Annotated in this window: 402 protein-coding genes, 9 tRNA genes and 5 pseudogenes (2 of these 416 running past the window's edge); 186 read left to right on the top strand and 230 right to left on the bottom strand. The window is 38.3% G+C overall.

Annotated elements, in window-relative coordinates; translation table 11 throughout:
* The 3 genes from G9371_RS02625 to G9371_RS02615 form a co-directional block, all read left to right on the top strand.
* Positions 1 to 811 carry the 3' portion of a pseudouridine synthase gene (locus G9371_RS02625; RefSeq protein WP_000097958.1) on the top strand. It extends 98 nt beyond the left edge of the window, so 811 of the gene's 909 nt are visible here — the last part of the coding sequence; its start codon lies beyond the left edge, outside the window; its stop codon occupies positions 809 to 811.
* Between the two features lie 111 nt (positions 812 to 922).
* Positions 923 to 1,231 (top strand): type II toxin-antitoxin system RelB/DinJ family antitoxin, encoded by a 309-nt coding sequence (locus G9371_RS02620; protein ID WP_001232531.1) that lies wholly within the window; start codon positions 923 to 925, stop codon positions 1,229 to 1,231.
* A gap of 97 nt (positions 1,232 to 1,328) precedes the next feature.
* Positions 1,329 to 1,772: a GNAT family N-acetyltransferase gene (locus G9371_RS02615; protein WP_000637089.1), complete on the top strand. Its 444-nt coding sequence runs from the start codon at positions 1,329 to 1,331 to the stop codon at positions 1,770 to 1,772.
* On the opposite strand, the gene G9371_RS02610 is transcribed toward G9371_RS02615, so the two are convergent.
* Complete coding sequence (locus tag G9371_RS02610) at positions 1,765 to 2,469, bottom strand: pseudouridine synthase (protein WP_000923639.1); 705 nt, start codon at positions 2,467 to 2,469, stop codon at positions 1,765 to 1,767. The genes G9371_RS02615 and G9371_RS02610 overlap by 8 nt on opposite strands.
* A gap of 97 nt (positions 2,470 to 2,566) precedes the next feature.
* Positions 2,567 to 2,785, bottom strand: a complete 219-nt coding sequence (locus G9371_RS02605; protein ID WP_000351255.1) for a hypothetical protein — start codon at positions 2,783 to 2,785, stop codon at positions 2,567 to 2,569.
* A gap of 253 nt (positions 2,786 to 3,038) precedes the next feature.
* On the opposite strand from G9371_RS02605, the gene G9371_RS02600 reads away from it, so the two are divergent.
* The gene (locus G9371_RS02600) at positions 3,039 to 3,491 is read left to right on the top strand and encodes a DUF441 domain-containing protein (RefSeq protein ID WP_000880860.1); all 453 of its coding nucleotides are present in this window, start codon (positions 3,039 to 3,041) and stop codon (positions 3,489 to 3,491) included.
* Positions 3,492 to 3,541: 50 nt separating this feature from the next.
* On the opposite strand, the gene G9371_RS02595 is transcribed toward G9371_RS02600, so the two are convergent.
* The 3 genes from G9371_RS02595 to G9371_RS02585 form a co-directional block, all read right to left on the bottom strand.
* A complete protein-coding gene (locus G9371_RS02595; protein WP_000890088.1) occupies positions 3,542 to 4,462 on the bottom strand; it encodes a LysR family transcriptional regulator in 921 nt (306 codons plus the stop codon).
* A 226-nt stretch (positions 4,463 to 4,688) separates the two neighbouring features.
* Entirely contained in the window at positions 4,689 to 5,483 is a 795-nt protein-coding gene (locus tag G9371_RS02590) for a DUF4198 domain-containing protein (protein ID WP_029424696.1), read from the bottom strand.
* Positions 5,484 to 5,640: 157 nt separating this feature from the next.
* Positions 5,641 to 6,069, bottom strand: coding sequence for a membrane protein (locus G9371_RS02585; RefSeq protein WP_001228338.1), 429 nt, complete (start codon positions 6,067 to 6,069; stop codon positions 5,641 to 5,643).
* 229 nt (positions 6,070 to 6,298) lie between these two features.
* On the opposite strand from G9371_RS02585, the gene G9371_RS02580 reads away from it, so the two are divergent.
* The gene (locus G9371_RS02580) at positions 6,299 to 7,498 is read left to right on the top strand and encodes an MFS transporter (RefSeq protein WP_002014361.1); all 1,200 of its coding nucleotides are present in this window, start codon (positions 6,299 to 6,301) and stop codon (positions 7,496 to 7,498) included.
* A 25-nt stretch (positions 7,499 to 7,523) separates the two neighbouring features.
* On the opposite strand, the gene G9371_RS02575 is transcribed toward G9371_RS02580, so the two are convergent.
* From G9371_RS02575 to G9371_RS02550, 6 genes are all read right to left on the bottom strand, one after another.
* Positions 7,524 to 8,507, bottom strand: a complete 984-nt coding sequence (locus G9371_RS02575) for an ion transporter (protein ID WP_001221041.1) — start codon at positions 8,505 to 8,507, stop codon at positions 7,524 to 7,526.
* A 138-nt stretch (positions 8,508 to 8,645) separates the two neighbouring features.
* Complete coding sequence (locus tag G9371_RS02570; RefSeq protein WP_029424695.1) at positions 8,646 to 9,080, bottom strand: hypothetical protein; 435 nt, start codon at positions 9,078 to 9,080, stop codon at positions 8,646 to 8,648.
* A gap of 228 nt (positions 9,081 to 9,308) precedes the next feature.
* Complete coding sequence (locus tag G9371_RS02565) at positions 9,309 to 11,948, bottom strand: bifunctional aconitate hydratase 2/2-methylisocitrate dehydratase (RefSeq protein ID WP_000888596.1); 2,640 nt, start codon at positions 11,946 to 11,948, stop codon at positions 9,309 to 9,311.
* Between the two features lie 258 nt (positions 11,949 to 12,206).
* Positions 12,207 to 12,569, bottom strand: a complete 363-nt coding sequence (locus G9371_RS02560; protein WP_001985446.1) for a hypothetical protein — start codon at positions 12,567 to 12,569, stop codon at positions 12,207 to 12,209.
* A 142-nt stretch (positions 12,570 to 12,711) separates the two neighbouring features.
* Entirely contained in the window at positions 12,712 to 17,217 is a 4,506-nt protein-coding gene (locus tag G9371_RS02555) for a translocation/assembly module TamB domain-containing protein (RefSeq protein ID WP_165471250.1), read from the bottom strand.
* A gap of 26 nt (positions 17,218 to 17,243) precedes the next feature.
* Positions 17,244 to 19,964, bottom strand: coding sequence for an autotransporter assembly complex protein TamA (locus tag G9371_RS02550; RefSeq protein ID WP_001139444.1), 2,721 nt, complete (start codon positions 19,962 to 19,964; stop codon positions 17,244 to 17,246).
* Positions 19,965 to 20,129: 165 nt separating this feature from the next.
* Between G9371_RS02550 and G9371_RS02545 the strand changes: the two genes are divergently transcribed.
* On the top strand, positions 20,130 to 21,452 hold the full coding sequence (locus G9371_RS02545) for an MFS transporter (protein ID WP_004840827.1): 1,323 nt from the start codon (positions 20,130 to 20,132) through the stop codon (positions 21,450 to 21,452).
* Positions 21,453 to 21,455: 3 nt separating this feature from the next.
* Entirely contained in the window at positions 21,456 to 22,091 is a 636-nt protein-coding gene (gene coq7, locus G9371_RS02540) for a 2-polyprenyl-3-methyl-6-methoxy-1,4-benzoquinone monooxygenase (RefSeq protein WP_029424694.1), read from the top strand.
* A 46-nt stretch (positions 22,092 to 22,137) separates the two neighbouring features.
* Here coq7 and G9371_RS02535 read toward each other — a convergent pair whose 3' ends face one another.
* Complete coding sequence (locus tag G9371_RS02535; protein ID WP_029424693.1) at positions 22,138 to 22,686, bottom strand: DUF2799 domain-containing protein; 549 nt, start codon at positions 22,684 to 22,686, stop codon at positions 22,138 to 22,140.
* 407 nt (positions 22,687 to 23,093) lie between these two features.
* Here G9371_RS02535 and G9371_RS02530 point away from each other — a divergent pair, with 407 nt between their 5' ends.
* Complete coding sequence (locus G9371_RS02530; RefSeq protein ID WP_029424692.1) at positions 23,094 to 24,515, top strand: glutamine synthetase family protein; 1,422 nt, start codon at positions 23,094 to 23,096, stop codon at positions 24,513 to 24,515.
* A 77-nt stretch (positions 24,516 to 24,592) separates the two neighbouring features.
* Here the strand turns inward: G9371_RS02530 and G9371_RS02525 are convergent, their stop codons facing one another.
* From G9371_RS02525 to G9371_RS02485, 9 genes are all read right to left on the bottom strand, one after another.
* Positions 24,593 to 25,309 carry a response regulator gene (locus G9371_RS02525; RefSeq protein ID WP_000625751.1) on the bottom strand — a complete coding sequence of 239 codons (717 nt, stop codon included), beginning with the start codon at positions 25,307 to 25,309 and terminating at the stop codon, positions 24,593 to 24,595.
* A gap of 11 nt (positions 25,310 to 25,320) precedes the next feature.
* Positions 25,321 to 27,975 carry a sensor histidine kinase gene (locus G9371_RS02520; RefSeq protein WP_029424691.1) on the bottom strand — a complete coding sequence of 885 codons (2,655 nt, stop codon included), beginning with the start codon at positions 27,973 to 27,975 and terminating at the stop codon, positions 25,321 to 25,323.
* 38 nt (positions 27,976 to 28,013) lie between these two features.
* Entirely contained in the window at positions 28,014 to 28,619 is a 606-nt protein-coding gene (kdpC, locus tag G9371_RS02515; protein WP_029424690.1) for a potassium-transporting ATPase subunit KdpC, read from the bottom strand.
* Positions 28,620 to 28,632: 13 nt separating this feature from the next.
* Positions 28,633 to 30,672: a potassium-transporting ATPase subunit KdpB gene (kdpB, locus tag G9371_RS02510; RefSeq protein WP_086221457.1), complete on the bottom strand. Its 2,040-nt coding sequence runs from the start codon at positions 30,670 to 30,672 to the stop codon at positions 28,633 to 28,635.
* A gap of 8 nt (positions 30,673 to 30,680) precedes the next feature.
* Positions 30,681 to 32,390: a potassium-transporting ATPase subunit KdpA gene (gene kdpA, locus G9371_RS02505; protein ID WP_029424688.1), complete on the bottom strand. Its 1,710-nt coding sequence runs from the start codon at positions 32,388 to 32,390 to the stop codon at positions 30,681 to 30,683.
* Positions 32,391 to 32,648: 258 nt separating this feature from the next.
* Entirely contained in the window at positions 32,649 to 33,086 is a 438-nt protein-coding gene (locus tag G9371_RS02500) for a 2-amino-4-hydroxy-6-hydroxymethyldihydropteridine diphosphokinase (RefSeq protein WP_000993404.1), read from the bottom strand.
* Positions 33,043 to 33,423: a dihydroneopterin aldolase gene (gene folB / locus G9371_RS02495; protein ID WP_000338779.1), complete on the bottom strand. Its 381-nt coding sequence runs from the start codon at positions 33,421 to 33,423 to the stop codon at positions 33,043 to 33,045. The genes G9371_RS02500 and folB overlap by 44 nt, the downstream gene beginning before the upstream one ends.
* A 15-nt stretch (positions 33,424 to 33,438) precedes the next feature.
* Positions 33,439 to 34,737, bottom strand: a complete 1,299-nt coding sequence (locus G9371_RS02490) for an ABC1 kinase family protein (RefSeq protein ID WP_000739367.1) — start codon at positions 34,735 to 34,737, stop codon at positions 33,439 to 33,441.
* A 58-nt stretch (positions 34,738 to 34,795) separates the two neighbouring features.
* Positions 34,796 to 35,572, bottom strand: coding sequence for a HesA/MoeB/ThiF family protein (locus tag G9371_RS02485; protein ID WP_000137900.1), 777 nt, complete (start codon positions 35,570 to 35,572; stop codon positions 34,796 to 34,798).
* A gap of 169 nt (positions 35,573 to 35,741) precedes the next feature.
* Between G9371_RS02485 and G9371_RS02480 the strand changes: the two genes are divergently transcribed.
* On the top strand, positions 35,742 to 36,320 hold the full coding sequence (locus G9371_RS02480; protein ID WP_000083683.1) for a flavin reductase family protein: 579 nt from the start codon (positions 35,742 to 35,744) through the stop codon (positions 36,318 to 36,320).
* A gap of 44 nt (positions 36,321 to 36,364) precedes the next feature.
* Here the strand turns inward: G9371_RS02480 and G9371_RS02475 are convergent, their stop codons facing one another.
* From G9371_RS02475 to G9371_RS02465, 3 genes are all read right to left on the bottom strand, one after another.
* Entirely contained in the window at positions 36,365 to 38,008 is a 1,644-nt protein-coding gene (locus G9371_RS02475; RefSeq protein WP_000853306.1) for an AMP-binding protein, read from the bottom strand.
* A gap of 220 nt (positions 38,009 to 38,228) precedes the next feature.
* Positions 38,229 to 39,365: an acyl-CoA dehydrogenase family protein gene (locus G9371_RS02470; protein WP_000602467.1), complete on the bottom strand. Its 1,137-nt coding sequence runs from the start codon at positions 39,363 to 39,365 to the stop codon at positions 38,229 to 38,231.
* Positions 39,366 to 39,383: 18 nt separating this feature from the next.
* Positions 39,384 to 40,154: a 3-hydroxyacyl-CoA dehydrogenase gene (locus G9371_RS02465; protein WP_005128356.1), complete on the bottom strand. Its 771-nt coding sequence runs from the start codon at positions 40,152 to 40,154 to the stop codon at positions 39,384 to 39,386.
* A 165-nt stretch (positions 40,155 to 40,319) separates the two neighbouring features.
* Between G9371_RS02465 and G9371_RS02460 the strand changes: the two genes are divergently transcribed.
* Positions 40,320 to 41,348: an AraC family transcriptional regulator gene (locus G9371_RS02460; protein ID WP_029424687.1), complete on the top strand. Its 1,029-nt coding sequence runs from the start codon at positions 40,320 to 40,322 to the stop codon at positions 41,346 to 41,348.
* A gap of 7 nt (positions 41,349 to 41,355) precedes the next feature.
* Here the strand turns inward: G9371_RS02460 and prmC are convergent, their stop codons facing one another.
* The 3 genes from prmC to G9371_RS02445 form a co-directional block, all read right to left on the bottom strand.
* Complete coding sequence (prmC, locus tag G9371_RS02455; RefSeq protein WP_029424686.1) at positions 41,356 to 42,177, bottom strand: peptide chain release factor N(5)-glutamine methyltransferase; 822 nt, start codon at positions 42,175 to 42,177, stop codon at positions 41,356 to 41,358.
* Positions 42,177 to 43,265, bottom strand: coding sequence for a peptide chain release factor 1 (gene prfA, locus G9371_RS02450; protein ID WP_029424685.1), 1,089 nt, complete (start codon positions 43,263 to 43,265; stop codon positions 42,177 to 42,179). Before prfA ends, prmC begins: the two co-directional genes overlap by 1 nt.
* Positions 43,266 to 43,455: 190 nt before the next feature.
* Entirely contained in the window at positions 43,456 to 44,295 is an 840-nt protein-coding gene (locus G9371_RS02445) for a type 1 glutamine amidotransferase domain-containing protein (protein ID WP_032009433.1), read from the bottom strand.
* Between the two features lie 119 nt (positions 44,296 to 44,414).
* Here G9371_RS02445 and G9371_RS02440 point away from each other — a divergent pair.
* The 5 genes and pseudogenes from G9371_RS02440 to G9371_RS02420 all read left to right on the top strand — a co-directional run bounded on the left by G9371_RS02440 (position 44,415) and on the right by G9371_RS02420 (position 48,524).
* A pseudogene (locus G9371_RS02440) lies at positions 44,415 to 45,316 on the top strand (LysR family transcriptional regulator).
* A 197-nt stretch (positions 45,317 to 45,513) separates the two neighbouring features.
* Positions 45,514 to 45,936, top strand: coding sequence for a glycine zipper domain-containing protein (locus G9371_RS02435; protein WP_000772605.1), 423 nt, complete (start codon positions 45,514 to 45,516; stop codon positions 45,934 to 45,936).
* A 234-nt stretch (positions 45,937 to 46,170) separates the two neighbouring features.
* Positions 46,171 to 46,674: a hypothetical protein gene (locus G9371_RS02430; protein WP_000783724.1), complete on the top strand. Its 504-nt coding sequence runs from the start codon at positions 46,171 to 46,173 to the stop codon at positions 46,672 to 46,674.
* Between the two features lie 134 nt (positions 46,675 to 46,808).
* A complete protein-coding gene (locus G9371_RS02425) occupies positions 46,809 to 47,813 on the top strand; it encodes an LLM class flavin-dependent oxidoreductase (RefSeq protein WP_029424683.1) in 1,005 nt (334 codons plus the stop codon).
* Between the two features lie 147 nt (positions 47,814 to 47,960).
* The gene (locus G9371_RS02420) at positions 47,961 to 48,524 is read left to right on the top strand and encodes a hypothetical protein (RefSeq protein WP_000020765.1); all 564 of its coding nucleotides are present in this window, start codon (positions 47,961 to 47,963) and stop codon (positions 48,522 to 48,524) included.
* 39 nt (positions 48,525 to 48,563) lie between these two features.
* Here G9371_RS02420 and pgaD read toward each other — a convergent pair whose 3' ends face one another.
* The 5 genes from pgaD to G9371_RS02395 all read right to left on the bottom strand — a co-directional run bounded on the left by pgaD (position 48,564) and on the right by G9371_RS02395 (position 55,761).
* A complete protein-coding gene (pgaD, locus tag G9371_RS02415; protein WP_000786881.1) occupies positions 48,564 to 49,028 on the bottom strand; it encodes a poly-beta-1,6-N-acetyl-D-glucosamine biosynthesis protein PgaD in 465 nt (154 codons plus the stop codon).
* Complete coding sequence (gene pgaC / locus G9371_RS02410; protein ID WP_000866237.1) at positions 49,025 to 50,272, bottom strand: poly-beta-1,6-N-acetyl-D-glucosamine synthase; 1,248 nt, start codon at positions 50,270 to 50,272, stop codon at positions 49,025 to 49,027. The genes pgaD and pgaC overlap by 4 nt, the downstream gene beginning before the upstream one ends.
* The gene (gene pgaB / locus G9371_RS02405; RefSeq protein WP_029424682.1) at positions 50,272 to 52,101 is read right to left on the bottom strand and encodes a poly-beta-1,6-N-acetyl-D-glucosamine N-deacetylase PgaB; all 1,830 of its coding nucleotides are present in this window, start codon (positions 52,099 to 52,101) and stop codon (positions 50,272 to 50,274) included. Before pgaB ends, pgaC begins: the two co-directional genes overlap by 1 nt.
* The gene (gene pgaA, locus G9371_RS02400; protein ID WP_029424681.1) at positions 52,101 to 54,539 is read right to left on the bottom strand and encodes a poly-beta-1,6 N-acetyl-D-glucosamine exporter porin PgaA; all 2,439 of its coding nucleotides are present in this window, start codon (positions 54,537 to 54,539) and stop codon (positions 52,101 to 52,103) included. Before pgaA ends, pgaB begins: the two co-directional genes overlap by 1 nt.
* 385 nt (positions 54,540 to 54,924) lie before the next feature.
* Positions 54,925 to 55,761 (bottom strand): pyruvate, water dikinase regulatory protein, encoded by an 837-nt coding sequence (locus G9371_RS02395; protein WP_000004354.1) that lies wholly within the window; start codon positions 55,759 to 55,761, stop codon positions 54,925 to 54,927.
* 146 nt (positions 55,762 to 55,907) lie between these two features.
* Here G9371_RS02395 and ppsA point away from each other — a divergent pair, with 146 nt between their 5' ends.
* The 12 genes from ppsA (at position 55,908) to alr (ending at position 68,333) form a co-directional block, all read left to right on the top strand.
* Complete coding sequence (gene ppsA / locus G9371_RS02390) at positions 55,908 to 58,295, top strand: phosphoenolpyruvate synthase (RefSeq protein WP_000853480.1); 2,388 nt, start codon at positions 55,908 to 55,910, stop codon at positions 58,293 to 58,295.
* A 64-nt stretch (positions 58,296 to 58,359) separates the two neighbouring features.
* Positions 58,360 to 59,115, top strand: a complete 756-nt coding sequence (locus G9371_RS02385) for an RDD family protein (protein ID WP_001167811.1) — start codon at positions 58,360 to 58,362, stop codon at positions 59,113 to 59,115.
* 316 nt (positions 59,116 to 59,431) lie between these two features.
* Positions 59,432 to 60,484: a ubiquinol oxidase subunit II gene (cyoA, locus tag G9371_RS02380; protein WP_001250044.1), complete on the top strand. Its 1,053-nt coding sequence runs from the start codon at positions 59,432 to 59,434 to the stop codon at positions 60,482 to 60,484.
* Positions 60,485 to 60,487: 3 nt separating this feature from the next.
* Complete coding sequence (gene cyoB / locus G9371_RS02375; RefSeq protein ID WP_000367186.1) at positions 60,488 to 62,479, top strand: cytochrome o ubiquinol oxidase subunit I; 1,992 nt, start codon at positions 60,488 to 60,490, stop codon at positions 62,477 to 62,479.
* A 4-nt stretch (positions 62,480 to 62,483) separates the two neighbouring features.
* Positions 62,484 to 63,104 (top strand): cytochrome o ubiquinol oxidase subunit III, encoded by a 621-nt coding sequence (gene cyoC / locus G9371_RS02370; protein WP_000852577.1) that lies wholly within the window; start codon positions 62,484 to 62,486, stop codon positions 63,102 to 63,104.
* The gene (locus G9371_RS02365; protein ID WP_000094534.1) at positions 63,104 to 63,433 is read left to right on the top strand and encodes a cytochrome o ubiquinol oxidase subunit IV; all 330 of its coding nucleotides are present in this window, start codon (positions 63,104 to 63,106) and stop codon (positions 63,431 to 63,433) included. The genes cyoC and G9371_RS02365 overlap by 1 nt, the downstream gene beginning before the upstream one ends.
* Before the next feature lie 10 nt (positions 63,434 to 63,443).
* Positions 63,444 to 64,322 (top strand): heme o synthase, encoded by an 879-nt coding sequence (gene cyoE / locus G9371_RS02360; protein WP_029424680.1) that lies wholly within the window; start codon positions 63,444 to 63,446, stop codon positions 64,320 to 64,322.
* A gap of 184 nt (positions 64,323 to 64,506) precedes the next feature.
* Positions 64,507 to 64,890, top strand: coding sequence for a 30S ribosomal protein S6 (rpsF, locus tag G9371_RS02355; protein WP_001216679.1), 384 nt, complete (start codon positions 64,507 to 64,509; stop codon positions 64,888 to 64,890).
* Between the two features lie 11 nt (positions 64,891 to 64,901).
* Positions 64,902 to 65,129, top strand: coding sequence for a 30S ribosomal protein S18 (gene rpsR, locus G9371_RS02350; protein WP_000090661.1), 228 nt, complete (start codon positions 64,902 to 64,904; stop codon positions 65,127 to 65,129).
* An 8-nt stretch (positions 65,130 to 65,137) separates the two neighbouring features.
* Positions 65,138 to 65,584: a 50S ribosomal protein L9 gene (gene rplI, locus G9371_RS02345; RefSeq protein WP_000382591.1), complete on the top strand. Its 447-nt coding sequence runs from the start codon at positions 65,138 to 65,140 to the stop codon at positions 65,582 to 65,584.
* A gap of 200 nt (positions 65,585 to 65,784) precedes the next feature.
* Positions 65,785 to 67,230, top strand: coding sequence for a replicative DNA helicase (dnaB, locus tag G9371_RS02340; RefSeq protein WP_000075887.1), 1,446 nt, complete (start codon positions 65,785 to 65,787; stop codon positions 67,228 to 67,230).
* Positions 67,231 to 67,262: 32 nt separating this feature from the next.
* Positions 67,263 to 68,333: an alanine racemase gene (gene alr, locus G9371_RS02335; protein WP_001248165.1), complete on the top strand. Its 1,071-nt coding sequence runs from the start codon at positions 67,263 to 67,265 to the stop codon at positions 68,331 to 68,333.
* Between the two features lie 51 nt (positions 68,334 to 68,384).
* Here alr and G9371_RS02330 read toward each other — a convergent pair whose 3' ends face one another.
* Genes G9371_RS02330 through G9371_RS02315 form a run of 4 tightly spaced genes read right to left on the bottom strand, consistent with a single transcriptional unit; the run spans position 68,385 to position 72,087 of the window.
* On the bottom strand, positions 68,385 to 69,119 hold the full coding sequence (locus G9371_RS02330; RefSeq protein ID WP_000220477.1) for a proteasome-type protease: 735 nt from the start codon (positions 69,117 to 69,119) through the stop codon (positions 68,385 to 68,387).
* Positions 69,120 to 69,135: 16 nt separating this feature from the next.
* Complete coding sequence (locus G9371_RS02325) at positions 69,136 to 69,915, bottom strand: transglutaminase family protein (protein ID WP_029424679.1); 780 nt, start codon at positions 69,913 to 69,915, stop codon at positions 69,136 to 69,138.
* 2 nt (positions 69,916 to 69,917) lie between these two features.
* Entirely contained in the window at positions 69,918 to 70,514 is a 597-nt protein-coding gene (locus G9371_RS02320; protein ID WP_029424678.1) for an alpha-E domain-containing protein, read from the bottom strand.
* 22 nt (positions 70,515 to 70,536) lie between these two features.
* Positions 70,537 to 72,087 (bottom strand): circularly permuted type 2 ATP-grasp protein, encoded by a 1,551-nt coding sequence (locus tag G9371_RS02315; protein ID WP_029424677.1) that lies wholly within the window; start codon positions 72,085 to 72,087, stop codon positions 70,537 to 70,539.
* Between the two features lie 225 nt (positions 72,088 to 72,312).
* Here G9371_RS02315 and G9371_RS19125 point away from each other — a divergent pair, with 225 nt between their 5' ends.
* On the top strand, positions 72,313 to 73,320 hold the full coding sequence (locus G9371_RS19125) for a helix-turn-helix transcriptional regulator (protein ID WP_000117148.1): 1,008 nt from the start codon (positions 72,313 to 72,315) through the stop codon (positions 73,318 to 73,320).
* A 386-nt stretch (positions 73,321 to 73,706) separates the two neighbouring features.
* Here the strand turns inward: G9371_RS19125 and mnmG are convergent, their stop codons facing one another.
* The gene (gene mnmG / locus G9371_RS02305; protein ID WP_029424676.1) at positions 73,707 to 75,587 is read right to left on the bottom strand and encodes a tRNA uridine-5-carboxymethylaminomethyl(34) synthesis enzyme MnmG; all 1,881 of its coding nucleotides are present in this window, start codon (positions 75,585 to 75,587) and stop codon (positions 73,707 to 73,709) included.
* Positions 75,588 to 75,819: 232 nt separating this feature from the next.
* Here mnmG and G9371_RS02300 point away from each other — a divergent pair, with 232 nt between their 5' ends.
* The 11 genes from G9371_RS02300 (at position 75,820) to G9371_RS02250 (ending at position 86,051) form a co-directional block, all read left to right on the top strand.
* Positions 75,820 to 76,050 carry a hypothetical protein gene (locus G9371_RS02300; protein WP_000859008.1) on the top strand — a complete coding sequence of 77 codons (231 nt, stop codon included), beginning with the start codon at positions 75,820 to 75,822 and terminating at the stop codon, positions 76,048 to 76,050.
* 157 nt (positions 76,051 to 76,207) lie between these two features.
* The gene (prmA, locus tag G9371_RS02295; RefSeq protein ID WP_029424675.1) at positions 76,208 to 77,113 is read left to right on the top strand and encodes a 50S ribosomal protein L11 methyltransferase; all 906 of its coding nucleotides are present in this window, start codon (positions 76,208 to 76,210) and stop codon (positions 77,111 to 77,113) included.
* A gap of 13 nt (positions 77,114 to 77,126) precedes the next feature.
* Complete coding sequence (locus G9371_RS02290) at positions 77,127 to 77,972, top strand: zinc-ribbon and DUF3426 domain-containing protein (protein ID WP_005128337.1); 846 nt, start codon at positions 77,127 to 77,129, stop codon at positions 77,970 to 77,972.
* A 376-nt stretch (positions 77,973 to 78,348) separates the two neighbouring features.
* Positions 78,349 to 78,618, top strand: coding sequence for a DNA-binding transcriptional regulator Fis (fis, locus tag G9371_RS02285; protein WP_001086304.1), 270 nt, complete (start codon positions 78,349 to 78,351; stop codon positions 78,616 to 78,618).
* Between the two features lie 89 nt (positions 78,619 to 78,707).
* Positions 78,708 to 80,282 (top strand): bifunctional phosphoribosylaminoimidazolecarboxamide formyltransferase/IMP cyclohydrolase, encoded by a 1,575-nt coding sequence (purH, locus tag G9371_RS02280; protein WP_000153210.1) that lies wholly within the window; start codon positions 78,708 to 78,710, stop codon positions 80,280 to 80,282.
* 125 nt (positions 80,283 to 80,407) lie between these two features.
* Positions 80,408 to 81,694 carry a phosphoribosylamine--glycine ligase gene (gene purD, locus G9371_RS02275; protein ID WP_001024112.1) on the top strand — a complete coding sequence of 429 codons (1,287 nt, stop codon included), beginning with the start codon at positions 80,408 to 80,410 and terminating at the stop codon, positions 81,692 to 81,694.
* Between the two features lie 248 nt (positions 81,695 to 81,942).
* Positions 81,943 to 82,809, top strand: a complete 867-nt coding sequence (locus G9371_RS02270; RefSeq protein WP_000733780.1) for a MetQ/NlpA family ABC transporter substrate-binding protein — start codon at positions 81,943 to 81,945, stop codon at positions 82,807 to 82,809.
* A gap of 75 nt (positions 82,810 to 82,884) precedes the next feature.
* Positions 82,885 to 83,910: a methionine ABC transporter ATP-binding protein gene (locus tag G9371_RS02265; protein ID WP_000614025.1), complete on the top strand. Its 1,026-nt coding sequence runs from the start codon at positions 82,885 to 82,887 to the stop codon at positions 83,908 to 83,910.
* Complete coding sequence (locus G9371_RS02260) at positions 83,907 to 84,602, top strand: methionine ABC transporter permease (RefSeq protein ID WP_001205190.1); 696 nt, start codon at positions 83,907 to 83,909, stop codon at positions 84,600 to 84,602. Before G9371_RS02265 ends, G9371_RS02260 begins: the two co-directional genes overlap by 4 nt.
* Positions 84,603 to 84,759: 157 nt before the next feature.
* The gene (gene gloB / locus G9371_RS02255) at positions 84,760 to 85,491 is read left to right on the top strand and encodes a hydroxyacylglutathione hydrolase (protein WP_001270564.1); all 732 of its coding nucleotides are present in this window, start codon (positions 84,760 to 84,762) and stop codon (positions 85,489 to 85,491) included.
* 356 nt (positions 85,492 to 85,847) lie between these two features.
* The gene (locus G9371_RS02250; protein ID WP_000758190.1) at positions 85,848 to 86,051 is read left to right on the top strand and encodes a hypothetical protein; all 204 of its coding nucleotides are present in this window, start codon (positions 85,848 to 85,850) and stop codon (positions 86,049 to 86,051) included.
* A gap of 240 nt (positions 86,052 to 86,291) precedes the next feature.
* Here the strand turns inward: G9371_RS02250 and G9371_RS02245 are convergent, their stop codons facing one another.
* Together G9371_RS02245 and G9371_RS02240 are read right to left on the bottom strand one after the other, a co-directional pair.
* Complete coding sequence (locus G9371_RS02245) at positions 86,292 to 87,590, bottom strand: dicarboxylate/amino acid:cation symporter (RefSeq protein WP_000347180.1); 1,299 nt, start codon at positions 87,588 to 87,590, stop codon at positions 86,292 to 86,294.
* Positions 87,591 to 88,018: 428 nt separating this feature from the next.
* A complete protein-coding gene (locus G9371_RS02240; protein WP_001151706.1) occupies positions 88,019 to 88,585 on the bottom strand; it encodes a TetR/AcrR family transcriptional regulator in 567 nt (188 codons plus the stop codon).
* A 138-nt stretch (positions 88,586 to 88,723) separates the two neighbouring features.
* On the opposite strand from G9371_RS02240, the gene G9371_RS02235 reads away from it, so the two are divergent.
* Entirely contained in the window at positions 88,724 to 89,926 is a 1,203-nt protein-coding gene (locus G9371_RS02235; protein ID WP_001066100.1) for an MFS transporter, read from the top strand.
* A 57-nt stretch (positions 89,927 to 89,983) separates the two neighbouring features.
* On the opposite strand, the gene G9371_RS02230 is transcribed toward G9371_RS02235, so the two are convergent.
* Both G9371_RS02230 and G9371_RS02225 read right to left on the bottom strand, forming a co-directional pair.
* Positions 89,984 to 90,436, bottom strand: a complete 453-nt coding sequence (locus G9371_RS02230) for a GNAT family N-acetyltransferase (RefSeq protein WP_001166565.1) — start codon at positions 90,434 to 90,436, stop codon at positions 89,984 to 89,986.
* 27 nt (positions 90,437 to 90,463) lie between these two features.
* Positions 90,464 to 91,831, bottom strand: coding sequence for a PQQ-dependent sugar dehydrogenase (locus tag G9371_RS02225; protein ID WP_000957805.1), 1,368 nt, complete (start codon positions 91,829 to 91,831; stop codon positions 90,464 to 90,466).
* A 350-nt stretch (positions 91,832 to 92,181) separates the two neighbouring features.
* Between G9371_RS02225 and yddG the strand changes: the two genes are divergently transcribed.
* Positions 92,182 to 93,093 (top strand): aromatic amino acid DMT transporter YddG, encoded by a 912-nt coding sequence (gene yddG / locus G9371_RS02220; protein ID WP_029424674.1) that lies wholly within the window; start codon positions 92,182 to 92,184, stop codon positions 93,091 to 93,093.
* 14 nt (positions 93,094 to 93,107) lie between these two features.
* Here the strand turns inward: yddG and G9371_RS02215 are convergent, their stop codons facing one another.
* Positions 93,108 to 93,836: an aspartate/glutamate racemase family protein gene (locus G9371_RS02215; RefSeq protein ID WP_029424673.1), complete on the bottom strand. Its 729-nt coding sequence runs from the start codon at positions 93,834 to 93,836 to the stop codon at positions 93,108 to 93,110.
* A gap of 137 nt (positions 93,837 to 93,973) precedes the next feature.
* Between G9371_RS02215 and G9371_RS02210 the strand changes: the two genes are divergently transcribed.
* The 4 genes from G9371_RS02210 (at position 93,974) to G9371_RS02195 (ending at position 96,381) form a co-directional block, all read left to right on the top strand.
* On the top strand, positions 93,974 to 94,480 hold the full coding sequence (locus G9371_RS02210) for a GNAT family N-acetyltransferase (protein ID WP_029424672.1): 507 nt from the start codon (positions 93,974 to 93,976) through the stop codon (positions 94,478 to 94,480).
* Between the two features lie 154 nt (positions 94,481 to 94,634).
* Positions 94,635 to 95,207 (top strand): nuclear transport factor 2 family protein, encoded by a 573-nt coding sequence (locus G9371_RS02205; protein WP_000692365.1) that lies wholly within the window; start codon positions 94,635 to 94,637, stop codon positions 95,205 to 95,207.
* On the top strand, positions 95,174 to 95,668 hold the full coding sequence (locus G9371_RS02200; protein WP_029424671.1) for a chalcone isomerase family protein: 495 nt from the start codon (positions 95,174 to 95,176) through the stop codon (positions 95,666 to 95,668). Before G9371_RS02205 ends, G9371_RS02200 begins: the two co-directional genes overlap by 34 nt.
* Positions 95,669 to 95,685: 17 nt before the next feature.
* Positions 95,686 to 96,381: a response regulator transcription factor gene (locus tag G9371_RS02195; protein ID WP_000526534.1), complete on the top strand. Its 696-nt coding sequence runs from the start codon at positions 95,686 to 95,688 to the stop codon at positions 96,379 to 96,381.
* Here G9371_RS02195 and G9371_RS02190 read toward each other — a convergent pair.
* From G9371_RS02190 to G9371_RS02145, 10 genes are all read right to left on the bottom strand, one after another.
* The gene (locus G9371_RS02190) at positions 96,378 to 97,706 is read right to left on the bottom strand and encodes a sensor histidine kinase (protein ID WP_000598238.1); all 1,329 of its coding nucleotides are present in this window, start codon (positions 97,704 to 97,706) and stop codon (positions 96,378 to 96,380) included. The two genes, G9371_RS02195 and G9371_RS02190, sit on opposite strands and share 4 nt — an antisense overlap.
* Positions 97,707 to 97,738: 32 nt before the next feature.
* Entirely contained in the window at positions 97,739 to 98,785 is a 1,047-nt protein-coding gene (locus tag G9371_RS02185) for an SAM-dependent methyltransferase (RefSeq protein WP_029424670.1), read from the bottom strand.
* Positions 98,786 to 98,793: 8 nt separating this feature from the next.
* A complete protein-coding gene (locus G9371_RS02180; RefSeq protein ID WP_029424669.1) occupies positions 98,794 to 99,573 on the bottom strand; it encodes a DUF1295 domain-containing protein in 780 nt (259 codons plus the stop codon).
* A gap of 29 nt (positions 99,574 to 99,602) precedes the next feature.
* On the bottom strand, positions 99,603 to 100,802 hold the full coding sequence (locus tag G9371_RS02175) for an SAM-dependent methyltransferase (protein ID WP_029424668.1): 1,200 nt from the start codon (positions 100,800 to 100,802) through the stop codon (positions 99,603 to 99,605).
* A complete protein-coding gene (locus G9371_RS02170) occupies positions 100,799 to 101,590 on the bottom strand; it encodes a DUF1365 domain-containing protein (protein ID WP_029424667.1) in 792 nt (263 codons plus the stop codon). Before G9371_RS02170 ends, G9371_RS02175 begins: the two co-directional genes overlap by 4 nt.
* 21 nt (positions 101,591 to 101,611) lie before the next feature.
* Positions 101,612 to 102,874 carry an NAD(P)/FAD-dependent oxidoreductase gene (locus tag G9371_RS02165; protein ID WP_029424666.1) on the bottom strand — a complete coding sequence of 421 codons (1,263 nt, stop codon included), beginning with the start codon at positions 102,872 to 102,874 and terminating at the stop codon, positions 101,612 to 101,614.
* On the bottom strand, positions 102,871 to 103,842 hold the full coding sequence (locus G9371_RS02160) for an acyl-CoA desaturase (RefSeq protein WP_029424665.1): 972 nt from the start codon (positions 103,840 to 103,842) through the stop codon (positions 102,871 to 102,873). The genes G9371_RS02165 and G9371_RS02160 overlap by 4 nt, the downstream gene beginning before the upstream one ends.
* A 119-nt stretch (positions 103,843 to 103,961) precedes the next feature.
* Positions 103,962 to 104,525: a lipocalin family protein gene (locus G9371_RS02155; protein ID WP_002157711.1), complete on the bottom strand. Its 564-nt coding sequence runs from the start codon at positions 104,523 to 104,525 to the stop codon at positions 103,962 to 103,964.
* Between the two features lie 96 nt (positions 104,526 to 104,621).
* Positions 104,622 to 106,025 carry a heavy metal sensor histidine kinase gene (locus tag G9371_RS02150; RefSeq protein ID WP_029424664.1) on the bottom strand — a complete coding sequence of 468 codons (1,404 nt, stop codon included), beginning with the start codon at positions 106,023 to 106,025 and terminating at the stop codon, positions 104,622 to 104,624.
* Positions 106,022 to 106,693 (bottom strand): heavy metal response regulator transcription factor, encoded by a 672-nt coding sequence (locus tag G9371_RS02145; RefSeq protein ID WP_002055638.1) that lies wholly within the window; start codon positions 106,691 to 106,693, stop codon positions 106,022 to 106,024. The genes G9371_RS02150 and G9371_RS02145 overlap by 4 nt, the downstream gene beginning before the upstream one ends.
* Before the next feature lie 125 nt (positions 106,694 to 106,818).
* Between G9371_RS02145 and G9371_RS02140 the strand changes: the two genes are divergently transcribed.
* The gene (locus G9371_RS02140) at positions 106,819 to 107,286 is read left to right on the top strand and encodes a GlcG/HbpS family heme-binding protein (protein ID WP_086221458.1); all 468 of its coding nucleotides are present in this window, start codon (positions 106,819 to 106,821) and stop codon (positions 107,284 to 107,286) included.
* A gap of 10 nt (positions 107,287 to 107,296) precedes the next feature.
* Positions 107,297 to 107,698 carry a hydroxyisourate hydrolase gene (gene uraH, locus G9371_RS02135; protein WP_029424662.1) on the top strand — a complete coding sequence of 134 codons (402 nt, stop codon included), beginning with the start codon at positions 107,297 to 107,299 and terminating at the stop codon, positions 107,696 to 107,698.
* Between the two features lie 58 nt (positions 107,699 to 107,756).
* On the opposite strand, the gene G9371_RS02130 is transcribed toward uraH, so the two are convergent.
* Genes G9371_RS02130 through G9371_RS02115 form a run of 4 tightly spaced genes read right to left on the bottom strand, consistent with a single transcriptional unit; the run spans position 107,757 to position 111,543 of the window.
* A complete protein-coding gene (locus G9371_RS02130; protein WP_029424661.1) occupies positions 107,757 to 108,464 on the bottom strand; it encodes a membrane integrity-associated transporter subunit PqiC in 708 nt (235 codons plus the stop codon).
* Positions 108,454 to 110,121 carry an intermembrane transport protein PqiB gene (locus G9371_RS02125; RefSeq protein WP_002055630.1) on the bottom strand — a complete coding sequence of 556 codons (1,668 nt, stop codon included), beginning with the start codon at positions 110,119 to 110,121 and terminating at the stop codon, positions 108,454 to 108,456. The genes G9371_RS02130 and G9371_RS02125 overlap by 11 nt, the downstream gene beginning before the upstream one ends.
* A gap of 7 nt (positions 110,122 to 110,128) precedes the next feature.
* Positions 110,129 to 110,938 carry a paraquat-inducible protein A gene (locus G9371_RS02120; protein ID WP_029424660.1) on the bottom strand — a complete coding sequence of 270 codons (810 nt, stop codon included), beginning with the start codon at positions 110,936 to 110,938 and terminating at the stop codon, positions 110,129 to 110,131.
* A complete protein-coding gene (locus G9371_RS02115; protein ID WP_005068380.1) occupies positions 110,935 to 111,543 on the bottom strand; it encodes a paraquat-inducible protein A in 609 nt (202 codons plus the stop codon). The genes G9371_RS02120 and G9371_RS02115 overlap by 4 nt, the downstream gene beginning before the upstream one ends.
* A gap of 299 nt (positions 111,544 to 111,842) precedes the next feature.
* On the opposite strand from G9371_RS02115, the gene G9371_RS02110 reads away from it, so the two are divergent.
* The 3 genes from G9371_RS02110 to G9371_RS02100 all read left to right on the top strand — a co-directional run bounded on the left by G9371_RS02110 (position 111,843) and on the right by G9371_RS02100 (position 115,992).
* Positions 111,843 to 112,052, top strand: a complete 210-nt coding sequence (locus G9371_RS02110; protein ID WP_032009426.1) for a tautomerase family protein — start codon at positions 111,843 to 111,845, stop codon at positions 112,050 to 112,052.
* A 599-nt stretch (positions 112,053 to 112,651) separates the two neighbouring features.
* Complete coding sequence (gene aspT / locus G9371_RS02105; protein ID WP_029424472.1) at positions 112,652 to 114,337, top strand: aspartate-alanine antiporter; 1,686 nt, start codon at positions 112,652 to 112,654, stop codon at positions 114,335 to 114,337.
* A 56-nt stretch (positions 114,338 to 114,393) separates the two neighbouring features.
* Positions 114,394 to 115,992 carry a bifunctional aspartate transaminase/aspartate 4-decarboxylase gene (locus G9371_RS02100; protein WP_029424473.1) on the top strand — a complete coding sequence of 533 codons (1,599 nt, stop codon included), beginning with the start codon at positions 114,394 to 114,396 and terminating at the stop codon, positions 115,990 to 115,992.
* Positions 115,993 to 116,042: 50 nt separating this feature from the next.
* Here the strand turns inward: G9371_RS02100 and G9371_RS02095 are convergent, their stop codons facing one another.
* Positions 116,043 to 116,945, bottom strand: a complete 903-nt coding sequence (locus tag G9371_RS02095; protein ID WP_029424474.1) for a DMT family transporter — start codon at positions 116,943 to 116,945, stop codon at positions 116,043 to 116,045.
* A gap of 204 nt (positions 116,946 to 117,149) precedes the next feature.
* Entirely contained in the window at positions 117,150 to 117,734 is a 585-nt protein-coding gene (locus G9371_RS02090; protein ID WP_029424475.1) for a TetR/AcrR family transcriptional regulator, read from the bottom strand.
* 648 nt (positions 117,735 to 118,382) lie between these two features.
* Between G9371_RS02090 and G9371_RS02085 the strand changes: the two are divergent.
* The 3 genes and pseudogenes from G9371_RS02085 to G9371_RS19085 all read left to right on the top strand — a co-directional run.
* A pseudogene (locus G9371_RS02085) lies at positions 118,383 to 118,505 on the top strand (ADP-ribose pyrophosphatase); the annotation flags it as partial.
* Between the two features lie 390 nt (positions 118,506 to 118,895).
* Entirely contained in the window at positions 118,896 to 120,383 is a 1,488-nt protein-coding gene (gene proP, locus G9371_RS02080; protein ID WP_001260521.1) for a glycine betaine/L-proline transporter ProP, read from the top strand.
* 426 nt (positions 120,384 to 120,809) lie between these two features.
* A pseudogene (locus G9371_RS19085) lies at positions 120,810 to 121,042 on the top strand (hypothetical protein).
* A gap of 57 nt (positions 121,043 to 121,099) precedes the next feature.
* Here the strand turns inward: G9371_RS19085 and csuE are convergent.
* The 6 genes from csuE to csuAB form a co-directional block, all read right to left on the bottom strand.
* On the bottom strand, positions 121,100 to 122,119 hold the full coding sequence (gene csuE, locus G9371_RS02070; RefSeq protein WP_029424476.1) for a Csu fimbrial tip adhesin CsuE: 1,020 nt from the start codon (positions 122,117 to 122,119) through the stop codon (positions 121,100 to 121,102).
* A complete protein-coding gene (csuD, locus tag G9371_RS02065; protein WP_029424477.1) occupies positions 122,116 to 124,614 on the bottom strand; it encodes a Csu fimbrial usher CsuD in 2,499 nt (832 codons plus the stop codon). The genes csuE and csuD overlap by 4 nt, the downstream gene beginning before the upstream one ends.
* Positions 124,611 to 125,444 (bottom strand): Csu fimbrial biogenesis chaperone CsuC, encoded by an 834-nt coding sequence (csuC, locus tag G9371_RS02060; RefSeq protein WP_153310177.1) that lies wholly within the window; start codon positions 125,442 to 125,444, stop codon positions 124,611 to 124,613. The genes csuD and csuC overlap by 4 nt, the downstream gene beginning before the upstream one ends.
* The gene (gene csuB, locus G9371_RS02055; RefSeq protein ID WP_029424479.1) at positions 125,438 to 125,956 is read right to left on the bottom strand and encodes a Csu fimbrial biogenesis protein CsuB; all 519 of its coding nucleotides are present in this window, start codon (positions 125,954 to 125,956) and stop codon (positions 125,438 to 125,440) included. Before csuB ends, csuC begins: the two co-directional genes overlap by 7 nt.
* A 5-nt stretch (positions 125,957 to 125,961) precedes the next feature.
* Entirely contained in the window at positions 125,962 to 126,510 is a 549-nt protein-coding gene (gene csuA / locus G9371_RS02050) for a Csu fimbrial biogenesis protein CsuA (RefSeq protein WP_029424480.1), read from the bottom strand.
* Positions 126,511 to 126,584: 74 nt separating this feature from the next.
* Positions 126,585 to 127,121 (bottom strand): Csu fimbrial major subunit CsuAB, encoded by a 537-nt coding sequence (csuAB, locus tag G9371_RS02045; protein ID WP_000790104.1) that lies wholly within the window; start codon positions 127,119 to 127,121, stop codon positions 126,585 to 126,587.
* Between the two features lie 583 nt (positions 127,122 to 127,704).
* Here csuAB and G9371_RS02040 point away from each other — a divergent pair.
* A complete protein-coding gene (locus G9371_RS02040) occupies positions 127,705 to 128,343 on the top strand; it encodes a TetR/AcrR family transcriptional regulator (RefSeq protein ID WP_000590088.1) in 639 nt (212 codons plus the stop codon).
* A gap of 68 nt (positions 128,344 to 128,411) precedes the next feature.
* On the opposite strand, the gene G9371_RS02035 is transcribed toward G9371_RS02040, so the two are convergent.
* Positions 128,412 to 128,603, bottom strand: a complete 192-nt coding sequence (locus tag G9371_RS02035) for a hypothetical protein (RefSeq protein ID WP_000637306.1) — start codon at positions 128,601 to 128,603, stop codon at positions 128,412 to 128,414.
* Positions 128,604 to 128,630: 27 nt separating this feature from the next.
* Positions 128,631 to 129,329, bottom strand: coding sequence for a FadR/GntR family transcriptional regulator (locus G9371_RS02030; protein WP_000572517.1), 699 nt, complete (start codon positions 129,327 to 129,329; stop codon positions 128,631 to 128,633).
* Positions 129,330 to 129,425: 96 nt separating this feature from the next.
* Between G9371_RS02030 and G9371_RS02025 the strand changes: the two genes are divergently transcribed.
* A complete protein-coding gene (locus tag G9371_RS02025; RefSeq protein WP_000423653.1) occupies positions 129,426 to 130,328 on the top strand; it encodes an ATP-binding protein in 903 nt (300 codons plus the stop codon).
* Positions 130,329 to 130,380: 52 nt separating this feature from the next.
* Here the strand turns inward: G9371_RS02025 and gltS are convergent, their stop codons facing one another.
* Entirely contained in the window at positions 130,381 to 131,616 is a 1,236-nt protein-coding gene (gltS, locus tag G9371_RS02020; protein ID WP_000397471.1) for a sodium/glutamate symporter, read from the bottom strand.
* Between the two features lie 360 nt (positions 131,617 to 131,976).
* On the opposite strand from gltS, the gene G9371_RS02015 reads away from it, so the two are divergent.
* From G9371_RS02015 to G9371_RS02000, 4 genes are all read left to right on the top strand, one after another.
* Positions 131,977 to 133,125: an alpha/beta fold hydrolase gene (locus tag G9371_RS02015; RefSeq protein ID WP_029424481.1), complete on the top strand. Its 1,149-nt coding sequence runs from the start codon at positions 131,977 to 131,979 to the stop codon at positions 133,123 to 133,125.
* A 157-nt stretch (positions 133,126 to 133,282) separates the two neighbouring features.
* Positions 133,283 to 134,119, top strand: a complete 837-nt coding sequence (locus tag G9371_RS02010; RefSeq protein WP_029424482.1) for an AraC family transcriptional regulator — start codon at positions 133,283 to 133,285, stop codon at positions 134,117 to 134,119.
* A 50-nt stretch (positions 134,120 to 134,169) separates the two neighbouring features.
* A complete protein-coding gene (locus tag G9371_RS02005; RefSeq protein ID WP_000429472.1) occupies positions 134,170 to 134,775 on the top strand; it encodes a LysE family translocator in 606 nt (201 codons plus the stop codon).
* Positions 134,776 to 135,342: 567 nt separating this feature from the next.
* Positions 135,343 to 135,669 carry a hypothetical protein gene (locus tag G9371_RS02000; RefSeq protein ID WP_000469224.1) on the top strand — a complete coding sequence of 109 codons (327 nt, stop codon included), beginning with the start codon at positions 135,343 to 135,345 and terminating at the stop codon, positions 135,667 to 135,669.
* Here G9371_RS02000 and G9371_RS01995 read toward each other — a convergent pair.
* The 6 genes from G9371_RS01995 to G9371_RS01970 all read right to left on the bottom strand — a co-directional run bounded on the left by G9371_RS01995 (position 135,666) and on the right by G9371_RS01970 (position 139,920).
* On the bottom strand, positions 135,666 to 136,136 hold the full coding sequence (locus G9371_RS01995) for an AnBLUF65 family BLUF photoreceptors (protein WP_001102889.1): 471 nt from the start codon (positions 136,134 to 136,136) through the stop codon (positions 135,666 to 135,668). The genes G9371_RS02000 and G9371_RS01995 overlap by 4 nt on opposite strands.
* A 163-nt stretch (positions 136,137 to 136,299) precedes the next feature.
* Positions 136,300 to 136,662 (bottom strand): NirD/YgiW/YdeI family stress tolerance protein, encoded by a 363-nt coding sequence (locus G9371_RS01990; RefSeq protein WP_029424483.1) that lies wholly within the window; start codon positions 136,660 to 136,662, stop codon positions 136,300 to 136,302.
* Between the two features lie 286 nt (positions 136,663 to 136,948).
* Positions 136,949 to 137,593, bottom strand: a complete 645-nt coding sequence (locus tag G9371_RS01985) for a glycosyltransferase (protein ID WP_000690470.1) — start codon at positions 137,591 to 137,593, stop codon at positions 136,949 to 136,951.
* Positions 137,590 to 138,189 carry a class I SAM-dependent methyltransferase gene (locus tag G9371_RS01980; RefSeq protein WP_000581929.1) on the bottom strand — a complete coding sequence of 200 codons (600 nt, stop codon included), beginning with the start codon at positions 138,187 to 138,189 and terminating at the stop codon, positions 137,590 to 137,592. Before G9371_RS01980 ends, G9371_RS01985 begins: the two co-directional genes overlap by 4 nt.
* Positions 138,164 to 138,958: a PIG-L deacetylase family protein gene (locus G9371_RS01975; protein WP_000536977.1), complete on the bottom strand. Its 795-nt coding sequence runs from the start codon at positions 138,956 to 138,958 to the stop codon at positions 138,164 to 138,166. The genes G9371_RS01980 and G9371_RS01975 overlap by 26 nt, the downstream gene beginning before the upstream one ends.
* On the bottom strand, positions 138,946 to 139,920 hold the full coding sequence (locus G9371_RS01970; RefSeq protein WP_029424484.1) for an acyl-CoA dehydrogenase: 975 nt from the start codon (positions 139,918 to 139,920) through the stop codon (positions 138,946 to 138,948). The genes G9371_RS01975 and G9371_RS01970 overlap by 13 nt, the downstream gene beginning before the upstream one ends.
* Positions 139,921 to 140,218: 298 nt before the next feature.
* Here G9371_RS01970 and G9371_RS01965 point away from each other — a divergent pair, with 298 nt between their 5' ends.
* Positions 140,219 to 140,452 (top strand): DUF2171 domain-containing protein, encoded by a 234-nt coding sequence (locus tag G9371_RS01965; protein ID WP_001094391.1) that lies wholly within the window; start codon positions 140,219 to 140,221, stop codon positions 140,450 to 140,452.
* A 146-nt stretch (positions 140,453 to 140,598) separates the two neighbouring features.
* Here the strand turns inward: G9371_RS01965 and G9371_RS01960 are convergent, their stop codons facing one another.
* The 3 genes from G9371_RS01960 to G9371_RS01950 all read right to left on the bottom strand — a co-directional run bounded on the left by G9371_RS01960 (position 140,599) and on the right by G9371_RS01950 (position 145,161).
* The gene (locus G9371_RS01960) at positions 140,599 to 141,996 is read right to left on the bottom strand and encodes an amino acid permease (RefSeq protein ID WP_001058173.1); all 1,398 of its coding nucleotides are present in this window, start codon (positions 141,994 to 141,996) and stop codon (positions 140,599 to 140,601) included.
* A gap of 103 nt (positions 141,997 to 142,099) precedes the next feature.
* On the bottom strand, positions 142,100 to 143,668 hold the full coding sequence (locus G9371_RS01955; RefSeq protein WP_029424485.1) for a CoA-acylating methylmalonate-semialdehyde dehydrogenase: 1,569 nt from the start codon (positions 143,666 to 143,668) through the stop codon (positions 142,100 to 142,102).
* Between the two features lie 110 nt (positions 143,669 to 143,778).
* Positions 143,779 to 145,161 carry an aspartate aminotransferase family protein gene (locus G9371_RS01950; RefSeq protein WP_086374560.1) on the bottom strand — a complete coding sequence of 461 codons (1,383 nt, stop codon included), beginning with the start codon at positions 145,159 to 145,161 and terminating at the stop codon, positions 143,779 to 143,781.
* A 97-nt stretch (positions 145,162 to 145,258) separates the two neighbouring features.
* On the opposite strand from G9371_RS01950, the gene G9371_RS01945 reads away from it, so the two are divergent.
* Positions 145,259 to 146,176 carry a LysR family transcriptional regulator gene (locus G9371_RS01945; RefSeq protein WP_000802863.1) on the top strand — a complete coding sequence of 306 codons (918 nt, stop codon included), beginning with the start codon at positions 145,259 to 145,261 and terminating at the stop codon, positions 146,174 to 146,176.
* A gap of 51 nt (positions 146,177 to 146,227) precedes the next feature.
* On the opposite strand, the gene G9371_RS01940 is transcribed toward G9371_RS01945, so the two are convergent.
* The 16 genes and pseudogenes from G9371_RS01940 to G9371_RS01870 all read right to left on the bottom strand — a co-directional run bounded on the left by G9371_RS01940 (position 146,228) and on the right by G9371_RS01870 (position 168,702).
* Positions 146,228 to 146,791: a TetR/AcrR family transcriptional regulator gene (locus G9371_RS01940; protein ID WP_024432201.1), complete on the bottom strand. Its 564-nt coding sequence runs from the start codon at positions 146,789 to 146,791 to the stop codon at positions 146,228 to 146,230.
* Positions 146,792 to 147,408: 617 nt separating this feature from the next.
* Entirely contained in the window at positions 147,409 to 148,317 is a 909-nt protein-coding gene (locus tag G9371_RS01935) for a hypothetical protein (protein WP_029424487.1), read from the bottom strand.
* 251 nt (positions 148,318 to 148,568) lie between these two features.
* On the bottom strand, positions 148,569 to 148,892 hold the full coding sequence (locus G9371_RS19165) for a hypothetical protein (protein ID WP_029424488.1): 324 nt from the start codon (positions 148,890 to 148,892) through the stop codon (positions 148,569 to 148,571).
* Positions 148,893 to 149,028: 136 nt separating this feature from the next.
* The gene (locus G9371_RS01925; RefSeq protein ID WP_029424489.1) at positions 149,029 to 149,583 is read right to left on the bottom strand and encodes a hypothetical protein; all 555 of its coding nucleotides are present in this window, start codon (positions 149,581 to 149,583) and stop codon (positions 149,029 to 149,031) included.
* Positions 149,584 to 149,879: 296 nt separating this feature from the next.
* Complete coding sequence (locus G9371_RS01920; protein WP_029424490.1) at positions 149,880 to 150,479, bottom strand: hypothetical protein; 600 nt, start codon at positions 150,477 to 150,479, stop codon at positions 149,880 to 149,882.
* A gap of 57 nt (positions 150,480 to 150,536) precedes the next feature.
* A pseudogene (locus tag G9371_RS19410) lies at positions 150,537 to 150,784 on the bottom strand (hypothetical protein); the annotation flags it as partial.
* A 53-nt stretch (positions 150,785 to 150,837) separates the two neighbouring features.
* Positions 150,838 to 151,206 carry a hypothetical protein gene (locus G9371_RS01915; protein ID WP_029424491.1) on the bottom strand — a complete coding sequence of 123 codons (369 nt, stop codon included), beginning with the start codon at positions 151,204 to 151,206 and terminating at the stop codon, positions 150,838 to 150,840.
* A gap of 277 nt (positions 151,207 to 151,483) precedes the next feature.
* Positions 151,484 to 151,810 (bottom strand): hypothetical protein, encoded by a 327-nt coding sequence (locus G9371_RS01910; RefSeq protein ID WP_029424492.1) that lies wholly within the window; start codon positions 151,808 to 151,810, stop codon positions 151,484 to 151,486.
* 11 nt (positions 151,811 to 151,821) lie between these two features.
* Complete coding sequence (locus G9371_RS01905; protein WP_029424493.1) at positions 151,822 to 163,806, bottom strand: hemagglutinin repeat-containing protein; 11,985 nt, start codon at positions 163,804 to 163,806, stop codon at positions 151,822 to 151,824.
* Positions 163,807 to 163,862: 56 nt separating this feature from the next.
* Positions 163,863 to 165,620 (bottom strand): ShlB/FhaC/HecB family hemolysin secretion/activation protein, encoded by a 1,758-nt coding sequence (locus G9371_RS01900; protein ID WP_029424494.1) that lies wholly within the window; start codon positions 165,618 to 165,620, stop codon positions 163,863 to 163,865.
* Positions 165,621 to 165,834: 214 nt separating this feature from the next.
* Positions 165,835 to 165,908 (bottom strand) — tRNA-Trp (locus tag G9371_RS01895).
* A gap of 65 nt (positions 165,909 to 165,973) precedes the next feature.
* Positions 165,974 to 166,058, bottom strand: a tRNA-Leu gene (locus G9371_RS01890).
* Between the two features lie 27 nt (positions 166,059 to 166,085).
* Positions 166,086 to 166,159 (bottom strand) — tRNA-Trp (locus G9371_RS01885).
* 54 nt (positions 166,160 to 166,213) lie between these two features.
* A tRNA-Leu gene (locus G9371_RS01880) sits at positions 166,214 to 166,298 on the bottom strand.
* A 105-nt stretch (positions 166,299 to 166,403) separates the two neighbouring features.
* Positions 166,404 to 167,207, bottom strand: a complete 804-nt coding sequence (locus G9371_RS01875) for a protein kinase domain-containing protein (RefSeq protein ID WP_000912076.1) — start codon at positions 167,205 to 167,207, stop codon at positions 166,404 to 166,406.
* On the bottom strand, positions 167,194 to 168,702 hold the full coding sequence (locus G9371_RS01870) for a DUF3336 domain-containing protein (protein ID WP_000461855.1): 1,509 nt from the start codon (positions 168,700 to 168,702) through the stop codon (positions 167,194 to 167,196). Before G9371_RS01870 ends, G9371_RS01875 begins: the two co-directional genes overlap by 14 nt.
* A gap of 178 nt (positions 168,703 to 168,880) precedes the next feature.
* Between G9371_RS01870 and G9371_RS01865 the strand changes: the two genes are divergently transcribed.
* Positions 168,881 to 169,762, top strand: coding sequence for an ATP-binding protein (locus G9371_RS01865; RefSeq protein ID WP_029424495.1), 882 nt, complete (start codon positions 168,881 to 168,883; stop codon positions 169,760 to 169,762).
* Positions 169,763 to 169,865: 103 nt separating this feature from the next.
* Positions 169,866 to 170,969, top strand: a complete 1,104-nt coding sequence (locus G9371_RS01860) for a DUF6670 family protein (protein ID WP_029424496.1) — start codon at positions 169,866 to 169,868, stop codon at positions 170,967 to 170,969.
* Between the two features lie 2 nt (positions 170,970 to 170,971).
* Here G9371_RS01860 and tsaD read toward each other — a convergent pair whose 3' ends face one another.
* Positions 170,972 to 171,982, bottom strand: coding sequence for a tRNA (adenosine(37)-N6)-threonylcarbamoyltransferase complex transferase subunit TsaD (tsaD, locus tag G9371_RS01855; RefSeq protein ID WP_000636264.1), 1,011 nt, complete (start codon positions 171,980 to 171,982; stop codon positions 170,972 to 170,974).
* Positions 171,983 to 172,127: 145 nt separating this feature from the next.
* On the opposite strand from tsaD, the gene rpsU reads away from it, so the two are divergent.
* Together rpsU and G9371_RS01845 are read left to right on the top strand one after the other, a co-directional pair.
* Positions 172,128 to 172,343 (top strand): 30S ribosomal protein S21, encoded by a 216-nt coding sequence (gene rpsU, locus G9371_RS01850; protein WP_001136722.1) that lies wholly within the window; start codon positions 172,128 to 172,130, stop codon positions 172,341 to 172,343.
* Between the two features lie 26 nt (positions 172,344 to 172,369).
* Entirely contained in the window at positions 172,370 to 172,816 is a 447-nt protein-coding gene (locus tag G9371_RS01845) for a GatB/YqeY domain-containing protein (protein ID WP_000209410.1), read from the top strand.
* Positions 172,817 to 172,906: 90 nt separating this feature from the next.
* On the opposite strand, the gene G9371_RS01840 is transcribed toward G9371_RS01845, so the two are convergent.
* The 12 genes from G9371_RS01840 to G9371_RS01785 all read right to left on the bottom strand — a co-directional run bounded on the left by G9371_RS01840 (position 172,907) and on the right by G9371_RS01785 (position 185,267).
* Positions 172,907 to 174,334, bottom strand: coding sequence for a M48 family metalloprotease (locus tag G9371_RS01840; protein ID WP_085941241.1), 1,428 nt, complete (start codon positions 174,332 to 174,334; stop codon positions 172,907 to 172,909).
* Between the two features lie 146 nt (positions 174,335 to 174,480).
* Positions 174,481 to 175,446 (bottom strand): 2-hydroxyacid dehydrogenase, encoded by a 966-nt coding sequence (locus G9371_RS01835; protein WP_029424497.1) that lies wholly within the window; start codon positions 175,444 to 175,446, stop codon positions 174,481 to 174,483.
* Positions 175,447 to 175,457: 11 nt separating this feature from the next.
* Complete coding sequence (locus tag G9371_RS01830) at positions 175,458 to 176,108, bottom strand: hypothetical protein (RefSeq protein ID WP_029424498.1); 651 nt, start codon at positions 176,106 to 176,108, stop codon at positions 175,458 to 175,460.
* Between the two features lie 100 nt (positions 176,109 to 176,208).
* Complete coding sequence (locus G9371_RS01825) at positions 176,209 to 178,098, bottom strand: M48 family metalloprotease (RefSeq protein WP_000665946.1); 1,890 nt, start codon at positions 178,096 to 178,098, stop codon at positions 176,209 to 176,211.
* A gap of 78 nt (positions 178,099 to 178,176) precedes the next feature.
* A complete protein-coding gene (purF, locus tag G9371_RS01820) occupies positions 178,177 to 179,718 on the bottom strand; it encodes an amidophosphoribosyltransferase (protein WP_000334670.1) in 1,542 nt (513 codons plus the stop codon).
* 25 nt (positions 179,719 to 179,743) lie between these two features.
* Positions 179,744 to 180,331, bottom strand: coding sequence for a CvpA family protein (locus tag G9371_RS01815; RefSeq protein WP_001091966.1), 588 nt, complete (start codon positions 180,329 to 180,331; stop codon positions 179,744 to 179,746).
* Positions 180,332 to 180,337: 6 nt separating this feature from the next.
* On the bottom strand, positions 180,338 to 181,342 hold the full coding sequence (locus tag G9371_RS01810; protein ID WP_000966986.1) for a quinone-dependent dihydroorotate dehydrogenase: 1,005 nt from the start codon (positions 181,340 to 181,342) through the stop codon (positions 180,338 to 180,340).
* Positions 181,343 to 181,431: 89 nt separating this feature from the next.
* Positions 181,432 to 181,911 carry a type II secretion system protein GspM gene (gene gspM, locus G9371_RS01805; RefSeq protein ID WP_000782994.1) on the bottom strand — a complete coding sequence of 160 codons (480 nt, stop codon included), beginning with the start codon at positions 181,909 to 181,911 and terminating at the stop codon, positions 181,432 to 181,434.
* A complete protein-coding gene (gene gspL / locus G9371_RS01800) occupies positions 181,911 to 183,050 on the bottom strand; it encodes a type II secretion system protein GspL (RefSeq protein WP_029424499.1) in 1,140 nt (379 codons plus the stop codon). The genes gspM and gspL overlap by 1 nt, the downstream gene beginning before the upstream one ends.
* 22 nt (positions 183,051 to 183,072) lie before the next feature.
* Positions 183,073 to 183,528: a SixA phosphatase family protein gene (locus G9371_RS01795; protein WP_029424500.1), complete on the bottom strand. Its 456-nt coding sequence runs from the start codon at positions 183,526 to 183,528 to the stop codon at positions 183,073 to 183,075.
* A gap of 56 nt (positions 183,529 to 183,584) precedes the next feature.
* The gene (locus G9371_RS01790; protein ID WP_000807316.1) at positions 183,585 to 184,658 is read right to left on the bottom strand and encodes an NAD(P)H-dependent glycerol-3-phosphate dehydrogenase; all 1,074 of its coding nucleotides are present in this window, start codon (positions 184,656 to 184,658) and stop codon (positions 183,585 to 183,587) included.
* A 33-nt stretch (positions 184,659 to 184,691) separates the two neighbouring features.
* The gene (locus tag G9371_RS01785) at positions 184,692 to 185,267 is read right to left on the bottom strand and encodes a nitroreductase (protein WP_000132180.1); all 576 of its coding nucleotides are present in this window, start codon (positions 185,265 to 185,267) and stop codon (positions 184,692 to 184,694) included.
* 203 nt (positions 185,268 to 185,470) lie between these two features.
* On the opposite strand from G9371_RS01785, the gene G9371_RS01780 reads away from it, so the two are divergent.
* Positions 185,471 to 185,851 carry a hypothetical protein gene (locus G9371_RS01780; RefSeq protein WP_000720482.1) on the top strand — a complete coding sequence of 127 codons (381 nt, stop codon included), beginning with the start codon at positions 185,471 to 185,473 and terminating at the stop codon, positions 185,849 to 185,851.
* 37 nt (positions 185,852 to 185,888) lie between these two features.
* Here G9371_RS01780 and rhlB read toward each other — a convergent pair whose 3' ends face one another.
* Positions 185,889 to 187,040: an ATP-dependent RNA helicase RhlB gene (gene rhlB / locus G9371_RS01775; protein WP_000200418.1), complete on the bottom strand. Its 1,152-nt coding sequence runs from the start codon at positions 187,038 to 187,040 to the stop codon at positions 185,889 to 185,891.
* A 103-nt stretch (positions 187,041 to 187,143) separates the two neighbouring features.
* A complete protein-coding gene (locus tag G9371_RS01770) occupies positions 187,144 to 187,356 on the bottom strand; it encodes a cold-shock protein (RefSeq protein WP_000126912.1) in 213 nt (70 codons plus the stop codon).
* Between the two features lie 374 nt (positions 187,357 to 187,730).
* Between G9371_RS01770 and G9371_RS01765 the strand changes: the two genes are divergently transcribed.
* The 5 genes from G9371_RS01765 to G9371_RS01745 all read left to right on the top strand — a co-directional run bounded on the left by G9371_RS01765 (position 187,731) and on the right by G9371_RS01745 (position 190,462).
* Positions 187,731 to 187,976 (top strand): sulfurtransferase TusA family protein, encoded by a 246-nt coding sequence (locus tag G9371_RS01765; protein WP_000108398.1) that lies wholly within the window; start codon positions 187,731 to 187,733, stop codon positions 187,974 to 187,976.
* A 133-nt stretch (positions 187,977 to 188,109) separates the two neighbouring features.
* The gene (gene rpoH, locus G9371_RS01760) at positions 188,110 to 188,976 is read left to right on the top strand and encodes an RNA polymerase sigma factor RpoH (protein ID WP_001285359.1); all 867 of its coding nucleotides are present in this window, start codon (positions 188,110 to 188,112) and stop codon (positions 188,974 to 188,976) included.
* A 110-nt stretch (positions 188,977 to 189,086) separates the two neighbouring features.
* A complete protein-coding gene (locus G9371_RS01755; RefSeq protein ID WP_000264715.1) occupies positions 189,087 to 189,452 on the top strand; it encodes a DUF423 domain-containing protein in 366 nt (121 codons plus the stop codon).
* A 13-nt stretch (positions 189,453 to 189,465) separates the two neighbouring features.
* Positions 189,466 to 189,663 (top strand): sulfur carrier protein ThiS, encoded by a 198-nt coding sequence (thiS, locus tag G9371_RS01750; protein ID WP_001167820.1) that lies wholly within the window; start codon positions 189,466 to 189,468, stop codon positions 189,661 to 189,663.
* Between the two features lie 13 nt (positions 189,664 to 189,676).
* Positions 189,677 to 190,462 carry a thiazole synthase gene (locus G9371_RS01745; RefSeq protein ID WP_029424501.1) on the top strand — a complete coding sequence of 262 codons (786 nt, stop codon included), beginning with the start codon at positions 189,677 to 189,679 and terminating at the stop codon, positions 190,460 to 190,462.
* Positions 190,463 to 190,599: 137 nt separating this feature from the next.
* Here G9371_RS01745 and G9371_RS01740 read toward each other — a convergent pair whose 3' ends face one another.
* Positions 190,600 to 191,223: a hypothetical protein gene (locus G9371_RS01740; protein ID WP_000928987.1), complete on the bottom strand. Its 624-nt coding sequence runs from the start codon at positions 191,221 to 191,223 to the stop codon at positions 190,600 to 190,602.
* Between the two features lie 19 nt (positions 191,224 to 191,242).
* Positions 191,243 to 192,016 carry a peroxide stress protein YaaA gene (gene yaaA, locus G9371_RS01735; protein ID WP_029424502.1) on the bottom strand — a complete coding sequence of 258 codons (774 nt, stop codon included), beginning with the start codon at positions 192,014 to 192,016 and terminating at the stop codon, positions 191,243 to 191,245.
* A gap of 127 nt (positions 192,017 to 192,143) precedes the next feature.
* Here yaaA and G9371_RS01730 point away from each other — a divergent pair, with 127 nt between their 5' ends.
* Complete coding sequence (locus G9371_RS01730; RefSeq protein ID WP_000003115.1) at positions 192,144 to 192,776, top strand: alpha/beta hydrolase; 633 nt, start codon at positions 192,144 to 192,146, stop codon at positions 192,774 to 192,776.
* Positions 192,777 to 192,975: 199 nt separating this feature from the next.
* Complete coding sequence (locus tag G9371_RS01725) at positions 192,976 to 193,932, top strand: ribonuclease Z (RefSeq protein WP_002045807.1); 957 nt, start codon at positions 192,976 to 192,978, stop codon at positions 193,930 to 193,932.
* Positions 193,933 to 194,039: 107 nt separating this feature from the next.
* On the opposite strand, the gene G9371_RS01720 is transcribed toward G9371_RS01725, so the two are convergent.
* The 4 genes from G9371_RS01720 to pheA all read right to left on the bottom strand — a co-directional run bounded on the left by G9371_RS01720 (position 194,040) and on the right by pheA (position 199,646).
* Positions 194,040 to 195,500: an aminoacyl-histidine dipeptidase gene (locus tag G9371_RS01720; protein ID WP_029424503.1), complete on the bottom strand. Its 1,461-nt coding sequence runs from the start codon at positions 195,498 to 195,500 to the stop codon at positions 194,040 to 194,042.
* A gap of 170 nt (positions 195,501 to 195,670) precedes the next feature.
* Complete coding sequence (locus tag G9371_RS01715; protein WP_000735997.1) at positions 195,671 to 196,054, bottom strand: hypothetical protein; 384 nt, start codon at positions 196,052 to 196,054, stop codon at positions 195,671 to 195,673.
* A gap of 127 nt (positions 196,055 to 196,181) precedes the next feature.
* The gene (locus G9371_RS01710; RefSeq protein WP_029424504.1) at positions 196,182 to 198,428 is read right to left on the bottom strand and encodes a bifunctional prephenate dehydrogenase/3-phosphoshikimate 1-carboxyvinyltransferase; all 2,247 of its coding nucleotides are present in this window, start codon (positions 198,426 to 198,428) and stop codon (positions 196,182 to 196,184) included.
* Positions 198,429 to 198,536: 108 nt separating this feature from the next.
* Entirely contained in the window at positions 198,537 to 199,646 is a 1,110-nt protein-coding gene (pheA, locus tag G9371_RS01705) for a prephenate dehydratase (protein ID WP_000606364.1), read from the bottom strand.
* 185 nt (positions 199,647 to 199,831) lie between these two features.
* Between pheA and G9371_RS01700 the strand changes: the two genes are divergently transcribed.
* Entirely contained in the window at positions 199,832 to 200,776 is a 945-nt protein-coding gene (locus tag G9371_RS01700; RefSeq protein ID WP_148561477.1) for an alpha/beta hydrolase, read from the top strand.
* 43 nt (positions 200,777 to 200,819) lie between these two features.
* On the opposite strand, the gene G9371_RS01695 is transcribed toward G9371_RS01700, so the two are convergent.
* Together G9371_RS01695 and G9371_RS01690 are read right to left on the bottom strand one after the other, a co-directional pair.
* A complete protein-coding gene (locus tag G9371_RS01695; protein WP_000881868.1) occupies positions 200,820 to 201,965 on the bottom strand; it encodes an acyl-CoA dehydrogenase family protein in 1,146 nt (381 codons plus the stop codon).
* Positions 201,966 to 202,128: 163 nt separating this feature from the next.
* Positions 202,129 to 203,487 carry a dicarboxylate/amino acid:cation symporter gene (locus G9371_RS01690; protein ID WP_029424505.1) on the bottom strand — a complete coding sequence of 453 codons (1,359 nt, stop codon included), beginning with the start codon at positions 203,485 to 203,487 and terminating at the stop codon, positions 202,129 to 202,131.
* Between the two features lie 499 nt (positions 203,488 to 203,986).
* Here G9371_RS01690 and G9371_RS01685 point away from each other — a divergent pair, with 499 nt between their 5' ends.
* On the top strand, positions 203,987 to 205,000 hold the full coding sequence (locus G9371_RS01685) for a glycosyl transferase family protein (RefSeq protein ID WP_029424506.1): 1,014 nt from the start codon (positions 203,987 to 203,989) through the stop codon (positions 204,998 to 205,000).
* Positions 205,001 to 205,201: 201 nt separating this feature from the next.
* Here the strand turns inward: G9371_RS01685 and G9371_RS01680 are convergent, their stop codons facing one another.
* Positions 205,202 to 205,474, bottom strand: coding sequence for a YeaC family protein (locus G9371_RS01680; protein ID WP_001019667.1), 273 nt, complete (start codon positions 205,472 to 205,474; stop codon positions 205,202 to 205,204).
* The gene (locus tag G9371_RS01675) at positions 205,471 to 206,379 is read right to left on the bottom strand and encodes an NAD(+) kinase (RefSeq protein WP_001167242.1); all 909 of its coding nucleotides are present in this window, start codon (positions 206,377 to 206,379) and stop codon (positions 205,471 to 205,473) included. The genes G9371_RS01680 and G9371_RS01675 overlap by 4 nt, the downstream gene beginning before the upstream one ends.
* A gap of 185 nt (positions 206,380 to 206,564) precedes the next feature.
* On the opposite strand from G9371_RS01675, the gene mrcB reads away from it, so the two are divergent.
* Positions 206,565 to 208,961, top strand: coding sequence for a penicillin-binding protein 1B (gene mrcB, locus G9371_RS01670; RefSeq protein ID WP_029424507.1), 2,397 nt, complete (start codon positions 206,565 to 206,567; stop codon positions 208,959 to 208,961).
* Between the two features lie 20 nt (positions 208,962 to 208,981).
* On the top strand, positions 208,982 to 209,533 hold the full coding sequence (locus G9371_RS01665; protein ID WP_000913439.1) for a tetratricopeptide repeat protein: 552 nt from the start codon (positions 208,982 to 208,984) through the stop codon (positions 209,531 to 209,533).
* A 21-nt stretch (positions 209,534 to 209,554) separates the two neighbouring features.
* On the opposite strand, the gene G9371_RS01660 is transcribed toward G9371_RS01665, so the two are convergent.
* Positions 209,555 to 210,454 (bottom strand): NUDIX domain-containing protein, encoded by a 900-nt coding sequence (locus G9371_RS01660; RefSeq protein ID WP_002132239.1) that lies wholly within the window; start codon positions 210,452 to 210,454, stop codon positions 209,555 to 209,557.
* 136 nt (positions 210,455 to 210,590) lie between these two features.
* On the opposite strand from G9371_RS01660, the gene hemP reads away from it, so the two are divergent.
* Positions 210,591 to 210,761, top strand: a complete 171-nt coding sequence (hemP, locus tag G9371_RS01655; protein WP_029424508.1) for a hemin uptake protein HemP — start codon at positions 210,591 to 210,593, stop codon at positions 210,759 to 210,761.
* A 65-nt stretch (positions 210,762 to 210,826) separates the two neighbouring features.
* Here hemP and G9371_RS01650 read toward each other — a convergent pair whose 3' ends face one another.
* The 4 genes from G9371_RS01650 to G9371_RS01635 form a co-directional block, all read right to left on the bottom strand.
* Entirely contained in the window at positions 210,827 to 212,185 is a 1,359-nt protein-coding gene (locus G9371_RS01650; RefSeq protein WP_001257352.1) for a sensor histidine kinase, read from the bottom strand.
* The gene (locus tag G9371_RS01645) at positions 212,182 to 212,844 is read right to left on the bottom strand and encodes a response regulator transcription factor (RefSeq protein WP_001221456.1); all 663 of its coding nucleotides are present in this window, start codon (positions 212,842 to 212,844) and stop codon (positions 212,182 to 212,184) included. The genes G9371_RS01650 and G9371_RS01645 overlap by 4 nt, the downstream gene beginning before the upstream one ends.
* A 107-nt stretch (positions 212,845 to 212,951) precedes the next feature.
* Entirely contained in the window at positions 212,952 to 213,311 is a 360-nt protein-coding gene (locus tag G9371_RS01640) for a NirD/YgiW/YdeI family stress tolerance protein (RefSeq protein ID WP_000783090.1), read from the bottom strand.
* Between the two features lie 81 nt (positions 213,312 to 213,392).
* A complete protein-coding gene (locus tag G9371_RS01635) occupies positions 213,393 to 215,150 on the bottom strand; it encodes a GspE/PulE family protein (protein WP_001020905.1) in 1,758 nt (585 codons plus the stop codon).
* Between the two features lie 287 nt (positions 215,151 to 215,437).
* Here G9371_RS01635 and G9371_RS01630 point away from each other — a divergent pair, with 287 nt between their 5' ends.
* Complete coding sequence (locus G9371_RS01630) at positions 215,438 to 216,706, top strand: MgtC/SapB family protein (protein ID WP_001052948.1); 1,269 nt, start codon at positions 215,438 to 215,440, stop codon at positions 216,704 to 216,706.
* A 9-nt stretch (positions 216,707 to 216,715) separates the two neighbouring features.
* On the opposite strand, the gene tsaA is transcribed toward G9371_RS01630, so the two are convergent.
* On the bottom strand, positions 216,716 to 217,444 hold the full coding sequence (gene tsaA, locus G9371_RS01625; protein WP_071543219.1) for a tRNA (N6-threonylcarbamoyladenosine(37)-N6)-methyltransferase TrmO: 729 nt from the start codon (positions 217,442 to 217,444) through the stop codon (positions 216,716 to 216,718).
* 104 nt (positions 217,445 to 217,548) lie between these two features.
* Between tsaA and G9371_RS01620 the strand changes: the two genes are divergently transcribed.
* Positions 217,549 to 218,328, top strand: coding sequence for a ferredoxin--NADP reductase (locus G9371_RS01620; protein WP_000718711.1), 780 nt, complete (start codon positions 217,549 to 217,551; stop codon positions 218,326 to 218,328).
* Between the two features lie 53 nt (positions 218,329 to 218,381).
* Here the strand turns inward: G9371_RS01620 and G9371_RS01615 are convergent, their stop codons facing one another.
* Positions 218,382 to 219,251, bottom strand: coding sequence for a PhzF family phenazine biosynthesis protein (locus G9371_RS01615; protein WP_029424510.1), 870 nt, complete (start codon positions 219,249 to 219,251; stop codon positions 218,382 to 218,384).
* A 228-nt stretch (positions 219,252 to 219,479) separates the two neighbouring features.
* On the opposite strand from G9371_RS01615, the gene G9371_RS01610 reads away from it, so the two are divergent.
* From G9371_RS01610 to abeS, 4 genes are all read left to right on the top strand, one after another.
* Complete coding sequence (locus G9371_RS01610) at positions 219,480 to 220,946, top strand: PLP-dependent aminotransferase family protein (protein WP_086221448.1); 1,467 nt, start codon at positions 219,480 to 219,482, stop codon at positions 220,944 to 220,946.
* 56 nt (positions 220,947 to 221,002) lie between these two features.
* Positions 221,003 to 222,373, top strand: coding sequence for a tRNA 5-hydroxyuridine modification protein YegQ (gene yegQ / locus G9371_RS01605; protein ID WP_029424512.1), 1,371 nt, complete (start codon positions 221,003 to 221,005; stop codon positions 222,371 to 222,373).
* 2 nt (positions 222,374 to 222,375) lie between these two features.
* Positions 222,376 to 222,639, top strand: coding sequence for a YfhL family 4Fe-4S dicluster ferredoxin (locus tag G9371_RS01600; protein ID WP_001196305.1), 264 nt, complete (start codon positions 222,376 to 222,378; stop codon positions 222,637 to 222,639).
* A gap of 236 nt (positions 222,640 to 222,875) precedes the next feature.
* On the top strand, positions 222,876 to 223,205 hold the full coding sequence (gene abeS / locus G9371_RS01595) for a multidrug efflux SMR transporter AbeS (RefSeq protein ID WP_000121129.1): 330 nt from the start codon (positions 222,876 to 222,878) through the stop codon (positions 223,203 to 223,205).
* A 70-nt stretch (positions 223,206 to 223,275) separates the two neighbouring features.
* Here abeS and G9371_RS01590 read toward each other — a convergent pair whose 3' ends face one another.
* The 5 genes from G9371_RS01590 to adeL form a co-directional block, all read right to left on the bottom strand.
* The gene (locus tag G9371_RS01590; protein WP_000438610.1) at positions 223,276 to 224,052 is read right to left on the bottom strand and encodes an ABC transporter ATP-binding protein; all 777 of its coding nucleotides are present in this window, start codon (positions 224,050 to 224,052) and stop codon (positions 223,276 to 223,278) included.
* A 9-nt stretch (positions 224,053 to 224,061) separates the two neighbouring features.
* Positions 224,062 to 224,775, bottom strand: coding sequence for an ABC transporter permease (locus G9371_RS01585; protein ID WP_000569982.1), 714 nt, complete (start codon positions 224,773 to 224,775; stop codon positions 224,062 to 224,064).
* Positions 224,772 to 225,461 (bottom strand): ABC transporter permease, encoded by a 690-nt coding sequence (locus G9371_RS01580; RefSeq protein WP_000010370.1) that lies wholly within the window; start codon positions 225,459 to 225,461, stop codon positions 224,772 to 224,774. The genes G9371_RS01585 and G9371_RS01580 overlap by 4 nt, the downstream gene beginning before the upstream one ends.
* Before the next feature lie 91 nt (positions 225,462 to 225,552).
* Complete coding sequence (locus tag G9371_RS01575; protein ID WP_000135840.1) at positions 225,553 to 226,338, bottom strand: ABC transporter substrate-binding protein; 786 nt, start codon at positions 226,336 to 226,338, stop codon at positions 225,553 to 225,555.
* Between the two features lie 174 nt (positions 226,339 to 226,512).
* Positions 226,513 to 227,544 carry a multidrug efflux transcriptional repressor AdeL gene (adeL, locus tag G9371_RS01570; protein WP_002000718.1) on the bottom strand — a complete coding sequence of 344 codons (1,032 nt, stop codon included), beginning with the start codon at positions 227,542 to 227,544 and terminating at the stop codon, positions 226,513 to 226,515.
* A gap of 197 nt (positions 227,545 to 227,741) precedes the next feature.
* Here adeL and adeF point away from each other — a divergent pair, with 197 nt between their 5' ends.
* Genes adeF through adeH form a run of 3 tightly spaced genes read left to right on the top strand, consistent with a single transcriptional unit; the run spans position 227,742 to position 233,606 of the window.
* Entirely contained in the window at positions 227,742 to 228,959 is a 1,218-nt protein-coding gene (gene adeF, locus G9371_RS01565; protein WP_000010641.1) for a multidrug efflux RND transporter periplasmic adaptor subunit AdeF, read from the top strand.
* A gap of 6 nt (positions 228,960 to 228,965) precedes the next feature.
* Positions 228,966 to 232,145 carry a multidrug efflux RND transporter permease subunit AdeG gene (gene adeG / locus G9371_RS01560; protein WP_029424513.1) on the top strand — a complete coding sequence of 1,060 codons (3,180 nt, stop codon included), beginning with the start codon at positions 228,966 to 228,968 and terminating at the stop codon, positions 232,143 to 232,145.
* 12 nt (positions 232,146 to 232,157) lie between these two features.
* Positions 232,158 to 233,606 carry a multidrug efflux RND transporter outer membrane subunit AdeH gene (adeH, locus tag G9371_RS01555; RefSeq protein ID WP_029424514.1) on the top strand — a complete coding sequence of 483 codons (1,449 nt, stop codon included), beginning with the start codon at positions 232,158 to 232,160 and terminating at the stop codon, positions 233,604 to 233,606.
* A 39-nt stretch (positions 233,607 to 233,645) separates the two neighbouring features.
* Here adeH and glyA read toward each other — a convergent pair whose 3' ends face one another.
* Positions 233,646 to 234,899: a serine hydroxymethyltransferase gene (gene glyA / locus G9371_RS01550; RefSeq protein ID WP_002049224.1), complete on the bottom strand. Its 1,254-nt coding sequence runs from the start codon at positions 234,897 to 234,899 to the stop codon at positions 233,646 to 233,648.
* Between the two features lie 60 nt (positions 234,900 to 234,959).
* On the opposite strand from glyA, the pseudogene G9371_RS19155 reads away from it, so the two are divergent.
* A pseudogene (locus G9371_RS19155) lies at positions 234,960 to 235,037 on the top strand (hypothetical protein); the annotation flags it as partial.
* A 108-nt stretch (positions 235,038 to 235,145) separates the two neighbouring features.
* On the opposite strand, the gene G9371_RS01545 reads toward G9371_RS19155, so the two are convergent.
* Positions 235,146 to 236,375 carry an alpha/beta hydrolase gene (locus G9371_RS01545; RefSeq protein WP_029424515.1) on the bottom strand — a complete coding sequence of 410 codons (1,230 nt, stop codon included), beginning with the start codon at positions 236,373 to 236,375 and terminating at the stop codon, positions 235,146 to 235,148.
* A gap of 248 nt (positions 236,376 to 236,623) precedes the next feature.
* Here G9371_RS01545 and G9371_RS01540 point away from each other — a divergent pair, with 248 nt between their 5' ends.
* From G9371_RS01540 to G9371_RS01490, 11 genes are all read left to right on the top strand, one after another.
* On the top strand, positions 236,624 to 237,310 hold the full coding sequence (locus G9371_RS01540) for a 3'-5' exonuclease (protein WP_004707798.1): 687 nt from the start codon (positions 236,624 to 236,626) through the stop codon (positions 237,308 to 237,310).
* 149 nt (positions 237,311 to 237,459) lie between these two features.
* Positions 237,460 to 238,083, top strand: coding sequence for a hypothetical protein (locus tag G9371_RS01535; RefSeq protein WP_002049342.1), 624 nt, complete (start codon positions 237,460 to 237,462; stop codon positions 238,081 to 238,083).
* 101 nt (positions 238,084 to 238,184) lie between these two features.
* Positions 238,185 to 238,261, top strand: a tRNA-Arg gene (locus G9371_RS01530).
* A 117-nt stretch (positions 238,262 to 238,378) separates the two neighbouring features.
* On the top strand, positions 238,379 to 239,314 hold the full coding sequence (locus G9371_RS01525) for an ABC transporter ATP-binding protein (protein WP_002052950.1): 936 nt from the start codon (positions 238,379 to 238,381) through the stop codon (positions 239,312 to 239,314).
* Entirely contained in the window at positions 239,311 to 240,084 is a 774-nt protein-coding gene (locus G9371_RS01520) for an ABC transporter permease (RefSeq protein WP_001010537.1), read from the top strand. Before G9371_RS01525 ends, G9371_RS01520 begins: the two co-directional genes overlap by 4 nt.
* Positions 240,081 to 240,893 carry an NADPH-dependent 7-cyano-7-deazaguanine reductase QueF gene (gene queF, locus G9371_RS01515; protein ID WP_000110166.1) on the top strand — a complete coding sequence of 271 codons (813 nt, stop codon included), beginning with the start codon at positions 240,081 to 240,083 and terminating at the stop codon, positions 240,891 to 240,893. The genes G9371_RS01520 and queF overlap by 4 nt, the downstream gene beginning before the upstream one ends.
* A 23-nt stretch (positions 240,894 to 240,916) precedes the next feature.
* Complete coding sequence (locus tag G9371_RS01510) at positions 240,917 to 241,567, top strand: hypothetical protein (protein WP_001115740.1); 651 nt, start codon at positions 240,917 to 240,919, stop codon at positions 241,565 to 241,567.
* 128 nt (positions 241,568 to 241,695) lie between these two features.
* Positions 241,696 to 242,838 (top strand): rod shape-determining protein RodA, encoded by a 1,143-nt coding sequence (gene rodA / locus G9371_RS01505; protein WP_000075224.1) that lies wholly within the window; start codon positions 241,696 to 241,698, stop codon positions 242,836 to 242,838.
* Between the two features lie 19 nt (positions 242,839 to 242,857).
* Complete coding sequence (gene mltB, locus G9371_RS01500; RefSeq protein ID WP_029424516.1) at positions 242,858 to 243,859, top strand: lytic murein transglycosylase B; 1,002 nt, start codon at positions 242,858 to 242,860, stop codon at positions 243,857 to 243,859.
* A gap of 290 nt (positions 243,860 to 244,149) precedes the next feature.
* On the top strand, positions 244,150 to 244,767 hold the full coding sequence (locus G9371_RS01495) for a septal ring lytic transglycosylase RlpA family protein (RefSeq protein ID WP_001177236.1): 618 nt from the start codon (positions 244,150 to 244,152) through the stop codon (positions 244,765 to 244,767).
* A gap of 556 nt (positions 244,768 to 245,323) precedes the next feature.
* Positions 245,324 to 245,776, top strand: a complete 453-nt coding sequence (locus G9371_RS01490; RefSeq protein ID WP_000836402.1) for a DUF962 domain-containing protein — start codon at positions 245,324 to 245,326, stop codon at positions 245,774 to 245,776.
* Between the two features lie 40 nt (positions 245,777 to 245,816).
* Here the strand turns inward: G9371_RS01490 and G9371_RS01485 are convergent, their stop codons facing one another.
* From G9371_RS01485 to rpsB, 6 genes are all read right to left on the bottom strand, one after another.
* Positions 245,817 to 246,134, bottom strand: coding sequence for an AzlD domain-containing protein (locus G9371_RS01485; RefSeq protein WP_000118659.1), 318 nt, complete (start codon positions 246,132 to 246,134; stop codon positions 245,817 to 245,819).
* A 1-nt stretch (position 246,135) separates the two neighbouring features.
* Positions 246,136 to 246,852, bottom strand: coding sequence for an AzlC family ABC transporter permease (locus G9371_RS01480; RefSeq protein ID WP_029424517.1), 717 nt, complete (start codon positions 246,850 to 246,852; stop codon positions 246,136 to 246,138).
* A gap of 94 nt (positions 246,853 to 246,946) precedes the next feature.
* Positions 246,947 to 247,771 (bottom strand): helix-turn-helix transcriptional regulator, encoded by an 825-nt coding sequence (locus G9371_RS01475; protein ID WP_000554500.1) that lies wholly within the window; start codon positions 247,769 to 247,771, stop codon positions 246,947 to 246,949.
* A 98-nt stretch (positions 247,772 to 247,869) separates the two neighbouring features.
* Positions 247,870 to 248,355, bottom strand: coding sequence for a DUF3465 domain-containing protein (locus G9371_RS01470; RefSeq protein ID WP_000182516.1), 486 nt, complete (start codon positions 248,353 to 248,355; stop codon positions 247,870 to 247,872).
* A 65-nt stretch (positions 248,356 to 248,420) separates the two neighbouring features.
* On the bottom strand, positions 248,421 to 249,296 hold the full coding sequence (tsf, locus tag G9371_RS01465; RefSeq protein WP_000125378.1) for a translation elongation factor Ts: 876 nt from the start codon (positions 249,294 to 249,296) through the stop codon (positions 248,421 to 248,423).
* 137 nt (positions 249,297 to 249,433) lie between these two features.
* Complete coding sequence (rpsB, locus tag G9371_RS01460; protein WP_001982118.1) at positions 249,434 to 250,186, bottom strand: 30S ribosomal protein S2; 753 nt, start codon at positions 250,184 to 250,186, stop codon at positions 249,434 to 249,436.
* Between the two features lie 209 nt (positions 250,187 to 250,395).
* Between rpsB and map the strand changes: the two genes are divergently transcribed.
* From map to G9371_RS01440, 4 genes are all read left to right on the top strand, one after another.
* On the top strand, positions 250,396 to 251,223 hold the full coding sequence (gene map / locus G9371_RS01455; RefSeq protein ID WP_001089491.1) for a type I methionyl aminopeptidase: 828 nt from the start codon (positions 250,396 to 250,398) through the stop codon (positions 251,221 to 251,223).
* A 204-nt stretch (positions 251,224 to 251,427) separates the two neighbouring features.
* Entirely contained in the window at positions 251,428 to 252,498 is a 1,071-nt protein-coding gene (locus tag G9371_RS01450; protein ID WP_000976520.1) for an OmpW/AlkL family protein, read from the top strand.
* Positions 252,499 to 252,907: 409 nt separating this feature from the next.
* Positions 252,908 to 254,254, top strand: coding sequence for an MFS transporter (locus tag G9371_RS01445; RefSeq protein WP_029424518.1), 1,347 nt, complete (start codon positions 252,908 to 252,910; stop codon positions 254,252 to 254,254).
* A gap of 174 nt (positions 254,255 to 254,428) precedes the next feature.
* Positions 254,429 to 255,643, top strand: coding sequence for an MFS transporter (locus G9371_RS01440; protein ID WP_029424519.1), 1,215 nt, complete (start codon positions 254,429 to 254,431; stop codon positions 255,641 to 255,643).
* A gap of 243 nt (positions 255,644 to 255,886) precedes the next feature.
* Here the strand turns inward: G9371_RS01440 and sthA are convergent, their stop codons facing one another.
* Complete coding sequence (gene sthA, locus G9371_RS01435; RefSeq protein ID WP_001137505.1) at positions 255,887 to 257,299, bottom strand: Si-specific NAD(P)(+) transhydrogenase; 1,413 nt, start codon at positions 257,297 to 257,299, stop codon at positions 255,887 to 255,889.
* A 196-nt stretch (positions 257,300 to 257,495) separates the two neighbouring features.
* On the opposite strand from sthA, the gene lipA reads away from it, so the two are divergent.
* The 3 genes from lipA to G9371_RS01420 all read left to right on the top strand — a co-directional run bounded on the left by lipA (position 257,496) and on the right by G9371_RS01420 (position 261,745).
* Positions 257,496 to 258,509, top strand: a complete 1,014-nt coding sequence (gene lipA / locus G9371_RS01430) for a lipoyl synthase (RefSeq protein ID WP_001289259.1) — start codon at positions 257,496 to 257,498, stop codon at positions 258,507 to 258,509.
* A 283-nt stretch (positions 258,510 to 258,792) separates the two neighbouring features.
* Positions 258,793 to 261,258, top strand: coding sequence for an acyl-CoA dehydrogenase (locus G9371_RS01425; protein WP_029424520.1), 2,466 nt, complete (start codon positions 258,793 to 258,795; stop codon positions 261,256 to 261,258).
* A gap of 103 nt (positions 261,259 to 261,361) precedes the next feature.
* Positions 261,362 to 261,745 carry a carboxymuconolactone decarboxylase family protein gene (locus tag G9371_RS01420; protein WP_029424521.1) on the top strand — a complete coding sequence of 128 codons (384 nt, stop codon included), beginning with the start codon at positions 261,362 to 261,364 and terminating at the stop codon, positions 261,743 to 261,745.
* A 38-nt stretch (positions 261,746 to 261,783) separates the two neighbouring features.
* Here G9371_RS01420 and G9371_RS01415 read toward each other — a convergent pair whose 3' ends face one another.
* Positions 261,784 to 262,320 (bottom strand): cysteine peptidase family C39 domain-containing protein, encoded by a 537-nt coding sequence (locus G9371_RS01415; protein ID WP_029424522.1) that lies wholly within the window; start codon positions 262,318 to 262,320, stop codon positions 261,784 to 261,786.
* 221 nt (positions 262,321 to 262,541) lie between these two features.
* Here G9371_RS01415 and ahcY point away from each other — a divergent pair, with 221 nt between their 5' ends.
* From ahcY to G9371_RS01385, 6 genes are all read left to right on the top strand, one after another.
* A complete protein-coding gene (gene ahcY / locus G9371_RS01410; protein WP_000994842.1) occupies positions 262,542 to 263,924 on the top strand; it encodes an adenosylhomocysteinase in 1,383 nt (460 codons plus the stop codon).
* Positions 263,925 to 263,995: 71 nt separating this feature from the next.
* Positions 263,996 to 264,832 carry a methylenetetrahydrofolate reductase [NAD(P)H] gene (metF, locus tag G9371_RS01405; RefSeq protein WP_000167014.1) on the top strand — a complete coding sequence of 279 codons (837 nt, stop codon included), beginning with the start codon at positions 263,996 to 263,998 and terminating at the stop codon, positions 264,830 to 264,832.
* Between the two features lie 18 nt (positions 264,833 to 264,850).
* Positions 264,851 to 265,573: a 16S rRNA (uracil(1498)-N(3))-methyltransferase gene (locus tag G9371_RS01400; protein WP_029424523.1), complete on the top strand. Its 723-nt coding sequence runs from the start codon at positions 264,851 to 264,853 to the stop codon at positions 265,571 to 265,573.
* Between the two features lie 134 nt (positions 265,574 to 265,707).
* Positions 265,708 to 268,557, top strand: coding sequence for a putative bifunctional diguanylate cyclase/phosphodiesterase (locus tag G9371_RS01395; protein ID WP_000016024.1), 2,850 nt, complete (start codon positions 265,708 to 265,710; stop codon positions 268,555 to 268,557).
* A gap of 236 nt (positions 268,558 to 268,793) precedes the next feature.
* The gene (locus tag G9371_RS01390; RefSeq protein WP_000342684.1) at positions 268,794 to 271,064 is read left to right on the top strand and encodes an NADP-dependent malic enzyme; all 2,271 of its coding nucleotides are present in this window, start codon (positions 268,794 to 268,796) and stop codon (positions 271,062 to 271,064) included.
* 91 nt (positions 271,065 to 271,155) lie between these two features.
* Positions 271,156 to 272,394 carry a multifunctional CCA addition/repair protein gene (locus tag G9371_RS01385; protein ID WP_029424524.1) on the top strand — a complete coding sequence of 413 codons (1,239 nt, stop codon included), beginning with the start codon at positions 271,156 to 271,158 and terminating at the stop codon, positions 272,392 to 272,394.
* Between the two features lie 49 nt (positions 272,395 to 272,443).
* Here the strand turns inward: G9371_RS01385 and G9371_RS01380 are convergent, their stop codons facing one another.
* Positions 272,444 to 273,619, bottom strand: a complete 1,176-nt coding sequence (locus G9371_RS01380; RefSeq protein WP_001254962.1) for a S1C family serine protease — start codon at positions 273,617 to 273,619, stop codon at positions 272,444 to 272,446.
* A 193-nt stretch (positions 273,620 to 273,812) separates the two neighbouring features.
* Between G9371_RS01380 and G9371_RS01375 the strand changes: the two genes are divergently transcribed.
* From G9371_RS01375 to G9371_RS01350, 6 genes are all read left to right on the top strand, one after another.
* Positions 273,813 to 274,571, top strand: a complete 759-nt coding sequence (locus tag G9371_RS01375; protein WP_001284930.1) for a Nif3-like dinuclear metal center hexameric protein — start codon at positions 273,813 to 273,815, stop codon at positions 274,569 to 274,571.
* 145 nt (positions 274,572 to 274,716) lie between these two features.
* Complete coding sequence (locus G9371_RS01370) at positions 274,717 to 275,343, top strand: superoxide dismutase (protein ID WP_029424526.1); 627 nt, start codon at positions 274,717 to 274,719, stop codon at positions 275,341 to 275,343.
* Positions 275,344 to 275,489: 146 nt separating this feature from the next.
* A tRNA-Asn gene (locus G9371_RS01365) sits at positions 275,490 to 275,565 on the top strand.
* An 8-nt stretch (positions 275,566 to 275,573) separates the two neighbouring features.
* Positions 275,574 to 275,649: transfer RNA gene (locus G9371_RS01360), tRNA-Asn, on the top strand.
* A 181-nt stretch (positions 275,650 to 275,830) separates the two neighbouring features.
* Positions 275,831 to 275,906, top strand: a tRNA-Asn gene (locus G9371_RS01355).
* A gap of 55 nt (positions 275,907 to 275,961) precedes the next feature.
* Positions 275,962 to 276,405, top strand: coding sequence for a DUF2726 domain-containing protein (locus G9371_RS01350; protein WP_000464149.1), 444 nt, complete (start codon positions 275,962 to 275,964; stop codon positions 276,403 to 276,405).
* A 9-nt stretch (positions 276,406 to 276,414) separates the two neighbouring features.
* Here the strand turns inward: G9371_RS01350 and G9371_RS01345 are convergent, their stop codons facing one another.
* From G9371_RS01345 to glnA, 5 genes are all read right to left on the bottom strand, one after another.
* A complete protein-coding gene (locus tag G9371_RS01345) occupies positions 276,415 to 276,615 on the bottom strand; it encodes a hypothetical protein (RefSeq protein ID WP_000082790.1) in 201 nt (66 codons plus the stop codon).
* 110 nt (positions 276,616 to 276,725) lie between these two features.
* The gene (locus tag G9371_RS01340) at positions 276,726 to 278,183 is read right to left on the bottom strand and encodes an alpha/beta hydrolase family protein (protein WP_029424527.1); all 1,458 of its coding nucleotides are present in this window, start codon (positions 278,181 to 278,183) and stop codon (positions 276,726 to 276,728) included.
* A gap of 110 nt (positions 278,184 to 278,293) precedes the next feature.
* On the bottom strand, positions 278,294 to 279,172 hold the full coding sequence (gene ubiA, locus G9371_RS01335) for a 4-hydroxybenzoate octaprenyltransferase (protein WP_029424528.1): 879 nt from the start codon (positions 279,170 to 279,172) through the stop codon (positions 278,294 to 278,296).
* Complete coding sequence (locus G9371_RS01330; protein ID WP_001231791.1) at positions 279,169 to 279,678, bottom strand: chorismate--pyruvate lyase family protein; 510 nt, start codon at positions 279,676 to 279,678, stop codon at positions 279,169 to 279,171. Before G9371_RS01330 ends, ubiA begins: the two co-directional genes overlap by 4 nt.
* 125 nt (positions 279,679 to 279,803) lie before the next feature.
* A complete protein-coding gene (gene glnA, locus G9371_RS01325) occupies positions 279,804 to 281,219 on the bottom strand; it encodes a type I glutamate--ammonia ligase (protein ID WP_000061267.1) in 1,416 nt (471 codons plus the stop codon).
* Between the two features lie 735 nt (positions 281,220 to 281,954).
* Here glnA and G9371_RS01320 point away from each other — a divergent pair.
* The 3 genes from G9371_RS01320 (at position 281,955) to G9371_RS01310 (ending at position 286,176) form a co-directional block, all read left to right on the top strand.
* The gene (locus G9371_RS01320) at positions 281,955 to 283,496 is read left to right on the top strand and encodes a peptide MFS transporter (RefSeq protein WP_000872616.1); all 1,542 of its coding nucleotides are present in this window, start codon (positions 281,955 to 281,957) and stop codon (positions 283,494 to 283,496) included.
* Positions 283,493 to 285,295, top strand: a complete 1,803-nt coding sequence (locus tag G9371_RS01315; RefSeq protein ID WP_029424529.1) for an aminopeptidase P family protein — start codon at positions 283,493 to 283,495, stop codon at positions 285,293 to 285,295. Before G9371_RS01320 ends, G9371_RS01315 begins: the two co-directional genes overlap by 4 nt.
* Before the next feature lie 296 nt (positions 285,296 to 285,591).
* Positions 285,592 to 286,176 (top strand): anthranilate synthase component II, encoded by a 585-nt coding sequence (locus G9371_RS01310; protein WP_029424530.1) that lies wholly within the window; start codon positions 285,592 to 285,594, stop codon positions 286,174 to 286,176.
* 97 nt (positions 286,177 to 286,273) lie between these two features.
* On the opposite strand, the gene G9371_RS01305 is transcribed toward G9371_RS01310, so the two are convergent.
* Positions 286,274 to 289,039: a M1 family metallopeptidase gene (locus G9371_RS01305; RefSeq protein WP_086374783.1), complete on the bottom strand. Its 2,766-nt coding sequence runs from the start codon at positions 289,037 to 289,039 to the stop codon at positions 286,274 to 286,276.
* A gap of 13 nt (positions 289,040 to 289,052) precedes the next feature.
* On the bottom strand, positions 289,053 to 291,785 hold the full coding sequence (locus G9371_RS01300; protein ID WP_029424532.1) for a TonB-dependent receptor plug domain-containing protein: 2,733 nt from the start codon (positions 291,783 to 291,785) through the stop codon (positions 289,053 to 289,055).
* Positions 291,786 to 292,140: 355 nt separating this feature from the next.
* On the opposite strand from G9371_RS01300, the gene trpD reads away from it, so the two are divergent.
* The 3 genes from trpD to G9371_RS01285 are packed head-to-tail and all read left to right on the top strand — an operon-like array spanning position 292,141 to position 294,711.
* A complete protein-coding gene (trpD, locus tag G9371_RS01295; RefSeq protein ID WP_001982145.1) occupies positions 292,141 to 293,190 on the top strand; it encodes an anthranilate phosphoribosyltransferase in 1,050 nt (349 codons plus the stop codon).
* A gap of 9 nt (positions 293,191 to 293,199) precedes the next feature.
* Complete coding sequence (gene trpC / locus G9371_RS01290) at positions 293,200 to 294,006, top strand: indole-3-glycerol phosphate synthase TrpC (protein ID WP_000608310.1); 807 nt, start codon at positions 293,200 to 293,202, stop codon at positions 294,004 to 294,006.
* A 9-nt stretch (positions 294,007 to 294,015) separates the two neighbouring features.
* Positions 294,016 to 294,711 carry a Smr/MutS family protein gene (locus G9371_RS01285; RefSeq protein ID WP_000066126.1) on the top strand — a complete coding sequence of 232 codons (696 nt, stop codon included), beginning with the start codon at positions 294,016 to 294,018 and terminating at the stop codon, positions 294,709 to 294,711.
* A 10-nt stretch (positions 294,712 to 294,721) separates the two neighbouring features.
* Here G9371_RS01285 and xdhC read toward each other — a convergent pair whose 3' ends face one another.
* The 3 genes from xdhC to xdhA are packed head-to-tail and all read right to left on the bottom strand — an operon-like array spanning position 294,722 to position 299,588.
* The gene (gene xdhC, locus G9371_RS01280; RefSeq protein WP_029424533.1) at positions 294,722 to 295,705 is read right to left on the bottom strand and encodes a xanthine dehydrogenase accessory protein XdhC; all 984 of its coding nucleotides are present in this window, start codon (positions 295,703 to 295,705) and stop codon (positions 294,722 to 294,724) included.
* Between the two features lie 6 nt (positions 295,706 to 295,711).
* On the bottom strand, positions 295,712 to 298,087 hold the full coding sequence (gene xdhB, locus G9371_RS01275) for a xanthine dehydrogenase molybdopterin binding subunit (RefSeq protein ID WP_029424534.1): 2,376 nt from the start codon (positions 298,085 to 298,087) through the stop codon (positions 295,712 to 295,714).
* Between the two features lies 1 nt (position 298,088).
* Positions 298,089 to 299,588: a xanthine dehydrogenase small subunit gene (gene xdhA, locus G9371_RS01270; RefSeq protein WP_029424535.1), complete on the bottom strand. Its 1,500-nt coding sequence runs from the start codon at positions 299,586 to 299,588 to the stop codon at positions 298,089 to 298,091.
* A gap of 262 nt (positions 299,589 to 299,850) precedes the next feature.
* On the opposite strand from xdhA, the gene folE reads away from it, so the two are divergent.
* Positions 299,851 to 300,399, top strand: a complete 549-nt coding sequence (gene folE, locus G9371_RS01265) for a GTP cyclohydrolase I FolE (protein WP_001187844.1) — start codon at positions 299,851 to 299,853, stop codon at positions 300,397 to 300,399.
* Between the two features lie 161 nt (positions 300,400 to 300,560).
* Complete coding sequence (locus tag G9371_RS01260) at positions 300,561 to 301,712, top strand: extended-spectrum class C beta-lactamase ADC-80 (protein ID WP_029424536.1); 1,152 nt, start codon at positions 300,561 to 300,563, stop codon at positions 301,710 to 301,712.
* A 66-nt stretch (positions 301,713 to 301,778) separates the two neighbouring features.
* Here G9371_RS01260 and G9371_RS01255 read toward each other — a convergent pair whose 3' ends face one another.
* The 4 genes from G9371_RS01255 to hemE all read right to left on the bottom strand — a co-directional run bounded on the left by G9371_RS01255 (position 301,779) and on the right by hemE (position 306,222).
* On the bottom strand, positions 301,779 to 303,671 hold the full coding sequence (locus tag G9371_RS01255) for a DUF4105 domain-containing protein (protein WP_029424537.1): 1,893 nt from the start codon (positions 303,669 to 303,671) through the stop codon (positions 301,779 to 301,781).
* 61 nt (positions 303,672 to 303,732) lie between these two features.
* On the bottom strand, positions 303,733 to 304,203 hold the full coding sequence (locus G9371_RS01250) for a DUF3015 family protein (RefSeq protein ID WP_000914200.1): 471 nt from the start codon (positions 304,201 to 304,203) through the stop codon (positions 303,733 to 303,735).
* Between the two features lie 144 nt (positions 304,204 to 304,347).
* Complete coding sequence (locus tag G9371_RS01245) at positions 304,348 to 305,142, bottom strand: DUF817 family protein (RefSeq protein ID WP_029424538.1); 795 nt, start codon at positions 305,140 to 305,142, stop codon at positions 304,348 to 304,350.
* A 6-nt stretch (positions 305,143 to 305,148) separates the two neighbouring features.
* Positions 305,149 to 306,222, bottom strand: coding sequence for a uroporphyrinogen decarboxylase (gene hemE, locus G9371_RS01240; RefSeq protein WP_000209397.1), 1,074 nt, complete (start codon positions 306,220 to 306,222; stop codon positions 305,149 to 305,151).
* 299 nt (positions 306,223 to 306,521) lie between these two features.
* Between hemE and G9371_RS01235 the strand changes: the two genes are divergently transcribed.
* Entirely contained in the window at positions 306,522 to 307,769 is a 1,248-nt protein-coding gene (locus tag G9371_RS01235; protein WP_000498089.1) for a L,D-transpeptidase family protein, read from the top strand.
* A gap of 120 nt (positions 307,770 to 307,889) precedes the next feature.
* On the opposite strand, the gene basJ is transcribed toward G9371_RS01235, so the two are convergent.
* The 9 genes from basJ to basE form a co-directional block, all read right to left on the bottom strand.
* On the bottom strand, positions 307,890 to 309,059 hold the full coding sequence (gene basJ / locus G9371_RS01230) for an acinetobactin biosynthesis isochorismate synthase BasJ (RefSeq protein WP_029424539.1): 1,170 nt from the start codon (positions 309,057 to 309,059) through the stop codon (positions 307,890 to 307,892).
* Positions 309,060 to 309,183: 124 nt separating this feature from the next.
* Positions 309,184 to 309,939: an acinetobactin biosynthesis phosphopantetheinyl transferase BasI gene (gene basI / locus G9371_RS01225; protein ID WP_029424540.1), complete on the bottom strand. Its 756-nt coding sequence runs from the start codon at positions 309,937 to 309,939 to the stop codon at positions 309,184 to 309,186.
* A 10-nt stretch (positions 309,940 to 309,949) separates the two neighbouring features.
* A complete protein-coding gene (basH, locus tag G9371_RS01220; RefSeq protein ID WP_029424541.1) occupies positions 309,950 to 310,684 on the bottom strand; it encodes an acinetobactin biosynthesis thioesterase BasH in 735 nt (244 codons plus the stop codon).
* A 71-nt stretch (positions 310,685 to 310,755) separates the two neighbouring features.
* On the bottom strand, positions 310,756 to 312,351 hold the full coding sequence (gene barB, locus G9371_RS01215; protein WP_029424542.1) for an acinetobactin export ABC transporter permease/ATP-binding subunit BarB: 1,596 nt from the start codon (positions 312,349 to 312,351) through the stop codon (positions 310,756 to 310,758).
* Positions 312,348 to 313,958, bottom strand: a complete 1,611-nt coding sequence (gene barA / locus G9371_RS01210; RefSeq protein WP_029424543.1) for an acinetobactin export ABC transporter permease/ATP-binding subunit BarA — start codon at positions 313,956 to 313,958, stop codon at positions 312,348 to 312,350. The genes barB and barA overlap by 4 nt, the downstream gene beginning before the upstream one ends.
* The gene (locus tag G9371_RS01205) at positions 313,951 to 314,106 is read right to left on the bottom strand and encodes a hypothetical protein (protein ID WP_001176134.1); all 156 of its coding nucleotides are present in this window, start codon (positions 314,104 to 314,106) and stop codon (positions 313,951 to 313,953) included. The genes barA and G9371_RS01205 overlap by 8 nt, the downstream gene beginning before the upstream one ends.
* Positions 314,107 to 314,203: 97 nt before the next feature.
* The gene (basG, locus tag G9371_RS01200; RefSeq protein ID WP_000603876.1) at positions 314,204 to 315,355 is read right to left on the bottom strand and encodes an acinetobactin biosynthesis histidine decarboxylase BasG; all 1,152 of its coding nucleotides are present in this window, start codon (positions 315,353 to 315,355) and stop codon (positions 314,204 to 314,206) included.
* Positions 315,356 to 315,472: 117 nt separating this feature from the next.
* Positions 315,473 to 316,342: an acinetobactin biosynthesis bifunctional isochorismatase/aryl carrier protein BasF gene (gene basF, locus G9371_RS01195; RefSeq protein WP_029424544.1), complete on the bottom strand. Its 870-nt coding sequence runs from the start codon at positions 316,340 to 316,342 to the stop codon at positions 315,473 to 315,475.
* A gap of 14 nt (positions 316,343 to 316,356) precedes the next feature.
* Positions 316,357 to 317,988: a (2,3-dihydroxybenzoyl)adenylate synthase BasE gene (gene basE, locus G9371_RS01190; RefSeq protein ID WP_029424545.1), complete on the bottom strand. Its 1,632-nt coding sequence runs from the start codon at positions 317,986 to 317,988 to the stop codon at positions 316,357 to 316,359.
* Between the two features lie 161 nt (positions 317,989 to 318,149).
* Here basE and basD point away from each other — a divergent pair, with 161 nt between their 5' ends.
* Positions 318,150 to 321,092 carry an acinetobactin non-ribosomal peptide synthetase subunit BasD gene (gene basD / locus G9371_RS01185; protein ID WP_029424546.1) on the top strand — a complete coding sequence of 981 codons (2,943 nt, stop codon included), beginning with the start codon at positions 318,150 to 318,152 and terminating at the stop codon, positions 321,090 to 321,092.
* A gap of 47 nt (positions 321,093 to 321,139) precedes the next feature.
* The gene (basC, locus tag G9371_RS01180) at positions 321,140 to 322,450 is read left to right on the top strand and encodes a putative histamine N-monooxygenase (RefSeq protein ID WP_000717757.1); all 1,311 of its coding nucleotides are present in this window, start codon (positions 321,140 to 321,142) and stop codon (positions 322,448 to 322,450) included.
* A 68-nt stretch (positions 322,451 to 322,518) separates the two neighbouring features.
* On the opposite strand, the gene G9371_RS01175 is transcribed toward basC, so the two are convergent.
* The 6 genes from G9371_RS01175 to G9371_RS19330 form a co-directional block, all read right to left on the bottom strand.
* Positions 322,519 to 324,843, bottom strand: coding sequence for a TonB-dependent receptor (locus G9371_RS01175; protein WP_029424547.1), 2,325 nt, complete (start codon positions 324,841 to 324,843; stop codon positions 322,519 to 322,521).
* 86 nt (positions 324,844 to 324,929) lie between these two features.
* Positions 324,930 to 325,898 carry a siderophore-binding periplasmic lipoprotein BauB gene (bauB, locus tag G9371_RS01170; RefSeq protein ID WP_029424548.1) on the bottom strand — a complete coding sequence of 323 codons (969 nt, stop codon included), beginning with the start codon at positions 325,896 to 325,898 and terminating at the stop codon, positions 324,930 to 324,932.
* Between the two features lie 6 nt (positions 325,899 to 325,904).
* On the bottom strand, positions 325,905 to 326,675 hold the full coding sequence (bauE, locus tag G9371_RS01165; protein ID WP_000582117.1) for a ferric acinetobactin ABC transporter ATP-binding protein BauE: 771 nt from the start codon (positions 326,673 to 326,675) through the stop codon (positions 325,905 to 325,907).
* Positions 326,672 to 327,619, bottom strand: coding sequence for a ferric acinetobactin ABC transporter permease subunit BauC (gene bauC / locus G9371_RS01160; RefSeq protein ID WP_001223280.1), 948 nt, complete (start codon positions 327,617 to 327,619; stop codon positions 326,672 to 326,674). Before bauC ends, bauE begins: the two co-directional genes overlap by 4 nt.
* On the bottom strand, positions 327,619 to 328,560 hold the full coding sequence (gene bauD / locus G9371_RS01155) for a ferric acinetobactin ABC transporter permease subunit BauD (protein ID WP_001210791.1): 942 nt from the start codon (positions 328,558 to 328,560) through the stop codon (positions 327,619 to 327,621). The genes bauC and bauD overlap by 1 nt, the downstream gene beginning before the upstream one ends.
* Positions 328,560 to 328,691, bottom strand: coding sequence for a hypothetical protein (locus G9371_RS19330; protein WP_001218004.1), 132 nt, complete (start codon positions 328,689 to 328,691; stop codon positions 328,560 to 328,562). The genes bauD and G9371_RS19330 overlap by 1 nt, the downstream gene beginning before the upstream one ends.
* Before the next feature lie 500 nt (positions 328,692 to 329,191).
* On the opposite strand from G9371_RS19330, the gene basB reads away from it, so the two are divergent.
* The gene (gene basB, locus G9371_RS01150) at positions 329,192 to 331,219 is read left to right on the top strand and encodes an acinetobactin non-ribosomal peptide synthetase subunit BasB (protein WP_086221445.1); all 2,028 of its coding nucleotides are present in this window, start codon (positions 329,192 to 329,194) and stop codon (positions 331,217 to 331,219) included.
* A gap of 70 nt (positions 331,220 to 331,289) precedes the next feature.
* Here the strand turns inward: basB and basA are convergent, their stop codons facing one another.
* The gene (basA, locus tag G9371_RS01145) at positions 331,290 to 333,137 is read right to left on the bottom strand and encodes an acinetobactin non-ribosomal peptide synthetase subunit BasA (RefSeq protein WP_029424550.1); all 1,848 of its coding nucleotides are present in this window, start codon (positions 333,135 to 333,137) and stop codon (positions 331,290 to 331,292) included.
* A gap of 392 nt (positions 333,138 to 333,529) precedes the next feature.
* Between basA and bauF the strand changes: the two genes are divergently transcribed.
* The gene (gene bauF / locus G9371_RS01140) at positions 333,530 to 334,390 is read left to right on the top strand and encodes an acinetobactin utilization protein BauF (protein WP_000160884.1); all 861 of its coding nucleotides are present in this window, start codon (positions 333,530 to 333,532) and stop codon (positions 334,388 to 334,390) included.
* On the opposite strand, the gene G9371_RS01135 is transcribed toward bauF, so the two are convergent.
* Positions 334,387 to 335,010 (bottom strand): transcriptional regulator, encoded by a 624-nt coding sequence (locus G9371_RS01135; RefSeq protein WP_000528180.1) that lies wholly within the window; start codon positions 335,008 to 335,010, stop codon positions 334,387 to 334,389. The genes bauF and G9371_RS01135 overlap by 4 nt on opposite strands.
* A 253-nt stretch (positions 335,011 to 335,263) precedes the next feature.
* Here G9371_RS01135 and G9371_RS01130 point away from each other — a divergent pair, with 253 nt between their 5' ends.
* The 3 genes from G9371_RS01130 (at position 335,264) to G9371_RS19325 (ending at position 337,366) form a co-directional block, all read left to right on the top strand.
* The gene (locus tag G9371_RS01130) at positions 335,264 to 336,232 is read left to right on the top strand and encodes a threo-3-hydroxy-L-aspartate ammonia-lyase (RefSeq protein WP_029424551.1); all 969 of its coding nucleotides are present in this window, start codon (positions 335,264 to 335,266) and stop codon (positions 336,230 to 336,232) included.
* 243 nt (positions 336,233 to 336,475) lie between these two features.
* A complete protein-coding gene (locus G9371_RS01125; RefSeq protein WP_000995336.1) occupies positions 336,476 to 337,162 on the top strand; it encodes a pirin family protein in 687 nt (228 codons plus the stop codon).
* Between the two features lie 78 nt (positions 337,163 to 337,240).
* Positions 337,241 to 337,366: a hypothetical protein gene (locus tag G9371_RS19325; RefSeq protein ID WP_255344022.1), complete on the top strand. Its 126-nt coding sequence runs from the start codon at positions 337,241 to 337,243 to the stop codon at positions 337,364 to 337,366.
* A 232-nt stretch (positions 337,367 to 337,598) separates the two neighbouring features.
* Here G9371_RS19325 and G9371_RS01120 read toward each other — a convergent pair whose 3' ends face one another.
* The 3 genes from G9371_RS01120 to G9371_RS01110 all read right to left on the bottom strand — a co-directional run bounded on the left by G9371_RS01120 (position 337,599) and on the right by G9371_RS01110 (position 341,260).
* Positions 337,599 to 338,162, bottom strand: a complete 564-nt coding sequence (locus G9371_RS01120) for a TetR/AcrR family transcriptional regulator (protein WP_029424552.1) — start codon at positions 338,160 to 338,162, stop codon at positions 337,599 to 337,601.
* Positions 338,163 to 338,864: 702 nt separating this feature from the next.
* Positions 338,865 to 340,268, bottom strand: coding sequence for a molybdenum cofactor biosysnthesis protein MoeA (locus tag G9371_RS01115; RefSeq protein WP_029424553.1), 1,404 nt, complete (start codon positions 340,266 to 340,268; stop codon positions 338,865 to 338,867).
* An 83-nt stretch (positions 340,269 to 340,351) separates the two neighbouring features.
* Positions 340,352 to 341,260, bottom strand: a complete 909-nt coding sequence (locus G9371_RS01110; RefSeq protein ID WP_000339560.1) for an AraC family transcriptional regulator — start codon at positions 341,258 to 341,260, stop codon at positions 340,352 to 340,354.
* A 110-nt stretch (positions 341,261 to 341,370) separates the two neighbouring features.
* On the opposite strand from G9371_RS01110, the gene G9371_RS01105 reads away from it, so the two are divergent.
* The gene (locus G9371_RS01105) at positions 341,371 to 342,336 is read left to right on the top strand and encodes an oxidoreductase (RefSeq protein WP_000441110.1); all 966 of its coding nucleotides are present in this window, start codon (positions 341,371 to 341,373) and stop codon (positions 342,334 to 342,336) included.
* 36 nt (positions 342,337 to 342,372) lie between these two features.
* A complete protein-coding gene (locus G9371_RS01100) occupies positions 342,373 to 343,374 on the top strand; it encodes an NADP-dependent oxidoreductase (protein ID WP_024439225.1) in 1,002 nt (333 codons plus the stop codon).
* A gap of 280 nt (positions 343,375 to 343,654) precedes the next feature.
* Here G9371_RS01100 and G9371_RS01095 read toward each other — a convergent pair whose 3' ends face one another.
* Positions 343,655 to 344,086: a hypothetical protein gene (locus G9371_RS01095; protein ID WP_029424554.1), complete on the bottom strand. Its 432-nt coding sequence runs from the start codon at positions 344,084 to 344,086 to the stop codon at positions 343,655 to 343,657.
* Between the two features lie 118 nt (positions 344,087 to 344,204).
* Between G9371_RS01095 and G9371_RS01090 the strand changes: the two genes are divergently transcribed.
* From G9371_RS01090 to G9371_RS01050, 9 genes are all read left to right on the top strand, one after another.
* Positions 344,205 to 344,399 carry a hypothetical protein gene (locus G9371_RS01090; RefSeq protein WP_029424555.1) on the top strand — a complete coding sequence of 65 codons (195 nt, stop codon included), beginning with the start codon at positions 344,205 to 344,207 and terminating at the stop codon, positions 344,397 to 344,399.
* 16 nt (positions 344,400 to 344,415) lie between these two features.
* Entirely contained in the window at positions 344,416 to 344,793 is a 378-nt protein-coding gene (locus tag G9371_RS01085; protein WP_029424556.1) for a hypothetical protein, read from the top strand.
* A 48-nt stretch (positions 344,794 to 344,841) separates the two neighbouring features.
* A complete protein-coding gene (locus G9371_RS01080; RefSeq protein ID WP_029424557.1) occupies positions 344,842 to 346,869 on the top strand; it encodes a hypothetical protein in 2,028 nt (675 codons plus the stop codon).
* On the top strand, positions 346,860 to 348,041 hold the full coding sequence (locus G9371_RS01075) for a DUF3800 domain-containing protein (protein ID WP_029424558.1): 1,182 nt from the start codon (positions 346,860 to 346,862) through the stop codon (positions 348,039 to 348,041). Before G9371_RS01080 ends, G9371_RS01075 begins: the two co-directional genes overlap by 10 nt.
* Before the next feature lie 57 nt (positions 348,042 to 348,098).
* On the top strand, positions 348,099 to 349,523 hold the full coding sequence (locus tag G9371_RS01070) for a hypothetical protein (protein WP_079275946.1): 1,425 nt from the start codon (positions 348,099 to 348,101) through the stop codon (positions 349,521 to 349,523).
* A gap of 158 nt (positions 349,524 to 349,681) precedes the next feature.
* Complete coding sequence (locus G9371_RS01065) at positions 349,682 to 350,278, top strand: recombinase family protein (RefSeq protein ID WP_029424559.1); 597 nt, start codon at positions 349,682 to 349,684, stop codon at positions 350,276 to 350,278.
* A gap of 59 nt (positions 350,279 to 350,337) precedes the next feature.
* Positions 350,338 to 350,727 carry a hypothetical protein gene (locus tag G9371_RS01060; RefSeq protein ID WP_029424560.1) on the top strand — a complete coding sequence of 130 codons (390 nt, stop codon included), beginning with the start codon at positions 350,338 to 350,340 and terminating at the stop codon, positions 350,725 to 350,727.
* A 2-nt stretch (positions 350,728 to 350,729) separates the two neighbouring features.
* Positions 350,730 to 350,978: a type II toxin-antitoxin system Phd/YefM family antitoxin gene (locus tag G9371_RS01055; protein ID WP_029424561.1), complete on the top strand. Its 249-nt coding sequence runs from the start codon at positions 350,730 to 350,732 to the stop codon at positions 350,976 to 350,978.
* The gene (locus tag G9371_RS01050) at positions 350,968 to 351,249 is read left to right on the top strand and encodes a type II toxin-antitoxin system RelE family toxin (protein ID WP_029424562.1); all 282 of its coding nucleotides are present in this window, start codon (positions 350,968 to 350,970) and stop codon (positions 351,247 to 351,249) included. Before G9371_RS01055 ends, G9371_RS01050 begins: the two co-directional genes overlap by 11 nt.
* A gap of 279 nt (positions 351,250 to 351,528) precedes the next feature.
* On the opposite strand, the gene G9371_RS01045 is transcribed toward G9371_RS01050, so the two are convergent.
* Positions 351,529 to 352,503 carry a hypothetical protein gene (locus tag G9371_RS01045; RefSeq protein ID WP_029424563.1) on the bottom strand — a complete coding sequence of 325 codons (975 nt, stop codon included), beginning with the start codon at positions 352,501 to 352,503 and terminating at the stop codon, positions 351,529 to 351,531.
* Positions 352,504 to 352,609: 106 nt separating this feature from the next.
* Between G9371_RS01045 and G9371_RS01040 the strand changes: the two genes are divergently transcribed.
* Positions 352,610 to 353,014 (top strand): helix-turn-helix domain-containing protein, encoded by a 405-nt coding sequence (locus G9371_RS01040; RefSeq protein WP_029424564.1) that lies wholly within the window; start codon positions 352,610 to 352,612, stop codon positions 353,012 to 353,014.
* Between the two features lie 76 nt (positions 353,015 to 353,090).
* Here G9371_RS01040 and G9371_RS01035 read toward each other — a convergent pair whose 3' ends face one another.
* The 8 genes from G9371_RS01035 to efp all read right to left on the bottom strand — a co-directional run bounded on the left by G9371_RS01035 (position 353,091) and on the right by efp (position 359,772).
* Entirely contained in the window at positions 353,091 to 353,300 is a 210-nt protein-coding gene (locus tag G9371_RS01035; protein ID WP_029424565.1) for a helix-turn-helix transcriptional regulator, read from the bottom strand.
* Positions 353,301 to 353,316: 16 nt separating this feature from the next.
* On the bottom strand, positions 353,317 to 354,243 hold the full coding sequence (locus G9371_RS01030; RefSeq protein WP_165471249.1) for a phage/plasmid replication protein, II/X family: 927 nt from the start codon (positions 354,241 to 354,243) through the stop codon (positions 353,317 to 353,319).
* A gap of 336 nt (positions 354,244 to 354,579) precedes the next feature.
* Positions 354,580 to 354,960: a hypothetical protein gene (locus G9371_RS01025; RefSeq protein WP_017724954.1), complete on the bottom strand. Its 381-nt coding sequence runs from the start codon at positions 354,958 to 354,960 to the stop codon at positions 354,580 to 354,582.
* A gap of 37 nt (positions 354,961 to 354,997) precedes the next feature.
* A complete protein-coding gene (locus G9371_RS01020) occupies positions 354,998 to 356,212 on the bottom strand; it encodes a tyrosine-type recombinase/integrase (RefSeq protein ID WP_029424567.1) in 1,215 nt (404 codons plus the stop codon).
* Between the two features lie 177 nt (positions 356,213 to 356,389).
* Positions 356,390 to 356,466: transfer RNA gene (locus G9371_RS01015), tRNA-Val, on the bottom strand.
* 168 nt (positions 356,467 to 356,634) lie between these two features.
* A complete protein-coding gene (locus G9371_RS01010) occupies positions 356,635 to 356,937 on the bottom strand; it encodes a YbdD/YjiX family protein (protein WP_001009533.1) in 303 nt (100 codons plus the stop codon).
* A 2-nt stretch (positions 356,938 to 356,939) separates the two neighbouring features.
* Positions 356,940 to 359,036, bottom strand: a complete 2,097-nt coding sequence (locus G9371_RS01005) for a carbon starvation CstA family protein (RefSeq protein ID WP_000380470.1) — start codon at positions 359,034 to 359,036, stop codon at positions 356,940 to 356,942.
* A 166-nt stretch (positions 359,037 to 359,202) separates the two neighbouring features.
* Entirely contained in the window at positions 359,203 to 359,772 is a 570-nt protein-coding gene (gene efp / locus G9371_RS01000; protein WP_000035083.1) for an elongation factor P, read from the bottom strand.
* A gap of 73 nt (positions 359,773 to 359,845) precedes the next feature.
* Here efp and epmB point away from each other — a divergent pair, with 73 nt between their 5' ends.
* From epmB to G9371_RS00985, 3 genes are read left to right on the top strand one after another with little or no spacing between them, the layout of a single operon-like run.
* Positions 359,846 to 360,862 (top strand): EF-P beta-lysylation protein EpmB, encoded by a 1,017-nt coding sequence (gene epmB, locus G9371_RS00995; RefSeq protein WP_000611579.1) that lies wholly within the window; start codon positions 359,846 to 359,848, stop codon positions 360,860 to 360,862.
* Positions 360,863 to 360,877: 15 nt separating this feature from the next.
* Positions 360,878 to 362,623 carry a hypothetical protein gene (locus G9371_RS00990; protein WP_029424568.1) on the top strand — a complete coding sequence of 582 codons (1,746 nt, stop codon included), beginning with the start codon at positions 360,878 to 360,880 and terminating at the stop codon, positions 362,621 to 362,623.
* A complete protein-coding gene (locus tag G9371_RS00985) occupies positions 362,620 to 364,728 on the top strand; it encodes an EAL domain-containing protein (protein ID WP_086221449.1) in 2,109 nt (702 codons plus the stop codon). The genes G9371_RS00990 and G9371_RS00985 overlap by 4 nt, the downstream gene beginning before the upstream one ends.
* A gap of 62 nt (positions 364,729 to 364,790) precedes the next feature.
* Here G9371_RS00985 and rpmE read toward each other — a convergent pair whose 3' ends face one another.
* The 4 genes from rpmE to G9371_RS00965 form a co-directional block, all read right to left on the bottom strand.
* Entirely contained in the window at positions 364,791 to 365,015 is a 225-nt protein-coding gene (gene rpmE / locus G9371_RS00980; protein ID WP_001200845.1) for a 50S ribosomal protein L31, read from the bottom strand.
* Between the two features lie 193 nt (positions 365,016 to 365,208).
* Entirely contained in the window at positions 365,209 to 366,180 is a 972-nt protein-coding gene (locus tag G9371_RS00975) for a bile acid:sodium symporter family protein (RefSeq protein ID WP_001984712.1), read from the bottom strand.
* A gap of 133 nt (positions 366,181 to 366,313) precedes the next feature.
* The gene (gloA, locus tag G9371_RS00970; RefSeq protein WP_001242511.1) at positions 366,314 to 366,715 is read right to left on the bottom strand and encodes a lactoylglutathione lyase; all 402 of its coding nucleotides are present in this window, start codon (positions 366,713 to 366,715) and stop codon (positions 366,314 to 366,316) included.
* A 2-nt stretch (positions 366,716 to 366,717) separates the two neighbouring features.
* Positions 366,718 to 368,907 (bottom strand): AmpG family muropeptide MFS transporter, encoded by a 2,190-nt coding sequence (locus tag G9371_RS00965; protein WP_029424570.1) that lies wholly within the window; start codon positions 368,905 to 368,907, stop codon positions 366,718 to 366,720.
* Between the two features lie 166 nt (positions 368,908 to 369,073).
* Here G9371_RS00965 and G9371_RS00960 point away from each other — a divergent pair, with 166 nt between their 5' ends.
* Positions 369,074 to 371,692 carry a Lon protease family protein gene (locus G9371_RS00960; RefSeq protein ID WP_000192279.1) on the top strand — a complete coding sequence of 873 codons (2,619 nt, stop codon included), beginning with the start codon at positions 369,074 to 369,076 and terminating at the stop codon, positions 371,690 to 371,692.
* 57 nt (positions 371,693 to 371,749) lie between these two features.
* On the opposite strand, the gene G9371_RS00955 is transcribed toward G9371_RS00960, so the two are convergent.
* From G9371_RS00955 to surE, 3 genes are all read right to left on the bottom strand, one after another.
* Positions 371,750 to 372,679, bottom strand: coding sequence for a LysR family transcriptional regulator (locus G9371_RS00955; RefSeq protein WP_029424571.1), 930 nt, complete (start codon positions 372,677 to 372,679; stop codon positions 371,750 to 371,752).
* Between the two features lie 101 nt (positions 372,680 to 372,780).
* A complete protein-coding gene (locus tag G9371_RS00950; protein WP_000550750.1) occupies positions 372,781 to 373,611 on the bottom strand; it encodes a peptidoglycan DD-metalloendopeptidase family protein in 831 nt (276 codons plus the stop codon).
* A 114-nt stretch (positions 373,612 to 373,725) separates the two neighbouring features.
* Positions 373,726 to 374,493, bottom strand: coding sequence for a 5'/3'-nucleotidase SurE (surE, locus tag G9371_RS00945; RefSeq protein ID WP_001023216.1), 768 nt, complete (start codon positions 374,491 to 374,493; stop codon positions 373,726 to 373,728).
* A 102-nt stretch (positions 374,494 to 374,595) separates the two neighbouring features.
* On the opposite strand from surE, the gene G9371_RS00940 reads away from it, so the two are divergent.
* From G9371_RS00940 to G9371_RS00900, 9 genes are all read left to right on the top strand, one after another.
* Positions 374,596 to 374,967 carry an MCR_0457 family protein gene (locus G9371_RS00940; RefSeq protein ID WP_000846419.1) on the top strand — a complete coding sequence of 124 codons (372 nt, stop codon included), beginning with the start codon at positions 374,596 to 374,598 and terminating at the stop codon, positions 374,965 to 374,967.
* Between the two features lie 147 nt (positions 374,968 to 375,114).
* Positions 375,115 to 375,537, top strand: a complete 423-nt coding sequence (locus G9371_RS00935) for an MCR_0457 family protein (RefSeq protein WP_000480886.1) — start codon at positions 375,115 to 375,117, stop codon at positions 375,535 to 375,537.
* Positions 375,538 to 375,663: 126 nt separating this feature from the next.
* Positions 375,664 to 376,812 (top strand): D-alanyl-D-alanine carboxypeptidase PBP5/6, encoded by a 1,149-nt coding sequence (dacC, locus tag G9371_RS00930; RefSeq protein WP_000197255.1) that lies wholly within the window; start codon positions 375,664 to 375,666, stop codon positions 376,810 to 376,812.
* A 99-nt stretch (positions 376,813 to 376,911) separates the two neighbouring features.
* Positions 376,912 to 377,457, top strand: a complete 546-nt coding sequence (locus tag G9371_RS00925; RefSeq protein ID WP_001107199.1) for a gamma carbonic anhydrase family protein — start codon at positions 376,912 to 376,914, stop codon at positions 377,455 to 377,457.
* A 119-nt stretch (positions 377,458 to 377,576) separates the two neighbouring features.
* Positions 377,577 to 378,065, top strand: a complete 489-nt coding sequence (locus tag G9371_RS00920) for an NUDIX hydrolase (RefSeq protein WP_000741964.1) — start codon at positions 377,577 to 377,579, stop codon at positions 378,063 to 378,065.
* A 4-nt stretch (positions 378,066 to 378,069) separates the two neighbouring features.
* Positions 378,070 to 379,203: a tRNA 2-thiouridine(34) synthase MnmA gene (gene mnmA, locus G9371_RS00915; protein WP_001187605.1), complete on the top strand. Its 1,134-nt coding sequence runs from the start codon at positions 378,070 to 378,072 to the stop codon at positions 379,201 to 379,203.
* A 13-nt stretch (positions 379,204 to 379,216) separates the two neighbouring features.
* The gene (gene hflD / locus G9371_RS00910) at positions 379,217 to 379,951 is read left to right on the top strand and encodes a high frequency lysogenization protein HflD (RefSeq protein ID WP_000229973.1); all 735 of its coding nucleotides are present in this window, start codon (positions 379,217 to 379,219) and stop codon (positions 379,949 to 379,951) included.
* A 54-nt stretch (positions 379,952 to 380,005) separates the two neighbouring features.
* Positions 380,006 to 381,394 carry an adenylosuccinate lyase gene (purB, locus tag G9371_RS00905; protein WP_029424572.1) on the top strand — a complete coding sequence of 463 codons (1,389 nt, stop codon included), beginning with the start codon at positions 380,006 to 380,008 and terminating at the stop codon, positions 381,392 to 381,394.
* 82 nt (positions 381,395 to 381,476) lie between these two features.
* Positions 381,477 to 382,118, top strand: a complete 642-nt coding sequence (locus tag G9371_RS00900; RefSeq protein WP_000570321.1) for a DUF2238 domain-containing protein — start codon at positions 381,477 to 381,479, stop codon at positions 382,116 to 382,118.
* 49 nt (positions 382,119 to 382,167) lie between these two features.
* On the opposite strand, the gene blp2 is transcribed toward G9371_RS00900, so the two are convergent.
* The 8 genes from blp2 to G9371_RS00860 form a co-directional block, all read right to left on the bottom strand.
* Positions 382,168 to 384,354 carry an Ig-like repeat protein Blp2 gene (gene blp2, locus G9371_RS00895; protein WP_000196846.1) on the bottom strand — a complete coding sequence of 729 codons (2,187 nt, stop codon included), beginning with the start codon at positions 384,352 to 384,354 and terminating at the stop codon, positions 382,168 to 382,170.
* A gap of 275 nt (positions 384,355 to 384,629) precedes the next feature.
* Entirely contained in the window at positions 384,630 to 385,592 is a 963-nt protein-coding gene (gene sohB / locus G9371_RS00890) for a protease SohB (protein ID WP_000897188.1), read from the bottom strand.
* A gap of 147 nt (positions 385,593 to 385,739) precedes the next feature.
* The gene (pstB, locus tag G9371_RS00885) at positions 385,740 to 386,642 is read right to left on the bottom strand and encodes a phosphate ABC transporter ATP-binding protein PstB (RefSeq protein ID WP_029424573.1); all 903 of its coding nucleotides are present in this window, start codon (positions 386,640 to 386,642) and stop codon (positions 385,740 to 385,742) included.
* Between the two features lie 13 nt (positions 386,643 to 386,655).
* A complete protein-coding gene (gene pstA / locus G9371_RS00880; protein WP_000107954.1) occupies positions 386,656 to 388,053 on the bottom strand; it encodes a phosphate ABC transporter permease PstA in 1,398 nt (465 codons plus the stop codon).
* Positions 388,050 to 389,429: a phosphate ABC transporter permease subunit PstC gene (gene pstC, locus G9371_RS00875; protein WP_001050723.1), complete on the bottom strand. Its 1,380-nt coding sequence runs from the start codon at positions 389,427 to 389,429 to the stop codon at positions 388,050 to 388,052. The genes pstA and pstC overlap by 4 nt, the downstream gene beginning before the upstream one ends.
* Before the next feature lie 100 nt (positions 389,430 to 389,529).
* Positions 389,530 to 390,561 carry a substrate-binding domain-containing protein gene (locus tag G9371_RS00870; RefSeq protein ID WP_001238906.1) on the bottom strand — a complete coding sequence of 344 codons (1,032 nt, stop codon included), beginning with the start codon at positions 390,559 to 390,561 and terminating at the stop codon, positions 389,530 to 389,532.
* A 456-nt stretch (positions 390,562 to 391,017) separates the two neighbouring features.
* Positions 391,018 to 392,397 (bottom strand): amino acid permease, encoded by a 1,380-nt coding sequence (locus tag G9371_RS00865; RefSeq protein WP_000339843.1) that lies wholly within the window; start codon positions 392,395 to 392,397, stop codon positions 391,018 to 391,020.
* A 140-nt stretch (positions 392,398 to 392,537) separates the two neighbouring features.
* Positions 392,538 to 394,259: an alpha-keto acid decarboxylase family protein gene (locus tag G9371_RS00860; protein WP_000469453.1), complete on the bottom strand. Its 1,722-nt coding sequence runs from the start codon at positions 394,257 to 394,259 to the stop codon at positions 392,538 to 392,540.
* Positions 394,260 to 394,393: 134 nt separating this feature from the next.
* Between G9371_RS00860 and G9371_RS00855 the strand changes: the two genes are divergently transcribed.
* Entirely contained in the window at positions 394,394 to 394,879 is a 486-nt protein-coding gene (locus G9371_RS00855) for an Lrp/AsnC family transcriptional regulator (RefSeq protein ID WP_000357090.1), read from the top strand.
* A 71-nt stretch (positions 394,880 to 394,950) separates the two neighbouring features.
* On the opposite strand, the gene G9371_RS00850 is transcribed toward G9371_RS00855, so the two are convergent.
* The 3 genes from G9371_RS00850 to G9371_RS00840 all read right to left on the bottom strand — a co-directional run bounded on the left by G9371_RS00850 (position 394,951) and on the right by G9371_RS00840 (position 399,566).
* A complete protein-coding gene (locus G9371_RS00850; protein ID WP_029424574.1) occupies positions 394,951 to 396,381 on the bottom strand; it encodes an aldehyde dehydrogenase family protein in 1,431 nt (476 codons plus the stop codon).
* 276 nt (positions 396,382 to 396,657) lie between these two features.
* A complete protein-coding gene (locus G9371_RS00845) occupies positions 396,658 to 398,190 on the bottom strand; it encodes a pyridoxal phosphate-dependent decarboxylase family protein (protein WP_000227387.1) in 1,533 nt (510 codons plus the stop codon).
* A gap of 2 nt (positions 398,191 to 398,192) precedes the next feature.
* On the bottom strand, positions 398,193 to 399,566 hold the full coding sequence (locus G9371_RS00840; protein ID WP_000117540.1) for a diaminobutyrate--2-oxoglutarate transaminase: 1,374 nt from the start codon (positions 399,564 to 399,566) through the stop codon (positions 398,193 to 398,195).
* 467 nt (positions 399,567 to 400,033) lie between these two features.
* Here G9371_RS00840 and G9371_RS00835 point away from each other — a divergent pair, with 467 nt between their 5' ends.
* Positions 400,034 to 400,735 carry an SIMPL domain-containing protein gene (locus G9371_RS00835; protein ID WP_001259427.1) on the top strand — a complete coding sequence of 234 codons (702 nt, stop codon included), beginning with the start codon at positions 400,034 to 400,036 and terminating at the stop codon, positions 400,733 to 400,735.
* 117 nt (positions 400,736 to 400,852) lie between these two features.
* Here the strand turns inward: G9371_RS00835 and G9371_RS00830 are convergent, their stop codons facing one another.
* Positions 400,853 to 401,749: a LysR family transcriptional regulator gene (locus G9371_RS00830; RefSeq protein WP_029424575.1), complete on the bottom strand. Its 897-nt coding sequence runs from the start codon at positions 401,747 to 401,749 to the stop codon at positions 400,853 to 400,855.
* A 119-nt stretch (positions 401,750 to 401,868) separates the two neighbouring features.
* Here G9371_RS00830 and G9371_RS00825 point away from each other — a divergent pair, with 119 nt between their 5' ends.
* Positions 401,869 to 402,444: an NAD(P)H-dependent oxidoreductase gene (locus G9371_RS00825; RefSeq protein ID WP_001039791.1), complete on the top strand. Its 576-nt coding sequence runs from the start codon at positions 401,869 to 401,871 to the stop codon at positions 402,442 to 402,444.
* A 66-nt stretch (positions 402,445 to 402,510) separates the two neighbouring features.
* Here the strand turns inward: G9371_RS00825 and G9371_RS00820 are convergent, their stop codons facing one another.
* Together G9371_RS00820 and G9371_RS00815 are read right to left on the bottom strand one after the other, a co-directional pair.
* A complete protein-coding gene (locus G9371_RS00820) occupies positions 402,511 to 403,605 on the bottom strand; it encodes a fatty acid desaturase family protein (protein WP_001057073.1) in 1,095 nt (364 codons plus the stop codon).
* A 12-nt stretch (positions 403,606 to 403,617) separates the two neighbouring features.
* Positions 403,618 to 404,688, bottom strand: a complete 1,071-nt coding sequence (locus G9371_RS00815) for a ferredoxin reductase (RefSeq protein WP_001147894.1) — start codon at positions 404,686 to 404,688, stop codon at positions 403,618 to 403,620.
* A gap of 140 nt (positions 404,689 to 404,828) precedes the next feature.
* Between G9371_RS00815 and fabR the strand changes: the two genes are divergently transcribed.
* Together fabR and G9371_RS00805 are read left to right on the top strand one after the other, a co-directional pair.
* The gene (gene fabR, locus G9371_RS00810) at positions 404,829 to 405,524 is read left to right on the top strand and encodes an HTH-type transcriptional repressor FabR (RefSeq protein ID WP_000195202.1); all 696 of its coding nucleotides are present in this window, start codon (positions 404,829 to 404,831) and stop codon (positions 405,522 to 405,524) included.
* Positions 405,525 to 405,690: 166 nt separating this feature from the next.
* On the top strand, positions 405,691 to 406,707 hold the full coding sequence (locus G9371_RS00805; protein WP_001191208.1) for an AI-2E family transporter: 1,017 nt from the start codon (positions 405,691 to 405,693) through the stop codon (positions 406,705 to 406,707).
* 56 nt (positions 406,708 to 406,763) lie between these two features.
* Here G9371_RS00805 and rapA read toward each other — a convergent pair whose 3' ends face one another.
* From rapA to G9371_RS00775, 6 genes are all read right to left on the bottom strand, one after another.
* The gene (gene rapA / locus G9371_RS00800) at positions 406,764 to 409,601 is read right to left on the bottom strand and encodes an RNA polymerase-associated protein RapA (RefSeq protein WP_029424576.1); all 2,838 of its coding nucleotides are present in this window, start codon (positions 409,599 to 409,601) and stop codon (positions 406,764 to 406,766) included.
* A gap of 144 nt (positions 409,602 to 409,745) precedes the next feature.
* Complete coding sequence (locus tag G9371_RS00795) at positions 409,746 to 410,384, bottom strand: RluA family pseudouridine synthase (protein WP_001279315.1); 639 nt, start codon at positions 410,382 to 410,384, stop codon at positions 409,746 to 409,748.
* 132 nt (positions 410,385 to 410,516) lie between these two features.
* Positions 410,517 to 411,221, bottom strand: a complete 705-nt coding sequence (locus tag G9371_RS00790; protein WP_165471248.1) for an acyl carrier protein — start codon at positions 411,219 to 411,221, stop codon at positions 410,517 to 410,519.
* 61 nt (positions 411,222 to 411,282) lie between these two features.
* Positions 411,283 to 412,581 carry a glutamate-1-semialdehyde 2,1-aminomutase gene (gene hemL, locus G9371_RS00785; RefSeq protein WP_000059223.1) on the bottom strand — a complete coding sequence of 433 codons (1,299 nt, stop codon included), beginning with the start codon at positions 412,579 to 412,581 and terminating at the stop codon, positions 411,283 to 411,285.
* A 42-nt stretch (positions 412,582 to 412,623) separates the two neighbouring features.
* Positions 412,624 to 413,235: a thiamine phosphate synthase gene (gene thiE, locus G9371_RS00780; RefSeq protein WP_001214806.1), complete on the bottom strand. Its 612-nt coding sequence runs from the start codon at positions 413,233 to 413,235 to the stop codon at positions 412,624 to 412,626.
* A 116-nt stretch (positions 413,236 to 413,351) separates the two neighbouring features.
* Positions 413,352 to 413,735 carry a DUF962 domain-containing protein gene (locus G9371_RS00775; RefSeq protein ID WP_086221443.1) on the bottom strand — a complete coding sequence of 128 codons (384 nt, stop codon included), beginning with the start codon at positions 413,733 to 413,735 and terminating at the stop codon, positions 413,352 to 413,354.
* A 165-nt stretch (positions 413,736 to 413,900) separates the two neighbouring features.
* On the opposite strand from G9371_RS00775, the gene G9371_RS00770 reads away from it, so the two are divergent.
* Positions 413,901 to 415,364 (top strand): CYTH and CHAD domain-containing protein, encoded by a 1,464-nt coding sequence (locus G9371_RS00770; protein WP_029424579.1) that lies wholly within the window; start codon positions 413,901 to 413,903, stop codon positions 415,362 to 415,364.
* 35 nt (positions 415,365 to 415,399) lie between these two features.
* On the opposite strand, the gene G9371_RS00765 is transcribed toward G9371_RS00770, so the two are convergent.
* Entirely contained in the window at positions 415,400 to 416,032 is a 633-nt protein-coding gene (locus G9371_RS00765; protein WP_001150005.1) for a hypothetical protein, read from the bottom strand.
* A gap of 103 nt (positions 416,033 to 416,135) precedes the next feature.
* Between G9371_RS00765 and G9371_RS00760 the strand changes: the two genes are divergently transcribed.
* Entirely contained in the window at positions 416,136 to 416,519 is a 384-nt protein-coding gene (locus G9371_RS00760; RefSeq protein ID WP_000078676.1) for a DUF3144 domain-containing protein, read from the top strand.
* A gap of 57 nt (positions 416,520 to 416,576) precedes the next feature.
* Here the strand turns inward: G9371_RS00760 and G9371_RS00755 are convergent, their stop codons facing one another.
* From G9371_RS00755 to G9371_RS00740, 4 genes are all read right to left on the bottom strand, one after another.
* Positions 416,577 to 419,339, bottom strand: a complete 2,763-nt coding sequence (locus tag G9371_RS00755; RefSeq protein ID WP_165471247.1) for a M16 family metallopeptidase — start codon at positions 419,337 to 419,339, stop codon at positions 416,577 to 416,579.
* A 122-nt stretch (positions 419,340 to 419,461) separates the two neighbouring features.
* Complete coding sequence (locus G9371_RS00750; RefSeq protein ID WP_000784950.1) at positions 419,462 to 420,277, bottom strand: PhzF family phenazine biosynthesis protein; 816 nt, start codon at positions 420,275 to 420,277, stop codon at positions 419,462 to 419,464.
* A gap of 148 nt (positions 420,278 to 420,425) precedes the next feature.
* Positions 420,426 to 421,820, bottom strand: coding sequence for an L-cystine transporter (locus tag G9371_RS00745; RefSeq protein ID WP_001025081.1), 1,395 nt, complete (start codon positions 421,818 to 421,820; stop codon positions 420,426 to 420,428).
* 197 nt (positions 421,821 to 422,017) lie between these two features.
* Positions 422,018 to 422,899: a LysR family transcriptional regulator gene (locus G9371_RS00740; protein WP_165471246.1), complete on the bottom strand. Its 882-nt coding sequence runs from the start codon at positions 422,897 to 422,899 to the stop codon at positions 422,018 to 422,020.
* Positions 422,900 to 422,995: 96 nt separating this feature from the next.
* Here G9371_RS00740 and G9371_RS00735 point away from each other — a divergent pair, with 96 nt between their 5' ends.
* The 4 genes from G9371_RS00735 to G9371_RS00720 all read left to right on the top strand — a co-directional run bounded on the left by G9371_RS00735 (position 422,996) and on the right by G9371_RS00720 (position 425,424).
* Positions 422,996 to 424,174, top strand: coding sequence for a YbfB/YjiJ family MFS transporter (locus G9371_RS00735; protein ID WP_002036896.1), 1,179 nt, complete (start codon positions 422,996 to 422,998; stop codon positions 424,172 to 424,174).
* Positions 424,171 to 424,296, top strand: coding sequence for a hypothetical protein (locus G9371_RS00730; protein WP_000854365.1), 126 nt, complete (start codon positions 424,171 to 424,173; stop codon positions 424,294 to 424,296). The genes G9371_RS00735 and G9371_RS00730 overlap by 4 nt, the downstream gene beginning before the upstream one ends.
* Before the next feature lie 225 nt (positions 424,297 to 424,521).
* Positions 424,522 to 424,932: a hypothetical protein gene (locus G9371_RS00725; protein ID WP_029423951.1), complete on the top strand. Its 411-nt coding sequence runs from the start codon at positions 424,522 to 424,524 to the stop codon at positions 424,930 to 424,932.
* Complete coding sequence (locus tag G9371_RS00720; RefSeq protein ID WP_001218091.1) at positions 424,933 to 425,424, top strand: hypothetical protein; 492 nt, start codon at positions 424,933 to 424,935, stop codon at positions 425,422 to 425,424.
* Positions 425,425 to 425,524: 100 nt separating this feature from the next.
* On the opposite strand, the gene icd is transcribed toward G9371_RS00720, so the two are convergent.
* Positions 425,525 to 426,781: an NADP-dependent isocitrate dehydrogenase gene (icd, locus tag G9371_RS00715; protein WP_029423952.1), complete on the bottom strand. Its 1,257-nt coding sequence runs from the start codon at positions 426,779 to 426,781 to the stop codon at positions 425,525 to 425,527.
* A 200-nt stretch (positions 426,782 to 426,981) separates the two neighbouring features.
* On the opposite strand from icd, the gene G9371_RS00710 reads away from it, so the two are divergent.
* A complete protein-coding gene (locus tag G9371_RS00710) occupies positions 426,982 to 427,770 on the top strand; it encodes an rRNA large subunit pseudouridine synthase E (protein WP_000706554.1) in 789 nt (262 codons plus the stop codon).
* A 117-nt stretch (positions 427,771 to 427,887) separates the two neighbouring features.
* Here the strand turns inward: G9371_RS00710 and G9371_RS00705 are convergent, their stop codons facing one another.
* Both G9371_RS00705 and G9371_RS00700 read right to left on the bottom strand, forming a co-directional pair.
* Positions 427,888 to 430,125 carry an NADP-dependent isocitrate dehydrogenase gene (locus G9371_RS00705; RefSeq protein ID WP_000896679.1) on the bottom strand — a complete coding sequence of 746 codons (2,238 nt, stop codon included), beginning with the start codon at positions 430,123 to 430,125 and terminating at the stop codon, positions 427,888 to 427,890.
* A gap of 400 nt (positions 430,126 to 430,525) precedes the next feature.
* Complete coding sequence (locus tag G9371_RS00700) at positions 430,526 to 432,229, bottom strand: M61 family metallopeptidase (RefSeq protein WP_000903516.1); 1,704 nt, start codon at positions 432,227 to 432,229, stop codon at positions 430,526 to 430,528.
* A 172-nt stretch (positions 432,230 to 432,401) separates the two neighbouring features.
* Between G9371_RS00700 and G9371_RS00695 the strand changes: the two genes are divergently transcribed.
* The 9 genes from G9371_RS00695 (at position 432,402) to G9371_RS00655 (ending at position 443,065) form a co-directional block, all read left to right on the top strand.
* Complete coding sequence (locus tag G9371_RS00695; protein WP_000667907.1) at positions 432,402 to 433,721, top strand: D-alanyl-D-alanine carboxypeptidase PBP6B; 1,320 nt, start codon at positions 432,402 to 432,404, stop codon at positions 433,719 to 433,721.
* A 98-nt stretch (positions 433,722 to 433,819) separates the two neighbouring features.
* Positions 433,820 to 435,106 (top strand): NAD(P)/FAD-dependent oxidoreductase, encoded by a 1,287-nt coding sequence (locus tag G9371_RS00690; RefSeq protein WP_002131984.1) that lies wholly within the window; start codon positions 433,820 to 433,822, stop codon positions 435,104 to 435,106.
* A gap of 135 nt (positions 435,107 to 435,241) precedes the next feature.
* Positions 435,242 to 435,724: an FKBP-type peptidyl-prolyl cis-trans isomerase gene (locus tag G9371_RS00685; RefSeq protein ID WP_000123995.1), complete on the top strand. Its 483-nt coding sequence runs from the start codon at positions 435,242 to 435,244 to the stop codon at positions 435,722 to 435,724.
* Positions 435,725 to 435,826: 102 nt separating this feature from the next.
* Positions 435,827 to 437,269, top strand: a complete 1,443-nt coding sequence (locus G9371_RS00680; RefSeq protein ID WP_029423953.1) for a cryptochrome/photolyase family protein — start codon at positions 435,827 to 435,829, stop codon at positions 437,267 to 437,269.
* A gap of 194 nt (positions 437,270 to 437,463) precedes the next feature.
* The gene (locus G9371_RS00675; RefSeq protein ID WP_029423954.1) at positions 437,464 to 438,204 is read left to right on the top strand and encodes a hypothetical protein; all 741 of its coding nucleotides are present in this window, start codon (positions 437,464 to 437,466) and stop codon (positions 438,202 to 438,204) included.
* A complete protein-coding gene (locus tag G9371_RS00670; RefSeq protein WP_029423955.1) occupies positions 438,204 to 439,100 on the top strand; it encodes a hypothetical protein in 897 nt (298 codons plus the stop codon). The genes G9371_RS00675 and G9371_RS00670 overlap by 1 nt, the downstream gene beginning before the upstream one ends.
* Positions 439,087 to 440,337, top strand: a complete 1,251-nt coding sequence (locus G9371_RS00665) for a glycosyltransferase family 2 protein (protein ID WP_000035254.1) — start codon at positions 439,087 to 439,089, stop codon at positions 440,335 to 440,337. Before G9371_RS00670 ends, G9371_RS00665 begins: the two co-directional genes overlap by 14 nt.
* Positions 440,338 to 442,182 (top strand): hypothetical protein, encoded by a 1,845-nt coding sequence (locus tag G9371_RS00660; protein WP_002054604.1) that lies wholly within the window; start codon positions 440,338 to 440,340, stop codon positions 442,180 to 442,182. It abuts the gene before it with no gap.
* Positions 442,160 to 443,065 (top strand): hypothetical protein, encoded by a 906-nt coding sequence (locus tag G9371_RS00655; protein ID WP_000744215.1) that lies wholly within the window; start codon positions 442,160 to 442,162, stop codon positions 443,063 to 443,065. Before G9371_RS00660 ends, G9371_RS00655 begins: the two co-directional genes overlap by 23 nt.
* A gap of 7 nt (positions 443,066 to 443,072) precedes the next feature.
* Here the strand turns inward: G9371_RS00655 and wecB are convergent, their stop codons facing one another.
* Both wecB and G9371_RS00645 read right to left on the bottom strand, forming a co-directional pair.
* Positions 443,073 to 444,209 (bottom strand): non-hydrolyzing UDP-N-acetylglucosamine 2-epimerase, encoded by a 1,137-nt coding sequence (gene wecB / locus G9371_RS00650; RefSeq protein ID WP_029423956.1) that lies wholly within the window; start codon positions 444,207 to 444,209, stop codon positions 443,073 to 443,075.
* A gap of 2 nt (positions 444,210 to 444,211) precedes the next feature.
* On the bottom strand, positions 444,212 to 445,432 hold the full coding sequence (locus G9371_RS00645) for a tetratricopeptide repeat protein (RefSeq protein WP_005109615.1): 1,221 nt from the start codon (positions 445,430 to 445,432) through the stop codon (positions 444,212 to 444,214).
* Between the two features lie 252 nt (positions 445,433 to 445,684).
* On the opposite strand from G9371_RS00645, the gene G9371_RS00640 reads away from it, so the two are divergent.
* Entirely contained in the window at positions 445,685 to 446,386 is a 702-nt protein-coding gene (locus G9371_RS00640) for a VIT family protein (protein ID WP_000885359.1), read from the top strand.
* A gap of 110 nt (positions 446,387 to 446,496) precedes the next feature.
* A complete protein-coding gene (locus G9371_RS00635) occupies positions 446,497 to 447,543 on the top strand; it encodes an NAD(P)H-dependent flavin oxidoreductase (protein WP_000055196.1) in 1,047 nt (348 codons plus the stop codon).
* Positions 447,544 to 447,586: 43 nt separating this feature from the next.
* Here the strand turns inward: G9371_RS00635 and dusB are convergent, their stop codons facing one another.
* Positions 447,587 to 448,612: a tRNA dihydrouridine synthase DusB gene (gene dusB, locus G9371_RS00630; protein WP_000275423.1), complete on the bottom strand. Its 1,026-nt coding sequence runs from the start codon at positions 448,610 to 448,612 to the stop codon at positions 447,587 to 447,589.
* 83 nt (positions 448,613 to 448,695) lie between these two features.
* Between dusB and G9371_RS00625 the strand changes: the two genes are divergently transcribed.
* Both G9371_RS00625 and G9371_RS00620 read left to right on the top strand, forming a co-directional pair.
* Entirely contained in the window at positions 448,696 to 449,904 is a 1,209-nt protein-coding gene (locus tag G9371_RS00625) for a DUF1615 domain-containing protein (RefSeq protein WP_001039857.1), read from the top strand.
* Positions 449,871 to 450,527, top strand: a complete 657-nt coding sequence (locus G9371_RS00620; protein ID WP_000271363.1) for an HAD-IB family hydrolase — start codon at positions 449,871 to 449,873, stop codon at positions 450,525 to 450,527. Before G9371_RS00625 ends, G9371_RS00620 begins: the two co-directional genes overlap by 34 nt.
* Positions 450,528 to 450,553: 26 nt before the next feature.
* Here the strand turns inward: G9371_RS00620 and proB are convergent, their stop codons facing one another.
* From proB to uvrB, 8 genes are all read right to left on the bottom strand, one after another.
* Positions 450,554 to 451,687: a glutamate 5-kinase gene (gene proB / locus G9371_RS00615; RefSeq protein WP_000573844.1), complete on the bottom strand. Its 1,134-nt coding sequence runs from the start codon at positions 451,685 to 451,687 to the stop codon at positions 450,554 to 450,556.
* Positions 451,688 to 451,702: 15 nt separating this feature from the next.
* On the bottom strand, positions 451,703 to 452,923 hold the full coding sequence (gene cgtA, locus G9371_RS00610) for an Obg family GTPase CgtA (RefSeq protein WP_001212949.1): 1,221 nt from the start codon (positions 452,921 to 452,923) through the stop codon (positions 451,703 to 451,705).
* Positions 452,924 to 453,087: 164 nt separating this feature from the next.
* Positions 453,088 to 453,762 carry a hypothetical protein gene (locus G9371_RS00605; RefSeq protein ID WP_000468065.1) on the bottom strand — a complete coding sequence of 225 codons (675 nt, stop codon included), beginning with the start codon at positions 453,760 to 453,762 and terminating at the stop codon, positions 453,088 to 453,090.
* A gap of 11 nt (positions 453,763 to 453,773) precedes the next feature.
* The gene (locus tag G9371_RS00600; protein ID WP_001183838.1) at positions 453,774 to 454,508 is read right to left on the bottom strand and encodes a hypothetical protein; all 735 of its coding nucleotides are present in this window, start codon (positions 454,506 to 454,508) and stop codon (positions 453,774 to 453,776) included.
* A 149-nt stretch (positions 454,509 to 454,657) separates the two neighbouring features.
* Entirely contained in the window at positions 454,658 to 456,115 is a 1,458-nt protein-coding gene (locus tag G9371_RS00595; RefSeq protein WP_000031228.1) for a glyceraldehyde-3-phosphate dehydrogenase, read from the bottom strand.
* Between the two features lie 216 nt (positions 456,116 to 456,331).
* Positions 456,332 to 457,279: an EamA family transporter RarD gene (rarD, locus tag G9371_RS00590; protein ID WP_162215807.1), complete on the bottom strand. Its 948-nt coding sequence runs from the start codon at positions 457,277 to 457,279 to the stop codon at positions 456,332 to 456,334.
* Between the two features lie 108 nt (positions 457,280 to 457,387).
* Positions 457,388 to 457,975, bottom strand: a complete 588-nt coding sequence (locus G9371_RS00585; protein ID WP_000885644.1) for a lipocalin family protein — start codon at positions 457,973 to 457,975, stop codon at positions 457,388 to 457,390.
* Between the two features lie 93 nt (positions 457,976 to 458,068).
* On the bottom strand, positions 458,069 to 460,090 hold the full coding sequence (gene uvrB, locus G9371_RS00580) for an excinuclease ABC subunit UvrB (protein WP_001004983.1): 2,022 nt from the start codon (positions 460,088 to 460,090) through the stop codon (positions 458,069 to 458,071).
* 179 nt (positions 460,091 to 460,269) lie between these two features.
* Between uvrB and G9371_RS00575 the strand changes: the two genes are divergently transcribed.
* Both G9371_RS00575 and G9371_RS00570 read left to right on the top strand, forming a co-directional pair.
* On the top strand, positions 460,270 to 461,061 hold the full coding sequence (locus G9371_RS00575) for a hypothetical protein (RefSeq protein ID WP_000222202.1): 792 nt from the start codon (positions 460,270 to 460,272) through the stop codon (positions 461,059 to 461,061).
* Between the two features lie 169 nt (positions 461,062 to 461,230).
* A protein-coding gene (locus G9371_RS00570) for a diguanylate cyclase domain-containing protein (protein WP_002056951.1) crosses the window boundary here: on the top strand, positions 461,231 to 461,373 show its start. Its footprint extends 1,294 nt past the window's final position; 143 of the gene's 1,437 nt are visible here — the first part of the coding sequence; its start codon is at positions 461,231 to 461,233; its stop codon lies beyond the right edge, outside the window.

The following is a 461,373-nucleotide window of genomic DNA, read 5'->3' as shown; positions in this document are numbered from 1 at the left end:
ATTTCTTTGCGAAAATTTTCCTCATATAAAAGCAACAGAGTGGCAGCAGCGTTTTCAAGATGGGCTTATTTACGCGGCAAATGGCGAAAAATTAACATTAAACAGCTCATATATAGCAAACACACATATTTTTTATTACCGATTCCTTGCTAACGAAGTACATGTTCCCTTTGAGCATCAGATTTTATTTGAAAATGATGATTTGCTTGTTGTAGATAAACCCCATTTTTTAACGATTAGCCCAACAGGGCAATATGTACAAGAAACATTATTAGTCCGACTAAAAAAGCAAACTGGCAATGAGTTTTTAACCCCGATCCACCGATTAGATCGTGAAACTGCCGGTGTCGTTTTATTTTGCAAACGACCGCAGTCACGTGGAATTTACCAACAGTTATTTGCAGATCGTCAAGTCAATAAGATTTACCATGCAATCGCTCCATATAAAGCTGAATTAAAATTTCCTCAGAGTTTAAAACTGTATTTAGATAAAGGTACACCCTTTTATACAATGCAGGTGATTGCACATACAAAAACCAATACCGAAACTAAAATTGAGCTGATTGAACATAATCACTCATGGGCTAAATATTGTTTAACGCCAACCACCGGAAAACAGCATCAACTCCGCGTCCATTTAAATCATTTGGGAATTCCGATTAAAAATGATCCGTTTTATCCAATAGTTCAACATAAAGCCGATGATGATTTTTCTCAGCCCTTACAGCTTCTAGCTAAGCAAATTTCTTTTATAGACCCGCTAACAAAACAGGAAATGGTTTTCAATTCACAGCTTGAATTGACACTGTAATCGCATCGTAATGACAAAAAGATTATTTTTTATGCTGAAAGACATTGAAATTACATTCCGATGGTTTAAAATAAATCCCTAAAAATTAAAAATCATTTGGTTTTGTTATTCATGCGAAAAACAGAAGTTTATCAGGTTCGACTTGACTCCCAAGAGAAAAAACAGGCTTTTGCTGTTTTTAAACAATTGGGGATTACCCCTGCCCAAGCAGTGCGACTGTTCTTTAAACAAGTCGTCTTAACCAAATCTATTCCTTTTGCGATCGAAAACCAGAATATTAATATGGAACAATTATTAAAACTGAGAAAAGCAAAAGCATCTTCATTAAATCAGAACGCTTCAACTTTAAATGAAGATGATGACCATGAAGATTTATTTGAAGAGTTAAATGCACTATTAGGTGAAAGTGACAAAACTTAACGGTGTTGCATTTTTAAACAACTTTTAACGTCAATTCGCTTCTTTTTTAGTTATGCTCTCTTTGTAAAAATATAAACATAAATACAAGGAGCGCCTAATGATTGTAAGACGAGCGACCTATGAAGATCTAAGCCAACTCGCTGTCCTATTTGATGAATACCGTCAATTTTATGGTGCATCTTCTAATCTCGAAGAATCCCATCATTTCTTAAAACAACGTTTTGAGAATAAAGAGAGCGTATTTTTCATCCATATTAAGGACGAAAAAATTACTGGGTTCGTATTGCTTTATTTAGGTTTTTCTTCAGTTGCTTGTTCAACTTACTACATCTTAGATGATGTATATGTTACCCCCCTATTCCGTCGTCAAGGCTCGGCAAAACAGCTCATTGATACAGCGATTTTATTTGCAAAACAAGAAAATGCTTTACGTATTAGCCTAGAAACCCAATCGAATAATCATGAATCTCACCGCCTCTATGAAAAAATGGGGTTTATTAGAGACAGTGAGTTTCAGACATTTCATTGTTTTCTTAAATAATATTTTGAGCGAGTTGTTTTTCCTGCTCCGACAAATATACCCAATCCCCGTCCTCAATTTCAGGTAGAACCAATTGACCAATTTGATGTCGATGTAATTTCTCGACTTTATTGCCTACGGCTGCAATCATTCTTTTGACTTGATGATAAACACCTTGATGAATAGTCATCGTTAATTGATGAGTTTCTAGTAGTGCTACATCTGTGGCAGCAAATACCCCTTTTTCTTGGTGTAAATTAACTCCCTGAATAAGCATTTCAATTTGCTCAGGGGTTACGGGGTCGTAAGTTGTAACGTGATAAACCTTTGGTACATGTTTACGAGGATGAGTTAAAGCTTGTAGATATTTACCATCATCAGTAAGTAAAAGCAGCCCCGTTGTGTCTTGATCCAAGCGTCCAACCGCCTGCACACCACGATGAATCATGGTTTCAGGCAGTAGGCTAAAAACACTTTGATGATGCTGAGGATGATGAGAACACTCGAAACCTTGAGGTTTTCTTAGAGCAATATAAATTTTTTCTCTATATTGATAATTTTGACCAAAAACGGAAAACTCAAAATTTTCTGGGGAGAACTGCTTTTTGAGATCACTCACAACCTCCCCATCAATACTTACTGAACCATTTTTTATTAACTGCTGACAATATTTACGTGAACCAAACCCTTGTGATTGTAAAATTTTTTCCAGCAGCATAAAGCTTTCTCTTTAAAACGAAACCATTATTTTAACGTAATTTTAGTGTTTTATTACCTTCTGCTTTATCATCTTCTCATTTAACTTCAACTTCGAATTATTCTTCAATGACACGATAAATTTTTTCGTTTTGTTCACTTTCAAATAGCAATTCTGTAGTGGGTAAGATCACCTCATTATCTACAATAATATGTTCGATACGCTGACTTAGCTTTAAAGGCTCATTTTCATGTTCAACTAAATTCTTCTTTAATTGAGCTTTCGCATCATGAATTTGATCAAATTGATCTTTGATCTTAATATCTATAATATCCATAAGATTAATCCTGTACTCATGAGTAGTGATTATTTTTATATCACACTCTCTCAAAAGAATACTTTTTAAGTTGTTAATTTATATAACATTGTTTCCAAGCGTAACCACAGATAAAACTCTTTATCATTGAGTCATATACAAGAAAATCTCCACTAAAAAATCTTTGTTTGATCTTTTTCAACCTTAAAAGCTCTCACATTTTGGCTCTCAATTATTATACAATTCAAATTATTTGCTTTTCTTGCCGCTTCTCATGCTTGCCCAATTCGATGTTAATTTAGTTGTTTTATTAGTTTTACTTATCTGCGGTTTACTAAGTCAAAATGCAGCTGTAACCATCGCAGCAGGTATTTTAATCGTCATAAAAATCACGCCATTAAATCAATTTTTTCCTTATATTCAGGCACATGGACTAAACTTAGGCATACTTATTCTAACAATTGGCGTACTCACGCCTATTGCAAGTGGCAAGCTTAGTGGAGAGAGTATTTTAAAATCCTTTATTAGTTTTAAATCTTTGGTCGCTATTGCAATTGGTCTGCTTGTCGCGTGGCTAGGTGGTCGTGGTGTAAAACTTATGTCGAGCCAACCTGATGTTGTGGCAGGCTTACTTATTGGTACGGTTGCAGGTGTGGCGTTACTCCGTGGTGTACCTGTTGGCCCACTGATTGCAGCAGGTCTATTATCTTTATTTATAGGTAAATAAAAGGCACCCGAAGGCACCTTTTAATAAATGCTTAGGCTAAATAAGTACTTTTAACCTGAATAGTAAGAAGTGCGTTTTAAAGAAAACTTTTCTAGCTGCTTTAAGAAACCTTCAAAGTAGCTCTTCTCTTTTTCTTCAGTTCTATAACCTGCATACAAGGTACGTCTTAAACCGGCTGGAGAAACACAATCTAGACGGCGGCTAGTCACCCAACCCTTTTGTTCGTATTCATTGACTACCCAATCTGGCAAAGCAGCAATACCTCGGCCACTCGCAACAAGTTGAATAAGCATTTGCGTTAAGTCTGTTGTTCGGATTTGTTTTGGTTGAATATTTGCAGGTATAAACAGTTTCGACATGATATCTAAACGGTGCTTATCAACCGGGTAAGTAATAAGAACCTCTTCTGCGAGATCCTGAACAGTAATATTTTCAGCACGAACCAATCGATGAGTATTTGATAAAACCAAACGCGATTCATATTCAAAAATCGGGAAGTATTCGATTCCTTTTAGCGCGATCGGATCGGCTGTAATAAGTAAATCAAACTCAGCATTTTGTAAAAGTTCATGTGGGTTCGCTTCGAACCCCGAAGCAAAGTCTAAATCGACGTCTGGATATTGCTGACGGTACTGATTGAGTAAAGGCATTAGCCAGTCAAAACAGCTATGACATTCAGATGAAAAAATAATTCTGCCCGTTTGTCCGTGCACAATACGTGTAATATCACTCTGAGTAATCTGAATTTGCGGCAATACATCATCAGCTAACTTCAGTAGGCGTTGTCCTACATTAGAAAAACTAACAGGGCGACTGCGGCGATTAACCACCTCTACCCCATACCAATGATCTAATTCTTTTAATTGGTGAGAAATAGCTGAGGGCGTTAAGCATAGGTCATTAGCTGCAGCGACCAGTGAACCATGTTCACGTAAAGCAACTAAAGTTTTAAGGTGTCGAATTTCTAACATGGGCACAAGCCTGAATACATAAATTTATCTATAAATTTTTAAGTTATCTCTTGTTTATTACTAAACAGAGTTAACGGAGATAAATCATCACTAATGAATACCATTCATCTTATCACAAAATTAATTAATTTGTCTCAACATAAGTTTTTGTTAATTAGATATGGACTTTACTAACAAATAAAAAATAGACCCATTCAGATCTATTTTTTATAAAATGAGAATATTCTTACTCGGTCACTTGTAAGCTAACAATCGTATAATTTTGATTTTTAGGCTTTAACTTTAAATCCACTGGAGCGGTGACTTCCATTAAATATTCTCCAGCTTTTGGAAATTTAAGTTCAACTTGTCCTTTATCATCAGCTTTAAAATGTAGTACTTGTTTATCAGTTGCTCCTTTTTCTCTTAAATTAATTTCAGCATAAGGTAGGTTCTGGCCTTTTTCACTTATGGTTAGCTGAACTGCTTGGGTAAGTTTAAGCTGGTTAGGATGAACAGAAAAATTAACTTTAACTGGTGTATTTGGAAGTTGAAAATCTGAAACTTTACCTTTTGAAAGATAACTTTGTAATACCCATTCTCTTGTTACTTCCTCTGTTTTAATCTTTTTAGTTTTAAGATCAGCAGGAATTAGATAGTCACGCTCTTTTTTTGGCGGAGCTTTATCTGCTGGTAAATCAAAGAATAAATGCCACTCCTTTTGATCATATACATATTTTAAAGGGTAACTCGCCTGAGTTTGCAGAATATATGTACCGTCTTCCGGTAAAGCAACATCGAAAACAGTTACAGATTTATGTAGAGCTTCAGCATTAATAACTTTAGGCTCTTGTTTAGGGGTAATGACGGTAAGCTTGGCATCTTTTAAAGCGTATTCACTATTTAGTGCTTCTTCAGCATAACCAGCTACTACCGGTACTTGTGTCTGCTCAGTTTTATACGCTAATGGCGCAACATAAGGTTCATGAGCAAGGCTGTAAGTACATACAAAAACAAGTGATGTTACTAATAATCTATTCATTATTTCTGGATCCTTATTAGGAAAATTTAAATTTTTACAGACAAATCATAAGCAAATGTATTATACACAAATAAAAATAATTCTCATTATCATTAATAAATTTAAGTTAAAGATTTTTATATAAAAAGAAAAAGGCCATGTGGCCTCTTTCATTACCTCATTGTTCTTTTACTTTTGGAAAAGCTTGATTAAAGTCAATGAGCTTATAACTTTTTACTAAATCATCTTCACCATAAGTCACTTCATAAGTTGTTTCTTTACCATTAAAGTATGCTTCAGCTGGAGTTCCAAATACTTCCCATAAACCTATTGAGGCAACATCTGCAACCCCATGCCCAAATGCACGACCTACTTTCACCCACTTTGAATAACCTTGCTGGAATGTATAGATTTCAACTCTTGTCCCATCACGGTACTCAGACAATACAGGTGCCCCAAACTCTGCAATAACATAATTACGAGAGCTACCCGGATTTAAAACATTTAAATTTTTTTTACTTGGTTGATTGCCAGCCATAAATACGGCACAACCAGACATAGATAACATAGCCATACCAATAAGGCAGGCAATACATAATTTTCTCACGATTCAACTTCTCTATTTCTTAAATATTTATACAACTTATTGTAATGCCTAAAATATTACGCGCTCATCATATCCAATTTGATAAAAGAATTCGATAAATTATTCAATATAAAGATAAAATATTCCGGTTTTAAATATGCAAACTTCCTCTTGAGATTCTAGTTTTTTATTATTTTGGTCTCTTTTTCCCTTATACTTTCTTTTTTGAGTTTCCTTTTATTAATTTATTATGGCGTCACCCCAATCCCCTTCTTCTTCCCCTCGACATTACTCACTCTTCTTGGCAATTTTTTCTCTCGCAGTAGGCGGTTTCTGTATTGGCACTACAGAATTTGTCGCAATGGGTCTTATTCAGGAAATTGCACACAATTTAAAGATTACAGTACCTGAAGCAGGGCATTTTATTAGTGCTTATGCATTAGGTGTTGTTATTGGTGCCCCTATTATTGCCATTTTGGGTGCCAAAGTGCCTAGAAAGACCCTATTGCTTTGCCTCATGCTGTTTTATGGTATTGCCAATGCATGTACAGCTTTAGCACATACCCCAGAAACCGTTTTAGTCTCTCGTTTTATTGCAGGTTTACCTCATGGCGCATATTTTGGTGTCGGCGCTTTAGTCGCGGCTGAACTAGCAGGCCCTTCACGAAGAGCTTCAGCAGTTGCGCAAATGATGATGGGACTGACTGTTGCTACCGTTATTGGCGTACCCTTAGCAACATGGTTAGGTCAACATTTTGGCTGGAGAGCAGGTTTTGAATTTTCAGCAACGATCGCATTCTTTACTTTAATTGCTGTAGCTTGCTTTGTACCGAATATTCCAGTTCAAGCTACTGCCAGCATAAAAACAGAATTAGCGGGGCTTAAAAATATAAATATGTGGTTAACCCTTGCAGTCGGCGCAATTGGTTTTGGGGGCATGTTCTCGGTATATAGCTATGTCTCACCAATTCTCACTGAATACACCAAAGTTAATATCCAGATTGTTCCTATTGCATTAGCGCTGTGGGGCATCGGGATGGTGATTGGTGGTTTAGCTGCGGGTTGGCTTGCAGATAAAAACCTCAATAAAACTATTGTAGGCGTACTCATCAGCTCAGCGATCGCATTTGTAGTCGCAAGCTTTCTAATGAGTAATATCTATAGCGCAATTGGCTCTTTATTCTTAATTGGCCTAACCGTTATGGGTTTAGGTGGGGCTTTACAGACACGCCTCATGGATGTTGCAGGTGATGCACAAACGCTAGCAGCTTCACTTAACCACTCCGCCTTTAATCTTGCTAATGCATTAGGCGCTTTTTTAGGTGGTTGGGTACTGAGCCATCAGATGGGTTGGATTGCACCAATCTGGGTAGGTTTTGTACTGAGCCTTGGTGGCCTTATTATCTTACTCATTGCATTTGCTGTAGAAAAAGCAACTCAAAAAGCCTGAGTATGATCAGGCTTTCGTTGAATCTCTAATCTGTTAACTTTTCACCACAGTGCGGGCAATAACATTTCTTCTCTCTAACAGCTTCTTTCTCTTCTAATACTTTTTCGCGCATAATTTGAATAATCAGATTATGCGCTTGTTCTTTTGGTAGCCCTACTTTTTGTCGAATACGTTCTATTTCAACTTCATCATGCATGATATCAATACCACGCACTTGAAGTAACTCACGGAACTCTTGTTCAAGGCGCTGATTACGCTGGTTAAGTTCATTGGCCAAACCAGAAGCTAAAATACCAGCCGGTAAAGCAGCAATCCCTACCCCTAGAATTGTAATTAAGGCTCCCAATAATTTTCCTAAGCTGGTCACAGGTGTGACATCACCGTATCCGACTGTAGTTAAAGTCACAACCGCCCACCACATTGCTTTAGGAATAGAGCTAAAAGCTTCCGGTTGTGCTTTATTCTCAACGACATAAATACCAGAGGCAGTCATAATAATCATAATGATTAAAATAAAAATCACTGCCTGAAAAGAACCTTTTTCTCGCTTAATCACACATAGCAATATTTGCAATGAGATGAAATAACGAGTTAATTTTAATAATCGAAGTAACCGTAAAATTCTTAACATACGAAGATCTATTCGTACAAAGAAATTTAGATACGCAGGCAAAATTGCCATGAGGTCAATCAGTGCTTCACCACTTTTCATCCATGCTAAACGTTGCTTCCATGCAGCTTGTGTCGGATCACGCTCGACTATACTCCAGAGCCGTAAGAGATATTCAACACTGAAAATTGCAATTGAAACATTTTCAAAGTAGTCAAACCATATACGGTAGCTGTAATACAGATCATTTACTGTTTCTAGTAATACAGCAACTACATTCCCAATAATTAAGAAAACTAAAAAGTAGTTAATACATCTACTTACTGTCGTTTCGTAATCATGATTATGAAGGTTGTTATAGAAGAACCGACGTACTGTCTTCCATGCTAAAATTCGCATACGGATCCGAACCACGTTATATTGAACATATATTAAGCTCACATACGTAAATTCACCACTATAGCGGCCAATAAAATATTTTATTAATTGTATTAGCTAAACAATCATAAATAATATTTCATATTTACTAATTATATTTTAATGCGCTGCAACATATCTAAACTCATTTTCCTCCCACCATTGCACCTCATATATACCAGCATGGGACTTCAAAATGACATTAATATAATTTTGTAGCAACATAATATGGTGAGTAATATCTAACTTTCTAAAAAGAAATCTTCTTAAAATTGGTGTATTTGGTGAAATGAATATTGCAAAACCATTACTGTATTCTTCATAAACGCTAATACCGATATACATCGTAATCTCAGGTAATGGCACTTCTATTTCCCAGCCCCAACGCTCAGCATTTAACTCAATATTTAAGTGATATCTATTTTTTAATATACTATAAATATATTGTGCAATATCTTCAGTTTTCTGTACTAAAGTATTCCCGTCTTCTGCTGATAAATTTTGATCATATAGCTGATAATCATCAAATTTAAATTCAACAATTGTCTTTAGCATTTTTAAATTCCATATATAAAATACCCATGTTCTTTTTAATTATTTTTAAGTTCATACAAATATTTTAAAACAAAATCTTCTTTAATATCTAGCGTTATATTTATTTTTACATTTTATTAGAATAAAACATGATTAATTTATTATTTTAAGAATTAAAATATGTACCAATTCTCATTAAAATAAAAAGGAGCTGAATAATCAGCTCCTTTTTTGTACTAAATCGACCTATTAAGTCAACTGAGCAGCAGCAATTTTCTTAGTATCTACTTTATCAGCAGCATTTGTATATTCGCCCATTTGGTCGAAATTCAAATATTTGTAGATGTCAGCAGACATACTGTCAATTTGAGCTGCATATTGTTGGTATTCTTCTGGAGTTGGTAATTTACCAAGTACAGCAGCAACAGATGCAAGCTCAGCAGATGCTAAGTAAACGTTAGAACCTTGGCCTAAACGGTTAGGGAAGTTACGTGTAGAAGTCGAAACAACAGTTGTGTTCGGCGCAACACGTGCTTGGTTACCCATACATAATGAACAACCAGGCATTTCTGTACGTGCACCAGCACGGCCATAAGTGTTATAGAAGCCTTCTTCCATTAACTGATGTTCGTCCATACGTGTTGGTGGAGCCAACCATAAACGAGTTGTTAATGAACCGCTTGGTACTTTTTCAAGTAACTGACCAGCAGCACGGAAGTGACCAATGTTAGTCATACAAGAACCGATGAATACTTCATCAATTTTGTCGCCTTGAACGTCAGAAAGAAGTTTTGCATCATCTGGATCGTTCGGGCAGCAAAGGATAGGTTCTTTGATTTCTGACAAGTCAATTTCATACACTTTAGTGTATTCAGCATCAGCATCAGCTTTAAGTAAGCTTGGGTTTGCTAACCATTTTTCCATGTTTTCAACACGGCGAGCCATCGTACGTGCATCACCATAGCCTTGTGAAATCATCCACTTAAGCATTGTGATGTTAGAACGTAAGTACTCAGCAACTTTCTCTTCTGAAAGTGTGATTGCACAACCAGCAGCTGAACGTTCAGCAGAAGCATCAGAAAGTTCGAATGCTTGCTCAACTGTTAAGTCAGTTTCCATTTCTGTTAAGTCGATTTCTAAGATACGACCAGAGAAGATGTTTTTCTTACCTTTTTTCTCAACAGTAAGATCGCCTTCTTTGATTGCATAGTAAGGAATCGCATGCACAAGGTCACGTAAAGTGATACCAGGCTGCATTTTACCTTTGAACTTAACAAGAACTGATTCAGGCATATCAAGTGGCATTACACCAGTTGCAGCAGCAAAAGCTACAAGACCAGAACCTGCTGGGAATGAAATACCAATTGGGAAACGAGTATGCGAGTCACCACCAGTACCTACTGTATCTGGAAGAAGCATACGGTTTAACCAAGAGTGGATAATACCGTCACCTGGACGTAAAGATACACCACCACGGTTCATGATGAAGTCTGGAAGTGTATGTTGCATTTGTACATCAACTGGCTTTGGATAAGCAGCAGTATGACAGAAAGACTGCATTACTAAGTCAGCAGAGAAGCCCAAGCAAGCTAGGTCTTTTAACTCATCACGAGTCATAGGACCAGTTGTATCTTGAGAACCAACTGTAGTCATTTTAGGTTCACAGTAAGTACCTGGACGGATACCTTGGCCTTCTGGAAGACCACATGCGCGACCAACCATCTTCTGAGCTAAAGTGAAACCTTTGCCAGTGTCAGCTGGTTGTACTGGAGTACGGAATAATGTAGATGGAGCTAAACCTAAAGCTTCACGTGCTTTAGCAGTTAAGCCACGACCAATGATCAAGTTAATACGGCCACCAGCACGTACTTCATCTAAAAGTACTGGAGTTTTAAGTTCAGACTCAGCGATTTGTTCACCATTTTTGAACGCAGTGACTTTTGCAGCAGCATGATCGATTTTAAGAGTAACTTCGTCACCCATGTTCATGTTAGAAACATCGATCTCTACTGGTAATGCACCAGCATCTTCCATTGTGTTAAAGAAGATCGGAGCAATTTTACCGCCTAAGCACACACCACCGTCTTTTTTGTTTGGAATGTGAGCGATTTCATCACCAAAGAACCAAAGAACAGAGTTTGTTGCAGATTTACGAGATGAACCTGTACCAACAACGTCACCTACATAAGCGACTTGGTTGCCTTTAGCAATGAGTTCTTTAATTTGGCTTAATGGACCAACTTCACCTGGTTTTTCAGGGTTGATACCATCACGCTCATTTTTCAACATTGCATTTGCATGCAATGGGATGTCTGGACGGCTCCATGCGTCTTGAGCAGGAGACAAGTCATCAGTGTTTGTTTCACCTGTTACTTTGAACACAGTGATTTTGATTTCTTCTGGTACATCTTTACGACTAGTGAACCATTCAGCATCAGCCCAAGATTGTAAAACAGCTTTTGCATTTGCATTGCCAGCTTTAGCTTTATCAGCTACGTCATGGAACGCATCAAATACAAGTAATGTTTTTTTCAAAGCTTCAGCAGCTAAGCTACCTAATTCAGCATCATCCAGAAGCTCAACTAAAGGCGCTACGTTATAGCCACCAAGCATCGTACCTAGTAAATAAACTGCACGTTCTTTAGAAACTAGCGGAGATGTCGCTTCGCCTTTTGCAATCGCTGCCAAGAAAGCTGCTTTTACGTAAGCTGCTTGGTCAACACCTGCAGGAACACGGTTTTCAAGCAAATCAACCAAGAATGCTTCTTCACCTGCCGGTGGGTTTTTTAATAACTCAACAAGTTGAGCAGTTTGAGCATCATCAAGTGGCTTCGGTGGGACTCCGAGTGCGGCACGTTCAGCAACGTGTTGGCGGTAAGCTTCTAGCACGGTGTTCATTCCTCTTTTTTTAAAAAATTACTTGTAAATTCCAGCTTTCACAAAGCTTCACAAGTAATATGGACTACAAAATTTTACTAGAGTTCAAGCCAAAAGTTAATGAGCGCGGGGTGTTTCTCCGTGATGCCCATTATTTTGTAACTAAATACCCGTGTATAAATAATGATCTTAATGATGGATTTATCATGCGGTATTTTAAGTTAAAAGAACACTCCACCTTAGTGGAGTGTTTGACGATGTCTTATACACTTAGAATTTTTTGTAGTTTGGCATTTTGTCATGTGGGGTAACCAAACACTCATCTGTCATTTGTTTTCTAATCTTTTCTTGTAAGGCTTCTGGATTCGTTTTTAATTCTTCTTGTGGAATGGCGTAAACTTTTTCAATAATATTAAAGATGAATTTTTTCGTAATTTCGTCTTCAATTTTATTAGCATGCTCAATAGCTTGAGACTTCTCAATTGCTTGCTGACGGTCAAACAGAATACTTCTTGCTGCATTTCCCACACTTGTACAATAGCCATGCCATTGCTCTTCAGGTGTTAAAGGCTTTTTTTCTGTACAGCCGACTAATAACATGCCCATTAAAACAAATAAAACTTTTTTCATCATTACTCTACACAGACTATGCTGCCCACATCATACTGAATCTGACAGACTTTGCAAAAATTCTACTTATATGTCTTTATTTTTGCCCAACATTCAATAAAAAACCGAGATGTTTTCATCTCGGTTTTTAGTGTTCTTAAAGTGTTTAGAATCGCCAATTGTAGAATAAATCTATTGCTCGTTCTAAAGATTGACTTGCTTCCAAATACAAACGGCGGTTCATTTGATAACGCAACGTCAGTTTATTGACTGGAGTAAACACACCCACACCATAACGAATAAATAAATCAGGTGTAATGTACCCAGTTAAACTTACTTGAGTATCATCTCCTGTACCTTGAGCATCTAATGCAAGACCACTCAAACCAAAAGTACGTCCAATTTGATTCGTTAAAGCACGAGTACCACCCAAGCCCATACTAATACCGGCAGCAGCAATTGTATTGTTCACATCAGATTTAAAGCCTTCTGCATTACTTAAACCACTGGCACCTTCATTAATACGCCCTGTCACGAGTGCATTTAATGCCTCTTGTTCAGAAAGGCCTGCATCATTATAAACTTGAATGTTTGGTGATGAAGCAGTACCAGTGACACGAACCCCAACCATACTACCCTGAACATTTTTATTCGCATCAATATCTAACGTCGGGTTTGCCAATGGGCCATTAAAACGGGCAATTGCACGGTTTAAATCTAGGCTTTGACCATAGGCCTCAATTTTCACTTTTTGACTTACACCAATAGCACCCATTGCTCGCATTGCTGTTTCATAACCGCGTTGGGTTAAATTCAAACGCCCCACTAAAGGAATATTACTGTTAAAGCCTTGGAAGATGACTTGATTGCCAATATTTACCGAGATATCTGCACGGATATCCCACGGTTTTGCCGCACGTAAAATTGCAAGTGGGTCCTGACCTTGGCGAACAATACGAACATCTGAAGATGTGTTAACCACTGGTGCAGTTGTTTCAGGCATTGAAATACGTGCACGAGGAACATCTACTGATCCTTTCAAGCTTAAACGCTTATCAAAAGGATACATATCAAGTGTCAAATTCGGATTTGCAATGGCCGTAATTAATGGAGCTTGACGTACAAGTAAGTTATCACCTTTTAAGTTTAACTGTAGACGCGGTGCATTTTTCCAGTCAAAACTACCTTTAAGTAACCCTACACCTTGTCCACTATTGAATGCACCATCAATTGTTGCCATGTCCTGACGAATAGATGAATACACCTGTACATTGGTTAAATTAACCGGCAGGGAAATCATACTGATCGCCCCGTTTTTCAAACGCATTTCGCCCGTAAACTGTGGCTGGGTCAAAGTACCATTCACTTTGCCAGCTAAGGCTAAGGTACCACTCATTGAACGTACATCTTGAATGAATGGTTTTAACACTTTTAACTGTACATCGTTAAAAGCTACCTCTCCATGCATCGGCATAGATGATTGGTATGGATTAATAATAACATTCGCATATCCGGTACCAATATCAGGTGTTTTTACATCGACACGGAACAATAAGCCTTCTGAAATACTTTTCGCAATTACACTCAGTTCATCATAAGCCAAAGTAGTCGGTGGATCTTGCGGGTCTTCCGCTGCTAAGCCCAGTTCACCTTTTCTTGTCACTAAGCGTGCATCAAGCTTAGGATGCCCACCATTTACCCAAGAAGCTTTAGCATAACCATTAAGTTGACCAGTCATAGCCAAACCTTCCGGCATGAACGCAGCAAAATCGCCTAAATCTAGATTCTGAGTAACAAATGAAATATTGCCTTGCGCTTTACTCACACGCACAGGCTGGTCAAGACACAACTGGCTATTTGTACTTTGCCAGCAATGTTGTCCAACATATAATTCAGAACGTGCCGATGAGAAAACAACTGGTGCATTTTGATTTTGTGCTAGACGAATCCGGCGTGAATCAAAACTTCCTTTTTGAATTTGCCCTAACCAATCATTCTTCGCATTAAATCCACCTGCTAACTGAACATAGAATTTAGAAACATTATTATTTCCTTGCACTTTTAATAAATGTGCTTTTCTTGTTCCTGTTAAATTCACCTCAGCAGACTGGATTTGACGGCTACCACTACGTAAATTGTCTAATTTTGCTGTTAACTGAGTTGGTGTTGTTTCGGAAGTAGGCAATTCACCCTGGATACGAAGTTTTTTAATACTGACTAATGTATTAAATGCAAAATTATCAACTGCAATATTCGCCGTAGCTTTCAAACGCGGTTGAGATTGGACACTCAAGTCTCCATATGCACGCCCACTTAAACCCGGATACAACTCATAAAGCGCAGGTGCATTCAGCTTAATTTTTAAATTCTGTGCATTACCAGTCGCCTGCAACTGGTTTTGCGCATAAACTAAAAATAGATTATTTGCTTCAAATTGCTGAGGTAAAAAGCCTTTTTGGTTCGAATCCATAAGTATGGATAAGTTACCTTTACCTCTGACTGGCTTATTATTCAAATAACCCGCAAGGTTCAATTGTTGAATATCAATACGCTTTAACTTGTCAGACCAGATGCCTTGTGTTTTTACATTTCCTGAAATTTCACCTTTTACACTAGAGGCAAAATATTGAGGTTTAAAGCGTACTAACGAGCTATTAATATCCCAAGCAATACGGTCTTTTAAATTTAATGACCCAGTCGCATAGATTTTCCCAGCAACACCATCATGTTGTAACTGACTAATTCGGATAAATTCTGGGGTGCCTGCAATAGAAAACTTTAATAGTCCATTGGCTTGATTAAGCGCTTTTAAAGATCCGTCATAATTGACCGCAAAGCCTTTAAAACCGCCACCAGCTTTAACATCATTAAATAATAAAGCTGCTGTACTTTTTCCAGCTAGCGCAACCATTTCTTGACCTGCTTGAGCCAAGCGACCTTTTAAATCAATTTTTTCAAGCTGAATAATTTGTTGATTTGGCTTTGCAAAACCGCTGGCTTTAATTGATCCGTTGAGCAAGTTAACTGGCGCCGCTGTATGTATACTTTGTGGATTAAAGTCTTTTGCATTTAATAATGCATTCCATGCCAGCTGACGTTTTTCACTTGGTAATAAGACTTTGGCCTGACCTGTGAGGCTACCCTTTTGAGCCGCAAAACTAAAACTAGGAACATTAAGAATATTATCTTTAACATTCAAAGTTGCTAAATATTGTCCAGCCGGTAATAAGGTCTGTTCATGCTGATATACTTTTGTCGAAACTTTAATATCTTGCTGACCGTCTCGCAAAGTCAAATCAACTTGACCACTATCACTACTTAACCAACCTATATATGGCATAGCACGATCTATATTTGCCCAAGCCACATTCATAAACATAGGTTGTGGCTTCTTATTCTTTTCAGGTGCTTGGTTTAGTTTAAGTTTCCAAGATTCATAGCGGTCAAAGTCTACATTGGCAAATACTTCCGTACCTTTTTCCAAAGAGCCAGTTGAAGAAACGGCTGCATCTAAACTTGGCGGTAAGAAATCCTGAACAACCTGAGGAATAGCTTTGTCTTTAGGATTAACATGATCTAGACGACCTTTGATGTCCCAAGTGACATGATCTTTCCAGTTCACTAATCCTTTAAGATTAACTGCACCCTTCATGACCTGCCCGTTAAAATCAGTAATATTCAACTGATGAACCAGATCAGTATTCATTAAGGCGTTGTACTGGCCTTCAGGTAAATTCTCCCCTTTTAAATCTGTCTCAAGCGCTAAGTTGAGTTGCTTAACATCACCCTGAAATTTAATTACACCGTTTTTAGCAAATAATTTTTGCTCAACCAGTAAAGGCAAGTGATAATTTTTGAGTAACAATGCACCTTGCATAGGCACTTCATGACGAACAGGATGTAAAACAACCCAACCTGTTAATAAATCTGGTGTTGTCGTTGCTACACCGGCTTGCAAGGTATCTAAACTACCCCGCGCTGCCACCTTAATATTTTGGATGTTTAAACTTTTTAAAGAAGGAATTCTTAAATCTGCAGTCGCATTCAGTGGGTATTTGCCGCTAAAGTCCATATTTCCTGTTGCGTTATGAACAGAAAGATACCCCATATCCATACTTGAATTTTCAAATTTCAGTTTTGTCTCTGACCACAAAGCATCATTTAGATGAACGTCATGGAAATTTACGACAGAACCTGAATTTTTAATTTCTAAATGATCAACATCTCCAACATCTACACGAAGCACAAATGGTAATTTAATGGGTTTAAACTCAAATGGCTTATCCGATGGCGGCGCTTTGTTAATAATAACTAGGTTACGGACATCTGCATTGCTCAAATGCACTTCTTTTTCTAATATTAAAGAACGCCACCCTAAACGGACATCAGCTCTATCTAAAGTAACGTCAACTTCTTTTAACTGAACAATAATATTTTTAAGAATAATTCCCCTGAGTAAATTACCCCCCTCATATTCATATTTAATGACTTGCTGAGCTTGTAAAACACGATCTAATAAAAAACGGCTTCCACGGTCAGTCGACATCATAATAATGATGGAAGCAACAAGTAATAAAAGTATGATCAAGATTGTCAGCAAGAAGCTACGCAAAATACGTCGATTCTTAGGAGAGCTAGGTGCCGAAGTGGGCTGCTGTTCTACTTCCGCCATAAAATAAACCTAATAAAATTTTATTTTTAAAGTTGTGGACCAATAAAGAAATGCAAACGAATCGGATGGTTATCATCAGAAATACCAGAAGCCACGTCTAAACGAATTGGTCCAATTGGGGACTTCCAACGAATACCAACACCCACACTATAGGCCGTCGGATTACTAAAACTCTTATCGTAAGCATTACCAAAATCAGAAAAAACAGCTGCTCGCCAACCCTCTTTGAATTGATAGTTATATTCTAAAGAGCCTACCGCTAAAGCCTGTCCACCAATCTTATATCCATTATCTTCTGGTGAAAGACTTTTATAATCAAAACCACGAATTGTCTGGTCACCACCAGTAAAGAATCTTAAATTGTATGGAACTTTATCAAACTCATCGGTAAAAATATAACTAAAATCGGACCGCCCAACAAACTGATGGTCATCATTTTCACCTAAAGAATAAATAAATCTCCAACCCGCAGTTGCAATCGCCATATTGGCATCTGAAAGTAAACTTTCACTACCTAATTCTAATTTATAAGTTTGTTTAAAAGCTTTGGTCGGGTTTAAGCGTGTATTACTTGAAGTTTTAGAGGTCTCATAACTAAATAATAATGCTTCTTGCTCTGATGCAGCAGTTTTAAATGCATCTGGTAGCTCAGAGATATCCACATTCCCCTTTTGAGTTAGGCGGTCGAGACGATAACGTACCCCAATAGTATGTTGCCAGTTTCCGAGTGGTTTTTTAATAACTCGCTCACCCCCTAAAACTGCCGATTCTGTAAGTAAGCTTACATCCGGACCAATATCATCCCTCGTCTCACGCTCGTAACCACCCACAATATTAAAGTAATCATTTAATGGATGTTTATAAGGAATACTATAGCGCCCATCTATAGATTGACGAATTTGGGAAAGCTCCAAGTTTGCGTCAAATGAATGACCGTATTTATTTACAATCGAACGTCTATATTGACTACGTAAACGGGCGCCAGTGTCGGTACCATAACCAATACCTGTTTCCAGACTATTTAGTTTATCGGCATTTAACGTCACTATCACTGGTATACGTTTTTCTTCCCGAGCTTGAGCCTGTAAACGGTCTTGTTCAGACTCTTGTTCTTCATGTTGTACAGTTGCAGCTTTTAAAGATGCAGGTGCGGCTTGTACACTTTCAGTTCCGGCAAATTGTTTTTCATCTACCACATTTTGTGTTACTTCTTTACTTGAGGAAGCCAACTGGCGTGCTTTGGCAAGTTGTTGTTGCTCTAAAGGAAGCAGCTTCGATTCGTCAATATCAACATTCTGCTGATCGACCAACGCTTGTAAATCGGGTGGTAACTCAAGTGGTTTTTCAATTGGGTCGGGTTTAATTGAATCGACCAAGGTATAGTTAAAATAACGTGAGTTAGTCAGGTTATTTGCTAAAACATTTACACGCCAAAAAGCATAGTCATCACCCTCTTTCCACGGTGCCATGCTTTCAAGAATATTCATATTTAAAGGTAATGGTTTTGATGGATCGCTCATGCGAAACTCAACCTTACCAAGCTTATAACGCTCACCCGTCTCATACTTGAGGTTAATATCCGCTTTATTTTCAGGTTGGCTCACTTTTACGTCATGTAAACGCCAATACGCATCAAAATAACCATTATCCGATGCAGCATCGACAATTCGGCTTTTTGTGGTTTCGTAAAGACCATGATTAAAAATATCACCTACATCTTGGTCAGGAACTAAACGAATGACCTGAAATTGTGGCTGTTTTGCACCAGCACCAGTAAATTCAATGTTTTGTTCATTAATCCGTACTGGTTCATTTGGCGTTACATTAACGCGTACGCGACTGGCACTTAACTTTTCAAAACGAAACTCGGCATTGTAATAACCTACAGCTTGAGCAGCCTGATTACTTAAGCTCCTAAGTTGCGGTAGCGCTGCATTAAAATCTTCAAATGATTCTTGGGTAAATGTAGATAATTTACCTTTGATATTTTTAGCTAAATCATCTGGCGCACCCGTAACCTCAGCAGTAATACGGGGTATCTGCTCCATTGGAATTACCCGAGGTGGACGGATTTTATTGAATATACGTCTAAAGAAACCTTTTTCTTCGGGTGGCTCTTCAACGGCAGCAGTAAGCTCAGGTAAAGTTTTTCCTGTTTCATTGGCTTCAACCACAATCTTACTATCAGATTGAATCTCATGCATGAGCTGGTCAATATTTACAGGGGCCTGATTAATTTCATGTAATTCTGCTTGTGATGCGTCATTCACCACCATTTCTGGTTGTTTTTGCGTACCATTTTGGAAGTTTTGAGCCTCGTTTTTTGCCTCTTCTGCTACCCGATAAATTTCATTTGCCATATTCTGGTCAACAGGCATAACCGGTAAGTCTTCAAGATTATCAAGCGTAATTGGCTTAAATTCTTCAATCTGATTCGGAAATTGTTCTTGTTGTTGCAATATAGCCAAGCTATCTTGTTGTTGCTGTGCTTGAGTTACAAGAGTAGCGACATCGGTAATTGGAACATCACTTGGGTTATTTGTATTAGTTTGTTGTACCAATGAATCTGTTACCGTCTGGTTTGCTTCTGGTGTAACGGTCTCAGCCGAACTTTGAGCATAACAAGGAGTAACACATAAACTTAATAATAAGCTGCTACAAATAAGTTTAGGTATACTCTGCATTTTTAAGATTAAATGCATAGAGTGAGAAAGAGTTGACTGTTTAAACTTAATTTTAGAAGGCATGAAAAACTCTAAACTTATTTTTTAATAAACGCACCAATATGAGGACAAAACTCACTCAAAACCATTGATTTTTCATTTAATCAAGCGTTAAAAATATCATACATGGTTTTAGATGCAAATTAACACTCCGTCACATTTTTTTATAAAACTCAATGAAGCTTGCACATGATGAAACAAGATGAATCCCTGATGACATCACGTCGGTTTGTACCGATGTTTTTTACCCAGTTTTTTGGCGCATTAAATGACAATGTTTATAAGCAAGCTTTATTGTTAGTCATTACTTATGGTTGGATTCAGCAACAATCTGCACCAGTAAGCACACTCAATAATTTAGCAGCATTGTTGTTTATTTTGCCATATTTCTTTTTTTCAGCAACTGCCGGACAAATTGCTGATAAGTATGAACGCTCACAACTTGTCCGTGGCATAAAAATTTTAGAAATCATTATTATGCTCATCGGTTCTGCCGGTTTTTTATTGGGGCATTTATGGTTGCTTCTTTTAGCCCTATTTTTGATGGGCACACATTCGACTTTCTTTGGTCCTATTAAATATGCCATTTTGCCAGAAATCTTAAAACCACATGAACTCATGTCTGGCAATGCCCTGTTTCAGTCTGGTACATCCATGGCCATCTTATTCGGAATGATCTTGGGTGGTGCCGTAATTGCATCATCAGATGGAAACTTATTGTGGATTAGTATTACTGTAGTAGCGATTGCTTGCATAGGCTATTTATTCAGCCGTTTCATCTTGCCACAAAAAGTTGCCGCACCTGATTTAGATATTGACTGGAACTTTGTTCGTACAAGCTTTCAAACTATCAAATATGCCAAAAGCTTACCGTTAGTGTTTACAATTTTGTTAGGTAACTCATGGTACTGGTTTTATGGAGCGACTTATTTAACCCAAATTCCGCAGTTGACTCAACAAAACCTTCATGCATCGGAAAATGTGGTTAGCCTATTACTCACTTTCTTTTCAGTCGGTATTGGTGTGGGTTCTCTTCTTTGCCGCAAAATTGGTGGTTCAGAAATTAATATTAAAATGGTGCCAATCGGTGCAGTTGGCCTTACTGTTTTTGCGCTCTACCTTGCAGCCAGTCTGGCTTTTGTACCTGAAAGAACTGGAGCATTACTGACTTTAAAAGATGTTTTTACCCAAGGCTGGGCTTACTACCATGTCATGATTGCTGTGACTTTATTGGGTATTAGTGGCGGTTTTTATATAGTTCCTTTGTATGCCATGATGCAGGCTTACTCACCACGCTCACATCGTGCCCGAGTGGTTGCAGCAAATAACATCTTAAATGCCGTTTTTATGGTTTCTTCTGCAATTTTCTCAATCTTAATCTTAAGTGTTTTAAAAATTGATATTAAAATACTATTTATTATTACAGCTGTACTTAGTGCAATCTTTAGTATATGGCTTCTTGCCCGACTAAAACCAATGCTTGCCACAGCACATCTTTCTTTGGAGGACTAATTTATGCGCCACTATACTGGAATTGATCAACTTATTAACTCTTTTGATCAAGCATTACGTAGTCTTGTTCCAGGTGCCACAGCAGCACAGCGCCAAAATCCAGCTGAAACAGTAGAAGCAAAACTTGGTGTAGAAGATGCTCGCCATGTTGCAGGTTTAATGCGTGTTAACCATAGTGGTGAAGTGTGTGCTCAAGCACTTTATCATGGGCAAGCATTGACAGCGAAATTGCCAAATGTACGCCGCGAAATGCAACAGGCAGCGATTGAAGAACAAGATCATTTAGCTTGGTGTGAAGATCGTTTAAAAGAATTAAACAGTCATACAAGTTTGTTAAATCCTATCTGGTATGGCCTTTCATATGGTATGGGCGCTCTTGCGGGTATAGCTGGTGATAAATATAGCTTAGGTTTTGTTGCTGAAACTGAGCGTCAGGTAAGCATGCATTTGCAAGACCATTTAAACCAATTACCTGCTCAAGATGAACGCTCGCGCAAAATTCTAGAGCAAATGAATGAGGATGAGTTGCACCATCGTCATACTGCACTTGAAGCAGGCGGTGTTGAATTACCTTATGCAGTAAAAATCAGTATGACTGCTATTTCAAAGTTAATGACAAAAACTAGTTATTATCTTTAAAAAAACAAAGGATTGACCTCATTCAGATCAATCCTTTTTTAAAATATTATTTTAAGCCGTGATCATATTTGAAACGTTCGATATCTCGAATTGAGTTCCAATAGTTTCTGTTAATACGGTCACGATCAATTTGTAATTCTCTTAAAAGCTTACGATAACGTTCACGCTCTTCTGGCTTTAATTTTTCGTTGTAAGCACTGTCAGAATATTGCTTAAACTTTTCGTCATAACGATCATATTCAGCTTTTGCATTGTAGTAATCGGAAGCTGCTCGATAATAAGGTCTTAAACGATTACGCTGCTCAACTGGGCATACATTAATATTGCCGTTACCCTCTAAAGCGTTATAAAAAATATTTGATGGTTGGCAATAATACCCTAAGCCCTCTTTATACCCACGTTCATATGACTTTTGATCTGGAACAATATTGGCTTTTCCACACGCTTTATAATATTGATCTAAACGTGGCGAAGCCCCCTTTGAACCATCTTTCTCACCCACTAATGACCAATTCGCAGTCTTACATTCTTCTACGCTCATTGCAGCACAACCTGAAAGACTGATTGCTAAAATGGCTAAACCGATATTTTTCATATTAAGAGAACTCAAAAATAAAAATTAAAAAAACGCAAAAAATAAAATTCCAGTACATGTGCTATATAAGCCTTGTTCAATTCAAGATTTATACATAAATGTTTAACTGGATAAGATTTTAAGTTTAAAGCAGTTTGACCATCTCACCAAATTTAAGGATCACAATTCTTAATTATGTTTAATTTTTAAAAGCGAAATCATGAACGATCAGACAACTCTTTGATGGCCCTTATACGTTAATTTTACTTAAAGACTTATCATAAAAGCACCAATTAACTTTTTAATTATTAAAATAAAAATCCAAAATTATTTATAAAAAACCCTTTGTCTTTTTACTCTTTTTTTACGAGATTAACTTCAAAGGCTAAGGTAGGATTTTAGCTAAATAACCACCAAGGTTTTTTATAATGAGTACGCTTATTTACCCAAGTTTAAACTTAAAAGACTCTCACTTTAAAGCATTTAAAATATCAGATGATTTTATTCCACAAACGCAAATTCATACGTTCAACTCAGAGCTTTTTTTAAAAGAAGTTGAAGAATATTTAAGTTTATATCCACACACTCAGCACATTGATATTTGTCTACATGACTTAAACGGGCATATTCGTGGCAAACGTATTGACGTTAAGAGTCTGAAAAATCTATCGAATGGATGTTATTTTCCTCTTTCTGTTTATGCCATGAGCCTTGATGGGAAAGTGATTGAAGAAACAGGTCTGGGAAAATATATTGGTGAACCAGATAGACTTTGCCTGCCCATTTTAGGCAGCTTGCAACCCAGTGCCTTATCCCCAGAATTAAATGCTCAGCTTTACCTATCAATGCAAGAAGAAGATGGTTCTGACTGTCGCTATGAACCACGTAATATATTAAAAAAATTATTAAATCAGTTACATGCTAATAATTATTTCCCTGTCATGGCTGCCGAGCTAGAGTTTTACCTTTTCTCACCTCATCATCAATTCGAGACATGTTCAGAAAACCAATGTTTTGATATAGATGCGCCAAATAACTATCAGCAAGTCCTAGATGAAGTTGAGAAAGCAGCCTTACTACAATCAATTGAAATTACCGCAATTGTTGCGGAATCATCCCCTGGACAATACGAATTAAATCTTCAACACAGCCATGACATTTTAAAACTCTGCGATCAAATTAATGCTTTAAAAAGAATTGTAAAACAAGTCGCAAGAAAGCATGACTTAACCGCTTGTTTCATGGCGAAACCAAACTTGGCAAAGGCTGGTAGTGGCATGCATTTTCATATGAGCATGCTGAATCAATACCATCAAAATATATTTAGCTCAGAAGAAAAAGATGAGCTTTCAGCCAAATTATTGAGCGCGATTAGTGGCCTAATTGAGTTAATGCCTGCATCTATGGCGATTTTAGCGCCTAATATTAATTCTTATAGACGTTTTAAAATTGGTCATCACGTGCCATTAGAAGCTAATTGGGATACTAACAACCGAAATGTTGCAATCCGAATTCCATGCTCAGACGTACAAAATCAACGCTTAGAGTATCGTGTTGCTGGAGCGGACTGTAATCCCTATTTGGTAACAGCGACTATTTTAGCGGGCGCGTCTTATGGCTTATCTCATAAGTTACCACTGCCAAAACCTGCACATCTTTTAAAATTTCCAGACGAGCACATTTTATTAGCTAACAACCAACCAGAGGCCTTAAAAATATTTAAAGGAAGTCTTATTTTAAAAGGGTATTTAGGGGCAGACTTTGTAGAACATTGGTACACGGTTAAACAGGCTGAATATCAAAATATTTACAGTCAAATGACTGAAGCAGAACAACATTGGGATATATAAAATAAAAAGAGCAAAAAAACTATAAACCACTTTGCAAACCCTTAGGGAGAAATACCCTAAGGTTTTTTTACATCTAATTAATGATTTTTCTGTTTAGCTAAAAAACGTAACCCAACACCTGGTTCAGTAGCAATATAACGTGGCTGAATCGCGTTATCCCCCAACTTACTGCGCAATTTACCCACCAAAATACGTAAATAGTGCGTATCTTCCTGATGGGTGGGTCCCCATAGCTCTTTTAAGAGCTGTGGCTGTGTTAAAAGCTGCCCTTGATAGCGCATTAAGAGCGTCAAAAGTTGAAACTCTTTTCGAGTTAAAGTAATTGGCTGTTGCTCGACCCAAACTAAACGTTGCGTAATATCGACTTTAAGATAGCCATCGTCATACACATGAGCTTCTTGCTGAATCGGTTGATTTCTTAGAATGACACGTATGCGTGCCAGAAGCTCTTGCACACTAAAAGGCTTGGTCATGTAATCATTTGCGCCAGCATCGAGCAAAGCAACTTTTTCATATTCATCAGCACGTACAGATAACACAATAACGGGAACATTCGACCAGCTACGTAATTCTTGAAGCACTTCTTTTCCATCTAAATCGGGTAAGCCTAAGTCTAGAATTACCAAATCAGCTCCTTGGGTTGCCAAAGTCTCTAGGCCTTTGTAACCCGTTTCGCAGAGCGTGGTTTTGTATTTTTGAGTTCTTAAAGCAATGTCTAGAAATTTACGGATTTGAGGCTCATCATCAATAATCACAATACGTGTTTCTACAGGTGATGTTTCTGAACTTATCATGAATTTACAACTTATTCTTTTACTGGATGAAGGGGTAATTTGATTTGAATTAAAGTACCTTTATTTTGGCGCCCCGAAAATGCTTCTATTGTACCCATATGAGCACCAATAATCGCTTTTACGATTGTAAGCCCTAAACCTGTACCGAATTTTCCACGGTCTCCACGCTCCATAGTATAAAACATATCGAAAATGCGATGTCTTTCGTCTTCAGGGATTCCTACACCTTTATCTTCAATTTCTATTTTTACTTCATCTTCTGACAAAAGATGAGTACGGATCATGACTGGCTCATCTGGAGTTGAAAAGTTTGCCGCATTTTCTAAAACATTAAAAATAGCTTGCTCTACCAGTGCTGGGTGAACATACAAACTAATCGGTTGCTCAGGTAACTGAACGACCACTTGCGTATCTGGTTTATAACGCTTTAAACGGCGGGTTGCCGAACCAATTAATTCATCCACCCCAATCCAGTCCCTTTTTAAAGTTAGACCTTCGTGTCCCAAACGGGTCATATCAAGCAAGTTTTGAATATAACGGTCTAAGCGCTCACCTTCTAAATGAATTGTTTCAAGCAGATCTTGTTGGTCTTGTTCTGTCATTTCAGCTTTAAAATTGGCAAGTGTGTCTGCTGCGCCAATGATAGAAGCGAGTGGTGAGCGTAAATCATGCGATACCGAAGATAATAAAGCAGAACGTAAGCGCTCTGTTTCACTGGTGACTTTTGCTTGTTCAAGTTCATTCACCAATTGGGTTCGAAGTACTGCTTGCGCAATGTACTCAATTACACTTTCAGTCAATTTCTTTTGCTCAAAATTTAAGGAAACCACTTCATCCTTAAAGTAAATTCCCACAATACCTAAGCTATTTTTTTGTTCTAAAAGAGGTAAAAACCACCAGTTTGACTGACTCAAAGTATCGGTAAAACGCCCACATGGCTGCTTGTGTTTCAAACACCATTCTGCGGCTACTTTTTCTTTATCATTTAGCTCAATATCAGATGAAATTACCTTATCTCGAATAGAAATCCACACTTTAGTTTGAAGTTGTGTTTCTAAAGTCATACGTCCTGTTTGCATGACTTCTTCAAGGTTTACTGCGCTAGAAAGCTTACGTGCTAAGTCTTGCATTACCGTAGTGTAGGCATTCGCAGCTTTTAAAGATAAAACTTGCTGGCGTAACTGAGAAGCCAAACGGCCAGCAATTAAAGCTGCTGCAAAAAAAGCAACAACGGTGACCACCCCTTGGTGTGCTGAAATCTGAAAGGTATAACGCGGGGCAATAAAGAAAAAATTATAGGCCAAAAAACATATTAAGGCTGCCACTACTGCAGCGAGCATTCGGGTTTTCGTTGCAACAATTAAAACAGAAATAATAAAAATGACAGAGAAGTCTTCAATACCAAATAGAACTTCTGCGAAGTGAGCTATAAAAATACTTGCGCATGTAACAGCTAAAACAAAAACACTTTCTTTTAATGATAAAAATGAAGGTTTTTCGAGCTGATTAATCTTTTTAGTGCCCTGTTCTGGGTGCAAAATGGTTAAAGCAATCGAGTTTTCTTGATTTAATAATTGCTGAGCTAAATTTTTCTTAAATAACTTTAACCACCACGGTGAAATACTTTTACCAATCACCAGATTGGAAATACCTCGATCAACGGCGGCATCCATTAACACTGATGCAACTCGCGGCCCATATAAAACTTCAGTTCGACCACCTAGTTGTCGAGCCAACTCAAACGCACGGTCAATCTCGATATATTCTTTTTTATAAGAATTCCCTGAACTCTGCCCAAAGTCCAAACTTCTAGCGACATTCACTACAGTCCAAGTAGCACCATTACGTTCTGCTAAACGGCAGCCTGCCCGTACTAAATATTCAGAAGAGCCTTGCCCATCGATCGCAATCATCAATTCATTTTGCAGCGAGATAGATTTCAAACCCTTTGAGGCATAACTCTCTTTTAAGTCTGAATCGACATGCTCAGCAACGCATTGCATTGCCAGTTCACGTAATGCCGTTAAATTTGAAATGCTAAAAAAGCCTTGTAATGCCAGATTTGCTTGCTCTGGCACATAGACTTTTCCTTGATGGAGCCTTTCAATAAGCTCACTGACGGGTAAATCTATTAAGCGAATGTCTCGAATACGGTCAAATACCCGATCTGGTACCGTTTCATTTACTCGGATTCCCGTAATCTGGTACACCACATCATTTAAGCTTTCTAAATGTTGAATATTTATAGTGGTGAATACATCAATACCTGCGTCTAGCAATTCATTGACGTCTTGCCAACGTCGTTCATGGCGACTATTTGGGACGTTGCGATGAGCCAGTTCATCAACTAAAACGATTTGCGGATGCCTAAGTAAAATAGCATCCAAGTCCATTTCTTCTAAAGTATGCCCCTGATATTGCATTTCCTTTCTAGCAATTTGAGGCAACCCTTCCAAAATTTTTAGAGTTTCAATTCTTCCGTGGGTTTCAACAATACCCACCACAACGTCTGTGCCCTGTTGAAATAGTTCTTTAGCACGGGCGAGCATGGCATAGGTTTTTCCTACACCTGGTGCCGCACCAAGAAAGACCGTTAGTCGACCGGCTTGATATCTATTAACATGATTTAATAAGGCCTCAGCCTGATTTTCGCGATTGCTTTGCACTTGATATCATCCGGTAAACTAACAACTTTATTTTTAAGTTAATGTGTAGATTGTAATTGATCTAAAGCGATATTTAGCTGTAATACATTAACACGAGCTTGCCCTAGTACACCAAACTGAGCTGGTTCAATATGCTTTTGAAGTAACTCTTCTACAACTTTAGGGTCTAAATGACGCGCTTGAGCCACTCGAGCAACCTGTAACTGAGCAGATTCAGGACTAATATGCGGATCAATACCACTACCAGATTTAGTCACCAAATCACTTGGTATAGGTGTATTGCCCGTGTGATCTTGTTTTTTCACAGCAAGAATCTGAGCATCAATTTGTTGCTGTAGCTCAGGATTAGTACGCGCTAAGTTTGTACCTGCCATCGCCATCGGGTCATAAGCGACTGCTGAAGGACGTGGATGAAAATAAGCCTCTCCAACAAATGGCTGAGCAACTAATTTTGACCCTAAAACTTTATGGTCTATTTCAATCAAACTACCATTTGCTTGATTTTTGAATAACACCTGTCCCGCACCTGTAGCGATCGCACTATAAATAGCACCGCAACCCACCAGAGTAAAAATTAATAATCCCAAAGATGCTCTTAAGGTCTGACCCAAATTTGCTTCTGAATTTTGTGCATAAGTTTTCATTTCAAACTCCAGATTACAAACCAAATAATTGAACAATCACTACATCAATCGCTTTGATGGCAATAAATGGTAGAACCACACCACCCACTCCATAAATCAACATATTTCGACGTAGTAACTGAGTTGCAGTTGAAGGTTTAAATTTGACGCCTCGGAGTGCGATTGGAATTAATAGCGGGATAATAATCGCGTTAAAAATTAATGCAGATAAAATCGCGCTGTTTGGACTTGCCAAGTGCATTACATTCAATACTTGCATTTGTGGAATCGCAGCAGCGAACAATGCAGGCAAGATGGCAAAGTATTTAGAGACGTCGTTTGCTAACGAAAATGTTGTTAAAGCACCACGGGTAATCAGCTGTTGTTTCCCAATCTCAATGACAGCGAGTAGTTTGGTTGGATCTGAGTCTAAATCAACCATGTTGCCGGCTTCTTTTGCAGCTTGTGTACCCGAGTTCATGGCTAGACCAATATCAGCTTGTGCTAATGCCGGCGCATCGTTGGTTCCGTCACCGACCATTGCAACTAAACGACCTCGTTGTTGTTCGGTGCGAATACAAGCCAATTTGTCTTCTGGTTTTGCTTCGGCAATATAATCATCTACACCAGCTTCAGCAGCAATCGCGGCCGCAGTTAATGGGTTATCACCTGTAACCATGACAGTTTTAATACCCATTTCTCTTAAACGAGCAAAACGTTCTTTAATACCGTGTTTAATCACATCTGAGAGTTCAATCACACCCAACACATGATGTTGATTAGCGACGACTAGAGGTGTTGCTCCTTTTTTGGCAACTTGTTCAACACGCGCTTTTAATTCTAAATCTTGAGAATAATCCTCATCTACAAATTTCAAGATTGCATCTAATGCACCTTTACGAATTTGGTCACCATTCGGTAAATTCACACCGGAAATTCGAGTCGAAGCACTAAAAGAGATAAATTCGGCTTGCTCAGGTTCTTGCTGTTTTAGCCCTTGCTCTTTTGCTAACTTAACAATCGATTTCCCTTCTGGTGTTGGGTCGGCAAGTGAACTTACCCAAGCAGCAGCTCTCAACTCAGACTCGGTTACCGAAGTTAAAGGATAAAAAGAGGTCGCTTGACGGTCACCATAAGTAATGGTTCCTGTTTTATCGAGTAAAAGCACATCAATGTCACCCGCAACTTCGACAGCTTTCCCCGATTTCGCCAAAACATTGGCCTTGAGTGCACGGTTCATCCCCGCAATACCAATCGCAGGTAACAAGCCACCAATGGTTGTTGGAATTAAGCAGACCAATAACGCCACGAGCACAACTGGATCAAGTTCAATATGCAAATACTTGGCAATAAATGGCAGGCTAATCACGACAATTAAAAACGTGATTGTCATCACCATTAACAAGAAGCCAAGCGCAATCTCATTCGGTGTTTTTTGACGATTTGAACCTTCGACCAAAGCAATCATACGGTCTAAGAAACTTTGACCAGATTCAGCAGTCACTTGCACAACAATACGATCTGTAAGTACTTTGGTTCCACCAATAACACCTGAACGGTCTGTTCCAGCTTCACGTAGCACAGGTGCTGACTCACCTGTAACAGCCGATTCATTAATAGTTGCAAAGCCTTCTACAATCTCACCGTCGGCTGGAACAAGCTCACCTGCATGTACTTCAATAAAATCATTTAAATGAAGTTCGGTCGCTGCAACTTGAGTCGCTTGACGGTCTGTCAAAGAGTTGAGTCTTCGAGCCGTTAAATTTTCTCTTGCTGCACGTAATGAAGATGCCTGCCCACGGCCTCTAGCCTCTGCAACAGCCTCGGCATAGTTAGCAAATAAAATGGTAATAAACAGAATTGCTGTAACCATTAAACCAAATATCAGCGTGGTGTAACCTAAGATTGTACTAATGCCTGTAACCACTGTTCCAAGCCATACAATTGCCATCACAGGGTTTTTAATTGCATGCTGTGGTAGCAGTTTCACAAATGCATTTTTCCAAACTTCAAAATTTGGCACTGCCATGGTTTGTTTATGGCTATTTACATGAGTTTGTGTATTCATTTTCACTCGCCTCCTTAGCCTTTAACCAACAAAAGTTGATCGGCAATAGGCCCAAGGACAAGAACTGGCATAAATTGTAATAAGGTAAGCAACACAACTATCGTAATCAGCGTTAAGGCAAAGGTTGGTGTTTCAACCTGAAGACTACCTGATGTTTCGGGTGCTTTTCTTTTTGCTGCTAAACGTGTGGCAATCATTAATGGCAAAATTAATGTAGGGAAACGTCCTAACAGTAGAGCGATACTACAAGTGACATTCCACCATACAGTGTTGTCTCCAAGACCTTCAAAACCTGAACCATTATCAGCAAACGCAGAAACATATTCATAGAACACTTGGCTAATACCATGTGGTCCTGGATTACTAATTCCAGATATGCCTGGAACGCTGAGGCTTAATGCGGTAAATGCAAGAATAACAAGAGGTTGAATCAAGATAATAATCGCGAGCAACTTAATTTCTGCTGCTTCAATCTTGCGTCCAAACAACTCTGGAGTACGACCTGTCATTAAACCTGCAATAAATACTGCGAGTAACAGATAAATCATAAACTGTTGCAGACCACAGCCCACACCACCCCAAATGGCATTAATCAGCATGTTAATGAGTTCGACTAAACCGGTAAGCGGCGCAGAAGAATCATGCATCATATTGACCGAGCCGTTATTCACCTGTGTAGTGATAGCTGCCCAAACTGCTGATGCAGCTGGTCCAAATCGTTGTTCTTTACCTTCCATTACGGCAAGCTGAGATGCTGTCGATGACATACTCTCAGACCAGACAGCCGCTGCACCTGAAATAATCGACATGAAAAGCATGCTGCCAAACACAAAGTAGGCAAATTTTTTACGCTGAGTAAAATGCCCTACCATAAAAATCACTGTAATTGGAATAAGTAAGATCGCAATCATTTCTAGTAAATTAGAAAGTGGTGTTGGATTTTCTAAAGGCACAGAACTATTTGGACCGTACCAACCACCACCGTTACTACCTAATTGCTTAATCGCCACCATTGGCGCAACTGGCCCTAAAGGAATTTTTTGAGTTTCAACGCTATTGGCTTTATCAATAAGCTGTACTTCTGGCCCGCCTTGGAAAGTTGCTGGCACGCCTTGGCTGTTAAGCAATAATGACCAGACAAAACAGAGTGGAAGCAAAAAGCGAACTGTAGGACGAATTACATCTGCCCAATAATTACCAATTAAAATTTGATCTGGCTGCTCGGCAACATCGGCCGCAATATGACTTGGACGCTGATAAAAGAAAGCTCTTAATGTTGCAACAACCAAAGCCAGCCCCATCATGGGCGTAATGACTTGCAAACCTACAATACCTGTCATTTGCGATAAATAAGATAACTGAGCTTGCCCAGAATAATGCTGTTGATTGGTATTAGTTAAAAATGAAATAACCGTGTGTAACGCTAAATCCCAACTCATATTTGGTGCATGGTTAGGGTTTAATGGTAGCCATGCTTGCGTCATAAAAATAGCAAAAACGGCTACAGCTAAAAAAATACAGCTAACAACAAATGCTAAAGAATATTGTTTCCAGTTCATTTGTTGTTGGGGAGATATACCTAACAAGCGATATACAGGATTTTCAATCCAGCGAAATAATCCATCACCCCACATCGGCTGATTTTTCATCACTTTGGATAGATATTTACCGAGGCACCATGCTAGAAAAATAGCAATAAATAAAACAAGTATAAGTTCTAACATGGCTATTCTCCTCTATACCCCTTGGCTTGATTTGCCAAGCTGGAAATAAGGAGAGATGAAGAAATATCATTTGTTTTAAGTCCGCATAAGACAATGCCAGACTGATGCAAGATGCGCATTTGAGAATTTATAAGCATCTTTATTGTCCTGAAATAACACTAATTTAGTGAATTTCAGTATCGATAAAATGCCCGTAAATTCTCTATTGAAGAAGTCAAAACCCGCGTAAAGTTTGCGTAAAATTTAGTTTGAAAGGCATTAAACTTTAAAATTAACGACTGGATAAAGTGTGCTATCAGCCTTTAAGGTTTCACAATCCCAAAGTTCATATAAAGGAATTTTTACATCGAGTGCTAACGGCAATTTTTTAGAATTAAATTGCATATGGTCCAGATCACTTCCCCATGCAATCAAATCTACATCTAAAGAAATATGATGTGATGGTCGAACACGCCCAGAATCTGACTCAAGTTTCTTTAAAAAAGATTCAATTTGTTCAGATGATAAGGTGCTTTTTAATAGACACGCTGAGTTCCAGTAATCATCTCCAATACCATCTCGGCATGGAATTTGATAAACAGATGAAAACTGCACTTTCCCCAACGTTGCTAATTGCGTATAGGCAAAAGTAAAGTGCTGATCTGCGTCTAAATTACTCGCTAGGGCGAGCGCAAAAATTGTTTCTGGTGCGTTCAAGACGAATTCCTACAGCATTTGCTTCTGCAATGATGGCTGGCTTACGGATGGTTATGGTAATTTTTTCAATTGTTGGAAAGGTTTCAAACAAACATTGCAGAACGAGATGTGCTGCATGCTCGATTAATTCGGGCTTAGCTTTCTGGATGGTTTGAGCCGATAATTCACAAATCTGAGCATAGTTGAGTGTGTCCTCAAGCTTGTCAGACGCTGCAGCTCGGCTCAAATCATTATGGATGGTTAAATCCAACATTAAAGGTTGAATGATTTGTCTTTCCCAGTTGAAACAGCCAATCACTGTCTCAACCTTCAAGCCTTCAATAATAATGGCATCCATAAATTTAAACTGACCTTAGTGCTTTAACAACGAAGCAGGTTCCATATTTTGAACCATTTTCAAACGTTGGTCTGCATAAATATCAGTATAAGGTGCGAGTACGCGCATAAAACGATCGAAATAAAGCATTTGCTTAAATAATAAGGCAAAATCTCGAGGGAATTTAATACCATGACGCTCACCAACAGCCACCATATCCATCATGATGTCATTTAAATCGGCTGGATTAGAAGCCAAAATCTGCTGTGGATCAGCCATTAACACACCATTAAATAAACGCTCTAGATCTTGTGCTAAAACCTGAACGTCAATTTTATTATGGGTCATACCCATTTTGAGCATGTTTTCAGCCATTGCCTGATAATCAGTTTTTTGTAAAGCATCCATAAATGCAATGCATGCTGTCCAAACTTCCGGCTTTAACTGCCCGACAATACCGAAATCAATAAAACCAACACGGCCATCTTCAAGCAGCATTAGATTTCCAGCATGTAAGTCCGCATGGAAGCTCTTACATAACATTAAGCTACCAAACCATGTGTTCATGGCAGTAATGAGTACTTGCGATGGATCTTTAGCATATTGTTTAACCACGCTAAAGTCTGTCAAAGGGACCCCATATAAACGCTGCATGGTCAAAACACGGCGCGTAGAAAACTGATGATAAACTTTAGGTGCAGTAGCAGCTTGATTTTGGGAAATATTTAAATATTCCACAAAGTCATCTAAATTTTGTGCTTCTTCAATGAAATCGACTTCACGCACCATACGGGTTTTAATTTCATCAACAATGTCAGAAAGAGCGGCAAATTTAATTTTAGGTACCGCACGTTCAAGCAATTTAGCAGCCCAATGCACCACATTTAGGTCAGTGTACAAAATGGTTTCAACACCCGGTTTTTGTACTTTAATAACGACATCTTCACCAGTAGTTAGTTTAGCCGCATGAACCTGAGCAATTGAGGCAGAAGCTAGTGGTGTTTCATCGATATAACTAAAAATCTGGCTTAAATCACGCCCTTCAAACTCAGACGCAAGTACACCTTGAATATAGCTAAAAGGTAAAGTTGGGGTCTGGTCTAAACAGCCTTGGAATTCTTCTACATACTCACGTGGGAATAGCGATGGGGTACTCGCGATAAACTGACCAAGCTTAATATATGTTGAGCCAAGCGACTCAAAAGTCTCACGCATGAGTTTGGCATTACTTGGCTTATCAGTTGCATACTTAATACCGGCTTTAGCCGCAACTACTGCGGTTTCACCGATGCGGGCAACTGAGCGCAATCCATCAAATAAAATATTTTTTTTCATATTTCTTTAAAACCAGAATATTCAAATCAAGTGTAGCAAATTTTGTTTTATTTGCTGATTAGCTTGCCTGACAAAGTGGACAATTTATGTCTTTATCAAAACTAACAATACGTTGCGTCATATTTAACCCATCCCAAAGTAACAGTTTTTGTTTTAGCGGCGTTCTGTTTAGTCCTAAATACAATAAAGTGTGATGTGCTTGTAATGACGCAATCATTACAGGTGTAGTCGCAAGCACACCAGATTCCGCACATCGCAGCCCTTCATTGGCATGTTGTTCTTTTGGGAACAAACATTCATAACAAGCTGAATCACCTTCAACCATAAACATTTGCGCCTGAAAACCAATTGCAGAAGCGCTAATTAATGCGACCTGATGCTTTTTACAAGCTGCATTCACTAAATAACGCGTTGTAAAGTTATCACAGCCATCTAAAACGACGTCTTGATGTTCAACTAGTTTATCAATGTTATGTTCGTCTAAACGTTCGTTAAAGTATTCAACACAGATATAAGGGTTAATTTTCTGTAACCGTTTAGCTAAAACTTCAGCTTTATAACGTCCAATATCTTCATGACCAAATGCGATTTGACGTTGTAAATTACTTATCTCAATGGTATCTGCATCAATGAGGGTAATTTTCCCGACTCCTGCTCGTGCAAGTAGTTCCGCGCTACTACAGCCTATTCCGCCAGCACCGACAATCAATACATTGGCCAGTTTAAGTTTTTCCTGAGCTTCAATATCCCATCCATCAAGTAAAATCTGACGGCTATAGAGATGCATTTCTTCATCACTTAACTCTACAAAATCGATATCTTGAAGCTCGGTCACACGTTAATCCTTTCACTTAGAAGCCAAGTGATTTTATGACTAAGTTCGTCATTAGGAAAGCTATAAAATGCAAACAACTTTTTTATTCAGTTAATCCCCTATTACATTACTTCTCACACGCTTTCTGCAACAATAGAGCTATCCCTTTTCTGTATTACTTAGGCTAAATATGTCCCAATCATATATTGCACCAGTAGAGTTAGAAAAAGCTTATCGTTTGTTAAATCATGGTCCAACTGTACTAGTCTCTGCTCAGCATGGTGATGACCGTAACGTGATGGCTGCCGCATGGGCATGTGCCTTAGAGTTTAAACCTGCCAAAGTGACCGTCGTTTTAGATAAAAGTACTAAAACCCGACAGCTGGTTGAGCAAAGTGGTTATTTCACACTACAAGTTCCTTGCTATGCACAGCTCAATATGACCAAGCAACTTGGTACCATTAGCAAATTAGATGACCCACAAAAACTTGAACACTGCGGGGTTGAGCTGTTTTATCAAAAAGATCTGACCAGTCCGCTTGTATCAGGTTGTATCGCATGGCTGGTATGTAAACTTATTCCTGAACCACATAATCAGTCAGCTCATGACCTATTTATTGGTTCTGTTGTAGGTGCATGGGCAGATAGTCGCGTTTTTAGAGATGGGCATTGGCATTTTCAGGATGCACCAAAAGAACTTCGTAGCCTGCACTATATTGCTGGTGGAACATTTTATTTAATTGGTGAGGAAGTGAAAGCCGATCTTTAATATAAAGAATAAAGGGAAATTCTAAATATTTCCCTTTGTTCAAATTAGCTTGCGTAGGCTTGCTGCATTTTTGCAATTTCTTGCTGCTTCAACAGTCCTCTTTGAATTTTTCCGCTCGTGGTTTTCGGTAGACTGTCCACAAACTCAATTTCTTTTGGATAAGCATGACGAGATAAACGGTTACGAACATATTGCTGTAACTTATCTTTTAATGTTTCACACGCTTGATAAGCAGGCTTAAGTACCACAAAAGCTTTGACTATTTCGGTTCGTTCCGGATCTGGCTTACCAATTACTGCTGACTCTAATACGGCCTCACACTCTAATAAAGTACTTTCAACATCAAATGGTCCAACTCTATAGCCCGAAGTTGTAATGACATCGTCAGCACGTCCCACAAAATCAATGCCCCCATGTTCGTTTAAAGTGACCGTGTCACCAGTTAAATAATATTTACCAACAAAGGCTTTGCGATTATTGCCACCATAACCTTTAAACCACATCAATGGAGATTGCTCCGAGTCCATTGCCAAAATACCAACACCACCAGTTGGCAATTCTTGATAATTTTGGTCTAACACCGCAAAACGATGTCCAGGAATTGCGAAACCAGCTGAACCTACTTTTAATGGATGCTCAAGCGCATGGTGGTTCGCAATTACCATGCCTAGCTCAGTTTGGCCATATTGATCAAAAATATTGACCTCTAAATCTTGTTTAAACCAGTTCACAACCTCAGGAGTTAATGGCTCACCTGCACTGCTGACTACGCGTAAATGTTGTTTAATTGAAGGGTCAAATTTTTCCTTAAAACCAAAGAACATTCGAAATGCTGTTGGTGATCCTGTTAAATTACTTACTTTATACTTTTTAATTAACTCAATTGCCTGATCTACATTAAATGAACGCTCATCCATAATAATGCCATGACCCAAGCTTAAAGGCCCGGTAATGCCATAATACAAACCATATGCCCAGCCCGGATCTGCCAGATTCCAGAACATATCCTCTTCACGCAAATCAACGGCATGGGTCATATAACCTTTAAATGCCAAAATTGCTTTTAGTGGAACAGGTACAGACTTCGCAAGTCCAGTTGTACCAGAGGTAAACATCATTAAAAAGTCATCATCAAAGCTACGATTTACTGGCTCACATTGCTCAGAATATCGTTGTAAAGATTGCCAAAAATCAAAGTCATGCTCAGATAAAAGACCTGTTTGATGAACAGTTACAATAACCGGAACATTCAAGGTATTCAGTTTAGGGCGCTGTTCATCATTAGTCACAATCAATTTAGTTTGAGCAGTCGTAATTCGGTGATCAATCGATTTTGCTTCAAAGGCAGTAAATAAAGGCTGATAAATAGCGCCTATACGCCATGCTGCCAAAATTGTAATTAATAACTCAGGCGTTCTTGGTAGAAGTCCTGCAATACAATCTCCAGCTTGAATTCCTTGTGCTTTAAAGAAGTTAGCAAGTTTTCCAGAAAGCTCAGCAAGTTGTTCGAAGGTATAGTGCTCTGCCTGCCCGTTTTTTCCTTCCCAGATAAGCGCTGTTTTATTTTTTCCTACATAACGCTCACAGCACTCAACATAAGCATTTATTGCTTGGGGATGCCCAACAAGTTGCTCTTCGATGAGCCTTGTAAGATCAAATTGCTGATAAGCTTCTGCCAAAGTTTTCATGATGCTCACCTTCATTCCGTTTGATGATAGATTTTGTGTAAGGCCACAAAATCTGTCCTGACTGTTATTGTTTTAGCTAAAGCTCGAAGAATATTTCTTCAACTTTTCCATCTATTTCAAACAAAACTAATAGCAAAAATGCATCATTTCAATTACAAGAAACCGCACATGGTGTGCGGCTTCTTGCAGTTTTAAGTTTAAAAACTCAATACCTTATGATCTAAACTTGAGCCACTTCACGAGCAATCACCAAGCGCTGAATATCAGAAGCACCTTCATAAATCTGGCTTACACGAACATCCCGATAAATTCTCTCAACAGGGAAATCACTGACGTATCCATAACCGCCATGAATCTGGATTGCATCCGAACATACTCGCTCAGCCATAGTTGATGCAAAGAGTTTCGCCATTGAGGCCTCTTTTAAACAAGGTAGTCCCGCATCTTTTAAAGTTGCAGCATGCAATACTAGCTGATGCGCCGCTTCAATCTGAGTTGCCATATCGGCTAAGCGAAAACCAACCGCCTGATGCTGAACTAGCTCTACACCGAAGGCTTTACGCTCGTTTGCATATTGCACGGCTGCATCAAAAGCCGCTCTTGCCATACCAACAGACTGAGCGGCAATACCAATACGTCCAGCCGCTAAATTAGATAACGCAATTTTATAACCCTCACCCTCTTGCCCTACCAAATTTTCTAAAGGAATTCGGCAGTCCTCTAACGTAATGGTTGCGGTGTCCGAAGCATGTTGACCCATTTTGTCTTCAATACGAGTCACCAAGTAGCCTTGTGTATTCGTGGGTACAAGAAAACACGAAATCCCTTTTTTGCCAGCTTGTTTATCTGTAACAGCAAATACCAAAGCCACTTGAGCATTTTTACCACTGGTAATAAATTGCTTTACGCCATTGAGAACCCAATGGTCGCCATCTCGCTCGGCTTTACATAAAATCGCGCTCGCATCGGAACCGACATGTGGCTCAGTTAAACAAAAGCATCCTAGCCATTCACCAGAGGCAAATTTTGGCAAATAGGTTTGTTTTTGCTGCTCTGAACCGTATGCCAGTGTAATACCGCAAATCAAAGAGTTTTGTACGCTTACGATTGTCGAAATAGCACCATCGCCTGCGGCAATTTCCTCAATTGCGAGTACCAAAGATACATAATCCATTCCGGCACCGCCCCATTCATCGGGCACAGTCATCCCCATAGCGCCTAGGGCGCCTAAGTCTTTTAATTCCTGAGCCGGAAATTCATGGGTCTTATCGCGATGTGCAGCAGTTGGTTTTAACTGATTTTGCGCATAGTTACGCATCATCTCCTGAACCATACTTTGTTCAGCATTTAGAATCATTTCAACATCCTTATTTTATTATTTTGCTGCCATGCGAATTGCACCATCTAGACGGATGACTTCACCATTTAAGTAAGAGTTTTCAGCAATATGGGCAACCAAACGAGCAAACTCTTCTGGTTTTCCTAAACGAGATGGGTACGGCACCATTTGCCCCAAAGCATCTTGTACATTTTGTGGCATACCCTTAAGCATTGGAGTTTCCATAATTCCCGGTGCAATGGTCATAATACGAATGGCATGTCGTGCTAGCTCACGAGCAATCGGCAAAGTCATCGCCACAATAGCGCCTTTTGATGCAGAATAAGCTGCCTGTCCAATTTGACCGTCAAATGCCGCAACAGAAGCAGTGTTCACAATGATGCCACGGTCTTCTTCCCCTTCTTCAACCGTGTTTTTGCTCATTGCATCTGCTGCAAAACGCAACATGTTAAATGTACCTGTGACATTAATATTTAAAGTCTTTGCAAATAACCCCAAGTCATGAACGCCCTCACGGCCAACTACTTTTGCAGAAGGGCCAATACCGGCACAGTTCACCAAACCATGCAAATAACCATGTTTAACCAACACATCTTTAAAGAACTGCTCAGCAGCTGCTTCATCGGTTACATCAAGTTTTACAAAGTCAGCTTTTGGTCCTAGTTGTTTCGCCTGCTGCTCACCTGCTTCTACATTCATGTCTACTAATGTGACTGAGGCACCCTGCTTTACTAAATATTCAGCCGTTGCAGCTCCTAAACCAGAGCCACCACCTGTAATCACGAAATGTTTTCCTTGAATTTTCATTATGTAATGTCCTATAGAAATGTTCTTTAAGCTTAGTAGTGAGAGTAAAAGTTGTTTTTTTCCGATACAATTTCAAAAAACCTCAAAATGCTTGCAGCTTTTGATCAATCCAAATTTTGAATATGAAATATTTCACTTGAAATACGTAAAAAATGAGTCTTTGTCATGGTTGTCCAATCTTCTTTAAGTAAAGGAACAATTTCGATTGCACTGGTACATGAAGCATTAAGTGCGGCTTATGCTAAAGGGCTCAATACTCAAATTATTTTGAATAAAGCTGGCATTCCTGCTGAATTACTTATGACACCTAAAGCGCGTGTTCCGGTAGCAACGTATGCACAATTATGGATAGAACTTGCCAATGCCATGGATGACGAGTTTTTTGGTATGGATAGCCATCCTATGCGCCGTGGTAGTTATAAATTACTTACAAAACTCGTCAGTACGGCTGAAACTTTAGAAAAAGCGCTCTACGATATTTTGAAGTTTTTTAATTTTGTGCTTGACGATATACGAGGAGAACTCATTCGAGAACAAGAAAAAGCTTATTTGGTGATTCATGATCAAGAACAATCCAAACGTATGTTTACCTACGCAACCTTTTTAATGTTGGTACATGGGCTTATGTGTTGGTTAGTAGATCAACGAATTAGTTTAAACAGTATTGCGGTACGTTGTCCAAAGCCGAACGATATTCAAGATTATTTGGTACGCTTTTGTGAAGATATAGAATTTAATGCCGAGACAAATCAGATTGAATTTGATGCACACTATTTAGATATAAAAATTAAAAAAGATAAAAAAGCGCTTTACGATTTTTTAGAGCAAACTCCACAAAATCTTTTAGTTCGCTTTAAAAATGAAAATGCATTGAGTATTGTTATTCGGCGTCATTTATTAAAACTTCACCCAGCCGAATGGCCTGAACTCAAAGATGTCGCACAGCAGCTCAATATTTCAGAAGCTACCGTTCAACGCCGACTCAAACATGAAGGAGTGAGTTATCAACAAATTAAAAATGAAATTCGCTGTGATATTGCAATTGAACGTTTAAGCAAAAGCAATGATTCAATACAAGATATTAGTGAAGACTTAAATTTCCATGACCCGAGCGCATTTCACCGTGCTTTTAAAAAGTGGACAGGTGTTAGCCCTGGCGCTTATCGGGAAGCAACCCTTAACTCTAGAGCTTAAGTTATTCTTATTTTATTAATAATAATGCTAAAGTGACTCGATCATTTTGGCCATAGTCTTGAATAGTTTTTATCTCACTAAAACCATGCTCAGCAAATACATTTCGCACAGCTTGTCCCTGATCGTAACCATGTTCCAGTGCAATCCAGCCTTGTGGTTTTAACCAGTTTTTGCCTTGGGCAATAATAATTTCAATATCGGCTAACCCATAATGGTCTGCAACCAATGCACGGCGCGGCTCTGTTGCCAAAGCTTGCATGTGTTCATCCTCAGGGTCAATGTACGGCGGATTAGAAACAATTAAATCAAATTGTTGGGGTTCTAGTGCTTCAAACCAAGCGCCACAAGCAAATTTCACATGATGCAAGCCATGTGTTTGTGCATTTTCTTTTGCGACTTCTAAAGTAGGTGCGTAAATATCAGTTGCTGTGACGAACCAGTCTGGACGTTCACTTGCCAATGCAAGCGCAATTGCACCTGTTCCCGTTCCCAAATCCACGATATTTGCATTCTTTGGCAAATTTAGATTTAAAACAGTTTCAACTAAAACCTCAGTATCTGGTCGTGGCACTAAAGTATCCGACGTTACTTTTAAATCGAGCGTCCAAAATGGCTGCGAACCTGTCACATAGGCTAAAGGTTCACCATTTTGGATACGTTCAAGACCAGCCAAGTAATCTTGCTCTTGTTGGGCTGTTAACTCTTGCTCAAGTCTGAACTTTAATTCGAGTGAATTGATTTTTAGAAAATGCTCAAGTAACCAAGCATTTTCCTGTCGTTCATAACTGTCAGGCTCACCACGAATTGCAAGCGCTTGAGCAATATTCATTAGCCGCCATTTTCCTGTGCAAGCATCGCAAGCTGATCTGCCTGATATTCACGATGTAAACTATCGAGCAATTCCGTTAGATCACCTTCCATAATGGCATCTAACTTATATAAAGTTAGGTTAATACGGTGATCCGTCATACGTCCTTGCGGGTAGTTATAAGTACGGATACGTTCAGAGCGGTCACCAGAACCGACCAAATCACGGCGCATTTCAGAAGTTGCTGCATCGGCTGCTGCACGTTTAGCATTTTCTAGACGTGATACTAGCAATGCCATCGCCTTAGCTTTATTTTTATGCTGTGAACGTTCTTCTTGGCACTCAACGACTGTACCGGTTGGAATGTGAGTAATACGGACTGCCGAATCGGTTTTGTTAATGTGCTGACCACCCGCACCTGACGCACGGTAAGTATCAATACGCAAATCTGCCGGGTTAATTTCAACGTTAGTATCAACGTCAATTTCAGGCAAGATTGCTACTGTACAAGCTGACGTATGCACACGACCTTGTGATTCAGTTGCTGGAACACGTTGTACACGATGCGCGCCACTTTCGAACTTTAAGCGGCCATACACACCATCACCATCTACACGGCAAATGACTTCTTTAAAACCACCATGCTCGCCTTCATTTTCAGAAAGGACTTCAATACGCCAACCTTGCGATTCGGCATATTTGCTATACATACGGAATAAATCGCCTGAGAAAATTGCAGCTTCATCACCGCCCGTCCCGGCACGAATTTCTAAATATGCAGCATTAGAGTCATTTGGATCTTTTGGAATCATCAAAATATTAAGCTGGCTTTCTAATTCTTCAAGCAATGCTTTATTTGCTTGAATTTCTTCTTCTGCCATATCTTTAAAGTCAGGGTCCGACTTCATCATTTCAGCAGTTTCAATATCTTTTTCTGCTTGACGGTATTTGCCCCAAACTTCGGTAATTTCAGTTAAATCACTATGTTCACGAGACAGTTTACGGAAACGTTTGTTATCGGAAATCACTTCTGCATCTGCAAGCAATGCAGTAAGTTCTTCATGACGATCACAGAGTTGATCAAGACGTAAACGGAGTGACGCTTTCATAAGAGGAAATATCTCAAAAGTCCAAAAAACTTATCTAGATAAATATAAGAAGATAAGCCAAATCATAAAAATAGCGCATAGTTTACAGTTTATGCCGATTAAATAACATATGTAATCCTTTAAAACGTTAACTTTCCAAATCCATATAATAAAAGAGACTTTATTTATAAAGTCTCTTTAACCTTTATAGTTATTTTAATTTTTCTAATAAAGTTTTACCGACAAGAACAGCCGAAGCTGGATTTTGTCCAGTAATAAGTTCACGATCCACCACTACATTTGGCGACCAAGCTTTCGTATTGCTTTGATATTTTGCTCCAAGTGACTCTAATGCAGTTTGTGGATAGAACTTCATCTCACCACCTTTTAATAAGCTCTTCGCTTGCTCTTCTTCTTGATTGCTAATTACTGTCATCTGATAATTTTTATAAATCCATTCTCCAGTTTTAACTTTTTTACCTTGTTCAAATTGCTTAACGGCTTCCGCAGCATGAGGTAAAGTTGACATCAGGGCTATAGGACCATGACAAACCAAAGCTGTAGGCTTTCCTGCATTATGAAAAGCCGTGAGAACTTTACCAAGCTGTTTATCTTTTAATAGGTCTTGCATAGGCGCATGTCCGCCTGGAATATAAATAGCATCAAATTGATCTATACCAATTTGCTCAATACGCGCCAGACTTACAACAGGAGAATCTTGAGCAGATGTTAATTTTAGATCATGCAATAAATTTGCATATTGCTTTAATGCTTTTTCATCTTGATTAAAGTACCTCACATTATTTGATGACTCATCTAACGTTGGAGCTTTCCCCTTTGGAGTGGCAAATGTTACGGTATGCCCTGCATCTAAAAGCATCTTTGTAGGCTGCATCAACTCATTAAGATAAAAACCCGTTTTAAAAACCTGCTTATTCTTTAGCTCTAACTGTCCTTCATCAGACAATACAACCAATACATGAGCGGCATTTGCACTTAATGCTGCCGAAGCTGCAATCATTGCAAACATTATTTGATTTAACTTCTTCATTATTCGACCTTCATTCCAAGCATTTGCTGGATTTATAACTGGGATGGATATATTCTATTTTTACCCCAGAGGTAGAAAAACAACTCATTTCAAAAATCTTTTTTGCGTTTGAGGACAAAATGTCTCGCCAATTTGATCATCTTGCCGATGTTGAAGTGTTTTTAATTGTGGCCGAAAAGCTTTCTATTAGTGCAGCTGCTATTGATTTATCTACAACGCCTTCGGTCATTAGTAGAACAATTACAAGACTCGAGAAAAAATTAGGTATCCAGTTTTTTAGAAGAACTACTCGCCATTTAAGTCTGACCGAAGCAGGCCAGCTTTACTATGAAAAAATGCAACATGCTTTTCAGTTAATTGACCATGCTGAACGCGTGGTTCATGGTGAACAACTACAAATTTCTGGAAAAATTAAATTAAGTGTACCTACGACTTATGGGCACTATCGTCTACCCCCCTTATTAGAAAAATTTCTTTTGAAATATCCGGACATTCAAATTGAAATTAGTATTTCTAATCGAAACGTTGACTTAATTGCTGAGGGTTTTGATTTAGCCATCCGTCAAGGACAACTTCCTAACAGCACCCTTATTGCTAGACCTTTAGAGCAAGCACCTTTAAAACTTGTTGCCTCACCTGCTTATTTGAAACGCATGGGTATTCCAAAAAATTTGGAAGAATTAAAACATCATCAATGTATTGCCTTTGAATTGCCCAGTAGCGGCAAAATAACCCCATGGTTTTTAAAAATGATAATGAGGAAATTCAATGGATACCAACAAATCGAATTTTAGTAAAAGAGGATATTGTTGGTGTGGTAACTCTTGCTGAAAGCGGGCTAGGTATATGTCAAAGTTACGACTTTATTGTTAATGAAAAAATTCAACAAGGAAAACTACAACCTATACTTACTACATATGCAGGTCATACACGTCCTTTTTCTTTGTTATATGCGCAGCATAAACACATGTCCTCTGCTACCCGAGCTTTAATTGATTTCTTATGTTCAAATGATGACTAGCTAAACTGAATATATGTAAATGGTATTTAATTTTTCTAGGTGAATAGTAAATATTCTATTTTAATAGAAAGCATACAAAGAAGACACTAAACTCCAATAATCGAATGAAGGTTCTCCACATTTAAAGAGAAGTGTTTTGTTACATTTGCCGTAACGAAAGATATTAAGGTCCTGTAACTTGGGACACGGAGTAAATGATGAAATTAAATGCTTTATTATGTAGTGCTGTTTTAGCTACTTCTATGGTAACTGTAGCACATGCTGACAACACAACTCATGTAGCAGCAGCTTCTGCTTTAGGTAGTATCGCTGGTACTGCAATTGGTAAAAGCATGGGTGGTACATCTGGCGCAACAATTGGTGCTGCTTTAGGTGGTGCTGGTGGTGCAGCAGTTGCAAGTGACCGTCGTCACCGTACAGAATCTGCAATTGGCGGTGGTTTAGGTGGCGGTGCAGGTTATACTGTTGGTAAAAGCATGGGTGGTACGAACGGTGGTTACATCGGTGCTGCTTTAGGTGCAGCCGGTGGTTCTGCTTTAGGTAATAAAATTTCTAAAGACCGTGATGCAGATCGTTCTTCTAAATATTGGAAGAAAAAACACCGTCATCATCGTCACTAATTACCGTGATGAAATCGGCTTAAAAACACCTTCGGGTGTTTTTTTATAACCAAAAATTTTGGTTTCTAAGATAGTTGCTCATAGTTTATCCACATATTAATAGAAACAATACAAAGCAGACACAAAACTATCGTATCAGCATGTGCCTTCTTCATAATTTTCTCGAAATTTTTAATTACATTTAGCTCAAGACATAAAGATTGCTCGTTATTGAAAAGAGCATGGAGTTCCACAATGAAAATGAATGTTTGGTTAGCAAGTGCATTAATCGCAACAACATCTATGGTTACAGTTGCTCATGCAGATAATGGTACCCGTGTAGCGGCAACTTCTGCTCTAGGTAGTGTAGTAGGAACAGCAATCGGTAAAAGTATCGGTGGTACATCAGGTGCAACAATTGGTGCAGCTTTAGGTGGTGCTGGTGGTGCTGCTGCAGCAAGCGACCGTCGTAACCGTACAGAAGCGGCTATTGGTGGTGCTTTAGGCGGTGGCGCAGGTTACACCGTTGGTAAAAACATGGGCGGTACAAATGGCGGATATATCGGTGCAGCAGTTGGTGCCGCTGGTGGTTCTGCTCTAGGTCGTAAAGTTGCCCAAGATCGTAACTATGATGACCGTTATGACCGTCGTTATGATCGTGATGACCGTAGATATTATGATGGTGATCGCCGCTATTACAGAGGTGGTAACTACCGTCATGACAACGGTTTACACCGTGGTTGGTACAAACATCGTTAATTTATATATCAATCTAAAAAAGCACCCTAGTGGTGCTTTTTTATTTTAGGAAGAAAGCCATATCGAAAAAAAACGATATACAACAGCTTCTTTATATCGTATTATTTCGATATAACGTTTTCCGAGAATATCGCATGCGATCACTTCAAGATACTAAATTTTCAATTTTGGAGCTTGCCCCTATACGTGATGATAAAACTATTGAGTTTTCATTACGTCATGCACTAGAGCTTGCCCAACATGCAGAAAAGTTAGGTTATGACCGTTTTTGGCTTGCTGAACATCATAATATGGATGGAATTGCGAGTTCGGCAACAGCTGTTTTACTTGGTTTTATCGCGGCTCATACCCAGCGCATTCGCTTAGGTTCAGGCGGGATCATGCTGCCAAACCATGCTCCCTTAGTGGTTGCAGAACAATTCGGTACATTAGCTACTTTATATCCAGACCGTATTGAGTTAGGTTTAGGTCGTGCTCCAGGTACAGATCAGGTCACCATGCGTGCCCTACGCCGTGGGCATCAGGAAACAGAAGATCAGTTCCCGAGAGATGTTGTAGAAATCTTACAATATTTCAAAGCACCTCAAGTGGGCCAAAAGATTATTGCGACACCTGGACAAAATACTCATGTACCTGTCTGGTTGTTAGGTTCAAGCTTATTTAGTGCCCAGTTGGCTGCAAAACTTGGCTTACCCTACTCATTTGCATCACATTTTGCACCACGTATGCTTGGTCAAGCCATTGAACTTTATCGTGAGAATTTTGAGCCTTCTGAATATCTAGATAAACCTTACGTTTCAATGGGTGTTCCAGTTGTCGTTGCTAATACAGATGAAGAAGCACAGTTCTTGGCAACAAGTGCTTATCAACGTGTATTAGGATTAATTCGTGGGGAAAGTCTCAAACTTAAGCCACCAGTTACATCTATGCAGGGATTATGGAACACGGCAGAACAACTTTCTGTTGAAAACTTCTATACGATGGCACAAATCGGTTCAGTTGAAACAGTACGTTCGGGTCTGCAAAAACTTCTGGACACTTATGAAGTCGATGAGTTTATTTTTACTTGTGATGTATACGACACAGCTAAACGCTTAGATAGTTTTACTCAATTAATGCAAGTAAAATCAAGCAATTAACATATCCACGACATCTCATGTTTGAATCTATATCAAGCATGAGATAACCACCTATCTGAAAATACTTTACCCAGACTCCTTGCTTGGTTATTTATATTAAAACGATAAAAAATCATCATAAATGAAAACCAAAAGGACTTTTGGAAAATGAGTATTGACCTTAAAAATAATGTCGCTAAATCAGCTATTTTTCAAAATACAGTTGAGGATTTTGAAGCCTTCACTGGTCAAATTCTGCCATCAAATAAACTTAAAGAATTTGATTTTTCTCATTTAAATGTAGCCATTATTGGAACGGATCAGGAGACCGTAACGCATTTAGAAAAAATCTGCCAACAGGCAAAATTTGTAACGGTATTTCAAATTACGCCTCACTTTATTTTACCTCACAGTCAAATCGGTATACATCGATTAATTACCCATCCACTTATTGCCAAGAACCGGAGGTTATTTAACAATCGTGTTAAAAGCATCTTAGCTCTACGTTTTCTTGAAACCCAAGTAAATGAAACATGGCTTAAACGACTTTTGACGCCCAATACCGCACGGGCAAATAAAACATTTTTTAAATCGGATAGCTACTATACGGCACTGCAAAGACCAAATTGTAAACTACAAACTTGGCCGATTGTAAAAATTACCGATACAGCCATTTATAGTATGGATGGCACTCAACGACCCGTTGATATCATTATCAGAACTACACCTTAAAAATAAAAAAGCATGGTTGATAGACCATGCTTTTTTCACTCATTTCAAATCATATCGAGTTAAATACCCCTGCTCATCATAATGTAAGATGATGCGCTGAGACTTTTGTAATTCTGATAATGATTCGGTACTGACCATAAATTGTGAGGCCAGCAACTCAACAGAGCTATTGGGGGCCTTGCTGCGACGATCATCCCCATGAAATCTAAGCCAGTTATAACTTGCCCATAAAATTAAAATTAGCGCGCTCAGACCTATTAGCAGAAGTAAGTGCAATAAAGTTTTCACTTCTGAAACATGATCTACCCACACATAGTCATAGATGAGGTGCCCTTCAAAAATCCATAAAAATAATGAAACGAGTGGAAAAAGCAGCCACATTAAACAAAACCAACCTATTGTTTGTAAGGTATAGTTTGCAGTTTTATTTTTCACATATTCAGGCTGATCAATATATTCAGGTATATCTAAAACTTCTACGTCGATATTTGTATCATTTTTCATGAGTGATCTCCACGGAAGCCTCGATCAGGGCTTACCCAACGAGCACGTTTTTTGGTGTTAAATATAGTTTTGGGTACTGCAACAACACTGGTAAATAACGTCAGTAACCAGAAAAATAATGGATACCAAATTACCCAAAAATAATTTCTAAAAAGCCGACCACGATCATAACGATGATCTATCCATAAACTTACTAGAAATTGAACAAGACATGTTCCACCTAATATCACGCCATACCACTGCGGCATGAGTGAATTAATTTGAAATTGTTGCGGTAAATCCACAAACAATCCCACAAAAAATAGAATAAAAATCATAATCATCACATATGACCAAATAATGCTGACTAAAGCTTCGAGCATTACCGGCCACATACGGCGCAAGCGGAGTTTGAACATTTTCGGAATATATTCTAATAATACCTCTACCCCACCTTGTGCCCAGCGTAAACGCTGTTTCCAAAGGCCTTTAAAGGTTTCCGGCATATAGATATAACAAAGTGCTTGAGGAATATATTGAATATCCCAATGGTCCATTTGGAGCTTCCAAGAGATATCAATATCTTCCGTAATCTTGTCATCAGACCAAAAGCCCACGCGAACCAAAGCGGTCTTTCTAAAAGCTGCAATTACGCCTGATACTGTAAAAATACGGCCATATGTTCTTTGTGCGCGCTTAATCAAGCCAATAATTGAAGAGAACTCGCCAACTTGTAATTTACCTAAAATACTTGAGCGATTTAAAATTCTAGGATTACCAGTTACAGCACCAATTCTTGGAAAATTTAAAAAAGGCTGCATAAGCCAAAGTACTGCATGAGGATGTAATAAAGCGTCTCCGTCAATACAAACTAGATATTCGTATTTACTTACTAACACTCCCGATCTTAAAGCTACGGCCTTACCTTGGTTTTCTGCCAGGTGCACAACTCTTAATCGGGCATCTTGAGCTGCCAGTTCATCAAGAATTTCTGCAGTGCTGTCACTACTTCCGTCATTTACGGCAATGACTTCAAAATTCGGATATTTTGTTTGTAATGCATAACGAATCGTTTGTCGGACCTGAGCTTCTTCATTAAAGCAAGGAATAATAATACTGCACCCTTCACTTGATGGCTCAGGCAGTTGCTGCTCATGATATTCCCTTTTAAAGAAAAACCAGAGACCTCCTACCATCCATGTCCAAGCCATCAACAACGGATATAAAAAGGCAAAAGCAAATAAAATATCGAGTAATACTTTCATTACTTTTTCCCCTCAGTCGCAAGACCTGCAAAGGGCTGATACATGACCGAACTTGAATTTAAACTAATCGGGTTATATAAATATTCATGAACATTTTTTGAGTTTTCATTGGTATAGCCATCAATACCAAATTTCTGAATACCTATGCGCTGAATATTGAAAAGACCTTGTTTCACTTCTTGCCAGACATTTTGCTGATTATTTTCGGGTAATGATAAAGTCAGCATAATGCGCTGTTTATATTTCGCATCAAGCGTATTTAAAAGTGCTAATACGTGATTAAACTGTTTTTGCTTACCCACTATATTGAACTTAAGATTTACTAAATCATGTTGGGATAACAGCGTTTTTAAAAGCGTTGGTAAATTTTCAATATGTTCAAAATCAGGTGTAAGCAATAAACTAAACTGAGCCTGATTACTCATGTTTAAATAAGGCTTCACAGCCTTTTGAGTAAGCTGGCTCACATATGTGAGCTGTTTTAATTGGTCGGCACAGGCATTTTCTTTTATTGTTGTGCTTTGCATAGCACAGTTTAAAGTGGTTCCAGCATTAAGTTGAATACCACTTAAATTACTATTGAAGCGTGCGATATTCTTCGCTAAGTCTGCCACCAAAAACGGTTTATTTTTTTGAGGATATACAGGCAACTCTAAAATAACCGACTGTCCGGCACGAGTTTGTGCCTGCCATAAAGTTCGGTTCAAAATATCTTGCTGAACGCTTAGTTGAGTTGTTGGGAAATAAGCAATGTCATACTGCCCATCGCCATCTTGATCATCTAAAGGTTTCAATATCAATGTGTTATTTTTTAAGCTATAAAGCTTGGATAACAATAACCCTAGTTTCTCATCTGACTGAGTATTAGTTGAAGCAGTTAATTGTTTTAAGTCCATACTCACAAAGTGGCGAGGTTGCTTAAATAAATCTAATTCTTCAAAGTTGAGAATATTGATCATACCCTCTGTTAACTGCTCAGCTGTAGGATTATTAGTGACTAAACTACGTTTAAAAGTCGAGTCACTCACCCTATTCATTCCATCACGTCCTAAACTGAAAGAAAAAATAAAGCCTGCTTCTTGAGACAATTTTTCTAATTGCTCATTCACAGCACCATAAGGCCAAATAATTGCTTTAGGTTCAACACCCACTTCTTTCTTTAAAACGGCGTATGATTTTTTTAAGTCCTGCAAAATACGTTGTTGATATTCTGCATCCGTTTCATAACGCTTTTGTGATTTTAAATACGCGTAAGAAGTCGCAGCAGGCTGTTCATTCCCTTGGGGGTTAGCCAATACTCCATGATGCAAATCATCACTATGACTTGCAAACTCGGCTAAGCCCGAAGCTTGCATTTCTCGCACTTGCTTCCAATTGACTAGGTTTTCTTGCCCATAAGCTTCATAACCAGCTTGTGTATTCCCATTTAGCCAACTGGTCGGAAGTGCAAATACTGCCGGAATCTGATATTGCTTAAGTAATGGAAATACACGGTTATAACTACTTAAAGCGCCATCATCAAAAGTTAACAAGATAGAGTTATGAGGTAATTCCTTACCTTGTTTACGCGCTTCTTCAATATCTTTTAAGCGAATTGGTTTCCAGTCAGATTGACTTAACCAGTCAAAGAACTGTGCTAAATTTTTCGTTTGGATTGCATAAATATCCTGATCACCTTCTTTTAAGACATCATCTCTCACATCATGAAAGGTTAAAGAAACCGTATGATTTTTTGGTAAATCTTTTTCTATCTGGGCATATGCAAATTGCAGAGGCAACAATGTTGAGACCAAGGCACAGCCCAACATTTTCGACAATAAATTATTCATTAAAAACGCCCTTCAAATCCAAAAATACCGTAGGTATGTTGTTCATCATGTCCATCGTAAGGATGGTATTGCCAACCAATTCCATAATTGAGCTGCCATGTCCGGGATAGCTGCCATTGATGTTGATATTGCAAAGAGTAAGTGGGTTTAGCAGAGTAATCGGCCTGTTTATAAAGGCCTACACCCGCTTCAAAATGCTGCTTAAATGAACGCTCATATTCACGCCAAGTCACCCGGTCATGACTTAAGTTCAACTCAGCGCTGGAATGTGAACTTGGACTAAAATAAGCTGTTTGATCTTGGCTGTTAGTACCGTAGAAACCTCGAACAGTACCATAAGTAATATGATGAGGTGCGTCGAATAGCCTTTCACGCCAAAATGTTGAAAATTCTTGTTGTTTGTTACCATCACTAATATCAGTTAAACCGTAACTCGCGCCAATCTGGCGAGATTCATCTTTTTGCCATGTGACAGCAGCTCGGTAAGATTGACCATCTTCCCCTGCATCAAGGGCTTGTAAAGGAATGTCAGCCTGACTGTTATATTGCAATTGATACTGCCAGTGGTCGTTTAGCCATTGGGACCAATCAAGACGGACTCCTGCTTGTCCACCATCCGTACTTTGCGACACAATTGCCGACAACGCCTTACGGTTCGCCTGCCATTCTGCTCCGACCCCATAACGCTGGTCATGCACATCGCCAAAACGGTACTCACCATAACGATCTTGATGCCAAGCGAATAAACGATAATTATCATTAATCCAAGGGCTATTAAGACGCGTTTCCATTTCACGGTCTTTTAAACCATTCTGCCCACTTACAGTATCGCGACCGTCGGCCTTACTTTGCCCCCAAGTGGTTGAGTGTGAAATAGTGACTCTATTACGATCTTCTAATTCTTTTCGACTTTTAATGACCCCACTATCATCAGGGTAATATTGCACTAAGTTTTGAGTCGTTTTTCGCCATGTCGGAATATCACCTAAAGCTTGAGCATTTTGCATTTCATTAATGCGGGTGTCTTTAGCAATCGGATCTATACCATTTAACCGGGAAATTGTTTTTTTTGCCTCTAGCGGTTTTTCTCTCCAACGTTCTACACGCGCAAGATTATTAATCAGGCTCTCATTCGCAGGCGCCTGCTCTACTTTTTTTTGAAAATGCTTTTCAGCTTGATCCAGATGATTAGCGTAGGCTAAATGCATTCCTTGTAAAGCAATATAATCATCACGATCAGGATGGCTGATTTTATCTACCCCCTTAGCCTGACTATATTTATAAGTTGGAATAAGCCGATCAACCTCAGCGAGAAGTTGTTCAGCTTCCTTATATTTTTCTTGTTCAATATAAGAATAATACAGTCCCGTATAAACGGTCATATCCGGATAATTCTTTTCGGTTAAAAGCGTTTTATAAGCAAACTCGGCCTGTTTCGGTTTTTGCTCCGCCAAATAACTATCCGCAATTGCATGACGTACATATGCCGGTAATTTTTCGAGTGGAATATTCAACTGGATGAAACTCTCTATAACCGCTTTTGAACGCCCTCTAAAATCTAATCCATATAAATAATCGTAATAAAACCGTAAGTAATTAGGATCGGAAGGATTCATTTGCTGATGCATTTTTTGTCCTTGCTCCAGCACTTTATCTAATTCAGCAAAGCTTTCAGCATCGGCTAGTCCTTCACGATTTAAATATTTATATCGAGCAATTGCATTGTTGATATGTTGAGAAAACTCACTAACTTGTAAAGTCTGCAACATTTGCACTGTTTGTTCAGTTTTTTCGCTCGCTTGCAGCAATTGCTGTGCCTTTTTATATGAGCCAATAGCAATTAGATCGTAAACATATTCTTGTAAAACGGATGAAGATTTTGGTTGTTGTTGATAAGCATGCTCAACTGTAGCTAAAGCATCTACGGGTAAATTTATTAAACGATAAGCATATGCAACCCGTACCAACTGATCAGCAGTTAAACCTTTAATATCGATCTTCGACAACTGATCTTTAGCATTCGCTACATCTTGAGCTTCAGCATACAAAACCGATAATAAAATACGCCCATCAACTGACTTTTGAATATTGAACTTTTTTGACCAGTCAATTGCAGTTTTAAAATGTTTAAAATCACGGAAATTTTGAATTAAAGGTAACTTTGCATATTCTGGAAAGTCTACATAATTAATATTTACTAAAAACCGTGAAAAATTCGTAAGATCCCTTTTTTCACTTGACATAATAAACAGATAATCAGCAAGCAGCTTTTGATCATGCGGGTATTTATTTAGCAATTGATCTAGTTGAGATACAGCTTGTTGAGTTTGTCCTGCTCTATAATTTTGAATAGCTTGCTCACGCAATACATCAACCTGAGCAGCGTATAAATGAATTGGCAAGAGATAGACCAATGAAAAAACACATTTCTTTAGCATTTTGAGAATCGAATAGACCCATATCGAGATGGGAAAGTATAGTTAAAAATGTGACATACATCACAATAATCAAATAACTAGCAACTTTAATCACAAATGATAAATATGGAGAAAAAAAGTATTTGTTTTTTTAAAAGCCACCTAAAAACAAACATTTATAAAAATATAGATTATTCTTTTATATACATTTCTTTTCAAAATTATTCTTTTTGAATATATTTAATTTGCACAAAACACACTTAACATTAACCAATCAAAAACATTTTTATATAAATGGTTTTATATTTAAAACTTTTATTCTTAATTTGTTTTATATTTAAAACCATTCAATTTAATCATATTAATAAAGTTTAAATTGAATGGTTAAAATAAATAATTGACTTAATTAACCAATACGACGTTTTAAACCTGTCATTTGTAAAATACGAGTAGAAATTTCTTCAATCGACATTTCGGTAACATTTAAGTATTTAATTCCCTCAGAAATATAAATACCTTCAATAGCTCGCAACTCCATCTGACACTGGCTAAAACTTGCGTATCGGCTATTCGCTTTACGTTCACTTCGAATCGCAACCAAGCGCTCGGCATCAATCATTAAACCAAATAATTTACTGCGGTGCTCTCTTAAGACTGCCGGTAAACGATTATCGTCTAAATCTTCTTCGGTTAAAGGATAGTTAGCAACACGGATACCAAATTGCAAAGATAGATAAATAGAAGTCGGTGTTTTACCGGAACGAGACACGCCAATTAAAATTAAATCAGCTTTGTCATAATGGCGGGTACGTGCTCCATCATCATTATCAAGTGCAAAATGGACAGCATCAATCCGGGCCTTGTAATACTCCGAATCGGTCACGGCATGGGTCTGTCCGACTAAAGTTGTAGGCGGGGTTCCAAGCTCCTGTTCCAGCTTACTAATTAACCCTTCAAACACATCCAGATTAACCGCTTTAGCCGTATTAATAATTTCTCGCACATGCGGATCGACCAAAGTATCAAATACTAATGGCAGGCAACCATCTCTGGTCTGACACTTGTTAATCTCGACCACCACTGCCATTGCGGCCTCTTCAGTGGTGATATAAGGCATGATGTGAATATCAAAATCTACGTTAGGAAATTGAGCTAATAACGAATGTCCAAGGGTCTCGGCAGTAATCGCAGTTCCATCAGAAATAAAAAAAACACTCCGCTTAAATTGTTTACTTTCTGACATTAAAATTCTCCTTAAACATTTGTCTTAGTGCTATATAATCTTTATAGTAAACTGATCTTACATGACTGTCGCTTAGTAAAATTCTCAACTAAGCACTTTATTTTTTAATTTCATGCCAAGATAGACATTAATACTGCAAAAGTGGAGTGAAAACTTTGGAAGCGCGCGTAATCGGTCTAGAAAAATTAGGGAAACACGATGTCGAACTCGTAGGTGGGAAAAACTCATCTTTGGGTGAAATGATCAGCCATTTATCAAATGCTGGTGTATCGGTACCTGGTGGTTTTGCAACAACTGCTGATGCCTATCGTGAGTTCTTAGACCAAAGCGGTCTTAACGCTCGAATTCAAGCAGAACTTGCAGAGCTTAACGTTGACGATGTAAATGCCTTAGCAGAAACTGGCGCTAAAATTCGTCAATGGATTGTAGAGACTCCACTTACACCTGGCTTAGAACAAGAAATTCGTGAAGCATTTGCTGCACTTTCAAATGGTAACCCAGATATTGCTGTTGCTGTTCGTTCGTCTGCTACTGCAGAAGACTTACCGGATGCATCTTTCGCCGGTCAGCAAGAAACTTTCTTGAATATTCGCGGTATTGATAACGTATTAATTGCTGTAAAAGAAGTATTTGCATCATTATTTAATGACCGTGCTATTGCATATCGCGTTCACCAAGGTTTTGAACACAGTCTAGTTGCGCTTTCTGCTGGTGTTCAACGTATGGTTCGCTCTGAAACTGGCGCTGCAGGCGTAATGTTTACCCTTGATACTGAGTCTGGCTTCCGTGATGTTGTATTTATTACTGCATCTTACGGTTTAGGTGAAATGGTTGTACAAGGTGCCGTTAACCCGGATGAATTCTATCTTTCTAAACCATTATTAAATGCAGGTAAACACGCGGTATTACGCCGTAACCTTGGTTCTAAGCACCAGAAAATGATTTATGGTGAAGAAGGTTCAGCGGGTAAATCTGTTGTAGTTGTAGACGTTGAAAAACAAGAACGTCAACAATTCGCATTAAATGACCACGAGTTACAAGAGTTAGCGAAACAAGCGCTTATTATCGAAAAGCACTATGGCGCTCCAATGGATATCGAGTGGGCAAAAGATGGTGACGATGGTCAAATCTATATCGTTCAAGCTCGTCCTGAAACTGTAAAGAGCCGTCAAAATGTCGGCACAATGGAACGCTACCTACTCAAGCAAAAAGGTACTGTACTTTGTGAAGGTCGTTCAATCGGTCAACGTATTGGTTCTGGTAAAGTCCGTATTGTTAACTCAATTAAAGAAATGGACAAAGTACAAGACGGTGACGTACTTGTATCAGACATGACTGACCCAGATTGGGAACCAGTAATGAAACGTGCTGCTGCCATCATTACTAACCGTGGTGGCCGTACTTGTCACGCTGCAATTATTGCCCGTGAACTTGGCGTACCAGCAATCGTAGGTTGTGGTAACGCAACTGAAGTATTGACTGACGGTCAAGAAGTTACTGTTTCTTGTGCTGAAGGCGACACTGGTTTCATCTACGAAGGCGCGTTAGATTTTGAAGTTCAACGTAACTCTATCGAATCTATGCCTAAACTTTCATTCAAAATCATGATGAACGTAGGTAACCCTGACCGTGCCTTTGACTTTGCTCAAATTCCAAACGAAGGTATTGGACTTGCTCGTCTAGAGTTCATTATTAACCGTATGATCGGTGTTCACCCTAAAGCTCTTCTGAACATTGAAAGCTTGCCTCGCGAAACTCGTGCTGCGGTAATGACCCGTACAGCTGGTTATGCATCACCTGTAGAATTCTATGTTGAAAAACTAGTTGAAGGTATTGCTACACTTGCAGCAGCATTTGCTGATAAACCAGTTATTGTTCGTATGTCTGACTTTAAGTCAAATGAATATGCGAATCTTATTGGCGGTAAGTTATACGAGCCAGAAGAAGAAAACCCAATGCTTGGCTTCCGTGGCGCAAGCCGTTATGTTTCGGACAATTTCCGTGACTGTTTCGAACTTGAATGCCGCGCACTTAAAAAAGTTCGTGATGAAATGGGTTTAACTAACATCCAAATCATGATCCCATTCGTACGTACAGTGTCTGAAGCGAAACGCGTTATTGAGTTATTAGCTCAAAATGGCTTGAAGCGTGGTGAGAATGGCTTAAAAGTCATCATGATGTGTGAATTACCAACTAATGCATTGTTAGCTGAACAATTCCTTGAACACTTCGATGGCTTCTCTATCGGTTCTAACGACTTAACTCAGTTAACACTTGGTCTTGACCGTGACTCTGGTATTGTTTCTCACTTGTTCGATGAGCGTGATGCTGCTGTAAAAGCTCTCCTTTCTATGGCAATTCATGCTTGTCGTAAAGCTGGTAAATATGTCGGTATCTGTGGTCAAGGACCATCAGACCACCCTGACCTTGCAAAATGGTTAATGGAGCAAGGCATTGAATCAGTATCTCTTAACCCTGACTCTGTTTTAGACACATGGTTCTTCCTTGCTGAAGAAAAAATCAAGCAAATCTAATTTGTTATAAAAAAAGACCCATCCGTGGGTCTTTTTTCATCTTTAGAATAGAGAATTTTTACTTATGCAAATTTACTTGGCACGTAATAATCAACAAGCTGGGCCTTATACCTTAGAACAACTAAATCAAATGTTGGCAAGTCAACAAGTTTTGCTTACTGATTTAGCTTGGCATGAAGGCATGACAGAATGGAAAGCTTTAGGAGAATTAACCCAAGGTAAACTTGTATATCAACCTACTGGTTATTCTGCTTTTTCAGCAAATACAAATACGCCTTATAATGAGACCATTCAGCACATTCGTGTAGAAACTAAAACACACGAGCTTGCTTCAATTTCGTCTCGTGCTCTTGCAAAAATTATTGACTTATTACTTTGGCTACCTATTGCAGCTATTCCGTCTTTTTTCTTTAATGAAGCTCAATATAAACAACTTTTTGAGTTACAAAAACAGATGCAATCTGCAGAAGTTGCATCAACTAAAGCAGCTGAACTTCAACAGCAGCTTTTTACCCTTATTCCTATAGAAGCTTGGCATACAATGCTACTTTATGTCGTCATAATGCTCGCTATTCAAGCATTTTTATTGACCAAGTTTGGGCAAAGTATTGGTAAAAAAATTGTCGGAATTAGAATTGTCGATGCCGAAACCAATGGTAAAGTTAATTTAACGCGTATCTTCCTTCTAAGAAGTGTCGTTTTCATTATATTAAACTTACTATTTATGCCTATTAGTACAATTATTGACTATGCTTTTGCATTAGGACAAAAGCGACAAGCTCTACATGACAAAATTGCAAGAACAAAAGTGATCAAATGATAGTAAATGACTCATTCATTTAATGTCTAAAAAAAAGGAGGCACCTCGCCTCCTTTTTTTCCATAGAGAGTTGATATTTAAATAAAAGCTCTGTTGAAATTAGATACCCTACAAAAAAAATCGGGTTTTAAAACAATTATTTCAGACGACTTTATGTGTAGCTTAGTTTGTCGATATGAGGCATAATGCCCTACAACGTAGCGGTGTCACATCATTGAGAAGTCTAATTTTTAAGACTAGCGTTCTCAATCATGCGACACTTTAATCGCTATCCCATATTTAATTAGGGAATGGGACTCTTCACCGAGGTTGTAAAATGAGACAAACGATTTTAGCTGTATTGTCTTTATCAACGCTTGCCGCACTTTTGACTGGGTGTGGTGGTGATATGGTACTTCTAAACTCTAAAGGTCCAGTTGGTCAAGGTCAAAGTGACCTTATGATGACTGCGATCTATTTAATGTTACTTGTGGTGATTCCTTCAATCATCATGGCATTATGGTTTGGTTGGAAATATCGTGCGTCAAATAAAGATGCAGACTATAAACCTACATGGGCACACTCAACTGCAATTGAAGTTGTAGTATGGGGTATTCCTGTCATTATTATTGGTATTTTAGCTTGGTTAACTTGGTGGGGTTCCCACAAGTATGACCCATACCGTCCTTTAGAATCAGATAAAGCACCTTTAACTATTCAGGTTATTGCTGAACAGTTCAAGTGGATTTTTATTTATCCTGAACAAAACATTGCGACTGTTAACGAAGTACGTTTCCCAGAGAAAACTCCGTTAAGTTTCAAAATCACTTCTAACTTCACGATGAACTCATTCTTCATTCCACAGTTAGGCGGTCAGATTTATGCAATGGCAGGTATGCAAACTCACCTTCATTTGTTAGCAAATGAAACTGGTGTATATCGTGGTTTCTCTTCTAACTACTCAGGCTATGGTTTCTCTCAAATGCGTTTCAAAGCGCATAGCGTTACAGAGCAACAATTCAACGAATGGGTAGCGGCTGTTAAAGCAGGTAATGGTACAACCATTAACCCAGAAGCAGTTCAAAAAACTACGCTTGACCAAGCTGAATTGGCAACCTTACGTGATGGCGATCGTTCTAAGCACCAAATCGAGCATTTAGTAAATCGTGCTAAAGCTGCTGGTGACCAAGAAGCGCTTGCTAAAGCAGAAGCGATGAAACCGTTCCCGACTAAGCCACACCCTGTGACTTATTACTCTTCAGTTGAACCAAAATTGTTTGAAACAATTATCAACCACTATATGAGTAACTATCATGGTGCTGACCACTCTGCTGCACATACAACAGCAGAAACTCATGTTGCAGCTGAACACGCTGCTCAAGGGGAATAAGACATGGATATGATTTTTGGTAAATTGGGTTGGGACTCTATCCCGACAGAGCCAATCGTACTTGTCACCATGGTCTTTATGGCACTTGGTGCAATTGCTGTGCTTGGCGGTATCACCTATTTCAAAAAATGGGGATATTTGTGGAAAGAATGGTTTACAACTGTAGACCATAAAAAGATTGGTATCATGTATATCATCGTATCTGTTGTCATGCTTTTGCGTGGTTTCGCCGATGCGATCATGATGCGTTTACAACTTTTCCTCGCTAAAGGCGGTGGTGAAGGTTATTTACATCCTGACCATTACGACCAGATCTTCACCGCACACGGTGTAATCATGATCTTCTTCGTAGCAATGGGTCTAGTTGTAGGTATGATGAACATCTCTGTACCTTTACAGATCGGTGCTCGTGACGTTGCTTTCCCATTATTAAACTCTTTAAGCTTCTGGTTATTCGCTGGTGCTGCTGGTTTAATGATGCTTTCACTTGTATTAGGTGAATTTGCTGCGACTGGTTGGATGGCTTACCCTCCTCTGTCTGGTATTCAATATTCTCCTGGTGTAGGTGTTGACTACTATATCTGGGCACTTCAGGTTTCTGGTCTAGGTACGCTTTTATCTGGTGTTAACTTCTTCGTTACCATCATCAAAATGCGTGCGCCTGGCATGAAATTGATGGATATGCCTATTTTCACGTGGACTTCACTTTGTACGGCTGTATTAATCATTGCATCTTTCCCTGTATTAACAGGTACTCTTGCGATGCTTACATTAGACCGTTACTTCGGTTTCCATTTCTTCACAAATGAGCTTGGCGGTAGCCCAATGCTTTATGTGAACTTGATCTGGACATGGGGTCACCCTGAAGTATATATCTTGGTACTACCAGCATTTGGTTTATACTCAGAAATCGTTGCAACCTTCTCTCGTAAAGCGTTGTTCGGTTACAAGTCTATGGTATATGCAACAATTGCAATTACTGTATTAGCATTTGTTGTATGGCTTCACCACTTCTTCACCATGGGTGCTGGTGCGAACGTTAACGCGTTCTTCGGTATCATGACCATGGTTATTGCGATTCCTACTGGTGTGAAAATCTTCTCTTGGTTATTCACCATGTATAAAGGTCGCATCACCTTTACTACTCCAATGTTATGGACGCTTGGCTTCCTTGTAACATTCGGTATCGGTGGTTTAACTGGTGTACTTATGGCTGTTCCGCCTGCGGACTTCCTTGTACACAACTCATTATTCTTGATCGCTCACTTCCATAACGTAATTATCGGTGGTGTGGTGTTTGGTATGTTTGCCGGCATCATTTACTACTGGCCAAAAATGTTTGGTTGGAAGCTCAATGAAGCATGGGGTAAAGCTGCATTCTGGTTCTGGTTCTTCGGTTTCTATTTTGCATTCATGCCACTTTATATCCTTGGTTTCATGGGTATGACTCGTCGTTTGAATACATATGACAACCCTGAATGGGACCCATACCTTGCGATTGCATTATTCGGTGCTGTTCTTGTTGCGATTGGTATTGCATGTTTCTTAATGCAAATCATCGTTGGTTTCTTACAACGTCACCAAAACATGGACTACACAGGCGATCCATGGGATGCTCGTACACTTGAATGGGCTACTTCTTCCCCTGCTCCATTCTATAACTTTGCTCATGAACCAGATGCAAGCGGTATTGACCGTTTCTGGACTGACAAAGAAAACGGTGTAGCATACGCACGTAATACTAAATATGAAGACATCCACATGCCGACTGATCGTGCTGCTGGTTTTGTCATTGCAATGTTCATTACTCTTCTTGGCTTTGCACTCATCTGGCATATTTGGTGGCTCGTAGTTGTTTCATTCGTTGCAGCTGTTGTTAGCTTGATCGTAAGCTCATTCACTAAGAATGTTGATTACTATGTTCCAGCTGCAGAAGTTGAGCGTATTGAAAACGAACGCTATGCTTTACTTGAAAAACACTTGAAGAAGGACTAAGGAAATGGCTGAAGTACTTCATCACGACAACCACGGCCATGATGGTCATCATGAACATGATGATACTGACTTAACGGTCTTTGGTTTCTGGACATACTTGATGAGTGACTTGATTCTTTTCGGATCACTCTTCATTGCGTTCGCTGTATTAAGCAGTCATGTTCCACCAGGAACTCCAAGTGCATATGACCTGTTCCATGAATCATTAGGCTACGTGTTAACTGAAACATTTGCCTTATTGATTTCATCGGTGACTTTCGGTTTTGCGGTACTTGCATCTTATAAAAAGAATGTAAATCAAGTGATCACTTGGTTATTTATTACATTCCTTTTTGGTGCAACCTTCATCGGGATGGAACTCTATGAATTCCATCACCTTGTAGAAGAAGGTCATGGTCCAACTCACAGTGCTTTCTTATCATCGTTCTTTACTTTGGTAGGTACGCACGGTATCCACGTAACTTCTGGTTTAGTGTGGATGTTGGTATTGATGTATCAAATCAAAACTAAAGGTTTGACTTTACCGAATACACGTCGTCTTGCTTGCTTAAGCTTGTTCTGGCACTTCCTTGACATCGTTTGGATCTGTGTATTCAGCGTCGTTTACTTACTGGGAGTTCTCTAATGAGTAGTCATGAGCATAATGCTGCTGGTGCGTCACACGGTAACTTTAAGCAATACACTGTTGGCTTTATTCTTTCTGTCATCCTTACCATCATCCCATTCGGGATGGTGATGGCAGGTGGTTTCAGCCGCGGTCTTTTGGTTACAGTGATTGCAATCACTGCCGTTGCTCAGGTTCTTGTACAACTTGTGTACTTCTTACACATGAATACATCATCTGAACAACGTTGGAATATGATTGCATTTATCTACACAATCCTATGTATCGCTGTACTTTTAATCGGTTCTGTGTGGATTATGAATTACCTTCACTACAATATGATGATCTAAACTGATTGTCATGTTGAAAAAGTATTTATTCCTGACTAAACCAGGAATTCTCTTCGGTAATTTCATTACCACCTTGGGCGGCTTCTTCTTAGCCGCCCAAGGCTCTATAGACATCTTATTATTATTGCTCACTCTCATTGGAACAACATTAGTTGTTGCTTCAGGTTGTGTGGTTAATAATGTTATAGATCAAGATATTGATACAAAGATGCAGCGCACTCAAAACCGTGCACTCGTTAAAAAAACCATCTCTCCTACTGTTGCGCTTGTATATGCTTTCGTACTCGGAGTAATGGGTTTTAGCATTTTGTGGTTTGGTGTAAATGGCTACGCATTTTTGTTTGCAATGATTGGTTTTATTGTCTATGTCGGTTTTTATAGTTTGTGGACTAAACGTACCTCAATCCATCAAACCGTCATTGGTAGTATCTCCGGAGCGAGCCCTCCTGTTATTGGTTATACAGCAGTAACTCATCAATTTGATGTGGCAGCCTTGCTTTTGTTTTTAGCATACGCTTTATGGCAAATGCCTCACTCTTGGGCAATTGCAATTTATCGTTTTGATGATTACAAAAATGCGGGAATTCCTATCTTGCCTGTAGCACGTTCCATTTATCGCACGAAAATTGAATGTGTAATCTATATCCTGTTGTTTGCAGCTGTTTTGAATGGGTTATATTGTTTTGGCTATACCAATGTATTTTTCTTGATTACCTTTAATGCTTTGACCGCATACTGGTTTTATTTATCAATTATTGGATTTAAAGCCGAAAACGACCAACTTTGGGCTAAACGCTTTTTCCTTTACTCAGTAATCTTAATTACTTTGCTAAGTTTAAGTTTTAGCTTTACCTATCAATCCGCTGCTCCAAATCTTCCTCTCTTTTAATTAAGGGAGGATTTCCTCCTCTCTCAAATAACTTTTATATTTCTCATCAAAAGATTTGTTTTTAGTCTAATTTTTACCTATAATTCAGCCTTCGCATTTTTTGCGACGTAGCTATTTATATTTTTAGCTATGACTCCTTGCTTCTAATTTTATTAGGGGCTGTTTAAACCGTAAGGAGCTGACAATGCGTCATTACGAAATCGTACTTTTGGTACACCCAGACCAAAGCGATCAAGTTGTAGGTATGGTTGAACGCTATATCTCTCAGATCAAAGAAGCTGATGGTCAAATTCACCGTTTAGAAGATTGGGGCCGTCGTCAATTGGCTTACCCAATTAACAAAATTCACAAAGCGCACTACATTCTTATGAATGTTGAATGTGGTCAATCTACGCTTGATGAGTTAGAAGAATTATTCCGTTATAACGACGCGATCATTCGTAACCTTATCATCCGTCGTGAACACGCAATCACTGAAGAGTCATTGCTTGCTAAGAGTGCTGAAGAAAAGCGTGCGCGTAAAGCTCAACGTGAAGAAGCACAGCAAGTTGCTCAAGAAGCTGAATAAGGAGAACATCAATGGCACGTTTTTACCGTCGTCGCAAGTTCTGCCGCTTTACAGCTGAGAATGTTGCGTACATCGACTACAAAGATATCGATACTTTAAAACAGTACATCACTGAAAACGGCAAGATTGTTCCTAGCCGTATCACTGGTACTAAAGCTCGTTATCAACGTCAATTAGCGCTTGCTATCAAACAAGCTCGCTACTTGTCTTTGATTCCGTACACTGACAACCATAAGTGAGGTGATCTGTGGACGTTATCTTATTACAACGCATTAAGAACCTTGGTAAATTAGGCGATAAAGTATCAGTTAAAGCTGGTTACGGCCGTAACTTCCTTATCCCTCAAGGTAAAGCAGTTGCAGCTACTGAAGCTAACACTGCTGCTTTCGAAGCTCGTCGTGCTGAACTTGAGAAGCAAGAAGCTGAAGTATTAGCTGCTGCTCAAGCACGTGCTGAACAATTGAACGAAGTTAACATCGTTATCACTGCTAAAGCTGGTGACGAAGGTAAACTCTTCGGTTCTATCGGTACTCGTGACATCGCTGACGCGTTAACGAATGCTGGTCTTACAGTTGACCGTGCAGAAGTTCGTTTACCAAACGGTGCGCTTCGTCACACTGGTGAATTCAACATCGCAATTCAATTGCACCATGATGTTGTTGCAGAAGTTCTCGTTACTATCGTATCTGAGTAATTTCTCATCAAAAAAAGAGCATGCTTACGCATGCTCTTTTTTTATCTCTTAAATTTAAGCAATAAAATTAGATATATTAATTCCTGATCAGTTCTTCAGTTTAATTGGTTTTTTAATTAGGTAGTTTATTTAGTTTTGTTTTAAGATAGTTCTCGGCTTAAAACCCTTTTTGTGTACACATTTTATCATCAGGTCTAATTATGTCTCAGGCGAATGCCACTTCTTTAACCCTTTCATCTCCAATAGAAAATAAGACGAGTGAATCAGGCCAACTTAAAGAGTTTCGCACTCCCCCACACAATTTAGCCATTGAGCAAGCTGTACTTGCTGCGCTGATGACCGTTGCTGAATCTTTTGAACAAGTCAGTGACTTACTCAAAGAAAATGATTTTTATGCCACTCGTCATAAATATATTTATCGTGCAATTGAAAAATTAGCACAGGAAAACTCACCGTATGATGCGGTTTTGGTCAACGACTGGCTTTTAAAACAAAATTTACTCGATGCGATTGGCGGTGAAGAATATTTGATGCAGCTTATGGCTGACTCACCTTCGAGTTTCTATAATCTTGAAACTTATGCGACTAAAATTAAAGAATTTTCTACACTACGCAGTATGATTAAGGTAAGTACTGAAATTTTACAAAATGCTTACGACACAAAAGGTCGAGGTGTAAGTGAAATTTTAGATTTAGCCGAAACGAGTATTTTCTCTTTAGCAGAACAACATAACAACAATAAAAAAGATTCTGGACCTAAAGCAATTAGTTCTGTAACTGCCGATGTAATTAGTAAACTTGATGAACTTTCAAAATTAGACGGAAATATTACTGGTTTAACGACTGGCTTCTTAGAGCTCGATAATAAAACTTCTGGTATGCAACCGGGTGATTTGATTATTGTCGCAGCACGTCCATCTATGGGGAAAACTACTTTCGCCATGAACTTGGTTGAAAGTGTTTTGCAATACAATAAACTCCCAGCTCTCGTCTTCTCTATGGAGATGCCTGCAGACTCTATTGCGATGCGTCTAATTTCAGCTATGGGTAAAGTGCATCAAGGGCATCTACGTTCAGGTAATTTGGATGCTGATGAATGGACTAAAGTAACGGGTACCATTCTGCAACTTCAACAAATGCATTTGTATATTGATGATTCCTCTGCTCTACCACCTACTGAAGTTCGTGCCCGAGCTAGACGTATCGCAAAAATGCATGATGGTAAAATCGGCTGTATCATGGTCGACTATTTACAGTTGATGAAAGTTCCGGGCATGGGTGACAACCGTGTTGGTGAGATCTCGGAAATTTCACGTAGCTTAAAAGCTTTAGCTAAAGAAATGAACTGTCCTGTGATTGCACTATCTCAGCTTAACCGAAGTCTGGAAAACCGACCGAATAAACGCCCAGTAATGTCTGACTTACGTGAATCTGGTGCGATTGAACAGGATGCCGACTTAATCATGTTTATTTACCGTGATGAAGTCTATAACAAAGAATCGAAAGAAGCAGGCACCGCAGAAATTATCATCGGTAAACAGCGTAATGGTCCAATTGGTACTGTTCGCCTTGCCTTTGAAGGCCAATATACTCGTTTTAGTAATCTCTCTCCTGAGTATTACAGCCAATATGATGATGAAGAATAAACTCTATCTCTAGCCCAAAGGAGTAAATGAGGGTGCGTCAAGCAACAGTTTATATTGATCGCCAAGCGCTTCAATATAATTTAAACCGTGTCAAACAACTCGCAGCAAATTCAAAAATCGTAAGCATGGTAAAGGCCAATGCATACGGACATGGAGTCAAAGACTGTTTAGCAGCCTTAAATGCCTCAGATGCCTTTGGTGTCGCCTGCCTACAAGAAGGATTAGAAATCCGTGAACTTGGTTTCGAGCAACCAGTTACTTTAATTGAAGGGGTATTTTCTGAAGATGAAATGCCCATCGCAATTGAACAAAAATTTGAATGCGTCATTCACCATCAACAACAGTTTGAATGGTTAATTAAACACAAACAAGCATATATTGCCCAAGGCTTAAAAGTATGGGTTAAATTAAATAGCGGTATGAACCGTTTAGGTTTTAAAAACCCAGAAATTATTGAAGTGATCAAGACACTAAAGTCTGAAGGTTTTACATGTGTACTTGCTATGCATTTTGCAAATGCAGATGTAGATCATCCTTTAAATGAACAACAAAAACAGCAATTTTTGCATGTTAAAGAAACTTGCGATCCAATTTTAGCATCATGCTGTAATTCAGCTGCCATCTTTAAATGGCCAGAACTAAATTTTGACTATGTACGTCCTGGTATTATGCTCTACGGCGCTTCACCTTTTGCAGATAAAACAGTGCATGATCTTGATTTGAAACCTGTCATGACTTTTACTGCAGAAATAATAGCGTTAAACCATATTGAAGCTGGTGAACACGTGGGTTATGGCTCTACTTTTTGTGCTCAACAGGCTATGAATATCGCCATTGTTTCTATTGGCTATGGTGATGGCTATCCAAGAGCTTATGTTAAGCAAAATTTTGTCTCTATTGATAGCAAACTTTGCCCAGTTGTGGGCCGTGTAAGTATGGATATGATTGCGATTGATGTCACAAATACTCAAGTAAAACTTGGCACCCAAGTTGAACTTTGGGGAAATCACCGTCTAGTTGATGATGTGGCTGAAGCAAATGGCACAATCGGTTATGAATTACTTTGCCGTCTAAGTTCTCGCCCAGTCCGTCAGGGTACTTAAAGTTCACTAAATAAAAAATCCAAGCACTGCTTGGATTTTTTTGAATAAATTTTAGCGCCAATAATCATCTGTAGGTTTTGGCATTTCCTGTAAACCACGGCGTAACGTATCTGACCATTGACGACTAATTTGTGAAAAATATGGATCGTCTTCAGTAATTCGCTTACCCATAGGAATCACAAAACTATCTTTACTATAAACTAATGCATCTAACGGCAAACCAACAGAGACATTAGAACGCAATGTAGAATCAAATGAAATTAGACTACAACGAAGAGCATCATCTAATGGCATCGCATAATATAAAGCTCGATCTAAAATAGGTTTGCCATATTTACTTTCGCCAATTTGAAAGTAAGGCGTATCTGTGGTGGCACAAATAAAATTACCTTGCGGATAAACATTATAAAGCTGCATATCTCCGCCTTTGATTTGCCCCCCCACTAAAATACTACAGGCATAATTCATTTGTTCTTGGGTATCTGAACTGATATCTTCTAAAACGCTTTTCAAGGTTTTACCGACTAGGTCAGCCACTTCAAACATAGTATTAATGCTATATAAATTAGGTTCTTGTTGCAAAATAAGCGCATTTTGCAAATGCCCGATAACCGCTTGTGTAGTTGCTAAATTGCCTGCTGTTTGCAAGGCAATAAACCGCTCTCCCGTTACTCCAAAAGTATGCAGTTTACGGAACACAGAAATATGATCGACCCCGGCATTGGTTCGAGTGTCACTTATAAACACCAACCCCTGTTCCAATCTCAGCGCACAACAATAGGTCATTTCGTTCTCTTTACATTCAACAAGCCAGCACTTGAACCACAGACATCATATTTTCAGTACCACCTTTTTCTCGCACTCCCCTAATGGGCGCAACATCGAGATAGTCCCGACCAACAGCAAGATAAATATGATGCTTTGGTGTAAACAATTGATTGCTCACATCAAAACAATACCACTGATTATCTAAAAATACCTCCGCCCAAGCGTGACTGGCAAGGTGTGGAGAATTTTGATCAAATAGATAACCAGAGACATAACGTGCTGGTAATTGTAACGCACGGCACATAGCGATTAAAACATGTGCATGATCTTGACACACCCCCTGACCTGCCTGAAAGGCTTGCGTAGCCGTTGTATGAACAGATGTACTATCCGGTTGATATGACATCTTTTGCAGAATATTTTCACTGAGCAAAGCAATATGTTGTCGATCTTTGACAGTTACAATTCTCTGGGCAAAATCCAACATTTCAGCATCATATTTAGTAGCCTCTGTACTTTGGAGAAATAGATTTATTGGTATAGATACATCTACTCCTCCTATTTCTGTATTTAGAAGCTCTACAGTGCCTTGCGCCATAAAGGTAAGGTGCTGATACTCATAACGCTGGCTAGCCGTTATCCAAATATTATTAAAAATATCTCTTTTGAGCGTCTTGTCACCAGGTACACTGATTGCCCAATTCATAACATGTTGATGCAGCGATGTTTGAGGCATCATCTTGATATACTGAATACTGTTTTTAGCAGTTTCAGTGTAGTTATAATGCGTTTGATGATTAACCATCAATTTCATAATTATGCCTCGAACATATATTCCAACTGCTGGGTAAAATTATAATAAGCTTCCCAATTTGGATGATCTTTTAATAATTGCCATGGTTGAGTTAATTTATTCCACCCTAAGTCATTCAGCTGTTGAAGTAATTGTTCTAATTCCTGCAAGAGCTGTGTAAGGTCTTGCTGAAAACGTAGTTGTATATCAAATAATTCTATCTTTTGTCCTAAATGCAGAAATAACGCTATATCTTCATGTTCAGCATCAAGTATTTGATTACATTTCGCTAAAGCCTGCTTTAATGAGTCAGGATGAGCTTGAATTGCCTTAATCGCATGATTTAATTCTGCATAGGCATTTGAAGATAATATTCCTCTTAACTCTTGAATATTATCTTTAGCAATAGCGAACTGATTCAGTAACGAATATGTTTGTTTCGTATCCAACATATAGCAATTCAGTAATTCTGCTTGATCAATGACTAGCCCAAATGCTGCTGCAAATTGGGCTGCTTTAGCATCATCTGTAAATGGCAAATGTGATACAGCAAATTGAATTCGCATTAAATAACGACCCAACCAATAAATGTGGTGCGCACTCGAATTGAGTAAAACCATAAATTTCCTCTTTAACCAACCATTAAGAATGTAGCGTTTCAACGACCCATGTATCTTTAATACCTCCTCCTTGTGAGGAGTTAACGACTAAAGAACCTGCCTGCATGGCTACTCGTGTTAAACCTCCGGGCACAATTTCGGTCCGATAAGGAGAACTGAGTACAAACGGGCGTAGGTCGATGTGGCGCTCAGCCACCCCTGCTGTAGTTAAAGTCGGTGCAACCGATAAAGCCAATGTTGGCTGGGCAATATATTCATGCGGTGTAGCAAGCAGTTTTTGTCTGAATTCATCAATTTCACATGAGCTTGCTTTAGGACCAATTAACATGCCATATCCACCCGATCCTTGAGCTTCTTTAATGACCAATTGATCTAAATGAGCCAGTACATAGTCCAAATGTTCTTTCTCACGGCACTGGTAAGTAGGTACATTCTTTAAAATGGGTGTTTCACCCAAATAATATTGGATCATCTGATCAACATATGGATAAATCGATTTATCGTCAGCTACCCCAGTACCTGGTGCATTGGCAATCACTACATTTTTTTGTAAATAAGCAGACATTAAACCTGCCACACCTAAAGCACTATCAGGTCTAAATGCAAGTGGGTCTAAAAAATCATCATCTAAACGGCGATAAATCACATCAACCTTTTGACGGCCACGAATCGTTTTTACAAATACTTGATCATTTTCTACAAATAAATCTCGATTGGTGACCAGTGGCACATCCATTTCACGTGCTAAAAAAGCGTGTTCATAATAAGCACTGTTAAAACGTCCTGGCGTTAAGACCACAATAAAAGGCTGATCAACCTCAGAGTTTTCTTGAAGTATTTCTTTTAATAAACTTGGATAGTGTTCAATACCTTGCAGATTGTTAGCAGCGCAGAGCTCAGGCATGAGTTGCTGACTAATATTCCTGCATTCAATCATATAAGATACGCCCGATGGTGTTCTTAAATTATCTTCAAGTACAAAAAACTCGCCTTCACTATCACGAATAATATCTATTCCGCTAATTTGAGAATAAATTTTGCCTTTGAGCGTGTGTTTAAGTATATGGGGCTGAAAAGCCTCATGACAAATAATCTGACTTTCCGGAATTAATTGCTCTTTTAAAATATGTTGACCATGATAGATGTCATCTAAAAAATAATTAAGCGCTTTAACTCGCTGTGCGCAGCCAGCTGCGATTTTTTCCCACTGTTTTTTTTCAATAACCCTTGGAATGAGATCAAAAGGTATCGTTCTCTCCACTCCCTCCTTATCACCGTATACGTTAAATGTAATGCCGTGATAGAGGAAATGTTGCTTAGCCTCCGCATTTAATTGTTTCAACTCATCCAAAGTACGAATGCTCAGCCATTGTTCAATTTTTTTAGAGGCCACACCGTTAGACGTTGCATCATCCAACATCTCATTAAAAAACTGCGATTTTAGTTGTTCAAATAGGTTCGACTGTACGGAAAGATTTTCTATAAACGAAGTTTGGTTAAGTAATGCGTTGGTCGCCTGTTCCTGTAAAAAATAATCAATATCGGCTTGTAGGTCTTTCTCTTGTTCTGACATAGCAACCTCGTCTTATCATTTATCTATATTTCATTTTTAAATAAGCAATTTCAGTGCCACTTATATATCTATAATGCTTATTGAGTATCATTGTTATAACTTTCTTCTAAATTTTAGCATTGATTGTAAAAGCTGCTATAAACCGAATCTGACAAACTTGCTAAATCTGTAAAGTTTTTTTATTGTGTTGACACCAAAGCAATTGGATATAGATGTATTACGCTTATGTCTGTAACAGAAAAAGAAACTTCAAATAGTTTATATCGCCAATGGCAGATTCTATCTCGCCTTCCTACCGGTAAATGGATCGGAACTCGAGAATTGCAAGAAATGCTTGAGCGTGAAGGTATTGAAATCAGTTTAAGGACAATTCAGCGTGATTTAAACCAAATTGCTCAGCGTTTTCCAATTGAAAGTAATAAAGCTGTACCTCAAGGCTGGCGTTGGCAATCAGATGCACCAATTCAAAGCTTACCGCATATGACAAGCTCTCAAGCTGTAACTTTTATGATGGTTGAGGAACATCTCAAACATTTACTTCCACCCAGTCTACTTGATGAGATGGGGCCTTGGTTCGATTTGGCAAAACGTAGTCTGTCTACACAAAATAATGTGAGACAGTGGATTAATCGTGTCCGTATTGTGCCAGCAAGCCAACCTCTTATTCCACCTGTAGTGGACCGTGCTGCTCAGCAGGCAATTTATGAGGGTCTACTACAAGACAAACAGATTGAGTGTGTCTATCGGGCCCGTGTAAATCAAGGCGAAGATAAAACTTATATTTTAAATCCTCTTGCTTTGGTCCAAAAAGGTGCTGTGATTTACTTAATTTGTACTCGCCATGATAAAACTGAAGTACAAACATTTGCCTTGCACCGATTCAAATCCGCTAAAGTTTTAGAAAGTCGGGCTTTACACCCTGTCAATTTCGATATTGACCATTATATTGACTCAGGAGCTTTAGGTTTCAGAGTAGATTACAACCAACCCACTGAATCTATTCAGCTTACTTTAACCATGACCGAGCAAACTGCTAAAACTTTTTATGAAAGTCAGTTAAGTAAAGATCAGACCATTACCCCAATTGAAGAAAATATTGTCGAAGTTACGGCGACCGTTCCATTTACATCTCAACTCGTATGGTGGTTACGGAGTTTTGGTAAAAAACTGCTTCATATTGAGCCAGTCCAAGTACACAATGCTGTGCGAGAAATTGAGCCTGATAGCAAATAATCAGTAGATATAAAAAAGAGAACCATATGGTTCTCTTTAAATTTTGAGTTGTAATTTTCTTAATTTTATATTGGCATTTATACTTTTATTTATTTTCAGATCAATATGTTTACCCCCACCAAAACTGATCTGCTTCTTCTTTTGCGCTATGTTGAACATGAGCATTGGCATGCCATTTCATATCCATTGTAGCGAATTGATTTCATTGTCATGTTTAAAGCCCTCTTGTTTGAACGTGAATTTAATATAACTTTCGTTTTAAAACTTGTGAAATAAGAAAAAAAGGATGCAAAATCTCTTTTGATGCTTAGGAAAATTCCATATATTTTTTGATCAGAAAATAAAAAAGCCCAGTCTTAACCGGGCTTTTTTACACGCTTAAATAATTAAGCCGTTTTTTTCGTCATATTATTTTTACGAATCGTGATCATTACAAGCTGAACAGCAGCTGGGGTAACACCAGGAATACGGCTCGCTTGAGCTAATGTTTCTGGACGAACTGTTTTCAACTTCTGAGTAATTTCGCGAGATAAACCTGAAACGACGTCATAATCAAAATCAGCAGGAATTTTAGTTTCTTCAAGACGTTTTAATTGAGCTACATCTTCATGCTGACGGTTAATATAACCTTCATATTTAACAGCAATTTCAATTTGCTCGCCGACCTGTTGTGAAACTTCAGAACCAGTAAGTTCCGCAATTTGGCCAAAATTAATATTAGGACGTTTAAGCAAGTCAATCGCACTACATTCTTTACTTAAGTCAGCACCTGTCATTTCAACAAACTTTTTACCCATTGGGTTGTTAGGTGCCGCCCATAAATGTTGTAAACGAGATGTTTCGCGCTCAACTGCTTCCATTTTTTCGCAATAAGCCGCCCAACGAACATCATCAACCAAACCAAGCTCACGACCAATAGTTGTTAAACGTTGATCGGCATTATCTTCACGTAACATCAAACGATATTCCGCACGTGAAGTGAACATACGGTATGGCTCTTTCGTACCTAAAGTAATCAAGTCGTCAACCAATACACCCATATAAGCTTGGTCACGTTTAGGTGTCCATTCTTCTTGTTCCCATGCACGGCGTGCAGCATTCAAGCCTGCAAGTAAACCTTGGGCACCAGCTTCTTCATAACCGGTAGTACCATTAATTTGCCCTGCAAAATACAAGCAGTTAATTGCTTTGGTTTCTAGGGTAAATTTCAAAGCTTGCGGGTTGAAATAGTCATATTCGATTGCATAACCCGGACGTAAGATATGGGCATTTTCCATACCGCGAATCGAGCGCACAAGTTCAAACTGAACATCAAATGGTAATGAAGTCGAAATACCATTTGGATAAAGCTCATGTGTATCAAGGCCTTCTGGCTCTAAGAATACCTGATGCGAATCTTTATCAGAGAAACGATGAATCTTATCTTCAATTGAAGGACAGTAACGTGGACCTACCCCTTCAATAACACCGGTATACATTGGTGAACGGTCTAAGCCACCACGAATAATGTCATGAGTTTTTTCGTTAGTATGCGTGATATAGCAGTTCACTTGTTCTGGGTGCATAGACACATCACCCATGAACGACATTACCGGAGACGGGAAGTCGCCTGGTTGTGGTGTCATAACTGAAAAATCAACTGAACGTGCATCAATACGTGGAGGTGTACCTGTTTTTAAACGCCCTACCGGTAATTTCAACTCACGAAGACGCTGAGCAAGAGCAATAGAAGGAGGATCACCAGCACGACCGCCGCTTGATTTCTCTAAACCAACGTGAATAACACCGCCCAAGAATGTACCAGTAGTTAACACAACAGTTTTTGCATCAAAGCGGATACCCATTTGGGTCACAACACCCTTAACTGTATCGCCTTTAACAATCAGGTCATCAGCCGCCTGTTGGAAAATATCAAGATTTGCTTGGTTTTCTAAGGTCTCACGAATCGCAGCTTTATAGCGAACACGGTCAGCCTGAGCACGCGTTGCACGTACTGCTGCACCTTTACGCGAGTTTAAAATACGGAATTGAATACCGCCTTTATCGGCAGCTAAAGCCATTGCACCGCCAAGCGCATCAATTTCACGAACTAAGTGCGACTTACCAATGCCACCAATTGCTGGGTTACAGCTCATCTGCCCCAAAGTCTCAATGTTATGGGTCAAAAGCAAAGTCTGTCGTCCCATACGCGCAGCAGCAAGCGCCGCTTCCGTACCTGCGTGACCGCCACCGATAACGATAACATCATAAACTTTAGGATAGTGCATGAGTACAAAAACACCAGAAAAAAAAGACGGAACATTATAGCAAAATTATCTGCTTATAGATGTACATAATTACAAAATTGTCGTGACATGATTTACGGTAAGCCACATGTTTTGACATTTTGTTTCATGAATTCAATACAAAGTGAATGTTTTTAAAACTTTTTCATTTTAGAATAAAAAACGTACAGCACTTCTATGACTTTAAAATTAACGCAACTAGAAGGAACACAAAATGAAAACGACCATGTTGAAAATCTTAACAGCATCTCTAATTTGTTTTTCAGGCGTAACTTTTACACACGCTGCTGACACGAGCAAAGCCGAAACTCAAAAACAAATTCGAGTATGTGCAAAAAAACAGCAAGGTGAATGGGTTTCTTACAATCACAATGGTGTAACCTTTAATGGTACTTGCCAGCCGAACGAAAATGGCAAATTACAATTCAAGGCCCCTGCTCCTTAATACAGTTTTGACTTAAGATATAGAGAAATCGTTTTATATTCTCCTATATCACATCATCATTTTCAAAAAGCGGTCCATTAAAGATGGGCCGTTTTCTTTTTTAAACTACTCTAGTCAGCTACAATATGCCTTTAAATAAAATTTTAGGTCCTTTTTCGTGAAGTGGTTACAAATACACATTACCGTTGATCAAGAACAAGTTGAATTCACAGAAACACTTTTAATGTCTCTAGGTGCGGTAAGCGTAACTTTGGATGATGCCGAAGATCAGGCTTTACTGGAACCATTACCAGGTGAAACACCACTCTGGAACAAAGTCATTGTTACTGGTATTTACCAACAAGACGAACAAGACCCAATTGATGTTGATACTTTAGAAGCTTTCTTAAAAGCACAACTTCCAGATGTGCCAATGCGTCATGAAGAACTTGAAGATCAAGTTTGGGAACGCGCATGGATGGATTATTATGAACCAATTCAGATTGGGGAAAAATTCTGGATTGTTCCTGAATGGTTAGAGCCACCAGAAGCAGATGCTACAAATATTAAGCTTGATCCAGGCCTTGCTTTTGGTACAGGTAATCATGCAAGTACTTTCTTATGCTTACAATGGTTAGGTAAAACTGATGTTAAAGATAAGATCGTGATTGATTATGGTTGTGGCTCAGGCATTTTAGGTGTTGCAGCTTTATTATTAGGCGCTAAGAAAGTCTATGCGACGGACATCGACCCACAAGCAGTTTTAGCAACTAAACAAAATGCAGAACTCAATGGTGTATTAGACCGTTTATATGTAGGTCTTCCTGAAGAGTTTGATCAAGAATTCAAACCTCAACAAGCAGATGTTTTAGTCGCAAATATTTTAGCGGGTCCTTTAATGGCACTTGCGCCAGAGTTCGCAAAATTACTTAAATCTGATGGTGATTTCGCACTTGCTGGTGTAATCGAAGAGCAAGTTGTTGATGTTTCAGGTGTTTATTCTGAATTTTTTGATATATTAGATGTCGAAAAGCGCGAAGAAAACTGGTGCCGCATTTCAGGAAAACGTAAAACAACAAATTGAGATGTTTTAACTCATGAATGAAAAACAAACCCGCTGCCCTAAGTGTCTAACAGTTTATAAAGTTTCTCTTACTCAGTTAACTGTTGCTCAGGGTATGGTTTGTTGCCCTAAATGTAATTTAAATTTTAATGCTCTGACTAATTTAGTAAATGTTGAGCAGCCGGAAACGGTAAACTCATCTGCTTTAGCTCATGGCTCTATGCAAACACGATATATGACCCATTCTCATGTGTTAGATATCTTTGATCAAAAGGTTGAAAACTCTAATATTGATCTTTTGACTTATTTGAATAATTTAAATTACTTCCATAATGAACCTATTAATGCTCTTCCTAATCTTAATTTGGCTGAGCAAGCAACCTCCTCTCCTGAGCAAGATAACGGTAAAAAGCATAGCTGGTTGTACTATACGCTTTGGAGTTCTGCAAATCTGATTCTGATTTTGGTTTTTACTTTTCAGATTCTTTGGTTTAACCCTAAACTCATGCAACAAAGCCCTGCGATTAGCCATGCATTTAATTATGTTTGTCAAATATTGCATTGCAACAAGTCAGCTGAACAATATCAACTTCTTTATATAGAAAAGGTAAAGCTACGTAAAATTGGTACAGAGCATACTCAACTTTCAGGTGTTCTTATAAATCAGAATAATAAAAGTATTGAGTTGCCCAACCTAAAACTCAGCTTTGGCAAAGAAACCGATCAAGAAGAAATCATTTTTACCCCTCAACAATACTTGGTCGAAAACTTACGGGGTATTCAACGCATTCCGACCAATACACCTTTTAGATTCCAAGTTGAACTAAATAAAAGCAAAAAAAGCCTAGTAAATTATCGATTAGAAATTGTCCACCCCTAATTTGTAAAAAAAGTGAAAAAAAATTAAAAAAAAATGCAGTTAATTTGCTCACTTTTTCCTAGACAATGGTATGATACGCGCCACGAAAGCTTTGACTCATATACTCCTCGCTCTCAATTCAAAAAATATACTGTTAAGCATGTGTGCTTTTCTACATTAAGCGCATAGCCTAACTTTTTTTGTTTTTGAGGGGGCTGTAACAAATATTTAATTATTGTTACGCTTATTTTTTACTCAATACGAAGAAATATGGCAAGCTAATTGTTCTTATGTTTTAGAGTCACTGTTTTAGGATCTAAAACAGGACTCCGTATTTTTAGACCACATTTATATACTACTTTACCCAAGCTAGTATTTGATTTTCGGATTAACTCGCATGAATAGCAAATCTCCTATTTTTACTGCACAATCTGATGTTGCTCTTCGCATCCACGTGGATCGCGCAGTTCGCCATTATTTTGCACAATTGCAAGGTGAGCAACCATCTCAGGTATATGACATGGTGCTAGCAGAAATGGAGAAACCTCTTTTATCTGTAGTTCTAGAATATACTCGTGGTAACCAAACACGTGCCGCAGAAATTCTTGGACTCAACCGTGGCACTTTACGTAAAAAGTTAAAAGCTCACGGTTTAATGAGTGAATAAATGATAAAATGCTCACGGCTTCGTGGGCATTTTTTTTGTGCTTCTAATTGGTTTTAATCCGTAGACTTGAAATTGTTGACTTGAACATCATGACTATTAAACGTGCTTTGATTTCTGTATCAGACAAAACAGGAATTGTCGAATTTGCTCAAAACCTTGCAGCTTTAGGGGTAGAATTATTATCTACAGGCGGCACATACAAGTTGCTTAAAGATAATAATATTGCTGTTGTTGAAGTATCTGAACATACCGGTTTCCCGGAAATGATGGATGGCCGTGTTAAAACACTACATCCAAAAATTCATGGCGGTATTTTGGCTCGTCGTGGTCTAGACGAAGCTGTTATGCAAGAACACAACATCGATCCAATCGATTTAGTTGTAGTTAACCTTTACCCATTTGCGGCTACAGTAGCTAAACCTAACTGTTCTCTTGCTGATGCTATCGAAAATATCGACATCGGTGGTCCAACAATGGTACGTGCTGCTGCTAAGAACCATGCATCTGTCGGTATTGTGGTAAATGCTTCAGATTACGATACAGTTATTAGCGAATTAAAAGCTTCTGGTTCACTTTCTTACGAAACACGCTTCGATTTAGCGGTTAAAGCATTTGAACATACAGCTCAATATGACGGCATGATTGCTTCTTACTTAGGCGCTCGCGTTGGTAAGGCCGAAGGTGAAGCAGATTTATTCCCTCGTACGTTCAATACCCAATTAAACAAAGCACAAGATTTACGTTACGGTGAAAATCCACACCAATCTGCTGCTTTCTATGTTGAAGCAAATGCAAAAGAAGCTTCTGTTTCTACTGCAAAACAATTACAAGGCAAGGAATTGTCTTATAACAACATTGCTGATACTGATGCTGCCCTTGAGTGCGTGAAATCATTTGCAAAACCAGCTTGTGTCATCGTAAAACATGCTAACCCTTGTGGTGTTGCCGTTTCTTTAGACGGTATTAAAGCTGCTTATGATTTAGCTTACGCAACAGATCCAGAATCTGCTTTCGGCGGTATTATTGCATTTAACCGTGAGTTAGATGTTGCTACTGCTCAAGCAATTGTAGATCGCCAATTCGTTGAAGTAATTATTGCTCCAAGTATTGCTGATGGTGTACTTGAAGTTACTGGCGCGAAGAAAAATGTTCGTGTTTTAGTATGTGGTGAATTACCTGCAATTGATGCACGTGCTCCACAACTTGACTATAAACGCGTTAACGGCGGCTTACTTGTTCAAGACCAAGACTTGGGCATGATCACCAAAGATGATCTTAAAGTTGTGACTAAACGTGCACCAACAGAACAAGAAATTGATGACCTTATTTTCGCATGGAAAGTTGCGAAATACGTAAAATCAAACGCTATTGTTTATGCCAAAAACCGTCAAACTATTGGTGTAGGTGCAGGCCAAATGAGCCGTGTTAACTCAGCACGTATCGCAGCAATTAAAGCTGAGCATGCTGGTCTGGTTGTTGAAGGCGCAGTTATGGCATCTGATGCATTCTTCCCGTTCCGTGACGGTATTGATAATGCAGCAAAAGCTGGCATTAAATGCATTATTCAACCGGGTGGTTCTATGCGTGATGAAGAAGTTATTGCAGCTGCTGATGAAGCTGGCATTGCAATGGTCTTCACTGGTATGCGCCATTTCCGCCACTAATTTAAATTTAGTCCTCCCTAACCCTCCTTTTATTCAGGAGGGTTTTCCACAATAATGGAACTATCTCTCCACCTTGAGAAATAGAGGGGGATGAAAAAGGATTAAAGTTAAGGAACAAATTAAAAATGAATATTTTAGTTTTAGGTAGTGGTGGTCGTGAGCATGCTTTAGCATGGAAAATCGCGCAAGATGCCAAAGTTACTCAAGTTTTCGTTGCGCCTGGTAACGCAGGAACTGCAACAGAACCAAAATGCGTTAACGTTCAGCTCGATATTTTAGACAACCCGGCAATTATTGCTTTTGCTAAAGAAAATAATGTTGAACTGATTGTTGTTGGCCCAGAAGCGCCATTAGTAAATGGTGTTGTTGATGCTGCGCGTGAAGCAGGCGTAAAAATTTGGGGACCTACTCAATATGCAGCACAGCTTGAAGGTTCAAAAGCATTTGCTAAGCACTTTTTAAAACGCCACAACATTCCAACTGCTTTTTATGAAGTATTTACGGAAGTTGATGCAGCAAAAGCTTATGTTGAAAAAAATGGCGCACCAATTGTAATTAAAGCTGACGGTCTTGCGGCTGGTAAAGGCGTTATCGTTGCAATGACCAATGAAGAAGCTTTTGCAGCAATTGATGACATGCTTGCAGGCAACAAATTTGGTGATGCAGGCTCACGTGTTGTAATTGAACAGTTCCTTGCTGGTGAAGAAGCTTCTTTCATTTGTATGATTGACGGTAAAAACATTTTACCAATGGCAACTTCACAAGATCACAAACGTATTTTTGAAGGTGACCAAGGTCCTAACACAGGTGGTATGGGTGCCTACTCTCCTGCTCCAGTTGTGACTCCAGACGTTTTTGAGCGTGTAATGAATGAAATTATGCGCCCAACTGTTGATGGTATGGCTGCTGATGGACATGTTTATACTGGCTTCTTATATGCTGGTTTAATGATTGATGAACAAGGTCAACCACGCGTAATTGAGTTTAACTGCCGTTTCGGTGATCCGGAAACTCAACCTATCATGATGCGTTTGAAGTCATCTCTTGTTGATTTGGTTGAAGCAGGTATCGCAGGTAACTTACCAAGCGAAGCAGAATGGGATGAGCGTAAGTCAATCGGTATTGTACTTGCAGCAGAAGGTTACCCAGACAGCGTGCGTAAAGGTGACGTTATCTCAGGTATCGGTCAATCACCAGAAGATACTAAAATCTTCCATGCAGGCACTGCTACTCGTGAAGACGGCCATATCGTTACTTCTGGCGGACGTGTACTTTGCGTGACTGCTCTAGGTGACAGCGTTCTTGAAGCACAAATCAATGCTTTAGAAGTATGTGGGCAAGTAACCTTCACAGGTATGCAATACCGCAGTGACATCGGTTACCGTGCTATTGCACGTGAAAAAGCTGAATAAAAATTTAAATAGTAAAAAAGCTCTCTTATGAGGGCTTTTTTATTTTGCTTATTCACTTATCACAAATATTCATATTAATCTTAATTTTTATTCAATTCTGATTAATAAGATCGAAACATGTCCACTATATTGAATATGTTTTTATTGTTATGATTGGTTAAACCGTTGGAACTTTCAACATCACCAATTTTCCCAGCTGAGAGCCAACCCGAATGGTTGGGATCTCTCATAATCAGGACTTTTTTTACATGAAAAAGCTGATCAGTCTTTTTTTAAGCGTGTCTGTAGTATTACTTGCAGCTTGCGGCAAACAGCAAAATGAACCACAAAATGGCAAAGACTCTGCTCAGTTACAAACTGTAGTCATTGCTTCAACTGGTTCTGACGCTGATATTTGGCGCTATATTGCAACTTTACCGGAAACTAAAGCTGCCGGTCTTAAACTTGAGGTGAAAAACTTCACTGATTATGTTGCAATGAATACAGCTACTGCAAACAAAGAAGTTGACCTAAATGCATTCCAATCTTATGCCTACCTTGTTGCATTTAATGCTTCAAATAAAGATAAGATTGCTCCTGTTGCTACAACTTATCTTGAACCAATGGGTATTTACTCGAGTAAATACAAAAAAGTTGATGAGTTCCCTCAAGGTGCAAGCATTGCTATTCCTAATGATGCAGCGAACGAAGCACGTGCATTGTTATTATTACAAAGCGCAGGTCTAATCAAGCTTAAAGCTGACTTTGATCCAGCGAAAGGCACTCCAAGCGATATTACTGACAACAGCAAGAAAATTGACATTAAACCAATTCAAATGGCAACTGCTGTTCGTGTAAAAGACGAAGTTGATGCAATTGTTTTAGGTAATACTTTAGCAATGGAAGGTGGTTTAAATGTGCTTAAAGATTCTATCTATTATGAGCCAGTTGACCAAAGTACAAAGCTGAATGTAAATATTCTTGCAACTGCTGAATCACGTAAAAATGACCCTGTTCTTCAGAAAGTTGGTCAGCTTTACCACACCGAAGCTGTTAAAAAATACGTTGAACAACACTTTGGTGGTACAAAAGTTGACGTGAATCAGCCAATCAGCTACCTCACGCAAGCTAAATAGTAATATAATAGCTGCAACGCGAAACAGGCAAAGACTCTTTGCCTGTTTTTTCTTTTTAGCATAGTTTTTGACGACATGATTCAATTTAAAAACATTTCAAAGCACTATCAGCTTAAAGGCCAAACTATACGTGCACTGGACCAAATTAATTTGGAAATTCCTGAAGGCAGTATTTTCGGCATTATCGGCTATAGTGGTGCAGGTAAAAGTACTTTAATCCGCCTGATTAACTTACTTGAACGACCAAATGAAGGTCAGGTTATCATTAATCAAAAGGACTTCACTGCTTTGGATGCGCGTTCATTACGTCAGGAACGTGCAAATATTGGTATGATTTTCCAGCACTTCAATTTGCTTCAAACCAAAACAGTTGCTGAAAATATTGAAATGCCAATGCGTCTGCTAAATTACAGCAAAGCAGAACGTGAAAAGCGTTTAAATGAGTTACTTGAATTCATTGATCTTAAGCATAAAAAAGATGCTTATCCGGATGAATTATCTGGCGGTCAGAAACAACGTGTTGGTATCGCTCGTGCTTTAGCCAACCACCCTAAAATTCTTTTGTGTGATGAGGCCACCTCTGCCCTCGACCCACAAACGACAAAGTCGGTTTTAGAATTATTAAAGAAAATTAACCAAGAGCAAAAAATCACAATCGTCATGGTAACTCATGAAATGGATGTGATTGAGACTGTATGTGACCATGTTGCTGTCATGGAAGCTGGTAAAGTGATTGAGCAAGGCTCAACCATTGATATCTTTAGTAATCCACAACATCCGACAACTAAAAACTTTATACAAACTGTTTTACATCAGCAGTTGCCTGTAAATATTTTAAATCAACTGGAAAACCAGCATCATCACAGCATTTATTGCTTACAGTTCTTAGGGCGTTCAGCACAAGAGCCTGTGATTCAGTCGCTTATTAAACAATTTGATATTAGTTTAAATATCTTATTTGCCAATATGACTGAAATTAACGGCACCGTCATTGGTCAGATGTTTGTACAGCTTTTAGGTGATCCACAGTTGATTCGTCAGGCAATTGAGTTTTTAGAGAAAAATGAAGTGAGTGTAGTTCAATCAGGAGATCAAGTATGAGAGATTTAATCGTACAGTGGTTAACTGAACTTACTCAACCTTTCTGGCACAGTTCACTTTCAATTGACCAGTTTGTAACTGCGTTACAAGAAACCTTCCATATGGTGTTCTTTGCGCTTTTATTTGGTGGTATTTGGGGCTTTATCCAAGGGATTATTCTACTTGTAACCCGCCCAGAAGGCATTTTGCCAAATAAATTCATTTATCATTTACTCAACCCAATTGTAAATGCTTTACGTTCTCTGCCATTTATTATTTTACTTATTGCAGTTATTCCACTGACCAAATTATTGGTAGGAACTTCAATTGGTACATGGGCAGCGATCGTTCCTTTAACAATTTACGTTGGACCATATATGGGACGTCTTATTGAGACTTCCCTGCTTGAAGTAAATGAAGGAATTATCGAATCTGCTCAAGCTATGGGTGCAACACCTTGGCAGATTATTTCGCGCTTTATCTTACCTGAAGCTCGTAGTTCGCTTATTTTGAACTTAACGACTGCTACGATTAGCCTTATTGGTGCAACCGCTATGGCTGGTGCAGTTGGTGCTGGTGGTATTGGTGACTTGGCAATTTCTTATGGCTATCAACGTTTTGATACAAGCGTCGTTATTTTAACGGTTATTGTATTATTACTTTTGGTACAAATCGTTCAAATGCTAGGAAATTGGCTCGCAAAAATGCGCTAATTGAACTCCTAAAAAAGCCCTCTTTTATGAGGGCTTTTTTATTTTAGAGAGTCTAATTTATAGGACATTTTATTAGACAGGTTACTCAAGGTAATTTCTGTTATTATCAAAATTAGCCCGTAGATACTGCTTTTGGATTTAGTTTCAGGATAAAAAAATGCGTTATAGAATTCATTATATTGATGTGCAAAATGCCCTACAAAACTATATCTGGATTTTAGAAGATACTGAGACTCATGAAGCTGTTGCAGTTGATCCAACAGAGGCTGAGTTAGTCACCCACTTTTGCCAAGAACATCAATTAACTTTAAAACAGATTTGGCTTACCCATTGGCATAAAGACCATATCGGCGGTGTTGCTGATTTAACGGCTAACACGCCTATGGCGGTATATGGCCCAAGAGATGAACTAAGTAAAATCCCTGGCATTACTCATCCCTTACAACACGATGATCATCTAAAATTTAATGATTTAAAAGTAGAGATTATTGCAACACCAGGCCATACCTTAGGTCATATTGTATATTTTATTGAAGAGCTTAATGCCCTCTTTTGTGGAGATACCTTATTTGCAATGGGATGCGGGCGACTATTTGAAGGTACAGCAGAACAGATGTACCACTCACTAAATCGTCTTGCTGCACTACCCACTGCAACCAAAGTGTATTGCACACATGAATATACACTTTCTAATGCGGAATTTGCCTTGAGTGTAGAGCCTGAAAACCACGCACTGCAAGAACGTGCTGAACAAGTCCGTATGCTTCGTCAAGAAGGTAAAATTACCCTGCCAAGTAGTATTGAACTTGAACTAGCAACAAATCCCTTTTTACGTGCTGAAAGTGTAGATGAGTTCGCTCACTTACGTAGCTTGAAAGACAATTTTTAAGATTATAAGCTTTCAACCAAGATACAGTTTAATTTTAAGAACTGTATCTTTTTGAATAAAGCATGTTGCATGAAATTATTTTTTACATTTATTGATTTTAGATTAATTTAAATTGATTAAATTTTAATCCAATATCATTATTTTAAAATCTATACAAAAAACAAAAACTTAAAATTTATAAACATTCAGATTAATTACATAAAAACTTAATAAATTTATAAAATGAAGGATATTGCTTTATCTATTTTACTTTTTTTACAAGATGCAAAATAAAACAAAGTTTTCCCCCTTTAAAAAATTCGAGTAAATCCCTATTAATAAATAAGGTGTAAGACACGGATAGAAGGAGTTCTCACGTGAAAAAGGTTGTTAAAGCGAAAAATTTAATTGCGTTCCGTATTTGGTTAGAAAAATTAGGGTATTCGGTTAAAAACCTTGCTGATGGAAAAGGTTTTACTTTCAGTTTTAAAAAAGAATATGGCTTAGTGACCTGTGATTTGGCAGGTAATGCTTTAGCAATGCAGTTAGGTGAAGAATTTGAGGATCATTTAAAAGCATAAGCCTAGGCTATTTTGTATACTATTTATAGTATAGGTAACTCAAAAGTTCTGCTTTTTAAAAAGTAGTTCTATACGAGAATTTGTGAAATTTTTATAGTGGCTTTCCTTAATAACTATTAATGAGTAGATAGTTTTTAAATTATATTTTTTGATTATTAAATAATAAAACCTGTAGCACAGCACCTCTCCCGATTTGCCAGTTGCTACAGGTTTTTTATTTCGAATTAAAAAATTAAATAATTAATTCGTTTTCGATTTGCGTAATGCTTTGTCTAGTACGTCCTTGTCCAGAGCTTTGTCCCAACGGGCAACCACAATGGTTGCACATGCATTACCAATTAAATTGGTTAATGCACGACACTCCGACATAAAACGGTCAATACCTAAAATAAGCGCCATACCTGCCACTGGTACAGCAGGTACTACCGATAAAGTAGCTGCGAGTGTAATAAAGCCTGCGCCCGTTACCCCTGCCGCACCTTTAGAACTCACCATTGCCACTAAAAGCAATGCAACCTGCTCACCAATTGATAAATCAACATTACATGCTTGTGCAATAAATAAAGCCGCCATAGTCATATAGATGTTAGTTCCATCAAGGTTAAATGAGTAACCTGTCGGAATGACTAGACCTACTACAGATTTTTCACAACCTGCTTTTTGCATTTTATCCATTAAAGATGGTAAAGCAGCTTCAGAAGAACTTGTACCTAAAACTAACCAGAGTTCGTCTTTGATGTAACGAATTAAATCAATAATTGAAAAGCCATTGTAGCGTGCTACAGCCCCTAAAATGATTAATACGAACAGCACTGCCGTGATATAGAAGGTCATAATCAATAGTAATAAATTACCGATTGATTCAATTCCATACGCACCGATAGTAAATGCCATAGCACCAAAAGCTCCAATTGGTGCAAGTTTCATTAACATACCAACCAAATAGAAAACCGGAGCCGTGAGGTTATTTAAAAAATCAGTAATTGGACGTGCACGGTCACCCAAGGCAGCTAAAGAAATACCAAATAGGACTGCCACAAATAGAACCTGCAAAATTTCACCACCAGCAAGCGGACTCACTAATGTTTGCGGGATAATATTCATGAAAAAGTCAGTGATATTTGTAGCATGAGCCTTTTCAACGTAACTATTTACTTTATCGTTGACTAAGGTTGCCGGGTCAATATTTAAGCCTTTACCAGGTTGAATGATATTAGCCACAATCATACCAACCACAAGCGCAAGGCTAGAGAAAGTAAGGAAATATAGCATTGCCTTACCTGTCACTCGCCCAACTCGACTCATGTTCGTCATGCTGGCAATACCGGTAACCACTGTCAAAAAGATTACGGGAGCAATAATCATTTTGACGATTTTGATGAATGCATCACCAAGCGGTTTTAAGCTCTCGCCAAGTTCTGGGTAAAAATGACCAATTAAAATGCCCAAAATAATTGCAAAGATGACCTGTACATACAAAATTTGATGAAACTTTTGTTTTTTCTGTACCGTTTCTTGGTCAAGGGTATTGAAATCCATTATCTAAATACCTTTTCGATGGGGATAAAAAAATAAAATATAAAGCGTGCACCACAAGCTGCTTTAAATGAAGTGGAGCCATTGTAAAGAATAAAAAACACCCTGTGTCATAAATTTAAAAAATGTAAAATTTAAAAACCATGCATATTTTTGTATAGAAAATATTTATCTCAATAAGTTTCATAAAACTCAAAGTCTTTAAAAATTTACATAAATGCATGTTTATAAAATAATTTAATTAATTACATCATGCATTATCTATGTTTATTTTTGATTTTTAAATGAGCAGAACAAGTATTTCAAAAATAAATGATTAACTCATCCTCATATCAATCTTAAATTATGAGAATTTACTTTTTAAATAATAAGAAAGATTGATATATATTTATTTAATAAAAACAAGGGACTAGTCTTTTTATAGATTTTATCTACTTATTTTTTATAAAAAGACGGTTTAAAAGGTCATATACATACTCAAGACTAAGATCATGATTGGTAAATAAAATTCGAAATAACATAGGTGCAATTACTGCCTCGATGATTTCCTGATTAGGTATAGTAAGCTCATTACGTAATTTTGCCCTGTTTTGAATAATATCGAGTTGCTGGATAATTAAAGTCTCACATTTACGGGCATTAGAATCCGAGTTTGATGTATAGAGTACATCTCGCAATAAGTCTTGCCCAACCTCTGAAGCATATTCTTCAAAATATTGCTCAACCCATGCTGTAATATCTTGTTGGAACGAGCCTAAATCTTTGGGTTCCATATCAGGTTTGAGTTCATTTAAAGCTACATCTGAAAATAATTGATTGATGTCACCCCAGCGACGGTAAATGGTTGAAGGTGTAACCCCTGCCTGCACTGCAATCATAGGAATAGTAATTTGGCTTTGCTCAAAATCTTTTTGTAGTTCTTTTACAGCTTGATGCACCGCAGTTTGTATTCTTTCGCTGCGTCCACCAGGGCGTAATCCAGTAACAACTTTTGCCATTTATAAACTCTGTAAAGGGATCAAAAAAATTTATAAATATTTATAACTATATACAAAATACACTAAAGCTAAGGATTTGCTTTAGTGGAAAAATAATGTATAAAAGCTAAATATTTGCTTTTATGTTATTCATCTTATATGAACAATTCAAGTTCAAAACGGTCAAGAGCTGTTTTTCAGTTAGATGCGGCAAGTGCTTTGACACTTAATACCATCACGCTCATGACATTCATGGCCGCATCTAGTGCGCCGACACCACTCTACCGCCTATACCAACAGCTTTGGCAATTTTCACCGGTTACATTGACTTTGATTTTCGCCACCTATGCTTTTACGCTGCTTGGCTCATTACTCATTATTGGTTCTTTGTCTGACTATATTGGACGCCGCCCAGTCATTATTGCAGCTATTTCTCTGCAAATTATTTCAATGAGCTTTTTCTTATTTGCTTCAGATGTTTCGATGTTATTCATTGCACGAGGCTTACAAGGAATCGCAACAGGGCTTGCTGTTTCAGCTATAGGCGCAGCAATTTTAGATTTTAGTAAGCTTCATGGTTCACTAATTAATAGTATTGCACCAATGATAGGTATGGCTGTTGGGATTTTTCTGACTTGTTCTATTTTGCAATTCTCTGCCCACCCCTTACAGCTTGTTTTTGAGTTCTTATGTTTTCTTCTTATTTGTGAACTCATTTTAAGTTTTCTTACTCCAGAAACCGCACAAAGAAGATCCGGTGCACTTGCTTCATTAAAACCCAATATGGCTATTCCCCCACAGACAAAAAGCGCTTTATTGAGTATTAGCCCGATTAACATTGCACTTTGGATGGTCAGTGGTTTCTTTCTATCGCTTATGCCATCTTTACTGGCAAAAATTTTCCACACGTCATCGGCATGGCTAAACGGGATTATGTTTATGGCGCTCGCCCTTTCCGGTGCGGTAGGTATATTAACGCTTAGGAAGTCGACAAATTTCCGTATTTTATTAACCGGTACGCTCTCGATTGCTATTGGTGCCATTGTCTTATTCATCGCCATTAACCTAACCAATGCAGTAGTTCTATTTTTAGGTTCTATTATTACTGGAGTTGGTTTTGGTACGGCGTTTATGGGGGCTATTCGTAGTGTAATGCCATTGGCACTTCCCGAAGAACGTGCGGGTCTTATGGCTGCTTTTTTTGTTGAAAGTTATTTGGCTTTTAGTATTCCTGCAATTTTAGCTGGCTATTTTGTAGGTAAAATTGGGCTGATGAGTACGGCAAATAGTTATATTAGTTTTATTATCTTATTGTCACTGGTCGCCCTTCTAATGATTATTAAAAATTTTAAAAATAAATAAGCCATAAAAAATAGCCTCACTAGAGGCTATTTTTTAATAGATGCTCTTTAAGTTCTATTAAAAAGTATCTGCTACATACATACGTACCATCTCGCCTTCCTCATCCTTTACCAACGTTAAAAACCGCCAACCACATTTTTCATAAAACTCGGTATGGTCTGTTATTAAATAAAGTGTTTGGATGCCCTGATTACTCAAGTCTTCACGTACAAAATCTAAAATGTGTTTTGCAATGTTTTGGTTTCGATAGTTCTCTTCTACAAATAAAGCACATAAGTTTGGTGTTAAATCTTTACGCTCATGGAAGTCATTATCAATGACTCCTGATCCAGCAATTAAATGCTTATCTTTATTTAAAACAATGTACCACTGTGGAATAGCATGCTTTTGATCAATGGAAATCTGAATACTCTCAAGATATGCTTCCACAGGAATTTGCCATTTTTCAGAAAACCACTGTGCAGCCATTTCTTTGTATTGAGGGTAATCAGATAACCGTAATATTTGCATAAAATAAACCTATTTTGTCCAACCTTTTTAAGGTTGAGTCACTGAACTACGAATGGATTGCTGGGTTGGACTCTCATAAGTTGTTTCAGCAACTGGTGAAACACGCCATATTGTATTACCAACATCATCTGCGACTAATACTGCACCCGAAAAATCAATTGCCACCCCGACAGGACGCCCATACGCTTTGCCTTTTTCACTTAAAAACCCTGTCAAAATATCTTGCGGTGGACCAGAGGGCTGACCACTTCTAAATGGCACAAAAATGACTTTATATCCACTATGTGGTTTACGGTTCCAAGAACCATGCTGTCCAATAAATGCTCCGCCTCTAAATTGTGGCATGAGTTCGGCTGTATAAAATGCAAGACCTAACGAAGCAGTGTGGTTACCTAGAGCATAGTCTGGTTTAATTGCACGAGCCACCATATCAGGATTTTGTGGTTTGACTCGTACATCTACGTGTTGACCATAGTAACTATAAGGCCAGCCATAAAAAGCCCCATCTTGTACCGACGTCATATAGTCGGGTACTAAATCACTACCAATTTCATCGCGCTCATTTACAACTGTCCAAAGTTTGCCACTTTGAGGCTGCCAAGCCATACCATTTGGATTACGCAGTCCTGTTGCAAATGGACGTGACTGACCACTTGCAATATCAAACTCCATAATTTGTGCACGGCCTTTTTCTTGATCTAGACCATTTTCGGCCACATTACTATTGGAGCCAACGGTAATGTAGAGCTTTGTACCTTCACGATTGGCAATAACATTTTTGGTCCAATGGTGGTTTAGAGGCCCACCCGGTAAGTCCAATACTTTAGTACCGGTTGAAGTAATATGGGTTTCACCTTCTTGGTAAGGAAAACGCATGAGTGAATCCGTATTGGCAACGTATAAATGATTTCCTACCAGTGCCATACCAAACGGTGAGTTTAGGTTTTTAAGGAATACCGTTTTTTGGTCAGCTATACCATCGCCATTCGTATCACGTAGTAAACTAATTCGGTTTGCACTTGGATGAGATGACCCTGCCCGTCTCATTACGAAGGTCATAATCTTGCCTTTAATCCCTTTGCTGTCTTCAGGTTTAGGTGGAGCATCCGTTTCAGCCACCAGCACATCACCATTTGGTAATACATAGAGCCAACGTGGGTGCTCAAGTCCTTTAGCAAATGCTTTTACTTTTAAACCTTCCGCCGGAGTCGGCATCACACCACTTGGCCAACCTTGTGCCGGTGCTATATTTACGGTCGGAAATAAGCTTGTTTTCGGTTCAGGCAACTTTGGTTCCGGACCATAACTCTCGTTAATCGGATATTGAGAGGAAGAAGCACAGCCTGTAACTAAAACAGTAGTGCCCAAAATCGGCAGTAAAAAACGTGTAAGCATCTTTTATCTCCATTTATTATTTTTTCGCAATAAACACAGGGTAATGCTTTAGAAGAGAGACTTATAGTTGATTTATTTAACTGTACTGAGCATTACAGTCTATATTTTTAAAATTTTAATACATAACTGGGTGTTTTCTAGAGGTTTAGCTTACCCTAATGCTTAGCCATAAATTAATACCTGACATTTAGTTTAATTACCAAAAGTATTTATGTTGGCTGATAATACTTATTAGGTAATTTGGTCTATCGTGCCTATTTTTTAATTAAAAATTCCTTTACCCTGACTTACTTTAATTATTTTTAACTTTCACTGTAGCTCAGGTGCTCAATTAAGTTCATTTATTTCTTATGTCAAAAAATTTAGCAACCTTGATTGGTTTAAGTGCCATCCTAATGTGGGCCTCTATGGTAGGCTTCGTAAAACATATTACGACTGCAATCGGTCCAGATGTTGGCATTACGCTGATCTATTCCTTAAGTGCTTTACTCCTGCTCATTATTTTTAGGGTGCCAAATTTTAAATTAATTTCTAAAAAATACTTAATTTTAGGGGCAATTTTATTTATTGCTTATGAGCTTTGCTTTTCATTTGCACTTGCCTATTCAAAGACGGCGCAACAAGCGATTGAAGTAAGTATTGTGAACTACCTTTGGCCAAGCCTGACTGTTTTAGCTTTTGTTATTTTTAGAGAGTTAAAATTTAATGTGTTTATTATTTTAGGATTACTCATTTCAATTTCCGGTATCATTTTTATTCAGACCGGGAACGGAGATTTTAGTTTAGGTCGTGTTGTCGATAATTTTCATAGTAATCCTTTAAGTTATATTTTGGCCTTTATAGGTGCCATTATTTGGGCTTTTTACTGTGTGTTGACCAAGAAAATGGGTAAAGGACAAAACCCTATTTCTATTTTCTTTCTTGGTGTTGCCCTAACCTTATGGCTAAAATTGCTCTTTAGCGGCCAAGTGAATTTACCTTCACTCGATTTAAATACAATTTTATCTTTAATCGTTGCTTCTGCTGCAATTGGTCTCGGTTATGCAGCATGGAATATTGGCATTATTCATGGCAACATTACCATGCTGGTGGTTGCTTCTTATTTTACCCCAATCATTTCATCTTTACTTGCCATGCTGGTTTTACAGACAGAGTTATCAATCAGTTTTTGGCAAGGTACAGCCATGGTCACGGCGGGTTCACTTATCTGCTGGCTTTCAACAAATTGGGCTGTGATACGTTCCTATTTCAGAATAAATTAAAAGCTGATGAGTATTTATACCGAACTAGCAGCAATAGAACGGGCTGCCGTTTTTTGCTCTAATGCAAAATTTACAGCTTCTTTCGCATGAATGGTGGTGGTATCAAATAGAGGCACAGAAAATTTGATATCACCAATCAACATACAAATTTCGGTACACCCCAAAATAATCCCCTCGGCACCCTGCTCAATCAACTCTTCAACAATGGTCATATACTTGTTTTGCGAATCGGGGTTGATCACACCTAAACAAAGCTCGTCATAGATAATGCTATGTACTATTTTCCGATTTGCATCATTTGGAATAATCACCTCAATTCCATGATCTTGTAATCTGGCTTTATAGAAGTCTTGCTCCATGGTGAAAGCTGTCCCCAACAGTGCAACTTTTCGGATATTTTGACTTAAAATTTCTTTTGCTGTGGCATCAGCAATATGTATAAATGGAACCGTAATGGCATCTTCAATTTGAGGTGCTACCTTATGCATGGTATTAGTACAGACTAAAATACAGTCTGCCCCTGCTTTTTCTAAATTTTGTGCTTGCTCAGCTAAGTAGGCTCCAGCTTCTTGCCATAAACCTTTCGATTGTAAGGCTGCTATTTCTTCAAAATCGACACTATTAATAATGACCTTAGCTGAGTGCAATTTTCCTAATTTACGATGAACCATTTTATTGATTTGTTGATAATAAAGCGCTGTAGATTCCCAACTCATTCCGCCTAATAAGCCGATTGTTTTCATTATTGAATCCTTCTATTTATGCAAAACTTATCTATATCTCTTATGGGTAAAGCGCAGCTAGAATAAAATTGCTTTCTTTATTGAATTATTATTCATCTTATAAGCTATAATTTTTTAAACTATTTAATAAGAACTCTATGTTAGAAACAGACCGCTTAATCTTAAAACCATTTGTTCAAGAAAATTTATCTACAGTCATTGAGATGTTACAAGACAAAGATTTTATGGCTTTTTCACCTTATGGTGACTTAACAACTGAAGCTGCAAAGACTCGTTTTTTAGAAATTTTGGAGCACTATAAAAATCATAATTTTGGCAAGATGACTATCGTTTTAAAAGATACCCATAAAATTATTGGTTATTGTGGTTTTGAAACTTGTGAGGTTGATAGCAAGACAGAAGCTGAACTAGGTTTTAGACTTATTAAAACTGAGCGAAATAAAGGTTATATTGTTGAAGCTTCACTTAAGTTACTAGAAGACATGCAAAGTCGAAACTTTAAGCATGTGATCGCTTTTTCAGAAAAAGATAATTTACCTGCCCACAACCTATTAAATAAACTTGGTTTTGAAAAAACAAATTCATCTAGTTACATGAATATGGATGTTATCTTTTTCAAAAAAGACCTGTCATTTCTTCGATAAAAATAACGTATTACCTTAAAAAACTTTAAGTGAATGAAGATCTATTGGTTTCAAGAAAACCACTATTAAACCCAAATCATAAAACATAAGAATTCACGCAAAATTCACGACCAGCTCTTTAATTTAATCTTATAAAGTTGGCTCGGATATAGACATGAAAATTATAACTACAGCCCTAGGGCTGATTACCTTGGCAGGTTTAACGGCGTGTAAAAGTGTGCCTAGCTACTCAGGTGACTATGGCAAAGCTGAACAAAAAATTACTGGTATAGAATTAGATGACCAACAGGCGCTAGATGTGGGCAATCGTTTTGTCGCTGCATTTAATACGCTCGGTACTCCTTCTTTTGTTAATAATGCTAGCAATCTTTACGCTGATCAGCTCTATATCAACGATACACTCTCGCAGTTCTCTCAAAAGAAAGATCTGATTAAGCATTTTGAAGGCATGAATGCCCGAGTGAATAATGTCACGGTAAAACTCATTAGTGCAACTCATCACCAAGATACAGCCTACATTCATTGGTACATGACCTATGACTTTAAAATGCTAGGTCGTTCAAAAACAATGGCTTCTTATGGAATTAGTCAAATTAAGATTAATGACCAACAAAAAATTATTTTCCAGCAAGATTATTGGGATCCAGCGAATGGCCTCTACCGTTCTTTACCCATATTTGGAGGAGTATATAAATGGATATTGCCGTTCAAAAAAGTCGAATCTTGATATTTCTAGGAATCTTAATCGTATCTCAAGCCAATGCGGCTGAATTGAGAAAATGCAGTTCAGCACCTTTAATGGTTACGAGTAAAAAGGTGGGAAATGTCAGTTACTTTGCTGAAGATTGCCAAAAAAATTGGCAAAGCCAAAGCATCAAAATGGACTTTAGCTATAACCGCGATATTCCCGAATGGGCATTTAAACGCGCAGCCACGCACTTTTTGAAGAAAAATGTTAGCGGCTTTGATGCTAAATCTCCGCTTAATCATATTAATGAACTATATAGGCCAATTAAGAGTGGAGATCTTTATAGTCTCTATTATCAACATGAAAATCAAAAACTAGAACTGAAATTAAACCAGAAGCTACTCGGTTCTTTGAACAATCCGAATGCAAATCAATATTTTAAAATCTGGTTTGGTAGTGAACCGTTTAATGCTAAATTAAAACAACAATTATTAAATTAATGGCTTAATAAAATCTCATGGGTAATCACTTTATCCTCATGGTTGAGGACCATTTTGAACTTGCAGCAACGGTCTGCGAATTTCTTGAAGTGCATGGTTATGTTGTCGATCATGCACGTAATTTAGAGGCTGCACGCACTTTTCTCAAATCTCAGCATTATCATCTTTTGTTGCTAGATATAAATTTGCCCGATGGCTCGGGTTATGACCTATGCAACTGGCTACGCACCGAACAAGGCGTTGATATTCCTGTTCTTATGCTCACAGCAAGAGATACTTTAGATGACAAACTTAAAGGTTTTACCGCTGGAACAGATGATTATTTGGTAAAACCTTTTGATTTTAATGAACTAGTGATGCGGATTCGTGCATTAATAAAAAGAGCAGCTGGCGAAGTCACTCACCATAAAATTCAAATTCACGACTTAATTCTTGATAGCGCAACTCAAACCGTGGTTCGTGCTGGAAATAATATCGAGTTACCCCCTATTCAATTCAAACTATTAAAAATTTTGATGCGCCAGTCTCCAAAAGTGGTGACCAAGCAAGAACTGATGATGGAATTATGGGGCGACGAAGAGCCTGAAAGTGATGCGTTACGCAGTCATATCTATAACTTAAGAAAAATGGTTGATAAACCTTTTGACCCAAAGCTATTACATACAGTGGCAGGTGTCGGTTTAAAAATTGCTTTGGAAGATTCCGCGACTTAACTTAAATAGACCACAACAATTAAGCCTGTGGTTGGCTCCAAATCGAGTTCAGGATGAGTGGTTAAATAATATTGTCGATCAAACAGCTCCACTCTCCATCCTAGTTGTTTGCAAAGCTTTTGTACCAATTGCAAACCAATGCCATGACCTTTAGCCTTTAAGGAAAGTTGCGAATCGCTGAGCTCTTGCACTTTCACATCGTTAGGTAAAGAAATTCCAATTCCATTATCAGCAATAATCAGGCTGTTTTTTTGTTGAATAATGTCGATTTGTGAGCCTTGAGAATAGTTCAGCGCATTACGTAAAATATTACCTAAAACCATTTGAGTCATAGAAGGATATAACCAACGCGGCTGTTCAGAAACATCAGGTTGAATATTAATCTGTATCCCTTTACCCGCGCTCACCGCTTCTAAACTTTCAACAAGATCTTTTACCGTTTTGGATAATAAATTTTTCTCAGACGGCAAGCTTTTTACCGTATTCCGAGCAATCGCCAGTAAGGTATCGACGAGCAACTGCATATCTTCAATTGTGTTATGAAGACGGACTAAAGATTTATCGTCTCCGAATTTCGCCTGACACAGTTGTACATTACCTTTCAAAATGGTGAGTGGAGTGCGTAACTCATGGCTCACATCTCCAGTAAATTCTCTTTCACGTCGAATAAAATCACTTAAAACCTGATGATATTTTTCTAAAGCTTGTTTGAGATATTCGGCTTCCATATTGCCATTGGTATTAATATCTCTAAAAGGAGATGCCTGAGTGTCTTGATGTGCCCAATCAATATTTTCTAAAGCATTTGCTAAACGCGTAATTGGGGAAAAATAGCGTCTTGCTCTTCGGTTTGACCACCACAAAAAACTATATAGAACAGATAAGCTGAACATGAGTGGAGCAAGACCAAATAACCAGATCAGCTTATTAACATTGCTTTCGCCAAATACCAATAGAACATGTTGACCATTACGCTCACCATAGACCGTCATTCGTTCTTTACCATCAACGAATACTCGGTGCACGCCACTTTCTAAATGCATGCCCCGAAAAGGTTGAGGCGCGACCTGTGTATTCCACCGATATCCATATAAATTTTTGGTATCTGGTAAATCAGCATTTGGGTTACGTTCTATACGTAACCAGTAATGCTCCATTTCCTGTTCTAAAGCGGTTTTAAGTAAAGAACCCTTAATCACCCAAGCACTACAAGCCAACCCGACCACGATCGATAATGCAATCAGACCAATTTGCAACCAGTAATATCGATTGAACATTTGGGCTAATGGATGACTCGCTTTGCCATCATGTCGAGTTTTTATCATATCTTTATCGCCGGGATAGGCTATAGAAATTACTATGATCGCTTTTTAAATAAAAAGTGACCAATGACCCATTCTTGACCTTGCTCAAAACCAAATAACTCAGCACAAGCCATGAAGAAAATACGCCAGCGTTGCCACCAAATATTGGCATCTTTTCCATAGATTTTTTTAAACAGTGGTTTCAGTTCGACTTCTTGGTTATCCATATTATCAAGCCAAGCATTTGCCGTTCTCATATAGTGCTCACCCGACCACTGCCACTGTTGGGCCAACTCTAAATGCTCTTGAAAATGCAAAAAAGTCGAAGTCGACGGCATTAATCCGCCAGTAAAGAAATACTTGGACATCCAATCATAATCTGATTTCACTTCAAAAGGATAATGTAAAAAGCGATGGCAAAAAATATGACACCAAAGTAAGCCGTCTGCCTTTAACCAGCCCTGAATTTTTTCAAAAAGACGTTGGTAATTACGGACGTGTTCAAACATTTCGACCGATACAACACGATCAAACTTGTCTTGGTCTAAGTCGAGTACATTTACATCACAGGTAAGCACTTCAACGTTGGTTAAACCCCTTAACTCTGCTTGCCGAAGAATATGCTTTTTCTGCGTTGCAGAATTTGAAACAGCCGTAATTTGTGAGCGTGGATAGTTTTCTGCCATCCACAAAGTTAAAGAACCCCAACCACAGCCTAACTCTAAAATCTGTTGACCGTTTTTAAGTTGTGCTCTTTCACAATAAAGCTGAAGAGCCAACTCTTCTGCCTCATCTAAAGTTGTGGTTTTAGTAGGGAAATAACATGCACTATATTTGAGTCTTTTTCCAAGCACCGCCTGAAAAAACTCGGTCGGCAATTCATAGTGCTGCTCGTTTGCCTTATCCGTTTCAACCGCGATTTCGCTCTTCTTCAGCATATTAAGCACATCCATGTAGCGCTGTGCCCCTTGTTCAGGGTCATAACGGCCTTCTTGGATTAAGCGCTTTTTACTTAAAGCACGAATTGCAGCTCGAATTGCATGATCTGGAATCACACCACTTTCAACAATTTTTAAAGACTGATGAACAATAAAATCCATATGCGCACCTATTTTTTGGGTTTTCGCGGAATAAACATTGATGTTTTTTGTTGATAATCAAGATAATTTTGACCGCGACTTTTAATTGCTTGTTTTTCACTAAATGGAATACCCGTGACGTAATATAAAAATAGCCACATCAGTAACGGATAAATCCACAATACATATTGGCCTGCCGCTAAACCAATAATTGGGTAGGCAAACCAATGTAACCATTCAAAAAAATAATTGGGGTGACGTGAATAACGCCATAAACCCTGATCCATCGTTTTGCCATGATGATCTGGATTTAATTTAAATCGGTATAACTGCTGATCAGCGAGTTGTTCTCCAATGAAAGCAATTGCCATGATGACAGCAGCAATCACTAAAGCGACTTTATATCCACTACTCCATTCAGTTGCCCCTACATTGAGGAGCATCCACATCGGCAAAAAGAACAAAAGCACTAAAAGTGTTTGGAAGATAAAAAAGAATAAAAAGCCAATATGCTGAAACTTACCCATCGCTTTACGCATGCTCGCGTAACGGCCATCTTCTTTTTGTTCAGATTGATAACGTCTTAACAGGTGCCAAAATAATCTTAAAAACCATAAGCCGCTAAAAATACCGATAAAAAGACGCACTTCAACTGGGGCAACTGAAATGAGTAAAGAAGACACGATAATGTTTACTGCCAGACAGAAACTCCATGCAGCATCTACTATTCCAGCTCGGCCATTTAGAGTGGCAAGTAGCCAGCTCAGCAACATGATCATTAAATCTAGAATCAGTAAATTCCAAAACATGAGCAGTCTCCTTACTTGAGCTGTTTGATTTAGTAACTGGTACTTTCAAACAACAAGTGAACATTGCTTATCACGCCTTCTTTAAAACCGCCTTCGCAATAACATAAATAAAAATCCCACATGCGAATAAAGTTTTCATCGAAACCTAGAGCCAATACTTGTTCCCGCGCTGTTAAAAACCGCGCTCGCCAGTGATGAAGTGTGTGCGCATAACTTAAACCAATATCATTTAAATGCTTTAACCTTAAACCACTTTCAGAAGCAGTTTGAGTTAATACACTTATGCTAGGAATGAAGCTACCCGGGAAAATATAGCGCTTAATATAATCAACTGTATTTAATGCTTTTTTATACCGGAAATCTTCAATGGTAATAGCTTGAATAAATGCCAACCCTTTCGGTTTTAATAGTGCTTTACATTGATCAAAGTATGTCGATAAATATTGCGCACCAACCGCCTCAACCATCTCAATTGAAACCAGCTTATCGAACTTTCCTTCGAGCAAACGGTAGTCTTTGAGTTGAACATCAATTCGATGTGCCAAGCCAGCTTCATTTACACGAGTAACGGCTTCATCATATTGAGCTTGTGAAATGGTAATGGTGGTTACTCTACAGCCATAATGTTGAGCTGCATAAATGGCAAAACCACCCCACCCACTTCCAATTTCAACCAAATGATCTAGTGGTTTTAAATCCAACTTTTTACAAATGATCTCTTTTTTTAAATCAGATGCTTCTTCGAGAGTCATGTTTTCATTTTCAAAAACGGCGCTCGAATACATTAAAGACGGATCTAAAAATAATTTAAAAAAGTCGTTGCTTAAGTCGTAGTGCTCGGCAATATTTTTACGGCTACCACTTATAGAATTCTTTCGATTTTGATACCAAGCTTTAAGAAAAAACTGGCTCGCTTGAGCAATAACATTTTGGTTGATTTGGTCCAATACAGCTCGGTTACGTGCCAAGATCTGAATCAACTCGACAAGGTGCTCGCTGCTCCAGTCACCACGAATGTAGCCTTCTGCTGCTCCCAAAACACCATTTTTTAAAATAAGATCCATCAATAAAGGATTGTGAACTTCAATCACAGCATGTAAGTCTGAAACTTCACCGACCGTCCCATTCCATGCGCCCTGAAAAGTGATCTGTCCATGACGTAGTTTGAGAAGACTCTTAAGCAATAACGGTAGTGAGTCATCTTCACCATAAAAAAATGTTTTTATCATGTCTTATCTACCTTGATCTTTTTAGGATGACGATAAAATGGAACTTTTTTTCGCCACAACTTAAATGCCTCTAAATATATTGAAAACAACATTTTAAAAGGCGCTAAGCTGTTCATAAGAGCATATCGATATTGCTGTGAAGGAAATGTGATGGGCACAAGCTCAAAACGCATAGTGGCATCAAAGACTTGTTTTTGCTCTTCCAAAAGCTGCATGTGAATGACATTCTGCTGATCTGAAAAACTAAATCGCCAACGGTAAGTCAGCTGCATGGGCATGAACGGCGAAACATGAAATGATTTTTCAAAGTTAAAATCGAAACTTTGATAGTCACCTACCTGACCTTGTTGTTTTATACAGTCATGTGTATATACTTTTCGTTCATTCCACGGGGTATTGGTGATTTCACTAAGAATAAAGAGCGGTTTTCCGACTTTATTTAAAACAAAATAAAATACGACCGAATTAAACCGAAAGCCTAAACAACGCGGCAAAGCCAAGACTCGAATTTGCCAGTCTGGCCGAAGATGTAAGTGATTATTTTGCAGTATCGCTTTCTCTACTCTGTCTCTTATAGAACCGTGATACATGTTTAAAAAATCATTTTTAGATAGCTTTAATACATTCCAATGATCCGTCGACCAAAGTGAACAATCGTTTGTAATATCAACTAATTGATCTGGATCGAACCATAAATAATTTAAGGTCGATGTAAACTCATGCGGTTTAGGGCTATAACGCCGATGACGAATAAACGCAGGAGCGATAGCAAGTTTATTTAATAACATTTGAAAGCTCCTTACTTATTCTTATAACGCTAAGAGTTGCTCAACAACACGTGCTGCACTGCGGGCACCGTCTTCATGAAAGCCCCAGCCCCAATATGCTCCACAAAATGAAGTACGATTTTGCCCATTAATTTCGTGCCAACGAGATTGAGCTTTAATCGCTTTTGCATCAAATACAGGATGTCGATATTGCCGCTCAACCAAGATGTCTTCGGCTTTGATTTTCATATTCGGATTTAAAGTAGAAAAAATTTGGGTAGCGCAGGATAAATTCTGCAAATTATTCATCCAGTAGGTAAAACCATAATGTATGTCGGACTCATCGTTTTGAACTTGAGATTTTGGTGTTACATGTACATGCCAGCTTGCCCACTGCAAACGGCTTTTTGGCATAATTGAAAGATCACGATGGACGACCATTCGATTATCTTGATAACCAAATTGGCTTAATATTTCTTGTTCAAGCTCCGACGCATCTTTAATTAAACTTAGGCTATCGTCAGCATGGCTCGCAAAAATCACCCAGTCATATTGGGCTTGCCCTTCAACGGTTTCGATCAAAACTGTTTCTGGTGAACGACTCACAGCTTTTACTTCTGCAAATTTCCACTCAATGGATCGGCATTTTTTTTGAATAGCACGAATATAGCTTGCCGAACCATGTTTAACTGTTTGCCATTGTGGGCGGTCTTTTAACTGCAACATGCGGTGATGCTGAAAAAAGCTCACGACAAATCGATATGGAATTTGGCCTACCTGCTCAACGGGTGCCGACCATAAGGCACCGCACATCGGATAAAGATGTTCATAACGAAACTCATGACTATATTTGTGAAGGTCCAAATAGTCTTCAATCGATAAATTAGGATCGATATCCGCCACATCTATATCTTTATTGTCATCGTAAAAACGTAGCAAATCTGAGAGCATTTGCAGAAATTTTCGGTTTAAAAAGTTCTGCGGACGGGCAAAGAGCGACCATTTTTTTGAAGGGTTATATTGAAGTCCACTGACCAGATTATTCACCGAAAAACTCATATCGCTGCTTTGAGTTTCTACACCTAATTTTTTAAGCATGTCGGTAAATAACGGATAGTTATAGTCATTAAACACAATAAAACCACTATCTACCGCGAATTTAGTGCCTTCTATCTCTAGCTCGTGAGTGTCAGTATGACCACCAAAATAGTTATTTTTTTCATACACAGTGACCTGATGTTGTTCCGACAATCTCCAAGCTGCATAAAGTCCAGATATACCTGAACCAATAATGGCAATTTTCATAACACTTCACCGTTTTCAATTTTTTCTATCGATAAGTCTTTAATCTTTTTATATTGATAAACCTTGTCTGGTACTGGTTTTAACCCCCACACCAAACCAAATAAAGACATCAGTTTAAGCACATAAAAGGTGATATCAATCTGCCACCAATAAAAGCCTTGTCGCACACTGCCTGCGTAAAAGTGATGGTTGTTGTGCCATCCTTCACCCAAGGTAATTAAAGAAAGTAGAAAATTATTACGGCTATCATCTGGGGTATTAAACTCACGTGAGCCATAACGATGAGCGAGTGAATTAATACACAAGGTTGCATGTGTTAATAGAACAGTGGAAATCACAAATCCCCACACTAAAAGTTGTAAGCCATTGGTGCCCAGCTCAGGAAAATGTTGTGCAAGCCACGAACCTAAACCATAAATTGCTAAGGCCGTCAAAATCACAATAGGCAAACTAAATCGATCTAGCCAAATCAGCTCTGGATATTTCAACCAATCTTTAATGACTTTTTTTCGAGTGGCAAAATTTTGCTCATTTAAAAACCAGCCTACATGCGAATACCAAAAACCTGCTTTCGCTGAATGCGGATCCTGATCGGTGTCGGTAAAGTGATGGTGATAACGGTGATGGGCTGCCCACCATAAAGGTCCACGCTGAGCACTCATGGTTCCGATCAGTATAAAAATGAATTGAACAAGACGTGATGTCTGAAAAGTTTTATGCGAAAGATAGCGGTGAAAAAAAGCGGTAATTGCAAACATGCGAAGAAAATAAAAACCCAGCATGAAAACAACCGCGAACCAAGATACGCCCACCCAAAACGCTGCTAAACAAGCGATATGTAATAAAATAAAAGGAATAATTCTTAACCATTGAATTTTCTTTTCAATGACATATTCGCTAGAAGCACCCACTTGCGCATTTTCTGAATCTGACCAGCTATCGATCCAGCGCAGAAAAAATTTAGACATTGATTCTTCCTGATCTAAAGCATTTCTTTTGGTTCTAATTTAGAAAATGCGCAATGAATTTTATGTGAAGTTCACTCGGTTACGAGATAAATATAAGCATCTACGCAACCAGCATTTCACTATTTAGACTGGGTTGTCTTAACGAGTTTGGAAACGTCGTAGCCATAGCTTTTTGCGGTTTGCAGATAAGACTGATATGTCGCCTCATCAAGTTGAGGGCTACGAGAAAGAATCCATAAATATTTATGGCTTGGGCCACCGACTAAAGCAACCTGATAATTTGGGTCAACTCTTAAAACCCAGTAATCGCCTTTTGTAAAAGGAATCCATCTAAGGCCAGAAGGTAAAAAGCTTACCTTCAATTTACTGTTGCCTTCATTTTGCGGATAAGCAACTCCTTCAGATGAGATCATTTCGCCTTTTTTAGTCGTACAGCTATTTAAAACACCAACGGTTTTGTCCGCGTTAATAGAATAGTTTGCAGTTGTATTGGCTACACAATTACGCTGAAAAAACATAGGTAAATGCGCAATTTCATACCACTTACCTGCGTATTTATTAATATCGATAGAATCAACAGCGACAGGTTTAGTATTGGTGTCTGCAAAGGTGCTCAAAGGAAGCATTAAGCTCACCGCTGCAAGGCTACTGCTGATGATGAGTGACTTAAATAATAATTTCATGATTGCCCTCTTCTGTTTATTTCATGTTTTTAAACATACGTCAGAGGGCTGTGAACAAAGTGTGAATTTTAAAAATTAAGCAACATTAATAAGAGTTTAATTGTATTTCTTTGCAGCATCTGCAACTGGAAAATCAAGCTCAAAGCACACACCCTCGACCGTGTTACAAGCCTTATAGCGGCCATGATGCAGATCCATAATTGAAGCAACAATCGATAAGCCTAATCCACCTGTTTGATTCTGATCACTTCGACTTGAATGGCATTGGTAGAATCTTTCAAAAAGATGCTCAAGTTGATGATCTGCGATTGAAATCCCGCCCGTTACCACGGTCAGACTCACCCATTGCCTATGTTCAATCATCTTATGTTTTGTTGCGATATAAATAGTTCGCTTGTCACCACCGTGAACCAACGCATTTAAAATCAGGTTATAAACGGCTCTTTGAAAAAGCTCAGGATCTGCAAATAACTTTTGAGTTTCTAAGTTAAAACTAAAATGACAGTCTTGTTCCTCGGCCTGATATTCAAAAATCTGGCATAGCCCATCTATAACATCTTTGAGGTTTATTTCTTGTTTGTTTACAAGCACCATTTTCTGATCGGCTCTTGCCAAGAAAAGCATGCTATCAATCATGCGTTTTAATCTGTGGTAGTCGTCTAAATGGGACACTAGCAAATCTTCATATTGCTCAACCGAACGTTCGCCAGTTAAAGCAATCTCGGTTTGCCCAATCAGATTATTTAAAGGTGTGCGGAACTCATGTGCGATATCTTCAGAAAAACGGTTGAGCTGGGTATAGCCCTTTTCAATACGCTCAAGCATGTGGTTTATATCTTTTGAAAGCAGATCAACTTCTAAAGGTGAATTTGGGAGGTTTAACCGTTTTTGTAGCTGATTTACGTTAATAGAATGAGTTTGCTTGCGAAGCTGTTGTAGCGACTTTAAACCTAAATGACACACTAAAATGCAAAGCACAAAGATCGCAAACACGCCCCCGACCACATAGATCAAGAGACTTTCTTGAAAAGGTAAAAGAATATTAATGCGTTCCGACCATTGTTTACCTGCAATGAGCAGATAAGGTTCGTTATTAATTTTTATGGTTTTCCACGCAATTCTCGTTGGATATGAGTTGTTAGCTAAATCTTGAAATTGAAGACTGTCGCGCTGTGCAAGCGGAGGTAGTTGAATGTGAAGCGGATTGATATTAATTAAAGTTTTGTCTTTATGAATAAAAAGAAATAAGTTGTCTTGGTTGCCAAGCATGTTTTGATACAGCTTAGGACGCGCAATGATTTGCTCTACATTTTCACTATCTTGGAGCAAAATTTCCAAACGGTTAATTCTGTCTGCTAAAGCTTTATCTTGCTGCTTTAATAAAATCTGGTTAATACCCAAATAGGTCATAAAGCCGACTGAACATAAAATTAAGGCAGAACAAAGCGTGACCAGTAATGTAATACGGACTTCAAGAGAACGCAGAAATTTAAAGTTCATAAGCTAACCGAAATTTTATAGCCCAAGCCACGTATGGTATGAATGAGTTTTAGCTCATATCCCTCATCAATTTTGCTTCGTAAACGGCGTACTGCAACGTCAATAAAGTTAGTATCAGTGTCAAAGTTAATGTTCCAAACTTCTGAACCAATTTGTCTGCGTGTCACAATTTGCTCTTTGTTGAGCAATAGATAACGCAACAAATTAAATTCGGTTTTACTCAGCTCAATTAAGTTGCCACTACGCCAAACTTTATGGCTAACCACATCCATCTTTAAATCACTAATAGATAGCTCATTTTCTTGCAGATATTGCTGTCGTCTTAACAGGCTTTTAATGCGTGCCAACAGTTCAATATAGGAAAAAGGTTTAGCCAAGTAATCATCTGCGCCCAACTCTAACCCTTTAACTCTATCTATGACCTGATCTTTTGCCGTTAAGAAAATCACCGGAATTTTTGAAAACTGACGTAGGACCTGTAATACGCTCCAGCCGTCTATGTCTGGCAACATGACGTCAAGAATAAGCAAGTCATATTGATCTCTCTTTAGCATTTCCAAACCTTGCAGCCCTAAGTGAACACACTCCGCTTGATATCCAGACTCTTTTAATCCTTTGACCAAATAAGTGGCGATCTTGATCTCGTCTTCAATAATAAGGATACGCATTTTGTAGAGACTCATTTGAAAGATGACAACTTTGTAATGTGATTGTCATGCTTGAAATTAAGCAATTTGTTTAAGATTTTCAAAGCGACATAGAGGCAATCATCATGAAAAAATTGAACTGGCTGATGTTAGCAGCCATGCTATTCGGTAATAGTACTTTTGCACAGCCCCCTGCTTTGAATCAAGTTTATTCGTTAGATCTTCAAACTGCCCACCTGCTAGCCGACAGTGCAAAAGAGGCATGCAAAAAATTAAATCAAAACATTGCGGTTGTTGTTGTAGATCGCGGTGGTAATCCATTAACTGCCGAACGGCATGAGTTGGTGGGCCCGCATAACTTAATGGCTGCCGAGAAAAAAGCCTATACCGCGTTATCTACCAAAACATCGACCTTAGTTTTAAGCCAAAATAGTAACCAAAACCCCGATGCAAAAAATTTAACTACCGTAGCAAATTTACTTTTGTTAGGCGGTGGCGTACCTGTTCGTTTTGAGAACCAAGTGATCGGAGCCATTGGGGTTGCAGGTGCTGGCGGCGCACAAAATGACAATCAATGCGCAAGCAAAGCCATTGAAACCGTTTTTCGTTCATAAGGAGTTCATCATGACTAAATCATTTATTGCTTTATCTTCATTATTTATAGCTTCAGCTACATTTGCACAAACTAATCCACTAAGTGTTCATGTGTTAAACCTAGAGACGGGTTTGCCCTCTTCTCAGGTTGAAGTGGTTTTAGAAAAAAATACCAATAACCAGTGGGTTAAACTCAACCAGCAAGTGACCGATTCAAATGGTCGTATTACTGCGCTCTATCCAGAAAATAAAAAAATAGAGCAAGGAGTTTATAAAGTTACCTTTAAAACTGAAGACTGGTTTAAGAAGAACAAACAACAAACTTTTTTTGCCGAGGTTCCAGTAATTTTTAAAGTCGATGGAAGCGTAAATCACTACCATATTCCGTTACTACTTAGCCCTTACGGTTATTCAACCTATAGAGGCAACTAAAATAAAAACCCCCTTTATCTGTTGTACAAATAAAGGGGTTGATTAAAAACGATGCGTTTTACGAACAGACACCATTGCTAATAATCGATTTTTTGTTTGAATCTAACGCCACAATTGAAGAAGAAACCGTATTAATGATTTGACTCATCGCTTCACTTGAAGCATTCACAATACCTTCCATCTTTTTAGTTTTTTGTTCAATTGGCTGCTTAAAAGCAATTCGACAATTGAGCTGAGATCCTGCATTCGTGATGACTTTTGCATTATTTGACTCTAATTGAGTGGGCGGTATTTGACGCTTCACTACCCAAGACACCGCAATATTAATATAGCTTTTATCTACAATATCAAAATGAGAAAAGTCTGTAGAAACTCGATATAAAGGCTGATTGTTTCCAGCTAGCCCACTGCTATAACTGTCAATTGCCCCTAATTTTTGCTGTAAACCCGCCGACAAGGTATCGCGTAATTGCGTACCCATGGTCGATGTCCAGCGTTCATTGTTTAACACCGTAGACTTACCACTACTGTCTTGGAGTACCAAAGGCGCACGGTCCAATCGGTCTGGAATCCCGACGGGTAATACCTCAATCACCTGCACAGTTGATTTTGTAGCCGCAGTAATTTTAGGGGACATCGTATAATAGTTTGGCGTTGGTGAACTCGAACATGCCGTCATGGCAACAGCCGTTAAAAACAGGCCGCTCCCAAGCAGCCATTTGGCTGCTTTAGGATGTTGAAAAGATGGAGTGTTTTTATTTTTCATCATCGGTCTCTGGTGTCTTACCACGAATAATTGATTCGGGATGTTGCTCAATATAGTCTGCCATTAACTGTAATGAAGCAGCCGCACGTGTCATTTGTTGCAATGCTTTACGTACGTCTTGCTGTAACGGCGCATCACTCGACAAAATAGACTCTGACGATCTTACAGTTTTACGAACATCGTCTAAGGTTGCTTGTAAACCAGGTGCAACTTTTCCATCTAACTGTTTAACCAGTTTGTCGGTAGACTCAATGGCTGTGTTCATATTGTTGAGCGTTTTACGTACATCTTGCCCAATCTCAACTAACGGGAATTTAGTTAACTTGTCAGCAATCTGAGAAACTTGTGCTTGTAAGCCACTCAATTCAGTTGGTGTAGTTGGAATCACCACACGGTCATCACTCAAAATTTGTAATGTGGCTGGTTTAGCTTTAGGGAACTTATCTAGGGCAATATAGTTTTGGCCCGTGAGAAGGTTGCCTGTTCTCATTTGAGCACGCCATCCATGTTCAACAAAATCTTTGAAAATATTGCTGTTTGGATTGAGTGCCTGTCCATTCTCAACGCGTGACGGATAGATGACCGCCTCAACACGCATACGAATCTGCTTATAGTTGTTATAAAACTCTGCATTAATCGATTTAACATTACCAATTTCAATGCCCATGAAATCAATTGGCGCGCCAACAGACAGCCCACGTAATGAATGATCAAAGTACATAATCACACCGCGAGGTTGCCCGTCAGGGTCTTTTAATGCCTCAGATTTCGAGTCCCATAGATTAAAGCGACTATGATTTGCCGCTGTAGTAGCACGCGAGCTTTCAGGAATTCCAAAAGCAATACCGCCCGCGACAATGCTTGCCAGCGATTGAGTATCTAAACTAAATCCTGAGGCATTCAAGCTCACATCGATCCCACTCGCCTGCCAAAAACGTGCATCGGTGGTGACAAATTTGTCATACGGCGCACGAATAAAAGTTTGCAGCTCTACAGTTTTACCATCATCAGACAATTTATAGGCCGTAATTTGGCCCACATTAATTCGACGATAATAAATTGGGGAACCGACATCTAAAGACCCCAAGTCATCTGCATTTAAGAAAAATTCTTTGCCCGGCACATCGGAAGTAATCACTGGCGGTATTTCTAAGCCAGTAAATTCGAGTTTTTTCTCTTCTGACTTGCCGCCATCCACTTCAATATATGAACCTGACAATAATGTGTCTATTCCTGAAACCCCACTCGTCCCAATACGTGGTCGCACAACCCAAAACCGTGAATCTTTTGCGGCAAAGTTACTGGCATCTTTACGCAAATCAATTCTGGCAATCACGTGTGAACGGTCTTCTGAAAGATCAATCTGGCGTACTACACCAATATCCACCTGTTTATAACGGACCGTTGTTTTACCTGCGACCAATCCCTCAGCCGTCCTAAAAGACACGTCAATGGTCGGGCCGTGAGACAAGAGCGCTTTTATCGCTAATGAAAGCGCGATTAAAAGAGCAATCAATGGAATGAGCCAAATTAAAAGAGGCTTCCACCGACTTTTCTTTTCTTGGGGTTCTGGCAAATCATTCATGCTATCCAGTTCAACATCCGGATCACGACGATCTGAGTTACCAGGGGTTATTTCATTTTCAGACATACTCATTGTTCTTTTATTGACTGGAATTAATGGAATCATTATTCAACGGCGGGTGTTCTGCCTGAATAATCTTGGTTTTGTTTGAGGCAAAAGTAGAAGGCTTATTTTTATTTTGAGATGCGTAGAAGTTATCCCAAATAAGCCGTGGGTCAAAACTTAACGATGCAAACATGGTTAACACCACAACCGCACCAAAAGCAATCGAACCCGGCCCTGCTAAAATGGTAGCAAGCGATTGGATCTGGATGAGTGCTGTTAAGAGTGCCACCACAAATACGTCAATCATTGACCAACGGCCAATAAACTCGACGACTCGATATAATTTAACGCATTGCTCAGGTAAAAATTTCCATGCTGACGATTGTTGAAGATATACCGCCACCAATAAAAAATACAAAATCAGTAGCTTTAGCATGGGAATAAAAATACTGGCCATGAAAATGACCGCTGAAACCAGATAGTCTCCACTTTGCCAAAAGTAAATGACCCCACTCATGATGGTATCTTGCTGGCTACCTAACAATGAGTCAGTCACCGTCATTGGAAGCACATTGGCTGGAATATAGAGAATAGTCGCAGCTACCACTAAGGCAAAAGTTCGATTTAAACTCGCTGGCTTACGTGAATGCAGAACACTATTACAACGAGTACAACGTAATACCTGATGGCTTTGGTTGAGTCGTCTCTTGTCATTTTGAGCAGAATTTACAACCCCACAGCAGTGACACACAATTAATGAGAGATCTTTGGCTCTTGGGTATTGCTTAAGCATTGACCCTTGCTGCAAGCTTTGTGTTTGGGTCACATTTTTTATCGTTTTCATGGCAGTGACCTATCAATTTCGTTCCATATATCACTCACCTTTATGGAAGTAATATAGACCAACAATACACTTAAAATCGCAAATGCCCATAACGCAATCTCGGGAATCACCAACACCATTCCCATTAACTTCACAAGCGTGACCAAGATTCCAATTAAGAACACCTCAACCATTCCCCACACTCTCATAAAATAAAGTGTACGTAAGGCAAACACTAAAAATGTGGGTCTTTTCTTCAATACACTTACTGTGCCCAACACATAGGAAAGTAATAACAGATAGGAAAGCGGCACAATAAAAGTGGTGATTAAAATAAGAATGCCAACAAAAGCCCGATCATAATGGAACATCACCCAGACCGCACCCAGTAAGGTGGTTTCAGAGATGTTGCCCTGCAATTCAATTTTTACGATAGGAAAGCTATTGGCAATAACAAATACGATCAACGCCGTTAAGATTAAAGCCAACAGTGTCGAAAAAGGTTTGGTGTGCCGATAGAGTTCAGCACCGCAGCATAAGCAATAAGCTCTTTTTCCATAAGCAAGCGGGGTTCTACGATAGACAGTATCGCATTCCTCACAACCTGCTAATTCTTTAAGCTTCATAGTTATACTCTAAGGTTTATCATTTTACTGTGTCACACAAAGCTCTTTTTATTACTAAGATAAATTAAAATATAAATCAATCTAAAAGCTATATCAGACAATGTAAATTACCATGACTACTGTTCAATATATTGTTGAAACTGCTAAATAATCTGTACGTATTCGGTGATCAAATCAAAATAGTTTTATAAAGTCAAAAACTTATGCTCAAATAGCACACTTTTTCACCCAAGTAGCTGAGAGCGTAAAATGACTAGACTCTCACTATTGCTTAACATCTCCCCCGCACGGAAAAATTTATGCTGCTGTACATTACTTCCGGTAAACCCAGAACAGCTCAGCAAAAATCATATTTAATGCAGCATGTGACAGCACAACTCCACCAGGAACTTAATATTCCAGAGCAAGATGTCATGTTTGTGATTGTGCAAAACAGTGCTGAAGATTGGTGCTTTGGTCATGCACAGCGAGCAGATCTTTACTTAAAAATGTTAGCTTCGAAACAGTAATTCCAAGGTTTTAAATCACTATAAGCCACTACTTTCAAGGTAATAAATATTTTTAAATATCAAGCTTAGATAACCAGAAGCTTTTTATTTAAAAATGAACACGGTTCAAGTTTATTTTATGTTTTTATTTAAAATAAGTATTATTATGAAGATTTATTTAAATGTATTCCAAATATATTAAAAATTAATTTATGCGACACAATTATCAAAAAATTAATTTTAAGTAGATTGTTTTTTAATTTATATAAAAATTAGGACCAGCCTAACAATTAAAAATTAACTACTTAAATATCAATAAACTAAAAACTTGTTTTCAAGATTAGATATAAGCAAGACGCTTTAATTTCATAAAATATTCTTTATATTATTGTAAATAAATTTTATCTATGATTAAAAAATTAATAGTTGATTTAAACACTCAGAATTACCACCACCCCTTGGATTACAAGCATTTTAAACTCATTAATTCTTATAATTAAACTTAAGAAAACCACCAAACTTAAAGGTTTGCTTAAGTAATTTTCATATTGTATTTTAAAAATGAAAAATAAATAAATTTATATATTAAAGATAGATCTAATAATAAAAGTGAGATCAAAATGATTGAATGGTTACAAGGTGTTTTAAAGCACAGCCCCGAAATATTATTGTTCTTATCACTCGCAATAGGCTTCTGGATTGGACAATTCCAGTTTGGAAAGTTTCAGTTTGGCGGAGTCGCAGGCTCCTTACTCGTCGCAGTTGTTTTAAGTCTTATTGGCGTACCTGTCGATAACGGCGTTAAAGCAATTTTATTTGCTCTCTTCATTTACGCAGTCGGCTTTGAAAGTGGCCCTCAGTTTTTTAAATCACTGGGTCCACAGTCAATAAAAGAAATTTTATTAGCAGTATTCATGGCAGTGTGTGGTTTAGTCACTGTTTTAGTGATGGCTAAAATTTTTCATCTCGATAAAGGCTTGGCTGCGGGTCTCGCTGCGGGCGGCATGACTCAATCAGCCATTATTGGGACTGCGGGAGATGCAATTTCTAGACTCGATCTCCCACTCGCAGAAATTCAAAGACTTCAAGCAAATGTCGCGATTGGCTATGCGGTCACTTACATTTTTGGTTCATTGGGAGCAATTATTGTCTGTGTGAATATCTTACCTAAATTTATGGGTAAAGAAATTCACGACGATGCTTTAAAAGCTCAGAGTGAGCGGCTAAAAGGTGCTTTTGAATTAGCCCCAGGCCAAGAACTGGCAATACCCGAAATTGTTGGCCGTATTTATAAAGTTAAACAAGCCAATGGCCAAACTATTGCGGAAATTGAAGCAAAAGAGCCGAGTATTACGATTGAACGGTTAAAACGTAAAGATCAGTTTATTGATGTCGCTCCCGAGCTAACTTTACAAACAGACGATGTCATCTTATTGGTTGGTCGCCGTGCCAGTGTGGTTTCAGTTGCCGAGCAAATCGGTAGCGAATTACAGTCATCGCAAGGTATGGAAATGATTATGGATACCAGCGATGTCATCCTAAGAAATTCCAAATATCTCAACCGTACTTTAGGAGATATTAAGGCCAATACGCCTGCGTATTTAAAGCACGGTATTTATGTACTTGCGATTAAGCGTAACGATGAGTCCCAACCTTTAAGTAACGACACCGTTTTACGCCAAGGTGATGTAGTCACCGTCTACGGTACAAAAAGTGACCTCGACCGCTTGGTGAAAGAAGCTGGTAAAGCCCTGCCTGAAAGCTTAAAAACAGACTGGATTTTTCATGGTGCTGGCCTTGTGGTTGGTTTAGTGATTGGTCTTTTTGTGATTCGTCTAGGTGATGTGCCCCTAACACTTGGCGCTGGTGGTGGTGCTTTACTATCAGGTCTTCTGTTCGGTTGGATCCGAAGTCGAAATCAGGTACATGGCAATATGCCTTTAGCGGCTTCACAGCTTCTTAAAGATTTAGGACTTGCAGGCTTCGTTGCAGCCGTCGGTTTACAATCAGGTTTACAGGCTATTCAAACCATTAAAGAAAGTGGTCTTTCACTCTTTATGATTGGCGTTGTGGTAACACTGGTTCCTCTCCTACTTTCCATGCTCTTTGCTCGTTATGTTCTACGTTATAACAACGTTGCAGTGATGGCTGGTGCATTATCAGGTTCACGCAGTGCAAACCCTGCATTTGGGGCAATCTTAGACAAAGCAGGCAACTCGATTCCGACTGTTCCATTTGCAATTACCTATGCCCTAGCAAATGTGTTCTTAACCTTACTCGGACCACTGATTGTAGGCTTGGCCTGATTTTCTACATTGAATTAGAAATTTTATTCATCTCACTATAATTAAGGAGACGCCCCATGGGGAAAGTCGATTATTCTAAATACGCAAAACTCAGTCCATTTGAACTTAAAGATAATTTAATCGCATTAGCTCAAAGCAAAACTGACCGAATGATGTTAAATGCTGGGCGTGGTAATCCGAACTTTCTTGCCACTATCCCACGTAGAGCGTTCTTTCAACTGGGTTTGTTTTCTGCGACCGAATCCGAATTTTCATTTTCCTATATGCCTGAAGGTTTAGGTGGCTTCCCGCGCCCCGTTGGTCTCCAGTCACGTTTTGATAACTTCATTTTGGAAAACCGTGACAAACCCGGCGTCGTCTTTTTAGGCAAAGCCGTGTCTTATGTACGCGACCAGTTAGGTTTAGACCCAGATCTTTTTCTGCTTGAAATGGTTGAAGGAATTTTAGGCTGTAACTATCCAGTTCCAGATCGTATGCTCAGAGTAAGTGAAACGATTATTAAAGAGTATGTCTTACGAGAAATGGGCGTACAAGGCATGCAAAAAAGAGATTTAGATTTGTTTGCTGTTGAAGGCGGAACAGCTGCAATGGCCTATATTTTTAACTCATTAAAAGAAAATAAAATTATTAAAAACGGCGACCGTATTGCCATTGGTAGCCCTATTTTCACGCCATATCTGGAAATTCCAAAACTTAATGACTACCAGCTTGAAGAAGTACTTATTGAGGCAGACCCTAAACTCGGCTGGCAATATCCAGAGTCAGAACTTAGAAAGTTAGAAGATCCGTCTATTAAAGCGTTCTTCTTAGTGAACCCTAGTAATCCGCCATCAGTGAAAATGAGTGATGAAGGCCTTGCGATTTTGGCAGATATTGTTAAAAAACGCCCCGACCTGATCATTTTGACAGATGACGTTTATGGTACTTTTGCCGATAACTTCAAATCACTATTTGCGATCTGTCCTGACAACACGATCTTGGTTTATTCATTTTCTAAATACTTTGGTGCGACTGGTTGGCGACTTGGTGTCATTGCACTTTCAAATAACAATGTGCTTGATAAACAAATTGCGAACTTATCGAAAAAAGAGAAGAAAGAGCTGGAAGACCGCTATTCATCTTTAACCACCGACCCAGCAAGCATTAAGTTTATTGACCGCTTAGTTGCCGATAGCCGAAATGTTGCTTTGAACCATACCGCTGGTCTGTCTACCCCACAGCAAGTTCAAATGGTTTTATTTGCGCTATTTAATATGATGGACTCACGCCAAAGCTATAAAAAAGCAGTCAAATCTGTTGTTCGTGAACGTGATGCAGCACTTTATAGACAGCTTGGTGTCGATGTCCCAACAGATCCAAATGCTGTGGACTACTACACCCTAGTCAACCTCGAAAACACTTCACGAACTCTCTATGGAGATGAGTTTGCCGATTGGGTCATGAAAAATAAAAACCCAACCGAGCTATTATTTAGAGTAGCTGATGAAACAGGTGTGGTTTTATTACCCGGTTCTGGCTTCGGTGTGCAGCACCCTTCTGCTCGTGCATCTTTAGCTAACCTTAATGAATATCAATATGCCGCAATTGGTGAATCTTTACGACGCTTTGCAGATGAAGCTTATGCCGAATACACAAAAACGAAAAAGATAAAATAAAATTATAACTAAGGTGAGGCTTTAACAACCTCACCTTTTATTTTTATATCTTAATTCCTTATTCCTACTTTTTTTACTGCAAAAATATTCCAATGCAACTTCACACCCAGTACGCCTAATAAAATTAAACCTGCACCTAAAACTTGAGTACTCGTCAACACATGATCAAAGAAGAAATAATCAATCACTATGGTCGATATTGGATAAATAAAAGATAAGATCGCAATATTATTTAAAGGTATTTTCTTAATCGCCGAATACATTAAATAGTAGAGAAATGCAGTATGCAAAACTCCCAATCCGACCACAAACAGCCATTGTTGACCGATCGGCGGGTTTTCAAAAACCGAAATAAACGGAGCCATGACAATCGCCCCGCTCAGAGTTTGTATAAATACAATTAATAAAGGCGGTGTATTACTTAATTTTTTAGTGATTAATACCGATATTGAATAAAGTGTTGTGGCAATAAGAACCAGCCCCAAGCCGACTAACTCATTAGAGTTCACCGAAGCACTGCCTAAGCCTATAATCACGATTAGCCCTATAAAAGCAACGATGGTCCATAGCACATCATTTTTATTGAGCTTTTCATGAAAGACCAAAGCCCCTAAAAATAAAATGACAAACGGATTCACGTGATAAACAATCGTCGCTAAAGAAATAGAAGTCTTAGGAAAAGCAGCAAACAGTAGAACCCAGTTAAAAATAATTAGAAGGCCCGAAGTCACCATTAAAAACAGTTCTTTTTTACCGAAGTATACTTTTTTAAAATGACCATAGTAGTAACAAATCGGTATTAAACACAGTGCTGAAATAAGGCAACGGAAAAATACAATATTAACGGGTGATTGACCCGACTTAATCACAAATAGACCAATACTACCTGAAAGCAGCATAGCTATGACCATTTCAAGCGTGCCGACTTTTCTTTTTAAATGATGATCATCCACGAATTTCTCCAAAAATTTATATTGTTAAGTCTTCATCTATTTTTATTTCAGATTTTATAAACTCACTCTTTCTTAGTATTTCGTGAGTTTTCAGTCTAAATAACTTGTCCTTTTTAAAATCTAGAACAATAAAATAAAAGATAAATCATGTTAATTTTTAATTAAGAAATCATTATTTCAAAATAAAAAGATAGTTAATTCATTCTAAAATAGTGAATCTTTAGCTAAATAAATTTTGTTAACCCTCACTAAAAAATAATCTAACAACTTGGTTTGTTCTTCGACTCTGTCTGAAGTCAAAAGTCCTAAAATTGTCCCATCTATCATAACTATAAAAATTTCCGCTTCGGCATATGAAACGGCTTTTTTAGTTTCCATAAGCAGGCAGAAAATTTCATTTTTAATCCATCGTCTATAACGTATCGCCGTTTGGTAAGCTGTAGGATAACTCGTTTTAATTTCAAAAATTGCTTTAAACAACAGATAATAAGCGCTCTTTAAATTGGCATGTAAGTGATAGATTTGCCTGAGTTTATGGGCGAAAGTTGAATAGTGAGTCGTTTCTATCTCCACTCTTACTTTTTCCATTAATGTGTCTTTTTGAAGTAGAAGGCACATTTCAATCAGACGTTCTTTTGAATGAAAATAGTTATAAAAAGTAGCTTTGGAAATTTTAGTTTCGCTAATAATTCGGTCTACCCCAACCTTATGAAACCCATATTGTTTAAATAAATCTGATGCTATGTGGAGCACGTGTAATGCTCTAAATGAAGTGCCTAAATTTTTCATATATACCGCTTAAAATAATTTTTTGTTGTATATAAAAGAGATAAAAATGCCGTCACTCTTAAAATGAGTGCTAAATACAGGCATGCGAAAACCGCACAAAATGGTGTGCTCGCTTATCTCGGGTTTATTGTTGCTATGATTTTGAGTCGTAACGATACTTAAGGCGTAGAAAACCTACGGTCTATTGAGCCGTTTTAATGACTATTTAGGCGGTATAAATAGAGAGAATTTGGCAAAGGCCATTAAATAAGAAGAAATAGTACGCATAGAAAACTCCTCATGTCTAAAGAAGTTCTACCGAATCACTGTCAAATGATTATGGTGGCAGAACGAGAGAAGGTTGACAGACTGGTTAGACGCCAGCACACCCGAAGGTGTCCCTCTCCCGTCCTACCGCTACGGGAGGAGACGAGAAGCTTACACACAGAACTATTCCTCAGAAGAAATAACTCTGATGCGGTCTAAATCAGCCTGTCAAAGCCGGCTGGCAATGTAGGCCAGCAGGCAAAGGATAGTGCTCTGCCCTATTACAGTCAAGCACACAAAATGACATTTGTTTTAAATTAGATCATTAAAAAGTAAGGATAAATAATTAAAATTTATTGTTAAATTGGAGTGTATAAAATACTTATCAACGTTACATAGGTAGATATCGGTTTCTTGGGTAGAGATGAATTGGCCCCGATTTCTACAGCACGTGTAACTGAAGAACAGATTCAACAATTTTTTGATTATTTAGAGTCAATCCCTGAAGCAACGAAGTTTGATTAATGAAAACCTGATATAAGGCAAGTTCAGTTTTTGTATATGAAAAGTAAAAAAACTTGGCCTTTTAAGCTCAAAAAATAGCGCTTAACTTTTATGCTAATCTCATGTCTTTTATCAATTTTTATATAATTTTTTTACCCCATGATTCAGTTTTACCACTAAGTAAACTTATGTAACTTTATCCATACAATTTCTCCACAATTTAAAACTCTAACATAAACAAATAATTAGTTCTCTTTTGCTATCTTGTTGATCATTAAGAGAACACCTCTTAATTCCCTTTTCTTGAGTAACTTATCGTTATTCTGTCTCTTTATTCTGCAATTTTTTAATTCAGTATTTAAAACCGTATATTTTCACTTTAAATACTGAGATTCAATTCTTAGGCTAGATATGCGCACATCTGAAAAACAAGTAAAACCTATTGAGATTGATGATATCAATATCATCGAGAACGAAAAAACCAAAAAAGCGATTACTGCAGCTGCATTAGGTAATGCAATTGAATGGTTTGATTTCGGAGTTTATGGTTATGTGGCATACGTTCTCGGTAAAGTATTTTTCCCAGATGCTTCACCAAGCGTGCAAATGATTGCCGCGCTTGCTACATTTTCAGTACCTTTTATTTTCCGTCCATTAGGTGGTCTTTTCTTTGGACATTTAGGTGACAAATACGGACGTCAAAAAGTTCTGGCCATTACTGTCATTATTATGTCCATCAGTACCTTTGGTATTGGCCTTATTCCATCTTATGAAACAATCGGTTTATGGGCACCTATTCTTTTACTCATCGTAAAAATTGTACAAGGCTTCTCCATTGGTGGTGAATACTCAGGTGCTGCGATTTTTGTAGCTGAATATTCTCCAGACCGAAAACGTGGCTTTATGGGAAGCTGGCTTGATTTTGGATCGATAGCCGGCTTTGTACTTGGGGCTGCAACTGTCGCCTTGATCACACACGCCGTGGGTGAGGCACGTTTTGCCGAGTGGGGTTGGCGTATTCCATTCTTTCTCGCTCTACCACTGGGCATAATCGGTTTATATTTACGAAACCGCCTTGAAGAAACCCCTGTATATCAACAGCATTCAGAGCAACAAGCACAAAAAAGCAAACCTCAAAAATTTAGTTTCAAAGAAATTTTTGTTAAACATAAGCGTAGTTTATTGGTGTGCATTGGCCTCGTAATCAGCACTAACGTTACTTACTACATGTTGCTAACTTATTTACCAAGCTATTTTTCGCATAACTTAGGCTATTCAGAAGCACATGGTGCACTTATTATCATTGCGGTTATGGTTGGCATGTTATTTGTACAACCTGTGATTGGTTATTTGAGTGATAAGTTCGGACGTCGCCCATTTATTTTTATTGGAAGCTTTTCTCTTATTTTCTTGTCCTATCCTGCCTTTGTATTACTTAACTCTGGAGTAAATTATCAAATTTTTATAGGCTTACTTATTCTTGCTTTATCTCTCAATATGTCTATCGGAGTGATGGCATCAACTTTACCTGCCCTATTTCCAACTGAAATCCGTTATAGCGCTTTAGGTATTGCCTTTAATTTCTCAGTGGTTATTGCTGGTTTAACCCCAACTCTTACCGCAACTCTAGTTGAAACTACCCATAATCTGATGGTTCCAGCCTATTACTTGATGATTTGCGGGGTGGTAGGTATTGCTACTGCAATGTATTTAAAGGAAACAGCCAATAAGCCTTTAATTGGGGGCGTGCCTATTGCTCACAATATAGAGGAAGCACAAGAGTTACTTGAAGAGTTTCATGAAACTATTGAACAGAAAATTGAAAATATTGATCAGAAAATTCAGGAGCTTCAACAAAAACGTCAAAAACTTGCTGATAAACACCCTGATATAGCATGAGTAAAGCAACGTTTTTTATAAGAGTAGCGACTTAAATGTCGCTATTCTTTTAATATATTTTTCATTCAATTTGATAGTAAAGAAATAATTAACTTAGTAAATCTATTGGAATAATATTTAATAAATAAAAAAGCCAATTCTTTCGAATTAGCTTAATTACAGCAGACCAGCTTTAGTTGAAAATTGCTTCTTGGTTTTATTGTTCGCAACAATCTTCATTCGTTTTTGTTATAGGTCTAACTTAGCTTTCCATTGTGACAATTCAATTAAAAAAACACCTCAGCCTATCCCAAAACAAACTTAATACATATATAAGTGATTTTAGAGAACTCCATCACAATTTTGATGGATGCTTATGATAAACAACTACACAGTAAAAGGTTTAAATCTATTATGCTTGAGTTATCTAATTGTTAAGTATGTATGATGGAACAGCAAACTTTATTACAAGAACTGAACGCACTCATTGAATACTATTCAAAAAGAACCGATTGCCCGCCTAGTCGAATACGCATGGCTATAGAGCTTATGCAAAACTCATGCAGTGCCCGCCTTTTGCCGATGAAGTAATAAACTCGGCGCTCGATCCAAATAAGCGGAAATATAAAAAGATAAAAATTAAAATTACCAAAGATGATGATCAGTTAGAAATTGAATAGTTTGGTTAAAGATAAAAGCCCATGAACTGAGCTTTTATCTTCTATATAAAACAGCTTTTAAAACTCGATCTGTACCGTGACCGTATCTTGATAAGTTCCCGCTGGTATCGTGTCTGCGTTTTCATCCACAATTTTTGTAGTAAACACATAGTTCTGCTGAGTTACCCCGTTATGTACCCCCGGGTTAATTGTTGCATTTAAACTCGACCAACGCTCGTTACCGCTTCCCCATCGGTCATTCGATGAATTCTTGAAAATATCATATTTTAAAAATGTATTTCCCGTTTGTGACTTCATGGCTCGCTGGTTGCCATTTTGCGGGGAAAGTCCATTATTTAAACTGACATAATATGGTGTATTTACAGAGCAACGTATTCCCATAGAAGATTGAACAGGCTCAAGCTTGGAAGCAAATGCTGCCGTACCAAAGTTTACGTCTTGAGTTAAAATTCGGCAGTCTGGCAGTACAGTAATTGAGAGTGAACCAAGCGAGTCTGCCCCACTTCCCCAGTTAAAACCAATACCTAATACCCCACGTTTAAACCCAGGGCTCTCAAAGAAGGCACCGATTCCCACAATCGCAACTGCGGGCACAGAATAGAACCATTTTACTTTTAACGGTGAGTCGGCTCGATAAACACCCGGCGATACACTTTGCCCAGCCGGAAGCCGTATGTAGAAAGGTAAATTGCCATCAGGCCCGCTAAAAAGATTGACCAGCGTAAAGCTACTCATGTCTTTTTCTTGGCCTAAACTAATGATTTCATTGTTACTGTCTAAAATAATGGCGTTAAGTTTTTCTCCGGTCTGAGCATTGGTAAATGAATTCGACATTTGCTCGACCCGATATTTTAGGTAGGTCATGTTTGCTAAAGCCAAGCTAAAACCCGTACACGACAAACCTGAATTAAACTGTGATGAGTTTTCACCGTTTTCCATTAAGTAAATAGACGGGACCGAAATAGAGGATGTACCTGAAGCGCTCACGCTACATGCAGCATGAGCCAAATTTCCTGTCAACATCAGTCCAGAGAATATACATAAATGTCTGAGTAATTTTTTTGTTTTTATATTCATGGTAAAGATACCTCGTGACAAGTAACAGGTTTAACCACCACAATCTGCTGCTTGGCTTGTTCTACATCTACAGAAAAATCTGCTTTACAAATACTTTGATCCGAACGCTGAACCGTTACGGTGTTATTCGGTTTTAAATTTTCTAAATAGACAATGCCATCCATTCCCACATAAGAAGACTCTTGATCAGCTCTATGTACTACAGACCCTACCGGCATAGGTTTGCCATCTGCTTGAGTCAAATAGACATTGGCAGAAATAGACTGATGAACAGGGAACTTAATCACAACGCCCGAACCGCGTTTAGCCGCTATCCGTTGTTCAACTTGTGTGATTGTAAAGTTTGAAGGTAAGTCGATTGGGTCGACGCTGTATTTACCCGAATAATAAGGTGTTACCGATGGCACAAAAATATGGCCTTTTTTATTACTGCGGCCAATTAAACTGTTTTCGTATCGAACCAAAACATCTGGTACTTGGTTGGTATCAATCAAGGCAAAAGATTCACCTAATCGGTTTGAAGCAAATAAATCACCTGCCATATAAATTAGGGAACCGGATAGGCCAAACCAGTAATTATAGTCATGGTTTCCAGACAGACCAAAGTCAGTATTAATATAACTGTTGCGGTAATTGACGCGTGCCTGATTTAAATCTTCACTATTTTCATTAAAGCGTCGGGTTAAATCGACACCAAAACCACCTTCAGACGGAACAGAGCGGTTGAAGTTAAGGTAGCCAGTATCGCCCTGCTTATTAAATGCATAACCTGAGTTAACAGTCGCGTTTCGCTGAAACAGGGGTATCGAAAGCTGAAATGCAGCACTCCATTCTTTTTCAATGAAATCACGGTTGGCACTTAATGAAACAGTCACGCCATTCATATAAGTCGGTAAAACAGGCGCCCAAGATAAGTTTAAGAAGCGATTTTTAAAGTCATTCGCCTTGGTATTGATATAACCGACGCCAAAAGTTCCTGAGTTTTTAGTGGCAAAGTAAGTATTGGCCGTTAGGCTTTTATTGCTATTAACTGAAATTAAATTGCTATATTGCAGCCGTGAAAGGTCGGTATATTCATCATCACGTTGGTTATGGTTAATGCTAAAACCAAACCGATTACGGTTATAGCTATATCCAACTGTATATTGATTACCTTCCAAGTCTTTCGTTCGATCTTCAGACATAGATTTGTCGGCTTTACTTTGGGTAAAAGAGGCACTCAGCACACCTAAATTTGCAAGCTTGAGTACAGACCCAGCACCCAATAACTGTAAATCTGAAGAAAGTTCGGTGCGTCCTTCTACAGTCAGCCAGTCATTTACCCCATAACGGGCATCAGCTGCACTTGCAAATTTTCCATAAGAAAAATTCTTAAGTCCGTAGTCTTCACGGATTTTCCCTAAAGACAATGAGTAATCAAATAAGCCGGGCTTGAGCAAAGTATTAGAAATATAAAATGGGACCGATGTTGTGACCTGGCGCCCGACTGCATCAGTCGTGACCACAACAGCTTCCCCTTTACCGTTAATAAAAGGAACATTATTTAAAATAAACGGTCCAGACTGTACTTCTGTTGAGCTGGTTTTTTGCCCATTAATAATTAAGTCGACTGTACTTGGCAACGCGGCTTGCCCAATAAATTGTGGCAATGGATAGGTAATTAAATCCGGTCGGGTTGAATAGTTTCTCTGTACCTGAAAACCGCCTAGTCGAACAGAACTTCCCCACGTCGTTTTACTACCGGTAATAATGTCACCCAGTAAAAAAGATGTAGCATTCTTTTGGTTATCAAACTGCCAAGATGTGTCATAACGACGATAGCCGTCATTATCTACAGACTCGGCGTTACCTTCATTTTTGTATTGGTTTTTGACATAGACACCAGAGTTTTTAATGACCCCTAACGGAGAGAAAAAACGCTGCTCAGTAAATAAACTACTGGTTGAACCGCCTTGATAGGGTCTATATGTATAAAAATCATAGTTATTGAGCAGCCCTATACCAGACTGAGCGACTTCCGGCTTATACCATGAGTCTTTACCCAAAACTTGAGTGGGCATCCAAGCGGGCGGAAAATTGAGCTTAAAGTATTGGTTCGAAGATTGATATTCATAACTTACATCTTTTAATTTATCTAAAGATATCCAATCACTCGCGTCACCACTAAACCCCAAGGTTAAAACATCTTGATTAGATAAAGATGTGTCAGTGTTTGTTAATAACTCTTGAGGGATCTTAATTTCTAATTCATCAATCAGCTTCTTTTTTTGTATGAAGTACTCATCATTTTTCACAATCACTGGCACAACTTGCTGGACCGAATATTGGTTCACAACCAAATCTAGGTACAGTTTAAAAAGTTGATTAATTTCATTAATGTCTCTTGGTGGTGGAGGCAAATCGCCTGCGAACACAGTATTTGGAATATTTAAACATCCACCCGACAATAAAATCAGCAAAATACTTTTGCATAAATTATTATGCCGAAGGATCATGATGGATCCTCCATTTTGGTGATTTCGATCAATTCTTGTTTAATACCAGAACTGTCTACACCATAAATTTTAGATGTTTTTGACAACTCATGTGCCGTTGACTGATCAATAGCAAACTTTACAGTGCTATTTGATAAAACATAGCCAAAAGCAGCCTTTCCTAAAGAGATATCATTACCTGTTTTTGAAGTTTTCAGTGCCGAAAGACGCGCAAACTTCTGACCATTATTTTTAAGATATAGCTCAGACTGGCCTTGTTGATTGTTGCGAACTGACCACTGTAAAACCGGTTTTGCTAAAGCATTTTTTGCATTAAGTTTTTGACTTTCTTCGGTTAATCCACTGCCAATTCCTTTCCCATAAGCAAACAATGGAATTGAGTAACGCATTTGGAAACTTACTTTAGAAGCATCTTGCTCATTGCCATCAGAAAGTCGAATCGGTAACTCATCTACAATCAGACGATATGACTGCTCTTTCCCATCTGGCAAATTGGCGCTTTTGGTTAAGCGAAGCATATGCTTCTCGCCTGCTTTAATTTTGGCTACAGGCGGGCTTGGTATAATTTCTGATTGCTCACTATAGTTATCTTTTAAGCCATCTTGATTCCATTTAAATACCCGAATTTGCACCATCGCATCGGTCTTACCCGTATTTTGAAGCCAAACCGCAGTTGCCTTTTCATTGGGTTCAATTTTTGGATAAATCGGCCAAATTAGAAAAGTTGCTTGTGCCATCACAGGTGTAACAAGTGATAATGTACTTGCAAATAAAAAAGATTTTAAAATGCCATTTTTAATAAATGCAGAATTGTTCATACAAATCACCATGTAATCATTATTGAAACAGTATCTTTATAAATTCCGGCCGCATGGGGTTCATTATTATTTTCTAAATCAACGACACCATATATTTCAAAATTTGCCAGACGGTTTGTAGGTGTTGTAGCAGGCAATAAATATTTATTACCTACAATATATTCATTGGATAAATTGCTAGAGTTATACAGTTTGTAAGATAAATAATTAGTGGATGAACCATTCTTCATACGTCTTGTATTATTTTGAAGGTTTTCACCACCATCTATAGAAATACTTACAGGTAAACTTTCCGTACAACGGATATTCCAAGAACCTTTGCTATTAATAATATTAGTCACTACTTTATTTTTTGATAAAGCAGAGTATTTACCAAAATCCATGTTTTGCTCAATATTATCTATTGAACACCCATTTTCAATTTTAGCTTGTACTTTAAAACTTGAATTGAGCTGAGGATCTGCTGCATATATAAATTGACTAACAGATAGCAAAAATATTGCTTTAAAATATAAGTATTTCATTTTTCTTAAAACTCAATCGTAATTGGTACTATATCTTTATATTCACCCTTAGATATACGACTACCATCATGGGTTGCTTGACCAAAAATATCGATATTCTTTTTATTATTCATATCATTAAGAATAAAAGCTTCATTTGCTTTAATGACTTGTTTATTTAAACCATAGAGCAAGTTATAAGCAATAAAATCTCTACCATTACTTAAAGCATGATAATAATTTTGTGAAAATGAAGCTGGAATATTACTATCATTATTTCCTGCTCCAAATATTATTTTTACAGTTGAAATACCAGCACACTCGATCTGAAAACCTGAATTACCATTATTAACTAAACTAGCTTCTAAAACCCCTTTAAAAGATGTGGTAGCTTCACCAAAAGCTATAGTTCCAAAATTTAAATTTGCTGCATTATTTTCTACAACATTATTATTAATAGAACAAGAAGGCAATAATTCAATTTGACTAGTTAATTTAGCTCCAATTTCACCCGCATTTACTAAAGAAATTAAAAAATAAGAAATTATAAATGCCGAACCACGATTGAATATCATCTTCCCTCCATTTAAAACAGGTCTACTCATATTTGAGCAAACCTGCTACTCAATTAATTATTTCTTTTTTATATTTAGAAATTTACAGTGACTAATAGAGTATCTTTATAATCGCCTTGCGCTTTTGGTGTACCTGTATTTGGAGCAATTGCACCGAAAATTGGTACGGCAGTAGCTTGGCCACTTACTGTAGTGAACTGTTGTGGTTGGTTTACAACATAAAGGTTTGTACGTGCAGCATCGCGATAAACGTTATATGCAACTACATCAGCAGAAGCAGTATTTTTTAAAGTACGGTCTGTACGTTCACCACCGTCAATTGCGACTGTAAAATCAACAGGATCTGTTCCGTCACAAGTCACAGAAATATTGCCACCTGTTGCTGCTGAAGCAACTTCAGCAGTTAACACGTTGTTCCAAGTACCGGAAGTTTTACCAAAATCTAAAGTACCAAACTTGTTCATATTTCCTTCAGTTTGACTACCACCTACAGTACAGCCTGTTGAGATATTTAATTTAACGTCAACCTGTCCAGTAACAGCTGCTTGAGTATTTACCGCATAACCAGCAACTATTAATGCTGCAAGAAGTGATTTCTGAATGTTTTTCATATTCATAACCTACATATATAATGATTAGATTTGTAGAACAAAATGAATCAAACTCGACAAATAAAATATGGCTAATCTGTTTTATATATAAAACAAACTACCTTTTACTATTGTGTGATTCTCTTCACAATTTAATAACAATTATTTAACTTGTATACACATATTACAAAAAGACTATGTTGAGTTATTTAAAATCAATTTTTTTGATCTTACAAAAACTCCCAATTAAATACCCACCCCTACTTTATTAAAATGGCTAAAAATTAGAAAAAGAAATTATCTTTTTAACGATCATATTTTTTAAATAATTATTCAAATACAATTATTTATACACACAACAATAACAAGTATTATTTGTTTTTATTAAAATAGGTAACATGACCTATTTTAACCCTACCTAAAGAAATAAAAATAAGTCATTTGACCCATTTTTTAACCATTAATTAGGTCGAATGACCTAGATTAAAAAAATATAGGTCGTTCGACCTAATTTTAGTTTAATAGAATTTAAATATTTTATTTATATTTTTTTAATTTCATGGTTTAGAATGCCTTTTTTTAAATAGTACTTACAGGCTGGATAATGATCAAAATTGATACCTTTGATACTATGCAAATAAAGAAGTCCTTTACCACTCTAAAAGGGCAAGAAAGAATAAAGCAGATCTTAAGAAATGCTGAAATAGTTTTTCTTACTAAAGGTTATTCCGGATTTAGTATGAGAGGAGTTGCAACTCAATCAAATATTAGTTTAAGTACTTTGCAACATTATTTTCAAAATAAAGATATTTTATTAAAAGCTTTACTTAATAAATTAATTTGTGACTATATACAGCGTATTGAAATTTTAATTAATTTGAATGCAAATGAACCACCTTTAATTCGGTTTATGAATATTATCACTAATATAATTTATGAAATAGAGCAACCGATCATTACAAATGCATTTAAAGAGTTTTTCTCTATTTCAGATCACTTACCCTATGTATATGAAGCTTTGTCAATCATACAAAAGTATAATCTCGAACTTATCTATAAAATCATCCTCCCCATTCATAATAAAATATCTTCAGAAGAATATAAAGAAAGAGCCATTATTATAATCACTCAACTTAATGGATATTTAGTTCAACATTCGAACAAAAATACAGATGAAAGTTATAAAGAATTTTTAAGAAGTATACTGTTAAAAAATATATTAAGATTAGTCAGTGAACCATAAATTTTAAAACATAGGAGCCAGTTCTCCTATGTTTTTAATATATGGTGGTGTTGTACTCAATTATTATATTACTGAGCGAAAGCTTTAATTTCACTTCGAATCAAAATATGTCGAGATGGAAAGTAAAAGCGATAAGCCAATTCGTAAGAGTCAAATAGAGCTAACTGAGATTGATGAGTTGCCCAATAATAAGCTGTCATTCCCTTTTCTTTCCTCACATTTAAATAGTAAGGAACAGCAAAGTTGTTCGAAACAATCATAAAACTCATAGTATTTGATCTAGCTATTTAGTGGTTTTGGACAAAGTCAGCTTTAATTGAATCTAGCGAACGTAATATGGGCGCCAACATAGACTCCGCAATTCGCATGGCTTCTGACTCAGACTTGTGTTGAATAGCTTGAACAAGTTCACTATGTATTTGCTGGTTTGGGTCAGGTAAATTTTTATTAGTCACTAGCTCTAAGGTGTATTGATAGCTTGAGTTTAAGAAATACTCATAAGTTGCCTGTAAAGCTTTATTATGAGTCGCCTTGGCAATTGCCAAATGTAGTTTCTTATCACTTAACATGAAGTTAGCAACATCTTGTTGATTTGTTGCTGCTCTATGTTCTAAACACGCTATAACATCGCGCATATCTTCAGGCGTGCTATGTCTAGCAGCTAATTTAGCAATTTCGATTTCTAATAAACATCTTACTTCTACGTGTTCATATAAATCAGAATGATGAATTGAATTAATCACAATTGAAAAGTCATTTTTCGTGCGTACAAAAGTACCCAGCCCCTGTTTGACTTCTAAAACACCTAAATATTCTAAAATTTTAATTGCTTCACGAATGGTGTTTCGGCCCACACCCAAACCTTGAACAAGCTCAGGTTCAGTCGGAATTTTCTCATCTACTTTCCAAATGTCATTTTTAATATTCTGACGTATGACATGAATCACTTCATCGACCAGTGATCTTTTTTGAATTTGCTCAATCATTAAAATTGGTACTAGTAAGCTTAAACATACGGTGATACTATCATCCCATGTTTAATTGTTCAATTTCTCTTTCATGCATTTTTAAAGGTTGAGCTCATGGAATTAAGTCAGACAATTTCAAATCTTATTTTTGAAATTCAAAAGCTTACTCAAGCAGTCGAAAAAATTTCTAAAACCCAAGAAATTTCTGTAGATGTCTTAGATGAGGCAATCGCCTTTAGATGGGAAAGAGAAAATAATAAAGGTTCGCTCGTCGCGATCCGCAAACCTCAACTCATTTCTTTTAATCATCTTTGCAATATCGACAGCCAACTCACCAAAGTAAAACTAAATACTGAAGCCTTTGCAAAAGGCTTGTTGGCAAATAATGTACTCATGACAGGCTCACGTGGTACAGGCAAGTCGTCTATTGTAAAAGCCTGTTTAAATGAATATCACCACTTAGGCCTTCGGGTGATTGAACTTGAAAAAAAGTATTTAGAAGATTTGCCTAAGATTATTAACTTACTGCAAGACCGTACTGAGCGTTTTATCATCTTTTGTGATGACTTGGCTTTTGAAGCGGGCGACTCAAGTTACGCAACTTTAAAAACTGTATTAGATGGTTCACTAGCCTCTAGTTCAGACAATACACTCATTTATGCGACATCAAATCGAAAGCATATGGTGGCCGAATACAATAAAGATAATACCGAGTTAAATGTCGGGGAAAATGGCGAATTACGCCCAGGCGATAGCATTGAACAAAAGATTTCTTTAGCAGACAGATTTGGTTTACAAATTAATTTCTATGGCTTTAGCCAACAAGAGTATTTAAAAACAGTTCAATACTGGCTAAATGAATACAAATGGCAACAACGTGAAACTTGGGAAACGATTCAGTTAAAAGCTATTCAATATGCAACTCAGCAAGGCAACCGCTCAGGAAGAATTGCCAATCAATTTGCCAAAATGATTGTGGGCCAAGAAATGCTAAGTGCAGCAGATTTAACGGTTTAAGTTGTTGGCTATAACATGCCCCATAAAAAAAGCCCTTACGGGCTTTTTTTAATTAAGCAATAAATTTCAACATAAGCTGAATCACAGTTGCATTAATCAAGTCGACAAAGAATGCACCACAAAGCGGAACAATTAAGAATGCTTTATGCGATGGGCCATACATATTGGTAATCGCCTGCATATTTGCAACGGCGGTTGGTGTAGCCCCCATACCGAAACCACAGTGACCTGCTGCCAATACTGCCGCATCGTAATTTTTCCCCATTACACGGAAAGTCACAAATGCTGCGTATAAAGCCATCGTCAGTGTTTGAGCACCTAAAATAACCACAAGTGGACCTGCTAAGTCAGCAAGTTGCCAAAGCTTTAATGAAAGCAATGCCATTGCTAAATAAAGAGATAAAGACGCATTACCAAAAACGTCAATCGCGCGGTCAAAAATATCAACCTTCAACACACTTTCTAAAATATTTCTTAAGATTACACCGCCACCAAGCGCCCAAACGAAAGTTGGTAACTCAAACCAAGTTCCCTTACTAAAGCCAGTCATAAATTCAGCAAATGCTAAACATGCTGCAAACATCCCAAGCGTAGTAATTGCATTGTCGGCAGTAATTAAACGAACTTGATGCGGGTTTTCAAACGGTGCAAGATCATCTGAATTTTGTTCAACATGCGTGTCACGCTGCTGAATCTCAGCATTGGTTTTTGCTTGAGCAAGGCTATAACGATTAATGAGCAATTTGGCTAAAGGACCACCAATGACACCACCAATAATCAAGCCAAACGTAGCACTTGCCATACCTAACGCTAAAGCACCCTGAATACCATGCTGGCTTTCTAAAATTTCACCCCAAGCACCTGCTGTACCATGACCACCGGTTAAAGTAATTGAACCTGCAATCAAACCAATAAGTGGGTCTAGACCCAATAAGGTTGCAAGGCTCATGCCGACAGCATTTTGAACAACAATAAATGAGGCTACACAAATTAAGAAGATGACTAAAGCAGTACCACCCTCTTTAAGCTTCATAAAATTGGCACTTAAACCAATTGAAGCAAAGAACACGAGCATAAAGCTGGTTTGTAATTCACTGCTAAAAACAATACTGTATCCCCAGAAAGTGTGGACAAGTAAAGAAACTACCGCAGCGACCAAACCGCCTGCTACTGGTTCAGGGATATTATAACGTTTTAAAAAATCAATCCGATTGACAAGAAAGCGACCCAACAATAGAACGATGACCGCCGAAATTAGTGTATAAAAACCATTAAAAACAAATTCCATATATACTACTTTCTGATTACATTCCTAACGGATTGTAAAATAATTATATTTTATTTTTTAATATGTAAAAAAAACACAAATAAACTTTACAAAATTACCCTACCAATAAATTTTTACTATTCTTAAGAATAGCTTAAATTTTTAAATATTTTATACAAAATCATACCCTATAATTTAATTTATCAATTATTTCAAAATCTTATGTAAAGAAATCATTAATTTAGTATAACTTCACTTTGATCTCTTAAACAGAAAATCCTGTCTTTTAGGTCACTGAACTCATCTTTTATTCCCTTTAATATCCGCAAAAGACCAGCTCGTTATTTGCTCTGGGCAACATCTTTATAGGTTTTATATTCAATGAGTTTATTGCTTAAAGTTCGACAGAATGTTCCACAGGTAAAGTCGATTAAAACATCTCTTAAAAAGCGTGCTGGTCAGAAAATACCTCACATGCTCTCCAATGCATCAGATCTGTTTTTTAGAGGGTCGGAAATTGCCCTGTCAGGAAAAACACCTTTTGATGTAATTTATAAGCATGAAATTATAAGCCTTCGCCATTATAGAAATGAGACAGAAGCATCAGCCAAACACCGTGTGCCGTTAGTGATTGTTCCGCCTTTAGCTGTGAACATGCTCATTTACGATTTGTTCCCTACCCGCAGTCTCATACGTTATTTTTTAGATCAAGGCTTCGAAGTTTATTTAATAGACTGGGGTGTACCTACTCGCAATCAAGCCAAATACAATTTTGGCACCTACGTAAAAGTCTTTATGCCTGAAATGTTAAAGCAGGTCCGTATACATAGTGGACAACAACAGCTTTCATTACATGGCTGGAGCTTAGGTGGCGCACTTTCACTTTGCTATACCGCGTTATTTAAAGATAAAAATATTAAGAATCTAATGATTCTTGCTTCCCCGATCGACACACATAAAGCAGGTTATATGGGTAAGCTCTATGGAAGTCTAACTAAACCTGCACAGTGGGTGCGTAAGCATACGCCTTTTCGTATTCGCCAACATGTACCAAGTGAAGTGTTTCATATTCATGGATGGCAAAACACACTCGGTTTTAAATTAACGGATCCCATTGGCAATTTAAAAACCTATTGGCAACTTCTTAAAAATCTGGATAACCGAGAATTTATTGTTGACCACGCTACCTCTAGTTCATTTATCGACAATATGCTGGCCTATCCGGGTGGCGTTATGCGCGACATTATTTTACGTTTCTGGATTGATAATGAACTCTCAACAGGTGTAATCAAATTTGGGGAACTTACAGCTTATTTAAAAGATATTGATTGTTCAGTGTTGGCTGTAGGTGGCGATACAGACATTATTGTGACCGCCGATGCTGTTAAGCCCCTTATGGATTTAATTAGTAGCCAAGATAAAACGTTCAAAACTGTACCCGGAGGCCATATGGGCGTAGTGTCCGGTAGCCAAGCTCCGACCTCTGTTTGGCCTGAAATGAGTAATTGGCTGGCTACACGTTCAGATTAATCAATTCAAACGTTAATGAAAAACCAGCCTATTAAACCTTAGGCTGGTTTTAATACACACTAAATTTTTAAAGTTTTTGCACAAATCTTCTAGAACTAATTTTATCTCTTTTATACTGTTTCAGGGGCTAAAATTAAAAGTTTATAGGTCAGTGCTTATGAGTAGTAACTGGGTGGATATTTCAAAAGATACCAATACGGGTATCGAAACAATCCGTGCTCATTTTACTGGCCATGCTTATGATCCCCATTGGCATTCAAGTTATTTAATTGGTGTAACTGAATCTGGCATTCAACAATTTCATTGCCGTAAAAAGCAAATCAATAGTCATGCTGGGCAAGTCTTTATGCTTGAGCCAGAAGAAATTCATGATGGACATGCGCCTGCATCTGATGGTTTTACCTACCAAATGCTTTATCTACATCCAGAATGGTTAAAGCAACGCCTTCAAGGTTTGTTTCACAACAGCCCTGATCATTACGAACTAGTGATTGATGCGCCATTAAAATCCGATGATCAACTCGCAATCATTACTTCACAAGCATTTCGACACTTACACTATAAAGAAATGAATATTGTGAAAGACAATAGTCTAGATGTGCTTATTCAATATATTGCCCAAGGTAAATGGTTAAAAAAAGCTTCTCAATCTTCTTGTATTAATGTACCCCAAATCGCCCATCAAATCCGAGATATTCTGCATGATCATTTATTTGAAGATATTGGGTTAGAAGATATATCACGTATGGTGGGACTAGACCGTTACCATATTCACCGTATTTTTAAATCCACTTTTCATTTAGCTCCTCATCAATATCTTATTCAACTGAGACTTACACGAGCACGTGATTTACTCGCTAGAAGTATTTCTCCAGCACAAGTTGCTTCTGACTTATGTTTTTCAGACCAAAGTCATTTAAGTCGTTGGTTTAAACGCTGTTATGGACTAACACCAGCCGCTTACAGAAAAATCTGCACAAATCTTCAAGATTAAAAACCTTAATTATTTCATCTTGTCTCTCCCAATTAACTAAGGTAGACAAGATGGAAAACCTTACTGCATTTTCATTATTTGCAATTGTTGCCTCAATTACTCCAGGCCCGACCAACTTTATAATTTTAAGTTTAAGTAGTCATTATAAAATTTCTAAAACACTTCCCGTTATTTTAGGTTCTTGTATTGGCGCAGCCTTACTTGTATTAGTGGTTGGTATTGGCCTTGGCTCCACTATTCTTGCTTACCCTGTTATTCAAAAAATTATGACATGGAGTGGTTTAATCTGGCTTACCGTTCTAGCTTGGAAATTATATAACTACAATCCTGTTATCTCTTTAGAAAAAAATGAACAATACCCTCCTATTGGTTTTAAAGCTGCTTTTTTAATGCAAGCGATTAATCCTAAAACATGGATGATGGCTTTTGCAGTTATTAGCGTCTATACAAAACAGGGACAAGATATCTTGATAAATGTCTCAATTTTATCCTGCATTTTTTTACTTATAGCATTTCCTTGTCTCTACCTATGGGCCTTAGTAGGCAGACTAAGTACTCGGCTTCTTTCAAAATCAAAACATATAAATATTTTTAATAAAATAATGGCTATTATATTACTAGCCTCGGTCTGGTGGCCCATGTTCTCCATATTTTGATCATCAAAATCTAATCAAAATAGATAAGGAAATCTATTTTTAACAAACATATTTTAAATGTATAACTTCAAATTATTACTTTTTATTATACAAATTATCAAAATTCATATTAATTAACTTTTTAATAATAATATTTTTAATTCATCAAATTTTATTTAAAAATAATGATTGAAAATCCGATGTTACTTTTTGTTATTTATGTAAAGCTCACCACAACAATAATTTCAAATAAACATATGTAAAGTATAAAGTTTTATTCATACAACTTTGTAAAATTAGGTTATTTTTCATACAAATGTAGGCAATGTCTCACAATTATGTAAGCTAAAGCTTACAACATAATTGATTGTTTTTCCTATAATTAATTTCAGTACATATAAGCACTCTTTACTATTAAATAGAAAGCTGAATATTAATAAAGAGATCTGGAGAAAATGATAAAGTCATCTTTATTAATATAAAAAGTCTCAATAATAGAAAAAGAATCTCAAAAAATGAATATGTACTATCTTTCCTCTGGAAACAGAGGAAAGATTACTTTTTAAATCTTCAGATAGGATATAAAGAATGTTTATTGCAAAAAATATATTTGTATATTTACTATCAATGTTAGCTTTATGCTTACTAATTATTCTTTTTAACTATCTAGGAATGAATCAGACACTAAATCTCATCATTTCTTCAGCGCTCTTTGGAATATTTATTACTTGGTACTACAAAGGAAGCGGACTGTGTATTGCCCTTTTTAGCTTTTTTTACTGGGCAATGTTTGTGATTAGTCAAAGTTTAGAAGTGATATGGATGCTGTCGATTTCAGTAATTGTTTATTTAGTCATGACACAAATCGTACCTAAACTCAAACACATCCATATCGGTATCGCATCTAATAGCTAGAACGGGTTTACTCCCCGATTCACCATTCCAACTTTTTTAACCGTATTCATCTTAGTTTGCTCTGCAATTAAGAGTTCATTTAAGAAAAATTTGAGGTTTTGCTGGTTCAGCAAAAGCGGGTTAAAGGTATTTTCTCCCATGTTAAGAAAGAAAGTTTCAATATTTGTATTACGCTGCACGTATTTCATTGACCAACGCTGAAAAGAGTGTTCATCAATGGAGTATGTGCATAACCATTTAATATTATAATGCCTTTGATCTTTTTGAATTTTTTCAAATAATCTTTCAACGACCTCTTGTTCGCCTTCTAGACATTGAAAAAATGCATTATCGGCATAATAAAGCACCCCACAAATCCCGTTTAAATCGTTGAAATCACGAGCTTCTGTCAGAATATCACGTAAATCTTGTAGCAAATCTTCATTTTTTTCATTTCGTTGGCTGGCATAACACAGGCGAACGTTCATAAGACTTCCGTGAAATATAAAATTTCATTATTAATGGAATTTTCAACTTAACATACCTTTATTTAAAATACTTTATATTTCATTATTATAAAAAATTTATAAGCTTGCTTATTTCAATAAAAAAGCCCGAATCTAGTTCGAGCTTTTTATTTAAAATGAAAAATTAGTTAACACGTTCAATTTGTAATACTTCAATTTCAGTCGGTTTAACGCGGTGGGTATCAACCTCACCTACAATACGCACTTTATCTCCAACCTTTAACTGCCAACCATTTGCCAAATCATCATCGACATCAATCACAATTGAACCTGTTTTGTCTTTAAATTCATAATGATCGCCAGCAATATGCTTAACGATAGTACCAGTTAAGGTTACCCCTGTTTCATCAGCTAAAGTTTTAGCTTTTGAAACAGTGACTACATTTTTTGCTGCTTGATTAAGTAAAGCGGGATCTGTTCTTGCAAATGCTGCACTACTAGTTAATAAAACAAGTCCAGCGAGTGTGGTAAATAATATTTTTTTCATGAATGTTCTCCTCGTTATTTTATCTATAGCTATCTAAACAATTTATGAAAACCGTGAGTTTTAGCTTTTGTGATTTTTTGTGTCATCGTGTCAGATATACAGCACTATTGTTGAGAAGGTCTTTGCGTTGGCCTAGATGTTTGTATGGTCATAATGAAAAAAAACCACATCGGGTGATGTGGCAAAAAGGTATAGCTCAATGAACACTAAAACACTATGTATAACAGAGGATCTGAGTTTAGAATATATTTTAATTATTAAAATAATCTTAAGAAAATAAGTTTAATTAAAGATTTTCTAAAAATTTTGATAAGCCTTCCGGCGCTCTTCCTTCGAGTCGACTACTGGTAGTTACCCGAACTAAATTGCTCCATGTAATATTACAGCACTGCCTTATCAGTTTTTGAATGAGTGAAACATCTTCATGGCAAGGAACAGGTTCAAAACCGCCTACTTGCATATAAGCAGCAGCACTAAAACTTAAATTTGCGCCATGAATATGGTGATGATCCATACAATCCTGATAATGCGATAAATATTTTTTTTGTTTCATAACCGATAAACGGCTAAGGTCATCTAAAGTAACAATGCCACAAATTGCATCTGTAGGTTGATGCAAAATCTGGCAGCGTAACCAGTCAGGGCTGACCACACTATCAGCATCTGTACAAGCCAGCCAAGTTGCGCCGTTTTGAATAAGTTGGCGGATACCTAAGTCCCGTGCCTTTCCGACACATGCATAATTACATTCAATCCAGCTTACTCCGTAGCGCTGTACAATTGAGCGCGACTGATCCGTACAACTATCAAGTACAACCATAACCTCGACTTGTTCATCCGGTACTTTTTCAATCGCCTCCTGAATTGATTGCAAACAGGCGGGCAAATGTTGCTCTTCATTATGCGCTGGAACTACAACACCTATTTTCATCGTAATTGTTCTCGCTGAGCTATTGATGAAGGATTAACCGTCCAAACATCGACCATAAAGTCCGGATCGTTCAGACTTAAATAGTGATGAAATGGAAAAGATTGTTGAAAGCTTTGATGGACTTTTTGGGCATTCAATTCAAAATCCTGAATATCATGTCGCCAATGGCAACACAAAATTTCCCCTTCCGGGTTTAAGGCCTGCTTTAACTGTTCAATAAACTCACCTAACTCATCGAATGTGAGGTAGTACGCCACTTCGCTAATTACAATCAGGTCAAATTTTTGTTCATAAAAATCTTCAGGTATTTTTCTATTTTCAACAGTCACATGTTCAAATGCTTCTAACCGTTGGGATGCGAGCTGAACGGCTTGCTTCGACACATCAATACATAACAGACGAGCAGCGCGCTGAGCCAGATAAACACTTAAATGCCCATTTGAACAGCCAATTTCTAAAACTCTTTCGTAGTGTGGTCGCGTTAATAATGCAAGGCAGATTTGTCTTTTACGGGCTTCATACCAGTGATAGTCATAGCCCCACGGGTCATTATTACTACGATACAACTCTTCAAAATACACACGAGAATGAATCACTCAGATATACCTCATAAGGCATTAAAAGACGGCTAATCGCACTTGAGGATAAAACGGCGGAATTTCCTGTGCTCTCATCGGCTTCAAGTTGTGTTTTAAATTGCATAACCGCCTGATGTTTTTTAATTAACTGGTTTTCAGTTAAGGCATAAGCTTTTGCTTTGGACCAGTTAATTCGCGTGTCAAAAGGCTCTGCCCAATGCCATGCCCAGATCAATACATGCAAACATAGTAAGTCCCGAGCTTCGGCAAAAGCTTGTACTGTTTTCCCGACAGCCTCATGATCTGGATGGCCATCAAATGCATAGCTACAAATTAAAATATCTTCGGGCTGAACTATTTGGCTAAGCGCCTGATTCAATTGATCCGTCTGTAAATGAATTTGACCATCCATTAGATTTAAACCAATCCGTTCAGAAAAAGCTGAAATACCTAAAGTATTTAAAGCAGCCAGTGTTTCTTGCGGACGTAAATCGTTCAATTGGTCAGGAGTATATTTCACTGAATGAGGATGGCTTTGTGTTCCATTACTGACTGCCAAAATGACAATATGACAGTTTTGCTCAACTAGCTGCTGCATTAAACCACCACAACCCAGCACTTCGTCATCAGGATGCGGAGCAACAATCACCACTCTTTTAGACTGAAACAACTTTAAATTCAGCCGATCTAAAGGATTCTTTTTAAATGCCTCAAGCCACATGAATTCGGGTGTACCTTCACCTGAAATCATACGGTCCTCTACTAAGGGATGCTTCAAAGTTCCCATAAGCTTTTCTCCAGTAAACAGAGCTCAGCAATAGACTCATAATCAAAAGCCGCATGGCTCTGTCGGATAAATACTGGTAAATCAGCGATGAGCTGTGAAAATGTAGGCTCTTCACAATAAGGACGCGCGCCTAAAGCTTTAGCAACGAGTTGAATAACACTCTGGCAGCATTGTTCTGTTTGGGCACGTAATATACGGATTTCACGCTCATGGCTGAGCGCAGGCTCATCATCAATGAGCTTGGCAATATATTGAAAATACTGTTTGGTTACAGAGAGCTGTTGAGCCAACTCCCCTAAATACATTTTTTTAAATGCGTTTGGGTTAAGGGTGCAACTTTTATGTAAGAAGCTAACCAAGCGTACCGCCGCACCATACCAACAAGCCGCGACACCGGCTGCACCATGCCAAAATCCGGGACGTTCCAAATACCGATTTGGCTGACCTATAACCGTAACGGGAGTATTGTCAAAATGTACTTGGGCTGTTTGGGTTCCTTGCATGCCGACTGCTTGCCAGTGACTTAGGTCAACATGAACCGAAGGATGAGCCAATTCAACAATACAAAGCTGTGCTTGGCCTTGTTTATCCTTATAGCTCATTAAGGCTTTTTGAATAAACTCAGCACCTGAGCACCAAGTTTTTATACCACTACAATGATTGTTCTCTACTTGTATGGGTGCTGGTCCACCCTCTGCTGCCCATACGGCCCAAGTCTGATCATCTATTTCATCTTGATAGTCAAGCTCATTTAAAATACTTAAGGCATCACAATGTGATTCAAATAATTTAGCGAGACTTAAATCATACCCTGCAATTTGAGCAAACAATTGCCATCGCTGATAGGTATGACCTGAAGCTGGATAAGGCAAACTTTTAGATAAACTTACCAATTGGTAGAGTAAATCTTGGCGGAGCTGACTTTTGTTTTCGGCCTGAGCATGTTCAAATTCATTCAACATACTCAAGATTGTCATATTTATAGATATTTTAATATTCATTACAAATAATTATTCAAAAGTATTCACTTAAACATATCGAAATAATTCTGTTTAATTAAAGATATAAAATGTAATAAAAAGATATTTTCTATAACTTTATTCAATGAATATTTCTTTTTATTTCATTGTTACCTAAATATATCGCTTAAGTGAAATTATAAAATAATCATGTAAGGTTTATTAAAAATTAAGGATTTCTGCTGTTTTATCCAGTAATTTAGTTTCTACCGTTTTTCTATTTCCAAAGAAGAGGTCAAAGATGAATACTTTAAATATTAATGATATTAAAAAACATGCAGACGTTATTGCTTCTTGTGGCACCAAAGTAGGAACTGTCGATCATCTTGAAGGTGAAAATCAGTTAAAACTCACCAAAGATGAAAATGATCAACATCATCTTATCCCTACTTCTTGGATTGGGGAGGTAAAAGAAGATCAAGTCATTTTAAATAAAAACTCAGAAGAAGTTAAAGAAAACTGGCAAGCGATTTAAACATCTGTGCTTAGTTAGCTTTTAACTCTTTATATTATTATAAAAACCCAACTACAATTAAAATAAAATAATTAGAATTAAAAAAGTAAAAAGCTCCCTTTTATTAAGGAGCTTTTTATTTGTATCATTAAAAATTAATTTAATATTTATAAATTACTCTGATTGATCGCAACCGAACGGGTTGCTTTACGCTTTCGGGTCACAAACAAACCGCAAACCACCACACCTAAGGTTACACCTAAAGATAGAGTCGTTTCATAACTATAGGCTGGTGAGAAGAACATATAAGCCAATACACTTAAAATAATGATAATCACAAACCAAGTCAGCCATGGGAATAACCACATTTTAAATGGAATTTCCGCTCCAGCCGCTTCTAGCTTATGTCTTAAACGTAGTTGTGAAAACGCAATAACCAAGTACACGAGTAAAGCAATTGACCCTGTGCTTGAGAGCAATAAGCCAAAGACTTTTCCAGGAAATACATAGTTTATAACACAGCATACTAAACCAATAAAAGTTGAGGAAAACACCGCAATTGCCGGTACACCGGCATAGTTCACTTTAGTGACTGCCTGCGGTGCTTCATTGCGTGTTCCCAAACGAAATAACATACGAGAAGAGGTATAAATTGCCGCATTCATACAGCTCGCAACGGCGATAAACACGACCGTATCAATGATGAGTTTAGTGCCTGGTACGTTTAAGCTCATTAAAACGTATTGGAATGTCCCGTACTTTTGTAAGTCCGGTGAACGCCAATCGACAAGTGAAACCGCAATAAACATTGAGACCACGAAAAAAAGAATAATACGGTACAACACCAAATTGGTGGCACGTCTAATTTTCTGTTTAGGGTTAGATGACTCTGCTGCGGCAATCGAGACAATTTCCACACCAAAGAATGAAAATGCCGTAATTAAAATGGCAGATAAAATTCCCCCCATACCGTGCGGCATAAAACCAGCGTTGTTGTATAAATTAGCAACACCACTGACATTTTTAGCTAAAGGCCAAATACCTGAAATTGCCAAAATACCAATAATAATGAAACCAATAATGGCTACCACTTTGACCAAAGAAAACCAGAACTCAAACTCACCAAAACTTTTGGTACTAAAAAAGTTAGCTAAGCTTAAGAACACAATAAAGCAAAATGCATAGATAGAAACCGAAACGCTCGGAAACCACGAATGTAAAATTTCAGCACCTGCAATGGCTTCTACCGGAATCGCAAGTACCCAAAACCACCAATATAACCAACCTATTGTAAAGCCTGCCCATGGGCCAATTGCTTTACGGGCATAGGTAGAAAATGAACCAGTGTCTGGTTCTAAAACGGCCATTTCACCTAACATACGCATAACCAGAAATACCATAATGCTGGTAATCAGGTACGCAAGAATCACCGCTGGGCCGGCCTTGGCAATTGCAGAAGATGAACCAACAAATAAACCAGCACCAATAACACCGCCAATACTAATCATTGTGATATGGCGATTTGAAAGTCCTTCGCCTAATTTTTTTGTTCTATCATTATTCATATTTCATTCCTTAAAAATATATCCATAAAAACAATCTATTACATGTTCAAAATCCTATGTTATGAAAAAGGGAAAACCTAATGTTTTCCCCTTGTTGCAATAATTAATTTAAAGTTGGCATTGAGAACTGTTTTGCTTCACGGACTTGAGCCGAAGGCCAGCGCTGTGTAATGGTTTTACGGCGTGTGTAGAAACGGACACCATCTGGACCATACGCATGTAAATCACCAAACAACGAACGCTTCCAACCACCAAAACTATGGTAAGCCACAGGAACTGGTAAAGGCACATTAATACCCACCATACCGACTTGAATGTGACTGCTAAAATAGCGTGCTGCTTCACCGTCACGAGTATAGATACAAGTACCGTTACCATATTCATGGTCATTAATGAGTTGCATCGCTTCTTGCATGGTATTTACACGCATAACTTGCAACACAGGACCAAAAATTTCTTGTTGGTAGCTGGTCATGTTTGGTGTGACTTGATCAATTAAAGTTGGTCCAACAAAGAAACCTTTTTCATAGCCTGCCGGTTTTGCATCGCGGCCATCGACCACAATTTTTGCGCCTTGCTGTTCTGCACTTTGAATATAAGCCTGCACTTTGTCTTTATGCGCTTGGGTAATAAGCGGACCAAAGTCGTTGCTTGCATCTGCATAGTGGCCGAACTTCAATTTTTTCATTTCTTGAGTCAGCTTATCAATCACAACATCGGCAACTTCATCTCCAATGGCAACTGCAACCGAAAGTGCCATACAGCGTTCACCGGAAGAGCCAAAAGCTGCACCTAACAATGAAGTCACTACGTTATCAATATCGGCATCAGGCATAATGATCGCATGATTTTTTGCACCGCCTAATGCTTGGCAACGTTTACCTGTTGAGGTTGCGGTACGGTAAATATATTCAGCAATTGGTGTTGAACCCACAAAGCTGACTGCCTGAATACAAGGATGATGCAATAAGGCATCTACCGCCTCTTTGTCACCATTGACCACATTAAACACGCCGTCAGGTAAACCTGCCTGTTTTAAAAGTTCAGCAAGGAATAAAACCACAGAAGGCGCTTTTTCAGAAGGTTTTAAAATAAAGCAGTTACCGCAGACTAATGCCATGGGGAACATCCATAAAGCGACCATGGCCGGGAAGTTAAATGGTGTAATTCCAGCAACAACACCTAGCGGTTGGAACTCACTCCATGAGTCGATATCTGGTCCGACATTTTTTGAAAACTCCCCTTTTAAAAGCTCTGGTGCGCCGCAAGCATATTCAACATTTTCAATACCACGTTGCAGTTCGCCTTGAGCATCATGAGAAATTTTACCGTGCTCTTGCCCAATCAAAGCGCAAATCTTTTCGGCATTTTGCTCTAATAATTGTTTGAACTTAAACATGACACGTGCACGTTTAATGACCGGTGTATCTCGCCATGCAGGAAATGCTTGTTCGGCCGCCTGAACTGCTTCATTTACCGTTTGTGCATCTGCAATTTCGACTTCTTTACTAATTTCACCCGTCGCAGGATTGTAAACTGGCTGTTTTCTTGCCGTTTTAGATACAATTCTTCCTTGAATGAAATGCCCTAGCACTTTTTTGGCTTGTTCACTATGCGTACTATTTTCAGTTGAAACTTCGTCATAGCTAAAATCTTCTAGACCATTTGTCATTGTTGTTACTCCTTACTACAATTAGTTTTCAAATCAAACTGCATTTTTCATTTAGATTTTGAAGATGGGTCTGTTGACATTACAGACCCCGATAAAATGCCTAATAAACTTTAATTCACTTGATAAAGTGCATCGCCCACAGCATTCATTAAGCGGTCAATATCTGCTTCTGTACTATTAAACATTGGACCGAACTGAAGCGTGTCGCCACCAAAGCGAACATAGAAACCTTCTTTCCAGAGTTTCATACCAAGCTCAAAGCCTCGGATGGTGGCATCACCATCACGCGGAGCTAACTGCAAAGCACCAATCAAGCCACAGTTGCGAATGTCTAAAATGTGCGGTGCGCCTTTTAAGCCATGCAGCACCTTTTCAAAACTTGGTGCTAACGCCGCAGATTGCGCTAATAAGTTTTTCTTTTCTAGAACTTCAAGCGCAGCTAAAGCCGCCGCGCAAGCAACCGGATGTGCCGAATAGGTATAGCCGTGGGTAAATTCAATGGCATGCTCTGGTAAGTCTTGCTGCATAAAGGCAGAGTAAATTTCATGGCTTGCCACCACTCCACCTAAAGGAATAGCACCATTGGTCACCTGTTTCGCAAAATTCAAAATATCTGGCGTAACCCCAAAATATTCTGCCGCCGTCCACGTTCCTAAACGCCCAAAACCTGTAATCACCTCATCAAAAATTAACAAGATGTCATGCTGATCACAGATTTCTCTTAAACGTTGTAAATAGCCTGTTGGCGGCACAATACAACCCGCAGAACCAGAAATAGGCTCCACAATGACGGCTGCAATATTTGAAGCATCGTGTAGCTCAATTAACTTAAGCATTTCATTGGCAAGTTCTACCCCGCCTGTTTCTGCACAGCCTTTGATAAAAGTTAAATCAGGTTGCAAAGTATGAGGTAAATGGTCTACATCCATCAGTTGTCCAAACATTTTACGGTTGCCGCCAATCCCACCTAAACTTGTCCCTGCAACGTTCACACCATGATAGCCACGGGCACGACCAATCAATTTGGTTTTACTTGGTTTACCTTTAATGCGCCAATAGGCACGTGCCATTTTTATAGACGTATCCGCCGACTCTGAACCTGAATTGGTAAAGAAAACGTGTTGTAGTCTTTCAGGCATATGCTGAACAATTTTATCTGCCAACTTAAAAGACAATGGATGACCAAACTGGAACGCTGGTGAGTAGTCGAGCTGACCTAACTGAGCGCTCACCGCTTGTTGAATTTCGGGCAAGGTATGGCCTGCACCACACGTCCATAAGCCTGAAAGTGAATCGAATATTTCACGGCCAGAATCATCAATCAGATAAGACCCTTTGGCACCCACAATCATACGTGGGTCTTTAGCAAAGTTTCGGTTTGCTGAAAAAGGCATCCAGTGTGCCTGATAATTTATATACATATTATTATTGGTTTGAACCGCTTCCAAAGTATGTTCAGAGTCGCTGAATTTATCCGTATCAAACATAACCATTCCTGTTTATTTTCAAATTATGGTTTGAGTGTACATAGCGAGATAAGTTTGATAAATTCAAATTATCTTGAGTTTAGATTTAAAAAAACAAAACTAAATGAAACCTAAAAAATTAAATCAAGTTACTGATTTTGATATAAAACTTCTCAAAATATTTAAAACGGTTTGCGACTGTCACAGCTTTACATCTGCAGAAAGTATTTTAGGTATTAGCCGCTCTGCAATTAGTTTGCATATGAGTGATTTAGAAAATCGTCTGGGCATTCGGCTATGCCAACGTGGCCGTGCCGGCTTTGCCCTGACCGATGAAGGACGGGAAATTTTAGAATATATTGAAGTGCTGACAGCAGCCATTGAAGACTTCCGTTCTAAAGTCAATCAAATGCATAACCGTCTTAAGGGTGAATTTAATATCGGCATTATTAACAACCTTGTGACTATGCCTAGAGGTTATATCACCAACACCTTGACACAACTTGCCGAGGAACATGCCGAGGTTATTATTAATATCAGTATGAGCACCCTTTCAGATATTGAATGCCGTGTACTTGATAACCGTTTGCACGCAGGTGTTATCCCCCTTGTTACGCCTTTGTCTGGTTTAGACTATTTCGATTTATATAGTGAAAGTTCATTTTTATATTGCGGCAAAAATCATCCTTTATTTAACCAATGTAGCAACATTCATTTAAATGAATTAAAAAAATGGCAAGCCATTCTTCCTAATTATGCGATTACCTCGGAAGCAGCCAAGTTGCATCAGCTTTTAGATTGTAAAGCGACCGCAAGTGACCGCGAAGGTATTGCCTTTCTCATTTTAACCGGAAAATTTTTAGGCTTTTTACCCGACCACTATGCAAAAAAATGGGTTGAAGACGGTGTTATGCAGCCTGTTTTAAAAGATAAAATGCACTACAGCACCCCTATATGCTTAATTACTCATAAGGGTAAAAATCACAATAATATTTTAAAAACCTTTATGGAAATGCTTGAGAAGCGAATAGCTAACAATTAAAGGTAGGTACTGATATTGAAATAAAAAGCTCCACAAAAGGAGCTTTTAAAGTTAATTGATCTTTAAAATACTCAATAAAAAGTAATCTAATACTTTATTTCCTTCATGCGCATCGTTCTTGTCTAAACACTGAATAATTGTGCCCTCCACCATATATAAAAATAGTTTGGCATCGGTAAAAGATACATCGGTTTTAAGCAATCTAAGCTGACTATAAATTTCATTTTTTAGCCATATTCTATAGCGCACGGCGGTTTGATAAGCGTTGGGATAGCTATTTTTAATCTCGAAAATGGCTTTAAATAATAAGTAATACGGCCCTTCTACATCGGTATGTAAGTCATAAAGCTTTTTAAGTTTATCTATTGCGGGAGGGCTTAAGTCATACTCGACCATTGCGACCACTTGCTCTTGGAGCTTTTCTTTTTGCACCACAAGGCAAATTTCAATAAGCCGTTCTTTAGAATGAAAATAATTATAAAAAGTCGCTTTTGTAATCTCTGATTCTTTCACTATTCTGTCGACGCCAATAAGGTGAAATCCACGGTGATGAAACAGATCAATTGCTTTATTTACAACGTATAAGGCACGTGTTGGGAGAACTAAATTTCGCATAATTTTACCGTTATAAATTCTTGTTGTTTGTAAATGAGATACTTTTTTGGGAGAAAAAAAGGCACAGCAAAGCCATAAAGACTGTGCTTGGCACATCTCACATTTTGTGGTTACTAAGTTTTAAATAAAAATGACTTTGAGCGTGAAAACCTTAGGGTAATCAAGCTGCTTTAAATTTTTAAGCTGTGTCGTTATAGCTTTTGGCTTCGAGAGCCAAGAAACAATGGATGTGCAAAGCCAACTCCTTTTTATTGGGAGTTCTGCCAGACATTAAAATTATGGTGGCAGAACGAAGGGGGTTCGCAGACTGGCTTCAAGACCCAGCACACCCGAAGGTGTCCCCCTCCGTTCCACCATAGAGGGGGCGCGAGGGTATACACACTAAAAGAAGAATCTTTTAATGCTCTTGAAGTACGGTCTGCGACAACCGACTGGCAATGTAGGCCAGCACGCAAAGGATAATAGTCACTCTATTTATCGTCAAGCACAAAAAGTGACAACTGTTTTAAAATAAAACAGACAAAGTATTTGATAAATCAGTGGGTTTTTTGAGGTGAGCTGATATGAGTGACCTATAAAAAATAGGAGGTTAATCCCTCCTATTTTTTTATGCATTTTTATTTACAGGTAAATACTGCTTGACCTGAATAACGTTCGCCTTTTGCAGAAAGCTGATTTGTATAGCTTGCGATAAGTAGAACTTCTTTATTTAAACCTTGGCCCACTTGCACAAGAAATTGTCCATTTGAATTTATACTTGACGTAGGATCAATCGTTGTTGCGCCAGTAATAATACCTGAATTTGTAGCAAAGTCAGCTTTTTGGCCTGGACTATACGTTGCAGTGTTTGTACTTCTGCCATTCGTTGTTGTAATACTGATTTTAAAAGTAGCTTTTCCATCCGCTAAAAGTTCAAACTCTGCTGTACCAGCAGTAGAGGTTGCTAAATTTGGTAAAGTCGATGATGAACCGTCGCCCCAATTCGTCAGATAAGGTTTAGTAAATGCGCTAACCTCACAGGTCTTTTTACCCACAGAAGTCGCGCCTTGGGTATATGCGTTATAAACGGCATACGTCCAATATAAGTTTTGCGATTTCTGTAAAATGTCTTGGCTTGAAAGCGTTCCATCAGACTTATATTGATTGGCCGTTCCGTATGACCAACGCCCTAACGCAAAATTTTGATTACCTGCAATATCTTTAACTGCTATTTTATCTCCAGTTAACTCATAGTTCTCAAACTTGGTATAGCTTCCATCAGTATTTTGTACTGCTCTATTTGCATCCATTTTACCTAATGTGAAACCATTAAAAGGTATTAGCATCATGCTTGCTGTTGCTGTCGGAACAAATGCTGCAGTCACAGTACCTGAGCTATTACTTCTGTCAGTTTGCTCTTGGCTATTTGACCCCGTATTAGGTGTTTGAGGAGCACTCCAAGAACCACCATCACTACCAGAACCTCCACAAGCAGTTAATGCCAATCCCATTCCAATAGAGACCAATGTTTTATTAACTAAAGTCATCTTTTTTTCCTTTATATTAACTTTTGAAGTATATAAATCTAAATATTTTAATGTTCCCAAAATAAGCATTCACGACTGAGAAAACCAATCGAGCCTACCTATACTAGGTAGTATATTTTATGATATTAAAGAAATATATCGAAAATGATGACTGTTAAATATAAACTCTACTCAAAGTTGAGTAGGCTGCCCTACCTATTTTTTTATCTATAGAAATTTTATTTTTAGAATTTTTCATATCAATTTAAAAATCAGGATAAATAACGAGAAAATTGCTCTTTCACGATAATTGATTCTAATGGTAGATGGACCTCATTAGGATAATTTTTAATTCCATCAATCAAGAAAAATCCTAACTCTAGAGCATATTTTTTCCAGTTTTCCTCTAAATAGCAAAACTCCACGTACTCAAACCAATTCTCTATTATCATGACTAGATCATGTCTAAAATTAATAAAATCATTTAAGGCATTACTTTTATCAGTTATAAATCCTTTAAAATAACAAAATTCAGTTTCATCATTAATATATTTGAAAACTACCTCTTCTAACTCGTTCAGTATCTTACTAGACATTTTATTCACTATTTATATATCCTATTGTTAATAATCAACCATATACTCATAGGCATTAATAGATTATAAAATATGCCTATCTAAAATTGATAGGCATATTTTATAAAGTAATATTTCCTTTATAACTCTTAGTATTTCATGAAAAATCCAACTTCTTTGGCATTCTATCAAGTCTTTGAACAGAACCGTCTAAGGTACTTTCTAATGTAACTTCAATTTCATATTTATGAACGTAATAGTCAATAACTTTATATAGTTCCTCATAACTATCATCTTCTGAAACAGAAATAGACCATACTAATTTGCTAGGATCTCGACTACACACGATGGTATTATATTTAAATTTATTACCTTTCTTTCCTTTTAATATAGCAATATTATTTACATCTTGCCATTTAAGGTTTCTTTTTCTTAAAAACAATGTCCTATAATGCCCACCACTCCCATCAATATAAATAGGAAATATTGAGGACAGTCCTGAAAGCATCATAAAGAACCATCCAACCAAAACCACTAATAAAACAATTGTTTCAAAATTAAAATCAATGATTATATCAGAAAAACCTGTTAGATAGATTTTTCTTAAAACAAAAAACAAACCTACAAAACCAATTACTGAAGCTAAAAATACTCCAATTCTGTCAGAATCTTTATGAACATAAGAAGGTGCCGAGTAATCTAAATCATCCATTCTTCTTTCCTTCTTTATTATTTTGCCTAGGATCAAGTTAAGGCTCCGCTATTTTCCTTGGCGGTTTTTATACTGGTCGTGGTATAAATAAATATTAGACCTCTTGCATAATTGTACAAAATAAAATCAAGTCGATGGTGAAAGCCTTTGTTTTACAAATCCTAGACTGATCATTTTTTTGATTTATCCAAGAGGTATCTTGACCTACCAAGCCAATATATTTATATAATCCTTTTCATTGCATTCTAGCTAAATGTAGTTCAAGTTATCAATCTTTACCTAACAAAGCTCAGGTGTTACCTATACATTTTTGGGAAGTATTCACTTATTTTCTCGTTATCAAATAATCTATCCACATTAAAATCAACTGTATCAGAGACAGCTATTCCATGATGTAATTCTGTTGGGAAATCATTAATTGATGCATAAACCGTTGGCATTAAATATCTAAAATAATCTCCTATCTTCGTTTCTCCATTATAACCCACAGGGTAGTCTTTGCTAGCATTATCGCCCTCAAGACTATGATAAATAAAAAAACCTTTTTTTGAAGGCATATTAATTTCATTTAAATCTTCAGAATTTTGCTTACTTTTCATCCAAAACTCAACATCTTGTCTAGGGTAATTTACCCCATGGATTAAAGATGAATACAAATCTAGGATAGTTTCTCCATTTTTTTCTGCAGGATAACTCGCATACTTTTCTGATTCTTGCCATTTATATTCATTAAGATCATCTAATAAATCTTCAAAGTTAGGTATAACCAACAATGCTTCCGGTAGCCGTCCCCAACAATTATTCACCATTACTGCTATTTTTCCATTTTTATCCATAGCAAACCATGTAAATATTTCACCAAAACCTGGTTCCCAATCACTTCTAGAAATATGCATTATTTTGTTCCTTTCGGCCATGTAACTTGACAATTACTACATGTTTCAATAATTACCTTGTACTTCATGACATTTCGCATCAAAATTCTTCGTTACGTCCATCTGTAAATTAATTTCACTTTGAACTCTATCTTTATCAAAGTTGTTTTGCAGTGCTCCACTATTCTCACGTGCGGTATCTTTGGTTACAAACGTCAATATCTCAGATTTAATTTGTCCGGCAGTCTTACCTGTTAATGCTTGCTGACCTCGTTCATCTTGAATTGTAATGTTTTGGGTTTAATATCACTTTTGGTCACACTATTGGATAACCTTGATTAATTAACTAAGCTCTTGCTTTCGATTTGGATTATTAGCTTCAAATACGCCTTTCCTCATCAAATTCTTTTAGTTTTTCTAGAAAAATTTGCCAAGACTCTGGAACACCTTCAACTATATCTATATATAAATCCCAATCCTCTTTTAATATATTATACAGAACAGGATGCATTTGACGAATATCGTTATATAAGGCAGCCTTAAACTCACATAACTCACATAACTCACATAACTCACATAACTCACATAACTCACATGAATCATTACTAGTTATATCTATTTCATTTTCAAAAAAAACCCTCAGCCCAATATAATTTTCTATCATTGACAAGTAGTGATATTTTCCATCAGTAAAATATATAGAACCTACCATCCCTTTCAATCCAGAGTCTTTCTCAATAAATCTCATTTTACTTACTCCAAGCTGGTTTAAGGGTTGTTCTTCATATCATATGCTTTATATGTATACTGATTATATTGATATGGCAAACCACATATTTTAGTGATTCATGCATAAGAATGGATTCGAATTTTTCCAAGCTGAAAATGGAGTTTGATTGGTTAAAGATGTACCATTAGAGTTTATAGCTTTTCAGTAAAATGAGAATTATGCTTCCACTCAGAGGTGGAAGCTTTTTTTCAACAATCCTATCTATATTAGTTTAGATTTTACCTAATTTTCCATTTTATTTAGCCTTTCTCTCAGATATTAAGTTTTGTAAATTAACTAATGTATTATTAATTATATTTATTTCCTCACTAGTGAGAATAAACTTTTTATCTAAACTTTCTTCTTGCCTATCTAAAGCTAAGGCATAAACTGTTTCAAGTGTAAACCATTCCTCATTAAAAGAATTTTTCCAACTTTCAGGAACGGATTCCAGAGCATTACATAAGGATTTTAAACTTAAAATAAGTTGCTTAATACCAATCTTCTCATTTTTAAATTCGAAGATCATATCTAACATTAGATTATATTGCCTCTCATTATGTTCATTTTGCCACGAATTCATCATCTATACCTTTATTGCCTAATTTGTCCACGAGACACTGTAATAATTTTACCGGTAGTAGTGCTTCTAATAACAGTAATATTATTTACAGGATCTAGATATGCCACAGTTCCGGGAACTTTTCCTTTAACTGGGGTAATTGTCTTTAATGTATTATCAACAACCGAAGACATAATACCATCTGCTTGCATTTCATCTAGTGCATGTCCAGAATAGGTATTACCATTAATTGTGCTAGATGAGTTTGTTCCTCTTGGTACTGAAAGAGGACTCCCTTCTCTACCGATTGGTGTTAATGCATTCTTATCTTCTGAAATATTTGCATTAACTGTCGTTTCAGTTTCTTTCTTATAAGTTTTAGCCTCACTTTTTGCTTTTTGATTAAAATCGTTAAAATTAGAAGATTCCCTTCCAGCTTTACTATTGGCTATATTATCCAATACACGTTGCTTCTCAGCTTCTGTTAAAGCATTAAAGCTACCACCTCCATTTTTAACTTTTTCTACTGAAATTGCCTTCCCGCCATAAAACCCAGCTAATGTACTTACAACCCCATGGAGTGCCATAGCTCTATCATATTCTTTAGCAACTTCTTCAACTGGGCGACCTGATGTTTTTGCAATTCTTTCTATAGCCTGTAAACCAAGTACTTGGTCTTGACTCAAACCTTTCAGTAGCTGGTCTAAATGCTTGGCATCTTGACTGTAAACATCTCTATTTTTTAAGTTATTTGCAATATCAGCATTATAGTCTGCTTGTGTAGACCATGCAGCTTGCAAAGCTCTTTGACAGGCAGATGAAGAAACGTTCCCAAGTTGGCATACGTTCTTTATAAACTCATCACGAGCCTTATCTTTTCTATTTATCTCAGCTAATTCTTTTTTTTCATTAGAACTTAATTCTTCATGTTTAGATTTATAAATTAATGCATTCTTTCTGGCAGCTTCTTTAACGGATAAGAAATTATTCTCAACCGCATTCTGCGCAACTTGCCCACTCTGTACTATAGAACCAATATCACCCGTCGTTGCCCCAACTGCACTACCCGCTAAACCTACAATAGAACTAATTGTAGATTTCTGATCTGCTGTGAGTTCTTTGGCATCTTTTCCATACAGGAAACTCGATAATATTGGTGCCGCTGCCTCTGCTCCTCCTGCTGAAAGTCCCGCAGTCAACGCATTATTACCACCAGCCGCGGCAACTGCTGCGCCAAGGACGGTATGAGCTAAAATATGTGCAGCTTCTTGACCACTCGTTAGTTGACCATTTGCATTATTACTCGCTTGTTCTTTGAAGTATTGACCGATCTTATAACTTACCGCTGGACTTAAGGTTGCAGTTGCTATACCTAGACTTGAACTTGTTGGAGCTGACAAACCTGTTGATATACTGTCTAGTAATACGCCTAGTCTTTGATAATTTTCAACTTTGTCATTATAAGCATTCAATTGGTCTTGCTCTTGTTTACTTAAGCCTAGACCTTGTTTTTGCTTGTCTATAATAGATTGATTTTCTTTTTTCGCATCATCAATCTTCTTATTGATCTCAGCTTTTGCTTCCTGACGGTTCGCATCAAAATTCTTCGTTACGTCCATCTGCAAATTAATTTCACTTTGAACTTTATCTTTATCAAAGTTATTTTGCAGTGCTCCACTATTCTCACGTGCTGTATCTGTAGTTACAGACGTCAATATCTCAGATTTAATCTCTCCAGCAGTTTTACCTGTTAACGCTTGCTGGCCTTGTTCATCTCGAATTGTAATGTTTTGAGTATTAATACCGCTTTTGGTCACACTACTGCCTTTATCGCCGTCTAGACCAAACCCAACAGATTTACTTACTCCTACTGTAGTTGAAGCGTGTTGATCAATTTTGTTTGGTGTCGAAAGTACCGTGCCAGGTTCTTTGTTACCTGCAGTACCACTTTTTCCGGCATTAAAACCACCATCTACAGAAATACCCTTAGCATCATATTCAGTCACGTTTTGAATATTAGAAGACGTTAAAGTACCTGTATCTAGGCTATTTTTCTTCAAGTTCTCAGCAGTCTGTGTCGATGTAATAATCGCACCTTTTAAATCGGTGTTCTTATTCACCTTAATCTGATAGCCATCATCTCCTGCATAAATACCAGCTTGGTCCTGTACTGATGCATAATGGGCTTTGACATCTGACTTGCTAAAGCTACCTGACACTGACGCTCCATAACCTACAGTTGCTTGTCCTGAAACGTTCTGTTGTTTACTCTTATAATCAGCCTTATTTTGTAAGCTTTCTACATTCAAATTATCGGCTTCAATTTGTACACCTTTACCTTGTACCTGACCACCAATAATATTGGTCGCATTACCACTGCTGATCGTGGTTAAACTATCTTTAGAGCCAACATGACTAGTGAGATAACTGGTTTCACTCCCATCACCCTTTCCTTTACCAACATTACCTCCTGCCGTTACACCAAATGCTAATCCATTACTGCCATAACTTACTGCTACACCAGCGTTCCAACCTGCACTTTCATTTTTACTTTCTTCAAGATGATTCTGTTCGGCTGCTTTAATATTGACATTATTGTCTGCAGCCAAGCGTGTGCCTTGTTGCCCCAACACGTCTGAACCAATAATATTAATATTCGATTGATCCCCTGCGCCTGTGGCCACAATAGATGTACGTCCGCCAGCATTAACCTGACTTTGACTCGCAGTGGTACTTTGTGAATGGCTCGTTTCGGTATTTTTCTGCTCACCATAAGTAATACTTACGCTAACATTTGCTGATTGCGCCATCTGAGCAGCACTCGCAACATCTTTTAACTGACTGAGAGACTGCCCAGCTTTATAAGCATCAAAGCCTGCATTGGCTGCTGCCATTGCATTCACACGATCATTCTTGCTTTGACCAACTTGCTTAGCAGATTCCACTACACTTTGTACAGCCGAAACCACTGGAACATTCACCGCAAGTGTTAAGCCTTTCTGTTGCATCTCATGCTTATAGTCACTTGTGCTTTGTTCTTTAGCAGCTTCAATATTGACTTGTTGCGCCAATATATTCACATCGCCTTTCTGTGATGAAACGGTACTTCCCGTTTGCTGATAGGCCTTACCCGCTACAATATTGGTATTACCGTTTAAGCTGCCTACCTGAGAAGCACTATTGGTGAGTTGTTGTTCGGTTTTTAAAGTAGTTTCTTGTTTTTTACCTAAACTAAAACCAATACCACCCGTAGACATAACACCAGAGTTTTTAACAACACTATTAGTTTGACTGTTGTATTGGTTCTGAGCTCCCTCAATATTTGCATTGTCTTTGGCTTGAATCTGCGTCAACTCATCAGAAACAATATTGCTGCCACGGACATTGATATTTCCTGCATCCAATAGCACTTTTTTGCCTTCAACAATGCTACCGACCGCAATATCTGAACTACGATGGCTAAAGTCACTGGTCGTAGAGCTGCTCAGTTTACCTTTCTTACTAAAGCTTGACTGATCTTGTTGATCAAGTTTGTTTCGGCCCTCTTCAATCTGTAGCTGTTCTTTCGCCTGTAACGCAGTTAAGCCTTCTGAACTACTAATTTGTGAACCATGAATCTGAATATTATTGCCTTGTAAGCTTAAATCACCTTGGCTCTTAATCTGACTGCCAACTTCGACTTGTCGTGTATCTAAATGATAAGCTTTTGAGCTACCCACCACATTGTTAGTCACTTCCGTATTCAGGCTACCGACTTTAAGGTCACCGCCCGTACGAATAATACTTCGTCCACCGCTATTATTCTGGATATTTGCAGCCAATATACGAGTGTCACCACCAACGTTCATCACCAAGGTTGGCTGATCACTCAACGCTTGCTGTTGTGCTGAACCGATATAAAGACCAGCAATACGATCTATTCCTGTCCAGCTATAGTTACTTTGGCCTAATGCATTTTGGCTGCTCTGTGTGGTTGACTGAATATTCAGGTTACCTTTTACCTGCAAATTCATGGCTTGATCGGCCTGAATCATACCACCAATATTATTTAAATCTTTTTCAGTACTAATGCTAACTACACCACCACGGATGTTTCCAGCAAGGTTGTTTAAATTTTGGCTATTAATTTGAACAACTTGTCGTCCAGCAATTGTTCCCGCATTGGTCAAATCTTTACTTAAATTGAGCTGAATACTATCGGCACTAATTAAAGTTCCATCGCCTTTTAAGTCACCTACACGCGCTTTAACATAAACTTGCGGGACTAAAGCTTTGGTTTTTGTACCATCTAGTAGGGTAGTTTCTTTTTCTACCAACCAAACAATATCGCTGCTTAATTGCGCCATTTGTTCTGGAGTGAGTGCAATACCAGGGCGTAAGTTGTACTGTTTTGCATAGCTCAGCCCATTATTCATGAGCGCTTTATATTGCTCCTCATCAGAACCATATCCTTGTAAGAAACGGTAACCAGTCAGTTGAGCAACTTGGTCCTGTACCATACGTTGTTCATAGTAACCATCACCCAATCTTTTTTGTTGAAGTGCTGGGTCAAGTCCCAATGCATTCAACATATAATCTGAAGATAACCAGTTGCGATAGTTACTAAACGCTGGATCTGTTTCAACAAGGTAGTTAGCACGGCTGTCTGGATTTTTACTATACAACGCATTATTTGGGACTTTAACGTTAGCGTTGTTGGTACGAATCTCGAAACCACTACCATCAATCTGTGTTGTTTGCCCCTGAACAGAGGCAGCCTTAGTATCAGTGTTTTGAATTTGATCGACTGCGCTACTACTCATAGCTTTATGATCGGTAGTGTTTGCCCCAACTACTCGTTCAAGCTGTGCCTGACCTGTTTTAATTTCATTTGATTGAATACGGTCTGTTTGAGCAGTCGTTTGTTGAACAGTTTCTGTTTGATTAACTTGTGTATTTTGCTGACCAACAATATTGGAGTCATGGTTTTGACTAAGCGCCTGTTCAGTCAAATTGTCTTTATTGACTTGCTGGGTTTGGTCTTGCACTTTAACAGGCGTTGCACTGGTTGGATTTTCATAGATAAATAAATCCACCCCTTTGGTAACATCTGCTGGGTTATAAGCTTGTTCAGCAGAAGCCCATACTCTATCGTGCCCCTTGCCCCCATAACTTCCATAACTCGGTGTTACCGTTCCTTCTTCATGCGTAATTTTAGGACCTTTGGCATCGACATTGTGAATTGCGTTTGCATCTCCGATCAGCTTTTGACCCACCATAATTTGGCTTTTGTCATTATTAATTGTGCCTGTGAAACTTAAATTACCCCCTGCACTGATCACAGCAGGTGCTGACTCATCAGCTACAGTCGTTGTCGTAGTTTGGGTACTTTTCACATTTTCATAATGGTCAGTACTGTAGAGCTGTCCGTTATAAACGACATAGCCTTTAAACATGTTGCCGGCTGAGCTATCGTCATAGTTATTTACAATGAAGAAATAACCATCAGGACGACTTAAATAATCCTGCATCGTTGCGTTGTCATAGGAAGTCACAAGTTGTTGTGCAGGCTTTAATTTAGTAAATAAATCTGGATTCTGGCTATAGATTTCCTGAGTAATTAAGGACTGAGGACCAGGGTTATACCATCCGGCACGCGAATCTGAAATATACATATTCCAGTAATCCAGTTGCTCTGTGGTCTGCTGTTGTTTGGTTGTAAAAAAGACATTCTGGTTATTAACAATATCAGCATTCAAGTCGATATTGCCATTGGCATTAATTACAGAACTTCGGTTATTGACTTGCTGAGCAGTTCCTTGAGCATGCCACTGTGAGTCAAGCGAACCTCCTATACGCAAGTCTCCCATGGCAATAATTTGCGAACCACTTTGATGATTTAGATTATTTTCCAGATTATTTAAAACCTGTACGCCCAGATCCAGATCACCTCTTGAGGCAATGACTGGCGCTAAACCCTTGAGGCTTTGGTTATTTAAAGTATTCGCCTGAATTGCAATATGGTCACCATAAATACGTCCGGCAATATTATTGAGTTGGCCTGCCTTAACATATGTATTTGAACCATTAATGAGTCCATAATTATTGAGCACGCCTACAGATTCAAGTTGAGTTTGCTGGCTTTCCAAACTGCCATCTACAGCATTTTCAATTGTATTTGCTGAAATAGATAACTGTCCGTTGCTTTTGATTGCACCATGATTGGTAACTTTTCCCTTAGAGCTAAGGTTTAAATTTCCCTGTGCCTGCAACTGACCTTGAGCATCTTGTACATAATCATCATTGAGCTGAAGATTTAACTGTCCCTGACTTAAGACCTTACCGTCGCCTGTTAAACCTTTGGCCAGAATATTTAAACCTGCAGTTGATGAGCCTTCTTCACCTGCAATAATAGTCCCTTGCTGATTGTTTACGATTAGACGGTTATTATCTTGCTGACCTTGTATTGTTAATTGATCAAGACTACTAATTAAGCCTTTGGTGTTATTTAAATTATCTAAAATATTTAAATTAAGTTGCTGCTCAGCAGAGATTCGTCCAGCACTATTATTTAAAGTACTAGCAGCTATTTCTATTTGCCCTGCCTGAATACCTTGGTTCTGGTCATTGTTTGAATTATCAATATTTTGACTAATAATTTTGACTTGCTTTGCTGCACTAATGAAGCCCTGCTGACTATTATCGAGTTGGCTTCCGCTCATCAGGCCTGTATTTAGACTAATGTTCTGATTAGCACTGATTTTGCCTTTCTGATTATTAATCGTACCTGCTTGTCCAACACTATCGATCAGTAAGTCTCGTCCACTGGCTAACAAGCCCGCATTACTGTTATTCACCTTAGGCGCTTGAATGGTTAATCCATTGCCAGCAATGACCTGACCTTGTTCATTATTTAATTCTGATGTTTGTAAAACGACTTGTCCTAAAGATTGAATACCTTGGGCCAACTCTGGCAAGGTAGCATTTAGATAGGTTTGTCTGTTATCAATCAGTTGCACGGCGTTTATACCAAGATCACCCTGTGCAGTGATTAAACCTTGCTGATTGTTCAGACCATTGGTACTAATCTGTAATGTATTACCGCTATTAATCTGCCCATTTTGGTTATTCAGGTTCTGCTGGTGAGTATCAATCTGAATTTTGCTTTGATCACCTTTAGTACTACTAATCAAACCTTGTAGGCTATTATCAAGCCCCTGTACATCGAGGTTAATCGCTTGATTCGCCTGAATCTTACCACTCTGATTATTGAGTGCTTGCTGAGTCGTCTGGATATTTACGCCCGCATCTACCGACCCAATTTGACCCGCTTGGTTATTCAAGGCAGCACTTTGAATCATTAATTGTTGCTGTGCTGCAATTAATCCCGCTTGGTTACTTAAGGTGTTTTGGCTATTAAGCTGAGCATTTTTTGCAGCAAGAATTTGTCCCTGATCATTCAAAATGTCTTGTGCATTTACATTGAGATCACCACTAGAACGAATATTTCCAGACTGGTTATCGAGTCGTGATGTCGTGTTGAGATTAAGACCTGCTGCGCCTGCGGTCACAATACTACCCGCATTGTTTTTTAACGCATCAGCCTGAATTTCAAGATTATGATTTGTCTGAATCTTGCCATTACTATTATTTAGAAGGTTTTTAACAATTAATTGGTTAACAATATTGTCTTGTGTTCCAGCCTCAACAATTTGACCCGCTTGATTGCTAAGCTGCTGTGTATTGATGTTAAAGCCATTGAAGCTAAGTAGCGTTCCAGCGTCATTGTTTAACTCAGAACTATTCGTTTGCAAACTACCAGCAGTTTTGATATTGCCCTGATTATTATTGAGCGTATTAGCTATAGCGAGTATAAGTTGGCTGCCTGCTGTACCAGATTGGATAAGACCATTCTGGTTATTTAAATTATTAGCATTTATTTGTAGTTTTTGGCCTAGACTGTCAATTTGCCCATTTTGATTGCTTAAATCACCCGTTAACAAAATTTGAGTATCATCTAAACCTGTTTGCTGGATATGTCCTGACTGGTTATTTAAATCTTTTGCATTAATCTGAACTTTATTCGCCTTTAAATTGGCTTGTTGGGTATCTAGCGTATCTGGAGTAACGATATTAAGTTGCTGAGCTGCCTGAATCGTACTTTGTTGAGCACTCAATTGACCAGATTTACTGTTGAGCGAAATATTTTTTGCTTGAACAAGGCTTTGGTTTAAGACATGACTCGCTGCCTGACTATTTAAATCACCGCCCGCGATGAGTTGCCCCTGCGCATTTATAGCGCCTGTAGCATCAATGTTAAGATTACCCTGATTTGCTAATGAACCATCTGATGTTAAACCAGCAATAATACTCCCTGCAGAAGTCTGGGTCAGTGTAGCCGTCTGTATATTTAAATTATTTTGAGCAGCTAACTGTCCAGCATTTTTAAGATTTTGAGCGACTTTCAGTTGCTGATTTTGACCAGCATAAATCAGACCACTATTGTCCAATAGCCCAGTCTGAACATCTATATTTTGTGCTGCCTGAATAATACCAGCTGACTTAGCTTGCTCGACACGACCATTAATCAACTGATTATTAATATTGAGTGATACATCACCAGTTTTAGCAGCAATCACCCCTGAACTATTATCTAAGTTTGATGCAGATAACTTGATATCCTTCGCTTGTATCTGCCCAGACTGGTTATTAATTAACTGATCTGTTTTAAGCTCAAGCGCATTAGAACTAATTATATTTCCTTGTTGGTTGCTTATTCCTTTTCCAGTTTTCAATGAAAGTTGGCCTTCACTCACAATGTTACCCAGATCATTCTGAATATCGTTTTGGCTGACAATATTTAACTGTACTGGTTGTGAGGTTGCTTCATTTTGAGTGACTAAGATATTCCCACTTTGGTTACTAAGTGAATCTGTTTGAATGTCTAAGCTATGGTTACTTTGTAATACACTTCCTTGATGTTGGTAGTCACCATTTACACGAATTGAACTTTGTCCATTTGCGGCACTAAACAGCATTTCACCATTACGGTCAGTCAATTGGTTGGCTTGAATATTGGCTTGAGTAGCAGACACTTTTGATTGGTCTAATAGTGCTTGATCGGTCGTAAGCTTAAGTGCACCATTAGTTCTCAATTCAGCCTTTTGAGCATGGATATTTTGTATATCCATATTTAAGCCAGCTTGTCCCGAATGCAAAATCACACCAGAGTCACTATTGAGTCCCTGTGCTTTAATATTTAACTGATTTGCATTTGTGAGAATACGGCCTTGCTGGTTATTAATAATTCCCTGAACTGTTAAATTCAGGTCATCTGTCGCAGTGTGCTGAATCAAACCTTGTTGGTTATTAATATCTTTCCCAATGTTCAGATTCAATTTTTTAGCAAGAATTTGACCACTTTGGTTAATTAAACTTTGTTGATTTTGTACTGCATTTAATTGAATAGAATCAGCCTGTAACACACCAGACTGATTATTTATATCTCCATCACGAGCTGTAATATTTATATTTTGAGCTGCTGCCGTTCCTTGCGATAAATCTACATTTGCCCCATCTAAATCAATATTACGGCTTGCCAGTAGTTTTCCGTGATGCTCAAGTGCCTGCTCTGTTTTAATATTTAAATCCGCTTGAGCATTTTGATCTTGCTCACCTTGAGCATTGATACCGACCGCAATAACACTTTTTTCATCACTAACAAGACGCTGACTCACCAAATCAATATTACCGTAGGCTGAAAGAACACCTCCTTGCTGTGTCATAACACCTGTATTATTGATTTTTAACTGTTGATCAGCACGAATATAACCCTGATTGACAAGTTGCTGGCTGTCAATTTGCAGGTTTTCATGACTAGATAACGTACCGTTGACTGCATTATTTAAAGATCCAGTTTGAATTTTTAAACTTTGGTCAGCATAAATCGTTCCTGAACCATTACTTAAAGCCTGATCGTTGTTTTGAATCGTAATATTTTTTGCAGAAATTTCACCTTGGTCGTTATCTAAACCAAAAAGCGAACTATCCAAGTTATTATTAGTGACTATTTTTCCTTTCTGGTTATTCAAATGACCTGAAAGATTAAGTTTTAATAATTGTTCAGCCTCCAGATCACCCCCACTGTTATTTAGGCCCAATCCCTGTAAATAAAGTTCAGACGAACTCGCGATCTGCCCAGCTTGATTTAGAATGTTTCCGCTCGAGATCATACTAATATTATTCAAGGCATTAATTTTACCGCCCTGATTATCAATCGACTGGCTATTTACATCTAAAGAAGTGAGTGATTGCAGTAATCCTTGCTGGTTACTAAAACTTGAGGTTTGGATATCAGCACTTTTAACAGTAAGCTCACCTTGGTTGTTATTAAAGCTATTCCCTTTAATATGAATAGCACCCAAATTCAGTTGACCGCCTTGGTTATCTAGACCATTTTGGCTATCTAAATCTACACCACCATTGGCAATGATCGCCCCTTGGTCATTATTTAGTTGTTCCTGAACATGGATATAACCTTGGTCATAAGTTTTTGGGGTCGTATCTATTGGAGTGGCAACTTCTAAACTTCCGCCATCTTTGGATGGATCAGTTGGAACTGTCGGAACACTACCACCTGTCGATCCACCCGTACCGCCACCTGTCGTATTCTTGGCAATTCCGATTTTACCACCAAGGTTTGTCATTGAACCCGACTTTAAATCAAGTCCTTGCAGACCTGTTTGTTCGATAGAACCACTATTTTTTAGACTACCCGCATCAATAACAACGCGAGCAGCATTCAATGTGCCACTATTACTTAAACTATTCTGTTGATTAAGTTGTAACTCATCTGCACTACTGATTAAACCAGAGTTATCTAGACTTTGACTCTCAATAGAAATTTGTGAAGTTGCGCTACTTACATTACCCGTATTTTGAATATTTTGAGCTTTCAGCTGTACCTGATCTTTATTCGCGATCAAGTTACCATTATTGATCAAATCACCATTTGCATTTAGCGTAAGCGTACTTTGAGTACTATTTATCGTACCTGCGTTACGTACACCTAGTCCCTGCTCTGTTCCCACCAAAAAGATTTTACCGGCATACATTCCACCTAGCTGGCCTACATCTAAGGCAAAGTTTGGTTGAGGTGTAGATGTAGAGTCTTTAATTGCTTTAATTTGAGGAACTATTTGATCTTTGACTTGAATATCATTTTGCCCAAGGACCGTATTGAGTTCATTTGCATACAAGCCTGCATTGACTTTTAAGGCACGTGCATAAATATCGGTATATGGTGTTAAGCTTCCATTTAAGCCTTTACCTTCAATCGTAACCTGACCTTCACGGACACGGAATGATTCAAGATAACCTTGATTCATTACCGCTTGTCCGGTTGTTAAAGTAAAACGGTCTGCGTTAATCACACCACAGCCATCACAGATCAAACCAGATGGATTCGCAATCACAACTTGTGCTTGTTTTCCAGCAACCTCGATATAGCCTTTGAGTTGACTTGGGTTACTGCTATTGACCTCGTTCAAAATAACTTTGGCTTCACCTGTTGCAAGCCATGGGTTGCCTTGTACCCATCCACCAATCTGGGTTTGAGTGTTATTACGTGAGTTATTTAAAATGGCACCTTCTTGACCAACATCAAACTGCGTATAGGTATTCCGCGAAACACCACCTGCACTTGGTGTCTGAATATTGATTTGAGTTGTTCCATTAGCACTATTTAAAATAGTTGGCTGCTGTGATGTCGGAGCACCTTTGTCTGCAATAATCTGGGTTTCAGCCACACTGCTCATTGGTAAACTAATCACCAATGCTCCCAAACAGCCAATTACTGCAAAGTTAAGTGGATTTAGTTTTTTATAATGAATAAGTCTTACAGAAGACGTTACCGAATCTATTTCCATCATTCCCTGACTTTGCCCGGCTTGCTTAGTTTTACTTTTTACAATCTCGGCAACAGCAATAAACATACCGCGAGCATGACTAAAAATAATACGATAACGGTTCTTATTCATTTTAAAATCTCACTAAATCTTTTTTTAATACAGTTAATTGAGTTCTAGAACTTAAACTAATAGGTCCAGTTCACGCTAAACCCAGTCGTGTAATCATCCGTCTCGAAGTGATCTGGCTTTTTCAACGGTGCTCCGACAAAAGCGTCATAATTCAAATGTAGCGGTGCAATTTGTCCACGCAATCCAATAACTGCACCTAACAAACTGGTACCTGGTAAAGGGTTTGGATAATGCGCGGTTTTCCCCCCCACCTCTCCATAATCAATACCTGCATACCACGAATGTGATTTATTCATGATTGAGCCACTCAGTTCATTGCGAACTAAAAAACCATTATCTGCCAATAAAGTTTGTTCACCGTCAAAACCCCTTACGGTATAACGGTTTCCAATCGAGAATCGGTCTTGCGGTGTCAAAGGCTTATTACTGTGTTGGGTACGCCATTCTGCAAGATATTGAAGGTTCTGTTGCCCCACTTTAAAAGGAACTTGTAAACTGGCATTGGCCTGCAAAATGCCTACATGTGTATAAGCCTCACCAAAGCTTTCTTCTGGTGCTCTCATTGCATTAAGCCAGCCTGTACCACGCTTATAAGTCACATTACCGCTTAATGTTGCATTAGAAAAATATTCAGTATGATCAAGAGTTGCTTTCCAGCCTGCAGTTTTACGGCGCTGTACCTCAACTTCTACATCATTAATATAATTTTGTGATTCACGGTACCACCCACCAAAACCTACAGCAGTTTTACGGTGTGCATCTCGATAAATAATTCGAGATAAGTCTGCATTAATGAGTTCGCTTTTACCGCTATATTGATAAGTTTCACTACTTCCAGCAACTGTTTGCAGATAGTTAGAACGACTATAACTGGTTGAAAACAACCAATAATCAAATGGAATGGTATAACTTGCATAAAAGCCATCTGTACCATGTTTACCAGAACCATTGCTACCTAAATCATGGTTATAACTGATATAAAATAAATCATTTAAAGTTAACACATGGTCAAGTGACAAGGTCGCTGTACCTTGGTATTTTCCAGTAGCATCAGAACCTGAATCATCAATCCCCACATGTAAGCGATAAGGTTTAGCTTGTTGCCATGCAAGAATCACATCACTATAACCCGGTTCATTTTTTTGTTCTGCTGGCTGAATTTTAAAATCAGCCTCAACCGTAGGTACACGTTTAAAGTTTTCTAAGCCTTGCTCCATATCACGAATATTTAAAAGCGCTCCCGACTTCATCGGTAAAGCATTCCATAAATGTGCTCGTTTAGAGGTACCATCGGCAAACTTAATCTGATCAACTCGGCCAGGAATAACACGAACCCGAACTGTGCCAGATGCAATATTTTGCTGAGGTAGTAACACTCGTGTTGTGACATAACCATCTGCAATAATTTTATTTTGGACAAGATCAAGTGCCTGATTAAGACCATTTACACCTAAACAACGTCCAATAATATTGTTCTTACCAGTTGTAACCACATTAAAGCTAGAAATGAATTGATGAGCTAAATCACCTTCTAAAAGTATTTTTTTAATTTCAAAGCAAGGTGTTTCACTATTAGAGTGTAAATATTGTAATTGCTGAGCTGAAATTTTATTTTGTTCTTGCCCTAAATTCACACTTACGTTCGGCTGAATCTGTTTTTCTAATGCAGTATCTCGCTGCTGTTGCCGAATGGTCTGATCAGCCTGAATTCTCTGTCGAATTGGATCATCCGAGTCCGCAGCAAAACTTAGGCCCCCCGTTAGTGATAAGCAGATGAATAAGACACTTTTATTAAATTTGTTATAGTTCAACATATAAAATTAAACCGTGATTAATATCAACTTAATTTTATTTTAACAAAACCTTAACAAAGTGGAAGCATTTTTTATACAGATTTGTCTGTATGTAAAATAAATCTTATTTTCTTAAATCTTACTTTTATAAGATATTAGTTTTAAATCACAATTTATTTATAAAAATCAGCTAGACATAAAAAAAGCTCCCGTAACAGGAGCTTTTTTAGAATCTTGGCAGAGGATCAAGGACTCGAACCTTGACGAACGGTTTTGGAGACCGTCATGCTACCATTACATCAATCCTCTATAGATAATTAAACCATTCAGATTTAATCATAAAAAAAGCAAGATCATCGTCTTGCTTCTTTCTATGGTGGGGGCGAAGAGACTCGAACTCTTACACCTTGCGGCGCTGGAACCTAAATCCAGTGCGTCTACCAATTTCGCCACGCCCCCATCTGGGACATTTATTTAAAATAAATGTGGCAGAGGATCAAGGACTCGAACCTTGACGAACGGTTTTGGAGACCGTCATGCTACCATTACACCAATCCTCTTCCGAGATCTAGATGTCTTAACATCTATATCAAACTTTAAGACTTAACTTAAAGTGGTGGGGGCGAAGAGACTCGAACTCTTACACCTTGCGGCGCTGGAACCTAAATCCAGTGCGTCTACCAATTTCGCCACGCCCCCGATGGCTGTGTATATTAGCGATAAGATCTAACAGTGACAAGTGTTTTTTTTTCAAAAAAAACTGACCGAGTAATTTGTATACAGTTACTAGATCAATGATTTTTATCAGGTTGAGAGCATTTTTAAGCAATTTATCGCTTCATGTACATTTGAAAACCGGTTTTGCTGCTGTTTTTGTAACAAGCCTGAAAGTAGTGGCAAGAAAACTTGGAACGAACTTGGTAATACCACATTTAATTTTTGACAGTGCAATACCGCCCACTCATGGTAACTATTTGCTTGTAAACGAGTTTGCGTTAACCATTCATACAATACGATTCCCAATGCATATAAATCACTTTGAACGGTTTTATTGGCACCATGAAATAGCTCTGGCGCCATATACCGTGGTGTAGCATCAGTTATTGGATCAGGGCTTGAAATAAGCCGTGTTTTTTCAAAGTCAATTAAATAAAGCTCTTGCTTAAACTTTCGAAAATGTTCTTTTTTAATATCACCATGAATCCATCCTAACTCATGAAGCTCTGCTAATTTAACAAGTGCCAGATAGATTTTCTCATTTATATTTTTTAAATTTTGCTTTTGATCTAAATCATTAAACCAATAATCTGTATCCGGTAAAACTAATACTTTTCCTTGAAATTGTAGTCGTTGGGAAATAGTTCTGCCCTCAATAATTTTAAATGGCAAAAGCCAATTCGTTTTTTTATATGTAATATCTTCATAAAATTGCAATTCATGCAAAAAATCTTGCTCACTTTGAGCATGTACATTTGGCAAATGAAATTTTAACCAGTAGGAATCAGCATCTATAGTACATGTCCATAGATGCCGTCCTAAAGCATCACTTCTAGGCTTTGTCACACATTTTAGGTTTTCTATATGAGAAGCAAAATCATGCTTCAGCATAATAAGACTCTGGCTGTTGTTTCTTTTCTTCAAAACGTAAAACTTCTAAACAGTGCTGAATCGTTTTACCAATACGCGCGTGCGTTTCAATAGAAGAGATTTTAGGCCAAGTCGCGCGCTCGCCTTCTCGCTGTAAACGTTTAAACAAATGTGGGCGTGGGTTTTGTAGCGTATAGGCATAATGTTTTAAGCTATATTTAGCAATAATATTAACATCACCATAATAGCGCTGCCCTACTACGCCATATCCATGATCGAGCAGTCTTCTTACGGGTGAAATCGCGCCTAATCTTTGACGTGTAAAGTCCATCAGCCCCATTGAAAGTACTTTACCTTGGCGTCTTAAAATTCGTTCAGGCCAACTTAAAACGTCTTTACGGAAACGACGCGCATCATCTTGCATAAACGGTACAACATGTGGATTCACTTGACTAGCTATGGTGTAGTTTAAATTATAAAGTCTTGCCATTCTTTCTTGTGGGAAATCGCTACGTACACTACCGTCTACCCATTTAGTATTTGCCATATATGGAGTATGTTCACCATCATAACGCTTACTGGTTAAACGCACAGGTGGAAATAAAACTGGCACAGCACAAGAAGCCAATACCGCACTCCAAACCAAAACATTTGGGGTCATAATCGCATTCATAATTCGAGGGTTTTCAGTTGCATCGTACGGCGCAACAGCAACATTAATATTCAAACCTGATTTTTTGAATGCTTCTTCAAAAGTAAGATCGCCTAAATTTTCAATTAAGAATTTTTTTAAATAGTGAACATCGGCAATCCCACCATTCCCTTTTATAAGTTCACGAAGTTTTCTAAAGTGAAAAGCATCACTAAAAAATTGCTCACCATTTAGCAAGTTTTGGATATCTTCACTGGCAGAAATTCCCAACATACCCGTCATAATGGCACCCGCACTTGAACCAGACAGGACTTTAGGCATTAAATCTTGTTCAATTAAAGCTTTACATACACCAGTATGGAAAAGACCTAAGGTTGCTCCCCCCGAAAACATAAGAGCAGGTTGTCCATATGCTTTTTCACAGTTTTCAAAGAATTCGATTTTTTCTTTTCTTTGGAATGTAATACATTCACTAGATGCAATGTAAGCTAAGCTTTGACTGACTTCTTCAATATAATCTTCAATTAATTTTTTTGTGCCTACATGTGTGGCAGCAAACAACATAGGGTGGCCAATATTTGCAATATCGTAGGTCAACCCTTCTTTTAAAAGATAAATCAAATCTAAAGTGCGATGTTGCTGACGATATCTTTTCAGTAAAGTGTAACGATAAGAAATGAGCTCGGCATCGAAGTAAGGCGAACTATTATCAAACTTCCACTCTTGTGCCCCAGTTTCTTCATCCAGTTTTAATGCAAAAGACTTCCACTCTTCATAAGATTCAGCCATGTCTAACTGACGTTGTAATTTTTTGATACGGTAAGCCTGATGCGGATTCATATCACTTCGTATTTTTTCAAACATATTTCGTCCTCATCTTCACAGATGATTTTACTGAATAGACATGACAACACTATGCTCGGTCTGAACATTTCAATCAATTGCAAAACCGATAAACTGCATGAGTTGTATCTTTTTTGTCAGCTTGCAAATTTCGGTGTTAGTATCCTAGTAAATTACTGTTTAACATGATTGATTAACCATGGCTACCATTGATTTACCCGACAATTTAGTTCAAACCTTATCACTTGTATTAAATCAGTTACAGCAGGTCTTACCTGAACCGAAACAAGAGACCGATTTTACTGCCCCTGCTTTTAGATGGGAAAACCAGCAGCTTAAAGCCATTTATACACCTAAAAATATTTATCTTGATGACTTAAAAGGCATCGAAAGACAAAAAGAAAAGATCATTCAAAATACTTTGCAGTTTTTAAATGGCTTACCGGCAAATGATGTACTTTTAACGGGTTCACGTGGTACGGGTAAATCCTCTATTGTTCGTGCTTTACTCACGGAGTATGCACCTCAAGGATTACGTTTGATTGAAATTGAACGTGATGATTTAGCAGACTTACCGAAGATTCAAAAAATTATTCAAAACCGACCTGAAAAATACATCGTCTATTGTGATGATCTAGCATTTAATGCTGAAGATGAAAATTACCGTAGTTTAAAAAGCGTATTAGATGGTTCCTTACAGTCGGGTTCAACAAATTTTATTATTTATGCGACCAGTAACCGTCGTCACTTATTACCTGAGTTCATGCATGAAAACACCCCTGTAACCAAAGTAGATGTGCCTCAATATACTGAGCTTCATCCGCAAGAAGCGATTGAAGAAAAGATCTCTTTGTCTGACCGTTTTGGTTTGTGGTTATCTTTTTATCCAATGGATCAAAACTTATATTTAGAAATCGTAGAGCATTATCTAGATAAAGCAAACATGCATTTTAATGATGAAGTTCGTGCTGAAAGCTTGCGTTGGTGCCAAATGCGGGGTCAGCGCTCTGGTCGAGCTGCTTATCAGTTTTCTAAGCATTGGATTGGTTTAAACGCCTTAAAAGATTTGTCTAACAATTAAATAAAATGTCCCGCAAAGCCTTAGCTTTGGCCTATAAACCGCTTAGCTTTGGCAGTTGTTTTTCATAACCTAAAACAAAGATAGCCCTTCTTTAGGTTTATATATGAAAAAACAATTGCCAAAAATTTCTACAACAAGTAAAGCGCTTGCTAAAAGTTTATTACTTGCACAAGGCGTTTTAGACCAAGCAAAAAAATATTCAACTCTTCCTTTTACTCAAACTCATATCATCCGTCCACGAATTGACGAAAAATATTATAGCTGGACACACTACGGTATCTTTTTCCCACTTTTACCAGAGCCGCATCGTTACTTAAATATTATGATTTTAATCGGTACACCAGGTGCACTTGCTTTTGATCATGATGACATCATCACTGGTAACCCGAGAAAAACCGCTACTTTCTTTTCAAGCACAGCTGCTCTGGAACAAGCTTTACTGAAGGCCTATATCATTCCTAAAAATACAAAAATTAATAAAGATGGGACCTTAATAGAACTAGGTCAGGAAATTTTAATTCAAGGAAAATTTCCACACATCCATATTAATGGACATTATGATGGGTTTGATTTCGACTTTGATATCGATATCACTTCACATGTTTCATGGTTTATAAAAACACCAATCTATGATCATTTTAGTTTATTGGCAAAGTTTAAAGGCTTTTTAAACTATCAAGCAAAACGCATTGAAACCCAAGGACTTTGTACTTACGAATATGCACGAGCAGTGGGTCCTCACTCCATTACAAATAAACTTATTCCTGATGCATATAAACTGCCACTTGATTTTTTTACTTATCAAATTATCAATTTAAACGAGGCCACTCAACTTCTTCTTACCAAAGCCGATATTGCAGGACAAACAGCTACATACACCTTACATATTAGATATCTGGACCAGCCAGCTGAAATTTACACAGATGTAAGCTTTGATATTATTTCGCATCAAGTTGATGACTTCGTTTCACCTAGTGGGCAAAAAATGCGACTTCCAAAATATTTTTCATGGATCGCTCGAAATGATGCAAAGCAAATTATCTTAAACATTCAGGCAGAAATTGACTGCCCATTCCGCTATGGTCATGGGCGAGGTTATGCAAGTAGCTATATATTTACTGGTCATTATTTTGGCAATGAAGTTCAAGGCCGTGGATACATCGAATATATTGATATCGAAAATCCACAAGCCTTTGACGATGAATAATTTTACTCAGGAATAGTAAGTTCAGTCATTGGCCATCTTGGTGTGGTCGTTACAGCTAAACCATCATGCTGACCTGCTTTTAAACGCTGATAACCTGCAAATGCAATCATTGCACCATTATCAGTACATAAAGCAGGTTCTGCATAGTAAACCTGAGCTTTAATTCTCGCCAATGAAGTTTCCAACTGTTCACGTAATCGTAAATTTGCACTTACCCCACCAGCAATTACTAAACGTTTAAGACCAGTTTGCTTTAAAGCTTTTACAGATTTTTTTACTAAGGTATCTACAATGGCTTCTTGGAATGAAGCAGCAATATCAGCATCACGGTTTTCGCCGTTCAATTTTTTCAACTGAACAGAAACTGCCGTCTTTAAACCACTAAAAGAAAAGTCTAAGCCCTGATGAAGCATTGGGCGTGGAAATTCAAATGCTAAAGGATCACCAGATAACGCCAACTTAGCAATATTTGGTCCACCTGGATACGGCAGATTCATCATTTTTGCGACTTTGTCGAAAGCTTCACCCGCCGCATCATCAATTGACTCCCCTAATAGCTCATATTGACCAATACCATGAGCTGCCATCAATTGTGTATGACCACCTGAAACAAGCAATGCAACAAATGGAAACTCAGGCGGTTGGCTTGAAAGCAAAGGAGCTAACATATGGCCTTCCATGTGGTGAACACCAATTGCCGGTTTATTAAGTGAAAATGCTAAAGTTCTTCCAAACAAGGCTCCAGTCATTAACGCTCCCATTAAACCCGGGCCACGTGTATATGCGACTGCATCAATTTCCTGTTTCTTAACACCACTTTGTTCAAGCAGCTGATTCATTAAAGGAATAAGCTTACGAACATGGTCACGAGAAGCTAACTCTGGAACCACACCACCATATTCGGCATGAAGTTTTATCTGGCTATAAAGAACCTGTCCCCGTAAGCCGAGTTCGCTATCATAAAGTGCCAACCCTGTTTCATCACAAGAAGTTTCCAAGCCTAAAACAATCATCAAAACTGCCTTTTATATGAGTCAAAATATTGCAATCGCTATTATAGACTTGTGATATGAGTTGTAAATGAGTAAAATACTGACCTTCACTTGTGATCTGGCGCAATGGTGTGCCTGATCTTATCCATAATCTAGAGGATTTTACATGCCACAAGTTAAGTTGAAAGAAGGCGAACCAGTTGACGTAGCTATCCGTCGTTTCAAACGTTCATGCGAAAAAGCTGGTGTTTTAGCTGACGTTCGTAAACGCGAATTCTACGAAAAACCAACTCAAGAACGTAAGCGCAAAAAAGCTGCTGCAGTTAAACGCTACCAAAAGAAATTGGCTCGCGAATCTGTACGTACTACTCGCCTTTACTAATTAATTTGTGATTGACTGCTAACATTATGACTACTTTAAAAAACCAAATTACTGATGCATTAAAAACTTCTATGCGTGCCAAAGATATGGCAACAGTGACGGTTTTGCGTAGTCTACAAGCAGCAATTAAGCAAATCGAAGTCGATGAGCGCATAGAGCTTGACGACGCTCAGGTTCTTGCGGTCATTGAAAAGCAAATTAAACAACGTAAAGAATCGATCAAAGCCTTCGAAGGTGCTGGTCGTGATGATTTAGCTAGTAAAGAACAAGCCGAAGCTGAGGTTTTATCTCAGTTTCTACCAGAAGCTATGACTGAGGAAGAGCTTGATTCTCTCATTGAGCAAACGATTGCTGCTCAAGAAGCAACTAGCATGAAAGATATGGGTAAGGTGATGAATTCTCTACGTCCGATCATAGCCGGGCGTGCCGATCCTGCTCAAGTTTCAGCAAAAATTAAAGCTAAATTAGCTTAATCCCCTCTCTTCTTATATATCCTTAAATTAAACTTTCTCGTAAGTTTAAGTATATTTATGCCTGTGAAAATTCCAAAGTCATCCTAGACCTTAAATTTTCATTCGTCGCTCATCTTGCATTTGCTTTAATCGACTATCTATTCTGGCTGACATGGCCTGATTACCTTTTGCAAGACGTTGTGCATGCAACATCGATTTAATTGCATCCTCTTCACTACCAGACCAGTACTGTGCTTCAGCACGATAGCGCAATACATTCACAGCTCTTAATGGTGAATTTTTATCTAAATTGGCGGCTTGTTGTAATAATTGCCAACCTTGAATATCTCGGGCATTTTTATTAATAAAACGCTGCACCAAAGTTTGCACTTGAGCATACTTACCTTGACGTAATAAAACCTCAGCCAATTTGTAGCTAAAAGCTTTATTTTCAGGCATTGTCATTTGCAAGGGAGCAATCGAATTATAAGCCTGATCAAGTTTATTCTGGCCTAAATAAATATCTGTTTGAATTAAGGCAACTAATGGCTTACCGCTTGATTTCGCCTGCTCCAACGTTGCTTGGGCTTGAGTATAATCCCCTTGTTTAAGGTAGAAAGCCGACAAAGCCAATAAGCCTGCCAGATTTTTTTGCGATGCCAGACTTTGCAACTGATTTTCAGTAGCTTCTCCAGCAACCACCATGGTATACCATTTTAAAATTTCAAAATCGACATCATATATTCGACTTTTAACTTTGGGCATCTGGTTTGCTCTCAAGCGAGCCTCACTCATACGTTCAGATGTAAGAGGGTGAGTCAGCCAAAAATCTGGTAAAAAACTTACTCGGCTCGTCGCTCTATGCATCGTTTCAAAATAATCCGCCATGCTTTGCGGATTGTAACCAGCGGCATACATATATTGCATACCAATTCGGTCTGCTTCACGCTCTTGATTACGACTATAAGTGAGCTGTTTATCAAGAAGCGCTGCTTGTGTACCCAACATAACAGCGGCACCAGCGTCTCCACCAGCCTGAGCAGCTAAAGCCACCCCTGCCAACAAACCAGCCAAGCTTAAAAGGGTTTGTCCTTTAAAAGCTTCTTCCGAACGACTAAAGTGCCTTTGCGAAACGTGAGCAATTTCATGGGCCATTACCCCCGCAATTTCATCAATATTTCGTGCCGATGAGATAAGGCCAGTATTTAATGCAAATAACCCACCTGGAACAGCAAATGCGTTAATTTGAGGGTCTTTAATTACAACCAGGGCAATCGGCTGCCCCAGTTGAGTTTCACTTAAAATATTAGAGAAAACTTGAAAAAACTGATCTTCTAGCCATACATCCTGTATAACCGGCATTTGCTTATGAACTTCACGGAAAACTTTTTCGCCAATAAATTTTTCTTTCTGTTGATCGAGCAGCCCTATTCCACTTCCAATATTTGGAATTTCAACCTGTCCAGAAGCTGGCTTGGGGTCAAAAGGATTAGCGTAAGAGGCATTTGTTATCAAAGCCAAACTTAAAATAACTGGCAAAAATTTCAAAAGTTCTTCTCTTATTAAAAATTAAAATAACAAAAAAGCCCATCAATATCATGCTTCAGTTATTTTGCATCATATCAACAGGCTTTCACTATAACATTGAAAATAGACTATATTTGCAATGAAGTGTTATTCATCCTTTACACAAAATTAGGATTCACTAAATATCTAGGCGTCTTGCCTTCAAGTGCTTCCACCAAGTTTTTATAAGCTAAATTTGCCATTTTCTTACGTGTTTCAGCTGTAGCAGAACCTACGTGAGGCAAAGTGACAACATTCGGCAAAGTGAAAAGTGCAGATTCTTGCAGAGGTTCTTTCTCATAGACATCTAAACCAGCAGCAAAAATAACTTCATTTTGCAATGCTTCAATTAGGGCTTGCTCATCGACAACTGAGCCACGCGCAATATTAATAAATATGGCATGCTTTTGCATAAGCTCAAATTGAGCCTTGCCCATTAAAGCTTTAGATTCCGCATTTAAGTCAACAGCCGTCACTACAAAATCAGATTGTTGTAATAATTCTTCCAACCCCAGATATTGAGCTTTTAAAGGTTCCGCTAACTCAGGTTTCTCGCGACGATTATGGTAAACAATATTCATGTTAAATCCATAAAAGCCACGACGTGCAATTGCAGCACCAATATTACCAAGCCCAATAATACCTAATGTTTTTCCAAAAACATCGAGACCAAACTGCTGTGGCCCAACTGTTCTTTTCCACTCACCTTGTTTAGTCCAGTGATCTAGAAAAGGAACTTTTCTGGCTGCACTTAATAACAAAGTAAAAGCAAGATCTGCTGTCGTTTCAGTTAGAACATGAGGTGTGTTTGCTAACCAGATTTTTTTCTGATTTAAATAACCAACATCATAATTGTCATAACCTACAGTCACAGAAGAAATAATTTTTAATTTTTGGGCAGGAGAAAGATTACTTTCATTGAGCAAACGACCAGCCCCAATCATGCCATCAGCATCTACTACTTCTTGTCGTATCTGTTCATTAATATCACCCAGTTTAGGGTTCAATACGACAACATAGTAATCCTGCTGTAACCGTGACAAAATTTCCTCATCAATTTGGCTAAAAACCACAACCTTTTTCATGTAAATCCCTACTACTCATTGTTATCTTGCATAAGTTGCCACAATCTTTTCTTAAGAAGAGGCTTATCTAACATTTCTTTTAAACTAGCTAAATGAATAATATTTGCATGTTGAATATAGGTAGATTTACCCAAACATAAAATCTTTTTCTCTGCTGCTACAGCATCTAAGAAACCTTGAATATAAGAACCTACCCCTCGTTGATCTTGATAGGCTGCCAGAGGGAATGGCCATCTTAATTCAGAATATCGTCCTACCTTCGCCTTTTGTATATTTGCCCAAAGTTGTTTTTCTTCTGTTTCCAAAGCCGTTACATCAACAAAAATTACACATTTTTCAAGACAATAAGCCTGTAACTCAAATGGAGTAATTGTCTCTTGCTCAATGACTTTAGGTTTTTCTACAAGTATCTCTGGCTGCGAGACTTCTGCAACTACTATTGGTGGCTCTTCCACCACTTTAGGAATTTCAAACACCTGTGGCTGAGTGTTCTTTTGCTCAAAAGCAGGAACATCTATGGTAGGTACGGTAATTGACTCATGAGGTTCAACAACCTGATCTCGCCACAAAGTATGGGCATTATTTTTTTGGCACACTTGTGTTCTAGGAATCCATACGTCTATTCCTAAAGTTGCCAGTATATTTCTTTGCTGCCCAATCATGTCTAAATCAGTACCTCTAATCTACACACATTCTAACGGGCTTCTGATTTTTTTTCAGCGTTTTCTTTTAATGATACTCTTTGGAAACTACATATGTTTCTTAAATAATCATAACGCTATTTTTCTTCTGCATTTGCTCTACAATTTCATCAGACTCAAAACCAAATCGCCAATAGAGCAACTCAAGCACATCAAGTTCATCTTGAGTAATAATACGATCACTCCACAAGCACATTTCAGCAATTGCCAATATACTTAAGCGGTCACGCAGCAATAACCCAGCAATATCATTTAAAATTTCTGCCAAGTCTAAAGGTTCATCCGAAATTTCATCATAAATATGCATTTCATCAGGATTAAGCAAAGAACGTAAGATACGTTCGCGAACCTCTAACTGATTCGGACTATTGATTTGTTGCACATGAAGTAATGCATCAATTAAACGAACAATTTGAGGTTTTACCTCTTCAAATGCTGTCGGCAAATGAAGTGGCATCAAGTTTAACTCGTACTTAACACGCTCGAGTAGAAGTGCATCAAGTAATCCAATTTCCCCATCTTCTTGAATAATTAGTGCCAGTTTAGTCAAAAATTGACGAGCAATACTGGCAGGCATATGACCAATATTTTTACATGCATCATGAAATATCTGAATATGAATACGCCCATCAAGATTAAGTAAGGCATCCACAATTGCATGGCTTACTGGCGCATCTTGTGGAATAAATTCTCGATATTGACGAATCATTAAAATAGCAACCATCACCTCACGCGAACCAGTCGCAGTTTGTAATGCACGTTGAATAAGTTCAGGACGCTTTTTATTACGACGGATATCACTGCTTAACGGTTTAATTGCATCATTCAAAGCAAAACTGATTGGAGAAAGACGCAACAAAGGCAAAGGTTGTGGAGATGACCACGGCGTATAAATTTCAGTCTCAGATTCTTCTAGTACATGGAACAAACTAAATAAAGGACGATTTCGAAGTTTCTTTAAATTTTCTAATTGCAAATCTTGCAATAAAGTTGGGTTAAGCTCATAAATACGTTCACGAATACTTGGGTGAATATTCATCCAACTTTGCGGGCTAAGTGAATTCGCAAAACACATATGTGCAATCGATTCAGAATAAGCACTATGAATCTGCGAACCAGAATGGTGAACGTAAATACGCAATAAAGTTTGGGTATTAGTGCTATTTTTTAATAACCGCATCGTTTTTTGGTCATTGCGAAATGTACGACCACTTAATGTTAAATATTTAATAAAACGAGTGATTAAAACACCTAAACTTCCCGCCAACCAAATCACCCCCCCTACGGCTACAAATACAGTCTCGAACTTATGCTTATAACCCGGACTGTAGCGCTTAAACCCTTGTTTGGCGAGCTTACTCCCCCACTGACTAAAAGTAGTCAAACCACTATATAAAATTTTTAGTTTAGTATTTTCTACTGCTTCACCCGATAAAATCTGGTTAAATTCATGACCCAATAAGCCATATAGCTCTAGCTCATCAAGGTTCTGTAAGGCACCCCAAGTTAAAATAATTACAATATCATTCGAGTGAAAACCTGCCGTTAATGCATTAACACCTACTTCATCAGGTAAAACATAAAGTGTTGGAACGTTCAGGGAAAATGTTTGTGCCAGATGTTCTGTAATTTTTAATGCGGCATGTTCTTCTGGTGTACTTTCACCTTTTACCAAACGACGAGCTTTCAACTGCTTGGCAAGTGAATGGCCACCTTTACGCAAAATATAAAGTTCGGTCACCACAGACCAAACCATAATAAAAAGCAAAAGAGCAATAAAATATGGACTTAAAGCATGCCACCAAATCGGCTCGCTATAATCAAAGAAATGAACAAGTAAACCTAAAATTAGATTTAAAATAAAAATAGTTAAAAGCACAGCGACCAAACACATAGTGATGGACCATGCCATATTTTTATTTTCGATTAAATAGTGGCTTACTTCTTTCAATGTAAATAATCCCAATTACATTGTTAAGTTTCATCATAAAAGAAAAAAGCGGGAAATACCCGCTTTTTTCGGCTATTTCTATTCTTCTTTAATACCGGTCAAATCTACTGATGCTGCATCAATATTGACATCAATATAACCATCTTTTTTCTTTTTCGCAGAATCATTACGTTTCTGCTCCAAATTATTCAGATAGTCTGCATCAATTCCACCAGTTACATAGATACCATCAAAAACAGAGCAATCAAACTCGGTTAATGTAGGTACTTTACTTGTACGTACAGCGTTCTTCAAATCTTCCAAATCTTGGAAAATTAAACGATCAGCACCAATAATTTCCTGAATTTCTTCTACACTGCGCTCTGAAGCAATAAGCTCAGTTTTAGCAGGCATATCGATACCATATACATTCGGATACATCACTTTCGGTGCAGCTGAAGCAAAGTATACTTTTTTCGCACCTGAGTCACGCGCCATTTGAATGATCTCATTACACGTTGTACCACGCACAATTGAGTCATCCACTAATAGAACGTTCTTGCCTTTAAACTCTAACTCAACAGGGTTTAATTTCTGACGTACAGATTTTTTACGCTGTTGTTGACCTGGCATAATGAAGGTACGACCGATATAACGGTTTTTCATAAAACCTTCACGGAACTTCACGCCAAGAATATTTGCCAACTCTAAAGCTGAGGTACGGCTTGTATCTGGAATTGGGATAACCACGTCAATATCATGGTCTTCACCCCAGTCACGCAAAATTTTATGCGCTAATTTCTCACCCATTTTTAAGCGAGCTTTATAAACCGAAATACCATCAATAATTGCATCTGGACGAGCAAAATAAACATATTCAAAAATACATGGACGGTATTTTGGATCTGCAGCACATTGCTTTGTAAATAACTCACCATCAGCATTAATGAAAATTGCTTCACCCGGAGCAATATCACGCTCAATTTTAAAGCCAAGCGCCGTAATCGCTACAGATTCAGATGCAATGATATATTCCATCTCGCCTTGCTCAGTTACACGAGAACCGTAAATAAGCGGACGGATACCATTTGGATCACGGAAACCAACTAAGCCGTGACCAGTAATCATTGCCACGACACCATAAGCACCTTGGCAGCGCTCATGTACACGCGAAACGGTATGGAAAATATCTTCCGGCGTAGGATTTAAAGTTCCTATCTTTTGCAACTCATGAGCAAAAACGTTTAAAAGAACTTCTGAATCAGAGTCCGTATTCATGTGACGCAAATCTGTTTTGAACAGGTCATCATGAATTTCTTCTGCATTCGTCAAGTTACCATTATGTGCAAGTGTAATACCGTAAGGTGAGTTCACATAAAATGGTTGAGCTTCCGCGCTGCTCGAAGAACCGGCAGTTGGATAGCGCACATGACCAATACCGTAATTACCAAGTAATGCTCTCATATGACGAGTATGAAAAACATCACGTACCATACCGTTATCCTTACGAAGGAAAAGACGGCCTTCATGGCAGGTTACTATTCCAGCTGCATCTTGCCCACGATGCTGCAACATCGTTAATGCATCAAACAACATTTGGTTCACTGGCGATTTACCGGCTATACCAACAACTCCACACATAGCAACCTCGCAGACAAGCTAGGAATTAATAAAAAGGATTCTTTGTTGAATGGTCAGGTCGAAGCTCTGTTTCCTCCGACTCGTCCATTGGTTTTGGAGAAGTGCGCGTTACACCGCCCCCAGATGTTATCTGATGAAATGCCTCACTTGCTGCATCTTTAGAAAGCTCTGTTGCTAAAGGTGCATAAGGCAATAAAAACTGGATAAATTTGGATTGTTTCCAATGAGGCGAACTTTCTACCCAAGGACCAACACCCTGCATGGTAATAAGAACAACCAATAAACCTTTCAACGAACCAAAAGCACCACCTGCTAAACGATTTAATGGCCCCAACTTCAAACTTTTCAAGAGGCCATTTAAAAATGCAGTGACGATCCAAGTTAAAACGATAATTAAAAGTGCAATAAAAGCGAAAGCCGCGATCTTTTGAACCACCGGATCCTGACTTAAACCTGACATTGACGGAGCTAGAAGAACAGCATATTTTGCACCCATAATTAATGCAAAAATCCATCCTACCAAGTTCGCAAAGGCTTTTATAAATCCTTGTCGCAAACCGTTTAGCCCCCCAATGAGCAAAAGTATCAGAATGATGATATCAATGGTGTTCATGTTCAATTAAGTCATGGCTTCAACACATTGCTTCACAAGCGTTGGTCCCGTATAAATCAGACCACTATAAATTTGTACAAGCGTTGCTCCAGCCTGTTGTTTCGCTGCAGCTTGTTCACCCGACAAAATTCCGCCCACACCAATTAAAGGAATTTGTCCTTTTAATGTTTGAGCAAATAAACGTAAACATTCCGTACTTTTTTCAAATACAGGTGCACCCGACAAACCACCTGACTCATTACCGTAAGGCAGGTTCTCTACCCCTTCTCTCGATAAGGTCGTGTTCGTCACAATAAGACCATCAATTTTAAAATCTAATAATTGTGCCGAAATAAATTCAACATCTTCAGCTGTTAAGTCTGGAGCGACTTTAAGAACTAAAGGTACATAGTGATTATATTGCTCTGCCAACTCAAGTTGACGTGCTTTTAAGGTTTGCAATAATTCAGTTAATGCATCACCACTTTGCAAACTACGCAAATTTTTAGTATTTGGAGACGAAATATTAACCGTAATGTATGAAGCGTAGTTATAAACTTTCTCAAGACAAATCAAATAATCATCAACGGCTTTTTCGACAGGTGTATCAGCATTTTTACCAATATTAATTCCTAAAATGCCTCTAAATTTTGATGCTTTAACATTCTCGATTAGCTTATCAACGCCATCATTATTAAAACCCATGCGGTTAATAATAGCTTTAGCTTCAGGAATACGGAATAAACGTGGTTTTGGGTTACCAGATTGTGGGCGAGGTGTAATTGTACCAATTTCAATGAAACCGAAACCCAACCCAGCTAATGCATCAATATGAGCACCATTTTTATCAAGACCGGCTGCCAACCCTACCGGATTAGGAAATTCGATTCCCATACATGTAGTTGGCTTTGCTTCTACGGTCTGGCGCATCATGCCTAGCTTATGCGCTTTATCAAGCATGGATAATGTTAATTCATGGGCACGCTCTGGTGCTAAACTAAACAACATCGGGCGAGCAAGTGAATATAACATACCAATCACAGTCTACTGATTTTAGGTACGCATATTATAGGCACAGGCAGCACAAAACACCATGCTTGACACAAGCATATTTTGATATGTTATTGAACTGTCGCTGTTAATTTAATCTGACCTTCACTAGAAACCATTTCCATCTTTTGTATACTTAAGCCCATCTGTGCAAGTTGTGTTAAAAAGTTAGCTAAAATTGCATAATTCTGATGTGTTACAACAATTTGTAACTGTTCTCCATTTTGCTGGGAAGACACAGTTAAACCTTGTTGCTGAGCTACTCGTTGTATTTTTCCAGACTTATCTAGTTCAAGCTCATTGGCAGGCTTCATCGTGACTGCATTACTCTGCATCCACACCATCAAATCTTTTAAATCATTTAAACGTTTTTGCTGTTGTTCTGCCAAGGAATGCATTTTCCAAAGTGAATATCCAACAATGACGACTACAACAAAAATAGTAGTAAAGACCACCATAATACGTTCACGGACAGTTAAGCGATCTAAATATTGAACAATTTGTTCAATCCACTGATCAAAGCGGTTTTGCAACTGAGCTAACATTTTCATTATTGTATTTTCACCACCCCAATCGCACCACTACCATCAGCTTGAACATTACCTAACTCAGCTTTAAAACCTTGTTGATTAAGTTGTTGGGTTAAAGCTTGCAAATCATCTGCTGATTTTGCTTTTAATGCCATTGTTAAGATTGAAGCATCATAATTGAGTTGCTGAGCTAAAATCTGTCTTTGCATTAAAATAGGCCCAACCCGGCTTAACAGAGAAAGTGCCTGGGTATCACCTTGCTGGCTCATTCTTAAATGACTTTCGAATTGTCCTTTAATATTTTGTTCAGTCACACGACTAGATGGACCAAACCAATATTTATATTGCTCAATTGCCTGTTCAGCAGTCTGATCTGCCACCTTTTTCAATTTTACCCAACGCAATAAATCATAGCTAAACTGCACGACAATAATTGCTAGAACAACGGCGGCACAAGCTTTCCAATAATTAGAAAAAGTATGTTCTTGCCCTTTTGCTTTTGGCAAAACATTAAAAGGATGCTGCTTAGTTTTATCTAAGGGCTGAAATTGATAAACAAACTCAGAACGTTGCTCTGCGCTTGAGGCAGCTTCTAAGCTCTCTAGTTGCTCTGCTGTTAAACCGCTATATTGATAATGTGTTTCGGCTGACTGGAACTCTAAAAAAAGCCCCAAGTCATCAATAGAATTACCTAACCACTTATTCTCACGCACCAAAAGCTGATGACCAATATTACACAGAATAACTTGCTGAGCTTGTGGTTCAGGTAAAACTAGAAAATCTGGCAACAAAGCCACAAGTTTGGTTGGTAACAAAGCTAAAGAATGTTGCCATGTCTCTACCATCCCCTGAGCAACACCCAAAACAGTTAACTGATCCGCATGAAAATGGTGAAGCACTTTCATGTGATCAATCGGCAAAGTCACAAACTCTTCAAGTAGATATTTAACCCCATCAGCTCCAAGCTGTTTGTAATGGGACTTTGCCATCGTTTGCTGAAGCATTTGAGCATGACGACTCGGAAAAAAGACCGTAGCTTCTTTTCCTTGATGTATTTGCAAGTCTTGTATTAATTGATCGAGACTTGCAGCCTGCAACCAGTTTTCTCCGTTAGACCAATGCCAAACTCCATTGGTTTCAGGCATCCATATGTACAGCATGTGGGCTAAATAACCTTTTTAATTATATTGTGGGTATAAAACTATTTTTTTGTGTTGATAAACCATTTGCAATAACAGCTTGATCATAAATTCTAGCTTCAGCAAGTGCAAATGGATTGAAATTTTCATGAGTAAGTAACTCTGCAATATGCCCTACCACATTCATATGGCAAACAACCACAATCGACTCATAAGGAATTTGAGATAGCCATTCAATCGCTTCTTTTGCATCATCGTCAGGCTTAATTTTGTCGCATAACAACACTGGCACATCTTTAAAATAGGTCTGGATATGCGCCAACGTTTCCTGAGCACGCAGCAAAGGACTAACAACAAAAATATCTGGTTTTACAATATCCTTTAAAAAGGTTGCCGTTTGCTCAGCCTGTGCATGTCCACGCGCAATAAGGGGACGTTTAATATCATTACCATTTACTGGTGGAGCAGCTTCCCCATGACGAACTAATGTCAGTTGCATAAAATTTCCTTGTAAACAATTCCTGCATTATAACCACAATTTATGACATTTATTCGTCAGACTTCATGATGAGGTAAAACAAACTCGACATCACTACGGTGTCCATTTTTCATAAGAGAAAGTGCAATATTTAATGGTGGAGCGCCTTCAAAAATGACCTCATATAAAGCATTGGTTATTGGCATATATACGTCCAGTTCTTGCGCCTTGCCACGCACCTGAACAATCGTGTTAATACCTTCTGCAGTTTGACCTAATTCTTTACTCGCTTGTTCAAGCGTTTTACCAGAACCTAGCGCATAACCAATTTGATAATTACGGCTTAATGGACTATTACAAGTCGCAAATAAATCACCTACTCCAGATAAACCTAAGAACGTGAGCGGGTTTGCACCTTGTTTTACCGCGAAACGGCTCATTTCAGCCAAAGCACGCGTTAAAATCATACTCTTGGTATTTTCACCAATTTTATATGCTGCTCCAATTCCCATAGCAACGGCATAAATATTCTTAAGGGCACCGCCTAACTCAACTCCATGTACATCATCGCTACCAAAAACACGGAATAACGCACTATGAAGTGCATGCTGTACGGCATAACGGACGAGTTCAGAGTCACTTGCAATTACAGTACCAGAAGGCATACCTGCCATAATTTCTTTAGCAAGATTTGGTCCTGACAATACGCCATACGGCACTTCTGGTAATTCTTCACGAATAATATCACTCATGAAGCTAAATGTTTTAGCTTCAACACCTTTGGTTAAAGACACCACAGCTTGTGCAGTAATATAAGGCGCTATTTGTTTTAAAACGTCACGGAATGAGTGGCTTGGAATTGCAACTAAAATAATATCTCGATCACATACCGCTTGCTCAAGATCAGAAACTGCACGTAATGAAGATTCTAAAGTGAAGTCTGGTAAATAACGTTTATTAATATGGGTTTTATTAATTTCTTCTGCTGTTTCGGCATCACGAATCCAGATCATGGTATCGCAGCCATTACGAGCAGCTAAATTTGCCATGGCTGTACCAAAGCTACCGCCCCCTAAAACGGTAATACGTAATGCCGTTTTTTTATCGACCGCAACAGGTTCCACCAAATCTGTAAACTTAAATTCAGCCATGCTTTATTATCCTATTTCTTACTTTTACAGACGTTAAGCCTGCCAAACTTTTACGAATTCTTTACTATCAATATCTGCACGCGGTGCAATTGCTTTAGCTGCTGTGCCGACATAAATAATACCTGAAATCAAATCATGCGGTTGCAGACCTAAATGCTGTTTTAACCAGTTTGATTCGACAACGGCACCACTACGCCACATGGTCGAGAACCCTTGAGCTTGTAAAGATAACAAAAGATTTTGTACTGCTGCGCCTGTACTCAAAATTTGTTCGAAGTGTGGAACTTTCGGATGATCTTGTAATTGCGTAAGAGCTAAAATAAGTAGCGGAGCTCGAAAAGGATGTTGCTTCACTCGTTCAAGCTGTGCAGGATCAGACTCACCCAAATCGACCAATGCTTTTGCCAGAACTTCACCAAAAGCAGCACGTTGGTCACCTGACACAATTACAAAACGCGTTGGCTTAAGTCTATGATGATCTGGAGCTGTTAAAGCTGCCTGAAAAGCCAACTCTAACTGATCTGTATTTGGGGCTGGCTCAACTAATTGGCCAATAGACTGACGCTGATGAATATTTTGGTGAATTATTTGTATTGCTGAATCCGTCATTAATATTAATCTAACTCAAAAATTCGAAATAGATTAGCATAATCTACCGTTAATCCACCATTGAATCTAGCTTATAAACTTAGTGAATTCATAGTTTGACATTTTTTAATACAAAACATCAAAACTCATACAACGTCTTCAAAATCAATTAGAAAACTTATGTTCAAATAACCCTATCTTTTGGTGATTAACTTAGGTGCATTATGAAAAAAATAATTTTAGCGAGCGCAATGAGCGGTGTTGTTTTATTACTAGGTGCTTGTGCAACCACGCCTAAAAACACTTTAGCGATTCAAAAAGAAAATAATCAGTTTGAAGTGACTGGAATTGGCAAAACCAATTTAATTGCAAAGAATAATGCGGTTACTGCGGCACAAAAAACATGCTCTAAGAGCACAACGCCAGTTATTGTTGATGAAAAAACGTCTTACCATGGGGTTTTAAAAGATGTGGTAAGTGAAAAGACTGGTCAAATGGTAGAAGCTGCTGCGGGTGTCATCGGTACTTTAACGGGTAAAAATGCATCTTTAGCAAAAGATGATGACTATCAAACAACACTTACCTTCTATTGTAAAATAAATTAATCAAAAAAAATCCCAATCAAATGATTGGGATTTTTTATTAGCAATAACCATCTAGTCGGGTTAGAGGCAATTTCTTACCAATTGCTTTTTCAATTTCGGGTAAATAGAAAGCATCATCTTCAGATAAGAAACTAATACTTACCCCTTGTGCCCCTGCACGACCTGTACGACCAATACGATGGACATAATCATCAGACTGCTCAGGTAATGTAAAATTCACTACATGTGATACACCGTCTACATGAATACCACGACCAGCAACATCGGTTGCGATCATGATGTTATGTTTGCCTTGCTTAAACTGCTCCAACATTTTTAAACGTTTATCTTGAGCAATTTCACCAGATAGCATCCCCACTTTGTATCCATCTTTTTTCAAATGGTCGTAAAGACGACGTACCTGATCACGGCGATTGGCAAAGATCATGACTTTATCAATTGGCTCTTCACGTAAAATATCTTGTAAAAGACGATATTTATCCTGTTTAGCCACAACGTAAACACGTTGTTCGACATCATTATTGGTCTTTTGTTCAGGTTCAATTTCAACAGTTACTGGTTCAAATAACCATTGTCTTGCCAAGTTTAAGACATCATAACTAAATGTTGCAGAGAACATTAAGGTTTGTCGTTGTTCCTTACGTGGTGAATAACGCACAATACGTTTTACGGAAGGAATAAAGCCCATATCCAATAAACGGTCAGCTTCATCAATCACTAAAAATTCAATTTGATCGAGCCAAACTTCTTTTTGTTCTACAAAATCAATTAAACGCCCTGGTGTGGCAACCATGATATCGACAAAATTAGCATCAAGTTGCTTCTTCTGCTTATCGAAATCAACGCCACCTAATAGGGTCACTAGGTGTAAATTAGAAAATTTTGTGAGAGATTTTGCATCACTTTCAATCTGCAATGCCAACTCACGAGTAGGTGCTAAGATTAAAGCACGAGGCTCACCACGGAAGCGTTGCTCCTGAACCGGATTATTGAGCAAATCATTAATTACACTAATCAGAAAGGCAGCAGTCTTACCTGTTCCTGTCTGTGCTCGCCCAATTGCATCATGCCCGGCTAATGTATATTTTAAAACCTTTTGCTGAATTGGGGTCATTTGAGTAAACCCTAAAGCATCAATCGCCTTTTTAAGTTGCGGATGTAAATTCAAGGTTTCAAAACCAGATGTCATAAATACGCGCTCTAACAAACAATCTCTCGAATGAGAAGATCATTATAAACAAAAACGCCCCAATTCAAAAATTGGAGCGTCCATGATTCATCAAAAAGATGAATTAGTCTAAAGGCTGAACGTTTTCAGCTTGAAAACCTTTTTGACCTTGTACAACGCTAAATTCTACACGTTGACCGTCACGTAGAGAACGGTGACCGTCACCTACGATTGCACGGAAGTGAACGAATACATCGTCGCCGCCGTTACGTTGAATAAAACCAAAGCCTTTAGTGTCATTAAACCACTTTACTACGCCTTGTTCACGAGCTGTCATAAGTCAATCCTCAGATGATGAAAAAAGGACCTTCCGGTGTTGCAAACAGCAGAGCAAACAAGGTTTTAAAATTTTTATAATCTTAAAGCTTGTAATCATTCTGTAAAACTATCAACAATTTCCGGTTACATCCATTTGTTATAGGGTTATTAAAACAATTTAACTGTGTGGTAATTCCTAAAACGGTTCGAGCTTAACACGGGTTTATGACAATTAATAGAATTTTTTTCATTTATTTCCCCTATTTTTAGCTGTTTTTTTAAACAGCTTATTACAATAATTTTTATCAGTATTGATTAGTTGTTCTTTATATAAAGTTATGTAGTGTTTACAAAAATTTGTTAAAATAATTTTTTTAGTTGTTTTGATGATGAATGAGCACTACTTCTTCCGCTACGACGCCTATTGAAATTAATGCCCTTGGCCAACCTTGTCCAATGCCATTATTAATGTTGAAACGTGAACTTAAAAAATTATCGGGAAAACAACTATTCTTATTAAAATCATCTGACCCGCATAGTGAAATTGATGTAACACGTTATTGCCAATTACATCATTTTACGTGTCAAACCATGCAGATTTCAGAAAGAGAATTTCACTATTTAATTGAAACTCAATAATTCTTTGCTAAACTAAAAGATTAGAAACTGCATAAAATTTTACATTTCTATACCCAATTTTCCTTAATTATGAAGCCGATTCAAATTAAGATGAACTTATTGGTTAATCCATCCTATCCTATAAGGAGAACTCATGAGTGACAGCAGCAATCAATTGATGCCCCTGTCATTGTCTGCGCCCGGTGTAAACCTTGGTGCATATATCAGTACTGTCAATCAGATTCCTATTTTAACGGCTGAGCAAGAAAAAGAGCTTGCTGAGCGTTATTATTATGACCAAGATCTTGATGCCGCAAAAATGCTGGTAATGTCGCATTTACGCTTCGTCGTTCACATTGCGCGCAGCTATGCAGGTTATGGCCTACCTCAAGGTGACCTTATTCAAGAAGGTAACTTAGGCTTAATGAAAGCCGTAAAACGTTTTGACCCAAATATGGGCGTACGTCTTGTATCTTTTGCCGTCCACTGGATTAAGGCAGAAATCCACGAATATGTTATTCGTAACTGGCGTATTGTAAAAATTGCAACAACCAAAGCTCAGCGTAAACTTTTCTTCAATTTACGCAGCTTAAAAAAATCGAGTAAAAAGCTCACATTAGAAGAAGCACAATCTATTGCAAACGACTTAAATGTTACTCCAGAACAAGTTTTGGAAATGGAAGGTCGTTTAACAGCATATGATGCTGCTTTTGAAGCTCAAGGCGATGACGATGATGACACCCCGCACACTGCGCCTGTGTTATATCTTGAAGATAATCGTTATGACCCTGCTCGTTTAGTAGAAAATGAGGATTGGGAAGAACAAAGTACATCTGCTTTGCATGACGCAATGAACCAGCTAGATGACCGTTCACGTAATATTTTGCAGCGCCGTTGGTTAGATGACGATAAATCTACCCTCCATGAGCTTGCTGCTGAATATAATGTTTCTGCCGAACGTATTCGTCAGCTTGAAAAGAATGCGATGGAAAAAATTAAAGTCGCAATGTCTGCAAGCTAAAGAAAATCAAAAAATAAAAGGGCGATAAGCCCTTTTGTTTTATCTGGCTATGTTTAGCCAACCTATTCTATGGTAACGTTGCCTTTCATTATTCAGTTGCGTTTTTTGTTATGTGGATTGCCATTTCAGCCCTTAATCTTGCTTTCGCAGTCATGTTGGGTGCTTTTGGAGCACATGGTCTTAAAGCTCACGCGAGCCCTGAACAACTTGCTTGGTGGCAGACTGCAACCGACTACTTTTTTTATCATGCGCTTGGATTGTTAGCGCTTGGTATTTTAAGCAAGGTTCTTCCTCATTTCCCAATCAAGTTATCTTTCTTGCTTATTCAGATTGGCATTCTGTTCTTTTGTGGTTCGCTTTATATCATGGCATTGGGTTTACCGCGGATATTAGGCGCAATTACGCCAATAGGTGGAGCTTTGATGATTGCTGGATGGCTAATCTTGGCTTGGAATGCTTTCAAATACGCAAAATAATCGGAATGTGATCATGCAAATTTATTTAAATGGCGAATTAACGGACACGCCTAGCCAAAACCTGTTGCAACTCATTCAGGAACTGGCACTTGAAGGAAAACGTTTTGCTGTTGAACACAATCAGCAAATCGTGCCTAAAAGCAAATTAGAGCAAATTACGATTGCTCAACATGACCGTATCGAAATTATTCACGCTGTTGGCGGCGGCTAAGTCGGAGTTATCCATGCAAGACACCCCTCTCATTATTGGTTCACGTTCTTTTCAATCTCGTTTATTGGTAGGAACAGGGAAATATAAAGACTTAAATGAAACGGATTTAGCCATTCAAGCTAGTGGTGCAGAAATCGTAACTGTCGCAATCCGCCGTGTGAATATTGGACAAGATCCAGATCAACCGAATTTACTTTCTGTCATTCCACCAGAGAAATATACAATTTTGCCAAATACCGCAGGTTGTTTTGACGCTGACAGCGCAGTACGCACGTGTATGCTAGCGCGCGAGCTACTGGATGGTCATAACCTAGTAAAACTTGAAGTGTTGGGTGATGAAAAAACTTTATATCCAAATGTAACCGAGACTTTAAAAGCCGCTCGCACTTTGATTGATGATGGTTTTGAGATTATGGTCTATACCTCTGACGATCCAATCATTGCTCAAGAACTTGAAAGTATGGGCTGTGTTGCAATTATGCCTTTAGGTAGTTTGATTGGTTCAGGCTTAGGTATTTTAAACCCGCATACCATTTCAATTATTAAAGAAAATGCCAAAGTACCGGTTTTAGTAGATGCAGGTGTTGGTACAGCAAGTGACGCTGCTATTGCGATGGAACTTGGTTGTGATGGCGTATTGATGAACACAGCGATTGCAGCGGCTCAAAATCCTATTTTGATGGCTTCTGCAATGAAGAAAGCTGTTGAAGCAGGACGTGAAGCATTTTTAGCTGGGCGTATGCCACGCAAACGCATGGCAAATGCAAGTTCACCAGAAACAGGGTATTTCTTTAAATAATTTATTTCTAAGGAATCACTGTTTTTTTTCAGTGGTTCCTCTCTCCTCTCATGTAACCATTTTCACTTTTCAAAAAAGATTAAAAATCTATATCACTTTATTCAATCAACAGATCTAAATTTTACATTTAGCTTAGGCTATTCCAATATTTTCTTTAAATTTTGCTTGGCGTTTAACTCAAAATTCTTTTGGAAATATGCAGTTTGATAAAGCGGCTCAGACTGATAAAAATTCATTAAAACTTCTTTTCGCTTAATTGAATATACTTCTGGATCAACCCAAGAATACTCCTGCTGAATTTGCTGTTCATATTGCATAAAACGTTCAGGTGTTGCTGCCAAAATAGCTAAATCGATATCTAACAAAAATTGCAAATCTGTTTCATCGGTTGGTGCATGCTTTTGAGTCGCAAGAATCCAACGCTTTATTTTCTGCATTGTATCGAGCTGTAAATCTTGAGCCATCAATTGCTCAAATAACTCGGCACTTTTAAGTTCATTATCTAGCGCTTGAGGTTCGTAGACTACATCATGGAACCAGAGAGCCAATGCAACAGCATATGGATCATTTAATTCGGACTGAATCGTCTCAATTAAACTCAAACATTCATATAAATGTTGGACGGTATGGTAGGCTCGCTGCTTTTCACTATAAGCAGCAATAAGTTCATTTAAAATTTTATGCGGTTCAGAAAAATGATAATGCTGATGCAGTTCAAACCAAAAAAGTTCCAGTTTTAATAAGTAAAGCTGCATCAGCATCTATTAACCACGCTTAGGATTATTGTTCATCACGCTTAAACACCAACTCTTTTGCCGATGAGTTATCAGCATCAAAGTAGTAACCTTCAGTATTAAACGCTTTGATGTCCTCAGCTTTATTTAATTGGTTTTCAATAATAAAACGAGCCATTAAACCACGTGCTTTTTTCGCATAGAAACTAATGACTTTATATTTGCCATTTTTCTGGTCAAGGAAAACAGGCTTCACAATTTCAGCCTTAATTTTCTTTTCATTAACAGACTTATAATATTCATCTGAAGCCAAATTTACCAGCAATTCAGATTTAATTGCTGCCAAGTCTTCATTAATCTGATTGGTGATAATATCATCCCAAAATTCATACAAATTGTGACCGCGCGTATTTTTTAATTTAGTACCCATCTCTAAACGATAAGGCATCATTAAATCTAAAGGACGCAATAAACCATATAAACCAGAGAGCATACGCAAATGCTGCTGAGCAAAATCAATATCTTTGTCTTTTAAATGATAAGCATCTAAACCGGTATAAACATCTCCTTTAAATGCATAAATTGCCTGACGAGCATTTGAAAAATCAAATTCTGGCTTCCAGTCTCTAAAACGATCAGCATTAAGTGTGGCAATTTTTTCACTGACACTCATTAAATTCGCAATTTCCGAAGCAGAAAGTTTGCGACAAACATCAATTAATTGTGCTGAGTTTTCTAACAAGCGCGGCTGAGTAAACTCATCTGTAGGTAACGCTGTTTCATAATCTAAAGTTTTTGCAGGAGAAATTAAAGCAAGCATAGACAACCTGAAAAAAATTATTATTAATGCCAACTATAACAGTAGATATTTTTTAATGCTAACTCGTGTTTTCAATGACGACTATCGGTAAAATAGCACTTACGTATTGTTATTTAGCGGTTCTTCTATGTCTGAGCAAATTTTCATCCAGGGTCCAGTAGGTAAAATTGAACTTTTCGTTGACCGTCCTGAAGGTGAAATCAAAGGCTTTGCAGTTGTTTGTCACCCTCACCCATTACAAGGTGGAACCCCTCAACATAAAGTCCCTGCTCTTTTAACCCAAATCTTTAATGAATATGGCTGTATTGTTTACCGTCCTAGTTTCCGTGGTTTAGGCGGCAGTGAAGGTGTTCATGATGAAGGTCATGGAGAAACTGAAGATATTTTAGCTGTGATTGAGCATGTTCGTAAGCTTCATGCAGGTTTGCCATTTTATGCAGGTGGCTTTAGCTTTGGCTCACATGTTTTGGCAAAATGTCATGCGCAGCTTAGCCCTGAATTACAGCCAGTACAGTTAATTTTATGTGGTTTACCAACAGCTACTGTTGTGGGCTTACGTCACTATAAAACTCCTGAAATTCAAGGCGACATTCTACTCATTCATGGTGAGCAAGATGACATCACCTTACTTTCAGATGCAATTGAGTGGGCAAAACCACAAAAGCATCCAATCACGATTTTACCGGGCGCTAACCACTTCTTTACAGGTTATTTAAAACAGCTTCGCCAAATCATTACACGTTTTATTATTATGAAATAAACGGTAACATGATGGGCATAGATTGAGTCTATGCCCATCATGTTATATACCGTGTCATTATTGAAAATTATTCCAACTTAATCCAAAACGTGCTAAATATTTTTTCACTCGGTCGCTACCATGCACCATAATTTTTATAAAATTTTAATAAGTGTCTATAATGTAAAAATTACGCATTTGACTAAAAAATTCCAAGAATATGCTTCATTTTACCTTTTTAGGCACATCATCAGGTGTACCCACGCTTTCACGCAATGTTTCAGGATTAGCTGTTCGTAACAGTAAAAATAAGGACTGGATTTTAGTTGATGCTGGTGAAGGTACACAGCATCGTATTCAGCAAGCTAGACTCTCACTACAAAACTTAATTGCCATTTGTATTACACACGTTCACGGCGATCATTGTTATGGTCTAGTTGGTTTACTGGCAAGTGCAGGCATGAATGCACGCAGCAAACCATTAATCGTGATTGCACCCAAAGAAATTCAACAATGGTTTGAAATCACTGCTCAACTTACAGACTTACATTTGCCTTATTCAATAAAATTTATTGATGTTAATGAAGCAACTCGGCCACAGCAGCTCACCGATGAACTCTTTATTCAAGCACATCCACTAAGTCATCGTGTTCCGAGTTTTGCATTTAGTATTTATATAAAATCCACCCAGAAGAAGATAGATATTCAAGCTTTAACTCAGCTTGGCGTACCTAAAGGCGATATTTGGGGGCATTTAAAACGAGGCTACGATGTTGAGTTTGAGGGGCGAATTTTAAAATCTCAAGACTTTATCAAAATTCAAAATCAGCAGATTCATGCAATTATAGGTGGTGATAATGATCGGCCAGAATTATTAGCCGATGCTTGTAAGGATGCTCAATTACTTATTCATGAAGCAACTTATTTGCAAACAGTCTTAGATAAAGTAGGTAAAGGACCAATGCACAGCTCAGCAAAAATGGTGGCTGAATTTGCTGAGCAGCAATCTCTAGACAATTTAATTCTGACACACTTTAGCCCTAGACATCAGGATAAAACTGGGCAGCAAGCTATTACCGAAGAAGTTCGCCAGTTTTATAAAGGTCATTTTTATTTAGCGAATGATTTTGATGAGTTTACTTTAAGTGAAACAGGACAACTTTTAAAAATCGAGTAAAAATCATATTTGTTGTGAAATCGAATTTACCGAGTTAAATCCAAATTATTTTCACGTAAAGGTCAAAGTTTAAGAAGCTCATAACTGAGCTTCTTATTTCTTAAAAATTACTCTACAGATGCCAAAGCCGTTACCAGTAGCTTCCAGCATTTCTCTACAGTATCAACTTTGACTCGTTCACCCGGTGCATGTGCACCTTGAATATCCGGTCCAAACGAAACCATCTGTAAATGTGGGTAATGTTCAGCAATAATCCCACATTCTAAGCCTGCATGAATTACTTTTAGATTTGGCTCAATATTAAATGCATTTTGATAGGCTTGTTGTAAGCACTTTAGAGCAGCCGAATCTGGATTTGGTGTCCAACCCGACACTAACGGCGTAAGTGTAGAGCCGATATTAAACTGGCTAAAATGTGCCTGAATTTTTTCTGCAAAATCTTGAGCTTCTTGGTTCACCATTGAACGAACCATTAAGACAGCTTTTCCACCTTCTCGATTTAGTCTCACCACCCCAATGTTATTTGAGGTTTCAACTACATCTGGTAGAACCTGACTCATACTTGCAACGCCATAAGGACTTGTTGCCAAAGCTTGCAACCATTCATTTTGCTGTTGTTGAGTAATCACTTCAGTCACTGCAACACCAGTGGATTGAATACTTAATTGCAAGTTGTCATCAATACCCTTTAGCTGTTCTTTCCATGCCGTTTGATATTCAGCAAGTAACTTTTCTAGGCTTGATAACTGATTAGGCGAAATTGCAATAGTTGCCACTGCTTCTCGCGGTAAAGCATTACGGGCCGTACCACCTGTAAACTCAACAAGATGCCCACCTAGAGAGGCTAAATATTGATTTAAAAAGCGAGCCAAAATAACGTTGGCATTGCCACGTCCTAAATGAATATCTACGCCAGAGTGACCACCTTTAAGACCAGCCACCTGAATATTCACAATATTCAAATTTTCAGGGATTGGCTCATAATTAAGCGGCTGCTCTACCTCAACATCAATACTACCAGCACACCCTAAATACAACTCACCCCATTCTTCTGTATCAATATTAAATAGCCATTTTCCTTTTAGCACACCTGTCTCTAAAAGCCGCGCACCACTCATCCCTGCTTCTTCATCGACTGTTAAAAGAACTTCTATTGGGCCATGAGCAATATCATTTGAATCTAAAACAGCTAAGGCCAAAGCTACCCCAATGCCATTATCAGCACCTAAAGTAGTGTCTTTGGCAATTAGCCAGCCCTCCTCAAGAACTGGACGAATCGGGTCTTTAAAGAAGTCATGTACCGTACCAGTATTGGCTTGTGTAACCATATCTAAATGGCCTTGAAGAATAACTCCAGACACATGTTCTTTACCCGGTGTCGCATTTTTAAGGATAATCAAATTTCCTACTTCATCTACATAAGTTTCTAAATTCCGACTTTCGGCCCAGTTTTGTAAAAACTCACGAAGCTGCTGTTCATGCTTTGACGGACGAGGAATAGTACAAAGTGTTTGAAAATGCTGCCAAACGACTTGAGGAGATAATGCTGCAATATCAACTTGTGTCATGAAAACTACACTCTAATTATGTAAATATCTTAATAATTTCAATATACACAAAGCATTAAAGATAGGTAGCAATTTCGGGAAAGATTTTGTATTTTTATATTTAATTTAAAGAAATTGTACGACTTTTCTAAAAAGCCGTACTTCACAAATAAGTCTTAACAATAATATGTTTAGCTTTTCCACTCAAATGCTGAAAAGCTATGATCGGCTTTCAAGCTATTTTCAACAGCCTGTGCAAGCTGACGAATAATACTTTGTGTTTCGATTTTCTCAAACCAGTCTTGTTCTTCATCAGGATTGGCAGAGATTTCACACATTAAATGCCCATCATGGTCTGTTTGCTGGCAAGTAATAGACAATGGTAAAAGGTGATTATCAATACTTACTTCCACCTTTTCATGTTCATGCACAATATGCTGTGCATCAAAACCATAATTCCCCAGTTGTTTAAACAGTAAAGCCGCTACATATTCTTGAGTGATATGGCATTCATTTGGTGGATGATCAAGCACCCCATGTTGTGGGCAACTGGCAATAAATTGTAATTTTTTCATCCTTTGTCCTAACACTTTTATCATTATCTGCACTTAGCATAAGCAATAAACAAACAGCAGCCAAGCCTTTAGCTCGCTGCTGCCGTTGCTATTGTGTTAGCAATTATAAAATGTGTTAGGTAAAAAGTTATTGGCTAACTTCAATCGTTAAGCCTGCACGATTCGCCAACTCAGTAAAAGTTGGGAAACTTGTAGCAACAGTCTCAGTACCGTGAATTGTAATCGGACCAGAAGTACGAAGGCCTGCCATACTAAAACTCATCGCAATACGGTGGTCATGGTGTGATTCAATTTCACCACCAGCAAAAATTGGTGACCAATCACCAGATTTGCCTTTACCTTCGATAATGATGCCATCTTCAGTAGGTGTGCAATCAATGCCCATGATTTTTAAGCCATCTGCCATAACTTGAATACGGTCAGATTCTTTCACGCGAAGCTCTGCTGCACCTGTTAATACTGTTTGGCCTTCAGCACAAGCCGCTGCAATAAATAAGGCTGGGAATTCATCAATTGCTAAAGGTACTTGGTCTTCAGGCATGTGAATGCCTTTAAGCGTGCGTGAACCTTTAATATGAATATCAGCAATAGGCTCTCCACCAGCGATACGCTCATTTTCAACAGTCAGGTCAGCACCCATCTGTTTTAAAATTTCAATTACGCCAGTACGTGTTGGATTAATACCTACCGCTTCAAGTACAACGTCTGCACCTTCAGTAATTGCAGCGCCCACCATGAAGAAAGCAGCAGATGAAATATCAGATGGTACCTGAATATTAGTACCCACTAACTTACCGCCGCCCACAAGGGAAATTTTATTGCCTTCAGTTTTAACATCATAGCCAAATGCACGAAGCATACGCTCTGTATGATCACGTGTTGGTTCCGGCTCAGTTACCGAAGTTTCACCTTCAGCCCATAAACCAGCTAGTAAAATACCCGACTTCACCTGAGCAGATGCCATAGGTAAATCGTATTGAATACCTTTTAATTGCTGACCACCAGTAATGCTTACAGGTGGTGTACCTTTCTCACCTGTTGTTTGGATTTGCGCACCCATTAAACGTAATGGCTTAGCAATACGCTCCATTGGACGTTTAGAGAGCGAAGCATCACCTGTCATAACAGAATCAAACTTTTGTGCAGAAAGCATACCTGAAAGCAAACGCATGCTTGTTCCAGAGTTACCCATATATAAGGCACTCGCTGGTGCTTTTAAGCCATGCATACCCACGCCATGAATGGTCACTTCACCATTTTTAGGGCCTTCAATGCTTACACCCATATCACGGAAAGCTTGTAAAGTTGCTAAAGCATCTTCACCTTCAAGGAAGCCTGTTACATGAGTCGTGCCTTCTGCAATAGCACCAAACATAATGGAGCGATGTGACACAGATTTGTCACCCGGTACGGTAAATTTACCTTTAAAAGCCTTATTTCCCGGTAAGATACTGAATTGCTGTGTCACCTTATTTTTCTCCATTAAAGGTTTTTTGGCTAACATATGATTGAAATGCTGACGTGCTGCCTGAGCATGGCCGAGTAAACCCATTAATGCATGAGAATCTTCGTTTTCAATCAATTTTCTAAGTACGGTAAGTTGTTTCTCGAAGCCATCTACAGCATTTAATATGGCTGTTTTATTGGCAAAGAAAATGTCATGCCACATTTGGGGATCACTGGCAGCAATTCGTGAAAAGTCACGAAAACCACCAGCTGCATAACGGAAAATATCAAGGTTATCTTCACGGTTTGCAAGTTGCTCGACCAGATTAAATGCCATTAAGTGCGGTAAATGACTGGTATGCGCCAAAACCTCATCATGTTTGGCGACATCCATACATATCACTTCAGCTTTAGCAGCTGACCAAAGTTGAATCAATTTCTCAACTGCCCATTCTGCACTTGTTGGCAATGGGGTCAAAATCACTTTGTGATTTGCAAAGAGATCGACCTTACCTGCGTGGACACCCGTGTGTTCACTTCCCGCAATCGGATGCCCAGGAACAAACCCTGTTGGTAAATCTTCACCAAATACAGCTTTTGCTGCATCTACGACATTACCTTTTGTACTTCCCACGTCAGTTACAATTGTGGTTTCTGACAAATAAGGTTTAATTTGCTCAAGCACTTTTTGAGTGGCACGCACTGGCAAGGCTAAAACAACTAAATCTGCCCCTTTCACGGCTTCAACAGGATCGGAAAACCCTTCTTGTATTAAGCCAAGTGATTTTGCATCTTCTAAAGTTTTCTGTGAGCGTGTAGATGCCACTATAGTTGTCGCCAACTTTTCGGCAACAATAACCCGTGCCAAACTCGACCCAATGAGTCCTAAACCAATAAATGCAACTTTTTTAAATGGGGGTTGTGACATAACTTCAACTTTGCTTTTGCTCAACGTTATTTAAACCTTTGAGCAATTTGTTTTTTAAGCATAATGACATGCCCATCTTGATACATGTCATTATTCCAACATGAGTGATTAAAGAACGGCAGCAGGATAAGAACCTAAAATACGAAGCTCTTTTACCATTGGACGAATCTCATTGATTGCCGCAGCCACATTTTCCTGATCGATATGACCTTCTAAATCAATAAAGAATACATATGCCCATTTTTCAGGTAATGCTGGACGGGTCTCAATGCTCGTTAAGCTAATATTATGTTTTGCAAACGGCGCTAAAATTTCTAATAAAGCGCCTGCACGGTCATGCGCTGAAATTAATAATGAAGTTTTGTCATTGCCACTTTGTGGAATTTTTTCACGGCCAATCACTAAGAAGCGAGTGGTATTTTCTGGATTATCTTCAATATTACTATGCAAGATTTCAAGGTTATACATACCTGCTGCAATATCGGACGCAATCGCTGCTGAATGCCATTCATTGCGAATACGGCGTGCAGCTTCTGCATTTGAGTTTAAGGCAACACGCTCAACACCCGGATAATGTGCGTCTAACCATTGGCGACATTGAGCCAAAGTTTGCTGATGCGCATAAATCTGCTTAATACTGTCTTTACGTGTATTTTCAGAAACAAGGAATTGATGATGAATACGCAATTCAACTTCACCAATCACATTTAAATTCGAAGTTTTAAAACAATCTAAAGTATGATTTACGATACCTTCAGATGAGTTTTCAACCGGAACTACACCGTAATGCGCACTACCCGCTTCTACTTCACGGAATACTTCATCAATAGTTGGTAGCGGACGAACAACTGCATCTTTACCAAAATGTTTAAGTACGGCAGATTGAGTAAAAGTACCTTCTGGGCCTAAAAATGCAATACTTTGCGGAGCTTCTAAAGCAAGGCAAGCAGACATAATTTCACGGAACAAACGGGCCATAGTTACGTCAGATAAAGGCCCTTGATTGCGCTCCATAACTTTACGTAAAACTTGTGCTTCACGTTCAGGACGATAAAACAAAGGATTCTCTTCAGAAGCAAATTTAGCTTTCGCAACAGCTTCAGCAAGGCTTGCGCGGCGATTTAATAACTCTTGAATCTGTTGATCTACGCTATCAATATCTTCGCGAATTTGTTCTAAACTAAGAGAAGTCGTTTTGTTTTGATCATCGTTGATCATTGGAAGGCAGCCTCAGCAAAATCATCTTTTAAACGAGAGTATAACAATAGTCGGCTTTGTTTTGTTAGGCAATATGGGTGTATGGGCTTTTTTCATTAATCCGGCTCGAACCTTTGTATAAGATCACTTTATTTGATAATGATTTTCATTTATTATTTGACTTATAACATTTTCTTAACTTTATTATGCTTAAATCTTTTTTCTTTTTATCTTGTAATTTCTTTCTAGGCTCTTTAATAAGTAGTTCCGTTTTGGCTCAAGCCCCTGTAAAAAATCAATCAAAAATCGATTTTCACAACAATCAGGCCCAGTTCCAAATCAAATCTAAAAATACTGGACATGAATACCTTATTCAAATTTATAAACCACCTGTTGCCCCACCCCAACATGGTTATCCGGTACTTTATATATTAGATGGTAATGCAACATTTCCAAGCGCAATGAATATTGCCCAGTCGATTGGATCAGGCTCTGCAAAATTAGGTTTAGATCCGCTCATTATTGTAGCTGTAGGCTATCCTCAGCAAAAAACCTTTGATGTGCAAAAACGCGCTTATGATTACACCCCAAAACCTTCTGCCGAGTTTCAAGCACAAGGTAAATATAAATATGGTGGTGCTGACCAGTTTATTGCTTTTTTAAATAATGAGCTTAAGCCTGAAATCGCTAAACAGTTTCCAATTAATAGCCAACAGCAAAGTCTCTATGGGCATTCTTTTGGAGGGTTGTTTGTGCTTTATCATTTTTTTCAAAAACCTACTGCATTCCAGCGTTACTTTGCTGCAAGTCCTTCTCTCTGGTTTGATCAAGGCATGTTATTTCGAGAATTAGAACAATGGCAAAGTCAAAAGCAAACCGTGTTCCCAATGCTAATGACGACAGTCGGTACACATGAACAAGGTGGGCCACATACCCAGTTTAATCAAAGAATTAATAAAGACGATTTCTTTAAAGTCTTAGAAAATAAGCGTTCAGACCAATTTACTTATTGGCATTTCAATAATCCTGCTGAACAGCATATCACCAATTTGTATGCGAGCTTACCTAAAGCGCTTATGTTTGCTTCATGCCAAAATCTAGAAAGCTGTAAATCTTTATTCGATGAACCATCGCAGAAAACAGCTAAATAATAAAAAAAGCCTACTCAAAGGTAGGCTTTTTTTGAAACTATTATTAAGCTTTGCCGATTAATCCACGTGCTACGATTTCTTTCATAATTTCATTTGTACCGCCGTAAATACGTTGAATACGGGCATCTACAAAGAAGCGTGAAATTGGATATTCAGTCATATAACCATAACCACCAAATAGTTGTAATAGGTTATCCGCCACCTTCATTTGCATATCTGTACTAAAACTTTTCAGTGCTGCAGCCGTCTCAACATCAAGTTTACCTTCTTGATATAAAGCAACATTTCGCTCATAGAAAGCTGTTGTCGCAAGCTCATCAATTTTTGCTTGTGCTAAAACAAAACGAGTATTTTGGAACTGTGAAATAGGTTGACCAAATGCATGACGTTCTTTTACATAAGCGGTTGCCAAATCAATTGCACCACGAATAGCGCCAACCGCTGTCGATGCGATAGCCGTACGTTCGCGCGGTAATTCTTGCATTAAATAAGCAAAACCTTGTCCAGCTTGTCCGAGTAACTGATTTTTAGGAACCTTAACATTGTCAAAAAATAGCTCAGATGTGTCTTGAGAATGCAATCCGATTTTGTCGAGGTTAGTTCCTTTTTTGAAACCTTCTAGGTGAGTATCCACCAATAATAACGATACACCTTTCGCACGCGCTTGCGGATCGGTTTTTACTGCAAGCACTACAAGGTCAGCATGTTGTCCATTTGAAATAAACGTTTTAGAACCATTTAGCAAATAATGGTCATCTTGCAAAATGGCACTGGTACGCATTGACTGTAAGTCTGAACCGGCACCCGGTTCTGTCATACCAATTGCTCCGACTACTTCACCTGTTACCATTTTCGGTAACCAGTATTGTTTTTGTTCTTCGGTCCCAATATGTAAAATATAAGGCGCCGCAATCTCAGAGTGACAAGAAATAGCAGTTGATAATGCGCAAAATCCAGCACGAGCCGATTCTTCAACTAACATTAATGAATAATACGTTGGGACGCCATAACCACCATATTCTTCTGGGACATCCACACATAAAAAACCATTTTCGCCCAGTTGAGACCAAACTGAACGTGGCATAATTCCTTCACGTTCCCATTGGTCATAATGTGGAGCAATATGCTCATTCATAAAACGTTTAAAATTATCACGGAATAATTCTAAATCTGCATCATATGCCAACATAATATTTTCCTTCGGCTTTATTGTTTTATCGAATCTCATTGCTGTGCATGCTAATCATTTTTTACACAACTGTCATGGCTTAGCTGCTCATTTAAACTGTACTTTTCAGTCAGCCAATAAAAAAGGAAGCCAAAGCTTCCTTTTTTATATAGGTAGATTTGAATTAATCTAAACCTTCTGCAACCTGAGGATTTTTCGGAGCCAACATTTTTCTGTCAACTTCATCTGGGTTGTTTAAAGCATCATTGAGCTTATCTTTATCTAAAGCACCCACCCATTTTGCAACTACAATCGTTGCCAAAGAGTTACCAACAAGATTGGTTAAAGCACGTGCTTCTGACATGAAGCGGTCAATACCTAAAATCAATGCCAAACCAGCTACCGGAATATGTCCTACTGCAGATAAAGTTGCTGCCATAACAATAAAGCCAGAGCCTGTTACACCCGCTGCACCTTTAGATGAGATTAGGAGTACCAACAACAAAGTAATTTGATGTTGAATATCAAGCTGTGTATTCGTTGCCTGAGCAATAAAGATTGCAGCCATAGTCAAATAGATTGATGTACCATCAAGGTTAAATGAATAACCTGTTGGAATAACTAAACCAACAACCGATTTTTCACAACCTGCAATTTCAAGTTTACGGAGCATGCGTGGTAAGACCGACTCAGAAGAAGATGTACCAAGTACAATTAATAGTTCTTCACGAATCAGGCGAATCATTTTCAGAATACTGAATCCACTAATGCGGCTGATTGTACCCAAAATTAAGAAAATAAAGAGTAAACACGTAATATAGAAGCAGATAATGAGCTGGCCTAACTGTACCAGTGAACCTACACCATATTTACCGATAGTAAACGCCATTGCCCCAAATGCACCAATTGGCGCAAGCTTCATAATCATGTTCACAATGTTAAAGAACACGTGTGCAATTTGATCAATTAACTTTAAAACTGGGCGTCCTGCATCACCTAACTTATGAAGCGCAAAACCAAATAGTATTGCAAAAAGAAGGACCTGTAAGATTTCACCATTTGCAAATGCACCAACCACCGTATCTGGGATGATATGCATCAAGAAATCAATGGTAGATTGTGACTCACCAGAAGTAACGTATTTTTGGATACCTGAAGTGTCCAGAGTTGCAGGATCAACATTCATTCCTACGCCTGGCTTTGCAATGTTAATCACCACAAGGCCAATCAGAAGCGCGATTGTTGAAACGATCTCGAAGTATAACAACGCAACACCGCCAGTTTTACCAACTGACTTCATGCTTTCCATACCAGCAATACCACTTACTACTGTACAGAAAATAACAGGTGCGATGATCATTTTAATCAAACGAATAAAAGCATCACCTAATGGCTTGAGTTGCTCACCTAAACCTGGAATATGTTGTTCAACACCATTAACAATTTGCGTTGTACTTGGTGAGAAATGCCCTACCAAAATACCCGCAATAATCGCAATAATCACTTGAAAATAAAGTGATTTATAAATCGGTTTTTTAGCCATAACTTTACTTCAATCTATATTTCCAAGTCCGTTGGAAATATCAAAATGAAACGTCTATTCTTTACGAATACACAGCCCTAACCTTTCACATGAACACCGCAAAAGGGAAACGGTTTTTTAGAAACAAAAAACCTTCCTACTACCTCAATGAAAACAAAAAACTGTTTTCTAAAACAGGAGAATACCTGAAGTTTCTAACTACTTTGAGTAGCTAGAAATAACCTCTTACTTTTTCAATAAAAAGCTGAAGATATAGGAGAATCACAGAAAATTATGATATGAGTGCTCAAAAAAGCACATGAAGTTTACTCGAATTAAATAACGATTCGATTAAAATTTTGGCTAATACGCACAAAAAATACTCATGCAGCCTTAAGACTTTAGTATAAGAAACACTTTTGATATTTTTTCATCAGTTTTTTATGTCATATTGATAAGTCCTTGTAGACATTTCATTTTGAGCTGCCTACTCCCCTTATTTTTACTGTTTTGAATTGCCATGAATACTAAACGTAATATCTATAAAGATGCTGAACATCCCTTTGCTCAATATGTCCGTATTTTAGGTAAGGGGAAAACTGGATCTCGCTCACTGAGTTATGAAGAAGCCTATCAGGCTTTTACTATGATTTTAAAAGGCGAAGTTCTTGACGTTCAGTTGGGTGCTTTTTTAATGCTGCTACGTGTTAAAGAAGAATCGATTGATGAACTTGCAGGTTTTGTACAAGCCACAAAAGACCAGCTTCATTTTGCACCTTTAGAAGTTGACTTAGATTGGTCATCTTATGCTGGTAAACGTAAACATTATCCTTGGTTTTTATTAGCGGCTCTTTCCCTTGCTCATCACGGTTATAAAATCGTAATGCATGGCGCTTCCGGGCATACCATAAACCGGGTTTATACCGAACAAGTTTTGGAATATTTAGATTATAAAATTTGTCATTCTGAACAAGAAGTTCGCACCCAATTGGCAGAACAAAATTTCGCTTACCTACCCTTAGAAGTAATTTCACCAGTTTTAAGCGAACTGATTTCTCTAAGAAATGTCATGGGATTGCGTTCACCTATTCATACTTTAGCCCGTTTAATTAATCCTTTTAACGCTAAAGCCACCTTACAAGCCATATTCCATCCTGCTTACAGAACTTCTCATCAGCATAGTGCACTTCGCTTAGGCTATCAAAATAGCGCAGTTATTAAGGGCGAAGGCGGCGAATTTGAACGAAACCCAGACGCGAAAACGCTGATTTGCGGAATTAAAAATGGTGAACTCTATGAGCATGAGTTGCCAAAGCTTACGCCTGAACGTAGCCCAATTGAAGAAGAGTTAGACTTAGCAACCTTTAAAGCTGTCTGGCTTGGGCAACAGCATCATGAATATGGGGAAATGGCCGTAACAGAAACCATGGGTATTGCGTTATATACCATGGGCGTGGTTTCTAATTTCGAGGAAGCGATGCAAAAAGCAAAAGTATTATGGGAAACACGAAATTTAAGCAATCTTAATTCGTAGTTAACAAATGCTATCGTGAAGGTCGACATGGATGTCGACCGTATCACTGCGATACAGGAAGTATCGTCAGTGATACAGAGGATTTTTGGTTACTTTTGATCCTTCAAAAGTAATAAAAGCCTATATGCTATAACTTATGAAAAACATGCTATATAAGGCTGTATGGAATAACCAAAAATAATTTTTCTATCTTATTAAGTTTTAAACAAAACGAATCGGTTTAAATTCAGGCTCATGCTTGTGATGATCATCTTCACAAACCTCACCCTCTTCTTTAGTACCACGGTCAATATAACCACTACGCTGTTCTTCTGGTAAGTTCTTTAACTCCCAAGCAATAACAGCTTGCATACATGTTTCACGCTGTTCTTTCGTTAAAGCAACACCATTTGGCCATTTACCAATTTCTACTGCTGTTTTTAAACGCTCTACAATCTCAGGGTTTAAAACAGATAGCATTTGTTCAATATTCATGATTCATCTCTTTGAAAAGATTCAAAATCTTGGTTCCAACCCAATTTGGTACGACAAGCCATATAGAAATCATAACCAGGTGGGTGTAATAAACTTAATTTAAATGGGTGTTTGCGGATGTGCAAACTATCACCGACATTGAGAGAGACACTATGTTGTCCATCTGCACTTACCATCGGTAATACCCGATTTTCGCGAATGACGATTTTAATTTCACTTTGCCCACCAACTACGATTGGGCGTGAAGATAATGTATGGGGATGCATAGGAACTAATGCAATAGCATCCATACTAGGATGTAAAATTGGACCACCACCTGATAAAGCATAAGCAGTTGAACCGGTTGGTGTCGAAACAATTAAACCATCACTATGCTGGCGATAAACATATTGCCCATCGATATTGAGTTCAAAATCGATCATATGTACCGACTTACCAGAGTGTAGTACGACATCATTTAAAGCAATTGCATCATAAATGACTTCCCCATTAGTACGTACTTCCATTTCAAGCAAGAAACGGCGATCAAGTTGGAAATGACCTTGTAAAACCTGATCAAGCTTAAAAATAGCTTCCGAAGGCTTAATATCGGTTAAAAAACCTAAACGTCCACGGTTAATCCCGATCACAGGCGTATTGTAGCGCACTAAAGCTCTGGCTGCATGAAGCAATGAACCGTCACCACCTACAACAATCACCAGATCAGCGACTTCACCTAATAAGTGACGACTAACGACTTGCGCATGATCATAGGGCACTAATTCGGCAGTTTCCTGATCAAAAATGGGGTTTAGGCCTAAACTTAGCAAATGGTCATGAATTAAACATAGTGTTTCTACAACTGATGATTTATCTGGTCGACCAATTAACCCGACGTTTCTGAAGGACTTATGTGAAATTTGCACGAATGAGTAAGCTCCGCTGCGATTCTACGCTATCATAACATTAACCAGATTAATTTAAAAAAACATAACAACAAGATACTGTAAAATTCAATCTAAGTTTTCCATTTATTCACAGTTTTATCATTGCAAATTGATGACAAGCTATCGCATCATTAACGCATTGTTTAGGGTTTTATCTCATTTATATGAAGTTTGAACGTGGTATCGGTTTCTTCGCGCTAATTTTTTCCATTTTGGTGATTGGTGCTTTTATTGCTCTTAGTATCTATCTGATTCGTTTAGATAATATTATACGTGAAAAATTTGAAGGACAACGCTGGGACATTCCGGCCAAGGTGTTTGCTCGACCTTTGGAAATTTATAATAATGCGCCAATTACTCAAGCAAATTTCACCCAAGAATTAAAATTACTAGGTTACAAAACTTCAAGTAATTATGACAAGTCTGGAACCTATGTTGCTCAAGGCAGCAACATGTATGTCCATACACGTGGTTTCGACTATGGCGACAGCGTAGAGCCTGAACAGGTTTTAGAATTGAGTTTTGCAAACGACCAAGTTGTAGAAGTTCGCAGTACAAAACCTTCATCAACTGGAGTTGTCCGTTTAGAACCTTTATTAATTGGGGGCATTTATCCTCAACATAATGAAGACCGCGTTTTGATTAAGCTTAATAGTGTTCCTAAACCACTTATTGAAGCTTTAATTTCTACAGAAGACCGTAACTTTTATCATCACCACGGTATTTCGATTCGTGGTACAGCACGTGCTTTGGTAAGTAATGTAACTGGAGGACGTCGCCAAGGTGGTTCGACCCTCACCCAACAGTTAGTCAAAAACTTCTATCTAACCCCTGAACGCACACTTAAACGTAAAGTTAATGAAGCATTAATGGCTTTACTTATTGAGTTGCATTACAGCAAAGATGAAATTTTAGAAGCATATTTAAATGAAGTGAATTTAGGCCAAAACGGTAACTATTCAATCAATGGTTATGGATTGGCCTCTCAGTTTTATTTCGGTTTACCACTACGTGAGCTTAATGTTGCACAACAAGCTTATTTAGTCGGTTTGGTTCAAGGTCCATCTTTATATAACCCTTGGAAAAACCCTGAAGGGGCAAAAAATCGCCGCGATACAGTATTAAATAACATGCGTGTCATGGGGTATTTAACTCAAGCAGAGTATGAAACTGAAATTGCGCGTCCTTTAAATGTTCTAAGCAAACCAAGCCTAGGTCCAGCAAAATTCCCTGACTTTTTAGATATTGTGCGTCGTCAATTACGTACCGAATATCAGGAAAGTGATTTAACCAATCAAGGATTACGTATTTTTACGACCTTGGACCCAATTGCTCAAACACAAGTTCAAAATGCCTTTAAAGCTTCTGTAGAGCGCTTAGCTAATAGCAACCCTGCTCGCTTGAAAAACCTGCAAGGGGCTGTACTGATTGCCCATCCTGAAAATGGCGAATTAATTGCAGCTGTCGGGTCAACACAAGACTTTACCGGCTTTAACCGTGCCTTAGATGCAAAACGCCAAGTCGGTTCTTTATTGAAACCTGTCATTTATTTGAGCGCAATTGAATCTGGACGTTATAACTGGGCAAGCCAGATTGAAGACGCTCCAATTAGCGTTCCAGTAGACGGCGGTAAAAGCTGGACACCGAAGAACTATAGCGGCGGTGGACATGGAATTGTGAGTTTAAGTGAAGCCTTAGCAAATTCTTATAACCTTTCTGCTGTGCGCTTAGGTCAAGAGTTCGGGTTATCTACATTTACCAACAACTTAAGAAAATTTGGTGTTGAATCGACAATCCCGGCCTACCCTTCTATTTTCCTTGGTGCAGTTAATATGTCACCAATGGAAGTACTTGGTATTTATGAAAACTTTGCTACAGGCGGTTTCAAATATCCGACTCGTGCAATTCGTTCTGTTGTAGATGCAAATGGACGTTTACTTGATCGTTATGGTCTAAACGTACAACAAACCATTGATCCATCTGTCGGTTATATCATGAACTATGGTTTACAACAGGTCATGTCATCAGGTACAGGACGTGCAGCGTATAACAGCTTATCTCCAGCTTTAAAATTAGCGGGTAAATCAGGTACGACTAACGATACACGTGACTCATGGTTTGCCGGCTATTCAGGTAATCATGTTGCAGTAGTATGGTTAGGTTTAGATGACAATAAAGTAACTGGTTTAACAGGTTCATCTGGTGCATTACCAGTATGGATTAATGTGATGAAACAATTACGCCAGACACCAGTAAACTTACGTCAACCAGACTCTGTACAATGGCAATGGATTGACCGTGCATCGGGTGACTTATCGGCACAGGCTTGTGATGGTGCCATGTATATTCCAATGCTAGCGCATACAGTCCCACATCGTGCTACGCCATGTGGAGCACCGTATTATCAAGTTGATCCAACATATACGCCACAAAGTGATAACACAATTCCTGAGCCTCAGGATGATAATACCGACAGTTATATTCGTGAAAGTGAAAACCAGATGGAACAAGATCTGTCGAATAACACACGAATCATTTCAAGTGGTAGTTATAACAACTAAGCGTTAACAGGAAACAGGATATGTTAAAGAAAGGTGTTTTTTATATTGGTGCTGTACTTATGGTCGGCTGTACAACTTTACCAGATCATTCAGCTCCAAAAGAGAAAACACCTCCTGTTTCTGAAAAGAAGAAGTCCGAGTCCTCATCTGGTGTAAAAATTACACCTTATGATCATCCGGAAATTCAACGTAAAAGCTTACAAGTGATTGTTCCTCAGCAGAAAAAGCCGCAACGCTTTAATGATGATGGAAGCCAGTTACCCGCTTTTAAAACTTTAATGCAAAAAACCGAGCAGGCTTACAAAAACCAGCAATGGTCCGAGGCTGAGCGCTACGCTCTTCAAGCACAGCGTTTAGCGCCACAGGCAGCCGAGACCTATTTATTTCTGGCATTAACTGCAAATCATAAACAGCAATATTCTAACGCTGAGTCTCTTGCAAGACGTGGTTTAAGCTTTGCGCAGAGTCAAGCCATGAAAAAACAACTTTGGTTGGTCATTTTAAAAGCTGGACAACAGCGCAACAACCCAAAAACTGTTCAAGAAGCACAACAAGCATTGAAAGCTTTCTAGCTTTTAATGCTTTATTTGTTATTAAAAATTACGAATACCCGCCAAGCCATATGCACCATGTTGTTGTGCTGTGGCTAAATCATCAGGACTCATGCCTCCCAAAGCAAATACGGGAATTTGGCACTTCTCGATTAAATCAGCAAAACGATCCCATCCTAATGCACTAACGTCCGGATGAGTAGCCGTCACTTTTACAGGACTAACAAAAACGGCATCACAGCCAATTTGCTGAGCATGTTGTAAAGAAACTGCATCGTGACAAGCAGCAATAAACCGTATTCCTACCTCTAAGTCACCTTTATGTAAACTCATGAGCTGAGATTGTTTTAAATGAACAGTCTTGATCTGTTTTTTTAATTCGGAGCTCAATTGCTGCCAAATATCTACATTTATAATTAAATTTGATCGTTGCCCTTCATCTAAGGCCGTTAATTGTTCTACTTCTCGCGGGCCAAATTCATCTTCTATACGCCAATATAATAAAGCATCACTATTCGCTACAGATGTAAGTGTATGGCTAATTTTAATAAAATGAGGCCAATATAATCTTTTAATAATGTCTTTATTAGCTTTCGGGAAGTTTAGGTGAAGTAGCTGTTCACGTGTGTACCATGTCCAAGGCTGATGGATAAGATTTAATAACTCATCAGGTACATAACTATGGAACAAATGAAGGTTGACAATAATGTCATCATATTCATGGTGAATATAATCAAATTGATGCCAATCTTTTAAACCAATACCGACTTCTTCATAAATTTCACGACGGCAGGCTTCTTCAGGCGTTTCACCCTGCTCTACCTTTCCACCAGGAAACTCATGCTTTCCACCTTGATGCTGCTGTTCACCACGCCATCCCACTAATATTTTTCCACGATGAATTAAGATAGCTATTGCGACATCGACAATCGGTTTGGGCATTTTTCTACTCACTAAAATTTTTCACAAGTGTAAGCAAATTTTATCAATTTATAAAATCTTTAAAATCTCATTGACAGATCTATTCGATAATGATTATCATTTAAATCGTTCAAGAATATACCACGGAGCACAACAAATGAACGCACCTTTTAGCTTATTTACACGCACTACAGATTCAGCTCATGCCTTACCAATGCTGCATTCTAACAACCTATTCGCCTTAGGTCGTGAAATTCGAATTATGCATGCTGGCGAGGAATATCGTTTACGCCTTACTCGCAATAACCGTCTCATTTTAACTAAATAAGAACGATCCTCGCGTTTCAATAATATTCGTGGGAAAACAAAAAATGGATAGCATGGGCAACCATGCTATTTTTGTATTTCACGGTTAAAAGGCAATATTACTTCAACTTTTAAGCCACCTTGGCTTGCATGCATAAAATGTAATTCCCCACCATGGAGTTGAATAATTTTTTTAGTAATTGATAACCCTAACCCTGAGCCTTGTTGCTTTGTCCCTAATACACGAAAAAAACGCTGTCCTAAACGCCTTAAGACTTCATCATCCACACCATTCCCAGTATCTTCTATAGAAATCTTCAGCTTTTGCTGGTACTGGCTTAGCTCAACATGAATAGCACCCAAAGCCGGACTATAACGAATAGCGTTATCAAATAGATTTCTAAAAGCAATAAACATGAGCTCTTCATTTGCAAATGTTTTGGTTTCATTTGACAGAATGTTTGTCTCAATTACCATGTGTTTGGCTTGTGCATCAATATTTACTGTATCTATCACTCTAGCTAATACATGATTTAAATCAACGACACTCTTAGAGAGTTCTAATTGCTCTGTTTCATTAGGTTCCAAGCGAGCGAGTAACAATAAATTTTCCAGTATTTTTGTACTTCTTGAAACGTCTTCTTGAATACGCTCAAAATCATGATCAAGCTCTGGAATATGCTGATATTTCCGTTGCAACACCTGAAGACGCATTTGTATGGCTGATAAAGGTGAACGTAATTCATGTGAAGCATCTGCAGTAAAACGCTGTTCAGCAACCAGTGCCCTTTGTAGCCTTGCAAGTAGCTGATTTAAAGCATCAATCACAGGCTGAATTTCTGTAATAACATCTGGTTCTTGAATTGGCTCTAAGTTTGAGGCAGTTTTTTGGGCAATACGTTTAGAGAGTAAATTCAGTGCAGCCAATTGTTGCTCGGTACGCCAACTTACAATAACCCACTGTAGTAACCAGAACAGCACCATAAGGCCACTATATCCAGCAAGTGCTTTCAATACCTCTTCAATACGTGTACTAATGGGCTGAAACACTTCAACTTGTAGCTCTGAATCTTCTTGTTGTGCAGCCAGACTACGCCATAATTGGCCATCAAACCAAAAATATGAAAAACCGTCTGATAAATTACCTTTTTCAAAAAGTTCATGCTGATAGGTATGAGAATGGGTAAGCACCTGACCTGTATCTAATAACTCATATTGAATATCAAATTCATCACTCAGCTCGTCAAACTGCTTCATCGAGTGTTTAGAAAGGTCAGAAACCAGTAAGGTATCTGAAATTTCATCCATGATTTCATCTTGTACTGACATGTTGTGATAAATCGAAAATATGGTGAGTAAACTTAATGCCAGTAGCCCCACCACAATACTGCTCCACATGGTGGTTTTAACCAGTTGTGACTGCAAGGATGAACGATTTGATCTCATTTTAAGTCTCCCATACGGTAGCCTAGCCCCCGTATGGTTTTAATACTGCTGCTTCCGATTTTCTTTCGAAGCTGATAAATAAAAACTTCGATCGCGTTACTCTCGATTTCCTCGCCCCATGCATAAAGTGCTTCTTCTAATTGATCACGGGTAATAATATGCTCAGGATGAACCATAAGTTTACGTAATATTTGAAATTCTTTTGCTGTTAAATCGATAGTCTTACCAGCAGATAATACAACTTTCGCTTGTGTATCAAGTTGCAAATCACCCCACGTTAAAATCGATTGCTGACTCAGAGTTTGTTTACGTAATTGAGCGCGGATGCGAGCCGATAATTCTTCTAGGCTAAATGGTTTAACCAAATAATCATTTGCACCTAAATCAAGCCCTTCTACGCGGTCATGAATACTGTCGCGTGCGGTAATAAAAATCACGGGAACGTTTTTTTGTTTGTGGCGGATGGTTGTTAAAACTTTTTCACCGGTCAGTTGGGGCAAGCCCCGATCAAGCAAAATACAGTCATAATCATGCTGCTCAATTGCTGTAAGGGCATAATCACCACGTTCTACCCAGTCTACTTGATAACCGTCTAATTCTAACCATGATTGAATACTTTCAGCTTGAGAGCGATCATCTTCTGCAAGCAAAATTCTCATCTGTTTTTCCTGTTATATCCTGATTGGATGTTGCCAAGTCTTTATAAAAAAAGCAAAGCCGCATGATTTAAATGCGGCTAAAAGGAATAAATGTAGAAATTAATTTATTAGAACTGGACCTGATCCACATCAATTTCTACACGTTTTAAAGGCTTATAATCTATGTCTACTTCACCAATTAAAGTCACATTTGTATTGGCTGAAACAGGACGTCCTTGCCAAAGCTCATCATCTACATCAATTGTAATGCTACCGCTCTTATCGCGGAATTGATATTTTTCGTCACCTAAAGATTTTACGACCTGACCATGTAATTTTACAGGTGTATTATCTTTTGATGCTAAAGCTTGTTTCACTGTAGTAACTGTCGCTGGAGCAATAGCTGCCTGATTCACAGGTGTATTTGCTACAACCACACCCGCAGTTGCCATACCCGCAGTCATCAAAATTACTTTAAGCATTTTCATAAAATTACCCTCTGTTATTTGGTTTACCCTTGGAATAAAACAATTACATCATCGGTAGATGAGGTGAATCTTAAGAAAAATTTAATTTAATGGAACAACCCGCAGCACCTCTTCCAAGGTGGTCAAACCTTCAATAACTTTGCGAGCTCCTGCAATTCTTAAAGGCTCTACACTTTCTTTTTTAGTTTGGCTTCTTAATTCATTTAATGTCGCATGACTGCTAATAAGATGTTTAAGCTCAAGACTAACTGGCATAAACTCATAAATGCCGATTCGACCTTTATAACCCGTATGCCGGCACTCTTCACAACCTACTGCCCGATAAACTTTTTCTGGCATTTCCATAATGTAGTCAAATGTTAGGTGCTGCCATTCATCTTCATTAATATGAGTTTGTTGTTTGCAGTGCGGGCAAAGCTTACGCACTAAGCGCTGCGCTAATACACCTAAAATAGTCGCGGCTGTTAAAAATGGTTGTACGCCTAAATCGTGTAAACGGGTCAAACTAGACGGCGCATCATTGGTATGTAAAGTTGATAATACTAAATGGCCTGTGAGTGCAGCTTGAATGGCCATATTCGCAGTATCTTGGTCACGAATTTCCCCAATCATAATAATGTCTGGGTCTTGTCGCATAAGCGCACGTACACCATCTGCAAAGCCCAGTTCAATTGCATGATTGACCTGCATTTGGTTAAAACTAGGCTCTAGCATTTCAATCGGATCTTCAATGGTACAGACATTGACCTGCTCGGTTGCAAGCTGTTTTAAAGAAGAATATAACGTTGTAGTTTTACCAGAACCTGTTGGCCCCGTAACCAAAATAATGCCGTGACTATTTTGCGTAATACGCTGCCATTGCTGTAATAAAGACTGGTCGAAACCTAATTGCTGAAAAGAACGTACTAGTACATCTGGATCAAAAATACGCATAACCAGTTTTTCACCAAACGCTGTTGGTAAGGTAGATAGACGTAGTTCGGTTTCTTGTCCTTTCGGCGTACGTGTTTTTAAACGACCATCTTGCGGTTTACGCTTTTCTGCTACATTTAGACGCCCTAAAATTTTAATCCGAGAAATCACGGCGGTCAGAGTATTTGAAGGCATGTTATAAATGGTATGTAAAACACCATCGATACGGAACCGAACTTTGCCATTGTCTTTACGCGGTTCCATGTGAATGTCACTGGCGCTCTGTTCAAATGCAAATTGCAATATCCAGTCTACTAATTTCACAATATGCTGATCATTGGCATCAGGGTTTTGGCTATCGCCAAGTTGTAAAAGCGCTTCTACACCTTTGTTATCACGGTCATGAGCCGCATCTTTTTGAGCTGAGTTTACTGCACGGCTAACTTGATAATATTCTCGTAAATAACGTTGTAATTGCTCCGGGTTGAGAAATACCCGTTCAATTTTTTTGGGTGCTAAACTCTTCTCTAAATTATTTAGCCAGTCTGTTTGAAAAGGCTGGTCTGTTCCTATCACAATCCGGTCCGCATGGACTTCTACAGCTAAAATATGATTACGGATCGCAAACTCTTGCGACATGACTTGAGTTAAAGCACTCACATCTGCCTTTAAAGGATCAATCACAAATAAAGGTAATTGCGCCCGATCTGCAAACCATTGGCACAGACGGTTTAAACTTAAATGTGCTTGTACATGATGTTGGTCTTTTAAATTAAAATGCGCAATCCACTGTAATGGATGCCATTTCAACTGATCTTTTTGCCTATTTGTGGTTTGTACAAGTAACTTATCTCGTTCAGTGATACGGCCTTCTTGTAATAGTTGTTCTAGACACCAATGTGTGTCTATTTCTACATGTATATTCATGTGTTTTCCCCAATATATTTTTATAATATATCAGAGAAGTTTTAGATTTAGCCCGTCTAAAAAAACCAAGTTTAGGTTTTAAATATCTTTGAACTTCAAATAATTAATCCTATTCTCAACTTAGTATTTTTTTGTGTCGTAGATCATATTTATAAAGATGCTTATTGTGATAGTTTGATTAAAAAAGAGACTAGGCTCAATACAAGAAAAAGCATAAACTAAAATGGAATACATGATTTTTAAATGACTGACATCTACATATAACAATAAACCAAAGAGGAAGTATTATGAATCTTCCAATGACAATGTCATTACAAACCGTATCTTTTGAAGAGTTTATTACCACCATTGCGGCTGCATTAGGCTGCGGCTTATTGGTAGGTCTGGAGCGCGAACGAAGTAAGTTAAAACACGAATATAAAACTTTCGCGGGTTTTCGTTCTTTTGCAATTAGTTCCCTACTTGGAGCAATTTGTTTTTTATTTGGTACCGCAATTGGGATTGTAGGCGCTCTACTTATAGGCGCGATCAGTATCGTATCTCTTAAAAATCAGCCAAATGATCCCGGTGTCACTACAGAACTTGCCTTTATTATGACTTACTTCATTGGGGCACTTTGTATCTGGAATATTTCGTTAGCTGCGGGACTCGCCGTCATCATGACGATTATTTTATTAGCAAAACAATCAATGCACGGCATTGCCAGTCAATGGATTACCGAATCAGAGTTGCGCGACGGGATTTTTTTACTTGCTCTACTTCTAATTGCTTTACCCTTAGTTCCCAATAAACCTTTTTGGGGACCCGTTCTAAACCCTCATGTGATTTTAAAGTTACTGACGTTGATTTTATTTGTACAAGCCCTCGCACATATTGCAAAGCGGCTTTTATCCTCTAAAAATGCCTTATTACTTTCTTCTTTAGCCTCGGGTTTTGTTTCAAGTACCGCCACCATCGCGAGTCTAGGCTTAGAAGTACGCTCTGGTCGCGCGAATGCCAAAACAAATGCAGGTGCAGCGTTAATGTCATGTGTTTCCACATTGGTACAAACCTTAATTATTGTCATCGGTATAAGTTTGGCGTGGTTCAAACTCATTATATTTCCAACGCTCATTGCATTGGCTTTTTTAGCGGTATGGGCTTTCATCTTATTACGTAAGGCAGAACCCAGCACAACTTCATCTGAACTCGATACCAGAATGTTCAGCTTAAAAGAAGCGATTATTATTGCTGGGACACTTACGCTCATTCAGGCAGGGGTTTATGGTCTAAGCCTATATTTAGGTAATGCAGGCTTAATCGCAGGGACACTACTTGCCTCTTTGTTCGAAATACATGCCGCTATTGCAGCAGTGATTGTACAAGGTGAACCAAATAACTCTCAGACGTCGTTATTAATCGCGTTCATGGGTGGCTTTGCTGTTCATGCAATTGCCAAGAGCATTAACTCTGCCATTTCTGGTGGACTGCATTATGCCCTTGCTTTCATACCTGCCCAAATTTTGCATATGACAATATTTATTAGCTTGCTCTGGATGAACATACATTGGTTCTAAATAGCTTTATTACACGAGCGATGTGTCTTTCACCATATCAACAACTGTAATGACATTGCCATTAACTTTAAAATGAATATCAAAATTCGAAAATTTCATTTTATAGACTCGTTCAGGGTCTTCTTGATAGGCAGGTCTAGGATCTAATGACAATACTTGTTCTAATTCATCAAGATATTGTGCATTAATTTCTTTATCTTTAAAAAGAGACTGCTTGGTAGACAATGCATTTTCAGACCATAAGACCGATTTTCGTTCTGGTTCAGCCTGCGCATAACCACTTTGAGCATCAACAATTGCATCTGAATATTGAATATAAGGCTTAATATCTAAAATTGGCGTGCCATTTAGTAAATCACTGCCTGTAACGTACACTCTTAATGACTTACCGACTTTTTTAACCTTGTTTAAACGTACTACAGATAAGCCTATAGGCGCTGGACGATACATACTACGTGTTGCAAACACACCAATTTTTTCATTGCCCCCTAGACGTGGTGGGCGAACTTGAGGACGAAACTTAGTTGCAGTCTCCTGATTTTTATTGTCATGAAACTGCCAGATGAGCCAGAGATGACTAAATTGTTCGATTCCCTCAAAAGCTAATAAGTCATTATAAGGTTCTACCATTTCGATATAAGACTCGATATTGACCAAATTAGGCTGCCGTGGAATACCAAATTTTTCTCGAAAAGGTGAGCACATGTGCCCGACTATTGGGAGGGTGACAGAATTCATCATCACTTTTTCTTATAAACACAATTAAATATATTCAGTTTATCGGGAATGAAATTAGATTAGAATAGCAACCTGTTTTCTTTTAATCGTGATCGAGACCTTTAATGGCTGCTTTTAACGTTGAACGCATTACTCATGTGCACCACTGGAATGACACCCTTTTCAGTTTTAAAACTACACGCGACGCTAGCTTACGTTTTAAAAATGGTCAGTTCGTGATGATCGGACTTGAAGTGAATGGCAAACCGTTAATGCGTGCATATTCGATTGCAAGTGCGAACTACGAAGAAGAGTTAGAATTCTTCTCGATTAAAGTACAAGACGGTCCTTTAACTTCGATTTTGCAAAAAGTACAAGTTGGCGACGAAATTTTAGTTTCTAAAAAACCAACAGGTACATTGGTTCATGATGACCTTTTACCTGGTAAAAACTTGTATCTATTATCTTCTGGTACTGGTCTTGCTCCATTCTTGTCAATTATTCGTGACCCAGAAACTTACGAACGCTTTGAAAAAGTAATCGTAGTTCACGGTACACGTTATATTTCTGAATTAGCTTATCAAGACCTAATCTTGAACGAATTACCAAACAATGAGTTCTTTGAAGAATTAGGTATTAAAGACAAACTTGTTTACTACCCTACCGTTACTCGTGAACCTTTCCATACTCAAGGCCGTGTAACAACTGCAATTGAAACTGGTGCTTTATTTGAAAAAATTGGTTTACCACGTTTCAACCGTGAAACTGACCGCGCAATGCTTTGTGGTAGCCCTGCATTCTTGAAAGATGTTGCTGCGTTACTTGACCAACACGGTTTAGTTGAATCACCTCGTATGGGTGAAATGGGCGACTATGTCATTGAACGTGCGTTCGTAGAAAAATAAGATTTTTTCTAATTAAAAACCGAGGCAAAGGCCTCGGTTTTTTATTTCTGTTTTTACAACTTAATCGTACCGTCGATACAAGTAACAGCAGCTCCACCCACTAAAATTTTATCTTGATGTAATTCAAGTTGAAGCTGTCCTTCACGCCCTAAAGCTTGCCCCTGAGAAGAAAGTACCACATCATTTTGCGCAGGCAAAATACCATGGTAACGAATGAAAGATGCCACGCTACCATTACCGCTACCACAAACAGGATCTTCGTTAACTCCATATGCCGGAGCAAATGAACGAACTTCTATGCGCTTTTGCTCATTACTTTCTTCATAAAATCCATAAATTGTAGAGCCTGTTACTTTCATATCTAAACTAAATTGCTTTAAAGCGTTTAGATCAGGCTGACTTGCCAAAACAGCCTCAGCATTAACAGCTTGCAATACAACCCAGCGGGCTCCGACATCTACCAATGCGGCATTCCATTGAGTATTGATTTTACATTTTAAAATCTCGGCCAACTTCTCAGTTTGCAGTGTATCGAGTGGTGTAATTTTAGGTTTAGGTAACTCAAAGGAAATATGATTTGAGTCATTCACGGTCAATGTCACCAAACCAGCAGCGCACTGCTGTACCAGCCGACCTTCTTTCGCTTTAATTAGACCTGCCTCAAGCAAAGCATAGGCTGTACCAATGGTAGGGTGTCCTGCAAACGGCAACTCACTTTGTGGAGTAAAGATTCGAACCTGATAGTCAGCTTGTGAATCAGTGGCTGGCAATACAAATGTGGTTTCAGAAAGATTGGTCCAGTTCGCAATGGCTTGCATCTGCTCAGACGTTAAGGTACTGGCGTCCATAATGACTGCAACAGGATTACCTTTAAATGCTTGTGAAGTAAAAACATCGACTTGTTTAAATGCAACAACAGACATAGACCACTCCTACTGATTTTGTAATTTAAAATATGGCTTTAAATCCTCACCATTTTTTGATCTTACTGTTTTATTTTTAATGGTCACAGTATCAGTTAATATGAAAAATAATAGACACAGTTTTTAAAACTAAATCTCCATTAAAAGCATTAATCTAAATTAATCACAATATTTGAGATAAATATGAGATCACTATAAAGTGTATCCATTGCTTTTGCTTTTTAATAAATTGATATGTACAAATATAAAAAAGTGAGTGATGACCTCACCCTTCAAATTCAGAATGGCAGGCAGCCTATTGGTTCTCGGTTGCCATCAATTCGAGATTGTGCCCAACATTATCAGGTCAGTATTAACACCGTAAAAGAAGCTTATCGCCAGCTTGAAGATCAAGGTTTAATTTCAGTTCGCCCACAGTCTGGCTACTATGTTTGTCATACGCCTTCAAACTTATTAGAACTCGAAGAGCGTTATGTCAGTGAAGAAAAAGTATCTCTTTCGGGAATTAGCTGTTTTCTCGCACAAATTGTTAAAAAGCAGATGGACCCCGACTATGTCAATTTGGCCCTAGCTTGCCCATCTGGTGAAAATTTCTACCCGATTGAACGCTTAAAACGTTTAACTGCTCAGGTTTTACGAACACAGCCGGATATTTTTAAAAGCTATACTTTACCGCCCGGCTCTATACGTTTACGTACTCAAATTGCTAGACGTAGTTTACAGCTTGGTATGTTTCTATCCGCAGATGACATTGTGCTGACTCATGGCACTATGGAGGCTTTAAGTCTCGCGATTATGGCAACCACCCAAGCAGGTGACAGCATAGCGCTTGAGATCCCTACTTTTCATAACTTATATCCACTTCTTCAGAATTTAGGACGAAAAATTGTAGAAGTGCCGACTTCACCGCATACAGGGATGTGTCTAGACGCACTTGAAGAACTCTTAAAATCTCAAAGCGTACAAGCCATATTAACTATTCCAACGGGACATAATCCTCTTGGTTTTAGCATGCCTGAAAACAACCGGCGTCGCTTAGCAGAGCTCGCTAATCAATTCCAAATTCCTGTTATTGAAGATGCGATGTATGCCGAATTACAACTCATCGAGCCTCTTTTGCCAAACATTAAGGCATTTGACCAAAATGGATGGGTTTTGGTCTGTGGCAGCTACACCAAAACTGTGGCACCCGACTATCGAATTGGTTGGCTAGAAGCTGGACGCTTCCGTAATATTGTGCAGCAGCTTAAATTTACAACCACTGTTGCCGAGCCAGCTTTACTCACAGAAACGTTGGGACTTTTTTTAGAAAATGGCGGATATGATCTACATTTACGTCAGCTCAAAAAACGCTATCAACAACAAATTGACACCATCAAATCTTATATTTGTCGTTATTTTCCAGTCGGTACTCGAGTCAGTCGTCCACAAGCGGGATTTATTTTATGGTTAGAGCTACCCGAATCAATTGATACCCTAGAACTGTTTCATCAGGCCATGGATGAAAAAATCTTATGTATGCCGGGAATTTTGTGCTCGGCTGATAAACGTTTTAGTCATTGTTTACGTATTGCAGCTTGTTTTGAGTTAAATCCTAAAATGTTAAATGCTTTGATGCGTTTAGGAGAGTTAGCAAAAAATATGCTGCCTGTACAAAAAGATATAGATCAAATCCCTACTAATTCAGTAGGTTGAATCGAAAATATAGAGTTAATAAAATAAAACCATATATTTTTTATGCCTTTTATTTTATGAAAACCGAACTTCTCTCTCCCGCAGGTTCACTTAAAAACATGCGCTATGCATTTGCCTATGGTGCAGATGCCGTATATGCAGGACAACCACGTTATAGCTTACGTGTACGAAATAATGCTTTTGACCATGAAAATTTAAAAATCGGAATTGATGAAGCCCACGCTTTGGGTAAAAAGTTTTATGTTGTGGTGAATATCCAGCCACATAACAGCAAATTAAAAAACTTTATTCGTGATCTTGAGCCGATTGTGGCTATGCAGCCAGATGCTTTGATTATGTCTGATCCCGGCTTAATTATGATGGTACGTGAGTATTTTCCAGAAATGCAAATTCATCTATCGGTTCAAGCCAACGCTATTAACTGGGCCACTGTTAAATTTTGGAAAGACTACGGACTAAGCCGTGTGATTTTATCTCGTGAATTATCTTTAGAAGAAATAGAAGAAATCCAGCAACATGTGCCAGATATTGAACTCGAAGTTTTTGTACATGGCGCTCTATGCATGGCCTACTCAGGCCGCTGTTTACTTTCTGGATATATGAACAAGCGTGATGCCAACCAAGGTGCTTGTACCAATGCTTGCCGTTGGGACTATAAACTGCATGAAGCCCAAGAAGATTTAAACGGCGATGTAATTCCAGTCACTCAGCTAAATACACCAGAAAAGTCTTGCTGCTCATCAGGACAATCAGAAACAACCTCGGTTCAAACTTTACTCGTACAACGTAATGATGAAGAAATGTTTGCTGCCGAAGAAGATGAACACGGCACCTATTTTATGAACTCTAAAGATTTACGTGCGGTACAACATGTAGATCGTTTAACAAAAATGCGGATCGCTTCACTGAAAATTGAAGGCCGTACTAAATCCTATTTTTATTGTGCCCGTACTGCTCAAATTTATCGAAAAGCCATTGATGATGCATTAGCAGGTAAACCTTTTGACCCAAGCTTAATGACTCAACTCGAAGGGTTAGCAAATCGCGGTTATACCGAAGGCTTTTTAAGACGGCATGTGCATAGCGAATATCAAAACTATGCTGATGGATCATCACATTTCGACTACCAACAATTTTGTGGAGAGGTTGTAGAACGTCACGGTAATTATATTCGGATTGAAGTTAAAAACCGTTTTATGGTGGGTGACTCACTTGAGCTGATGACGCCTCAAGGCAATATCACCTTTAACTTAACCGAAATGCGCGATTTAAAAGGTAACCCAATTACAGATGCTAAAGGTTCGGGGCATTTTGTTGAAATTCCGCTCTCACAAGAGGTTGATATCAGTTATGCCCTACTCATACGTAATTTGCCGCATGCCAAGGAAAGTATTACTGCATCTACATTGGCTTATTCAGCGAGTTAAATATGGCACTTTTAATTACGAGTGACTGCATCAATTGTGATATGTGCTTACCAGAATGCCCCAATACGGCTATTTTTGAAGGGAGCAAAGTTTATGAAATTGATTCATCTCGTTGTACCGAGTGTGTAGGCTTTTACGATGCGCCAACATGTAAGGCTGTTTGCCCAATCGATTGCATAAAACAAGACCCTGCGCATATTGAAAACAAAGAACAATTATTAGAGAAATTTAAAGGCCTGAATTTAATTGGCTCATTCTCTTTTTAAAACCATTTAGAGGATCAAGTTAAAATCGCTGATCCTCTTTTTATGACTATGCTGACCAGCTATTAAATAAACGAAGAAATGGTTTAGAGCATATTGCTAGTGATAAAATCAATTTATCAGTTTAGTTCCATTTACTGGTACTTTTGTACCAAAAAAATTGAACAATCGTTAAAACTGGTCAAACTATACCAACATCTCATGTAGATTGATTAAAACCCTTTCTGGCGCAGCTTCCCATGTCTTATCTTTATTTAGCAATTGCGATTGCTTGTGAAGTTATTGCAACTTCAGCATTAAAAGCATCTCAAGGTTTTACTATTCCAATTCCGTCTATTATTACGGTTGTGGGTTATGCAGTTGCTTTTTATTTATTATCTCTTACGCTCAAAACAATTCCGATCGGGATTGCCTATGCCATTTGGTCAGGCGCAGGTATTATTTTAATTTCTGCAATTGGCTGGATATTTTACAAACAGCATTTAGACTTAGCTGCCTGCATTGGTTTAGCTTTAATGATCGCGGGTATTGTGATTATTAATGTATTTTCTAAAAATACTCATCTATAAAATATAATTAAAAAGCAACCGAGTATGATGAGAATGTTAAAAAAGTTTCACCATACTCGGTATCAATAGCTTATTTTAAACTGCCCGTCAAAAATTGCTTTAAACGCTCACTTTTCGGGTTGTTAAGTACTTCATCAGGATGTCCCTGTTCCTCAATTTTACCTTGATGCAAGAAAATCACCTGATTAGACACATGACGCGCAAAGCCCATTTCATGTGTCACTACAATCATGGTACGTCCTTCTTCAGCCAAGCCCTGCATTACTTTTAGTACTTCACCTACCAACTCTGGATCAAGTGCGCTGGTTGGTTCATCAAATAACATCACTTCCGGTTCCATAGCCAAAGCACGAGCAATCGCTACACGTTGTTGCTGACCACCAGATAAGAATGCCGGATATTTACTTTCAACGCTTTCAGGCAATCCAACTTTACGTAGATACTTGCGTGCACACTCTTCTGCTTCAGCACGTTTTACTCCAAGTACATGGATTGGCCCTTCAATGACATTTTCTAGCACTGTCATATGAGACCATAAATTAAAGTGTTGAAACACCATCATGAGCTGGGTACGCATTTTTTGTAGCTGCTTTGGGTCAACTACTTTTAAATTGCCTTTTTTATCAAAGACTGTGCGTAGTTTTTCACCATTGAGCTTAATCGTGCCATTGCTCGGTTGTTCTAAAAAGTTGATACAACGCAGCAAGGTACTTTTACCTGAACCAGATGAACCAATAATACTAATTACATCACCGGCATTTGCATCAAGTGATATTCCTTTAAGTACTTCATGATCGCCGAATGTTTTGTGTAAATCACGAATCACTAGTTTTGCAACCTGTTCCATTTATGTCTCCTAATGATTCGATGGCTTTAAAAATGCCAACCAACGTTTTTCCAACTTACGAAATATCCAAATCAAAATAAAAGCCAGCACTGCATATAACACTGCAGCAATGCCAAAAGCACTGAAAGTGTCATAGGTTGCGGCATTCACATCACGCGCAATTTTTAAAATGTCGGGAACTGTTGCTGTAAATGCAATGGTTGTCGCGTGCAACATCAAAATGACTTCATTGCCATAAAACGGTAAAGCACGGCGTAACATCGACGGAATGATAATACGTGTGTAGAGTTTCCATTTTGACATACCGAAAGCTTGAGCAGCTTCAATCTCACCATGTGGAATAGAACGAATCGCTCCAGCGAAGATTTCAGTGGTATATGCACCAGTATTGAGCGCGAATGCCAAAATGGTGCAATTTATGCCCTCTCGAAAGAATGCATCGAGAGTTTGATGTTCATGGACATAATCAAAGCTATAAATACCCGAGTAAATAATCAACAGTTGGATGTACAGTGGTGTGCCACGAAAAACATAAGTAAACAACCAAACTGGGCCACGCAACCAGATATTTTCTGATACTCGTGCAAGTGATAAAGGCACAGCAAGCACAAACCCAATACCGATTGAAAGCACTAATAACCAGGCAGTCATCGCGACACCGGTCATTTGTAGGCCATCGGTCCAAAGGTATGCTTTCCAATATTGTTGAAGGATTTCAATCATAATTGCCCCTTCCTCACACCAGCAGAATAATGACGTTCAAGCCACATTAAGATCAGGTTCGATACGGTAGTAATTACCAAATAAATAGCGGCAGCCACGATGCTGAAAAAGAACAGTTGCATAGTACTTCTACCCGCATCTTGCGTAATTTTTACAATGTCAGTCAGGCCAATAATGGAAACCAGCGCGGTCGCCTTAATCAAAACTTGCCAGTTGTTACCAATGCCGGGCAATGCAAAACGCATCATTTGAGGGAATAATACACGGTGAAAAACCTGCCACGGCGTCATCCCATAGGCCATTGCTGCTTCAATTTGTCCCCTTGGAACCGACTGAAATGCACCACGAAAGGTCTCGGTAAAATATGCACCATAAATGAACGCTAAAGTAATCACACCAGCCACAAATGGGTTGATATCAATTTGATCCATTTGCAGTGCTTCAGTAATTTGGTTTAAGCCCAACTGCAAGCTATAAAATAATAACAGCATAATCACTAAGTCAGGCACACTACGGATGAGCGTGGTATAGGCGGTTGCAATATAACGTAAGGCTTTAATATTAGAGAGTTTTGAACTCGCACCAATTAAGCCAATAATGACAGAAAGCAAGAGTGATAACAGCGCAAGCTGTATGGTCATCCATGTTCCGCTAAGAAGGAGTGGCCCGTAGCCAGAAAAAGACATGACTCATCTTCTCCTTAAAAACAATATCTAATATTGATGAGATGAGAATAGATTTAAAAATGTCGGCACTCAGCCGACATTTTTCACATCATTAGTAAATGCTAAAAGAGAAGTATTTTTTCTCGAGTTTTTTATATGTACCATCTGCAATGATTGCAGCGAGTGCCTTGTCAATATTCGCTTTCAAGTCTGCATCTTCTTTACGTAAACCGATAGCCGCACCTACACCCAATGTTTTGACATCAACCACATTGCCGCCGGCAAAAGAGAAGTTTTTACCCTTCGGTTGTTTTAAGAAAGCGCCATCAACCATGATTGCATCTTGTAAAGTTGCATCCAAACGACCAGACATCATGTCTTGGTAAATCAAATCTTGAGTTGGATAAGGGACAACACTTACACCTTTTGGAGCCCAATAGGTTTTAGCGTAAGTTTCTTGAATTGTGCCCTGCTGTACACCGACACGCTTACCTTTTAATGAAGTAGGTGTTGGTAATAACGGTGAACCTTTTTTTGCAACCATACGCGTTGGTGTGTTGTAGATTTTGCTACTAAATAAAATTTGTTTTGCACGTTCATCAGTAACAGTCATTGATGAAAGAATGCCATCAAACTTTTTCGCTTTAAGTGCCGGAATCATCCCGTCAAAAGAGTTTTCAACCCAAACACATTTAGCTTTAAGTTTTGCACAAATAGCATTACCCAAATCAACATCAAAACCAGTTAACTTGCCATCTGGTGTTTTATATTCAAACGGCGCATAAGACGACTCAGTACCAAAACGAATCACCTTCCAATCCTTTGCTTGGACATTCGTCGCAACAGCAGCCAGAACTAAGGTTGTTGAAACGAATATTTTTTTCATAAAGCTTGCCATCTTGAAGCTTCTCCTTAAAACACAAATAAGGTGATAAAAACTTGAGTATTTCGAACTTACTCATCTGCTGAAATAACAGCAATTTCTATACCATAAGTTAAGGATTTATGAAGATGTCTAAGCAATGATCTGTATTGACGGATTAAATGTTGAAAAATCAATCAAATTTTAAGATTAAGTTTTGAGCGTATAAGCTTCAGCAATATTATGCTGCTCGACCAAAGTACGAATTGTATATTCATGACCAGTTTCTTTATCACAGGCAAATTCACATTTCTGGTCGAAAGGTAAAGCTGTACCGCCAAGTAATGGACAGCCTGCAAAAAGTTCAGCGACCCAATCAACAAACACTTTTACTTTAAGCGATAAATGACGATTTTGAAGATAAACTGCTGAAATCGGCATCGGTGCTGGCGTCCACTGAGGCAATACCTCTTTTAACAAACCTGATTCTAAATGGTTGGTGAGCATATAACGTGGGCCTTGAATTATACCAAAACCTTGCAAAGCCAAGTCGATATAAGCATCACCGTCATTTACCGAAACACGTCCACGTACTGACACACTTTTAATTAAATCATCAACCACAAAGTCCCAATCGAAGTTGCGTCCGGTACGGCTTGAAAAGAAGTGAATCGCTTTATGATTTTTTTGCAAATCTTCAATTGAGGTAGGTTCGCCATATTTTTCTAAATAAATCGGTGAAGCAGCAGTTGCACACTGGAAAGTTCCGATACGACGCGCAATTAAGCTGGAATCTTTTAATTCACCCACCCGAATTGCACAATCAACTGCTTCTCCAACCAAGTCTACAGGTCGGTCATTCAGACCAATTACTAAATCAATATCAGGATAGCGTGCATGAAAATCGCGGAGCCTTGGAATTAAAATTAGACGGCCAATGGACACAGGCACATCAATACGAAGCTGACCTCTTGGCCCCCGCTCTGCATCATGAAAAGAAGATTCAATATCGGCAACATCGGCTAAAATACGGGCTGTCCGATCATAATATACGGCGCCATCCGGTGTGAGACTAATTTTTCGTGTTGTCCGATTAAGCAATCGAACTTGTAAATGCTTCTCTAAAGCCTGAATGGTTGTAGTCACAGAAGCACGCGGTAAACCCAAACTATCAGCTGCTAAACTGAAACTATTTGTTTCAACAACTTTGTTGAATACTCTCATGGCATGAAATAGATCCACACGCACACTCCTATTAATGCATTTTCTAGTGCAAACACATCAATTGTTATAAAAATACGAATAGTGTTATCAAATTTAATATATTTATTCGTGATTGACAAACTTTTATGCTCCGTCCATTCCATAAACCCTGTTTCTCCCATACGGACCATAACTAAAAGTCTGAAAACAGGTATCCAAATAACTAGGAGCACCTCATGTCATTTTCCCGCAAACAGTTTGCACTGTCTGCCATCTTTGTCGCTATTTTAGCAACCGGTGGCAGTTTTATGTTGTTACATGAAAATGCCGATGCAAAAGCTGCACCAACCGCTGCCCAACAAGCTGCTACTGTTGATGTAGCCCCAGTAGTAAGCAAAACCATTACCGATTGGCAAGAATATTCCGGTCGTTTAGAAGCAATTGATCAAGTTGATATTCGACCTCAAGTTTCAGGAAAACTCATTGCCGTACATTTCAAAGATGGAAGCCTCGTTAAAAAAGGTGATTTACTTTTCACAATCGACCCTCGTCCTTTTGAAGCAGAACTGAACCGTGCAAAAGCCCAGCTTGCTTCAGCTGAAGCACAGGTAACATATACCGCAAGCAATCTTTCGCGTATTCAACGTCTCATTCAGAGTAATGCTGTTTCTCGCCAAGAACTGGATTTAGCCGAAAATGATGCACGTTCAGCCAATGCTAACCTACAAGCCGCTAGAGCTGCTGTCCAATCTGCACGTTTAAATCTGGAATACACCCGTATTACAGCACCAGTCAGTGGCCGAATTTCACGAGCTGAAGTGACCGTGGGTAATGTCGTCTCTGCAGGTAACGGAGCACAAGTCTTAACAAGTTTAGTATCTGTATCACGCCTATACGCATCTTTCGATGTTGATGAACAAACTTACCTGAAATATATCAGTAATCAGCGCAATTCTTCTCAAGTACCTGTCTATATGGGACTTGCCAATGAAACAGGCTTTACTCGCGAAGGTACAATCAACTCAATCGATAACAACCTGAATACAACCTCAGGTACGATTCGTGTTCGCGCAACTTTTGACAATCCAAACGGCGTTTTATTACCGGGCCTATATGCACGAATTCGTTTAGGTGGAGGCCAACCTCGACCAGCGATTCTGATTAGTCCAACCGCGGTTGGTGTCGACCAAGATAAACGTTTTGTCGTAGTAGTTGATGCGAAAAATCAAACTGCTTATCGCGAAGTAAAACTCGGTGCCCAACAAGATGGCTTGCAAATCGTAAATAGCGGATTACAAGCGGGTGATCGTATTGTAGTGAATGGTTTACAGCGAATTCGTCCGGGTGACCCTGTTACACCGCATCTCGTTCCTATGCCAAATTCACAAATCACTGCTAACGCTACTCCTCAACCTCAGCCAACAGATAAAACATCAACTCCGGCAAAAGGTTAATCACATATGAATATTTCTAAGTTTTTTATTGATCGGCCGATCTTTGCTGGTGTGCTATCAGTCTTGATTTTACTCGCTGGTCTCCTTTCGGTATTTCAGTTACCGATTTCTGAATATCCGGAGGTTGTTCCACCATCTGTGGTGGTACGTGCCCAATATCCGGGTGCAAACCCAAAAGTGATTGCTGAAACGGTTGCTTCTCCGCTCGAAGAGTCAATCAACGGCGTCGAAGACATGCTGTATATGCAATCTCAAGCAAACAGCGACGGTAACCTAACCATTACGGTGAACTTTAAGCTCGGTATCGACCCAGATAAAGCCCAACAATTGGTTCAAAACCGTGTGTCTCAGGCCATGCCCCGTTTACCTGAAGATGTACAGCGCTTAGGTGTAACCACACTAAAAAGCTCACCTACTCTAACTATGGTGGTACATCTGACCTCCCCAGATAATCGCTATGACATGACCTACTTACGTAACTATGCGGTGCTCAACGTGAAAGACCGTTTAGCGCGTTTACAAGGGGTTGGTGAAGTCGGATTATTTGGTTCTGGTGACTACGCGATGCGTGTATGGCTTGACCCGCAAAAAGTAGCACAGCGTAACCTTACAGCCACTGAAATTGTGAATGCAATCCGTGAACAAAACATTCAGGTTGCAGCGGGTACAATCGGTGCATCACCAAGTAATTCACCTTTACAGCTTTCGGTCAATGCTCAAGGTCGTTTAACCACTGAGCAAGAATTTGCCGATATCATTTTAAAAACTGCTCCCGACGGTGCAGTCACCCGATTGGGTGATGTTGCACGTGTTGAACTCGCAGCTTCACAATATGGCTTACGTTCATTACTCGATAATAAACAAGCTGTCGCAATTCCAATTTTCCAAGCTCCGGGTGCGAATGCTTTACAAGTTTCCGATCAAGTGCGTAGCACGATGAAGGAGCTTTCAAAAGATTTCCCATCTTCAATTAAATACGACATTGTTTATGACCCGACTCAATTCGTACGTGCCAGTATTAAAGCGGTCGTTCATACCCTACTTGAAGCAATTGCACTGGTTGTTGTGGTCGTTATTTTATTCTTGCAAACATGGCGTGCCTCAATCATTCCATTGCTTGCCGTACCGGTTTCAATTATTGGTACATTCGCGCTCATGCTCGCTTTTGGTTACTCAATCAATGCGCTATCACTGTTCGGAATGGTACTTGCCATCGGTATTGTGGTCGATGACGCGATTGTGGTCGTCGAAAATGTCGAGAGGAATATTGAAGCAGGCTTAAACCCAAGGGAGGCGACTTACCGTGCCATGCGAGAAGTCAGTGGACCGATTATAGCCATTGCTTTAACACTCGTTGCAGTATTCGTACCTCTTGCCTTTATGACAGGCTTAACAGGGCAATTCTATAAACAATTTGCCATGACCATTGCCATTTCAACGGTTATTTCGGCATTTAACTCGCTTACCCTATCTCCTGCTTTGGCAGCGCTGTTACTGAAAGGACATGATGCTAAACCGGATGCCTTAACACGTATTATGAATCGTGTATTCGGTCGTTTCTTTGCACTGTTTAACCGTGTGTTTTCACGTGCTTCAGACCGTTATAGTCAAGGCGTCAGCCGTGTCATTTCCCATAAAGCTTCGGCAATGGGTGTCTATGCAGCACTCTTAGGTTTAACCGTTGGTATTTCCTATATTGTTCCAGGTGGTTTCGTTCCTGCGCAGGACAAACAATATTTAATTAGCTTTGCGCAGCTACCAAACGGCGCATCATTAGATCGTACCGAAGCGGTCATTCGTAAAATGAGTGACACTGCACTTAAACAACCTGGTGTAGAAAGTGCAGTTGCCTTTCCTGGCCTATCAATTAACGGTTTCACCAATAGCTCAAGTGCCGGTATTGTCTTTGTGACTTTAAAGCCATTTGATGAACGTAAGGCAAAAGACTTATCTGCAAATGCAATTGCAGGTGCGCTCAACCAGAAATATTCAGCTATTCAAGATGCCTATATCGCGGTTTTCCCACCGCCACCAGTGATGGGCTTAGGCACGATGGGCGGCTTTAAACTCCAACTTGAAGACCGAGGTGCCTTAGGCTATTCAGCCTTGAACGATGCTGCTCAAAACTTTATGAAAGCAGCACAATCAGCCCCTGAACTGGGACCAATGTTCTCAAGTTATCAAATTAACGTACCTCAACTAAATGTAGATCTGGACCGTGTAAAAGCTAAACAGCAAGGCGTTGCTGTCACAGATGTTTTCAACACTATGCAGATTTATTTAGGTTCTCAGTACGTTAACGACTTTAACCGTTTTGGACGTGTTTATCAGGTCCGTGCACAAGCCGATGCGCCTTTCCGTGCTAACCCTGAAGATATTTTGCAGCTTAAAACCCGTAATAGTGCCGGACAAATGGTGCCATTATCTTCATTGGTAAATGTCACTCAAACCTATGGTCCTGAAATGGTCATTCGTTATAACGGTTACACATCAGCAGATATTAACGGCGGACCTGCACCGGGCTATTCATCTAGCCAAGCTGAAGCTGCGGTTGAACGTATTGCTGCACAAACTCTGCCGCGTGGTATCAAGTTTGAATGGACAGATTTAACTTATCAAAAAATCTTGGCCGGTAATGCAGGACTTTGGGTATTCCCAATTAGCGTATTACTCGTGTTCTTGGTTTTAGCTGCTCAGTATGAAAGCTTAACCCTACCATTAGCAGTTATCTTAATTGTACCGATGGGAATCTTAGCGGCTCTGACAGGTGTCTGGCTGACTGCTGGAGATAACAACATCTTTACCCAAATCGGTCTAATGGTACTGGTCGGGCTAGCCTGTAAAAATGCCATTTTGATTGTCGAATTTGCGCGGGAACTTGAAATGCAAGGTGCGACTGCCTTTAAAGCAGCCGTTGAAGCAAGTCGTCTACGTTTACGCCCAATTTTAATGACCTCTATTGCATTTATTATGGGTGTCGTACCACTGGTGACTTCAACTGGCGCAGGTTCTGAAATGCGACATGCGATGGGTGTTGCCGTATTCTTCGGCATGATCGGTGTAACATTCTTTGGTTTATTCCTCACCCCGGCCTTTTACGTTCTGATTCGTACCCTCAACAGCAAACATAAACTACATTCTGCGGCAGTTCATGAAGCGCCGTTAGCTAGCCCACACGATCATTAAGGAGGGCATTTGGTGATTACATCAAAACAAAACTGGTTGTTGTCCTCACTCATGGGAAGCCTGCTCCTTGCAGGCTGCTCATTAGCCCCAGAATATCAACCTGCAAAAGTTATAGTGCCAGTCAAATTCAAAGAATCTGATCCAAAAATTGAAGATAATAACTGGAAGATTGCCCAACCTGCCGATCAACAAACTCGTGGTGAATGGTGGCGCATTTACAATGATGCTCAACTGAATGAACTTGAACAGCAAGCTATCGCAGGCAATCAGAACCTTAAAGCGGTGGCAGCCAATATTCAGGCTTCACGTGCACTACGTTCGGCAGCTCAAGCTGAGCGCTTACCAAGTATTGATGCCGGATTTGGGCCAACCCGCCAAAAGCCGTCTCCGGCTTCACTCGGTTTAGATGACAATGCACATACTTCGGCTCACACCTTATGGAGCGCTCAAGCCAATGTTTCATATGAGCTCGATTTATTTGGTCGTGTAGCAAGTAGTGTCAATGCAGCAACAGCAGATCTACAGCAACAAGAGGCTTTATATCAGTCGGCACTTTTAGCTCTACAAGCAGATGTTGCTCAAGGCTATTTTCTGATACGTCAACTTGATACCGAGCAAGCAATTTATAACCGAACAATCAAATTACTAGGTGAAACACGAGATTTAATGCAGCTTCGTTTTAAAAACGGACTGGTCAGTGAATTAGATGTTTCTCGTGCACAAACCGAACTTGCTACCGCACAAACCACTGCCCTAAATATTGCTCGTAACAGAGCCAGTGCAGAACATGCGCTTGCAGTCTTATTAGGAAAACCACCAGCGGACTTTAACTTGCCAGTTCAAACTTTAACTGCAAATAGTATCCGTCTCCCTACTGGTTTGCCATCAACTTTACTTGAAAGAAGACCCGACATTGCGGCTGCAGAGCGTGCAATGGCAGCAGATAATGCACGTATTGGAATTGCTCGTGCAGCATTTTTCCCAAAACTCAGTCTTACAGGAGCTTTAGGTTATGAATCTTCAAGTTTAAGCGAGTTGGGTAAATGGTCGAGTCGGACTTTTTTACTAGGACCTGTCGCCGGTACTATTTTGTCGTTACCTTTATTTGATGGTGGACAACGTAAAGCAGGCGTTGCTCAAGCACGAGCAGCTTATGAAGAAAGCGTTGCGAATTATCGGCAAACTGTACTAAACGCATTTCGCGAAGTTGAAAATGGTTTATCTGATCAAAGAATTCTCGATCAGCAAATTCAAGCTCAAAACCAAGCACTCTCCTCTTCTCGTCATGCCAATCAACTTTCTCATTTACGTTATCGAGAAGGTGCGATTAGCTATCTTGATGTCATTGATTCTGACCGCACTATTTTGCAACAAGAACAATTAGCAGCTCAGCTGAAAGGTAGCCAAATCATTGCAAGCATCAATTTAATCCGTGCTTTAGGGGGCGGTTGGAGTAGTTAATAAAAAAGCGCCTTACGGCGCTTTTTTTATATATACAAATTATTTTGCATATACAGGGAATTTTGCACAAACAGCTTCAACTTTTGCTTTTACATCAGCAATAACTTTTTCGTCACCTTTGCTGTCGATCACGTCAGCGATCCAACCAGCAAGTTCACGAACTTCAGCTTCACCAAAACCACGAGTTGTTACTGCCGGAGTACCGATACGAATACCAGAAGTCACAAATGGAGAACGTGGGTCATTTGGAACTGAGTTTTTGTTCACAGTAATGTGAGCAGCACCTAACCAAGCATCTGCATCTTTACCAGTTACGTCTTGTTTGATTAAAGATAACAAGAATAAGTGGTTGTCTGTACCACCAGAAACAACATCATAACCACGTGCGATGAATACTTCAGCCATCGCTTGAGCATTTTTCACAACTTGTTGTTGGTAAGTTTTAAAGTCATCAGACATTGCTTCTTTGAAGCAGATTGCTTTAGCAGCAATCGCATGCATTAATGGACCACCTTGGTTACCAGGGAATACAGCTGATTGAAGTTTTTTCTCAATTTCTTCATTCGCTTTCGCAAGGATTAAACCAGAACGTGGACCACGAAGTGTTTTGTGAGTCGTCGTTGTTGTTACGTCAGCAATTTGAACTGGGTTTGGATATACACCAGCAGCAACAAGACCAGCAACGTGAGCCATATCAACAAAAAGGTAAGCGCCAACTTTGTCCGCGATGTCACGGAAACGTTGCCAATCTACAACACGGCTATAAGCAGAGAAACCAGCAACGATCATACGTGGCTTGTGTTCTAACGCTAAACGTTCAACTTCTTCGTAATCGATCTCGCCAGTTTCAGCATTTAGTCCATACTGAACAGCGTTGTACGTTTTACCAGAGAAGCTTACTTTTGCACCATGAGTCAAGTGACCACCGTGAGCCAAGCTCATACCCAAAACTGTGTCGCCTGGGTTAAGAAGTGCTAAATACACAGCAGAGTTAGCTTGTGAACCAGCATGTGGTTGAACGTTTGCGTAATCAGCACCAAAAAGTTCTTTAGCACGGTCAATCGCCATTTGTTCAATAACATCTACATATTCGCAACCGCCATAATAGCGTTTGCCAGGATAACCTTCTGCGTATTTGTTCGTAAGTTTTGATCCTTGCGCTTCCATCACAGCAGGAGAGCAATAGTTTTCAGATGCAATTAACTCGATATGTGCTTCTTGACGCTCACCTTCAGAAGCAATTGCTTGAGCTAATTCTGGATCAAATTCAGAAATGGAAATATTGGCAAACATTAGCGGGGGTCCTATAAATTAGGGCTTTTAAGCCGTGCTAAGATTGCGGCATATTGTAGCATGAACTTTATAATTAAACAGAATCAAGTTAGCTCAGTTTTAAATAAAAATGGCTCAATTTTTATAAAAAATGAGCCATCAAATCTAAAATAATTTATAAACACTTAAAAAGCTTTTAATTAATAATTTTCCAAAGTTAAATTTAGCTTTTCATATCAATAAAAAAACCTTAAATATCAAATACTCTTATTGAGCTGACAGCAAGTTTTGTACATTTCCAATAATATTATCTACATTACTGCTCATTGCCGCCTCATGATCCCAATTACCCGTTACATAGCTATTAATCTTTGTACCGACGACAGTGGCATTAGATATCAAAATATCAGTAGCTACTTTCGGAACTGTTGTATCTGCTAGCCCCTGATAAATAATAATCGGTGTAGTGACTTTTGCCTGTAAAGGTTGAGAATCTTTATCTAAGAATGTTTTAACTAAAGGTACTGCCATAAAATTAGGTTGTGTACGCGTATATCCATCCAGAGTTCCATTATGCTCTGTAGCATACTTAGTCATACCTGCACCAAAGGCTTGCCCCAATGGCCCTGCACAAATTGTTTCCGCCTGCTGTGCAGTACTTGCTGTTTGTGAAGTAAATACTTGGGAATAATCAAAGCTTGGCTGTGTATTTCGAATGCCGGCTGTCACTAAAGCAGTATATGTATCAAGCTGCGCATACATTGGAATCTTTTTATCCACAGTTGCATTAGCAACAGCCTGTTCACCTGCAATTAAAATAAATCCTAGATTTGAAGCTGGTGCTACCGCTACTGTACCTTTATAGTCTAGCTGCGCACGGCTCGCATATTGTGCAGCGCCCAATGCAGCATGCCCACCTTGCGAATGTCCTACAGTAACCCACTTTTTCGAAGTTAATAAGTTCCGCTGTAATAAATAATTGCGTGTTGCTACTACTGCATCGGTAATTGAATAAGCTTCACTTTTAATATTTAAAAATGGATGTATACCTGGTGTACCTAATCCCTCATAATCTGGTGCAACCACCACATAACCCGCTGCAAGAAGTTTACTAATTAAATCTTTAGTACTGTCTGTTAATGCCGATTTACTCGGTGCACATGCATCTGCAACCCCTGTCGTACCATGTGCCCAAACCACAATTGGCCAACCGCCTGCTGGTGGTGGAGTAGTCGGTGCAAATACTAGACTTGTTGCCTGCACCTCTTGTCCACTTTGACCTAACATTTTATAAGTTAAAATACTACTTTCAGCAGCAACCGCTCCTAAGTTAGTACTTGTATAAGCATCGACCTTAACCACTGGATTTTGAATATTATTGGCTGGAGTACCCGATGGATCAGTAGTTGCTGAACTGTCATCACTACTTCCATCTCCACATCCCGTCAATAGTAAACTTGTGCTAAGAACACTGGTCATGAACAATTTCATTTTCATTCGTATATCTTCCTTAAATTCAATTTTTGTTGTGCTTTAGTTTTTAATGAACATTTTAAATGTCTTACAAACAATTACGCCTAATCTTCATTTTTCGCAAGTGATATTTAATCAAAATGAACAGCGAGATTTTCTACTTTTCAACATAAATTGCATTTGATAGCTCATCTAGCCTTACTCTATGTTTTAAAGTAGATAGCCAACTGTTAAGATTGATGGTTACTTGTAATTGTTTAAAGGTTCAAAAGATGCAAGCCATTATTTTAGATACAGAAACTCATACACTAAATGGTTTGCCTATTGAAATTGCATACGCCCCTATTGAACTTAATGCAGGTAAACTCACTTTAGATAAAAGCAAATTGTTTGATCAGCTTTATCAGGTGGGAGCTCCGATCTCTTATGCTGCAATGGCTGTTCACCATATCTTAGAGTCCGACCTAGAAAATCAGCCTCACTATAAAACCTTTAAATTACCTGATAGCACAACTTATATTATTGGCCATAATATTGATTATGATATTGCCGCAATTGCTCGCTGTGGCGTCGATGTATCTCATATTAAACCGATTTGTACTTTAGCTTTAGCACGTAAAGCTTGGCCAGATGCCGAAGCTCATAATATTTCTGCACTCATTTATATGATTTCCCAAGGTAGCGGTAAAGCTCGAGAAATGCTGAAAGGTGCTCACCGTGCCGACGCTGACATTATTTTAACTGCCAATATTTTGATGCATATTATCTATCATTTAAATATTCAAGATATTGAAGAGCTTTACCAAGTTTCTGAAGAAGCCCGTATTCCGCATACGATTAATTTTGGTAAGCATAAAGGTACGGCAATTGCTGAACTGCCTAAAGATTATATTCAATGGCTTCTACGTCAAGACGAGCTGGATGTCTATCTACGTAAGGCATTAGAAAGCGCATTTTAAATTCCTTAAATAGATGATATTCATAAATTCTTCATCAAATTGTCATTTTTGAGTTTTATCTTTAACCCCATTTATATTTTATTAAGAACAGTACTGTTTGATAGAGAAAAATCAAACAGACTGCTTCATTTTTATATTGGGGAAATACAATGTCTGGTTTTTATCGAACCAATTTGGGAAGAGTTGCGCTTCAACAACGTAATATTACGTTAAATGCAAAACAAAGACGTTTACTTCTATTAATAGACCATGAAGATTTTCAAAGTCTCGATACTGAGTTTAAAAAGCGGATCGCCCCACCAGAACTGATACAACAGCTCATTGACTTAAAACTAATTGCACCTTCTAGTGAAAATTATTCAGAGTTACCTGAACAAATATCTCCCCAAGAGTCATCTATAACAACTAAAGAAATACATCAAAAAAATGTTGACGAGAATAAAAGTAATGATTTAGTTGGAGAAATTCAGGTTCCTCACTCAACGTCTGCGCCTTCTTCAAATATTGAAAATAACCAACCAAGCATTCCAGTTCAACAGCTCTCTTTTGAAGAAATACAACAGTTGATGAAGCAAAGCTTAAGCCAATACTGTGGCCTTATGGCAAAGCCACTTATTCAAAAAATAGAGCAAATAAAAACACTTCAAGAACTTAAAATGTGCCAAATGCAATGGATTACCAGTTTGCAGGAATCACGTATTCCTCCTCATGAGCTAGCACATACGCTCCATTCTATTAATTATTCAATTCAGCTTATTCAGCAACGCATCTAAAATAGAACAAGCTGCTGTTTAATTAAGCATTAAACTCACTTGGTACGTATTTCGTGCTTTACCTACCAGTGTTTTTTTCCTATGATGTGCCCCACACATGTGCGCTCGTAGCTCAGTTGGATAGAGTACAGGTTTCCGAAGCCTGGGGTCGTGGGTTCGATCCCCGCCGAGCGCACCAATTTATATATAATAACTTCATAAATTTATCTCAATTTCATAAAATTCCGACTATTTTACTTGGTTTATTAATCATTATCGCTCAAAATATACCCCTCTTTCATAATGTGAGAATTTCATGACTGATGCTTTGGTTTTAAGAGATTTGTCCAAAACATATCGTAATGGTTTTCAGGCGTTAAAAGGTATTAACCTCACTGTGCCTGAAGGTGAATTTTATGCGTTGTTAGGCCCAAATGGTGCCGGCAAATCAACAACCATTGGTATTATCAGCTCCCTCACGAAAAAAACTTCAGGAACTGTTGAGATTTTTGGACATAATCTCGATACTCATCCATCGTTGGCAAAACAGCAGCTTGGCGTTGTCCCTCAGGAATTTAACTTCGGGCAATTTGAAAAAGCATTCGATATTTTAGTTACCCAGGCTGGTTATTACGGTATTCATAAAAAGATTGCCGAGAAACGAGCGGAACATTATTTAGAAAAACTTGGCTTGTGGGAAAAACGTAATATACAAGCACGTATGCTGTCTGGTGGTATGAAACGCCGACTAATGATCGCCCGTGCCATGATGCATGAACCTAAACTTCTTATTCTAGATGAGCCTACTGCGGGTGTAGATATTGAATTACGCCGTTCTATGTGGGATTTTCTGACCGAAATGAACGAAAACGGTACTTCTATTATTTTAACGACACATTATTTAGAAGAAGCAGAAATGTTGTGTCGTCAAATTGCCATCATTGACCGTGGTGTCATTAAAGAAGATACCAGCATGAAAAATTTCCTAAACCAGCTGAGTGAAGAGTCTTTTATTTTTGATTTAGCAGAACCAATTGCCCCACTCCAGCTCAATATTATTGGTGTGAAGTTCAACTTAATTGATAGTAGTACTTTAGAAGTAACAATGGATAAAGCACATACATTAAATGACTTATTCCAACTTTTAGAGTCACAAGGTATTCGTGTTCGTAGTATGCGTAACAAATCGAATCGCCTTGAAGAGCTATTTGTCAAAATGGTCGAGAAAAATCTTGAAGGAGCGGCAAAATGAACTTTAACCAACTGCAAATTGCTCTCTGGACTTTAGTTCGTAAAGAAGTACGCCGTTTTCTTCGTATTTGGCCACAAACTTTATTACCACCTGCGATTACCATGAGCTTGTATTTTGTCATTTTCGGTAATTTGGTTGGCTCACGTATTGGGCAAATGGGCGGCGTGAGCTACATGCAGTTTATTGTACCTGGCTTAATCATGATGGCTGTTATTACCAACAGTTATGCCAATGTATCATCGAGTTTCTTTAGTGTGAAATTTCAAAAAAGCATTGAAGAGCTGATTATGAGTCCTGTGCCCTTACATATTATCTTATGGGGCTATGTTATTGGTGGTATTTGTCGAGGTGTCTTGGTTGGTGCAATCGTTACCGCGATGAGTATGTTTTTTACTGATCTTTTTATCCATAACTGGTTCGTAACTATATATACAGTATTAATTACATCCGTTTTATTTTCTTTAGGCGGTTTTATTAATGCAGTCTACGCAAAATCATTTGATGATATTTCTATTATTCCAACATTTGTACTTACTCCACTTACCTATTTAGGTGGTGTGTTTTATGCCATTAGTGCACTTGGTCCTTTTTGGCAAAAACTTTCTTTAATTAATCCTATTGTTTATATGGTAAATGCTTTCCGTTTCGGCATTTTAGGTCATAGTGACGTGAACGTTTCGTTCTCTTTAATCATTGTGACATTGTGCTGTGCTGTACTTTACGGAATTGCTTATTATTTACTTGCTCGTGGTTCAGGAATGCGTGAATGAGTGTCGAACAGTCTTTATTGGGTAAAGAAACCCAATATCCAACTAGCTATCAACCCGATGTGTTATTTCCAATTGCACGTGCTCAATCTCGTGAAAAATATGCTCATATCGAAGGTATAACCCAAGGTAAAGATTGGTGGCACGTTTTCGAAATTTCTTGGTTGAATGCTCACGGTATTCCACAGGTTGCTATCGGCAGAATTACACTGCCAGCTTCTTCACCGAATTTGATTGAATCAAAGTCATTAAAACTTTATTTCAATAGTCTTAACTTCACTCAGTTTGACTCTACACAGTCATTCATTGAAACAGTTGAAAAAGATCTATCTGCTGCGGCTGGTGCAAAAGTTGAATTAACCCTATTTCAAGTAGATGATTTAGAGATTTCTAAACCTCAAGGGATCTGTATTGATGATCTTATGCCAGAGCGTTTAGAACAACATCCTGATGCTACTCTCTTAAAACTTGATGAGTCAGGTGAAGAAATCGAAGTTGAACTGTATTCTCATCTTTTGAGAAGTAACTGCCCAGTCACGGGTCAGCCGGATTGGGGGACAGTTTTTATTCGTTTTAAGGGCAAAAAACCTTGTTATCGTAGTCTTTTAGCCTATATTATTTCGTACCGTCAGCATAACGGTTTCCACGAACAATGTGTCGAACAAATCTTTGCCGATATTTGGCAAAATTTGCAACCTGAAAAGCTGATGGTTTATGCAACTTATACTCGCCGCGGTGGACTTGATATCAATCCTTGCCGAGTATCGGATCTTACATGGATGCCAAAACCGATTCGATTGGCACGACAATAAAACGAATAATTTGAGGATACACCATGCCGTTTTTTGGTTTTACCCCTTCTGAAGGCTTATTGAATGATATACAGACTGGAATTGCGAATAAAAATTCTAGTGAACCGTTATATCCACTTCGAGACAAAATCGCTTTACAACTCAATGAAGAAATTATTGAAAATGTACTTACCCAGTTAGTACAACATTTCCCAGCGAGTGAAAAAAGAGATACCGCCGAAAAACTAGCTGGTTATGTCAAATCAACAGTTGCCGTGCTTTTAAAGCAATTACTCAGCAAAGCGCCAAACGATGTGGTTAAACAGTCAGTTGAGTTTTCAGAGAAAAGCTTATTTAAAGATCCGCAAGGCCAATATAAAGTTGGCGTAGCTTTAGATGCTGGCCTAGTTACCAACTTGAAGCATAATTTTGCCGAGCTTCAAGCGGGTAATGATATTAATAAAGCAGCATTAGCAGAACTATATAAACAGTTCGGTGATGCTATGGTGAGACATTTTATGTCTGACTTTAATAAAACATTAGATTTAGGCATGATTAAGCGTAAAGCAGCCGATATTGGCGCTGCTGCTGTAACTAAAGCAGTTCATATTGCGATCGACAAACTCATTCCAAGTTTAAATCGCACTGAACTAAAAGCGATGGCTGAATATCATGATGGACTATTCTTTAACTAATAAAAAATAGTCTATCGGAAACCTGGTGAGAGCCAGGTTTTTTTATTGCAAAATATTGATATACATTGTCATAAATCAAGTTTATGTTAGCATGCGCCAAGCACTGATTGACCTTTAGTTAAAGCCGCATGTCTCCTAGTCCACAATATAAATTTTTACGCCAAGCTCCTCGAGATGGCCTTAGTACTGCCATGCAACCTTCACGCTGGCAGCAGCTTCATATTGACCCTTGGTTATGCCTATTTTTATTCCTAAATGCATTGTTAGGTTTAACGGTACTTTATAGTGCATCTGCACAAGATGTGGGACTCGTCAGTAAACAGGCCATGAGCTTTGGTATCGGCTTTCTGGTCATGATTAGCCTAGCGCAAATTCCACCCAAGGTTTATCAAGCTTTTTCACCTTATTTTTATTTATTTGGCCTGTTTTCCTTAATTGGCGTTATGGTTTTTGGTGAAGTTCGCATGGGTGCTCAACGCTGGATCGATATTCCGGGGTTCGGGAGTGTTCAACCCAGCGAATTTATGAAAATTGGCATGCCAATGATGGTTGCATGGTTTTTAGCTCGTAAACCTCTTCCTCCTAGCTTCTCGCAGGTTATTTTGTCTTTAATGTTAATTGGTGTTCCATTTTTACTTATTGCAGAACAGCCTGACCTAGGAACATCACTATTAGTATTAGCAAGTGGGATTTTTGTACTGTTCTTAAGTGGGCTATCTTGGCGCATGATCGGTGCAGCAGCAGCTTGTGCAGCTATTGTGATTCCAATTGCATGGGAATTCCTTTTACACGACTATCAACGTCAACGGGTATTAACGTTGCTTGACCCAGAAGCGGATGCTTTAGGCACAGGCTGGAACATTATTCAGTCCAAAACAGCAATCGGTTCTGGTGGGTTCTCAGGGAAAGGTTTCCTCGAAGGTACTCAATCACATTTGCACTTCTTACCAGAAGGCCATACTGACTTTATTATTGCTGCTTACTCAGAAGAATTCGGTTTAATTGGTGTACTTATATTAGTAATTCTTTATTCGGCCATTATTTTTAGAACATTTCAAATCGGTTTACAAAGCTTTCACAATTATGGCCGATTAGTGGCTGGCGCGTTTGGTTTGTCTTTTTTTGTTTATGTATTTGTAAACGCAGGAATGGTCAGTGGTATTTTACCTGTAGTGGGTGTTCCCTTACCTTTTATGAGTTATGGCGGTACCGCTATTATTACTTTAATGGCCACTTTTGGTTTAGTCATGTCTATTCATACACATCGATAATCTGGAATTTAAAAAAGATATGTTGTCTCAATTTGTTAATAAAACTTTAAAAGTGCTTGCCTTGTGTACTGGCCTTATTAGCACAAGTCATTTTGCTCAGGCCAATGATTTTGTAACTCATCCTAACTATTTAAATTTTAAACAAAAAGCCATGAGCACTTATGGCTTAAGCGGTGAACAGGTTGACGCCGCTATGAATGGTGCAAAAAATTTACCAAACATTATAAATATTATGACTCGCCCTGGTGAAAGTAAGCCTTGGTACGACTATCGCTCTATGTTTTTAGTCGAAGGTACTATTCAACGTGGTGTCCGCTTTAAAAACCAATATGCCGATGCTCTCAATCGTGCTGAACAACAATTTGGTGTCTCTCAAGCGGTTATTCTAGGCATTTTAGGTGTTGAAACAGGTTATGGAGCCAATAAAGGCTCGTTTATTACTCGTGATGCACTTGCAACGTTAGCTTTTGGCTACCCACGCCGTGCTGAATATTTTGGCGATGAGTTAGCTGCTCTCATTGCATGGACTTACAAAGAAGGTTATCCAACCAATAGTATTGTAGGTTCTTATGCTGGTGCCATTGGCTTCCCGCAGTTTATGCCAAGCAACATTAGTAAGTACGGGGTCGACTTTGATGGTAATGGTCATATCGACCTACGAAACTCTGCAGAAGATGCGATTGGTTCAATCGCAAATTACTTAGCAAAACAAGGCTGGCAACGCGATCAACCTATTGGTTTTATGGCTCGTTACACAGGTTCAAATCCGGAAAGTATCATTGCTAAAGATTTGACCCAGCCCACTCCGTATGGTGTACTAAAAAATCAAGGGATTTCCCCTTTAAATCCGTTAGTCAAAATTGATGACTTAGATATGGTAAATGTTATTCAATTACAAGACTATAACGGTCCAATTTACTATTTAACCTATCCGAACTTTCAAGTAATTACGACTTATAACAAAAGCCGAATGTATGCGACTGCCGTATGGTTGTTAGGTACAGAAGTAGCTAGCCGATAGGCTAGCTTTTTGATGAGTTTATGTAAAAGTCAATAAATATTTTTGTTAAATCGATCACAATACAAACATTTTAAATACCTTGTTACATATTTGGTTATTTTTTAACCTAAAACTGTAAGTTTTTGCCCTTTTTGTAACTATTTCTCGTTAAAGACTAGACACTCTCCGTAAGCGATGAATATTATCCACCCCAATCAAGCAATTGCAAAAGTGAATAATTAGACATGTTCACTTCAATTTTTAGCTCTTTGGCTAAATGAAAAAGTGCATGTTCTCAGGAGTTTATATAAATGCAGTTATCGCTGAAATACATTCTTGCACTGACGGCTAGTTTAAGCATGGCCCCACTGCACGCTGAAATGATGCAATCATCATCATTAAATAGCGATGTAGATGGTCCAAATGCAAATTTAGCTGCTCGTGTGTTGAGTAAAGATACTCAAAACTTTAATTCTCGTTTCTCTAACATTAACAGTCTTTCAATCACTGAACGTTCTGGCGATCAAATCCGTCGTCAAGCTATCGCAGCTAAAATTGAAATCCCTGAAGATGAGCCTTCAGTGATTGAAAAACTTAACACAGTAGCTTCAAATACTGTTCGTAAGTTTAGCCAAACTGGTATGGCATCGTGGTATGGTCGTCAATTCCATGGCCGTAAAACTGCAAGTGGTGAAACATTCGATATGAATGCACTTACTGCTGCTCACCGTAGCTTACCGCTTAACTGTTATATCCGTGTCACCAACAAAGACAATGGCAAAAGCGTAGTGGTAAAAGTAAACGATCGTGGTCCTTTCCATGGTAATCGTGTGCTTGACTTATCATACGGTGCAGCTAAACGCCTTGGTATTACCAATGCTGGTACTGCTAAAGTAAGTATTGAGCGTGTAGACGGTCCTACTTCATAAGCGATTACTCCTCGAGTTCATGAAAAAGCCACAAGTTAAATTGTGGCTTTTTTAATATAAAAAGAGCAAAAAAATCCTATAAAAATTTTGTGCCTAGACTCGTTTTTTCATTACAAAAATGATTATTTTTTAACCCAAAAACACACTTATTTATTCTTTATCGATTTTTGCGCATATTTTTCGATTACAGCCATTTTAAAATAATTCCGCTACCCTAGTACCACTTTAGTCTAAAAAGAGTTGTTTAACGCGTTTTAAGACAAGATGAGTTGAGTATTTTTCTATTATTTTCCCATTCTTCATGAAAATGAGGTTTTTTTGAGGATTCGACTCTCTCAAAATCACAAATAAATAACCTGAAATTTTTGAGCTCATCCTCCCCTTTCTTCAGTGCTGTTTTTCATTTTTGTGCCGCAATGAATAAACTTTAAATTTTAGGCTTACTTGATTTAACAAACATGTCGATATACAACTTGTCTTGTCTCTCTCGGTAACGAGAGGATAAAATATAAACAGAAAAAGAATGACTCAAAATTAGACAAGGAGAACAAGGTCTATGAAATCTATCAGTGAATGGTTTGATGAATATAGTGAAAGTCATCAAAACCCGATAAATAAGAAAATTCACTGGGTATGTGTACCAGCTATTTTATTTTCGATTATTGGAATTATTGCTCACTTTAGTGCCCTACTCACCGCTTTACTCGTAGTACTTACCCTCATTTTTTATGCTCGGCTTGATCTTGTACTTGCAGTAGCAATGGCTGCTCTACTTGTTGTGATGGCATGGCTTATTTATGTTCTGCCAGTAGGTGTAGGATTTTATATTGCTCTTTTTGTGTTTGCCTGGATTGGACAATTTTATGGACATAAAGTTGAAGGCAAAAAACCTTCTTTCTTTAAAGATTTGCAATTTCTCTTGATTGGTCCGGTCTGGTGTATGGATGCTTATCTTGCAAAGATATTACCTCATTGGAAAAGCCGTCAGAAGAAACTGATTGCTCAATAAATTTTTAAGAAGCTGAATCCTAAAAAGATTCAGCTTTAACTTAATGATTTATTAAAAAATTTATAAAATAAAAAAATGCCAGGCTCAGCAGAACGCTCGGTAACACTTTTTTAAAATAGAAAGCTACGACAGTACAAAATATCGTTGCGTATAAGTAAGGATTATCTAAAAATCCTCTTAATTCATTATTTTCAAAAAAAATTACTGGAATACAAATAGCACTTAATAAACAAGGAGCTGAATAATTCAACATTTTATTCATAAGTACTGGTAATTTGACTTTTACGTTTGGTTCCAAAAAATAATAACGATTAAAAAATACGATAGCTGCCAGTCCTAAAATCATAAGCCATGACATTTTATTTTTCTCCCATTTTATTTTCGACTATTACCGCAATAAACATCCCCAATAAACCAGAGATTAGAATGGCTCCTTCTATATGAAAAAATTTAAGCACAAAACCACTGATACAAGTCATTAAAATACCTGCCATTACAGGCTTCCCTTTACACATAGGAACAATCATGGCAACAAAAATAGCAATAATGGAAAAATCCAAATGATAATTTAATAAATTAGGTAGCGCTGTTGCTAATAAAATACCCACTAAACTAAAAACCACCCAAAATAAATAAAAGCAAAGACCTGCTCCGAATAAGTATTGAGGATGTTTTTTCTCATTAGGAACACTTACTGCAAATAATTCGTCGGTAAGCAGAAACCCTAAAGTTAGTCTTTTTGAGAGAGGTAAAATAGAAACGTCATTTCTTAAAGTTAAAGCATAAATAAAATGTTGAGCAGTAAGAAAGAAAATAGTGACATAGATGGTTAATAACGATGCACCTTCCATCACCATGCTTAAACTTACTAATTGCGCAGCGCCAGCAAACACAATTCCTGACATCGCTAGTGCTTTATAAAATGATAAACCCGCATGAATTGCCATTGATCCAGCTAAAATAGCCCATGGTATAACCGAAATAGATAGTGGCAATATATCTATCGCCCCTCGTAAAAAAAGATGCGGTGGTCGGCTTTTAGAAAATCTAATAGATTGATTTAAATGAGTATTCATCCCTAGACATCTATAACAGTTATTATTTATAGATTTTCTGGTATTTAGCTCAGCTTCTCTTGAACAAAATTGCGGTTAGCACTGCAAATAAATTTTAAAGATTAAGACTCGCCACATATTGGGTTGGTGTAACACCCATCGCCTTTTTAAAATGACGATTAAAATGGCTTTGATCAGAAAAACCACATTGCTGTGCAACCATTACAATTTGAACGCCTTGTTTTAATAATTGTCTCGCTTTTTGCAAACGCGCCTGTACTAACCATGCATGAGGCGGTAAACCTACATGTTTTTTAAATTGTCTTAAAAAATGCCATGCACTTAATCCGACCATATCAGCCAATTCCTGCAAAGAAAAATTCTTTTCAGGCATATCAGCTAACAAATCTTTAACTTTTAATACTTTTGAATAAGCTTCTGGTAACTCGCAAAAGGTGTGTCTTGACTTACCATGACGTACCATTAAGCATGCTAATGTTGATAAATACATGGTTTCTTTAAGCAAAAAATTGTCTTTTTGTTCTAATAAATCAAATAATAAACACAGTTGTTGAGATAATCCCAAGTCCTGAATTACAGCTTGCGGAAACCAAGGTGCCCCATGGCCTTGCTCAAAAAAATCTTGGCTTACTTCAGCAAGCATTTCGGGCGTAGGATAGATTGCACGGTAACGCCAGCCCGATTCAACAGCAGATGAGCCTGTGTGAATTTCATCTGCATTAACTAAAATAATGTCACCTTTAGGAGCAACATGCAGTTGACCCGTCCTAAAAAAAGACTGTGCACCCTCTTCAATGACACCAATACAATATCCTTCATGAGTATGCTTTGAAAATTGTGTTTGGTGATAATGTGCTTTTAATAATTCTAAACCGCCCAACTCTCGCAAATGCAAGTAGTCAGCCTGTTCCCGGTGCATATATACATCTCATCTATTTATCTACAAAAAAACATAGCATGTTTTAAAAAGATGCATAGAACAAAATTGCTGTTATGCGGAAATGGATACCCTATTTTCTATTGATAAATACGACCATTATGTTTTAGCCAACCATTTTCATGGCGGTTCTGTGGATCATGATGCGTCCAATGTAATACTCCACCTTTTTCGTTATATTCATATTCCCCGTTAAATTCGACAATATCACCCTTTCTTAAATCTTCAATTTTTGGTGCTAAATCAATATTATGTGCTACTAAAATTGAAAGACCATTTTTTAATACCAAAATAAATTTCTGGTGTCTCGACCCATCATTATCTTCTCTTAAGATTGCTTTTACTCGACCACTACCCTGCACTTGAACGTTACTTTGTCTACGTTCATAAGCAGCCTTTATGGTGTCTACTCCATCATTTGAAAACGTCGTTTCAGTACGCTGATTCGCAGGTATGCTTGATGATGGTGTCGGATTGTTTTTATGCCCAGATAAGTCCAGACCCAAATATGCAGCAATTAATAAAACAATTATGCCGCCAATACCTAGATTCTTTTTATTTGTCATCTTTAGATTCCGTTTTCAACAGAGATAAAAAAAGCCCCATAGGGGGCTTTTTTTGAAGATACGAATTACTTCGCAGCAGCTTGAGCAGCAGCAACTTCTTCAGCAAAGCTAAGTTCAGCTTTTTTCTCGATACCTTCACCAACTTCGAAACGTACGAAGTTAGCAACATTTGTACCAGTCGCTTTTAATACGTCAGCAACTTTTTTCTCGTTGTCGATAACGTACATTTGACGGTCAAGAGCAACTTCGTTTAAGTATTTCTCAACAGAACCAGTTACCATTTTCTCAACGATGTTCGCTGGTTTACCAGATTCTAACGCTTTCGCTTCAGCAATTTCTTTCTCTTTAGCGATAAGGTCAGCTGGAACAGCTTCAGCATTTACTGCTACTGGGTTGAATGCAGCAACGTGCATTGCAATACCTTTACCAGTGTCAGCATCACCAGTATAAGAAACTACAACACCGATTTTTAAACCGTGTTTATAGATAGCCAATTGTTCGCCTTCAACGATTTTCGCACGACGAACTTGGATGTTTTCACCGATTTTTTGAACAAGCGCGATACGAGCTTCTTCAACTGATTGGCCATCAGCCAATTTTAATTCAGCAATTTTAGCAGCATCAGTTTCGCCAGCAGCTAATGCAGCAGCAGCAACTGTGTGTGCAAAGTTAGAGAAGTTTTCGTCTTTAGCAACGAAGTCAGTTTGACAGTTTACTTCAACTAAGATCGCTTTATTACCGTCTTGAACGATAGTGATTGCACCGTCAGCAGCAATGTTGCCAGCTTTTTTAGCAGCTTTAGCTTGACCAGATTTACGAAGGTTATCAATAGCAAGTTCGATGTCACCGTTCGCTTCTGTTAATGCTTTTTTGCATTCCATCATTGCAAGACCAGTACGGTCACGTAATTCTTTTACCATGCTTGCAGTAATTGCAGTCATGTTGATCTCCTAAAATCGGTAGAAAATAAATCTGTTCAACAAAAACGGCCCAAAGAAACTCTGGGCCGTTTGCACTCTCGACGCTTAATTTGCCACCATTACATGTCGCAAAAATGACAAGCCTGCGTCAAAACGCATTAAGCCTCAGAAGCGTCTTTCGCAGCGTCATCGCCTTTTGCTTGAGCGTTCGCTTGAGATTGAGCGTATTCTTTACCAGCAAGAATTGCATCAGCCATAGCTGAAGCATATAAAGTTACTGCACGGATCGCATCGTCGTTACCAGGAATAACGTAATCTACGTTGTCTGGGTTAGAGTTTGTATCAACGATACCGATAACAGGAATACCTAAGTTTTTCGCTTCTTTGATTGCAATCGCTTCGTGATCAACGTCGATTACAAATAATGCGTCAGGTAAACCACCCATGTTTTTAACGCCGCCTAAAGAGCGCTCAAGTTTTTCCATCTCACGAGTACGTTCTAAAGCTTCACGTTTAGTAAGCTTAGCAAAAGTACCGTCTTGAGATTGAGTTTGAAGATCTTTTAAACGGTTGATAGATTGGCGAAGTGTTTTCCAGTTCGTCAACATACCACCTAACCAACGGTGATCTACGTATGGTTGACCAGCGCGTTGAGCTTGTTCACGGATGATGTTAGAAGCAGCACGTTTTGTACCAACGAACAAAACTTTGTTCTTTTTGCTTGCTAATTGGTTAGCGAAGTTCAAAGCATCATTTAACGCAGGAACAGTGTGCTCAAGGTTGATGATGTGAATTTTGTTACGCGCGCCAAAAATGTATTGACGCATTTTTGGGTTCCAGAAACGAGTTTGGTGACCAAAGTGCGCACCTGCTTGAAGAAGGTCGCGCATGCTTACGTTGTAATCTGCCATTTTCTTTACCTTAAAAGTTGGGTTAGGCCTCCATATATCCGCATTCTCCACCTTTTTACGGGCACCCAGAGTAATGTGACGATATATGTGCGGATTTTTACTCCACCTATCAAAATTCTTCGTAAAAGATATTCACGAAAAGCATTTGATAAAATGGGCGGCTATTTATACCATAGACGCTTGTAAATTACCAAAAGTTTTTAGAGATCATGAACAGTACTTATACAGCTCCACGTCGATTAATCAAAACTCCAGATGAAATTGAAAAAATGCGCATTGCAGGACGACTGGCGGCTGAAGTTCTAGATATGATCAAGCCGCATATTAAAGCTGGTGTAAGCACACTCGAGCTTGATACGATTTGTCGTAATCATATTGAAAATGTACAGCACGCTATTCCGGCCTGTGTAGGTTACGGTGGTGCGCCAGGACGCCCTGCTTTTCAACACTCTATCTGTACTTCGGTTAACCATGTTGTATGTCATGGTATTCCTTCTGAAAATAAAATCTTAAAAAACGGCGATATCCTTAACATCGACGTGACCGTCATTAAAGATGGTTATCATGGCGATACCAACATGATGTATATCGTGGGTGGTGAAACTTCTATTCTGGCAAATCGTTTATGTAAAGTAGCTCAAGAAGCGATGTATCGTGGAATGGCAACAGTTAGAGATGGTTCGTATTTAGGCGATATTGGACATGCCATCCAAAAATATGTCGAATCAGAGCGTTTTAGCGTAGTGCGTGAATATTGTGGTCATGGCATTGGTACCGTTTTCCATGATGAACCTCAAGTGTTGCACTATGGCCAAGCTGGTACGGGCATGCGTTTAGAAGCTGGTATGACTTTCACTATTGAACCTATGGTAAATGCGGGTGTTTGGCAAACCAAATTGCTTGGTGACAAATGGACAGTTGTAACCAAAGACCATAAACTTTCAGCTCAATATGAACATACTATTTTAGTCACTAAAACAGGGATTGAAGTATTAACAGCTCGCCCAGAAGAAGATCTTTCACGCTTTAATCAATAATTTAATCAAAATTAATAAAAGGCTGCTTTATGTAGCCTTTTCTTTTTTATTTTGTACTTTTTATTAATAAATATTTCCAAATATAAACAAATATTTCAAAAAAATTACAATTATTAATTTTTAATACACAATTTTTTCAATAAAACGCGTTATGGTGGGCTCAATAAAAATCAGTAAACAAATGCTCGGACATGGAGTCCTTTTATGATGAAAAAGTCATTATTTTGTATGACAGCTGCCTTATTTGCTCTGCCAACAGTCACTTCCGCCGCTTCCCCATATTTTAGTTTAAAAGATGGTGATGGTTTCAAACGTTTTTCAGTCTCAGCTGGTCCTTTATATGTCAAACCAACAGGAAAAGCCCAGCCTTTTAGGATTAACACTTCTGTTAAGGAAAATGAGCAATCTAAGGTCGGAGATATTAAAGTAAAAACTATTCAAGACAATATTTCCGATAGTAATAGTAATGTCGTTCTTGAAGAACTTATTGATGTTATTGGTTTAGGTACTGATACTATTCCCGCATGGTTAAGTGGAACAGCTGAAATTCGCGGTTTGAGTCAATGGGAAGCTGAGAATACGGGCTTAGAAGCAGATGATGTAACTACTCTCGGTCTTATGACAAATTACTTTTTTACGGATAATATTTCATTAGAAGTAAAAGCAGGGATTCCGCCTAAAGTCGATCTACAAGGTAAAGGTAAGATTTATGCACCTTTTTCCGCTACTGCAAAACCTGCTGGTGGAATTCTTGGTTCTATGGAACTTGAAAATAATATTTTTATTACCGATCTTGAAGCACATGGGAGTGCGGCATCAGCTCGAGCTTGGACACCAGCATTTGAATTACAATATCACTTTGGCAAAACTGGCGTAAATAAATTCAGACCTTATGTTGGACTAGGTGTGATGTATGCATATTTCAATGAATTAGAAATAAATCCTGAAATTGAAAATGACTTAGTAAATGCTGGGCATATGATTGTCAATATTAAAGATGGTAAATCGGGTGCTGCTTTAGAAAGAAAAACTAGCTCTGGTGATCCTAAAGTAGATCTTGAGGCATCCGACGCAATTGCACCCGTAGCAACTTTAGGTTTCACCTATGACTTTAATGACAAATGGTATGCTGTTGGTTCTGTGTCTTATGCTCACTTAAAAACGGATACAACTATTACAGTCAATGATGCCAAGTACGGTGAGTTAATTAATGCAAAAGCAGATATCGAAATTAATCCAATATTAGGTTATGCCGGTATTGGTTACCGATTCTAAATCTCAAAAGCACACAAGCTATAAAAGCTTTACTTAAGCTTTTATAGCTTTTTTATCCCACCAAAATTGCTTCTTTTTAAACCAAAATGCCAAAAAAATGAGCATTTTTTAGGATCATATTTACTAAGTTCAACCTTCTTTATTTTTGATTAACACCTCTTCTTTTAATTCCTTTTCTCTAATCATTTTTATGTTAGACAACTAACCTAATAAAATTAAAAACTAAGATTTTCCTTTTAGTAAAAATTATCTTTTGGCACGACCTTTGCTTTATTTATGACATGATGAATCAATGGCGATTCAATGGATAAACCAAGACGGCCAAAGATGTCCGCTCTGATCGGTATGCAAATAGACAATTCATTTTGTCGTGCAAATTAAAATTTCGTTCAGTTCAGGGGGACGGCGTATGTCTTCAAATATTAATTTAGATGCAAAAAAAGCGACTGAAATTAAATTATTCAGTTTTTCAACCCCAGCCATGCGTGCTTTCCACATGACTTGGCTCGCGTTCTTTGTCTGCTTCTTCGCATGGTTTGCTTGCGCTCCATTAATGCCCGTTATTAAAGGTGAGTTCGGCTTAACCAAAGATCAAATTGCCAATATTAATATTGCCGCCGTTGCAATTACAATTTTAGTGCGGCTTGCTGTCGGACCACTTTGTGATAAATATGGTCCGCGTATTACTTACACCACCCTTCTCTTACTTGGCAGTATTCCTGTATTTGGTGTTGCCGCTGCCAACAGCTATGAATCTTTTCTTTTCTTCCGTTTACTCATCGGTGCAATTGGCGCAAGCTTTGTCATTACGCAATATCATACCAGTATCATGTTTGCGCCAAATGTCGTAGGCACAGCAAATGCAGCTGCTGCGGGTTGGGGTAATGCTGGCGGTGGTGCAACACAAGCTCTAATGCCTTTATTACTCGGTGCAATTGTCATGTTCGGTGTCGAGCAAACTATGGGTTGGCGCGTTGCATTAATCGTACCAGGCGTAATGATGGTAATTGTTGGGGTTCTTTACTGGAAACTTACCCAAGACTGCCCTCAAGGAAACTTTAAAGAAGTTCGTGCACAAGGTATTGAGGTGGGTAGCGGTAAAAAAGGTGGCATGGCAATCTTAATGCAAGCGGCTCGTAACTACCGTGTCTGGATTTTATTCCTCGCTTATGGTGCTTGCTTTGGTATTGAAATTTTCATCCATAATGTTGCGGCAATGTACTATGTTGACCAATTCAAAATGGATTTAAAAACAGCAGGGTTAACCGCAGGTATATTTGGTCTTCTTGCCTTATTTGCACGTGCATTAGGCGGTATTATTTCCGATAAAGTCGCACTTAAAAAAGGTTTAGACGGACGTACTAAAGTACTTGTACTGATGATTTTAGGTGAAGGTTTATTCTTAATACTCTTCTCTCAAATGGACGTCGTAGCTCTTGCAATTATTTCCATGACAGTTTTTGCATTGTTTACCCATATGGCTTGCGGAGCAACATATGCACTGGTCCCTTTTATTGACCGAAATGCATTAGGCGGCGTCGCAGGCATTATTGGCGCAGGTGGAAATGTGGGCGCAGTAGCAGCTGGTTTCTTACTAAAAGGCGTACTTGATATTCAAACTTGTCTATTTATTTTAGGTGGACTGGTTATGGTTGCAGGCTGTAGTGTAATTTTGATTCGCTTCACAACCGAGCACAAAGAAAAAGAAAAAGTACTTTTTGAACAGGCTCTACTTGAACGCAATTCCGCAGCCTAATTCTGATAAGAAGCAGAAATCAAAAATGATTTTTGCTTCTTCCCCTTTCTCATAATAGTCCACAATCTCTAAGATACTTTTTAACTTTTCTTAAAATAATTTTATAGATATATCGATATTATTCGATATATCTTCTACAATGATTTATCACATTCTTATAATTTTCTACTCACAATGACTAAAACAAGCCATCAGTTTTCTCAATCACTCATTTATATGCTCATTGGAAGTGCCATTATTTTGGCTTTGTCACTAGGTGTACGACATGGTTTTGGGCTTTATTTAGTCCCGATGAGTCATGAGTTCGGTTGGGGACAGCATGTTTTTAGTCTAGCAATTGCCATGCAAAATCTAATCTGGGGTGCAGTTCAACCTTTTACTGGGGCAATTGCAGATAAATATGGCAGTAAAGTTGTGGTAACAGTCGGCGGATTACTTTATACCCTTGGCTTACTCTTAATGGCTTTTAGTTCAAGTGTACTCATTTTGAATTTAAGCTTAGGTCTGATTATTGGTTTAGCTTTATCAGCAACTTCTTTTACAGTTTTGCTTAGCGCAGTAGGCCGAGCTGCTCCGCCAGAAAAAAGAAGTATGGCAATGGGTATTGCCAGTGCAGCCGGTTCTTTTGGCCAATTTATTATGCTGCCTTCTACCCTTCTCTTACTTAAGACAGTGGGATGGTCATCAGCTTTAATGGTAAGTGCCCTGTTAATCGCTCTTATTATTCCTCTAGCATGGATGTTAAAAGGGCCAAGCAACCAAACCCCAAAAGCAATTGCCCAACCTCAGCTCACCTTTAAACAAGTACTGAATATTGCTAGAAAACATAAACCTTTTTGGTGGTTAGCTTTAGGCTTTTTAGTATGTGGCTTCCAAGTTGTCTTTTTGGGTGTTCACCTACCAGGTTATTTAATCGACCACGGCTTTGATGCCGCTACAGGTACGGTGTTTCTTGCTTTAGTCGGATTATTTAATATCGTAGGGACTTATGGCGCAGGCTGGTTAGGAGATCGTTTCTCGAAACCTAAGTTATTAATGGCACTTTATGGTAGCCGCGGCATCGCAATCATTGCTTTCTTATTATTACCTCTAAGCACTTATACAGTATATGCTTTCGGTATTATCATGGGGCTTCTATGGCTTTCTACGGTTCCTCTCACCAACGGTATCGTGGCAAATATGTTTGGTGTTAAATACCTTTCAATGTTAAGTGGTATTGTATTTTTCACCCATCAAGTCGGGTCTTTCTTTGGTGGTTGGCTTGGTGGTGTTAACCATGATTTAACAGGTAATTACAATGCGATTTGGCTCTGTTCTATCGCATTGAGTATATTAGGAGTAATCGTACATTTCTTTGTAAATGAGGAGGCTATTATTCATGACGCATAATGCCGTACTTTTGAAAACAATTATGACTTTCCTCATCTTAGCTCTTCTGGTTTTTTCTATTGTTTTATGGAAACAGACACCTGATTTGTTTGAATATTTTAATCAAGCATTTTGTGCACACTAGAGAGATGAGACGCTGAAATCACTCTGTACATTGTCATAAAAATATAAAAAACATATGGTCTAATAAAAATAAAAAAGCCCGCAAGTTTGCGGGCTTTTTTATGAAAAACTTATTTAAAATCAAAATAAACGATTCATACCATTAAGTGCAGCTACACGGTATGCTTCAGCCATGGTTGGATAGTTAAATGTCGTTTCAACAAAATATTTCAAAGTATTGTTTGGGCTGTGCATAACTGCTTGTCCAATGTGGATAATTTCAGCAGCATTATTACCAAAACAGTGAATACCTAAAATTTCCAAAGTGTCACGATGGAAAAGAATCTTCAATTCACCCACTGTATCACCGGTAATTTGTGCACGAGCCAAATGACGGAAAGAAGCCTGACCGACTTCATACGGAATTTTCTCTTCCGTTAATTCCTGTTCATTCTTACCAATAGATGAGATTTCCGGAATGGTGTAAATACCAGTTGGGATATCACGTACTGGCTTAGCATCTTCACCACTCATGTTTGCACCAGCACAGCGCCCTTGGTCATAGGCAGCCGAAGCAAGTGAAGGCCAACCAATCACGTCACCAGCAGCATAGATGTTTTCAACTTCAGTTTGATATTGATCATTTACAGAAAGTTGACCACGACTATTTGGTACCAACCCAACATTTTCAAGACCTAAACCTTCTGTGTTACCTGAACGGCCATTACACCAAAGAATCGCATCAGCTTTAATCTTTTTACCACTTTGTAAATGTAGTACAACATGGTCATCAAACGTTTCTAGATGATCCATTTGCTCATTGTGACGAATCAACACGCCCTGTTCACGTAAGTGATAAGACAAAGCATCGGCGATTTCATCATCTAGATAACTTAAGAGTTTTTGTTGAGTATTGATCAAGTCAACTTTATGGTCTAAACCAATAAAGATTGAGGCATATTCACAGCCAATAACACCCGCGCCATAAATAATGATTTTTTGAATTGAGTAATCAAGATCAAGAATTTTGTCCGAATCAAATACGCGCGGGTGGTCAAAATCAAGACCTTGCGGATGATAAGGACGGCTACCTGTCGCAATCACGATTTGCTTACAGATAATTGTTTCTTTAATACCTTCGTGGCTAAAAACTAAAACTGTGTTTTTGTCTTGAATATATGCACGACCGTGGAAGACACCAATTTTGTTACGGTCATAAAAGCGTGTATGCGTATCAACCTGTTGTTGAATCACTTTGTGCGCATTACGCAAGACCTGTTTCATAGTGAACTGTTTCCATTCACCTACTTTTTGAAACATTGGATCACGCTGATAGCGAATAATGCTAGAAACTGTTTGACGTAATGCTTTACTTGGAATGGTTCCTACGTGTGCACAGTTACCACCGAGTTGATCACGTACATCTACAATTGCAACACGCTTACCAGCTTTTGCAAGCTTCATTGCCGCGCCTTCACCTGCAGGTCCAGAACCGAGAACTACCGCATCGTACTTAACGAAATTCCCACTAACGACCTCTTTTTTACGTGGCATTGAAAGCTCCTTCCTCTGTTGAATGACCATATTTTATAATAAATTATGGCTAATATGCGGTGAATTTATGTATTTCTCAACCCTATATTTCTGAATAGCCACATTTATTATATGAATAGTTATTTTCCGCTATTACTTGTAGAAGTCCGCTATAATACAATGTCAATGTCTCTATAAACGAGTGGAAAAGTTAAATATGTCAGAACACCGTAAACCTGAACAGGGTGTAAAACTTCGTGGCGCAGAAAAAGTCGCAAGAATTCCTGTAAAAGTTGTACCTACGGTTGAAGTGCCGCGTAAACCTGACTGGATTCGTGTCAAGATGACGGCACCAGAAGAAGTTCAGCGTATTAAAACGACTTTACGTGCTCAAAAACTCCATACCGTTTGTGAAGAAGCAGCTTGTCCGAACCTTCCAGAATGCTTTGGCGGTGGTACAGCAACATTTATGATCATGGGTGATATTTGTACACGTCGTTGCCCTTTCTGTGACGTAGCGCATGGTCGTCCAAATGCATTGGACCCTGATGAACCACGCCACATGGCAGAGACAATTGCCAATCTTAAGCTCAAATATGCAGTAATCACTTCGGTTGACCGTGATGACTTGCTTGACGGCGGTGCACAACATTTTGTGGACTGTATTAAAGAAGCTCGCGCACTTAGCCCAAATACATTACTTGAAATTTTAGTACCAGACTTCCGTGGACGTATGGATATTGCTTTACGCATTATGACTGAATGTCCGCCAGACGTATTTAACCACAACATTGAGACTGTACCTCGTCTATATAAAGCGATGCGTCCAGGTTCAGATTATCAGCACTCTTTAAACCTATTAAAAATGTTTAAAGAATATTGCCCAGACATCCCAACAAAATGTGGTTTGATGGTGGGTATTGGTGAAACTGAAGAAGAAGTCATTGCATTGCTTGATGACTTACGTGCTCACGATGTCGACTATGTCACTATTGGTCAATACTTGCAGCCTTCTAAACAGCATGCACCAATTGACCGTTTTGTAACACCAGAAGAATTTGAACGTTATGCAGAGCATGGCCGTAAACTTGGCTTTAGAAATATTTGGTCTGCACCAATGGTTCGTTCAAGCTATTTTGCTGATCGCCAATACTATGGTGAACCTGTTCCTGAAGTTCGTCGCAAGGTAGATCCTGCGAAAAAAATTGCGGTACAAGCAATCGAAGCTTAACACTTCATAAGTATTAAAAAGGCCCTCAGATTATGAGGGCTTTTTTATTTATACAAGAAAATCAATAACATTTCTTGACAAATCGATAAAACAAGCCATTACACTTTCATTCAAAAATATTTTATACCTAAAAGCACGATATATCCCTGCTCTAGCATATACATCAATTGCGACATAAAAAATCAAATTTAAACAGCATTAAAAAATTCGCTAGTTAAGCCTTAAATCTCTCCTCGCTTTTTTATTATTTCTAACTCGAGGGCTTATCTAGCAAGGAGCAAGTATGATTTTCCTACTCTTTGTTTTAAGTATTGTCATTCAGCTTGTTGCAATATGGGCAATTTTCTTTTTTAACCTAAATAGAGTCGCTGGTAGTGTTATTACGATTGCTGTAGCCATACTTACTGCTTTCATTTTAACGCCGTGGGCATTACTTTTAGGGATTCCCCTTATTGCACTTAGCATTATTATTTTGTTTAAACCTTTACGGTTTAACTTAATTACCCAACCTGCATATAAAACTCTGGCCAACTCAATGCCGAGCATCAGTACCACTGAACAAGAAGCCTTAGAAGCAGGAACAAGCTGGTGGGAAAAAGAGTTATTTATGGGGGCTCCAGATTGGTCGCAATTTGAAAAATATCCCTATCCTACACTTTCACCAGAAGAACAAAGTTTTATTGATAATGAAGTTGAAGTGCTATGTAGCATGCTTGATGAATGGGAAATTCACCATCAATTAAAAGACCTTCCTCCTGAAGTTTGGCAGTTCATTAAAGATAAAGGCTTCTTAGGCCTTATTATTCCAAAATCCTTTGGCGGTAAAGAGTTCAGCTCATTTGCTCAAAGTCGCATTATGAGCAAAATTGCCTCGCGTTCATTAACTGCTGCGGTGAGTTGTATGGTTCCTAACTCATTAGGACCCGGTGAATTACTTATGCATTACGGTACAGATGCGCAAAAGCAGCAATATCTACCGGGACTTGCTAAAGGTGAAGAAATTCCATGCTTTGGTTTAACCAGTCCGGAAGCAGGTTCAGATGCAGGTGCAATTCCAGATTCGGGTGTAGTCTGCTATGGCGAATATGAAGGTGCTCAAGTTCTTGGGCTCCGCATGAATTTCTCTAAACGTTGGATTACGCTCGCTCCAATTGCCACAGTGGTCGGTCTAGCATTTAAACTTTATGACCCCGAAGGTTTACTTGGAGATAAAACTAAAACTGAGTACGGGATTACCTGCGCTTTAATTCCAGCCAATCATGCAGGCGTAAAAATAGGTGCACGACATTATCCGGGCTCTCCATTCATGAATGGGACAGTAGAAGGTGAAGATGTCTTCATTCCAATTGACTGGATTATTGGCGGACAAGAAAATGCCGGTAAAGGCTGGCGCATGCTGATGGAATGCTTAGGTGTTGGCCGAGGTATTTCACTGCCCGCATTAGCCACGGCCGCAGGTGAAATGAGCTATCTCACTGTCGGTGCATTTGCAAGAATTCGCCAGCAATTTAATATTTCTGTCGGCAAATTTGAAGGTGTACAAGAAGCAAGCAGTGAAATTGCCAGCGATGCCTATATGCTTGAAGCATTCCGTTATTTAGTGACGTGTGGTCTAAACCAAGGTGGAACCCCTGCTGTAATGACTGCCATGGCAAAATACTATGCAACTGAAACGATGCGTAAAGTGGTTAATCACGGAATGGATATTGCTGGAGGACGTGCAATTCAACTTGGACCACGCAATTTCCTTGCTCTCACCTATCAAGCGATTCCAATTGCCATTACGGTAGAAGGTGCAAACATTTTAACCCGCTCGTTGATGATTTTTGGTCAAGGCTCAATGCGTTGTCATCCTTATCTTTTTGAAGAATTGCAATTACTTCAGTCTGACGACAAAGCCAATGCCGTACAAAAATTCGATGATTTGTTGTTTAAACATTTAGCCTATACCTTTAACCGCGGTGCTAGATCATTTGCTTATGGTTGGACGGGTGGTTCGAGTGATGCGCCTCAGTCAGCAGATCAATTCACTGCAAGTTACTATAAAACCATCAATCGTTTTAGCGCCAATTTTTCACTTGTTTCCGATATGGCACTAGGATTACTCGCAGGAGATCTAAAGCGTAAAGAAATGCTATCAGGCCGCTTGGCAGATATTCACGCGCACTTGTTTATTGCCACTGCAATTTTAAAATATTATGAGGCTGGACAAAAAACTGAAGCTGAACAATTGCATGCCAAACTAGCACTGCAAAAAGCATTTTTGAATATTCAGGAAGCATTTTGGGGACTATTTGACAACTTTCCAGCCAAGCTTCCAGCAGCATTTGTCAAATGGATATGCTTCCCGTTAGGTCGTGTGATTTCAAAACCTGACGATGAGTTAAAACAACAAGTTGCTGAACTTATGATGGAAGAACATCCGTTTAGAGAGCAACTCAAACGCCATGTGTACTATTCAACTGAACCTAATGATGTCACTGGCCGTCTAGAGCACACGTTCCAAATGTTAAGAACCATGGAACCGCTTTGGGATAAGTTTAAGAAAGCTGAATCCAAAGGCAAGTTTACGGGTCTTACTTTTGAAGAGAATATTGCGCAAGCGATAAAAGAAGGCTTTATTTCTGAAAGCGAAGCTCAACAATTATTGCAGTACAACGCAATTCGATTCGATAGCATGCTTACCGATGTTTTTGATGAAAAGCTAAATAAAGACCTACCTTTATCAAATCCTCATCAAATAGTGTGACTGATGCCTCCACTAATTCACTATTGCAATCATTTTTGAATCGCATTAATTAATAAACAGCCATAAAAGCGTCACTCGACGCTTTTATTTTTAGGAGAAATTAATGTCTAAGCAAGATTACGAAAATGGATTAAAAGTTCGCACAGAAGTGATGGGAGAAGCTTTTGTAAAACGTGCCCAAGAAAATACCGTGCCCTTTACCCAGCCTTTACAAGACTGGATTAATGAACATGCATGGGGATCGACTTGGCAACGTGAAGGTGTGCTGCCACGTAAATATCGCTCATTAATTACTTTGGCAATGTTAACTGCACTCAAATCACCCACAGAACTCAAGGGCCATGTTCGTGGTGCACTCAACAATGGTTGTACAATTGAAGAAATTCAGGAAACTTTATTGCATAGCCTGCCATATTGCGGTGCCCCTGCTACTCAGGAAGCTTTCCGGGCTGCGTTAGAAGTCATTCAAGAATATCAACAACAATAACTTCAGTATGAGCCAGCACTTTACTGGCTCATTTAAATTTAATTCAATTTAGTCGAATGAATATTTAAATTACGATCACCAATCACGACAGCCTGACGGCAAATACCTTCTGCTTTACGTTGATTCTCAAAAACTGCTGCCGACATCGGCTCAAAACTATCAAAAAAGCAGATTTCATTTTGATCTATAGAATAAATGAGCGACTGATTCCCTACCCCTTCTAAAGTGTCGTAGTACACAATCACCATTTTTCCATTTTGCGTCTCTGTTTGAATATCTCGATAGCTCAGCGCAGGCCCAGTTGGTATTCTTAATACCTTTGCTTCTTTATAGCTCATGCGTTCGCTTGGGCTAATGTTAGGATCATGATCTGAGTGAAATGACACCTCAAAGCCCAACTTTTTTAAAGCAACGGCTAAAGCAATCGTATAAGTTCCTTCATCGTCATAGCGGCAAACTTTAATCAGCTCAGCAACATCAATTTGCACTCCATGATGTTGAAGTACCATCCAAACTGCAAAAAGGCCACAGTTCGCTTCGAGGTTTGCCAAAGATTCGGGAATATTTAAGGCCATAATTTAAATCTAAAGTCATAATTACGCAGATAATAAACAAAACTGGATTGGCACTAAAAGTTTTTCCAAGTACAATGTTTCGCTAGTCGAGGGATGCTGCGACAAATGATCGGCACTAAAGATCATTTTGCCAGGCTCGACGATCGGTTAAACAGTCGTTTTAACCAACAACGGCATCCGCGAACAGAATGATCAATACTATTTTTTCCTAGGAGATCCTGATGAACGCGGTTAATGCTTCATTTACAGATTACAAAGTTGCTGACATCTCACTTGCTGACTACGGTCGTAAAGAAATCAAACTTGCTGAAGCAGAAATGCCAGCTTTGATCGGCTTACGTAAACGTTATGCAGCGTCTAAACCACTTGCTGGTGCAAAAATTCTTGGTTGTATCCACATGACCATTCAAACAGCGGTTCTTATTGAAACGCTTGTTGAATTAGGTGCTGAAGTTCGCTGGACATCTTGTAATATCTTCTCGACTCAAGACCACGCTGCTGCTGCAATTGCTGCTCGCGGTATTCCAGTTTTTGCTTGGAAAGGTGAAACTGAAGAAGAATATGTATGGTGTCTTGAACAACAAATCAATGTAAATGGCCAACCGTGGGATGCCAACATGATCCTGGATGATGGCGGTGACTTAACTGCTCTTGTTCATGAAAAATATCCTGCTCTTTTAGAACGTATTCACGGTATTACCGAAGAAACTACAACAGGTGTTCAACGTCTTATCGAAATGTGGAAAGACGGCACTTTAAAAGTACCTGCAATCAACGTAAATGACTCTGTTACTAAATCTAAAAATGACAACAAATATGGTTGCCGTCACTCATTAAATGACGCAATCAAACGCGCAACAGATATGCTTTTATCTGGCCGTCGTGCGCTTGTGATCGGTTACGGTGACGTAGGTAAAGGTTCTGCTCAATCTTTACGTCAAGAAGGCATGATCGTTCGTGTAACTGAAGTTGACCCAATTTGTGCAATGCAAGCATGTATGGATGGTTATGAAGTTGTATCTCCATACAAAAACGGCGTACAAACAGGTAAAAAAGAAGACATTAACCACGATCTTCTTGGCAACACTGACCTTGTTGTAACAACAACTGGTAACTACCATGTGTGTGATGCAGCGATGTTAGACAGCTTAAAAGCTGGTGCAGTTGTATGTAACATCGGTCACTTCGATACAGAAATCGACACGGCTTATTTACGTGGTTACAAGTGGGTTGAAGTTAAGCCACAAGTTCACCAAGTTTATCGTTCAGAAGACGAAAACGACTACCTTATCCTTCTTTCTGAAGGCCGCCTTGTAAACTTAGGTAATGCAACTGGTCACCCATCACGTGTAATGGACGGTTCTTTTGCTAACCAAGTTTTAGGTCAAATTCACTTATTCCAAGAGAAATTTGCCGACCTACCTGCAAGTGAAAAAGCTGCAAAAATTCGCGTAGAAGTTCTTCCTAAGAAACTTGACGAAGAAGTTGCTGCTGCAATGGTTGCAGGTTTCGGTGGTGTACTCACTCAGTTAACTCAAGAGCAAGCTGATTATTTAGGCGTTGCTGTTGAGGGGCCATTCAAATCTGACGCTTACAAATACTAAGAACATAAGGGCAGACGGTGAACCGACTGCCCTTTTTTCTAAAAATGTTTCGCTGTTTACAAGGATTTGACATGACTAAACGTACACCTATTTCTTTTGAGTTTTTTCCGCCAAAAACTGATGCCGGTGCTGAAAAACTTCGTATTGTTCACCAAGAATTACAGCAATTAAATCCAGAGTTTTTCTCGATTACTTATGGTGCTGGTGGTTCTACTCGTGAACGCACACTTGCTGCTATTGAAGATTTCAATGGTAAAGGCACTCCTGTTGCCCCTCACCTTTCTTGTATTGGTGATGATAAAACGCGTATTGCTGAACTACTCGATTTATACAAGGCTCAAGGCATTGACCGTATTGTCGCTTTACGTGGCGACTTACCATCTGGACAGGTTGGTCTTGGCGAACTTCCTTATGCTCAAGATTTAGTACGTTTTATTCGTGAGCACTCAGGCGACCACTTTCATATTGAAGTTGCGGCTTATCCAGAAATGCATCCTCAAGCCGAAAGCCTCGACTCAGATATCCAACGTTTTATTGAAAAAGTACAAGCTGGTGCCAATGCGGGAATTACTCAATTCTTCTTTAATCCAGACTCATACTTTTATTTTATAGAGCGTTTGGAAAAAGCTGGAATTAACATTCCAGTCGCTCCTGGTATCATGCCTATTACCAATGCAAGTAATTTAATTCGCTTTGCAGATGGTACTGGTGCTGAAATTCCTCGCTGGATTCGTAAGCAATTACAAGCCTATGGCGATGACAGTGAAAGTATTAAAGCTTTTGGTCATGAAGTTGTTGTTAAGCTATGCGAACGCCTCATTGCAGGTGGTGCACCAAGCTTACACTTCTACTCAATGAACCAAGTCGAACCAACTCGTCAGCTTGTTGTTGACCTTGGTTTAAATTAATTTTGTAAGGCGTACCCAATGAATCGTTTTTTTATCGAAACTGAACTTACAGTTGGCTCAACAATTCAACTAACTGAATCAGTCTTCCATCATTGGGTACGTGTTTTACGCGCACAATTACAAGAACAAGCCATACTATTTAATGGCCAAGGTGGTGAGTATCTCGCGACATTGACCGAAATTAATAAAAAAAATGCGTTTGTCACTATTGAGAATTTTAATCCTGTAAACCGTAATGCCCCATTTAAAGCCATTCTTGGTCAGGTCATGAGTAAAGGTGACCGAATGGATTATGCCATTCAGAAAGCAACTGAACTTGGCGTCAGTAAGATTCAGCTCTTGACCAGTGAACGTTGTGAAATGCGTTTGAAATATGACCGCGATCAAAAAAAATTAGATCATTGGCAAGCTGTTGCAATTGCAGCATGTGAGCAATGTGGACTCAATTTAGTTCCAGAAGTTCTAGCACCTATTTCTCTTCATGAATGGTTAAACTCATCTGACCTTCCTGTATCTAAATTTGTTTTGGCTCCTGAAAAAGAACAAAAAGATGTATTGGCAGGGATACAACCTGAACTAGCCCTCTTAATTGGTCCCGAGGGTGGTTTAAGTGAAAATGAAATTACGCAAGCCAATCAAGCTGGATTTATGAACTGGTGTATTGGGGACCGTGTATTACGTACTGAAACTGCACCTGTTGTAGCATTATCTATTTTAAATTATCGGTTTTTATCCATATAAACTTATTGAACATTGATTAAATCAACAATTAAAGTTAACTTACTTTTACGATATGAATATTAATTTAAATTTTTTTCCACTGATAAATCAGATTCTTTCTGTATAAATGTAAAAAAATAGGATAGAAAAATCTTATGTCTGGCCTTCAGGAAGAATATTTACAGCATCAAACAAAAATTGAGCAGCTTCGCCTCTCAATTCAATATATCCGCTGGTATCTTGTTAGCCTAATTTTACTGTGCCTAATTTCAGCTATTATTTTCTTTTGTTACTTTACTTCTTACATTACAAACTTTATTTGGTCAATTGGCTTTACTATTTTAACGCTTACCTGTCTATTATTTGTCCCAAAGCTATTAACACATTATCGTGATATTCATTTCATTAAGAAAACCGATTTAATGCTACAAGGCATTTGTTTGACGTCTGGAATTTTAATGGGAATTAATATCATTGTTCTGCATTTTTCCCTTCCTGACACTTTAATATCTGTTTCTGATGTTCATATCCTGATAGCATTATTTATTACCTCAGCCCACATTATTGGTCTTACATTTTTAACTCAACAACCTCGATATTTTTATTTACTCTTTATTCCAAGTACAGTCCCACTCATTATTGGACAGTTTACTCATTCTCAAATTAACCAACTCCCCTTTTACTTTGCTTATAATTTAGCTTTCGTCGCAACTTTGCTTTGTGCTTATGCAACTCAGCGTAACTATCAAAAAATTTCTCAACTATTATTTAAAAATAAACAACTTGTTCAAGTAGCAGAACAGCATACTCAATGGGCTGAAGAGTTATGTGTACAGCTCCAACAAGAAGTAAATAAATCTAAAGATATTGAAGCACAGCTTCAATTTAATAATCATTTGCTCGAACAAAAGGTTCGGGAAAGGACATATGACCTCACTAAAATGAATGAGAGGCTTGAAAGCCATCATCATAATTTAGCATTTGCACATGAAACAGCAGGTATCCGACCGTGGGATTGGGATATTGAGAAACAAAAATTAGAAATAACGTTTTTTGATCAACAAAAACAAACTCAAAATACTCCTTTACACCTCAAGTCAATTTTAGAGCGCATTCATCCCAATGACCGAAAGTTATTTGATGAACGTTTAAAAGAGCACTTGGAAGGAAAATCTGATCACTTCAATATTACCTTCCGCATTTTACGTCGTAATGGTTCTTGGCGTTGGATTCATGACGTAGGACGTGTCATTAGCCGTGATCCTAAAACCAATAAAGCTTTACGTATGGTCGGAATGACCAGAGATATTCATCAGGAAAAAAAAGATCAAGAACATTTGAGACTTTCTGCGATTGTGCTTGAGCAGGCAGCTGAAGGAATTTTTATTCTAGATGAAAAACTCAACTATATTGAAGTTAACCCCTATTATGAGAAATTAACTGGCTTTTCAAAATCTGAATTATTAAGTCAGCAGCTATTTAATATCACAATAAATCAGAAGCTACAGCAACAACAATTTCACGACTCCATTACTCAACAACTTCTAAAAACTGGCGAATATATGGGCCAATTTGATGAAAAGTTTACATCGGGTAAAAGTGTCTATTTATGGCTTCATATTAATGCAGTTAAAGATGAGTACAACCAGATTATTAATTATATTGGTTTTGCACGTGATTTAACCGACCAAAAGCGACAAGAGCAGCATTTATCTTATTTAAAAAACTATGATAGTTTGACTCACCTCCCTAACCGCTTTTACTATTATAATCAATTACATCAATATCTTGTTAATCCATCTTATAGTTTTAAAAATTTGGCTTTAATACGTATTAATATCGATAGATTTAGAGCATTTAATGAGTTTCTAAATAATGATAGTGGGGATGAGTTACTTAAACAATTTGCACAGCGACTACGACTGACCAATATCAATGCAATTTTAGTGGCTTACTTAAACGGCGATGATTTTGCAATTATTTATGAAATATCACCTATTCATCCCAACATTGAGCAATATTGCCAAAATATATTACAAGCTTTAAATGCGCCTTTTTATATTGATGAACAAGAATATTTCATTACAGCTTCTATTGGGGTCGCTTGTTTCCCTGAGCATGGCCGACAAATTGATCACCTCAACAATCATGCCGAACAAGCCTTGTCGGAAGCAAAACGTTTAGGTGGCAACACTATTAGCTATTATTGTAATAAAACTACAAACCCATATAAGACAGCAGACTTAGAACAAGAGTTGCGTAAAGCCATTCAAAATGATGAATTTGTGGTGTATTACCAACCAAAAATTAATTTAAATGACAAATCGATTAAAGGTTTTGAAGCACTCATTCGCTGGCAGCATCCTGAAAAAGGGTTAGTTATGCCGAATATGTTCATTCCTTTTGCTGAACGTAGTAGCCTTATTTCCGATATTGGTAAAGTCGTTTTAGATAAAGTTGGCAAACAGCTACAAGAATGGAAAAAAGCTGGCTATGCCGATGTCCGAGTTTCTGTAAATATTGTTGCTCAACAAATTCATCGAGGTCTTTTACTCAGTGATTTAGACGAAGTTTTAGACACATATCATCTTGATGGTTCAAATTTAGAACTAGAAATCACGGAATCTGCTTTATTAGATAATACTGACAATGTAAAAAAACTATTGCACTCCATTAAAGAACGTAATATTTCAATTGCACTAGATGATTTTGGCACTGGATATTCATCGCTAGCTTATTTAACAGAATACCCAATCGATGTTTTAAAAATTGACCGGGCCTTTGTTTCGAAAATCGGTGATCAAAAACAAGAAGCAATTGTGAATGCGATGATTGCGATGGGTAAAAGCATGGGATTAAAGCTAGTTGCAGAAGGTGTGGAAACCGAGGAACAAGTTATTTATCTACAAAAGCAGCAATGTGATTTTTTACAAGGCTTTTTCTTTAGCCGTCCACTTCATCCAAATCAGATTCTTCAATATCTACAAACAAATACGCATATTTGATAATTGTTTTAACAGTCTATTTTACATGCGCTGGTTTTTCCAAAAATGAGCGTTTTTGACTGTGAGAAATAGAGAAGTAGTGTTATATTCTTTAGCATTTAGCTCACCATGAGGCTATTGGCCATTCGTCTACCTATTATGTTACTTGATATAATTTTGTACATAGTAAGCAGATAAATTACCAACCTTTGTGAGCAACTTGACTAGTTTGCTTTTTTGTATCAATAGAGACTCAGATGGACGATCAATCTTTAAAACAGGCCGCTTTAAATTACCACGAATATCCAAATCCAGGGAAAATCAGCGTCACGCCAAGTAAGCAACTTGTCAACCAACGAGATTTGGCTCTAGCTTATTCACCAGGGGTTGCTGCTCCATGTTTAGAGATTGAACGTGATCCTTCAGCTGCTGCAAAATATACAGCGCGTGGTAACTTGGTTGCTGTTGTCAGTAACGGTACTGCGGTTCTTGGTTTAGGTAATATTGGTCCATTAGCTTCTAAACCGGTAATGGAAGGTAAAGGCGTTCTGTTCAAAAAGTTCGCTGGTGTCGATGTATTTGATATTGAAATTGCTGAAAACGATCCAGATAAAATCGTTGATATTGTTGCTTCATTAGAACCAACTTTCGGCGGTATTAACCTTGAAGATATCAAAGCGCCTGAATGTTTCTACATTGAAAAGAAACTTCGTGAACGCATGAAAATTCCTGTGTTCCATGATGACCAACACGGAACAAGTATTATTGTAGGTTCAGCATTATTAAATGCTCTACAAATCGTTAATAAGAAAATTGAAGAAATCAAAATCGTTGCTTCAGGTGCAGGTGCTGCTGCCCTTTCTTGTTTAGATTTACTTTGTGCTTTAGGCGTAAATAAAGAAAACATCATTGTTGCCGATTCTCGTGGTCTTCTTACAACTTCACGTGAAGGCTTGGATGAATCGAAAAAACGTTATGTACAAGACATTAAAGCGACCCAATTACATGAAGTAATGGCTGGCGCGGATATGTTCTTAGGTCTTTCAGCTGCTGGTATTCTCACCAAAGATATGGTGAAACAAATGGCTGAAAATCCGATTATTTTTGCATTAGCAAACCCGGATCCAGAAATTCTGCCTGAACACGCACATGAAGTACGTCCAGATGTAATCATGGCAACTGGTCGTTCGGACTACCCGAACCAAGTAAACAACGCTTTATGTTTCCCTTATATCTTCCGTGGTGCACTTGACGTAGGTGCGACAACCATTAACGAAGATATGAAAATTGCATGTGTACACGCAATTGCACGTATGGCTCATGTAGAAGCTGATGCTGCAACATATGGTGAAAAATCTGCTTCATTTGGTCGTGACTACTTAATTCCACGCCCACTTGATCAACGTTTGATTTTAGAAATCGCGCCTGCTGTTGCTAAAGCTGCAATGGACTCAGGTGTTGCAACTCGTCCTATCGAAGATTTCTCTGCATATCGTCAAAAACTTTCTGAGTTTGTTTATAACTCAGCATTCTTGATGAAACCAATCTTTGCTCAAGCAAAAACAGATCCTAAACGTATTGCATACGCTGAAGGTGAAGATGAGCGCGTATTACGTGCTGTTCAAATTGCAGTTGATGAAGATTTAGCTAAACCAATCTTAGTTGGTCGTACAGCAGTCATTGAAGCAAACATCAAAAAATTAGGCTTACGTTTACAACACGGCGTAAATATCGAAATTGTAGATCAAGAACAAAATCCGTTATACGAAGAGTTCTGGAAAGACTACTATCAAACTATGCAACGCAAAGGCATCACTGTTGAATATGCTCAACGTGAAGCTCGCCGTCGTTCAACACTCATTGCTGCACTTCTAGTTAAGTTTGGCAAAGCAGATGGTATGTTATGTGGTACTTACAGTAGCTATAACATTCACCTTGACTTCGTACGCAATGTAATTGGTCTTAAAGAAGGCATGAACAACTTCTTCACGCTTAATGCATTAATGCTTGAAGATCGCAACTTGTTTATTGCTGATACTTATGTAAACACTAATCCGACTGCTGAACAACTTGCTGAAATGACTATTTTAGCGGCTGAAGAAGTACGTCGCTTTGGTATTACACCACGCGTAGCGCTACTTTCTCATTCAAGCTTCGGTAGTGACCAGACAGACTCAAGCGCTCAAAAAATGCGTGAAGTTTATCGTATTTTATCTGAGCAAGCTCCAGAGCTTGAAGTTGAAGGTGAAATGCATGGTGATGCAGCATTAGACGAAAATATTCGTCATTTTGCATTCCCTGGTTCTCGTTTCAAAGGTTCAGCGAACTTGCTGATTATGCCGAACCTAGATGCAGCAAATATTTCGTTCAACTTGTTAAAAGCAACTTCTGGTAACAACGTAACAATTGGTCCAATTTTGCTAGGTGCTGCTAAACCAGTTCATATTTTGACTCCGACAGCGACGACTCGCCGTCTTATCAATATGACTGCTTTAACTGTTGCTGAAATTCAACAGCAAGAAAAGTAATTTAGAAACCGCTTTTTACGAAAAGCCTTTCTAATGACTTGAGAAAACCTCTATTCTGTAGCATGATTGCTTGAAGAATAGAGGTTTTTTCATGCAAGTGTATTTAGTAGGCGGTGCTGTTCGAGATTATTTACTTGGGCATCCCTATCAAGAAAAAGACTATGTTGTGGTCGGTGCAACGCCGGAACACATGCTCGCCCAAGGTTTTCAACCTGTAGGCAAAGATTTCCCTGTGTTTCTTCATCCCGAAACCAAAGAAGAATACGCACTTGCACGAACCGAACGAAAGTCTGGACAGGGATATCACGGGTTTCAATTCTTTACTGATACAACCGTTAGTTTAGAAGATGACTTAATTCGTCGAGACTTAACCATTAATGCGATTGCAATGGATCAAGATGGTAAAATATATGATCCATATGGTGGCCAAAACGACTTAGAAAATAAAATTCTGCGCCACGTTTCAGAAGCTTTTGCTGAAGACCCTTTACGGGTATTGCGAGTCGCGCGTTTTGCCGCCCGATATTTCCCATATGGTTTTCAAATTGCGCCAGAGACATTGCAACTTATGCAAACCATAGCAGATTCAGGTGAACTTGATGCACTAACACCAGAGCGCGTCTGGAAAGAAACTTCACGCGCTTTAATGGAAAATCATGCCGATATTTATTTCCAAACTTTGCGTGACTGTGGGGCTTTAAAACATCTTTTCCCTGAGATTGATGCTTTATTCGGTGTGCCTCAACGTCCTGAATATCATCCTGAAGTGGATTGCGGCATTCATACTTTAATGTCATTACAGCAAGCTTGTAAGTCGAACTATTCACTTGATGTACGCTTCGCTGTTTTAGTACATGATCTTGGTAAGGCCCTCACTCCAGCTGAGGAACTTCCTCGTCATATCATGCATGAAGAACGTGGAATTAAGCCAGTTACCCAATTATGTGAACGTTTAAGAGTTCCGACACAGACCAAACAATTGGCATTATCAGTGTGCAAAGAACATTTAAAATGTCATCAGATTATGTCCTTGAAACCTGGTACTTTATGGCGTCTATTGCAACGCTTAGATGTTTTACGTCGTCCAGAAAGAGTGGAAGCTTTTGTACAAGCCTGCGAGTGTGATGCAAAAGGCAGATTAGGACTAGAAGACCGTCCATATCCTCAAGCTCAATACATGCGTGAAGCCATGCAAATTGTTCGTTCCATTAAAGTTCAAGATTTACCGGAGAACATTAAGGGTGCTGAAATTGGTGAAATGCTTATTCAGTATCGAATTGAAGCTTTAGCTGAATTTAAAAATCAGCATCAAAGTCTTAGTCACTCCTAATGAACAACAATAAAAAAAGCCTCAAAATGAGGCTTTTTTTATTTAGGTTTTAACGTCTTGGAAGCGGAATATACTGAGATTGTGTATTCTGTGCTTTTCGCTCACCTACCGTCACAACATAGTTTTGTTGTTTACCTTCTCTTTCAACCAGAACATTAATTTCGCTATTTGGTGCTTGCAAAGCGACATAATTAATTAAATGAGAAGCTGAAGTGATCGGCTCATTATTCACCTGAACAATTTTATCGCCAACTTTAATTCCTGCAGCATCTGCCGGACCATTTTTTAAGACATCAGCAACCACTACACCCACTTGCTGCTTAGGTGCCAACACATCGTCTTGTGTAGGTGGAAGTAAACTAATACCCAACCAACCACGAACAACACGACCATCTTTTAAAATCGAGTTTAATACTTGCTGACAAACCTTTGCCGGAATCGCGAAGCCAATACCTAAAGAGCCACCCGATTGTGAGAAAATCGCCGTATTTACACCAATCAAGTTACCAGCCACATCGATTAATGCGCCACCTGAGTTACCTGGGTTAATTGCAGCATCAGTTTGAATAAAGTCTTCATAGGTATTAATACCTAAATCAGAGCGACCGGTTGCTGAAATAATCCCTTGAGTTACAGTTTGCCCTACGCCAAATGGGTTACCAATCGCTAAAACAACATCACCAACTTCATTACCACTGAGCTTAAAAGGCAATACTGGTAATTTATCTAAATCGATTTTAATAACCGCCAAATCTGTATCAGGGTCGGTGCCAACAATTGTAGCTTCTGCTCGGCGTCCATCATGTAATGCCACCACAATCTGGTCAGCTTGAGCAATCACATGATTATTGGTGAGAATGTAACCATCGGCGCGAACAATAACCCCTGAACCTAAACTATTTTCATTTTGCTGTTGTTGCTCAGGAACCTGATTTCCAAAAAATTCACGGAATACCGGATCACTTAATAAAGGATGATTTTGTTTAACTTTCTGGGTCGTAAAAATATTAACTACTGCTGGTGCTGCAACTTTTACCGCAGCACTATAAGACACCACCCCGCCCGTTCGAGAAGTATCAACCAGTGGCTCAACTTTCTCAGCTGGCATTTGCACCCCATCAACTGCAACAGTTGGTTTCGGCTGATGGTATTTTTGCCATGCAATAAAACTGGCAATTACAATAATAAGTAACACCCAAGGTAACCATGTAAAGGTGCGGCGCACGTTCATATCCTCTACGCAAAGAAGTTTTTAATTAAATTAATATATTGAACAAAAAGAGTTTTCAGTTAAGCATTTTAAATTAAATATGTCGATATACATAAAAAAGTCAAAAAAGATTTGTCTAGCTTTAGTTACACAACAAAATATGTTTCTATAGCTTTAGCAACTTTTACTACTCAATTCAGGAAATATCATGGCAAATTTGCATGAAATTATTCAGTGGTGCGACCAAACCTTAAAAGCAGCAGAATTTAAAGATTACGCACCAAATGGCCTGCAAATTGAAGGTTCAACTGAAGTAAAACGTATTCTTTGTGCAGTAACTGCTTCTGAAGATGCAATTGATGCAGCCATTGCTCAGAATGCCGATCTCTTACTCGTACACCACGGTTATTTTTGGAAGGGCGAACCGTACCCAATTACTGGTATGCGAGGTAACCGTATAAAAAAACTTATTCAAAATAATATCTCATTAGTCGCTTACCATCTGCCTTTAGATGCACATCCGAGTTTAGGCAATAATATCGCTATTGCAGAAAAACTAAACTTACAAAATTTAGAACCACTTGATCTAACCGAGAAACATCCAATTGGTAATATCGGTTATTTAGAGCAAACGCTTTCTGTAGAGGAATTTAAAGCAAAACTACAAAACAGTTTTGATTTTAAAGTGATCCATTTACCGGCTGAAAAACAAAGTATTCAAAAAGTGGGCTTCTGTACAGGTGGGGCTCAGGATTTTATTGCTAAAGCTGCTTTACAAAATTGCGATGCTTATATTTCAGGCGAAGTCAGTGAACGAACTTTTTATGAAGCAAAAGAATTAGGCGTTCATTATTTTGCCTGTGGTCACCATGCAACCGAACGTTATGGGGTTCAACGTTTAGCACAAGCAATTTCAAAACAGTTTGCTATTGAAAGTGAATATTTTGAATTGAATAATCCGATTTAATTAAGTCTTTTTTTCAATCTGTGTTATGCGTATTAATTAGATCTTTATTGTGTATAGTTCTTTAAAAGGCTGCCCTATTGCATCCAGAATCATTTACAATAGAGCCACTTAATTGTATAACCCAGCAAATGCAAGGAATAGGAACATGACAACCATTACTTTACCTGCACTTCCATATGGCTATGATGATTTAGCGCCACATATCAGTAAAGAAACTTTAGAATACCATCACGACAAACATCACAATACCTATGTTGTTAACTTAAACAACTTAATCAAAGGTACTGACCTTGAAGGTAAAACTTTAGAAGAAATCATTAAAGCAACTGCTGGTGATGCATCTAAAGCTGGTATTTTCAACAATGCTGCTCAAGTTTGGAACCACACTTTCTACTGGAACAGCATGAAGCCAAACGGTGGTGGTAAGCCTACTGGCGCAATCGCTGCTAAAATTGACGAAACTTTTGGTAGCTACGAAAAATTTGCAGAAGAATTTACTGCTGCTGCAACAACTCAATTCGGTTCAGGTTGGGCTTGGTTAGTTGCTGATGAAGTAAACGGTAAACTTTCTATTACTAAAACTTCTAATGCAGACACTCCACTTGCACATGGTCAAATTGCTGTATTAACAATTGACGTATGGGAACATGCTTACTACATCGATTTCCGTAACTTACGTCCTAAATACATCGCAACTTTCTTAGAAAACCTTGTGAACTGGGACTATGCAAATGCAAAACTTGCAGGCCAACCAGCTGGTGTAGAGAAATAATTTTATTTCTTTATAAAAAACCACCCTGTTTTGGGTGGTTTTTTTATTTTTAGTACAACAAAAGCATATTAATCAAGCAAACGATTCATTTTCTTTAATATTCTTATTGACGCTTTTAGATTTCATCCATAAAATGCGCATCAGATTCTCCAATAGCTCAGTCGGTAGAGCGACGGACTGTTAATCCGCAGGTCCCTGGTTCGAGCCCAGGTTGGAGAGCCATCTACTAATCTCCCATAGCTCAGTCGGTAGAGCGACGGACTGTTAATCCGCAGGTCCCTGGTTCGAGCCCAGGTGGGAGAGCCAAGATTCTAAAAGCCCACATTCATTGTGGGCTTTTTCTTTTCTAATCATTTAATATTTTTCTATTATTTTGAATAAAATCAATGTTTCGAATATTTTTAAACCAATCAGTTAGATATTCTCACTAATTCCATTATTAACCCTTGACCTCGCCCCCTTTCCTGCCTAAAATCCCTTTCCAGATTCTCCCATAGCTCAGTCGGTAGAGCGACGGACTGTTAATCCGCAGGTCCCTGGTTCGAGCCCAGGTGGGAGAGCCAAGATTCTAAAAACCCACTCCTTATGAGTGGGTTTTTATTTGTATGATGTCTTCACATGTTTGAATCGAGTCACTTATTTTTTATTATTTTAGGTTGCTTAAGCACCTGTATTTTTCTTCTTGTTTGTTTACGTCCTTATTTATTTCCAAAACAAAAGTTCTTTGCCCGTCCTGTTATTACTAATTTTGAAACTCAAATGTTTATACGCTTAAAACAGAGTTTCCCAAGTTATCATGTTCTAGCACAAGTGGCTTTTAGCGCATTAATAACCAGTAATGATTATAAGGTTCGTAGTCAGTTCAACCGTAAAGTCACTGATTTTGTTTTGCTTGATGAAAACATGGAAGTAATAGCCATTATTGAGCTAGATGACCCTACTCACCTTGAGAAAGTAGAAGAAGATCGTCTTCGTGATCAAATGCTCATAGAGGCAGGTTATATCGTAAGACGCTATACAAACATCCCGAGTGTACGCCAGCTACAAAAAGATATTTATTAAAAACTACTGTTATTTCTTGTCAGAATTGGCAGCTTCTTTCTCAGCTATTCTTTTTTCCATTTCTAAACGCTGCTGTTCATATTGTTTCTTATTCTGAGCATCACTTTTTGCAGCCAAAAAAAGTATTCCAATAATCAGAAAAGGAATAAGTAAACCTAATCCCATTAATAACCAAGGAACAGATTTTTTTTCAACAGATTGCTGGCTCATAAGTTCTTCAAACTCAAATAATATCGATTTCAGAATGCGTAACAATATAACAAAAAGAGCCTCTATAAAGAGACTCTTTTTAAAACTAATTTTAATCAAGTAAATAGATCTTAAAATTTACCTGTACAGTGAGGGCTTTGGCTGGCATCTTTCTGCGCATCAGTTAACACAATACCTGTACCCGCTGACATTTTAGCTTGAATGAAATCTACAGCATTGGCATTTTGACATACGATTGCTTGAGTATGGGTCGCATTCGGTACAATGGTTAGCTTATAACCTTGATCGTAGCCTGCTTGAGGGAAAAACTTCAAAGCATTCGCTTTCATATTCGCGAATAAGCCTTGTGTCACCACAGGCAATACTGCTTGATCTTTTTCGCCTTGAATAATAAATACCGGTGTTTTAATAACTTTCTCGGCTGTAGCATTTGTTGCAGGTTGAGTTGCTGTCAAAAAGTTTTGAACAACTTGATCTGTCTTAAATTTATTCAGATCGATACCGTACTGAGTAATTTGATGTGTAGGGTCAGCCAAGAAAGCTAATATTCCGGCTTTAAATTTCTCTTGCAGGCCGTTTGCAGTATCAGGCGCAGGATAACTTAAACAAGCACCATCATCACCAGTACGACCATAGGCCAATTCTGCAATGTCAGCTGCTCCCGATGTAAAAATTGCCTTCAAGTCATAGTCTGGTTGCTGTGCTTTAATTCCCGCACTAGCGAATGCTGCATATGCTAATAATTCGGCATATCCTTCTGCAGTTTTATCAATTGTAGGTACAGCAAGTGCTAGTGGATCATTTGGAGACATTTGACCTGCAGCAATCGCTGCATCAATCTGTCTACGCGCTCTAATTGCCTGATCTAGCTTACTAACTGCAAAATTACTGTCTTGATTCATTTCAGGATCAATATAAATTTGAATGATTGTTCCTAAGCTTGAAGCAGGTGCTCCAGCTACAGCACCCTTATAACTTACATCCGTATTAGCAAACTCAGCAGTACCCAATGAGGCATGTCCACCTTGAGACTGACCAATTGACATCCAATCGCCTTTTAACTGAGTCCCATAATGCTCTTTGGCTGCTTTGACTGCGGCTAATGCAGATTTTGCTTCACTAGATAAGTTTAAGTACGGATGTACGCCTGGGGTGCCTAAACCCTCATAATCTGGCGCAATAATGACATAACCGGCTGCCAACAAAGTCTCAGCAAGGATTTTAAATCTCGGATTAATTGCATTTTTACTTGGTGCGCAACCATCACCCACCCCAACAGTTCCATGTTCCCATACCACTACCCGATAACCATCTTTGGGTTGTATTGCTTTTGGAAACAGTACCATTGCTGTAGCAGTTGCGGTTTTTCCTTGAACATTTGTCATGTTATAAGTCATGACTTTAATTGATGAAGCATTATCAACTTTATCAATTGCGTAATTACTTTCTGAGACATAAGCTTTATTTGTGTCTATCCCTGTGTAGTCATCATCATCGTCATTACATGCTGTAAGAAATAATGCTGAAATTGATAATGTTATAGCTAAAGCAATTTTTGACCGTTTCATAGAATATCCTTTTTATGTGTTATTTATTCCGCATATTTTTCATGCACAAATATTAAGACATAAAAAAAGTGCTCTGCATAGAACACTTTTCAACCTCACGGTCATTTTTACTATATGAAATTTAAAAATATTCCTAGAAAAATGATTAATCCAACCCAACGATTGTGACGGAATGCCCAAAAACATACCTGAGGGTTGCGGTCTTTGGTTTTAATTGTTTGATATATAAAATCAAATGCCACTACAACTAAAGCAATAATGGCCCAAGGAAATAAGATATTTTCTAAATATAGCGCTGTACCAATCAAAACAAGACTTATTGCTTGTAAAAGCGCAATAATCTGGATGTCATATCGACCAAAAAGAATAGCTGTAGATTTCACACCAATCTTTAAATCATATTCACGGTCTGTAATTGCATATTGAGTGTCATAAGCCACTGTCCAAGCCAAATTACCAAAATACAGCAACCAGCAAGTCAGATCCGGAGTTTTACCTACCGCAGTAAAGGCCATTGGAATTGACCATGAAAATGCTGCTCCTAAAAAAACTTGCGGTAAGTTGGTATAGCGTTTCATAAATGGATAAATGAAAGCTAAAAATAATGCTCCAAATGACCAGTAGAAAGTTTCTATGGGTAAAAAGAACAACAAACATGCACTTGCTAAAACAAGACCCAAGAATACATATACTGCTTCTCTGGCTCGAATAACCCCTGTTGCTAACGGACGTGTTTTTGTACGCTCTACATGACCATCTACTTTACGATCAGCAAAGTCATTAATGGCACATCCAGCAGCGCGCATAAAAATGACGCCTAAAATCATGACGAATAAAATACCTAAATTCGGTATTCCTTTTGATGCAACCCAAAGTGCCCACATGGTTGGCCAAAACACCAGTTCAGTACCAATTGGCTTATCAAATCGGCATAGATAATAATAAGCTTCTAAACGCTGACGCCATATTGTACCTGTTGCAGTCGTCATAGTAATTCCTTGTCGTGCTGCTGATATAAAAAAGCTTCAAAAGCCGGTAAGAATGTTTCTTGAACAATAAATTTACATCCATGCCAAGTATAGCAACTTTGTCGCGTCCAGCCTTCTGGTAAACGAATAACCCGGCGATCACAAAGTGGTGTTGTTCTTTGAAATAAAAAAAGACCTATTGGCTTAGAACCAATATGCTGAAATATACGAGCTTTTTTTTGTAAACTTTGAATGGGAAAAATACTTTTTGCTTTCACCCACGGCTCTACATCACTGCCATATAAATAGGTTTCCCTTACCCAAGAAGTGTGGGTATGGGGCATGTTCATCCATTGACTGTCGGCAAAAGTTAAACGCTGGAAATGTTCTTTGAAAGGTTTTACGCTGAACTTCCCACCACCCAGCTCAGTGAGTTGTTGTGTCAGAGAACCAGACGCATACAACCATGTTTTCAATTCAGGATTTAAAGTCTTTTCCTGCTTAAGTACTGGTTGTCGTTTACGCATAATCTGCTCACATGAAAACTCGCACCTAGTTTACCCCAATTTTTTGATAAAAAACGTAGAGAATTCAATCAACATTCCAAGCAATAAAAAAGCCTGCATAAGCAGGCTTTTTTATGAAGTATGTATTACAGGCTGTAGTACATATCGAATTCAACTGGGTGAGTAGTCGTGTTAAGACGACGTACATCTTCAGTTTTAAGTTCGATGTATGCATCAAGCATTTCTTTAGTGAACACGCCGCCTTTTAACAAGAATTCGTGATCTGCTTGAAGTGCTTCAAGAGCCATATCTAGGCTATGAGCAACTGTTGGGATTTTTGCTTCTTCTTCTGGAGGAAGATCATACAAGTTCTTATCAGCAGCTTCGCCCGGATGGATCTTGTTTTGGATACCGTCGATACCAGCCATTAACAACGCAGCGAAACCTAAGTACGGGTTCATCATTGGGTCTGGGAAACGAGCTTCGATACGTTTACCTTTAGGATTAGAAACGTAAGGAATACGGATAGATGCAGAGCGGTTACGCGCTGAGTAAGCAAGCATAATTGGTGCTTCGAAGTGAGGAACCAAACGCTTGTATGAGTTTGTAGATGGGTTTGTGATTGCATTCAATGCACGAGCGTGCTTGATGATACCACCGATGAAGTACAATGCCATTTCTGAAAGGCCTGCATATTCATCACCAGCAAACAAGTTCTTGCCATCTTTAGAGATAGACATGTGAACGTGCATACCAGAACCGTTATCACCTACCATTGGTTTAGGCATAAACGTAGCTGTTTTTGCATATTGATGTGCAACGTTCCAAACAGCATATTTGAACTGTTGAACTTCGTCAGCTTTACGAACAAGGGTATTGAAGCTCACACCAATTTCTAATTGGCAAGAAGCAACTTCGTGGTGGTGTACTTCTACACGACCTGGGCCCATGATGTCTTCAATTTTTGCACACATTTCTGCACGCATGTCTTGTGCAGAGTCAACTGGAGGAACTGGGAAGTAACCACCTTTAACACGTGGACGGTGACCTGAGTTACCAGACTCGTAATCTTTACCAGTAGACCAAGCAGCTTCTTCAGCGATTAATGTATGACGAGCGCCAGACATATCGATGTCCCATTTCACTTCGTCAAATACAAAGAATTCTGGCTCTGGACCAAAGAATGCAGTATCACCGATACCTGTAGATTTTAAGTATTCTTCTGCACGGCGAGCAATCGAACGTGGATCACGTTCATAACCTTGACCAGTTGAAGGTTCAATAACGTCACAAGTCACAACTACTGTTGGCTCAGCAAAGAACGGGTCGATGAAACCAGTTTCTGCATCCGGACGTAAAATCATGTCAGATGCTTCAATACCTTTCCAACCAGCGATTGAAGAACCATCGAACATTTTACCGTCTTCAAAAGTATCTTCATCAATAGAATCAGCTGGGTAAGTTACGTGCTGTTCTTTACCCTTAGTATCAGTAAAGCGAAAATCGACCCATTTTGCGCCACTTTCTTGTATGAGTTGAAGGACCTTGTTCGCCATGCTCATTTTGCTCCAATGAAATTTTGTTGCACTTGTTGAGTGCGTGTTAGTTGCTGGTATTTATTAAGCAATTCTCATACCAACTTTATAAGACTTACCTAAAACATTGAATTACTTATAAGTATTCATGATTTAGGCCCCTTGTCTTGAACCCATTATACTGTTTGCTTGTGTAAATGCACCATATTCACACATTTTCAAATTATGGCATATTTAAATAGCTCATTATTGCCCTAATTTAGTGCAAAATTGTTGCACTGATATAAACCGCTGCATCAATTTCTAACAGTCGTCCATGATCATAATACTTTCTTATATATAATGCTGAGATTCTTATCGGATTACTTGAAAATAATCACTCCTTTGACATCGATCTTCCCCAATGAATTCCTTTGGTTTATTTCAGCAACTTAAATTTATGACTTAAACCATCAGTTAAATGCCTTCTGCTTTAGTTAAAATCTAATAATTATTTTTCATTTTTATGAATTTCTCTAAATAAACGCACTATTTAGTCGCTATCTAAGCAGTTAATAAGACCACATATAGTAGATCTCACATTACTCAGCAAAAAATAAATTTTACTATTCATGTTCTTTTTCATTCACTTTTTTTATACAGGCCAAACTTGCTTTTATTATTAAAAAAAACTAAAAAACTATATTCATAAATTTTTGTTATAAATAAACAAACCAAAAGTTATGTTTATAAAAAACTTAAAAGCATTCAAGGATTTGAATAATGAAATATGACTTTGAACAATCGGATAAAGCTTTTTTCGGCCATCCTAAACCATTACAAACGCTATTTTTTACAGAGCTTTGGGAAAGATTTTCTTATTATGGAATCCGGCCCTTACTCGTTCTTTATATGATTGCGATGGTCAATGACGACGGTCTAGCACTTGATCGACCAACTGCCGCAGCGATTGTTGGATTATTTGCAGGCTCCATGTATTTAATGACCGTTTTTGGGGGGTGGGTTGCTGATAACTGGTTAGGCCAAGCACGTGCTGTCTGGTACGGTTCAATTATTATTGCCTTAGGTCACTTATCAATTGCCCTTACATCTGTATTTGATCAATCTTTCTTTTACTTAGGTTTAGTACTGATTGTTTTAGGTACCGGATTATTTAAAACATGTATTTCCGTGATCGTGGGAACACTATATAAAGCCAATGATGCAAGACGTGATGCAGGTTTTTCCATTTTCTATATGGGAATTAACATGGGGTCATTTATTGCCCCACTTATTACAGGGCTTTTGGCGAAAGACCATGGCTGGCATTTAGGCTTTGGTATTGGTGGCATTGGGATGTTAATTGCTTTATTAATTTTCCGTTTTATGGCAATGCCTCAGCTCCAAACATTTAATGAGCTACGCCAAGAAGCTAATAGCTGTAGCAAACCTGTTGTAGAAAATAAAAATGCGCCTAAAATTGTATTTAGCTTTTTATTCGCAGTTGCAGTCGTTATTGCGCTAACCTTCCTCGGTATCATTCACATCAATCCCGTCGCTGTCGCAACCTATTTAACCGTAGGTATTAGCATTGGGATTATTGCTTATTTTGCATATTTACTACTTTTCCTGAATTTAGAGCAACATGAAAAATTTAAAATAATTATTTGCTTCGTTTTATTAGCAGCCTCTGCCCTATTCTGGTCAGCTTTCGAACAAAAACCCACAACTTTTACTTTATTTGCGCAAGATTATACGGACCGTATTGTTTTCGGATTTGAAATCCCGACTGTATGGTTTGAATCAATCAATGCTCTTTTTATTATTATCTTTGCTCCAGTTGCAGCCTGGCTATGGGCAAAACTAGGTAAAGCAAATAAAGATCCAAGCTATATCAGCAAATTTATTATTGCGTTGTTATTCGCAGCAGGTGGCTTTTTACTTATGTCTCTAGCCAGTCATTTTGCTATTCATGGTGGAGTAGTTTCACCATTTTGGTTAGTCGGTACTTTATTTCTTCTTACCATAGGTGAACTTTGCTTAAGCCCAATTGGCTTATCAACCATGACCAAACTTGCACCTGATGTCATACGTAGTCAAATTATGGGTTTATGGTTTACAGGTACAGCTCTTGGCAACCTCATGGCAGGTTTAATTGGCGGACAAGTCTCGGCAGATGGTATTAATCATTTACCTAGCCTATTTATGCGCTGTGTATTAGCCTTGGTTATTGGCGCAATCGTGTTATTTTTATTAAAGAAACCAATGAATAAATTAATGGACAAAAGTACCAACAAAGTTCAACCTGATTTGGAAACGATATGAACGACTTAACTGTTCCAGAAAAACTAGCGAAACTTCGAGAACTCATGACCAATCAAAGTATTGATGCTTTGGTTGTTATGAGTGCAGATCCCCATATGTCTGAATATTTACCAGACTATTGGAAAGCAAGGCAGTGGTTAAGCGGTTTTAGTGGCTCTGTTGGCACTTTAGTTGTGACCCAAAACTTTGCAGGACTCTGGGCCGATGGGCGCTATTGGGTACAAGCCGAACAACAACTCGCTGGAACTGGCTTTCAGTTACTAAAACTGACCAGTGATGAATCTTCTACCCATCTCGCATGGATTGAGAAAAATCTACCGGCGGGTTCGGTTATTTCAGTAAATGGGCAAACACTTTCAATCCAGCAATTTAAAGCGTTGGAAAATACAGCAAAGCAACGTGGCTTTAAGCTTGAAACACAGCAAGATTTAATTGGTTTGATCTGGTTAAACCGCCCTGAACTTCCTTTAGAGCAGATTCATTTAATGCCTGAAGGATTAAATGCCCTCTCTCGTAAAGAAAAAATTCAGGCAATACGCGAAACGTTAAAAACTAAAGCGATTGAAGGACATTTCATTTCATCTTTAGATGATATTGCTTGGGTCTTAAATGCACGTGGACAAGATGTAGAATACAACCCTGTATTCCTTTCTCATTTATATATCAGTGCTCAACAGGCTGTTTTATTCATTGATAGCAACAAAGTTGATTTAACTACCCAACAGGCTTTCAAAGCTGATGGCATTGAGATTCGTGACTATCAAGATTCAGCTCAGTTTTTAGCAAATATTTCTAATGCATCTGTGCTGTTAGATCCCGCCAAAGTCTCGATTTTTCATGAGCAAGCTATCGCAAAAGATATTCAGGTTGTCTACGACATCAACCCAAGTACACTTTTTAAATCGCGTAAGCATGAAAGTGAAATAGCTCATATCCGTCATGCCATGGTGAAAGATGGTGTTGCCCTTTGCCATTTCTTCCACTGGTTAGAAAAAGCACTTCATCAAAGTCAACGCATTTCAGAACTCACCATTGATGAGAAAATTACGGCTTTCCGTGCTCAACAAGAGGGTTTTATAGGCCCAAGCTTTTCAACGATTGCCGGCTTTAATGCCAATGGTGCTCTACCTCACTACCGTGCAACTGAAGAACATTACTCATTCATTGAAGGCGATGGTTTATTGCTGATTGATTCTGGTGGACAATACGTAGACGGCACTACCGACATTACCCGTGTTGTTCCTGTAGGAACACCAACAGAGCAACAAAAACGTGACTATACTCTGGTTTTAAAATGTCATATTGCTTTGGCAAAAACGATTTATCCGGAAGGTTTAGCCGCTCCTCTACTCGATTCAATTTGTCGCCATACTTTATGGCAACATGGTTTAGATTATCGCCACGGCACAGGTCACGGCGTAGGCTTTGCGCTTAACGTACATGAAGGGCCGCAAGTGCTTTCTTATTACGCACCTATTCATGCCTATAGTAAGTTGCGTGAAGGTATGATTCTTTCCAACGAGCCGGGCTTATACCATGAGGGACAATACGGTATTCGTATTGAGAATCTGGTTGCAAACAGACTTCACTCAGGGTTTGAGGAAACCTACGGCGATTTCTTAGAGTTTGAAACGCTCACACTTTGCCCGATTCATTTAGATTGTATTATCGTTGACATGCTAACGGATGAAGAGAAAGACTGGTTAAATAGTTATCATCAAACTGTTCAAGAAAGACTGGCTGAACATTTATCTGGCGATGTTTTAGATTGGTTGATTTATAACACACGTAAGATTTAATCTTCTTGTGTGAACAAGGCAGAATAGTTTTTTATTTACAATAGAAGCTTATTCTGCCTTATTTGTACTTATCTATAATTTCAAAAAACCTCACTTTTTAAAGCCGTTTTTTCTGCAAATTTCTAACGAATGAAATAGTTAAACTGGTTACTTCTTTTTTTGCTATATTAGCCCATTAGAAAGCGGCTTCTTATTTTTCAAACCTAAAAAGTCTTTTCTAAACAGTGAGTATGAATGTGAGTAATATTCTAACTACTCATTAAATATATTTTAATTATCATGAGGTTAAGTTCATCATGCTTCTAATGATCGACAATTACGACTCTTTTACCTACAACATCGTTCAATACTTTGGCGAGTTGAATCAGGAAGTAAAAGTTGTTCGCAATGATCAAGTCACATTAGAGGATATTGAACGATGGCAACCAAAATATCTTGTGATTGGTCCTGGCCCTTGCTCTCCAAGTGAAGCAGGTATTTCAATTCCTGCAATTAATCATTTTGCCGGGAAAATTCCTTTACTTGGGGTGTGTTTAGGCCATCAAAGTATTGGGCAAGCTTTTGGTGGGAAAATTGTAAGAGCCAAAACGGTGATGCACGGACGTTTATCTGACATGTACCATAGCAATAAAGGTATTTTCAGTAATCTTCCTAGCCCTTTCTCGGCAACTCGTTATCATTCATTAGTGATTGATCAAGAAACGCTACCTGACTGTCTTGAAGTAACATGCTGGACCAATGAAGCAGATGGCTCAATGGAAGAAATTATGGGCGTTAAACATAAGACACTTCCTGTTGAAGGCGTACAATTCCATCCTGAATCCATTTTGAGTCAACATGGCCATCAAATCTTTAAAAACTTTTTAAACATCTACGCATAAGTCAGCCATCAATAGATTGTTTTAAAAGTAATTTGATAAGAACCTTTAATAAAAAAGCCAACTACGATCAGTTGGCTTTTTTTTATGGCTGAATCAATTACAACTTTAACTGTTGCACAATTGACCCATCTTGTTTTGCTACCAGCGATTCGCAGAGTTGAATACGCTCTTTAGTCTGTTTCAATCCTCTTTCTACCCCGACCAACTCTTTAGTTCGAGGTGCAAAAAAGTCATTTAACTGTGCCGCTTGTTGTTGGGTACATGCTGCCCCACTAAACATTGCAGGGAAACGCCCAGCCGAAGATTTACCTAAACGGTCAAACACGGCGTCATGATTTACCTTAAACCAAGACCATAAGCCACCTTGTTCATCTCCATAATTATTGATTGAGTTGACCACGGTACGAACTTCACCAACTTTAACACGCGGGTTTAAAATCAACTGACGGGCTTGTTGGCGCGTTGCTTCTTGATTTGCTGAACCCAAGGCTGTAAGAATCGCAAGACGTTGTGTCGGTTGAGTCACGCGTTGTAACTCTCCAGACAATCGGTCAAAAGCTGGTTGACCTTTTTCTTGTACACGTACAGCTAAAATGGTTGGCAATAATTCAGGTGTTACTTGCGCAAAATTAAGCTGCTTTTGAGCAAATAGAGCATCTGACTGTTTTAACAGTTGGGTACGAACTTCAGGAACTTGAATATCTAAAGCAAGAAATCTAACCAACTCACTACGCCATAAACTGTCCTCAGCTGATTCACCTGTTTTGCTGACATAACCCAACTGATTTAATTTAGGTAAATATAAATTGGCCAAAACTTTTCTGAAATGTTCACGTTCAGCTTCTGTTTTCAATACATGACGATGAATGGTACTTAACTGGGAAAACAACGCTGTACTAATTTGTCGACTATTCGAATTAGCAAATTTCTTCGCAGCATCTACGACAGCCAACAAATTAATATCACCGTGGTTAAATGCAGCTGAAATCGCATAGGCATAAGCTAACTGTTCAGTGTTAGAAAGCTTTTCTGTAGCGGCAGTCAGACGAGTAAACTCTTTTTGTGGCAAACTAAATTGGTAGTATCCTGCCGCATCTGCATTTGGAATATACCAACTGCCAAGGCTGGCACCTTTGAGTTCAATCTTGGCTTCTGCTTGGTCTACCAATTCACATTGCACTTTACTACCTGCATTTGGAACTTCATAACGTACACATAACGGTACACCCCAGAGGCTTCTTGCATCACCTTTTGAGCCCACAGGTAAATAACGGCTTTGCTTCACATTTAAAAAGACTTTATTGCCTTCTTGCTGTAGTGAAGTATTGAGTAAAGGTACACCCGGTTGATCAAGGAAACTTTTCACCGCTTTAGCAAAGCGCTCACTTTGCTCAGACTGCTCTGCTAAAGCGTTAATTAAATCATTGGCTGTCGCATTACCATATTGGTGCTTATTAATATAATTACGCACTCCTTGTTTGAATTTTTCTTCGCCTAAATAGCTTTCAAACATATTTAAAACAGCCGCACCTTTTTGATACGTGATGCCATCAAAAGCCGTTTGAATATCGGCATTGCTTAAAATAGGTTGACGAATACGACGCACACTTACCAAGCTATCACTTTTCATCGCATCTGCGGTATCTGAAATACGTTCTAGATCAGCATTAAATTCGGGATGTAATTTTTGGGTGATTTTACTTTGCATCCATGTGGCAAAGGATTCATTTAGCCACAAATCATCCCACCACGGCATCGTGACGACATCACCGAACCATTGATGTGCAAGCTCATGTGCATTGACATTAAATGAATTCTGTACAAAAGATACTGGTGAGTCCTTATCTAACAACATTAGATAGTCTCTAAAAGTAATTAACCCCGGGTTCTCCATTGCTCCGGCAGCAAAGTCTGGTGCTGCAAGTAAGTCGAGCTTGTCAAATGGATAACCAAAGGCAAAATAATCTTCTAAAGTTTTTAAAATGGCTGGCGTTTCAGATAAAGCATGCTGCATTTTTTCAGCTTTAGCATCGGGCGCAATACCACGTAACTGGATCGGCTGCTTACGCCATGAAGTTGCTCCAATATCAGGTCCTTTTTGTAATTGCCACGGCCCGACAGCCAATGCAAGTAAATATGTTGGTAGTGGTTTGGTTTGTGCAAAACTGAGTGTTTTCCAACCCGACTTCTCTGCTTGCTCCGACGTTTGTTGGGTATTGGCAAACCCTGAATATTTGCTTGGAATCGTCAAACGAATATTAAACGGCGTTTTAAAACGTGGTTCATCAAATGATGGGAATGACTGGCGTGCACTAATTGCTTCCATTTGCGTCATCACATAAGGTTTACCCTCAAACTCGATTTTATAAATACCATCGAGCTGCTGGTCATACGCTGCATTAAAATCTAGAACGAGTTGATACTGTCCTGCGGGCAAGGTTTTGGCAAATTTAATTTTACTCACCCCATCTACTTCAGAAGCTTGCTCATATTTTGCCTTGGTTTTAGTACCCTCTGCCGATGTGATATTCACATCTTTCACCGTCAAAGATTTACCATGAATCCAGATGTGATCTGTGGCTTGAGCCAGCTTTAAATGAATCGTAGTTTTACCGGTATAGCCTTTTTGTGCGGGATCAATCTTAAAATCTAAATCATAAGATTCGGGTACGACCCACTCGGGTAATTTACCAATCGGGATTTGTTCACTGTTATTCGATGCAAAAATCTGTGTTGCCGATAAAGATAATAATGTTGTAAGTAGCAATCTTTTTTTAAATGAAGGCTTGACCAGCATAAGGGGTTTTATCCTCTGTAGTTTTAAATAAAAAGATGCAGCAAATGCTGTACCACTTCGCTGCATCCATACATCATTCTTAGAATTTATAGTTAAACTCCAACCAACCTTGACGGCCGAATGGTGAATATGATCCTACTGGATAATACGGCCAACCGCCCGTGTCATCTCGTTTCACTTTGTCAAACAAGTTATTGATAATGATTGAAGCAGAAGCTTTTGGAGAGATTTGATAAGTACCACTCCAGTTCACCAAATACGTTGGACTTAGGTAAGCAGTTTGGTCGCCGTTTGGAATTTTGCCATAACGATTAACTAATACTGTTGATGCCCAATCACCAAAGCTCCAGCTGAGACTGGTATTAAAACGGTCACGCCAATCCGGAATACTTAAATCTTTTAAATAGTCATCTTTCTCGCCATCTTTTGATTGTTGATATTCATGTTCTAGTACACGGCTATAATTGATCGTCCAGAGAAAGTTACCAAAGCTATCTGTTTTCCAGCGCCATCTGCTAGTGAAATCAATCCCGCGGGTATGGTCGGATGCAGCATTAATCGGAACGATATTTATATTCTTAATCACATTTGGGTCGACAACTGCATTTGCAGGGTTACGCTCTACACGTGCCAAAGCATCAATACAGGCTGCAGAGTTAATATCTTGGTTGCCTAAACGACAATCTGCTTCCAAACGTAGAATTTTGTCCGCACTTAAGTTGGTCACAAGATTATCAATTTTGATATCCCAGTAATCGACGCTAATGTCAAACTTATTGGTTGGCGACCAAACAAACCCTGCACCATAAGATTTACCCTCTTCAGGTTTCAGCTCTTTGTTTCCGGTTAAAGTGTAGTTCGCCCCAGGTGCGTAATCTTTAAAGGTACATTTATCTAAAGATTGTCCCGTTTGGCTACAACGTAAATAGTCAGTCGTACTTGCGAAATAACCTTTTTGCTTATTTAAGAATAGATAGTTCATATCTGGTGCACGAAAACTAGTTGCGTAGTTACCGCGCACCAATAAAGTCGGATGTGGCCTAAACTCAAGGCCTGAACCGAAAGTTAGCTTATCAATACTGTTATCTGACAAAGCATAACGGTCATAACGTCCGGACAAGGTTAAATTTAAGGGCTTTGCTAAAGGTAAGAATAATTCTGCACCAAGTGCTTGGCGTGTACGAGTACCGCTATATTCTCCACTAGAACTCGTATTATAAAACTCACCATTTTCAACTGCCTGATCTGGCTTAATCGAAAAGCCTTGACGCCCAATTTCAGCCACTGCTGCAAGTTTGGCAGTTCCCGCAGGTAACTTAAACACATCACCATTCGCACTTAAGGTTAAACTTTGTGCCCACGATTTATCTTTTTCTTTTGTTGTGCCCGAAATACTTTCAAATTCACTTGCTGTTAGTGGTCGACTTAAACGATCTAAATGAGGTGAATAAATAGGAATACCATCTGCATCTGTACCAAGTTGCTGACCTAAGAAATATTCATCAACATTCGAACGTAATAAGCCTTGGCGGTTTAGTTGACTAGTATAAATGGAACCATTATAGGCTGCTTCATAACTCCAGCTCGTCTCTCCAATATCGCCTCGAATTCCAAAATTTAAGTTAGAAGAAAGTTCTTTCCATTTTTTATTTATTCGTTCTACCCCACCTAATTCTTCAGGTGCAAAACGGCGATTCCAAATTTCATAATTTCCCGAATCTTGATTTAGGAAATAACCACTCGTTGCAGCTAAAGAAGTCCATATCGGACTACGGGTATTATTTTCAATTTGGTTTGCCCCAATCAAAAAATCTGCAAATAATTGGGTTTTATCATTTAACTCATAATCTAAACCGAGATAACCATTTTGGCTGCGGTTTTGGGTCTGAACAGTCCAATAAGTTGGCCGTGCCAAACCACTGGCACAATTGTCCGCCCCTGCTTGTCCAATATTATTGACTGATCCGTTAAATAAACCGTTAAACGCCTGACACCCTCCAATTGAAAGATATTTACCAGTATCGGCATTTTTACGGCCGACAACAGTATCGGGTTTCTCCCCCAAACGAGTTCGGCTCTTCATAAAATCCCGATCGGCTGCCCATATCGGTTCACGGCCACTAAGCTCGACCCCATAAACGAGACTAAGCTTGTCTAAAGTTTTACTGCCACTCAGTTGTAAACGTAAGTTTTCACCACCTTCTTTGGTTCCACCTGCCTTAATATTAAATTGTGTGCCGTCTGTTTTCTTTTTCAGAATAATGTTCACCACACCTGCAATTGCATCTGAACCATAAATTGCAGAAGCGCCACCGTTTAATATTTCAATACGGTCAATAATGGCAGTGGGAATATTGGCTAAGTTCACGAAATTGACAGAACCATCGTACGGTACAGGATAGTCTGCAACCCGATGTCCATTAATTAAAGTCAAAGTATGATTGGGTCCCAGACCTCGCAAACTAATGGCGTTCGCTGCAGGTGTAAAAGTATTTCCATAATCGGCACCTTGCACAAAACCAGTGTTTTGCGTCAGGTTATTGAGTGCGTCAAATGCATTACTAAAACCTTGTTTTTCAATATCAGCTGCGGTAATGACGGTCACACTGGTCGGGCCATCTTTTTGTGCTTTTGAAATCCGAGAACCTGTCACCGCAACACGAACTACTTTATCTGGTTTAGCTTGGTTTTGTGTTTGCTCTACGGCTTCTTGCGCATAGCTTTCAAATGGATGAAACAGTGCAACAAATACAAAAATAAATGAGCGCTTATTTTTTAAAGCCCCTACATATTTCAAGTTATTTAAATACATATTTATTAGTAGACAAAATAAAGATCGCCCTACTATATCCACTTTTATTTGGTTGATTTATACACATTTTTTCTAGATATATTGATGTTTAAGATATACCAAATGGTTAATTATTTATCATAAAAACTCACAACAAACTAAAACCTTTTTCAATAAATAAATTCTGTTTATGACTCAACCCCATACCCTAACTGAGCAAAATTTTTAAAACTCTTATCGAACAGCAAAAATCTTTGGTTATTTTCTGCTAACATAGCCCCCTAGCTAGTGAATCATGGAACGCAATAGGCCGAACCTCCCACACTCGATCAACTTCACCTAAAAATTTTAATCATTAATGCTGTAAATCATGACTATGAATATCCAACAGGCGCTCAACCACATTACCAAGAACATTCATTTGACTCAGCCTCAAATGGAAGAAATTATGCGCAGCATCATGCAAGGTGAGGCAACCGAAGCACAAATTGGTGCTTTAATGATGGGCCTACGCATGAAAGGTGAAAGCATTGACGAAATGACAGCGGCCGCACGTGTCATGCGAGAATTTGCGATCAAGATCGATGTGAGTGATATCAAACATTTAGTTGATATTGTGGGAACTGGCGGTGATGGACAAAATTTATTTAACGTCTCTACAGCGTCTAGCTTTGTGATTGCAGCAGCGGGTGCAACCATTGCAAAACATGGTAACCGCGGCGTTTCAAGTAAATCAGGTTCATCAGACCTACTTGAACAAGCAGGTATTCATCTTGATTTAGATATGCAACAAACCGAACGCTGTATCCGCGAAATGGGTGTAGGTTTCTTGTTTGCACCAAACCACCACAAAGCCATGAAATATGCGGCTGGCCCACGTCGTGAACTTGGTATTCGAAGTATTTTTAATTTACTCGGCCCACTGACCAATCCAGCTGGTGTAAAACGCTTTGTGATTGGCGTGTTTTCAGATGAACTGTGCCGCCCAATTGCCGAAGTGATGAAACAACTTGGTGCCGAACATGTCATGGTTGTCCATTCAAAAGATGGTCTTGATGAAATTAGTCTTGCAGCTCCGACAACTATTGCTGAGCTTAAAGACGGTGAAATTACAGAATGGACCCTTAATCCTGAAGATGTCGGGATTGAGTCACAAACATTAAATGGTTTGGTTGTCGCAGATGCAACGGCGAGTCTAAAGCTCATTAAAGATGCTTTAAGCAAAAATAAATCTGATATCGGTGAAAAAGCTGCAAACATGATTGCGCTTAATGCAGGCGCAGGCATTTATGTAGCGGGCATTACCAAGACTTATGCTCAGGCTGTTGCATTCGCTCAAGATATTATTTACGGCGGGCAAGCATTAGAGAAAATGAGTGTTTTAGCTGAATTTACTAAAACATTAAAACAATCTCAGGCAGATTAAGGACTTCTCATGATTAATATTCAAAATACCATTTTAGGTAAAATTGTTGACCGTAAACATGAGGAACTTGCTGCGCGTTTAAAACAACGTAATTTGCAAGACGTAGAAGAGCTTGCAAAAGCAGCGACTCCGGTGCGTGGCTTTGCAAATGCTTTACAACATAAACGTCCGGGCGTGATTGCTGAAATTAAAAAAGCATCTCCATCAAAAGGAATCATTCGCGCAGACTTTAATCCTGCCGAAATTGCTCAGCAATATGAACAAGCTGGAGCAGCATGTTTATCGGTATTGACCGATGTTGATTTCTTTCAGGGTGCAGATGAAAATATTGCGATTGCCCGTAATCATTGTACCCTACCTGCTTTACGTAAAGACTTTTTGGTCGACCCGTACAATGTAGTTGAAGCACGTGCTTTGCATGCTGACTGTATTTTATTAATTGTTGCTTGTTTGTCTGACCAGCAACTCGAAGAAATGTCTAAAACTGCATTTGAGCATCAACTTGATGTATTGGTTGAAGTTCATGACGAAGAAGAGTTAGAGCGTGCCTTAAAGCTTTCTGAGCAATGTCTATTAGGCGTGAATAACCGCAATTTAAAAACCTTTGATGTAGATTTAAATACTACTATTCGGTTGAAAAAATTACTTCCGGCCTCACGTTTATTGATCACTGAAAGTGGTATTGCGACACCAGATGATGTACGTATGATGCAAGAGCATGATATTCACAGTTTCTTGGTTGGCGAAAGTTTTATGAAACAACCACGTCCAGATCAAGCTTTTACTGCCCTTTTTGGACAACCTCAAACGGTTTAATGAAGATATATGAGTAATAAAGATTCATCGCTTTCTAAAGAGCAACAAAAGTTATTGAAGCAATTTAAAAAGCAAATCTCCAATCCTCATTCAAGCAAAATCGCAAATCAGCCTGAGTCTAAAAAATCTCAGGCTGAGTCTGAAGAATTGGAAGACACACATCTATTTAAGCAGGCTGTTGCAGGCGTTAAACCCATCAACAATAGTAATATTGCCGATGTAAAAACCCCACGTGCCAAAAAAGTTGATGCACAAACACTAGCAAAACGCGCAGCTGCCGAAGGTGGTCGTGATACCGAACATGCCGAGCTATCAGATACACAAGCTGCTTTAAATCCGGTCGCAAGCCAAGCAACGTTAAGCTATCGCATTGCGACTCTTCAACATAAGGTTTTTGAAGACTTAAAAGCAGGCAAGATGCGTTGGTTTGAAGCTGTAGATTTACACGGCTGTACCATTGAACAAGCACGTGATGCAGTTTTACAAATCATCCAGATGGCAAAAGATGAAAATCAAAATGTCATTAAAATTGTGCATGGTAAAGGCCCAGAAGCGGTCTTAAAAACCTATGTCAACGGATGGCTACGCCAACATCGTGATGTTTTGGCATTTGTAAGTGCCCCTGAAAACCAAGGTGGCACAGGTGCCGTTCTCGTACTGCTTAAACGTGCAGAAAAAAATCCAAAATTCGAACAAAAAAAATGATCCTTTGGGATCATTTTTTTACATCAAATACCTGTAATAATTGAGCAACTACTGCAATGGCAATCATTGCAGGTTGTTTCGATGAAATCCCTTCTATCCCGATCGGGCAAACTAAACGTTGCAAAGTTTCCGAAGTATAACCTCGCACCTGCATACGTTTTTCAAAAATAGCCCTTTTACTTTTTGAGCCAATCATCCCAACATAAGTAAATGGTTTTGCCATAGGTTTTAAGGCCGTAAAACACAGTTGCAAATCTAATTGATGATCATGAGTTAAAATTAAAATTGCACCTGAACGGTCAAAATGCTCAATCTCGGCGTCTAAGGTATCAGTCGTTAAACATTGCACCTGTTCCAGTAAATCGGATGGGAAAATATCATCACGCGGATCAATCCATTTCACCCTCACACCAATAGGTAATAAACAACGGACAATTGCTTCACCCACATGCCCCGCGCCACAAATCAGCACTTGCAGGGTATTTGGTTGAATCTGCTGATCAAATTGCCATTCTTCACTGCTGCCAGAATGAAACTCGAAACTTGGTTGTTGTTCCATATCCATCGTTTGCCAAGTGGATGCATATTGATATGAGACGTTACGCCATATATGCTTCCCAGCTCGCCATGCTTGCAAACTCCCAGATAAATCCGACGCAATTTCAGCGGGTGATATTTTTTCAAACAATAACCACATTACTCCGCCACAACACTGCCCCAACCGAGCACTGAGGTTAAACCGTTCAATACGCCTCACACAAGTTTCCGATTCTTTTAACATTGCTTTAGCAATATCAATCGCCTGAAACTCTAAATGCCCACCACCGATCGTATCTGACTGCTGCCATTGCTGTTGCAAATTAAACCGCAATAACATCGTTGCGCCAACCTCTCGTGGCGTAGAACCATCAGCACGGACCACTGTGACCAATACCATAGGCAGAGCATCAACTTGCCACGCTACAAAATCAGTCCACCATTGTAAATGTTGCATAATCTTCTACATTTTAGCCTGTGGGCGAGCAGCCAAATCTTGTCCCCGTCCAATCGCAATTGCACGTAAAATTTCCTCGGCAGTTGCCGGAGCATTGAGTATGAGCGGTGCATTTTCTGGAATAGCCGCCTGTACTGCCTGACGAATTGCAGAGAAAACCGATAATGCCAACATAAATGGCGGTTCACCTACCGCTTTAGAGCGATAGATGGTGTCTGCCTGATTTTGATTATTAAACAGTTTGACATTAAAAATATGAGGAATGTCCACACTGGTCGGGATTTTGTAAGTTGAAGGCGCATGGGTAAACAAACGGCCTGCATGTGGCCCATGCGGCTGCCAATACAACTCTTCTGTCGTGAGCCACCCCATCCCTTGCACAAACCCGCCTTCAATTTGTCCAATATCAATTGCAGGGTTAATTGACCGCCCGACGTCATGCAAAATGTCGGCACGTAATACTTTCATTTCCCCAGTTAAGGTATCTATTGCGACCTCACTGACCGCTGCACCATAGGCATAATAGAAAAATGGACGCCCCAAATGGTTGACCTGATCATAGTGAATTTCTGGCGTTTTATAAAAACCACTATCCCATAGTTGTACACGTGCCATATATGCCCGTTGAACCAAGTCAGGAAATGTCCATGAATGACCATTCGCTGTTGAAACCATACTATCTTCAAACTGGACTTGGTCAGCTTCACTTTGACTTATTTCGGCTGCAAGTTTTGCCAGACGCTCACGAATTTTAATACAGGCATTTTGAACAGCTTTACCGTTTAGATCTGCGCCACTCGATGCTGCAGTTGCCGAAGTATTTGGCACACGAGAAGTATCGGTTGCAATTAAACGAACGCTATCGATTGGTAAACCCAACTCATGTGCAGCAACCTGCCGTACTTTGGTATATAGCCCCTGTCCCATTTCTGTACCACCGTGTGTAATCGCGACAGTGCCATCCATGTACACATAGACCAGTGCACCTGCCTGATTGTAATGCACGGCATTAAATGAAATACCGAACATTAATGGTGTTAACGCAATACCACGCTTAATGATGTCATTGTTCTGATTAAAGGCATGAATAGTCTGTCTACGCTTCGCGTAATCACTACTTTGCAATAGTTCGGCTACCAATTTTGGCGCAACATTATCACGGACTTCTGCCCCATAGTGCATACGGTCACGTCCGGCACCGGGCTGCTCGGCAAAGAAATTGCGCTGACGAATTTCAACTGGATCACAACCTAAATAACGCGCAATGTCATCAATAATATTTTCAATGACAAACATACCTTGCGGTCCACCAAAACCACGATATGCCGTATTGGAAACAGTATTGGTTTTACAACGTAAGTTACGTAGCTCAACTGCATTTAGATAATAAGCGTTGCCAATATGGCAAATCGCACGTTCATTCACTGGCCCAGAAAGATCAGCCGAAAAACCACAGTTTGAAGCCAGTTGTACCTTTAAGCCTTGCAAAATACCAGTGTCATCAAAAGCCACAGACCACTCATAAGCAAAACCATGACGTTTGCCTGTAGCACTCATGTCATCATCACGATCTAAGCGTAATTTACACGGACGGCCCGTTTTTTGTGCTGCCAAAGAGGCAATGCATGCCCACTGCGCTGACTGTGACTCTTTACCGCCAAAACCACCACCCATACGGCGGCTTTCCACACTGACCTGATGCATATTCATGCCTAATGCATGACAAATCAGTAACTGCATTTCGGTTGGATGTTGTGTCGAGCAATAGACTTTTAAGCTCTGATTTTCTTGTGGAATCGCATAGGAAATTTGCCCTTCAAGATAAAAATGCTCTTGCCCACCCAGCTCAATAGCACCTGAAAGTTGATGGGCTGCATTTTGAAATGCTTGCTCAACTTCACCATGGCTAAATTCAACAGGCGGCAACACCCACGATTCTTTTTCAATTGCATCTTGAATCGTTAAAATTGGAGTTTCGGGCACATACTCAATTTTTGCTAAGCGAACTGCCTGACGGGCTTGCTGATAACTCTCGGCAACGACCACAAATAAGGCTTGTCCATAAAATTCGACCTGCTCTTCGGCAAAAATTGGGTCATCTTTTACAATTGGTCCCCAATTATTTTCAACCTCTATATCCTTTGCTGAAAAAACTGCATAAACACCTTCAGCCTGACGTACGGCATCCAAATCAAACTTACTGATTTTGCCTTTGGCACAATTTGAAAATCCAACTGCCAAATGCATGGTATTTTCAAGCTCGGGTAAATCATCAATATAAGTTGCCTGCCCCGTTACATGTAAATGTGCACTTTCGTGTGGAATCGAATCACCTGCTTTAGCGGATTTTTTAGAAACCCTTAAGTCAATATTTTGATTCATGTCAGATCTCCACCATAGCAATCAAGTCATTCACACGAGTGATCGTTTGAGACAAGATTTTTTCTACATAAAAACGCTGTAAACAGTTTTTCGCGACGTGTAAACGATATGCCGAGCTAGCCCGTCCATCATCTAAAGGCTGATAGTCTTGCGACAATGCCTCTTGTGCCTGAACGATCAATTCTGCTGTAATTTGCTGGCCTTCTAATATGGCTTCTGCATATTTTGTACGTTTGGGAATAGCTGCCATACCACCAAAAGCAATTCTTACATTGTGAGTGACATCATCATTATCTAACTCACAAGAAATAGCTGCACATACCGCAGAAATATCTTGCTCAAATCGTTTGGCAATTTTATAGCTGGCAAATTTAAAACGTGTCTGCCCTTCACGAAGCGGAATAACAATCGCCTCAACAAACTCACCAAGCTGTAATGCTGTTTTTTGATAGTCTAAATAAAAGTCTTCCAAAGCAATTTCACGAGTCTGCTCACCTACACGCAAAATCAATCGTGTACCTAGCGTAATTAATGCTGGCATTGAATCACCAATAGGCGAACCATTGGCAATATTTCCACCTAGCGTTCCTGCGTTTTTAATCGGCATGGAAGCAAAACGGCGCTGCAATTCTTGAAAGTCGGGATAAAAATCTGAAATTTTAATGAGTGCATCACTCAAACTTACATTTGCCCCAATCGTTAAAGCATGGTCTGTGACTACAATCTTTTTCAGCTCTTCAACTTGACCTATATAAAGCATATCGCCCAAATTACGGCCCTGCTTTGTTACCCACAAACCTACATCTGTGCTACCTGCAACAATACGTGCTTGCGGCAACTGTAAACGTAAAGTAGCAAAATCCTGCAAAGTTTTGGGTGCAAAAAATTGCTGCTTTTGATCATTCAAATGCAATGCAGGTAATGCTTTGATCTCTTTTAATACATCAATTACTTTTTGACGTTCTAATACAACACGTGGATAGTCATAAGCTTTTTGTGCTGCATCTAAAATAGGGCGATAGCCTGTACAGCGACATAAGTTTCCAGAAAGATAATCACTGATTTTATCTTTGCTTGGAGAATGTTGTTCATTTTCATACATTGACCATAACGACATGATAAAACCGGGTGTACAAAAACCGCATTGTGAACCATGCATATCGACCATCGCCTGTTGTACCGGATGAAGTGTGCCATCTGGTACTGGCAATAAGCTATGAAGGTCTTCTACTGTAAATAGGGCCTTACCATCTAAAGTTGGTAAAAACTGAATACACGCATTCACACTACGTAATTGCAGGTTGTCATTGACCAATTCACCAATCACTACTGTACATGCACCACAATCGCCCTCAGCACATCCCTCTTTTGTACCAGTCTGCCTAGTCTTACCAGTTTGAGTATATTCTCGCAGAAATTGTAAAACCGTCATTGTGGGTACTATATTTTCTACTTGCTGCTGACCACCACGGAAAAAGAAGGTGATTGGACGTTCTAACATGTTTTATCCTTATGCTTTATAATAATGCTTCTGTGCAAATATGATGCCATTAGGCGATCATTTAGAACTTATCAATATTAAGCGCACATTTCATGTCCAAACACTTGACTATTAACGATAAAAAACATGAAATTTATTCATCTTTTATCAAGCGTACGGAAAAACCAAAATAAATATAGTGCGAGGATTTATGAACATCAGGTCATGTTTCTGATACAATGCCGAGCTTGTCTAATAGAGTAAATTTATACGTCTTATGTCAATGCAGCAATCGTACGCAAATATTCTGACTGCCGTCGGTGAAGACCTTAATCGTCCCGGCCTTAAAGATACGCCTGTGCGTGCGGCTAAAGCTTTTTCATATTTAACTTCTGGCTATAGTAAAACTTTAGAAGAAGTCACCAATAATGCTGTTTTCCCATCAGATAACCATGAAATGGTATTGGTGAAGAATATTGAATTTTATTCGCTCTGCGAACATCATCTTCTCCCATTCTATGGCCGTGTTCATGTTGCCTATTTACCAGAAGGCAAAGTTCTTGGCTTATCTAAATTTGCACGTATTACCGAGATGTTTGCTCGTCGTTTGCAAATTCAGGAAAACCTGACTCAGCAAATCGCTGAAGCTGTTGCAGAAGTCACTGGTGCTCGCGGTGTCGCTGTAGTCATCGATTCAGCACATATGTGTATGATGATGCGTGGTGTAGGTAAACAAGAATCTACCACCCGTACAGTTTCATTTGTCGGAGATTTTAAAACCGATAAAGAAGCGCGCCGTGAATTCTTAAGTGCAGTACCAGAAAGCTATTAATATAGTTTTTACTGCCTAAATAAAAGCCCGACAATGTTGGGCTTTTTTTATAGCTGAACGCGATAAACTTCGATCCAATTCTATAAAACATAACAATTAAATTAGGTGATTTTTGTTATAAAAGTAGGCATCTTTCTTTTTAAATAATTTATGAGTTAATCATGCGATTTAAAAAAATTTCTTGTCTACTTTTATCCCCGCTTTTTATTTTTAGTACCTCAATTTATGCGGGCAATACCCCAAAAGACCAAGAAATTAAAAAACTGGTAGATCAAAATTTTAAACCATTATTAGAAAAATATGATGTGCCGGGTATGGCTGTGGGTGTTATTCAAAATAATAAAAAGTATGAAATGTATTATGGTCTTCAATCTGTTCAAGATAAAAAAGCCGTAAATAGCAGTACTATTTTTGAGCTAGGTTCTGTCAGTAAATTATTTACCGCGACAGCAGGTGGATATGCAAAAAATAAAGGAAAAATCTCTTTTGACGATACGCCTGGTAAATATTGGAAAGTGCTAAAAAATACACCGATTGACCAAGTTAACTTACTTCAACTCGCGACGTATACAAGTGGTAACCTTGCCTTGCAGTTTCCAGATGAAGTACAAACAGACCAACAAGTTTTAACTTTTTTCAAAGACTGGAAACCTAAAAACCCAATCGGTGAATACAGACAATATTCAAATCCAAGTATTGGCCTATTTGGAAAGGTTGTAGCTTTGTCTATGAATAAACCTTTCGATCAAGTCTTAGAAAAAACAATTTTTCCGGCCCTTGGCTTAAAACATAGCTATGTAAATGTACCTAAGACCCAAATGCAAAACTATGCTTTTGGCTATAACCAAGAAAATCAGCCGATTCGAGTTAACCCCGGCCCACTCGATGCCCCAGCATACGGCGTCAAATCCACCTTACCGGATATGTTGAGTTTTATTCATGCCAACCTTAACCCACAGAAATATCCGACAGATATTCAACGGGCAATTAATGAAACACATCAAGGTCGCTATCAAGTAAATACCATGTATCAAGCGCTTGGTTGGGAAGAGTTTTCTTATCCGGCAACGTTACAAACTTTATTAGACAGTAATTCAGAACAGATTGTGATGAAACCTAATAAAGTGACTGCTATTTCAAAAGAGCCTTCAGTTAAGATGTACCATAAAACTGGCTCAACTAACGGTTTCGGAACATATATAGTGTTTATTCCTAAAGAAAATATTGGTTTAGTCATGTTAACCAATAAACGTATTCCAAATGAAGAGCGCATTAAGGCAGCTTATGCTGTGCTGAGTGCAATAAAGAAATAATTTTTCCCTAAAATAAAAAAAGCGAAATAGTCATCATCTATTTCTCTCTTTTTATAGGTATATGGTTTAAAAGAACCAAACATATCCTAAGCTTGATTTCATCCAATCTAGTTGATTTTGTTTTTCATAATCCCAATTAAAGCGAATGGCATTATTACTATTAATGGCATATTGCCACTGTGTATTTAGCCGTAAGTTCCATTGGTTTTGGTCTTCCCAATATGGCAGCTCAACTTGTACCACAGTGTTAAATTTTTCAAACCACTGATTCATACATCCTAATGTCGGCCCTACTCCCACACGCCAGCCTTTATCTAAATTTGAACCCGCTTGGACATAAGTTTGTACCTGCCCATAGCAAATATGTTTGCGCTCATAATCTGCAAGACTGTAACCAACCTGAGCATTAAAACTCGCGACGCCATGCTGCTTTTCATCACTATAAACGCCGTCATGAACCGCTTCCTGACGCCAGCCTAAGTTAAATCCCCAAGTCAGCGGAGTTTTAAATGGTTGAATCGGGTTATAAGAGTTCACTTCTAACAGATCAAGACGTTCTAGTTTTAAATGATCATCTCGCCACTGTGCATTACCATTTAAAAATAATAATTGAGTACCGGCACGGTATCCGCCCTGTGGATCTATTAAGTCATGATAAGCCTGCCTATGACCTATCTCGATAAACTTGTCACCTTGCACCTCGCCCAGTTTTAGCGAGACATTACGTGCATTATGGCCTTGAGTCGGCTCGGTTGATGGTCTTTTAGGTTCTTGGCGCTGTTTGTCTAAATCAATCTGACTTCGTAGTGCTAAAAGCTGTCTAAGCTGTGGCTGAGCAAAGCTTTCTTCAACTTTGCGACCAATAAACTGTAGATATAAATCATCATAAGCCATCTCAAGAATTTTGGCCTGATCTGATGGGCTAAATGATTTAAGTGTTTCCGAAGATTCTTTAATTGGCTTCATTGCTAACTGATGAGCAACTTTAGCTAAAGATGCGCCATGCTGGTGAGCTTGGGCCAATAATTGAGTTTCTAAAGCAGGTCGATACACAGGAGCTTTGGTGAGTCCTTGTTGTTGCATCGCTTTAATGGTTTCCATTGGAATAGAAGCGTAGTTAAACTTTTCTTGTAGATGAGATTCAGGTTTAACTAAATCGACTAAGCCCAATAACCGATATGCACAGTTATCACTCACAAAGTAATAAGGGAAGCTTACATGTTGCATTTCCCAAATATGACTCACCAAAAACCGCGTTTCTTCTGGAGATAGATTTAACTCATATTCCCACAAATCACGGCTCTCAAAATCACCATATTCTTTTACCTTACGATAGTAAGGCATAAGTGAGTATTCACCCGGATATTGCCCTGTTAAGCCTTTCCATGCATATGACCAGTTGTCATTGCCTGCCACAGTTGCTGCATAGTTTACGGCATAAGAAACGAGGTTTAACTGCTGTTGATCTTTAGGATCTAGACGCAATAAGGTATGCCCAAACATTGAGCTTGGATTACCCATAAAATCTGTGGCGTAAATTAGGGTCGCTTTGTAAGGCTTAATCTGCCCAATCCAGTTTTCAAATTCTGAACATTTTACTTGTGGCAATTCATTTTCTTGAATGTCTAATTGCTGTATAAGCCACTGACTGCGTGCCGGAAATTTACAGCGAATTGACTGGTTATCTTGCGTAGGTATAAATAATGCCGAGATGTCTGCTTTCAGTTCTTCTTTTAAATTATTTTTTCCATTTTCTGATAGAAAATAGCCAGCATAAGTGACCTCACTTTTCTGGTTTTTATTGGCATACATGAGCCTTTGCCATGTAATGTCTTGGTCTAATTTTTTTTGTTCTGCAATGGACCAGTAGTTTTGAATAGATGGATTTGTTTCTGCTGAATACGCAATATTTACTGCCAAAGAGGCAAAAATTAAAACAACCGATTTCATTAAGCTCATCAATTTTTATCATTAAATATAAGAAAAACCCTGCCAAATGACAGGGTTTTCAATTTCAAACTTATACGTAAGCTTTTAAAACTTCGTCTTTAGCCATTACGTTTTGTAATGATGCTAATACTTGAAGTGTGTTTTGGTTGTTTGTTGAATAGATTTCACCAAAGTTTGCTTTTGAAACTTTGAAGAAACGGTCTTTATCTTGTGGTTTGATTTGCATTAACTCAGCAAGCACATTCAGGCTTTCACCTTGGCCTACAGCCATGTCACGCGCTAAAGCTTCTGCATTTTCATTTGTGAAAGTAACAACTTGTGCTGTAACTGTTCCACCTTGACGGCAACCTAAAGTACCGAAAGTAATACCTAATAATTGGTTAGTAAAAATACCGTTTGTTGTTGCAGCAAGAATTTTAGGCACCACTCCTTTTTGGCCAGCCCATACTTGCGTACCCACACCACAACCTACATCGTTATCAGCCATAGCAACACTTGAACCAGCTGCTAACAAAGCAGCTAAAGCTAATTTTTTTAACATAGATGTATATCTCCAAAATCATTATTGATTGTTTCTTATGTATTGTTATGTGTAATTCTTATTACACGATATTAAAGATAGCGATAAGCCAATCATTTAGCAATTAAAAAATAAATAATATGATAAAAAGTGTAAAAGAAAAATTTATCTTAAATTCCAATTACCTTGATTATCTCGATGACCTAATATTTTAAGTACTAACACTAAACTCAAAAGCAATAATAAATACCATGATCCAAGTTTACCCCACCCCACCATATGCCAAGCCTCTACCTGACTTGGATAAAGCCAAATTTTATAAAAGGTACTAATATTTTCAGCAATCCAGATCAGAAAAGCGAGTGTAAACAATACAGGCAACATCGGGATTTTAAATTTATGCTCATTTAAGTGGAAATAAAGTTTTGTTTTCCAAAAAATAAAAACACTGATGGCAAATAAAATATAGCGAATATCGGGTACAAAAAATTTACTCATAAAGTTTATATATGAGAAAAATGCCAGTAAAAGCATACTTCCAAAACTCGGAAGTTTTTCAAATGAAACTTGTAGTAGACGTATTGAGCGTGCAAAAAAACTACCTACGGCAGAGTACATAAAGCCTGCAAATAAAGGCACAGTCAAAATTTTAAATACCGCAGGCTGCGGATATTGCCATGAAGCAATCGCAGGATGAGTCAAGAATATTTCCATGGCCATCGCCATGACATGAAATAAAGCAATAACTTTGGCTTCTGCCCATGATTCAAGTTTTAAATATAAGAGACATATCTGAATAATCAGTGCATATATGAGTAAATAATCATAACGATAAAAACCCATATATTCATGGCTTCCCATCGACGCAGTTAGGGCAAAAGCGATGAGAAGCAAAATACCAAACAAGGCTGCCGAAACAGCCTTGCCAATAAATTGAAGAGGTAAAAACAGATATTGCACAAAAAACTATCCTAGATATTTAGCACTATACTCATGTACTGTATCTACAAAGATTTTTGGCTGCGCCGGATCTACCCATTGGGTAATTCCGTGCCCTAAGTTAGCAACGTAACCGGTCTTCTCACCGTTTGCATAAGCATCATCTAACATTGCTTTTACAGCTTTTTCAATTGAAGCCGCCGAACCATATAAAACAGCCGGGTCAAGGTTCCCTTGTAGGGCAACACGACCTGCCACCGTGGTTCGAGCCGTATTTAATGGTGTCGTCCAGTCCAGCCCTAATGCATCGGCACCTGTCGTGATCATTGGTTCTAACCATTGACCGCCACCTTTAGTGAACACAATCACTGGAATACGGCGTCCATCTTTTTCACGTTGTAAGCCCGCGATAATCTTCTTCATATAGTTAAGAGAGAACTCTACATATTCACGGTGTGCTAAAGCCCCACCCCAACTATCAAAGATTTGAATTGCCTGAGCGCCTGCATCAATTTGCGCATTTAAGTAGTCAATGACTGAATCTGCTAAATGGTCGAGCAACGCATGCAAAACTTCCGGCTGCGCATACATCATTTGCTTGGTAAAACGGAACTCTTTGCTTGAACCGCCTTCAACCATATAAGTCGCCAGTGTCCAAGGACTACCCGAAAAACCAATCAGTGGAACTTGTCCACCTAAAGCAGAACGAATCGTACTTACTGCGTTCATCACATAATCAAGATCGGCTTTAGCATTAAGCTTAGGTAAGTTAGCCACATCTTGTTCAGTACGTACCGTTTTATGAAACTTCGGACCTTCTCCAGTTTCAAAATATAGTCCAAGCCCTAATGCGTCTGGAATAGTTAAAATATCTGAAAATAAAATTGCTGCGTCTAAATCGTAGCGACGCAAAGGCTGTAAAGTCACTTCACAAGCAAACTCTGTATTTTTGCATAAAGATAGAAAGTCACCAGCTTTTGAGCGTGTTTCCCGATATTCAGGCAAATAACGTCCTGCTTGGCGCATCATCCATATTGGAGTGGTATCTACAGGCTCACGTAATAAAGCACGTAAGAAACGATCATTTTTAAGTGTCGTCATTGCCGATCTCTATCTTTTTCATGTGGCAGCATCATAACAAAAGGTGAGTGTTTTTATAATTTCAATTTCACACAAAAAACTTGCCAATCTACTAAAAAATGCATATTTACACAAAAGTCTACTGCAAGAAGAAACGTTTTCTGCAATACTTGCAGCATGTTACATCGGGTTTATTTATATCCCTTCGAGTCTCAAATAAGCCAATATTAAATTCATAAGAATGAATGATTGGTGAATTTATGGCCTAAAGGATCTGATTTTCCCTATTGCTTATATGAAAATTCTTAAGGTTGAATTACATGTTTGTTCGCTCATTACTCGCTATGAGTTTAAGTTGTATTATTGCTAATGTTGCTTTGGCTGCGTCAACAACTGAGCAACCACTGAACCCTAATAAAGTATCTGCTCCTGTAGAAGATCCGATCGATCCGCTTGCTGTAGATGCTGCTTCAACTGTAAAAGCTCAAGCTCAGACTCAGATTACTGCACAAGAACAAAATGACCTAAATAGAGCGTCAACAACATTACAAAATTTACAAAAAGCTGAAGACCAAAATGCTGATTCAGGTATTGCCGCTTCAACGCCAGTAGCTACGGCTAAAACCACAACAGCTACTGCGTCTACAGCAACTTCTGCGCCAGCGGTTACATGGACATTAGATAGCTTAAACAACGCTGAGTGGTATGAAAATATTGGCAAAGGCCAACTTCCAGTTTATGCACGCGCTCACGTTATGCTTAATAATGCACATGCTTCACCGGGTGCTATCGATGGCATGAGCGGTAAAAATACATTAAAAGCAATTGCATCTTTCCAGCAAATGAATGGTTTATCTCCTACTGGCGAGTTAACTAAAGAAACTTGGGATGCGCTTGTTGCTAAACAAAACAAACCAGCATTTATTGAATACACCATTACCGATGCCGATTTAAAAGGTCCTTACGCACAATCAATTCCTTCTGACTATGCTTTACAAGCAAAAATGAAAGGTTTGTACTACACACGCGTAAGTGAAATGTTGGGCGAGAAGTTTCATATTGATGAAGCCTTCTTAAAGAAAATTAACCCGACTGCGACATTCAAAAAAGTTGGTGAAAAAATCATTGTTCCAAATGTACGCAATGACTTACCAGAAGATATTCACTTGATTATTGCGCATAAAGGTGCAAAACAGTTGTATCTGTTTAACAGCCGTAATCAAATGATTGCGTCATTTCCTGCAACAATTGGCAGTACTGATACGCCATCTCCGACCGGTACTTACAAGGTAGTAGGTGTAGCACGTAACCCTTGGTACAGCTACTCTCCTTCTAACTTTGTACAAGGCAATAACTTAAAACCGCTTTCATTACCACCAGGTCCAAATGCTCCTGTAGGTAATATCTGGATTGGTTTAAGCAAAAAATCATTTGGTATTCACGGTACACCAAACCCGTCTTTAATTTCTAAAACTGCATCACACGGTTGTATCCGTTTAACGAACTGGGATGCTAACGATTTAGGTAATAAAGTACGTTCAGGCGTAACTGTTAAATTCTTAGAATAATCCTCTTAATTAAAAAAGCCTGCTTTATGCAGGCTTTTTTATTAAATTTTTTAGCATAGCCCCGTAGAATATGTAGTTATTGTTTTGGCTATAAAAATAAAACCAGCCTAGGTTTACTAATTACACAGCAATTTTTGTATTTAGAATATTTAACATGGTTTGCATTTTAGCTTCTGTTTCCAGCCATTCAGCTTCAGCATCTGACCCTTCAACAATCCCCGCACCAGCATATAAGCGCATTTTATTTTCACTGAGTAGACCACATCGAATCGTCACTACCCACTCACCATTACCCTCCGCATCCATCCAGCCGACTAACCCCGTGTAATAATGTCGGTCATAACCTTCATGATCTAAAATAAACTGCTTAGCAACATGAGTTGGTGAGCCACAGACTGCTGGGGTTGGATGTAATTCTAATGCAAGGTTTAAGGCATCGGGAGCCTGTTGTTTAAGCACACCTTGGAATTCTGATGATAAATGCAACATTGTTGATGTTTCTAAAATATCTGGAAATTCAGAAACCTTAAGCTCTACACAATGAGTGGCTAAATTTCTAATAATATTTTCAACCACAATTCGATGTTCATGTTGATCTTTCTCAGAATGATTTAATTCTTGTTGGCTGACGAAATTTTTTTCAGAAATCTGAGATTTAGGACGAGAACCGGCCAAAGGATTACTGGTTACAATACGCCCTTGTTTTGACAAAAGCAGTTCAGGACTTGCGCCTAGAATATAATTATTATGTTCGACTGGAATCACAAAATTATAAGCATTTGGATTTTGCTTTAATAAAGCAGCCAATAAATTTTCAGGCTCTTGATGACGGTTAAACTCATATTCAACAGCCTGAGAGAGAACAACTTTTTCTACCTTCTTTTTCTCAAAAGCATCTAAAGCTAGCTGTACTGTACCTTCAAATTTTTGTCGTTGAATGAGTAATGACTTATTAATTATCTCAATATTATTACGATTTTTTAATGAGTTAATCGTAGAAGATGCTTGTGTTATTTTTTTATGATCAGCATAAAAATTTAAGCTACTTTTCTTTGTAATATCAAAAGGTATAGCACCAATTAAAACTGGATTTTGATGGCCTTGCTTTTTAATTTCTTCAAAACATTTTGCAATCTCATCATTAAATAGTGCCGTATTTGCTGCAGGTGTATTTACCGTTTTAATAAATTCGCTCACCTCAAGATAATAATTCTTCGTAGAAAAACATGAAAATTTCTTTTGACCGATATGATCTAAATTTTGCTCTACTGATATTTGAGTCTGCATCATCTGTATATCACCTCTCACATTGATTTTTTTCAAGCAAATTCTGTAGTACTTCTTTTTAAATATAAGGATATAAAAATACTGAAACACACATTAATGCAAATGATTATTATTATCAATAACAAATTTAGTTTTCAATGCAAGAAATTGTAATTATCTCATTATTTGTATGAAAAAAATAAACTTTAACCTCTAGAGTTATCTCGATTAAACTTTCTTGTCTAAGGTAAAAATAAAGAAACGCGCCATCTAGCGCTTTAAATTTTATATTCTTAAAATCAATAATTTGCTTATATTTTAAATAAAATGCCTTAATGATACTTTCTTTAGCGGAGAATATTATCAAATATAAATATGCTTGATCTTTTAGTAGCTTTTCAATTTCTTCTTGCTCGTTTTTATTGAGAAAAACATCATAAAATTCATCTTTTTTTTGAAAAAAAATATGATGTTTTTGAGACTCTATATCGATTCCAAATATTTTTTCTTTAAGCGTGTTATTTCTAACATATGCGATGGCATGACATGATTTTTTTGATCCAACATGACTAATCCCACCCATCATTCCTTCGGGCCATAGGGGTTCCCCATGTCTACCTTGATAGACAATAGAATCTTGTAAGTTAAGGCTTTGTAATGCATATTTTGCTGCTAAGCGTCCCGTCAAGAACTCTAATTGACGAATAAAGCGTGAGCTTTTTATATTCGGTGGAAGAAATATATTCAGCTCCTGATAGATATGATCAAGCTGAGGTATTTCTTTGATTTGGCTGAGCTGGACTTTATGTATATCTAACCCGAAAGCTGTTAGCTTTTCATATTGAATATTTATTTCATCCAGACATGAATTAGCCCCTCTACTTAGCTGCTTCTTCGTATTCATAGCATGGACTTTATTCAATATTCACGGTCAATGTTTCAACGATGGCAGCAATGTTTTCAAGCATCTTCACTCGAGTTTCGGGATTGAGAAAGTAGAAATGGTCCCCTTCAAACTCAATGCTTCCTAACCAATTTTCTGTGTGTTGTTGCCATGCATCCATCATTCTTTTGTTAGGAATATCAGGGTCCTGTTTGCCATAAAATGCAACGATCGGAACCTCAGTCTTATGAATCTTCTCGCCAAGTAATTGATCACTAAGATAGAAATCATTACGAATGATTTTGAGAAAGAATGTGAGTGCATCCTGATTATTTAAAATTTCGTCAGGAAAATTATTGTATCGCTTTAATTCATCAATAATTTTTTCATCAGTTAGCTCATGCTTGTACCGCATATGTTGAATATAGTGATGCTCAGGTCGGCTACTTATAACAATTAATCTCAACTGATCAATTATGGGTTTTTCATTCAAATAATTGAGTACTTTCCAAATCAAGCCACCTCCCACACTATGTCCAAATAAAATAAATGGCTTGTCTGAGTAAGCTTGTATTTCATTGGCAATTTGCATAGCCAATAGATCAGGATCATCAATCAATGGTTCATTTATTTTTATGCTATGCCCCGAATATTCAATAGGAATAATACGAATATTGTCAGAAATCTGCTTTTTCCATGGATGATAAATACTCGCGCTACTCCCCGCAGGCGGTAAACAGAACATATTATATTGATGTTTATTCACTTAAGAATTCTCCAAATATTAAGCATTTTTCTTTTATAAAAAATGCTTAAATCAGGTTTCTGCTCTATTTTTTAAACAGAAGTTGAAGCTAAATTGATAGTTTGAGTCGGTTGCCAAATGGCTGAGTCACGATGCGTCACAAAAATAACCGTAGAAGAAAGAGCACGTATCGTTGTAACAATTTCCTGCTCAGTCTCTTCATCCAAGGCAGAGGTTGCTTCATCAAGTATTAAAATCGGCGCATTTTTGAGTAATGCTCGGGCAATTGCGACCCGCTGACGTTCACCACCGGACAATGCAGTGCCTTGTTTACCCACCGATTGATTAATTCCTTCTGAACTACGGTCAATCATTGCCCCTAATGCGGCATCTCTTGCAGCCTTTTCTATTTCATCATCAGTTGCATCAGGTTTACCTAAACGGATATTTTCAGCCAGTGTACTTGTGAACAAAATAGGTTCTTGTGTGACATAAGCGATATTCGAGACCAAATCTTCATATTTCATTTGATCAAGAGCTATGCCACCAAGGGTAATTTTTCCTCTTTGTGGATCATCAAACCGTGTAAGCAATTCAAGTAAAGTACTCTTACCACTACCACTTGGTCCGGTAACCCATACTCTGCTCCCCAATGCGATATCGAGAGATATATTTTCAAGTGCTGGCGCATAGCTAACGCCTTGTACCGAAATATGATGGCCAGTAGGAATTTGAGGGTGTAATGGCTCAGGCAACTCAGGTGGATGGGTGATCTGATTAAAGTTGCGTAGTGCAGCAAATAAATCATTGATATGCAACCCTGCGGTAGCAAGTTCACCTAACGGCGCTGCTGCACGTCCAATTAAGACGAGTAATGCCAATACCAAAGCAGCATGATTGACTCCAGCGATCACCAGATATGTTGCCATCCCAGCAATGGGTAAAACACTTGCCAAGGTCGCAACAAAACTTGCAAATGCAGCAGCACGGTTGATCCGTACTAATGTCTCTTCTTGCTCTTCCCAACGATGTTCCAGCCTTTGAACCGCACGTTCTGGTCCCGCGGCTGTGCGTAATAACTCAACATGATCAACCAATTCCAACGTTGCTTGTGAAGCAGCTAAATCGGCAGTATTACGTTTTTTATCAATATGCATGAGTGCACGTTGTGCTAGGAATTGAGCAAATAAAGAGAGTAAAAGTAAGCCTAAAGCGACAAATGCTACGCCTGCTCCGGCAAGCAGGCCTATTCCTATTGTGAGAAATAAAGGCATAAAAGGCGCATGTAAAAAGGTTTGCAATTGATGAGCAGGAATACTCATAAACCCAGGAATTCCCTGTCCAGCAATTGTCTTAATCTGAGCACGCTGTTCATTGGTAAACCAAGAGAGCTTGGCACGAGCTAAAGATTTGCCTAACTCAGCAAATAGGTCTCCTGCTAAACGCACACCAGTAAGGAAGCCAGCACGAGTGACTATAACTGTCACTAATATTGCTGCAATTGCACTGATGAGAACCCAGCTTGGTGACCATTGATTGACAATTGCAAATGCCAATACGGTATATGCGATTGCTTCAATTGCTGCAACAATGATCCATCCAATACCAACAATAATTAATTTTTGTTTGGCCGCACGAGGAAGCATCGAAAAAATCTGATCTTTATTTAATTTAGCAGCAGTATTCATAAAGATTTCCCTGAGTCAGTTGGGCCGTTAAGCACTAACCTGTTGTCGGCATGAGCAGCTAAGGCAAGATCATGAGTGACCATGACGATGGTTTTATTCTGGTTTTTAGCTAAGTCGCTTAACTCCAATATTATTTTTGTCGCATTGGTCTGGTCGAGTGCGCTCGTTGGCTCGTCTAATAAAATAATAGGAGCTGAGGATAAAAACGCACGCGCTATTCCTATGCGCTGTTTTTCACCGCCTGAAAGTAAAGTTGCATCTGCATTTAAATCTACTTTTAGTTGGGCCTTGAGTAATGCCTGCTCAAGTTGTGCATCATTTGCATTAATGGCAGATAAGGACAAGTTTTCTCTTACTGTGGTCGGTAATACATCTCCACCTTGTGGAATAAACAAAACCTTTTCATGTCTTAGTTTTTCATGTAATTGCAAAATATCTGTTTTTGCTAATTGAACAACACCTTCTTGCAATACGGCTAATCCAGCAAGTGCTCGCAGTAAGGTTGTTTTTCCAACTCCACTTGGCCCTGTAATTGCAGTCATTGAATTTTTTGGAAATGAATAACTTAATCGATCCAATACTTTTTGATTTTCAATTGCAAAGCTTGCATTCACTATTTCAAGTGTTACATCTTGCTCAATCTTTTGTAGATTGCCCGATGAAATTACTGGCTCTTTTAAGAAAGCAGATAAACGAGTAGCTGCAGCTCGCCCAGCAGCAACATAATCAAGACCATGCCCTAAACGTAGTGAAGGTGTTACGATGGCTAAACTAAAGAAAAGTGTTGCAGCCAAGGTCATGCTGTCGTATTGATAAGCCACGAGATAGGCTATGGCAAAGGTTGCAACAGCTTGTAGTAAGGCAGTGGCAACAGCAGCAAGTGTTGCGACTTTACTCACCCAAGACACCATATTTTGAGTGAAATTTTGTGCTGATTGAGTATAGGCTGTTAAAGCGCCAGATTGTTGCCCATATATTCGATTATCACGAATGCCGCGCGCATAGTCATCCGCAGAACCAATAATATCTAACATAACCTGCATACGTGCAGCGCCATCCCGTTTTGATACATGGGGAACAATAATTAAATAATAGAGTGAAGCAATTGCCCCAGGTAATAATACCCAAAGGGCCATCGGACCAACCAAAGCAATTAATAAAACAATAGAAACTAAAGGGATTACAGCAAAAATTGCAATTTCCGACGGTAAATGCGCCACCATATGATGTAAGGTTGCGATATCGTCTGAAACCAGTCGTTTTAGGTTTTGGTCACCCTGTTTTGATAGGGTTGTGTTAGGTAACCGAATTAAATGATGAGCAATTTGACGACGTAATCGTGCCGAAAATCCCGCCTCTGCATCATGCACTAACCATGAAGCCAGTGCTGCCAGAGCCGCCCCGACTATCCAAAAAACCGCTGAAAAGATCACCCAATAAGAAGATAAATAACCAATCAACTGAATCATGCCCCACAAGGCAGTTAAAATGGCTAAACCAGAAAATACGGCAGCAAGCGTTCCTGCAAATAATTTAGGAAATGCTGGCTTGAGTGCAGGTGCCAAGGAAGAGTCTGTCATCAGATGAGATAACTTTAAATCAGACATGCTTATCTCTCTTTATATTCATAGAAAAAGCGGTACTTAAAATAAAATCTCGCTTCAATTGACCAGCAAGAATTGCCTTTTTCGGCTTTAAAAAAGCATGAATAAGAAAATCATATAAAAAGTATTTTTTTAAAAACTTTAATTGCATCAAAAACTTCCTAACCACCCTATCAAAATATTTTTAGATCATTTTCTAGACTGTAAAAATTAATATGGATTTGTCTAAATCATCTTGGTTGATATGACTAAAAACCAACTGTACGTTTAGAGGCACCTTGTAAATCAAAAATAACGTCGTCAATTAAGCTATCAATCTGACGTGTATCTCGGTGATGTGCCGTAGTAATTAAATGAGCCATATTTCCAGAGGTTGCCAGATAATGCTTTTTCCAGATGTGCTCAGAAGGACACGGAAATACCACAGTGATTGAATTCGGATTCCGCCAAGCAGGAATGCCCACTGCCTGAAAGCGATCAACCGCGTACTGGGCCATTTTTAGACAATGTTGAATTCTCTGACGTCTTTGTAAATTGGTTTGGCTACGTATTGCCGCCCACATCAACAAGACCGTATGGCCATTGCGAGAACCGCTAATGGTTTGATCACGTGTAGAGATATAGTCAACATCTACCGATATACGCTCTACATTTTGGCGTTTGGCCACAACAATGCCACACGGAATCGGTGAGCCAATCATTTTATGACCAGACACACAAATCGAGTCGATGCCATGAGCAAAAGAAAATGCTTGAGGATGATCAACAAAAGGTAAAATCATGCCACTCAAGGCAGCGTCGGCATGAATATAATAATCTCGGCGCATGATTCCGATTTGCGCTAAGCGCTCTTGAATCATTTCAATATCATCAATTGCGCCCGTCATGGTCGTACCAATATTTGCAAAAATAATGGGGTGACTTTCTTTATTGGTTTTTATTTTATGGATTAAATCATCATAGTCGATTTCACCATTATCTAATGATTCGATCACACAAGATTTCATCTGCAATAATTTGGCGATTTTTCTCACCGAATAATGCGTATCTTTTGAGTAATATAATGTGGAATCAGGAAATAGCTCACGCGCCAGATAGCAGCCAAACATATTACCTTCTGTGCCACCATTGGTTACGTATCCCCAGCTTTCTTCAAAGGGAATTTGAAAAATTTCAGCAAAATACGCCATCACATCTTTTTCAAAATCAAAAGAATTCAATGCGTAATTACTATAGTCTTTCCAATCACCACAATTATTAATAGAGAATTTGAAAAAACGGAATAAAGCGGAATAATCAAAATCTGCAGATTCAGGATATCCAATATTGAAGTATTGATGTTTTAAACAATAATTCCAGAACGTCTCTATTCTCTCTTGATCAGCAGGCGATAAAATCATTTTTTGCTCCGTTAATATGACGATTACAAGTCGTCTAAGGAGTCGCTATCAAAGATATAAATTTTATGTATAAATTTAGCGACCAGGATTTGTCGTATGCCTTATGATGGCAACCCTCTACCCTGCAATCCTTTGCCGTGCATCAACCAATGACCACCAATTTGATAAAGTGGGTGTGCGTCCTAATTCTTCAAAACTAATATTGATTCCCTGCGCTTTGAGTTCCGAAGAAAACTGCATAATTCGTAATGAGTCCAATCCATAAAGAATCAGGTTCTCTTCTGGATCTAATTCATCTTCTTCAATAAGCTGCTGGACCTTTTGCTCTAACCAAGGTCGTGTAATGCCTGTTGCCACTTGCCACACTACAGATTCGGTATCCACGACTTGACCACAACGTGAAGATACATATTTCAAAGCTAAGCGGTGTTCTTCTTCTGAAAAATCGGCAACTGCATCGCCAACAAAAAAGGGTTGTATGTCACTCATAAAAGCTTCAATTGCCGTAACCATACACCCGATATGGGCATAGACACCGCCAATAATGAGCTGATCACGATTCCAGTTTTGCATTCTTTCAAGCAAATCCGAACGTTTAAACGCGCTATAACGCCATTTCGTTAAGACAATGTCATGTTCAGCAGGAGAAAGTTGATCAATAATTTTTTGCTGATCGATTGTTGAGGCTGGCAAACCTGGCCCCCACATCGCATTCAGTAATGCGCGATCTTCCGCTGGTTGTTCATAAGGCTGTGCTGTATAGACAACAGGAACATTATTCTGATGTGCCCAACTTCTGAGTTGAACTAAATGATTAACAACCGTTTTAATTAATTCACTTTCAGCATCGTAAAAATTTAAAAAGTAGCGCTGCATATCATGAATTAACAAAACTGCTCGAGAAGGATCTAACTGCCAGTCTGTTTTGTTCTTTGGATAACTCTCTCTTTCGGGCATGAGATAAGTAGAAATTTTTGAAATAGCCATATGCTGCTCAATATTTATAAAGATGTTGTAGATGTATTTAAAATGCTGCGAAGTTGTTTTTTGTCCACCTTACCGACTGCGGTCAGTGGCAAACTTTCGATTAATTTGATCTGGTCTGGAAGCTTATATTGTGCAATACCTAACTCCATAAGATGGCGTCTGAGCACAACAGCTTTAAGTTCAGGATTACGAGAAACAATAAAGGCACAACTCTTTTCACCGAATTGGTCATCAACAATCGCGACCAAAGCTGCGTGCATAACTTCCGGATGTAAAAGTATAAGTTTTTCTATTTCTTCCGAAGCAATCTTTTCACCACCACGGTTAATCTGGTCTTTAATTCTTCCTACTACACGTAAATTACCATCAGGGGTACGCTGCACGAGATCGCCCGAATAGTAATAGTTGTCCTCATCAAAGACCTGTGAATTATGTTCAGGGCTTTGGTAATAACCACAAAAGGTATAAGGTCCCCGAGTCGCAAGCATTCCTACTTCACCTTCCGGAACTTCTTTATACTGCTCATCTACAATTTTTATTTCATCATCAGAACTGATAGGACGCCCTTGTGTCGTAAAGATTTGCTCATCGGAGTCATCGAGTCTGGTGTAATTGACTAAGCCTTCGGCCATTCCAAATACTTGTTGTAATTTACAATTGAGGACTTCAGGAACTTGACGGGCTAAAGATTCAGGGAAACTTGCTCCGCCCACTTGAAGCAACTTTAAAGACTGGATTTGATCTTTATATTGAGCGGCTTTTTCTAGCCACATAATGACAGCACTCGGCACTAAAGATGCCATATTGACTTGATGTCTTTGAATAATAGAAAAACAATTGAGCGGTTCAGGATTTGGTGCCATCACAACACATCCACCTGCATGTAAAACACCTAATGCACCGGGTGAACTCAACATAAAATTATGCGGAGCTGGCAGAGCACACAATAACCGTGTATTCGAGTTTAAACCGCAAATCTCGGCACTGGCCCGCACACTATAGTCATAGTCATTATGCGTTCGTGGAATAAGTTTTGGTGTTCCCGTACTTCCACCTGACAACTGAAAGAAAGCAACTTCATCAGCAGGTGTAGATGAAAAATCGACAAAGGTCTCTGCTGGTGTTTCAATCCAGTCTAATAGTCCGAAATCGTTAGCTTGATGATTGAGCATCAAAATAATTTCAGGACTTAAATTTACTTCATGAAGTGAGTCAATAAATTGATTATTGTTAAAGACTTCATGCTGACGCGAACCAATTAAAAGCTTAGGTTGAATCTGTTTAATAAAGGCATTTAGTTCATATTGACGATGACTATATAGCGCATTGAGCACAACCACGCCTGCCTTAAGCAAGGCAAAAAAGACAATATAAAACTCTGCAACATTGGGAAGCTGTACTAAAGCTGTATCACCCTTGCCCAAGCCTTTTTCAGCTAGTCGAGAAGCTAAATTTGTTGATAGCTGGTCCAGCTCGATATAACTCAACTGACGCTCACCACAAATAATTGCCGGTGAATGCGGATGCGATTGAACCCCTACCGTTAAAATGCGCGTCAAAGGTTGGTCAATCCAATAACCTTTATTTCGATAGTTTTGCGCTCTCTCGGGAGACCAGCGAACAAACTCAATCAACTGTTTTTTCATGACATTCTAAATATTCAATTTAATTTAATGGTTATCAAGCTATTGATTCTTCGTAAAGTTTCTTACATATCGGCATAAATATTTAATTTGAATACCGACTAAAGAAAACTCTTAAGACGGACAAGCTATATATTCACAGCAAAATTGGAAATGATTAACAAATGCAACTGGTAATCATTTTCATTTGTTTGTATGATGCTGAAACAAGATTAATTTGTCAACCGAGTTATCGTTCAATGTGTGAATTAACTTCGATGCAAGCGGCCTGCTGGTTTGGTCGCTCTGGCAACGCAACTTTAGGTGGGGTTGCTGCCCACCTCTATGCAGAATTTGACGGTCAATTTATTGATCTACAAAAATTACATTTAGCACTTCAACGACTTTATAAAGAACACCCTATTTTGAGATTAAGTTTGAATGCCGATGGCATCGCAAACATCATGTCTGAGAAGACTCAACAGATATTAGAAGTCGATGATTTTTCAAAGCTTAGCGATTATCAAATTGAGCAAATGCTCATGCAAAAACGGGAGCAATGGACCCATCAAAAACTTGATCTAAGTCAGGGCCATACTGCAAGATTTTCTATAAGTGTTCTTAAAAATAATATTTTTCGTTTTCATATAGATACGGACATGATTGCTATAGATCCGTCCAGTTTTTTGAACTTGACGGAAGATCTTTCTTTGTTTTATGAAGACCCAGAAATATCATTCTCCCGTCCGCCTAATTTTTTTGACTGGTATCAAAAAATACGGACAGATCCTGACCTAAAAAAATTAAGCCAACGAGACCGCTTATGGTGGAAACAACGTCTGTCTCATATTAGCCCTGCTCCGTCTCTACCTTTCATTCATCAAGAATTCAAAACAGCAAAAAGTGATCGTTTAAGTACTTGGCTATCGCCAAAAGAACGAACAGCATTACAACAACTTGCTAGAAAACAACATATTACTGTAACCAACCTGATATTAGGTCTATTTGCCTATACGCTTGGTCATGCAACCAAAGATCACAGCTTCCGATTAAATATTCCTACTTTTTGGCGCGAGCCAGTTTTAAAAAATGTCGAAGGCACTATTGGTGATTTTGCTAATCTAGTCATCCTTGATGTTGATATGAAAGGAATAACTACCTTAGCCGCATTCTGCAAACAAATAGCAAATCAAATGCTTGAGTTATTAGAGCATTCACATTATTCGGGTGTGAATGTTCTACGTGACCTGTCCCGTTATCATGGTAGTGCACAGATTGCTCCCGTGGTATTTACAGCGGCGCTCGACTTAGAAAATGATAATTTACTTTCCGAACGTGTCCGCCGTGTTTTTGGCTCAATGAATTGGGTCATTTCACAAGGGCCGCAAGTTGCACTTGATGCACAAGTTGCTCATGTAGATGACGGTATTTTAGTTAATTGGGACATCCGTTTAGATGCTCTCCCCAAAGAATGGATCACGAATTTATTTGAATCTTTCATTCATTTACTTAAAAATCTTGCCGCACATCCTGAGCAACTGAATACACAAATTATAAGCCCAGCACAAAATACCTCGTCAGATCGTACGTCTCAAAAACCATTAAATGCATTACAGCAAGCCTACCTATTAGGCCGAACTCAAGCCCTTCCTTTAGGTGGTGTTGCCATGCAAGAGTTTAGGCAGTATCACGGCAAAATGGATATTGTTTTATTAAGACAACGATTGGCAGAAATGGTACGGCGGCATGACAGCTTACGAACCTATATTGATAAAAATAGGTTAATACAATATGTAAGCGATCAAGTGAGTGTCAATTTAAAAGAAATAGACCTAACTACATGGGAACCTGAACGTGCTTCTCACCACATCCAGTCCTATAAAAATAGTTATACGCATGAGCTATTTGATTTAAATCAGTCGCCTTGGAATATCACTGTCTTTTTATTAAAAAATAATCTACTAACGATTTTTGTCCGCTTTGATGCATTAATTTTAGATGGCCGATCTATAGCTTCACTTATGTTAGAGCTATTCGATGGACAACAACATGATATCCAAACGCAAATAGAAGAAAATGAAGTTGAAAATAGCCTGTCTGTTCATCACGCAGATATGGCTTACTGGGAAAGAAAATTTTCTAAATTATCGGCTATTCCTACGCTTCCGTGGAAAACACCCTTACAGCATTTATCGACTTCACGTTACCAACGTAACAGTCTGGTTATAGAAAAAGATCAATTTAAACAGTTGTCTAAAATTGGCGCAAAACATTCACTGTTTAAAAACTCAGTCATCATGGCGCTTATTTTGGAAGTGCTATCTCATTGGAGCACGGACAAATCTCTATGCGTTGCTGTTCCTACACTTCCTCTCTATGCCGGACCATTTTCTAATAGCTCTACGTTTATTGCTGTTGAGTGGAAAACTTCAGATCAATTTGCTGAACAAGCAAACCGTTTGCAAACTGAAGTTTTAGAGGGTTTACAGCATCTTTCATTTTCAGGCGTTGATCTCGCTCGACTATTATTTGAAAAAGTTGGCACTGCTCCAGTATTACCGATTGTAATTACGAATGGTTTGTCATGGCCGGTATTATCTGAATCTCATCCTATTCAGCAACTAGATGGACTGACCCAAACACCTCAAGTTGCAATTGATATTCGCTTTAGCACAAGAAATGACGGCGCTTTGATTTTCGATATTGATTATGCCCAAGAAGCATTTCCACCCAACATGATTGACGATTTCTTGGATGCACTGCAATTAGCAATCAAGCAAATTATTGGTTCAGAAATATTCAGTTTTGATCTCAGCAATTTTTTCAGTGAGCTTCAAAATAAACGACTATATTTTAAAAATAATGAGTCCGATCATTCATCTATACCAATTGAAAATAATGCTAAACAGCAAAATCAACTACTCGACATTTACTTAGAAGTGATAGGCCACCCGCCAAATATGGAAGTGGACAACTCAACTCATTTTACTCATCTCGGGCTACGTCCACATCATTTAAAGGCCGTTTCAAAACGTATCAATGAAACATACGCGATTCAGCTCTCACCTGTTCAACTTATTCAATGTCGCAATATTGCTGATGTAGAGAAACTACTAACAGCACATTAATTCGTATTTTGAACTTTCATCATTTTGGAAACAGATAAAGTATAAACATGAAAAAAATAGATATTACCGGAATTGGTATTGGGCCATTCAACTTAGGTTTAGCTGCTCTTTTGTCTCATCATCCCGAAATCAAAAGCGTATTTTTAGAACGTAAACCAGAATTTCGATGGCATGAAGGGTTGCTATTGCAAGGTACGACATTACAAGTTCCTTTCTTTGCCGACTTGGTTACTATGGCCAATCCTTGCCATCCCTTAGGCTATATTAATTATTTACATCAACATGATCGCTTGCATCAGTTTTATTATTACGACAGTTTTTTAATTCCACGCCGTGAATATGACCATTATTGCCGTTGGGCTTCAAAACAATTACCCGATTGTCGATTTGGAGAAAACGTAAGCCATGTGGAATATGACGCCAAGCTGGATAAATTTATTATAGAAAGTGAATCAGCCTCAGGCGAAAAACAAAAATATATAAGCCAAAATCTGGCGATTGGTATTGGAACTAAACCTCGAATTCCTAAATGGCTGGAAACATGCAAACACCCTTTGGTAAAACATTCAGCGGAGTTTGCAAAAATTCAGGAACAACTCAAGCAATGTAAACAGGTCACGGTTATTGGCTCGGGCCAGAGTGCAGCAGAATGTGTACTTGCTTTATTTAATTCACTTACACCAGAACAAGTAAAAGCAGGCGCATCTATTCGTTGGATCACACGTTCTGCCGGCTTTCACCCAATGGAATATTCTAAACTTGGACAAGAGTGCTTTACCCCTGCATATATGCAATATTTCCAAAGCCTGCCTAGAGATAAACGCCGCGATATTGCTGCTAGTCAGGGCCTGATCTATAAAGGGATTAGCTTCTCAACCATTGGTGATATATATGATGTGCTTTATGAGCGTTCCGTGGCTGGTGAAAAATCCGGTTTAAGCCTATACACAAGCTGTGAGGTTGAATCGGTTGAAGAACTTGAATCGGGTTCTCTGCGTTTAACCTGTTTGCACACCCAACTCGATCAACGTTGCGAATTAGAAACTGATGCCCTTGTTGCAGCTACAGGCTATGTTCATGATTGGCCTGAATGGTTCCAAAATATGAAGGGTTCTATTTTAGCTGTTGATGATAAAAATGATTGTATTGTTCAAGAAGACTTTACGGCTTTACGTTGTGATCAGGGACAAGGTCGAATTTTCATTCAAAATGCCGAGATTTTTCAGCAAGGCGTTGGTTCTCCTGACTTAGGGATTGGAGCAACTCGAAACTCAGTCATTATTAATCAATTACTGGGGCGTAATGCATATCGAATTCCTAAACAGTCTTCTTTCCAGCATTATGGTTTACCAAAATAAAAAACGCTTAATAAAAAAACTGCCAAATCAAATTTGGCAGTTTTTTTATATGTTCTTTTTAGATCAAATTAAAAATCAATTGTGGCAGATAATAAATAAGTACGTGGTGCACCAAGCATTAAACTTGTAAATTGAGGCATTGACCAATATGACTTATTGGTGAGGTTATCAATATTCCCGCGAATAGTGACAGGAAATTGAGCTATTTTCGTATTATAACGTGCGCCAATTCCGTACACTTCACGTCCAGGCACTGAGGTTGAATTATCATTATAAATATATTGTTTAGACGCAGCTGTCGCATTGGCAGTCAAAGTTAAGCCCGGGATATACGACACATCACCTTCAATACCAAGCTTCGCTTGTACTTTTGGAACACCGGCAACAACATTTCCTAACTCACTTGCAATTCTGGTTTTTGTAATTTTAGGATCAATATAAGTTAATCCTCCCATTACACGAATACTGTCAACAGGTGAACCATAAAAGCCCCATTCAACTCCGCGATTACGTTGTTCTCCATCAGCGCCATAAATAGATTTGATTTTTTCATCGGTACTTTTAATTACATACGAATTTCTAGATTTGATCTGAAATACACTAAACGTATTGGTGAAGTTACCGCTGTCAATTTTAATTCCGGTTTCCATCTGTTTAGTTTTAAAAGGAGAAAATATTTGCCCCTCATTTTCGTAGTTTTGTCCGGTAGGTACGGTTCCCCCTGAGCTTAATCCTTCAATATAGTTTGCATATAATGAAACATGATCATTTGCTTTTACCAAAATTGCAGCTGCAGGTGTAATAGCGTTTTTATCATAACGGCCGTTAATATTTCGGACGCCCTGCCCATTTAAACTTTCGGTGACAATATTTTGATAACGCAGTCCTAAGGTTAATTGGACTTGATCTTGAAGAACCGACATCGTATCGGCTAATCCAACACTTGTTAAATTTTCTTTATTACTAAAAATAGGGGCAATAGGAACGCGATTCGGTTTACTGCCCCAATTCGGATTATAAATATTAGTTACACGATCTCCCTCAGGAAATCCTTGTCTAATACCAGCTTCGTCATCCGTTTCGCGGTAATGTGTTGCATTGAATGCCAGTGCATGTTTGACAGCACCTGTATCAAATTTACCACGTAAACCCACTTCAGCAGATTTACGTTCATATTTGAAACCTAAATGTGCAATATTAAACTTTATATCTCCCGCTTCGTTTTGTATTTCAGTTTTAGCAGCACCTAAAGTGTTATATTCTGTTTTACTCATACCTGCCGTTGCATACGCCATCCACTTATCATTTAAGTCATACTCGCCTCGGATCATACCTCCCGTATCACGCGTGTTATAGACCGTCCACGTCGGGTTCAATAAAGTATCTGGATTTGGCGCTTTGGGTAAATTGACACCCGGTAAAATGGTTAAACCACGATTTATACCGTCAGCATGGTCACGGCTAGTATATAAATCGGCTGAAAGTCGTGCATTGTCGCCTCTCCAATCTAAACCAAGTGAAAATAGATGATTGGTTTTTTCCTGCTCTTTAATCGGTCCTTCACCATCTCGATATACACTATTGAACCGCACACCAAACTCTTTGTTTTCACCAAAACGGCGCCCAATATCCAGATGGCCTCCGAATTGTGAATCCGACATATACGTCGTTGTAAACCGAGTTAAGGGATCATCTCCTGCACGTTTCGGAACCAAGTTAACTGTTCCCCCTAAAGTTGAACCTGGAGGCATTCCGTTTAACATTGCTGAAGGGCCTTTTAACACGTCAATACGTTCAAACATTTCCGGTGAAGCGCGGTATAAAGGAGCAATACCATATAATCCGCCCATAGAAGTATCGCGGCCAGCAGCCACAGAACTTGATCTAAATCCACGAATAGCATAACTTTCTGCAATTACGCCGTAAGCGCCAGTTGAAAAAATAGATGGATCCGTTTTTGCAATCACATCGGTGATATCTTTCGCTTGCTGATCTGCAATATATTTTTCTGTATACGCAATGGTATTAAACGGGGTTTCCATAGCGGTTTTATTACCTAAAAAGCCAACTGAGCTTTTCGACGAAACTTGTCCACCTGCATAAGTATTGTCTTGTTCAGCTTTTACGGTAATTGCTGGTAAAGCTGCTACATTTGTTTGAGCAGTTTGTTGTTCTAGAGTTTTTGTTGAATTATCAATAACAGCAGCATAGGTATTTGATGCACATAGAACAAATACGGTGCCTAATGCATAGCCTAATCGAAGGGCCATTTGTGCAGATGCAACACCATTTAATACAAAAGAACGGTGATTAATTCTTTGATCATTCCCAGTTTTAAAATTACGGTTATAGCTAACGTTGTTCATTGAAAGACCTTTAATGTTGTGATTCATTTTTTATTAACTATCTGCTTAAAATTCATAGCAAAATAGTGAAAAATTTATGCTGTAAAATTTAACTAAGTGATGTGCCCAAAAATTTATTGATAGCCTTTTTTCACATCTTCCATCACTATTTTGAGTGAGGTTGGGCTTGCAGCCGTGGTGTACCACGCATCGGCATCGACAAAAATGACACGACCGTTTTTCCATGCTTTGGTTTGACGTAATAATGGATTTTCAACACTGGCAGCATTAATGTTTGAGCGATGTTCCATCACAGCAGTTCGGTCCACGATATAAAGAATATCGGGATCCGCTTTTTTGATGAATTCACTCGAAATAGGTTGCCCATGTAGACTTGTATCCACCACACCACTTGCAGGCTTTACCCCAAAGGCATTAAAAATAAAGCCATAGCGTGACTGAATACCAAAATTACTAAATGCCCCATTGTTATGAAGAACGACTAATGCTCTTTCCGGGCGATTGGCCGTTACGGCTTGTACTTGCTTCACTTGTTCATCAAGTTCAGAAACTTTCTGGCGGGCTAAATCTTCTTTATTAAATATTTTTCCTAAGGTCATCATATGGTCTTTAACCAAACCAATATGATTACTGTCACTATTGTTGAAGTTAATATCGTAATGAATGGTCGGGGCAATTTTTGACAGTTCCTGATATTGATTAACGTGTAATGGCGTCATCAAAATCAGGTCTGGTTTTAATGCATATATCCGCTCCATATTGGGCTGTACAATTGCACCCAAATCCTGAATTTGTGCATCTTTTTTATATTTTTCCAAAAAGTGTGGAACATAATCTTTTGGCATTCCCATAATCGGGACATTGAGTTGATCTAGAAAGTCAGCTTCATTCATATCAAGTACGGCAACGCGTTGCGGCAAATGATCTATCACCGTAGTTCCAAGCGCATGTTTCACCGTAATCGGTTCTGCTAGCTTCTGAGAAGCTTGAGTGGTATCTGCAACTTTTTGATCACATGCTTGTAGAGTGACAGCTGCCGCTATGATGAGGGCTACTCCCCCATACTTTTTCTTCCAGTTCATATGTATTCAAGCTCCAGATGAGTTGAAGTAATTACACATACAGCCACGCTCACTGTATGTAATTTCAAAATCAAGCTCGTACAGATCATTTAATTGCGCCTCTGTAATCACTTGTTCCGTTAACCCACTGAAATGAAGCTTGCCGTTCTTGAGCGCGACAATATGGTCCGAGTAATTCGTTGCAAAATTGATGTCATGAATGACTAAAATCACAGTGCGTCCTTGTTCATCACATAAGCGCCTGAGTGCGCGCATAATTTGAACGGCATGCTTCATATCAAGGTTATTTAAGGGTTCATCTAATAAAAGTACGTCTGTTTGCTGGGCGATCGTCATCGCCAAAAAGGCCATTTGCCTTTGACCACCACTAATTTCATCTATGTAAGATTTGCGCAGTGGTTCTAAAGAAAGAAACTCAATCGCTTCATCAACCACCTGACGATCTTGCTCGGTTAAAACACCACGGCTATAAGGAAAGCGTCCAAATGAAACCAGCTCTTCTACGGTTAAGCGTAAATTAAAGCCGGGTGCTTGACGTAAAGTCGCGACATGCTTGGCGTAAACAGCGGTTTTAATATCAGCAATATTTTGATGATTAAGAAAAATCTCTCCTTTATCCGGCTCAATTAAACGTGCCATCATCATGAGCAAAGTCGATTTTCCGGCTCCATTTGGACCAATGAGTGACGTCACCTGACCTGTAGGAAATTCAACATTTACATCAGTCAGTATTGGCTTATTTCCATATGACTTATTGATATTCTTGACATGAATCATGCAACACCTCGGGTACGAACCGTCAGCGCAAGGAAATAAATGCCACATACCAGATTGACCAGAATGCTGACGGTCGTTTTGTAATTAAAAACGTGCTCAACTAAAATTTGAGCAGCAATAAATATGGCAATCGTGATGGCACAACCCATGGGCAGCGTTAATTTATGCTTATAACTTCTTGCTAGTGCATAAGTAATGTTGGCAATGAATACACCCATAAATACTGTCGGGCCAATCAGACTGGTAGATACCGCAACCAAAATAGCGATTAGAGCTAAATAGAAACTGACATAGCGGTGATGATGAATGCCTAATGAAATGGCTTGCTCACGCCCTAAAACCAGAACATCCAAAACAGGGAGCGCTTTTCTACCGAGGAATAGAACAATGACTACGGCTAGGCTGGCATAAAATAAAGTTTCTGGTTGAGAGCGATTAAAAGAAGCATAGCTAAGGCCTTGGAAAACAGAAAATTCACCAGGATTAATTTTGAGTTGAATAAATTGAGTAACCGTCCCGACGACCATCGTAAGGACTAAGCCTAAAAGCAACAGGAGAAAGACATCATTTCTGCCATATGGCAATAACCACTTATGGATTACCCACGAATAAAGCAGCATTAAAACGATAGAGATAAAGAAATTACCATTTACCCCTAACTGGCTTAGTCCATGTGTTCCCCAAAAGAACAACAACAAAACTTGCCATAAGAGATAAATCGCTTCATAGCCCATAATGGAAGGGGTCAAAATACGATTACCCACCAACGTTTGAAAAACAATCGAGGAAAAAGCAACACAAATACCGGCTATCACAATCGTGGCAAGACGCAGAAGTCGATTAGGAATGACGTAATCAAAATCTAGTCCTGAGTTTAAAAATAAAAAACATACTGCTAGGCAGATGACAATCAAATAAATCATCCATAGCTTTGTAATGCGCATTATCTGAACTCCCTCAAAATGAGGATGAGGAAAATAATTCCCCCCACACCACCTGCGGTAAGTCCGATCGGCACTTCAAATGGGTAAATGATTGAGCGGCCAAGAATGTCACAAATCAGTAATAGAGATGCCCCACCCAAAGCCACAATCGGCAAGGTTTTAGCTAAGTTTTCTCCGTATTTAAGTGCGACTAAATTGGGGACCACGAGCCCGACAAAAGGAATAGCACCAACCGTAATTACTGTGGTCGAAACTGTAATGGCAACCAGTATCAAACCAATGGCGGCTATAGCTGCATAACTGAGTCCCAAACTAGAAGCCATCTCTTCCCCCATACCAATTACGGTAAAGCGGTGTGCGAAAAGATAAGTCAGGACAACAATCGGAAAAATAATGTAAATAACTTCATAGTGGCCTTGGACAATTTTTGAAAAATCTCCTAAAAGCCACCCTTGCATACTTTGTAAAATATTAAAGCGATAGGCATAAAACTCAGCTAAGGCACTCAGTACACTGCCGTACATCAAGCCAATAACCGGAACTAAAACCGTATTTCTAAAACGGATCCGGCGAATAATTGCGATATAAATTAAGCTGGCAATAAAACAAAAAATGATCGCAAATATCATCTTGCTCAGCGTGCTGGTTACCGGAACTAAAGTTAATGACACTAAAATTCCCAGTTTGGCAGCATCTAAACCACCCGATGTTTCCGGTTCAACAAACTTGTTACGCACAATATGCTGCAAGATGACACCACATACCGCCAAGCCGATTCCGGTGAGCACAATGGTAATTAAACGAGGGATACGGCTGGCTGTAAGAGTGAGCCAACTCTCATGAGAAAAAGAAAATAAGGTAGACCACTGTATTTGTTCAGCCCCGAGCAATAATGAGCAAATACATAAAATGATAAAAATACAGAATAAGCCAAATCGCATCAGTGGCGTGCCCCACTTGAGCGTAATAAAGCCGATGCAAATTGCAAATTTAATCCCATCAAACCAAAGCGAGGGAAAATTTGTTCAACATTTGATGGGCTTATTAACCTTTCATGATTGAATATTCTCATGAAAATTCCTCAATTTTATCGAGACAACAGAATCAGTTCCTTTTGAATAGGCAAAATCACAGCCCTATTCCGAGGAGCGTTTTTTTCATCTTTAAATTATTTTTGCCCAACCAATTTCGAATTAAATAAATATTAATCAATCACTTATTATTTATTTTCTATTTTAAAAATTCGTCATTCTCAATTGGCACTATCTACTTGCAAATAATAATCTTGATGTAAATGAGAATCAATTATAGTATGTTTAAAGGTAAAATGTAACCCTACTGTTACATCAGTACAGTTCATGTGGACATCAACTCATTAGAAAAAGGTCAATTTTTGCAAACAAGCAAATCTATAACATTATGAATTATATGAAATTTAATCTAATGTAAAAAATTTGCGAAATAAAAATTGATGAAAATAGCCATTTGATAAACCAGGATTCATTTATGTTGGAACAATTTTCCAAATCGCCCTCTCTCCTTTCGGTTACTGATTACGAAGAACATATCTGGATGTTGCAATTACAACAACCTGAACAAGTTAACCGACGTTTTAATCTATGGAAACTTAATCAAGGTTTAGACATTCAACTGCTCATTAAAGCAATTCAAGACATTATTAAAACTACACCTGACTTAAATGTTCGCTATACATTTAGTGACGAAGGTGATTTATACAAGTATCCATTTGATGATCATTCGGCTTGTCTAGAAGTAAAAAAAAGCAATGCAGAACAAGTATTTGAGCAGGTCGCCGCCTTAAAAGCGCAAGCATGGAATGCAGAATTTCATCCCCCTTTTTTTACAAGTCTCATAGAAACAGAGCAAGACTATTTTCTTATTTTAGCGCTCCACCCGATTCTCGATGAAAGCTATCAAAAGTCAGATTTCATTCAGGCTATACAAAATCGATATCAACAATATTCACCCAATAATGTGCCATTGGTGCTGACAGAAATTGATATCTCAAATCATCTTGCAAGTTCTACAAAAGCGCCAGAACAACCTAATCAAACTTATGTTTCAGAAATTATTTTAGAAGAGTTTCGAAATACGCTCGCTGAACCAGAAATGAGTCAACATGATGACTTTTTTGATTTTGGCGGCCATTCACTATTAGCAACGCGAATTATTGGAAACCTACTTAATAAACATGGAATTGAGATTCAATTTAATGATTTCTTTAAATCCCCATCTGCTGCTGATTTAGCTCAATACGCTTTAGTTAAATCTGCAAAAACTGAAAAAACTACCTTACAAAGTGTCGATCAAGCCCCGCTTACTTTAGCTCAAGATTTCCTGTGGCAAGCTTATTCCGCGTTCGATTTTAGCCCAATTTATAACTTACCATTTGCCGTAGAATTCCTTGAAGAAATTAATGAAGATTTTTTCTTACAAGCCTTTACAGATATTGTTGAGCGCCATGCAGGCTTACGTACAATTTTTAATAGCGCCAATGGTCAAACCTATCAACAGGTGGTTCCTACGTCTGAACTTAAACAATTCAAATGGTTTTGGAACAGTGCCGAAAGTAAAGATGCAACGCTTGCCAGTGAAGCTTCATATAAATTTGATTTAACTCGTGAACTTCCCTTAAGAATTCGTTTGATTCGAAATGCCAAAGGTCGCCAAACTCTATCGTTTTTAGTTCATCACATGGTGATTGATGAATGGTCTTTAAATACGATTATGGCTGACCTTGCACATGCTTATCTTGCTCGCTCAAATGCTCAAGCACCGAGCTGGAAGGCACCCGCCCAATCCATTCTTGATTTTTCTTTACTCCAGCAAAAGCAAGGGATCAACCAAGACCATTTAAATTATTGGACTAACCTGTTAAGAGGAGCAACCAAAGGACTAAACCTTCCTGTTTCGGAACATGAATTAAATGCTGAAAAGGAAAAACCTCCAGTCCAATGGCTCGAACTTAAATTTGCACCGGAAATGCATGACAAGCTTCTCGCATTTTCGAGACAACATAGCTCTTCTATTTTCGCGGTTCTCTATACTGCTATCGCCCATGCATTACAGCAACAAGGTAATTTAAAAGATATTGTGATTGGTACTTCTGCCTCTGGACGAACTGATCCTGAGTTTTTTGATACGGTGGGTTACTTTACGACCATGGTGGCGCATCGCACACAGTTTAGCCCTTCAGATTCATTCCAATCGTTGCTCCACCATATCAGCACAATGATTAATACCTCGATGGCCTATGCAGATATTCCAATCAACCATATACAAAATGCATTAGGAATGCGTGCCGATGAAGGACTGTTATTTGATGTGTTTATTCATATCCATTCAAATAATGCTTTAAACGGCGCGCTCAAAACACCTCAGGGACAAGACCTTCCTTATCGTCAAATCTTGCCGGAACGTGATGAATCGATGTTCGGATTACATTTCGAAATTATGGAAAATGTGATTGATGAACAGCATCAGTTAAGCATGATTATTACGTATCAGGCTCACCGCTTCCCGACTACAACAGTGGAAAGTATTTGCGAAAAAATGAAGGCAACCTTAGCTCAAATCTAGTTGCCCTAAAACCAACCATGTGCTTAAAAGCAAACAACTCAACTCCGCTTTTAAGCACATTTCAATTTTTCTATTTTATTTGCTGCTCTACTTTATTCACCACATCCTGAATTGTTTTGCAGCTAACTAGCGTATAAAAATCAATTTGTGTATTGAGCTTTTGAGAAAGTTTCTGAGCAATACTCATGAGTTGTTTCGGACGAATTCCTATATCTAATATTTCACTTCTATAAAGAATATCCATTTTTTCAGCTTGACTGTGAGATATGCATTCACGAAAAACCGATAGAACCGAATCCCCCACCTCAGCGATTGATGACTTTGTTTTAGAAGAGTTTGCAGACAACGTAGAAGATACATAAATTTTCCCCTGAGCGATTTCTTGCACAGCTTTACGATCAATTTTTCCATTTCGGGTCAAAGGTATGGTTTCAACGGCCAAATATTTCGAAGGAATATGTGAACTCGGCAAATGTATTTTTAAGAAGTTCTTTAATTCGGGGCTATTTAGGCGAGTAGTTTTATATTTATTTTCTAGGGTGTAAACGGCGACTAACTCTTGAGTTTCAGTCGTTGGATGTACACAACTGATCACCACACAGTTATGGATATACGGGTTCTTCGTCAAAGCATTTTCAACCTCGGCCGCAGAGATTCTCACACCTTTTATTTTTAAATAACCTTCCTCACGTCCAGCAAAAATAATATTCCCATCTTCCCTAAAATATCCTTGATCACTCATGCGAAAAGCAGTTTGAGTTTCATTTTCGCTCACTTGAATATCAACGAAATCTTTATAATTAATTTCCCCATCAAGTAAATAACCATTTGATAAATTCAGGCCGGCCATATACATCGTACCGACCTCGCCCATTTGGCAAGGCTTTAGATTTTCATCCAAAATAAAATAACGGTTATTTTCTAAAGCTTTTCCATACGGAATAATTTCCTGATCTTGCTCATTTATTTCATGCCATATACTCCAAATTGTGGTCTCGGTAGGTCCACCTAATGAAAATAAACGAGCGTTAGGCAATTGTTGTCTTAACTTCGTTATAAGTGAGGGCTTGATATAGTCGCCGCCTTGGGCAATTAAACGCAAAGATTGTAATTGTTCTTTTTGAGCTACACTGAACAGCATATCGACAATGGCAGGCACACTGCTCCAAATCGTAACCTTGCAACGATCTACTAAATCGGCCCAGACAACAGCATTTTTACTTTGCTCAAAAGATGGAACCACCAAAGTTGCACCCACTGCCATTGAAGCAAATACATCAAATACCGACATATCATGATGAAACGGTGTTACCGCCATAATCACATCGTCAGCAGTAATTTTCCATTCCGAGATCGTCTGTTGTAGCGTGTTTTCTGTGGCCTGATTATTTAGGACCACACATTTCGGAGTTCCTGTACTTCCCGAAGTATATAAATAATAAGCCGGACGTCGGTTAATTTCGGCATTAAAGCTCGGTTCATACTCAGTTGTAGCCGATAAAATCTCATTAATATTTAGTGTTTGCAAACCTGCAATGGATGAGTCACTCACCACAACATTTGCCCGACTATTCGTCAATAAATAGTTCAGACGCGACGGCGGAGAATCCATATCTACAGGTAGCCAAATGATACCTGTAAGCGCACATGCCAAAGCGGTATAAATATGCTCAGGACTTTTTCTCAGGCAAATTGCCACCACCGACCCTGTCGCCAAGTCTTGCATTTTTAGCGCATACATGACTTTGGCGACTTGAGTCCCTACCTCAGCATAACTAATGCTACGACCTTCAAAAATGAGTGCTGTTCGATTGGAATTTTGATCAAAAATATTTTCATAAATTTGCTTTAAGAAATTTTCTATATTTTTATTTTTATCATTCATTTGCCCTAAATTTTGGCTCAAATCTTTTAGCATTTATCTTGGTCCTCACCCTATTCTTTATGCAATACCACCCAACCTAATATTCAAAACAAAGTTATAAAAATGTCGTCTTTATCGCTGTTTGTTTGAATAATAGATACCCCAGCACAATAATATAAATGATAATCATTTACAATTACTATTAAGAGAAATATCAATTTCTTTCTTTTAAAAGCCATTAATAAAAAATGATAAATATCAAAATAATAAAAAAATTTTTGCTATTCGATTTAATCGTTTAGTGAACTAATTCTATCATCTAAACACACAATTAATAATGATTATTATTTACATTAAGGGCTAACTTGGTTATCGTAGCTCATAGAGAGATTACATCTATATCAATTATCGCGCTCTATAGTAATCATTAAGCTTGGGTTATATATATGACAAAAATTGCAGAAAAATCGAAACAAGAATATGGCGACTTATTAAAAGAAAAAGACCATTTACAAGATATGGAACAGCTTGAGATGACTATTGTCTCGATTCAGACGCCGTATCCTTCTATTGTAAGAATTCAAGGAAAAATCAACACATTACAACCAGAGCTTTGGCAAGCCCCCAATTTGGCAATTCGGTTAATTGTGAGCAATCCGCCAGAGGGACAACCCATTTCACGCGTCTATACGGTTCGTTCATTTAACCCTATAAATGCTCAAATCGAAATTGATTTTGTTAAACATGAAGATTTAAGCCCAGCAATGGAATGGCTTAATTCGGCTCAAGTGGGTACAAAAATCGGGCTTATTGGCCCTCGCCCTCATTTTATTCCCAACTTCACAGCCAAAAAGCATGTGGTCATGTTTGCCGACGATACGGCTGTACCCGCGTTATATTCAATACTCAAGCAATGGGAACTCGGCATAAGTGCGGATATTTTCATTGAAAGTTTTGAAAAAGATATTGCTAGCCAATTACCCGAACTTGAGCATGTCAAAATTCATTCGTTCCATAAAGAACATCACTCGTCACAGAAAGGCCTTCTTTTAAAGGCAGCATTTACGCTAGAAAATTATGAAAATATTACGATTTGGGCGGCTTGCGAACGCAACGAAGCAAGAGCCTTACGTCAATTTTTTCTAGAAGACCAACAGTTAAATAAAAATGACGTGCGTATTGCCGGCTATTGGAGAGACGGCGTATCTAGCTCAGAGTTAGACAAACTGCGTGCTCAACATTATCAGGAACATATTCAGCAAGGTAAGACCTTGAACGAATATGATGACCTCGATTTGGCAAATTAAGTTTCTTTTACATACAAATAGGCACTGGCTCTGGATATACCTAAATGTTGGGCAACCGTTTCCACCGCCTTTTTAATTTCTAGTAAGCCATTATTTTTGAGTTCTTGTATTAATTGCTTTCTCTCATTGAGTTTTAACATACGCGGTGTAGTGGCATGTTTTGAAGCAAACTGATCGATATATCTTCGAATTGCTTCCGTGCCATTCGGTTCCAAGTTTTCAATAATGCTGTCAGTTTCAATTTTAGTGAAATGCTCTAAAGCGCTTTGCATCCCTCTAAATAAGGTTAAATCAATATTCATACATAAAGCGGCTACGTACTGGCCCTCTTCATCTTTAATACCGATCGAAGTGCTTTTTGCAGGGCGGCCATCTGCAAACTGGTTAGCATAGTTTGTAATAAGGTTTGGAAACTCCGGAGACATGATTCTTGCCAGCCCCAACTCAGTTGCTGGGTCTCCAACTTGTCGGCCAGACAAATTATTGTGTATTGAGAGTATGGCATGCTCAGGATTGGTTAAGTCATGGACAACCACTTCACAAAAAGGCGCTAGTGTTTCACTTAACCCTTTCGCGATGGTATCTAGTTGAGTGAGTAAATGTTTATCACGATTGCCCAATGTATTTCTCCTAATGACTTAATTACTGTTTCAAACCCTAGAGTGAAGTACACAAACAGTAATTTAGACTTTTTATCTAATTTTAAACTTAATGTAAATCAAAATCTTATATCTCATTGTTATCAAATTAAAAAATAAATTAGACATTTTATCTAAATATATATATTTTATCTAAACAAGGTCAATAGATTGTGCTTTCCTTGGCAATACGAAATCTTGCATCCGAAAACATTGAATAGAATCAGGTTTAATTATGAAAAATTTAACCCTTCCAAATTATGAAGATGTCGCAGCCGCTGCTGAACGTATAAAAGATTTTATAAATAAAACCCCTGTTTTAACTTCACGTACAGTGAACAATGAATTTGAAGCAGAAGTGTTCTTTAAATGTGAGAATTTTCAGCGTGTAGGCGCTTTCAAATTTCGTGGTGCCATGAATGCACTTTTACAATTTAATGAGACTCAAAAGAAAGCAGGTGTAGTTGCTTTTTCTTCGGGAAATCATGCACAAGCCATTGCGCTTTCATCAAAAATTCTTGGTATTCCAGCAACCATTATCATGCCTAAAGATGCACCTGCTGCAAAAATGGCAGCAACGCGAGAATACGGCGGTAATATTGTTGAATTTGACCGTTATACGGAAGATCGGGAAAAAATTGGAAAAGAGATTGCCGAAAAAAATGGTCTAATATTAATTCCGTCTTATGACCATCCGCATGTGATTGCAGGCCAAGGTACGGCTGCTAAAGAGTTATTTGAAGAAGTCGGTGATTTAGATTACCTGTTTGTATGTTTAGGTGGTGGCGGTTTGTTGGCAGGTTCTGCCCTGTCTGCTCGCCAGCTTTCTCCGAACTGCAAAATATATGGCGTTGAACCTGCGCTCGGAAATGATGGACAAATGTCTTTTAGAAAAGGAGAAATTGTTCATATTGATACCCCGCCAACCATTGCCGATGGCGCGCAAACTCAATATTTGGGCAAATTGACCTTTCCTATTATTCAACAAAAAGTTGATGACATTTTGACTGTCACAGACGAAGAACTCATTAACGCTATGAAGTTCTTTGCTGAAAGAATGAAGATGGTGGTTGAACCGACTGGATGTCTCGGATTTGCGGCTGCCCGTAACTTAAAAGATGAGTTAAAAGGCAAACGTATCGGCATTATTATTAGTGGTGGCAACGTCGATATTTCTAAATACGCGGAGTTTTTATCTGCCTAATCAAACTCAATGTCTATCTATAATTTCCTTTAAAGCCTTATAGGTAGGCATTTATATGTAATGTCTTTTAAAAAAAGCCTGCTTTATACAGGCTTTTTATATCTAAAATTTAAAACGAATATTTATAAAAATCTTAATCATCTTAAAAATGCAACAATATGTTGCATCTACTCTATTTTTAGCTTTACCCCACAGGTTTAACATATTCCTCAAGAGATAAATAATAATTGAGGAGATCGAGTCATGAATGCTTATTTGCATCGTAGTGAAGATCGTGGTCATGTTAAAGCAGGCTGGTTAGAGTCTTATCATAGCTTTTCGTTTGGTAGCTGGTATAACCCTAAATATATGGGGGTAAGTGCACTTCGAGTCATTAATGATGACCGAATCGATGCCCACAACGGTTTCGGCACTCACTCACATGACAATATGGAAATTTTAACCTGTGTGCTTGATGGTGCAATTTCACACCGTGACACCATGGGAAATGAAGGCCAGATTAAAGCAGGTGAATGGCAACTTATGAGTGCAGGTACAGGTGTTGCTCATAGTGAGATCAATAACACCGATACGCCAGTGCACTTATTACAAATCTGGATTATTCCCGATGTAAAAGAAGCCGAGCCAAATTATCAGCAAATTAGTTTGGACCCACGTAATCAACCTAACGAATGGCATTTAATTGCAGGCCCTGACGCAAATGCACCAATGCATATTCGCCAAGATGCACAGGTAAAATCTGCTGTACTCGAAAAAGGTCGTGAATTGCCAGTTGAGACTTCAAAACGAGTAAATTACGTTCATGTAATTTCAGGTGAAGTTCGTATTGGTGAGTACGAAGTGAAAGCGGGTGATGCTCTGGTCTTTGAAGATAATGCCGTGATTCATGCAAATGAAGATAGCCAATTTATCTGGTTTGATTTACCTTAAACTGCTTAAAAGCCCTTTTATATGAAAGGGCTTTTTAGTCACTGCTACCGCCTCCATCACATCCGCCTGAGTCGGAAAATGATGAGCAATCATTTGATGAATGAGAACTATGGTGACTGTTATCGTGAATATGGTGGTGTTGTGGATGTGTTGAAGCTGAATAATCATGCTCACCCGATGGTGAATAATTTTTTGAATTTCTGAGTAATGCGATTAAGCAAATGATTCCAATACTGGAAAAAATGGCAATAAATATCACAATAAATAACTTCAAATAACGTCCTCCCTCATACAGCTATAGAGATCATTGTTGTTTTTCTCTTTCATTATTTAAAGGAGCCATGCTGAATAAACAAGTTATTTTTTGATAAATACAGCATGCAGCCCCCTTTTTTATAACTCCTATTTAGCCGCTACTGACACAACCCTAAACTTTTCATTTGCATGTAGTTAGACCTCTTAAAAAACACTCAAACAAACCCTCCCGCTCGCTTACCCCACCAGAGCTTAAAAGCTGAATGATTGTGCCTTCCACCATATATAAAAATAGTTTGGCATCGGTAAAAGAGACATCGGGTTTAAGCAATCTAAGCTGGCTATAAATTTCATTTTTGAGCCATGTTCTATAGCGCACTGCGGATTGATAAGCGTTGGGATAGCTATTTTTAATTTCAAAAACGGCTTTAAATAATAAGTAATACGGCCCTTCTATATCGGTATGTAAATAATAAAGCTTTTTAAGTTTATCGATTGCGGGAGTGCTTAAGTCATACTCGACCATTGCGACTACTTGCTCTTGGAGCTTTTCTTTTTGCACCATCAGGCAAATTTCAATAAGTCGTTCTTTAGAGTGAAAATAATTATAGAAAGTCGCTTTTGTAATCTCTGATTCTCTCACTATTCTGTCGACCCCAATAAGGTGAAATCCACGATGGTGAAACAGATCAATCGCTTTATTTACAACGTATAAGGCACGTGTTGGGAGAACTACATTTCGCATAATTTTACCGTTATAAATTCTTGTTGTTTGTAAATGAGATACTTTTTTGGGAGAAAAAAAGGCACAGCAAAGCCTATAAAGACTGTGCTTGGCACATCTCAAGTTTTATTGTTGCTAGGTTTTTGGTTGTGACGATTTAAAGTCTGAAAGCACTAATAGCCCTCAAACTGCTTTAAGGTTTATGTGGTGTCGTTATAGCTTTTGGCAAAGGCTGCCAAGAAATAATGGATGTGCAAAGCCAACTCCTTTTTATTGGGAGTTCTGCCAAAGCATTAAAATTATGGTGGCAGAACGAGAAAGGGTTAGCAGACTAGTAATAACTCAAACTAGCACACCCGTAGGTGTCCCTCTCCCGTCCTACCGCTACGGGAAAGGGACGAGTAGCTACCACACAAGACTATTCCTCAGAAGGAATGACTCTGATGCGGGAGTTATTATGCGGTCTGCTAAAACCGACTGGCAATGTGGCCAGCAGGCAAAGGATAAGCTTCACATTTATTGCAGTCAAGCACACAAAATGACATTTGCTTTAATTTAGATCATTAAAAAAGTAAGGCTAAATAATGATTAAGTTATTGTTTAAGAGGGCTTTATAAAGGTGGGGTTAGGGTAATAGTTTTATAGGGTAAAGTTTTGGAGGTGTAACCATTAAAAAAGTTTAAAGGTTACATCGCCCAATTAAGTTATACATAGAAAATAGATTCAATCTATTTTCATAAAATATAAATCATTGCCTTTGGCAAGTACTTTTTCTTGAAACGGAACCATTACAATACAATTTGCACTAAGAGGTGGCTCTATTTGATATGGCTGCTGTTCAATAATTTCTAATATATATTCCCCACTTTCGTTAGCTTTGTAATGACCCCATAACAATTTTCTATTTGTTACATCAGGAACAATCTCTATGTCCGTTTTACCTTTGAAATAGGCATGATTAAAAAAGTCTGAGATGTGTTTATTTAAAATATATTTCACAAAAGCATGCATCAGAATCGCAATATCTTGGATATCACCCGGTAAATTAATAATAGTCGCTTTGTCTTCTGTAATGACTACACGCATACCTTTGTGATTACCGTTCTCATCATAAATTTGAACTGTCTCACGACTAGGTGGCGTTCTATCTTTCCCTTTGAGAATTTTAATTTCATTACCAGGCATACAACGAGTATTCAAAGCCGTTGACATACTGCTTTGATCAAAGATCGGAAGTTTCTCAAGCTGAAATAAAGCGGAACGACTATTTTGATATGTACAACAAAGAATGACATCAAAATTCATAGTCTGTTCTTCAAAGAACTTTATATAATCGTCCCTGCTTGTCGTTAATGACTCATCTAAAGCCGAATTATTATCTTTTTTAAGACTATTAAATGCAGCATCGTAACGTTCAGGTTTAAGTGATTTGATTTCTACCTGCTCATAGCCCCATGTTTTCAAAACATCTTTAACATACAAACTTTCCTCACTCATTTCTTCTTTATCAAAAGAGTGCATACTTACAATAAGAATTTTTGGTTTTTTATAAATAGTTAATTCTTTGATCCCTACCCGTCTTAAGATAATTAGTTTTTCAGGAGTTAACCTCTCATCTTTTTTTAGAATCACATCGCCTTGTTTAAATATGCTGCCCTTAGGAATAACACCATGCATGGCAGAGATAGGGCCAATAATCTTTTTGGCATCGGTGTCAGAAAGATCCAGTCTTTCATCTTGTTCAGGAATGACCGAATCTAAAAACTCTGGTAATTTTGTATAAGCAGGAATTTCTAACAAACTTGGAGTTTTTAGGTCTAATTTATACGGATTAATAGATCTATAAAGCTGTTGCCCCCAGTAGTACCAATTGGCAATGAATAAAGGGCTTTCTATACTCGCAGTTTGAGTTATTTCTGAATTAATAGCCCAACCCGCATATTCAGATAAATTATGCAGAGGATAATCCTGTACAGCATATACATCACTTGCGTTAAGTTGCTTTATAGCTTCATCTAACTTTACAGTTTCTTTTAAATCGCCTTTAGGCAAGCTTATATTGATGTGATAAAAAATATCCGTTAAATGATTTGGTAAGTTATCTGGTATTGGCAGTTTTTTTTGCATATATAGATCCTAGAAGTACCTCAAATAGGAGGTACTTCATTAATTTTAATTATTAATCAACATCATACTAATAGAACCTCTATCTATTTAAATTTAGCGGCCCGATACTGTGTAGGTGAAAAGCCAAATCTACGCTTAAATGCTGTACTAAAAGCTGCTTCAGATTGGTATCCAACAGCAAATGCAATATTGATTATTTTTCTTTCGCTTCTTAATAACATATCTGCAGCAAGCTGCATTCGCCAATTTGTAAGATAGTTAAAAGGAGAATGGCCTACTACTTTAGTAAAATGTTGTGTAAAAGTAGTCCTAGACATACCTGCAATAGCTGCTAATTCTGCGACTGTCCATGAGTACGTCGGCTTCTCATGGATAGCATTTATTGATCTTATTAAACGATGGTCTGAAAGTGCTGCTAACCAGCCAGTATATCGGTTTTGGCCTGGTCCTAGCCAGAATCTTAAAACTTGTAATAGCATGATTTGTGCTAGATGGCTGATCATTAGCTCACTTCCTAATGTCTCTTCTTTTAGCTCAAGACTAAGCTGTTCGATTGCCCATTTTAAAACTGAAACCTGGTTAGAAATATTTTTCAGATGAACAAAAGAAGGTAGAGCACTTGTAAGCATTCCCCAAGTATCACCTTCAAAATCAAAACTAATACCTATTAGAAAAAAATCACCACCACCATTCAAAATAGATATTTTCCCAACATTCATATCAAAAACAGTGGAAGATTCAACTGTCGGCAGATTCAGATCAGTAGCTGCAATAAATGGTTTTCCGCGCGTAAGTAAAACACAATCTCCTGCTTTAACAAGAAAAGACTCATCATCTGGGTTTTTCACCCAACATTGTCCTTTCAAAACAGCATTAAATTTAATTCCATCATATGCTGGAAAATTGATAGCCCAGTCCCCACCAGCATCAAGACCAGCACCATTACTATGTTTTATTTTCAATAATGATAAAACATGCGATAGAGCATCCATTTATAAAAAATCCGAACGATCAAAAAAGAAAAGTGGCCTTTTAATTATGGTTTGTTCAATATTTGGTGTCCATACTATTTTCTATCCCTCCCGATATAGAAGTAATAAAGATGGAAAGACAACAAATTCCTATTGGCTCAAATTTTGGCAAAAATAGTACAGCTGAAGATGTACTAGCAAGTATTAATTTAAAAAATAAACATGTTGTTGTAACTGGTGGTCATGCGGGTTTAGGGCTAGAAACTAGCAAAGCTTTAGCTCACTCCGGCGCTTTAGTTACAGTTGCCTCTAGAAATGTAGAGGAAGCTTATACAGCAACAAAAAATATTCCAAACATTAAGATCGAAGCTTTAGATCTAAGTAATCTAAATAGTTCGAAAAACAGTGTTTGGGAGTTTTCTCAACGGTTATTAAAACAAGACAGACATATTGATCTTTTAATTAATAATGCCGGAGTAATGGCTTGTGCCGAAACACGCGTAGGCAATAACTGGGAATTACAATTTGCAGTAAACCATTTAGGCCATTTTGCTTTGACCAATCACCTATGGCCCCTTTTAAAAGGTGGTGCACGTGTTGTAACACTGTCATCAGCAGGACATCAATTATCTCCAATTCGCTGGAATGATATTCACTTTAGATATGAGTACGATCATTGGCTAGCTTATGGACAAGCAAAGACAGCTAATGCGTTGTTTAGCCTTTATTTAGACATATTAGGTAAAAAAGACAATGTAAGATCTTTCTCAGTACATCCGGGCAATATTGCTACCTCCCTTCAGCGTCATTTAACACACGAGGAAATGTTTGCAATGGGATGGGTAGATAAAGATGGTAATCCCACTATTGGCGATCTAAAAACACCGCAACAAGGAGCAGCAACCACAATTTGGGCAGCGACAGCCCCTGAACTCAGCTCATTAGGCGGTTTGTATTGTGAAGACTGTGATATAGCAAAATTAAAAAGCTGTACAGAAATTACTTTTAAAGATGTAGAAGCATATGCTGTTGATACTGAGCAAGCTAAACGCTTATGGGAGTTCTCTTCGGAATTAACTGGCAGTAATGCATTCTAATTATTTGTTTTTACTCCTACTCATCTAGAGAAAACTATGAAAATAAATCAAATTATATTGTCCAAATTACCTAAAGGTAAGCTAGATATTTACGATTTCTCTATAAAAGAAAGTGATCTGCCTTCTGCTAAAGATGGTGAGATAAGCGTACGTACCCTATATATAGCATTAGATGCGGCAAGCCGAGCTTGGATGCAAGGCGATACTTATCGTCCCGCATTACAAGCTGGAGAAGTTATGGCTGGTATTGCTTTAGCAGAAGTAATCGAATCACACGTACCACATTTAGTAAAAGGAGATCTTGTCATTGCTGAGACTGGCTGGCAGACACATGCGACTTTGTCAGCTGATACCTTGTTTGCCCTGCCCAAATTAAAACCATTAACATATTTATTGAGTATTTATGGTGTACCTGGACTAACTGCATATTTTGGATTATTACGATGTGGTAAGGTCGAAATCGGTAATACAGTTGTTGTTTCAGCTGCGGCTGGTGCTGTAGGTTCTATTGTTGGTCAGATTGCTAAAATTAAAGGCTGTCGCGTAATAGGTATCGCAGGGAGCACATATAAATGCAGTCTTCTCACAAAGGATTTCGGATTTGATGAAGCTATTGATTACAGCACTGGAAATCTGGAAGATAAGCTACGGTTAATATGTCCTGATGGTATAGATATATATTTTGATAATGTCGGTGGAAATATTTTAGATGCAGCATTATCCAATATGAAAAAGGGTGGAAGAATTGTTTGCTGTGGTGCTATCTCTCAATATGATTCAGATACACCCAAAGCCAATGTTATCGGTGTACCTGGACAACTTATTTTAAAAAGTCTCACGATGAATGGCTTTTTACTATTTGATTATTTGAATGAGCAACCTCAAGCCTTTCATGATTTGAGTAGGTGGGTATCTTCCGGCAAATTACGGGTTGTAGAAGAGATTGTCGAGGGCTTAGAACAACTTCCTAAAAGTCTGGTTGGCTTACTCAATGGCGAAAATATTGGCAAAAGAATAGTGAAAATAGCTGATATATAGACAAAAACTCTATTTCAACTTGCTATAGAAATAAAATTTCTCTTTTACTTTAAAAGGTGAAACTCAATTATCTAAACCAATAAAAAAGCCCTAAACCATTATAGTTTAGGGCTTTTTTAAGTCATATAAAACTATTCGAGTTTATAGGACTTTAAATCTTGGTAGGCATATCCACTACCAAACTTTTATTCAAATGATTGTTTTTGTTAAATTTATATAAAAATATTTATTCTATGATACATACTGTGATACAAAATAAAACGTTCTAAATCAGTTTTTGTTACTTATTCAACATGGTAATAAGCTTAATCGCTTCTTGCTTGAACTCTTTAAGATCACATACATCAGAGTTGGGTAATCTTGGAAATAGTGCTTTTAACGCATATTCACTACTCAACCCTAACACATCCTCATCTAGCTTATAGACATGATAACTCAAATCAGAAGCAATCAGCGGCAATTGATCAAGCAAGTCCTCAATGCTCTCTGCACTGTAAAAATCCTCTTCTCCCTCTGAACTTCGAATTTTTCCACTTGTAACATGAGCATGGTAGTAAAGCGCATTATTTTCTATTTCTTCATCATCTATGGTGAGATTAACGAATAAGAAAGAATCATTATCTTCATATGCCACCCCTATCATGTATGCATTGAAATCACTTAAAGCATTATTTTTATCAAGTATATAGTCAAACGCATCTTTTAACTTCATTGTGTTTCCTTATCCAATCATATTGAATTATTTGAATCTAAAAATCTTAATTTTTGATGGTGATAGCTTCTAAAGTATTGTAATTTAAAATCATAGTCTAGACTTTAAGGGGGTGATCATGGGCTTCATTGTAAAGCTATTAGAATCAGGAAATTATTTTATTGGTGATGAAGGAGAAATCATCACAACTTCCTCTAGAGAAGAAGCAATTTCTGAAGGGCAATTTGAGGAATATGAAGAAGCAAAAGAAACCGCTGAATATTGGTCTAAACAAGTGGTACTAGGTGTAAATTACATCATTGAATCAGTCTAATAATCATGGAGTAAAGATGAAAGACGAAGAATTAAGACAACTTTATACAATTGAAGCATTCTTAGATTATGGTGATTTACCCAAAAATTTTCGTGAAGGTTGGTCTCCAAGTTTCGGATTACACTTCGAAGAAATGGGAATAGGTGAAAATGAAAAAGCTCATGCCTACATCAGCCTAAATGGAAAATTAAAAAAAACTAAGTGTGAATTTATTGAAAACAAACACCTAGCCTTAAATTTCCGAAACCATATTGAACCAAAACTTAGAAAACGATATCCAAGTATAAATCTTAATTTAAGAACAGTTAAATCAAGCGAATTAGACTACAGGAGAAAGAAAGCTCTAGAGGAAGCAAAATTGAATAGTGTTAAGCTTATAGAATTATTAGAATAGAAATTATTAAAACTCTTTTTTACAACTCATAAAATTTAGGATACAGCAATGGCAATTAATACATCACTTGAAGGGAGATTGAGAAATACTACTCTGCCATACAATCAATGTTTAATGCCATTATTTGAAGCCGTAGTGAATTCAATACACTCTATAGATGAGTGCACAAATAATATCGATCCTTCTATAAAAATCTATATTGATCGTAATATTCAAAGCACACTAGCACAAGACACTACAGTTGAAAACAATTCACCTATTTATGGTTTTACAATCATTGATAATGGGGTCGGATTCAATGAGGTTAATATGAACTCATTTGAAACTTTAGACAGTGAATATAAAGCAAAGAAAGGATGCCGAGGTGTAGGTCGTTTAATGTGGCTAAAAGCTTTCACCAATGTATCAGTCGAAAGTAATTTTATAGATTTAAAAAATGAAGCACAAAAGAGAAAATTCCACTTTAATAAGAAAAATGGAATTTATCTTTCATCAACAAGTGTAATAGAAAAAACAGAAGCCCTGTGTACAACCATTAAACTTGAAGATTTTATCGATAAATATGAAAAAAGATCACCTAAATCTTGCAGTGCAATCGCAAACCATATTCTAGAACATTGTTTGTGGTACTTTGTCAGAGAAGGTGGAGCTCCAAATATAACTATCTATGATCAAGATGAAACTATTAATTTAAATGAATTATTTGATACACAAATGTTTGAATCTGCCTGCCCAGAAAGTTTTGAAGTTTCGGGCATTAAATTTGAACTTCTACATATTAAATTGAAATCAAAAACCCGCCCCCCGTGTATTGCTTGGTGTGCTGCAGGACGAGTTGTTAAAGAAGAAAATCTGATAGGAAAAATTGCAGGTTTACATGGAAAAATTCAACACACAAATGGTGACTTTACATACTGTTGCTATCTAACATCTACATATCTTGATGATGTTGTCAGACCTGAACGAATAGACTTCAATCTCGATCAAGACGAAACCGATTTATACTCGAACGCTATAAATGAAGTTCAAATTCGTGAAACTGTGTACTCGAAAATCACAGCTCATCTCAACGAGTTTTTAATTCAGTATAAAGAGTTAGGTCGTCAAAGAGTGCACAACTATGTTTCAACTAAAGCTCCTCGCTATAAATCAATTTTAAAATATATTCCGAACGAAGTTTTTTTTGTTAATCCAGAAATTTCTGACAAAGAATTAGATCTACTTTTACATAAATATTTGACTGATATTGAAAGCCAAATTCTTTCTCAAGGACATGATCTTATTGAAGATGTGGATAAACAAGAGAAAGACATTCAATCTCGAATTACTGATTATATGCAAAAGGTAGATGATATAAAGAAATCTGACCTAGCTGGTTATGTTTGCAACCGTAAAGTAGTTTTAGACATTCTTGAAAAAGCAATCCAACGGGGAGCCGATGGTAAGTATTCAAGAGAGGATTTAATCCACCAACTTATAATGCCTATGCGTCAAACTTCCGAAGATATTGGTTTAGATAAATGTAATCTATGGCTAATAGATGAGAGATTAGCATTCCATGATTATTTGGCTTCAGATAAAACATTGTCCTCAATGCCTATTACAGACTCAAATGAAAATAAAGAACCTGATCTTTGCGCATTGAATGTATATGATGAACCCCTTCTTATATCAGAAGGTAAAAAACTACCTTTAGCATCTTTAACAATTGTAGAAATTAAACGCCCTATGCGTAATGATGTTAAAAGTGGCGAAGATAAAGATCCTATAGAGCAAGTATTTGGTTATTTACGTCGTATAAGAAATGGAAAAGCTACTACTGCTACAGGAAGACCTATTCCTGACTCTAAAGATGTGCCAGGTTTTTGTTATGTAATCTGTGATTTGACACCAAGTATGAGTGACAGATGTAAAGAAATCCATGATCTTACTGAAACCTCCGACAAGCTAGGTTTTTTTGGTTATAAGAAAAATTTGAACTGCTATATTGAGGTTATTTCTTTTGATAGATTAGTTAATTCTGCAAAAGAGCGGAATAGAGCTTTCTTCGATAAACTAGGTTTACCATGCAATTAAATAATGATTTAAACAATATGCAAATCTACTGTGATGAATCAGGTTTTACAGGAAATAGGTTATTAGATGCAGATCAGCCAATTTTTACATTTGCATCTGTAGCCTCAAATGAAGAAGAAGCTCAATTTATTGTAGAAAAAATCATCAAGGATTATGGAATTCAAAATGGTGAAATTAAATCGGGAAATCTAGTAAAAAATCCGAAAGGTTTAAGAGCACTTGATGAGATCCTAGAAATCTTGGACGGAAGATATAAGATATGCATTTGTGACAAAAAATATACTATCGCTGGTAAATTCTTTGAATATATTTTTGAATCTGCTCTATCAGCAAAAAATTCTATTTTTTATGGAATGAATTTTCACAGATTTATTACTGATTATCTTCATTTAAAATTAGTTACTCAAGATAAATCAGCTGAAGTTATTTTTGAAGAATTTTATAAGGTTATGAAAGAAGGAGTAGATACGCCTACAAAATCTTTATTTCAAATAATTAACAACCAATCAGATCTAGTTTTAGATCAAATTCAAAAGTTTGCTCATTATAATAAAGACTCCTTTTTATCTGAAATGGATGGTTATTTGGGAGAGGGTTCAGGAAAATGGATTCTAGATATCACAACTGAATGCTTATTTAGTAGTTTAGGCAAGTGGGGACAGAAAATTGATATATTGGATGTTTATTGTGATTCCTCAAAGCCATTAAATGCCAATCAAGAATTTTTTAATAGTATGGTTGGAAGAACTGAAAGAAAATCTCAAATTTATGAACAATTCAACCTAGAACGACCTCTTACATTTAATTTAAAACAATCTATACAAATGGTAGATTCTAAAAGTTTTTACGGCATTCAATTAGCAGATGCTATTGCAGGTAGCTTTAATTATGCATATAAAAACATTAAAGATAAACAAAATACATTTGCCCTAAAATGGATGAACAAAATCTTTCAAGATGAAAGTATTTTAGCAACTTATTTAGGCGGTGATTATGAATATGCCAATATTAAAAACGCCAGTGCAATGTTGAACTGGCTAACTCTAAATCATATAGTCCAAAAGTGTGATAATGGATTACCAATTTTAGATAATATTAGTGATGAGATTGTTTCCTTAAGACAGCTTATGTTGTTAAATCCCCCTCCAAATGTAAAATTGTGGAACATATAAAATAGACAAAATTATTTTTATAAAAATTTTCCAAGCACTTTAATTTGAGTCACATACATGAAAATCAGCAACAATCTTCTTAACAATAATTTATGGCGAAGAATAGAACGTATTAAAAATCTTTCAGACAGATATAAAACAGCTGCTGAATATAGACTAAAAGATATTTCTCATGAAAAACCTGTCGGAATAAAAATATCAAGCAACAAACTAACTATTAAACTTCAATATACCTTTGAAAAATTTGAAATTATCAACAAAGCACTCATAAAAAAATTTAGTAAACTAGACTCTTTTTCTAACTTTGAAAGGTTAGTTGAAAGTGAAAATATACTAGATCATCGTGGTTGGCATAACCTTGGTCTTATATTTGATGAAAAATCCACTGATTGGCGATCAAATTTTTCTGGAATAAAGATAAAAAACTTTCCAAAGCACACAGATTACATTTCTTGCACTATTCACAGAATCGTTCCATCTACATCTTTTTTATGTTTTGATTTTTTTTTAGATAATTCATTTTACAATGATATATATAAAAATTTTTACTCTGAAAATGATGTCATAGTAACCTCTGATGACTTTCTCTTGAGAAGAACTTCTATTCAAGCTAAATCATCAGCAAATAAGTTTAATGAAGCTTTAAATAAAAAAATTGAATACTTCGAAGATTGGATACTCAGGTTTCTAAAAATAGAAAAAAATACTGTTCTATCAATGAATAGTACATATGAAACTTCAATCAAAAAAATATGTTCTAAACGTCCTAATAATGAACTTATAAGAAGAAACTTTAGCTTCCTACAGTCACAATCTTTTTCTATCAATAGCTTTAATTGTTTTACGAATGAAAATGATTACTACTACATTGAAAATATAAACGATATAAGAGTATTTAAGTTTGAAAAAGATGATGAAGATCATGGCAACCATCATAACTATTTCATTAAAAGTTTAATGATCTTAATTGCTATCAACACCTATAAAAAAGAATTAGAAATAATCAGAGAAAATAATCTAAAAATTAAAAAAAAATCTGACTTATTAAAAATAAAAAATAATATTTTGAAAGCAAATACATTAGATTTTCAAATCAATAGATTATTTCAAGAATTAAATTTTGAATCCAAAAATAACTATATATTTCATGCTATTAAGGAGTACAATTTTAAATCAACAAGTAAAATTTCTAATATAGAATATAATATTGAGTTTCAAAATAGAGTTAATTTCTATTCAGAACTTTTAAGAAAAAACTCCGAATCATTAAAAAAACTTTTAGAACTGGAATTCAATTCAAAAACTACAGAAACCAATTACCTACTACAAAATAGAATGAAATGGCTAACTATAGCTACTGTATTTCTAGCATTAGCATCTCTATTAGTAACAATCATAAGTGCTGATAAAAAAAATATGGAAGAAACATGGGAAAATTTAAAAACTTATCCCAACAGCATAAGCAGAATCACTAACAAATAATTCAATATGCAATGCTTACAAATGTAGAGAGTAGCCTATCAAAGTACTATACTCAAAAGATAATAAAATTAAATGATAATTTGTCTATCAATAGACTATATATTTATATTAAATGATAGTATTATCAATATACTTAACAAAACATAGTTAAATGAGAAGTGACAACTAGAATTTATGTACGTGCCAGTACTAAAGACCAAGATGCAGAAAGGGCATTAGATGATTTAAGAGAGTTTGCTAAATCCATTAAAGGTGATGTGAACGAGTATGTAGAGAATGAATCAGGCACTAAGTTGAATAGACCTGTATTAAATCAGCTATTAGATGAATCAAAGAACGGCGATACGTTACTAGTTGAGAGCGTAGACCGCCTATCTAGGCTTTCTCAAACTGACTTTGATGTGCTGAAAGGACGCATAAAAGAAAAAGGATTGAAGTTGGTTGTAGCTGATCTACCAACTACACACATGCTTATTAGATTAAACGATACCATTACAAGCTCTATCCTGAACCTTGTAAACAATATGCTTATAGATTTATTGGCAACTATGGCTAGATTGGACAATGACAAGCGTAGGGAGCGAATTAAACAAGGTTTAGAGAGAAGTGGATACAAGCCAAGTGGCAAGAAAGCAGATACAGCTAAACATGCTAGAATCAAAGAGTTAGTTAATAAAGGACTGACAAAAGAAGAAATAGCTAAAGCCGTTGGATGTGGAGTCGCTACCGTTTATCGAGTAATTAAAAGTATTTAAAAAGCATCTTTAAAGGTGCTTTTAATTGTGCTATTTTGTGTTCTATGACAGGAGCATGTATGAATCCACAACGTTCTCGTATTGAAGATGAAGCTCGTATGCATGAATTAAGAGAGCTATTTGCCTTATTGGAAGAGAAAAATTTGCATACAACTTCATCTAATGAAAAAGCTCATAGCATAAATGAGACACTTGAAAGAGCTTTGAGTATTCTTTCTTGGGATGACTTTGAAGATGATACTCAAGCTAGAGCTGTAGTAATTCATCGGAACTGGTTGAAGGTATTACAGTATGTAATGCCTTACCTACGATCTGTATTATCTTCAAAAGATATATCATTGCTTAGCAAACTCAAACAAGCCCTAACGAAGTATGCAGAAATCAAACATCCAAATCATCTAGTAGTTATTCAACCAAAATTGCAGTTAATCAATACCATAGAGGCTTAACCATGACTCAACTAATCCATGCACGAATGACTGCAAGTATTACTGAACTCAAAAAGAGTCCTATGGATACTGTATTAGCAGGTAAAGGTGAAGCTGTTGCTATTCTTAACCGTAATACCCCTGCTTTCTACTGTATTCCTGCTGATCTATATGAAAATATGATTGAACAGCTAGAGGACTTAGAACTCAATAAAATTGCAGATACTCGTGCGAATCAAAAGCGTATTCGAGTAAACATAAATGAGCTATAACTTAGACTTTTTAGAAGAAGCATTAGAAGAATGGAATAAGCTTAATCCTAGTATTAAGCAACCAATGAAAAAGAAACTGATGAAAGTCTTAGAGAATCCTAGAATCCCTAAGAACAAGCTATCAGGGCATCCTAACCGATATAAAATCAAACTTCGTAGTGTTGGCTATCGTTTGGTTTATGAGGTCATAGATGATGAGGTTGTTGTATTAGTAATTGCTGTAGGCAGACGTGAAAATAATGCAATCTACAATACAGCAGGCTCACGATAACCTTGAGCATTTCACTAAGGGGATTATTTCTATTAGCTCAGATCTGATCAGACATTAATCCTGAAAAAGAGAAAGTTACTCGTTTTGATAAAAATGCCTAATAATAATTATCAAAACAAGTAACTTTCTATAGTTATATTAACTAAAATTTATTCCCCAAACACTAAAACAACTAATAGTAGTTAAGTCCGCCGTTCTTTAAAAACAATATTTCTTGACTAGTAGAATAAAATAAAAAATCTGGATAATCTTTCCAATATATGCCCTATCAGCTTAAAATTAAACTTGAGGCTTAAACATATAATTTCCAAAATTAGTTTCAATTTCTATCTCTTGAACCATTTGAGCATCACAAGCACCTATAGACAATTCAATATATTCACCAAATTTTAAAATTACTGGCAGTTGCTTTTCTCGAGCATATTTGGAAAGACCACATTTATTTCCTCTATTTAAAACTACATTATTAATTATAATTTCCTTATCAGCACGTCCTTGAATTACAATATTATACGCAGTTTTATTATAAATTGAGGTATTAACATCATTAATACTAAATCTTACAGCGACAGGTATATTGTTAACTGTAGGGTCAAATATTTGATTATTTGATGTTTCCGAATTTTCATTAGAGAGTCCTTCATCATTATAATTTGGATTACTATCTGATACCAAACTTTCTAAATCAACATCTGATTTTTTATCAGAAATAATTTCGCTCTCTAAGCTTTTTTTATTTTCCATATCTGCTTTATGTTTAAATTCATAATTATTCAAAAATTTAGCACTAAACAATACAACAAGAATTAAACTTGACAAAGCAGAAAACCATATTTTAAAACTTCCTTTATTATTATTTTCAATATAATTTTTCTTAATAAAATTATTTGCATCCTCTCCAAGCAATAAAATTAATGTATAAAAATCAAGAAAAATTACCAACAAATATAACAATCCCTGAAATTTAGAATACTCTAAAAAAAACATAGAATATATATATGAGATTATTCCAATTACGCCCAAGAGAACTAATATATTTTTTGCCGCATTCTTACGCTTATTTAAAAAGTAAATTAAACAATAAAATATTACTCCAACAATAAAATAAAAAATTAACAATATATTTATAGATTGATTATTAGATATATTTTCTATCTTAATCATATCCAAGTATGAAATAAGAAAAGATAAAAAAATTGAAAATAAAGTTAAGATTGAAATCTTCAAAATAAACAATGGACTATTTTTTAACATGTGTTCCCCAATTTTTAATTTAAATAAAAGTTAACTAAAGTTAATTTTTTACGTAACTTTTGTCAACAGTTACGTAACTATCAGTTAAGTTAATTATTTTTGGAGAATGAAAAATGATGATGAAAAAACCTTATTTGCAAAACGCTTAATTCAGGCTATGCAATCAAAGGGTTATGAACCTAAAGCCTCAGTCTTGGAAAGAGAATTCAATTTGAATTACTCTGGTAAACCTATGACTTTACACGGCGTGCGTAAGTGGCTTATTGGAGAGTCTATCCCGTCTGGTGATAAATTATTAGCTCTAGCAAAATGGCTCAATGTACCTCCAGAAGAACTAGTTTTCGAAGGAAATTTTCAAAAAATAAACCAACATCTAGAACCAACTTGGCAACAGGAATTAGGTTATAAAGATAAAGAAATATTTGAAGCTTATATGAAGCTTTCAGCATCTCATAAGAAAATTATTAGAGACATGATCATTGCTTTATCAGATAAATATAAAGAAAAGTAAAATTATTGATTTATAGCAATAGAATTAAAAAACTATATTAAGAAGCAAGATATGGGTAAATCTTACTTCTTTATTTTTATACGAAATTATCTAATGGATTTTCTAGTCTATTTCTCCACCACGCTTCAATTGCATTAAAATCGAAATATACTGCTGATTGTCTATTCTGACCATCTTTAATTGGGCGTGGAAAGGTCTCATCTTCTATTATTAGCTTTCTTAACTTATCAGCTTTAATTGAAAGCATATAACAAACTTCTTTTTTTGTTAATCTTAATTTTTTCATTTTATACCCTCTCAATTTATACATTATTTATATCAATATTATATTTATCTAAGAAAATTCTTCTTTTTCTACTAATAGTTGCTCTTGAGTAAACTTCTTTATGGTCGCCGTTGATAACACAATTATAGAATTTTCTATCACTTTTATCACAAATATTATTTTTTGAATCTTTAAGATTAATTGCTGGTATATATATTTTATCAAGTATATTTTTAAAAAAATTCTCAATATTATTTAAATCACGCCATTGGTGGCCAAAACGTAGTTCCCATGTATCTAATTGCTTCGATTGAATTCTTATTTCTTGACGAATCATAAGATCAGCTAATGCTTGTAATTCTAAACTTGTCTTAGATCTTTTATAGTTATCTCTAACTTCTTGACCTTTATGATAATTACAAATAGACCAACGCTTAGAAGTAAAACCAAAATAGATGCCATTCTCAAATATTGTTTTTTTCTGCTTTGGATAAGTCGATAAATTTCTAAGAGTAGACAAATATTGAATAGCATTTTGCTTACTATCAAAAACCAAGTCTCTTTTTACATCAACTCTATAAAGTCTAAAATTACCGAGACGAATAGTTTCTAATTGTTCTTTTGTTGGATCGACTAAATTTAAATTTTTCAATTTCTCAATAGTCTGTAAAACTAAATCTATTAAATTTTCACAACCTGTCACATTATGACCATTCAACCATTTATAAAAATTACCACTGATCTTTAATTTAGAATTATAATCATTTAACAATGAAAATGATTGTAATGTTATAATACTATCAAATTCAGATAATATTTTTTTTGATCGATATTTAATTTTTGATTCATCAAAGTTATATTTTTCATCACTAACAATTTGATAACATGATGCTACTTCTTCTGGCTTATGATTAATATCAACTACAACTTCAAGATAATCAATTTCTAATTTATTTTTTTTCATAATATACTCACTATTTTAAGGTTTAAAAATAGTGATAGTCTTTTTAAATTAATAAAATAAGATATCATAATGATACATTTGTACTATTAATATAGAATTAAGTTTTTTATAATAATTTATTTTACATAGAATCAATATATAATATTTTTAATTAAACTCACTATCACTCCGAGGTGACGAATAATAATAGCACAAAATTTATTTGTCAAATTTCTAAAAATCCACTTTATTTATACTTATTTTTTATTCAATATTTTTTTGGTTATTTACTTACAAACTTTCTAAGGGTCTTTGTTAGTTAAGCACATAATTGAAACTTCACGTTGAATTATCTATCTATTCATCTTCATCATAAATGTACGCCCCGCAGAAAACTAGTTTAGCTACTTCTCTCTCGTACTCTATATAATCAAATACAACTTTACCAATTTCATTAAATACACTAATAGCAGAGTCACGTTTATCTAATAGAAAAATCTTAGGTATATTCTTCAATAATTCCAACTTAGCTATCATACTCAGCTTTGGATAAAACAACCCAAAGCCCGACCAGTTTCGTTCTGCCTGAATCAACACTATCTCATTTTCACTAGTTGTTTCGGCCATTATTGATTCTGGATCAAGTTCATCAATAATTTCTTCATGCTTATAGATATTCGATAATTCAACTTTTCGAATACCTTCATAAAGAATTATATCTTTAAAAAATAATTTCATATAAAAATACTCAAGGCTAAAGTTATTAAAATCCAGACTAAACTAATGTTTGTTCTTCTAATAGTTGATCAATATAATCAGCCCACCATTGCATCATTCCAACACGTTCTTCAAAATGCGATCCTTTATCATAAGCCCCTTTTACACCTTTTTTCATATGAGCTAAGCATGCTTCGACTACTTGCTCTTTATCACTAAATTTATTGTTTAATGCTGTACTTGCAATATGCCTGAAACCATGCGGATTCTGACGACCTTTGTACCCCATACGATTTAAAGCCATATTAAAAGTATTATCAGAGATAGGCTCACTTAGGCTATTTCTACCAGCAAACAACAAATCAGATTCAGTTTTATAGTCTTTTAGCTCCTTTAACAATTTGATTGCCTGTTTAGGCAAAGGTACAGCGTGGACGATTCTCTTTTTCATTATTTCAGCAGGTTTAACCCAAATTGCTTTATCAAAATCAAATTGGTTCCAAGTTGCAAAACGTAACTCTACAGGACGAGGAAATAATAAAGCCATTAACTCTAAACCAATCGCTAATTTACGTTGATGATGAGTACGAATATCTTTGATTAATTTTGGAAATTCAGCTATTTCAACGAATTTCATATTACCGCCAGTATTTTTATCTAAAAACCTGGTCATGCCATCGATTGGATTAGAATTTATTTTTCCTTGGAACTTCGCCCAGTCGTAAGCATTTCGGCAATAAGTGGATAATTTCTTAACTTGAGTATGGATATTCAAGCCACGCTGTAGGCCTTGAAAAAATTCAAGCCACTCTTTAGGTGTAATTTCAGCAAAATCTCGCTCACCAAATTTAGGAATGATATGCCGATTAATCGACATTACCGCTTTCTCAAATGTGTCTTCTCCCCAAGATTTTTTTTTAGTGTCTAGCCACTCACTCATTAAAACATGAAACTTCCTATGAGCAATTTCCTGTTGTTTATTCTTGACTTGTTTCCGTGTTTCTATAAGTTCGCCATTTCCTATCTTGATAGATAACTCATTCGCTTTACGCCTTGCTATCGCTCCACTCACATTTGGATATGCCCCTAACCCTTTCCAAGACCAAGCCCCTTTTTCATTTTTATATCGCAATTGCCAAGATTTTTTGCCAGTTTTTTGTACTAGGAAATAAAGTTGTCCTGTATCACGTTCTCTATAATCTTTTTCTTCTGGTTCTAGATTAGCTAAAATCGTATCCGATAAAGGTCTTTTTTTAATTGCTGCTCTTTTCATTTAATATTTGTATCATGAGTTAGATTTATTTAAATGATACATGAGATGATACAAATTCAGAAGTGCTATATCTATTCATATAACGTTATACAAAGCAATAAAAAAGCTCTAAATACATAATATTTAGAGCTTTTTAGCTTATATATCGTGATACATAGACATATAAATTTAATATTTTGGTAGGCATATCCAGACTCGAACTGGAGACCTCTACGATGTCAACGTAGCGCTCTAACCAACTGAGCTATACGCCTAAGATGGAAAGCATCATATTCATTTTTCAAAAGCAAAACAAGTGATTTACCAGTGAAAAAAATACAAATGAGCAGACTTTGAGCAAACTCTTTTTCATTTCCCAAAAAGTAAAACGGTACATGGTTCAACCACATACCGTCTTTGTTTAGCCAAATATTAAGCTCAACTTAGCAAGGACACTTCTTCAAAGTACCACCTGCCGATGGGTATCTTGCATCAACACAATGTCGATAGAAAGTTTGTGCATCCATAGGTGTTAAATCTGGATGATGGGCTTTCATATGCTCCAGATACGTTTGATAGTCCGGCACACCAACCATGAGTCGGAAGCTTTGCTGTAAACGCTGCCACAAGGTTGCGATACGTGACCAGTTCTTTGGAGAGAGCAATATCTCTTTTTGCGAAAGCACGGTCATTTTGATGATTTTCGCAATAATGACAGTACCATTTTTTGCAAATTTAAAATTCATCTTTATTCTCCTCGAGTGGTAACCACTTCAGGATCGGTATATACCGCAGGTGCTTCATTTACAGTCGGTGTTGGACTTGCTAAAGCACGGCGAACAATACCAATTGAGGCAATAATCATGACAATCGATACAATCATAAAGAAGCCACAAAGTGCAGCATTAATCTGGTTCGACATCACAATAGTTTGCATTTCGGCAATGGTTTTTGCAGGCTTAAGAATTTCACCGCGAGCAATCGCATCGGAGAACTTATGTGCTTGAGCTAAGAAACCGATTTTCGGGTTTTCGTGGAAAATCTTCTGCCACCCTGCTGTCATACAGGTAATGAACAAGAAAATGGTTGGAATGATCGTCACCCACACATACTTCTCTTTTTTCATTTTGAACAGAATCACGGTACCCAAAATGAGTGCCATCGAAGCCAGCATTTGGTTACCCACACCAAATAGAGGCCATAATGAGTTGACGCCACCAAGTGGGTCAATCACACCTTGATAGACGAAGAAGCCCCATCCACCTACCGCAACGGCTGTACCTAACAAGTTACCAAAGAATGAACCTGAAGATTTAACCGCCGGAATAACAATACCAACCGTGTCTTGCACCATAAAACGACAAGCACGTGTTCCTGCATCTACCGCAGTTAAAATGAACAATGCTTCAAATAAAATCGCAAAGTGATACCAGAATGCCATCATGGCACGGCTGTTAAAGATTTCAGAAATGATATGAGCCATACCAATAGCAAAGGTAGGCGCACCACCCGTACGTGAAAGGATTGAGCTTTCACCTACTTCTTGAGCTAAAACCGTCAACATTTCAGGCGTAACAACAAAGCCTAAATTACGTACAGCTTCCGCTGCAGATTCTACGGTTGTACCGAGCACTGCTGCTGGCGCATTAATCGCAAAGTACACACCTGGATCTAATACTGTCGCACAGATCATCGCCATGATCCCGACAAAAGACTCCATAAGCATACCGCCGTAACCGATCATGCGGATATTGACTTCGTTATCAACAAGTTTTGGTGTCGTACCACTCGATACCAGCGCATGGAAACCTGAAATGGCACCACAGGCAATAGTAATAAATAAGAACGGGAATAAGCTACCTGAGAAAACTGGACCTGTACCGTCAATAAAATGGGTAACAGCAGGCATTTTAAGGTCAGGCAATGCAATCACAATACCGACTGCCAAACCAAGAATAACCCCGATTTTAAGGAAAGTAGATAAATAATCACGTGGTGCTAATAACAACCAAACCGGTAGTACCGATGCGATAAAACCATAAATGATGAGACACCAAGTGAGCTGTGTTCCAGTTAAAGTGAAGAACTCACCCCAATATGGATCTGCGGCAACATGTCCACCATACACAATTGCCAGCATCATTAAAACGAAGCCAATAATTGAAACTTCCGCAATACGTCCCGGACGAATAAAGCGCATGTAAACGCCCATGAACAATGCAATTGGAATAGTGGCTGCAATACTAAAGACACCCCACGGACTATGTGCAAGTGCTTTCACAACAACTAAAGCCAATACCGCAAGGATAATAATCATTACCCCAAGTGCGCCCAACATGACCACAATACCGGCAAAAGGACCAAGCTCCTGCTTTGCCATTTCACCCAGTGAACGGCCATCACGGCGTGTTGATATAAATAAAACTAGAAAGTCTTGTACCGCACCCGCCAGAACCACACCAACCAATAACCAGATGGTGCCCGGTAAAAAGCCCATTTGTGCAGCCAAAATCGGCCCGACTAATGGCCCTGCGCCGGCAATCGCGGCAAAGTGGTGTCCAAACAGTACATACTTATTTGTTGGCACATAGTCTAAGCCATCGGCTAAACGATGTGCAGGAGTTAACCGTCTCGGGTTTAATTCAAATACTTTAGTTGCAATAAATAGACTATAAAATCGATATGCGATGCTATACACACATGCAGCTGCCAGTACCAACCATACTGCATTAACATGTTCACCACGACTTAGCGCCAGCATCCCGAAAGAAATAGCACCTATAATTGCTACTAGGCTCCAGACCAATTTGGAGGGAAGCGTAGATTTCGCTTGCATTGTGTCCATTCTTAACCTCTCAATAAATAATTACAGCAGTTTTATATTGTTATGTACTGTTCTCTGCTCAATCCTTGTGACTCTACTCCTCCTTTGTTCTTTTTCCTCTTATACTTTCGCATAAAAAAAGGGATGATTGACATCATCCCTTCGATAATAGTTTATTTTTTAACTATTATGCACGCTCTAAATACTCACCAGTACGAGTATCTACACGAACGCTTTCTTCTTGCTGAACAAATAACGGAACACGAACAACCGCACCTGTTTCAAGCTTAGCTGGCTTACCGCCACCACCAGAAGTATCACCACGTACGCCCGGATCAGTTTCAACAACTTTCAACACAACGAAGTTAGGTGCATTTACGTTTAAAGGAACGCCGTTGAATAACATGATTGTACATGTTTCATTTGAGTCGTCTTTTAACCATTTAGCAGCATCACCCATTGCAGTTTTGTCAGCTGCAATTTGTTCGAAGCTTTCTGGGTCCATGAAGTGCCACATTTCGCCATCGTTGTATAGGTAGTTCATTTCTACTTCTACGATGTCAGCAGCTTCTAAAGTATCACCAGATTTAAAAGTTTTTTCTAAAACTTTACCAGTTTTAAGGTTACGTAATTTTACACGGTTGAACGCTTGGCCTTTACCCGGTTTTACGTATTCGTTTTCCATGATTGAACATGGGTTACTATCAAGCATGACCTTAAGGCCTGGCTTGAAATCATTTGTAGAATAATTGGCCATGACTGGCACACTCCAAACTTAACAAGTCAACTATGCGATATAATGCGCTGTTGCATTATCTTAATCGTGTCGCATGATAAACTATTTACACCAAGAGCAAAACTGGCAATCACAACTCAGTGACCTTATTACCGATCCTTTAGAGTTGTTGAACCTGCTCGAGTTATCCACTGATCAGCTATTATCAGGGGCGATTCTGGCTTCTGAAAAGTTTAAATTGCGTGTTCCGCGTGCGTTCGTCGGAAAAATGAACGCTAAAGATCCTCTTGATCCGCTTTTACTCCAAGTGTTGCCACATCATTTAGAACTTGAGGAACATCCTGAGTTTGTCACCGACCCTTTAGGTGAAGAAGCAGCCAATCAGTTACCGGGTGTTTTACATAAATATAAATCTCGTTTTTTACTGACTTTGACCGGTGCATGTGCGGTCCATTGCCGTTACTGCTTCCGCCGTCACTTTCCTTATCAGGAAAATTTACCTAAAAATGAAGATTGGCTAAACATTAAAAATTATATCGAGTCGAACCCCGATATTAACGAAGTGATTTTAAGCGGAGGTGACCCTCTTACGCTTTCTAACCGTAAATTAGCGCTTTGGTTAGAACGTTTATCATCTCTCAAACAAGTGAAGATTCTGAGAATTCATTCACGCGTTCCAATTGTCATTCCAAACCGTATCGACGAAGAGCTTATTTCTTTATTAAAAAACAGTAGGCTGCGTATTATTCTGGTGGTACACTCAAACCATGCTTCTGAACTCGATGACTTTACTTGTTCAAAATTGTTGCAGCTATCTGAACACCACATTACTGTTCTAAATCAGGCAGTATTGCTTAAAGGGGTGAATGATTCTGCTCAAACTTTAACTGATTTAAGTTATCGTCTATTTGAAGCTCGCGTTATGCCATATTACTTACATGTATTAGATAAAGTAAAAGGCGCACAACATTTTGATTTAATACCATCTGAAATAGATGCGATATATCAAGACGTGTTAGCGAGCCTACCAGGATATTTGGTTCCTAAACTCGTCAGGGAAATTGCGGGCGAAAAGAATAAAACACCGCTTTTTGGGGCTACAACTTTTTGAGTTATATAATAAGTGATGATGAATAATGCGCTTTCGGACATTTTTCACAATCAAACCGCACTTACTCGTGAACGGTTAAGCTTTTGTGAAGCCAACATTAAAGATCTTAATGAGTGGGTCACTACCCTTTCTATTATGCAATTGGGTGATACTTCAAAAGCGCTATTTACAGCAATTTTGGAGCTGAATGAGTTAAATTGCAGTGAAACCTTACGCTTTGACTTAATTCAGACACTTCACCCAACCATTAATAATGTGTTGGCAAGTTTAGAAAAAAACTTCTTTAACCAAGGCGTCATTAGTACTGACCGTAACGAGCACATTATTGAACTGGCCATGCTTCTGCGCTGTTATTTTGCCAGTATTTATTTAAATATTGCGCAAACAAGCCACGAACAGCTACAAAAGCAGAAGTTTTCTTTATTCTCTTTTAAACAAAAGAAAAATTTACAAACCGCACGAATTCTGGCGACATTCCACGCATTGCAGCAGTTGACCAATCTTTTATATCAACAGCATATGCTCTATAGCGAACCTGTAAAAGGTCAATGGTTAATTGCCCACCAGCTTTATGAAACAGCGGTTCAATACAAATATCATTTAACCAATATTAATCATATTCAAGGTGTACAGCATCCGCTAGCCAATATTACGCAGGCTTATGCGCAGCTTATTTTATTAGATATTTTTAACACCAATCAGATTCGCCAGTCAGAAATTCAGGCCCTGTTTCAATGTAGTTTTGACTGGGCACGCATGATTCAGATCTTGCCGAAAGACACTGCTTCAACAAAGTATGTGGTCGACCCGACTAAAGATCATCCGCCTGTATATAACAAGAAACAAAGCTCAAATTTCAATCCAAGTATTTTTATTAGCACGCAAGCTTTGCTTGAGCATGTCACTGCCACCATGCATAAAAATGCTCAATATATGTCTAAAAATGAAAAGATTTATTTAAGTCCCGCATTAAAGTTCCATGTTCAAACGATTTTGGGAACCACAGCACAGCGCCGTCATGAGCGTTATGAATATAATGCAGCTTTACAAATCTGTTTTGGCTTAAGTACCGCACATTTTTATTTATCTAAAGCCAAAAACTTTGAAGAAACGCTACAACTGAGTAATAACTATAATTTACAAAGTGAATCGAAAGTCTTATCCAATTTAGAGAGAAAAGAACAACAAACCTCGTCTTATCAACGCTTAAGCCGTGAGAGTAAAACCATTTATCAAACTACCGTGCTTGATATTAGTGTTAATGGCTATCGTATTAAATGGTCCGGAGAAGCACCTAAAAACTTAAGAACCGGCGAATATATTTTAGTGAAGGAAACGCTACATGGTCAGTGGCGTGGCGGTGTAATTCGCTGGATTAAGCAATCTACAGAAAAAAGTCTGGAACTGGGTTTAGAAATTCTTTCACAGGCCATGTTCCCTTGCGCTGTACATATTCAGGCAGAGCGTCATACGCGTAATTATCACCCTGCACTATTACTACAAACTCAAAACCTAGAAGAAATACAAAACACGCTTATTTTACCGGGGTCTCAAATTTTTAGAGAGCAACAAACAATTCATTTACGATTGGGGACAGAAGAAATCAAAGTGTATCTACTCAAAGCACAACTCATTACTCAAAGTTTTATTCAATTTCAATTTGAGCTTCTGAATGAGCAGCAACAGTACCTGCTTGATCAGTTCATGCTGAAAAAGAATAACACCGTGAATAGCCAAGATTTATGGGAAGCATTAAAGTGAGAAACTCTTTACTATCTAAAAGGTTAAAACGTACTGAAATACGTTTACTCATTATTGATGATAACCAGTTACGTTATAACCAAATTTTAAATTTATTATCGGGGAATGATTATCAAGTTAATGCCTTATTACTTGATGATTTAAAAAGTTTTGAAAAGCAGCTCAATACATCTTGGGATGTCATTATTTTTGGTCGCGCCTATGATTTGAAAATTGAACAAACTCTCTCCCTTGTTCAAGCCTCAGAACAGCCGCAGCTTCCAATATTACTTTTACAGCCAGACGATTACCAAGCGCAGCAATATCAAAGCTATATTCAAAAAGGGATTTATGATGTAGTCCCATTAGAACCGCTAGATTATTTTTATATTACTTTGGTTCGGGCACTGTCATACAGCCGCCTTTTACAGACGGAACAACGTCTTTTGGCCGAGCTTGATACCATTCATACGCATACGCAAACGCTGGTCGACAACAGCCATAAAGCGGTTGCTATTTTTCAAGAAGGCATCCACATTAAGGCAAATACCGAATATTTGAATCTTTTTGGTTTTCAACAAGAAGAAGACATTATCGGATTGCCGATTTTAGATGTCTTACAGCCCAACGATTTAAATATTTTTAAGCAGCGGTTTAAGAAAATTTCTTTAGGCCAGTTCGATCAAGCACGCTTTGAAATTCAGAGTCAGCATCAGGCTATTTCGGGTAATAATGCGCTAAAACTCGAGTTTATTCCAAGCCAAGAAGAAGACGCGGTACAACTCACCATCGACTATCAAGTTGATTTAACTACTCCAGCAAATAGTACTCCGTCCGAAAAAAGTGTTGGGTTGAGTGCAGCTTGGCCGCAGATTAATCGTCATTTATCGACCCACCCTGCCCAAGCAAACGCCGTTGTTTTATTTAGACTTGCACAGTGCCCAGAACGACTTTTTCAACAGGGTTGGCAAACTTTAGGACAATATTTCAATCAGCTCCATGGTTTTTTAAAAGACCATGCACAGATGCCAATTTTCCAAGTCGACTTGGGTAGTTATGTCGGGATTTTACAAGCCGAAAATAGTTCAGTTTTAAACTCACAGCTAACGAGTTTACAAACTTTGCAAAAAGAACATTTGTTAAAAGTAAATGAGCAAAACTTTTCAGTGCAGTTAAAGCTTGGTTATGCTTTTCTCAACCAGCCCTTAACTGAGAACTCTTTTAGCTCATTATTGAACGAGGCTGAAAAACAGGATTTACCTCGGGTTACACCTCAACTTGAAGTAATGCCAACAGTAGAAAAAACGGTTTCACCGAGCATTGAAGCTGTTCCTCTTGATTTAACAATTGAACATTTTGACCATACGCCTCAGTCCTCTTTGCTCCAGCAGTTAAGACAAAAACTAGCTCAGGGCGAAATACATCTGAAGTACCAGCAAATTTACGATAAGCATGACCAAGAAACTCATAACTATGAAGTGACAAGTGGTTTTATTGCGGGTGAACAATGGTATGACTTAAATGATTTAAGTGATCTTAAAGAAGATGCAGAACTTTCAATTCAGTTAGACCGCTGGATATTGGTAGAAGCGTGTAAACAGCTTCATAATTTCATTGCTCAGTATCCTAAAGCGAAACTCATTATTAACCTTAATATTGATATTTTGCTGAAAGATAAAACATTCCCTGAGCTGATTTCCAAACTACTGACTATTATCGGAAGTAAAATTGAAAGCCCACTGATTTTGCAATTTTCAGAACAAGCTCTTCAGCCTTATCTCCCAATTGCTCAACAGCACATTGCTCGCTTACGCCAACATGGTGCGGAAATTTCAATTCGAGATTTTGCTTCTTCTATGTATAGCGATTCAATATTACAGCAGCTTGATATTCAACTTGTAAAATTACAGTCCAGCAAAACTGATCTATTAAGCTCAGACCAAGGGCTTAATAACTTACAAGAAAAAATATTGAACTATTTGACTGTAAAACCGATTGGAATTTTATTAGCTCACTTGAATGATATGAACCTGTTTGCCAATGCATGGAATGTAGAAGCGCGCTTTCTACAAGGTGATTATTTTCAGAAAAAACTTGACCGCTTAACAGATGTACAAGACCAATAATGGTCTTGTATATTAAAAACAAAAAACGGGCATAAGCCCGTTTTTTGTTTCGTTTTGAAGTATTAACGCTTGATAGAGCGAGACATACCAGCAAAACGTTGTTTGAATTTGTCGATACGACCACCAGTGTCTACATTCTTTTGTTTACCAGTGTAGAAAGGGTGGCAAGCTGAACATACGTCAAGGTAAATAGTTTCTTTACCTAAAGCAGAACGAGTTTCGATTACGTTACCGCAAGAACAAGTTGCAACTAATTTTTCATATTTTGGGTGAATATCGGCGCGCATCGTCGATTACTCCTAATTGAAGAAAGGCTTAAGCTGTCATCGCAATTGATCACTCTCAATTAAATTGAGGAAAGCTTTTACAAGCAGATCAACACCACAACAGACCATTCTTTTGGCCCACCGAAACCTCAAGGGTTAGAGCTAAGCACAACAAGTGGGCAGTATTATACGCCATATAATTTTTTTTTGCGAATTAATCTTGGGATTTAGCCAAGTAATTTGCAATCACCCCACAGACCATTAACTGTATTTGGTGAAAGATCATAATTGGTAAAACAATCATACCTAAAGGTTGGCCAATAAATAAGATTTGTGCCATAGGTACACCACTGGCCAAGGTCTTTTTTGAACCACAAAAAAACACTGTAATTTGATCAGCTCGGTTAAAACCAAAAGCGCGCGGTAAATAAAGTGCAAGCAGCATAATAATGGTGAGTAAAACAGAACAAGCAATGGTCAAAAGCAGTAAGGTTTTCCAACTCACCTGATGCCAAAGCCCCGCAACCACAGCCCCACTAAATGCGCCATAGACCACCATCAAAATTGAACCTTGGTCAAATGCTTTTACAATACTTGGTACTTTTGCCATATATGGAAAAACATAGGGACGAAGTAATTGCCCTAAAACAAAAGGCACTAATAGCAACAAAGTAATTTGTATAATTGAAGATGTAGGATCAAATCCGTGCTGACTTTGTCCTAAAATAAAGAAACTGACTAAAACCGGCGTAATAAACATACCTACCAAGTTTGAGAAAGATGCGCTACATACCGCCCCTGCCACATTCCCTTTTGCAACTGAAGTAAATGCAATAGAAGACTGAACAGTAGATGGCAAGAAACACATAAACAAAAAACCCCAATAGAGCTGCTGCCCTAATAGAGGTAAAAGAATAGGTTTAGCCAATAAACCAATAGCAGGAAAAATAAAGAACGTAATTGCAAATACCAGTAAGTGCATTTTCCAATGCAAAATACCTTCAATGACTGCCTCACGAGACAGCTTGGCACCATGCAAGAAAAATAAAATAGCAATCGCGACTGTAGTTAATGTATTGAAATACTGCGCAGCTTGACCACTGACTGGAAAAAAAGTTGCTAGTAGTACCATGCCAACCAACAAAATTGTAAATCGATCAAGTGCCAAGAACTTCAGCATGTTCACATCCTATGATTATTTTAGATAAAGAAAAGCCCAGTTGATAAATTGACCATTTGGTCAAGCCTTCATCATACTGGGCTATAAAAATAAAGCTAGACTTTTAAGACCTAAATCTTAAAGCGCCTGAGTCATTTATTTAATTATTTCTAGCATTTGCGTCTTGTTGAATAAGCTCGACTTTGTAGCCATCCGGATCTTCAACAAATGCAATCACCGTTACACCACCCTTCATTGGGCCAGCTTCACGAACGACTTTACCGCCACGTGCTTTGATTTCTTCACATGCTTTATAAGCATCTTCAACACCAATCGCAATGTGACCATAGCCATTTCCTAAATCATAACTTGAGGTATCCCAGTTATGAGTAAGTTCAAGCACGGTATTATTTTCTTCATCGCCATAACCAACAAATGCCAGTGTAAAGCGACCTTCTTCATAATCACGCTTACGAAGTAACTTCATCCCTAATACTTCGGTATAGAACTTTAAAGATTGTTCTAAATTGCCTACTCGCAACATTGTATGAAGCATTCGCATGTTTATTCACCTGCCTTTTCTATGTCATGTGTTTGATGATCTTTAAGCAGTTTCCCAACCCAAACAACTAAAATTAAGATTGGAATCCCGATCATTGTGGTCATCAAAAAGAAGTTTGGGTATCCAATATTACTCACTATGGTACCCGAATATCCACCTAAAAGTTTTGGGGTAAGGGTCATAAGTGAGCTAAAGATCGCATATTGAACAGCAGTAAATGACACACTGGTCAAACTTGAAAGGAACGCAATAAATGCCGCACCGGCTAAGCCTGAAGCCATGTTATCAACGACAATGGCAAAATAAAGCCATAGTGAGCTATAAGGTTTAATGACTTTACCACTAATCTCAACTTCTTGACCTGATTGAGTATCAATGTACGGTAAAGGATCGATATTCACATCTAATTCAGGTTTTGGTACAGAATTTGAAGCGACTTCATAGTGGTGAGTAATCGATAATATTTTTTGATTTCCATCGACAATTGAAGCAGTAAGTTGCTTACTTGGTGATGACAATAATTTTTGCATATCAATTGCTGCGTTAAACACGCCCTTTTGATCTGTCATTTTTGCATCAAAATTTTGTCCATCAAGATTCACCACAATCTTTTGAGTAGGTGATAAGGCTTTACCAAAATACTGCCCACGAATCACGACACTGCCTTCGGAAGAGTTAGCCGATATCTGATCACTTCCCATTAAAGGTAAAATTTGTAAAGGAACACTCTCAGAGTGAGTTGTCACTAGAGGTTGAGCCCGAACGATAGTCTCGGCTTGTTGATCTTGCAAAGCATAACCAGCTTTGACATCAATTTGTTGGGTGCCATTAAAACTTGAGCTTGGCACTTTGAGCTTCCAATACCCCACTTCATCTGGCTTCACTTTATAATGGTTATTCCCAATTTGGACATCCACCATATCAAGCGGTTTTCCAGATTTTACTAAGCCAATGAAAATGAGATTAGTAGAGCTTGCCAATACAGCACCAACGAACATCAGTTTCATGATGTTCATACGTTGAGCTAATAAGCCACCTAAGAAACCACCAACCAAGCTAAAGATAACACCATAAACTTTTACAGCTTCGGCAATTTGTTCTTTGCTAAAGTTCAAATCTTGATAAAAGACATTTGAGATCACACCAGCAATAATGTCTGAAATACGGAAGAAACCAATCAAGAATAAAAGCACTAACGCAAGTTTGACGCCATAACGTTTAAAGAAATCCAGAATTGGGGCAATCCAAGTTTCCTTAGCCATTTGCTGGTTCACCACACCTATTTTAACCAATAGATAACCAGCTAGAATGGCAACGCCTGTCGCCGTTAAGAACCTTAAAGCTTCTAAACCAAATAAAGCAGCACTATCTTGAATATTGCCAGCTTTTGAAATTGCTTCGGTAACTTGGCCTGAGTAAATATAGGTTAATACAAATGAAATAACTGCAATAAAAAATACTAAAACCAGACGGTAATAATCACTTGATTTATAGTTTTTATATATACGATCAACTTTAGGTTCACGAACGAGTAAAGTTGTAATAATACCGACCAACATGACTGCTGCCATCGTTAAATAGGTCGTCTTCCAAGCCTCGTAAATATAATTTCCTTTTGCGGTCCCCAAATGCGCCGCTAAGAATAATGCACCAGCACCAGCTACAATCATACCGATCCGGTAACCCGCATTATAAGTTGATGCCAACACTGTCTGCATTTCAGTTTCAGCCAGCTCAATACGATAAGCATCAATCACAATATCTTGCGTTGCAGCCGAGAAGCCAAGTAAAACTGCGCCTGCTGCCATTTGAACAAGGTAACTGTGACCTAAAGCAGGGTCGGCAAAAGCCATTGTACATATCGCAAGTACGATTAAACACTGCGCAATAAGCAACCATGCACGTCTTCGGCCTAAAACTTTAGTCAAAACTGGTACAGGTAACTCATCAATTAAGGGAGCCCAAACAAATTTAAAGGAATATCCTAAAGCCGCCCAACTGAAAAAAGTGACGGCACTTTTATCAATCCCTGCTTCACCTAGCCATAAAGAGAGACTAGAGAAAATCAATAAAATAGGTATTCCGGCAGAAAAACCCAGAAATAGCATAATTAATGCACGACGGTCTAAAAATGCTTTAAACGCCGAGACCCAACCAGAGGTTTGTGTGGTCATTCGTTTTTTATTTTCCATAAATTATAAATGCGCCTATTCAATCGCTTCTTACAATTGCTTTCAAGATTCTTTATGCAATCAAGTTTTGTTTTGATGATAAAAACGGCAAGTTTGCTTGATATTTTATGCTAAACCTGTATACCTTTAATCTTCAACCTTCGTTTTCTTTTGCTGGATATCAACAGTGACACAAAAACTTGATCAAGTGACATCTTCAACTTTATCACTCGCTAAAACAAACACCACAAACGTCACAATAAATGCATTTCCTTCAGCTTTTGAGCAACCTGATATTAAAATGACTTTAGATAAAACAGCGTTAAAACCCGAACAACTTACGCATATTCCAAATTTTGAAAATATTCCAGCCTCAACAAAACGCATCAAGCCGCTCAACAACTTTTTAGGGCAAGACCGCGCCAAAGCTTCGGTAGAAGCCGGTATTTCCTTACCCTACTCTGGTTATAACATTTTTGCGGTAGGAACAGCAGGCTTAGGTAAACGCACCATGATTAAGCGTTTACTACAACAACATGCCAAAACAATGCCTACTCCAGATGATTGGGTATATGTTTATAACTTTAAACAGGCTCGTCAGCCCATTGCGCTACGCTTCCCTGCTGGACAAGGAATCAAGTTTCAACAAACTCTTCATCAAACTTGGCAAATTATTTTAAAGCAGCTTGAACGCCGTTTTAGTGCAGAGACTTATCATAACCGTATCGAGCGAATCCGTCAGGAAACTGGTGATGAACAGCAACAGGCGCTTGTCGAATTAACAAAAGAAGGCGAAGAACTTGATCTAAAATTGATTTCTCGAAATGAGAAACATGGCTTTGTACCTGTACAGTTAAAAGATAATCAGGTTCAAGAACTGACTCAAACAGAAATTGACGCTTTAAATAGTAAACAGCGTGCTGAGATTGCAGCCAATATTCGCTATATGGATAAAAAGCTTGAGCGTCTTGGTTTGCATTTGGGCGACTTAGAAGATGATGCACGCGACAAAGTTTCTGTTTTAAATCGAGACATCGCCACTCAAGTAGTTATGCCGCGCATGGACTTAATTTTAAATAAATATGGTCAAGTGAAAGGCCTTGAAGATTATTTAAAACAGTATGCTCAAGATATCATTGATAATGTTGAGTTAATTTTAGAACAAGAAGAAGATGACTTTGCTCCTGCTATGTTCAATCGCGTACCAGCACGTTATCAAGCAAATGTGATTGTCTCAAATAAACCAAACAGTGGTGCGCCAGTTATTTTTGAAGATTTCCCAACGCACTACAACTTGCTGGGTCATGTAGAACAACTCACCCACAACGGCACAATTACTACAGATTTCACTCTTATTCGCCCCGGTGCCCTACATCAAGCCAATGGTGGTTTTTTAATGCTTGAGGCCGAGCAATTACTCGAACAGCCTTATGCATGGCAAGGTTTAAAGCGTGCCTTAAAATCAGGCCAACTCAAGCTCTCTTCTCTTGAACATATGTTGACTTTAACCGGCAGTATCTCGATAGAGCCTGCTGCTATTCCACTTGATATTAAAGTGGTACTGATGGCAGAGCCTGAGATTTATTATGAAATTTTAGAAGTAGAACCAGAGCTTGGTAGCGTATTTAAAATTCGCGCAGATTTTACCGATACATTACAACGTAATGACGAAAATGAACAAGCTTATATGCAGCTGATTGCAGACTATGTACAAGCAGATAAACTACTTCCATTTGACCGCAGTGCTCTAGCGGCATTACTGACTGACTCAAGCCGTCAGGCCGAAGACCAAAGCTCATTGTCGTTACATGCTTCAACGTTGGGTGATCTTATTCGTGAAGCACATCATCATGCATTTAAAGCCAATGATAAGATGGTAACCGACCAGCACATTAACCTTGCCCTACAACACCGACAATATCGCTTAGGCTATTTAAGAGAACTTTACTGGCAAGATTTATCGCGTGGAACCCAGTTAATCGAAACTTCTGGCCATCGTTTAGGTCAAATTAATGCCCTCTCTGTCATTCACTATGCAGATGTTGAGTTTGGTTTACCTTCACGCTTAACTGCCTCGGTTTATCAAGGCGGTGGCGATATTCTTGATATTGAACGTAGTGTAGAACTAGGCGGTTCATTGCATGCCAAAGGCGTGTTACTCATGTCTAGCTTCTTAAAAGCTCACTTTGGCCGTGAACAGATTTTACATTTTTCTGCTGCTCTGGCTTTTGAACAGAGCTACGGCCAAGTGGACGGCGACAGTGCAACCGTTGCCGAGCTTTCTGCATTAATCTCTGCAATTAGTCAGTTACCAATTGATCAGTCATGGGCAATTACCGGTTCTATGAACCAGTTAGGTCAAGTTCAACCAATTGGTGGTGTAAATGCAAAAATTGAAGGCTTCTATGATGCGTGTAAGCTACAAGGTTTAACTGGCAAACAGGGTGTCATTATTCCACGCCAAAACATGCAACACTTGATGCTACGTCAAGATGTGATTGATGCGGTGCGAATGGGTCAATTCCATATCCATGCAATTGATACAATTGATCAAGCACTTGAGATTTTAATGGCTCGCCCTGTTGGTACCCTCGACAAAAAAGGCAAATACAGTAAGCATTCTATTTATGCCGCTGTAATGGAACAACTTGAGTACTGGCAAGCGATCGAAGATGGCGCAGAAGTTGAAGAGGAGCCGAAGAAGAAAAAGAAAAATAAGAAAAAAATTAAAAAGCATGAAGAGCTCACAGCCGATGATCTTCCTCAAGAAACTCAAGAGGAAGTTGCTACGCTAAAGCAAAAATAACACTGACATAAAAAAGGGCTTGTAATAACAAGCCCTTTTTTATGAATGAGATAAAAGTTAACGAACAATCTGCATTGCTCTTCCGCCAGCCAACTGGCTGAAGTATTGCTTAAGCGCTTCGACACAACGTTGAATTTTCATTGGCTGTTGATCGTGTTTTGCAATCTCTGCATATAAAGTGAAAGCTGGGAGTTTCCAATCTGGAAGGATTTCAATTAAAGAACCATTCTTTAATTCTTTTTGAGCATCTAAATATAAAATTCTGGCAATTCCATGCCCTTGCTGGCATAGCGCTTTAGCCACTTGTAAATTATTACTTTGCAAGCGGCTTGCCATCTCGATATTTAACTTTTCACCAGTTTTAGCGTGCTGAAAATTAAAACTACGTGAATCATTCATTGCATTGATAGAAAGCAACTCATGGTTGTTTAAATCATTTGGATGCAAGATCGGGCTTGTTTGATTGAGATAGCTGGGAGAAGCTACCAAAATCTGATCGACAAAAGCCATAGGAATAACAGAGTCGCTCTCTTCTACCGCTGCAGAACTCATGCGCACAGCAATATCAATTCGCTCTTCGATTAAATCGATATATCGATGCCCCACTTCAAAATGAACAGATAGACCACGATGGGCAGACATCCAGTGAGATAAAGCAGGAATAATGTGCTGAACCGCTAAATCAGGGGTAGTTGCAATACGCAAGTCACCAATCAAATCATCTCGCAATTCATTGATTCTGATTTTGCCTCTTTCTGCTGCTGCCAACATTTCTTGGCAACTTGAGAAAAAAGCCTGCCCTGCCTCAGTCAAACTAAGTTTTCGCGTAGAACGATGTAATAAAATTACATCCATTTCATTTTCAAGAGAACGGATTTGCTGACTTACAGCACTTGTTGTAATGCCTAATTCACGTGCCGCACCACTAAATGAACTTTTTTCAACCACACAAGCAAAAACACCCATCGCACGAAGCTGATCTAACATAGGTTTCCTCAAATCTAATTCTAAATTTATAAAAAATGCTTATTGTTGTAATGAAAGCAACCAATTGTATTATACGAGGAAACCTATATTTAATGCATTAGCTAATTTGGTAAAAGATTTGCAGGGTTGATCGGTTTACCGTCAAGGCGAATTTGGAACTCAAGCATAACGCGAGATGCCCCTGAAGACCCCATTTCAGCAATCTTTTGGCCTGCGGTTACATTGTCACCACTCTTCACCATCATCTTGCTATTGTGGGCATACGCACTGATGTAACCATCAATATGTTTAATTAAAACCAAGTTACCATATTCTTTCAGACCATCGGCTGCGTATACAACTTGACCATCAGCCGCCGCATAAATCGGGTCACCTTGGTTACCACCGTAACGGATTCCTTTGACATTATTCGCCAAATTAAAGCCTTGAATAACCGGACCGTTATTTGGTTTCACCCAACGTAAGCTTGAGCTTGGAATAGATGCTCCCACTGTTGTATTGGTTGATGGCGCAACAGTTGCTGGCGGTGGAGTGGTTGTGGTTGGTGCAGTAGTTGTCGGTAAAGCAATTGTTTGACGCTTAATTGGTTCCGGTTGCGCCATGACTTGTGTCGACACGGTTCTTGGTGAAGAAGATTTCTTCAATCGTAATGATTGATTAACATAAATACGATATGGCGGTGCAATACCATTCATCTCTGCAATACTGAGATAGTCCAGACCATAACGCATTGCAATACCACTTAAAGTATCACCTGAACGGACCGTGTAATAGTTAGGAGCCATTGCATAGCGAGAACTATTATTAATTTGTGGTTTAGAAGCACATCCTGCCATTGCAACAGTAAAACCTACAGCTACAGACAACATCATAATTTTCATTATTTTGTCTCTTTGAATATGCAATCTGCTTTGTTGCCCAGTTAAATGCATCGATCTCCCTCACTAAATGCTACAAATCATTTCGGCTAAGAGTACCAAAAAAGTAAGAGGAAACATGTTCCTCTTTTTCTTTATTCACAAAGTTATAACATTCGGCTCAGTTTATTACCCCAAACTGGCCTGCAAATCTTCTAAAACCGCATAGTTTGTTGCATCCATCTGAATTGGCGTCACGCTCACAAAACCATTCGCGACCGCAAAAAAATCAGATTGTATTTGACTAGCAATACGCTGTGGATCAGTTACCGCCTCACCCGCAAGACCAATCCAGTAAACCTGTCTTCCTCTAGGGTCTACATGGCTGGTGATAGGTTTAGATTGGGCACGGCGGCCTTGGTAAGTAATTTGTGTACCTTTAAGCTGAGGTACATCTGGAATATTAATATTAAAAATATGTCGCGGTGGCAGTGCAGGTAGACCTTTTGCAATAAAGTCATGTACCCATTTGGCAGCTTGCGCATAATCATCTTTATGGTCGTATGAACGTACATCAGGCCCAGCCAAAGAAACCGCAATTGCCGGTTGTTTCATTAAACGACCTTCAAAGGCGGCGCCAACAGTTCCCGAATATAAAACATCATCGCCTAAATTTGCGCCACTATTGATTCCACTAACAACCAAATCAAATTCGAAGTCAAATAATCCATTCATGGATAAATAAACACAATCGGCTGGTGTGCCATTAACAGCCCATACATCTTCAGCAATTTGAATAGGACGTAAAGGACGATCTAAAGTTAAGGCACTCGAAAACCCGCTTCTTTCACTTTCTGGAGCAACCACCACAACACGGCCTAGTGGTTTTAACGCGTCAGCTAAAGCTTGTATACCTGGTGCAAATACACCGTCATCATTGGCAATTAAAATATTCACAAAAAATCTTTCTCGACAAATAAACCCAGAGGTTTTCTCAATTGAATTATTTGTTGAATTATATATATTTATGCCTCCATAGCATTATAAAATTGTGAAAAAATGAAAACTTTCGCTCCTTTTTTTCAAGTATTGGGGATCAGTATCACATTGTGTACTCAAGCGGTTTTTGCTGATGAGGGTATCTCAACACAAGAAGCTGACAGCTTAATTAAAGATGACATTGCCTCGACTCAAGTCTTACAAGAAATTTGCCCTAATTTTGTTGGCGCAAATAAAAAACTTGAAACCAATACTCAAAAGATTATTGCCATGTACCTGAGTGGTTATTCCAATAAATCAATTACCTTCTCTGCGCTGCAAAATGATTCAGAATATAAAACCCTGTTAAGTGAAGCACGTCAGGCTGCCAAAGAAATGGATCATCACGAACAACATGAACTTTGTGAGGAAGTGGTAAATTACAAAGATTAAGAGCTTAGCTCAATCAGTACGCTTATCTTTGGGGTTTTCTGTTGAGATAAAGCAGAAAACCTACATAACAATACATTTTTTCCATTTTTTTAGCGTTTAAATTGTTTAAGCTATCGGCATATTTCAAATTTTTGTTTCAGGTTATCCATGTTTATGAAAAAAAGCTTAGTTCAATCACTTTCTGTTGTTTTACTCATGACAATGGCAACAGTGGGTTATGCTGCTGACAAGAAAAAAACAGCTGAAAAGAAAACTGAAAATGAAAATGTTGTTGAAGTTACACCGACCAAAGGTACTACACCGGAAGAATTAGCAGCAATTCAAGTACTTTCTGAAATTTGCCCAAGTTTAATTGGTAAAAAAGATGCCGAATTTGCTCAAGGTTATGAGCGTCTTGTAAAAGACTATTTGCCAAATGAAGCCGATCCAGTTGCAGCTTTAGAAAAACGTAGTAAAGACAAGAGCTTCAAGAAAGTCTTAAAAGAAGCACGTAATGATGCAAAAGCTGCTGGTAACGAACAAAATACGTTAGTTTGCCAAGACGTGAAAGCTTATCAATCGCAAAACTAAATTAGTTAAAAACTCTCTAGTTACAATACTGTTTGAAAAAGCCGACTTCCCCCATAGAAGTCGGCTTTGCTTTATCCTAAAATGCTAGGCTCTTCTGCTTCATACAAGATATTGGAATTACCTAGAATGACTCGAAAAAGCGCTATTGCTGCACTCCTCCTCTTACCAAGTTTTTCTTATGCAGCAACTGTCTTATCAGCTCCGCCAGAATTAAATAATAAGTCTTATGTATTAATGGATTACGAGACAGGACAAATTCTCGCTTCTAAAAATGAAAATGAAAAGCTTGCTCCTGCTTCTATGACTAAAATGATGACAAGCTACATCATTGAACAAAAATTATTAAAAGGTGAGCTTACCGAAAATGAACAGGTTCGTATGAACGAATCTGCTTGGTGTAAAGGCAGTAGTTCTGAATCATGTATGTATGTTCCATTAAATGGTACAGCAACTGTTTTAGAAATGCTTCGCGGTATTATTATTCAGTCAGGTAATGATGCATCAAAAGCAATGGCTGAACATATTGCTGGGAATGAAGGTACTTTTGCTCACATGATGAACCAGGAAGCAAAACGTATCGGAATGACCAATACCCAGTTTATTAACTCAACAGGTATGCCAGCTGAAGGTCATTACTCAACTGCAAAAGATATGGCTGTTTTAGCACAACATATTATTAAAGACAGCTCAAAATACTACCCGATTTATTCTGAAAAAGAATTCACATTTAACGGTATCAAACAAGGTAACCGTAATGCTTTACTTTACACTGACCCAAGTGTTGATGGCTTAAAAACAGGCCATACTGATGAAGCTGGTTACTGCTTAACGACTTCAAGTAAACGCGGTCCAATGCGTTTAATCTCAGTTATTTTTGGTACACCAAGCATGTCTGAACGTGCTGACCAAACTCGTGCACTATTGGCATGGGGTTTTGCAAACTTTGAAACTGCAAATGTACAACCTGCAAACCAAGTTCTTGCAAAAGCTAAAGTTTGGTTTGGTAAAGAAAATGAAGTTCAGGTTGGTTTAGCTGAAAACTTTAATGTGACTATGCCTAAAGGCAAAGCGGACGGCATTAAAACTCAATTGGTTGTTCAACCGAACCTAAATGCACCACTTCAAAAAGGTCAAGTCGTTGGTAAGCTTGTTGCTAGTTTAGATGGTAAAGTTATTGCTGAAAAACCATTGGTTGCTTTAAAACCTGTTGAAGAAGCTGGTTTCTTCGCACGTTTAATTGACCATATCAAACAATTCTTCAGCAACTTATTCTAAATTTAAATAATTTTAGAATAGTTGAATTAAGCACTCATGCTATTAGCGTGAGTGCTTTTTTATTTTATACTTTTACTAAATTTTCTATTGATACTTCTCATGGCAAAAAATATCCGCCCTTATTTAGACCATCACCCACAAATTGATCCAAGCTGTTACATTGATGAAATGTCCGTGGTTGTAGGTGATGTTAAATTGGCCGAAAATGTTTCGGTGTGGCCTTTTGCAGTCATTCGCGGAGATGTAAATAGTATTCAAATTGGCAAAAACAGTAATGTACAAGACCACTGTATGCTACATGTCAGCCATAAAAATGATGCAAAACCTAATGGTTCACCTCTTATTATTGGTGAAGATGTGACAGTAGGCCATCATGTGACTTTACATGGCTGTACTATTGGTAACCGCGTACTAGTCGGAATCAATACGGTTATTTTAGATGATGTTGTTATTGAAGATGATGTGATGATTGGTGCGGGAAGCTTAGTTCCGCCTCGTAAAGTTTTAAAAAGTGGTTATCTTTATGTTGGAAGCCCTGTACAACAAGTACGTCCTCTAACCGAAAAAGAATTGGCATTTTTACCTTACTCAGCAAGACATTATGTAAAAGTGCAAAATAACCATAAAGATAATCAAATAAATTAAAACAAATCGAGTTTTTCAAACGATAGAGTTCTTAGCATGCTCTATGGTTTGTAAGATGACCGTAGCCAAAAACCCCTAAATTTCGTATCATACGACTTTTAAATTCATGGTGCTTTTTTATGGCCGCATGGACTCCTCATGTCACTGTCGCTACAGTCGTTGAAAAAGATGGACGCTATCTTTTTGTCGAAGAACATAGCGAAGGTTTTGTACACACAGTGTTTAATCAACCTGCTGGTCATGTGGAATGTGGTGAAACACTAACAGAAGCAGCGATCCGTGAAACGCTTGAAGAAACAGGACATCATATAGATATAGATGCCCTACTTGGTATTTATACTTATACCCCCCCTATGTTTCCGGACCGTACTTATTATCGCTTCTGCTTTTTAGCGCATGTGACCCACGTCGAAAGCGACCCAAAACTTGATACAGGTATTGTTTCTGCTGTCTGGATGACTCTAGATGAACTTAAAGAATCTGCCCGTGCACGTAGCCCTCTTGTCATTAAAGCCATTGAAGACGCCATGAAAGGACAACATTATCCTTTAGCTCTTATTTATGAGCACCCTTTCTCTCCCTCATTAACTTCTCATTTGGATGCCTAGTCCTATGCAACAACGTGTCATCGTCGGTATGTCTGGTGGCGTAGATTCCTCTGTTTCTGCGGCGCTCTTACTTCAACAGGGTTATCAAGTTGAAGGCCTTTTCATGAAAAACTGGGAGGAAGATGACGGCACGGAATACTGTACGGCAATGGAAGATTTAGCCGATGCTCAAGCAGTCGCAGATAAAATCGGTATTAAACTTCATACTGCAAACTTTGCTATGGAATATTGGGACCGCGTATTCGAACACTTCTTGGCTGAATATGCAGCCGGTCGCACTCCAAATCCAGATATCTTATGCAATAAAGAAATTAAGTTTCGCGCATTTTTAGATCATGCCATGACCTTAGGTGCAGATTTTATTGCAACAGGTCACTATGCTCGTCGTGCTGAAACTGCTTATAACTCTAAAGGTGAGGCATATGCGCCTTTATTACGTGGTTTAGATAACAATAAAGACCAAACTTATTTCTTACATGCAGTGCATGGCCGTGAAATTAACAAAACGCTCTTCCCGGTAGGGGAAATTGAAAAACCGGAAGTTCGTAGAATTGCTGAAGAACTGGACTTAGCAACTGCGAAGAAAAAAGATTCAACTGGTATATGTTTTATCGGTGAACGTCGCTTTAATGACTTCCTTAAACAATATTTACCCGCTCAACCAGGTAAAATTGTACTTGATAACGGCAAAGAAGTTGGTGAACATCACGGTCTGATGTACTATACGCTCGGTCAACGTGGCGGTATTGGTCTAGGCGGTATGAAAGGTGCATCAGAAGGTGCATGGTTTGTACTTCATAAAGATGTTGCCAATAACCGTTTAGTGGTCGGCCAAGGACATGATCACCCACTTATGCAAAGTACACAGCTTTGGAGTGAGTCCATTGACTGGGTAGCAGGCGAGCAAAATATTCCGGCTGAAGGATTACGTTGCACCGCTAAAACACGCTATCGCCAGCCTGATCAAGCTTGTACAGTGTTTATTGATGAAAATAGTGAGCATGGTGTTCGTGTTGAGTTTGATGAACCTCAACGTGCAGTTACACCAGGCCAAAGTGTTGTATTTTATTCGGATGAAGTTTGCCTAGGCGGGGGTGTTATTCACCATACAAACGCCCCTACACCAAATTTTATTTAAGGGAATGAATGGCATGGTGGAGTTACCCTTTCAACAATCACAAGCCTTGAATGTTCGCCAAAACCGTGCCCTTGCCTTGGCTGGGGTATTTCAAGCGACCCAGCTTACGCATATGACCGCCATGACAGGTCAGCAAAGTATTGGTGAAAGTGGTAACTTTTATTTTGAGTTATTAATAAAGGCGAGTTTAAATATTCGCCCTACAACAAATAATAATACTGTTCAGACGTTGGATTTTTTTAATCAATTGGCTGATATTTCGTTGGGTCTTAAAACTCTTGAAAATTGTATCACTCAGCCTTTTACCAATGCGCCTAAATCTCGCTTGCCTAAAATGCGTAGTGCAAAACTTCCAATGTCTTATGCGATGTCACTTTTGCAGTTAGAGAAAAAGGTCTATAGCAATCCTGAATATGTGGCGATTATTGAAAAAGCGCAGCAGAAGATTTTAAAACAGCTTTCTTTTTTTGATAATAACTATTTACACCCAAGTATTTTAGCCAATTTGGCGCAAACCTATGTTGATACTGCCGGACAGATTAATCCACGCATTCTTGTTCGTGGTAATGCTGAGGCATTTAAAGATACCAACCATACCAACCGTATTCGTGCTTGTCTGTTTACGGGGCTACAAATGGCCCATTTATGGCGACAACTCGGCGGTAGTTCATGGAACATGATTTTTAGCAAACGTAAATTGCTACAGGATATTCAAGCACTTGCTCGTTTACAGTACCAAGTTATCTAAGGCTGTAACGAGATTATTTTTGTTTTATGTTTATTCCAGCATTAAGGAATCGTTATGAACGCTTTAACCGCACTATCACCATTAGATGGACGTTATGCCAGCAAATGTGATGCGCTACGCCCTTTTCTTTCTGAGTTTGGTTTAATTCATGCTCGTGTCACTGTGGAAGTGCGTTGGTTACAAGCGCTTTCTAACCGTCCGGAAATTGTTGAAGTTGCTCCTTTCTCAGCTGAAACAAATGCAGCACTAGATGCAATCGTAAGCAACTTCTCTGAAGAAGATGCGAACCGCATTAAAGAAATTGAACGCACAACTAACCATGACGTAAAAGCAGTTGAATACTTCTTGAAAGAGGAAATTGCAGGTATTGCTGAATTACAAAATGCAGGTGAGTTCATTCACTTTGCTTGTACATCAGAAGACATCAATAACTTGTCTCATGCACTTATGCTTAAAAACGGTCGTGAAGTTTTAGTATCAAGCATGAAGCAAATTTTAAATGCAATCTCTGCTTTAGCTACAACTCATGCTGAACAACCGATGTTGTCTCGTACACATGGTCAAACTGCTAGCCCAACAACTTTGGGTAAAGAAATGGCGAACGTTGCATATCGTTTAGCTCGCCAAATCAAACAATTTGAAAATGTTGAATTATTAGGCAAAATCAATGGTGCTGTAGGTAACTACAATGCTCACCTTTCTGCTTATCCAAATGTGGATTGGCCAGCGCATTCACAAGCTTTTGTTGAATCTTTAGGTTTAACATTTAATCCATATACAACTCAAATTGAGCCACACGACTACATGGCTGAATTATTTGACGCGTTACGTCGTTTCAATACAATTTTGATCGACTTTAACCGTGACGTATGGGGTTATATCTCTTTAGGTTACTTCAAGCAAAAACTTAAAGAAGGTGAAGTTGGCTCATCCACTATGCCGCACAAAGTTAACCCAATCGACTTTGAAAACTCTGAGGGTAACTTAGGTATTGCAAATGCAGTGTTGGCTCACTTAGGCGAAAAATTACCAATTTCTCGCTGGCAGCGTGACTTAACTGACTCAACTGTACTTCGTAACATGGGTGTTGGTTTTGCTCAAAGCTTAATTGCTTTTGATGCTTGCTTAAAAGGTATTGGTAAACTTGAACTCAATGCAAACCGCTTAAATGAAGATCTTGACCAAGCTCAAGAAGTTCTTGCAGAGCCAATTCAAACGGTTATGCGTCGTTATAACGTTGAAAAACCATATGAGAAGTTAAAAGCATTAACTCGTGGTCAAGCAATGACGCGTGACATGATGGTTGACTTCGTAAATGGTAACGAACTTGCTCAAGTACCAAGTGAAGAGCGTGCTCGCTTAGCTGAGCTTACACCTGCAACTTACACAGGTAATGCTGCTGAACAAGCTAAACAAATTAACGAATTAATTAGCAAAATCTAATTAAAAAAGTTATAAAAAGCGAAGCTTAGGCTTCGCTTTTTTATTACACTCATACAAATCAGAATAAAGACTTATTTATAAAATGATCGAAAAAGAATTCAAAGTTAAACACTATATTGCACTTGGCCTGCTTTTTATTGCCATTATCATTTCAGGTATTCAACCACTTGAGTTTGAGGCTTATTTGCTTCATCAAGCTGGCACTGTTTTTATGGTGATTCTGCTTTTTATTATTTTCAAAAAAATTGGACTGGATTTCTTAAGTTTTACTTTTTATCTACTGTTTTTATTAATCCATATTATTGGTGCTCACTATCTCTACTCCTACGTTCCATACAATGACTGGATACAACAGGTGTTCCATTTCAACCTAGATCAATATATGGGCTGGTCCCGCAATATGTATGATCGTTTAGTTCATCTTGCCTATGGTGTTTTGCTCTATCCTCTTATTTATCGTGTATTCCAAGTATGGTTACCCACTGCACGTCCTTTTTCTTTATTCTTACTTGTAGTCCAGTTTGTGATGGCGTCTAGTGTCTTTTATGAACTGATCGAATGGGCAATTGCAATCGGGCTATCACCTGAACAAGCTGAAAATTATAATGGGCAACAAGGTGATATGTGGGATGCACATAAAGACATGTTACTCGCTACAATTGGCGCAATCCTCTATGGGCTAATCGCTCTTCTCACAACACCAAAAAATCAAACAATAAATTAAAATTAAAAAAGCGCTCATTGAGCGCTTTTTACATGTAGTCTCAAATACCCTAAACAACTGGATAAGTTTGATCTAAAAGGTTTTGTAAAACCGAAGAAGTTGTATCAGGTAAAGGATGATCAGGATTTGATGTTGTCTGACCAACTGATGCATTTACTTCGATTGGCTCAGATGCCTGAGTCGTTTTTAACGCTGTTGATGAGAGAAGCTTTGCGATTGGGTCTGATTCACTAGCCATAGAACTTTTTAATAAATCATCTAAAGGAACCGATTTCTGCGGGTTATTCATCTCAGTTGTTGTACTTTGCGCTGCCTTTAAAGTATGCAATCCGACACTATCTGCCAAAGATGGCCCTTCTGTACTTAAAGTATCTACTGAAGTTTCAGACAGGCTCGCAGTTTTCGGTGCAACTACATAAAAGGTAAAAGGAGAACTTGCCTCACTGGTAAGGCCTGCCGCATCAGTTTGAGTCAAAGTAATAGTATGCTTACCAAGAGCTAAGTCTTTATCAAATGTAAATGACCAAGATCTACCACTTGTTACCGTCACAACTCCAATTGCAACACCATTATCATAAATCGTAAGAGTTGCATTTGCTTCACCTGAGCCTGTAAGTTTTGGTCTAGCATCGTCAGTTTCAGAACCAGCCGTTATAGCTCCTTTAACAGCGCCTACATCATCATCTACGCTATTTAATATAGGTTTTGCTGGTGGTGTTGTATCTTTTGTACCTACAATATCAACAACTTCAGACTTATTTCCAGCATTATCTATAGCTGATACCGAAGCATGTTTATTATCCGTTAAAGCTGGTGAAATAGAAATTGTAAATTTTCCATTCGCATCCGCTGTTCCACTACCAATTACCTTCCCTGTTGTATCTTTAATTTCAATTTTGGCATTGGCCTCAGCCGTACCGGTTACAGAAGTACCATCTGTATTAATTTGAACAGTCGGTTTATCTGGTGCAATCGAGTCAAAGCCTGGCGTAATTTCAACTGGTTTAGATACATTACCAGCAGCATCTTCCACAACCACTGTGCCCTTTTGCGCCTCTTTTAAAGCAGGTGAAAGTGTAATTTGAAATTCACCTTGAGCATCGGCGGTCCCACTTCCAATTACTTTACCATCGGCATCTTTTATTTGAACTTTTGCATTTGCTTCAGTTTTACCATGTATTACCGATCCTTCTTTATTTACTTCAACAAAAGGAGATGCTGGTGGTATGGTATCTTTACCCGCAATAATTTTAACTTCCTCAGATTTGTTACCCGCAGCATCTTCGGCAACCACTTTACCGCCCGCTTCACTGGTTAATGGTGGAGTAAGTTTTACAGAATAAATACCATCTTTATTCGCAAAAACAGTTCCTAATACTTTGCCAGTGGCATCATAAACAGTGATTTTTGCATTTGCTTCTGCTTTACCTGTCACTAAGGAACCATCATCACTCAATTGAGCTTGTGGAACATCTGGGGCAATTGTATCTTTTGTTCCTGTTACCACAGTAACTTTAGAATTATTTCCAGCCGCATCTTGGGCAATAACATTTAATTTATCCCCATTCACTAACGGCTTATCTAATTTAATCGTGTAATTTCCGCTCGCATCAGCAACACCTGAGGCCACTGTATTACCTGCTGCATCTTTAATGTAGATTTTTGCATTTGCTTCAGTTTTGCCAGTCACTGTCACAGTATCATCAGCAAGCGTAGCTGTAGGAGCAGCAGGTGCTATTAAATCGGGAGTACTGGGTGAATCATCTTTATCATCTTTATCAAATGCCCAAAGATATAAACCTTCAGCGGCTAAAACTGCTAAGCCTGCTTTTAGTACATTACCCATCGAAAAGCTTGGATCATTATCAACAGCCATTGTTGCAGTTGAAGGGCTGGTACTGGTATAGGCCAAATCCGTAACATGATTTAAGCCTCTATAATCTATAACCTTACCTTGAGCATCAAATTGTGCTTCAACAAATTTTCCTTGTTCAGTTGGAAAAACGAGTGAATGCTCTGTTGTATTCGTTGCTTCATTAAAGAAATTTTCTAAGACAATTGTTTCTCCATTTTTTAAATGGATGACTAGACTTCCACCCTGCTTTTCCATCGATGCGATATCTTTTTGACTTACACCAATTTGAATAATAGTAGGTTGGTTTAAAACCACCTTATTGAGCTGACCATCTTGCAGAACGTCCAAACCCTCTTTGGATGCTACAATTATTCTTGTCATTATTTCCTGTCCTAAATTTCAGTTATATTTTTAAATGTTTATCTTTTAAATGGATCATCTAAAAGCTATTTTATTGTTGCCTAAAATATCAAAATCACTTATTTATCACAATTCAATAAGTATATTTATCAACAATTTTTTTTGAATCTTTATTCAATATCTATTTTCTATAAAAGTGAATTGTCGTTCCGGCAATTCAAATCAAATTCTTTTAACCTTTTGCATAAAAAAGAGCACCCCTAAAAGGCACTCTTTAATTTGAAAATATATCTTAATTAAAATTTAGTATCGCGCATTTGAACTAAAGTTGAATTCGCTTTTGCTAAAGTATCAGCCACTTTATTCATTACAGCCGGAATCAGGCTATCTGCCATTTGAGCTGCTTGCAAACCTAATTTTTCACCCAAAGTTGCTTTTTTACGGGTATTAATTACATATACGTCATGTTGAGGTAACAATGCTAATAGATACTCATCTGAAGTTTGTAGTTTATCTACAAGGTTTAAATCAAGTGCATCTTGACCATACCAATGTTCACCTGTAGCAACCTTGTCTACATTAAGCTGTGGACGATATTTCTCTACAAAGTGCTTAAACAACACATGCGTTTGTTGTAGCTCTTCTTCAAATTTCGCCTTACCTTCAGGAGTATTCTCACCAAACATGGTGACAGTACGTTTATATTGCCCTGCTGTGTAAAGTTCGAAGTCCACGTTATGTTCTTTTAAAAGACGATTAAAATTTGGTACCTGAGCCACAACACCAATCGAACCCACGACAGTAAACGGTGCAGAAATAATTTCATTTGCAATACAAGCCATCATATAGCCACCACTTGCAGCGACTTTATCAACACAAATCGTTAAATGAAAACCTGCATCACGCAAACGAACCAATTGAGCTGCCGCCAAACCATATCCATGAACCATACCACCCGGACTTTCAAGACGTACCACAACACGGTCACGTCCAGCTTTAGCCGTTGCTAAAATAAGGGTGATTTCTTCACGAAGGTTTTCAACCGCAGATGCCTGAATGTCACCTTTAAAATCTAAAACAAAAATTTTCTGGTTGTTCTTACGGCGAATTTTAGCTTCTTTTGCAAGTTGTTGAGCCAATTGTAAAAGCTCTAAACGACTTGCTGTGGTTTGTGCAATTTTTTTTCTCTGTTCATTTACACGTGCATTTAAATGACTAACACGTATTTCCGCAGGGAGTTTAGGCAAATGGAATAACATAAAATTCTATGCTCATAAGTTTGTCTTTATAGCCTTAAGATGTGGTTCTTTTGATTAAAATTCAATAGCGATTTTGCAAAATAGAGTCATTTTCATTTATTAAATAAAAAAAAGAGCACTAGGCTCTTTTTCTTTTACAACGAACAATTAACCGAAACGGCCAGTAATGTACGCTTCTGTCAATTGGTGGTCAGGCTGAGTAAATACTTTCTCTGTAGAGTTTACTTCAACCAAATCACCTAAATGGAAGTAAGCAGTACGGTCTGAAACACGCGCTGCTTGTTGCATCGAGTGCGTTACAATAACGATTGTGTATTGATCAGACAGTTCAGAAATCAGCTCTTCCACTTTTGCCGTTGCGATTGGGTCAAGCGCAGAACAAGGTTCATCCATCAAGATCACTTCTGGACTTACTGCAATCGTACGTGCAATACATAAACGTTGTTGCTGGCCACCAGATAAGCCAGTACCCGGTTGGTTTAATCGATCCTTCACTTCTTCCCATAGACCTGCTTTACGCAAGCTATTTTCAACAATTTCTTCTAAGTCATATTTGTCACGTGCTAAACCGTGTAGCTTCGGACCATATGCCACGTTATCAAAAATAGATTTAGGAAATGGATTTGGCTTTTGGAACACCATACCAACTTGTGCACGCAGTAATACAACATCCAGATTTGGATCATAGATATTTTTGTTATCTAGAGTGATCTTACCTGTCACACGACAGCCATCAATCGTGTCGTTCATACGGTTTAAAGTACGCAGGAAAGTCGATTTACCGCAGCCTGATGGTCCAATAAACGCAATTACTTCATTTTGATAAATATCTAAATCGATGCCTTTAATCGCTTCAAAGTCACCATAATAAACATGGGCATCTTGTGCACTGATCTTGATTTCGGTTGAGTTTGGCTTTTTTGAAGCATGTGGTTCAAAATGCGAAACGTACGAAGTGCCATGATGCAGTTGTGTATCTGTAAGTTGAGATTGTTCAGTATTCACTAACTTATCCTTTTCTAAGGAATTCGTAATATCAATAGTATTCATGATTTATCCTCTATTACCAACGCACTTCGAACTTTTTACGTAACCAAATTGCAAGGCTGTTTAAACCAATCATTAATGCAAGAAGTACGATAATCGCAGCAGCAGTACGGCCTTCGAAGAAGTTACGCAACTCATTACCTTGCCATAGATAAACTTGGACAGGTAAAGCAGTTGCTTGATCAAATGGGGTGGTTGGAACACTTGCAACGAATGCACTCATCCCGATTAAAAGTAAAGGTGCAGTTTCACCGAGTGCGTGTGCAACACCAATAATTGCACCCGTCATGATGCCGGGCAACGCTAGCGGTAAAACATGATGGAAAACGGTTTGTACTTTAGACGCACCTAAACCTAGGGCAGCTTGTCGAATTGAAGGTGGCACAGCTTTTAAAGAAGCACGTGTTGTAATAATGACTGTTGGTAGTGTCATTAAACTTAATACCAAACCACCGACAAAAGGAGCTGACAACGGTAAATGCATCCAACCAATAAAGATTGCAGCACCCAACAAACCAAACACGATTGAAGGTACAGCAGCAAGGTTATTAATGTTGACTTCAATAATGTCTGTAATGACATTCTTTGGAGCAAACTCTTCAAGATAGATTGCGCTGGCAACACCGATTGGAATCGAGATAATGATCACAATCAGCATCATGAATAATGACCCCATGAATGCGCCTGCAAGACCACTAATCGCTGGTGAACTACGAGAGTCAGGATTTTTAAATAAAGTGGTATTAAAGGTATTTTCAAGTACACCTTTTGCTTTAAGGTCATCTGCCAACTTGCGGATTTCCGGATCAAGTTGTTGTTGATCGTCTGGTAATGAGCGGTCAATATTACCCTTCAGCCATACATCTACATTGGCATCACCCAAGAAAGTTAGGTTCTCTTTTTTCCCAATGAGTGATGGGTCAGCAAACACCATATCACGTAAGCGATAAGCTTCAGAACTTGCATAAAGGCTACTTAAATAATCGCGTTGTGATGCAAGTGAAGGGTCTTTAGCAATCATGCCATTTACGATCAGGCTATCCCAATCGACCATACCCATTTTCGTTTGCCAATCAACATAACGTTCTTGGTAATGTGCAGGTGTTTCACCTTGTGTACGTACTGGCACTGGACCTGCATCAATTACTTTAGGATCGAAGTAGACCGGTACATTCATACTGGTTTGCCAGAATGCCGGTAACCCTTTTGCCAAAATACTGCCAAACAGTAGCGCAACGAATGCAAGACCAATAACAACTGCTGACAAACCTGCAAAGCGGAAAGCTTTTTCTTTGCGGTGACGTTTAGCCAATGATTTTTCAATCACTTTTTTACGGCGATCACGTGCCTGAGCAGCGGCTTGTGGATCAAATACGTTCTGATCCATAGGAGACGATGTATTTGATGTACTCATTCGTATTGCTCACGGTATTTACGCACAATGTACAGTGCAACAATGTTTAATCCTAAAGTGATCACAAAGAGTGTTAAACCCAGTGCAAATGCCACCAAGGCCTGTGGGCTCGCAAAATCAGTATCACCCGTTAACTGTTTTACAATGGTTACGGTAACTGTCGAAACAGCTTCAAACGGATTTGCATGTAGAAGTGGACTGTTCCCTGCTGCCAAAACCACAATCATGGTTTCCCCTACGGCACGCGAAACAGCCAATAAAAATGCCCCTGTAATACCCGGTAAAGCTGCTGGTAAAACCACTTGGCGAATCGTTTCTGATTTGGTTGCGCCCAGCCCTAACGAACCATCACGAAGTGCGCGAGGAACTTGAGTAATAATGTCATCAGACAAAGATGAAACGAATGGGATAATCATAATTCCCATTACAAAACCGGCAGTCAAAGCACTGGTTGCATTAATTTCAATACCGACATACGCACCAGCAGCTTTAAAGAATGGCCCAATAATCATCATGGCAAAAACACCATAAACGATTGTTGGAATACCCGCTAAAACTTCAATGGTAGGTTTTGCCCATGAGCGTAACCACGGCGAAGCATACTCAGCTAAATAAATAGCAATCATTAAGCCAACAGGTACAGCAACTAATAAGGCAATACCACTGACCATGAGCGTGCCCCATAGTAATGGTAATAAACCATAACTACCTTCTGCATTACCTGAAGTACTAAAACCAGGGTTCCATTCTGTACCAAAGAAAAAGTCGATTGGACTTACAAAATGGAAGAAGTGCATTGCCTCACCAAACATCGACATTACAATGCCGATCGTGGTTAAAATTGCAACGCCAGAACATAAGATTAAACCAACATTAATTGCACGCTCAACTTGGTTACGTGCGCGATATTCTTGGCTGATTTTTTTCTTTGCCCACACTAAGCCCAACAAAGCGGCACAGACAACAACAGCAAATTTGGCAAAAGAGCCAATGGTTTGAAATTTTGCATATTGCTGAGCAGCAGCCAACTCATAAGCCGCGGGATGATCACTTACCCCAAAACCAGAAGCGATCGCTTGAACTCGATCAACAAGTACACTTCTTGCTGCTTCATCTAGAGAAGCTGTCACAGAAGCAGGTACGTTGTTAAAGATAATATGATTTAAAATACTTGGCTCAACCAAGTTCCAAATGATCAAAATTAAAAAAGCAGGGATACCGCACCAAAGCCCAACCAGTGCGCCATAATAACCAGGACGAGAATGTAATGTCGCCGAGTTGCTTCCCTTACCTGCTAGGTGGCGGCTCTTTCTCAGCCCAAGTTGATATGCAATTGCCACAAGGGCTAACAACACACCGATAAGTAGCAGATTCATGTATTCTCCACTGTTTTCTCAATTGTCATAATTTGGGAAAAACGTGTTAGACAAAAAGGCTGATGATCGCTTGAGATCACCAGCCCCTATTCAAACCAACTTATTTAACAGTTTTACCTGCTTTAAAGTCAGCTAAAACTTTAGCGCGTTCTGCATCAGACATCGCGATTAAACCATCACGCTCAGCTTTAGAACCTTTACCAGTCGCTTTTTTGCTTAGGAAGTATTCTACGTATTGTGGTAAACCTTTAACTGATTTTAAGTGCTCGCCTTTTACATAGAAGTATAGTGGACGAGATACAGGGTATGTACCATTTAACACAGTTTTCTCAGAAGGAACTACGTTGTTTACTGTCGCTACACGTAACTTGTCACGGTTCATGTCATAGAAACTTAAACCAAATACGCCTACTGCACTTGGAGAAGTTTTTAAGCGAGCTAGAGTTTCTGTATAGTCACCAGCAATTTCAATTACACGACCGTCTTTACGGAAAGTAGAACACGCTTTCTTTTGAGCGTCTTTGTCTAGGCTCTTGAAGTATTCATACGCTTCGCAACCAGCTTCAACCATTTTCTCTTGGAAAACTTCACGTGTACCGTGGTTAGACGCAGGAATAACAAGCGTAATAGGCTCATTAGGAAGTGATTTGTCAATTTGGTTCCAGTTTGTATAAGGGTTTGGAACCAATTTACCTTTTGAGGGTAACTGTGCAGCTAAAGCAGCAAACACATGATAAGGTTTTAATTTATAAGCTGCTTTGTTTGAGCTAGAGGCAAACACAATACCGTCATAACCAATTTTGATTTCTTGAATTTGTTTTACACCAGCTTTGTTACAAGCTTCGATTTCAGTACTTTTAATTTTACGAGAAGCGTTTGCAACATCGATTGTGTTGTCACCAACACCTTGACAGAACTGTTTTAAACCAGCAGAAGAACCACCAGAACCTACAACAGGAGTTTTAAATTGAGGGAATGTATTACCGAACTCTTCAGCTACAACGCTGGCAAATGGTAATACAGTTGAAGAACCAGCAATTTGAATCGTATCACGAGCTGCATTTGCAGTCGTTGTTACAGCGGCCCCAGTTACTGCTAATGCAATTGCGATTTGACGTGGATTTAAGCGCATTCTGTTCTCTCTCATTAATGCAATAGGTTGTACGTCACTTTTTGTTGAGTGCTTGTACGCTCTTCGATAGCTGCATTGTGAATAGAAAATATGACAAATAAGTTACAGTATTATGACGCTTTCATGATTTTTATAATGTTCATTGTCACATTTTTAAATCTATTTTATATCAATTATTTAAGATGATTTTATAAGTCCTTTGCTATTTAGATTTAATGGGAAATATGACAAACGTTCAAAATAATAAAATTATAATTATGCTTAAATTATAAAAACTTAAGTAATTTAATGAATTGATGTTACAAAATTATTTTATTGACACAATTCTCAATTTTTTACGTGACACCTTTATTTTTAAAAAAATTATTTCGCCCGAACATGAAAATATTATGACAAAACAAAAACGGTTACCTGCCTTATGTCAGATAACCGCAATATCACTGTAAATTTAGCTTATTAGTTTGATTGTACTTCCGGCATTGCGACCATTTTTTTACGATACTTAAAGAAATACATAATCGCTAAAACCGCAAGCCAGATAGGCCCCAAAATAACAGCGAGTCTCATATCTGGTGTCATCGCCATAATAATGAGAATGAAACATACAAAGCTAATAGTTAAATAATTACTCCATGGGCTAAGAATACTTTGGAATTTGGTTTGACGCTTTTGCAATTTCATTGCTTTGGTAAATTTCAAATGCGTGACTGAGATCATAAGCCAGTTAATAACAAGCGCAGCCACAACCAACATCATAAAGAGCTGAAAAGCTTGACCTGGAATTAAATAGTTGACCACTACACAGACTGCTGTAATTGAAGCAGACACAATTGCTGCAGGGACCGGAATACCGCGGCTGTTCACTTTTTTCAAAATTGCTGGCGCATTGCCTTGCTCTGCTAAACCATGCAACATACGACTATTACAGTAAATACAACTGTTATAAACCGAAATAGCAGCAATCAAAACCACAAAGTTCAGAACATTCGCAACGCCATTACTATTGAGGGACTGGAAAATTAAGACAAACGGGCTACCGCCTTCTGCCACCATATTCCATGGATAAAGACATAAAAGAATACCGATTGCACCAATGTAAAAAATTAGGATGCGATAAACAATCTGGTTTACTGCCTTTGGAATTGTTGTCTCAGGTTTTTTTGTTTCAGCCGCAGCAATACCGATAAGTTCTAGACCACCGAATGCAAACATAATGACAGCCAAAGCCATAATAAAGCCATGAATACCATGCGGGAAGAAACCACCGTGTTGCCATAAATTTGCAACACCCGCTTGCGGACCTGCTGAGCCTGAAAGTAAAAGATAAGCACCGAAGCCAATCATACTTAAAATCGCAACAATTTTAATGCAGGAAAATAAGAACTCCGATTCCCCAAAAAAGCGGACATTTACCAAGTTAATGCCGTTAATTAAAATAAAGAAAAATAGAGCGGTCAGCCATGTCGGAATTTCTGGCCACCAAAACTGAATAAAAGTACCAATCGCACTCAGTTCGGCCATACTCACCAGTACATACAAAACCCAGTAGTTCCAGCCAGACATAAAACCAGCCATTTTGCCCCAGTATTTGTTCGCAAAATAACTAAAAGAGCCGCTTACCGGTTCTTCAACAACCATTTCACCTAAATGACGCATAATCAAAAAGGCAATAATTCCTGCAATTGCATATCCCAATAAAATTGAAGGACCTGCCAGTTTAATTGTTTGTGATAGACCTAAGAATAACCCTGTTCCGATCGCCCCTCCGAGTGCGATGAGTTGAATATGCCGATTGGATAAGCCTTGTTTTAACTCGTGCTTATTGTTTGCATCCATAACATTATCTCCAATGTTGGTGTCACTTCCTGTACACCTTTATTCAGCACCATATCCGAAGGCCAGAAACCGACCTTCGGACATAAGTTGCTTTAGTATGAGTCCATTTAATTTTTGAGAAGACGTGTCCTATCTTCTATTTAAAAAGAGATTGCATCCTTACATTTAACTGGTTGGGAACGCTCCTTTAAAATTTCGTAGCCGCGATCACCGTAGTCAAAACGTGCAATCACAGAAGCAAATTTTTTCAAACTCACTGGTGCATCCATTGCTGGTAGTTTCAATTCAATAAAGGTTAATTGATCATTTTGCTGAACGTTGTCTAAAACGCTCTTCAGCTGTCCAGCAGTCTCAACCACATAAGTTGTATGGCCTTTTTTACCGTTAAATACTGCTGGGATTTCAGTGTATTTCCAGTTTTGTACGTCGTTATAGGCAGCGTTTTCACCCATAATTAAACGTTCAATGGTGTAGCCGCCATTGTTCAACAAGAAAATAATTGGTTTTAAACCATGGCGGATAATCGTAGAGAGTTCTTGTACCGTAAGCTGGAACGAACCGTCACCAATAAACAAAATTTGACGACGCTCAGGGGCAGCTAACAAACTACCAAGCAAAGCTGGCAAGGTATAACCAATAGAACCCCAAAGCGGCTGCGCAATATATTTAGCTGTAGCAGGAAGTTTGATACCTGACAAAGCAGAGTTTGATGTTCCTACTTCACCAATAATCACATCATCTTCTTTTAAGAACCCTGAAATGTAGTTCCAAAGCACATCTTGGCTAAGCTTCTGTTGAGCTGGCGCTTCAATTACTTTCTGAGGTTGTTTTTCAAGAAAAGGTATTGACGATTTACGTGGCGCAACTTTTTTATTTAGCTCGACAAGTAATTGTCCAATTTCAATACCCGGAAAATCCTGACCAAAAATATTTAAGCCATAAGATTTAATTTCGATATAGTTCTTGGTCTCAATTTGATGCGTAAATACAGCTGAGCCTACATCGGTAAAGCGTGCGCCAACACCAATTAAACAGTCAGACTGTTCAATGATATTTTTCACATGCGGTTGGCTTGCCCCACCCACATAAGTGCCAATGTAGCGTGGTGATCCTTCATCCATAATATTTTTTGCAGTATTCATACCTGCAAATGGAATTGAGCATTTCTGAGACAAATCATTTAAAAGTGAAGTTACACCAAAAACTGAAGCCTCATTATCAATTAAAAGCGCTGGACTTTGAGCATTCTCAATAATGTCACAAAGTTTGCTTACCACACTTTGCAATAATTCAGGTTCAACAGCTGGGTAGCTTAGGTCGAGCGGACGCTCAGACACTTCAATTTTAACGTGAGTAATATCACCAGGTAGTTGGATGTGTACAGGACGGCGTTCAAGGAAACACTGACGCAATACGCGGTCAATTTCAGAAGCTGCATTTGCAGGAGTTAAACGAGTTTGGGCAACTGTGAACTCTTTCATACAGTTCATAATGTTGTCGTAGTTACCATCAACTAACGTATGATGTATGAGAGTGCCCTTTTGAACTGCATGTAAAGGTGGAATACCTGAGATATGAATAAGAGGTACATTTTCTGCATAGGCACCGGCAATACCATTAATAGCACTTAAGTCACCTACACCATAAGTGGTTGCCAAGGCAGAAAAACCGTTAATTCGTGCATAACCGTCTGCTGCATAGGCAGCATTTAATTCATTACAATTTCCAATAAATTCGAGTTGTGGGTCTGCTTCAACTTGTTCTAGATATGAGAGGTTAAAATCACCAGGTACACCAAAAAGATGTTGGATACCCATTTGTTTTAGACGAAGATTTAAAAATTCACCAATTTCTATGAACATTGCTCTATATCCTTTGAGACCAATTTTTATTCCATAGAAAAATAATATTTCATCTATCTTTTAGATTTCGTGCATAATGAAAACGCATTTTAATAAAAATACATGATTTGTGTATCATAAAAGGATTTTATGCAATGGATAAGTTCGACTGGCAAATCATTCAGGCACTACAAAAGAATGGAAGACTCACCAATCAGGAAATTGGAGATTTAATCGGTTTATCTGCTTCTCAATGTTCAAGACGACGTCAATTGCTTGAACAAAAAGGCGTGATCCTTGGTTATACGGCACGCATCCAGCAACAGGCGCTAGGGCTGGAAGTTACAGCGATGATTCACATAAACTTAAGAACACACGAGGCGAAATCACAGCAAGCTTTCCAAGAGCTGATTGAAGCTGAAGATAACATTCAGGATGCTTTTTCAATTAGTGGCGATGCTGATTTTATTTTAAAAGTCGTTGCTGAAAATTTAGAACAGCTTTCTCAATTTGTGACTGAAAGATTGCTTTCTTATAATTTTATAGGGCACATAAAGTCTTACATTGTTCTGAAAAAAATTAAAGAACAGAATCATTTTTTAATCAAGCCTAAAAGCATGAGCTATCATCACTCTCAATAAAGTAACTCAGCTTTTCACTCTTAAAAGTGAAAATAAAAAGGCGGATACTAAATCCGCCTTAAAATTAATATTTAGACTTTACTAATATGGACCGTTTGTCCAATCGTATTTTCAAGCAAACCTTCCAAACCAAACTCAGCGCCTAAGCCAGACATTTTCCAGCCGCCAAAAGGTGCATGAGGCAGTACTTCTGCATGGGTATTAATCCAGACCGTTCCGCATTGAAGCTGTGTAGCGTAGGTCTGTGCGGCTTTAAGATCAGAAGACCAGATTGAACCACCCAAACCAAACTCACTGTCATTGGCACGGGCAATTGCATCGTTAATATCGGTATATTTTAAAACAGGCAACACTGGGCCAAACTGCTCTTCTTGTACCACTCGGCAAGAGTCAGAAACTTCAGTCAAAATAGTTGGCGCAATAAAGTAGCCCTGCTCTGGAACTTGTTGTTGTCCAGACAGTGCTTTTGCACCTTGTCCAATCGCTTCAGCAATAAGAGCTTTTACCTTGTTATATTGCATTTGGTTTTGTACTGGACCAAATGTTGTAGAAGACGCCATACCATCACCCACAACTTGAGCGTTGGCAATATCAGCTAACTTTTGAGATAAAGCTTCATATTGGCTTTCATGCACATATAAACGCTTTAACGCCGCACATGTTTGACCAGCATTCAAGAACGCCATATTAAAAATCTTAGCAGCAATTTCATCGATATTTGCATCTGGTAATACAATACCAGCATCATTACCACCAAGCTCTAAAGTTAAGTGTTTTAGCTGCTGAGCTGCACCAGCCATAATGTGCTGCCCTGTTCGAGTTGATCCCGTAAACACGACTTTTTGCACATCTGGATGAGAAGATAATGCTTCACCAATCTCACCAGCACCAACCACAATTGAGATTACACCTGCTGGAACTTCTTGCTGAATGATTTCACATAGACGTAAAGTCGATAATGGTGTGTATTCAGAAGGTTTGCTAATGACAACGTTACCTGCACGTAAAGCAGGCATAATATGCCAAACTGCAATCATGAGTGGCCAGTTCCATGGCGTAATTGAAGCCACTACACCCAATGGTTGGCGATGGCGTTCAATACGTTTAGTTTCACTGTCTTCAATTACTTCTACCGATAAATCCATAGAAGCCGCATAACGCGTCCAGCCAATTGCACCCTGCACTTCCATTTGTGCCAGTGCGAGTGGTTTACCTTGTTCAAGCACCACCAGCTCTGCAAGCATTTCAGCGTGCTTTTCAATACCGTCTGCAATCTTGTTTAAAATTGATTTACGCTCATCATGCGAGACAAGCTGCCAAGCTTTAGAAGCCTGTTTAGCTGCACTAACAGCTTGATTCACTTGTGCAACTGATGCTTTTGCACAATGTGCCGCAGTTAAGCCTGTAGCAGGATTAATAATTTCCAGTTCACCTTGTTCACCTGAACAAAGTTGACCGCCAATAATAAGTTTAAATTCATTAAGCATATTCGCTTGTTGCATTTCTTCTTCCTTGTCTTAATTGTAATTACGACTTCTTACTTTATGTAGTATGGTTTAAAGCAAGTGCCGTATTGATATATCAATGCGACCAAAAAATCGGGAACATACCAATACAATAAGAAATTTGCTCACCATAAATCATGCATAATTATTTTTGTTTTTTGAAAATATGCATGTTTTGTGCATATACCCTTCTTCTGATACACAATTTTAATAAAAATAATATGTAATAAAAAAGCCCGGCAATAAACCGAGCTTTTTGGGGTATCAACTCAATTAGTCGATTGGTGGTACGTAGTTACCAGAAGCAATCGCATCTTTAATACGTTCAGCTTCAGCCAATACTTGAGCTAAAAGGTTCTTAACGTTGTCGACAGTTACTACAGGGCTTAATGTTGTCATCTTCAATGACTGTACATTACCAACTTTTGTTACACCAATATTTGCTTCACCACGTGCAAACAATTCATCTGCTACGTTTTGGTTCAAGCTATCGATAAACTCAACTGGGTAACCTTCCGGAACAACACGGAACAATACCGAAGCAAATTGTGGTTCAACTAAAAGCTCTAAACCATCAGTTGCCTTGATGTAATCTGCAACTTCACGAGTCAGTTTTACACCATGATCAATCATTGAACCATATAGCTCTTCGCCGAGTGATTCAATGGTCATCCACAATTTTAAAGCATCAAAACGACGAGTCGTTTGTAATGATTTAGACACAAGGTTAGGTACGCCATGCTCTTCATCATAAGCAGAGTTCAAGTACTCAGCTTCATAATGCATGAAACGATAGTTCGCTTCATCTTTTAACAAGAACGCGCCACAGCTGATGCTTTGGAAATAATGCTTATGGAAGTCGAGAGTGATCGAATCAGATAGCTCAATACCATCAAGCATTGCACGATAGTCATTTGACAAGATCAGTGCACCGCCCCACGCAGCATCAATATGCATCCATGAACCATATTTATTGGTAATTTCACGGATTTTTTTTAATGGATCAATTGCACCAGCATCGGTTGTACCTGCTGTCGCAACGACACAAGCAACAACTTTACCTTCAGCTTGAAGATGCGCCATTGTTTTTTCAAGAGCATCAACATCCATCTGTGCATTTTCATTCACAGGAACAGTCACAACTGACTGGAAGCCCATGCCCATCATTGCCATGTTCTTTTGCACAGAGAAATGCGCATTTTCAGAACAAATGACTTTGACGTTTTTCATTGCTTCAGCTGGAATACCATCACGCTGTACAGACCATGGGTTACCATTTTCGTCTTTCCAGTTTTTCGCAATGCACCAGTCACGAGCAAGTAACACACCCATCAAGTTAGATTGAGTACCGCCAGAAGTGAAAACACCAGCCTGACCAGAACCATAACCTACTTTTTGACGCAACCAATCAATAAGCTGAACTTCCATTAATGAACCTGCCGGGCTTTGATCCCATGAGTCCATAGACTGGTTAGTTGCATTGATTAACACTTCCGCGATCTGGCTCATCACCATGGTTGGGCAGTGTAAATGTGCTAATGAGTGTGGATGGTGTACTTTCAAGCTTTTATTCAAGAAAAGCTCAATCATACGTTGAAGAGATTGTTGTACACCCATACCTTCTTTTGAAGGTTGGAAAGAAATTGCTGAACGCAACTCTTTAATGCTACCGCCTGTGTACATTTTTTCATTTTGCAACCATGCTGAAACGGCTTTTACCGCTTCGCCCATTGCTGACTCATAGTCAGCAATGGATTGTGCATCATTGCAGAGTAACGCTTTACGATGTTCTGCAAAATCCACCATACTTACGCGCCTCGCACTGCAACCAATGCTTCTGCAACTGCTTTCTTAAAGCGAGCAATTACTTCTACACACTCTTCTTGAGTAATGATGAGTGGGCAAAGTAAACGAATTACTGTACCGTTACGACCACCTTTTTCAAGCAATAACTTGTTGTTAAAGCAAGCAGTCTGGATCGCAGCCGCTAACTGAGAGTCAGCAGGGTGAGAACCGATACGGTCAGCAGGTTTACGCTCGTCAACGATTTCAACACCAATCATTAAACCGCGGCCACGTACGTTACCGATACATGGAAATTCAGTAGCTAATTTTTTCAATTCAGCTTGTAAGAATTCACCACGCTCTTGTGCATTTTGAGCAAGGTTTTGTTCCTTGATCGTTTCTAATACAACAAGACCTGTACCCATAGCAAGTTGGTTACCACGGAAAGTACCAGTGTGGCCAGCAGGCTGCCAAGCATCAAATTTACGCTTAATACCTAATACTGCAAGTGGTAAACCACCACCTACTGCTTTAGACATTACAACGACATCAGGTTCAATACCGGCATGTTCAAATGCAAACATTTTGCCTGAACGAGCAAAGCCTGCTTGAACTTCGTCTAAGATTAAAACGATGTTGTGCTTTTCAGTCACTTCACGGATTTTTTGCAACCATTTTACTGGAGCTGTAACAACACCGCCTTCACCTTGAATTGCTTCAAGAATAACAGCAGCTGGCTTAGTTACACCGCTTTCAACATCTTCAATAAAGTTTTCGAAATAGTAAGTTAAAGCGTCAACACCAGCTTCACCACCTAAACCAAGTGGGCAGCGATATTCATGCGGATATGGCATGAATTGTACGCCTGGCATTAAGCCATTCACTGCATTTTTCGCACTTAAGTTACCAGTCATGGCAAGTGAACCATGAGTCATACCATGGTAACCACCAGAGAAACTGATCACTGAGCTACGGCCAGTGTAAGTTTTAGCAAGTTTAATTGCTGCCTCAGTCGCATCTGCACCAGAAGGACCACAGAACTGTAAGCAATATTCTTCTTTACCACCTGGTAAATATGCTAACAACGCTTCAGTAAACGCATCTTTTAAAGGTGTGGTTAAGTCTAAAGTATGCAATGGCAAACCACTTGCCAATGTGTCTTGAATACTTTGAATCACCGCAGGATGATTATGACCTAAAGCCAATGTACCTGCCCCAGCTAAACAATCAAGGTACTGTGTACCTTCAACATCAGTAACCCAGCAACCTTGTGCTTTCGCTATCGCTAACGGTAATTTACGTGGATAGCTACGAACATTCGATTCCATTTGACTTTGGCGAGTCAAATAATATTCGTTGGTAGCATTAGTGGCAGGGTTGACAGAAGTAACGCTCATATCGGATTACCATCTCTGATAAGGGTAGAAAGAAATAAGTCTGGTGACTTTTGGTCCTTTGACTCGGTGCTTTATAGAACTAGCGAAGACACATATTTTATATCTTGTAACTAGGAGCGCGATGATACCTAATTTTGCAAGAAAAAAAACGTCTTTTGTGTACTTTACTCATCTAATCTTATTGAAAAATTGTATTATCCCAATAGTTATGATGAATTATCATCATACTATGTGACAACCTAAAGAAAATATTCTTTTTTTATATTCGTGTGATTTTTTAAGTTACATTGAAACACTTTAATTCTAAGTTTTTTATTTTTAAAGAATTTTATTCTTACCAAAAATTAAAAAACTTGATTTAAATATTACAAATACCCCACAAAATCTGCAAAAGTTATGCATAACTTATGTTTAACATTTCTTAATGAAAAAAATTAAATTTATATTAATTTTTAAAGGATAAATTTATGCGTACTTTAGCAATATCTACTCTTCTCCTTGGTACGGTACTCAGCCCTATGGTTTTTGCCCAAGATGATAATGCCCTTCACTACAATATTGTAAATGTTCAAGCAGAAGCTTCTCGCCAAGTTTCAAACGATGAAATGCATGCAACTTTATATATTGAAAAAAGCAATAAGCAGCCTGCAGAGCTTTCAAATCAAATTAACCAGTTAATGAACCAAGCACTCGCGACTTCGCGTAAATATCCACAAGTGAAAGTGGAAACTGGTGCTCAAAGCACTTATCCAATTTATGACAATGACAGTAATAAATTAAAAGAATGGCGTGGCCGCGCGGAAATTCGTTTAGAAAGTAAAGATTTCAAAGCTACTAGCCAATTAATTAATGAGTTACAACAAAGCTTTCAAACTCAATCCATTAATTTTAGCGTTTCAGATGAGCAACGTAAAAAAGTTGAGAATGAATTGATGGTAGAAGCATCTAAAAACTTTCAACAGCGTGCTCAAATGCTGACTCAAGCATGGAATAAAAGCCAATATTCTTTGGTCACTCTAAACCTGAACACGAATAACTATTTTCCTCAACCTGTAATGCGTGCCAGCTTAGCTAAGTTCGCTGCTGCTGAAGCGGCACCAGCTCAAGACATGGCTGCTGGTGAATCTAAAATTACTGTAAATGCAAACGGTTCAATCCAGTTTAAATAAAAGTAATTTTTCGGGTCCAAACATATGATTGCTTGGACCCTTTTCTATATCTGATCAGCAATATTATTTATTTAATAAAGCTTCATGAGCTTTTTATATTTAAGTCTTGCTACTTCTCTAAATTTTCCCAACTAAATAATTTCCCAAAGCTTGAGCCAAATAATCAAAAAGCGTTCTGATTTTCGGAATTTGTCTAAAATCTTCATGGATTACGAGCCATAGGTCATATCGATGAACTTCTAGGTCTGGAATCACTTGTATAAGCTCTTGGCATTGATTTGCTATAGGACACTGAATAAAACCTATTCCTAACGCGGCCTTTACTGCTGAAAACTGAGCAGGATGGCTATCGGTGCGTATCTTGAATTGTTCATTTTTAAGCTCAGGTAAAAGCATCCTTATCATTTCTCTTTCAAGAAGATTACGATCTGGACCAATCAAATCATGTTGTCTTAAATCTTCTAGACAAGTGGGATTACCTTTACGCTGTATATAATCTCGATGAGCATAGAGCCCCAATGGCACCTCACCTATCTTTTTAGCCACAAGTGCCTCTTGAACTGGTGGATACATTCTGATTGCCAGATCAGCCTCTTGCTCAAGTAAGTTGGCAGAAGAATTGTTTAGGGATAATTCAATATTAACTTCGGGATACAGTAAGCGGAACTTTGAAAGTAATTGAGGTAGAACCATTGTTCCCAGAAAATCCGATACGCTCACTCGGACACTGCCTGCAATTACGTTTAACGGAGCACTTGCTGTCCGCATAAAATAGTCAGAAGCACGTTGCATTGCTCGCGCAGGGACTTCAAGGGCCAAAGCGTGTTCCGTTGGTTTCAAACCATGAACAGAACGGCTGAACAAAACAGTTCCCAACTGATGTTCAAGATGCTCAATACGTGTTCGAACAGTGGGTTGTGTAACGCCCAATTTACGAGCTGCTGCTGAGAAACTCCCTTCTTCTAAAACCACTAAAAAGAATTTCTGATCATCCCAAGAAATCTGTTTGTTCATCAAAATTCTTTCATCTGCTCAATTAAATTAGTCAATTTTATTATAGGGCTGCTTTTTTTATGATGTGAATATTATTTATCGCATGTGATTAATCATCATAGAAATTAAGGAGATATATTATGAATAAACCACTTTTATTAGTTTTTCATCCCGATTTGAGCCAATCTAAGGTTAATCGCGCTTTGGTTGCAACATTACAGGATCAGGACAAAATTGATATTGTTGACATTCAAAAGCTGTATAACGGATCTTTAGATATAATGAACGATGGTGCGATTGAAGCTCAACGCCTGATTTCTGCTTCGCACATTATTTTGCAGTTTCCTATCTATTGGTATTCAGTTCCACCTATTTTTAAAGCTTGGATGGATGCCGTCTTAACGCGGATGTTTTATCTTTTTTATGAACAGGAAGGTCAGCATATTGAAGGCAAACCACTTTATTTGCATATTACGGTTGGCAATTTAAGTTCGGCATATCAAAAACTGGGGCAAAATGGCTTTACTCTAGATGAACTCATGGCTCCTTTAAAAGCCACTGCACGCAGATGTGGTTTAATCTGGCATCCTCCCCATGTTATTTTTAATGCAAATCAATTGAATGAAAATGATATTACAGAGCAAACCTCGCTCTCTATAAAACAGTTTGAACAATGGGGCATATTTAATAATAATTCAATAATTCCTTCATATTAGTGCTAAGTCAAAAAAAACGCACTTCTGAAAAATCAGAAGTGCGTACAATGTTATAAGAACAAAATATTATTTTTTAAATGGGAACGCATATTTCACAATACGCCCAACCACTTGTCCAAACTGCTTAACAAAGCTGGCATTGTTATAGTTCAAGCCATATTTCTTACAAACCGCCTCAACTTTTGGAGCCATTTGGCGATAACGACGAGCAGGAATATCTGGGAATAAGTGATGTTCAATTTGATGACTTAAGTGACCAGACAAAATATGGAATGCTTCTGAACCTGTTAAGTTAGAAGAACCACGAATTTGGCGCATATACCAGTGTCCACGGCTTTCTTCTTGTAAAACAGATTTTGGAAACACTTCTGCATCTTTCGTGAAATGACCACAGAAAATAATACTAAAGGTCCAGATATTACGAAGGCCATTTGCGACCAAGTTCCCTGTAAATACTGGTAGCGCTGCCGGCCCTGCAATAAGTGGGAAGAAAACATAATCTTTAAAGAGTTGCTTGCCAATCTTTTTATTAACCGGTTTTAACTCTTCTAAAAATTGTGCCTTAGTTTTACGCTTGTAAAGTACACGCCCAATTTCAAGATTCTGAATTGCTACGCCCCACTGGAACAATAAGCAAAATGGAATACTGTAAATAGGTTGCAGCAAGAACCCTGGCTTCCAACGTTGCTCAGGGAATAAGCGAAGTAAGCCATAACCAATGTCATCATCAATACCTTTAATATTGGTATAAGTATGATGTTTATAGTTGTGGGTTTGACGCCAGTTGTCAGAGGTACCTACAGTATCCCATTCATAAGTTTGACCATTAAATTTCGGGTCATTCATCCAGTCATATTGACCGTGCATAACATTATGGCCGAGCTCCATGTTCTCCATAATTTTAGAGAAACCTAATAAACCCGTACCTAAAATCCACGCTGGTGGGAACCAACCTGCAAATAAACAAGCCCGGCCTAAAAAACTACTATAACGAATAGCAGCATAGACACGGCGGATATATTTAGCGTCTTTTTCACCCAAATCATCCAATACTTCTTGTTTGATCTGATCAAGCTCTTTTGCAAATGCTTCAAGTTCTGCTGGAGTCAAATCTCGATTTTTAGGATTTTTAAAATATTCGACTTTCACTGGCATATTCATAAGAGTTCTCTCTTAAAGATCAATAACTAGATCGGATTGTGCTGAGTTCACACAAATTTTAAGTAATTGGCTTGGTTCCGTATTTTGGCTACCGTTTAGTAAATTACGTGTAGAACCTTGCGTTTTACTACAAACACATTTATTACAAATTCCCATACGACAGCCATGTGTCGGCTTAAGGCCTTCATGCTCAAGGCTGACCAAAATGGATTGGCCTTTAGGAATTGCAATCACTTTATTAGACTGTGTTAATGTGACATTCACATAACCAATGTCATCCGCAGAACTTTCATTAGTTAAACTAAATGCTTCAGTAAGTACAGTTGGTGCTTTTTCAAAAAGCTGTTCAACAGTTGAAACAAAACCCGATGGACCACATGCATAAACTGTGCTGTTTTCAATACCATCAACCAGTGCAAGATGTTCGGCATTTAAACGTTCATCATTTGGTGTTTCTTGTGTGTAAAACACCTGATAGCTAAAGTTTGGGTTTTGTTCAGCCACTTGTTCAAAGTACTCTGTAAAAGCAGCATCAGAACGCTGTTTGACCCAATATAAAAGCTGAACCTGCGTTTTTTCTAACTGTTGGCTTTGCTTAATTGCTGTGATTAAGCTCAACATTGGTGTAATACCACTACCAGCAGCTAACATAATTAATTTCGGTGTCTGGATGTTTTGTTGCATGTCACCATAAGGCTGCCCAAGCTCAAAAACATCACCAATTTTGCTTTCTGCAATAAACCAGTTACTGACAATACCATCAGCAACTTTTTTAACTGTTAAACGTAAGTGCTCTGCATCAATTTGCGTCAAGCTATAAGTACGTTCATAGCGACGGCCCGCGATTTCAACAATCACTGGATGATGTTGACCTGCCGCGCCCATTTTCACCAAGCGGTTGCATTTTAATGTCAGGCTCACGGTGTCATGAGCTACGAATTCTTTTTTTACAATTTGAACTAGTCCATGCTGCACAGACCATAAAGGATTTATTTTTTGTAGCCAGAAGTTCGCCATATTTTTGTCAAATACAGCTTGTGTTAATGAATTGAATAGAGAATTTCTCTTTTCGATTGCTTGCATAACTGAGGGCTCTGTCGCTCTTTTTTAATTATTATACACATGTATATATATTTGTATATACACCCGTACTTTTAATTACAATTTCACAAGTTCCCTGTCTAACGCTATAATCCAGACAGTTTAAGAATATATTGAAAAACATGACCCAAACCTCACTTTCTCAGAGCCCAAATGACACAACCTCATCACAAGATGTCATTGAAATAAAAACAGTAACGCGTTCTGTTGGAAGAAAAGCGACGATTACGAAAGAAGAACTTTTTCAGGCAGCTCTTAACCTGATTGGTCCACAAAAAAGTATTGCCTCACTCAGCTTACGAGAAGTTGCAAGAGAAGCCGGTATTGCCCCAAACAGTTTTTATCGTCACTTTAAAGATATTGATGAGTTAGCTATTTCACTCATTGACCGTGCCGGTATCGTTTTACGTAAAATTATTCGTCAAGCTCGCCTTCGTGCATCTTTGCAAGACAGCATTATTCGTAGTTCTGTAGAAATTTTTCTGCAACAGCTGGATGCTGATGAAGGTAATTTAAGTTTATTGTTGCGAGAAGGTTTTACAGGTTCCGCCTCTTATAAAGCTGCTGTAGATCGACAGCTCAACTTCTTTCAGCAAGAGCTACAAGAAGATTTAATTCGCTTAGAACGCCTCAATAACAATCATCTATACCATCCTGAACTTGTTGCAAAAGCAATTACACAACTTGTTTTTCACATGGGTGCCAAAGTGATTGACCTTCCTATTGATCAGCGTGCGGAAGTCGCAGAACAAACAATGATCATGATCCGAATGATTTTAGAAGGTGCCCGTCATCTAGACGAAGCAAAAATAAGATAGATTCCACATAAAATGGTTTGTGATTTTACAAGCCATTTTTTATACACCTGTGCCTGCTGATTAATAAAAATATAAACCATAGATTGAAGCAGCTTAGATGCAAGAGTATAAGTAAATAATTCTAGCAATACATATCAATACTTCCCCACGTTATTCAGGGATTCACATGCAAAGTTTGAGTAATCGTCAAAGCCTGATTGCAAGCTATATTCTGATGGGCATTTTTTTGCTTTCGGTTATCCCCTTGCATCTCTTAGCAAGTTTTTTTGCAGGCTTTCTCATTTATGAAATTATTATTAGTTTAAGCTCTATTGTTGAACGTTATATTGATGGTCAAAGAGCCCGCATTTTTATTAGTATTTTATTAAGTATTATTACTATTTCTCTTCTTGCCTTTTTCATTACAAGTTTAATTAGCTTTGTAGTTTATGATTTAAAAGGAGTCGGTTTACATAGTATTAACGGTAAAGTCGACCAAACACTACTGCACTTACAAGCGGAGATTGGGAAATATTTACCGGGCTATATTCCAGATAGCGTTACAGAACTGAAAGATGAAATATTCGCGTTTATGAAAGATAACGTGACTACATTAAAAAATGCCAGTTCCGATATTTTGCATAATCTAGTGACTATGGTGATGGGTCTTATTATCGGTATATTGGTTGCTATTCACGGCTTTCACCGACGTACACCCCAACCTGTTTTCAAATCGTTACTGATCCAACGTATTCAAAAATTATCAATTTCTTTTAGAAATGTGGTTTTTGCACAAATTAAAATTTCAGCGATTAATACGCTGCTCTTTATATTATTTGCTTTTGTACTATTGCCGATCTGGGGTGTTCACTTACCTTTCGCCAAAACCTTAACCATTCTTACCTTTATGTTTGGCTTAATTCCAATTTTAGGGAATTTAATTTCAAATACTTTAACTTTTATTGCGGCTCTTACAATTTCACTCGGTCTAGCAGGTGTTGCTCTACTCTACCTCGTATTAGTTCACAAGTTAGAATACTTTATTAATGCCAAAATTATTGGTCATAAAATTAATGCCAATGCATGGGAAATTTTATTGGCCATGTTAATTTTCGAGTCAATCTTTGGCTTAAGTGGCTTAATTGCAGCACCGATTTTCTATGCTTATTTAAAACTAGAATTAAAAGATGCCAGATTGATTTAACTTAAATTTACTCAATAAAAAAAGCGCCTGTGTGGCGCTTTTTTATTACTTATTGCTTATGGTTTAACTACTACAAGCACTTGAATCGCTTCAGGTGTTACGGTTAAGCCATCAAGCAAGCTTAAACCTTCTTTTTGCAACTTCTGTAAGCGCTCAATTTCGTCTTGGCGAATGCTCGGGTTGAACTGTTTTAAGTAAGTTAAACGATCAATCTCATATTGCCATTTATTACCATAATGCTCTTTTGCTTGCTGTTGAAGCTGAGGTAAACCTTCTTTAGCAATATCAAGCGCTTGTTTATAACGCTCTTCAATCACTTCACGACGGGCTTTAACCACTTGGCGGCAGCTATTACCATCTAAGTGATGCAAATACGGTTTTAAAATGGTTGGATCAATCTTTTCAGATAAGTCCTGACCATTTTCACTCAACAATACGCGAATAAGTTGTTTTGGTAAGCTTGATGGCAAGTTCAAGGATTTTGGTGCCACCACATCAACTTTAAACCAGACTTCAAGTAAAACCGAACCTTGCTTTAATGCATTGGACTTAAGCACAGCAACATTGGTACTACCAAATGATTGTGTGCGGATCATTTCCATGACACTTTCAATAAACGGATGTTCTAAAGTTAGATACTGAGCGTCTTCACGCATTTGCGCTTGATCACGATAGAAAGTCGCAGTCATACCTTCTTCGTCTAATGCCAAACCTTGCACTTGCATCTGGTCGGTTGGACGAATAATGACTGTACCGTTACTTTGCTCATCAAAGTCAATATTAGTTGAAGACATGAAACGCTTCACAAACATAGGCAGCGTTGTGTTGTCATCATAGTCTTCTAACGCTTGAACAATTTCTTGTGCAACGATAGGACGACATGAGTTGTACTCAAGCAGACGATCTCGACCAGCTTGTAACTCTGCTTCTAAAGCTTGGCGTTGAACATTAACTTCTTCGAGTAAATCTTCAAATGTTTGACCTTGGTCGGCAAGCAAGCAATCTTTTAATTCAACAATAAAGTTTTCTTGTAGCGTTTGAGCTGTTGGAGAAATATTGCTGAAAATATTCAATGCTTCATTATACCAACGGAACATACGCTCTTGAGCGGTGCCCATTAAGTAAGGTACATGAATCTGGATACGGTTTTCTTGACCAATACGGTCTAAGCGACCAATACGTTGTTCTAAAACGTCAGGGTTTGCAGGCAAATCAAATAAAATTAAATCACTCGCAAACTGGAAGTTACGGCCTTCTGAACCAATTTCTGAACAAAGTAAGATTTGAGCACCGTAGCTTTCTTCTGCAAAGTAAGCAGCCGCTTGGTCACGCTCAAGCAAACTCATACCTTCATGGAACATGGCTGTACGAATCCCTGCATGCAAACGAAGCGCACTTTCTAAAGACTCGACAACAGGACCACTACGGGCAATTAAAAGAACTTTTTTATGCTTAAGTTCTTTACGTAGAATTTCCATTAACCACGGTACACGTGGATCATTTTGCATCCATGAGCCATCAATTTGTGCTTCTTCTGGCCACATTTGCTCGCGTAATTTACCGTCTTTTGACCAATCTGCTGGTGCAGGTAAAGGCGCAGGTTGGCAATCACGGCCAGGGAAGCCTTGAATCGCTTCACGCGTATTACGGAATAAAATACGACCTGTACCGTGACGGTCTAACAACTCATGAATCGCTCTGAAACGTTGCTCAGGTTGGTCTTCAATTGAATGACCTAACAAACCTTCTAAAGCAGATAAATGCTCTTGAGTTAAAGGCTCATCCGACATAAGCACTTCTGCAATTTGCGCAGTTTGCTGATATTGAGCTTCTTCATCCAAGAAACGCTCTAAACTACTAAAGCGCTGTGGATCTAACAAACGTAAGCGCGCAAAGTGGCTTTCTACACCCAGCTGTTCAGGCGTTGCAGTAAGCAACAATACACCTGCCGTATTTTCAGCAAGCTCTTCAACCAAGTCGTAACGATCGTTACCACCCTCTTCTTCGCTCCACATCAAGTGATGTGCTTCATCGACGACGAGTAAATCGAAACCAGCTTCTAATGCTTGCTCACGCAAATCGTCATGGTCCACCATCAAGTCGACGCTGGCAATAATGCATTGCTCAGTTAAGAACGGGTTAAGTTCTGGATCATGTTCTTTGATAGATGCAGTACGGGTTAAATCAAACAGAGAAAATTGCAAATTGAAACGGCGTCGCATTTCAATCATCCACTGATACTGAAGAGAATCAGGGACTAAAATCAGGATACGTTCAGAACGGCCGGTTTTAAGCTGTTGGTGGATAATTAAACCAGCTTCAATTGTTTTACCTAAACCTACTTCATCAGCAAGTAAAACACGTGGTGCGAAACGTTTACCGACTTCATGTGCAATATAAAGCTGATGCGGAATTAAACCTACACGCGCCCCAACCAAGCCGCGTAATGGGCTGGTTTGCATTTGCGCCTGCATCAGCATTGCTTCAATGCGTAGGTCATACCACTCTTTATAATCAATCTGGCTTGCGAGCAAACGATCTAAAGGTTTTGATAATTGAATTTGTGCACCAATACGTGTTTCGTTTAGCGCTTTACGTTCTTGCTCGCCATTTTCTAAAGTACGAACCACGTTATAACGCAAAACACCATGACGGTCTTCAACCGACTCAACAATCCACTTCTGGCCTTCTTGGTCTTGAACCTCATCATTTGTGTTAAAGATGATGCGAGAAAGCGGTGCATTGTTGCGTGCATAAACACGCGTTTCATCGCTCTTGGGGAATAAAATGCTGACAGATCTTTCATCTACATCAATAAGAACGCCTAAACCGAGCTCAGTCTCTGTATCTGATAGCCAACGTTGACCAATAGCATACTGCTGCAATTTTTCCACCTTTTTCTCAAGTTCGCACTACATATTGTACGATGCAAAGTAGCTTATTTTTGCATCTTTTTATGTAGTCTTTAAAGCAAAATTTTGCAGCAAAAACTAATTAAATTGTTTTGCTACAAAAATTACTCATCGAAAGTTTTTACATTAAAACGGTACAGGACAGTTAAAAGTTAATGATTCCCCTGTGACAGGATGATTAAAGCTTAACTGTTTAGCATGCAAGCACAGACGAGGAACAAGTAATTGTTCCGGTGTTGCATACAATGTATCACCTACAATCGGGTGTCCCAGATATTGCATGTGTACACGGAGTTGATGAGAACGACCGGTAATCGGTGTTAATTTGACACGCGTAACCGGTTGTCCTTGAATCTGGAAATGTTCAATTGCCTGCCAATGTGTTAAAGCAGGCTTGTTATGAGAAGCATCGACAATATGTAAAGGTGGTCGACTCGGGTCATAGACGACAGGGATATCAACTGTCCCTTCACCCTCTAAATGACCAGCAACTAGCGCTTCATATATTTTCGAAGTTTGACGGTCTTGAAATTGGCGTGCAATCGCACTCTGTCCACGCTTAGATAACCCAAAAACCAAAATACCCGAAGTATCACGGTCAAGGCGGTGAATGAGCAAAGTTCGTGGTTCAATTGCCACCAGTCTTGTCAAAACGCTGTCATGTAAATCACCCTTACCAGGGACACTCAAGATGTCCGAAGGTTTATGAATCACCATAAAATCATCATCACGATAGATCAGATGTTCACTTAGAAAATCACTCAAAGTTGTATTCCCAAGGCAAGATGAAAAACAAGCGGGCAATAATAAAAAGCTTACGTCTGAATTACAATGCCGTTCGGGTAAATTAACGACAGAATTTGCAAATATTATGAATCACATTACGGTTAAAGCCGATTAGCGCTTCAATAACTGCATAATATGTTGCAATGTAGGGGTTTGCATCAACTCATCAACAGTTAGGCTCGCACCATTAGCACGCCATAATTCCACCAAATAATTGACTCCCGAAGCGTCTAGACCATAGTTTCTTAAATCTATTTCGGGATGAATTTCCATTGGATGTCGCCCTACCTGTTCAGCAACTGCCAATAAAATTCCTTTATCGGACAACACCTGTAATGACGGTGCACTTAAAGACCATAAGCGCATTAAAGTCTGCGTGTTTATATGTTGAATATGGTCAAAACTTATTTTTTCAATCCATTGTATATGCTGCTCTAAACTACTCGCCAAGATTGCATCATTTACAACAGCTACATAATCGGTAATAGATAAAACAAGCTGCATGACTTGCTTAAATAGCGGTGATAAATTCCCCGCCATAATTACCTGTGCCTGAGTGTTTGATGATAAGTGCTGCCCAAGCTGTAACATGGCTTGTTGAAGTTGAGATGACTGAATCATCATGACCGGAATTTCGAGTGCTTGCGCTCTTTTGCTTAGCATTTCTAAATGATCGGCTAATGGCTGATGCGCCCAATCAGATATATTTTCAAGATCATCTAGCCCGACTAGGAGCAATATGCTTTGCGTAGATTCAATAGGCCAATTTGAAGTACTTGCGGCTAACTGGATTATTCGAGGTAAGGGATAAAACATTGTTCTCTACAAATATAAAATAGCTCAAATTAAAAAGCCCGTTTAAAACGGGCCTTTTTGCTTACTTCATTTCGGCGAAGGTTTCTTTTGCAGCCTGAATGGTAAACTCGATATCTTCATCAGAATGAGCAGATGAAATAAAGCCTGCTTCAAATGCAGACGGCGCCAAGTTTACGCCACGTTTTAACATGCCATGGAAGAACTTTTTGAAAGCTTCAATATCACATGCCAACATAGAGTCAAAGCTTGTGATGTCTTCTTGATCGGTAAAGTAAAGCCCAAACATTGCGCCAGCTTGCTGAGTTTTAAATGGAATACCCGCTTCATCTGCTGCTGCTTGTAAGCCTGCAAGTAACTTTTCAAGTTGAGCAGATAATTTGCTGTAAAAGTCCGGTTGACGTAAATGTTTAAACATTTCGATACCAGCGCGCATAGCAAGTGGATTACCAGATAAAGTCCCCGCTTGGTATACACCCCCTAAAGGTGCGATGCACTCCATGATTTCACGCTTACCGCCAAATGCACCAACTGGTAAGCCAGCACCAATAATTTTACCCAAAGTCGTTAAATCAGGTTTAACGTTATAAACTGACTGAGCTCCGCCCAATGCAACACGGAAACCTGTCATTACTTCGTCAATAATAAATACAGATTTGTATTCATCACACACATCACGAATCGCTTGTAAGAAACCATCAATTGGTTTCACCATATTCATATTACCTGCGACGGGCTCAATAATGACGCCCGCAATTTCATGACCAAATTTAGCAAAGCATTCTTTTAATGCTGCAATATCATTATATGGCAGTGTTAAAGTGTGTTTAGCGAAATCAGCTGGTACACCTTTTGATGTTGGTTCGCCCTCACCTTTAGTTAATAAACCAGAACCTGCTTTTACTAACAATGAGTCAGAGTGTCCGTGGTAACAACCTTCAAACTTCACGATTTTGTCACGGCCAGTATAACCACGTGCTAAACGAATAGCAGTCATGGTCGCTTCTGTACCAGAGTTGGTCATACGTACCAATTCAATAGATGGCATGATTTCACAAATAATATCTGCCAATGTTGTTTCGTGTACGGTTGGTGCACCAAAACTTAAGCCATCTTCTGCTGCTGTTTGCACAGCCTTAATAATATCCGGATGAGCATGGCCCAAAATCATTGGTCCCCAAGAGCCAACATAATCTACATAGCGCTTACCATCTACATCCCACAAATACGCACCTTTGGCTTTCTCAATGAAAACCGGTGTGCCTCCAACGCCATTAAAGGCACGTACCGGAGAGTTCACACCACCTGGAATGTGTTTGCTGGCTTGTTTAAATAACTGTTCTTGCTTTGGAGATAAACTCATGGAAATGCTCGTCTTAAATATCTAAAAAATAATTTTGAAAGCTTAAGAAAATAATTTTGCCCACGCCTGTACACGGGCAGGAATTTCAGCAGTTGATCGACCTAATATATCACTAATGACTGCACAGAGGTCAGCTCCGGCCTCAATCACAGGTTTTGAATTTTCGACAGTCAAACCACCAATTGCACAAATAGGTAAATCATATTGAGCTGCTGCTTGCTTAATCACTTCTATACCTACATTGCCAGCCTCCGGTTTAGTGGCAGTTGCATAAACCGCACCAAAGGCAACATAAGTTGCGCCATCGGCAATTGCTTTTTGGGCAAGTTCTAATGAGTTTAAGCAAGTACGGCCAATAATGACACCTTCTGGTAACTGCGATTTTGCATCAGTGATTTCACCATCGCTCTGACCTAAATGCACACCTAAACCAAACTGAGCAGCCAGTTTTAGGTCATCATTAATGACAAAAGGAACCTGATATTTTTCACATAACTGTTTGATCTGTTCGACTTCAGCAGGCTGGTCGGCTTTGTCTACTTTTTTACGGCGGTACTGTAAAATTGCGATTTGACGGGTTGCGAGTGCGGCGTCTAATTTTTCTAATAATAATTGGATTGGGTCATCATTGGTAATGAGGTATAAACCGCGCATACTCTACTCTCGCTTTTTAAAAACTTCGCTAGTATAACGGATTTATAAGTCATCATAAGTACCGATTGATATAGGCTTACCAGTACCAATCGGTATATTAAGAATAGAAATAAAAATTAACTCGGAATTTTATCGTGCTTGCGATCAATCAAACTTAATCGACCAGTCGCAACATCGGAGAGCATTCGCCAATCAGAAATAAAGCTATAAAGCGGTTGTTTAAAACTGGCAGGTTTATTTTTCTCAAACATAAAATGTCCAACCCATGCACATGCATAGCCAGAAACTAAACTATAGAGTGCGTATTTGGCCTGTTTCTTACGAATAGCTTTTGAAAAAAAGTATAGACCAATGCTACTTCCCACCGCATGTAAGCGTCTGCTCATAATATTACGGTGTTCAGTTAAATAAAAACGATAAAATTCCTGATAGTTTTTAATAGGTAATTCAAACTCTGGCTGAGTTTCATGATTAAAATTTACGGGTGCATTCACGATCATCTTCCTGATTTTTATTTGATCAAAACATCACCTGATTGTACACCTAAATAAAAGTGTAGCGTCATATGTTTGATTGTAACTTTCTCTATCAAAAACATTATTTTTAGCGCTAAGCTATTATACTTATTCAAGATAGTTTAAATACCTGATTCAGGGAGATCTGTTATGGTTGAAGTTGAGCTTAAGTTTCAGTTACCTGAATCGAAGAAAAAAACCGTCCAGCAATATTTAAAAAAACATAAAGCACAGTATATTCATTTACAGGCCAAGTATTACGATACGCCAGACTGCCTACTTGCAAAAAATGGTATGGCCTTACGCTTACGTAAAGAAAATGATCTGTGGGTACAAACCTTTAAGGCTGCCGGCCAAAGTCATTTACATCGTGTCGAAGAAGAAGTTTTTTTAGGAAAATGCGATCAAGAACCTGACTTAAACCTTGAGTTATATAAAGACAATAAAGCCGTCACAGATTTGATTACTCAAGCTTTAGGCTCTGAAGTCGAAAAGCTAAGCTTACAGTTTGAGACTGATGTACAACGTACCTATCATGTTTTTGAAGCAGATGACACGGCAATTGAAGTCTGTCTTGATGACGGCGCCGTAAAAACAGCAACCGCACAAAGCAAAATTTGCGAAGTTGAGTTCGAACTTAAACAAGGTGCAGTAAAAACACTTATTCAATTTGCTCAGCAATGGATTAATCGTTATGAACTTTGGCTCGATGTTAGAAGTAAAGCCGAGCGCGGTAATTTACTCGCATTGGGGCAAGCTGCTTCACCGGCTGTTCACGCAAAAAAACTGAACTTAGATAAAAACATTTCAGCAGAACAGGCACTCAAAAAGATTGTAGAAAACTGTTTGGGACAATTCTTGCCTAACATGGCCGCAATTGCCGATGGAGTTGCCGAGGCTGAGCACATTCATCAGGCACGCGTAAGCTTACGCCGTTTACGTAGTGCACTAAAACATTTTTCAGCATGGTCAGACGAGTTAAACCCTATGTGGGAAGAGCAAATTGCCGAACTATTCCGTCAGCTTGGGGACACGCGAGACGAAGATGCTATTCGTACCGAAATTTTACCTATGATTGTGCAGCATGGTTCACCTGAGCTTTTACTTCCGATCTCTGAACAGCCATTAAAAGACCTTGCCACGCTGTTTAAATCCGCAGATACCATTAAGCTTATACTCGCCTTATTAGCATTTGCCTATTCAGAAGAAGACGATCAAAACGCCAAAGGAAAATTGAAAAAATATATAGGAAAAAGCTTAGATAAGTTACATCATCAAGTGGTGAGTAATGCCGATCATTTCACTGAGCTTGAAGTCACCGAACAACACAGAACGCGCAAGAAAGCCAAACAGCTTCGTTACTGCATTGAGTTTATATCGAGCTTATATCCTCGTAAAAATGTTCAGCAGTTTTTAAAACAATTACAGCCTGTGCAAAATACTTTAGGACTTTATAACGACTTATTTATTGCCGAAGATCTATTTAATAAAGCGGTTGAACACGACCCACATTTTTGGTTTGCATTAGGATGGGTTAAAGCCAAACAACCTTATTTACAAAATCAGTCTGCAGAAGCTTTGCAAAAATTTAAACAGGTAAAAACATTTTGGTAAGAATCTTGAAGTCGCGGCAAATATGCCGCGACTTTTTATCTATATTTACCAAATACTTTCCATACACCATTATCTGCTAATGGATCGCTATAACTATCACTACGCTGTTTTCTTGGCTTATCGCGAGCATCGACGAGTTTAAAGTGTGGCTCTACTCCCAATACAATTCCATTGGTATAAAACCGTGAACGCGTATATTCACTTTGACCATGTTGAAACACATAAGTCCTTAAATCGATAAATTCACGATGTGCAACTAATGCTGCTGTATCATCACTCTGCAACCATTCTTGCATGGTAAATATCTGGTTTGTGTCAAACTGCCCACATTTTTCAATAAGACTGGCCACACCACGGAAAGTTTTTGATTCTTTTGCTCGTGTTTTATTAATCCGAATTCGGTCTACATGGAAAAAGAATAAGGGTAAGTTTAGATGGCTTGGTAAATGAATTGCATCTGGTAATTCATCTTCCATAAAAGGTTGAAAAAGCTCTTGTGCCCTTTCTATTAAATCTTTCCATTGCTGATAATAGGCCACAACTTCTTCTTGCAAACCATAATAAATTGGCAGCCCTTCTACATGCTCCAAATATTGGGGTGGAAAAATATGCTGGCGTAATAAAGCAATGTCTGTTTTTAGACTTTGAACGGCTATTGCATCTTGCATATTATAACTCCCAATACTTAGGCTATTTACAGACTAAGGCAAAGGTTTTGTTTCCGCAAGGCTTTGCCTATAATAAGCAGCTCTATTTTTGCGGGAATAAGTCATGTCTCAAAAGATTAATGCAACAGATATTACTGAAGAAGAAGCGTTAAATGCTGTTTTCTTTGAGCGTGCGGATGAATTCATTAAACAAGCAAATGATTTTTGTCGCCCGCCAAAAGGCCAAAAGCCAGACCCGGCCGAGCTTCGTGGTCAAGTGAGCGCAGCCATGTTATTTGCAACTGCTCGTTTTAATACATGGGTGGCTGCCAATAATTTTAAAGATGGTAATGAAATGCGTGATGCAAAAGATCAGGTGATGTCTTATCTTCTTCAACAGTTCCAAATGATGCTTGAAGATAACTTTGATGAGTATTGTGAACAGTTCGATAACTACTTACGTTTCCGTAAGAATGAAGATTTTCATACTCACAAACACGACCATTAAAATATTTTACCACTCAAATAAAAAGCCACATGAAGTGGCTTTTTATTTGGCAATTATTTACTGCTTTTGTGCTTGACCATACTGGTCAGCCATAACTTCAACAAGATTTGAAGGTTTAATATATTTTTTAATAACTGCGTTCACATCAGCAACCGTTAACTTTGTTAACTCTTGGTCATGTTTAACACGGTCAAGTAATGTTTTACCTGACTCAAGCTCTAGATTTAACATACCGTGGATATTACGTTCATCTTCTAAGGCAGTAACACGTTTCTTCATGATATCCGCCTTCGCTGCTGCAAGCTCCTGCTCTGTAATACCATGAGTAATTAAGTCATTTAGAACCTTATGAACTGAAGCAGAAACTTGTGCTGAGCGACCAGCCGTATAATTTGCACTAATGCTTAACGCACCTACATTCGTGTCTCGATCTAATTGCAAACCAGTACCAAAACCATATACCAATGCATTTTTTTCACGAAGCTCTTGAGCCAAACGTGATGAAATTTGAGATTCACCCAAAATGTAATTCATTAAAATTAATGCAGAAGCGTCCGAATGGTTTTTCCCAACTGGTAAGGCAAGTACGCTTTGATAACTACCAAACTCACGTTGTTCAGATAAAGCATGTACTTGTTGAGCAGGAAAATCGACATGTTGAATCAAGATTTTTTCATATGGCTGCTTACTGTTCCAGCTCCCAAACTCTTGATTCAATAACTTTTTCATTTTCTTGGCATCAAATGCACCCGTAATCGCAATTTGCGCATGATTCATGGCAAAGAAATGCTGATATAGCTCTTTCACTTGTTCTTGAGTCACATTCTTTAATTGTTTTTTAGCCAACTCAGGTTCAAAGTGATAACGCAAATCACCTGGTTGGTATTCTTCAATTAAACGCGACAATGTTAAACCTGCCACGACATCCGGTTCCGTATAAGGACGATCAAGACTAGATAAGCTTTGAGATTTAATTAAGTCAAATTGAGATTGTTCAAATTTAGGATTTTTCATGACCTCTAGAATAAACTTGAAAAACTCATCGAACTTTTCAGTTTTAGATTGAATATTAATGGTCATACCATTGCCATCGGCACTCGCATAAGCTGCGCCACCTGCATCAATCGATTTATCGGCAATATCTTGCAAGCTATATTTATCAGAACCGCGAAGCAATAAATATGAAGTTAAATCAACAACCGTACCTTTATCGAATAAAGATTTTTCAGTACCAAAATCCATAGTAATGGTGGCATAGGTACGATCATCACGGGTTTCTATAGGGAATAAAGCATACTTCATTCCATTTTTAAGCTTTCCGCGAAGGATCTTTTTCTCATTACTTTCGGCATATTGCTTAGACGTTTTTAAAAACTCGGCAACTTCTTGTTGATAAACTTTCGGATCTTTTAAAGGCTCTGCTTTAACATCTGTTTGATCTAATGTTTTAGGCTTATCTTTTGCGTCGAGTTGTAATGCTTTCTTTTGGTCTTCTGGTGTTGGCAAAATATCGCCATCAATACGATGACCTGCAACAAGGAACTGTTTTAAGGTTTGATTTACCTCATTGAGCTTCACTTTATCAATTGAATCTAAATCTTTAAAATATTGGTCCCATTGCCCATCCGCTACAGTGTAATCACTTAAACGGGAACCCAAAGCAACGGCATCTTTATTGACTAACTCACCTTGCGTTTTCATTAAGCTTTTTACACGATTTAGCTCAGTCTCTGTAAAAGGTTTACCCTTTTCAATTCCAGAGAGCAAAGCGCTTTCAACTTTTTTAGGGTCATTTTTTGGTGAATAAATAGCACCTAAAAATACGACGTTAAAATCTTGATCTAGCCATGTTGATGCCTGAACGTCTGTACTAACACCTGTTTCAACCATATTTTGGTACAAATGACCACTTGGCTGCATAGTATACAACATAGGTGCGAAAGCCAGTTCCGGTTGAATTTTTGTATTTTTACCATCCATATAGATATGGAATTTGGCCAAATCACTACCCTTTTTCACCACAAACTCACGGTTTTTGAGTTTTGTAGAATCTAACACAGGCACTTGAACAGGCTTAGGCACAGCTCGCGCAGGAATTGGGCTAAAATATTGGTCTATCGTTTTCAAAACATCAGTTTTATCAAACTTACCTGAAATCACCATGACCGCATTATTAGGCGCATACCAACTGCGATAGAACTGGTTCAACTCAGGCATTTTAATTGACTTAAGCTCAGGTAAATCACCAATCGGTAATCGACCTAGATATTGATTACCATAAGCCGACTTCCACATTTGATCCATCAAGACAGCAAAAGGCTGATCCATACGGACTTCACGTTCACGCTTTACGATTTCAATTTCAGAAGGCACAAATTTTTCTTGTAGAACTAATTTGTCCATGCGCTCAGATTCAAGGTACAGCACTTGATCGAGTGCTGTTTTTTCTGGACGGACAATATTGGTGTATTTGGTTGAATAGTAATCCGTGCTCGCATTCGTCATTAACGTATATTGATCTAAACGGCGTTGGAATTCTTCACCTTTTACATTTTGCGTGCCTTTAAATGCTAAATGTTCGAGTAAATGTGCTAAACCACTTTTACCCTGTGGATCATTTAAAGAACCCGTTAAATAAATGGTATTAATAAAGATTTTATTTTCTTTGTCATTCGGCGCAAGCACTACCCGAAAACCATTATCTAATTTATATTCCTCAACATTTTGCTTACTTTTTACTAATGTTGTTTGTGCAAAAGAGGCAGCACTTAAACCAAAAATACATAGGGAGAGAGTCAGTTGTTTAAACTGCATAAACATATAAATACCAATTAATTTGAATAATAAAAAATCAATAGTTGTGTGACTATAGTAGGAAATTTGAGCTGACTTTCATAGTAAAGATTTGAAAAAAAAGCCGTTTATTTAAACGGCCTTATATTTTAAGGAAAAATTTCGGCTTGCATATAAAGTTTGCCATATCCCGAAATTTCAATACGTTCCTGATTTAAGACATTACAATACAAAACGCCTCCACGGCTAGAAGCCTGATAGGCCACAATATTATTTTTAGCGAGTTTCTCTGCCCATAGTGGCGCTATTGCGGTATGAATTGAACCGGTAACCGGGTCTTCATCAATACCTGCGACAGGTGCAAAATAACGAGAAACACAGTCATATTGATCGTCAGCTTTTGAAGTTATTGCAACATCCATTGCTGTAGTTGTAATTGCAGTCCGCTTACCTAAGGCTTTAAGTAAGTTCATGTCGGGTTGCTCATCTAACACATCTTGCACTGACTCATATTCAACAATGTAGGCTTGAACATTTTGATAAACCGCTTTAAAAGGTTTTGTTAATGCTTGACGTAAAATAGCCGGATAATCTTCAACTTGCTGAGCTTTACGAATTGGAAAATCCATTCTGATTTTGCCGTCTTCATCTTGATGAACTACAAACAAACCTAAGTTTCGTACATGAAAATTAAGAGTCTTTTTCTCAGTAAAATCTTTAAATAATACGAAAGCACTCGCAAGAGTCGCATGCCCGCAAAAATCCACCTCAACCGTTGGAGTAAACCAGCGTATTTCATAATTTTCAGAGTCTATAATTTTTACAAAAGCAGTCTCAGATAAGTTATTTTCAAGTGCTATCTTTTGCATTAAATCTGCATCTGGCCACTCTTTTCCAACAATCACAGCAGCCGGATTTCCACGAAATAACTCTTTGGTAAAAGCATCGACTTGATACATTTTCATGTTAGTGCTCTCTTTCTTAATAGGCTCATTTTCGAAAATTATTTAAAAGAAAAACAGATACAGTTTTTTAAAAATTAACATCACAGTCGCAAGTTACACATATAAAAAAACGGCTCATCCAGAGTGAAGAGCCGTTTAATATTAACTCTTAATGATGTTGAGTTAATTCAATTTCATCTTCGCTATTCATTATAGCTTTGTCGGTCTGCCCCATAAATTGGCTTGTAACTACACCAGCAGTCATCGAACCATTTACGTTTAACGCAGTACGTCCCATATCAATGAGTGGTTCAATTGAAATAAGAAGAGCAACCAATGTTACAGGTAAGCCCATAGCAGGAAGTACGATCAATGCTGCGAAAGTTGCACCACCACCAACACCTGCTACGCCAATTGAACTTAAAGTCACAATACCCACTAACGAAGCAATCCACATTGGGTCTAGGGTGTTAATACCCATAGTTGGCGCAACCATGACTGCGAGCATTGCAGGATACAAACCCGCACAACCATTTTGTCCAATAGTGGCACCAAAAGAAGCAGAGAAACTTGCAATAGACTCAGGCACACCCAAACGACGAGTTTGCGCTTCAATGCTCAGTGGAATACTTGCAGCACTTGAACGACTCGTAAACGCGAATGTTAGAACCGGAGCAACTTTCTTGAAGAACTTAAGTGGAGAAACACCGGTCACAGTCAAAATAATGGCATGTACGACGAACATAATCGCCAAACCTAAATAAGACGCCACCAAGAAACCACCTAGGTTTAAGATATCTGCGACATTTGAACTTGCCACAACTTTCGTCATGAGGGCAAAAACACCATATGGTGTAAGCGTCATCACTAAACGAACAAGCTTCATTACCCAAGACTGTAATGTCTGAATAGCTGTCAGAATACGTTGACCTTTTTCTGCGTCATCTTTCATTAGGTTGAGTGCTGCTATTCCTAAAAAGACAGCAAAGATAACCACGCTAATAATTGAAGTCGGATTTGCACCCGTTAACTCAGCAAAAGGGTTACTCGGAATAAAAGAAAGAATAAATTGCGGTACGCTTAAGTCTGTTACTTTACCCACATAGTCGGTCTGAATTGCAGTAAGTCGAGCTGTTTCAGCCGCTCCTTGTACCAAACCTTTGGCAGTTAAACCAAACAAGTTCGTCACAAATACCCCAACCAGCGCAGCGATGAGTGTGGTAAATAACAAAGTCCCGATGGTGTAGAAGCTGATTTTTCCTAAAGAAGAAGCTTGGTGTAGCTTCGCTACCGCACCTAAAATCGAAACAAAGACCAAAGGCATCACGACCATTTGTAAAAGTTTTACATAGCCGTTACCAACAATATTAAACCAGCTAATAGATTCAGCAAGAATCGGATGGCCACCGCCATAAATCAAATGTAGTCCTAAACCAAACACTACACCTAAAATTAAGCCAGCTAGAACTTTTTTAGATAAGCTCCAGTCCGTTTTACGTGTTTGGGCGAGTAAAAATATTAACCCGACAAAAACCACAATATTGATGATTAAGGGTATATTCATTCCCAAACTCCAAATTATTGCTTGTGTCATCTTTTAAGGGGGCATATTTGACCATAGCCGGCCTATATAAACTACCCTTTTCAACAATTTTCTAGCATGCAGATCATTACCGATCTGAATGAGAATATAAAATGACTTTTAAATACATATATATCACTTTTAAAACATAAGTTACGTTAGATATTTATGTATAAAAATTAAGCGCATTTCTGTATAAATTGTTGCTCAATAAAACAAATAAATTGCTTTAAATTACTGCCCCATGTTTCAGGAGGCTGGGCGACCAAATAAGTAGTGAAATGTGCAGATTCAGTGTTAATTTCAAAACAACTTAATGAGACTTTATCGGCTACTTTATTCAGATATGACTTTGGCAATAAAGCAAAACCGACACCTAATTCCACACAGCTTACAATGCCATCCAGACTGCCCATTTCCATAATTTGCGAAGGTGGCACACTGTGATCATTTAAAAACAACTCAATTGCATGCCGATAGGAACATCCTTGTCGAAATGCAATAAATCGAGTCTTTGCGAGGGTGGCAATGTCGGGAAAATCAATTTGTTGTTTTGGGCAAACCAAAACCAGTTGTTCTTGCCACACCGGAAAACTATATAGCTCTGGAATCACATATTTAGAAGCGACGAAAGCACAATCGACTTCTCCTTGTTGCACAGCATTTAACAAATATCCTGTCGGGTGAGTTTGAAGTTCAAGCGGCAAATTCGGATGTTGCTGCATACATTCATTAAGCAATTGCGGAAGTCGTATTGCTGCTGTCGTTTCCATACTGCCCAAACGAATAGTTTCATTCGGGTCAATATCACCTTCTCGGAAAATTGTCTTCGCTTTATTATGCAGTGCGATCGTTTGCACAGCATAACTATGTAGCTGGTGTCCTGCATTGGTTAATGTAACGGGGTTATGACGATTTAATAAAATCACACCTAATTCTTCTTCAAGCTTTTTCACGTGGCTCGTGATATTGGATTGAACCGTACACATTTTTTGTGCAGCCAATGAAAAACTTCCACTCTCTGCAACCGCTAAAAAAAACTCTAAAGACTTAAGCAACATGCCACTATCTCAAAATAAGATAATTAATATCATATTAAATCATTTCTAATGATAAATAAACTCGCTTTTAATAATAAAAAAATTGAGAGATTTCTCATGTCTACATTCTATCGAATGAGCCTGCTTGTCTTTTTAGCGACTTGCCTAGGAATTGGTATTTTTAGATTTTCCTATACCGCACTCATGCCTATTATGATTGTGCAATATGGATGGACTCATGATTTTGCAAGCTATTTAGGAAGTGCAAATTTATTGGGCTATCTGGTTGGCGCATTATTGGCACTGTTTAGCATTAAAGAAAAATCTATACCCGCTTTGATTATAACTTCGGCGGTTTTAGGTAGCTTAAGCCTACTCTGCTGTTCTTTTATACACATGTCTTTGGCTTGGTTTGTTCTCTGGCGCACCATTTCAGGTATCGCAGGTGGCCTACTCATGATTTTGGCACCTAGCTTTGCCATGAAAAATATTGCAATTAGCCAAAGGCTCAAAGTCAATTTTTTAGGGTTTAGTGGTATTGGCGCAGGCGTGTTATCTGCCACTCTCATTATTCCTGCACTTAAAAATATGCCTGTTCAATATGTCTGGGAAATTTTTGCCGCCATTTCCATTATTGGCAGTTTGGTACTTTTTCAGTTATTAAGGCATCCACCTACCGAGTCCGTTCAAACGGCCAATCACGCTCCTCAAAACTTCAAACATTCACGTTTAGGACTGGTCATTATTATTGCTTATATGTGCAGTGCTTTTGCATATATCCCTCACTCTTTGTTTTGGATGGACTATTTATCGGGAACCCTACATTTTCCATTGCAACAACGAAACTTATTTTGGGTTCTTTATGGGGTTGGAAGTTGTATTGGCGCCTTTGTGGCGTATTGTTTAAGCCGCTTTATTGGATATTTGCAGGCAATTAAATGTCTATACGGTGTCTATTGCTTGGCAGTTGCCCTACCTTTTTTTTCACATGCTACTGCTTTGCTCACTTTATCGTCCTTTCTTACAGGTTTACTCACACCTGCCACCGTATTTATTAGCTCTTATAGCCTGCTGCAGATTTATGAACAGCGTTATCAAAAAATCTGGAGCCTTGCCACCATTGGGTTTGCCAGCACTCAGTTATTAGGTGGCGTAGTGATTAGTACCTTGCATCACTTGCATTGGTCTTATGCACACCTGTTCTTAATGGGTGGCATTGTTTTGCTATTCGCTTTAATCCTTTTAGTTCGCACCCGTTCTTCCATACCCACCACTCTCGGAGAAACCAAATCATGAAAACTCTGCTCTTTCCTGTATTTCTAGTTGCTTTCGTTCTTATTATTCAAGCCCTAGACCAGAGTTATCAAAAGAAAATCGGGATACCTAAAACTGCTAAACATCCCGAATTTATGCAATAAAAAATGCCCCGATATATCAGGGGCTTTTCCATTGAGTAGTCGTATATTGTCAAAATAAAAATTAATGAATAGATCAGTAGAACAAACCGCATAACAACTATTTTAGTAGCCTTATTAAAATACTTAACTGACAAAAAATGTCATATTATGTCAATGTAGAGAGCTATTTTCTGATCTATATTCAGTCAAAATTTATAATTTTTAATACTTAAAATTGAGCAAAACATGAGCAATAACAATTATATTGATGAGCTTTTAAAGCTCTTGGCGATGTTCGCTTTTATCGGTGTTTTATTACTGGCATTTAAGTGTCAGACCATCTTTGCACTAGATATGACAACATCATACGAAGTCTCGGTAAGGATTGTTATCTATATTCTCACAGCAGCTATTTTGGGCTTTTTAACACGCAATCATATTGAGTTTACAACACAATTTTTAATTGCTGTTCCATTTGCATACTTTTGGCTAGAGCCAATTCTTGACTACAAGGCCATTCAAACTATCCCAGATGTTCCGTTTTATCTCTCAGGTCATGGTCAAAGTTTAGGGCTACTCATCGTGATCATATTTTGTTTTGCCCTATGGGTATTTAAAGAAACAAGCTCAAACTCGCTTAAGTCTCAAAATGTCTAAATGAGGATTTTTAGGGAGTTTTATAAAGTTAAAAATCGTCACTGTACTCTATGTTTTTATAATATATATTTTAAGCAAATTAATTTATATCAATTAAAAACTCTAAAAATGTTCAATGTATCAAACCCAGCAAATGCCGTTGTTGTAGGTATTATCGCAATAATTGCTACAGTTAGTCTTCTGATATGGAAGTTTAATTTTTATCTCGGTATAGATATATACACCAGTGGAGAGGTGCTATTTAAAACATTATTGTATGCCGCCCTAATAGGACTATTTAGTTACTATTTTCGCCATACAATTAAAATTAGTAATACAGTGATTTTATCATTACCGCTTTTTTTCTTTTGTATTCGGCCTATTCTAAACTACAAAATGACGCATACCATTGGAAATGTACCACTGTATGCAACACATCATGGGCAAGGCTTAATATTGCTCAGTTTAACGATATTAGCATGTATATTGTGGGCATATACGGCTAATTCTTAGCTAAAATTTTAACGTTTAATATTCTTATTTTTTATTATTTTTCAAAATTATAAATCTAAAGACTTTAAAAGCCCTCAATTGAGGGCTTTTCTATGAAAGTTTAATCTTCCATATGTTGAATTATGGCATCGCCAAATTCTGAGCAACGTAACAAGGTCGCTCCCGGCATTAAACGCTCAAAATCGTAAGTTACGGTTTTAGCTGCAATCGCTCCTGAAATACCTTTAATAATCAGGTCCGCTGCTTCTGTCCACCCCATATCACGGAGCATCATTTCAGCAGAGAGAATAATTGAACCCGGGTTGACTTTATCTTGCCCAGCATATTTAGGTGCAGTGCCATGCGTTGCTTCATACACTGCAATAGCTCCACCAATATTCGCACCTGGCGCAATCCCGATTCCCCCTACTTCTGCTGCTAATGCGTCGGAAATATAGTCACCATTTAAATTAAGGGTTGCAATTACAGAGTAGTCAGCAGGACGCATCAAGATTTGTTGCAAGAAAGCATCTGCAATCACGTCTTTAATAATGATGTCTTTACCATTTTTAGGGTTCTTAATTTTAACCCATGGGCCACCATCGATTAATTCACCACCGAAACGATCTAACGCTAACTCATACCCCCATTCTTTAAAGGCACCTTCGGTATATTTCATAATGTTGCCTTTATGAACAAGAGTCACCGAAGGTTTGTCATTATCTATTGCAAACTGAATAGCCTTACGAACTAAACGCTGTGTTCCTTCTTTGGAAACAGGTTTAATACCAATACCACATCCTTCAGGGAAACGAATTTTTGTGACCCCCATTTCTTCTTGAAGGAATTTAATAACTTTTTTAGCTTCTTCAGAATCTGCTTTCCATTCAATACCTGCATAAATATCTTCCGAGTTTTCACGGAAAATCACCATGTCAGTTAACTCAGGATGTTGAACGGGTGAAGGGACGCCTTGGAACCAACGCACAGGACGTACACATACATACAAATCCAGTTCTTGGCGTAGTGCAACGTTGAGTGAACGAATACCACCACCGACTGGTGTAGTTAAAGGGCCTTTAATTGAAAATACAAATTCACGCAGCGCTTCAAAGGTTTCTTCCGGCATATAAGTACCGTAAATTTTATTGGCCTTTTCACCGCAATACACTTCCATCCATTCAATAGAGCGTTTGCCGCCATAGGCTTTTAAAATTGCCGCATCAACAACTTTTTTCATTGCCGGTGTAATATCTACACCAATACCGTCACCCTCAATGAAAGGAATAATTGGATGATTTGGTACATTCAGTGACAGGTCTGCTTTTACTGTAATTTTATCACCGTCGGCAGGAACCACGATCTTCTGATAACCCATTATGTAGATTCTCCCTTTTATAATATTTAACTAACCAAACAAAAATAATTATCGATAAACAATACTTTCAACTTTTATTAACGCATAATAGCTTAATCGAATTTAACCCTTTTTGAGATTTATGTGGGAAATAAGCAAATTTCGCACTTAAATATAGCTCAATGTTTTTACCGCTTATTTGAAAGAAGAAGTCATTTTTTATGAAAATCGTCATTCTCAACAAACCATATGACGTTCTCTCCCAGTTTCGTAAAGACGAAGCACACATGACGGTCTCTGACTTTGTAGATGACCCGACTTTGCGCATAGCAGGTCGTCTTGATATGGACTCTGAGGGTTTAGTTTTCTTAACTGATCATGGTGGTTTGAATCAGTTCATTACCAACCCTGCGAATAAAAAATACAAAACGTATTTAGTTCAAGTTGATGGCGATGTAACCGAAGAAGCACTCGAGCAGCTTCGTAAGGGTGTAGAGCTTAATGATGGTATGACTTTACCAGCTAAAGCAATTAAGGTAAGTGAGCCTGAATGGTTATGGGATCGCGATCCTCCTGTACGTTACCGTGCCAGCATTCCAACATCTTGGATTGAAATCTCTATTTGTGAAGGTCGTAACCGCCAAGTTCGTCGCATGACCTCTGCGGTAGGTTTTCCGACTTTACGTCTCATTCGTACAAAAATTGGTACGATTGACTTAGTTCAATTGGGATTACAACCGGGCGAAACCAAAGAAATTGAGCCTCTACTCTACCCAGACTTTAAAGATGTTCCGGCTGAACAACCTTATCGTTCACGTTCATATGTGAAAAAACCAGGTGGCACTGGCGGTAAGCCAATGGTTCGCAAGAACAAAGATGGTTCTGCGAAAAAATCTGGTACAAAGCGTATTTGGCAAATGGATGAAAGTGAAAAACCGCGTCGTAAGACTAACGGTACAACGCGTCCAAATACCAAAGCACCACGTGGTCGTAGCCGCAATAGCCGATAAAAATATTTAAGTTTTAAAGCTCACGTTAGTGGGCTTTTTTTAATGACTTTTATTTTATAAAAATAAAAAGCCGGCGCTTATGCACCGGCTTTTAGCTATGTACTAATGAATTAGTAATTAAGCCTGAACAGTTGAAAGCGCTGCATTGAATGTAGCACTTGGACGCATTACAGCGCTTACTTTCGCTGGGTCAACTGCATAGTAACCACCGATATCAGCTGGTTTACCTTGTACTTGAGCAAGCTCAGCAACGATCTTTTGTTCGTTTTCAGCTAATGCTTTTGCAAGTGGAGCAAATTTAGCTTTCAACTCAGCATCTTCGTTTTGTGCAGCAAGTGCTTCTGCCCAGTAAAGTGACAAGTAGAAGTGGCTGCCACGGTTATCAAGTTCGCCTGTACGACGTGATGGAGACTTGTCATTGTCAAGCAATTTACCAGTCGCTTCATCAAGTGTCTTCGCAAGTAACTTCGCACGAGCATTATTTTCTTTAATACCCATTTCTTCTAGAGAAACTGCAAGCGCAAGGAATTCACCAAGCGAATCCCAACGTAAGTGGTTTTCTTCCACAAGTTGTTGTACGTGTTTAGGTGCTGAACCACCCGCACCAGTTTCGTACATGCCACCACCCGCCATAAGCGGAACGATAGACAACATTTTCGCAGAAGTACCAAGTTCCATAATTGGGAACAAGTCAGTTAAGTAGTCGCGTAAGATGTTACCGGTTACAGAAATTGTATCGAGGCCACGAACTACACGCTCAAGTGTGTAACGCATTGCACGTACTTGAGACATGATCTGGATATCAAGACCAGTCGTATCGTGATCTTTTAAGTACTTCTGTACTTTCTTGATCAATTCATTTTCGTGTGGACGGTATGGGTCAAGCCAGAAGATCGCAGGCATGCCTGAGTTACGTGCACGAGTTACTGCAAGTTTTACCCAGTCACGAATCGGAGCGTCTTTCACCTGACACATACGCCAGATATCGCCTTCTTCAACATTTTGAGTCAATAACACTTCACCAGTGTCAAGATCAGTAATATTTGCAATACCTGCTTCAGGAATTTCAAAAGTCTTGTCGTGAGAACCGTATTCTTCAGCTTTTTGAGCCATCAAACCAACGTTTGGTACTGTACCCATTGTTTTTGGATCAAAGTTACCATGCCATTTACAGAAATTGATCATTTCTTGGTAAATACGGGCAAATGTTGATTCTGGCATTACTGCTTTAGCATCGTATTGCTTACCATCAGCACCCCACATTTTACCACCAGCACGGATCATTGCAGGCATAGAAGCATCTACGATGATGTCGTTAGGTGAATGGAAGTTAGTGATGCCTTTTGCTGAGTCAACCATCGCAAGTGCAGGACGGTGTTCTTGGCAAGCATGTAAATCTTCAATGATTTCTTCACGTAATGAGGTTGGAAGAGTTTCGATTTTCTCGTATAACCCAGCCATACCGTTATTTACGTTAATACCTAATTCGTCAAACAACTTACCGTGTTTTTCGAAAGCTTCTTTATAGTAGATTTTCACACAGTGACCGAAAACGATCGGGTGTGAAACTTTCATCATTGTCGCTTTTACGTGTAATGAGAATAAAATTCCTGCTTCACGGCAGTCATCAAGTTGTTTCTCATAGAAGTCGCAAAGCGCTTTTTTGCTCATGAACATTGAGTCAATGATTTCGCCTTCTTGAAGCGCAACTTTTGGCTTAAGAACAATGCTCTTACCACTGTTTGTGATAAGTTCCATTTTTACATTGCGTGGACGGTCAAGTGTCATTGACTTTTCACCGTGGTAGAAGTCACCTTCTTCCATGTGTGAAACGTGAGTTTGCGACCATTGTTTCCACTCGCTCATTGAGTGAGGGTGTTTCTTAGCGTAATTTTTAACGGCAGCAGGAGCACGACGGTCAGAGTTACCTTCACGAAGAACAGGGTTTACTGCTGAACCTAGGCATTTGCCATAACGAGCTTTGATTGTTTTTTCTTCTTCAGTCGCTGGGTTTTCCGGATAGTCAGGAATTGCATAACCTTTAGATTGAAGTTCTTTAATACATGCTGTCAATTGCGCAACAGAGGCACTAATATTTGGGAGTTTGATAATGTTAGTATCTGGATCTTGTGTAAGACGACCTAGCTCAGCAAGGTTGTCGGATACCTTTTGCTCTTCACTTAGGTAGTCAGCGAATTCTGCGAGCACACGTGCAGCTACAGAGATGTCACTTTTAACAATCTCGATACCAGCTGGCTTAGTAAAGGTCTCAATGATCGGCAGTAGCGAATAAGTCGCCAATAATGGCGCCTCGTCAGTCAGTGTGTAAATGATGGTTGACTTTTCACCAGCCATATATAGCCCCTTCCGTTGAATTGAGTTTTGAGGACCGAGCTTTTGGCCCAGTGCCTACGAACCGATATGCTTAAATAAAACCCTGAGAGTATCGGCTCTCATTGGCTTTCAGTCAACGAAATATCCAGTGATAACGACATTTCGCAGCGAAATAATACATAATTTAAATCTATCGATAATAATCTTATACCTAACTTATGGTAATAAATGCGCTTTTACCAACTTTTTAGGTATAGAACAGTCTTAAATTACATGAGATATCTTTCAGAGTTCTGACAATTATTATACTTTTCATTCAAAACAAACTCAAAGATAAAGACTCTTTCTATGTTTTGAAGTTAGGAAAAAACAAAAACCGATGCACGAAACATCGGTTTTTTATAAATTAATTAACGGTTATTTAGGCTTTTAACCATTTGTCAGCTTTGCTTTGATCTTCAATAATAAGTTCAACTTCAGTTAAGTTTATGCTGTCACTTGTAACTTCAAACGACAATAACTCATCACGGCGGAAAGCCAAGACTGAGTAATTACCCTTTTGTTTAGCATATTTCTCAATAAGTTTTGTGGTCGCTTTTAGTCCATCAATTGCAATAATGACATCATTAGCAGAAATACCCGCTTTAGCACCAGCTCCCTCACGGTGAGCATTTTGTACTAACACACCTTCAGGCTTATCAGCTAGCTTTAAACCATAAGCTAAAGTCTTATCATTTTTAAGCGTATAACTTAAACCAAACTCAGGAAATAACTGATCAAGTGGTAACTCTTCAGTAGTATTAATCAAATGATTGATTTGCTCTACCCAACTATCGCCTGTTAGCTCTTCACATAAATCAAAAATTGTACGCTCATTAACCTGAACACCGTTTTGCGTATTTTCATACAATCGACGCATTAAGGCATCAAGGCTAGAACCACGTAAACGTAAGCCTAAGTCCAAACACAAGGCAACTAATGCACCTTTGTTATAATAGCTCGTGCCTGCATTATTCGAATTTTCATCTTGACGATAAAATTTAATCCAAGCATCAAAACTTGATTCTGCTACTGTTTGAACAAAACGTCCCGGGTTTTGCAAATAGCGATCAATCTGTGACTTCAACAAATCTAAATAAGACTTTTGGGAAATCACGCCACTACGTAATAAAATTAAATCATCGTAATACGAAGTAAACCCTTCAAAAATCCACAGTAGCGAGGTATAGCCTTCTTGATGTAGGTTGTAGTTCGCAAAATTTTCTGGACGGATAAACTTTACTAACCAAGAATGAAAATATTCATGACTGCATAAACCTAAGAAACGTTGATAATCTTTCGAAGGTTCAGTGGGTTCATTCGATTTCGGTAAATCATCTCGTGGAGTAATCAGACTTGTGCTATTGCAATGCTCTAACCCACCGTAACTATTCCCTGTTGCCATAGTCATGAAGGTATAGTTTTTAAACGGTGCTGAACCAAACAGATCAATTTCGGCTGCACAAATTTTTTCAATATCCGTTTTTAAACGATCAACATTCGTAGCGTGAGTACCTGAAATTACAAACTCATGTTCAATTCCATGCGTTTCGAAGCTAAAACGCGTTTGATCAGCCAGTTCAAATGGACTATCAATGAGTTGATCATAATGATCAGCTTTTAAAGTAAAACGTCCTTTTACTAAACTTTTTGAAGCTAATCCTGTTGCTAACTGAAAGTGTTTTAATTCATCCGGCAAAAAGATTTCTAATTCACATGCAGATTGTTCTTGGCCTTCTAAGCCTAAACACACACAGGCAGGGTTAATATATAAACGCGTTTGATCTACATAAGCACCACGTACTGATAAATCATATGCATAAACATCATATTCAACAGTAATTAACTCGTGATCGGTGTTAAATAAACGCCAGCGATTTTTTTCAGTCTTTTTAATATTGAGCATGCGTCCAGCTTCATCATAGGCCTTTACTGCCTCGATGTGCTTAGAAAACTCTCGAATGAGATAACTGCCCGGAATCCACGTTGGCAACCATAGTTCCTGATTTGGATTCGCTAAAAAGCGAATTGTCACGTGAACAAGGTGTTGTTTGTAATCATCGAACTCAATTTGATAATGCAACATAAATTCTTCAATTTAAAAATAAGAACGGTTTCACATTAGATTATCACTTTTTTGTATCGACTTGCGTAGATGTATTTTTTGGCAACAATTCACACTAGCCTTCTACAAAAAAAAGGCATAGCATGCTGGGCATCTGTGTTCCGTATTTGCCAGTAAACGTCAAGGTCACCTAGTGAAATTCTTCCTATCTCTTTTTACGCTGTTTAGTATTTTCTGTACTACTCTTACCAATGCTGCTCTACTTAATATTGCTCCTGAAAGTGTTGAAGCCGCTGCATGGACAATTGTAGATACCCAATCTGGTCAAATTATTGCTGAGCATAATAGTCATGTACAACGTGCGCCAGCATCTTTAACCAAAATGATGGTGGCCTACATTGCATTAAAAGAGATTAAGGCTGGAAAGTTAAAACTGAACGAAGTCATTACTGCAACACCAGTCGTAAGCGTGGTGCAGTGGGATGAATCCCAAATGTACCTCAAAGCGGGCGAGCAAATTTCAGTTGATCAGCTCTTGGCTGGTTTAATTGTTATGTCTGCAAATGATGCAGCTGTGACTTTAGCTGAAAAAATTTCTGGTGATGTGCCTCATTTCGTACAACGTATGAATCAAGAAGCACAAGCACTGGGTATGAAAGACACGCACTTTAGTAACCCTGCTGGTATTACAATGCCGGATCATTACACGACAGCTCATGATTTGAGCTTATTAAGTCAGGCAGTGATTCACCAGACCCCTGAATATTTACATTATTCGAAAATGCCGAGCTTTAGCTACAATCAACGTTTTCACCACGCGACGAACCTTGCGCTCAAATACGATCCATCTGTAGATGGCTTAAAAACTGGCTATACCAAAGCAGCAGGTTATAACTTGGCTCTAACAGCTTCACGCCCTTCATTTTCACCGAACTTACCGCAAAGACGTTTACTGGTAATTGTCTTAGGTACACCAAGTGCTGTGAAACGTGCTGAAATTGCAGATAAATTAATGAATCTTGCTTATGCTTATACACGTGATGAAGTGGTTATTCCTGAGCAAAAATTAATTGCTGAATTGCCTGTTATTAAATCAACTTTAAAAATGTTTAAAGTAGAAACTAAGCAGCCAACCATTGTTACGACTTCTTTATATGCTGAGCCAACACCAATTGATTTAAATACGTTTGATTATGCTACACAGCGTATTCAAGTTCTTGATAGCAATCAACAACCTAAAGTTATTGCTCCACTTGAAACAACTCAAACACGTGTAAATATTCAGTTAAATGAGCAAAAGTTAACAGCACCGTTAATGAAAGCAATGAATTTGGCAACAGTTTCAATTTATCAAAATAACCAGCTCATTCGCAGTCTTCAAATTGAAAATGATGTACACATTGAAGAAGCAAATATTTTCCAAAGAATTATGATGTGGTTCTCAAGCCTATTCTCAATCTTTTCATCAAGTGAGCACAGTGCAGCAAAACTCTACCCTATAGATTCGCACTAAAAACATCAAATTGTGCACAGATGCACAATAAATTTTATAAAGAAAAGATGGCATAATTCAGCCATCTTTTTTTATAGAAAAATAATTAGGTGATAAAAATGACCCAAAACTTACATCATATTGTTATTGTCGGTGGTGGCGCTGGTGGTTTAGAACTCGCCACGCAACTTGGTGAAACTTTTGGGAAAAATGGTAAAGCCAAAATTACATTGGTTGACCAAAATTTAACTCATATCTGGAAACCATTACTTCATGAAATTGCGGCGGGTTCTTTAAATCCTCACGAAGAGCAAACCAATTATTTTGCCCATGCAGAGAAACACCACTATGAATTTGTGTTGGGAACATTAACAGCAGTAAATAAAGATAAGAAAATAATTGATTTAATTCCCCCTCAAGTCTCTAAAGAACAAAATACCCATATTCAACAACTCAGTTACGATACACTGGTTTTAGCGCTTGGTTCAGTATCAAATGATTTCAATACACCCGGTGTTCGTGAAAACTGCCATTTCCTCGATAGCCGTAAACAGGCGGATATTTTCCAGCAAGATCTTTTACATTTATATATCGAAGCGCAAAATCAACCCGATCAACGTACATTAAATATTGGAATTATTGGTGCGGGGGCAACAGGTGTCGAACTTGCGGCTGAACTGATTGAAACGACCAAAAACTTTTATCGCTATGGTTTGAAAAAGATCCATCCGAATCAAGTCAAAATTACACTGATTGAGGCCTCAGAACGCATCCTCCCTGCCCTAAGTGAAAAAACAGCTGAGCATAGCGCAAAACAGCTTCAAAAAATGGGTGTTGAAATTTTAACTAAACACCGTGTTGAAAAAATTGATGAACACTGTATCTATTTTAGTAATGGTAACCAGCTCAACAGTGATATTACGGTATGGGCAGCTGGGGTAAAAGCACCAAAAGTACTTGAAAATCTTAGCGATTTCGAACGTGACAATATTAACCGCTTAATGGTCTATGCAACGCTGCAGACCTATTCCGATCCTAATGTATTTGCATTTGGTGATTGTGCGCATTGCCAACTTGATGCAAGACACCCGCCTCTCGGACCACGTGCTCAAGTTGCTAGTCAACAAGCGAGCTTTTTAGTCGATGCTATGGCTGCTAGGCTAAATGGCCGATCACAACCGATGTTTACTTTTAATGACAAAGGTTCACTTGTGTCTTTAAGTCGTAATAAAGCGGTTGGAGAATTACTGGGGGATGTCAGTGTCCAAGGATATATTGCTAAAACGATGTATGTATCTTTATACCGTTTACATCAAGCAACAATTCACGGATACACTCAAGCTGGACTACTCACAATGAAAGATTTACTTACAAGACGAGTACGACCAAAAATTAAGCTGTATTGAGTTGAATTTTTTAAGTTCATCCCTATTTAGATAAAAACGCATTAGAAAAAGTGTTAAAGATTGAGATTTTGTAGTCTACAAAATTTATTTTTCACTTTATGATGTACGCTTTAATTGATTGAATGGATCAAAAACATGACTGCAATTGCAAATAACCACGTGGTTTCATTCCACTATAAATTAACAAACGCTGAGGGTGAAACACTTGATCAATCTCAAGGTGAACCACTTGCCTATTTGCATGGCGCAGGCAACATCATTCCTGGTTTAGAAAATGCATTAACTGGTAAGACTGTTGGTGATAAATTCACTGTTAACGTACCAGCTGCTGAAGGTTATGGCGAATATAACCCAGACCTAGTACAAGAAGTTCCTGCTCAAATGTTCCAAGGCGTTGATAACATTCAACCAGGTATGCAATTCCAAGCTCAAACAGATGACGGCGTTCAAATCGTTACTGTTAAAGCGGTTGAAGGTGACAACGTTATCGTTGATGCAAACTTCCCACTTGCTGGTCAAGATTTAACGTTTGAAGTTGAAATCGTAGAAATCCGTGAAGCTTCTCAAGAAGAATTAGATCACGGTCACGTACACGGTGCGGGTGGTCATCACCACTAAGTCTTCTTTTAGAAGATAATAAAAGGCAAAGCTTCGGCTTTGCTTTTTTATGTCTTTAATTTATATAATATTCATAGAGTTAATTTATTTTTAGGGACTTGCATGTCAAATGCTTATCAGCTCATTTGGTTTCGCCAAGATTTGCGTATACATGATCATGCAGCTTTATGGCACGCCAGCCAGCAAGGACCTTCACTCGGTTTAGTCATCTTATCGCCAGAGCAATGGAAACAACACGCCGATGCTCCAATAAAAATAAGTTTTTATTTACGACAACTCAGAACGCTTCAGAAAGAGTTATCAGCACTTCATATTCCACTAGTTATTCAAGTCATTCCCTATTGGAAAGAGATCGCAAACTTTATTTCTGATTTCAGCAAGAAATATAATATTGAAAATGTGTATGCCAATATCGAAATAGGCGTAAATGAATTAAAAAGAGATAAAAATGTACAAGACTATTTAAATCGGCATGGCAAAGAACTATTTTTATTCCATGACCGTACTATTTTTCCTTTACGTTCAATCCGTAACCAATCACAACAACCATATCAAGTATTTAGTGCATTCAAAAAAGCCTGTTATACAAAGCTCGACACAAGCGGTTTACCTCAATGTTATCCGGTCCCTAATAAACAAAATGAAGTACCACTAGATTTTTTACAGGGGGAAAATATTGATTTAGACGAAATTGAAAAGCTATTTTGCTCATCTCTCTCAAAAGAACAGCAAGATTTATGGCCTGTTGGCGAACAATACGCATTAGAACAGTTAGATCAATTTATTGAAGAATCGGTTTGTCACTATAACGTCGAGCGCGATTCTCCTCATATACAAGGTACAAGTAAGCTTTCGCCTTATTTAAATATTGGTATTTTATCTGTTCGACAGTGTTTACAAGCACTCTTTCGTAATCAACATGGCAACTTTCACTTAGTCAATGAAGGTCAACAAACATGGTTAGACGAACTTCTTTGGAGAGAGTTCTACCAACATATTTTATTTGATTTTCCGCATGTTTCTAAACACATCCCGTTTAAGAAAGATACTCAGAAGATTAAATGGAATCATAATCCAGAACATTTAACCGCATGGCAAATGGGTCAAACCGGTATTCCTATTGTTGATGCTGGGATGCGACAACTTTTACAAACAGGCTGGATGCATAATCGAGTACGTATGATTACAGCCATGTTTTTATGTAAAAATCTTTTGATTGATTGGCGCATTGGTGAACAATGGTTTATGCAACATTTAATTGATGGTGACCTCGCCGCAAATAATGGCGGTTGGCAATGGTGTGCCTCAACAGGAACAGATGCCGTACCTTATTTTCGGATTTTCAACCCAATCGCTCAATCAAAGAAGTTTGATCCGGAGGGAGAATATATTCGCCAATGGGTGAAAGAATTGGCTCATTTGGACAATAAAACGATTCATGAACCCTACTCAAGCAAAACCGATCTTGGTTTAAATTATCCAAAACCCATAGTAGATTTAAAAGAAACACGTCTTAAAGCAATTAAAACTTTCAAGAATATTTAGATAACAATTGAGTCTGCTCTGTTTATTTTTGATGAAAAATTAATAACAAGGTTTGACTATACAGTGGCTTTAATCTACAAATAAACATAATAGATACCTAAAAAGGACAGAAACAACAACTACTTCGCAAATCAACACCTTTCATTATAAAAGTATAAAAAAATTAACATTACAAAAAAGGTAGCATAGGCCACATGCAACAAAAACACCCTGGTAGAACACTCGTCTTATGGATTATCGCAGCTCATCTATTTATGGGAATGGTTGCATACGAGTGGCTGCCTGTGAGTTTTAGAGGAAGTTGGATTTTTATTCTTCTTCTTTTAATTTCAGGTGCTTTTTTAGAAGTCGGTTTGTCTTTAATTGTAGGTTTAGTGGCTTTTATTGGAGTTGCCGTATACTTTTTACTCGACTTAGGCGCACAAACACATATTGAACGTCAGTTACTTTTACTATTCATTATTCCCCTAATTCCGCTCTTTCTAAGTGCTGTACGCCACAATATTGAAATTAATGTACAGAAATACCGTGATATTCAAAGCTATGACCGAAATTATCGCCGCGATATTTTCCCGCTCAGTGCTTTAAAATACTTTCAGCGTAGTTTTTTTAAATTACTTGATCACCACAATGTACAAGATTATGAAGTATTCGAAATTCGAATTCTTAATCGCAGTCTGATTAAAGAAATGTTAGGCGATGATGTCTGGAAAACAACTCAAAACGAAATGATCAAAATTTTGAGTCAGCATCAGCCCAATGAAATTGTTTTTCAGTTTGCAGATGATGATCTCGAAAATATATACAGTATTATGATTCGTCAGCAAAAAACTGAACAAGAACCTGAATTTATTAAAAAATTAAGAGAAATTATGACGTTGCGTCTTGAGGTGGAATATAAAATTATTCCAATTCCACCTGAGGAGATGAATTAATGTCTAATCTTCTTAACATTTGTGGAATTGTGATTGCATCTAGCCAATATCCAGATGCCACTCTACAGCAGTTCTATCGGCAATATTATCATTGCGAAATTAAAGCAGAACCAATAAAAACTGAAGTGCAAAGTTCTAACGATCTTTCCATGTTTTTTCCATATCAAGATACATGGTGGCCTGTCTTCACCCTTGATCAGATTAGCTCTGAAAGTTTCCAAAAGTTTATCCATAACGGAATTAGACCCGGCATTATATTGCCAGACGAGGTGTTTGGTTTTCCACACTATTTCTTGTTAAAAGAAGCAGTAAGCCAAGGTGCTATTCCTATTGTGCTTTTTAAAACTGAACAACCTCAATATTTTGCCGCAAAAGCAACTTTTTCGACCGCTATTGGTTTAAGGCCAATGGCTGCTTTCGTAAGTACAGGATGGGATGAAAATTTAATTTCACAGCCAGCTGGAAGTTATATTGTCCAGTTAAATTCTTCAGCCGTCCCTTTACCATCTAGAGAAATCCGACAAGGTCAGCATTTATTTTATTCGGCCAAAGACTTTAACGGCCATGTATCAGGTTATGAAATTATTATTAATCCTCCTGCCGACTTATCCCTATCTAATATTCGTTATCCTCAACTCGGTATTTCATGGAAATTTAATAATATTGATTATGCCAGTACTCCTGAACATGTGAATACGAGTCTTATAGGTTATATATTTATTGGTTTAAGTGTTGTTGTAGTTCCTCTTGATCTGATTTTAACAACAACTTATCCAGATCTTCTGGGTACATTTGGTAGCTATATTTCATGGATCTCCTTAGTAGTGGGGTTAATTCTATTATTAGTACTCATCTCTTCTATTATTAGGAGGGTCCGTAAAAATGGCTCCAATTGATATCCTGTTTTTATTTGGCTTTTTAGGTATTTGGATTCCACAAGCATTTTGGGCATGGTTAAGTTATCAAGCGTGGAAGTATTCCAAAACAGCTGAAAAAGAGCTGCAAAACTTACCAATACCTGAAAGATGGCCCATCTTAAGTGTTTTGATCCCTGCTTATAATGAAGGCGTGGTGATTGAAGACACTTTGCATGCCATTGCTCAACAGGATTATCCGGCAGAGTCTTATGAAGTCTTACTGATCAATGATGGCTCCAAAGACAACACCCTTGAAATCGCAGAAAACCTCGCAAAGATTTATCCTTGCATAAAAATTGTCAATGTACCCAAAGGTATGGGTGGTAAAGGTAAATCAAGAACGCTTAATAATGGCCTTCCCCATGCCAAAGGTGAGTTAATTGTTGTTTACGACGCCGATAGTACCCCTGAACCCGATTGCGTCCGATTACTTGCCCAAACCTTGTTAGCCGATAAAAAGCTAGTCGCGGTAAATGGCAAAGTCAGAACCCGTAACTGGCAAGATAGTATTTTGACTCGTTTTATTGCGATTGAATTCATCTTTTTCCAATGGATCTTCCAAGGTGGACGCTGGCAACGTTTTGAACTATCAACATTAATGGGAACAAATTATGTCATCTGGCGCGATGCTCTAGAGACTTTGGGCGGTTTTGATGAAAAATCGCTAGTCGATGATACAGAAATGAGTTTCCGAATTTTTATCGGACAAAAACGAATTAAATGGGTTCCCTATGCAATCGGTTGGCAACAGGACCCTCCTTCGTTAAGCGTATTCGTTAAACAGCGCTCACGCTGGACTCAAGGTAATTTTTATGTAACACGCAAATATTTACCCGTAGCACTGAGAACTCCATTCCCAATCGGAATTGAAATTCTAAATAACATTATGTGCTATATCCTTTTTGTACCAGCTTTGTTCTGGAGTCATATTACCTTAACGCTTGGCCTACTTGATATTGCAGGTATTTCAGTTCCTGGTCCATTTACACTACTGTGGGGACTCTCATTTTGTCTCTATGTAGCACAAATGTGGTTTACGCTTTCTTTAGAAAAAGTTAAACCAGAACTTTACTTTTACTCGGTCTTATCTTACGTAAGTTACTCACAAATCTTCTTATTTATTGTATTTAAAGCCGCATTCGACATGCTAAAAAATAAAATACAGGGCAACTCCCTTCAATGGTACAAAACGGAACGTAGCAAGGAGAAAAAATAAATGAAAAAGACTTTTGATCTTTACCAAACAGCTCAAGTGCTCCTTGCCAGCACCAGTTTTTTGCTTGCCATGTCTACTCATGCTTATACATGGAAACTCGACGATATTAGTACCTCGACTAAATATACAGTCGAGCCTCACTTTTTCTATATTGGAAAAGGTGCTGAATGGCAAAACATTCAGTTTTCGAGTGACTACTCAACTGAAAATGACACAACAGTACTCGTCAAATATGACGATAAGCTCATTTATAACACTACGCTTAATGGTGATGGCCAATTCAAATTTAATATTCCTGCCAGCCAGAGCGGTTTTCACCGTTTAGATTTTATTATTCAACAATATGCAAAACCAACGACGCTTAACCAAACAAAAGAAACATTCTGTACAGAAGATATTGATCACTTAACTTATTTGAGTAATTCTCAACTCGACTTTACGCCTGTTCGAAATGAGTACCGTTTAAAAGATCTACCAGACGCTTTATTTAACCCTCAGGCTAGACGACCTACACCTTTTGTCGGAATTTTAAAATATAACCGTAAAGAAATTACCGAAGCCTCTATGTTGGGCCGATTAGTAAGTTCGTGGAGCTCCGTAACGCCAATTGAATGGGTTGATTCAGGCCAAACCAATCTAAATCCTGAAACGAACTTTATTATTGAAGTGATTCGTTCGGCAAGCCCACTCAAAGGAGGAGCCTTAGTACAAATTGCTAAACCGGCTGAAGGTGTACCGACGCTATCTATTACTTATCACACTCCACAAGAGCTTACCGCTGCCATTAACGGGCTAATTAATCCAACTTATGTGCAACAGCTTGATACGGGCAGCGCTATTTTTCCAACTACAATTTCAGCACCAACTTGGGCGCAATTTAAAAAAATTGATACGCTTGCAGATCTAGGTATTCAGGATTTTCGACTAAATCATGCCGAAAAGAATTTATTTCTTGATTTTCCGGCAGTATGGCAACCTACTGATATTTTGCAAGGACAAATCGCACTTCGTATTCAAAGTGGACTATTACAAGGTTCAAACATTACAGCATGGATTGATGGAGGACTTGCAGGAAGTATGAAAACGGCGGATCTCGCATCCGACCCTGTAAACCGACAGTTCAACATCTTTGCCAAGGAAATTTCAAATACAACCAACTTTAGCTTAAAACTTGAAAACTCGGTTATTGCCAATTCTCAATGTTTACCCAATGCTCACGGCTCACTCTGGGTTGATACCGCCAAATCAACGGTAAAACTTCCCCATAAACTTAAAAATGGTGTTGCCGCTCTTTCAATGACCTTGGCCACCAAGCCAACGATTGCAATTGATGACCAATCAGGGGCATTAAATATTGCCATTATTTTAGGACAAGTCGCTAAAAACATGCTGCTGACACAGGCACCAATGCCAGTGAACCTAGTACGCTTCTCTCCGACCTCCCCACAAGCAGTGAATGTGAGAGTGAACAAAGAGATTTATCAGCAACAAGTCTTAATGCATCAAAATATTATTTATGCACCCGCAGCAGCGAATGGTTTTATCGTAAGTTATAACAATAACCGCTTCGATGTAATTACAGACTCTGAAAACGGTGCACAAACCTTTATGCATTTATGGGGAAAAATACAGCATAAAATCCCAAATAATGTGACCAAAATGCTGGTTTCTGAAAACGGCAATATGTATGTTCTTCAAAAATTAATTGTGGGTAATCAAAAAGCGCCATTAGTTCAGCAATCATCATTCTTTTTATTAGTTGTGATTATCTCTGCAATTATGATAATAGTGATCTTCTTGTGGTATTGGTTACGACGTAATAATGAAAAAACAGATACCAATTAAAATAACTGCTTTTATTATTTTAATTATATGTAGTGTAGTGGGTTATGCGGGGTTGTTCAAAAATCATGGGCAACCTCCCATTATTGAGGGTATCTTCTGGCAACCTGACAATGATACTACTCCTCCTAAAGGAAACTGGCATTACTTAGGAATAAATACTTTTGTTCCCCAATGGTCAGTCGTTGAATCTAAATCTTGGTGGAAAAACTCCAATCTTCCTCAATGGGAAAAAGCCATTGATTTACAAAAAATTAAACAGCAACCTTGGGCTAAAAATCTTATATTGGGGTTAGCAGGTGAATATAATGAACACGAAGCGCGTGCTAATGTCGTTGCTTTGGGAGAAAAATCTGCACAAATTATTCAAGAACAAAATGATGCATCTTTAAAAGGCTATTATTTTCCAGTAGAAGCCGACCCAACATGGCTAAGAGTAAGTACCTTAGGACATGTTTTGGAAAAATTACCCTCTCCTATTTGGGTTAGTGTTTATAGTGGTGAAAGTGAACCTGAAAACTACGATTTATGGGTTAAAAGCTGGCTTCCTCAACAAGCAGGCGTTTTTTTCCAAGATGGTGTAGGTGTCGGAGTAAGAACTCCCGAACAAGCTAGACGTATTTTAGATCAACTTGAACAGACACTTGGAAAAGATAAAACGGTTATTGTTTTAGAAGCATTTCGAACCAAGAAAAATGGTCAATTCCGTGCAGCCTATCCTTGGGAAATTATCTCTCAAATTAAGGCGTATGAAGGGAAAAAAATTTATATTTTTGATGGCCCCCACTATATGGGCCGATGGTCCGTTTATATTGTCGGTCTATGGTATCGACTCGTTTATGGCAGCACACCCGCCACCATAAACGAACCAGAAAACTCAAAATAAATGATCTCTAGTTATAAGTTCTGGCAATTTCATCTAATATTCGCTGGGCAGCACATCCATCACCAAACGGATTTTCAACATGAGCCATTTTTTGGTAATGCTGCGAATCCGTTAAAAGTTTCTCAGCCTCTTCAATAATTTTCTGCTGATTTGTTCCAACTAATACCCCTGCTCCCACCTCTACCACTTCCGGGCGTTCAGTCGTGTCTCTTAAAATTAAGACAGGCTTATTAAATGATGGGCTTTCTTCTTGTAAACCACCAGAGTCCGTTAAAATAAAGGTGGAGCGGTCGATAACGGCCAATAAACTTGGATAATCGAGTGGCTTCACAAGATGAATTTGAGCATGATTTTTAAATTTATCGTGCACTACATTATGTACAGCAGGATTTAAATGTACAGGCCAAATAAAATGTAAATCAGGATGCTGTTTTGCTAAATACTCAACAGCATTACAAATATTCTGAATTCCTTCGCCAAAATTCTCACGGCGGTGAGCAGTTATAAGTACAACTTTATCATTTTGTTTTAATTCAATTCCGTAAGGCTCAAGTTGATTTTTCAAACCCGTCTTTTCAGCTATGAGTTTCCTTCCTAAATACACAGCATCGACTACCGTATTCCCTGTCACTGTAATCAATGAAGGTGGAATCTGCTCATTTAACAAGTTACGCTTTGATTGTTCTGTAGGGGCAAAATGCCATTTGGTAATACGAGAAACTAACTGGCGGTTGCCTTCTTCAGGAAACGGATGATCTAAATCATAAGAACGTAAGCCTGCTTCGACATGGGCAACAGGAATCTTCATTGAAAATGCAACTAGCCCAGCAGCTAACACGGTTGTAGTATCACCTTGAATAACAATTGCATCTCTTTTTTGACCATCTGTATAGATATTTTCAAGTTGCGTTAAGCCATGAATTAAAAGCTGATTTAGGCTTTGTCCAGCATTCATAATTTTAAGGCGATGGTCAATTTCAACCCCAAAGAAATCTATCGCATTTCGAACTAATTCATCATGTTGTCCTGTAAAAATAACTTCTACCTGAAATCGTGAGTCTTGTTTTGCTAATAAAATTACCGGAGCCAACTTTATGAGCTCTGGACGAGTACCAAATACAATTGAAATAAAAATTTTCTTCATTATTAGAAATCCTTATAAAAAACAAGTTCTACACGAGTATTGTTGTAATGATCTTTTGTATTAACCGGTACGTCTTTAAAATAATTGCCATATAGACGTTCAACCCGTAGTTTTATCGGTTGATAATTAAAAGGCTGCCATGAAATGCCTGGGCCATATTCAAATAAATTATTGTAATATTCATCTTCGCTATCCGCTAAGCCATGCAATTTCACATAAGCCTGCACAGACCCACTCTCACCCTTATAGAGATTTAAACCTGTGCGTAAGCGTAAGTCCCCAATAACGTTATAGTCCTCTCTCGAATAAGTCGCGACATTGCCATATAAGTCAGTAAAATAATTATCTAAACAAAGTGAATGATCGCAGTTTGATTGTGAATACCATTCTTGATAACCCGTTACACCGCCTACAACACTCTCACGAAATCGCTTTCTATTTCTATCAATCAAGTCATAACTTCCACCAACTTCGACATAGGCTCGCACAGGGATGGAAGTCCACGGTTGATAATTTGCCCCCACCCCTAAAGTGGCTGCATTTTCATCAATAATTTCAGGTCGGACCCCACCTTGTGATTGAGTATCGCGGTTTAAATTAAGAAAGCCATATACTTGGGCTCGCCCGTTATCGATGTTTTTGCCATACCTCATTTTTAAAGGAAAAATAACATCGTCATAACGTGACTCATAAGACGGTGCAAAATAAATATCTCTAAAATATGGTTTAACTTCTCCCCCACTTAAATTTTTAACTGCCTGAGTTGCTTTAGCAGCAATTTCAGGGTCTGAAGAGGAACTTAACTCTTTAAATAAAACCAATGCTTCACGATCTTTTTTCTGCTGATTCAGCAAATAAGCTTCTTGTAATTTTAAGGTGTCATCTTGAGGAGCTAAATTTCTTGCTTGCCTTAAGCTTTGTAAAGCTTCTTTTCTTTTTTCAAGCCGAATCTGTAAATAAGTAAGACTTTTCCAGACTTTAATATCGGTTGGTGTCAGTTTACTAAGCTCAACTAATATTTTTTCTGCTTCTTGCGGTTGAGACTGTTCAATTTTATAAAATCTATCCCATTTATCATAAATAGGGTTACCGGGCTTATATGCAGGGTCGACTTGCTCTTGTGCATAAACTGAGCTTATACCGATCATTCCCAAAGAAGAGATCACTGCTCCCATCAGTAATATTGAATGTGTTATAGAGTTTATTGTTTTGATATTTTTCATTTTCACCTCTACAGTAAATTAGACTTATTAGGGAGGGCAAGTCTTTGGAATGATCAATAAATATTATAATTAAAAATAATAAGTTACATCGTTAAGTTAGGTTAAGGATGTTTTAAAATAATTGTTTAATCTCCATTTTTATTATTGATCTATTCTGTCTTATCCCTAAATTTCCTATAATAATGACATATTTTTTGACCAATAAATTGTAAAATTTCATAGCATTTATAAAACATTAATAAGGAAAAACACATGGCTTTTCCACATCATACAGAGCATCATGCCATTCAGCGCTCAGGTTGGCTAAGAGCCTCAGTATTAGGCGCTAATGATGGCATTATTTCAGTGACTAGCTTAATTATGGGGATGGCTGCAAGTGGGGCAAGCTCACATACTCTATTTATCACTTGTGTTGCCGGGCTCATTTCAGGCGCAACCTCAATGGCTGCCGGAGAATATATTTCTGTTAAATCTCAAGAAGATATTGAAAAATCAGATTTAGCTATTGAGGCAAAAGAATTAAAAAAATACCCTCAAAAAGAATTGGATGAATTAACTCAAATCTATATTTCTAGGGGACTTTCAAAAGAACTAGCAAAGGAGGTAGCTATTCAGCTTACAACTCATGATGCTTTGGGTGCACATGCCCGAGATGAAATCGGTATTCATGAAAATACGGCGGCAAACCCAATTCAAGCAGCACTCTCCTCAGCAGCTTCATTTTCATTTGGGGCATTTTTCCCCATGCTTGCCATTTTGTTTAGCCCAGAGCATTTAATTATGCCAAGTGTGCTTATTACAGGTATCGCGGCATTAGCAATTTTAGGTGCCATTTCGAGTTATTTTGCAGGCACTTCTAAAATCAAAGGTAGTTTACGTATTACCTTATGGGGTATTTTAGCGATGGCTTTTTCAAGCTGGATTGGTTCCTTATTTAATGTCACTCCTTTATAAGAGAGTTTTTTAAATAAGACTCTTAATATTTAAAAATTAAATAGCCAATATTATTTGCTCTTCATTCTATTTTCACGTTATGGTGAAGAGAAAGAATTGAGGTGAATAAAATGAGCCTATTACAACAACTTGCAATCAAACATCCAATTTTTCTGGCTCCAATGGCGGGCGTCTCTACTCCTGAATTAGCAGCCGAGGTTTCAAATCAAGGAGGCCTTGGATCATTAGGCTTAGGAGCAAACACACCGCAAAGTGCACGTGAACAAATTTTAAAAACTCAAGCGCTCACGGAAAACCCATTTCAAGTTAATTTTTTCTGTCATCAATCGACTGAGCTTAATGTAGAAAAAGCAAAACAATGGCTTGAGTACCTACGTCCTCATTTTGAAAAATTCGGTGCTCAACCGCCCCAAGAATTACACTGTATCTATCCAAGTTTTTTAGACAATGATGATTTTTTAAATGTTGTTTTAGAAACTAAGCCAAAAGCAGTAAGTTTTCACTTTGGTATTCCGCATCCGCATCAAATTAAAGCTTTAAAAGAGGCTGGTATTTTGACTATGGTTTCGGCAACTAATTTGATCGAAGCCCAAGCTATTGAGGCAGCGGGCATCGATATTATTATTGCCCAAGGGATTGAGGCAGGCGGACATAGAGGGATTTTCAACCAGACTTTTGATGGGGCAATTAAAACTAGTGACTTGGTTCAACTGATTGTGCAGCACTGTACACTTCCAGTTGTAGCCGCAGGTGGCATAATGACTGGCTTACAAGCCAAACATATGTTGGGCTTAGGCGCAGCCGCAGTCCAATTAGGGACAGCATTTGTTCAATGCCAAACTTCAAATGCTTCTGCCGAATACCGCAAAGCCCTATTTAGTAAACCTGTAACACAGATTAGTGCTAGTCTTTCTGGGCGCCCTGCTCGGGGGATACTCAACCATTGGCATACAAAAATTGATTCACCTACTCGCCCTGTACAACCTGAATATCCTTATACCTATGATTTAGCAAAGCAACTAAATACTATTGCAAGCAAACACCAAGATTACGGTTTTGGTGCTTTTTGGGCAGGAAGTAACGTTGCACAAATACGTGAACTTGAAGCACCCGATCTGGTTAATCAACTGGTCGTTGAAATGCTAGACAGTGAATAGGTAAAAATTCCAAGCAACCAGTCTCTGTACTGGTTGCTTTATTTTAGTGAGTATCTAATAAATTAACCTGTTCAACCTGAACATCGCTCATCAAATTACCTTCAGCAAGTAATTGATTAAAATAGCTCTCAACAACTAAAGCTTGTTCAGCAGTCGTTTCAACTTTATACATGTTTTGTCGAAACTCATTACTTGAGCGTAAACCTTTGGTGTACCAAGCAATATGCTTACGGGCAATACGACAACCGGAGTATTCACCATAAAACTGATATAACTCAGACAAATGCCCTAAAAGCACTTCTTTAACTTCTTCAATATTCGGAGCAGCAAGGTGTTCACCAGTTTTTAAGTAATGGGCAATTTCACGAAAAATCCACGGTCGACCTTGTGCAGCCCGCCCAATCATAATTGCATCTGCCCCAGTATAGTCCAGTACATATTTTGCTTTCTCAGGACTATCAATATCACCATTAGCAATCACAGGAATATGGATTAATTCTTTAACATGCTTAATCAATTCATAACGGGCGGTATTTAAATACATATCTTCACGTGTACGGCCGTGTAGTGCTAATGCAGCGATGCCAGCCTCTTCGGCACGCTTAGCCACCCGTAGAATATTCTCTTGGCCATTTAAAAATCCCAAACGGGTTTTTAAAGTTACCGGAACATCAACTGCTGCAACGACTGCATCTAATATTCGAGCTACCAAATCTTCATCTTGTAATAATGCTGAACCCGCTAATTTATTACATACTTTCTTTGCAGGACATCCCATATTGATATCAACAATTTGCGCGCCATTTGCGACTTGGTAACGAGCCGCTTCAGCCAACTGTTCTGGATCGGAACCAGCAATCTGTGCAGAAATTGGAGCTAACTCTCCATCAAAATTAGCACGATAAAGACTTTTTTTAGTCATACGTAAAGTCTTGTCAGCAGTCATCATTTCACTGACTGCATGACCCGCACCGAAATACTTGCACAGCGTTCTAAATGGACGGTCAGTTACACCGGCCATAGGGGCAACAATTAAATTATTTGACAGTTGATAGGGACCAATATACATATATATTCATACAATTGATGATCGGCATAGTATACTTCATCCGCTTGATCAGCTCATCTTTTTATGCAGGTGCCCTCCTCTCTATGAACAAACCGTTGTCTTCCCGTTTTTTATTTAAATCATTCGGTATGGTTGCCGTATGCATGAGTTTAGCTGCTTGTGGAGATAAAGCCTGGTGGTCAAATAATGATGAGCCTGAATTAGAAAGCCAGCAAATCAAACGTCTCATCCCATCTCGTGTGCATGACCGTGAGTCATGGGCTAAAGATATTGATGACATTATGAAAGACTTAGACATTCCTAAAACCAAACAAAATGTCTGTAGTATTGTGGCGGTCGTTGATCAAGAATCCAATTTTGTCGCCAATCCTCAAGTGCCAGGATTAGGACAAAAAGCAGTTGAGGAAGTCAGTACACGTTTAAATGAAAAATTTGAAGATAAGCTTGGCAAAACCATTGGTGGAACAATTGCAGGTTACTTTGAAGAAGTACTAAGAACCCAACCCTCTCCTGACAATAACTATATGAGTCAGATGCGTAAAGTTAAAACCGAGAAAGACCTCGATTTACTTTACCGAGAAATTTTCGACTTTATGGCCAAACACTATCACGTGAGTGCTTTAACTGGCGCAGCTAAATTAGTTGGACAAGATATTGGCGAAAAAATGAATCCGATCACTACACTGGGTTCAATGCAAGTTCATATTAACTATGCCAAAGCAAACAAACGCTCGAGTATGAATACTGCTGCACTACGTGATGACTTATATACCGAGTATGGCGGCCTTTATTATGGAATTCACCGTTTAATGGTTTATCCGGCAGATTATGATAAAGCCATTTATCGTTTTGCAGATTACAACTCTGGTATGTACTCTAGTCGTAATGCAGCTTTTCAAAAAATGCTAAAAGAACTCACCGACAAGGATATAAGTCTTGATGGCGATCTACTCCTTTACACAAAAGATGGTGATCCACGCGCAACTCAAAGCGAGTCAGAAAAAGAACTAATTACTGTATTTGCTAGTAATAATGTTTTAGTTACACCAAGACAGATTCGTGATGATCTAAAATTAGAAAAAGAGAAAAAGTTTGAGAGTACTCAAACTTATATTGCGCTGACTAAACTTTATAAATCAAAAACTGGCAAAGAGCCGCTCTATGCAATTATGCCGCAAGTGGTGATTTCTGGGCCTAAACTAAGTCGTGACTATAATACTAACTGGTATGCAACCCGCGTAAACGGACGATATGAAACATGTATGCAACGAGCGAAACGAATAAGACTATAAAAAATCTCGCCCTGTTCGATTTTGATGGAACCTTGTGCAGTAAAGACAGTTTTACAGGGTTCATCTTTTATGCGTTGTCTAAACGCCATATTGTGAAGCAAGGCTTGAAAATCCTGCCATGGATTCAAGCCTATTATCTTAACTTTTATCCAGCCCATGCGATGCGTGCTAAGCTATTTCGTAGCATGTTCAGAGATACTCCTGCAATTGAATTGCAAAGACTAGGCGAAGAATACGCACAAGAACTCGTCTCTGCACTTTCACCTGAAATTTTTGCACAATTACAGCAACACCAGCTATTAGGTGATCAGGTGGTATTAGTTTCTGCTTCCATTGATATCTATCTTGCTCCACTTTGCAAATTACTAGGTATCGAATTAATTTGTACAGAGACTCAAATTAAAAATGGCATGATGACAGGTTACTACTCAACTCCGGATTGTAGTAGTGAGCAAAAGAAGATAAGAATACATGAGCAATATTCTCTAAAACATTATCAGCGAATCTATGCGTATGGAAATAGCTCAGAAGATTTAGACATGCTTAGTCTTGCTACACATCCTTTTATGGTCGGTGAAGATCGAATCTTGCCCTCATTAACCCCACAAAAAAAGCTCGCATGATGCGAGCTTTTTTAATTTAGAACAACTTAGTAAATTGCCATATGATCGCGATGAATCATTTCTAATGAACGGGCTTCACCAAGTACTTGGTAAACTTTGTCTGAAGAAAGACCTTTAATAATTTCAGCAGAACGAGAGCTAAAATTCACTCGCCCAACCGCAACACGTTTACCTTGTTTATCGACACATTCAACCACATCACCACGATCAAAATGTCCTTCAACAGTTTTTACCCCAACAGGCAATAAACTGCGATGTTTCAATTTAATCGCTTCAACTGCGCCATCATCAATTACAAGACGACCCGCTGTTTGTAAATGTGCAGCAAGCCATTGCTGATGTGCTGTCATACGGTCTTTATCAGTCGTAAACAATGTACCCAGCATCTCACCCGCCATCACTCGTGACAACACATTGTCGCTTTCACCACTAGCAATCAATGTCGGGCAACCTGACTTGGCAGCTAAACGTGCAGCACGAACTTTAGTGACCATGCCACCTCGCCCAAGCACACCACCACCACCAGCCATTTCAAATAAAACATCATCCATGGCACGCACAGTTGATAATAACTTTGCGTCAGGGTTATGACGTGGGTCTGAATCAAACATACCTTGCTGATCTGTCAAAATAATTAATAAATCAGCATGTACTTGGCCAGCAACCATAGCTGCGAGTGTATCGTTATCACCAAAACGAATCTCATCGGTAGATACAGTATCGTTTTCATTAATGACCGGAATAACACGCCAATCAATCAAGTTCTGCAATGCATCACATGAATTTAAGTAACGACGGCGGTCTGCCAAATCATCATGTGTTAACAACACCTGAGCAGTTCGGATACTATGATTTTCAAGCACACTAGACCAAGTATGAATTAGGCCCATCTGCCCAATTGCGGCGCATGCTTGAAGACTGGGTAGATCGGTGGGTCGACTCGCAAGCTTCATACGAACCATACCTTCTGCCACAGCTCCTGAAGACACTAAAATAATTTCGTGTCCAGCATTGTGTAAATCTGCAATCTGTTTCGCCCAATGCGAAATAGCGTCCAGATCTAGACCCTGCCCATTTGCCGTGAGTAAAGATGATCCGATTTTAACAACGATTCGTTTACACTCACTGAGCTTACGTTGCCCATCGACCACTTCTATCATGTTTTCCTCGGTTTTTTAGTCACGAACGTAGATGCTTTCTACATCACCATCGTCTTCATCGTCATCGAAGTCATCATCATCGTCCATCATGCTTTCAAGGCGTTGTGCCTTACGCATAGCACGGTATGCTTCCTTCGCTGCAATGGTCTGTTCACGTGTTTCAGCTTCAAGCTGTTCACGGAATGCTCTTACTTCTGCTGCGTACTCAGGATCTTCAACTTCACGTTCACGTTGTTGTTCAATCTGATCCATGAGGTAATAAACAACTTCTTTGGTTCCTTCTTCGAGTAAACCCGAGGTCTTAAAGACAGGACCTGTCCATTGCAACTCATCTAGAATATGCTGACACCATTCTTCACGGCTTTCTTCAGCAATCTGATCAAGTTTATTAAGTACTAATACAATTGGTAACTTCGCCAAAGTAGGAGAAAACTTGGCAAGTTCATTCATAATTGCTTTAGCATTATGGGCCGGGTCTGAACCATCAATTGGTTGTACATCAATAATGTGCAAAAGAATACGTGTACGTGCTAAATGCTTAAGGAAACGAATACCTAAACCTGCACCTTCTGCTGCACCCTCAATAAGTCCCGGAATATCTGCCATCACAAACGAGCGGTGACGGTCAGCATCTACTACACCTAGGTTAGGAACCATAGTGGTAAATGGATAATCTGCTACTTTTGGTTTCGCGGCACTTACTGCACGAATAAATGTTGATTTACCAGCATTTGGCATACCTAATAAGCCAACATCTGCTAATACTTTCAACTCAAGGCGAATTTCACGGAACTCACCTTTTGTACCTGTCGTACATTTACGTGGAGCACGGTTGGTTGATGATTTAAAGTGAGTATTTCCTAAACCACCTTCACCACCGCTTGCAACCATGACTCTTTGGCCGTCTTCTACCAGATCGCCAATAATATCGCCTGAATCTGTATCAACAATTGTTGTACCAACGGGTACTTTTAAAACCACATCTTCACCACCACGTCCGGTACAGTTAGCACCTGCACCGTTTTTACCACGCTCAGCGCGGAATTTACGGGTGTAACGGTAATCGACTAGGGTACTTGTATCATCATCTGCTTGAATATAGATACTTCCACCACGTCCGCCATCACCACCATCTGGGCCACCAAATGGTACAAATTTTTCACGGCGAAAACTGGCTACGCCATTGCCACCGTCGCCAGCCTCTACGGTAATGACTGCTTCATCAACAAAGCGCATTTGCCAATCCTCTAAAAACTCTAAAACCGCCTATTCTGCCATATTTTCAGAAAATTCTCGAATAGAAAATCGAGAGAATTCTACTTTCCTGCTGCTTATTTTATTTCTTTTTATCAGGATATAAATCTACAGCAAGCCATGATCTATTTTTATTGATTAATTACCTAAGGATGAACATTACGTAACGGTAAATCCATCTTCATGTCCAAATTAGCTTTAGTGTGCTGAACAGAGTTATACATAATGGCATTAAAGCTTGAGATATTCCCCATTTCCATTGCATCGTTAACGTTCAAACTTGGGTTAAACTGATGTTTAATTGGCAAATTTATAGATTCATCAAACTCAAAATAAACCGGACCATTAAAAGCAATTTTAACCGGAATGGTATAACTACGTTTTAACTGAAATGGAATATCAAGTTTAATCGGGATATTTAATTTTAATGGAAACCTTGGTAATAACTTATTTTTGTAAATTAAATCAGTGGTTGTTTCTAAAGGCATCACCTGATCGACTTTTAATGTTGTCGCATAATCAACACTTACCGTAATTGGAGTCTCTACCTCAAACTCTAAATCAGCCAAGTATCTTCCTTTTAATGGAACTGAAATCTGACGGTCAATATCAATAGATGTGTCTAATTTACCTATCGATTGGACCTGCAAATTATTACCAACATGTATTTTAGTTTCTAATGATTCTGGTAATCGAATATCTGACTCATGTGCTGAAACTACAACTGAAGCCTGTATGTTTAAATAGAACCAAAATAAGATTGCCGTGAGTATCATAATCAGAAAGAAACTGATTAATATACTTTTTAATGAGCCAAACATAAGCCATTCACCTATTTTGTCTGGTTCTGAACAGGTGAAGAGTTATCTTCGCCAGATTTAACGCGATTCAGGCTCATGCTCGATAGTGGTATTTTTAACTCACCATGCTCGATTTTAACTGGCAAGGTATTTTTTACATCTACCGACGCATTTAAAGCTGTTTTCACGGGGACATTCAAACTTCCTTGAATTGGAATATTTGTTTTTAATTGAGCATTTAATGGAATATGAAGATTTTCTTTTAAGACCGTTTTTACTGGCGCATCAAACTTCAAATGAACTTTTTGATCGAGTGGAACTTGAATATCAATAGGTACATCTAACTGTAAAGGAATATTACCTTTTAATGGCAAAGTAATATCTTTACCAAGTACTCTCACCTGAACTTTCGTGTCAATTGGCAAACTTTGGTCAACTTTTAAAGTTTCTTTAACTGGAATAACCGTACTAATCGGCACCATATTATCGAAATAGACACGTGGTGTTAAAGTCTGTGTCAAAGGAATATTTAACTTCTCATTAATAGGAATATTAGCATTCACTCGACCTTTAACATCGACATTTAAAGCATCTTTTACTTTAACTTGCACCTGTAATGGCTCTTGTAAATCGATCGCTACTGCTTGGTTTTTCAACGGAATATAAATATTAAAATGTTTAAACACCCAAATGGCGATAAGTACACCACATATATTCGCGATGATAATAAAAAAGAAGACGATCAATAATCTTTTAAACTGCTGCAATTCCAATCCCTTACTATTTCTTTTTGTTCCTTAAACCGTATTCTCATTGATTTCTAAAAAATAATCAGCATATATTTTGTACTGTTGTAAAAAAACCCAGTCTAAACTGGGTCTTTTTGTCACATTCTTTTATCTAACGTTAAAGCAGATTAAGCGTTAGTTTCTGCAGGAATTTTTTTATAGCTTACGCCACACATTTGCTCAGCAATACGTAATACTTGGCAGCTATAACCTACTTCGTTATCGTACCAAACATATGCAGTTAAGCGGTTACCAGAAGTAATCGTTGCTTGAGCATCATATACACCAGCAGTACGAGAACCGATAAAGTCGCTTGATACCACTTCTGTAGAGTTGGTATAACCGATTTGACCTTGAAGGTTAGAGTTGATTGAAATTTGACGAATGTATTCGTTCACTTCTTCACGATCAACTTCTTTATCAAGCGTTAAGTTTAAAATCGCAAGAGATACGTTTGGTGTTGGAACACGTACAGAGTTACCAGTTAACTTACCTTTTAATGCAGGCAATGCTTTAGCAACAGCTTTAGCAGCACCAGTTTCAGTAATAACCATGTTCAATGTAGCAGCACGACCACGACGATCAGCTTTGTGGTAGTTATCGATTAAGTTCTGGTCATTTGTAAATGAGTGAACTGTCTCAACGTGACCATTAAGAACTTTATATTTGTCATCCAATACTTTAAGAATTGGAGTGATCGCATTTGTTGTACAACTTGCAGCAGAGATGATTTTGTCTTCATCTAAAATGTCAGAGTTGTTTACACCAAATACAACGTTTTTCATTTCGCCTTTACTAGGTGCAGTTAATACAACACGTGCAACACCTGGGCATTTCAAGTGTTGGCTTAGGCCTTCAGCATCACGCCATTTACCAGTGTTGTCGATTAAAAGCGCGTTTTCAATACCGTATTGAGTATAGTCTACTTCGCTTGGGCTAGATGCATAGATAACTTTGATGAAGTTACCGTTAGCGATAATTGCTTCGTTTTCTTCATCAACAGAGATTGTACCTGCAAAAGTACCGTGAATAGAGTCACGACGAAGTAAAGAAGCACGTTTTGCCAAGTCACCGTCAGAAGACTTACGAACAACAATCGCTTTAAGGCTTAAACCACGACCTAAACCTGATTGGCTAATGATTAAACGAGCCAAGATACGGCCAATACGACCAAAACCGTAAAGAACTACATCTTTAGGTTGTTCAGAAGTTGCGCTACCTTTAATTGACTCAACAGCTTGAGCAACAAAAGCGTCAACATCACCGCCTTTTTCTTTATATTCAACTGCAAGTTTACCGATATCAACTTCTGCAGAACCGATATTTTCAACTTTTGCTAAAGCTTCTAAAATAGGGAAAGTATTTACTACAGAAAGCTCAACATCTACAACACGTGTACGACGGTGAGTTTTCAAAATTTGGATAACAGAACGGTTAATTAAAGAGCGACCGTAAACAGATACGACAATATTTTTTTCACGGTATAATTGACCGATTAATGCAATCATACGTTCCGCGATTTCTTCACGGTTTTTCCAACGGCCTTGGTGTTCAGCGTGCAGGGCGATGATAGTGTCTTTGCTCACAGATACGTCCTCTAATTAATTATATCTAGGCGTGATTTTTAAAACCCCGTAATTGTAATGGAATTATTGGCAAGAATGAATCAAAAGCTGACGTTAGTGGCTAGATTTTCCCAAAATTCATCATAAATTCATAAAATACCTATAATTATTTTTTATTATCTTATTGTTTAAAGCCGCTAAATTTTTGCTTTTTCTTACTTTTTAGATTTTGATGCTCTAATCGTGAGCATCATTTTTTAATCTTTTTTGATATTTTTCGATATTTAATTGCAAATTTTTGGCTTTTTGCTGCTGTTGGTAAAGATGAAAAGCCCCTTCTAAAACCAATACGAAAACGGCACACCAAATTGGAAGATAAGTAAACCATTCTTCTTTACCAATGCTTTCCCCTAGCACTAAAGATGCTAAAGCAAGTAACACTGGTTCAAGATATCCAAGCAGACCAAACACAACCAAAGGTAAATAACGGCTTGCCAATATATAACATCCCAAGCCTATAGCACTAAACACACCTAAGCCCGCAATAACCAACCCGAGTGTCGGTTGATCGAGGAACTTACTATATGGCAATAACCCTGTATGTGTCAGATAGATTGCAACTGGCATAATAATCAGAAGGTCCCACCAAAAGCCCCCTAAATTATCCGTTTTAATTTTCTTACGTAACAAGAAATAAGCGGAATAACCTATAGCCACTAAAGCAGTTTCCCAAGCAATACTTCCTAGTCGAAAAATCTCATGCCCTACACCAATAATTGCAAGAACAATAGCGATCCACTGAAATTTCGATATTTTCTCTCCATATAAGACACTACCCGCTAAAACCAAAACAAGCGGTAACAGGAAATATCCCAAAGAAACTTGCAAACCACGTCCATGCATAGGCCCCCATAAAAACAGCCATAACTGCACTGAAGTCAAAACGGATGTTGTAATGAGTAATAGAAGTAAAGAAGGTTTCGCTAAAATACGTTGATATATATTTTTAATATGGCTTAAATCACCACTCCACCACATAAATAAAGTTAAAAATGGCAAAGTCGCAATAATACGCCATCCGAAAGTATGTTCACTATCAAGCTGGCCGAGTAATTGGGTATAAAAATAAAGAACACCAAAAGTTAATGATGCCATGATAGACAAAATCACGCCCTTTAACATCACTAACCTCTTTATACTTTAAGAAAAATAAAGCGATACAATACTTGATTTATCCACTATAAAAAAGAAAAAACCATGCGAAAACATGGTTTTTTCTTAAGCAGCATATATTTATTCTTTATGCTCGGTATGAATAATATCTCGAATATCAAATCCTAATGTTTTTGCATAATTTAGATATTCATCAACCACTTCTTTGTGTGGATGTGGCGTTCTAGATAAAACCCAAAGATATTTTCGGGAAGGTTCGCCTACCAAAACTGTTTGGTAATCTTCATCGAGCTTTAAAATCCAGTAGTCTCCACGAATTATCGGAATCCATCTTACAGCTTCGGGTAAAAAGCTTACCTTTAATTTCGTGTTATACGGCGGATTAACTACAAAAGCCTCACCGATAGATTGCTGTAATTGCTTTTGATTATCGTAGCAGCGGTTATCTACAACTATGTTTCCATTTTCATTTAAGGTATAGGTTGCAGATACATTGTAAGCACATTTTTTTTGGAAAAAAGCAGGTTTACGCGCGACTTCATACCACACACCTAAATAACGGTCTAATTCAACCTTATCGACTGTAGGTAGAGGCTTCTGCTGGGCATAGGCATATGTTCCGACAGCTAAGCCAGTCAGAACAATACCGCCCAATGCAATTTTTGCCAAGCGCCAACTGGCTTGCGGAACATTATTTCGAAATGCCATTGTTGCCCTCAACTCTTTGTTGTGAATACAAAATAACTTAAATATCTACAGTAGCTTGTTTTTTAAACAAATCATGTAGTGTTATGTATCCATTTATTGCAACATTTGCGCTTTTAAACGAACAATTTCATCACGAATACGCGCCGCTTGCTCGAATTGTAAATCCTTCGACGCCTTTAACATTTCTTTCTCTAGCTTAGTAATGTGCTTACTAAACAATTTAGGGTCAGAAAGAATATGTCGTTCATCTGCGCTAAGTGCTTGTGCCTGCTCTAGTACTTTCTCATCAATCTGATCATCAGAAAGTACTTCACCCGTATCAATTTCTTTCACAGCCTGACGAACTGCACTACGTGGCGTAATACCATGCTGCTCATTAAACTCGATTTGTTTTGCACGTCGGCGCTCTGTCTCATCAATTGCCTTTCGCATAGAATCAGTGATTGTATCAGCATATAAAATTGCTTTACCTTTCACATTTCGCGCAGCACGACCAATTGTCTGAATAAGCGAACGCTCAGAACGTAAGAAACCTTCTTTATCTGCATCTAAAATAGCAACTAAAGAAACTTCCGGCATATCTAGGCCTTCTCGCAGCAAGTTAATACCCACTAGTACATCAAATACGCCTGTACGTAATTCATGAATAATTTTGACACGTTCAACTGTATCAATATCCGAGTGCAGATAAGCAACCTTAACGCCATATTCTTTTAAATAAGAAGTTAAATCTTCCGCCATACGCTTGGTTAAAGTCGTTACCAATACACGCTCATTTAAGTTCTTACGAATATTAATCTCAGACAAAACATCATCGACTTGGGTAAGCACCGGACGAACTTCAATTTCAGGATCAATCAAGCCTGTTGGTCGAACAACCTGCTCAACCACTTGTTCTGATTTTTCCAGTTCATATCTAGCTGGTGTGGCACTCACAAAAATAGTGGTCGGAACAATACGCTCCCACTCTTCAAATTTCATTGGGCGGTTATCAAGCGCACTTGGTAAACGGAAACCGTAATTCACCAAGTTTTCTTTACGCGAACGGTCACCTTTATACATTGCGCCAATTTGAGGAACCGTTACATGCGACTCATCGATAATAAGTAAGGCATCTTCTGGTACATAGTCAAATAAAGTCGGTGGTGCTTCCCCTGCTGGTCGTCCCGATAAATGACGTGAGTAGTTTTCGATACCATTGGTGTATCCTAACTGCTGCATCATTTCCAAATCATAACGCGTACGTTGCTCGATACGCTGCGCTTCGAGTAACTTGTCATGTTCACGGAAGAACTTAAGCTGGTCTTGCAATTCATCCTTAATAGTATCGATAGCGCGTGTTAGGTTGTCTTTTGGCGTCACATAATGGCTTTTCGGGTAAATCGTGACACGTGGTACTTTGCGGACCATTTTACCGGTCAGCGGATCAAACCAGCGAATTGAGTCTACTTCGTCATCAAAGAGTTCAATACGAATCGCATGTTGGTCGGATTCTGCCGGGAAAATATCAATAATTTCACCACGGATACGATACGTACCACGTAAGAATTCAAGCTCATTACGCGTATATTGCATTTCAACCAAACGGCGAATAATTTCGTCTCGACTTACTCGGTCACCTTGGACCACATGCAATAACATTTGCATATAAGCATTTGGGTCACCCAAACCATAAATGGCCGAAACAGAAGCAACAATAATCGCATCACGACGTTCTAACAAAGCACGCGTTGCCGATAATCGCATTTGGTCAATATGGTCATTAATTGCCGCGTCTTTTTCAATAAATGTATCTGACGACGGAACATAAGCCTCGGGTTGATAGTAGTCGTAATAACTTACGAAATACTCAACTGCATTGTTTGGGAAGAAAGCTTTAAACTCACCATAGAGCTGGGCTGCCAAGGTCTTATTATGCGCCATCACAATCGTCGGACGCTGAGTTTGGGCAATCACATTTGCCATGGTATAGGTCTTACCTGAACCGGTCACACCTAGCAGTAACTGATTACGAAAACCCTTTTCGATACCATTCACCAGCTTTTCAATTGCCTGTGGCTGATCACCCGCTGGCTGGTAATGAGTGACCAAATCGAAAGGTTGATTTTCGTTCACAGTTCTCTCTCTTTATAAAAAATTTGAATTTATCGTCTAGCAAATTAATGGGGATTTTTTCCCTAATTTAAAGTCTATAGTGAGATTAATCTATATCGAAAATATTAAGCATCTTGATACTTGACCAATGCTGTAAACGGTTGCAACATGGACTTATCCATTAGATAAAAAGCACAACCATGACCTATCAATATCATGATGAAAGTATTGTAACCGAACTCCCTGAAGATACCGTGTTTGTCTTCGGTAGTAATATGGCTGGACAACATGGTAGTGGAGCCGCACGTGTTGCCAGTCAGCATTTTGGGGCTGTAGAGGGTGTAGGACGTGGCTGGGCTGGTCAGAGCTTTGCAATTCCAACATTAAATGAACATATCCAACAAATGCCACTCTCCCAAATCGAGCATTATGTTGAAGACTTTAAAGTTTATGCAAAAAATCATCCTAAAATGAAATACTTTGTGACAGCTTTAGGATGTGGGATCGCAGGTTATAAGGTTTCCGAAATCGCTCCTCTTTTTAAAGGCATACATCACAATGTGATTTTTCCTGAATCGTTTAAACCGTATGTTGAAGAAGATGCTGTTTCACAGTTCCCAACACTCACTCAAAAAATGGTTCAAAGTTTCATTAATGATGAAGTTATTTTCTACTTTAATCACGGCAGTGAATCTTTTGAAGATGCTTTAGATAAAACGGATTTATCACGTGCTGAAAAAGCGATAGCGCTTATTGTGCTTAATGAGGAATTGTATCCTCGTGACCGCTATGGCAGAGGCCGTGACCACGAATTGAGGGATATTTTAGGTAAGCTCAATGGTAAGATTTTTAATATTCATGGTAACTCAGAAGGTGCAATGATTTTCGTAAGTGTAATTGTTGCGCTTATGGAACTTTATGATTTTGATGAGCAAGATTTTATAAAATTATGGCGCGGCGAGAAAAATATCGACCACCCTATTAACCGTTAATTTACTTTGATATTTTATGAGTGAAGCAGATAAATTCTGCTTTCTCATTATTTTACTTATATTTAATATTTTTATTTTAATTATTCTAATAGATTTAAATCGATTATTTTCCCAAATCTTAGTTTTTCTCATTATACTTTAAGACAAACTGAATACTTAAAAGAAACGCATGGAAACTTTAGATTCTTCAACTTTTGACCTCACCCCAATTCCAATGTGGATTGAAGACTTTAGTGAAGTTAAGCAGTTATTTGACTTATGGAGAAATCAAGGGGTTGAAAACTTATATGAATTTTTAAGTCAAAATGAAAA

The organism is Acinetobacter sp. EKM10A (genome assembly GCF_011075215.1).
GTDB classification, from domain to species: domain Bacteria; phylum Pseudomonadota; class Gammaproteobacteria; order Pseudomonadales; family Moraxellaceae; genus Acinetobacter; species Acinetobacter baumannii.
The sequence above is the reverse complement of the archived record's forward strand: the minus strand, read 5'-3'. Positions and strand labels throughout refer to the sequence as shown.

What these genes read in the sequence shown, in the direction of transcription:
- G9371_RS01260 (WP_029424536.1), top strand. Translation starts at nt 300,561, where the DNA reads ATGCGATTTAAAAAAATTTCTTGTCTACTTTTATCCCCGCTTTTTATT.
- G9371_RS00645 (WP_005109615.1), bottom strand. Translation starts at nt 445,432, where the DNA reads ATGAAAAATATCAAAACAATAAACTCTATAACACATTCAATATTACTG.
- tsaA (WP_071543219.1), bottom strand. Translation starts at nt 217,444, where the DNA reads ATGAATTCTGTCACCCTCCCAATAGTCGGGCACATGTGCTCACCTTTT.
- G9371_RS01710 (WP_029424504.1), bottom strand. Translation starts at nt 198,428, where the DNA reads ATGTCACAACCCCCATTTAAAAAAGTTGCATTTATTGGTTTAGGACTC.
- kdpC (WP_029424690.1), bottom strand. Translation starts at nt 28,619, where the DNA reads ATGAAAACTTATGCACAAAATTCAGAAGCAAATTTGGGTCAGACCTTA.
- G9371_RS00675 (WP_029423954.1), top strand. Translation starts at nt 437,464, where the DNA reads ATGCAACAAAAACACCCTGGTAGAACACTCGTCTTATGGATTATCGCA.
- G9371_RS02460 (WP_029424687.1), top strand. Translation starts at nt 40,320, where the DNA reads ATGGTTGTCCAATCTTCTTTAAGTAAAGGAACAATTTCGATTGCACTG.
- hemL (WP_000059223.1), bottom strand. Translation starts at nt 412,581, where the DNA reads ATGAGTTTATCTCCAAAGCAAGAACAGTTATTTAAACAAGCCAGCAAA.
- G9371_RS02420 (WP_000020765.1), top strand. Translation starts at nt 47,961, where the DNA reads ATGAGTATTGACCTTAAAAATAATGTCGCTAAATCAGCTATTTTTCAA.
- G9371_RS02265 (WP_000614025.1), top strand. Translation starts at nt 82,885, where the DNA reads ATGATTCAATTTAAAAACATTTCAAAGCACTATCAGCTTAAAGGCCAA.
- G9371_RS01795 (WP_029424500.1), bottom strand. Translation starts at nt 183,528, where the DNA reads ATGCAACTGACATTAGTTCGTCATGGGGAAGCTGCTCCACCAGTAAAT.
- csuA (WP_029424480.1), bottom strand. Translation starts at nt 126,510, where the DNA reads ATGATATTCAATCGTGGTTCGGCATTTATAATTTCTTATTTTTTAATT.
- G9371_RS01345 (WP_000082790.1), bottom strand. Translation starts at nt 276,615, where the DNA reads ATGAGCCAGCAATCTGTTGAAAAAAAATCTGTTCCTTGGTTATTAATG.
- pgaA (WP_029424681.1), bottom strand. Translation starts at nt 54,539, where the DNA reads ATGCTAAAGAAATGTGTTTTTTCATTGGTCTATCTCTTGCCAATTCAT.
- G9371_RS00775 (WP_086221443.1), bottom strand. Translation starts at nt 413,735, where the DNA reads ATGATCGTGAATGCACCCGTAAATTTTAATCATGAAACTCAGCCAGAG.
- mltB (WP_029424516.1), top strand. Translation starts at nt 242,858, where the DNA reads ATGTTGTCTCAATTTGTTAATAAAACTTTAAAAGTGCTTGCCTTGTGT.
- G9371_RS01580 (WP_000010370.1), bottom strand. Translation starts at nt 225,461, where the DNA reads ATGTCTTTTTCTGGCTACGGGCCACTCCTTCTTAGCGGAACATGGATG.
- G9371_RS00760 (WP_000078676.1), top strand. Translation starts at nt 416,136, where the DNA reads ATGTCTCAAAAGATTAATGCAACAGATATTACTGAAGAAGAAGCGTTA.
- basG (WP_000603876.1), bottom strand. Translation starts at nt 315,355, where the DNA reads ATGATTTTATCGCCTGCTGATCAAGAGAGAATAGAGACGTTCTGGAAT.
- G9371_RS00710 (WP_000706554.1), top strand. Translation starts at nt 426,982, where the DNA reads ATGAAAATCGTCATTCTCAACAAACCATATGACGTTCTCTCCCAGTTT.
- G9371_RS01095 (WP_029424554.1), bottom strand. Translation starts at nt 344,086, where the DNA reads ATGAAGTTAAAAGATGCGTTTGACTATATACTTGATAAAAATAATGCT.
- trpC (WP_000608310.1), top strand. Translation starts at nt 293,200, where the DNA reads ATGATTAATATTCAAAATACCATTTTAGGTAAAATTGTTGACCGTAAA.
- G9371_RS01645 (WP_001221456.1), bottom strand. Translation starts at nt 212,844, where the DNA reads ATGAGAATTTTGCTTGCAGAAGATGATCGCTCTCAAGCTGAAAGTATT.
- G9371_RS01050 (WP_029424562.1), top strand. Translation starts at nt 350,968, where the DNA reads ATGAGCTATAACTTAGACTTTTTAGAAGAAGCATTAGAAGAATGGAAT.
- G9371_RS01730 (WP_000003115.1), top strand. Translation starts at nt 192,144, where the DNA reads ATGTCTGAGCAAATTTTCATCCAGGGTCCAGTAGGTAAAATTGAACTT.
- rpsB (WP_001982118.1), bottom strand. Translation starts at nt 250,186, where the DNA reads ATGGCAGATTACAACGTAAGCATGCGCGACCTTCTTCAAGCAGGTGCG.
- G9371_RS00690 (WP_002131984.1), top strand. Translation starts at nt 433,820, where the DNA reads ATGACCCAAAACTTACATCATATTGTTATTGTCGGTGGTGGCGCTGGT.
- G9371_RS19165 (WP_029424488.1), bottom strand. Translation starts at nt 148,892, where the DNA reads ATGTCTAGTAAGATACTGAACGAGTTAGAAGAGGTAGTTTTCAAATAT.
- G9371_RS00830 (WP_029424575.1), bottom strand. Translation starts at nt 401,749, where the DNA reads ATGAACAAACAGATTTCTTGGGATGATCAGAAATTCTTTTTAGTGGTT.
- G9371_RS02015 (WP_029424481.1), top strand. Translation starts at nt 131,977, where the DNA reads ATGAGTTTATTGCTTAAAGTTCGACAGAATGTTCCACAGGTAAAGTCG.
- G9371_RS02290 (WP_005128337.1), top strand. Translation starts at nt 77,127, where the DNA reads ATGAATGAAAAACAAACCCGCTGCCCTAAGTGTCTAACAGTTTATAAA.
- G9371_RS01055 (WP_029424561.1), top strand. Translation starts at nt 350,730, where the DNA reads ATGACTCAACTAATCCATGCACGAATGACTGCAAGTATTACTGAACTC.
- purH (WP_000153210.1), top strand. Translation starts at nt 78,708, where the DNA reads ATGACTATTAAACGTGCTTTGATTTCTGTATCAGACAAAACAGGAATT.
- basJ (WP_029424539.1), bottom strand. Translation starts at nt 309,059, where the DNA reads ATGATGCAGACTCAAATATCAGTAGAGCAAAATTTAGATCATATCGGT.
- G9371_RS01765 (WP_000108398.1), top strand. Translation starts at nt 187,731, where the DNA reads ATGAGCACTACTTCTTCCGCTACGACGCCTATTGAAATTAATGCCCTT.
- G9371_RS00635 (WP_000055196.1), top strand. Translation starts at nt 446,497, where the DNA reads ATGAGCCTATTACAACAACTTGCAATCAAACATCCAATTTTTCTGGCT.
- G9371_RS02325 (WP_029424679.1), bottom strand. Translation starts at nt 69,915, where the DNA reads ATGAAATTGATGGTTAATCATCAAACGCATTATAACTACACTGAAACT.
- prmC (WP_029424686.1), bottom strand. Translation starts at nt 42,177, where the DNA reads ATGAATATTGCTCAAGCGCTTGCAATTCGTGGTGAGCCTGACAGTTAT.
- G9371_RS00720 (WP_001218091.1), top strand. Translation starts at nt 424,933, where the DNA reads ATGAGGATTTTTAGGGAGTTTTATAAAGTTAAAAATCGTCACTGTACT.
- G9371_RS01390 (WP_000342684.1), top strand. Translation starts at nt 268,794, where the DNA reads ATGGACGATCAATCTTTAAAACAGGCCGCTTTAAATTACCACGAATAT.
- G9371_RS00955 (WP_029424571.1), bottom strand. Translation starts at nt 372,679, where the DNA reads ATGTTAGATCAGCTTCGTGCGATGGGTGTTTTTGCTTGTGTGGTTGAA.
- G9371_RS02200 (WP_029424671.1), top strand. Translation starts at nt 95,174, where the DNA reads ATGGATATTGCCGTTCAAAAAAGTCGAATCTTGATATTTCTAGGAATC.
- G9371_RS01745 (WP_029424501.1), top strand. Translation starts at nt 189,677, where the DNA reads ATGCAAGACACCCCTCTCATTATTGGTTCACGTTCTTTTCAATCTCGT.
- csuD (WP_029424477.1), bottom strand. Translation starts at nt 124,614, where the DNA reads ATGATCCTTCGGCATAATAATTTATGCAAAAGTATTTTGCTGATTTTA.
- G9371_RS01940 (WP_024432201.1), bottom strand. Translation starts at nt 146,791, where the DNA reads ATGCGAAATTTAGTTCTCCCAACACGTGCCTTATACGTTGTAAATAAA.
- G9371_RS00655 (WP_000744215.1), top strand. Translation starts at nt 442,160, where the DNA reads ATGAAAAAACAGATACCAATTAAAATAACTGCTTTTATTATTTTAATT.
- G9371_RS01685 (WP_029424506.1), top strand. Translation starts at nt 203,987, where the DNA reads ATGAATACTAAACGTAATATCTATAAAGATGCTGAACATCCCTTTGCT.
- G9371_RS02575 (WP_001221041.1), bottom strand. Translation starts at nt 8,507, where the DNA reads ATGCGAATTTTAGCATGGAAGACAGTACGTCGGTTCTTCTATAACAAC.
- adeF (WP_000010641.1), top strand. Translation starts at nt 227,742, where the DNA reads ATGTCATTTTCCCGCAAACAGTTTGCACTGTCTGCCATCTTTGTCGCT.
- G9371_RS02090 (WP_029424475.1), bottom strand. Translation starts at nt 117,734, where the DNA reads ATGAAAAATTTAGGCACTTCATTTAGAGCATTACACGTGCTCCACATA.
- thiS (WP_001167820.1), top strand. Translation starts at nt 189,466, where the DNA reads ATGCAAATTTATTTAAATGGCGAATTAACGGACACGCCTAGCCAAAAC.
- proB (WP_000573844.1), bottom strand. Translation starts at nt 451,687, where the DNA reads ATGATAGAAGTGGTCGATGGGCAACGTAAGCTCAGTGAGTGTAAACGA.
- G9371_RS00940 (WP_000846419.1), top strand. Translation starts at nt 374,596, where the DNA reads ATGAAAACTTTCGCTCCTTTTTTTCAAGTATTGGGGATCAGTATCACA.
- G9371_RS01525 (WP_002052950.1), top strand. Translation starts at nt 238,379, where the DNA reads ATGACTGATGCTTTGGTTTTAAGAGATTTGTCCAAAACATATCGTAAT.
- G9371_RS02170 (WP_029424667.1), bottom strand. Translation starts at nt 101,590, where the DNA reads ATGTTATTAAATAAACTTGCTATCGCTCCTGCGTTTATTCGTCATCGG.
- G9371_RS01285 (WP_000066126.1), top strand. Translation starts at nt 294,016, where the DNA reads ATGAGTAATAAAGATTCATCGCTTTCTAAAGAGCAACAAAAGTTATTG.
- G9371_RS02035 (WP_000637306.1), bottom strand. Translation starts at nt 128,603, where the DNA reads ATGATTGTTTCGAACAACTTTGCTGTTCCTTACTATTTAAATGTGAGG.
- dnaB (WP_000075887.1), top strand. Translation starts at nt 65,785, where the DNA reads ATGTCTCAGGCGAATGCCACTTCTTTAACCCTTTCATCTCCAATAGAA.
- G9371_RS01910 (WP_029424492.1), bottom strand. Translation starts at nt 151,810, where the DNA reads ATGAATTCGTGGCAAAATGAACATAATGAGAGGCAATATAATCTAATG.
- pstC (WP_001050723.1), bottom strand. Translation starts at nt 389,429, where the DNA reads ATGAATCTGCTACTTATCGGTGTGTTGTTAGCCCTTGTGGCAATTGCA.
- bauD (WP_001210791.1), bottom strand. Translation starts at nt 328,560, where the DNA reads ATGCGATTTGGCTTATTCTGTATTTTTATCATTTTATGTATTTGCTCA.
- G9371_RS01420 (WP_029424521.1), top strand. Translation starts at nt 261,362, where the DNA reads ATGTCTAAGCAAGATTACGAAAATGGATTAAAAGTTCGCACAGAAGTG.
- G9371_RS01075 (WP_029424558.1), top strand. Translation starts at nt 346,860, where the DNA reads ATGCAATTAAATAATGATTTAAACAATATGCAAATCTACTGTGATGAA.
- yaaA (WP_029424502.1), bottom strand. Translation starts at nt 192,016, where the DNA reads ATGCTTGCTTTAATTTCTCCTGCAAAAACTTTAGATTATGAAACAGCG.
- G9371_RS01060 (WP_029424560.1), top strand. Translation starts at nt 350,338, where the DNA reads ATGAATCCACAACGTTCTCGTATTGAAGATGAAGCTCGTATGCATGAA.
- coq7 (WP_029424694.1), top strand. Translation starts at nt 21,456, where the DNA reads ATGCGCCACTATACTGGAATTGATCAACTTATTAACTCTTTTGATCAA.
- G9371_RS01780 (WP_000720482.1), top strand. Translation starts at nt 185,471, where the DNA reads ATGAAAAAAATAATTTTAGCGAGCGCAATGAGCGGTGTTGTTTTATTA.
- hemE (WP_000209397.1), bottom strand. Translation starts at nt 306,222, where the DNA reads ATGACGACACTTAAAAATGATCGTTTCTTACGTGCTTTATTACGTGAG.
- G9371_RS00640 (WP_000885359.1), top strand. Translation starts at nt 445,685, where the DNA reads ATGGCTTTTCCACATCATACAGAGCATCATGCCATTCAGCGCTCAGGT.
- G9371_RS01045 (WP_029424563.1), bottom strand. Translation starts at nt 352,503, where the DNA reads ATGTTAAAAAATAGTCCATTGTTTATTTTGAAGATTTCAATCTTAACT.
- bauB (WP_029424548.1), bottom strand. Translation starts at nt 325,898, where the DNA reads ATGAACTGGAAGAAAAAGTATGGGGGAGTAGCCCTCATCATAGCGGCA.
- G9371_RS02430 (WP_000783724.1), top strand. Translation starts at nt 46,171, where the DNA reads ATGAAAATGAATGTTTGGTTAGCAAGTGCATTAATCGCAACAACATCT.
- G9371_RS00585 (WP_000885644.1), bottom strand. Translation starts at nt 457,975, where the DNA reads ATGGCATTTCGAAATAATGTTCCGCAAGCCAGTTGGCGCTTGGCAAAA.
- G9371_RS01575 (WP_000135840.1), bottom strand. Translation starts at nt 226,338, where the DNA reads ATGGCAAGCTTTATGAAAAAAATATTCGTTTCAACAACCTTAGTTCTG.
- G9371_RS01860 (WP_029424496.1), top strand. Translation starts at nt 169,866, where the DNA reads ATGAAAAAACAATTGCCAAAAATTTCTACAACAAGTAAAGCGCTTGCT.
- gspL (WP_029424499.1), bottom strand. Translation starts at nt 183,050, where the DNA reads ATGCTGTACATATGGATGCCTGAAACCAATGGAGTTTGGCATTGGTCT.
- G9371_RS02580 (WP_002014361.1), top strand. Translation starts at nt 6,299, where the DNA reads ATGGCGTCACCCCAATCCCCTTCTTCTTCCCCTCGACATTACTCACTC.
- metF (WP_000167014.1), top strand. Translation starts at nt 263,996, where the DNA reads ATGACTAAACGTACACCTATTTCTTTTGAGTTTTTTCCGCCAAAAACT.
- yegQ (WP_029424512.1), top strand. Translation starts at nt 221,003, where the DNA reads ATGAAAACCGAACTTCTCTCTCCCGCAGGTTCACTTAAAAACATGCGC.
- G9371_RS02210 (WP_029424672.1), top strand. Translation starts at nt 93,974, where the DNA reads ATGTTAGAAACAGACCGCTTAATCTTAAAACCATTTGTTCAAGAAAAT.
- rpoH (WP_001285359.1), top strand. Translation starts at nt 188,110, where the DNA reads ATGAGTGACAGCAGCAATCAATTGATGCCCCTGTCATTGTCTGCGCCC.
- G9371_RS02230 (WP_001166565.1), bottom strand. Translation starts at nt 90,436, where the DNA reads ATGCAAATATTACGGTTATCTGATTACCCTCAATACAAAGAAATGGCT.
- G9371_RS01085 (WP_029424556.1), top strand. Translation starts at nt 344,416, where the DNA reads ATGAAAGACGAAGAATTAAGACAACTTTATACAATTGAAGCATTCTTA.
- G9371_RS01950 (WP_086374560.1), bottom strand. Translation starts at nt 145,161, where the DNA reads ATGGTTATGTTTGATACGGATAAATTCAGCGACTCTGAACATACTTTG.
- basF (WP_029424544.1), bottom strand. Translation starts at nt 316,342, where the DNA reads ATGGCTATTTCAAAAATTTCTACTTATCTCATGCCCGAAAGAGAGAGT.
- cyoA (WP_001250044.1), top strand. Translation starts at nt 59,432, where the DNA reads ATGAGACAAACGATTTTAGCTGTATTGTCTTTATCAACGCTTGCCGCA.
- G9371_RS00920 (WP_000741964.1), top strand. Translation starts at nt 377,577, where the DNA reads ATGGCCGCATGGACTCCTCATGTCACTGTCGCTACAGTCGTTGAAAAA.
- G9371_RS01120 (WP_029424552.1), bottom strand. Translation starts at nt 338,162, where the DNA reads ATGCGAAATGTAGTTCTCCCAACACGTGCCTTATACGTTGTAAATAAA.
- G9371_RS01315 (WP_029424529.1), top strand. Translation starts at nt 283,493, where the DNA reads ATGAACGACTTAACTGTTCCAGAAAAACTAGCGAAACTTCGAGAACTC.
- G9371_RS02160 (WP_029424665.1), bottom strand. Translation starts at nt 103,842, where the DNA reads ATGTCTAAATTTTTTCTGCGCTGGATCGATAGCTGGTCAGATTCAGAA.
- proP (WP_001260521.1), top strand. Translation starts at nt 118,896, where the DNA reads ATGCGCACATCTGAAAAACAAGTAAAACCTATTGAGATTGATGATATC.
- G9371_RS02525 (WP_000625751.1), bottom strand. Translation starts at nt 25,309, where the DNA reads ATGATAAGTTCAGAAACATCACCTGTAGAAACACGTATTGTGATTATT.
- G9371_RS00735 (WP_002036896.1), top strand. Translation starts at nt 422,996, where the DNA reads ATGTCTACATTCTATCGAATGAGCCTGCTTGTCTTTTTAGCGACTTGC.
- prfA (WP_029424685.1), bottom strand. Translation starts at nt 43,265, where the DNA reads ATGAAAGCGTCACTCCGTTTACGTCTTGATCAACTCTGTGATCGTCAT.
- G9371_RS01340 (WP_029424527.1), bottom strand. Translation starts at nt 278,183, where the DNA reads ATGAAACGGTCAAAAATTGCTTTAGCTATAACATTATCAATTTCAGCA.
- G9371_RS02435 (WP_000772605.1), top strand. Translation starts at nt 45,514, where the DNA reads ATGAAATTAAATGCTTTATTATGTAGTGCTGTTTTAGCTACTTCTATG.
- G9371_RS02185 (WP_029424670.1), bottom strand. Translation starts at nt 98,785, where the DNA reads ATGGATTTTATTGTTCATCAGTCTTTAAAAATTGTTGAAAGTGGTGTG.
- G9371_RS02040 (WP_000590088.1), top strand. Translation starts at nt 127,705, where the DNA reads ATGATCAAAATTGATACCTTTGATACTATGCAAATAAAGAAGTCCTTT.
- rpsR (WP_000090661.1), top strand. Translation starts at nt 64,902, where the DNA reads ATGGCACGTTTTTACCGTCGTCGCAAGTTCTGCCGCTTTACAGCTGAG.
- G9371_RS02145 (WP_002055638.1), bottom strand. Translation starts at nt 106,693, where the DNA reads ATGCGTATCCTTATTATTGAAGACGAGATCAAGATCGCCACTTATTTG.
- glyA (WP_002049224.1), bottom strand. Translation starts at nt 234,899, where the DNA reads ATGTTTGCCAATATTTCCATTTCTGAATTTGATCCAGAATTAGCTCAA.
- G9371_RS02165 (WP_029424666.1), bottom strand. Translation starts at nt 102,874, where the DNA reads ATGAAAATTGCCATTATTGGTTCAGGTATATCTGGACTTTATGCAGCT.
- G9371_RS00850 (WP_029424574.1), bottom strand. Translation starts at nt 396,381, where the DNA reads ATGCAACAAGCGAATATGCTTAATGAATTTAAACTTATTATTGGCGGT.
- gspM (WP_000782994.1), bottom strand. Translation starts at nt 181,911, where the DNA reads ATGAAAATGTTAGCTCAGTTGCAAAACCGCTTTGATCAGTGGATTGAA.
- G9371_RS01925 (WP_029424489.1), bottom strand. Translation starts at nt 149,583, where the DNA reads ATGGATGATTTAGATTACTCGGCACCTTCTTATGTTCATAAAGATTCT.
- G9371_RS01205 (WP_001176134.1), bottom strand. Translation starts at nt 314,106, where the DNA reads ATGCAATTAAAGTTTTTAAAAAAATACTTTTTATATGATTTTCTTATT.
- G9371_RS01470 (WP_000182516.1), bottom strand. Translation starts at nt 248,355, where the DNA reads ATGACAAATAAAAAGAATCTAGGTATTGGCGGCATAATTGTTTTATTA.
- G9371_RS01970 (WP_029424484.1), bottom strand. Translation starts at nt 139,920, where the DNA reads ATGTTGAATGAATTTGAACATGCTCAGGCCGAAAACAAAAGTCAGCTC.
- G9371_RS01520 (WP_001010537.1), top strand. Translation starts at nt 239,311, where the DNA reads ATGAACTTTAACCAACTGCAAATTGCTCTCTGGACTTTAGTTCGTAAA.
- G9371_RS01540 (WP_004707798.1), top strand. Translation starts at nt 236,624, where the DNA reads ATGCAAGCCATTATTTTAGATACAGAAACTCATACACTAAATGGTTTG.
- G9371_RS02175 (WP_029424668.1), bottom strand. Translation starts at nt 100,802, where the DNA reads ATGATAAAAACATTTTTTTATGGTGAAGATGACTCACTACCGTTATTG.
- G9371_RS00935 (WP_000480886.1), top strand. Translation starts at nt 375,115, where the DNA reads ATGTTTATGAAAAAAAGCTTAGTTCAATCACTTTCTGTTGTTTTACTC.
- G9371_RS00740 (WP_165471246.1), bottom strand. Translation starts at nt 422,899, where the DNA reads ATGTTGCTTAAGTCTTTAGAGTTTTTTTTAGCGGTTGCAGAGAGTGGA.
- basC (WP_000717757.1), top strand. Translation starts at nt 321,140, where the DNA reads ATGAAAAAAATAGATATTACCGGAATTGGTATTGGGCCATTCAACTTA.
- map (WP_001089491.1), top strand. Translation starts at nt 250,396, where the DNA reads ATGAACAGTACTTATACAGCTCCACGTCGATTAATCAAAACTCCAGAT.
- G9371_RS00725 (WP_029423951.1), top strand. Translation starts at nt 424,522, where the DNA reads ATGAGCAATAACAATTATATTGATGAGCTTTTAAAGCTCTTGGCGATG.
- G9371_RS00820 (WP_001057073.1), bottom strand. Translation starts at nt 403,605, where the DNA reads ATGAATATGCCAGTGAAAGTCGAATATTTTAAAAATCCTAAAAATCGA.
- G9371_RS01485 (WP_000118659.1), bottom strand. Translation starts at nt 246,134, where the DNA reads ATGTCATGGCTTATGATTTTAGGACTGGCAGCTATCGTATTTTTTAAT.
- G9371_RS00605 (WP_000468065.1), bottom strand. Translation starts at nt 453,762, where the DNA reads ATGTTTGGCTCATTAAAAAGTATATTAATCAGTTTCTTTCTGATTATG.
- G9371_RS01650 (WP_001257352.1), bottom strand. Translation starts at nt 212,185, where the DNA reads ATGAGATCAAATCGTTCATCCTTGCAGTCACAACTGGTTAAAACCACC.
- G9371_RS00965 (WP_029424570.1), bottom strand. Translation starts at nt 368,907, where the DNA reads ATGGAAAATAAAAAACGAATGACCACACAAACCTCTGGTTGGGTCTCG.
- G9371_RS00835 (WP_001259427.1), top strand. Translation starts at nt 400,034, where the DNA reads ATGCGTACTTTAGCAATATCTACTCTTCTCCTTGGTACGGTACTCAGC.
- G9371_RS02395 (WP_000004354.1), bottom strand. Translation starts at nt 55,761, where the DNA reads ATGTCAGAAAGTAAACAATTTAAGCGGAGTGTTTTTTTTATTTCTGAT.
- G9371_RS01495 (WP_001177236.1), top strand. Translation starts at nt 244,150, where the DNA reads ATGCAGTTATCGCTGAAATACATTCTTGCACTGACGGCTAGTTTAAGC.
- G9371_RS02490 (WP_000739367.1), bottom strand. Translation starts at nt 34,737, where the DNA reads ATGAAAAAAAATATTTTATTTGATGGATTGCGCTCAGTTGCCCGCATC.
- G9371_RS01305 (WP_086374783.1), bottom strand. Translation starts at nt 289,039, where the DNA reads ATGCAGCGAAGTGGTACAGCATTTGCTGCATCTTTTTATTTAAAACTA.
- G9371_RS02425 (WP_029424683.1), top strand. Translation starts at nt 46,809, where the DNA reads ATGCGATCACTTCAAGATACTAAATTTTCAATTTTGGAGCTTGCCCCT.
- G9371_RS01785 (WP_000132180.1), bottom strand. Translation starts at nt 185,267, where the DNA reads ATGACGGATTCAGCAATACAAATAATTCACCAAAATATTCATCAGCGT.
- G9371_RS01080 (WP_029424557.1), top strand. Translation starts at nt 344,842, where the DNA reads ATGGCAATTAATACATCACTTGAAGGGAGATTGAGAAATACTACTCTG.
- G9371_RS01090 (WP_029424555.1), top strand. Translation starts at nt 344,205, where the DNA reads ATGGGCTTCATTGTAAAGCTATTAGAATCAGGAAATTATTTTATTGGT.
- G9371_RS01990 (WP_029424483.1), bottom strand. Translation starts at nt 136,662, where the DNA reads ATGAAAAAAATATTATTTACCACACTCGCTGGACTTGTTTTATTAACT.
- G9371_RS00900 (WP_000570321.1), top strand. Translation starts at nt 381,477, where the DNA reads ATGATCGAAAAAGAATTCAAAGTTAAACACTATATTGCACTTGGCCTG.
- trpD (WP_001982145.1), top strand. Translation starts at nt 292,141, where the DNA reads ATGAATATCCAACAGGCGCTCAACCACATTACCAAGAACATTCATTTG.
- cyoB (WP_000367186.1), top strand. Translation starts at nt 60,488, where the DNA reads ATGGATATGATTTTTGGTAAATTGGGTTGGGACTCTATCCCGACAGAG.
- G9371_RS01255 (WP_029424537.1), bottom strand. Translation starts at nt 303,671, where the DNA reads ATGAGCTTAATGAAATCGGTTGTTTTAATTTTTGCCTCTTTGGCAGTA.
- G9371_RS00750 (WP_000784950.1), bottom strand. Translation starts at nt 420,277, where the DNA reads ATGAAAATGTATCAAGTCGATGCTTTTACCAAAGAGTTATTTCGTGGA.
- basE (WP_029424545.1), bottom strand. Translation starts at nt 317,988, where the DNA reads ATGAAAAAACAGTTGATTGAGTTTGTTCGCTGGTCTCCCGAGAGAGCG.
- kdpA (WP_029424688.1), bottom strand. Translation starts at nt 32,390, where the DNA reads ATGTTAGAACTTATACTTGTTTTATTTATTGCTATTTTTCTAGCATGG.
- G9371_RS01830 (WP_029424498.1), bottom strand. Translation starts at nt 176,108, where the DNA reads ATGATTGGGCAGCAAAGAAATATACTGGCAACTTTAGGAATAGACGTA.
- G9371_RS00825 (WP_001039791.1), top strand. Translation starts at nt 401,869, where the DNA reads ATGAATAAACCACTTTTATTAGTTTTTCATCCCGATTTGAGCCAATCT.
- G9371_RS01415 (WP_029424522.1), bottom strand. Translation starts at nt 262,320, where the DNA reads ATGGCCTTAAATATTCCCGAATCTTTGGCAAACCTCGAAGCGAACTGT.
- G9371_RS01035 (WP_029424565.1), bottom strand. Translation starts at nt 353,300, where the DNA reads ATGAAAAAATTAAGATTAACAAAAAAAGAAGTTTGTTATATGCTTTCA.
- G9371_RS01490 (WP_000836402.1), top strand. Translation starts at nt 245,324, where the DNA reads ATGAAATCTATCAGTGAATGGTTTGATGAATATAGTGAAAGTCATCAA.
- abeS (WP_000121129.1), top strand. Translation starts at nt 222,876, where the DNA reads ATGTCTTATCTTTATTTAGCAATTGCGATTGCTTGTGAAGTTATTGCA.
- ubiA (WP_029424528.1), bottom strand. Translation starts at nt 279,172, where the DNA reads ATGACGACTGCAACAGGTACAATATGGCGTCAGCGTTTAGAAGCTTAT.
- rhlB (WP_000200418.1), bottom strand. Translation starts at nt 187,040, where the DNA reads ATGACATCTGGTTTTGAAACCTTGAATTTACATCCGCAACTTAAAAAG.
- tsf (WP_000125378.1), bottom strand. Translation starts at nt 249,296, where the DNA reads ATGACTGCAATTACTGCAAGCATGGTAAAAGAATTACGTGACCGTACT.
- bauE (WP_000582117.1), bottom strand. Translation starts at nt 326,675, where the DNA reads ATGATTCATGTCAAGAATATCAATAAGTCATATGGAAATAAGCCAATA.
- xdhC (WP_029424533.1), bottom strand. Translation starts at nt 295,705, where the DNA reads ATGCAACATTTACAATGGTGGACTGATTTTGTAGCGTGGCAAGTTGAT.
- G9371_RS01545 (WP_029424515.1), bottom strand. Translation starts at nt 236,375, where the DNA reads ATGAAAATGAAATTGTTCATGACCAGTGTTCTTAGCACAAGTTTACTA.
- G9371_RS00805 (WP_001191208.1), top strand. Translation starts at nt 405,691, where the DNA reads ATGCAAAGTTTGAGTAATCGTCAAAGCCTGATTGCAAGCTATATTCTG.
- G9371_RS02550 (WP_001139444.1), bottom strand. Translation starts at nt 19,964, where the DNA reads ATGCCTTCTAAAATTAAGTTTAAACAGTCAACTCTTTCTCACTCTATG.
- G9371_RS01005 (WP_000380470.1), bottom strand. Translation starts at nt 359,036, where the DNA reads ATGGACACAATGCAAGCGAAATCTACGCTTCCCTCCAAATTGGTCTGG.
- csuE (WP_029424476.1), bottom strand. Translation starts at nt 122,119, where the DNA reads ATGAATATAAAAACAAAAAAATTACTCAGACATTTATGTATATTCTCT.
- G9371_RS01815 (WP_001091966.1), bottom strand. Translation starts at nt 180,331, where the DNA reads ATGAACACCATTGATATCATCATTCTGATACTTTTGCTCATTGGGGGG.
- yddG (WP_029424674.1), top strand. Translation starts at nt 92,182, where the DNA reads ATGTCAAAAAATTTAGCAACCTTGATTGGTTTAAGTGCCATCCTAATG.
- G9371_RS02315 (WP_029424677.1), bottom strand. Translation starts at nt 72,087, where the DNA reads ATGTCAGAACAAGAGAAAGACCTACAAGCCGATATTGATTATTTTTTA.
- G9371_RS01875 (WP_000912076.1), bottom strand. Translation starts at nt 167,207, where the DNA reads ATGCTGAAGCATGATTTTGCTTCTCATATAGAAAACCTAAAATGTGTG.
- G9371_RS01130 (WP_029424551.1), top strand. Translation starts at nt 335,264, where the DNA reads ATGAAAAATTTAACCCTTCCAAATTATGAAGATGTCGCAGCCGCTGCT.
- G9371_RS02590 (WP_029424696.1), bottom strand. Translation starts at nt 5,483, where the DNA reads ATGAATAGATTATTAGTAACATCACTTGTTTTTGTATGTACTTACAGC.
- G9371_RS02005 (WP_000429472.1), top strand. Translation starts at nt 134,170, where the DNA reads ATGGAAAACCTTACTGCATTTTCATTATTTGCAATTGTTGCCTCAATT.
- G9371_RS01350 (WP_000464149.1), top strand. Translation starts at nt 275,962, where the DNA reads ATGTTTGAATCGAGTCACTTATTTTTTATTATTTTAGGTTGCTTAAGC.
- G9371_RS01715 (WP_000735997.1), bottom strand. Translation starts at nt 196,054, where the DNA reads ATGAAAAAATTACAATTTATTGCCAGTTGCCCACAACATGGGGTGCTT.
- xdhB (WP_029424534.1), bottom strand. Translation starts at nt 298,087, where the DNA reads ATGAATCAAAATATTGACTTAAGGGTTTCTAAAAAATCCGCTAAAGCA.
- pstA (WP_000107954.1), bottom strand. Translation starts at nt 388,053, where the DNA reads ATGAGTACATCAAATACATCGTCTCCTATGGATCAGAACGTATTTGAT.
- G9371_RS02225 (WP_000957805.1), bottom strand. Translation starts at nt 91,831, where the DNA reads ATGCTTACACGTTTTTTACTGCCGATTTTGGGCACTACTGTTTTAGTT.
- G9371_RS01475 (WP_000554500.1), bottom strand. Translation starts at nt 247,771, where the DNA reads ATGCACCGGGAACAGGCTGACTACTTGCATTTGCGAGAGTTGGGCGGT.
- cyoE (WP_029424680.1), top strand. Translation starts at nt 63,444, where the DNA reads ATGTTGAAAAAGTATTTATTCCTGACTAAACCAGGAATTCTCTTCGGT.
- G9371_RS02140 (WP_086221458.1), top strand. Translation starts at nt 106,819, where the DNA reads ATGTTAGCAGCCATGCTATTCGGTAATAGTACTTTTGCACAGCCCCCT.
- G9371_RS01720 (WP_029424503.1), bottom strand. Translation starts at nt 195,500, where the DNA reads ATGACACAAGTTGATATTGCAGCATTATCTCCTCAAGTCGTTTGGCAG.
- tsaD (WP_000636264.1), bottom strand. Translation starts at nt 171,982, where the DNA reads ATGATTGTTTTAGGCTTGGAAACTTCTTGTGATGAAACAGGGTTGGCA.
- G9371_RS02465 (WP_005128356.1), bottom strand. Translation starts at nt 40,154, where the DNA reads ATGAAAATTCAAGGAAAACATTTCGTGATTACAGGTGGTGGCTCTGGT.
- G9371_RS02195 (WP_000526534.1), top strand. Translation starts at nt 95,686, where the DNA reads ATGGGTAATCACTTTATCCTCATGGTTGAGGACCATTTTGAACTTGCA.
- G9371_RS01320 (WP_000872616.1), top strand. Translation starts at nt 281,955, where the DNA reads ATGAAATATGACTTTGAACAATCGGATAAAGCTTTTTTCGGCCATCCT.
- G9371_RS00625 (WP_001039857.1), top strand. Translation starts at nt 448,696, where the DNA reads ATGAACAAACCGTTGTCTTCCCGTTTTTTATTTAAATCATTCGGTATG.
- G9371_RS00950 (WP_000550750.1), bottom strand. Translation starts at nt 373,611, where the DNA reads ATGCATTTAACTGGGCAACAAAGCAGATTGCATATTCAAAGAGACAAA.
- csuC (WP_153310177.1), bottom strand. Translation starts at nt 125,444, where the DNA reads ATGGTGATTTGTATGAACAATTCTGCATTTATTAAAAATGGCATTTTA.
- sthA (WP_001137505.1), bottom strand. Translation starts at nt 257,299, where the DNA reads ATGCCACGTAAAAAAGAGGTCGTTAGTGGGAATTTCGTTAAGTACGAT.
- pheA (WP_000606364.1), bottom strand. Translation starts at nt 199,646, where the DNA reads ATGATCAACGATGATCAAAACAAAACGACTTCTCTTAGTTTAGAACAA.
- G9371_RS02025 (WP_000423653.1), top strand. Translation starts at nt 129,426, where the DNA reads ATGGAATTAAGTCAGACAATTTCAAATCTTATTTTTGAAATTCAAAAG.
- G9371_RS00925 (WP_001107199.1), top strand. Translation starts at nt 376,912, where the DNA reads ATGGCAAAAAATATCCGCCCTTATTTAGACCATCACCCACAAATTGAT.
- G9371_RS00700 (WP_000903516.1), bottom strand. Translation starts at nt 432,229, where the DNA reads ATGTTGCATTATCAAATTGAGTTCGATGATTACAAACAACACCTTGTT.
- G9371_RS02030 (WP_000572517.1), bottom strand. Translation starts at nt 129,329, where the DNA reads ATGATTGAGCAAATTCAAAAAAGATCACTGGTCGATGAAGTGATTCAT.
- G9371_RS01040 (WP_029424564.1), top strand. Translation starts at nt 352,610, where the DNA reads ATGAAAAATGATGATGAAAAAACCTTATTTGCAAAACGCTTAATTCAG.
- pgaC (WP_000866237.1), bottom strand. Translation starts at nt 50,272, where the DNA reads ATGAAAGTATTACTCGATATTTTATTTGCTTTTGCCTTTTTATATCCG.
- G9371_RS00870 (WP_001238906.1), bottom strand. Translation starts at nt 390,561, where the DNA reads ATGCGCTTAAATCCACGTCAAATCGCAATTGCATTAGCAGTAACTGGG.
- xdhA (WP_029424535.1), bottom strand. Translation starts at nt 299,588, where the DNA reads ATGTTAGAACGTCCAATCACCTTCTTTTTCCGTGGTGGTCAGCAGCAA.
- G9371_RS00855 (WP_000357090.1), top strand. Translation starts at nt 394,394, where the DNA reads ATGGATAAGTTCGACTGGCAAATCATTCAGGCACTACAAAAGAATGGA.
- epmB (WP_000611579.1), top strand. Translation starts at nt 359,846, where the DNA reads ATGATAAACTATTTACACCAAGAGCAAAACTGGCAATCACAACTCAGT.
- lipA (WP_001289259.1), top strand. Translation starts at nt 257,496, where the DNA reads ATGTCAGAACACCGTAAACCTGAACAGGGTGTAAAACTTCGTGGCGCA.
- G9371_RS01175 (WP_029424547.1), bottom strand. Translation starts at nt 324,843, where the DNA reads ATGAATCACAACATTAAAGGTCTTTCAATGAACAACGTTAGCTATAAC.
- G9371_RS02480 (WP_000083683.1), top strand. Translation starts at nt 35,742, where the DNA reads ATGTCCCAATCATATATTGCACCAGTAGAGTTAGAAAAAGCTTATCGT.
- thiE (WP_001214806.1), bottom strand. Translation starts at nt 413,235, where the DNA reads ATGCGCGGTTTATACCTCATTACCAATGATGACCCAATCCAATTATTA.
- G9371_RS01770 (WP_000126912.1), bottom strand. Translation starts at nt 187,356, where the DNA reads ATGACAGCTCGTGAACAAGGCGTAGTAAAGTGGTTTAATGACACTAAA.
- G9371_RS00815 (WP_001147894.1), bottom strand. Translation starts at nt 404,688, where the DNA reads ATGCAAGCAATCGAAAAGAGAAATTCTCTATTCAATTCATTAACACAA.
- G9371_RS02270 (WP_000733780.1), top strand. Translation starts at nt 81,943, where the DNA reads ATGAAAAAGCTGATCAGTCTTTTTTTAAGCGTGTCTGTAGTATTACTT.
- G9371_RS00680 (WP_029423953.1), top strand. Translation starts at nt 435,827, where the DNA reads ATGTCAAATGCTTATCAGCTCATTTGGTTTCGCCAAGATTTGCGTATA.
- G9371_RS01680 (WP_001019667.1), bottom strand. Translation starts at nt 205,474, where the DNA reads ATGAATATTGAACAAATGCTATCTGTTTTAAACCCTGAGATTGTAGAG.
- G9371_RS00755 (WP_165471247.1), bottom strand. Translation starts at nt 419,339, where the DNA reads ATGTTTATGCAGTTTAAACAACTGACTCTCTCCCTATGTATTTTTGGT.
- G9371_RS00990 (WP_029424568.1), top strand. Translation starts at nt 360,878, where the DNA reads ATGATGAATAATGCGCTTTCGGACATTTTTCACAATCAAACCGCACTT.
- rodA (WP_000075224.1), top strand. Translation starts at nt 241,696, where the DNA reads ATGTCTCCTAGTCCACAATATAAATTTTTACGCCAAGCTCCTCGAGAT.
- G9371_RS02555 (WP_165471250.1), bottom strand. Translation starts at nt 17,217, where the DNA reads ATGGCGGAAGTAGAACAGCAGCCCACTTCGGCACCTAGCTCTCCTAAG.
- gltS (WP_000397471.1), bottom strand. Translation starts at nt 131,616, where the DNA reads ATGGAATTTGTTTTTAATGGTTTTTATACACTAATTTCGGCGGTCATC.
- bauF (WP_000160884.1), top strand. Translation starts at nt 333,530, where the DNA reads ATGACAAAAATTGCAGAAAAATCGAAACAAGAATATGGCGACTTATTA.
- G9371_RS00575 (WP_000222202.1), top strand. Translation starts at nt 460,270, where the DNA reads ATGACCTATCAATATCATGATGAAAGTATTGTAACCGAACTCCCTGAA.
- G9371_RS00745 (WP_001025081.1), bottom strand. Translation starts at nt 421,820, where the DNA reads ATGAATATACCCTTAATCATCAATATTGTGGTTTTTGTCGGGTTAATA.
- dusB (WP_000275423.1), bottom strand. Translation starts at nt 448,612, where the DNA reads ATGTATATTGGTCCCTATCAACTGTCAAATAATTTAATTGTTGCCCCT.
- G9371_RS01400 (WP_029424523.1), top strand. Translation starts at nt 264,851, where the DNA reads ATGAATCGTTTTTTTATCGAAACTGAACTTACAGTTGGCTCAACAATT.
- G9371_RS02125 (WP_002055630.1), bottom strand. Translation starts at nt 110,121, where the DNA reads ATGAGTATGTCTGAAAATGAAATAACCCCTGGTAACTCAGATCGTCGT.
- G9371_RS02190 (WP_000598238.1), bottom strand. Translation starts at nt 97,706, where the DNA reads ATGATAAAAACTCGACATGATGGCAAAGCGAGTCATCCATTAGCCCAA.
- cgtA (WP_001212949.1), bottom strand. Translation starts at nt 452,923, where the DNA reads ATGCGCTTTGTTGATGAAGCAGTCATTACCGTAGAGGCTGGCGACGGT.
- G9371_RS02615 (WP_000637089.1), top strand. Translation starts at nt 1,329, where the DNA reads ATGATTGTAAGACGAGCGACCTATGAAGATCTAAGCCAACTCGCTGTC.
- mnmG (WP_029424676.1), bottom strand. Translation starts at nt 75,587, where the DNA reads ATGCACTATCCTAAAGTTTATGATGTTATCGTTATCGGTGGCGGTCAC.
- G9371_RS01395 (WP_000016024.1), top strand. Translation starts at nt 265,708, where the DNA reads ATGTCTGGCCTTCAGGAAGAATATTTACAGCATCAAACAAAAATTGAG.
- G9371_RS01985 (WP_000690470.1), bottom strand. Translation starts at nt 137,593, where the DNA reads ATGAAAATAGGTGTTGTAGTTCCAGCGCATAATGAAGAGCAACATTTG.
- basI (WP_029424540.1), bottom strand. Translation starts at nt 309,939, where the DNA reads ATGAATACGAAGAAGCAGCTAAGTAGAGGGGCTAATTCATGTCTGGAT.
- G9371_RS01585 (WP_000569982.1), bottom strand. Translation starts at nt 224,775, where the DNA reads ATGATTGAAATCCTTCAACAATATTGGAAAGCATACCTTTGGACCGAT.
- G9371_RS01945 (WP_000802863.1), top strand. Translation starts at nt 145,259, where the DNA reads ATGAAACCTAAAAAATTAAATCAAGTTACTGATTTTGATATAAAACTT.
- G9371_RS02205 (WP_000692365.1), top strand. Translation starts at nt 94,635, where the DNA reads ATGAAAATTATAACTACAGCCCTAGGGCTGATTACCTTGGCAGGTTTA.
- G9371_RS01900 (WP_029424494.1), bottom strand. Translation starts at nt 165,620, where the DNA reads ATGTTGAACTATAACAAATTTAATAAAAGTGTCTTATTCATCTGCTTA.
- G9371_RS02365 (WP_000094534.1), top strand. Translation starts at nt 63,104, where the DNA reads ATGAGTAGTCATGAGCATAATGCTGCTGGTGCGTCACACGGTAACTTT.
- gloA (WP_001242511.1), bottom strand. Translation starts at nt 366,715, where the DNA reads ATGCGAATGCTTCATACAATGTTGCGAGTAGGCAATTTAGAACAATCT.
- G9371_RS00685 (WP_000123995.1), top strand. Translation starts at nt 435,242, where the DNA reads ATGACTGCAATTGCAAATAACCACGTGGTTTCATTCCACTATAAATTA.
- G9371_RS01020 (WP_029424567.1), bottom strand. Translation starts at nt 356,212, where the DNA reads ATGAAAAGAGCAGCAATTAAAAAAAGACCTTTATCGGATACGATTTTA.
- G9371_RS02535 (WP_029424693.1), bottom strand. Translation starts at nt 22,686, where the DNA reads ATGAAAAATATCGGTTTAGCCATTTTAGCAATCAGTCTTTCAGGTTGT.
- G9371_RS01905 (WP_029424493.1), bottom strand. Translation starts at nt 163,806, where the DNA reads ATGAATAAGAACCGTTATCGTATTATTTTTAGTCATGCTCGCGGTATG.
- G9371_RS01070 (WP_079275946.1), top strand. Translation starts at nt 348,099, where the DNA reads ATGAAAATCAGCAACAATCTTCTTAACAATAATTTATGGCGAAGAATA.
- pgaD (WP_000786881.1), bottom strand. Translation starts at nt 49,028, where the DNA reads ATGAAAAATGATACAAATATCGACGTAGAAGTTTTAGATATACCTGAA.
- mnmA (WP_001187605.1), top strand. Translation starts at nt 378,070, where the DNA reads ATGCAACAACGTGTCATCGTCGGTATGTCTGGTGGCGTAGATTCCTCT.
- G9371_RS02150 (WP_029424664.1), bottom strand. Translation starts at nt 106,025, where the DNA reads ATGAACTTTAAATTTCTGCGTTCTCTTGAAGTCCGTATTACATTACTG.
- G9371_RS00670 (WP_029423955.1), top strand. Translation starts at nt 438,204, where the DNA reads ATGTCTAATCTTCTTAACATTTGTGGAATTGTGATTGCATCTAGCCAA.
- G9371_RS01115 (WP_029424553.1), bottom strand. Translation starts at nt 340,268, where the DNA reads ATGCAAAAAAAACTGCCAATACCAGATAACTTACCAAATCATTTAACG.
- G9371_RS00790 (WP_165471248.1), bottom strand. Translation starts at nt 411,221, where the DNA reads ATGTTTTATCCCTTACCTCGAATAATCCAGTTAGCCGCAAGTACTTCA.
- G9371_RS01935 (WP_029424487.1), bottom strand. Translation starts at nt 148,317, where the DNA reads ATGACTTTAGTTAATAAAACATTGGTCTCTATTGGAATGGGATTGGCA.
- G9371_RS01630 (WP_001052948.1), top strand. Translation starts at nt 215,438, where the DNA reads ATGAATCTTCCAATGACAATGTCATTACAAACCGTATCTTTTGAAGAG.
- G9371_RS00705 (WP_000896679.1), bottom strand. Translation starts at nt 430,125, where the DNA reads ATGGCTGGTGAAAAGTCAACCATCATTTACACACTGACTGACGAGGCG.
- G9371_RS01330 (WP_001231791.1), bottom strand. Translation starts at nt 279,678, where the DNA reads ATGCGTAAACGACAACCAGTACTTAAGCAGGAAAAGACTTTAAATCCT.
- G9371_RS01590 (WP_000438610.1), bottom strand. Translation starts at nt 224,052, where the DNA reads ATGGAACAGGTTGCAAAACTAGTGATTCGTGATTTACACAAAACATTC.
- G9371_RS02130 (WP_029424661.1), bottom strand. Translation starts at nt 108,464, where the DNA reads ATGAAAAATAAAAACACTCCATCTTTTCAACATCCTAAAGCAGCCAAA.
- G9371_RS01695 (WP_000881868.1), bottom strand. Translation starts at nt 201,965, where the DNA reads ATGTTGGCATATGATGCAGATTTAGAATTATTCCGTGATAATTTTAAA.
- G9371_RS02545 (WP_004840827.1), top strand. Translation starts at nt 20,130, where the DNA reads ATGATGAAACAAGATGAATCCCTGATGACATCACGTCGGTTTGTACCG.
- csuB (WP_029424479.1), bottom strand. Translation starts at nt 125,956, where the DNA reads ATGAAATACTTATATTTTAAAGCAATATTTTTGCTATCTGTTAGTCAA.
- bauC (WP_001223280.1), bottom strand. Translation starts at nt 327,619, where the DNA reads ATGCGCATTACAAAGCTATGGATGATTTATTTGATTGTCATCTGCCTA.
- csuAB (WP_000790104.1), bottom strand. Translation starts at nt 127,121, where the DNA reads ATGAAAAACATTCAGAAATCACTTCTTGCAGCATTAATAGTTGCTGGT.
- purF (WP_000334670.1), bottom strand. Translation starts at nt 179,718, where the DNA reads ATGTGTGGAGTTGTTGGTATAGCCGGTAAATCGCCAGTGAACCAAATG.
- G9371_RS02530 (WP_029424692.1), top strand. Translation starts at nt 23,094, where the DNA reads ATGAGTACGCTTATTTACCCAAGTTTAAACTTAAAAGACTCTCACTTT.
- G9371_RS01105 (WP_000441110.1), top strand. Translation starts at nt 341,371, where the DNA reads ATGGAAAGACAACAAATTCCTATTGGCTCAAATTTTGGCAAAAATAGT.
- icd (WP_029423952.1), bottom strand. Translation starts at nt 426,781, where the DNA reads ATGGGTTATCAGAAGATCGTGGTTCCTGCCGACGGTGATAAAATTACA.
- G9371_RS01535 (WP_002049342.1), top strand. Translation starts at nt 237,460, where the DNA reads ATGTCTGGTTTTTATCGAACCAATTTGGGAAGAGTTGCGCTTCAACAA.
- G9371_RS01835 (WP_029424497.1), bottom strand. Translation starts at nt 175,446, where the DNA reads ATGAAAAAGGTTGTGGTTTTTAGCCAAATTGATGAGGAAATTTTGTCA.
- gloB (WP_001270564.1), top strand. Translation starts at nt 84,760, where the DNA reads ATGCGTTATAGAATTCATTATATTGATGTGCAAAATGCCCTACAAAAC.
- G9371_RS00770 (WP_029424579.1), top strand. Translation starts at nt 413,901, where the DNA reads ATGGTTGAAGTTGAGCTTAAGTTTCAGTTACCTGAATCGAAGAAAAAA.
- G9371_RS01445 (WP_029424518.1), top strand. Translation starts at nt 252,908, where the DNA reads ATGTCTTCAAATATTAATTTAGATGCAAAAAAAGCGACTGAAATTAAA.
- G9371_RS01690 (WP_029424505.1), bottom strand. Translation starts at nt 203,487, where the DNA reads ATGGCTAAAAAACCGATTTATAAATCACTTTATTTTCAAGTGATTATT.
- G9371_RS01030 (WP_165471249.1), bottom strand. Translation starts at nt 354,243, where the DNA reads ATGAAAAAAAATAAATTAGAAATTGATTATCTTGAAGTTGTAGTTGAT.
- G9371_RS01870 (WP_000461855.1), bottom strand. Translation starts at nt 168,702, where the DNA reads ATGTTTGAAAAAATACGAAGTGATATGAATCCGCATCAGGCTTACCGT.
- G9371_RS01790 (WP_000807316.1), bottom strand. Translation starts at nt 184,658, where the DNA reads ATGGCTGAATTTAAGTTTACAGATTTGGTGGAACCTGTTGCGGTCGAT.
- cyoC (WP_000852577.1), top strand. Translation starts at nt 62,484, where the DNA reads ATGGCTGAAGTACTTCATCACGACAACCACGGCCATGATGGTCATCAT.
- G9371_RS02560 (WP_001985446.1), bottom strand. Translation starts at nt 12,569, where the DNA reads ATGATGAAAAAAGTTTTATTTGTTTTAATGGGCATGTTATTAGTCGGC.
- G9371_RS00620 (WP_000271363.1), top strand. Translation starts at nt 449,871, where the DNA reads ATGTATGCAACGAGCGAAACGAATAAGACTATAAAAAATCTCGCCCTG.
- G9371_RS01725 (WP_002045807.1), top strand. Translation starts at nt 192,976, where the DNA reads ATGCTTCATTTTACCTTTTTAGGCACATCATCAGGTGTACCCACGCTT.
- G9371_RS01250 (WP_000914200.1), bottom strand. Translation starts at nt 304,203, where the DNA reads ATGTTAAAAAAATTAGCTTTAGCTGCTTTGTTAGCAGCTGGTTCAAGT.
- rpmE (WP_001200845.1), bottom strand. Translation starts at nt 365,015, where the DNA reads ATGCGCGCCGATATTCACCCAAAATATGAAAAATTAGTTGCAACTTGT.
- ahcY (WP_000994842.1), top strand. Translation starts at nt 262,542, where the DNA reads ATGAACGCGGTTAATGCTTCATTTACAGATTACAAAGTTGCTGACATC.
- G9371_RS00665 (WP_000035254.1), top strand. Translation starts at nt 439,087, where the DNA reads ATGGCTCCAATTGATATCCTGTTTTTATTTGGCTTTTTAGGTATTTGG.
- G9371_RS01865 (WP_029424495.1), top strand. Translation starts at nt 168,881, where the DNA reads ATGGCTACCATTGATTTACCCGACAATTTAGTTCAAACCTTATCACTT.
- G9371_RS01740 (WP_000928987.1), bottom strand. Translation starts at nt 191,223, where the DNA reads ATGCTGATGCAGCTTTACTTATTAAAACTGGAACTTTTTTGGTTTGAA.
- fabR (WP_000195202.1), top strand. Translation starts at nt 404,829, where the DNA reads ATGACCCAAACCTCACTTTCTCAGAGCCCAAATGACACAACCTCATCA.
- G9371_RS00765 (WP_001150005.1), bottom strand. Translation starts at nt 416,032, where the DNA reads ATGCAAGATGCAATAGCCGTTCAAAGTCTAAAAACAGACATTGCTTTA.
- rpsU (WP_001136722.1), top strand. Translation starts at nt 172,128, where the DNA reads ATGCCACAAGTTAAGTTGAAAGAAGGCGAACCAGTTGACGTAGCTATC.
- G9371_RS02475 (WP_000853306.1), bottom strand. Translation starts at nt 38,008, where the DNA reads ATGAAAACTTTGGCAGAAGCTTATCAGCAATTTGATCTTACAAGGCTC.
- G9371_RS02600 (WP_000880860.1), top strand. Translation starts at nt 3,039, where the DNA reads ATGCTTGCCCAATTCGATGTTAATTTAGTTGTTTTATTAGTTTTACTT.
- G9371_RS02000 (WP_000469224.1), top strand. Translation starts at nt 135,343, where the DNA reads ATGTTTATTGCAAAAAATATATTTGTATATTTACTATCAATGTTAGCT.
- pstB (WP_029424573.1), bottom strand. Translation starts at nt 386,642, where the DNA reads ATGAATACTATTGATATTACGAATTCCTTAGAAAAGGATAAGTTAGTG.
- G9371_RS01620 (WP_000718711.1), top strand. Translation starts at nt 217,549, where the DNA reads ATGGCTGCTTTTAACGTTGAACGCATTACTCATGTGCACCACTGGAAT.
- hflD (WP_000229973.1), top strand. Translation starts at nt 379,217, where the DNA reads ATGGTGGAGTTACCCTTTCAACAATCACAAGCCTTGAATGTTCGCCAA.
- barB (WP_029424542.1), bottom strand. Translation starts at nt 312,351, where the DNA reads ATGAATACTGCTGCTAAATTAAATAAAGATCAGATTTTTTCGATGCTT.
- G9371_RS01700 (WP_148561477.1), top strand. Translation starts at nt 199,832, where the DNA reads ATGCTTAAATCTTTTTTCTTTTTATCTTGTAATTTCTTTCTAGGCTCT.
- G9371_RS01640 (WP_000783090.1), bottom strand. Translation starts at nt 213,311, where the DNA reads ATGAAAATGCTTAAAGTAATTTTGATGACTGCGGGTATGGCAACTGCG.
- G9371_RS02110 (WP_032009426.1), top strand. Translation starts at nt 111,843, where the DNA reads ATGCTGCTGTACATTACTTCCGGTAAACCCAGAACAGCTCAGCAAAAA.
- G9371_RS02235 (WP_001066100.1), top strand. Translation starts at nt 88,724, where the DNA reads ATGAACAATTCAAGTTCAAAACGGTCAAGAGCTGTTTTTCAGTTAGAT.
- sohB (WP_000897188.1), bottom strand. Translation starts at nt 385,592, where the DNA reads ATGTTATTCCATTTGCCTAAACTCCCTGCGGAAATACGTGTTAGTCAT.
- G9371_RS19330 (WP_001218004.1), bottom strand. Translation starts at nt 328,691, where the DNA reads ATGAGAATATTCAATCATGAAAGGTTAATAAGCCCATCAAATGTTGAA.
- G9371_RS01375 (WP_001284930.1), top strand. Translation starts at nt 273,813, where the DNA reads ATGGCAAATTTGCATGAAATTATTCAGTGGTGCGACCAAACCTTAAAA.
- G9371_RS02120 (WP_029424660.1), bottom strand. Translation starts at nt 110,938, where the DNA reads ATGAAAACGATAAAAAATGTGACCCAAACACAAAGCTTGCAGCAAGGG.
- G9371_RS01955 (WP_029424485.1), bottom strand. Translation starts at nt 143,668, where the DNA reads ATGACAAATGGTCTAGAAGATTTTAGCTATGACGAAGTTTCAACTGAA.
- blp2 (WP_000196846.1), bottom strand. Translation starts at nt 384,354, where the DNA reads ATGACAAGAATAATTGTAGCATCCAAAGAGGGTTTGGACGTTCTGCAA.
- G9371_RS02245 (WP_000347180.1), bottom strand. Translation starts at nt 87,590, where the DNA reads ATGGATTTCAATACCCTTGACCAAGAAACGGTACAGAAAAAACAAAAG.
- G9371_RS01995 (WP_001102889.1), bottom strand. Translation starts at nt 136,136, where the DNA reads ATGAACGTTCGCCTGTGTTATGCCAGCCAACGAAATGAAAAAAATGAA.
- G9371_RS01100 (WP_024439225.1), top strand. Translation starts at nt 342,373, where the DNA reads ATGAAAATAAATCAAATTATATTGTCCAAATTACCTAAAGGTAAGCTA.
- G9371_RS02330 (WP_000220477.1), bottom strand. Translation starts at nt 69,119, where the DNA reads ATGACCTATTGTTGTGCGCTGAGATTGGAACAGGGGTTGGTGTTTATA.
- G9371_RS01110 (WP_000339560.1), bottom strand. Translation starts at nt 341,260, where the DNA reads ATGGATGCTCTATCGCATGTTTTATCATTATTGAAAATAAAACATAGT.
- efp (WP_000035083.1), bottom strand. Translation starts at nt 359,772, where the DNA reads ATGGCCAATTATTCTACAAATGATTTCAAGCCAGGCCTTAAGGTCATG.
- G9371_RS01635 (WP_001020905.1), bottom strand. Translation starts at nt 215,150, where the DNA reads ATGAATATACATGTAGAAATAGACACACATTGGTGTCTAGAACAACTA.
- G9371_RS01665 (WP_000913439.1), top strand. Translation starts at nt 208,982, where the DNA reads ATGTTAAAGAAAGGTGTTTTTTATATTGGTGCTGTACTTATGGTCGGC.
- G9371_RS02100 (WP_029424473.1), top strand. Translation starts at nt 114,394, where the DNA reads ATGGGGAAAGTCGATTATTCTAAATACGCAAAACTCAGTCCATTTGAA.
- G9371_RS01425 (WP_029424520.1), top strand. Translation starts at nt 258,793, where the DNA reads ATGATTTTCCTACTCTTTGTTTTAAGTATTGTCATTCAGCTTGTTGCA.
- G9371_RS02300 (WP_000859008.1), top strand. Translation starts at nt 75,820, where the DNA reads ATGAAAACGACCATGTTGAAAATCTTAACAGCATCTCTAATTTGTTTT.
- G9371_RS02610 (WP_000923639.1), bottom strand. Translation starts at nt 2,469, where the DNA reads ATGCTGCTGGAAAAAATTTTACAATCACAAGGGTTTGGTTCACGTAAA.
- uraH (WP_029424662.1), top strand. Translation starts at nt 107,297, where the DNA reads ATGACTAAATCATTTATTGCTTTATCTTCATTATTTATAGCTTCAGCT.
- hemP (WP_029424508.1), top strand. Translation starts at nt 210,591, where the DNA reads ATGAACGCACCTTTTAGCTTATTTACACGCACTACAGATTCAGCTCAT.
- G9371_RS00860 (WP_000469453.1), bottom strand. Translation starts at nt 394,259, where the DNA reads ATGTTCATAGAAATTGGTGAATTTTTAAATCTTCGTCTAAAACAAATG.
- G9371_RS01615 (WP_029424510.1), bottom strand. Translation starts at nt 219,251, where the DNA reads ATGTCTGTTGTTGCATTTAAACAAGTCGATGTTTTTACTTCACAAGCA.
- G9371_RS01025 (WP_017724954.1), bottom strand. Translation starts at nt 354,960, where the DNA reads ATGAAATTATTTTTTAAAGATATAATTCTTTATGAAGGTATTCGAAAA.
- G9371_RS02385 (WP_001167811.1), top strand. Translation starts at nt 58,360, where the DNA reads ATGCAAATTTACTTGGCACGTAATAATCAACAAGCTGGGCCTTATACC.
- adeG (WP_029424513.1), top strand. Translation starts at nt 228,966, where the DNA reads ATGAATATTTCTAAGTTTTTTATTGATCGGCCGATCTTTGCTGGTGTG.
- G9371_RS00730 (WP_000854365.1), top strand. Translation starts at nt 424,171, where the DNA reads ATGAAAACTCTGCTCTTTCCTGTATTTCTAGTTGCTTTCGTTCTTATT.
- G9371_RS02215 (WP_029424673.1), bottom strand. Translation starts at nt 93,836, where the DNA reads ATGAAAACAATCGGCTTATTAGGCGGAATGAGTTGGGAATCTACAGCG.
- G9371_RS02320 (WP_029424678.1), bottom strand. Translation starts at nt 70,514, where the DNA reads ATGGTTTTACTCAATTCGAGTGCGCACCACATTTATTGGTTGGGTCGT.
- purB (WP_029424572.1), top strand. Translation starts at nt 380,006, where the DNA reads ATGAACGCTTTAACCGCACTATCACCATTAGATGGACGTTATGCCAGC.
- G9371_RS01810 (WP_000966986.1), bottom strand. Translation starts at nt 181,342, where the DNA reads ATGTTATATTCACTTGCTCGCCCGATGTTGTTTAGTTTAGCACCAGAG.
- G9371_RS01385 (WP_029424524.1), top strand. Translation starts at nt 271,156, where the DNA reads ATGCAAGTGTATTTAGTAGGCGGTGCTGTTCGAGATTATTTACTTGGG.
- G9371_RS02445 (WP_032009433.1), bottom strand. Translation starts at nt 44,295, where the DNA reads ATGAAGAAGTTAAATCAAATAATGTTTGCAATGATTGCAGCTTCGGCA.
- basB (WP_086221445.1), top strand. Translation starts at nt 329,192, where the DNA reads ATGTTGCAATTACAACAACCTGAACAAGTTAACCGACGTTTTAATCTA.
- mrcB (WP_029424507.1), top strand. Translation starts at nt 206,565, where the DNA reads ATGAAGTTTGAACGTGGTATCGGTTTCTTCGCGCTAATTTTTTCCATT.
- G9371_RS00865 (WP_000339843.1), bottom strand. Translation starts at nt 392,397, where the DNA reads ATGGATGCAAACAATAAGCACGAGTTAAAACAAGGCTTATCCAATCGG.
- G9371_RS01370 (WP_029424526.1), top strand. Translation starts at nt 274,717, where the DNA reads ATGACAACCATTACTTTACCTGCACTTCCATATGGCTATGATGATTTA.
- G9371_RS02260 (WP_001205190.1), top strand. Translation starts at nt 83,907, where the DNA reads ATGAGAGATTTAATCGTACAGTGGTTAACTGAACTTACTCAACCTTTC.
- G9371_RS01480 (WP_029424517.1), bottom strand. Translation starts at nt 246,852, where the DNA reads ATGAATACTCATTTAAATCAATCTATTAGATTTTCTAAAAGCCGACCA.
- G9371_RS02240 (WP_001151706.1), bottom strand. Translation starts at nt 88,585, where the DNA reads ATGGCAAAAGTTGTTACTGGATTACGCCCTGGTGGACGCAGCGAAAGA.
- rpsF (WP_001216679.1), top strand. Translation starts at nt 64,507, where the DNA reads ATGCGTCATTACGAAATCGTACTTTTGGTACACCCAGACCAAAGCGAT.
- G9371_RS19325 (WP_255344022.1), top strand. Translation starts at nt 337,241, where the DNA reads ATGATGAGCAATCATTTGATGAATGAGAACTATGGTGACTGTTATCGT.
- G9371_RS02595 (WP_000890088.1), bottom strand. Translation starts at nt 4,462, where the DNA reads ATGTTAGAAATTCGACACCTTAAAACTTTAGTTGCTTTACGTGAACAT.
- dacC (WP_000197255.1), top strand. Translation starts at nt 375,664, where the DNA reads ATGACTCGAAAAAGCGCTATTGCTGCACTCCTCCTCTTACCAAGTTTT.
- wecB (WP_029423956.1), bottom strand. Translation starts at nt 444,209, where the DNA reads ATGAAGAAAATTTTTATTTCAATTGTATTTGGTACTCGTCCAGAGCTC.
- G9371_RS01125 (WP_000995336.1), top strand. Translation starts at nt 336,476, where the DNA reads ATGAATGCTTATTTGCATCGTAGTGAAGATCGTGGTCATGTTAAAGCA.
- aspT (WP_029424472.1), top strand. Translation starts at nt 112,652, where the DNA reads ATGATTGAATGGTTACAAGGTGTTTTAAAGCACAGCCCCGAAATATTA.
- G9371_RS01235 (WP_000498089.1), top strand. Translation starts at nt 306,522, where the DNA reads ATGTTTGTTCGCTCATTACTCGCTATGAGTTTAAGTTGTATTATTGCT.
- G9371_RS02620 (WP_001232531.1), top strand. Translation starts at nt 923, where the DNA reads ATGCGAAAAACAGAAGTTTATCAGGTTCGACTTGACTCCCAAGAGAAA.
- G9371_RS19125 (WP_000117148.1), top strand. Translation starts at nt 72,313, where the DNA reads ATGTCTGTAACAGAAAAAGAAACTTCAAATAGTTTATATCGCCAATGG.
- barA (WP_029424543.1), bottom strand. Translation starts at nt 313,958, where the DNA reads ATGTCTGATTTAAAGTTATCTCATCTGATGACAGACTCTTCCTTGGCA.
- G9371_RS01915 (WP_029424491.1), bottom strand. Translation starts at nt 151,206, where the DNA reads ATGAGATTTATTGAGAAAGACTCTGGATTGAAAGGGATGGTAGGTTCT.
- G9371_RS01010 (WP_001009533.1), bottom strand. Translation starts at nt 356,937, where the DNA reads ATGAATTTTAAATTTGCAAAAAATGGTACTGTCATTATTGCGAAAATC.
- G9371_RS01310 (WP_029424530.1), top strand. Translation starts at nt 285,592, where the DNA reads ATGCTTCTAATGATCGACAATTACGACTCTTTTACCTACAACATCGTT.
- folB (WP_000338779.1), bottom strand. Translation starts at nt 33,423, where the DNA reads ATGGATGCCATTATTATTGAAGGCTTGAAGGTTGAGACAGTGATTGGC.
- G9371_RS02470 (WP_000602467.1), bottom strand. Translation starts at nt 39,365, where the DNA reads ATGATTCTAAATGCTGAACAAAGTATGGTTCAGGAGATGATGCGTAAC.
- fis (WP_001086304.1), top strand. Translation starts at nt 78,349, where the DNA reads ATGAATAGCAAATCTCCTATTTTTACTGCACAATCTGATGTTGCTCTT.
- basA (WP_029424550.1), bottom strand. Translation starts at nt 333,137, where the DNA reads ATGCTAAAAGATTTGAGCCAAAATTTAGGGCAAATGAATGATAAAAAT.
- G9371_RS01450 (WP_000976520.1), top strand. Translation starts at nt 251,428, where the DNA reads ATGATGAAAAAGTCATTATTTTGTATGACAGCTGCCTTATTTGCTCTG.
- G9371_RS02605 (WP_000351255.1), bottom strand. Translation starts at nt 2,785, where the DNA reads ATGGATATTATAGATATTAAGATCAAAGATCAATTTGATCAAATTCAT.
- G9371_RS00840 (WP_000117540.1), bottom strand. Translation starts at nt 399,566, where the DNA reads ATGAGCGTTACTTCTGTCAACCCTGCCACTAATGCTACCAACGAATAT.
- queF (WP_000110166.1), top strand. Translation starts at nt 240,081, where the DNA reads ATGAGTGTCGAACAGTCTTTATTGGGTAAAGAAACCCAATATCCAACT.
- G9371_RS02155 (WP_002157711.1), bottom strand. Translation starts at nt 104,525, where the DNA reads ATGAAATTATTATTTAAGTCACTCATCATCAGCAGTAGCCTTGCAGCG.
- pgaB (WP_029424682.1), bottom strand. Translation starts at nt 52,101, where the DNA reads ATGAATAATTTATTGTCGAAAATGTTGGGCTGTGCCTTGGTCTCAACA.
- G9371_RS00660 (WP_002054604.1), top strand. Translation starts at nt 440,338, where the DNA reads ATGAAAAAGACTTTTGATCTTTACCAAACAGCTCAAGTGCTCCTTGCC.
- G9371_RS01510 (WP_001115740.1), top strand. Translation starts at nt 240,917, where the DNA reads ATGCCGTTTTTTGGTTTTACCCCTTCTGAAGGCTTATTGAATGATATA.
- G9371_RS01300 (WP_029424532.1), bottom strand. Translation starts at nt 291,785, where the DNA reads ATGTATTTAAATAACTTGAAATATGTAGGGGCTTTAAAAAATAAGCGC.
- G9371_RS01440 (WP_029424519.1), top strand. Translation starts at nt 254,429, where the DNA reads ATGACTAAAACAAGCCATCAGTTTTCTCAATCACTCATTTATATGCTC.
- glnA (WP_000061267.1), bottom strand. Translation starts at nt 281,219, where the DNA reads ATGAGCATGGCGAACAAGGTCCTTCAACTCATACAAGAAAGTGGCGCA.
- purD (WP_001024112.1), top strand. Translation starts at nt 80,408, where the DNA reads ATGAATATTTTAGTTTTAGGTAGTGGTGGTCGTGAGCATGCTTTAGCA.
- G9371_RS01755 (WP_000264715.1), top strand. Translation starts at nt 189,087, where the DNA reads ATGTGGATTGCCATTTCAGCCCTTAATCTTGCTTTCGCAGTCATGTTG.
- G9371_RS01960 (WP_001058173.1), bottom strand. Translation starts at nt 141,996, where the DNA reads ATGAATAATGATAGAACAAAAAAATTAGGCGAAGGACTTTCAAATCGC.
- G9371_RS01600 (WP_001196305.1), top strand. Translation starts at nt 222,376, where the DNA reads ATGGCACTTTTAATTACGAGTGACTGCATCAATTGTGATATGTGCTTA.
- G9371_RS00845 (WP_000227387.1), bottom strand. Translation starts at nt 398,190, where the DNA reads ATGGTGGATTTTGCAGAACATCGTAAAGCGTTACTCTGCAATGATGCA.
- G9371_RS02570 (WP_029424695.1), bottom strand. Translation starts at nt 9,080, where the DNA reads ATGCTAAAGACAATTGTTGAATTTAAATTTGATGATTATCAGCTATAT.
- folE (WP_001187844.1), top strand. Translation starts at nt 299,851, where the DNA reads ATGCAGCAATCGTACGCAAATATTCTGACTGCCGTCGGTGAAGACCTT.
- G9371_RS02010 (WP_029424482.1), top strand. Translation starts at nt 133,283, where the DNA reads ATGAGTAGTAACTGGGTGGATATTTCAAAAGATACCAATACGGGTATC.
- G9371_RS02180 (WP_029424669.1), bottom strand. Translation starts at nt 99,573, where the DNA reads ATGTTTTGGAATTTACTGATTCTAGATTTAATGATCATGTTGCTGAGC.
- G9371_RS01965 (WP_001094391.1), top strand. Translation starts at nt 140,219, where the DNA reads ATGAATACTTTAAATATTAATGATATTAAAAAACATGCAGACGTTATT.
- G9371_RS01975 (WP_000536977.1), bottom strand. Translation starts at nt 138,958, where the DNA reads ATGGGAACTTTGAAGCATCCCTTAGTAGAGGACCGTATGATTTCAGGT.
- G9371_RS01660 (WP_002132239.1), bottom strand. Translation starts at nt 210,454, where the DNA reads ATGCCCAAACCGATTGTCGATGTCGCAATAGCTATCTTAATTCATCGT.
- G9371_RS01920 (WP_029424490.1), bottom strand. Translation starts at nt 150,479, where the DNA reads ATGCATATTTCTAGAAGTGATTGGGAACCAGGTTTTGGTGAAATATTT.
- G9371_RS01845 (WP_000209410.1), top strand. Translation starts at nt 172,370, where the DNA reads ATGACTACTTTAAAAAACCAAATTACTGATGCATTAAAAACTTCTATG.
- basD (WP_029424546.1), top strand. Translation starts at nt 318,150, where the DNA reads ATGCAACTGGTAATCATTTTCATTTGTTTGTATGATGCTGAAACAAGA.
- G9371_RS02115 (WP_005068380.1), bottom strand. Translation starts at nt 111,543, where the DNA reads ATGAAGCTTAAAGAATTAGCAGGTTGTGAGGAATGCGATACTGTCTAT.